This is a genomic window from Bradyrhizobium sp. AZCC 1719 (assembly GCF_036924525.1).
In the GTDB taxonomy this organism is placed as follows: Bacteria; Pseudomonadota; Alphaproteobacteria; order Rhizobiales; family Xanthobacteraceae; genus Bradyrhizobium.
Map to the genome: position 1 here is coordinate 2880352 of NZ_JAZHRU010000001.1, position 461373 is coordinate 3341724.

At 62.8% G+C, this 461373-nt stretch carries 433 protein-coding genes, 2 tRNA genes and 6 pseudogenes (1 of these 441 only partly in view); 223 read left to right on the forward strand and 218 right to left on the reverse strand.

Translation table 11 applies throughout. The features are described 5' to 3' along the window. The first annotated feature begins 513 nt into the window (after positions 1-513). From V1292_RS13655 to V1292_RS13670, 4 genes are all read left to right on the forward strand, one after another. The gene (locus V1292_RS13655; protein ID WP_334373165.1) at positions 514-687 is read left to right on the forward strand and encodes a hypothetical protein; all 174 of its coding nucleotides are present in this window, start codon (positions 514-516) and stop codon (positions 685-687) included. Beyond that, complete coding sequence (locus tag V1292_RS13660) at positions 684-1727, forward strand: patatin-like phospholipase family protein (RefSeq protein WP_334373166.1); 1044 nt, start codon at positions 684-686, stop codon at positions 1725-1727. The genes V1292_RS13655 and V1292_RS13660 overlap by 4 nt, the downstream gene beginning before the upstream one ends. 13 nt (positions 1728-1740) lie before the next feature. Further along, positions 1741-3195, forward strand: coding sequence for a GntP family permease (locus V1292_RS13665; RefSeq protein ID WP_334377039.1), 1455 nt, complete (start codon positions 1741-1743; stop codon positions 3193-3195). 359 nt (positions 3196-3554) lie between these two features. Then, positions 3555-4775, forward strand: coding sequence for an ABC transporter substrate-binding protein (locus V1292_RS13670; protein WP_334373167.1), 1221 nt, complete (start codon positions 3555-3557; stop codon positions 4773-4775). Positions 4776-4819: 44 nt separating this feature from the next. On the opposite strand, the gene V1292_RS13675 is transcribed toward V1292_RS13670, so the two are convergent. Further along, positions 4820-5536 (reverse strand): dihydrofolate reductase family protein, encoded by a 717-nt coding sequence (locus V1292_RS13675; RefSeq protein WP_334373168.1) that lies wholly within the window; start codon positions 5534-5536, stop codon positions 4820-4822. Positions 5537-5901: 365 nt separating this feature from the next. On the opposite strand from V1292_RS13675, the gene V1292_RS13680 reads away from it, so the two are divergent. Together V1292_RS13680 and V1292_RS13685 are read left to right on the forward strand one after the other, a co-directional pair. Next, positions 5902-6633: a hemerythrin domain-containing protein gene (locus tag V1292_RS13680; RefSeq protein ID WP_334373170.1), complete on the forward strand. Its 732-nt coding sequence runs from the start codon at positions 5902-5904 to the stop codon at positions 6631-6633. Positions 6634-6809: 176 nt separating this feature from the next. Beyond that, the gene (locus tag V1292_RS13685) at positions 6810-7514 is read left to right on the forward strand and encodes an alpha/beta fold hydrolase (RefSeq protein WP_334373172.1); all 705 of its coding nucleotides are present in this window, start codon (positions 6810-6812) and stop codon (positions 7512-7514) included. 32 nt (positions 7515-7546) lie between these two features. Here V1292_RS13685 and V1292_RS13690 read toward each other — a convergent pair whose 3' ends face one another. Together V1292_RS13690 and V1292_RS13695 are read right to left on the reverse strand one after the other, a co-directional pair. Further along, a complete protein-coding gene (locus V1292_RS13690) occupies positions 7547-8335 on the reverse strand; it encodes an SRPBCC family protein (RefSeq protein WP_334373173.1) in 789 nt (262 codons plus the stop codon). Between the two features lie 11 nt (positions 8336-8346). Continuing rightward, positions 8347-8934, reverse strand: a complete 588-nt coding sequence (locus V1292_RS13695; RefSeq protein ID WP_334373175.1) for a helix-turn-helix domain-containing protein — start codon at positions 8932-8934, stop codon at positions 8347-8349. A 292-nt stretch (positions 8935-9226) separates the two neighbouring features. Here V1292_RS13695 and V1292_RS13700 point away from each other — a divergent pair, with 292 nt between their 5' ends. Next, the gene (locus V1292_RS13700) at positions 9227-9616 is read left to right on the forward strand and encodes a hypothetical protein (protein ID WP_334373177.1); all 390 of its coding nucleotides are present in this window, start codon (positions 9227-9229) and stop codon (positions 9614-9616) included. A 139-nt stretch (positions 9617-9755) separates the two neighbouring features. On the opposite strand, the gene V1292_RS13705 is transcribed toward V1292_RS13700, so the two are convergent. From V1292_RS13705 to V1292_RS13715, 3 genes are all read right to left on the reverse strand, one after another. Beyond that, complete coding sequence (locus tag V1292_RS13705; RefSeq protein WP_334377040.1) at positions 9756-11231, reverse strand: FAD-dependent monooxygenase; 1476 nt, start codon at positions 11229-11231, stop codon at positions 9756-9758. A 321-nt stretch (positions 11232-11552) separates the two neighbouring features. Continuing rightward, positions 11553-12827: a cytochrome P450 gene (locus V1292_RS13710; protein ID WP_334373179.1), complete on the reverse strand. Its 1275-nt coding sequence runs from the start codon at positions 12825-12827 to the stop codon at positions 11553-11555. A gap of 43 nt (positions 12828-12870) precedes the next feature. Continuing rightward, positions 12871-14142, reverse strand: a complete 1272-nt coding sequence (locus tag V1292_RS13715; RefSeq protein WP_334373181.1) for a cytochrome P450 — start codon at positions 14140-14142, stop codon at positions 12871-12873. Positions 14143-14364: 222 nt separating this feature from the next. Here V1292_RS13715 and V1292_RS13720 point away from each other — a divergent pair, with 222 nt between their 5' ends. Beyond that, positions 14365-15537 carry an isovaleryl-CoA dehydrogenase gene (locus tag V1292_RS13720; RefSeq protein WP_334373183.1) on the forward strand — a complete coding sequence of 391 codons (1173 nt, stop codon included), beginning with the start codon at positions 14365-14367 and terminating at the stop codon, positions 15535-15537. A 191-nt stretch (positions 15538-15728) separates the two neighbouring features. Here V1292_RS13720 and V1292_RS13725 read toward each other — a convergent pair whose 3' ends face one another. Then, positions 15729-16715 carry an NAD-dependent epimerase/dehydratase family protein gene (locus V1292_RS13725; protein ID WP_334373184.1) on the reverse strand — a complete coding sequence of 329 codons (987 nt, stop codon included), beginning with the start codon at positions 16713-16715 and terminating at the stop codon, positions 15729-15731. A gap of 311 nt (positions 16716-17026) precedes the next feature. On the opposite strand from V1292_RS13725, the gene V1292_RS13730 reads away from it, so the two are divergent. Together V1292_RS13730 and V1292_RS13735 are read left to right on the forward strand one after the other, a co-directional pair. Further along, a complete protein-coding gene (locus V1292_RS13730; RefSeq protein ID WP_334373185.1) occupies positions 17027-18184 on the forward strand; it encodes a DUF898 family protein in 1158 nt (385 codons plus the stop codon). A gap of 21 nt (positions 18185-18205) precedes the next feature. Next, the gene (locus tag V1292_RS13735) at positions 18206-19309 is read left to right on the forward strand and encodes a M48 family metallopeptidase (RefSeq protein ID WP_334373186.1); all 1104 of its coding nucleotides are present in this window, start codon (positions 18206-18208) and stop codon (positions 19307-19309) included. An 11-nt stretch (positions 19310-19320) separates the two neighbouring features. On the opposite strand, the gene V1292_RS13740 is transcribed toward V1292_RS13735, so the two are convergent. The 4 genes from V1292_RS13740 to V1292_RS13755 form a co-directional block, all read right to left on the reverse strand. Then, on the reverse strand, positions 19321-20319 hold the full coding sequence (locus V1292_RS13740) for a LysR family transcriptional regulator (RefSeq protein ID WP_334373187.1): 999 nt from the start codon (positions 20317-20319) through the stop codon (positions 19321-19323). Positions 20320-20469: 150 nt separating this feature from the next. Next, a complete protein-coding gene (locus V1292_RS13745; protein ID WP_334373189.1) occupies positions 20470-21282 on the reverse strand; it encodes a DUF2927 domain-containing protein in 813 nt (270 codons plus the stop codon). Between the two features lie 117 nt (positions 21283-21399). Further along, complete coding sequence (locus tag V1292_RS13750; RefSeq protein ID WP_334373191.1) at positions 21400-22020, reverse strand: HD domain-containing protein; 621 nt, start codon at positions 22018-22020, stop codon at positions 21400-21402. Positions 22021-22072: 52 nt separating this feature from the next. Then, positions 22073-22678: a L,D-transpeptidase gene (locus V1292_RS13755; protein WP_334373193.1), complete on the reverse strand. Its 606-nt coding sequence runs from the start codon at positions 22676-22678 to the stop codon at positions 22073-22075. A gap of 229 nt (positions 22679-22907) precedes the next feature. On the opposite strand from V1292_RS13755, the gene V1292_RS13760 reads away from it, so the two are divergent. The 5 genes from V1292_RS13760 (at position 22908) to V1292_RS13780 (ending at position 26892) form a co-directional block, all read left to right on the forward strand. Then, positions 22908-24455 carry an acetolactate synthase large subunit gene (locus tag V1292_RS13760; RefSeq protein ID WP_334373195.1) on the forward strand — a complete coding sequence of 516 codons (1548 nt, stop codon included), beginning with the start codon at positions 22908-22910 and terminating at the stop codon, positions 24453-24455. A 34-nt stretch (positions 24456-24489) separates the two neighbouring features. Next, positions 24490-25005, forward strand: coding sequence for a hypothetical protein (locus V1292_RS13765; protein ID WP_334373197.1), 516 nt, complete (start codon positions 24490-24492; stop codon positions 25003-25005). A gap of 22 nt (positions 25006-25027) precedes the next feature. Beyond that, positions 25028-26347, forward strand: coding sequence for a M20/M25/M40 family metallo-hydrolase (locus V1292_RS13770; RefSeq protein WP_334373199.1), 1320 nt, complete (start codon positions 25028-25030; stop codon positions 26345-26347). A 122-nt stretch (positions 26348-26469) separates the two neighbouring features. Then, a complete protein-coding gene (locus V1292_RS13775; RefSeq protein WP_334373201.1) occupies positions 26470-26649 on the forward strand; it encodes a hypothetical protein in 180 nt (59 codons plus the stop codon). A gap of 102 nt (positions 26650-26751) precedes the next feature. Next, positions 26752-26892 (forward strand): hypothetical protein, encoded by a 141-nt coding sequence (locus tag V1292_RS13780; RefSeq protein ID WP_334377238.1) that lies wholly within the window; start codon positions 26752-26754, stop codon positions 26890-26892. Between the two features lie 317 nt (positions 26893-27209). Here the strand turns inward: V1292_RS13780 and V1292_RS13785 are convergent, their stop codons facing one another. Both V1292_RS13785 and V1292_RS13790 read right to left on the reverse strand, forming a co-directional pair. Then, a complete protein-coding gene (locus V1292_RS13785; protein WP_334373202.1) occupies positions 27210-27584 on the reverse strand; it encodes a hypothetical protein in 375 nt (124 codons plus the stop codon). Between the two features lie 1103 nt (positions 27585-28687). Further along, positions 28688-28816 (reverse strand): hypothetical protein, encoded by a 129-nt coding sequence (locus V1292_RS13790; protein WP_334373203.1) that lies wholly within the window; start codon positions 28814-28816, stop codon positions 28688-28690. Between the two features lie 180 nt (positions 28817-28996). Here V1292_RS13790 and V1292_RS13795 point away from each other — a divergent pair, with 180 nt between their 5' ends. After that, positions 28997-29197: a hypothetical protein gene (locus tag V1292_RS13795; protein WP_334373205.1), complete on the forward strand. Its 201-nt coding sequence runs from the start codon at positions 28997-28999 to the stop codon at positions 29195-29197. Positions 29198-29345: 148 nt separating this feature from the next. Here V1292_RS13795 and V1292_RS13800 read toward each other — a convergent pair whose 3' ends face one another. The 5 genes from V1292_RS13800 to V1292_RS13820 all read right to left on the reverse strand — a co-directional run bounded on the left by V1292_RS13800 (position 29346) and on the right by V1292_RS13820 (position 33069). Further along, positions 29346-29762, reverse strand: a complete 417-nt coding sequence (locus V1292_RS13800; RefSeq protein ID WP_334373207.1) for a hypothetical protein — start codon at positions 29760-29762, stop codon at positions 29346-29348. Beyond that, positions 29759-30010, reverse strand: a complete 252-nt coding sequence (locus V1292_RS13805; protein ID WP_334373209.1) for a type II toxin-antitoxin system prevent-host-death family antitoxin — start codon at positions 30008-30010, stop codon at positions 29759-29761. Before V1292_RS13805 ends, V1292_RS13800 begins: the two co-directional genes overlap by 4 nt. An 827-nt stretch (positions 30011-30837) precedes the next feature. After that, positions 30838-30912, reverse strand: a tRNA-Val gene (locus V1292_RS13810). A 117-nt stretch (positions 30913-31029) separates the two neighbouring features. Next, positions 31030-32313 (reverse strand): hypothetical protein, encoded by a 1284-nt coding sequence (locus V1292_RS13815; protein WP_334373211.1) that lies wholly within the window; start codon positions 32311-32313, stop codon positions 31030-31032. Between the two features lie 129 nt (positions 32314-32442). After that, on the reverse strand, positions 32443-33069 hold the full coding sequence (locus V1292_RS13820; RefSeq protein WP_334373213.1) for a DUF1134 domain-containing protein: 627 nt from the start codon (positions 33067-33069) through the stop codon (positions 32443-32445). 110 nt (positions 33070-33179) lie between these two features. Between V1292_RS13820 and V1292_RS13825 the strand changes: the two genes are divergently transcribed. Then, on the forward strand, positions 33180-33686 hold the full coding sequence (locus V1292_RS13825) for a YHS domain-containing (seleno)protein (protein WP_334373215.1): 507 nt from the start codon (positions 33180-33182) through the stop codon (positions 33684-33686). Between the two features lie 10 nt (positions 33687-33696). On the opposite strand, the gene cysQ is transcribed toward V1292_RS13825, so the two are convergent. Beyond that, positions 33697-34524, reverse strand: a complete 828-nt coding sequence (gene cysQ / locus V1292_RS13830; protein ID WP_334373216.1) for a 3'(2'),5'-bisphosphate nucleotidase CysQ — start codon at positions 34522-34524, stop codon at positions 33697-33699. A 151-nt stretch (positions 34525-34675) separates the two neighbouring features. Here cysQ and chpT point away from each other — a divergent pair, with 151 nt between their 5' ends. From chpT to V1292_RS13860, 6 genes are all read left to right on the forward strand, one after another. Continuing rightward, on the forward strand, positions 34676-35323 hold the full coding sequence (chpT, locus tag V1292_RS13835) for a histidine phosphotransferase ChpT (RefSeq protein ID WP_334373217.1): 648 nt from the start codon (positions 34676-34678) through the stop codon (positions 35321-35323). 192 nt (positions 35324-35515) lie between these two features. Next, entirely contained in the window at positions 35516-38230 is a 2715-nt protein-coding gene (locus V1292_RS13840) for a hybrid sensor histidine kinase/response regulator (protein WP_334373218.1), read from the forward strand. Positions 38231-38242: 12 nt separating this feature from the next. Beyond that, positions 38243-38713 carry a chemotaxis protein CheW gene (locus V1292_RS13845; RefSeq protein WP_334373220.1) on the forward strand — a complete coding sequence of 157 codons (471 nt, stop codon included), beginning with the start codon at positions 38243-38245 and terminating at the stop codon, positions 38711-38713. Between the two features lie 58 nt (positions 38714-38771). Next, positions 38772-39137 carry a response regulator gene (locus V1292_RS13850; RefSeq protein ID WP_028347253.1) on the forward strand — a complete coding sequence of 122 codons (366 nt, stop codon included), beginning with the start codon at positions 38772-38774 and terminating at the stop codon, positions 39135-39137. 80 nt (positions 39138-39217) lie between these two features. Next, positions 39218-40384: a protein-glutamate methylesterase/protein-glutamine glutaminase gene (locus V1292_RS13855; protein ID WP_334373222.1), complete on the forward strand. Its 1167-nt coding sequence runs from the start codon at positions 39218-39220 to the stop codon at positions 40382-40384. Next, the gene (locus V1292_RS13860) at positions 40381-41259 is read left to right on the forward strand and encodes a CheR family methyltransferase (protein ID WP_334373224.1); all 879 of its coding nucleotides are present in this window, start codon (positions 40381-40383) and stop codon (positions 41257-41259) included. The genes V1292_RS13855 and V1292_RS13860 overlap by 4 nt, the downstream gene beginning before the upstream one ends. 37 nt (positions 41260-41296) lie before the next feature. Here V1292_RS13860 and V1292_RS13865 read toward each other — a convergent pair whose 3' ends face one another. The 5 genes from V1292_RS13865 to ctrA form a co-directional block, all read right to left on the reverse strand. Beyond that, positions 41297-42454, reverse strand: coding sequence for a glutathionylspermidine synthase family protein (locus V1292_RS13865; protein WP_334373226.1), 1158 nt, complete (start codon positions 42452-42454; stop codon positions 41297-41299). Positions 42455-42459: 5 nt separating this feature from the next. Further along, on the reverse strand, positions 42460-42870 hold the full coding sequence (locus V1292_RS13870) for a hypothetical protein (RefSeq protein ID WP_334373227.1): 411 nt from the start codon (positions 42868-42870) through the stop codon (positions 42460-42462). A gap of 2 nt (positions 42871-42872) precedes the next feature. After that, a complete protein-coding gene (locus V1292_RS13875; protein ID WP_213289180.1) occupies positions 42873-43277 on the reverse strand; it encodes a DUF350 domain-containing protein in 405 nt (134 codons plus the stop codon). A 155-nt stretch (positions 43278-43432) separates the two neighbouring features. Then, the gene (locus V1292_RS13880) at positions 43433-44239 is read right to left on the reverse strand and encodes a cytochrome P460 family protein (protein ID WP_334373229.1); all 807 of its coding nucleotides are present in this window, start codon (positions 44237-44239) and stop codon (positions 43433-43435) included. 169 nt (positions 44240-44408) lie between these two features. After that, positions 44409-45110 carry a response regulator transcription factor CtrA gene (gene ctrA, locus V1292_RS13885; RefSeq protein ID WP_016848562.1) on the reverse strand — a complete coding sequence of 234 codons (702 nt, stop codon included), beginning with the start codon at positions 45108-45110 and terminating at the stop codon, positions 44409-44411. A 366-nt stretch (positions 45111-45476) separates the two neighbouring features. Here ctrA and fliI point away from each other — a divergent pair, with 366 nt between their 5' ends. From fliI to V1292_RS13905, 4 genes are all read left to right on the forward strand, one after another. Continuing rightward, positions 45477-46802, forward strand: coding sequence for a flagellar protein export ATPase FliI (gene fliI, locus V1292_RS13890; protein ID WP_334373231.1), 1326 nt, complete (start codon positions 45477-45479; stop codon positions 46800-46802). A gap of 105 nt (positions 46803-46907) precedes the next feature. After that, entirely contained in the window at positions 46908-47324 is a 417-nt protein-coding gene (gene fliJ, locus V1292_RS13895) for a flagellar export protein FliJ (RefSeq protein ID WP_057842912.1), read from the forward strand. Between the two features lie 190 nt (positions 47325-47514). After that, a complete protein-coding gene (locus V1292_RS13900) occupies positions 47515-48072 on the forward strand; it encodes a sigma-70 family RNA polymerase sigma factor (RefSeq protein WP_334373233.1) in 558 nt (185 codons plus the stop codon). Positions 48073-48075: 3 nt separating this feature from the next. Beyond that, a complete protein-coding gene (locus tag V1292_RS13905; protein WP_334373234.1) occupies positions 48076-48981 on the forward strand; it encodes an anti-sigma factor in 906 nt (301 codons plus the stop codon). A 300-nt stretch (positions 48982-49281) separates the two neighbouring features. On the opposite strand, the gene V1292_RS13910 is transcribed toward V1292_RS13905, so the two are convergent. The 3 genes from V1292_RS13910 to V1292_RS13920 all read right to left on the reverse strand — a co-directional run bounded on the left by V1292_RS13910 (position 49282) and on the right by V1292_RS13920 (position 52831). Then, on the reverse strand, positions 49282-49488 hold the full coding sequence (locus V1292_RS13910) for a hypothetical protein (RefSeq protein ID WP_334373235.1): 207 nt from the start codon (positions 49486-49488) through the stop codon (positions 49282-49284). A gap of 328 nt (positions 49489-49816) precedes the next feature. After that, positions 49817-51952, reverse strand: a complete 2136-nt coding sequence (gene flhA, locus V1292_RS13915; RefSeq protein ID WP_334373236.1) for a flagellar biosynthesis protein FlhA — start codon at positions 51950-51952, stop codon at positions 49817-49819. Between the two features lie 318 nt (positions 51953-52270). After that, positions 52271-52831 carry a YybH family protein gene (locus tag V1292_RS13920; protein WP_334373238.1) on the reverse strand — a complete coding sequence of 187 codons (561 nt, stop codon included), beginning with the start codon at positions 52829-52831 and terminating at the stop codon, positions 52271-52273. Positions 52832-52924: 93 nt separating this feature from the next. Between V1292_RS13920 and V1292_RS13925 the strand changes: the two genes are divergently transcribed. The 5 genes from V1292_RS13925 (at position 52925) to V1292_RS13945 (ending at position 57677) form a co-directional block, all read left to right on the forward strand. Beyond that, positions 52925-53917 (forward strand): LysR family transcriptional regulator, encoded by a 993-nt coding sequence (locus V1292_RS13925; RefSeq protein ID WP_334373240.1) that lies wholly within the window; start codon positions 52925-52927, stop codon positions 53915-53917. A 342-nt stretch (positions 53918-54259) separates the two neighbouring features. Beyond that, the gene (locus V1292_RS13930) at positions 54260-54763 is read left to right on the forward strand and encodes a hypothetical protein (protein ID WP_334373241.1); all 504 of its coding nucleotides are present in this window, start codon (positions 54260-54262) and stop codon (positions 54761-54763) included. 120 nt (positions 54764-54883) lie between these two features. Continuing rightward, complete coding sequence (locus V1292_RS13935; protein WP_442895521.1) at positions 54884-56149, forward strand: OpgC domain-containing protein; 1266 nt, start codon at positions 54884-54886, stop codon at positions 56147-56149. Between the two features lie 202 nt (positions 56150-56351). Next, positions 56352-56702: a DUF6665 family protein gene (locus tag V1292_RS13940; RefSeq protein WP_334377042.1), complete on the forward strand. Its 351-nt coding sequence runs from the start codon at positions 56352-56354 to the stop codon at positions 56700-56702. A 357-nt stretch (positions 56703-57059) separates the two neighbouring features. Beyond that, positions 57060-57677 (forward strand): hypothetical protein, encoded by a 618-nt coding sequence (locus tag V1292_RS13945; protein WP_334373242.1) that lies wholly within the window; start codon positions 57060-57062, stop codon positions 57675-57677. Positions 57678-57975: 298 nt separating this feature from the next. On the opposite strand, the gene V1292_RS13950 is transcribed toward V1292_RS13945, so the two are convergent. Together V1292_RS13950 and V1292_RS13955 are read right to left on the reverse strand one after the other, a co-directional pair. After that, a complete protein-coding gene (locus V1292_RS13950) occupies positions 57976-58392 on the reverse strand; it encodes a hypothetical protein (RefSeq protein WP_334373244.1) in 417 nt (138 codons plus the stop codon). Then, a complete protein-coding gene (locus V1292_RS13955) occupies positions 58389-58577 on the reverse strand; it encodes a hypothetical protein (RefSeq protein ID WP_334373245.1) in 189 nt (62 codons plus the stop codon). Before V1292_RS13955 ends, V1292_RS13950 begins: the two co-directional genes overlap by 4 nt. Before the next feature lie 286 nt (positions 58578-58863). Between V1292_RS13955 and V1292_RS13960 the strand changes: the two are divergent. Beyond that, a pseudogene (locus V1292_RS13960) lies at positions 58864-59005 on the forward strand (DNA ligase); the annotation flags it as partial. Positions 59006-59334: 329 nt separating this feature from the next. On the opposite strand, the gene V1292_RS13965 reads toward V1292_RS13960, so the two are convergent. Beyond that, complete coding sequence (locus tag V1292_RS13965) at positions 59335-59745, reverse strand: hypothetical protein (protein ID WP_334373246.1); 411 nt, start codon at positions 59743-59745, stop codon at positions 59335-59337. 281 nt (positions 59746-60026) lie between these two features. On the opposite strand from V1292_RS13965, the gene V1292_RS13970 reads away from it, so the two are divergent. Beyond that, positions 60027-60869, forward strand: coding sequence for a GNAT family N-acetyltransferase (locus tag V1292_RS13970; protein WP_334373248.1), 843 nt, complete (start codon positions 60027-60029; stop codon positions 60867-60869). A 106-nt stretch (positions 60870-60975) separates the two neighbouring features. Here the strand turns inward: V1292_RS13970 and V1292_RS13975 are convergent, their stop codons facing one another. The 3 genes from V1292_RS13975 to V1292_RS13985 all read right to left on the reverse strand — a co-directional run bounded on the left by V1292_RS13975 (position 60976) and on the right by V1292_RS13985 (position 63424). Beyond that, positions 60976-61680 carry a hypothetical protein gene (locus V1292_RS13975; RefSeq protein WP_334373250.1) on the reverse strand — a complete coding sequence of 235 codons (705 nt, stop codon included), beginning with the start codon at positions 61678-61680 and terminating at the stop codon, positions 60976-60978. Between the two features lie 59 nt (positions 61681-61739). After that, the gene (locus tag V1292_RS13980) at positions 61740-62810 is read right to left on the reverse strand and encodes an AI-2E family transporter (RefSeq protein WP_334373252.1); all 1071 of its coding nucleotides are present in this window, start codon (positions 62808-62810) and stop codon (positions 61740-61742) included. Positions 62811-62962: 152 nt separating this feature from the next. Continuing rightward, positions 62963-63424 carry a cupredoxin domain-containing protein gene (locus V1292_RS13985; protein WP_334373253.1) on the reverse strand — a complete coding sequence of 154 codons (462 nt, stop codon included), beginning with the start codon at positions 63422-63424 and terminating at the stop codon, positions 62963-62965. Positions 63425-63587: 163 nt separating this feature from the next. Here V1292_RS13985 and V1292_RS13990 point away from each other — a divergent pair, with 163 nt between their 5' ends. Then, positions 63588-64823: an MFS transporter gene (locus V1292_RS13990; protein ID WP_334373255.1), complete on the forward strand. Its 1236-nt coding sequence runs from the start codon at positions 63588-63590 to the stop codon at positions 64821-64823. Positions 64824-64960: 137 nt separating this feature from the next. Here the strand turns inward: V1292_RS13990 and V1292_RS13995 are convergent, their stop codons facing one another. The 3 genes from V1292_RS13995 to V1292_RS14005 form a co-directional block, all read right to left on the reverse strand. Continuing rightward, positions 64961-66304 carry a metallohydrolase gene (locus V1292_RS13995; protein WP_334373257.1) on the reverse strand — a complete coding sequence of 448 codons (1344 nt, stop codon included), beginning with the start codon at positions 66302-66304 and terminating at the stop codon, positions 64961-64963. Continuing rightward, entirely contained in the window at positions 66286-68172 is a 1887-nt protein-coding gene (locus tag V1292_RS14000; protein WP_334373259.1) for a serine protease, read from the reverse strand. Before V1292_RS14000 ends, V1292_RS13995 begins: the two co-directional genes overlap by 19 nt. Positions 68173-68402: 230 nt before the next feature. Then, on the reverse strand, positions 68403-68807 hold the full coding sequence (locus tag V1292_RS14005) for a DUF4864 domain-containing protein (RefSeq protein ID WP_334373260.1): 405 nt from the start codon (positions 68805-68807) through the stop codon (positions 68403-68405). A 184-nt stretch (positions 68808-68991) separates the two neighbouring features. On the opposite strand from V1292_RS14005, the gene V1292_RS14010 reads away from it, so the two are divergent. After that, positions 68992-69270 carry a DUF1488 family protein gene (locus tag V1292_RS14010; protein ID WP_334373262.1) on the forward strand — a complete coding sequence of 93 codons (279 nt, stop codon included), beginning with the start codon at positions 68992-68994 and terminating at the stop codon, positions 69268-69270. A gap of 90 nt (positions 69271-69360) precedes the next feature. On the opposite strand, the gene V1292_RS14015 is transcribed toward V1292_RS14010, so the two are convergent. Next, complete coding sequence (locus tag V1292_RS14015; RefSeq protein ID WP_334373264.1) at positions 69361-70140, reverse strand: crotonase/enoyl-CoA hydratase family protein; 780 nt, start codon at positions 70138-70140, stop codon at positions 69361-69363. 42 nt (positions 70141-70182) lie between these two features. Further along, positions 70183-70671: a tautomerase family protein gene (locus tag V1292_RS14020; protein WP_334373265.1), complete on the reverse strand. Its 489-nt coding sequence runs from the start codon at positions 70669-70671 to the stop codon at positions 70183-70185. A 117-nt stretch (positions 70672-70788) separates the two neighbouring features. Here V1292_RS14020 and V1292_RS14025 point away from each other — a divergent pair, with 117 nt between their 5' ends. Further along, on the forward strand, positions 70789-71400 hold the full coding sequence (locus tag V1292_RS14025) for a TetR/AcrR family transcriptional regulator (protein WP_334373267.1): 612 nt from the start codon (positions 70789-70791) through the stop codon (positions 71398-71400). A 21-nt stretch (positions 71401-71421) separates the two neighbouring features. On the opposite strand, the gene V1292_RS14030 is transcribed toward V1292_RS14025, so the two are convergent. From V1292_RS14030 to V1292_RS14040, 3 genes are all read right to left on the reverse strand, one after another. Next, positions 71422-72303: a 3-keto-5-aminohexanoate cleavage protein gene (locus tag V1292_RS14030; RefSeq protein WP_334373268.1), complete on the reverse strand. Its 882-nt coding sequence runs from the start codon at positions 72301-72303 to the stop codon at positions 71422-71424. A gap of 104 nt (positions 72304-72407) precedes the next feature. Continuing rightward, complete coding sequence (locus V1292_RS14035; protein WP_334373269.1) at positions 72408-72788, reverse strand: DUF2846 domain-containing protein; 381 nt, start codon at positions 72786-72788, stop codon at positions 72408-72410. 263 nt (positions 72789-73051) lie between these two features. Further along, positions 73052-73600 (reverse strand): cupin domain-containing protein, encoded by a 549-nt coding sequence (locus V1292_RS14040; RefSeq protein WP_028347208.1) that lies wholly within the window; start codon positions 73598-73600, stop codon positions 73052-73054. Between the two features lie 152 nt (positions 73601-73752). Here V1292_RS14040 and V1292_RS14045 point away from each other — a divergent pair, with 152 nt between their 5' ends. Beyond that, a complete protein-coding gene (locus V1292_RS14045; protein ID WP_334373270.1) occupies positions 73753-75081 on the forward strand; it encodes an aspartate aminotransferase family protein in 1329 nt (442 codons plus the stop codon). A 64-nt stretch (positions 75082-75145) separates the two neighbouring features. Beyond that, positions 75146-76411 (forward strand): D-amino acid dehydrogenase, encoded by a 1266-nt coding sequence (locus V1292_RS14050; protein ID WP_334373271.1) that lies wholly within the window; start codon positions 75146-75148, stop codon positions 76409-76411. A gap of 129 nt (positions 76412-76540) precedes the next feature. Here V1292_RS14050 and V1292_RS14055 read toward each other — a convergent pair whose 3' ends face one another. Further along, positions 76541-78841, reverse strand: a complete 2301-nt coding sequence (locus V1292_RS14055) for a molybdopterin guanine dinucleotide-containing S/N-oxide reductase (RefSeq protein ID WP_334373272.1) — start codon at positions 78839-78841, stop codon at positions 76541-76543. A 17-nt stretch (positions 78842-78858) separates the two neighbouring features. Then, entirely contained in the window at positions 78859-79542 is a 684-nt protein-coding gene (locus V1292_RS14060; protein WP_334373273.1) for a cupin domain-containing protein, read from the reverse strand. 160 nt (positions 79543-79702) lie between these two features. Here V1292_RS14060 and V1292_RS14065 point away from each other — a divergent pair, with 160 nt between their 5' ends. The 5 genes from V1292_RS14065 (at position 79703) to V1292_RS14085 (ending at position 84482) form a co-directional block, all read left to right on the forward strand. Then, the gene (locus tag V1292_RS14065; RefSeq protein ID WP_334373274.1) at positions 79703-80470 is read left to right on the forward strand and encodes an ABC transporter substrate-binding protein; all 768 of its coding nucleotides are present in this window, start codon (positions 79703-79705) and stop codon (positions 80468-80470) included. Continuing rightward, positions 80470-81123, forward strand: a complete 654-nt coding sequence (locus V1292_RS14070) for an amino acid ABC transporter permease (RefSeq protein ID WP_334373275.1) — start codon at positions 80470-80472, stop codon at positions 81121-81123. Before V1292_RS14065 ends, V1292_RS14070 begins: the two co-directional genes overlap by 1 nt. Beyond that, on the forward strand, positions 81120-81851 hold the full coding sequence (locus V1292_RS14075; protein ID WP_334373276.1) for an amino acid ABC transporter ATP-binding protein: 732 nt from the start codon (positions 81120-81122) through the stop codon (positions 81849-81851). The genes V1292_RS14070 and V1292_RS14075 overlap by 4 nt, the downstream gene beginning before the upstream one ends. 10 nt (positions 81852-81861) lie before the next feature. After that, positions 81862-83154 (forward strand): NAD(P)/FAD-dependent oxidoreductase, encoded by a 1293-nt coding sequence (locus V1292_RS14080; protein ID WP_334373277.1) that lies wholly within the window; start codon positions 81862-81864, stop codon positions 83152-83154. Positions 83155-83267: 113 nt separating this feature from the next. Continuing rightward, positions 83268-84482 (forward strand): DUF1236 domain-containing protein, encoded by a 1215-nt coding sequence (locus V1292_RS14085; protein ID WP_334373278.1) that lies wholly within the window; start codon positions 83268-83270, stop codon positions 84480-84482. Between the two features lie 244 nt (positions 84483-84726). Here the strand turns inward: V1292_RS14085 and V1292_RS14090 are convergent, their stop codons facing one another. After that, positions 84727-86319 (reverse strand): gamma-glutamyltransferase family protein, encoded by a 1593-nt coding sequence (locus tag V1292_RS14090; RefSeq protein WP_334373279.1) that lies wholly within the window; start codon positions 86317-86319, stop codon positions 84727-84729. 203 nt (positions 86320-86522) lie between these two features. On the opposite strand from V1292_RS14090, the gene V1292_RS14095 reads away from it, so the two are divergent. The 3 genes from V1292_RS14095 (at position 86523) to V1292_RS14105 (ending at position 89817) form a co-directional block, all read left to right on the forward strand. Beyond that, positions 86523-87254 carry a gamma-glutamylcyclotransferase gene (locus V1292_RS14095; protein ID WP_334373280.1) on the forward strand — a complete coding sequence of 244 codons (732 nt, stop codon included), beginning with the start codon at positions 86523-86525 and terminating at the stop codon, positions 87252-87254. 168 nt (positions 87255-87422) lie between these two features. Beyond that, a complete protein-coding gene (locus tag V1292_RS14100) occupies positions 87423-89087 on the forward strand; it encodes a flavin-containing monooxygenase (protein ID WP_334373282.1) in 1665 nt (554 codons plus the stop codon). Between the two features lie 130 nt (positions 89088-89217). After that, positions 89218-89817: a hypothetical protein gene (locus V1292_RS14105; RefSeq protein ID WP_334373283.1), complete on the forward strand. Its 600-nt coding sequence runs from the start codon at positions 89218-89220 to the stop codon at positions 89815-89817. 130 nt (positions 89818-89947) lie between these two features. On the opposite strand, the gene V1292_RS14110 is transcribed toward V1292_RS14105, so the two are convergent. The 3 genes from V1292_RS14110 to V1292_RS14120 form a co-directional block, all read right to left on the reverse strand. Further along, entirely contained in the window at positions 89948-90799 is an 852-nt protein-coding gene (locus V1292_RS14110) for a phytanoyl-CoA dioxygenase family protein (protein WP_334373284.1), read from the reverse strand. Positions 90800-90904: 105 nt separating this feature from the next. After that, on the reverse strand, positions 90905-91405 hold the full coding sequence (locus V1292_RS14115; RefSeq protein WP_334373286.1) for an L-2-amino-thiazoline-4-carboxylic acid hydrolase: 501 nt from the start codon (positions 91403-91405) through the stop codon (positions 90905-90907). Between the two features lie 276 nt (positions 91406-91681). After that, a complete protein-coding gene (locus V1292_RS14120; protein ID WP_334373287.1) occupies positions 91682-94360 on the reverse strand; it encodes an alpha/beta hydrolase fold domain-containing protein in 2679 nt (892 codons plus the stop codon). A 724-nt stretch (positions 94361-95084) separates the two neighbouring features. On the opposite strand from V1292_RS14120, the gene V1292_RS33860 reads away from it, so the two are divergent. Next, positions 95085-95519 carry a DUF992 domain-containing protein gene (locus V1292_RS33860; protein WP_442894458.1) on the forward strand — a complete coding sequence of 145 codons (435 nt, stop codon included), beginning with the start codon at positions 95085-95087 and terminating at the stop codon, positions 95517-95519. Positions 95520-95557: 38 nt separating this feature from the next. Then, on the forward strand, positions 95558-96304 hold the full coding sequence (locus tag V1292_RS14125) for a carbonic anhydrase family protein (protein ID WP_334373288.1): 747 nt from the start codon (positions 95558-95560) through the stop codon (positions 96302-96304). 66 nt (positions 96305-96370) lie between these two features. On the opposite strand, the gene V1292_RS14130 is transcribed toward V1292_RS14125, so the two are convergent. Further along, entirely contained in the window at positions 96371-97297 is a 927-nt protein-coding gene (locus V1292_RS14130; RefSeq protein ID WP_334373289.1) for a LysR family transcriptional regulator, read from the reverse strand. Between the two features lie 224 nt (positions 97298-97521). Here V1292_RS14130 and V1292_RS14135 point away from each other — a divergent pair, with 224 nt between their 5' ends. Continuing rightward, positions 97522-98499 (forward strand): Bug family tripartite tricarboxylate transporter substrate binding protein, encoded by a 978-nt coding sequence (locus tag V1292_RS14135; RefSeq protein ID WP_334373290.1) that lies wholly within the window; start codon positions 97522-97524, stop codon positions 98497-98499. Between the two features lie 6 nt (positions 98500-98505). Here the strand turns inward: V1292_RS14135 and V1292_RS14140 are convergent, their stop codons facing one another. Genes V1292_RS14140 through V1292_RS14155 form a run of 4 tightly spaced genes read right to left on the reverse strand, consistent with a single transcriptional unit; the run spans position 98506 to position 102669 of the window. Next, the gene (locus V1292_RS14140) at positions 98506-99696 is read right to left on the reverse strand and encodes an ABC transporter permease (protein WP_065745708.1); all 1191 of its coding nucleotides are present in this window, start codon (positions 99694-99696) and stop codon (positions 98506-98508) included. Positions 99697-99698: 2 nt separating this feature from the next. Further along, positions 99699-100859 carry an ABC transporter permease gene (locus V1292_RS14145; protein WP_334373292.1) on the reverse strand — a complete coding sequence of 387 codons (1161 nt, stop codon included), beginning with the start codon at positions 100857-100859 and terminating at the stop codon, positions 99699-99701. Next, complete coding sequence (locus V1292_RS14150) at positions 100856-101536, reverse strand: ABC transporter ATP-binding protein (RefSeq protein WP_057842962.1); 681 nt, start codon at positions 101534-101536, stop codon at positions 100856-100858. The genes V1292_RS14145 and V1292_RS14150 overlap by 4 nt, the downstream gene beginning before the upstream one ends. A gap of 47 nt (positions 101537-101583) precedes the next feature. Further along, positions 101584-102669 carry an efflux RND transporter periplasmic adaptor subunit gene (locus tag V1292_RS14155; RefSeq protein ID WP_334373293.1) on the reverse strand — a complete coding sequence of 362 codons (1086 nt, stop codon included), beginning with the start codon at positions 102667-102669 and terminating at the stop codon, positions 101584-101586. A gap of 531 nt (positions 102670-103200) precedes the next feature. Here V1292_RS14155 and V1292_RS14160 point away from each other — a divergent pair. Beyond that, complete coding sequence (locus tag V1292_RS14160; protein ID WP_334373294.1) at positions 103201-104082, forward strand: DUF2066 domain-containing protein; 882 nt, start codon at positions 103201-103203, stop codon at positions 104080-104082. A gap of 175 nt (positions 104083-104257) precedes the next feature. Here the strand turns inward: V1292_RS14160 and V1292_RS14165 are convergent, their stop codons facing one another. The 21 genes from V1292_RS14165 to V1292_RS14265 form a co-directional block, all read right to left on the reverse strand. Continuing rightward, complete coding sequence (locus V1292_RS14165; protein WP_334373295.1) at positions 104258-105271, reverse strand: zinc-dependent alcohol dehydrogenase family protein; 1014 nt, start codon at positions 105269-105271, stop codon at positions 104258-104260. A 73-nt stretch (positions 105272-105344) separates the two neighbouring features. Continuing rightward, on the reverse strand, positions 105345-105971 hold the full coding sequence (locus V1292_RS14170; RefSeq protein ID WP_334373297.1) for an FMN-dependent NADH-azoreductase: 627 nt from the start codon (positions 105969-105971) through the stop codon (positions 105345-105347). Positions 105972-105984: 13 nt separating this feature from the next. Then, on the reverse strand, positions 105985-107562 hold the full coding sequence (locus tag V1292_RS14175) for an isochorismatase family protein (RefSeq protein ID WP_334373299.1): 1578 nt from the start codon (positions 107560-107562) through the stop codon (positions 105985-105987). A 19-nt stretch (positions 107563-107581) separates the two neighbouring features. Further along, on the reverse strand, positions 107582-108430 hold the full coding sequence (locus V1292_RS14180; RefSeq protein ID WP_334373300.1) for an MBL fold metallo-hydrolase: 849 nt from the start codon (positions 108428-108430) through the stop codon (positions 107582-107584). Positions 108431-108475: 45 nt separating this feature from the next. Further along, on the reverse strand, positions 108476-109366 hold the full coding sequence (locus V1292_RS14185) for an amidohydrolase family protein (RefSeq protein ID WP_334373302.1): 891 nt from the start codon (positions 109364-109366) through the stop codon (positions 108476-108478). Next, complete coding sequence (locus tag V1292_RS14190; RefSeq protein WP_334373303.1) at positions 109363-110481, reverse strand: vWA domain-containing protein; 1119 nt, start codon at positions 110479-110481, stop codon at positions 109363-109365. Before V1292_RS14190 ends, V1292_RS14185 begins: the two co-directional genes overlap by 4 nt. After that, on the reverse strand, positions 110478-111359 hold the full coding sequence (locus tag V1292_RS14195; RefSeq protein ID WP_334373305.1) for an AAA family ATPase: 882 nt from the start codon (positions 111357-111359) through the stop codon (positions 110478-110480). The genes V1292_RS14190 and V1292_RS14195 overlap by 4 nt, the downstream gene beginning before the upstream one ends. Before the next feature lie 8 nt (positions 111360-111367). After that, the gene (locus tag V1292_RS14200) at positions 111368-112390 is read right to left on the reverse strand and encodes a xanthine dehydrogenase family protein molybdopterin-binding subunit (RefSeq protein ID WP_334373307.1); all 1023 of its coding nucleotides are present in this window, start codon (positions 112388-112390) and stop codon (positions 111368-111370) included. A gap of 2 nt (positions 112391-112392) precedes the next feature. Further along, complete coding sequence (locus tag V1292_RS14205) at positions 112393-113982, reverse strand: xanthine dehydrogenase family protein molybdopterin-binding subunit (protein WP_334373308.1); 1590 nt, start codon at positions 113980-113982, stop codon at positions 112393-112395. An 11-nt stretch (positions 113983-113993) separates the two neighbouring features. Then, positions 113994-114473 (reverse strand): (2Fe-2S)-binding protein, encoded by a 480-nt coding sequence (locus V1292_RS14210; protein WP_334373310.1) that lies wholly within the window; start codon positions 114471-114473, stop codon positions 113994-113996. Positions 114474-114479: 6 nt separating this feature from the next. After that, positions 114480-115298 (reverse strand): FAD binding domain-containing protein, encoded by an 819-nt coding sequence (locus V1292_RS14215; protein ID WP_334373312.1) that lies wholly within the window; start codon positions 115296-115298, stop codon positions 114480-114482. Between the two features lie 16 nt (positions 115299-115314). Further along, positions 115315-115758: an SRPBCC family protein gene (locus tag V1292_RS14220; protein WP_065745723.1), complete on the reverse strand. Its 444-nt coding sequence runs from the start codon at positions 115756-115758 to the stop codon at positions 115315-115317. Position 115759: 1 nt separating this feature from the next. Continuing rightward, positions 115760-116197 (reverse strand): SRPBCC family protein, encoded by a 438-nt coding sequence (locus V1292_RS14225; protein WP_334373313.1) that lies wholly within the window; start codon positions 116195-116197, stop codon positions 115760-115762. Between the two features lie 9 nt (positions 116198-116206). After that, positions 116207-119107 carry a flotillin family protein gene (locus V1292_RS14230; RefSeq protein ID WP_334373315.1) on the reverse strand — a complete coding sequence of 967 codons (2901 nt, stop codon included), beginning with the start codon at positions 119105-119107 and terminating at the stop codon, positions 116207-116209. Positions 119108-119131: 24 nt separating this feature from the next. Beyond that, positions 119132-119965 (reverse strand): phosphoenolpyruvate hydrolase family protein, encoded by an 834-nt coding sequence (locus V1292_RS14235; RefSeq protein WP_028347174.1) that lies wholly within the window; start codon positions 119963-119965, stop codon positions 119132-119134. A gap of 2 nt (positions 119966-119967) precedes the next feature. Beyond that, entirely contained in the window at positions 119968-122202 is a 2235-nt protein-coding gene (locus V1292_RS14240; RefSeq protein WP_334373317.1) for an ABC transporter permease, read from the reverse strand. Then, the gene (locus tag V1292_RS14245; protein WP_334373319.1) at positions 122195-122980 is read right to left on the reverse strand and encodes an ABC transporter ATP-binding protein; all 786 of its coding nucleotides are present in this window, start codon (positions 122978-122980) and stop codon (positions 122195-122197) included. The genes V1292_RS14240 and V1292_RS14245 overlap by 8 nt, the downstream gene beginning before the upstream one ends. Next, positions 122973-124055 (reverse strand): branched-chain amino acid ABC transporter permease, encoded by a 1083-nt coding sequence (locus V1292_RS14250; RefSeq protein WP_334373321.1) that lies wholly within the window; start codon positions 124053-124055, stop codon positions 122973-122975. Before V1292_RS14250 ends, V1292_RS14245 begins: the two co-directional genes overlap by 8 nt. 1 nt (position 124056) lies before the next feature. Beyond that, the gene (locus tag V1292_RS14255; protein ID WP_334373323.1) at positions 124057-125067 is read right to left on the reverse strand and encodes a branched-chain amino acid ABC transporter permease; all 1011 of its coding nucleotides are present in this window, start codon (positions 125065-125067) and stop codon (positions 124057-124059) included. Between the two features lie 129 nt (positions 125068-125196). After that, entirely contained in the window at positions 125197-126024 is an 828-nt protein-coding gene (locus tag V1292_RS14260) for an AraC family transcriptional regulator (protein ID WP_334373325.1), read from the reverse strand. A gap of 139 nt (positions 126025-126163) precedes the next feature. Beyond that, positions 126164-127414, reverse strand: a complete 1251-nt coding sequence (locus V1292_RS14265; protein WP_334373327.1) for an ABC transporter substrate-binding protein — start codon at positions 127412-127414, stop codon at positions 126164-126166. 511 nt (positions 127415-127925) lie between these two features. Here V1292_RS14265 and V1292_RS14270 point away from each other — a divergent pair. Next, on the forward strand, positions 127926-128693 hold the full coding sequence (locus V1292_RS14270; protein WP_334373329.1) for an SDR family oxidoreductase: 768 nt from the start codon (positions 127926-127928) through the stop codon (positions 128691-128693). On the opposite strand, the gene V1292_RS14275 is transcribed toward V1292_RS14270, so the two are convergent. From V1292_RS14275 to V1292_RS14290, 4 genes are all read right to left on the reverse strand, one after another. Beyond that, positions 128677-129519 (reverse strand): calcium-binding protein, encoded by an 843-nt coding sequence (locus V1292_RS14275; RefSeq protein WP_334373331.1) that lies wholly within the window; start codon positions 129517-129519, stop codon positions 128677-128679. The two genes, V1292_RS14270 and V1292_RS14275, sit on opposite strands and share 17 nt — an antisense overlap. 400 nt (positions 129520-129919) lie before the next feature. Next, positions 129920-130894, reverse strand: coding sequence for a TRAP transporter substrate-binding protein (locus V1292_RS14280; protein ID WP_334373332.1), 975 nt, complete (start codon positions 130892-130894; stop codon positions 129920-129922). A 14-nt stretch (positions 130895-130908) separates the two neighbouring features. Beyond that, positions 130909-132216 (reverse strand): TRAP transporter large permease, encoded by a 1308-nt coding sequence (locus V1292_RS14285; protein ID WP_334373334.1) that lies wholly within the window; start codon positions 132214-132216, stop codon positions 130909-130911. A gap of 1 nt (position 132217) precedes the next feature. Further along, complete coding sequence (locus V1292_RS14290) at positions 132218-132763, reverse strand: TRAP transporter small permease (protein WP_334373336.1); 546 nt, start codon at positions 132761-132763, stop codon at positions 132218-132220. A gap of 416 nt (positions 132764-133179) precedes the next feature. On the opposite strand from V1292_RS14290, the gene V1292_RS14295 reads away from it, so the two are divergent. Then, positions 133180-134250: a hypothetical protein gene (locus V1292_RS14295; protein WP_334373337.1), complete on the forward strand. Its 1071-nt coding sequence runs from the start codon at positions 133180-133182 to the stop codon at positions 134248-134250. A 113-nt stretch (positions 134251-134363) separates the two neighbouring features. Here V1292_RS14295 and V1292_RS14300 read toward each other — a convergent pair whose 3' ends face one another. Further along, positions 134364-135335: a LysR family transcriptional regulator gene (locus V1292_RS14300; RefSeq protein WP_334373339.1), complete on the reverse strand. Its 972-nt coding sequence runs from the start codon at positions 135333-135335 to the stop codon at positions 134364-134366. Between the two features lie 145 nt (positions 135336-135480). On the opposite strand from V1292_RS14300, the gene V1292_RS14305 reads away from it, so the two are divergent. The 8 genes from V1292_RS14305 (at position 135481) to V1292_RS14340 (ending at position 144706) form a co-directional block, all read left to right on the forward strand. Next, positions 135481-136518 carry a class 1 fructose-bisphosphatase gene (locus V1292_RS14305; protein WP_334373341.1) on the forward strand — a complete coding sequence of 346 codons (1038 nt, stop codon included), beginning with the start codon at positions 135481-135483 and terminating at the stop codon, positions 136516-136518. A 12-nt stretch (positions 136519-136530) separates the two neighbouring features. Continuing rightward, positions 136531-137406 (forward strand): phosphoribulokinase, encoded by an 876-nt coding sequence (locus V1292_RS14310; RefSeq protein ID WP_334373342.1) that lies wholly within the window; start codon positions 136531-136533, stop codon positions 137404-137406. Then, the gene (gene tkt, locus V1292_RS14315; RefSeq protein WP_334373343.1) at positions 137403-139439 is read left to right on the forward strand and encodes a transketolase; all 2037 of its coding nucleotides are present in this window, start codon (positions 137403-137405) and stop codon (positions 139437-139439) included. The genes V1292_RS14310 and tkt overlap by 4 nt, the downstream gene beginning before the upstream one ends. Before the next feature lie 33 nt (positions 139440-139472). Beyond that, positions 139473-140558: a class II fructose-bisphosphate aldolase gene (fba, locus tag V1292_RS14320; protein WP_334373344.1), complete on the forward strand. Its 1086-nt coding sequence runs from the start codon at positions 139473-139475 to the stop codon at positions 140556-140558. A 55-nt stretch (positions 140559-140613) separates the two neighbouring features. Continuing rightward, positions 140614-142074, forward strand: a complete 1461-nt coding sequence (locus V1292_RS14325; protein WP_334373345.1) for a form I ribulose bisphosphate carboxylase large subunit — start codon at positions 140614-140616, stop codon at positions 142072-142074. A gap of 12 nt (positions 142075-142086) precedes the next feature. Further along, complete coding sequence (locus V1292_RS14330; RefSeq protein WP_334373346.1) at positions 142087-142506, forward strand: ribulose bisphosphate carboxylase small subunit; 420 nt, start codon at positions 142087-142089, stop codon at positions 142504-142506. A gap of 153 nt (positions 142507-142659) precedes the next feature. Beyond that, positions 142660-143553 (forward strand): CbbX protein, encoded by an 894-nt coding sequence (gene cbbX, locus V1292_RS14335; protein WP_334373348.1) that lies wholly within the window; start codon positions 142660-142662, stop codon positions 143551-143553. 118 nt (positions 143554-143671) lie between these two features. Further along, the gene (locus V1292_RS14340; protein WP_334373349.1) at positions 143672-144706 is read left to right on the forward strand and encodes an Rv1681 family radical SAM protein; all 1035 of its coding nucleotides are present in this window, start codon (positions 143672-143674) and stop codon (positions 144704-144706) included. Positions 144707-144726: 20 nt separating this feature from the next. On the opposite strand, the gene V1292_RS14345 is transcribed toward V1292_RS14340, so the two are convergent. Together V1292_RS14345 and V1292_RS14350 are read right to left on the reverse strand one after the other, a co-directional pair. Beyond that, on the reverse strand, positions 144727-145566 hold the full coding sequence (locus V1292_RS14345) for a phosphate/phosphite/phosphonate ABC transporter substrate-binding protein (RefSeq protein WP_334373350.1): 840 nt from the start codon (positions 145564-145566) through the stop codon (positions 144727-144729). Positions 145567-145642: 76 nt separating this feature from the next. Beyond that, positions 145643-146788, reverse strand: coding sequence for an acyl-CoA dehydrogenase family protein (locus V1292_RS14350; protein ID WP_334373351.1), 1146 nt, complete (start codon positions 146786-146788; stop codon positions 145643-145645). On the opposite strand from V1292_RS14350, the gene V1292_RS14355 reads away from it, so the two are divergent. Together V1292_RS14355 and V1292_RS14360 are read left to right on the forward strand one after the other, a co-directional pair. After that, a complete protein-coding gene (locus V1292_RS14355) occupies positions 146787-147014 on the forward strand; it encodes a hypothetical protein (RefSeq protein WP_334373353.1) in 228 nt (75 codons plus the stop codon). The two genes, V1292_RS14350 and V1292_RS14355, sit on opposite strands and share 2 nt — an antisense overlap. A 154-nt stretch (positions 147015-147168) precedes the next feature. Beyond that, on the forward strand, positions 147169-147873 hold the full coding sequence (locus tag V1292_RS14360) for a TIGR04282 family arsenosugar biosynthesis glycosyltransferase (protein ID WP_334373354.1): 705 nt from the start codon (positions 147169-147171) through the stop codon (positions 147871-147873). Here V1292_RS14360 and V1292_RS14365 read toward each other — a convergent pair. Continuing rightward, a complete protein-coding gene (locus tag V1292_RS14365) occupies positions 147845-148105 on the reverse strand; it encodes a hypothetical protein (RefSeq protein WP_334373355.1) in 261 nt (86 codons plus the stop codon). The two genes, V1292_RS14360 and V1292_RS14365, sit on opposite strands and share 29 nt — an antisense overlap. A 45-nt stretch (positions 148106-148150) precedes the next feature. Between V1292_RS14365 and V1292_RS14370 the strand changes: the two genes are divergently transcribed. The 3 genes from V1292_RS14370 to V1292_RS14380 are packed head-to-tail and all read left to right on the forward strand — an operon-like array spanning position 148151 to position 151061. Further along, entirely contained in the window at positions 148151-149242 is a 1092-nt protein-coding gene (locus tag V1292_RS14370; RefSeq protein WP_334373357.1) for a hypothetical protein, read from the forward strand. After that, entirely contained in the window at positions 149239-150318 is a 1080-nt protein-coding gene (locus V1292_RS14375) for a radical SAM/SPASM domain-containing protein (RefSeq protein ID WP_334373358.1), read from the forward strand. Before V1292_RS14370 ends, V1292_RS14375 begins: the two co-directional genes overlap by 4 nt. A gap of 5 nt (positions 150319-150323) precedes the next feature. Beyond that, positions 150324-151061: a glycosyltransferase family 2 protein gene (locus V1292_RS14380; protein ID WP_334373359.1), complete on the forward strand. Its 738-nt coding sequence runs from the start codon at positions 150324-150326 to the stop codon at positions 151059-151061. A 10-nt stretch (positions 151062-151071) separates the two neighbouring features. Here the strand turns inward: V1292_RS14380 and V1292_RS14385 are convergent, their stop codons facing one another. The 5 genes from V1292_RS14385 to V1292_RS14405 form a co-directional block, all read right to left on the reverse strand. Next, the gene (locus V1292_RS14385) at positions 151072-151815 is read right to left on the reverse strand and encodes a class I SAM-dependent methyltransferase (protein ID WP_334373360.1); all 744 of its coding nucleotides are present in this window, start codon (positions 151813-151815) and stop codon (positions 151072-151074) included. A gap of 30 nt (positions 151816-151845) precedes the next feature. Beyond that, entirely contained in the window at positions 151846-152508 is a 663-nt protein-coding gene (locus V1292_RS14390) for a DoxX family protein (protein ID WP_334373361.1), read from the reverse strand. 154 nt (positions 152509-152662) lie between these two features. After that, the gene (locus V1292_RS14395; protein WP_334377044.1) at positions 152663-153661 is read right to left on the reverse strand and encodes an SIS domain-containing protein; all 999 of its coding nucleotides are present in this window, start codon (positions 153659-153661) and stop codon (positions 152663-152665) included. An 11-nt stretch (positions 153662-153672) separates the two neighbouring features. Further along, positions 153673-154617 carry an N-acetylmuramic acid 6-phosphate etherase gene (locus V1292_RS14400; RefSeq protein ID WP_334373363.1) on the reverse strand — a complete coding sequence of 315 codons (945 nt, stop codon included), beginning with the start codon at positions 154615-154617 and terminating at the stop codon, positions 153673-153675. A gap of 19 nt (positions 154618-154636) precedes the next feature. After that, positions 154637-155590, reverse strand: a complete 954-nt coding sequence (locus tag V1292_RS14405) for a BadF/BadG/BcrA/BcrD ATPase family protein (RefSeq protein WP_334373364.1) — start codon at positions 155588-155590, stop codon at positions 154637-154639. A gap of 115 nt (positions 155591-155705) precedes the next feature. On the opposite strand from V1292_RS14405, the gene nagA reads away from it, so the two are divergent. The 8 genes from nagA to V1292_RS14445 all read left to right on the forward strand — a co-directional run bounded on the left by nagA (position 155706) and on the right by V1292_RS14445 (position 168167). Next, on the forward strand, positions 155706-156878 hold the full coding sequence (gene nagA / locus V1292_RS14410) for an N-acetylglucosamine-6-phosphate deacetylase (RefSeq protein ID WP_334373365.1): 1173 nt from the start codon (positions 155706-155708) through the stop codon (positions 156876-156878). Then, positions 156879-158081: an aspartate kinase gene (locus V1292_RS14415; protein WP_334373366.1), complete on the forward strand. Its 1203-nt coding sequence runs from the start codon at positions 156879-156881 to the stop codon at positions 158079-158081. It abuts the gene before it with no gap. A gap of 443 nt (positions 158082-158524) precedes the next feature. Beyond that, entirely contained in the window at positions 158525-159727 is a 1203-nt protein-coding gene (locus tag V1292_RS14420) for an efflux RND transporter periplasmic adaptor subunit (protein ID WP_334373367.1), read from the forward strand. Positions 159728-159731: 4 nt separating this feature from the next. After that, on the forward strand, positions 159732-162875 hold the full coding sequence (locus tag V1292_RS14425) for an efflux RND transporter permease subunit (RefSeq protein WP_334373368.1): 3144 nt from the start codon (positions 159732-159734) through the stop codon (positions 162873-162875). Between the two features lie 380 nt (positions 162876-163255). Further along, the gene (locus V1292_RS14430) at positions 163256-164434 is read left to right on the forward strand and encodes a S1C family serine protease (protein ID WP_334373369.1); all 1179 of its coding nucleotides are present in this window, start codon (positions 163256-163258) and stop codon (positions 164432-164434) included. 79 nt (positions 164435-164513) lie between these two features. After that, positions 164514-164951, forward strand: coding sequence for a hypothetical protein (locus V1292_RS14435; RefSeq protein WP_334373370.1), 438 nt, complete (start codon positions 164514-164516; stop codon positions 164949-164951). A gap of 602 nt (positions 164952-165553) precedes the next feature. Continuing rightward, positions 165554-166942 carry a DUF4403 family protein gene (locus V1292_RS14440; protein ID WP_334373371.1) on the forward strand — a complete coding sequence of 463 codons (1389 nt, stop codon included), beginning with the start codon at positions 165554-165556 and terminating at the stop codon, positions 166940-166942. A gap of 16 nt (positions 166943-166958) precedes the next feature. Further along, positions 166959-168167, forward strand: coding sequence for an alpha/beta fold hydrolase (locus V1292_RS14445; protein WP_334373372.1), 1209 nt, complete (start codon positions 166959-166961; stop codon positions 168165-168167). Here the strand turns inward: V1292_RS14445 and V1292_RS14450 are convergent. Continuing rightward, positions 168160-168321, reverse strand: coding sequence for a hypothetical protein (locus V1292_RS14450; protein ID WP_334373373.1), 162 nt, complete (start codon positions 168319-168321; stop codon positions 168160-168162). The two genes, V1292_RS14445 and V1292_RS14450, sit on opposite strands and share 8 nt — an antisense overlap. A 353-nt stretch (positions 168322-168674) precedes the next feature. Here V1292_RS14450 and V1292_RS14455 point away from each other — a divergent pair, with 353 nt between their 5' ends. The 3 genes from V1292_RS14455 (at position 168675) to V1292_RS14465 (ending at position 170782) form a co-directional block, all read left to right on the forward strand. Next, positions 168675-169814 (forward strand): hypothetical protein, encoded by a 1140-nt coding sequence (locus V1292_RS14455; RefSeq protein WP_334373374.1) that lies wholly within the window; start codon positions 168675-168677, stop codon positions 169812-169814. A gap of 282 nt (positions 169815-170096) precedes the next feature. After that, entirely contained in the window at positions 170097-170444 is a 348-nt protein-coding gene (locus V1292_RS14460) for a type II toxin-antitoxin system RelE/ParE family toxin (protein WP_334373375.1), read from the forward strand. 17 nt (positions 170445-170461) lie between these two features. Then, positions 170462-170782 carry a helix-turn-helix domain-containing protein gene (locus tag V1292_RS14465; RefSeq protein WP_334373376.1) on the forward strand — a complete coding sequence of 107 codons (321 nt, stop codon included), beginning with the start codon at positions 170462-170464 and terminating at the stop codon, positions 170780-170782. A gap of 73 nt (positions 170783-170855) precedes the next feature. Here V1292_RS14465 and V1292_RS14470 read toward each other — a convergent pair whose 3' ends face one another. From V1292_RS14470 to V1292_RS14490, 5 genes and pseudogenes are all read right to left on the reverse strand, one after another. After that, on the reverse strand, positions 170856-171719 hold the full coding sequence (locus V1292_RS14470; RefSeq protein ID WP_334373377.1) for a class I SAM-dependent methyltransferase: 864 nt from the start codon (positions 171717-171719) through the stop codon (positions 170856-170858). Between the two features lie 158 nt (positions 171720-171877). Next, positions 171878-172351, reverse strand: coding sequence for a methyltransferase family protein (locus V1292_RS14475; protein ID WP_334373378.1), 474 nt, complete (start codon positions 172349-172351; stop codon positions 171878-171880). Between the two features lie 20 nt (positions 172352-172371). Further along, on the reverse strand, positions 172372-173268 hold the full coding sequence (locus V1292_RS14480; protein ID WP_334373379.1) for an NAD(P)/FAD-dependent oxidoreductase: 897 nt from the start codon (positions 173266-173268) through the stop codon (positions 172372-172374). A gap of 278 nt (positions 173269-173546) precedes the next feature. Beyond that, positions 173547-174740 (reverse strand): multidrug effflux MFS transporter, encoded by a 1194-nt coding sequence (locus V1292_RS14485; protein ID WP_334373381.1) that lies wholly within the window; start codon positions 174738-174740, stop codon positions 173547-173549. Positions 174741-174800: 60 nt separating this feature from the next. Beyond that, positions 174801-174959 (reverse strand): annotated as a pseudogene (locus V1292_RS14490) (NAD(P)/FAD-dependent oxidoreductase); the annotation flags it as partial. Between the two features lie 107 nt (positions 174960-175066). Between V1292_RS14490 and V1292_RS14495 the strand changes: the two are divergent. After that, positions 175067-175750, forward strand: a complete 684-nt coding sequence (locus V1292_RS14495) for a TetR/AcrR family transcriptional regulator (RefSeq protein WP_334373382.1) — start codon at positions 175067-175069, stop codon at positions 175748-175750. 330 nt (positions 175751-176080) lie between these two features. On the opposite strand, the gene V1292_RS14500 is transcribed toward V1292_RS14495, so the two are convergent. Further along, positions 176081-176959 (reverse strand): LysR substrate-binding domain-containing protein, encoded by an 879-nt coding sequence (locus V1292_RS14500; RefSeq protein WP_334367532.1) that lies wholly within the window; start codon positions 176957-176959, stop codon positions 176081-176083. 136 nt (positions 176960-177095) lie between these two features. Between V1292_RS14500 and psrA the strand changes: the two genes are divergently transcribed. From psrA to phnY, 6 genes are all read left to right on the forward strand, one after another. Beyond that, complete coding sequence (gene psrA, locus V1292_RS14505; protein WP_334373384.1) at positions 177096-178187, forward strand: iron-containing alcohol dehydrogenase PsrA; 1092 nt, start codon at positions 177096-177098, stop codon at positions 178185-178187. Between the two features lie 82 nt (positions 178188-178269). Beyond that, the gene (gene phnD, locus V1292_RS14510) at positions 178270-179145 is read left to right on the forward strand and encodes a phosphonate ABC transporter substrate-binding protein (protein ID WP_334373386.1); all 876 of its coding nucleotides are present in this window, start codon (positions 178270-178272) and stop codon (positions 179143-179145) included. Between the two features lie 51 nt (positions 179146-179196). Next, positions 179197-180018: a phosphonate ABC transporter ATP-binding protein gene (gene phnC, locus V1292_RS14515; protein ID WP_334373387.1), complete on the forward strand. Its 822-nt coding sequence runs from the start codon at positions 179197-179199 to the stop codon at positions 180016-180018. A gap of 13 nt (positions 180019-180031) precedes the next feature. After that, positions 180032-180829: a phosphonate ABC transporter, permease protein PhnE gene (phnE, locus tag V1292_RS14520; protein WP_334373389.1), complete on the forward strand. Its 798-nt coding sequence runs from the start codon at positions 180032-180034 to the stop codon at positions 180827-180829. 115 nt (positions 180830-180944) lie between these two features. Further along, positions 180945-182189 carry a phosphonoacetate hydrolase gene (gene phnA / locus V1292_RS14525; protein ID WP_334373391.1) on the forward strand — a complete coding sequence of 415 codons (1245 nt, stop codon included), beginning with the start codon at positions 180945-180947 and terminating at the stop codon, positions 182187-182189. 11 nt (positions 182190-182200) lie between these two features. After that, complete coding sequence (gene phnY, locus V1292_RS14530) at positions 182201-183652, forward strand: phosphonoacetaldehyde dehydrogenase (RefSeq protein WP_334373393.1); 1452 nt, start codon at positions 182201-182203, stop codon at positions 183650-183652. A gap of 405 nt (positions 183653-184057) precedes the next feature. On the opposite strand, the gene V1292_RS14535 is transcribed toward phnY, so the two are convergent. After that, a tRNA-Ile gene (locus V1292_RS14535) sits at positions 184058-184133 on the reverse strand. 172 nt (positions 184134-184305) lie between these two features. Between V1292_RS14535 and V1292_RS14540 the strand changes: the two genes are divergently transcribed. Continuing rightward, positions 184306-185271 carry a TAXI family TRAP transporter solute-binding subunit gene (locus V1292_RS14540; RefSeq protein WP_334373394.1) on the forward strand — a complete coding sequence of 322 codons (966 nt, stop codon included), beginning with the start codon at positions 184306-184308 and terminating at the stop codon, positions 185269-185271. 149 nt (positions 185272-185420) lie between these two features. Here V1292_RS14540 and V1292_RS14545 read toward each other — a convergent pair whose 3' ends face one another. Next, entirely contained in the window at positions 185421-186632 is a 1212-nt protein-coding gene (locus V1292_RS14545) for an ABC transporter substrate-binding protein (protein WP_334373396.1), read from the reverse strand. Positions 186633-186814: 182 nt separating this feature from the next. Here V1292_RS14545 and V1292_RS14550 point away from each other — a divergent pair, with 182 nt between their 5' ends. Genes V1292_RS14550 through V1292_RS14560 form a run of 3 tightly spaced genes read left to right on the forward strand, consistent with a single transcriptional unit; the run spans position 186815 to position 191093 of the window. Further along, a complete protein-coding gene (locus tag V1292_RS14550; protein ID WP_334373397.1) occupies positions 186815-187927 on the forward strand; it encodes a molybdopterin-binding protein in 1113 nt (370 codons plus the stop codon). A gap of 1 nt (position 187928) precedes the next feature. Next, a complete protein-coding gene (locus V1292_RS14555; protein WP_334373399.1) occupies positions 187929-189890 on the forward strand; it encodes a molybdopterin biosynthesis protein in 1962 nt (653 codons plus the stop codon). A gap of 54 nt (positions 189891-189944) precedes the next feature. Then, positions 189945-191093, forward strand: a complete 1149-nt coding sequence (locus tag V1292_RS14560; RefSeq protein ID WP_334373401.1) for an FAD-dependent monooxygenase — start codon at positions 189945-189947, stop codon at positions 191091-191093. A gap of 67 nt (positions 191094-191160) precedes the next feature. Here the strand turns inward: V1292_RS14560 and V1292_RS14565 are convergent, their stop codons facing one another. The 3 genes from V1292_RS14565 to fdhD all read right to left on the reverse strand — a co-directional run bounded on the left by V1292_RS14565 (position 191161) and on the right by fdhD (position 193655). Continuing rightward, complete coding sequence (locus tag V1292_RS14565; protein ID WP_334373403.1) at positions 191161-191847, reverse strand: hypothetical protein; 687 nt, start codon at positions 191845-191847, stop codon at positions 191161-191163. 307 nt (positions 191848-192154) lie between these two features. Next, complete coding sequence (gene mobA, locus V1292_RS14570; RefSeq protein ID WP_334373404.1) at positions 192155-192820, reverse strand: molybdenum cofactor guanylyltransferase MobA; 666 nt, start codon at positions 192818-192820, stop codon at positions 192155-192157. Continuing rightward, a complete protein-coding gene (gene fdhD, locus V1292_RS14575; RefSeq protein ID WP_334373406.1) occupies positions 192765-193655 on the reverse strand; it encodes a formate dehydrogenase accessory sulfurtransferase FdhD in 891 nt (296 codons plus the stop codon). The genes mobA and fdhD overlap by 56 nt, the downstream gene beginning before the upstream one ends. Before the next feature lie 188 nt (positions 193656-193843). Here fdhD and mobB point away from each other — a divergent pair, with 188 nt between their 5' ends. From mobB to V1292_RS14660, 17 genes are all read left to right on the forward strand, one after another. After that, entirely contained in the window at positions 193844-194371 is a 528-nt protein-coding gene (gene mobB / locus V1292_RS14580) for a molybdopterin-guanine dinucleotide biosynthesis protein B (RefSeq protein ID WP_334373408.1), read from the forward strand. A gap of 8 nt (positions 194372-194379) precedes the next feature. Further along, positions 194380-195636: a molybdopterin molybdotransferase MoeA gene (locus tag V1292_RS14585; protein WP_334373409.1), complete on the forward strand. Its 1257-nt coding sequence runs from the start codon at positions 194380-194382 to the stop codon at positions 195634-195636. Positions 195637-195677: 41 nt separating this feature from the next. Beyond that, a complete protein-coding gene (locus V1292_RS14590) occupies positions 195678-195914 on the forward strand; it encodes a sulfurtransferase TusA family protein (protein ID WP_065744462.1) in 237 nt (78 codons plus the stop codon). A 108-nt stretch (positions 195915-196022) separates the two neighbouring features. Beyond that, on the forward strand, positions 196023-197456 hold the full coding sequence (locus tag V1292_RS14595) for a sigma-54-dependent transcriptional regulator (protein WP_334373411.1): 1434 nt from the start codon (positions 196023-196025) through the stop codon (positions 197454-197456). Beyond that, positions 197449-199473 (forward strand): sensor histidine kinase, encoded by a 2025-nt coding sequence (locus tag V1292_RS14600; protein ID WP_334373413.1) that lies wholly within the window; start codon positions 197449-197451, stop codon positions 199471-199473. The genes V1292_RS14595 and V1292_RS14600 overlap by 8 nt, the downstream gene beginning before the upstream one ends. A 366-nt stretch (positions 199474-199839) precedes the next feature. Beyond that, a complete protein-coding gene (locus V1292_RS14605; protein WP_028347122.1) occupies positions 199840-201492 on the forward strand; it encodes an OFA family MFS transporter in 1653 nt (550 codons plus the stop codon). A 308-nt stretch (positions 201493-201800) separates the two neighbouring features. After that, on the forward strand, positions 201801-203519 hold the full coding sequence (locus V1292_RS14610; protein WP_334373415.1) for an NADH-ubiquinone oxidoreductase-F iron-sulfur binding region domain-containing protein: 1719 nt from the start codon (positions 201801-201803) through the stop codon (positions 203517-203519). After that, positions 203516-206281: a formate dehydrogenase subunit alpha gene (gene fdhF, locus V1292_RS14615; protein WP_334373416.1), complete on the forward strand. Its 2766-nt coding sequence runs from the start codon at positions 203516-203518 to the stop codon at positions 206279-206281. The genes V1292_RS14610 and fdhF overlap by 4 nt, the downstream gene beginning before the upstream one ends. A 138-nt stretch (positions 206282-206419) precedes the next feature. Continuing rightward, the gene (locus tag V1292_RS14620) at positions 206420-206581 is read left to right on the forward strand and encodes a hypothetical protein (RefSeq protein WP_213288518.1); all 162 of its coding nucleotides are present in this window, start codon (positions 206420-206422) and stop codon (positions 206579-206581) included. A gap of 11 nt (positions 206582-206592) precedes the next feature. Continuing rightward, complete coding sequence (locus V1292_RS14625) at positions 206593-206682, forward strand: K(+)-transporting ATPase subunit F (protein WP_016846764.1); 90 nt, start codon at positions 206593-206595, stop codon at positions 206680-206682. A 22-nt stretch (positions 206683-206704) separates the two neighbouring features. Continuing rightward, entirely contained in the window at positions 206705-208408 is a 1704-nt protein-coding gene (gene kdpA, locus V1292_RS14630) for a potassium-transporting ATPase subunit KdpA (protein ID WP_334373417.1), read from the forward strand. A gap of 24 nt (positions 208409-208432) precedes the next feature. Beyond that, entirely contained in the window at positions 208433-210547 is a 2115-nt protein-coding gene (gene kdpB / locus V1292_RS14635) for a potassium-transporting ATPase subunit KdpB (protein ID WP_334373419.1), read from the forward strand. 109 nt (positions 210548-210656) lie between these two features. After that, complete coding sequence (locus V1292_RS14640; protein WP_334373420.1) at positions 210657-211259, forward strand: K(+)-transporting ATPase subunit C; 603 nt, start codon at positions 210657-210659, stop codon at positions 211257-211259. 42 nt (positions 211260-211301) lie between these two features. Next, entirely contained in the window at positions 211302-214019 is a 2718-nt protein-coding gene (locus V1292_RS14645; RefSeq protein WP_334373421.1) for a sensor histidine kinase KdpD, read from the forward strand. Then, the gene (locus V1292_RS14650) at positions 214016-214705 is read left to right on the forward strand and encodes a response regulator transcription factor (RefSeq protein ID WP_334373423.1); all 690 of its coding nucleotides are present in this window, start codon (positions 214016-214018) and stop codon (positions 214703-214705) included. Before V1292_RS14645 ends, V1292_RS14650 begins: the two co-directional genes overlap by 4 nt. Positions 214706-214860: 155 nt before the next feature. Continuing rightward, positions 214861-215466 (forward strand): pyridoxamine 5'-phosphate oxidase family protein, encoded by a 606-nt coding sequence (locus V1292_RS14655; RefSeq protein WP_334373425.1) that lies wholly within the window; start codon positions 214861-214863, stop codon positions 215464-215466. A gap of 246 nt (positions 215467-215712) precedes the next feature. Continuing rightward, on the forward strand, positions 215713-216831 hold the full coding sequence (locus V1292_RS14660; RefSeq protein ID WP_334372408.1) for an IS630 family transposase: 1119 nt from the start codon (positions 215713-215715) through the stop codon (positions 216829-216831). Here the strand turns inward: V1292_RS14660 and V1292_RS14665 are convergent. Further along, on the reverse strand, positions 216828-218435 hold the full coding sequence (locus V1292_RS14665) for an AMP-binding protein (protein ID WP_334373427.1): 1608 nt from the start codon (positions 218433-218435) through the stop codon (positions 216828-216830). The two genes, V1292_RS14660 and V1292_RS14665, sit on opposite strands and share 4 nt — an antisense overlap. A 123-nt stretch (positions 218436-218558) precedes the next feature. Next, a complete protein-coding gene (ku, locus tag V1292_RS14670; RefSeq protein WP_334373429.1) occupies positions 218559-219443 on the reverse strand; it encodes a non-homologous end joining protein Ku in 885 nt (294 codons plus the stop codon). Between the two features lie 99 nt (positions 219444-219542). Between ku and ligD the strand changes: the two genes are divergently transcribed. After that, positions 219543-222209 carry a DNA ligase D gene (ligD, locus tag V1292_RS14675; protein ID WP_334373431.1) on the forward strand — a complete coding sequence of 889 codons (2667 nt, stop codon included), beginning with the start codon at positions 219543-219545 and terminating at the stop codon, positions 222207-222209. 259 nt (positions 222210-222468) lie between these two features. Here the strand turns inward: ligD and V1292_RS14680 are convergent, their stop codons facing one another. Further along, a complete protein-coding gene (locus V1292_RS14680; protein ID WP_082645846.1) occupies positions 222469-222633 on the reverse strand; it encodes a DUF3309 family protein in 165 nt (54 codons plus the stop codon). Between the two features lie 166 nt (positions 222634-222799). Here V1292_RS14680 and V1292_RS14685 point away from each other — a divergent pair, with 166 nt between their 5' ends. After that, positions 222800-223111 (forward strand): polyhydroxyalkanoic acid system family protein, encoded by a 312-nt coding sequence (locus tag V1292_RS14685; protein ID WP_334373435.1) that lies wholly within the window; start codon positions 222800-222802, stop codon positions 223109-223111. A 4-nt stretch (positions 223112-223115) separates the two neighbouring features. On the opposite strand, the gene treY is transcribed toward V1292_RS14685, so the two are convergent. From treY to treS, 5 genes are read right to left on the reverse strand one after another with little or no spacing between them, the layout of a single operon-like run. Then, positions 223116-225905: a malto-oligosyltrehalose synthase gene (treY, locus tag V1292_RS14690; RefSeq protein ID WP_334373436.1), complete on the reverse strand. Its 2790-nt coding sequence runs from the start codon at positions 225903-225905 to the stop codon at positions 223116-223118. Positions 225906-225909: 4 nt separating this feature from the next. Then, positions 225910-227661 carry a malto-oligosyltrehalose trehalohydrolase gene (treZ, locus tag V1292_RS14695; RefSeq protein WP_334373438.1) on the reverse strand — a complete coding sequence of 584 codons (1752 nt, stop codon included), beginning with the start codon at positions 227659-227661 and terminating at the stop codon, positions 225910-225912. Continuing rightward, positions 227658-229733 (reverse strand): glycogen debranching protein GlgX, encoded by a 2076-nt coding sequence (glgX, locus tag V1292_RS14700; RefSeq protein ID WP_334373440.1) that lies wholly within the window; start codon positions 229731-229733, stop codon positions 227658-227660. The genes treZ and glgX overlap by 4 nt, the downstream gene beginning before the upstream one ends. 3 nt (positions 229734-229736) lie before the next feature. Next, entirely contained in the window at positions 229737-231884 is a 2148-nt protein-coding gene (gene glgB / locus V1292_RS14705; protein ID WP_334373441.1) for a 1,4-alpha-glucan branching protein GlgB, read from the reverse strand. After that, a complete protein-coding gene (treS, locus tag V1292_RS14710; RefSeq protein ID WP_442895614.1) occupies positions 231881-235174 on the reverse strand; it encodes a maltose alpha-D-glucosyltransferase in 3294 nt (1097 codons plus the stop codon). Before treS ends, glgB begins: the two co-directional genes overlap by 4 nt. Before the next feature lie 297 nt (positions 235175-235471). On the opposite strand from treS, the gene malQ reads away from it, so the two are divergent. Next, positions 235472-237418, forward strand: a complete 1947-nt coding sequence (gene malQ, locus V1292_RS14715) for a 4-alpha-glucanotransferase (RefSeq protein ID WP_334373443.1) — start codon at positions 235472-235474, stop codon at positions 237416-237418. Positions 237419-237490: 72 nt separating this feature from the next. Then, positions 237491-239296, forward strand: coding sequence for a glycoside hydrolase family 15 protein (locus tag V1292_RS14720; RefSeq protein ID WP_334373444.1), 1806 nt, complete (start codon positions 237491-237493; stop codon positions 239294-239296). A 306-nt stretch (positions 239297-239602) separates the two neighbouring features. On the opposite strand, the gene V1292_RS14725 is transcribed toward V1292_RS14720, so the two are convergent. The 9 genes from V1292_RS14725 to V1292_RS14765 form a co-directional block, all read right to left on the reverse strand. Beyond that, entirely contained in the window at positions 239603-240556 is a 954-nt protein-coding gene (locus tag V1292_RS14725; RefSeq protein WP_334369797.1) for an IS110 family transposase, read from the reverse strand. A gap of 499 nt (positions 240557-241055) precedes the next feature. After that, the gene (locus V1292_RS14730) at positions 241056-241859 is read right to left on the reverse strand and encodes a Cof-type HAD-IIB family hydrolase (RefSeq protein ID WP_334373445.1); all 804 of its coding nucleotides are present in this window, start codon (positions 241857-241859) and stop codon (positions 241056-241058) included. Continuing rightward, the gene (locus V1292_RS14735) at positions 241856-242398 is read right to left on the reverse strand and encodes a gluconokinase (RefSeq protein ID WP_442895522.1); all 543 of its coding nucleotides are present in this window, start codon (positions 242396-242398) and stop codon (positions 241856-241858) included. Before V1292_RS14735 ends, V1292_RS14730 begins: the two co-directional genes overlap by 4 nt. Continuing rightward, positions 242367-243122, reverse strand: coding sequence for a 6-phosphogluconolactonase (gene pgl / locus V1292_RS14740; protein WP_334373446.1), 756 nt, complete (start codon positions 243120-243122; stop codon positions 242367-242369). The genes V1292_RS14735 and pgl overlap by 32 nt, the downstream gene beginning before the upstream one ends. Before the next feature lie 3 nt (positions 243123-243125). Then, complete coding sequence (gene zwf / locus V1292_RS14745) at positions 243126-244637, reverse strand: glucose-6-phosphate dehydrogenase (RefSeq protein WP_334373447.1); 1512 nt, start codon at positions 244635-244637, stop codon at positions 243126-243128. 6 nt (positions 244638-244643) lie between these two features. Continuing rightward, positions 244644-245639 (reverse strand): phosphogluconate dehydrogenase (NAD(+)-dependent, decarboxylating), encoded by a 996-nt coding sequence (gene gnd, locus V1292_RS14750; protein WP_334373448.1) that lies wholly within the window; start codon positions 245637-245639, stop codon positions 244644-244646. A gap of 12 nt (positions 245640-245651) precedes the next feature. Then, entirely contained in the window at positions 245652-248498 is a 2847-nt protein-coding gene (locus V1292_RS14755) for a bifunctional transaldolase/phosoglucose isomerase (protein ID WP_334373449.1), read from the reverse strand. A gap of 408 nt (positions 248499-248906) precedes the next feature. Further along, complete coding sequence (locus tag V1292_RS14760; protein WP_334373450.1) at positions 248907-249356, reverse strand: DsrE family protein; 450 nt, start codon at positions 249354-249356, stop codon at positions 248907-248909. Positions 249357-249387: 31 nt separating this feature from the next. Continuing rightward, positions 249388-249993, reverse strand: coding sequence for a hypothetical protein (locus V1292_RS14765; RefSeq protein WP_334373451.1), 606 nt, complete (start codon positions 249991-249993; stop codon positions 249388-249390). A 507-nt stretch (positions 249994-250500) separates the two neighbouring features. Between V1292_RS14765 and V1292_RS14770 the strand changes: the two genes are divergently transcribed. From V1292_RS14770 to V1292_RS14780, 3 genes are read left to right on the forward strand one after another with little or no spacing between them, the layout of a single operon-like run. Continuing rightward, positions 250501-252444, forward strand: coding sequence for a PrkA family serine protein kinase (locus tag V1292_RS14770; protein WP_334373452.1), 1944 nt, complete (start codon positions 250501-250503; stop codon positions 252442-252444). A 19-nt stretch (positions 252445-252463) separates the two neighbouring features. Further along, positions 252464-253735: a YeaH/YhbH family protein gene (locus V1292_RS14775; protein WP_334377047.1), complete on the forward strand. Its 1272-nt coding sequence runs from the start codon at positions 252464-252466 to the stop codon at positions 253733-253735. After that, positions 253732-255276, forward strand: a complete 1545-nt coding sequence (locus tag V1292_RS14780) for a SpoVR family protein (protein ID WP_334373453.1) — start codon at positions 253732-253734, stop codon at positions 255274-255276. Before V1292_RS14775 ends, V1292_RS14780 begins: the two co-directional genes overlap by 4 nt. Here V1292_RS14780 and V1292_RS14785 read toward each other — a convergent pair whose 3' ends face one another. The 11 genes from V1292_RS14785 to pqqA all read right to left on the reverse strand — a co-directional run bounded on the left by V1292_RS14785 (position 255277) and on the right by pqqA (position 266638). Beyond that, entirely contained in the window at positions 255277-256332 is a 1056-nt protein-coding gene (locus V1292_RS14785; protein WP_065744400.1) for a 2-oxoacid:ferredoxin oxidoreductase subunit beta, read from the reverse strand. It lies immediately after the preceding gene. After that, entirely contained in the window at positions 256329-258179 is a 1851-nt protein-coding gene (locus V1292_RS14790; protein ID WP_334373454.1) for a 2-oxoacid:acceptor oxidoreductase subunit alpha, read from the reverse strand. Before V1292_RS14790 ends, V1292_RS14785 begins: the two co-directional genes overlap by 4 nt. Then, the gene (locus V1292_RS14795; RefSeq protein ID WP_334373455.1) at positions 258149-259951 is read right to left on the reverse strand and encodes an FAD-dependent oxidoreductase; all 1803 of its coding nucleotides are present in this window, start codon (positions 259949-259951) and stop codon (positions 258149-258151) included. The genes V1292_RS14790 and V1292_RS14795 overlap by 31 nt, the downstream gene beginning before the upstream one ends. A 256-nt stretch (positions 259952-260207) precedes the next feature. Then, the gene (gene chrA / locus V1292_RS14800) at positions 260208-261407 is read right to left on the reverse strand and encodes a chromate efflux transporter (RefSeq protein WP_334373456.1); all 1200 of its coding nucleotides are present in this window, start codon (positions 261405-261407) and stop codon (positions 260208-260210) included. A gap of 97 nt (positions 261408-261504) precedes the next feature. Continuing rightward, the gene (locus V1292_RS14805) at positions 261505-262173 is read right to left on the reverse strand and encodes a hypothetical protein (protein ID WP_334373457.1); all 669 of its coding nucleotides are present in this window, start codon (positions 262171-262173) and stop codon (positions 261505-261507) included. 11 nt (positions 262174-262184) lie between these two features. Beyond that, the gene (gene pip / locus V1292_RS14810; RefSeq protein WP_334373458.1) at positions 262185-263171 is read right to left on the reverse strand and encodes a prolyl aminopeptidase; all 987 of its coding nucleotides are present in this window, start codon (positions 263169-263171) and stop codon (positions 262185-262187) included. Further along, positions 263161-264369, reverse strand: a complete 1209-nt coding sequence (gene pqqE / locus V1292_RS14815) for a pyrroloquinoline quinone biosynthesis protein PqqE (protein WP_334373460.1) — start codon at positions 264367-264369, stop codon at positions 263161-263163. The genes pip and pqqE overlap by 11 nt, the downstream gene beginning before the upstream one ends. Next, positions 264366-264677: a pyrroloquinoline quinone biosynthesis peptide chaperone PqqD gene (pqqD, locus tag V1292_RS14820; RefSeq protein WP_334373462.1), complete on the reverse strand. Its 312-nt coding sequence runs from the start codon at positions 264675-264677 to the stop codon at positions 264366-264368. Before pqqD ends, pqqE begins: the two co-directional genes overlap by 4 nt. 31 nt (positions 264678-264708) lie before the next feature. Continuing rightward, entirely contained in the window at positions 264709-265464 is a 756-nt protein-coding gene (gene pqqC, locus V1292_RS14825) for a pyrroloquinoline-quinone synthase PqqC (RefSeq protein ID WP_334377048.1), read from the reverse strand. A gap of 20 nt (positions 265465-265484) precedes the next feature. Beyond that, positions 265485-266414 carry a pyrroloquinoline quinone biosynthesis protein PqqB gene (pqqB, locus tag V1292_RS14830; RefSeq protein ID WP_334373463.1) on the reverse strand — a complete coding sequence of 310 codons (930 nt, stop codon included), beginning with the start codon at positions 266412-266414 and terminating at the stop codon, positions 265485-265487. Between the two features lie 143 nt (positions 266415-266557). Next, positions 266558-266638: a pyrroloquinoline quinone precursor peptide PqqA gene (gene pqqA / locus V1292_RS14835; RefSeq protein ID WP_082637312.1), complete on the reverse strand. Its 81-nt coding sequence runs from the start codon at positions 266636-266638 to the stop codon at positions 266558-266560. 306 nt (positions 266639-266944) lie between these two features. Between pqqA and V1292_RS14840 the strand changes: the two genes are divergently transcribed. From V1292_RS14840 to serA, 8 genes are all read left to right on the forward strand, one after another. Beyond that, the gene (locus V1292_RS14840; RefSeq protein ID WP_028347078.1) at positions 266945-267202 is read left to right on the forward strand and encodes a DUF6894 family protein; all 258 of its coding nucleotides are present in this window, start codon (positions 266945-266947) and stop codon (positions 267200-267202) included. A gap of 187 nt (positions 267203-267389) precedes the next feature. After that, positions 267390-268730, forward strand: coding sequence for a PQQ-dependent sugar dehydrogenase (locus V1292_RS14845; RefSeq protein WP_334373465.1), 1341 nt, complete (start codon positions 267390-267392; stop codon positions 268728-268730). Positions 268731-268900: 170 nt separating this feature from the next. Further along, positions 268901-269467 (forward strand): c-type cytochrome, encoded by a 567-nt coding sequence (locus V1292_RS14850; protein ID WP_334373467.1) that lies wholly within the window; start codon positions 268901-268903, stop codon positions 269465-269467. Positions 269468-269539: 72 nt separating this feature from the next. Next, a complete protein-coding gene (locus tag V1292_RS14855; RefSeq protein ID WP_334373468.1) occupies positions 269540-270931 on the forward strand; it encodes an amidase family protein in 1392 nt (463 codons plus the stop codon). Between the two features lie 12 nt (positions 270932-270943). Then, on the forward strand, positions 270944-271420 hold the full coding sequence (locus tag V1292_RS14860; protein WP_334373470.1) for a glutathione peroxidase: 477 nt from the start codon (positions 270944-270946) through the stop codon (positions 271418-271420). 17 nt (positions 271421-271437) lie between these two features. After that, positions 271438-271686, forward strand: a complete 249-nt coding sequence (locus V1292_RS14865; protein ID WP_213288476.1) for a DUF3297 family protein — start codon at positions 271438-271440, stop codon at positions 271684-271686. A gap of 126 nt (positions 271687-271812) precedes the next feature. Continuing rightward, a complete protein-coding gene (locus V1292_RS14870) occupies positions 271813-272982 on the forward strand; it encodes a mandelate racemase/muconate lactonizing enzyme family protein (RefSeq protein ID WP_334373473.1) in 1170 nt (389 codons plus the stop codon). Positions 272983-273103: 121 nt separating this feature from the next. After that, the gene (gene serA / locus V1292_RS14875; protein ID WP_334373475.1) at positions 273104-274363 is read left to right on the forward strand and encodes a phosphoglycerate dehydrogenase; all 1260 of its coding nucleotides are present in this window, start codon (positions 273104-273106) and stop codon (positions 274361-274363) included. Between the two features lie 14 nt (positions 274364-274377). Here the strand turns inward: serA and V1292_RS14880 are convergent, their stop codons facing one another. The 4 genes from V1292_RS14880 to V1292_RS14895 form a co-directional block, all read right to left on the reverse strand. After that, positions 274378-274809: a GNAT family N-acetyltransferase gene (locus tag V1292_RS14880; protein ID WP_334373476.1), complete on the reverse strand. Its 432-nt coding sequence runs from the start codon at positions 274807-274809 to the stop codon at positions 274378-274380. Continuing rightward, complete coding sequence (locus tag V1292_RS14885; protein WP_334373477.1) at positions 274806-275954, reverse strand: DUF418 domain-containing protein; 1149 nt, start codon at positions 275952-275954, stop codon at positions 274806-274808. The genes V1292_RS14880 and V1292_RS14885 overlap by 4 nt, the downstream gene beginning before the upstream one ends. A 43-nt stretch (positions 275955-275997) precedes the next feature. Then, complete coding sequence (locus V1292_RS14890; RefSeq protein ID WP_334373478.1) at positions 275998-277350, reverse strand: malonyl-CoA decarboxylase; 1353 nt, start codon at positions 277348-277350, stop codon at positions 275998-276000. Positions 277351-277590: 240 nt separating this feature from the next. Next, positions 277591-278391, reverse strand: a complete 801-nt coding sequence (locus V1292_RS14895) for an AraC family transcriptional regulator (protein WP_334373479.1) — start codon at positions 278389-278391, stop codon at positions 277591-277593. Between the two features lie 68 nt (positions 278392-278459). Between V1292_RS14895 and V1292_RS14900 the strand changes: the two genes are divergently transcribed. The 4 genes from V1292_RS14900 (at position 278460) to V1292_RS14915 (ending at position 281792) form a co-directional block, all read left to right on the forward strand. Beyond that, complete coding sequence (locus V1292_RS14900) at positions 278460-279665, forward strand: MFS transporter (protein ID WP_334373480.1); 1206 nt, start codon at positions 278460-278462, stop codon at positions 279663-279665. Positions 279666-279853: 188 nt separating this feature from the next. Then, a complete protein-coding gene (locus tag V1292_RS14905; protein ID WP_334373481.1) occupies positions 279854-280270 on the forward strand; it encodes a hypothetical protein in 417 nt (138 codons plus the stop codon). Beyond that, positions 280270-280932, forward strand: coding sequence for an OmpA family protein (locus V1292_RS14910; RefSeq protein ID WP_334373482.1), 663 nt, complete (start codon positions 280270-280272; stop codon positions 280930-280932). The genes V1292_RS14905 and V1292_RS14910 overlap by 1 nt, the downstream gene beginning before the upstream one ends. 113 nt (positions 280933-281045) lie before the next feature. Beyond that, positions 281046-281792 (forward strand): transporter substrate-binding domain-containing protein, encoded by a 747-nt coding sequence (locus V1292_RS14915; protein WP_442895615.1) that lies wholly within the window; start codon positions 281046-281048, stop codon positions 281790-281792. Between the two features lie 161 nt (positions 281793-281953). Here the strand turns inward: V1292_RS14915 and V1292_RS33865 are convergent, their stop codons facing one another. Next, entirely contained in the window at positions 281954-282373 is a 420-nt protein-coding gene (locus V1292_RS33865; protein WP_442895523.1) for an energy transducer TonB, read from the reverse strand. 133 nt (positions 282374-282506) lie between these two features. Between V1292_RS33865 and V1292_RS14920 the strand changes: the two genes are divergently transcribed. From V1292_RS14920 to V1292_RS14935, 4 genes are all read left to right on the forward strand, one after another. Beyond that, positions 282507-282827, forward strand: coding sequence for a hypothetical protein (locus tag V1292_RS14920; protein ID WP_334373484.1), 321 nt, complete (start codon positions 282507-282509; stop codon positions 282825-282827). 35 nt (positions 282828-282862) lie between these two features. Continuing rightward, entirely contained in the window at positions 282863-283081 is a 219-nt protein-coding gene (locus V1292_RS14925) for a hypothetical protein (protein WP_334373485.1), read from the forward strand. 360 nt (positions 283082-283441) lie between these two features. After that, a complete protein-coding gene (locus tag V1292_RS14930; RefSeq protein ID WP_334373486.1) occupies positions 283442-284539 on the forward strand; it encodes a tetratricopeptide repeat protein in 1098 nt (365 codons plus the stop codon). A gap of 265 nt (positions 284540-284804) precedes the next feature. Further along, complete coding sequence (locus tag V1292_RS14935; RefSeq protein ID WP_334373488.1) at positions 284805-285884, forward strand: tetratricopeptide repeat protein; 1080 nt, start codon at positions 284805-284807, stop codon at positions 285882-285884. Between the two features lie 219 nt (positions 285885-286103). Here the strand turns inward: V1292_RS14935 and V1292_RS14940 are convergent, their stop codons facing one another. Continuing rightward, positions 286104-286457, reverse strand: a complete 354-nt coding sequence (locus tag V1292_RS14940) for a cupin domain-containing protein (protein WP_334373490.1) — start codon at positions 286455-286457, stop codon at positions 286104-286106. A 608-nt stretch (positions 286458-287065) separates the two neighbouring features. Between V1292_RS14940 and V1292_RS14945 the strand changes: the two genes are divergently transcribed. Both V1292_RS14945 and V1292_RS14950 read left to right on the forward strand, forming a co-directional pair. Then, a complete protein-coding gene (locus tag V1292_RS14945; protein ID WP_065744419.1) occupies positions 287066-287917 on the forward strand; it encodes a formate/nitrite transporter family protein in 852 nt (283 codons plus the stop codon). Between the two features lie 62 nt (positions 287918-287979). Continuing rightward, positions 287980-289716: a bifunctional protein-serine/threonine kinase/phosphatase gene (locus tag V1292_RS14950; RefSeq protein WP_334373491.1), complete on the forward strand. Its 1737-nt coding sequence runs from the start codon at positions 287980-287982 to the stop codon at positions 289714-289716. A 117-nt stretch (positions 289717-289833) separates the two neighbouring features. On the opposite strand, the gene V1292_RS14955 is transcribed toward V1292_RS14950, so the two are convergent. Together V1292_RS14955 and V1292_RS14960 are read right to left on the reverse strand one after the other, a co-directional pair. Continuing rightward, positions 289834-290628, reverse strand: a complete 795-nt coding sequence (locus tag V1292_RS14955; RefSeq protein ID WP_334377050.1) for a substrate-binding domain-containing protein — start codon at positions 290626-290628, stop codon at positions 289834-289836. Between the two features lie 231 nt (positions 290629-290859). Next, complete coding sequence (locus V1292_RS14960) at positions 290860-292083, reverse strand: polyhydroxyalkanoate depolymerase (RefSeq protein WP_334373492.1); 1224 nt, start codon at positions 292081-292083, stop codon at positions 290860-290862. 174 nt (positions 292084-292257) lie between these two features. Here V1292_RS14960 and V1292_RS14965 point away from each other — a divergent pair, with 174 nt between their 5' ends. Together V1292_RS14965 and V1292_RS14970 are read left to right on the forward strand one after the other, a co-directional pair. After that, positions 292258-292911, forward strand: coding sequence for a glutathione S-transferase family protein (locus V1292_RS14965; RefSeq protein ID WP_334373493.1), 654 nt, complete (start codon positions 292258-292260; stop codon positions 292909-292911). Between the two features lie 261 nt (positions 292912-293172). After that, complete coding sequence (locus V1292_RS14970) at positions 293173-293601, forward strand: cupin domain-containing protein (protein WP_334373494.1); 429 nt, start codon at positions 293173-293175, stop codon at positions 293599-293601. A gap of 225 nt (positions 293602-293826) precedes the next feature. On the opposite strand, the gene V1292_RS14975 is transcribed toward V1292_RS14970, so the two are convergent. Then, on the reverse strand, positions 293827-294060 hold the full coding sequence (locus V1292_RS14975; RefSeq protein ID WP_171577477.1) for a hypothetical protein: 234 nt from the start codon (positions 294058-294060) through the stop codon (positions 293827-293829). 194 nt (positions 294061-294254) lie between these two features. Between V1292_RS14975 and V1292_RS14980 the strand changes: the two genes are divergently transcribed. Then, positions 294255-294629: a hypothetical protein gene (locus tag V1292_RS14980; RefSeq protein ID WP_442895524.1), complete on the forward strand. Its 375-nt coding sequence runs from the start codon at positions 294255-294257 to the stop codon at positions 294627-294629. 156 nt (positions 294630-294785) lie between these two features. On the opposite strand, the gene V1292_RS14985 is transcribed toward V1292_RS14980, so the two are convergent. Next, the gene (locus tag V1292_RS14985; protein ID WP_334373495.1) at positions 294786-295892 is read right to left on the reverse strand and encodes a mandelate racemase/muconate lactonizing enzyme family protein; all 1107 of its coding nucleotides are present in this window, start codon (positions 295890-295892) and stop codon (positions 294786-294788) included. Positions 295893-296010: 118 nt separating this feature from the next. Here V1292_RS14985 and V1292_RS14990 point away from each other — a divergent pair, with 118 nt between their 5' ends. The 4 genes from V1292_RS14990 (at position 296011) to V1292_RS15005 (ending at position 300405) form a co-directional block, all read left to right on the forward strand. Beyond that, positions 296011-296844: an AraC family transcriptional regulator gene (locus V1292_RS14990; protein WP_334373496.1), complete on the forward strand. Its 834-nt coding sequence runs from the start codon at positions 296011-296013 to the stop codon at positions 296842-296844. 149 nt (positions 296845-296993) lie between these two features. Continuing rightward, the gene (locus tag V1292_RS14995) at positions 296994-297920 is read left to right on the forward strand and encodes an SMP-30/gluconolactonase/LRE family protein (RefSeq protein WP_334373497.1); all 927 of its coding nucleotides are present in this window, start codon (positions 296994-296996) and stop codon (positions 297918-297920) included. A gap of 224 nt (positions 297921-298144) precedes the next feature. Next, entirely contained in the window at positions 298145-298738 is a 594-nt protein-coding gene (locus V1292_RS15000) for a GNAT family N-acetyltransferase (protein ID WP_334373498.1), read from the forward strand. A 23-nt stretch (positions 298739-298761) separates the two neighbouring features. Next, positions 298762-300405 (forward strand): GMC family oxidoreductase, encoded by a 1644-nt coding sequence (locus V1292_RS15005; protein ID WP_334373499.1) that lies wholly within the window; start codon positions 298762-298764, stop codon positions 300403-300405. A gap of 207 nt (positions 300406-300612) precedes the next feature. On the opposite strand, the gene V1292_RS15010 is transcribed toward V1292_RS15005, so the two are convergent. Genes V1292_RS15010 through V1292_RS15025 form a run of 4 tightly spaced genes read right to left on the reverse strand, consistent with a single transcriptional unit; the run spans position 300613 to position 303731 of the window. Continuing rightward, entirely contained in the window at positions 300613-301005 is a 393-nt protein-coding gene (locus V1292_RS15010) for a RidA family protein (RefSeq protein WP_334373500.1), read from the reverse strand. Continuing rightward, the gene (locus tag V1292_RS15015) at positions 300995-302128 is read right to left on the reverse strand and encodes a DSD1 family PLP-dependent enzyme (protein ID WP_334373502.1); all 1134 of its coding nucleotides are present in this window, start codon (positions 302126-302128) and stop codon (positions 300995-300997) included. The genes V1292_RS15010 and V1292_RS15015 overlap by 11 nt, the downstream gene beginning before the upstream one ends. Before the next feature lie 2 nt (positions 302129-302130). Then, complete coding sequence (locus V1292_RS15020; RefSeq protein WP_334373504.1) at positions 302131-303090, reverse strand: tripartite tricarboxylate transporter substrate-binding protein; 960 nt, start codon at positions 303088-303090, stop codon at positions 302131-302133. Between the two features lie 11 nt (positions 303091-303101). Next, complete coding sequence (locus V1292_RS15025; RefSeq protein ID WP_334373506.1) at positions 303102-303731, reverse strand: HAD-IA family hydrolase; 630 nt, start codon at positions 303729-303731, stop codon at positions 303102-303104. A 70-nt stretch (positions 303732-303801) separates the two neighbouring features. On the opposite strand from V1292_RS15025, the gene V1292_RS15030 reads away from it, so the two are divergent. From V1292_RS15030 to V1292_RS15045, 4 genes are all read left to right on the forward strand, one after another. Next, positions 303802-304713 carry a LysR family transcriptional regulator gene (locus V1292_RS15030; protein WP_334373507.1) on the forward strand — a complete coding sequence of 304 codons (912 nt, stop codon included), beginning with the start codon at positions 303802-303804 and terminating at the stop codon, positions 304711-304713. Positions 304714-305036: 323 nt separating this feature from the next. Next, the gene (locus V1292_RS15035; protein ID WP_057850035.1) at positions 305037-305333 is read left to right on the forward strand and encodes an HU family DNA-binding protein; all 297 of its coding nucleotides are present in this window, start codon (positions 305037-305039) and stop codon (positions 305331-305333) included. Between the two features lie 2112 nt (positions 305334-307445). Further along, positions 307446-307637, forward strand: a complete 192-nt coding sequence (locus tag V1292_RS15040; RefSeq protein WP_442895525.1) for a hypothetical protein — start codon at positions 307446-307448, stop codon at positions 307635-307637. A 52-nt stretch (positions 307638-307689) separates the two neighbouring features. Beyond that, positions 307690-308397: a hypothetical protein gene (locus V1292_RS15045; protein ID WP_334373509.1), complete on the forward strand. Its 708-nt coding sequence runs from the start codon at positions 307690-307692 to the stop codon at positions 308395-308397. A gap of 1 nt (position 308398) precedes the next feature. Here V1292_RS15045 and V1292_RS15050 read toward each other — a convergent pair whose 3' ends face one another. From V1292_RS15050 to V1292_RS15060, 3 genes are read right to left on the reverse strand one after another with little or no spacing between them, the layout of a single operon-like run. Then, positions 308399-309379: a PDR/VanB family oxidoreductase gene (locus V1292_RS15050; RefSeq protein ID WP_334373510.1), complete on the reverse strand. Its 981-nt coding sequence runs from the start codon at positions 309377-309379 to the stop codon at positions 308399-308401. 9 nt (positions 309380-309388) lie between these two features. Then, the gene (locus V1292_RS15055) at positions 309389-310141 is read right to left on the reverse strand and encodes a GntR family transcriptional regulator (protein ID WP_247513277.1); all 753 of its coding nucleotides are present in this window, start codon (positions 310139-310141) and stop codon (positions 309389-309391) included. Positions 310142-310145: 4 nt separating this feature from the next. Then, positions 310146-311195: an aromatic ring-hydroxylating dioxygenase subunit alpha gene (locus V1292_RS15060; protein ID WP_334373511.1), complete on the reverse strand. Its 1050-nt coding sequence runs from the start codon at positions 311193-311195 to the stop codon at positions 310146-310148. Between the two features lie 321 nt (positions 311196-311516). On the opposite strand from V1292_RS15060, the pseudogene V1292_RS33870 reads away from it, so the two are divergent. Further along, positions 311517-311762, forward strand: a pseudogene (locus V1292_RS33870) (methyltransferase family protein); the annotation flags it as partial. Positions 311763-311864: 102 nt separating this feature from the next. After that, on the forward strand, positions 311865-312533 hold the full coding sequence (locus tag V1292_RS15065) for a methyltransferase (protein WP_334373512.1): 669 nt from the start codon (positions 311865-311867) through the stop codon (positions 312531-312533). A gap of 43 nt (positions 312534-312576) precedes the next feature. Here the strand turns inward: V1292_RS15065 and V1292_RS15070 are convergent, their stop codons facing one another. The 3 genes from V1292_RS15070 to V1292_RS15080 form a co-directional block, all read right to left on the reverse strand. Continuing rightward, positions 312577-314079 carry a flavin-containing monooxygenase gene (locus V1292_RS15070; protein WP_334373513.1) on the reverse strand — a complete coding sequence of 501 codons (1503 nt, stop codon included), beginning with the start codon at positions 314077-314079 and terminating at the stop codon, positions 312577-312579. Positions 314080-314159: 80 nt separating this feature from the next. Further along, positions 314160-315002 (reverse strand): AAA family ATPase, encoded by an 843-nt coding sequence (locus V1292_RS15075; protein ID WP_334373514.1) that lies wholly within the window; start codon positions 315000-315002, stop codon positions 314160-314162. Positions 315003-315100: 98 nt separating this feature from the next. Next, entirely contained in the window at positions 315101-315343 is a 243-nt protein-coding gene (locus V1292_RS15080) for a GlsB/YeaQ/YmgE family stress response membrane protein (protein ID WP_300946191.1), read from the reverse strand. Between the two features lie 141 nt (positions 315344-315484). On the opposite strand from V1292_RS15080, the gene V1292_RS15085 reads away from it, so the two are divergent. The 3 genes from V1292_RS15085 (at position 315485) to sseA (ending at position 318165) form a co-directional block, all read left to right on the forward strand. Further along, positions 315485-316660 carry a vWA domain-containing protein gene (locus V1292_RS15085; RefSeq protein WP_065744441.1) on the forward strand — a complete coding sequence of 392 codons (1176 nt, stop codon included), beginning with the start codon at positions 315485-315487 and terminating at the stop codon, positions 316658-316660. Between the two features lie 124 nt (positions 316661-316784). Next, the gene (locus V1292_RS15090; protein WP_334373516.1) at positions 316785-317198 is read left to right on the forward strand and encodes a rhodanese-like domain-containing protein; all 414 of its coding nucleotides are present in this window, start codon (positions 316785-316787) and stop codon (positions 317196-317198) included. A 112-nt stretch (positions 317199-317310) separates the two neighbouring features. Next, entirely contained in the window at positions 317311-318165 is an 855-nt protein-coding gene (gene sseA / locus V1292_RS15095) for a 3-mercaptopyruvate sulfurtransferase (RefSeq protein ID WP_334373518.1), read from the forward strand. 17 nt (positions 318166-318182) lie between these two features. Here sseA and V1292_RS15100 read toward each other — a convergent pair whose 3' ends face one another. Beyond that, entirely contained in the window at positions 318183-318995 is an 813-nt protein-coding gene (locus V1292_RS15100; protein WP_334373519.1) for a hypothetical protein, read from the reverse strand. Between the two features lie 346 nt (positions 318996-319341). Between V1292_RS15100 and V1292_RS15105 the strand changes: the two genes are divergently transcribed. Next, positions 319342-320703, forward strand: a complete 1362-nt coding sequence (locus V1292_RS15105) for a L,D-transpeptidase (RefSeq protein WP_334377053.1) — start codon at positions 319342-319344, stop codon at positions 320701-320703. Between the two features lie 192 nt (positions 320704-320895). Further along, on the forward strand, positions 320896-321849 hold the full coding sequence (locus V1292_RS15110) for an NAD-dependent epimerase/dehydratase family protein (protein WP_334373520.1): 954 nt from the start codon (positions 320896-320898) through the stop codon (positions 321847-321849). A 71-nt stretch (positions 321850-321920) separates the two neighbouring features. On the opposite strand, the gene V1292_RS15115 is transcribed toward V1292_RS15110, so the two are convergent. Then, positions 321921-322670 (reverse strand): glucose 1-dehydrogenase, encoded by a 750-nt coding sequence (locus V1292_RS15115; RefSeq protein WP_334373521.1) that lies wholly within the window; start codon positions 322668-322670, stop codon positions 321921-321923. A 74-nt stretch (positions 322671-322744) separates the two neighbouring features. On the opposite strand from V1292_RS15115, the gene V1292_RS15120 reads away from it, so the two are divergent. After that, positions 322745-323422, forward strand: coding sequence for a TetR/AcrR family transcriptional regulator (locus V1292_RS15120; protein ID WP_334373522.1), 678 nt, complete (start codon positions 322745-322747; stop codon positions 323420-323422). Here V1292_RS15120 and V1292_RS15125 read toward each other — a convergent pair. The 3 genes from V1292_RS15125 to V1292_RS15135 form a co-directional block, all read right to left on the reverse strand. Then, a complete protein-coding gene (locus V1292_RS15125) occupies positions 323419-323592 on the reverse strand; it encodes a hypothetical protein (protein WP_442895526.1) in 174 nt (57 codons plus the stop codon). The two genes, V1292_RS15120 and V1292_RS15125, sit on opposite strands and share 4 nt — an antisense overlap. A gap of 67 nt (positions 323593-323659) precedes the next feature. Further along, a complete protein-coding gene (locus V1292_RS15130) occupies positions 323660-324619 on the reverse strand; it encodes a D-2-hydroxyacid dehydrogenase family protein (protein ID WP_334373523.1) in 960 nt (319 codons plus the stop codon). Between the two features lie 142 nt (positions 324620-324761). Continuing rightward, a complete protein-coding gene (locus V1292_RS15135; RefSeq protein WP_334373525.1) occupies positions 324762-324956 on the reverse strand; it encodes a hypothetical protein in 195 nt (64 codons plus the stop codon). A gap of 229 nt (positions 324957-325185) precedes the next feature. Between V1292_RS15135 and ettA the strand changes: the two genes are divergently transcribed. From ettA to V1292_RS15150, 3 genes are all read left to right on the forward strand, one after another. After that, complete coding sequence (gene ettA / locus V1292_RS15140) at positions 325186-326835, forward strand: energy-dependent translational throttle protein EttA (protein ID WP_334373527.1); 1650 nt, start codon at positions 325186-325188, stop codon at positions 326833-326835. A 126-nt stretch (positions 326836-326961) separates the two neighbouring features. Next, complete coding sequence (locus V1292_RS15145; RefSeq protein WP_028347030.1) at positions 326962-327552, forward strand: TIGR00645 family protein; 591 nt, start codon at positions 326962-326964, stop codon at positions 327550-327552. Continuing rightward, the gene (locus V1292_RS15150; protein WP_442895527.1) at positions 327552-328820 is read left to right on the forward strand and encodes a lytic murein transglycosylase; all 1269 of its coding nucleotides are present in this window, start codon (positions 327552-327554) and stop codon (positions 328818-328820) included. Before V1292_RS15145 ends, V1292_RS15150 begins: the two co-directional genes overlap by 1 nt. Positions 328821-328943: 123 nt before the next feature. On the opposite strand, the gene V1292_RS15155 is transcribed toward V1292_RS15150, so the two are convergent. The 3 genes from V1292_RS15155 to V1292_RS15165 all read right to left on the reverse strand — a co-directional run bounded on the left by V1292_RS15155 (position 328944) and on the right by V1292_RS15165 (position 330193). Then, positions 328944-329216, reverse strand: coding sequence for a hypothetical protein (locus tag V1292_RS15155; RefSeq protein WP_065744450.1), 273 nt, complete (start codon positions 329214-329216; stop codon positions 328944-328946). Between the two features lie 229 nt (positions 329217-329445). After that, positions 329446-329757 carry a hypothetical protein gene (locus V1292_RS15160; RefSeq protein ID WP_334373531.1) on the reverse strand — a complete coding sequence of 104 codons (312 nt, stop codon included), beginning with the start codon at positions 329755-329757 and terminating at the stop codon, positions 329446-329448. A 124-nt stretch (positions 329758-329881) separates the two neighbouring features. Then, the gene (locus V1292_RS15165) at positions 329882-330193 is read right to left on the reverse strand and encodes a hypothetical protein (protein WP_334373533.1); all 312 of its coding nucleotides are present in this window, start codon (positions 330191-330193) and stop codon (positions 329882-329884) included. Between V1292_RS15165 and V1292_RS15170 the strand changes: the two genes are divergently transcribed. Next, complete coding sequence (locus V1292_RS15170) at positions 330192-330467, forward strand: (2Fe-2S)-binding protein (RefSeq protein WP_334373535.1); 276 nt, start codon at positions 330192-330194, stop codon at positions 330465-330467. The genes V1292_RS15165 and V1292_RS15170 overlap by 2 nt on opposite strands. A gap of 150 nt (positions 330468-330617) precedes the next feature. Continuing rightward, on the forward strand, positions 330618-331103 hold the full coding sequence (bfr, locus tag V1292_RS15175; RefSeq protein WP_334373536.1) for a bacterioferritin: 486 nt from the start codon (positions 330618-330620) through the stop codon (positions 331101-331103). 165 nt (positions 331104-331268) lie between these two features. On the opposite strand, the pseudogene V1292_RS15180 reads toward bfr, so the two are convergent. Continuing rightward, positions 331269-331908, reverse strand: a pseudogene (locus V1292_RS15180) (pyridoxamine 5'-phosphate oxidase family protein). A 25-nt stretch (positions 331909-331933) separates the two neighbouring features. Then, positions 331934-332287: a hypothetical protein gene (locus V1292_RS15185; protein ID WP_334373538.1), complete on the reverse strand. Its 354-nt coding sequence runs from the start codon at positions 332285-332287 to the stop codon at positions 331934-331936. A gap of 271 nt (positions 332288-332558) precedes the next feature. Between V1292_RS15185 and V1292_RS15190 the strand changes: the two genes are divergently transcribed. Together V1292_RS15190 and V1292_RS15195 are read left to right on the forward strand one after the other, a co-directional pair. Then, complete coding sequence (locus tag V1292_RS15190) at positions 332559-333986, forward strand: S8 family peptidase (RefSeq protein ID WP_334373541.1); 1428 nt, start codon at positions 332559-332561, stop codon at positions 333984-333986. A gap of 45 nt (positions 333987-334031) precedes the next feature. After that, positions 334032-334283, forward strand: a complete 252-nt coding sequence (locus tag V1292_RS15195; protein ID WP_334373543.1) for a hypothetical protein — start codon at positions 334032-334034, stop codon at positions 334281-334283. Positions 334284-334321: 38 nt separating this feature from the next. Here V1292_RS15195 and V1292_RS15200 read toward each other — a convergent pair whose 3' ends face one another. The 3 genes from V1292_RS15200 to V1292_RS15210 form a co-directional block, all read right to left on the reverse strand. Further along, complete coding sequence (locus tag V1292_RS15200) at positions 334322-334687, reverse strand: MmcQ/YjbR family DNA-binding protein (RefSeq protein ID WP_334373545.1); 366 nt, start codon at positions 334685-334687, stop codon at positions 334322-334324. 24 nt (positions 334688-334711) lie between these two features. Next, the gene (locus V1292_RS15205; RefSeq protein ID WP_334377054.1) at positions 334712-335776 is read right to left on the reverse strand and encodes an alpha/beta fold hydrolase; all 1065 of its coding nucleotides are present in this window, start codon (positions 335774-335776) and stop codon (positions 334712-334714) included. A 79-nt stretch (positions 335777-335855) separates the two neighbouring features. Further along, on the reverse strand, positions 335856-336095 hold the full coding sequence (locus V1292_RS15210; RefSeq protein ID WP_065744474.1) for a DUF2188 domain-containing protein: 240 nt from the start codon (positions 336093-336095) through the stop codon (positions 335856-335858). 130 nt (positions 336096-336225) lie between these two features. Here V1292_RS15210 and V1292_RS15215 point away from each other — a divergent pair, with 130 nt between their 5' ends. From V1292_RS15215 to V1292_RS15230, 4 genes are all read left to right on the forward strand, one after another. Continuing rightward, on the forward strand, positions 336226-336492 hold the full coding sequence (locus tag V1292_RS15215; RefSeq protein ID WP_334373547.1) for a DUF2277 domain-containing protein: 267 nt from the start codon (positions 336226-336228) through the stop codon (positions 336490-336492). 342 nt (positions 336493-336834) lie between these two features. After that, a complete protein-coding gene (locus tag V1292_RS15220; protein WP_334373548.1) occupies positions 336835-337383 on the forward strand; it encodes a hypothetical protein in 549 nt (182 codons plus the stop codon). Positions 337384-337756: 373 nt separating this feature from the next. Next, positions 337757-338776 (forward strand): tryptophan--tRNA ligase, encoded by a 1020-nt coding sequence (trpS, locus tag V1292_RS15225; protein ID WP_334373549.1) that lies wholly within the window; start codon positions 337757-337759, stop codon positions 338774-338776. A gap of 227 nt (positions 338777-339003) precedes the next feature. Continuing rightward, positions 339004-339201, forward strand: coding sequence for a hypothetical protein (locus V1292_RS15230; RefSeq protein WP_334373550.1), 198 nt, complete (start codon positions 339004-339006; stop codon positions 339199-339201). A 21-nt stretch (positions 339202-339222) separates the two neighbouring features. Here the strand turns inward: V1292_RS15230 and V1292_RS15235 are convergent, their stop codons facing one another. Together V1292_RS15235 and V1292_RS15240 are read right to left on the reverse strand one after the other, a co-directional pair. Next, the gene (locus V1292_RS15235; RefSeq protein WP_334373551.1) at positions 339223-340395 is read right to left on the reverse strand and encodes a cytochrome P450; all 1173 of its coding nucleotides are present in this window, start codon (positions 340393-340395) and stop codon (positions 339223-339225) included. A 7-nt stretch (positions 340396-340402) separates the two neighbouring features. Then, positions 340403-341170, reverse strand: a complete 768-nt coding sequence (locus tag V1292_RS15240; protein WP_334373552.1) for an SDR family NAD(P)-dependent oxidoreductase — start codon at positions 341168-341170, stop codon at positions 340403-340405. Positions 341171-341404: 234 nt separating this feature from the next. On the opposite strand from V1292_RS15240, the gene V1292_RS15245 reads away from it, so the two are divergent. Then, positions 341405-341953 carry a DUF2380 domain-containing protein gene (locus V1292_RS15245; protein ID WP_334373553.1) on the forward strand — a complete coding sequence of 183 codons (549 nt, stop codon included), beginning with the start codon at positions 341405-341407 and terminating at the stop codon, positions 341951-341953. 53 nt (positions 341954-342006) lie between these two features. Here V1292_RS15245 and V1292_RS15250 read toward each other — a convergent pair whose 3' ends face one another. Next, entirely contained in the window at positions 342007-342396 is a 390-nt protein-coding gene (locus V1292_RS15250; protein ID WP_334373556.1) for a RidA family protein, read from the reverse strand. Positions 342397-342775: 379 nt separating this feature from the next. Between V1292_RS15250 and V1292_RS15255 the strand changes: the two genes are divergently transcribed. Further along, positions 342776-343216 (forward strand): hypothetical protein, encoded by a 441-nt coding sequence (locus V1292_RS15255; RefSeq protein WP_028347015.1) that lies wholly within the window; start codon positions 342776-342778, stop codon positions 343214-343216. A gap of 114 nt (positions 343217-343330) precedes the next feature. Further along, the gene (locus V1292_RS15260; protein WP_334373558.1) at positions 343331-343876 is read left to right on the forward strand and encodes an HD domain-containing protein; all 546 of its coding nucleotides are present in this window, start codon (positions 343331-343333) and stop codon (positions 343874-343876) included. Positions 343877-343879: 3 nt separating this feature from the next. Here the strand turns inward: V1292_RS15260 and V1292_RS15265 are convergent, their stop codons facing one another. Together V1292_RS15265 and V1292_RS15270 are read right to left on the reverse strand one after the other, a co-directional pair. After that, complete coding sequence (locus V1292_RS15265; RefSeq protein ID WP_334373560.1) at positions 343880-344383, reverse strand: DUF1993 domain-containing protein; 504 nt, start codon at positions 344381-344383, stop codon at positions 343880-343882. 227 nt (positions 344384-344610) lie between these two features. After that, on the reverse strand, positions 344611-345960 hold the full coding sequence (locus V1292_RS15270; RefSeq protein ID WP_334373562.1) for a lytic murein transglycosylase: 1350 nt from the start codon (positions 345958-345960) through the stop codon (positions 344611-344613). Positions 345961-346298: 338 nt separating this feature from the next. Between V1292_RS15270 and V1292_RS15275 the strand changes: the two genes are divergently transcribed. From V1292_RS15275 to V1292_RS15300, 6 genes are all read left to right on the forward strand, one after another. Next, a complete protein-coding gene (locus tag V1292_RS15275) occupies positions 346299-347168 on the forward strand; it encodes an FAD binding domain-containing protein (RefSeq protein WP_334373564.1) in 870 nt (289 codons plus the stop codon). A gap of 3 nt (positions 347169-347171) precedes the next feature. After that, positions 347172-347648: a (2Fe-2S)-binding protein gene (locus V1292_RS15280; protein ID WP_334373565.1), complete on the forward strand. Its 477-nt coding sequence runs from the start codon at positions 347172-347174 to the stop codon at positions 347646-347648. Between the two features lie 18 nt (positions 347649-347666). Then, complete coding sequence (locus tag V1292_RS15285) at positions 347667-349940, forward strand: xanthine dehydrogenase family protein molybdopterin-binding subunit (RefSeq protein WP_334373566.1); 2274 nt, start codon at positions 347667-347669, stop codon at positions 349938-349940. 235 nt (positions 349941-350175) lie between these two features. After that, positions 350176-350730, forward strand: a complete 555-nt coding sequence (locus tag V1292_RS15290) for a DinB family protein (protein ID WP_334373567.1) — start codon at positions 350176-350178, stop codon at positions 350728-350730. A 164-nt stretch (positions 350731-350894) separates the two neighbouring features. Then, a complete protein-coding gene (locus tag V1292_RS15295; RefSeq protein WP_334373568.1) occupies positions 350895-351272 on the forward strand; it encodes a hypothetical protein in 378 nt (125 codons plus the stop codon). A gap of 206 nt (positions 351273-351478) precedes the next feature. Next, positions 351479-351895, forward strand: a complete 417-nt coding sequence (locus V1292_RS15300) for a VOC family protein (protein ID WP_334377055.1) — start codon at positions 351479-351481, stop codon at positions 351893-351895. Positions 351896-352000: 105 nt separating this feature from the next. Here V1292_RS15300 and V1292_RS15305 read toward each other — a convergent pair whose 3' ends face one another. From V1292_RS15305 to V1292_RS15315, 3 genes are all read right to left on the reverse strand, one after another. Next, positions 352001-352276 carry a hypothetical protein gene (locus tag V1292_RS15305; RefSeq protein WP_334373569.1) on the reverse strand — a complete coding sequence of 92 codons (276 nt, stop codon included), beginning with the start codon at positions 352274-352276 and terminating at the stop codon, positions 352001-352003. 403 nt (positions 352277-352679) lie between these two features. After that, on the reverse strand, positions 352680-352928 hold the full coding sequence (locus tag V1292_RS15310; RefSeq protein ID WP_334373570.1) for a hypothetical protein: 249 nt from the start codon (positions 352926-352928) through the stop codon (positions 352680-352682). A gap of 205 nt (positions 352929-353133) precedes the next feature. Beyond that, positions 353134-354579, reverse strand: a complete 1446-nt coding sequence (locus tag V1292_RS15315) for a helix-turn-helix domain-containing protein (protein WP_334373571.1) — start codon at positions 354577-354579, stop codon at positions 353134-353136. A gap of 195 nt (positions 354580-354774) precedes the next feature. On the opposite strand from V1292_RS15315, the gene V1292_RS15320 reads away from it, so the two are divergent. From V1292_RS15320 to V1292_RS15335, 4 genes are all read left to right on the forward strand, one after another. Next, positions 354775-356412, forward strand: coding sequence for an isocitrate lyase (locus V1292_RS15320; protein WP_334373572.1), 1638 nt, complete (start codon positions 354775-354777; stop codon positions 356410-356412). 67 nt (positions 356413-356479) lie between these two features. Further along, positions 356480-356689: a DUF4170 domain-containing protein gene (locus tag V1292_RS15325; protein WP_028347002.1), complete on the forward strand. Its 210-nt coding sequence runs from the start codon at positions 356480-356482 to the stop codon at positions 356687-356689. 244 nt (positions 356690-356933) lie between these two features. Beyond that, a complete protein-coding gene (locus V1292_RS15330) occupies positions 356934-357488 on the forward strand; it encodes a hypothetical protein (protein WP_334373573.1) in 555 nt (184 codons plus the stop codon). 33 nt (positions 357489-357521) lie between these two features. Then, positions 357522-358214 (forward strand): glycine-rich domain-containing protein, encoded by a 693-nt coding sequence (locus V1292_RS15335; RefSeq protein ID WP_334373574.1) that lies wholly within the window; start codon positions 357522-357524, stop codon positions 358212-358214. A gap of 32 nt (positions 358215-358246) precedes the next feature. On the opposite strand, the gene V1292_RS15340 is transcribed toward V1292_RS15335, so the two are convergent. Next, the gene (locus V1292_RS15340; protein WP_334373575.1) at positions 358247-359137 is read right to left on the reverse strand and encodes a metallophosphoesterase family protein; all 891 of its coding nucleotides are present in this window, start codon (positions 359135-359137) and stop codon (positions 358247-358249) included. A gap of 95 nt (positions 359138-359232) precedes the next feature. Between V1292_RS15340 and V1292_RS15345 the strand changes: the two genes are divergently transcribed. The 4 genes from V1292_RS15345 (at position 359233) to V1292_RS15360 (ending at position 362501) form a co-directional block, all read left to right on the forward strand. Further along, positions 359233-359721 carry an NUDIX domain-containing protein gene (locus tag V1292_RS15345; RefSeq protein ID WP_334373576.1) on the forward strand — a complete coding sequence of 163 codons (489 nt, stop codon included), beginning with the start codon at positions 359233-359235 and terminating at the stop codon, positions 359719-359721. Between the two features lie 65 nt (positions 359722-359786). Continuing rightward, positions 359787-360938, forward strand: a complete 1152-nt coding sequence (locus V1292_RS15350; protein WP_334373577.1) for a hypothetical protein — start codon at positions 359787-359789, stop codon at positions 360936-360938. Positions 360939-360983: 45 nt separating this feature from the next. Further along, entirely contained in the window at positions 360984-361919 is a 936-nt protein-coding gene (locus V1292_RS15355) for a glycosyltransferase family 2 protein (RefSeq protein ID WP_334373578.1), read from the forward strand. A gap of 69 nt (positions 361920-361988) precedes the next feature. Next, positions 361989-362501: a GNAT family N-acetyltransferase gene (locus V1292_RS15360; protein WP_334373579.1), complete on the forward strand. Its 513-nt coding sequence runs from the start codon at positions 361989-361991 to the stop codon at positions 362499-362501. Positions 362502-362532: 31 nt separating this feature from the next. On the opposite strand, the gene V1292_RS15365 is transcribed toward V1292_RS15360, so the two are convergent. The 3 genes and pseudogenes from V1292_RS15365 to V1292_RS15375 all read right to left on the reverse strand — a co-directional run bounded on the left by V1292_RS15365 (position 362533) and on the right by V1292_RS15375 (position 367379). Next, the gene (locus V1292_RS15365) at positions 362533-364329 is read right to left on the reverse strand and encodes a cation:proton antiporter domain-containing protein (RefSeq protein ID WP_334373580.1); all 1797 of its coding nucleotides are present in this window, start codon (positions 364327-364329) and stop codon (positions 362533-362535) included. 132 nt (positions 364330-364461) lie between these two features. Then, positions 364462-366853: pseudogene (locus tag V1292_RS15370) on the reverse strand (TonB-dependent receptor). Between the two features lie 106 nt (positions 366854-366959). Beyond that, on the reverse strand, positions 366960-367379 hold the full coding sequence (locus tag V1292_RS15375) for a hypothetical protein (protein ID WP_334373581.1): 420 nt from the start codon (positions 367377-367379) through the stop codon (positions 366960-366962). 319 nt (positions 367380-367698) lie between these two features. Here V1292_RS15375 and zigA point away from each other — a divergent pair, with 319 nt between their 5' ends. After that, the gene (gene zigA, locus V1292_RS15380; RefSeq protein ID WP_334373582.1) at positions 367699-368907 is read left to right on the forward strand and encodes a zinc metallochaperone GTPase ZigA; all 1209 of its coding nucleotides are present in this window, start codon (positions 367699-367701) and stop codon (positions 368905-368907) included. 130 nt (positions 368908-369037) lie between these two features. Here the strand turns inward: zigA and V1292_RS15385 are convergent, their stop codons facing one another. Genes V1292_RS15385 through V1292_RS15400 form a run of 4 tightly spaced genes read right to left on the reverse strand, consistent with a single transcriptional unit; the run spans position 369038 to position 375860 of the window. Next, positions 369038-371101: a hypothetical protein gene (locus tag V1292_RS15385; RefSeq protein ID WP_334373583.1), complete on the reverse strand. Its 2064-nt coding sequence runs from the start codon at positions 371099-371101 to the stop codon at positions 369038-369040. A 3-nt stretch (positions 371102-371104) separates the two neighbouring features. Beyond that, on the reverse strand, positions 371105-373915 hold the full coding sequence (locus tag V1292_RS15390; protein ID WP_334377056.1) for a DUF4159 domain-containing protein: 2811 nt from the start codon (positions 373913-373915) through the stop codon (positions 371105-371107). After that, complete coding sequence (locus V1292_RS15395; RefSeq protein WP_334373584.1) at positions 373915-374859, reverse strand: DUF58 domain-containing protein; 945 nt, start codon at positions 374857-374859, stop codon at positions 373915-373917. Before V1292_RS15395 ends, V1292_RS15390 begins: the two co-directional genes overlap by 1 nt. After that, a complete protein-coding gene (locus V1292_RS15400; protein ID WP_028346988.1) occupies positions 374859-375860 on the reverse strand; it encodes an AAA family ATPase in 1002 nt (333 codons plus the stop codon). Before V1292_RS15400 ends, V1292_RS15395 begins: the two co-directional genes overlap by 1 nt. A gap of 261 nt (positions 375861-376121) precedes the next feature. Between V1292_RS15400 and V1292_RS15405 the strand changes: the two genes are divergently transcribed. From V1292_RS15405 to V1292_RS15420, 4 genes are read left to right on the forward strand one after another with little or no spacing between them, the layout of a single operon-like run. Beyond that, a complete protein-coding gene (locus tag V1292_RS15405; protein ID WP_334373585.1) occupies positions 376122-376763 on the forward strand; it encodes a DUF1285 domain-containing protein in 642 nt (213 codons plus the stop codon). 8 nt (positions 376764-376771) lie between these two features. Continuing rightward, complete coding sequence (locus V1292_RS15410) at positions 376772-377434, forward strand: CoA pyrophosphatase (RefSeq protein WP_442894564.1); 663 nt, start codon at positions 376772-376774, stop codon at positions 377432-377434. Next, complete coding sequence (locus V1292_RS15415) at positions 377431-378951, forward strand: DUF6111 family protein (RefSeq protein ID WP_334373587.1); 1521 nt, start codon at positions 377431-377433, stop codon at positions 378949-378951. Before V1292_RS15410 ends, V1292_RS15415 begins: the two co-directional genes overlap by 4 nt. Then, positions 378948-379709 carry a sulfite exporter TauE/SafE family protein gene (locus V1292_RS15420; protein WP_334373588.1) on the forward strand — a complete coding sequence of 254 codons (762 nt, stop codon included), beginning with the start codon at positions 378948-378950 and terminating at the stop codon, positions 379707-379709. The genes V1292_RS15415 and V1292_RS15420 overlap by 4 nt, the downstream gene beginning before the upstream one ends. A gap of 6 nt (positions 379710-379715) precedes the next feature. Here V1292_RS15420 and V1292_RS15425 read toward each other — a convergent pair whose 3' ends face one another. From V1292_RS15425 to V1292_RS15455, 7 genes are all read right to left on the reverse strand, one after another. Beyond that, complete coding sequence (locus tag V1292_RS15425; RefSeq protein WP_334373589.1) at positions 379716-380777, reverse strand: hypothetical protein; 1062 nt, start codon at positions 380775-380777, stop codon at positions 379716-379718. A gap of 140 nt (positions 380778-380917) precedes the next feature. Beyond that, a complete protein-coding gene (locus V1292_RS15430) occupies positions 380918-381649 on the reverse strand; it encodes an HAD family hydrolase (RefSeq protein ID WP_334373590.1) in 732 nt (243 codons plus the stop codon). Between the two features lie 145 nt (positions 381650-381794). Then, the gene (locus V1292_RS15435) at positions 381795-382058 is read right to left on the reverse strand and encodes a YodC family protein (protein WP_065745887.1); all 264 of its coding nucleotides are present in this window, start codon (positions 382056-382058) and stop codon (positions 381795-381797) included. A 69-nt stretch (positions 382059-382127) separates the two neighbouring features. Beyond that, the gene (hemF, locus tag V1292_RS15440; protein ID WP_334373591.1) at positions 382128-383015 is read right to left on the reverse strand and encodes an oxygen-dependent coproporphyrinogen oxidase; all 888 of its coding nucleotides are present in this window, start codon (positions 383013-383015) and stop codon (positions 382128-382130) included. Between the two features lie 114 nt (positions 383016-383129). Next, the gene (locus V1292_RS15445; RefSeq protein WP_334373592.1) at positions 383130-383495 is read right to left on the reverse strand and encodes a 6-carboxytetrahydropterin synthase; all 366 of its coding nucleotides are present in this window, start codon (positions 383493-383495) and stop codon (positions 383130-383132) included. A gap of 16 nt (positions 383496-383511) precedes the next feature. Continuing rightward, a complete protein-coding gene (queE, locus tag V1292_RS15450; protein ID WP_334373593.1) occupies positions 383512-384144 on the reverse strand; it encodes a 7-carboxy-7-deazaguanine synthase in 633 nt (210 codons plus the stop codon). Then, positions 384141-384626 (reverse strand): tRNA (cytidine(34)-2'-O)-methyltransferase, encoded by a 486-nt coding sequence (locus tag V1292_RS15455; protein WP_334373594.1) that lies wholly within the window; start codon positions 384624-384626, stop codon positions 384141-384143. The genes queE and V1292_RS15455 overlap by 4 nt, the downstream gene beginning before the upstream one ends. A 280-nt stretch (positions 384627-384906) precedes the next feature. On the opposite strand from V1292_RS15455, the gene petA reads away from it, so the two are divergent. The 6 genes from petA to V1292_RS33875 all read left to right on the forward strand — a co-directional run bounded on the left by petA (position 384907) and on the right by V1292_RS33875 (position 390018). After that, entirely contained in the window at positions 384907-385437 is a 531-nt protein-coding gene (gene petA / locus V1292_RS15460; RefSeq protein WP_334373595.1) for a ubiquinol-cytochrome c reductase iron-sulfur subunit, read from the forward strand. Positions 385438-385505: 68 nt separating this feature from the next. Then, a complete protein-coding gene (locus tag V1292_RS15465) occupies positions 385506-387578 on the forward strand; it encodes a cytochrome c1 (protein WP_334373596.1) in 2073 nt (690 codons plus the stop codon). A 242-nt stretch (positions 387579-387820) separates the two neighbouring features. After that, positions 387821-388495: a dienelactone hydrolase family protein gene (locus V1292_RS15470; protein ID WP_334373597.1), complete on the forward strand. Its 675-nt coding sequence runs from the start codon at positions 387821-387823 to the stop codon at positions 388493-388495. 34 nt (positions 388496-388529) lie between these two features. Next, positions 388530-389432 (forward strand): NAD-dependent epimerase/dehydratase family protein, encoded by a 903-nt coding sequence (locus V1292_RS15475; protein WP_334373598.1) that lies wholly within the window; start codon positions 388530-388532, stop codon positions 389430-389432. A gap of 77 nt (positions 389433-389509) precedes the next feature. After that, complete coding sequence (locus V1292_RS15480) at positions 389510-389737, forward strand: hypothetical protein (RefSeq protein WP_334373599.1); 228 nt, start codon at positions 389510-389512, stop codon at positions 389735-389737. Beyond that, complete coding sequence (locus tag V1292_RS33875) at positions 389734-390018, forward strand: type II toxin-antitoxin system RelE/ParE family toxin (protein WP_442895528.1); 285 nt, start codon at positions 389734-389736, stop codon at positions 390016-390018. The genes V1292_RS15480 and V1292_RS33875 overlap by 4 nt, the downstream gene beginning before the upstream one ends. A 9-nt stretch (positions 390019-390027) precedes the next feature. On the opposite strand, the gene V1292_RS15485 is transcribed toward V1292_RS33875, so the two are convergent. Then, positions 390028-391035, reverse strand: a complete 1008-nt coding sequence (locus tag V1292_RS15485; RefSeq protein ID WP_334373600.1) for a VOC family protein — start codon at positions 391033-391035, stop codon at positions 390028-390030. Between the two features lie 324 nt (positions 391036-391359). Here V1292_RS15485 and V1292_RS15490 point away from each other — a divergent pair, with 324 nt between their 5' ends. Then, positions 391360-393519: an anthranilate synthase component I gene (locus V1292_RS15490; protein ID WP_334373601.1), complete on the forward strand. Its 2160-nt coding sequence runs from the start codon at positions 391360-391362 to the stop codon at positions 393517-393519. Between the two features lie 142 nt (positions 393520-393661). Then, the gene (locus V1292_RS15495) at positions 393662-394201 is read left to right on the forward strand and encodes an adenine phosphoribosyltransferase (RefSeq protein ID WP_057841738.1); all 540 of its coding nucleotides are present in this window, start codon (positions 393662-393664) and stop codon (positions 394199-394201) included. 173 nt (positions 394202-394374) lie between these two features. On the opposite strand, the gene V1292_RS15500 is transcribed toward V1292_RS15495, so the two are convergent. The 9 genes from V1292_RS15500 to V1292_RS15540 form a co-directional block, all read right to left on the reverse strand. Next, positions 394375-394707 carry a GIY-YIG nuclease family protein gene (locus V1292_RS15500; RefSeq protein ID WP_334373602.1) on the reverse strand — a complete coding sequence of 111 codons (333 nt, stop codon included), beginning with the start codon at positions 394705-394707 and terminating at the stop codon, positions 394375-394377. A gap of 99 nt (positions 394708-394806) precedes the next feature. Then, positions 394807-395475: a hypothetical protein gene (locus V1292_RS15505; protein WP_334373603.1), complete on the reverse strand. Its 669-nt coding sequence runs from the start codon at positions 395473-395475 to the stop codon at positions 394807-394809. A gap of 59 nt (positions 395476-395534) precedes the next feature. After that, on the reverse strand, positions 395535-396284 hold the full coding sequence (locus V1292_RS15510; RefSeq protein ID WP_334373604.1) for a hypothetical protein: 750 nt from the start codon (positions 396282-396284) through the stop codon (positions 395535-395537). Between the two features lie 166 nt (positions 396285-396450). Beyond that, on the reverse strand, positions 396451-397641 hold the full coding sequence (locus V1292_RS15515) for a M48 family metallopeptidase (RefSeq protein WP_334373605.1): 1191 nt from the start codon (positions 397639-397641) through the stop codon (positions 396451-396453). A gap of 142 nt (positions 397642-397783) precedes the next feature. Then, positions 397784-398344, reverse strand: coding sequence for a LemA family protein (locus V1292_RS15520; RefSeq protein ID WP_334373606.1), 561 nt, complete (start codon positions 398342-398344; stop codon positions 397784-397786). 220 nt (positions 398345-398564) lie between these two features. After that, positions 398565-399533 (reverse strand): small ribosomal subunit Rsm22 family protein, encoded by a 969-nt coding sequence (locus tag V1292_RS15525; RefSeq protein ID WP_334373607.1) that lies wholly within the window; start codon positions 399531-399533, stop codon positions 398565-398567. Positions 399534-399641: 108 nt separating this feature from the next. Next, complete coding sequence (gene smc, locus V1292_RS15530) at positions 399642-403106, reverse strand: chromosome segregation protein SMC (RefSeq protein ID WP_334373608.1); 3465 nt, start codon at positions 403104-403106, stop codon at positions 399642-399644. Between the two features lie 227 nt (positions 403107-403333). Next, a complete protein-coding gene (locus tag V1292_RS15535; RefSeq protein WP_334373609.1) occupies positions 403334-403990 on the reverse strand; it encodes a DsbA family protein in 657 nt (218 codons plus the stop codon). A gap of 115 nt (positions 403991-404105) precedes the next feature. Beyond that, entirely contained in the window at positions 404106-404585 is a 480-nt protein-coding gene (locus V1292_RS15540; protein WP_334373610.1) for a DUF721 domain-containing protein, read from the reverse strand. Between the two features lie 171 nt (positions 404586-404756). On the opposite strand from V1292_RS15540, the gene mutY reads away from it, so the two are divergent. Then, a complete protein-coding gene (mutY, locus tag V1292_RS15545; protein ID WP_334373611.1) occupies positions 404757-405851 on the forward strand; it encodes an A/G-specific adenine glycosylase in 1095 nt (364 codons plus the stop codon). A gap of 99 nt (positions 405852-405950) precedes the next feature. Here mutY and V1292_RS15550 read toward each other — a convergent pair whose 3' ends face one another. Beyond that, positions 405951-406703, reverse strand: coding sequence for a sulfite exporter TauE/SafE family protein (locus V1292_RS15550; protein ID WP_334373612.1), 753 nt, complete (start codon positions 406701-406703; stop codon positions 405951-405953). A 525-nt stretch (positions 406704-407228) separates the two neighbouring features. Here V1292_RS15550 and V1292_RS15555 point away from each other — a divergent pair. Together V1292_RS15555 and V1292_RS15560 are read left to right on the forward strand one after the other, a co-directional pair. Next, positions 407229-408599 (forward strand): caspase family protein, encoded by a 1371-nt coding sequence (locus V1292_RS15555; protein WP_334373613.1) that lies wholly within the window; start codon positions 407229-407231, stop codon positions 408597-408599. A gap of 122 nt (positions 408600-408721) precedes the next feature. After that, positions 408722-409174 carry a PaaI family thioesterase gene (locus V1292_RS15560; protein WP_334373614.1) on the forward strand — a complete coding sequence of 151 codons (453 nt, stop codon included), beginning with the start codon at positions 408722-408724 and terminating at the stop codon, positions 409172-409174. Here the strand turns inward: V1292_RS15560 and V1292_RS15565 are convergent. Then, a complete protein-coding gene (locus V1292_RS15565; RefSeq protein ID WP_334373615.1) occupies positions 409143-410429 on the reverse strand; it encodes a flavin-dependent oxidoreductase in 1287 nt (428 codons plus the stop codon). The two genes, V1292_RS15560 and V1292_RS15565, sit on opposite strands and share 32 nt — an antisense overlap. 94 nt (positions 410430-410523) lie before the next feature. Beyond that, positions 410524-410898: a nuclear transport factor 2 family protein gene (locus V1292_RS15570; protein ID WP_334373616.1), complete on the reverse strand. Its 375-nt coding sequence runs from the start codon at positions 410896-410898 to the stop codon at positions 410524-410526. Positions 410899-411011: 113 nt separating this feature from the next. Here V1292_RS15570 and V1292_RS15575 point away from each other — a divergent pair, with 113 nt between their 5' ends. From V1292_RS15575 to V1292_RS15585, 3 genes are all read left to right on the forward strand, one after another. Beyond that, positions 411012-411875, forward strand: a complete 864-nt coding sequence (locus V1292_RS15575; RefSeq protein WP_334373617.1) for a helix-turn-helix domain-containing protein — start codon at positions 411012-411014, stop codon at positions 411873-411875. After that, positions 411856-412332 carry a nuclear transport factor 2 family protein gene (locus V1292_RS15580; RefSeq protein WP_334373618.1) on the forward strand — a complete coding sequence of 159 codons (477 nt, stop codon included), beginning with the start codon at positions 411856-411858 and terminating at the stop codon, positions 412330-412332. The genes V1292_RS15575 and V1292_RS15580 overlap by 20 nt, the downstream gene beginning before the upstream one ends. Before the next feature lie 83 nt (positions 412333-412415). Beyond that, the gene (locus V1292_RS15585) at positions 412416-413033 is read left to right on the forward strand and encodes a glutathione S-transferase family protein (protein ID WP_334373619.1); all 618 of its coding nucleotides are present in this window, start codon (positions 412416-412418) and stop codon (positions 413031-413033) included. A 238-nt stretch (positions 413034-413271) separates the two neighbouring features. Here the strand turns inward: V1292_RS15585 and V1292_RS15590 are convergent, their stop codons facing one another. Further along, on the reverse strand, positions 413272-414192 hold the full coding sequence (locus V1292_RS15590; RefSeq protein WP_334373620.1) for a LysR family transcriptional regulator: 921 nt from the start codon (positions 414190-414192) through the stop codon (positions 413272-413274). Positions 414193-414281: 89 nt separating this feature from the next. Between V1292_RS15590 and V1292_RS15595 the strand changes: the two genes are divergently transcribed. Continuing rightward, on the forward strand, positions 414282-414713 hold the full coding sequence (locus V1292_RS15595) for a nuclear transport factor 2 family protein (protein ID WP_334373621.1): 432 nt from the start codon (positions 414282-414284) through the stop codon (positions 414711-414713). 201 nt (positions 414714-414914) lie between these two features. On the opposite strand, the gene V1292_RS15600 is transcribed toward V1292_RS15595, so the two are convergent. The 3 genes from V1292_RS15600 to V1292_RS15610 all read right to left on the reverse strand — a co-directional run bounded on the left by V1292_RS15600 (position 414915) and on the right by V1292_RS15610 (position 417447). After that, a complete protein-coding gene (locus tag V1292_RS15600; RefSeq protein ID WP_334377057.1) occupies positions 414915-415607 on the reverse strand; it encodes a glutathione S-transferase family protein in 693 nt (230 codons plus the stop codon). Positions 415608-415742: 135 nt separating this feature from the next. After that, on the reverse strand, positions 415743-416069 hold the full coding sequence (locus V1292_RS15605) for a hypothetical protein (protein ID WP_334373622.1): 327 nt from the start codon (positions 416067-416069) through the stop codon (positions 415743-415745). 244 nt (positions 416070-416313) lie between these two features. Then, positions 416314-417447: a site-specific DNA-methyltransferase gene (locus V1292_RS15610; RefSeq protein ID WP_334373623.1), complete on the reverse strand. Its 1134-nt coding sequence runs from the start codon at positions 417445-417447 to the stop codon at positions 416314-416316. A 278-nt stretch (positions 417448-417725) separates the two neighbouring features. On the opposite strand from V1292_RS15610, the gene ypfJ reads away from it, so the two are divergent. Both ypfJ and moaB read left to right on the forward strand, forming a co-directional pair. Next, positions 417726-418661, forward strand: a complete 936-nt coding sequence (ypfJ, locus tag V1292_RS15615; RefSeq protein WP_334373624.1) for a KPN_02809 family neutral zinc metallopeptidase — start codon at positions 417726-417728, stop codon at positions 418659-418661. A 166-nt stretch (positions 418662-418827) separates the two neighbouring features. Continuing rightward, positions 418828-419391: a molybdenum cofactor biosynthesis protein B gene (gene moaB, locus V1292_RS15620; protein ID WP_334373625.1), complete on the forward strand. Its 564-nt coding sequence runs from the start codon at positions 418828-418830 to the stop codon at positions 419389-419391. Here the strand turns inward: moaB and V1292_RS15625 are convergent. The 3 genes from V1292_RS15625 to V1292_RS15635 form a co-directional block, all read right to left on the reverse strand. Then, complete coding sequence (locus V1292_RS15625) at positions 419366-419521, reverse strand: RSP_7527 family protein (RefSeq protein WP_334373626.1); 156 nt, start codon at positions 419519-419521, stop codon at positions 419366-419368. The genes moaB and V1292_RS15625 overlap by 26 nt on opposite strands. Then, on the reverse strand, positions 419518-420438 hold the full coding sequence (locus V1292_RS15630) for a bifunctional helix-turn-helix transcriptional regulator/GNAT family N-acetyltransferase (protein WP_334373627.1): 921 nt from the start codon (positions 420436-420438) through the stop codon (positions 419518-419520). The genes V1292_RS15625 and V1292_RS15630 overlap by 4 nt, the downstream gene beginning before the upstream one ends. A 153-nt stretch (positions 420439-420591) precedes the next feature. After that, the gene (locus V1292_RS15635; RefSeq protein WP_334373628.1) at positions 420592-421164 is read right to left on the reverse strand and encodes a glycosyltransferase; all 573 of its coding nucleotides are present in this window, start codon (positions 421162-421164) and stop codon (positions 420592-420594) included. A gap of 190 nt (positions 421165-421354) precedes the next feature. On the opposite strand from V1292_RS15635, the gene V1292_RS15640 reads away from it, so the two are divergent. The 5 genes from V1292_RS15640 to V1292_RS15660 all read left to right on the forward strand — a co-directional run bounded on the left by V1292_RS15640 (position 421355) and on the right by V1292_RS15660 (position 426086). Next, on the forward strand, positions 421355-422515 hold the full coding sequence (locus V1292_RS15640) for a PA0069 family radical SAM protein (protein ID WP_334373629.1): 1161 nt from the start codon (positions 421355-421357) through the stop codon (positions 422513-422515). 49 nt (positions 422516-422564) lie between these two features. After that, entirely contained in the window at positions 422565-423014 is a 450-nt protein-coding gene (locus V1292_RS15645) for a VOC family protein (RefSeq protein WP_334373630.1), read from the forward strand. 60 nt (positions 423015-423074) lie between these two features. Beyond that, positions 423075-423650 (forward strand): GNAT family N-acetyltransferase, encoded by a 576-nt coding sequence (locus tag V1292_RS15650; RefSeq protein ID WP_334373631.1) that lies wholly within the window; start codon positions 423075-423077, stop codon positions 423648-423650. Positions 423651-423710: 60 nt separating this feature from the next. Then, positions 423711-424502: a ribonuclease HII gene (locus V1292_RS15655; RefSeq protein WP_334373632.1), complete on the forward strand. Its 792-nt coding sequence runs from the start codon at positions 423711-423713 to the stop codon at positions 424500-424502. A 78-nt stretch (positions 424503-424580) separates the two neighbouring features. Beyond that, the gene (locus V1292_RS15660; protein ID WP_334373633.1) at positions 424581-426086 is read left to right on the forward strand and encodes a glycosyltransferase family 39 protein; all 1506 of its coding nucleotides are present in this window, start codon (positions 424581-424583) and stop codon (positions 426084-426086) included. 89 nt (positions 426087-426175) lie between these two features. Here the strand turns inward: V1292_RS15660 and V1292_RS15665 are convergent, their stop codons facing one another. Then, positions 426176-427012, reverse strand: a complete 837-nt coding sequence (locus V1292_RS15665; RefSeq protein WP_334377058.1) for a uracil-DNA glycosylase — start codon at positions 427010-427012, stop codon at positions 426176-426178. Between the two features lie 133 nt (positions 427013-427145). Between V1292_RS15665 and V1292_RS15670 the strand changes: the two genes are divergently transcribed. From V1292_RS15670 to V1292_RS15680, 3 genes are all read left to right on the forward strand, one after another. Then, on the forward strand, positions 427146-428804 hold the full coding sequence (locus tag V1292_RS15670) for an electron transfer flavoprotein-ubiquinone oxidoreductase (protein WP_334373634.1): 1659 nt from the start codon (positions 427146-427148) through the stop codon (positions 428802-428804). Between the two features lie 264 nt (positions 428805-429068). Next, positions 429069-430850 carry a tetratricopeptide repeat protein gene (locus tag V1292_RS15675; RefSeq protein WP_334373635.1) on the forward strand — a complete coding sequence of 594 codons (1782 nt, stop codon included), beginning with the start codon at positions 429069-429071 and terminating at the stop codon, positions 430848-430850. A 27-nt stretch (positions 430851-430877) separates the two neighbouring features. Then, on the forward strand, positions 430878-431762 hold the full coding sequence (locus V1292_RS15680) for a 4-(cytidine 5'-diphospho)-2-C-methyl-D-erythritol kinase (protein WP_334373636.1): 885 nt from the start codon (positions 430878-430880) through the stop codon (positions 431760-431762). A gap of 99 nt (positions 431763-431861) precedes the next feature. On the opposite strand, the gene V1292_RS15685 is transcribed toward V1292_RS15680, so the two are convergent. After that, positions 431862-432491, reverse strand: coding sequence for a LysE family translocator (locus V1292_RS15685; RefSeq protein ID WP_334373638.1), 630 nt, complete (start codon positions 432489-432491; stop codon positions 431862-431864). A gap of 152 nt (positions 432492-432643) precedes the next feature. Beyond that, positions 432644-433654 carry a polyprenyl synthetase family protein gene (locus V1292_RS15690; protein ID WP_334373639.1) on the reverse strand — a complete coding sequence of 337 codons (1011 nt, stop codon included), beginning with the start codon at positions 433652-433654 and terminating at the stop codon, positions 432644-432646. 133 nt (positions 433655-433787) lie between these two features. Between V1292_RS15690 and V1292_RS15695 the strand changes: the two genes are divergently transcribed. The 7 genes from V1292_RS15695 to V1292_RS15725 all read left to right on the forward strand — a co-directional run bounded on the left by V1292_RS15695 (position 433788) and on the right by V1292_RS15725 (position 440200). Next, on the forward strand, positions 433788-434015 hold the full coding sequence (locus V1292_RS15695) for a putative signal transducing protein (RefSeq protein WP_334373640.1): 228 nt from the start codon (positions 433788-433790) through the stop codon (positions 434013-434015). Next, entirely contained in the window at positions 434008-434769 is a 762-nt protein-coding gene (locus V1292_RS15700) for a tRNA1(Val) (adenine(37)-N6)-methyltransferase (RefSeq protein WP_334373641.1), read from the forward strand. Before V1292_RS15695 ends, V1292_RS15700 begins: the two co-directional genes overlap by 8 nt. Before the next feature lie 249 nt (positions 434770-435018). Beyond that, positions 435019-435924: a S49 family peptidase gene (locus V1292_RS15705; protein WP_334373642.1), complete on the forward strand. Its 906-nt coding sequence runs from the start codon at positions 435019-435021 to the stop codon at positions 435922-435924. A 232-nt stretch (positions 435925-436156) separates the two neighbouring features. Next, positions 436157-436348, forward strand: coding sequence for a hypothetical protein (locus V1292_RS15710; RefSeq protein ID WP_334377059.1), 192 nt, complete (start codon positions 436157-436159; stop codon positions 436346-436348). A 211-nt stretch (positions 436349-436559) separates the two neighbouring features. Beyond that, the gene (locus tag V1292_RS15715; protein ID WP_334373643.1) at positions 436560-437495 is read left to right on the forward strand and encodes a glycine--tRNA ligase subunit alpha; all 936 of its coding nucleotides are present in this window, start codon (positions 436560-436562) and stop codon (positions 437493-437495) included. Then, a complete protein-coding gene (gene glyS, locus V1292_RS15720) occupies positions 437495-439594 on the forward strand; it encodes a glycine--tRNA ligase subunit beta (protein ID WP_334373644.1) in 2100 nt (699 codons plus the stop codon). The genes V1292_RS15715 and glyS overlap by 1 nt, the downstream gene beginning before the upstream one ends. A 3-nt stretch (positions 439595-439597) precedes the next feature. Beyond that, entirely contained in the window at positions 439598-440200 is a 603-nt protein-coding gene (locus V1292_RS15725; protein WP_028346929.1) for a class I SAM-dependent methyltransferase, read from the forward strand. Between the two features lie 217 nt (positions 440201-440417). Here the strand turns inward: V1292_RS15725 and V1292_RS15730 are convergent, their stop codons facing one another. Beyond that, the gene (locus V1292_RS15730) at positions 440418-440774 is read right to left on the reverse strand and encodes a DUF1236 domain-containing protein (protein ID WP_334373645.1); all 357 of its coding nucleotides are present in this window, start codon (positions 440772-440774) and stop codon (positions 440418-440420) included. A gap of 241 nt (positions 440775-441015) precedes the next feature. Here V1292_RS15730 and V1292_RS15735 point away from each other — a divergent pair, with 241 nt between their 5' ends. The 7 genes and pseudogenes from V1292_RS15735 to V1292_RS15765 all read left to right on the forward strand — a co-directional run bounded on the left by V1292_RS15735 (position 441016) and on the right by V1292_RS15765 (position 449854). After that, positions 441016-441171, forward strand: a complete 156-nt coding sequence (locus V1292_RS15735; protein ID WP_082637306.1) for a DUF3096 domain-containing protein — start codon at positions 441016-441018, stop codon at positions 441169-441171. A gap of 92 nt (positions 441172-441263) precedes the next feature. Beyond that, positions 441264-444134, forward strand: a complete 2871-nt coding sequence (gene ppdK, locus V1292_RS15740; RefSeq protein WP_334373646.1) for a pyruvate, phosphate dikinase — start codon at positions 441264-441266, stop codon at positions 444132-444134. 442 nt (positions 444135-444576) lie between these two features. Further along, positions 444577-446004: a cell wall hydrolase gene (locus V1292_RS15745; protein ID WP_334373647.1), complete on the forward strand. Its 1428-nt coding sequence runs from the start codon at positions 444577-444579 to the stop codon at positions 446002-446004. A 357-nt stretch (positions 446005-446361) separates the two neighbouring features. After that, positions 446362-447613: pseudogene (locus V1292_RS15750) on the forward strand (MFS transporter). A 44-nt stretch (positions 447614-447657) separates the two neighbouring features. Then, entirely contained in the window at positions 447658-448644 is a 987-nt protein-coding gene (gene acuI, locus V1292_RS15755) for an acrylyl-CoA reductase (NADPH) (protein WP_334373648.1), read from the forward strand. Positions 448645-448754: 110 nt separating this feature from the next. Continuing rightward, the gene (locus V1292_RS15760; protein ID WP_334373649.1) at positions 448755-449372 is read left to right on the forward strand and encodes a hypothetical protein; all 618 of its coding nucleotides are present in this window, start codon (positions 448755-448757) and stop codon (positions 449370-449372) included. Between the two features lie 248 nt (positions 449373-449620). Next, complete coding sequence (locus tag V1292_RS15765) at positions 449621-449854, forward strand: DUF6894 family protein (RefSeq protein ID WP_334377060.1); 234 nt, start codon at positions 449621-449623, stop codon at positions 449852-449854. A gap of 11 nt (positions 449855-449865) precedes the next feature. On the opposite strand, the gene V1292_RS15770 is transcribed toward V1292_RS15765, so the two are convergent. The 5 genes from V1292_RS15770 to ygfZ all read right to left on the reverse strand — a co-directional run bounded on the left by V1292_RS15770 (position 449866) and on the right by ygfZ (position 455438). After that, positions 449866-452556 (reverse strand): DUF2339 domain-containing protein, encoded by a 2691-nt coding sequence (locus V1292_RS15770; RefSeq protein ID WP_334373650.1) that lies wholly within the window; start codon positions 452554-452556, stop codon positions 449866-449868. Between the two features lie 139 nt (positions 452557-452695). Then, entirely contained in the window at positions 452696-453202 is a 507-nt protein-coding gene (locus tag V1292_RS15775) for a tyrosine phosphatase family protein (protein ID WP_334373651.1), read from the reverse strand. Between the two features lie 120 nt (positions 453203-453322). Next, positions 453323-453937 carry an HD family hydrolase gene (locus V1292_RS15780; protein WP_334373652.1) on the reverse strand — a complete coding sequence of 205 codons (615 nt, stop codon included), beginning with the start codon at positions 453935-453937 and terminating at the stop codon, positions 453323-453325. After that, the gene (locus V1292_RS15785) at positions 453934-454560 is read right to left on the reverse strand and encodes a DNA-3-methyladenine glycosylase I (RefSeq protein WP_213290264.1); all 627 of its coding nucleotides are present in this window, start codon (positions 454558-454560) and stop codon (positions 453934-453936) included. The genes V1292_RS15780 and V1292_RS15785 overlap by 4 nt, the downstream gene beginning before the upstream one ends. After that, a complete protein-coding gene (ygfZ, locus tag V1292_RS15790) occupies positions 454557-455438 on the reverse strand; it encodes a CAF17-like 4Fe-4S cluster assembly/insertion protein YgfZ (protein ID WP_334373653.1) in 882 nt (293 codons plus the stop codon). Before ygfZ ends, V1292_RS15785 begins: the two co-directional genes overlap by 4 nt. A 138-nt stretch (positions 455439-455576) precedes the next feature. Here ygfZ and V1292_RS15795 point away from each other — a divergent pair, with 138 nt between their 5' ends. Beyond that, entirely contained in the window at positions 455577-456911 is a 1335-nt protein-coding gene (locus V1292_RS15795; protein WP_334373654.1) for a dihydroorotase, read from the forward strand. 110 nt (positions 456912-457021) lie between these two features. Here V1292_RS15795 and V1292_RS15800 read toward each other — a convergent pair whose 3' ends face one another. From V1292_RS15800 to V1292_RS15820, 5 genes are all read right to left on the reverse strand, one after another. Next, entirely contained in the window at positions 457022-457288 is a 267-nt protein-coding gene (locus V1292_RS15800; protein ID WP_065744658.1) for a hypothetical protein, read from the reverse strand. 153 nt (positions 457289-457441) lie between these two features. Further along, positions 457442-458077: an HAD family hydrolase gene (locus V1292_RS15805; RefSeq protein WP_334373655.1), complete on the reverse strand. Its 636-nt coding sequence runs from the start codon at positions 458075-458077 to the stop codon at positions 457442-457444. 4 nt (positions 458078-458081) lie between these two features. After that, positions 458082-458459 (reverse strand): TIGR02301 family protein, encoded by a 378-nt coding sequence (locus V1292_RS15810; protein WP_247510034.1) that lies wholly within the window; start codon positions 458457-458459, stop codon positions 458082-458084. 63 nt (positions 458460-458522) lie between these two features. Beyond that, positions 458523-458942, reverse strand: a complete 420-nt coding sequence (locus V1292_RS15815; protein WP_334373657.1) for an NUDIX hydrolase — start codon at positions 458940-458942, stop codon at positions 458523-458525. A 92-nt stretch (positions 458943-459034) separates the two neighbouring features. After that, a complete protein-coding gene (locus V1292_RS15820) occupies positions 459035-459547 on the reverse strand; it encodes a hypothetical protein (RefSeq protein WP_442894451.1) in 513 nt (170 codons plus the stop codon). 62 nt (positions 459548-459609) lie between these two features. On the opposite strand from V1292_RS15820, the gene V1292_RS15825 reads away from it, so the two are divergent. Next, a complete protein-coding gene (locus V1292_RS15825) occupies positions 459610-460377 on the forward strand; it encodes an SOS response-associated peptidase (RefSeq protein WP_334373658.1) in 768 nt (255 codons plus the stop codon). A gap of 117 nt (positions 460378-460494) precedes the next feature. Here the strand turns inward: V1292_RS15825 and V1292_RS15830 are convergent, their stop codons facing one another. Together V1292_RS15830 and V1292_RS15835 are read right to left on the reverse strand one after the other, a co-directional pair. Next, complete coding sequence (locus V1292_RS15830) at positions 460495-461076, reverse strand: NUDIX domain-containing protein (protein ID WP_334373659.1); 582 nt, start codon at positions 461074-461076, stop codon at positions 460495-460497. A gap of 14 nt (positions 461077-461090) precedes the next feature. Then, positions 461091-461373: the 3' portion of a GNAT family acetyltransferase gene (locus V1292_RS15835; protein ID WP_334377062.1), read on the reverse strand. The gene runs 155 nt beyond the window's last position; 283 of the gene's 438 nt are visible here — the last part of the coding sequence; the start codon falls outside the window, past its right edge — the gene reads right to left on this strand; it ends in the stop codon at positions 461091-461093.

Genomic DNA, 461373 nt, shown 5'->3' on the forward strand with positions numbered 1-461373 from the left:
AACCGGACATTCCCCGGACGGGATGCGCGAGCGGCCGACAGTCGGTCCGGACTGAAATGCGCAAAGGTGTACCAATCGGCCGTAAAACTACGGGACCGACTGCCAGCGAAGTTTTAAACGATAATTAGCTGGTCGCTGCTACCTTGAGCCCATGAAGGCAATCGTCGCCGCATCAGTTTGTTGCATTGTTTTCTCGTTGGCAGACCGCGTTCTCTTCGGTGGTCGGCTCGTCGAAGCTTTGCCTCTGTTTGTGAAAGCTGTCGCAAAGGGCTTTTTCGGCTGATACATCGCAACCACACACGTCAGTCCGTTGCCTCCACGATGTTGGACGACTGCGAGGCATAGTAGGCCGCCGCCTGCTCGGTCGCGAAGGCAGTCAATGGCAAGGGTTGGATCGGCGCACACCCGCGCCCCTTTGGCAGAAATCGCTATTGTGGCCGGTACCCCACCTTCGCTATCTTAGCGTGTCTTTCGCAGACTAAAGTCGGATCGGTTTTCGCATTGGAGACCGCCGTGACAAGTAGTTCTGATTTTCTGCAAAGTCTTCGAGCTGGAACTGGTGTGGCGCCACTGCGCGCAATCATCGCCGGAATCGCCGAGCTCATCGGCGCCTTACAAATCAACGCGCGGGATTTGTTCTTCTTCCGGGCCTTGTCTGGCGTGCTCTACACCTGGAGAGCCGCGTGACACCAGAGACGACAAATGAGACGGCGCGGGAGCCGGTCCTGATCGACCTCGCGTTGCAGGGCGGCGGTTCGCACGGCGCGTTCACCTGGGGCGTCCTCGACCGCCTGCTGGAGGAGCCGTGGCTGAAAATCGAGGGGATCTCCGGCACCTCGGCCGGTGCCATGAATGCCGCCGTGCTGGCTTGTGGATGGACAAATGGCGGCGCCACCAGCGCAAGGGAAGCGCTTGCCGCCTATTGGGAGCGCGTGTCGCGCGCGTCGGCGTTCAGTCCATTGCAACGCTCGCCGCTGGATCGTCTCATGGGCCGCTGGACCCTTGACACGTCACCCGCCTACATCGCGTTCGATCTGATGTCGCGAATGCTCTCTCCCTATGATCTGAACCCGCTCGGCCTCAATCCGCTACGCGCCATCCTTGCAGAAAGCATCGACTTCGATCGCCTGAAGCAAGCTCCCATGAAGCTGTTCGTTACCGCAACGAGTGTGCGCACCGGCCGCGGCCGGATCTTCCGCAATGGCGAAATCACCCCCGACGTGTTGCTCGCCTCGGCCTGCCTGCCAACGATGTTCCAGGCGATCGAGATCGATGGCGAGCTTTACTGGGATGGGGGCTATGTCGGCAATCCCACCATCACGCCGCTGGTTCGAGAGACCGACGGACAAGACACGATCCTGGTGCAAATTAATCCGCGCGAGCGGACCGACCAGCTGCGCTCCGCAGCCGAGATACTTAATCGCCTCAACGAAATTTCCTTCAATTCACCGCTCATGAAGGAGCTGCGCATGATTGCGCTGCTGCGCCAGGTTGCCGATGCCGGCAGTGGCGAAGGCGCGCGTTGGGCCCGGATGCGGACGCACAGCATCAAGAGCGATCGGCTCGCGGAGTATGGCGCCTCATCGAAGCTGAACGCAGAGAAGAGGTTCATCGCGCTGCTCAAGGAGGAGGGACGCCGCTGCGCCGACGAGTTCCTTTCACGGCATGGCGATGATCTTGGCCGGCGTTCCACCGCCGACCTGGATGTGCTGTTGGCGGAGTGCTGAGCCGATGACGCTGATCGGACTTGCCGGCATTCTTGGCGGGCTCGCTGTTTTGATCGCATTCGCGTTCCGCGGCTGGAGCGTGCTGCTGCTGGCGCCAATCGCCGCACTTGTTGCCGTCCTGTTTTCCCGCGAGCCCCTTCTTGCGCACTGGACCCTGACCTTCATGGGCAGCGCTGCTGAATTTCTCGCGCGCTTCTTCCCATTGTTTCTGCTTGGCGCGGTGTTTGGCAAGCTGATGGAAGACAGCGGCTCCGTTACATCAATTGCGACCTTCGTCACCCAGCGCCTGGGACCGCAGCGGGCGATGCTGGCCGTCGTGCTCGCCGGCGCGCTCGTCACCTATGGGGGCGTCAGCCTGTTCGTCGCTTTTTTCGTCCTGGCGCCCATGGCGCAAGAGCTGTTTCGCACCGCAAATATTCCGCGTCGACTGATGCCTGCGGCCATCGTGCTGGGCACCTCGACCTTCACCATGTCGGCGCTGCCCGGCACGCCGTCGATCCAGAATGCGATCCCGATGCCGTTCTTCGGCACGACGCCGTTTGCCGCACCAGGGCTCGGCATCCTGGCGTCGCTGATCATGCTTGGCTTCGGCCTGTGGTGGCTCGGTCGGGAGGAGAGGGCGGCAAAGAGGACCGGCGAAGGCTTTGGCGGCGGCGCACCGCTGTCGGCTGAGCGTCTTGCAAGCGACGAGAAACTGCGGGAGCGGGCCACCACGGCGCGCGAGTTCGATCCGGCGGAAATCTTGCATGGCAAGCAAACCGACACACCACCGCCAATCACACTTGCCGCCTTGCCGCTTGTCGTGGTTGTCGCGGTCAATTTTGCGATGTCGCTGTTCATCCTCCCCGCACTCGACACGCGCTATTTGGCGGAGCCTCGGTTCGGCGGCGCCTCGCTAGCCGACCTGGGCGGCGTATGGGCTGTTATCACCGCCCTCGCTTGCGCCATCGTCACAGTGATCGCAGTTACGCACCGACGCGTGCCGGATCTGCGCGCAACCATCGACGCGGGCGCCAATGCCGCCGTGCTGCCGGTGATGAGCGTTGCGAGCCTGGTCGGATTCGGAGCGGTGGTGGCGGCGATGCCTGCGTTCTCAATGGTACGCGATGCGGTTCTCGGTATCGGCGGCGGCCCCTTGGTATCGCTGGCGGTGGCCACCAACCTGCTTGCCGCTCTGACCGGGTCGGCATCCGGCGGGCTGACGATCGCACTGGACGCGCTTGGCGCGACCTACCTGGAACGCGCGACTTCGATCGGGCTCGATCCAGGTCTCTTGCATCGCGTGGCCGTGATCGGATCGGGCACGCTCGATAGTTTGCCGCATAATGGCGCAGTGGTTACGCTGCTCGCGGTCTGCGGCTCGACACACCGCGAGAGCTATCGTGACATCGTCATTGTCGGAATCATTGGCGCCGTGATTGCGCTTGTTGCGGTGATCGCAGTCGGCTCAATGGTGGGATCGTTCTGAGCGGGCTTGAATGTGCCGGCGGCCAAAAATTGGAAGCGCCCGATGCGCAAATTTAGCAAATGAGACGTGCTGATCTTCGTCGTATGCCTCCTGAGAGGGAACCGCGCTCACTGGACCAGGAATGGCCTATATGATTCAACTCAAGCAACGGATTTTGCCGAGCAGTCCGCCCAGCGCCGCTGTTCCTGTCATCGCTTTGTTCGCAGGCAAGTGATTGAAATGACCGCTTATGGCAATTGCGACCCTCGCGGAGCCTCATAAGATGTCCGAGCAGCCGGTCCCGGGAGCTGGCTGGTAGATCAAGCGATTAATTCAGCAGACTCGAAATCTGACGCCCTGTCTCAGGTGGAGTTCCTGCCATGAACACGTTCCTTCGGACTCTGCTGGCGATTGTTGTAGCCGTTGCCTCGCTGGGCGCAATTTCCGAACGCCTGCGCCCGGAGGGGGTGACCGATGACGAAATCCGCATCGGCAATCTCATGCCCTATAGCGGGAGCCTAGAGATCTTCGGGGCGATAGGCAGGGCCGAAGCGGCCTATTTCGAGATGCTCAACCAGCGCGGTGGCATCAACGGACGCAAGGTGCGCTTCATCTCCTACGACGATAAATCCGATCCTGCTTCCGCCCTTAGCCTCACGCGCAATCTCGTCGAAGAGGACAAGGTGCTTTTGATGTTCGGCTCGTTCGGAACGCCGGGCAATTTTGCGGTCCGCAAATATCTCAACGAACGGCAAATTCCCCAACTGTTCGTTGCTTCCGGTGACGACCATCTGAGCGATCCTTCGCTGTTTCCATGGACCATGGGCTGGCAGCCCTCGTTCCGGGAGGAGGGACGCATCTATGCCAACTACATTCAGGCGTTCTATCCGGGCAAGCGGATCGTCGTTCTCTGGCAGAATGATCATTTCGGCCGGGAGGTTATCAAGGGTATGGAGGACGGCCTCGGTCCCGTCGCGCGGATGATCAGGGTCGGTATCGCCTATGATCTCAGGGATGAACATCTGGATACGCATGTATCGATCCTGAAGCGATCGGGCGCCGAAATTCTCGTGTTCGCAGGGGTGCCCGAAAACGCCGCGAAAGTCATCCGCCTGGCGGCGAGCCTCGATTGGCGTCCGGTGTTCATCATGAATCAGATGGCCTCCTCAATCGGGACCGGGCTGAAACCCGCAGGTCTCGAGAACGCGGTGGGCGTGACGACCGCTGCCTATCTGAAGGACGCCAACGACCCGGCCTGGAGGGACGAACAGTCTGGCGCCGACTGGCAGTCGTTCCTGGAAAACTATCGTCGCGCCGGCGGCCAGGACGAAAGCGCCGCCATGTTCGGCTATGCAGCCGCCGAGACTCTGGCGCAGGTGCTCAGGCAGTGCGGCGATGATCTGTCGCGTGAGAACGTCATGAAACAGGCCGCGGCGCTGAAGAATTATCAGAGCCCCGTTCTGCTGCCCGGCATCAAGATCAGCACCGGCCCCTGGAATTTCCGGCCGATCAAGCACATGCGGCTCGTTCAGTTCGACGGCCGCACCTGGCAGCCGATCGGTGACGTCCTCGAAACTGCGTTTGCCAGCACGGACAATTAGCAAGCGCTCACGATCCTCGGCGCCTCTCTCGAGTCAGAAATGGTTCAACTGGGTGCGCGCTCTACGGCGTGACGCAGCCAGACCATTCCACCTTCGAGCTTTTCGCAGTGTGTCAGCCGGAGCGCCTGCCCGGCACCAGGCCGGTCACCCTCTGGGCCGTGATAGTCGATAATGCCCTGTGTTCCGGCGACGCCGTCGACGGCGGGAAAAATCAATGTGCTGAATTCGTCGATCAGCTTGTGCTTGAGGAACGCGCCATTGATGCTGCCGCCGCCTTCAAGAAGCAGCTTCTTCACGCCGAAGATCGAGCCGATGCGCTCCATTGCGCCGGCCAGATCATCGCCCTTCGGGCCGGAAAATACATAGGACACGCCGTCCATGCGCAGTTCTGCAAGATGGCTGTCAGAGACCTGCTCGCCGAGAACGGCCACGGCGTGATCGCCGCCCACGTTATCTTTGCCGTAATGTACGCGCCCCAATGGATCGATACCGATAGCGAGCTTTCGGCCATTGCGATTGCCGAGATAGGCCTCGCGCGCAACCTTCGGCGCGTTGGCGATAGCCCGTTCGGAGCCTTTGGCCATTTCGCTCATGGTTTTGCGGCCAACGATCCATCCATCGGCCTCAAAGCTCTCGTGCACCTTTTCATAGTGTCCGCGCAGGACAGTGGACGAGATGCCCGCTGCGGCCGATGTAAAGCGGCTGGGATGAAGGCGGCCGTCGATGGACGTGCCCATGTGGCAGATAATGAAGGGTCGCATGAACAGGTACTCGCAAGGTTGTCTAATTGGGCGTTAGATGTGAGATATTCCTTCGAATATGTGTCGCCAAACCGGCTCTCCTAACTTGGTGAAAGACGCTCGATGCGCAGGCGGAACTTGCCTCGCACCAGCAGTGGCCGCGGACCGTCATCGAGACGGCCGAGCCGGACGCCAGCGGCCCTGAGCGAATTGCGCGAAGCCAGCCGGCACGATCCGGATCACCGCGACGGAATACGTAGCGCAGTTTCGTAGTTGGAACGCGAGGTGCCGCCAGCCGTTAACGCGCAAGCTCCCGGACGGTCCGTGTCCGCGGTGGCCGACAGAAGATCTGCCGGCTACCGGCGGCTGTTGCCAAGGAGGCCGTGATGAAAACCATCATGCCAAGGAAGCGCGACTTGCTTCTGTATGGAAGCGCCGTGGCCGCGGCACTGGCGGCTCCTGCCGTGCTCACGGGACGGGCTTTGGCGGAAGAGAAGGGCGTCGGCGAGAAGCTGAAGAAGATCGTAACAGGCAAGAAAGAGGAGGTCACGCCTCCCGAGGATCTTATGCGGGAGCACGGGGTGCTGGATCGGGTGCTTCTGCTGTACGAAGCCGGGATCCGGAAGTTCTCTTCAAACGAGGATTTCGATCCGGCCCTGATCACGCAATCGGCCGAGATCATCCGGGACTTCATCAATAACTATCATGAGAAGTCCGAGGAGGAGCATGTTTTCCCGCGCTTCAGGGAGGCGGGGAAGCTGGTCACCCTGGTCGATTCCTTGCTGCGGCAGCACGAGGCGGGTCGGGGCGTCACCCAGGCGATCATCAGGCTGGCGCCGTCCAGCCGCGCCAATGCCGACGACCGCAAACAGCTCATTGCATCGATACAGTCATTCATCACGATGTATCGTCCGCACGCCGCACGCGAGGACACCGATCTCTTCCCGAAGCTGAAAGACGTGGTCTCCTCGAACGCGTACGACGCGATGGCCGAGGCGTTCGAGAAGAAGGAGCACGCACTGTTCGGAGCGGACGGTTTCGAGAAGATGGCGGCCCGGGTTGCTCAACTGGAACAACAGATGGGCATCCACGATCTCAATCAGTTCACGCCGCGATGAGTTGGAAGGAAGCACGCGCCGATCTCACGATGCGGCTGGGCTCGGTGGTCCGTTGCCGCGCTCATCCGGAGCGGCAATCGGCCGAGCAATAGACATTCGTTGGCCTTTCCAACTTGTGTCTTCGCAACGCTGGGATGTATCATAACGTAGTTCACAATTTTGGTTGCGGAACTCGTATGAGCCTCAATTTCGTTCTTGTACCCGGTCCATTGGTTCGGGCGTCGAGCTGGGAGCCTACAGCACAAGAGTTGCGAAAATCAGGACACGATGTTCAGACGCCAGATGTGCTCGACAACCGGCCGCCGGCTTGGCGTGATTGGACGTCCCACCTGCTCCAGCGCATCACCTCGTGCCACGAACCGATATTGGTCGGTCACAGCTCTGCAAGTGTGCTGGTCGCAGATCTAGCATGCAGGCTACCCTGCCGTAGCGTTGTGATCGTTGACGGAGAGGTGCCGCCATCGCGAGGCGCTGCCTCGCCCGTCCGGCCTGCTCTGCGGGATTTTATAAGAAGCATCGCAGCCAGCGACGGAACGCTTCCGATCTGGTCACGATGGTTCGCGGGCGATATCAAGCGCACATCCCTCGTTGGCCTGGACCTCCTGGCGAGAGACCCGATCGCCTTCGCGGAGTTCGAGCGTGGACTACCAAAGCTGTCGGTCGATTGGTTCGACGACACGATCGAACTTGCCGACTGGGACCACGTTGCGGCCGGGTTCATTCAATGCTCGCCCATTTACGATCACGCAACGTTGGAAGCGCAGCGCCGCGGATGGCCGGTCATAAGACTGCAAGGCACGCATCTGCATCCGACGCTGGAGCCGGTCGAGACCATGCTTGCCATCGTGTCGATGTCGCGCCAACTCGCTAACGCCGCTTAGTGGCTCGTCGGAATGACCGTCACCGTCAGCCGCTACGTCTGTGGTGGAAATTGACGATCAAGCCAGCGCCGCCAATCGGCCTCGACGTGATTGGCCACGGCGCGGCCTGCGTCGCCATAGAAGTAGAGACGGACCGTCAGCAAGGTGGCCGCTCCCATCGGCATGGCGAAGAGATGCGCGAGGGCGGGTGCCGGGTGATCTAGCAGCAATTGCACCAGCGGCCATTGCGGAGGACCGACGGCTTCCACGATACCGCGCAGCTCCGGCGTCCCGGCCGGTGTCGCAAAGCGTGCACCGGCGCTTGCGTCGGCCAGGCCGAGCGGACCGACCAGGCGGCCCCAGGCGTCGTTGTCGTTCGACATCGCGGAAAGCGCCACGATTGTCGACGCCTGGCCGCGAAACTTCTCCAAATAGCGCCGCAGGTTCCGGAAGAAGGCGATCCAGCCATAGGTGTGTCCTTCGAACTGGCCATCCCAATCGTCACTATCTGCGAACCAGCTATGCACGACCCGGACCACACAGGTGCCGCCGTCCTTGGCTTCGACGGTCCACTCGGTGGCCACCGTGAGCGGTCCTCCCTCCGATTCGGCGACGAAACGTCGTGCAGGCTCCCAAGCGGTGATCTTGGCCTCGGAATCCATTCCCGGACCAAAGCTCGATTTGGTATTGCCGCCGACTTTCTCGTCCAACGTCGTCGGCACAAACCACGAGGAGATGCCGGGACCTGTCGCGATCGCCTGCCACACCTCTTCGGGCGTGCCGGGGACCTCAACCTCGGCTTCGACGCTGCGACGGCCAGACGGTTCCTTCTTCACGGGCATGGTCTGTCCTTTCAGTGAGACGTTTGAGGCAAGGGATGAGATACGATCACCAATCGATGATTACGGCCTCCCGAAGCGCTGGCATCGTGGTAGCGGCCGACGAGTTCGGTGATGGTTTGTGTCAGCTCGCGCGTGAACGCGGCGCGGGCGGCGGGGGAGGCGAAGCGTATTTCTGTATCGATCGACAGGGTCGCAAGCTGCTTGTCGGCTTTCCGCGCACGTTTCCAGAGATCGCCGACTTCGCGAACGATCCGGGCGCCGAGTGCGATCAGATAGCTGGCCGCGAGCTGATCCTTGCTGCGCTTCGGATCGGCTGCGACCGCGCCCAACGCCTCTGGCGAAACAACGAACGACTTGGCCGATAACACCAATAGCCGCTCGGTCAATCCGCCCCACTGCCGTTCGTCCGCGACTTCGACCAAGCGGCAGGCTTCGAGCGCGCGCAAATGATAGTTCACCTTCTGACGCGGCAGTCCCAGGCGCGTCGCCAGGATCGCCGCTGACGCGGGCTCTGCGAGTTCGGCCAGCAACGCGCTTCGGATAGGGTCAAGGGCCGCAACTGCGACCGCCGGATCGCTGATCACTTCGATATCGATCATGGCAGTAACGTACATTGACAAATTTTTTTGTCAATGGCCGCATCGCGGCAGTTGCGTTCGGTCGCAGTTCCTACCCGACGCGACCGTGCACTCTCATCCGAATGGAGTTATCGAACCGCGCAAGCGAGATGGCGATGCTCTTCCTTGCGCAAAAGGGAATCGAACGCCGTCGGCGGCGATGTCCGCGTTCGCGCGTCGCGCAGACACGGATAGGGCAGGGCCAAGCTCCGCTTGTGACCCGCGCCAGAAGTCATCCACTTAATCCAATGTTATTAATCGGTATGGGAGGTTGATGGAAATAGGAACCTACAACCTAACTGGCCCTGCAGCCTCTTGTGAACTATTTGGGACACTGGCGGCAGCCCAGCTGCGCACAGCGGCGGTTAAGAAACAGGGATGTATTTTGGAATACTTCGTAATCTTGTTTCACTTAGCAGCCATCATTATCGCTGCTGTCTTTCTGGTAACCGGCATCAAAAATCGGGCATTCAGCCCGTGGCTGGTGTTCTTCGTCGGGCTGATTGTACATGCGGGACCATCCCTTTTTCTGCTTGGCACGTATTCTGGCGGCATAGGCTATATCGTTGCATTCTTCGCTGCGCCCTTGGCAGGAGTTGGAGCTATTCTATGGATCATCGTTGCATCATGTATTGCACTCCTGATCCGGAGCCGGGACGATTAAGTGAGGTCGTCGAGAATAGATGCTGAATGTCTGCTGGCCCTAAGCCGACATTGCGGGTGAGCCAGACGATGTCAGCGTTCGATTCAGCGGTGGACATGGGCTGGTTAGCTCCGCGATCCGCGAGAGGCCGCGGCAAAACCTATGCAGCTACGCTGCGGGGCGGTCCGAACCAGGTCGTTAGCGCGTCAGCGAGCCCGAGCTCAGCTTGCTCTCCAACCCAGGCGACATATCCGTCGGGCCTGATCAACACGGCGGTGGGAGCAGCGACCACGCCGATTGCCGGCAACTCCCACGCGCCAGCATATTCAGCGCGGATGAGCTGGACCCGATCCGCCCACGGCGTGATGTCGAGGCGGCCGGGATGACCGAGGTCGAGCAGCACGGGGCGGGCGCCGTGCAGCAGCGTGAATACCCGCAGCGGGCCGTTGGCGGTGATCAGGTCGAGGTCGGGCATGCGGCGTCCGAGCAGCGGATGTCCCTCGCCGAGATCGTAGTGGACGTCCAGACCGGACATCATCGCGGCGAACCGTTTGCGGGGCTCGTCCATGCCGAGGAGTTCGGACATGGTGTCCTGCAACGCCTTCACGCGGTCGTCCGGGCGACGCATCAGCGCGACTTGCGCCATCGTGTTGCGCAGCACGCGGGCACCGACCGGGTGGCGCTCGGCGTGATAAGTATCCAGCAGGCTTTCCGGTGACGTCTGCTTGACCACCTGAGCCAGCTTCCATCCCAAATTCACGGCGTCCTGCACACCGATATTGAGGCCTTGTCCGCCTGCGGGGTAGTGCACGTGTGCGGCGTCGCCGGCCAGCAGCACGCGTCCCCGACGATAGGACGCCGCCTGGCGGGTCATGTCGGTGAATCTGGAGATCGAGGTCGGACTGTGGATGCCATAGTCGGTCCCGAAGACAGCGATGAGCGCTTCGCTGAGATCGCGCAAGGTGGGTTCGCCGGTGGATCCCAGGTGCTGCTCGGTAACCATGACCCGGACCGGCCCACCATCCTCCATCCTGCTCAGACCATGAAGGCCGCGGGCGTCGTGGCGGATGCCCCATTCCGGCTCCTTGGCAATCTCGACCTCGGCGATCAGGTGGCTGGTCGTCGGATCCCAGCCGGGGAAGTCGATGCCGGCTGCTTTGCGGATCAGGCTGCGTCCGCCGTCGCACCCGACGAGATATTTCGCGCGCAGCGACTGGACGTCGGACAGCGCGATCTCGACGCCAGTGTCGTCCTGCGCGAAATCCGTCACCTCACGTCCGCGATAGATCGGCACCGCCAGCTCGTCGACCCAGCCGGCGAGTATGCGCTCGATATGGTTCTGCCACAGCGCGAGCCCGTAATTGTGCCGGGTGGGGAAGTCGCTGATGTCCAATCGGATCAGGGCGAAGCCTGCGACCTGGGCCGCCTGTCCTTGCGAGAGAAACCGGTCGGCGATGCCGCGCTGATCGAGAACCTCGATGGTGCGTGCGTGCAGGCCGCCCGCGCGCGAGCCGACGAGCTCCTGGTCAGGGCGCCGCTCGACGATGGCGACGTCGATATCAGCCAACGCCAACTCGCCGGCCAACATCAGCCCTGTCGGGCCTCCGCCGACGATGACCACCGCATGCTCGGTCATCGCGACGCTCCGGTCGTTTCCGCGGCTGCGATCAACCCGGCCCTGCGCGATCGGCACGTCGACAGCAAATGCACTCATTTCGTGACCCCCGTAGGTTGTGGCTTCGGTCGGCGGTTCTACGGGATGACCGGGGTCTTGAAGCAAGCCCCTTGCGCGCTACATATTGAAGTGGGGAAGACGGGTGTTCTGCTTTCCGGATATTTCCGGAAGACACGGCCAGCAGTGCCTGATCCACGATCATCAGGTTCGAATGTGGACGCCGCCTTTGGGCGGCTTTTTCTTTTGCGGCCTGTAGTGATCAGACGGGGTTGCGCGCGCCGCTCACCCCGGAATGCGCACCGGCAACTGCTCGATGCCGCGCACAAAGCTCGAATAGACCCGCTTCGGCTCGCCGACCACCTCGATGCGGTCGAAACGCCTCAGCATTTCTTCCCATACGATCTTGAGCTGCAGCTCGGCAAGGCGCATGCCGACGCAGCGGTGGATGCCGAAACCGAACGACAGATGGGTGCGGGGGCGGGCGCGGTCGATGATGAATTCATCGGGCCGCTCGATGCCTTCCTCGTCGCGGTTGCCCGAGACGTACCACATCACGACGCGGTCGCCCTTTTTGATCTTCTTGCCGCCGATCTCGGTATCGACCAGAGCGGTGCGGCGCATATGGGCGAGCGGCGTCTGCCAGCGGATCACTTCCGGCACCATGGAATCGATCAGCGCCGGATTGTCGCGCAGCTTCTGATATTGGTCGGGGTGCTCGTTCAGCGCCAGCACCGAGCCGCTCATGGTGTTGCGGGTGGTGTCGTTGCCGCCAACGATCAAGAGGATGATGTTGCCCATCAGATTGTCGGGGTCCATGTGCCGCGTCGCGTCGCTGTGCGCCATCATCGACAGCAAATCGTTCTTCGGCGGCGCGTTGACGCGCTCGTTCCAGAGTTTTGAGAAATAGGCGTAGCATTCGTCCATCTCGCGGCGTCGCTGCTCGGGCGATTCCACCACGCCGCTCTTGGGCAGCGCGGTCGAGACGTCGGACCAGCGCGTCAGCTTGCGCCGCTCCTCCCAGGGGAAATCGAACAGCGTCGCCAGCATCTGCGTGGTCAGTTCGATCGAGACGCGCTCGACGAAGTTGAAGGTCTCGTTGCGCGGCAAATCGTCCAGCACCTTTTGCGAGCGCTCGCGGATCAGTTTTGCCAGCTCGTCCAGATGCGTCGGCGTGAACATCGGCGACACCGTCTTGCGCTGCGCCGAGTGCCTGGGCTGGTCCATCGCGATGAAGCTCGGATAGTCGTAGCCGGGCGGCACGTCGCGGATCGAGATGCCGCCGAGCGTGGAGTCGGAGGAGAAGATGCCGTGATTGGTGTCGACATGCATGATGTCGTTGTACTTGGTCACCGACCAATAGGGCTCGATCGGCGAATTCTCGCAGTAGTGAACCGGCTCTTCCTTGCGCAGCCGCTCGAACCACGGCCACAACGTGTCGTTCTGGAAAAGCTTTGGCGCACCGGGATGAAAGTCCTTCAGCGGCGTCGAATAGGCCTCCTCGCGCGCGGCGCGCAGCAGCTCTTTTTTGTCGGCTCTGATGGCAGTTTGAACGTTCATGGTTCGATCATCCCGGGTGAGCGTGAGCTGAGCGTGAGCGCAGCTAGGCGGCGATGCGGACCGGCAGGGTCTCGTAGCCCTTGACGAAACTCGAATATACCCGCTTCGGTTCGCCGATCACTTCAATATTATCGTACCGCTTGAGGATTTCTTCCCAGATAATCTTCAGTTGCAATTCCGCCAGCCTGATCCCGACGCAACGGTGGATACCGAAACCAAAGGAAAGGTGGGTGCGGGGGCGGGCGCGGTCGATGATGAACTCGTAGGGACGCTCGATCACGTCCTCGTCGCGGTTGCCCGAGACGTACCACATCACGACCTTGTCGCCCTTCCTGATCTGACGCCCGCGGAACTCGATGTCTTCGAGCGCGGTGCGGCGCATATGCGCCAGCGGCGTCTGCCAGCGGATCACTTCGGGGACGAAGCTGTCGATCATATCAGGGTTGTCGCGGAGCTTCCGATATTGATCCGGATTCTTGTTCAGCGCATAGACGCTGCCGGACAGCGTGTTGCGGGTGGTGTCGTTGCCGCCGACAATCAGCAGGATCAGATTGCCGAGGAAATTCTTCGGGTCCATGTCGCGGGTGGCGTCGCTGTGCGCCATCATCGACAACAAATCGCTCTTCGGCGGCTGGTTGATGCGCTCCTTCCAGAGTCTTGCGAAATAGGTCGCGCATTCCAGCAGCTCGGCTTGCCGCTGGTCCTCGGTCTCCACGAGGCCGCCATGATGCGGAATCGTGGTTGCGATATCGGACCAGCGCGTCAGCTTGCGGCGGTCCTCCCAGGGGAAGTCGAACAATACGGCGAGCATCTGCGTGGTGAGCTCGATCGAGACTTGATCGACCCAGTCGAACGTTTCGTTCTTCGGGAGATTGTCGAGGCATTCGGCGGAGCGCTTGCGGATGTTGATCGCGAGCTGGTCGAGATGCGTCGGCGTGAACATCGGCGCCACCGTCTTGCGCTGTGCGCTGTGGCGCGGCTGGTCCATCGCGATGAAACTTTCGCGGCGCAGGTCCGGCGCGACGTCGCGAATGGTGATGCCGCCGAGCGACGACGCCGACGAGAACACCGCGTGATTTGTTTCGACGTCCATGATGTCGTTGTACCTGGTTATCGACCAGTACGGGCCGAACATGCTGTCCCTGCAGTAATGCACCGGGTCTTCCCGACGGAGCCGGTCGAAATACGGCCAGAATGAATCGTTCTGGAACAGCTCGGGATTGCCGACATCGAAATCGGCCAGCGGCATCGACTGTGCCGTGTCGCGCGCGGCGCGCAGATGAGAATCTCCGGCGAGATCGATGGTTCCGTGCATGAGCCGCTCTCCCTGATTCCCCGTGCGAAGCGTGCCGAACGGGTGATGTTTTACCCTATTACATCCCGAGCCGTGCCCCGGCGCAAGGGTGAGTTGGGCGCATTTGGCCGCAGCGCAGTGCCGGTTCGATCTTGGGCGGCGCGCGCGTATTTCGCCGCGTGACAAGCGTAGGCCCGGGTACTAAGTCTGTTTGAAACACGTTTAATTCGCCGGGAGGCGGCCATGATTCCCAACGCCCATCGGATGTTCAACTTTGATCTTGGCGAGACTGCGGACGCCATTCGCGAGACCGTGCATTCATTTTCGCAGAACGAAATCGCCCCGCGCGCCGCCGAGATCGACCGCAGCAATCAGTTCCCGCGCGACCTCTGGCCCAAGATCGGCGCGCTCGGCCTGCACGGCATCACCGTCGAGGAGGAATATGGCGGCGCGGGCCTCGGCTATCTCGAGCACTGCATCGCGCTGGAAGAGATGTCGCGGGCGTCAGCCTCGGTCGGCCTGTCCTATGGCGCCCATTCCAACCTCTGCGTCAACCAGATCCGCCGCAACGGCAGTGATGCACAGAAGCGCAAATATCTGCCGAAGCTGATCTCGGGCGAGCATGTCGGCTCGCTGGCGATGTCGGAGCCGGGCGCCGGCTCGGACGTGGTCTCGATGAAGACCCGGGCTGAGAAGAAGGGCGACCGCTTCGTGCTGAACGGCAACAAGATGTGGATCACCAACGGCCCGGAGGCGGACACGCTGGTGGTCTACGCCAGGACCGACGCCAATGCCGGCCCGCGCGGCATCACCGCCTTCCTCATCGAAAAGGGCATGAAGGGCTTTTCCACCGCGCAAAAGCTCGACAAGCTCGGCATGCGCGGCTCCGACACCTGCGAACTGCTGTTCGAGGATTGCGAAGTCCCCGAGGAGAACGTGCTGAGCGAGGTCGGCCGCGGCGTCAACGTCTTGATGAGCGGCCTCGACTACGAGCGCGCGGTGCTGGCGGCAGGTCCGATCGGCATCATGCAGGCTTGCATGGACGTGGTGCTGCCCTACGTGCACGAGCGAAAACAGTTCGGCGAGCCGATCGGCAGCTTCCAACTGGTGCAAGGCAAGATCGCCGACATGTACACCACGATGAACGCCTCGCGCGCCTATGTCTATGCGGTGGCGAAAGCCTGCGACCGCGGCGAGACCACGCGGGAGGATGCGGCCGGCGCGATCCTCTATGCCGCCGAGAAGGCGACGCAGTGCGCGCTCGACGCCATCCAGCTCCTCGGCGGCAACGGCTACATCAACGACTATCCCACGGGGCGGCTGTTGCGCGACGCCAAACTCTACGAGATCGGCGCCGGCACCAGCGAAATCCGCCGCATGCTGATCGGACGGGAGCTGTTCGAAAAGACGGCTTGAACTTCACATCGAGGCAAAGATGATACAGGCTGTCATATCGTCCTCGAACGTTACGTTCCGGCCGTCCTGAAGCCATTCCAACGGCTCCCTCGCATCCAAAGAAAACGCCGATTCCGAAAATGGACCCCACCCCGGACATGACCGCGGACGGTTGGCCCTGCGGGGCGGGTGTTGCTGAACTATCACCTGAGTCAACTATGAAGTCGACTCGCGTGCCATGCCTTAAGAACGGCCTTCTCTTCATCAGCTGTGAGACCGGTAACCGGTCCGCCGGCGGCGCGCGCCCAAAACAACGTGTCGCGGGCGGTCTCCGCAAGGGCTCGCACGGTCAAGCCGGACTCACGCGCCGGTGACGTGTCGCGCGTGTTGAAGCCCGCAAACTCCGGTAGCGGCAGCCACAGCGGCAGCGAACGCGGGCCAGACCATCGCTTGATGTCGTGGCTCTCCAGAAACGCGCGATCAACCCAGGTGAACGTGCAGGACGAGCCAAGGGCGTCCGCGCATCCTGCTAAGAACTGGCCGCGCGTGACCGATGGCCCAATGCCATCAAAAATCCCGGTCAGACGGGTTTGCGCGGCATGCACGATCCATTGGGCAAGATCGCGTACGTCGATGAGTTGGACCGCATCATCCGGCGTTCCAGGCACGAGCACCTCGCCGCCTCGATCAAGCCGTGTGGGCCAATAGGTGAACCGACCCGTTGGGTCCTCTGGACCTACAATCAGTCCGGCCCTGCAAATAAATGCGTTCTCGCCGATCGCCTGCTCGCACGCGACCTTGGCGGCACCATAGATCTCCTCGCTGCTGTGCTCGATCTCCGGTGCTGTGGGCGCCCGGAGGGGAGCGGCATCAGCGCGCTGCCCGATCGTGCAGTTGTCGGCATATACGCTGACCGTCGAGACAAAGGTCCAATGCGCGACGCGATGCTTGAGCGCCGCGACTCCGCGACGCACCTGGCCGGGATGACGCGACACATCAACGACGGCATCGAACTCCTCGTGGGCAAGCGGCGCGAGGCCGTCCGGTTCGTCGCGGTCCACACGGATAAAGCGAGCCCGGCTCGGAACTGCTCCAGCGACGCCTCGAGCGGCGCATGTCACGTTATGCCCCATCGCACAGGCGTGGACGGCGATTGCGCGCCCGAGAAACTGCGTGCCGCCAAGAATCAAGAGGCGCATTTGTACACCCAGAGAAAGCAGCCGATCGGACAAAGTCTCAGAAGTGACAAGGAATAGTCGCACAACCGCAAGTAATCCAGAGGTAACGCGCCCAAACGCGAGATTGGGGATGACCGCTATTCGCTCTTGTCGGACTTCAGGTGATGTTCGGCTTCCGTGCCCAAACCACTGCAAAGCGGACTTGGATCAAGCGATCCCGCCAATCTCGATTGATGAGCTCACCACTATAGCAAGCGATTGTGGGACCTGGGTCACACAACAACCGGCAAATCTGTGGTTTGATCCGCTACCGTTCGCGCTGGAGTTGAACCATGAACCAGATGAGCTGGCCGCCGCAGGTGCCGCCACCGCAGCCTTTGCCCGTGCCGCCGCCAATGCCGGTGGCGTTTTCGGGCAGTCGCGGCGAATTCTTCGATCTGGTCAAGCGCGGCGCGGGGCTGGAATTCGTCACCCTCGGGTTCTACCGGTTTTGGCTGCTCACCGACATCCGCCGCCATCTCTGGGCCAACACCCATGTCGACGGCGACGCTGCGGAATATACCGGCCGCGGCAAGGAATTGCTGATCGGATTTTTGGTCGCGCTCGCGATCCTGGTGCCGGTCTATCTCGGCTACTTTCTGGTCGGCCTCGAGGCCGAGCATATCCAGGCGTTTGCCAGTATTCCGCTGGTCGCGTTCTTCTATGTGTTCGGGCAGTTCGCGATCTACCGCGCGCGCCGTTACCGGCTGACGCGCACGGTGTGGCGCGGCCTGCGATTCTGGATGACCGGATCGGGCTGGATCTATGCCTTGCAGGCATCGCTGTGGGGCCTGTTGTCGGCGGTGACCCTTGGGCTGGCGCTGCCGTGGCGCTCGGCCGCGCTCGAACGCTACAAGATGCGCCACACATTCTACGGTGACCTGCAGGGCCGTTTTGAGGGGCGCGGCTGGGAGTTTTTCAAGCGCGGCTGGTGGCTGTGGCTGCTCACGCCGATTGCGTTTTACGTGTTCCCGCTCGCGCCGTTCATCTACGGGGCCTTCAAGGCGATCGAATGGCGCTGGTGGCTGTCGGGCATTCGGTTCGGCGGCGTGCGCGTGGAATCGTCCTTGCCCAAGAGCGCGCTGATCGGCCTGTACTGGAAAGTCATCGGCTGGATCGTAGTACTCGGATTGATATTCTCGGCCTACCTCGCGCTGGCGGCGGTATTGGTCGCCAGCATGAGCGGCGATGCATTCAGCGAGTTCTTTAAGTCGCAGGAATTCATGAAGAGCATTCCGCTTCTGGTGCTCGCGGGCATCGGCTACCTGGTGTTTGCGCTGGCGATGAATATCGTGATCCGGGTCTATCTGTTGCGTGACCTCTGGGTCAGGGTGCTCGGATCGGTCAATGTCAGCGGTATCGAGGCAGCTGCCAACGTTTCGGCGCGCGGCGGAATGGCCAGCGCACTTGGCGAAGGATTTGCCGACGGCCTCGATGTCGGCGGCTTCTAAGGCATCAGAGTCCTGATAGTCATGGATAGCGATCCACCAACGCCTGTAAGATCGACCACGCTCGGTTCGGTGGCCTATTTCGACGGAACGTCGAGCCGGCGACGCATGGTGACGCTCCGCCTTGCCGACCGGCTCGAAATCGACGAGGGCGAACAAACACTGGCGGCGTGGGCCTACGCCGACATCCGCCGCGCCGACAGTCCGGCCGGTGTGCTGCGCCTGAGCTGCTTGACCGCGCCCGCGCTGGCGCGACTGGAGGTTCGCGACAAGGAGCTTGCCAACGAGGTGGTCTCGCGCTGCACTGACATCGATGACCACATGATCGGCCGCCGCGGCGTTGCCGCTATCGTCGGCTGGTCGCTCGCGGCCGCGGTGTCGATCGTCGCCGTGGTGCTGTTCGGACTTCCGCTCGCGGCCGATCGCCTCACGCCGCTGGTGCCCGAAGCGTTCGAACGGCGGCTCGGCGATGTCGCAGACAGCCAGGTCAAGACAATGTTCGATGCCAAGGTGTGCGACAATGCCGCCGGGCAGAAGGCCTTCACCAAACTCATGACAGCACTTCGGGAATCCGCGGGCCTCGACACCTCGGTGCAGTCGGGCGTGTTGTCGAGCTCGGTGCCGAATGCCTTCGCGCTGCCGGGCGGGAAGGTCTATCTGTTCAGCGGATTGTTGGCGAAGGCCGAGAACGCCGATGAGATTGCGGGCGTGCTGGCCCATGAGCTCGGCCATCTCAAGCATCGCGACAGCATGCGCGCAATGATTCACAACGGCGGCACCTCGTTCCTGATCGGATTGCTGTTCGGCGATATCACGGGCTCGAGCGCGCTGATCTTCGGCTCGCGCACGCTGGTGACGTCGTCGCATTCGCGCGACGCCGAGAACGACGCCGACAGTTTTGCGATCGACGTCATGCACCGGCTCGGCCGGCCGGCGAAGCCGACCGGGGAATTGCTGCTCCGGGTCACTGGAAAGGAGGGCAAGGGCCTCTCCATCATCTCCACCCACCCCTTGAGCGAGGACCGGCTGGCACGGATGAGCCGGAAAGACCCGCCGGCCAGCGGGCCGCCGCTGCTGACATCAGAGGAATGGCGATCGCTGAAATCGATCTGCGACGGCAAGATCTGACCCGCTCTGGCTTACCTGCGGGCGCTCTTCCGTGATCTCGCTGCTTCGATCGGTGCGGGTGCTGCACCGGCCGGCTTCAAATCCCATACCGCCTGCATGGCCGAGAAGGCTTGTGCAATTATCGGCTCGTGGCGCCGCGACGCCAGACAGGCGAAACCGAGGTCGCAGGTCAGCGCCACCTTGTCGGCAATCACGAAATTCCGTTTGCTCGTGACGCGGTCGAGCACGCTGTCGCGCGCGAGGCCGAGGCCATTGCCGCCTTCGACAAGATCGATCATGGCTTCTTCCTGATCGGCGAAAGCGACGCGCTTCGGCGATGAGCCCATCGACCGGAACACGTCGTCGAGCAGCCTCCGCTGCGCCGAGTCATGCGGCGTTCCGATCCAGGGCAGGTCGGCAAGGTCGGCCCAGTCCTTGCCCACCACCTTGCCGCTCCATTCGCGTGGGGCGATCACGCGGTAGTCGAACCGCGTCAGCGCCATGAGCTGGAACTTGCCGTCGTCGATGGTACGTTCGGACAGCATCCCTGACGTAAGCAATCCGGCGGGCGTGGCATCGATGTAGTATCCAACGTCGAGTTCGCCTCTGCCGATCTGCGCCAGTACGTCCTCGGCCATGCCGTAGCGGAGGAAGACTTCGGTCTTTTTCGAGGAGGTGGCGAGGCTTCGCACGAACGGACCGAGCCGGATCGACTCGGGATCAAGGATCGTGCCGACGCGCAACGTGCCGCGCAGCGATTCGCGCAAGGAATCCGCCGCTGTCCTGAAATCGGCCGACGCCGAGACCGTCCGATGCGCAAGCGGCAGCAGGGCGGCACCCGCTTCTGTCAGGGTAAAGCCGCCCGGCGTCCGGTTGAAAAGCTGCAAGCCGGTGCTCTCCTCCAGGCCCTTCAATTGCAGGCTGACGGCAGGCTGGGTCAGGTGCAGCAAGGTGGCCGCGCGCGAAACTGTGCCTTCGCGGGCCACGGTGATGAAGCAGCGCAAGGCCTGGATCCGCGGCAGGTCGTTCATTTGAAGGACTTATAGGAAGCACCCATGACCCCATTAGACAGGATTTGCTCTTGGAAGTCACAACCTTTCATCGATAAAACTTGGCGTTGTCATTGGAAAAAGGTGGATAGCCCCGATTTGGGGGCCGAGACGGAATGGCCCCGCGGCCGGTCACTGCGGCAGGTTGTTGACCTTTCGCACCCAGGAGCGCACGTCGGCCAGCACATCCGGCAGCAGCGCCTTGACCTCCTGAACGGTCATGCCGGGCTTGATCCGGGGATCGTAGAGCAGGTTGAGGAGATATTGGTCGTAGATATCGAAATAGCCCCTCGACACATTGTCGTTGAACATGGTCCAGGGCACGGTCGAGGTATCGTTGATCGGCCCGAGCGACTGCAGCAGTTCCTCATAGGCGCAATCGAAGAAGACGAAGTCGCCATTGTCGACGGTGAGAATCACGTCGGAATGCTCGATTTCGAATTTCTCGTTCTTGCGAAAGCCGGACAGGCATTGCGGGTCGAGCGAAGAGCGGATCTGGCGCGCCCGCTCGCTGCCGTAGAAGGTCGCAATCGTACGCTGGAGATCGCGGTCGCGCACCAGCTTGACGTGCACATTGGCGTCTTCGCTGGTTTCGACCATCGCGATGTCGAGGTGCTGAACGCGCGCGGCGATGTCGGCCACGATTTTCGCAAGCTGCGCCTTGCGGTCGGCGCGCGTGCCGTCGGCAAACACCCGCACCGGTCCGTCATATTTGCGGATACGGTCGACGCGGCCGGCGAGATGATACTCGGCGCCGAAGGCGATCTTCAGAAAGCCTTCGACGATCTCGCTGTCGGTGAAGATCTTTTTCTCGGTGCGCTGACGCTGTGCGATGGCGGGAATGTCGGCGAAAGCCGTGCACGGCGTGGAGATTTCGCCGAGTGCTGCGGCGCTCAGGGCAGCCGCTAGCGTCCGTACATACAGCAATCGGCGGGGCGTGCGCATTCAAACAACGCTGCAGCAATTGGCGCGTGCGCGCAAGGGTTGTTCAGCCGATTGCCGGCGGCGGCGCTGCAAGTTCCGCCTGCGGTGCCTGTCAGGAGGTGTACCTCGGAACGGGGGTTATCTTCCGCCAACCCTTGCTCTGATCGAGGCTACGTCGATTCCTCCGTCAACCATCTTGGCCTCAGCTTGCGCCTTTACTGCATTGCAAAGGGCCATCAGGAAGGCGTCATGCGAGCATCGCGCGTCCATCTTTGTGTAGACGAGATCATACTCGATCGGCTCCCACGTTCCGAAGTCCGCGAGATTGTGCTGAATTTGCACTTCAAGGTTATCCAGCGCTGTAGCAAACTTCGCCTCTGCCGTCGTATGCGCTTCAAACTCGTGCCACAGCTCGAAGATTTCCTGTCCGGTGTCGCCGGCAACGCGGGTTCGGATCTCCTCGATTGCCGCACGTTCGCGTTCTGCCTTGAGCTCTTTTCGTTCGCCCACTTCGAAGTAGGGGATATCCCCGGCCAAGGCCTCCACTAGGTCGTGCACCAGGACAATCTTGAGCACGCGCCCAATATCGACAGGATGCTCAAGATGACGGTATGCAAGCAGTGCGATCAGCGCCATCTGCCACGTATGCTCGGCGACACTCTCTCGGCGCCCGTCCGATAGCCAGCTATGCCGCAGCTCGCGTTTGAGTCGCTCCGACAGCCCCAGGAATTCCAGGATTCGGCTAGCTTCGTTTTCCATCCACTCACCTATTCAAGACGAGCCGATACGGCAGCCGAGAAATGGACGCTGCCTAATTCCTAACGATAACCGGCGTGCCGATGCGGACGCGGCTATAGAGATCGGTTACGTCCTCATTGGTCATGCGGAAGCAGCCGGACGAGACCGCCTGTCCGATCGTCTCGGGCTCGTTGGAGCCGTGGATGCGGTACAGCGTCGATCCCAGATACATCGCCCGCGCGCCGAGCGGGTTGTCGATGCCGCCTGCCATGTGGCGCGGCAGGTCGGGCCGGCGCCGGAGCATCTGAGCCGGCGGCGTCCAGCTCGGCCATTCCTTCTTCGCGGTGACGCGGTGGGTTCCGCTCCAGCGGAAGCCGTCCCGGCCGACACCAATGCCGTAGCGGATCGCCTGGCCGTTGCCGAGCACGAGATAGAGCCGGCGTTCGGCGGTGTTGATGAGAATTGTGCCGGGGGCGAGATTGCCGGCAAAGTTCACTGTCGTACGCGGGATCGGACTCGCTCCGCTGGGCATGCCGGGCCGGAAGAAACCGGGGCCGCCGCCCATGATGTCGCGCGAGTCTTCAAAGAAGAAACCTTGAAATAAACCTTGGGCCTGCGCGTTGCCGGCCCCCGCTAGCACAGTGAGTGCCGCAAACAGCAAAGCAAAAGCCCGGGTCATTGTTCTCCCTCGCGAAAAAATCTGAATATGCAGGTCGAGACAGGCCATAATTGCGGCGATCGTGCAAGCAACGAGCCCGTGACCACAGCCATTTTCAAACACCGCGGTTAAAAAAGACAACATGCCGGAAACGATGGCTGCATTGTTCCGCTAAACCTTTGACGAAACGTGCGAACAATGTTTGATCGTTAGCTGCTCTTAAGAACAAAGCGCGAAGGGGAATGAGACCATGAACGGTGCGGAAAGTCTGGTGCGGACATTGGTCGCGGGCGGGGTGGACGTCTGCTTCAGCAATCCCGGCACCTCGGAGATGCATTTCGTCGCCGCACTGGATCGGGTCGAGGGGATGCGCTGCGTGCTCGGCCTGTTCGAGGGCGTGGTGACGGGGGCTGCCGACGGCTATTACCGCATGAAGGGCACGCCGGCCTCGACGCTGTTGCATCTCGGGCCCGGCCTCGCCAATGGTCTTGCCAACCTGCACAACGCCAAGAAGGCCAATTCCGGCATCGTCAACATCGTCGGCCAGCACGCGACCTACCATATCGGCTACAACGCCCCGCTGACATCAGACATCGAAGGGCTGGCGCGGCCGATGTCGTCCTGGGTGCGGACCTCGCCGGATGCCAAATCCGTTGCCGCCGATGGCGCTGCCGCGATCGCTGCCGCCAAGAGTTCGCCGCCGCAGATTGCCACGCTGATCCTGCCCGCCGACACTGCCTGGAACGAGGCCGACGGCATCGCGCCAGCGCCGGCGGAAAGCCAGCGCGCCAATTATTCCGCGCAGGCCGTCGACAATGCCGCGAAGGTTTTGCGCAACGGCGGCGCGTCGACGCTGTTGCTGATGACCGGCAGCGCGCTGACCGAGCAGGGGCTGGCGCTGGCTGCCCAGATTGCAGGCAAGACCGGCTGCAAGGTGATGGGCCAGACCTACAATCCACGCATGGCGCGCGGCAGGGGCCGGTTCGCGATCGACCGCATTCCGTACGTGATCGAGCAGGCGCTGCCGATCCTGAAGGATTTTAAAAATATCGTATTGGTTGAGGCCAACGACCCCGTGGCGTTCTTCGCCTATCCGAACAAGCCGAGCATGCTGAAGCCGCAAGGGTGCGAAGTGCACCGCATGACCACGGGCGCCGAAAATTCCGTTGCCGCGCTGGAAGCGCTGGCTGGCGCACTGCATGCGCAGCCGCAGGACCGGCAGCCGCAAAAGATGGTCGAAATCGCCAAACCGACCGGCGCGCTGACGCACGCCTCGATCGCGCAGGCGATTGCGATGGCGATCCCGGAAAACGCCATCGTGGTCGATGAATCCATCACCACCGGCCGCGGCTTCTTCCCACCGACGGCCGCCGCTGCCCCGCACGACTGGCTACAGAACATGGGCGGCTCGATCGGCTTCTCCACCCCGGTCGCAACGGGTGCCGCGGTCGCGTGCCCGGACCGCAAGGTGATCTGCATGGTCGGCGACGGCAGCGCGATGTACACGCTGCAATCGCTGTGGACGCAGGCGCGCGAAGGCCTCAACGTCGTCACGATCGTATTCGCCAATAAGATCTACCAGATTCTGCGTGGCGAATTTGACGGCGTCGGCGCCGGCGAGCCGGGGCAGCGCGCGCAAGACATGCTCAAGATCGACCGTCCCGACCTCGACTTCGTGGCGCTTGCCAAGGGTATGGGCGTGCCGGGCCGCGCGGTCGCCAATGCCGACGACTTCAACAAGGCGCTGGCGGAAGCCGTCGCCGAACCGGGGCCGCGGCTGATCGAAGTGCAGATGTAAGGCGGCTGTCACCGCTCGCCTTCCTGGAGGCCAGATGCAGACCGAACTGAACAAGGTTGTGGCCGCACTTCACGAGTTTTATGCACGCGAAACTTTCCTGCTCGAACGGGATGTCGGCGAGCGCGCGCTGACGCACCGGCTGGCGGTGCAGTTCGAAACGCAATTCCCGGGCTGGGAGATCGACTGCGAATACGACCGGCTCGGCGACCGCACGCTGCGGCTGCCGCACGGATCCACCGTCTCGACCGACGATCACCTCGCAAAATCGATCTATCCCGACATCGTGGTGCACCAGCGCGCCATTCCCAACAACCTGCTCGCGGTCGAGGTGCGCAAATCGGTCAATCATCAGCCGCTCGAACATGACCAGCACAAGCTGCGCGCGCTGACCGATCCGCATTTGTGGTTCGCCTACTGGATCGGCGTGCTGCTGACGCTGGGCAAGACCCACGTCGCGATGTCGGAGGTCTATACCAGCGGCGTTCTCGACCAGGCCATGTCCGGCTGGTTCGCGCAGCGACTGAAGGATGCAGGGCTAAGCGCCGGATGAAGCCTGCAATCGGAGAACTTTGATGACGCTCGGTCGATTGATCCTGGCCATCGCATTTGTCGCCGTCGCACAGCACGCCCTGGTGCAGCAGGCCGCCGCGCAAGCTTCCGCGCCCGATCTGGAAGCCATTCTGGCCCATCCCAAAATCGCCAAGACGCTCGACGACATCAAGGCCGACGACGAGCGGACCTTTGCCGAGCAGAAGCGCATCACCGAAATCCCGGCGCCGCCGTTCAAGGAAAAAGTCCGTGCCGAATATTTTCAGAAGCGGATGCAGGAGCTCGGCTTCAAGGATGCGTCGATCGATGCCGAAGGCAATGTGCTCGCGCTACGCAAAGGCAGTGGCAGCGGCCGGCCCAAGCTCGTGGTTTCCGCGCATCTCGACACGGTGTTTCCCGAAGGCACCGACGTCACGGTGAAGGAAAAAGACGGCGCGATCGTAGCGCCAGGTATCGGCGACGATTCACGCGGCCTTGCGGCGCTGCTGTCGCTGATCAAAGTGATGAACGAAAATGGGATCGCGACCGTCGGCGATATCCTGTTCGTCGGCACCGTCGGCGAGGAAGAGCTCGGCAATCTCCGCGGTGTGAAGGCGCTGTTCCGCGATCACACCGATATCGACGGCTTCATCTCGATCGACGGGCTCGGCATCACCCGCGTCGTCAACCAGGCGACCGGCAGCCATCGCTACGAGTTCACCTTCAAGGGCCCGGGCGGGCACTCGTTCCAGGAATTCGGACTGCCGAGCGCGACGCACGCGATGGGCCGGGCGATCGCGAAAATTTCCGAGCTGCAGCCGCCGTCCGATCCGAAGACCACGTTTACCGTCGGCACCGTGACCGGCGGCACCTCGGTCAACGCCATCGCCGCGGAAGCGCGAATGGCCGTCGACATGCGCTCGAATTCGACCGAGGAACTACTCAAGCTCGAGGCGCGGCTGCTCGAACTCGTGAAGGAAGCGGTGGCGGATGAGAACGCGCGCTGGAAGTCCGACAAGATGACGGTCGAGGCAAAACTGATCGGCGACCGGCCGGCCGGCATTGTCGCGATGGATTCGCCGATCGTGCAGGCGACCCAGCGCGCGGTCTCTGCCGTTACCAAGGGGCCGCGGCCGACCTTTGCCGGCTCCTCCACCGATTCCAACATCGCGATGTCGCTCGGCATCCCGGCCGTCACCATTGGCGGCGGCGGCGAGGGCGGCAACTGGCACTCGCGCAACGAATGGTACAAGCCAACCAACGCTTGGTACGGACCGCAGAACGCCCTGTTAACCGTCCTGATCCTGACCGGGCTGGATGGCGTGACCAAACCGGCGCTTGTGGTGAGAAACGCCGCAAAATAGGGGCTGAACTGTCCCCAGCGCCGTTAACCATGCCCCCGATTGGACAAATTGTCGGCCAATTGCGGCCAAAGCGCTAGCCGAACATCGTTCCCCAGTAGTTCTACGTGCGTGGGGGATGTGGCATGGCGTACAGGATCGTGGCGGAACGCAAGGACGAGACCGTCAGGATGGACCGAAGCAGCATGCTGGTGGCGGTCGCCAAAGCGCGGGTCTGGGCCAGCGAAGGATGGAAGGTCACCATCATCGTCGGCGACGAAAAAGAGATCGCACCGGCCGACGCGCGCCGGCTTTCCTTAGTCTGAATCGAAGAGTAGTGCGCCGTCTCTCCGACGGCCTCCAAATAGAGTGGAACCGGGAACCCGGAGCGACGTTACACTTGCGGGCAGGCTTTTTGGAGCAATGCCATGCAGTGGCGGTCTGCAACCACAGGCGCCGATGAAATGCGCGGCACCGGCGACGACGACATCTCCTATGCAACCGGATGGACCATCAGCGGGCTAGCGACGCTCGGCACCATCGTGGCGATCTGGGTGTTCGGGATCTGATGTAGCTCCATCTCTGCGCGACCCGCGTGCCGCCGGTCACGAGCAGGCCTGCCTTGTCCGGTCAACAGGACGCACTATCGTCGGCGCTGCAGCATCATGTAGTTTGATCTCCTGAACCAGAACAAAAAGGCCGCCCCTTGGGCGGTCTTTTTTTCGTTGTTTTGAGAGAAGGGCTGACGGGTCATACCCGAGCAAATGGATTTGCGCCGTCGATAGGCACAGATCCCGATGCCTGCAAAGGCAAATATCGTCATCGCCCAGGTCGACGGATCAGACACCGAGATACATACTCTATCTGACTGCTGAGCGGCTTCACATTAATGGCCGATCGTTCGCCGCCACGCTGCGGATTTTACTGGTTCGCACGCCGTGAGCCGGATTTTTCCGGATTGCGTGAAGCGGAAATGCGTTCTCATGAGCCTTCCGTCGTAACCGCGATAATCCAGTGAAATGCCGTCCTCCTCCGGCATCAATGCGTCGATAGCGAACGCGTCGTTTCCCGCCCTGGCGAGCCGTGGCCACCAATATCGTTCCATCTCCGATCGCCCGTTGAAGCTACCGCTCTCGCAGCATTCCACGGTGGCCGCGTTGTCATACAGGTCCAATAATGCGTCGAGGCGCCGCTGCTTACAGGCATCGATCCAATCGACGACAACACCTACAGCATCGAAACGGTTATTCGTGTTTGCCATGTCCGGTCCTCCTGCGGATTACTAACGGCAAAGCGAATGAACACGTTGTGAACCAAGCGTTCAGGCGCGGTTAGGTGAGGGTTCCGCATATGGAACTGCCGGGGCGCTCCAAACGCATTTTCGCCAAACTATTATTGGCTTCTGATTGCGGGGCAGGACCGTTTAAATCGGAGTCCTGCATGCTCAAACAAATCCTTGTTGCGTCTGTCCTTGTTGTAACCGGATCTATCGCTTCGGAAGCCCGTCCTTCCCGCACCGCTCAAATACCCGAATGCAATGTGACCATGCCCTGCGACTTCTCATTTTCGCAGCCCCGTCGTGAGCGGATTAGTTCTTACACACATCAAGCGACCGCACAGAGTTACCGTCGCGAATTGGCGGACGTGAGTGTCGATCGCGGTCAAACTGTCGGCGGTCGTCCGGCCGGTTGTCCCCGCTCGTTCTGCGGCTGCGGCGCGTCTATACGTGTTTTCGGCCGGATCGTGCCTGGTCTAAATCTCGCATCCAACTGGCTGCGCTTTCCACGGACATCGCCAGCACCCGGAATGGTCGCTGCGCGGCGTGGGCACGTTTTTGTTCTGGAGCGACATGTCGAAGGCGATACGTGGATAGCATACGATGCGAACTCGGGCGGCCGCGCAACGAGAATTCATGCACGCTCGTTACGCGGATACACGGTTGTTAACCCGCATGCTGCTTGACCATTAGTTCAGCCGCCAATGTAAATTCGACGGCGCGGTTGTGCCAGAATTGGCGCAGCCGCGTTGGCTAAAAAGAAAAGGCCGCCGTTGCGCGACCTGTTTCCTGAAACAGGGTATAAGTGAATTTAATTCAGATGATAATCTCGATCGGGAAGATATTTAATTCATCAGGATTGGCATTTGGTCGAATTTGATATCGACGCGATCGTCACCGCGCTATGCGGCTGCACTTGATCCCGCGGCGCCATCGCGCGATAGGAACGAAAATCTGCGAACTGCATTGGACCGTGTGTCGCACATCCCCGATGCGACATTGACTGAAAGGGACCTCAGCGCCGCCGCTGGGGCCCTTTCTGCTGATGGCCTGCAACAAAGGCTCCGCTGCGAACGCGGCGCGCGCGTTTAGAACGCCCGGCGCCGCGGTGGCGGACCGGCTTGCGGGTGGCGCACACGGGTGAGTTCGGAAATAGCGATCAGCGCGGCGCCCGCGATGATGGTGATGGCCGCCATCACAAGAAGGGTTGTAAGCATGGTTCGCTCCCGGAAAGTGCCGCTACCACGACACGCCGGGAATCGTGTTCCGGCAAGACGGGCAAACTACGGGCCGGGACTTATTGGCCAAAGGAAGCAGCCTGCCCGATGAGTCTGGTGCCGGACAGACGGCGATCCGGCACGGGATTTCAATGGCCCTCGTGAACGAGGATCACGGGCATGCCAACACGACGGCACATCAAGCATGACAAGACCTTCGAAGAGCGGCTGGCGGAAGAGGCCAAGCGCTTTAGAGAGGCGGCAAGGGAGGCACAGCCCGGCATGGCCCGGGAACTGCTCTTGCGGCGGGCGCGACAGATGGAAGCCGCATCTCGGCTAAACGAATGGCTCCGCTCGCCCGGCATGAGGGCGCCGGAGTAGGCCGCTCGGCTTCGCCTCTCTCTTCCTGTGGCGGCCGCAACAGACTCTTCTCGAGGGGAACAGGACGTTCTTGACACGGTTGCCGGATCAGGGCCGCCGTATTCTGCTGCTCCGGTGAAAGATCCGGTCTCTCGGCAGGCTCGTCCATCTAACGCTGTCGGTTAACGCCGCGCGTGCTGGCGCGGCGGGCAATGAATTCTTTCATCAACGGTAGAAAAAACGCCTTGCTGAAATGGCCGAGTGGCGGCTCCGGCTCGAGGTAGAACGACTGGCCGATGACGTCCTGATTGTATTCGTCAAGAATGACCCAGAGGCGCAGCGCAACGTCGAGGCCGGCGCGACGCTTTTCCATCTCAGGAATTTCGACGGCAAAACGATCGGAGGAGGGCGGCTGACTGGTGATCGGAAACAGCAGCAACAAGTCCTCACCTTTCGGTCGGGCAATCCGCACACCCACAGCCACCGGGCGAGGCTTGCGGCCTTCCGTCTCCCCGCGCTCAGCTTCGCGCACCCACAAATAGGGAAATCGGATCACGCATCCGGTGCGAAGCTCGTCCCGGCTCACGTCTCATCGCCTTCCCGCTCATAGGCGTCGACCGCCTGCTTGACGTCCTCAAACAACTCGTCAGGCATCGTCTCCAGCCGGCCGGCCTTCCGGGTATCGGCTCTGGCTGTAAGCTTGCGGTAGTCTTCGATGCTGAGCAGCACCAGGCGCGGCTTGTTCCGCTGGGTAATGGTGACGGGCCGGCGCAGGGCTTCGGCGATGATGTCTCCTGATTTCCGGGAAAGATCACTGGTGGAATACTGCGTCATCGATGAACCTCCATCATTGCTGTAATATACAGCAATGCTGTATTTTTCTGCAAGAGACCACCTAAATACTGTCAGCGATGGATCTTCGGAGCGGCAGCTCGGCCTGAAGCGCCGCCCGAAGTGCCATTCGTCGCAGGGCTGATCGCTTGAGCTCGCCGGCGTTCAATTTCTACGAGGCGTTGAAGGTTGGGCGCCCGCGACCTCGCTCGAAAACACCAGTTGCCCATCGCATTCATCCTGAAAACGATGCGTCGTGCCCTGTTTGATCACCGCGTCGGCCCCAGGAGTTGGATGAGATCGAGCAGGAGGCGGATGACGCGACGCAGCCATCGTGCTGGCCGGCCGTGTTCAGATCAAACTCAATTAACGTCATGCTGCTTGTTATTCCCAAAATATCAGAGTGAGGTTCAGACGGCGGAGCTTGATCTCCTCGCACAGCCGCTGGGCCTCCTGCTTCGCGTAGCTCCTAACTGACGGTGTTTGCCGCCCAGGCGCAGGTAGCCACTGCCACGGCGTTTCGAAGACAGCGCAAGCCGTATCGAATGACTTGACGATCCTGCTGGCAACCGCGATGCGATGCCGACAAGAAGCGAACTCCCCGGCTCCATGGGGTCCCTGTCGCTTTACGATGCTGTCCACACGGATGTCGTCGTAATGGATCAGCCAAGTCTCTTGATCGGCGTGGAGATCGCGGCGGCGGGCGAGGGTAGGCCATGGTCGAGCGATTTTCGTCAACCTTGCCGAACCGAAGTGCCCCTATGTGCCCCAGCTTTCTGGGGCACACCTTCAGGAAACTAGTTCGTTAAGTGGCTGGCAAAAGGGTTTAATGGTGGACGCACAAGGGATCGAACCTTGGACCTCTCCCGTGTGAAGGGAACGCTCTCCCGCTGAGCTATGCGTCCGGGAAGTGTGGGCGAACAATGAGCCCCGTCAGAGCCCGCGATTTACGAAGGACGAGCCCATAGTGTCAAGCGATCAGTCAGGCCGTAACGTCGCGTTTTCGCGTGGGGGCGGGGGAGTTATGCGCCCTGCTGGCGGGCCCGCGAAGCGTGCGACTGTAGCGCGCGGATGCGTTCGGCCAGCGTCCCGCCGCCTTCCGACATGGCGGGGGCGGCACCGGCGACGTCGTTGGCGGGCTTGGCTGGCACTTTCGGCACGTCCGGTTCCGCCGCCAGCATGGCCTCGATCGCCGAATTCGGTCCCTCGAGCTGCATCGCGAGTTTTGCGACTTCGGCCGCGATGTCGTTGATGCGCTCGCGAAGCAGTGCGTTCTCCATGCGCTCGGTCGCCCAGGAGCTTTCGGCCTGCTGCTGGATCGCGTTGATGTCGCGCTGCAGTTTGGCGCGCTCGTCGCGGGCGATGCGGAGCTGTTCTTCCACCGCCGCCTTCTCGGTGCGCAATTTTTCCACGATCGACGACTTACCGCCGCTCATGCCTGCGATCTCCTCGCGCAGTTCGCGCGCGGCGCGTTCGGCGTTTTCGTTCGCCTGCCGGAGCTGATTGTTCTCGTATTCGCGCTCAGCCAGGATCTTGCCTTGCGTCGCCAGCCGCGCTTCGAGGTCGTTGACGCGGTTGCCGAGCATCTCGGCTTCCTTGACCTGGACGATCAATTGCCGGTCGAGATCGGTGACGCGCTGGCTCAGATTTTCGACACGGCTGCGCGCTTCCGTCAATTCGCGCGTCGCATGCTCGGACTCGGCGCGCTCCTGCGCGAGGCGGGTCTGGGTTGCCGAAAATTCCTTCTCGGCGTCGCCGACGCGGCCCTTCAATTCCTCGATCTGCGTGCGCACCGCGACCAGCTCGACCTGGCGGCTGTCCGCCATCATCGAACGATCGTTCAATTCGTGATTGATCCTGGCGAGGTCGGCCTGCTTGTCGGTCAGCGCCTGCTCGGCGTTGCGCAACAGTTCAGTCTTGGCCGCGAATTCCTCTTCGGTGGCGCGTAGCTGCTCTTTCATCGCCTTCTCGCGCGCTTCGAGCGCAAAGATCGTGGCGTTCTTCTCGCCGAGCTCGATCTTCATGCGATTGATCGCATCGCTCTTCTTGCCGAGTTCGGCGAGTTGGCTGGTGGTCTTGTTCTTGAGCTGCTCGACGCTCATTTCGAGCCGCCGCGCCGACATGGCGAATTCCGCGCGCAACTGATCCTTGTCGGCCTGGATTTCGGCCATCGACAGCGGCGTCGCCGCCTCCAGCCGCCGGGTCGTCAGCCGCACTGCGCGGTTATGCACCAGCGGCACGATCATCAGGCCGAACAACATCGAGACCAGAAAACCGATCGCCAGATACATGATCGGCTCGATCATGGATGGTTACTCCACACAGACAAGGAATCGTTAATCACATTGCCACGCCAGCCCGACCCTGCGCCAGCCCGATGCCGCGTTAACCTGAATCCATCCGGGGAGACTTGGCGTCTATGCTTGAAGCTGCGCTTAGAACGGGTTCCAGGTCGCCCGCGGGGTATATTTGAGATACCCGACATTGGCGCCGAGCCTTAAGCCGATGCCGGAACGGATCGGCACCAGCACGATGTTGTTGGCGGTCAGCGCGGTCATGCCGAAGCCACCGACGATATAGGCGGAGCCGTCGATGCCGACGAAGCGCTGATAGATAGCGTTGGTGGCGGGCAGGTTGTAGACCAGCGTCATGGTGCGCGCGCCGTCGCCGCCCCAGTCGAAGCCGACCGACGGCCCCTGCCAGTAGACACGCAAGTCGCCTGCATTCTTGGTGTAGAGCGTGCCTTCGCCGTACCGCAGGCCCGCCACAAAAGCGCCGGAGCCTTCCTCGCCGAGCACATAGCCATTGGGCAAGCCCCATTGGCTCACCGCCCGTTCGATGACCGAAGCGAGGCCGCGCGAGACGTTGCCGAAGAACTTGTGCCCGGCCGACACCAACTCCTCGGGCCCGAAAGTCTCGGGACCCGGCTGGCGCTGTGGTGGCGGGTAAGGCCCGCCCGGTGGGGGCGGATAAGGCCCTCCCGGCTGCTGCGCAGAAGCTGGCACGGTCCAGCACATCAGCGCGGCGAACGTCACCGCGGCAAGGCGTGAAGCAAACGTCATGAAAGAACCCCTGGCATCGAAATCTGGCCGCCGCCTTAACCTGACGCCAACAAGCATGGCTCTAGGTTGCGCCCAGTGTCCCCTCGACTCGCATGTTATCGGCACCAACTATGTCTGCACAACGGCAGGAAAGATACGGTTCGCGCCCCCAAAGGGCCCTTTTTGCCTTATTGGCAGGGTTTTTTTGCGTTGCTAGCCTTGATTTCGCCGCGCGCGCCGCGACCACCGAGCGGGTGGTGGTGAACCGCTATTCCGGACTCGCCATCGGAGGCTTTGATCCCGTCGCCTATTTTACGGAATCCATGGCCATCGAGGGCTTACCCGATTTCGAGGCTCGCGAAGCCGGCGCCGTCTGGCGTTTCCGCAACGAGGGCAATCGCGCCTCTTTCGTCGCGCATCCGGAAATCTACGGGCCTCAGTTCGGCGGCTATGACCCAGTCGATCTGGGGCGAGGGGTAACCTATGCAGGCAACCCGCGCTTTTGGGTGGTTGCGGGCCAGCGGCTCTATTTGTTCGGCCGCGAGGACAACCGCGATGCGTTCGCCGCCGAGCCGGCACGTTTCCTCGAGGAAGCCACCGCACGTTGGCCGGCGCTCGAGCGAGGGCTGGCGCAGTAGCTCGCCCGGGCTACGATTGCACGGCCTTCGGATCACCCCAGGCGATGAATTCCGGAACGATGAAGCCCGTCCGGCCCGTGCCAAATTGCAGGGCGGCGCCGCTTGAATCCGTGATCTTGCCGCCGGCGGCCGCGACGACCGCATGGCCCGCGGCCACGTCCCATTCCGAGGTCGGCGACAGCCGGGGATAGATATCGACGGAGCCTTCGGCCACCCGGCCCAATTTGACCGCCGAGCCAAGCTCGCACCGTACGGCCCCCGGTCTTGCGGCAATAAAGGCTTCGGTCCTGGCGTCGCCATGCGAGCGGCTGACCGCCACGGTCCATGGCTGGCCGCGCGGCGGGCAAGGGCGGGTACGTATAGGCTCGACGAGCAGCTTGCCCTTGCCGAGCGTCAGCCGTTCCGCGGCGCGTCCGACAATGCCGCGCCAGATCAGTCCGAGCGCAGGTGCGCTGATAATGCCAAGCAGTGGCGTCCCCTGGGTCACCAGCGCCAGGTTGACGGTGAATTCGTTGCGGCCGGCGACGAATTCCTTGGTGCCGTCAAGCGGGTCGATCAGGAAGAAGCTTTCCATGTAGGGCAGCGCGGACGTTTGGACGCGCTCCTCCGAGAGCGCAGGTATTTCGGGCACTACCCGGGCAAGGCCCTCGGCGATGATTCGGTCGGCCGCCAGATCGGCCTCCGTTACCGGCGAGCCGTCGGTCTTGCCGTCGACCATCATGGCGGAACGGTTGACGGCAAGGATGGCGGCGCCGGCCCGGATCACGATCTCGGTCAGCGGTTCGATCAGCACTGCTGCGGCCTCGCGATCGAGCGCGGGCGGACGTGCCTCATTCACGAGCTTGGCCCATTTGCTGTTCGTCCTGCCTTACCATTGCCGCCCCCTGCTGGCAGCACGGGGCTGCGCAGTGTATCAAACCGATAAGCACGCGTGATTCGTAACGGTCCGCCAGCAATTTGCGACCCCGGCGGCTTTCCAGGAACCCATGATGTCTGGCACTTCATCTCCCGGTCCGGCTCCCGATACCCTCGAACTTGCGGCGCTGTTGTGTTCGCGAGTCTGTCACGATCTCATCAGCCCGGTCGGCGCGATCGTCAATGGGCTTGAGGTGCTTGACGACAACCCGAAGCCCGAAGACCGCGATTTCGCGCTCGATCTGATCCGCAAGAGCGCCAAGACCGCCTCCGCACGGTTGCAGTTCTGCCGCCTGGCGTTTGGCGCTGCGGGATCGGCGGGCGCGCAGATCGATCTCGGCGATGCCCAGACCATGGCACGCGGCCACATCGAGGACGGCAAGATCACCATCACCTGGAATCTGCCGCGCCTGTTGCTGCCGAAGAACCGCGTCAAGCTGCTGTTGAACATGCTGATCATCGCGCAGCAAACGATCCCGCGCGGCGGCACGCTGACGATCGATCCGATCGGCGACGGCGAGACGATGGGTTTTCGCGTCACGTCTTCGGGCCTCAACGCCCGCGTGCCGCAGAACATCGCCAATCTCGTGAGCGCGAGTTCGACCGCGACCGTCGACGCGCATGCGGTGCAGCCTTACTATACGCGGCTGTTGGCGCAGGCCTGCGGGCTGAGCGTGACGCTTGAGCCCGACGGGGAAAAGGTGCTCGTTACTGCTTCCTGAGCGCGCCACCGCGCCGACATGGTTAACCAACAGTTGAAAACAGGCGGCAGAATTCATTTCTGCCGTCTTATCTCTTTGTTGATCCCGTTCTTTTCCATTTGCTCAACCAATATTAAACGCTTTGCATAGAAGCTGGCCTCGTTCCGTAAGGCGCGTCGATGTCGCGTGCCGGTGCGTACGAAGGCCAGTTTCATGGATGATTTGTTGCGGGAGTTCCTGACCGAAACCAGCGAGAGCCTGGATACGGTCGACAATCAGTTGGTGCGGTTCGAGCAGGATCCGAGCGACGCGAAGATCCTGGATAACATCTTCCGCCTGGTCCACACCATCAAGGGCACCTGCGGCTTTCTGGGCCTGCCGCGGCTCGAAGCACTCGCCCATGCCGGCGAGACCTTGATGGGCAAGTTCCGCGACGGCATGCCGGTCAAGGCCGAAGCCGTGACGCTGATCCTGTCGAGCATCGACCGCATCAAGGAAATCCTCGCAGGCCTGGAAGCCACCGAGACCGAGCCCGAGGGCACCGACGAAGACCTGATCGAGAAGCTGCATGCGATGGCCGAAGGCGGTCACCATGCGGCGGAAGCGCAGCCTGAACCCGCGCCCGCGCCCCCGCCCGTCGTGGCGGCGCCGCCGGTTGCGCCCGCGATGACCAAGGGCACACTGGTCGAACAGGTGCTGGAGCGTCCGTTGCGTCCGGGCGAGGTCTCGCTCGACGACCTCGAGCGCGCCTTCCGCGAGACCGAGACCGAAGCCGCGCCGGCACCCGTTGCCAAGGCTGCGCCGGCGCCGGAAGCCAAGGAAGTAAAGGCAAAACCGGCCAAGCGCGCCGCCGCCGTCGAGGTCGACGGCGAGGTCGCCGACAAGATCGCCAACCAGTCGATCCGCGTCAACGTCGACACCCTCGAACATTTGATGACCATGGTCTCCGAGCTGGTGCTGACCCGCAACCAGCTCCTGGAAATCTCGCGCCGCAACGAGGACACCGAGTTCAAGGTGCCGCTGCAGCGGCTCTCCAACGTCACCGCCGAGCTGCAGGAAGGCGTCATGAAGACGCGGATGCAGCCGATCGGCAATGCCTGGCAGAAGCTGCCGCGCATCGTGCGCGACCTCTCGGGCGAACTCGGCAAGCAAATTGAATTGGAAATGCACGGCGCCGACACCGAGCTCGACCGCCAGGTGCTCGATCTGATCAAGGATCCGTTGACGCACATGGTGCGCAACTCCGCCGACCACGGCCTGGAGACCCCGGCCGAGCGGCTCGCGGCCGGCAAGGGCGAGCAGGGCACGATCCGGCTGTCGGCCTATCACGAGGGCGGCCATATCATCATCTGCATTGCGGATAACGGCCGCGGGCTGAACACCGAGCGGATCAAGGCGAAAGCGCTGCAGAACGGCCTCGTCACCGAGGCTGAACTGGAGAAGATGACGGAAGCCCAGATCCACAAGTTCATCTTCGCACCGGGCTTCTCCACCGCCGCCACCGTCACCTCGGTGTCCGGCCGCGGCGTCGGCATGGACGTGGTGCGCACCAATATCGACCAGATCGGCGGCACCATCGACATCAAGAGCGTGGCCGGCGAAGGTTCTTCCGTCACCATCAAGATTCCGCTGACCTTGGCGATCGTCTCGGCCCTGATCGTGGAAGCCGCCGGCGACCGCTTTGCGATCCCGCAATTGTCTGTGGTCGAACTGGTGCGCGCCCGCGCCAACTCCGAGCACCGCATCGAGCGCATCAAGGACACCGCGGTCTTGCGGTTGCGCAACAAGCTGTTGCCGCTGATGCACCTGAAGAAGCTGTTGAAGATCGACGACGGCTCGTCCTCAGACCCCGAGAACGGTTTTATCGTGGTCACCCAGGTCGGCAGCCAGACCTTCGGCATCGTGGTCGACGGCGTGTTCCACACCGAAGAAATCGTGGTCAAGCCGATGTCGACCAAGCTGCGGCACATCGACATGTTCTCCGGCAACACCATTTTGGGCGATGGCGCCGTGATCATGATCATCGACCCCAACGGCATTGCCAAGGCGCTCGGCGCCTCCGGCGCCTCGGCCCATGAGATGGCCGACGATGCGTCGGCAGCGCATGCGATGTCCGGCGAACAGCTCACCTCGCTGCTCGTGTTCCGCGCCGGCTCAAGCCAGCCCAAGGCGGTGCCGCTCGGCCTCGTCACCCGGCTGGAAGAGATCGCCACCGACAAGATCGAGCTCTCTAACGGCCGCTACATGGTGCAGTACCGCGACCAGCTCATGCCGCTGGTGCAGATGGCCGGGGTCACCGTGCAGATATCAGGCTCGCAGCCGATCCTGGTGTTTGCCGACGACGGCCGCTCGATGGGGCTCGTGGTCGACGAGATCATCGACATCGTCGAGGAGCGGCTGCACATCGAGGTCGCCGGCCAGCAGGACGGCATCCTGGGTTCCGCCGTGATCAAGGGCCAGGCCACCGAGGTGATCGACGTCGGCCACTTCCTGCCGATGGCGTTTGCCGACTGGTTCTCGCGCAAGGAGATGCGGGCCTCCTCGACCGCGCAATCGGTGCTCCTGGTCGATGACTCCGCCTTCTTCCGCAACATGCTGGCGCCGGTCTTGAAAGCCGCCGGCTACAAGGTGCGGGTCGCCGTCAACGCGCAGGAGGGGCTCTCGGCGCTGCGCTCGGGCCAGACCTTCGACGTGGTGCTGACCGACATCGAGATGCCCGACATGAACGGCTTCGAATTCGCCGAGACGATCCGCGCCGACAACAATCTGGGCCAGTTGCCGATCATCGCGCTGTCCTCGCTGGTGTCGCCGGCGGCGATCGAGCGCGGGCGGCAGGCCGGCTTCCACGACTACGTCGCCAAGTTCGACCGCCCCGGCCTGATCGCGGCGCTGAAGGAACAGACCGCCGACACCCGGCGCGCGGCTTAAGGAAGCAAGACCATGACAACCAAGACCGAGACCATCGAGGGCACCGTGGCCGAATACGTCACCGCCGTGATCGGCGGACAATTGTTCGGCCTGCCGATCTCGCGGGTGCAGGACGTGTTCATGCCGGAACGGCTGACCCGGGTGCCGCTGTCGTCGGCCGAGATCGCCGGCGTGCTCAATCTGCGCGGCCGCATCGTCACCGTGGTCGACATGCGCGCCCGGCTCGGCCTGCCGAAGAACGACGACGGCAAGCCGCCGATGGCGGTCGGCGTCGACCTCAGAGGCGAGTCCTACGGCCTGTTGATCGACCAGATCGGCGAGGTGCTGCGGCTACCCGACAATGGCCGCGAGGAAAACCCCGTCAACCTCGACCCCCGATTCGCCAAGCTCGCCGGCGGCGTGCACCGCCTCGACGGCCAGCTCATGGTCGTCCTCGACGTCGATCGCGTTCTCGAAATCATACCTGACCTGATGGCGGCATGAAAATCCAACCCGGTACGGAAACATCCCTTTTGGGAATTGATCTAAGTGGAGGCCTAAAATGAAAACATGTCTGGTCGTTGACGACTCGAGCGTCATCCGAAAGGTCGCGCGGCGCATCCTCGAAGGTCTCGACTTTCAGATCGTCGAAGCCGAGGACGGCGAGAAGGCGCTTGAAGTCTGCAAGCGCGCGATGCCAGAGGCGGTTCTGCTCGACTGGAACATGCCTGTCATGGACGGCTACGAATTCCTCGGCAATCTGCGCCGCATGCCCGGTGGCGACGCGCCCAAGGTGGTGTTCTGCACCACCGAAAACGACGTCGCGCACATCGCGCGTGCGCTGCATGCCGGTGCCAACGAATACATCATGAAGCCGTTCGACAAGGACATCGTCACCGCGAAGTTCCAGGAAGTCGGCCTGATCTGATCTCTATGTGATCCCGGCGGCTCAACGGCCATCGGCGTTGGTTTTGCAAGTGTGCCGCTTGAGTTGGGTCGGGTGAAGTAATGAGTGTTGCGTTAACGAAGTCTCCGCCGCCAGTCTCGACAAGGCAAGACAAGCTGCGCGTGATGGTGGTCGACGACTCCGTGGTGATCCGCGGGATGATCTCGCGCTGGATCGGCGCCGAGCCGGACATGGAGGTCTCCGCCTCCCTGCGCACCGGCCTCGACGCCGTCAACCAGATCGAACGCATCAAGCCCGATGTCGCCGTGCTCGACATCGAAATGCCGGAGCTCGACGGCATTTCGGCGCTGCCCCAGTTGCTTGCGAAAAAGCGCGACCTCGTCATCATCATGGCGTCGACGCTGACCCGCCGCAACGCGGAGATCAGCTTCAAGGCGCTCTCGCTCGGCGCCGCCGACTACATTCCAAAGCCGGAGAGCACGCGCGAGGCCACCGCTGCCGAGACGTTCCACCACGATCTGATCCAGAAGATTCGCCATCTGGGCGCCAGGGCCCGCCGCCGTGCGTCGCCTGGCGCGAGCCCGGCTCCGGCACCAGCCGAGCGGGTGCGCGAGGTATCCGTTCATCCGGTCGCTGCACCCGTTGCGCAACTGCCACTGGCGCGCCGGCCCTTCAGCATGCTGGCGCCGCGTGTGCTTCTGATCGGCTCGTCGACCGGCGGCCCGCAGGCGCTGATGGCGCTGGTCGCCGATATCGGTCCGGTGATCGATCGTTTTCCGGTGCTGATCACCCAGCACATGCCGCCAACCTTCACCACGATTCTCGCCGAGCATCTGGCACGTGCGAGCCGCCGGACGGCGCATGAGGCCGTTGACGGCGAGATCGTCAAGCCCGGTCGGATCTATCTTGCGCCGGGCGGCCGCCACATGCGCGTCGTGCGCCATGGCGCGGACGCCACGATCGCGCTCGACGACGGGCCGCCGGTGAATTTCTGCAAGCCTGCGGTGGACCCGCTGTTCAACTCCGCCATCGACGTCTGGCAGGGCGGCATCATGTCGGTGATTCTGACCGGCATGGGCTCCGACGGGATGCGCGGCGGCAAGGAGATCGTCGCCGCCGGCGGCAGCGTGATTGCCCAGGACGAAGCGACCAGCGTGGTGTGGGGCATGCCGGGCGCGGCCGCCAACGCAGGTATTTGCGCGGCGGTTCTGCCGCTCAATCAGATCGCGCCAAAACTGGTTCGGTTGTTTTCGGGAGATCGTTCGTGACGCCTTCAGACTATGAGTATCTGCGTAAGCTTCTGAAAGAGCGCTCCGGGCTCGATCTTTCGGCCGACAAGCAATATCTGGTCGAAAGCCGATTGCTGCCGTTGGCCCGCAAGTCCAGCCTGCCGGGCATTTCCCAACTCGTCGAGAAGATGAAGGGCGGAGCCAGCGCACTGACGGCGGAGGTGGTCGAGGCGATGACCACCAACGAGACGTTTTTCTTCCGCGACAAGATTCCGTTCGATCATTTGCGGGAAGCGGTCATTCCGGCACTGGTACAGGCGCGCGCGGCCCGCCGGTCGTTGCGCATCTGGTGCGCGGCTTCCTCCACCGGGCAGGAACCGTATTCGATCGCGATGTGCCTGAAGGAGGCGGGACCCCTGCTGTCCGGCTGGCGCACCGAAATCGTCGCGACCGACCTGTCGCAGGCGGTGCTGGAAAAATCGAAGGCCGGTATCTTCAGCCAGTTCGAGGTGCAGCGCGGATTACCGATTGGGTTGCTGGTGAAATATTTCAGCCAGAACGGCGAGCTCTGGCAGATCAATGCCGAGATCCGCAGCATGGTGCAGCATCGTCAGCTCAACCTGCTGCAGGATTTCTCCCATCTCGGCGTGTTCGACGTCATCTTCTGCCGCAACGTGCTGATCTATTTCGATCAGAATACCAAGGCCAATATCTTCGAGCGACTCTCCCGGATGCTGGAGCCCGATGGCGTGCTGGCGCTGGGCGCTGCCGAATCGGTGGTCGGCATCACCAACAGCTTCAAGCCCTATCCGGAGCGACGCGGACTTTATCGTCCGAACATCGCGCCGGTGATACGGGTGGGGGCGTCGACCCTGGTGCCGCAAACCCTGCGGGCGGTTGCCGCGGCGCGCTGACCCTGTCCTTCAGCCTGCGCCTTGGCATGCTGCCGCGCTACAAGATCGCGTGCGGCAGGAAGCGCGACGTGTTGCCGGTGATCGGGTTCTCGTCCTCGCGGATCGACAGGCCGCATGGCGTGTGATCGACCAGCCAGCTTCCGAGCACCGGGTATTGGTCGGTGAAGCTCGGCAGCGGCGCGAAAGCCTGCCGGATGAATCCTTCCGCGCCATAAGGGCCCTCTTGCTCCGCCAGCGTGGTGCCGGCGCTGACGAGCGCGACGTTGGCGCCTTCGCGCGAATAGAGCGGTTTGCGCACGAACGAGGAGCCGAGCATGGCCGCCTTCGGATCGTCCTCGAAATAGGCCGGCAGCAAATTGGGATGCTTCGGAAACATCTCCCACAGCAGGGGAAGGATGCCCTTGTTGGAGAGGATCGCCTTCCACGGCGGTTCGATCCAGCGGGTCGGCGCGGTTGCGAGTTTTTCGCCGAACGTGTCGCGGAACATCCATTCCCAGGGATAGAGCTTGAAGGCGAGCTCGATTGCGCGGTCGTCGAGATCGACGAAGCGGCCATCGCCATCCAACCCGACTTCCTTGATGTCCATCAATGTCGTCTTCAATCCGGCTTGGCTCGCAGTGTCCTGCAGATAGGCCAGCGTGCCGGCATCCTCGGCATTGTTGGTCATTCCTGTGAGATGAAGATGCTTGGCGCCGCCATGTTTCTTCCAGGCGTCGATCAGGCGCTCGTGGATTGAATTGAACTGGTCGGCGCGCTTCGGGATGATGTTGCGCTCCATCGCCTGTTCGAGCCAGGTCCACTGAAAAACCGCCGCTTCGAAAATCGAGGTCGGCGTATCGGCGTTGTATTCCAGCAGTTTCGCCGGGCTCCAGCCGTCGTAGCTCAGGTCGAGCCGGCCGTAGAGGCTGGCGTCACGGCGGCGCCAGCTCTCGGACATCAGCGGCCAGAACGCTTCGGGTATTTTCAATCGGCGCAAATATTTTTCGTCCTTGATCACGCGGCCGACCAGCTCGAGGCACATCGCATCGATCTCGGCGGTGGGCGCCTCGATCCGCCGTTCGATTTCCTGCAGCGTGAACGCGTAATAGGCCCGTTCGTCCCAATAGCGTTCCCCGTTGATGGTGTGAAAGGTGAACCCAACGCCTTCGGCGGTGGCAGGCCAGTCGTCACGTTCGGGGCAGACGATCCGTTGCATGTAATTCAACCGCCGGAAAAGCCGATGGCATGCCCGAACGAGCCGAAGCCGCCGCGCTGCACCGAATGCGAGCCGGAATCGTAGGATGAATGGCTCGAGGAGGAAGAGGAGGAGTCGCTGCTATAGTAACCGCTGCGCCACGAGCCGCCGCCGGAGCCGCCGCCATGGCCCGAGGAAGAGCTGTGGGAGGAGCACTCGGTGGTGTTTTGCGTCGGCGATGCCAGGTGCGGGTTTGGTTGCTCGCAAGTGCGGCTCGGCATCAGCGTGTAGGCGGTGGCGCCGACGGCAAACGTGCCCATGAGCAGGAGTGCGACATTGGCCGAACGCTTGGCCGGCGGCGGCGGAACGGGACGCGGCGCCGCCGGTACCGAGACCTGTTTGCGCTTGCCGAATTCAGGCTCTGAATTGTTCGCCATGGTCAGTAGGTCATGCAAGCGGCGTTGATCGCGCCGGCGGCCAGCGAGGACAGTCCGAGCCAGATCGCGGCGGCGAGCTCGCCCGATGCGATCCGCTTCGACAGGTTCGGCACCGGAACCCTGACGAGGTAATAGACGATGATCTGCACGATCAGCGCGATCGCCGCCCAGATCAGGCAATCCCAGACATTGGCCGAATGGGTGATGGCGCTGACCAGCGGCAGCACGAAGCCGAGCAGGCTCAGGCCCAGCGCGATCGCGGCGGCCGGCTCATTGGCGCGGATCAGATCGAATTCGTTGTGCGCCGTGATGCGGGTGTAGACGAAGAGGTACGCGACCACGGCAACGATGGCCGTACAGAAATAGACCAGGAACGCCGGCAGCCCGGCAAGCGATTGCAGGATCATGAATTCGCCCCAACTCGTGCGTCCGACAGGTTCGCACGATCTGTCAGTCGGCGCATCCGAGCGGCGGGTTCAATCCAACAATTTCTGCCCAAACAAAAACCCCGCCATTTCGGGCGGGGTTCGCAAAACTTCCATGGCGGCCTTGATACGGCCGACTATTCCTTGACCTCGATCTTGCCTTTCATCGCCGGGTGCAGGCCGCAGATGTAGTCGTAGATTCCGGCATCGGCGAGGGTGAGCTGGGTGGTCTGGCCTTTCAGCGCGATCGGCGAGCGCTGCGGCTTGGGGCCGGTGATCGTCACCTGGTGCGGCGAGGAATCGGTGTTGTGCCAGGTGATGGTCTGGCCCTTGCTGACGATCACGGTCTCCGGTCCGAACTTGAAATCGGAGATCGAGACCACGCCGGGGCCCGGCGCGGGCTTTGCCATGGCGCCTTCGGGCGTGCCCTTCAGGCCCGCCAGCGAGATAACGAAATCCTGCCCCGCATGCGGTTTGTGGCAGGTGAAGCAGGCCGTCAAATTGGCCTTGTCGTTGACCTTCTTGTCCGGGCCAAACGCCTGATACTCCCATTCGCCATTCCGAATGTCGTCCTTGTACTCGGTTCCCCAGCCATCGCGCTTTTCCATCACCGCGTAGGCGACGAGATCGCCCTTCTGGAAACGGCCGTTGGCATCCTTGAGAGGCTCGCCGGCCGCATCGAGTTGCGCCTTGTATTGCACCAGCGTCAGCACCGTGCCGCTCGGGATCGGCTGCCCCTTGCGCACCGCATCGACCGCCGCCGGCGTCGCATAGAGCTCGCGATACTGCTTGTTGTCGTAACGATCGACCGTGGCGTAGAGCGTGCCCTTGTCGAAATTCTCCGGGAAGCCGACCTTGTCGCCGCCGGCGAGCGCCGAATAGCCGATGAGCGCGCCCGATGCCGACCCGAGCGCGACAGCGGCAGCCAGCCTGACGTTTTTCATGACTTCCCCCTCGTTTGCGGACAACTCCGTCAAGTACGAGACACCGCGAAGCGGGTTTCAATCCGGGGAAGCGAATTTGTCGCGTGGTAGTGGCCCAAACAAAAACCCCGCCGTTTCGGGCGGGGTCCAGCCGGGAGGAGCGAGCGTTGCGGCTCGCCGTAAGCCCTGATCAGGCGGGGATGCGCTCGTCCGCCTCGTGCGGCTCGCGCAGCACGTAGCCGCGGCCCCACACGGTTTCGATGAAGTTGCGGCCTTCGGAGGCGTTCGCCAGCTTCTTGCGCAGCTTGCAGATGAAGACGTCGATGATCTTCAGCTCGGGCTCGTCCATGCCGCCATAGAGATGGTTGAGGAACATTTCCTTGGTGAGGGTGGTTCCCTTGCGGAGCGAGAGCAGCTCCAGCATCTGGTATTCCTTGCCGGTCAGGTGCACGCGCTGGCCACCGACCTCGACCGTCTTGGTATCGAGATTGACCACGAGATCGCCGGTCTGGATGACCGACTGGGCGTGACCCTTGGAACGGCGCACGATCGCGTGGATGCGGGCAACCAGCTCGTCCTTGTGGAACGGTTTGGTCATGTAGTCGTCAGCGCCGACGCCGAGACCCTTGACCTTGTCCTCGATGCCGGCGAGGCCGGAGAGGATCAGAATGGGAGTCTTGATTTTCGACACCCGGAGCTGCTTGAGCACGTCGTAGCCGGACATGTCGGGCAGGTTCAGGTCGAGAAGGATAATATCGTAGTCGTAAAGCTTACCTAGATCGACGCCTTCTTCTCCGAGATCCGTCGTGTAGACGTTGAAACTCTCGGATTTCAGCATCAATTCGATCGACTGCGCGACGGCGCTGTCATCTTCTATCAGCAAAACGCGCATGCCAGTCCCCTTTAGTCCGCCGCTCCGGGCGTCAGGTCGGCCGCACTTGCGGCACTCAAAACGCCTTTAACAACTGATTCGGATCCTGACAGACACATGGTTAACAAAATCTGATTCCGGTTCGCAAGCTCTTTAAGTGCAATTTCTAACGAATCGCCCTAAGATGTTGCTCGGAAGCAGCTTTTCTCCATAATGCCCACTCAGGTTCCAGATTAAGAGGCGGGCCTAACCGACTCCCGCGTTTAGCCCTTCTTCTGATGGGCAAGCGCTCTCAGTCACCAAAGACAGTGACGCAATGATTAATGATGCGGGTAAACACGAGGTTAAGCGCGGTTTCTTAAAGTGCGGAAACTTAAGGTTTTCGCAATGAAGGCGCTCGCGGAGCAGATCGGCGATATCGACGGCGTCAATATATATGGCCGCGTCGTGGGCGTGCGCGGGCTGATGGTCGAGATCGCGGGGCCTATCCATGCGATGTCGGTCGGTGCCCGCATCGTCATCGAGACCGGCGGAAGCCGCTTCATCCCGGCCGAAGTGATCGGCTTTTCCGGCAGTAATGCTGTCGTGATGCCGTTCGGCGGACTCGACGGCGTCCGGCGTGGCTGCCGTGCCGTGATCGCGACCGCTGCGAGTCAGGTGCGGCCGTCGCCCGCCTGGCTCGGCCGCGTCATCAACGCCATGGGGGAACCGATCGACGGCAAGGGGCCGCTGGTGCAGGGCCCGTCGCCGATGCCCTATCGCAATGCGCCGCCACCGGCGCATTCGCGCAAGCGCGTCGGGGCGCCGCTCGATCTCGGCGTGCGGGCGCTTAATACCTTCCTGACCTGCTGCCGCGGCCAGCGGCTCGGTATCTTCGCCGGTTCCGGCGTCGGCAAATCGGTGCTGCTGTCGATGCTGGCGCGCAATGTCGATGCCGATATCACCATCATCGGCCTGATCGGCGAACGCGGCCGCGAGGTGCAGGAATTTCTGCAGGAGGATCTCGGCGACGAGGGCCTCGCGCGCTCCGTCGTGGTGGTGGCGACATCCGATGAGCCTGCCTTGATGCGGCGGCAGGCCGCCTACCTGACGCTGGCGATATCGGAATATTTCCGCGACGAGGACAAGGACGTGCTGTGCCTGATGGATTCGGTCACGCGCTTTGCGATGGCGCAGCGCGAGATCGGGCTGTCGGCCGGCGAGCCGCCGACCGCGAAAGGCTATACGCCGACCGTGTTCACCGAATTGCCGAAACTTCTGGAGCGGGCAGGGCCGGGCACCGGGATCGGAACCATCACCGGCATTTTCACGGTGCTAGTCGACGGCGACGACCACAACGAGCCGATCGCGGATGCGGTGCGCGGCATTCTGGACGGCCACGTCGTGATGCAACGCTCGATTGCAGAACGCGGCCGGTTTCCCGCGATCAATATTCTTAAATCGGTCTCGCGCACCATGCCGAGGTCGGCCAATCCCGACTATCTCCCCACAATCATGCGGGGCCGCCAGGTGATGGCGACCTACGCCGACATGGAGGAACTGATCCGGCTCGGCGCCTATCGGGCAGGCTCGAGCCCGGAGGTCGACGAGGCGATCCGGTTGCACGAGCCGCTGGAAGCCTTCCTGCGCCAGGCCAAGGACGAAAAATCGAGCCTCGATGACGGCTACCGCCAATTGGCGCAGATCCTCGCCAATTTGGAAACGGAACGCTAACTTTGTCAGGCCATCATCCCCGGCACATGATAACGCCGGTGGGGTCCCCCGAGGGAGCCGGCTCCGTCCCGCGTTCAGATTGGGACTTCTGGGGAGTATGAGTCGATGAAGTCACGAGAAACGCTGATCCGCCTGAAGAAATTTCAGGTCGACGAGAAGCGCCGAAGGGTTACCCAGATCGAAGGCATGATCGCCGACTTCCAGCGCATGTCGGTCGATCTCGAGCGCGAAATCCAGACCGAGCAGGAGCGGGCCGGAATCAACGACCCCTCCCATTTCGCCTATCCGACCTACGCCAAGGCCGCGATCCAGCGCCGGGAAAACCTGACCCGCTCCGCCGACGAACTGCGCATACAGCTCGAGGATGCCAAGAGCCTGTTGAGCGAAGCCTTCGAGGAATTGAAAAAGGTCGAACTGCTCGACGAGCGCGACCAGGCGCGCGAGCGCGCCGAGGAAAGCGCCCGCGAGCAGGCCGACATGGATAGTATCGGCCTGATGCGCGCCCGGCTTGGCGTCGCCTGACGCTTCTCACACCATCGGTTGGACGATCGAAAACCCGGGCCTCACGGCCCGGGTTTTTTCTTGATCTTTCTTTGGCCAATCTTCCGGAATCGGCGACTTGGTGGCCCCTCTGACGCGAGGTATGCTACGAAACTTCCCGTCGGCTCCGGCGTACGACGCATGGGAGGAGCGGGATTGTGGGGGACGCTGAATGCTGACGCCAGCGGAGCTGGTCTGGCTGATTGCCGCGGTGGCGAAGGGGGATGAGGCCGCTTTTGAGCGCCTTTACGCCGCCACGCGCGCGAAACTCTTCGGCGTCGTGCTCCGTATCTTGCGGCGTCAGGACCTCGCGGAGGAGGTCATTCAGGAGGCTTACGTCAAGATCTGGAACAGCGCCGGACAGTTCAACCCTGCGCTCGCTTCGCCGATCACGTGGATGGCGTCGATCGCGCGCAACCGGGCGATCGACGTGGTGCGCAAGAAGAGCGAAAGCTCGATCGAGGAGGAGCCGGCCGCGATGGAAGTGGCGGCCGAGTCGCCCGATCCGCTGGCGCGGCGCGAGATGACGGAAGAGTTGAAGCGGTTGCTGGAATGCGTCGGCCGCCTGGAGCCGGATCGGCAAAAGCTCGTGCTGCTCGCTTATTACAACGGCTGGAGCCGCGAACAGCTCGCCGCCAAGTTCGAGACGCCGGTGAATACGGTGAAGACGTGGCTGCGCCGCAGCATGATGGAAATAAGGGAGTGTCTCGGACTGGGGTCCGGATCTTGAACGATGGCCTATAGCGAAGACCATATCGCGCTCGCCGCGGAATATGCGCTCGGCACCCTCGATGCAGACGAGCGCACGCAGGTCGAGACCATGATGGCCGTCGATGCCGAATACAGCGCACTCGTTCAGGCCTGGGAATACCGGCTCGGCGTGCTGAACCAGATGGTCGGTTCGGTCGAGCCGCGTCCGGTCGTGTGGGAAAACATCAAGGCCGCGATCGGACGTTCCACGGAAGCGCAGGCGCCGCTGACGCTGCCTGAGGCGCCGCAGACTGCGCCTCCGCCTGAACCCACGGCTGAGCCGGTGGCTCCCGCGGTAGCCGAGGCACCGCCAGCCGTCACGGACGGTCCGGTTGCGGCCAATGTCATCCAGTTGTCCAGTCGCGCGAAGCGCTGGCGCAACGTGGCTTCCTTTGCCACCGCAATTGCCGCAGCACTTATCGCGATGCTGGCGGTGCAGGTCTATCGGCCGGAGCTCTTACCGGAGGCGCTGCGGCCGCAGCCGCGCATCCAGACCGTCGAGGTCAAGACGCCGGCGCCACAGCCGACACCCTCGGCGCAGTATGTCGCGCTGCTGCAGCGTGACGGCGGTTCGCCCGCGTTCATTTTGACGGTCGACGCCGCGACCAAAAATTTCACCGTCCGCAAGGTCGGCGCCGATCCCGAGCCCGGCAAGAGCTTTGAGCTCTGGCTGATTTCCGACCGCCTGCCGCAACCGCGCTCGCTCGGCGTGATCGGCGGCAGCGATTTCACCGCGCGCCCGGCGCTCGCCGCCTACGACGCCAGCACGATCAACACCGCGCTCTTTGCGGTGACCGTCGAGCAGGCCGGCGGCTCGCCGAGCGGCCAGCCGACCTCGGCGCCGATCTTTACCGGCAAGCTGATCGAGACGGTGCCGGCTGCTCGCTAGCGCTTGCTTACTGAAGCTTGATCCTCATGGTGAGGAGCGCGCTCTTGCGCGCGTCTCGAACCGTGTGGCCCTGATCTCGCCTGGGGCCCATCCTTCGAGACGCCCGCTTCGCGGGCTCCTCAGGATGAGGTTTGTGGGGGTGGTGGCGAGCCGCCAACAAAAAGAAAACGCCCGTGGGGAGCGGGCGTTTTCGCAGTCAACTTGGGGGTAGTTGGGGTCTTATATATCCACGTGGCGACTTTGGGGGGCTGTAAAGAGCCGCGTGAATTCCGTGAATTCCTGTGTTTCCGGATTCCTCCGTTAGCGTACGATTGAGTTACCGGAGCTGGTGATCGCCACCGGCTTGCCGGCCTTCATCACGCGCGTGCTCGCGGTCTGGGTGAGACCTTCATCCGAGGTGTTGCGCGCGGAGATGCTGAACCCGGCGACCACGACACCTGCCACGAGGGCCACGGCCACGATCTTGAGATGGGTCGTGCGATCTGCGCTGTAGATCGAATGGTTCATGGAAGTCTCCTGCCGCCTCCGGCCTAACGGATTTGTTGGATGCGTCCGCAGGCTGGTTCAACGTCTCGCGTCAGGAAACGTAGGACTCCGGCATCTGTTTCCAAAGGAACGATCACAAGGCGGTGAAAAGACTTGAACGGCCGCGATTGGAACGTCCGCGGCGATCGCCAGAAATGAACAAATATTCAGTCTCTGTAACAGCTTATGCGGAGATCACCGCTTCTCAGGGGCGAATGGCGCGGTATGGGCCATTTTCGACAAACCATTTGCCTGTGGCGAAAAGGCTTCGCCATTTTCGCCGGTGATTTGCGCCGCGCCCGCCGCCAAACTAGACGCTGCCGACCGTCTTCAGCCGCGCGCGCGGGTGAATTTCCGCCTGCGACAACACAGTGGTTTGCGAGCGGAACCGCTCGATCAGCGAGCGCACGAACGGGCGGATTGCAGCGGAGGTGACCAGCACCGGCGCCTCGCCCTCGCGCGCTGCCTGTTCGAAGGCGTTGCGAACGCTGGTCATGAACTCCGACAGTTTTGAGGGCTGCATGGCGAGGCTGCGCTCTTCGCCCTGGCCCACGATCGATTCCGCAAACGCCTGTTCCCACCGCGCCGACAGCGCGATCAGCGGCAGATAACCGTTGTATGTGGTATTCTGTGCGCAGATCTGGCGCGCCAGCCGAGCGCGGACGTGCTCGACCATGGTGGCGGGGTTGCGCGAGAAGGCGAGCGCGTCGGCGATGCCTTCGAGGATGGTGGAGAGGTCGCGGATCGAGATCCGCTCGGCCAGCAGGAGCTGCAGCACGCGCTGGATGCCCGAGACCGTGACCTGGCTCGGCACGATGTCCTTGACCAGCTCGCCCTGTTCCTTCGGCAGATCCTTCAAGAGCTTCTGCACCTCGCCATAAGACAGCAAGTCGCTCATGTTGTTCTTGAGTAGCTCGGTGAGGTGCGTCGACAGCACGGTGGCGGCATCGACCACGGTGTAGCCCTTCAGCGAGGCCTCTTCCTTCAGTGCGGCATCGACCCAGGTTGCCGGCAGACCAAACGTCGGCTCGACGGTGTGGATACCGGGCACGCCGACCTGGTTGCCGGCGGGATCCATCACCATGAACTGGTTCGGCCAGATCTTGCCGGTTCCGGCGTCCACTTCCTTGATCTTGATGACGTAGGTGTTGGCCTCGAGCTGGACGTTGTCGAGGATGCGTACCGCCGGCATCACAAAGCCCATTTCGATCGCGAGCGAGCGGCGCAACGCCTTGATCTGCTCGGTCAGGCGGTCGGTACCGTCGGGGCCGTTGACCAGCGGCAGCAGCGCATAGCCGAGCTCGATCTTGAGGTCGTCGATCTTGAGCGCGGTGGCGATCGGCTCTTCGGCCGCGGCGTTGGCGGCAGCCGCCGCAAGCTCGGGCGCTGCGGCCGCGGCGGCTTCGGCAGCCTTGGTGACGTTGTTGTGGTTTCGCGCTTTCCAGGCCAGCGCCGCGGCGCCGCCGCCGAGCGCCAGGAACGGCAGCATCGGAATGCCGGGTAGCAGCGCCAGCACCAGCATCACGCCGGCCGACATGCCGAGCGCCTGCGGGTAACCCGAGAGCTGCTTCATCAGCGCCTTGTCGGCCGCACCCGTGATGCCGGCCTTCGACACCAAAAGGCCCGCGGCGGTGGAGACGATCAGCGCCGGCACCTGCGTCACCAGGCCGTCGCCGACCGTCAGAATGGTGTAGGTGCGGGCGGCATCGCCAAAGCTCATGCCCTGCTGGGCGACGCCGATGATGATGCCGCCGATGACGTTGATGAAGACGATCAGGAGGCCCGCGATAGCGTCGCCGCGGACGAATTTCGAGGCGCCGTCCATGGCGCCGAAGAAGCCGCTTTCGTCTTCCAGCGCCTTGCGGCGAGCCTTGGCGGTCTGCTCGTCGATCAGGCCGGCCGACAGATCGGCGTCGATCGCCATCTGCTTGCCCGGCATCGAATCCAGTTGGAAGCGGGCGGCGACTTCGGCGATGCGGCCCGAACCCTTGGTGATGACGACGAAGTTCACGATCACGAGAATCGCGAACACGATAATTCCGATCACGAAATTACCGCTCATCACGAAATTGCCGAACGCTTCGATGACGTGGCCGGCGGCCGCCGTGCCCTCATGGCCGTGCGACAGGATCAGCCGGGTCGAGGCCATGTTCAGCGACAGCCGCAGCATGGTCGAGATCAGAAGCACGGTCGGAAATGACGAGAATTCCAGCGGCGCCTGGATGAACAGCGACGTCATCAGGATCAGGATCGATACCGTGATCGAGATCGCCAGGAACAGGTCGAGCACGATCGCCGGCAGCGGCAGGATCAGCACCACGAGGATGACGAGGACGCCGAGCGCCAGCGCCAGATCGCCGCGCTTCAGGATATCGCCGATTTCGCTCAAGGACGGAAACTTGCCGCCCGTGCCTGCGCCGCCCTGACCCGCCGTGACATCGACCATGGTAGCCGCTTCCCCCCGCGTCTGCCGCCATCGGGCGCCAGACGTCTTGGCGGCGGCCGAAGGGCCGCCGTTCCGAAAGTGAGGCACCGCACTGGCGTCCACGGGGTTCCTCCCGTTTTACGCGGCCGACGACACTCGACTTCACCCGGCAATTTTTGCCCGGTGTATGGTTAGCAAAGGGTTAACGAGGGAGTGCTTAGCCCGTCATTCCGGGGCGATGCGCCAGCATCGAACTACGATGTGCAAGCGCACATCGGAGAATCTCGTGCCGCATGCGTCGTCGCACCCCGCGGCTTAGATCGCGCCCGCCGATTGAAGTCATTCCTTCACGGGGCCGCGCGCGAGTGCCGCCGATTGCTGCAGGCTGATGCCATGGGCGAGCGGGTCGGCGTGGCGATGCACCAGGTGCCACTGGTCCCCGTCCCGCCGATAGACGAGCGTAACGCGCAGCGCCCATTCCTGTGCGGGCAGTCCCCCGACCTCGGCATGGTGCCGTTCGATCAGCGCGAGAACTACCATGTCGGCCGAGCCATAGGATTGGACGACCTCCTGCTTGTGGGTGCCGTTCTTGAAGAACCGTCCGATCCTGTCCCACGTCTCGGACGTATATTGCGAGCCGTGCGACGGTGACCCGCCGAACGGGGACATCAATGTGAAATCGTCTGACATGGCGATCATCGCCCGGTAAGTCTCTGCGTCTCCCCGCATCAGTGCCGCATTCGACACCTCGGAATGCTTGATCAGCTTGGCGATCGTATCTTCCGCCGCGGCCGGCTGTGCTGCGACGAGCGGCAGACCCGCCATCGCCGGGATGGCGCGACGCCGGGATAACGCTGGAGGCGAGCTCGCGCCGGGCGTCATCGGTGATTTCTTCGACATGTAAGCACCCCAGTGTTGAACGAACCTGTGTGATGAAAGAGGCGATAGATGACCCTTTGGGTATCGTGAATCCAGTGATAAAGTTTCAGCACCATGCTGAAGCCGGCTCAGCTCCTACGCATCGATCTCAGTCTCCTGGTGTTGTTCAGCACCGTGCTCGAGGAGGGCCATGTCGCGCGCGCGGCGGAAAGACTCAATCTCACGCCCTCGGCCGTCAGCCATGGGCTGCGCCGGCTGCGGCATCTCCTGCATGATCCGCTGTTCCTCAAGACGCCCGGTGGCGTGAAGCCTACGGACCGTGCTCTCGCACTTGCCGGTCCAGTTGTTGAGGCTCTCGCGCGTGTCGATGGAATCATATCGATGGCCGGGCCGTTCGACCCCGGAAGCACGCGGCGATGCTTTACGATCGGTGCGCCTGATGCCTTGGCGGCCGTCTTCCTCGGCCCTCTCGTTTCCCGCTTGGCCCGCGAGGCGCCGGGTGTCGACATCCGCTTGCTGCAGCTCATGCCGCAACATCACGGCAAGCCGACGAGCCAAGTGTGGCAAACCACACTCACGGAGCTCGACTCCCACCGGCTCGATCTTGCAATACTCCCGATCGGCCCGTTGCCGCCCCGTTTCGTCGAGCGGTTGCTGTTCGAGGAAGACTTCGTCGTCGCCATGCGAAAAGGTCATCCGCTGGCGCGTGCACCAAACCTGGCAGCATACCTGAAGGCACGGCACATGCTGGTTTCGGCCATCGGCGATGCGCTAGGAGTCGTCGATGCCATGCTCGCCGAGCGGGGGCATTCGCGGCGCGTGGCGCTGACCGTGCCGAATTTCATGATGGCGCTGGTTCAGCTCGCCGAAAGCGATCTGGTTGCGACCTTGCCGCGAAGGCTGGTCGCGTACCACGCCGCGCGGTTCAACCTGGTGGTACGCCCGGTGCCGCTGCCCTGGAGGCCCGATCCGATACGCCTCGTCGCATCGCAGTCCGCGATGGCCGACGCCGGCATCGCTTGGCTGTTCGAGACGTTGGCGAGCAGCATAAGTACGAGCACCGGTTCGCGCTCAAGGCAGGAACGGAAGCGTCGCAAGCCGTGTTGACCTGGAAGCTGCGAATTTGCGGTGACACTGATTGAACCGTTGAGGCCAAGCTACCTTTCAAACTACCTATTAAGTGCACTATCACCGTAACCCCGAACTGGTTGAAGCACGCGGACATCGCCAACGATCCGATTGTCATTGACGCTCAGAAACCCAGCCTCAATGAAAGGCGCAAGCGAACCTGCTCCTCCATTCAACGTTCGTGCGTCGGGAACATCCACGCCAGCGTTAACCCTGTCGGCAAATAGACTGTACGTGGGGCGGGTTGTTACCTGAGCCGCCGCCAAGTTGCCGCATTAGACCGGAGAATTTTTACCGCCACTAAACAAGTGGAGGAACATCATGCTGAGAATGGTGTTGTTGGGCCTCCTCATCCCATTGGGGGTAGGAGTGCTGGCGGCAATGGAGCTCAGAACTCCAGCGCGCAATGCAGTAGCGGACTTCCAGCCCCTTGCCGAGTCAACCGTGGGCATATCCGATTCACATGTTGCGCTGGCGAAGGGTGATCGACTTGAAATTGCCGCCGCGAGCAGCGAGACACCAGCGCAGCCCGCGCCAGTCGACGAACGCGTTTCTCCGTCGGAAGACATCAGTGTCGGTCCTTCGGAGCCCCCGAGGGTGATCGACCGCCATCGACACGGTCCCAAATCAAAGAAGGTTACCACCGCCGTCCGTCCAAAGAAGGTCGTTACCGCCGCCCGTCCCAAGCCGCAGCCAAAGCCAACCGCTATCGCGCGAACGACCATTTCCGAGCGGCGAAAGATCGCCAGCGACACCGAGTCCTGTCGGCTGAGCGCGTTTGGTGGCTTGCGCAAGGCCTTGAATTCAGTCGACTGCGAAATCTGATTCATTGGAACGGCCTCAGTGACTCTGACCTGATGCTGTCTCCAGAACTTGGGAGTGAGAGCTCAGGCCCAACTCCACCCGGTGCGGCCGCTATCCGCTTTGGGTCCGACAGCGCCCCAAATGATGCGCGTGCAAGGCCGGCAAGGCTCAACGTTCGCGCGCAGATTCGCCTTAAAAAATAAGCCTTTGAAGGTGAACGAGTTCACAGCCGGAGCCCCAGCGGCAGGTCCATTTTGCCGGCCTGGGACGATCCAGATGCACGACCGAATGACCATACCCAAGTTCATGCCGGAAGTGAGAGGCCAAGGCCGCGACCTGCGAATAGATGCCTGCCGAGGCGTCGCGCTGTGGTTCATCTTTCTTGACCATGTTCCCAACAACATCGGAACTTGGCTGACACTGCGGAACTACGGCTTCAGCGATGCCGCTGAAGTGTTCATGTTCGTATCGGGCGTAACCTGCGCGCTGGCTTACGGCAAAGCATGGCGCTGCGAGGGCTGGACCGGAGTGATCAGCCGAACGCTGCGGCGAAGCTGGGACATTTATGTCGCATTTCTGCTGCTCACGCTCGCCTGCGCCATCTTGGTTCACCTCGCAGGCACGGGCCGTGTTGCTGATGAGAGCAATACGCGCATCTTGTTGGACCATCCAGGCGCAACGCTCGCGCGCGCGGCGATCCTGCAATACCGTCCCGTCAATACCGACGTGTTGTCGGTCTTCGTGCTTCTTCACCTCCTGTTCGCGCCGCTGCTGTGGCTGCTGCTGCGAGCGCCGAATGCGACGCTTGGCGCCTCGCTGGCGCTTTATGTGTTGGTGCATGCCTTTGGCTGGACCGTCCCGGCCTGGCCGAACGGCCACTGGGCCTTCAATCCGCTGGCCTGGCAGCTGCTGTTCGTGCTCGGCGCGTGGTGGATGATCGATGTCAAGAGGCCCCAGCCGTGGGTGACGTCACGCACGACGCTTGTGCTTACCATCCTGTATCTGCTCTTCAGCCTGATCATTGTATTGAGCTGGCGCATCAAACCGCTGGAAGTACTGATCCCGCAGGCGCTGGCGCAACTGCTTTACCCATTGGACAAATCGAATCTCGATCCATTGCGACTGCTGCATTTTTTGGCCATAGCGGTTTTGGTGGCATGGCTCGTGCCTCGCAATTGGCGAGGGCTGACGACGCCGGTAATGCGCGGCGCGATCCGCTGTGGTCAGAACTCGCTGCCAATCTATTGCCTCGGCGTTCTCTTGACGTTTGCCAGCCACGTGGCGCTGCTCAAGATTTCAGACGGACTTGCGATGCAGATAGCGTTGAGTTTCGCTGGCATCGCAGCGATGATCGCGACCGCAACGCTGCTGAACTCGATCAGCATCAAACCCGGGCTGCGATCATAATATTTGGACACTGCGATCAGCGAGAGTGTCTATGAAAGATGAAGGATGCCGTCGTTGCGGAGATCGCTGCCGGGCAGGGCCATGCCACCGACGGAACCAGGTTTGTTCGCTCGCAACCACAACCGCCCGATGACAAAGCGGAAGGACGCTGCAGTAACGCCCATCGTTGCGCACGCGATCCATGTGGCGCTATACATTACCCATGCCCCGCGATTTTCGCCTTGATCGCACTCCCGTCGACGTTCTCAACTATGAGATCGCCCAGGACCAGGCTGTTGCGCTCGGACGAATGGGGCGCGCGCTGGAAGCGGCCCTCGCCAGGCTGCAGGAGTTCGATGCCACCCATCCACGCTCGGGCGCGCCGGCGTCAGCCCAGCAGGCACGGCGCATCCTGGTGACGGAGGCCGGCCACGCGCTGTGGATGTTCGTGGTGCAGCGAGAGGCGTGTGGCCTGCGCGACAGTCGCCCTGTCATGCGCGACTATAACGTGCCGAACGAGGTGCAGCAGTGCATGGGGGCGGTCCCCGCCACATCTAAGCTGTCAGCAACATGACTTCCTGAGTTTCAACGATCCATCGAGGTTCGAGACGAGCAGGAAGTCACCTTGGACGCCTTTCGCGCGGCTGCCCGGCACTCGCGCCACGGTCTCGTTTCCAGGCCAGAATGAATCCACCGCCTTGCCGGATTTGAGTCTCATTATGACCTAGGTCGCGGCCAAAGGTCGGTGCGGGGAGGGCGCAACACTGGGGTTCTCATGTCCGGTCATTTGCGATCTAACATCGCCGCTTTCGTCCTTCTCGCAAGTCTCCCGACTTCGCCTGCATCTTCGAATCCGCTTGCAGACTTGTTCAATGTTCCTCCTCCCCAGACGGCCACTGCGCCCGCTCCCGCGGAAAAGGAAAGCGAGTGCTTGCCACGACCCGGTACGTCGACGGCGGAAGGTCAGCGCTGGGTCTATCGTACTGAGGGGCGCCGCAAATGCTGGTTCCAGGCTGCCGAGGGCACCGCGACGGTGAAGCAGGTTCGTCATCGCGCCGCGAAGCCTCGTGTCGCCGCTCCCGAGGAGAATGAGGACGCGCGGGCCAAGCAGAAGGCGGTCATGGATGCACGTGCGGAGTTGCTGAGCTCCGCACCGGCGGAAACGTCTCAGCCGACGCAGCCCGCGCCCGAGCTCGAGGTGGTCGATGCCGCCTCTGTCCCGGCTACGGGGACCGCAGCCTTCGTGCCGCCGGCAACTGTCGCCAGCCGCGCGACCGATCAGTTCACACCTGACCATCCCACGCCTGACCACCCCGCGCCGCGCCGGCTCGACGCAGCGACACTTCTGGCAGCCGCACCGGCGCCAAGCGAGGCGGTTGCGGTCGCCGTGCCTCCGGCCGCGCCGGTCGCCTCTCCGATCGCCGAGGCGGCTGATGACGGCTGGGGCTGGATGGCAACCTGGTTTGGTGCGCTGCTGATGGCGCTGGGGCTCGCCTCCGTCTTGGCCTCGAGCCGGACCCTTCGGGAGGCCGTGCTGTTGCGCGATTAATGCGGGAGTTGCTGCTCTTCAGCCCAATCCATTTTCTCGCAGCTAAGGCAGCGGAGGAGGCGAAAGCTCTTGCCCTGGCGACTGTCGAGGATCACCACGGGCCGCGCGATGCCGCCGCAATGATTGCAAGTTGGATGATGAGGCGGATGACACCGCCCGGCGTCGCTCGCATCTCGTGCGTTACTCACCGCAGCCTCCTCTAAGGGCGACTCACGTAAGATAAAGCGCACACTGGTTCCAAGAACGCGTCCAGTGAGCACAAAGGCCGAGGCCAAGAACCAAGCGAACCGTCAATTTTCTAATCTAAAAGCCAGATCCTTCCGCTCCATAACGCATCAAAAGTTTCAGGGACGTCATTCGGAGCCCGCGCTTGCACGGCTTCCTCCGGTGCCCACGCTTGCACGGCTTCTTTCGGCGCCCACGCTTGCGTGTCTAGTAGATTGCCGCGCTTCTGCGAGACTGCGTTCACAATATCCTTGCGCAACGGTTGCGCGGCCACGCCCTTGGGCCATTCCAGCAAGGCTTTCGAAAGCCCGGGCTTGCCTTCGTACCAGCATTTCCGTCCGTCGATGAGACGATACGACCACCATTTTCCGTTCGGATTTGACGGCATCGCGGCGCTGCATTGCTGTTTCGCTTCCGCGCCTGGCATTCCCAACAATAACAGCGCAGCAACAAAAGCCGTCAGAGTTATTGATGAAAGCTGCTTGGTCATTTGCGTGGCTCGAGGCCACTACGTTGCTGCAAGCGGCTCACAGCAACCACCAAATCGGGACGTTCGAGAACTTCTACGAGCTTGTCGAGAATACGCTCATTGTTCTGCGGCCGAGGTTGCAGGTATTCTTCCAGTATGAGTTGCGCCTCGCCAATCGCCTGAATAGCCAATTGTTGATCTGTCATACGCGTTACTCACAGAGCGCCCCGGCTAAAGAAAGAAGGCAAATCAAGACCCCATTTGGGTTTTTCCCCGTTTTTTTTCAGAGTTCCATCAATTTTTATTTCAATGTTTGGGCAGAGCCTGCCTAACCTTGTGTATGGAACTTGGTCTACTGGGCGCAGACGGATTGTGGCCGTGATTGTTGTGGTTGCGATCTTTCAAGTCGCCATCTTGCGGCGAGGTAGAAAGATCGGTCTGTCTCCGGCCGCGAATGATTGTCGTCTTCAGAACTCAGATGCCCGGACTATGTCTGCAAGTTTTGAAGTCGATGGCCGCACCATGTTCGCGCATGCCTGCAAGGTCGGGCCCGAAGGCCTCGTATCGAAGCGATAGCGGATATGCATCTGGACGAGACAACGATTGGGTAAAGGTGACGTGCGCGCAGCGCGAGATCCCGCAAAAAATCCCGCCTGGGGAAAACTCGACTTAGGTCAGCCTAACTGCGTTGTCCGACTCGGCAGTCCGTGCTGGCTTTCTCAAAATTTGAGTCTGGTTTGCGGGGCAAGGAAGTTGAGCCAGTTTTCCTTTATGCTTCTGCTCGTGATGTCCCTGATGCTCACCGTATGCGTCGGAGTGGCAGCTTGGCGCATGTCTGATGACTGGCCGGAAGTTACCGGAAGCACTTCGCCGGCATTCATCCACATGCGTTGAAAATAAGGGCCTCAACTCCTGACGGAGCTGAGGCCATCACCGCACTACGAACCCGCGCGAGCGGTCGGCTCAATCGCAATAGCTCCACCCGCCATAACCGTCGTCGCATCGCGCCCGCGCACGATACGGCACGGGCAGCGGCGGCCGCGGCGCGTATTCGGCCGCATAGTCGTATTCCTGCGCGTAGTAGCGTTCGCGATAGGCTGGCGCGCGTTCGACGTAGACGGGCTGCGCGGGGTAGGGCGTTCCGTACTCGCCATAGACCGCTGCCGGTGCGCGGTAGGCGGGGTCACCGTAAGAGCGATATCGGTAATCGGGTTCCGCGTACGGGCGATAAGCCGGTCGCGGGCGCACATTGATGTTTGAGGAAGGCGCGTAGATTCCGCCTGGCGCGACGTAGACGGATGACGACAGATCGCTGGCCGCGGCAGCCCCGGTACACAGGACGACGAAAGCCAGCGTGAGCGATGATCGGTACATGTGTGAAGCCTCCAACTACTCAAGCCGCGCCAGCCAGCGTGGTTAATTTTCGCTAAACAAATCGAGGTGCGCAATGATATTTTGCGCGAAGAAGTGTGCCATTTCTGGACTTCGTACACATTCGCGTGTCGGCGATTGTCGTAATTGTGAATGCCTCAGCCTTGCGCCGTCATTGCGAGCGAAGCGAAGCAATCCATCGCGCCGCACGACGAAGCATGGATTGCTTCGTCGCTTCGCTCCTCGCAATGACGGCTGAACACACATCTGTAGGATCGCCGGCCATGACTAACTTCACCATCCGCACGATGCACCCCAAAGAAATCTCACTCGCCGTCGACTGGGCCGCGGCCGAGGGATGGAATCCGGGCCTTGTCGATGACGTCTGCTTTGCGTCTGTCGATCCGAAAGGGTTTTTCATCGGCGAGATCGATGGTGCGCCTGTCGCGACCGTCTCTTGCGTCAATTACAGCGCGGGCTTTTCCTTTCTCGGCTTCTACATCGTGCGACCGGATTTGCGCGGCAAACGTTACGGCTTGCAGATATGGAATGCAGCCATCGCGCATGCCGACGCGCGCGTGATCGGACTCGATGGCGTGGTGGCGCAGCAGGACAATTACAAAAAGTCCGGCTTTCAGCTTGCTTACGCCAACGTCCGCTATGGCGGCATGGTCACGGCACCGAGTGCGGCGCGGCCCGAGGTGATTGACCTGAGCAAAATCCCGCTGGCTGATGTGGAAGCAGACGACGCGACGGTGTTTCCAGCACGGCGGCCGGCGTTCCTGCGGACCTGGATCGGCTCGCCCGGACATGTCGGGTGCGCGGTCGTGCGCGATGGACGGCTTGCGGGTTGGGGTGTGATCCGGCCGTGCCGGAAGGGGTTTAAGATCGGGCCGCTGGTGGCCGACGACCGTGCCACGGCTGAAGCGCTATTGTCCGCCTTGCTCGCCAAGGTGGGCGGCGGCGAGATTTTTCTGGACGCGCCCAGCATCAACCGCGACGCGGTCGCGCTGGCGGAAGGTATCGGGCTCGCGCCGGTGTTCGAGACGGCGCGCATGTATACCGGCGCAATCCCGCCGCTGCGGCTGGAGCGGGTGTTCGGGGTGACGACGTTTGAGTTGGGGTAGGGGACGAAATGTAGGATGGGTGGAGCGCAGCGATACCCATCGCGCCTGTGATGGCATGGGTATCGCTGCGCTCCACCCATCCTACGCGTTCGTGCGGGCCTCGGCACTACCGGCTCAACGACATCCGGTCGATCACCGTGGTGCCGGCGGCGGAGAATAGCCTATCCGTTTGCACGAGTTCGAGCGCCTCCACCGTAAAGCGGCTGAAGCTGGTTGCGCGATAGTGTGCGATCGCGCGAATGAAGGAAGGAGATAACGGGCCCGAAAAGCGGATCAGATTCGCAAAGGCAAGTCTGCGAAACAGAAGATCGCGAAACGCGCCCGGGCCGGCTGTTCCTTTTCGTGTGTAAAAAAGATCCTGGGTCGAGCGCGTCAGCTGTTGTCTGAGCTCCCACAGCGATTCGTCTTCGGGAAACAACTGCAGAAACACGGAATTGGGCGAAACGCCCAGGCCGCGTCCCGTTAAGCCGAAGGGGCGAAGCGATCCGACGCAATGCCGGAGTCGCGCGATCAACTCCGACCGATCGACGTGCTTCATGTCGTCGAAGTTTCGGATCGTCACATGGACGGTGTCGGAGGGGTAGTAGTGATGCGAAGGATGGTGCCGCGCGAGTTCAGCCAGGACTTTGCCGATTCCGGAATTGGGTTGTTGAGGAAGCCGGGCGACCAGGGACAAGTGCACAGCCGCATCCGGGCCCGATGCGGGCAGGATGTGGTGTTCGCGCCGAACCGTGGAGAGGCTCAGGGCTGCCGTGCCCATCAGCCACAGCGATTTGAACCGTAGCCCGTCAAGCGAGTTGCTGGGATTCAAGAGCGCTCTCCGTCCCGCTGGGATTTAGGGCCTCGTCCTACACATTTGCCGTTGCCGGGCTACCGATCGCCTACCCGTTCATCCCGCGACGTCCGCCTGGACGCTGAAAAGATGTCCCAGCTCACCATGAAGATCGCGGCGATCAGTGGGCCGATGACGAAACCGTTGAGGCCGAAGACTTCGATGCCGCCGAGCGTGGAAATCAGCACAACGTAATCCGGCAGCTTGGTATCCTTGCCGACCAGGAATGGACGCAGCACATTGTCCACGAGGCCAATGATCAGCACGCCATAGGCGATCAGCCCGATGCCCTGCCAAACGGCGCCGGTTGCGAGAAAGTAGATCGCGACGGGGAGCCAGACCAACGCGGCTCCGATGGCCGGCAGCAGCGACAGGAACGCCATCAGCACGGCCCACAAAATCGGCGCGTGAACCCCGAGGAACCAGAACGCCAAACCGCCGAGCGCGCCCTGGACAATGGCCACCAGAACCCCACCCTTGACGGTGGCGCGAACTACATCGGCGAACCTGGTGAAGAGCGCTGACTTCTGATCGCCGTGGAGTGGAACAGCCTGCTTGATCAGGTCCGCCACTGCCCTGCCATCGCGCGTCAGGAAAAACAGCAGGTACAACATGATGCCGAGGCTGATCACGAACTCGAAAGTGTTCATTCCGATGGTAAGCGCCTGGGGCGCCAGGACCTGACCGCCCTTCATCAGGTTGGACGACAATGTTTCGCGAAGCCCTGAAAGATTGGTCAGGTTGAACCGCTCCAGCCAACCGGTCGCCCAAGCCGGCAGCGCATCGAAGACACGCTGGATGTAGCCGGCGAAATCATATTCTCCGGACCTGATCTTCTCAAAAAGACTCGTTGCTTCCTGCACCAGGGAGGCCGCAACCATCGCCAGCGGTATGAGTACAATCGCGACGATGAGCAGGACGGTTACCAGGGCCGCCAGGTTCGGCCTGCCGGGCATCGATCGCAGCAGCGCCCGATTCACCGGCGCAAAGATGACGGCTACAATGATCGCCCACAGAACGGCGCCGTAGAACGGCTGCAAAATCCAGGCGAATGCCAGCGTAACGGCAAGCAGCAGGAGCAGAAAGGTCTGATCATCAATCCGTCGCACGGGCGTCTCGTTAGCTCATATCAGCCGCGCCATTGTGCAGACAATGACCCGGCACGCTGTCCATCGCCTTGTATAGAGTCTTCTTTCTCCTTGAGATAAAATCGTCCTCTTCGAGACAAAGTCTTGCTTGACGGGGCTCATTTCACCAGGACTCATTTCACCAGGACCTGGCCGACCATGCCGGCGTCGTGATGGCCCGGGATCAGGCATGAATAGTCGAACGTCCCCACCTTGGTAAATTTCCAGATGATCTCGGCCGATTTCTTCGGCGCCACGCGCGCGCCGTTCGGCTCCTCGTGCTCCATATGCGGGTTGTTCTTCATCTCCTCGGCGTGCCTGAGGTTCTCTTTCGCGGTGGCGAGCAGGAATTCGTGGTCTACCGTGCCGACGTTGCGGATCACGAAGCGGATCTGTTCGCCGCGCTTCACCTCGATCCGCGCCGGCGTGTAGGCCATCTCGCTCATCTCGACCTCGATGGTGCGCGACGATTTCTTGGGATCGCCGGGCTCGCCCGCCGAATAGCTGTGGTGGACGTGCTCCTCATGGCTGTTCGCTGGCCTGGGCAACGCGGCAAGCGCAAGAAGCGTGACGCCGATCGTCATGGTGTTCTTCATCGAATGTTTCCGCATCTTTTGGTCTCAAGGTTTTGCCGGTTTACCCATTGCAATGCGCGAGAATGGCCCGGCGGCCGGTCCCCGCTCTCCCGCAACTGCATGCCCAATATCGCGCCATTGTGGCTTGACCTTAGGCGAATTGCCGCCGAAGTTGCACCCCGCCGTGGTAACTTATTCTGAATTCACCAAGGATTCCGACCTGTTCGTTCCCGATTCACGCCGGGCGTGGATTCGGCTTGCCGTGGCCGTGCTGATCGGCTCGCTCGGCAGCGTCGGCATGTGGTCGGTGGTGGTCGCACTTCCCGTGGTGCAGACGGAATTTGCCGCGAGCCGCGGCACCGCCTCGCTGGCATTTACGCTGGTGATGCTCGGCTTCGGTTCCGGCGGGGTGCTGACCGGCAAGATCACCGATCGCTACGGCATCGTCACCGCGATCGGGCTCGGCATCGGCATTCTCGGCCTCGGCTATGTCGTCGCGGGGATGTCGTCCTCGATCTGGCAATTCATCCTGGTGCATTTCGCGATCGGGTTGTCCTCGTCGGCCACCTTCGGCCCGCTGATGGCGGAGGCCTCGCACTGGTTCGACCGCTATCGGGGGCTCGCGGTCGCGATTGCCGCTAGTGGCAATTACATCGGCGGCACGATCTGGCCGCCGCTGGTGAATTTCGGCATCGAGCAGCTCGGGTGGCGCACCAGTCATATCGCGATCGGCATCTTCACGGCGGTAGCGATGACGCTGGCGCTGATCGGCTTGCGGATGCTGATGGGGGCGGGAGGCCAGCGCGACCATGAGAATGCGCCGCCGCCGCGCGTCGATCTGCGCCTTTCCACCAATGCGCTGACCGCGATCCTGTCGCTCGCCGGGATCGCCTGCTGCGTGGCGATGTCGATGCCGCAGGTTCATATCGTCGCCTATTGTGGCGATCTCGGCTATGGCGTGGCGCGCGGCGCCGAAATGCTGTCGCTGATGCTGGGCTTTGGCATCATCAGCCGGATCGGAAGTGGCTTTCTCGCCGACAAGATCGGCGGCATCCGCACGCTTTTGATCGGGTCGTTCGCGCAGGGCACGGCGCTGTTGTTCTACCTGTTCTTCGACAGCCTGACCTCACTCTATGTTATCTCGGCGATGTTCGGTCTGTTCCAGGGCGGCATCGTGCCGAGTTACGCGATCATCGTGCGCGAGGCGATGCCGGCCTCCGAAGCGGCGACCCGCGTCGGCATCGTGATCTTTGCTTCCGTGTTCGGCATGTCGTTCGGCGGCTGGATCTCGGGCGCGATCTTCGACGCCACCGGCTCCTACGGCGCCGCGTTCGCCAATGGGCTGGCGTGGAACGCGCTCAACATCGGGATCATGGTGCTGCTGCTGATGCGTGCACGCCAGCGGCTGGCGATGGCGTGAGGCAGTCTCAACCCTGCTTATTCGTCCAACGTCTTGGCAATTTCGTCAGCCGGTCGATCGTCAATAGTGCGAAGTTTCTCGTCTGACATGGCACGCATCCTTCCGCTGCTATTTATCGGTCAGTCTGCATTCGTCCCTCACGCCTCGATCTCGACGTCGACAAAGCCCCTGGACTCCTGCAGCATCCGTTCGAGATCGGTGCGCAAGGGCTGCGGTTGTGAAAACGACTTCTTCTCAAACTCGCTGAATTTCGGCACCGCCGACGTCTTCTTGCCGGCCTTCTTGAAGGCGTTGGCGTAATTCCTGGTATTGGAAACCCGCTTGCCGATTTCGGCGAGCAGGTCCGTGCGCGGAATGGTCTCGTAGTTGCCGCGGCGGGTCGAGACGGTCGCCTTTGCACCGGCCTTCGACTTCACCGGCAGGATTGCATCGAGGATGGCGAGCGGCTCGCCCTCGCTGGCGGCCGCCGTCATGCCCCACGGGGTGGCGTTGACGCTACCGTGGTGGCCGATTTTATAGAAGGCGAGCGGGCCCTTCAGCTTCCGCTTGCGCAAATTCCACATTACGTTCCAGGCGCAATTGGCCTTCGTGCCCTCCTTGTAGGCGCCGTCCCATTCGGCGTCGCCGACGAACAACAGCCGCTTGCCTTTCCATTCGATGAGGAGCACGACGCTGGTATTGTTGCAGACCTTGCCGTCGAGGTCGGCGAAGGCGAGCGCAGTGGACAGCATCCGCGAGCGCAGCCGACGGAAATCGGCTGGATCGATATTCGCCGGCGTCGGAACGGCGTCTGGCTGCGGCACTGCGGTCGACGGGTCGGGCAGGCCGGTGTCGATGAAACCCAGCCGCCGCAGCGCCGGATCACCTTCCTTACCGAGATAGTAGAAATCGATGTCCTTTTCCGGCCCGAGCACGCTGACCGTGGCGTCGGTCTTGAGCGGCAAGGCGAGATCGGCGTTCTTCGACTTCGCATGGACGTAGACCGGCTTGATCTTGCTTGCCTGGGGCAGGGTCTCGCGCAGCGTCTTCATTGCGGTCTTGTTGAGCGCTAGCGCCGCGGCAAGCTCCATCAAGGGCGGGCTGAGCGCGAGATTGAGCCTTACCGCCTGCTCCATGGCGTTGGCCGCGAAACTGTGGAGTTTCTTCGCTCGCTTCGCCTCGGGATGATCGAGATCCATCGCCGCGCTCATCCAGATCGCGCCGAACGACAGATCGTCCCAGAGATCCAGGCCGAAGCCGGTCATATGATCCTTGTGCTCGTGGGTCACGACCAAGAGATCGACGTGACGCTTGCCGTCGATTTCAGGCAGCATCGTCTTCAGATTGTCGATGGCGGCAGCAAGATAATCGGTGCTGCTCAGCGTTCCGCAGTCAATCAGGACGTGGAAATCCCTGCCGCTCTTGTGCGCCTTCGGCATCCGGCAATAGATGCAGTCGCCGAGGCCTACGTCGTACAACCGGATCAGAAGCTTATCTGCCATTGCCGATCCCCTGTGCCGTCGTGATCGTGGTCGTCGAGCGAGAAGTGCGGCGCCAGACCGAATCGCAGCTTGCCGTCGACATGCTCGACGGTAAACGGCGGCGTGGCTCGCTCCAGAAGGCCGAGCTCGCTGCCAATCGATTCGCCGATCATGCCTGCCGCGACGCGGGCGGCGATCGTGTCCAGAAGCTCTTTCTTCCGGCGCATGCCTTCGGTCTGCTCGGCGAGCGCCGCCTCCGACGTGCCGACGCTGGCGGTGCCGGGCTTGCGCACCCAGTGGATCAGGTTGCCGTTCTGGTCGAGGACCATGGTGGCGCCGCAGAGCATCGTGGTGCGCTGCCCGGCAAAGCGGCCGAACCTGCTACCTTCAAGCACCAGCTCCTCGCGCCAGAGATATTGCACGATGGTCTGCTGCGGCAGCGGCAGCCCGTCGCGGGTGCGCTTGTTGGCGCGCACGATCTCGGGGACGTCGATGTCGGTGCTGAACGGAATAAACAGCTTGGCGCGATTGTCGTCGAGGAAGCGGTAGGCGCCGCCGCGCGAGGCGGCGATCGATTCCACGGAGTGGAACACGTCGAGGGCCGGCCGTCTGAACACCGGCGCGGGCGCCATCAGCGGCTTGCGGTCCGCCTCTTCGAGAAGGCCGCGCTTGATGAAGCAGTCGATCATCAACTGGCGGTAGCCCGACGGATCGGTCGGATTGGCGACCTGCTCGGCGCGCAGCACGGCCAGCGCGTAGTCCTTGAACGTCACTGCGCAGGGCGGCAGCAGATCGAGCGGCTGGATCGCGAGCATCTGCATGCGGGGGACGGTGTCGGCCAGCGCACGGATGTCGCTCGGCTTCTTGCTGCCGCCCGCCTTCGCGCGCTTGACCTCGTTCTTCTGGTGCTTGGCGAATACTCCCATGAGAATATCGAACATCGCCCCGGTCAGCACCTCCGACAGCGCGTGCGGCTCGAGGTTGCCGGCGAGATCCTGCATCGTATGCTTGTTCAGGCCGGTTCGCAGATACGGGGCGTTCGCGGTCGCCTCGCCGAACTCGCGGGCGAGTCCCGCGAGCAACTGCGCGTTGGTAAGCTCGCCATTGCTTTCCTTCAGCACGACCCTGCGGAAGGCATTATTGCGGAACGCCATCAGAAGTGCAGTGAGGTCGCCCATGAATTCGTGAAACGCCGCTGTCTGGGCGCCGACAGATTCGAAATAATAGGGCCGCAGGCCGTCGAGCACGGCGTGGCCGAACTCGTGGTTCACGATATCGGAGGACAGGCAGGTGTAGACCGTGCCCTTTTCGCTCTCGAACCAGTAGAGCTGCAGCGACTTGCTGCCCCGGTCGTAATAGGCGTTCTCGCCGTAGCCGGCATGCGGCACGATGATTAGCCGGTTGCCTTCGAACGCCCAACTGATGCGGCGGCCGAGGCCGGCGCCGCTCTCGAAGAAGTCGAGCGTGTTCTGGACGATCGCCCAGACGCTCAGTTGATGGTACTGATAGAGCTCCTTGGCATTCTCATCGAGAACCGTCTTGCGGTCGGGCGCCAGATAGCAGTTGTTCCGCGCGTCCCAGATCGCGGGCGGCGTCAGCACGTTTCTGGTCGCGTCGTAGTCGACCACGGCGAAACGCGCGCTGGTCGGGCCATCGCCGAGCCCCGGCTCCCAGGGAGTCGTGAATTCATCATCGATGCCGGCACCCTCGGTATCTGCCGCCACCGCCGGATCCTTGAAGTAGACGCGGACCGGCATGCGAAGGCCGGTTTCCTTGAGTGTGTCGAGCCCCAGATACTGCCGCGCCTGGTACAGATCAATCATCGTGGTGCGCGTCAGTTTGCGCTCCGGCTTCTTGCTCGATGGCGGAATCTTCTTCGTAGTGCCCATGTTATCGGCTCTCTCGCAATAGCCCGGCTGCGACTTGAGTCCTGCCGTCGCAGGGAGCGGTGGCCTGCGCCATTCCAGGCCGAATATGAGCTGCAGGACGAGGTGTCCCTAAAATCGCGGGCGATCTAGCGGCGTCAACCAAAGCGCGTAAAATCTATCAAAGTATATTTGAGCGCGGCACGAATGCAAGGGCCTGTGTGCGGTCACGCGAGGCGCCACGTGGCGCGATGCTATACTGCCTGTCCCGCCTTCAGCAGCGAACATCCGGTGATCTTCAAACTGCCGTCCGGCTGCTGCTCCAGCGTGTAGAGCGCTTCCCAGGCCTCGCCATTGTCGTCGACGATATGGACGCGTTGCGCAATCCGGCCATTGGCTGAACGCGCCTCGCCGAATTCAAAACTCTTGTGGCGATAGACCGGGGCGTAGCCCTGACGGACCATCTGCATGAAGATGTCGGCTTGCGGAAAGATCTGCCTGATCTCGGGCGCGGCATGGGAATAGGCAGCCGCGGCGTCGTCGCGGATGAACGCCTGCTCCTGCGCGCGGATCACGCTCTGGGCGGCGGTGACGTCGTCGGCGAGGGCAGGGGCGCCCAAGCCGATGAGGAATGCGAGAACCAGAACAAGAGCGCGCATGCAAAATGCCCCCGGACTGGTGGTGCTTGCCACGGTGCAGACAGGCGGAAATTTATACCCGCCGGCACGCGGGCGGAAGTACTATTCGCGTAAGCGTCAGGCGAGATGAGGAACAAGCCAAGGCACTTATCGTTTTCTCAATTATCGTTTCTCAAGTATCGTTTCTCTCGGAGAGGAACACCCGATGACACTCGCACGCGGAAACATTGGCGGTTATGAGTTCGACCGCATGGTGCTGCTGTTTTCCATGATGGACGGCCCAAGGGAAATACCCTGCGCGGTCAGCGCCTCCGCGATGGATGCTCTGGAACATGCGTCGCGCACGGCGACCAGCCAGCGCGAAGAACAATTCCTTCGGTTGCGCGACCGCATCGAACAATGCGCGTCGCGCAAGTTCGATGCCGGGGAGTTCGAGGGGACCCCGCCCGGCATCATCCTGCGCAGCATCGATTTTCGCGGCTAGCTCTGCTCCAGGCGATGCCATCGCCGCGATGGCAGGCCGCTTGGCGCGAATGCAAGTCTAGGAACGGCGTGTCATTCGCGCTGTCCGCGCCTACCTGCCCTGAAACACCGCGGCGCGGCGCTCGATGAAGGACTGAATGCCCTCGCGCGCATCGGCGCTGTTGAGCACGCGCTCGCGGATTTTCGGGATGTGGGCGATGGCGGCCGCCTCGCCGTGCTCGACATATTTCAGGGCGGCTTCCTTGGTGACCTGAATGCCGAGCGGCGCATTGCCGGCAATGATCTTGGCGAGCGCCATCGCCCGCTCGATTTGCCGGCCGGCCGGCACGACTTCCTGGACCAGCCCGATCTCGCGGGCGCGCGCTGCGGTGAATTCGTCGCACAGGAACAGATGATACATCGCGTTGCCCCAGCCGGTGCGCGACAGGAAGCGGAAATGCGCGCCGCCGAATGGCGCAATGCCGCGCCTGGATTCCATCTGGCAGAAGCGGGCGTCGTCGGCGGCGACGACGATGTCGCCCGCCAGCATCAGCTCGATGCCGATGGTGAACACGATGCCCTGCACCGCTGACACGATCGGCTTCTTGCAGCGCTTCTGCAGGCCGAATACGTCGACATTGCCCTCCCTGAAATTCCGCTTCTCGGCGTTGGGGCCGAAGAATTTCGGCATGTCGAGACCGGCGGTGAAATCCTTGCCTTCGGCGCAGATGACGCCGACCCAACAGTTCTCGTTGTTGTGAAGCTCCGTCAGCGCGTCCGACAATTGCTCCATCATGGCGGGCGAGAAAGCGTTCTTCTTGGCGGGGTTGTCGATGATGATCTTGAAGATGCGATCGTGGGTCTCGGTGCGGATTGTTCCTTCGGCGCTCATGGTCTTCTCCGTCTCTCAAAATGCAGTGCAAGACGCGCGTGTCTATCGCTCGTATTTGACGGCGAGTGCGGTGCGGATTGCCGCGGCGCGTTCCGGCGAAAAGTGCGATGCGCCATGTTCGAGCAGGTCGAGGAACGACAGCACGCCGCCGCGCGAACCCCAGCTTCCTTCCTCGATGATACGGAAATTGATCCACCAGCCTGGCGAGGGCGTCTTCATCCCGCAGGCATCCGCAAGCGCGGCATGGATGTTGCGGATGACGGTGGCGCGATCCTCGCGCGTCCAGCAGCAGTCCATCACCACGACGTCGAGTACCATCACGTCGCTGGGCTTGTCCGAGAGCAATTCTCCGCCGTGCGCGATCATATCGAGCGGACGCTCGACGAAATGCACTTGATAGCCGCGGCGCGCTTCAGGCGTCAGCTTGCCGACCTCCGGCACGAGGACGGCGTCCGTCAGCGTCTTGGCCAGCACCCGCCGCTGATCGGCGTTCAACCGTCCCTGCGGCGTCATCACATGGATAAACGTCATTGCGCGCTTCCTTCTGCCTTGGCTTTACCGACTATGACGACTGACATAGTCCAGATCGGGCTGGCTATGTCAAGCGTCATATTCTAGGATGAACCATCCAGCCGACGAGGATCTCCGATGACGTCAGATACCCGCGCAAAAATGGTGGCAGGGGCCGCCGACCTGATGAGTCGCCGCGGCGTCAACGCCACCAGCATGCGCGAGGTGGTCCGCCATACCGGCACGCCGCGCGGCTCGATCGGCCATCATTTTCCGCGAGGCAAGCAGCAACTGATCGAGGATGCGGTGGTGTTTGCGGGCAAGCAGGTCAGCGGGCCGCTGGAGCACCTGGTCCAATCGCGCGGCGCCATCGCCGGGCTTCGTGCTTTCATCGCGCTGTGGCGCCAGACGCTGGAGAAGTCGAAATTCCAGGCAGGTTGTCCGGTGCTCGCGGTCGCGGTCGAGCAATATGTCAACGATGCGACGGAGAAGGACGGCGAGCCGGACGAAGCCGCGCAACGGCATCTGCTCGATCTTGCCGATGGCGTGTTTGCCGATTGGCAGCGGATCATGTTCGTGGCACTGCGACGCGAGGGCTTAGCACCGGCACACGCGCGGCGGCTGGCAGCGCTCGTCATCGCGGCGACCGAGGGTACGGTCGCGATGTGCCGCGCCGCGCGCAGCGCCCAGCCGCTTGACGATGTCAGGCAGGAACTTGAGCTGGTGCTGTCGAGCGCGCTGGGGAAGTGAAGCAGACCGGCGCGGCGCAGCTCAGGTGGATGCGGCCAGCGCCTGCCGCATTTCAGCAGGCGTTGCCGGTTCGGCACCGTGCTCGCGCACCAGGCGCACGGCTTCTTCGACCAGTTCGAGATTGGTCGCCGTCGTACCGAGCGGCGCATCCTCGAGGCCGACGCGAATATGACCGCCGCGTGCGATCGCATCGGCAAAGAGCGGGCGGAGATCGGCGCTGACGCCGGCAATCATCCAGGGCGCGCCGGGCGCTTCCTCCTCCAGTAGCGCATGGTAGGCAGCAAGCGCATATGGCTTTGGTGGAAGGCCAACGGCGATCAGATTGCAGAACATCAGGCGATAGATCGGCGCCTTGACGCCGGCCGCGCGCGCCAGCGCTGCGCCGGCACGCAAAAAGCCGGGCTCGTAGATCGCAAAATCGGTATGCAGGCCGTGGCGCGCCGCGAAATCGAGCGCATACCGGATCTGGCATTCCGGATTCATGTAGGTGCCGCCAGGCTGCGTGTCCGCCGTGATTTTTGTCAGGCTCAGATTGACGCTGCCGGGGTCGATAACGGCAAAATCCAGCAGGCCGCGCGCGGCGAGCTCTTCGATGTCGGCAAATCGGTCCTCGACGTCGGCGAGTGGGCTGTCGTCGCTGCCTGTGGTTATGAATGCCGGATAGGAGGGATAGACCGGCACATCGACCTGGTTGCGAATGCCTTCAATGATGCGGGCATAGACCTGCCAGTCGTAGGTCTGCGGGCCGCCGCCATCATAGGCATGGACGTGAACGATGGTAGCGCCGGCGCGCGCGCAGGCGACGCCCTCGGCGACGATGGTTTCAACCGTATCGGGAATACCGGGTTGGAGCGCGCGGCCCCACGAGCCGTTCAACGCTGCCTCGATCCAGACCTTGCGCATGATATTGCCTTCTGAAAGTTCCGCCTTTCTATCTATGTGGCGTGTCCCATAGACCAGCGAACTTTGCGTGAAGGCCGCTATGACCCAAATCGGAAACGACGCTATTACGGCTTCAACTGACTGATGACGGCAGGCCCTTCTGCTGCATCGATTTGATAGAGGGCCGCACCAGAAAAGCCCGCCATAAGGGGGGACGTAGCCCGCATTTGTTGTCCGCTGCTGCCAGCAAGAGCCTGGTTGAGAAGGTTTTGGCCGGGCGCAGCCACCTGCGGTGTACCGATGCCGAAATAGTAGGTTCGTCCACCCTCAATTTCTATTTCGGTTTCATAATCCATGGAGATCGGATTCACGCAGGCTATCCGGTACCGTCCTGGTGGTCTGTCCAAAAAGAAATACAATCCTTTGGCTACCGAACCAACCGACTTGCCATCGATCTTGATTCCCACTTCAGTGCCGACAAGTCCCTTCTCGCGCAGAAAATACAATCTCGCGAGCCGCGTATCCCGCGGCTTGGATTGAGGCTGATTAGATTGAGGCTGAGATTCAAGCGCCGCTTCCGAAACCGTCGAGGATTTGCATCCACCGAACTGAGCAACAAGGCAGAGTAGCAACACCCACGATACAAAACGCCGCATAACAAACCCAATCTACAACGAGCACCGACAAAAACCACAAGTTGTAAACTGGCGCAATGGTAATTTCGCGCGACCATTGCAGCGTTGCAGCGGGCTTGTACGCCCCTTATCGCTCAGAACGTCGGCGGCGTGCAGGCGCTTATCACTTCGCACGGCTTTCCACCGACGCAGCGGAAGCGGTGCGGACGGCGGCTTTCGAAATAATAGGCATCGCCGGGGTCGAGGATGCGGCGCTCGTCGTCGACCGTTACCTCCAGCCGGCCGCTCACTACGATGCCGCCTTCCTCGCCGTCATGGGTCAGCGGCACCCTCCCGGTGTCACTGCCCGGCTCGTAGCGTTCTTTGAGGATCTGCAACGCGCGGCCGAACAGATTGTCACCGACCTGGCGGTATGAGATCGGCTGCTTGCCGATCTCGGTCAGTTCGTCGGAGCGATAGAACGCCTTGCGCGGCCGCTCCGGCTCGATCGCGAAGAATTCGGCGAGCCCCATCGGCAGCCCGTCGAGGATGCGCTTCAGCGCGCCGACGGACGGGTTCATCTGGTTCGATTCGATCAGCGAGATCGTCGAATTGGTCACGCCCGAACGCTTGGCGAGCTCGCGCTGCGACAGCTTGTGGCGGGCCCGGACGAAGCGGAGTCGCCCACCGATATCGACGCTCATCGAAAATCCCTGTTGCAGGTGTTTCGGATCGAACAAATATGCCCTGACCGGGTTAGCAAAATCAATGGGTTGCAGGAGTGCAGAAAAGGACTTGTTGTGGCTTCCCGAGCGTGGCCCGGTGGTCCCTTGAGCTGCCAGCAAAGGAGCTAGACGTGACCCTTCATCAGAAGCCGAACACCCTGCAGACCGACTCGTTCTGGATGCCTTTCACGGCCAACCGGCAGTTCAAGAAAACGCCCCGCCTGTTCGCCTCCGCCGAGGGCATGCACTACACCACCGTCGACGGCCGCAAGGTGATCGACGGCTCGGCCGGCCTCTGGTGCGTCAATGCCGGCCATGGCCGCCGCCAGATCGCCGCCGCCGTCGAACGGCAATTGATGAACCTCGACTTCGCGCCCTCGTTCAACATGGGCCATCCGTTGGCGTTCGACTTTGCCGAGCGGCTCACCGAGATCGCGCCGAAGGGACTGGATCGCGTCTTCTTCACCAATTCGGGCTCCGAGTCGGTCGATACCGCGCTGAAGATCGCGCTGGCCTATCAGCGCGCGATCGGGCAGGGCACGCGGACGCGCCTGATCGGCCGCGAGCGCGGCTATCACGGCGTCGGCTTCGGCGGCATGTCGGTCGGCGGCATGGTGGCCAACCGCCGCGCGTTCGCCACCCACCTGCCTGGAGTCGATCACATCCGTCACACCCATGATCTCGCCCGCAACGCCTTTGCGAAGGATCAGCCCGAGCATGGCGCCGAGCTCGCCGACGATCTCGAGCGGATGGTGGCGCTGCATGGCGCAGACACCATCGCCGCCGTCATCGTCGAGCCGGTGCCGGGCTCGACCGCGGTGCTGCCGCCGCCGAAGGGCTATTTGAAGCGGCTGCGCGAGATCGCCGACAAGCACGGCATCTTGCTTATCTTCGATGAGGTCATCACCGGGTTCGGCCGCCTCGGCACGCCGTTTGCGGCTGATTATTTCGGCGTCACGCCCGACATGATGACGACCGCCAAGGGTATCACCAACGGCACCGTCCCCTGCGGCGCGGTGTTCGCCAGCCGCAAGATCCACGACGGGCTGATGACCGGGCCTGAGGGCACGATCGAGCTGTTCCACGGCTACACTTATTCCGCGCATCCGACCGCCTGCGCCGCGGGCTTGGCGACGCTCGACATCTACAAGGACGAGGGGCTTTTGACGCGTGGCGCGTCGCTGGCCGAATACTGGCGCGATGCGCTGCATTCGCTGAAAGGCCTGCCCAACGTGATCGACATCCGCAATGTCGGCCTGATGGGCGCGGTCGAGCTTTCGCCGCGCAGGGACGGCGTCGGCGCACGCGGCTATGACGTGATGGTGGATTGCTTCAATCGCGGGCTTTATTTGCGCATGAGCGGCGACTCTTTTGCGATGTCGCCGCCCCTGATCGTCGAGAAGAGCCATATCGACGATATGGTTTCGATTCTGGGCGACGCGATCAAGCGCGTGGCCTGATCCTTGCTCTGAAGAAGATAGAGCGGCCGCGGCGTGCGACGCCGCGGCGGATGCGTGAGGAATCGTGAAAGTCATCGTTCTCGGCAGTGGCGTGATCGGCGTCACCACAGCCTATTATTTGGCGCGTTCCGGCCACGAAGTTGTCGTCGTCGACCGCCAGGCCGAGCCCGCACAGGAAACCAGTTTTGCCAATGCCGGCGAGGTTTCGCCCGGCTATTCCTCGCCGTGGGCGGGGCCGGGCGTGCCGGCGAAGGCGATCAAATGGCTGTTGATGCGGCATGGCCCGCTGGTGATCTGGCCCAAGCTCGATCCCGTGATGTGGATCTGGGGGCTGAAGATGCTGCGCAACTGCACGGCAGAGCGCTATGCCATCAACAAGAGCCGGATGATTCCGATCGCCGAATACAGCCGCGACTGCCTGCGTGCGCTGCGCGCCGAGATAGGCACCAAATATGACGAGCGCAGCCAAGGCACGCTGCAGCTCTTCCGCAAGCAGAAGCAGCTCGATTCTACCGGCGACGATATCGCGGTGCTCAAGCAGTATGGCGTGCCTTATGAGGTGCTCGATCGTAGCGGCTGCATCGGCGCGGAGCCCGCGCTGGCGGCCGTGAAGGACAAGTTCGTCGGCGGGCTACGGCTGCCGCAGGACGAGACCGGCGATTGCCACATGTTCACGCAGGCGCTCGCCAGGGAAGCTGAAAAGCTCGGGGTGCAGTTCAAGTTCAATACCACGATCGAGCGGCTGGTCGCGGAAGGCGACAGGATTACCGGCGTCGTCACCAGCGCCGGGCTGTTGCAGGCCGATGCCTATGTCGCCGCGCTCGGAAGCTGGTCGCCGCGGTTGCTCAAGCCTCTGGGTGTTTTTGTTCCGGTCTATCCGGTGAAGGGCTATTCGATCACGGTGCCGATCACCGATCCCGACGGCGCGCCGGTGTCGACGGTGATGGACGAGAGCTACAAGGTCGCGATCACGCGGCTGGGGGATCGCATCCGCGTCGGCGGCACTGCGGAAATTTCCGGCTATTCGAATACGCTCGATGCGGCGCGGCGGGCGACGCTGGATCATTCGCTGACCGACATGTTTCCGCGCGGCGGCGATTTGAGCAAAGCGAGCTTCTGGTGCGGCCTGCGCCCGATGACGCCGGACGGACCGCCGGTGATCGGCGCGACGCGCTACGGCAATTTGCATCTCAACACCGGCCACGGCACGCTCGGCTGGACCATGGCGTGCGGTTCGGGGAGGGTGCTGGCGGATCTGATCTCGGGACGGAAGCCGGATATCGATGTGAGCGAGCTTGCCGTGAGCCGGTACGATCATCGGTTTGGGTGAGGGCGCCCAACGCTCGCCACCGTCATTGCGAGCGAAGCGAAGCAAGCCATCTCACGGCGCGGGGATAGATGGATTGCTTCGTCGCTTCGCTCCTCGCAATGACGACGGTGTGGTGTTTTTCCCTCCGCATCACTCCTGATCAGGAGGATCGAAGGCTCGAATCGGAGGCAGCGTGCCCGAATACTTCTCGCACTCGACCACCGTCACTTGGCCGCAGCAACCTTGCGCCAGCCGTGATGTGCCGATGTCGCGGGTGAGCACGTTCGGGTTGCCGTGCACGCAGAGCGGATGGTCTGCCGTACCGGCTTGCGGATCATACCAGGCGCCGGTCGACAATTGCACGACGCTGGGCATGACGTCGTCCGAAACGGCGGCAGCGGCCAGGCACGCGCCCCGATCATTGAACAGGCGGACGATGTCGCCATTGGCGATGCCGCGGCGCGTCGCATCGACGGGGTTGAGACGGACGGCTTCCCGGCCGGCAATTTTCTTGGACTGGCTGTAGGCACCGAAGTCGAGTTGGCTGTGCAGCCGGGTCGCCGGCTGGTTGGCGATCATCGTCAATGGGTGGCGCTGATCCGGCGGTTCGGTCGACGGCAGCCATGCCGGGTGGGGCGGGCAATCGTCGTAACCGAAGCCTGCAATAGTTTTCGAATAAATCTCGATCTTGCCGCTTGGCGTGGGCAGCTTGTTCTTGACGGGATCGTTGCGGAAGGCGCGCAGAAAGCCGCCGTCATCAGGGGCCGATGGCAGCGCGAGTTCGCCGCGCCGCCAGAACTCGTCGAAGTCAGGCGCATCCCAACCGGCATCGGCAAGCGCCCGCCGTGTCGGCTCGTAAAGATGGGCCAGCCATTGCCTGGTATCGCGTCCTTCCGTGAAAGCCTGTTCGACGCCCAATCGTCGCGACAGCGCGGCAAAAATATCGTAATCGTCGCGCGCTTCGCCGATCGGGTCCACGGCCTTGCGCATCGCGACCAGCCTTGGATCGGTGCCGGCGGCGCCGATATCGTCGCGCTCCAGCGTCATGGTCGCCGGCAGCACGATGTCGGCAAACTTCGCCATCGGCGTCCAGGCGCTCTCGTGCACGACAATGGTTTGCGGGACATTGAAGGCCCGCCGCAGCCGATTGATGTCCTGGTGATGATGGAACGGGTTGCCGCCCGCCCAGTAGACCAGCTTGATGTCGGGATACCGCATCGTGCGGCCGTTGTATTCGAACGTTTGTCCCGGATTGAGGAGCATGTCGGCGACACGCGCGACCGGGATGAAGTCGGCGATGCCGTTCTTGCCTTGCGATAGCGTCGGGATCGGAACCGCGTTGAGGCGACGGCCGGTGTGGCCGAGCGCACCGAGCGCGTAATTATATCCGCCACCGGGCAGGCCGATCTGGCCAAGCATGGCCGCGAGCACCGCGCCCATCCACACCGGCTGCTCGCCATATTGCGCCCGCTGCAGGGAATGCGAGACCGTGATCAAGGTGCGTCCGCGCGGCAGCCGGCGGGCGATGTCGACGATGGTGCCAGCCGGAATGCCGGTAATGTCGGCCGCCCATGCCGCGTCCTTTGGCCTATGGTCGTCGCGGCCGAGCAGATAGCGTTCGAAGATGTCGAAGCCGGTGCAATAGCGCGCGACAAAGCTGCTGTCCCACAGGTTCTCGACGAGGAGCGTGTGCGCGAGCGCCAGCATCAGTGCGACGTCGGTGCCGACCTTGATCGGCATCCACCGGGCGCCGGCCGCTTCCGGCATGTCGTCGCGCAAGGGAGCGATGCCGTAGAAGACGGCGCCGCGGCGCGCGGCCCTTTGCATCGCATCGCGCTCGATGTGCCGGCTGATGCCGCCGCTTGCGACGTCCGAGTTTTTCAGCGCCATGCCGCCGAAGGCCAGCACCGTATCGGTGTGCTCGGCGATCTGATCCCACGTCACGTTGTGGCGCGAGATGCCTTCGAAGCCGCCGAGGACATGCGGCAGCATCACGGCCGAGGCACCGGCGCTATAGCTGTTCACCGAACGCACATAGCCGCCGAACGCGGTGTTCAGGAAGCGATGAACCTGGCTCTGCGCGTGGTGGAAACGTCCGGCGCTGGCCCAGCCATAGGAGCCGCCATAGACCGCCTCTGCACCATATTCGGTTCGGATCCGCGCCAATTCGCCTGCGAGCAGGTCGAGCACTTCGTCCCAGGGGCATGCGACGAATTTCTGGTCGAAGGTGCGCGGAGCGGGTGCGTTGTTTCGGTCCAGCCACGCCTCGCGCACCATCGGCCGCAGGATACGGGCCTTGTGGCGCATCGCCGTGGTGAAATTCTGCAACATCGGGGAGGGCGCCGGATCGTGCTCGTACGGCTTGATATCCAGCGTCGCGCCGTTCCACCGTGCCGCGAAGGCGCCCCAATGCGCGCTGTGCGGGCTCCAATCCTCTCGGGCTTGATTCATCTGTTGTTCCAGACTGTTCATGACGCCTGCGTCACGCAATTCACCCACAGCACGACCGCTTTCGCATTTTTCGCGGGATTTGAGAAGCGGTGCGGCCTGCGGCTGGCAAAGCGAAAACTGTCCCCCCGCTTTAGCGACCAGGTCTCGGCGTCCACGGTCAGCGTCATCTCGCCTTCCAGCACCAGCCCCGCCTCCTCGCCATCATGGGTGTAGAGCTCGTCGCCGGTGTTGCCGCCGGGCTCCATGTGCACGAGAAACAGATTGAGGCGGTTCTCAGTACCCGCCGGGCTCAGCAATTGCTTGGAAATGCCGGTGCGCCACAGTTTCAGTTCGGCGCGCTGCATTTCGCGCGTCACCACGCCGCCCGAAGCGGCATCATCACTCGGCTGCGAGCCGAACAGCGCGGCGATGCCGACGCCGAGCACGTCGGCAAGCGTCGCCAGCACGCGGAGCGAAGGCGACGACAGCCCGCGCTCGATCTGGCTGAGAAAGCCGATCGACAGATCGGTCTTCGCCGCAATCGTCTCCAGCGAGAGCTTGTGTTCGCGGCGCAGGTCGCGGATACGGCGGCCGACCGCAAGGTCCATCGCCGGCTCGGCCGACCTGGCGGCGGTCTTCGCCCTCGACCTGGCCGCCGACTTTCCGACGGTCCTTGCCTTGGCCTTGAACGCCGGTTTCTTTATTCGCTTGCCGCCGCTCACGTCAGACCGCTTCCTTCATGTGCATGAAAATCGCTTGCAAACCCCGGAGAAGTGTGACCACAATTTCATATTGGTGAAAATAGGCCTGAACGGCGTTGCCTGCAACTCTTTGGTCTAAGGCGGGCAGGCCGGGCGGTGTGCAGTTTCAGGAGGTGGTGCGATGGCTCTGAAGCGTCTCGTTCAGGCCGCGGTGGCGGCCTTGGTTCTCACAGCCGCGATGCCGGCATCCGCGCAAAAGGTGCTGAAGGTGGGCTCGACGCCGACCGGCGTGCCCTTCACCTTCCTCGATACCAAGACCAACAGCATTCAGGGCATCATGGTCGATCTGATCACCGAGATCGGCAAGGACGCCGGCTTCCAGGTCCAGATCGAGCCGATGCAGTTCTCGACCCTGATTGCCTCGCTCACCTCGAACAAGATCGACATCATCTCGGCGGCGATGTTCGTCACCCCGGCGCGCAAGGAAGTGATCGATTTCTCCGAGCCGTTTTACAGCTATGGCGAAGGCCTCCTGGTGCCGAAGAGCGATACGAAGACCTACACCAAGCAGGACGATCTGAAAGGCGAGGTGGTCGGCGCGCAGGTCGGAACGGCGTTCGTCGACGCGCTGAAGAAGTCGGGACTGTTCAGCGAGGTCAAGGCCTACGACACCATTCCCGATATTCTGCGTGACGTGAACGCCGGCCGCCTCAAGGCCGGCTTCGCCGATTATCCGATCCTTGCCTACAATCTCAAGCAAGGCGGCTTCCCCGACGCGCGCATCGTCGAGAGCTACAAGCCGGCGACCGTCGGCGCCGTCGGCATCGGCGTGCGCAAGGGCGATACCGAGCTGCTCGCCAAGATCAACGCCTCGCTTGCAAAGCTGAAGGCGAACGGCACGGTCGAAAAGATCCTCGATAAATGGGGCCTCAAGGCGCAGGGTGCCTGATGCAGGCGTTCTGGCGCGACGCGACCGAGTTCCTGCCGATCCTGATGAGCGGCGTGGCGCTGACGGTCATCGTCACCATCGCTTCTCTCTTGCTGTCGACCGCGCTCGGCCTGGTCTGGGCCTTGATGCGGGTATCCGGCATCGGCGTTTTCTCAGGTTTCAGCGCCGGGCTGATCAACGTGATCCGCGGCATCCCGATCATCGTGCTGTTGTTCTATCTCTATTTCGTGATGCCCGAACTCGGCCTCACGCTGACGGCGCTGCAGGCGGCGATCCTAGGCCTCGGCATCGCCTATTCGGCCTACCAGGCGGAGAATTTCCGCGCCGGCATCGAGGCCATCGACAAGGGGCAAATCGAGGCGGCGCAGGCGATCGGCATGGGCTGGTGGCAGACCATGCGCCGCGTGGTGTTGCCGCAGGCGGTGAAGATCGTGTTGCCGCCCTACGGTAACATCATGATCATGATGCTGAAGGATTCTTCGCAAGCTTCCACCATCACGGTTGCCGAACTCGCACTGCAGGGCAAGCTGATCGCGTCCTCCACCTTCAAGAACACCAGCGTGTTCACGCTGGTGGCGCTGATGTATCTCACCATGAGCATCCCGCTCATTCTTCTGGTTCGTCACTTCGAAAAGCGCGCGGGCCATAAATGATCGAGCTCACCAACGTTCACAAGAGTTTTGGCAAGGTCGAGGTGCTCAAGGGCATCACGGCTTCCGTCGAGAAGGGCGAGGTGGTCTGCGTCATCGGTCCCTCAGGCTCTGGAAAATCCACCATTCTGCGCTGCATCAACGGGCTGGAAAGCTATGACAGCGGCGACATCCTCGTCGAAGGGGCGCGCGTCGACCGCAACGCGCCCTCGATCGTTGCAATCCGGACGCAAGTCTCGATGGTGTTCCAGCGCTTCAACCTGTTTCCGCACCGTACCGCGCTGGAAAACGTCATCGAGGGGCCGGTCTATGTGAAGAAGGAGCCGCGCGCGGAAGCGCTGGAGCGCGGCCGCGCGCTGCTGGCGCAGGTGGGGCTCGCCGAGAAGGCCGACAGCTATCCGCCGCAACTCTCCGGCGGCCAGCAGCAGCGCGTCGCGATTGCCCGCGCGCTGGCGATGCAGCCGAAGGCGATCCTGTTCGACGAGCCGACTTCGGCGCTCGATCCCGAACTGGTCGGCGACGTGCTCTCGGTGATGCGCAAGCTCGCCGACGACGGCATGACCATGGTCGTCGTCACCCACGAGATGGGATTTGCTGGCGATGTCGCCGACCGCGTGCTGTTCATCGACGGCGGCGTGATCGTCGAGCAGGGGCCGGCGAAGTCGATTCTCAACCAGCCGCAGCATGCGCGCACGCAGGATTTTTTGCGACGCGTGCTGCATCCGCTCTGAGTTCGCCAGCATGAATGCGCCCGTCCGACTACCGCTGCCGCCAAGTCTCTACGCCGATACGGCGGTCGCGCCGGCACCGACGCCGCCGCTTGATGGAGACAAGGACGTTGCGGTCGCGATCATCGGTGGCGGTTTCACCGGGCTGTCCACCGCATTGCATCTGGCCGAGCAGGGCGTGAATGCGATCGTGCTGGAAGCGCAACAGCCGGGCTGGGGCGCTTCGGGCAACAATGGCGGTCAGGTCAATCCAGGCCTCAAGCACGACCCCGACCGGATCGAGGCCGATTTCGGCGTCGGGCTCGGCGGCCGCATGATCGCGTTTTCTTACGGCACCACCAACTACACGTTCGATCTGATCCGCCGCTACCAGATTCCCTGCGAAGCAAGGCAGAACGGCACGCTGCGCGCGGCCTATAACGAGGCGAGCGCCAGGGGAATCGAAACCACGGCAAAGCAGTGCATCCGGCGCGGCATGCCGGTGACGCTCTTGAATCGCGAGCAGATGCGGGAGATCACCGGCACCGACCGCTATCTCTGCGCCATGCTGGACAATCGCGGTGGCGACCTGCATCCGCTGAGCTATGCGCGCGGGTTGGCGCGCGCCGCGATCGCGGCCGGCGCAGCCGTCCATGGCGAGACGCCGGCGCTCTCCTTGTCGCGTGAAGGCGCGCATTGGCGCGTCGAGACGCCGCGCGGGATCGTACGCGCCGAAAAGGTGCTGTTGGCTACCAACGGTTTCACGGACGATCTGTGGCCGGGCCTGCGCCGCACCATCGTGCCGGTGTTTTCGTCGATTGCGGCCACCGCGCCTTTATCCGACGAGGTCGCGCGCGAAATCATGCCGACGCGCTCGGTGTTGTACGAGAGCGGCCACATTACGGTGTATTACCGGATCGATGCGCGTAATCGTCTGCTGATGGGCGGACGCGGGCCGATGCGCTGGATCAGCAAGCCTGGTGATGTCGCCTATCTCATCCGCTATGCCGAACAGCTGTGGCCGCGGCTGAAAGGCGTGACCTGGACGCACGGCTGGAATAGCCGGCTCGCGATCACGCCCGATCACTATCCCCATGTGCATGAGCCGGCGGAGAATCTTCTGATCTCGCTCGGTTGCAACGGCCGCGGCGTCGCGCTCTCGACCGCGATGGGCGCACAGCTCGCGCGTCGCCTGATCGGCGGCAAAGACGCCGAGATCGACATGCCGATCTCTGGCATCAAGCCGATGGCGCTGCACGCATTCTGGCCGCTCGGTGTCACGGCTGCGGTGCTGGCCGGGCGGGTCAGGGACCGGCTGGGAATGTGACGCTGCGGTCGCGCAGCCTTCAAACAGCCAACCGAGACATCGCTCGCCCTGGACGGAACCTTCCATCCCCCGCGAACGTTCGCTTGCGCAGGGCCGATTTCGAGGAGGTCAAGATGCGCAAGCAGTTACTGTTATCGACTGGAATTATCTGCCTGATGCTGGCACCGGGGCTATCGTATGGCCAGGCCCCGGGTGGAAGAAGCGAGGAACCGAAACAGATGCAGCCGAGCGATCGTGGCAAGGGTGCTGCATCGCAAGAACGCGGCGCCGAGCGAGCGCAGGAACGCGCCAAGGGCGCCGAGAAGGGTGCGGAACAGAAGGCGCAAGGCGCACCGGGCCGTGAGGAAAGAGGAGCCGGTTCCCGGCAGGCGGGCGAGAAGGGCAAGGCTGCACCTGGGGCCGAGCGTCCAACGGCTGCGAGCGAAGACAGCAAGCGTGGCCGCGGCGATGACGCGAAGAGGGCCACGGAGCAAACCAAGGGCGCCCGCCCGGGCGATCGGGAGGCCGATCGCGGCCGCGATGCCAAGGAGAGCGCTAAGGACAGTGCCAAAGACAGAACCAAGGGCACCGCCGAGTCCGAGAGGACCAAGAGCGGAACAACGACATCCCAGAAGGAGCGCGAGGGCACTACCACCACGCAGAAGGAGCCGAGCCGCGATCAGCGGGACGAAACCTCAAAGGATGCCGCTCAGCAGGGCAAGGACCGGCCGGCGACCGCGACTGAAACCACGCGCACGCAGACCCAGACCAGCCAGACGCAGGACCGCCAGCAGATCTCGACCGAGAAGCAGGTGCGCATCTCCGAGAGGCTGACCCGCGAGCGTCTCGCGCCGCCGCAGCGCAATCTCAACATCTCGATCCGGGTAGGCGAGCGCATTCCTCGGCACGTGCGGGTCCAGCGACTACCTGCGGCGATTGTCTCGATCGAGCCGGCGTATCGCGGCTATGATTACTTCACAACCGAAGAGGAAATTGTAATCGTTGAACCCGGCACGCAACGGATCGTAAGCCAGATCCCGCGCGACGCGTCGCGCATTCGCGCAGCGGGCGGCGAGGCCGCCGGTAGTGGACGTGGGGCCGACGCGATGGCCCAGGCCGGCGGTGCGCCTTGCCGTATCATGCGCCGCGATACCGCGGGCAATGTTACCGAAGTCTCGCCCACGACGGTTGGTTCGACCGCACCGCAGGATTCGATCAGCGTCAGCGTTCGTGCACCGGGCGGCGGTGGATCGACGAACCCGATTGCACTGGGCGCCTCGGAAGGACAGATCGTGGTCGCCATGCAAGGCGGCGATTGCACGGTCACGATCGAGCCGCAGACGCGGTAGGGACCGCTGGAGGATCGCCGAGATCGAAGAGTGCGGCACATGGTTGCCGCACTTTTTTGTCCAACGGCTATCGTAGGGTGGGCAAAGGCACTCTTGCGCCGTGCCCACCATCTTTTCGAGACCACAGATAGAAATGGTGGGCATGCGGAGCCTGTCATCGGGCGCGCATTCGCGCGACCCGTTGGCTTTGCCCACCCTACGGGGTTTGGGGCAGCGGGCGAGGGCGCAGCTATGCTTTCCTGCCTCACCCCTCCGCCACTGCCTCGCTCCAGGCGTGGAACGGCTCGGTCGCGCCGCTGTTGGTTTCGCCGTCGCGCAGCACCACGCTGGGGCACGCGAACTTCATCGGGAGGTTCTGGATGCGCGCCTCCTCGTAATCGAAACGCGAACCCAGCGCTTCGCGCGCGGCCTGCGGCAGGCGGACGTCGCCGATCACGATCGCGCCTTCGCTGGCGTCGATGCGCGGCTGATGAATTGCGGCATCGAGATCCATGCCGTAATCCATCACGAAGGACAGAAGCTGGCTTACCGCCGGCAGAATGCGCCGGCCGCCCGAAGCGCCGACCGCGATGCGCCTTCCGTCCGCCGCCTGCGCCAGTACGGGCGTGTAGTTGGTAAGGCACCGCTTGCCCGGCGCCAGCGAATTCGGCGTGCCCGGGGTCGGGTCGAACCACATGATGCCGTTGTTCATGGTGATGCCGGTCTGGTTCGTCACGAATTTGGAGCCGAAGGTGGACAGCAAGGTTTGCGTCACCGCGGCCATGTTGCCGTCGCGGTCGACGGCGGAAAAATGCGTGGTGCAGGCCGGCGCCAGCGCTTCGGCGCCGAGCGCGCGCCTGCCGTCTTCATCCCCCATGTCCTTTAACCGTTCGCGATACGCCTTTTGCAGCGCCGATGCATAGGCGATGTAGGCTGCCGCATCCGGTCCGCCGCGCGCAGGCTCGAGATTTTCCTGCAGCAGACGAAGTGTGCGCGCCAGCGTCGGCCCGGCGGTGAGTTCGGGCGTCGCGAACACCTTGCCGCCGCGATAGGGGATCGCCAGCGGCTCGCGCACAACGCTGCGAAATGGCTTGAGATCCTCGACCGACAGCGCACCGCCGGCGGCTTGAATGTCGGCGGCGAGGCTCTGCGCCAGATCGCCTTCATAAAAATCCCGCGGACCGGCGCCGGCGAGTTGCGCCATCGTGGCCTTGAGCCGGTCCTGCGGCATGCGGACTTTGGACCTGATGCCCCACTGCGGGTTCGGTGGCAGGCCGTCCTGGAGATAGGCGGCGGCGCTCGCGGGGTAACGCCGCAAGTCTGCTGCCGCGCTCGAAATCATCACGGTGGTCCACCAGTCGACCGCAAGCCCTTCGCCGGCGAGCGAGATGCTCGGCGCCAGCAACTCCTTCCACGGCAGTTTGGCGTAGCGGCGGTGCGCCTCTTCCATGCCGGCGACCACGCCGGGCACGGCGATCGAGCCGGGCCCGTGAATGTTGCGGTCGTCCTTTACCCGCGGCCAGGGGAAGATGTCGGAAGCCGCGCCACCGCCGGTCAGCGGATCATCTTCCACCCGCAGGCTGAGCGGCGCCCGCATGCCGTAGTCGATCACCTCATAGCGGTGTTCGCGCGCCCGGTAGAGCACCATCGCGCCGCCGCCGCCGACCCCGCTCATCCAGGGCTCCAGAACGCCAAGCGCGAACGTCGTCGCGATCACGGCATCGATGCAGTCGCCGCCCGCGGCCAGCACCTCGGCTCCCACTTGCGCCGCCCTGCTTGATTGCGCGGCGACGATGCCGCCTTTGGAAGCGACGGCCGGCTTGCGTATCGCTTGGGTATTGGAGAACTGGTCGCGCATCGGATTGCCTTTGATCCCTGTGACGTGTGTGGTTGCCGGTCGGGCGGAAGATTTCGTTGACGTCATTACACCCTAAAAATCTCAGGCCAGCCATGACAGAATGACATGCTGGGAATTCGCATCGCCCGCCTTCGTGTTGGCGTCTTGCGTCCGACAATGGCACATTGCTAACGATGGCCGTATCCACAAAGGAGCATACTGGCTTGACCGCCGACGCATTCATTCATCTGCCGGAGCTGCGATCCCGGGTAACGCACCCGGAAAAGTCGCTGCTGCGCCTCACGCCGGAGATATTTTCGATGTGGGAGCAGCGGGCGCGGGCCGCGGGATGGCCGGCAGGCTGGCGGCTCTCGGACGAAGCGATCGAGGCGTCGCGGCTTGCGGTGCTCGGCGATCACCCTGATGGCGATGACCTCTGGATCTACTCCTACGGTTCGCTGATGTGGGACCCCGGTTTTCACTTTGCCGAAGTCCGGCTTGCCGACGTCGAAAATTATCAGCGTCGCTTCACGCTGAAGATCAATCTCGGCCGGGGATCGCACGACTATCCGGCGCTGATGCTCTCGCTGGAGCCGCAATTGGGATGTTGCCGCGGGCTGGCGTTCCGTATTGCGGCCGATTCTGTCCATGCCGAGACCGCGATCCTGTGGCGCCGCGAAATGCTGCGCGGCGGCTATGCGCCGGCGATGATGCCGATGACGACGCCGCAGGGACCAATTACCGCACTCGCCTTCACCTCCAACCGCTCGCATCCGAGTTATGTCGGCGAACTGCCGCTCGCCGAGACCGCCGCGATGATCGCGAGCGGGAAGGGCGTTCTCGGCACTAACCGCGAATACCTCGTGCAACTGGCGACGCAGTTGCAGGCGTTGGAGATCGAGGATCCGTATGTCGCGCAGTTGCATGCGCAGATCGGCGGCGCTCCCGGTGCTTGAGGCGGTCACCTCACGGCGGCCTGCCGCGTCCATTTTCAAACAATGTTTTAGGCTGATTTTGCCGCACAATCCGGCATCCTGACGCAAGTGCAGGATGCGGATAGTTGGCATCATAAGAGCCGCCGCGCGGAGACGATCGACGCCGAATAACTAATGGAGAGGGCGCGCATGACTGGGGAGATCAAGTCGCACTACGAGGTCGTTGTCGTCGGCGCGGGCGTGTCAGGCATTTACCAGATCAAGCGGCTGGCCGATCTCGACGTGGATGCCCTGGTGCTCGATGCTGCCCCCGATCTCGGGGGAACCTGGTACTGGAACCGCTATCCCGGCGCGCGCTTCGATTCCGAGAGCTACACCTACGGCTATTCCTTCTCGAAAGAGCTGCTCAACGAGTGGCACTGGCAGGAGCGGTTTTCGAGCCAGCCGGAGAATCTTCGCTACCTCAACTATGTCGTCGACAAGTTCGATTTGCGCAAATACATGCGGTTCAACCGCAAGGTGGAAGCGGCGGCGTTCGACGAGGGCTGTCATCTGTGGCGGCTCCGGCTCGACGATGGACGTGAACTGAACTGCCGATTCCTCATTCTTGCGGTCGGGTTGCTCTCGGTACCGACGCTACCGCGGCTTGAGGGCATGGAGACGTTCAAGGGGCGTTCGTTCCATACCTTTTATTGGCCGCACGAGCCGGTTGAACTCTCCGGCAAGAAGGTCGGCATCATCGGTACCGGCGCCACTGCGATCCAGGTGATCGGCGAGATTGCCGACAAGGTCGGTGAACTCACGGTGTTTCAGCGGCGTCCGAACTGGAGCGCGCCGCTCAACAACAGCCCGATCTCGGACGAGGAAATGGCTGACATCCGTTCGCGCTACGATGAAATCTTTGCCGCCTGCCGGCGCACGCCCGGCGGCTTCGAGCACGAGCCTGATAGACGCGGCTTCTATGAAGCCACCCGCGAGGAGCGGATCGCGCTGTGGGACAAGCTCTATGACGAGCCCGGCTTCGGCATCTGGCTCAGCAATTTTCGCGAGATTTTTACCGACGAGGCGGCCAATGCCGAGTTTTCCGCTTACATCGCCGATCGCATCCGACGGCGCGTGAAGGACCCCGCGACCGCGGAAAAGCTGATCCCGAAAGATCACGGCTTCGGCGTGCAGCGGGTGCCGCTGGAGACCAATTATTTCGAAGCCTACAACCGTGACAATGTGCATCTCGTCGACATCGGCGAGATGCCGATTCTGCGGGTCACTGAGACAGGCCTGCGCACCAGCGCGCGCGATTACGATCTCGACATCATCATCTACTCAACCGGCTTCGATGCCATCACCGGCGCATTCGATGCGATCGACATCACGGGTGCCGCCGGAGTGAAGCTCGCCGACGAATGGCGCGAGGGACCCTCGACCTTTCTTGGCATGATGGCGCATGGTTTTCCGAATTTGCTGATGCCGACGGGCCCGCAGAGCGGCTCAGCCTCGACGAATTTTCCGCGCGGCATCGAGAACGGCGTCGGCTGGTGCATGGGCCTGCTCGGCCACATGTGGGACCGCGGCTACACGCGGGCCGAGCCAACGGCGGAAGCGCAGGCGCGCTGGACCGCGCACGTGACCAAGATGTACGCCATCATGCTGATGCGCAAAGCCAAGTCGTGGTTCACCGGCTACAATTCCAATATCCCCGGCCACGAGCACGGCAAGACTCGGTATCTCGTTTATAATGGCGGTACGCCGAAATATGTCGCGGCGATCACCGAAGTTGCCGATAAGGGGTATGAGGGCATCGTGTTCGATGCGCAGCAGCACCTTACCAAGCCCGCGGTACGCAAATTAGGCTAAGTGGCGTGGCCTCATCCCATGCCGGGCCCGGGCCGCACGATGGGTTTCAGTTGGGTGGACGGGGACGAGATATCGACGAGATGATAAAAGCGTCGTCGTGCCGTTACAGGGGGAGCCTTGGGGAATAAGTATGATGCAGTGGCTCAAAGACAACAAGGATGCGCTAACTGTCGTATTATCAACTCTTGCATTCCTCATAAGTATCGCGACTTTCTTTCGCTCATGGCAACGAGATCGGCGCGACGCAGCCAAAGCTTTGCAGGCAAAGAGTCCTCGTATCTCCATACGAACAGAGCGCGCGGTTTGCGAAAATCTCTATATTCCAATCTCTAGTTCACTTATTCCCGGTTGGGATTTTTACATACATTTTGAAATCGAAAATCGGTTTGGAGTGTCTTTTACAATTCAACGGATTTCTGCGACCGAGCCGAAGGGCGCGAAAGTACGCCTCCACCAACCGATCAGTGATGGATTTAGAAAGCATGATGAAGACCCAACCGACTTGCTGGGTGATACATCTGCGGTGTACTTCAAACCCACCCAGCCGGGTGGGGTCTTACGGCCCGCTTTCCATCTGCATATTGCAAGAATGCTCACGGTCGAAGACGTCAAAGTCGGAGTTCCGATCACTCTGACGTTCGATTTTGAACTTCAGGAGGAGGTGCCGAAACGCGAGGTAATTAAGCGTGAATTTGTTCTTCGTCCTGGGATAGTATCCGCGCGAAATTAGCCCAATGATCGAAGCGAGGGGCTAAATAGCTCGCCGGTGAACGGATTGAATCCCCTCGTTTCAAGACGCCGGACGGGGGGCATCGCGATAACTCAATCCATCCAGCGGCCACGAAGAGTCTGTGCAAACGTTAGCGCACTCCAAGCAGGCGCCTGGGATGAACGCCATCGACGTAGCCCATGAACGGCGGATGGATCGAATAGCCGATCAGCTCGCGTGCGCGCTCGGGCAGTTTGCTCGCCACCTCGGCAGGGACGGCGAGCGCCATGTTCTCGAGTTGCCGCACCCAGCCCACGCAATATTGCGGCGTGATGATCAGGCGCGGCCGGTCCGACCGGTTGGCGCCGCCACGGTGCCATAGCGTTCCCTTGGTGATGGCCAGCGATCCGGACGGCATGATCAGCTTCACGGCGTCAGGCCTGTCGCCTTCCTCGTGACTGGCTTCGTTGGTGAAGTGAGCGGGTTTCACCGCGCCCTCGATATATTGCCCGTCCCACAGATGGCTTCCGGGAATGATTTCGGTGGCGCCATTTTGCTCGGTCGTATCGTCAATCGCCCAAAACGTGCTGATGCCAAGGGCAGGGCGCGGGCGCGGAATCTTCACGCCGCTGTCGTCGAAGTGCCAGGGCTGGACGGTCTCGCCGGGATGGAGATTGATCGCGAGCAGGGCAGACAGCAGGCAGCTCTCGCCGAGTTCGGCTTCCACAAAAGCCATCGCGAGCGGGTGGATCGCGAGCTCGGCGAAGACAGGCGATTTCGCCAGCAGTGCATACACCCGGTTGGTCCTGGTGCCTTCAAAATCGTTGCGGCCGAACAGATCGCGCGCCAGATGCGGCGCCAGCGCCGCGCGGATTTCGGCGACGCGGTCGGGCGCCAGAACGCGTTCGAAGATCAGGTAACCGCTGCGGTCGAACTCTTCCCTTAAGGAGGCGAATGAGCGTTCCCCGAGCCAGGGCAAAACCTGCTCCGCTGTCGCTGCCATCTGCGCTCTCCCTCGCGAGCCCGGTCAGCCCGGCTTCTTGCGATACATCATACGCAACCAGGGGCTTTTTTCACGAGATTTCTGTGGCGTTAACGCTGGCGCAAATCATGACCGCGGTGCGAATGCGTAGCGGAACGTGCAGCTCGGCGCGCCCTGCATCAGGGTCTGGTCGCGCCTGAGGTTGACCTCGCTGCCGCCGGCGGCAACGATATCGAAATCGGTGGCGCAGACCAGCAGCGCGCCGAGCTCCGGCTCGCCGAGCGCGCGGAAGAATTCCGCGAACCGGCAGTGCGTGACGTCGAATTCCAGCGCCTCCTTGTCGTGCCGGCGCATCTCGACCGTCACCTCCCGCTCGGTGACTTCGGCAAGCGCGGTATGCATGGTCGCCCATTTACGCCGCGCGCTGCCCTCGACACTCTCGCCGATGGCGGCGAACAACGCCTTCGACCAGTCGCGCAAGGCTTGTCGCGCAATCGCGTCAGCCTTTTCCTGGCCCAGTTCCGCGCGCAACGCTCGCAGCATCGGCACCAGCACCTGCGCCTGGATCCGCGTTTTGTCCAACAGCGACAGGCGGGGATCGACCATATAATCGTCGAGCACATTCATCGCAGGCTCCTTTCGATTCCGATCTCCAGCGAGATATTGCGGCCGGCGAGGCGAGCGCAAGCGAGATAAGCTGGGCGATTGGCTTAGAAAATCTGATGCATGACCATCGATGAGATGCGGCACGCTCAGGCATGGGGCGGGAGACCGGACAATTCGAACCAGGATGGGTTTCGATTGCCACCCCCAGGCTGGCGTCAAAGCAGCATACGCCGATCGTGAGCGGTTCAAAATCTTTGGACCGCTCGAATGAAGCCGGGCGGCCGCTGCCTTGCGCGCCTACCCCGCAGCCGCGTTGACCGCGATCGGCGAAGCGCCTTCGCCGCTCTCTTCCAGCTTTCGCGGCAACCCCGCAAAACCGCGCAACGCTTCCGCCATCTTGGTACGTCCGCTGACACCGGTGATCACCACATCCACCATCATCAGGGACGAGTGGATGTGGCCACGCGCCTGCAGTTGCTCGACCGGCACACCTGCGGCCGCCATCGCCTCGGCATATTCGATCCCCTCGTCACGCAGCGGATCGAACTCACAGGTCGCCACGAACGCCGGCGGCAGGTTCGCCAGATTGCCGCGCAGCGGCGAGGCGCGCGGGTCGGTGCGGTCAGCGGGCGAACAATAGATATCCCAGAACCAGAACATCAGCGCACGCGTCAGGAAATAGCCGACCGCATTCTCGGCATAGGATGGACGGTCGAACCTGCAATCGGTGGCAGGGCACACCAGGAGCTGGCCTGCGATCTCTGGCCCGCCGCGGTCGCGTGCGAGCTGGCAGGTGACGGTGGCGATATTGGCGCCGGCGCTCCAGCCCGCGACCAGCACCGGTCCCGCTCTGCCGCCGAGTTCGGTGGCATGCTCGGCGATCCAGCGCGTTGCCGCATAGCCATCTTCGGCGGCGGCGGGGAAGCGATGCTCGGGCGCATGGCGATAGCCGACGCTGACGACGATCATTCCGCTGCGGCGGCAGATGTCGCGGCAGAACGGATCGTCGGATTGCTCGTCGCCGAGCACCCAGCCGCCGCCGTGGAAATAGACCACGATCGGATGCGGCCCGGGCGTTGCCGGCCGATACAGGCGATACTGCAGCAGGCCATCGGCGCCGTGCAGCACGCCGTCGCCGACTTCTCCGACGGGCCGGCCGGCGGGACGGCTCTTGTTGAATTCGGTGAGGAAGTCGCGCGCGCCCTGGGCGCCGAGCGACTCGATCGCCGGCAGGTTCATCTCCGCCAGCATGCCCAGCACCAGCCGCACGTCCGGCTGCAGGCGCACGACCTGGCCGTCGTTGCATTGCTCCGAAACGTTCGGGCCGGTCAGTTTGAAGCCGAGCATGCCGCGGGCGACGACCTCGTTGCAGATACTGCGATAGGGGCCGACGCCGCCGGTATAGGGCATTACGCCTTGCGCCTTGCCGGGCACGTTGGCGCCCGTGTACCAGGTGTTGGCGAGCCGATGCAGCGTCAGCGTCGAACAGTCGGCCATGTGCTGCGCCCAGCCGGCCTGCGCCGTCTCGGTCGCGTCGATGGTCGTGAAGCCGGCCTCGCGCATCGCCGCCAGCCGGTCGACCACCCAGTCGACATGCTGCTCGATCGAGACCGCCATGTTCGACAGCACCGATGGGCTGCCCGGGCCCGTGATCAGGAACAGATTGGGAAAGCCTGAGACCGTGAGCCCGAGATAGGTCTGCGGACCGTTGGCCCAGATGTCGGACAGCGACTTGCCATCGCGGCCCGTGATCGGATGAACCGCTTTGATGGCGCCGGTCATGGCGTCAAAACCGGTGGCGAACACGATCATATCGACGTCGAACGTCCGCTTGTCGGTCTTGATGCCGGAGGCCGTGATCTCTGTGATCGGCTCCTGCCGCAGATTGACCAGCGTGACGTTGGGGCGGTTGAACGTAGCGTAGTAGTTGGTATCGAGGCAGGGACGCTTGGCACCGAACGGATGGTCGCGCGGGGTCAACGTATCAGCCGTCTCCGGGTCCTTGACGATGGTTTGGATCTTCTCGCGGATCAGGTCGGCGAGCAGCGCATTGCCGTCGACGTCGACGCCCTGGTCGGCCCAGAGCTGGGTCAGGATGTAGACGAGATCGCCGGCGGCCCAGGCCTGCTCGAAGCGCTCGCGGCGCTCGGCATCGCTCAACTGCCAGCTCACCGCCATCTGTTGCGGATAGGGGACGCCCGCGAGCGACCACCGCGCCTGCTCGCGATAGCCGGTGCGGTCGCCCTGCAGCAGCGCGAGGCGGTCCTCCGGCGCCGGACCGTTGTGGGCGGGAAGGGCGAAATTCGGCGTGCGCTGGAAAACGGTGAGATGCGCGGCCTGCTCGGCGAGCAGCGGGATCGACTGGATGCCCGATGATCCGGTGCCGATGACGGCGATGCGCTTGCCGGCAAGCTTGACCTCTTCGTGCGGCCAGCGGCCGGTGAAATAGACCTCGCCCTTAAAATCCCTGACGCCGTCGATCTCCGGCGGCTTCGGCGCGGAGAGACAACCGGTCGCCATGATGTAATAGCGGCAGGAAATGCTGGCGCCATTGTCCGTCGTGAGCCGCCAGCGTTCGGCCGCCTCATCCCAATTTGCCGCCGTGACCTTGGCGCCAAAGCGGATGTCGCGCCGCAACTCATATCGATCGGCGACGAAACCGAGATAGCGCAGGATCTCGGGTTGCGTTGCGTATTTCTCCGACCATTGCCACGCACTCTCCAGCTCGGGATCGAAGGTGTAGCTGTAGTCGATGGTCTGGATGTCGCAGCGCGCGCCGGGATAGCGGTTCCAATACCAGGTGCCGCCGACGTCGCCGGCCTCCTCGATCACGACCGCCGAGAAGCCGGCCTTGCGCAAGCGATGCAGGAGATAGATGCCGGCAAAGCCGGCGCCGACCACGGCGACATCGACCTGTTGTGTCGTGCCGCTGTTTGTCGTTTCAGAAGAACGTGCTGCGACCGCTGCGTCTGGCATGCCACTCCTCCCGTGCGTTTTATATTTTGGGACAGGCTACTGCCGCGTAGTCAGTTTGTCATCAGGCCAAATACAATCATTGGATGTTTGCTGCAGACGCGCGCTGCCGCAGAGTCCGACCAGCGGTTTCACGAATTACTCCGTATGAAGCAGCGACTTATCCGCGATGCGCGTCGCTACACGCGCTCGCCGTTCGCTCGGCACGTTTGCGCGCCAGGAACGATCAATCAACGCGCTGCGCGTCGCCCTTCCCATCCAGTCGGGTGGGAGCCGATGTTATCTCCGATCAGGCCGACGAGACGGGGCGATCTTCCAAAGGCTTCGCAGGTTTTATGTTCGGGGCGCCACCGAGCAGGGCCCCGAGGCTATCTTTCTCTCACTTTCATTGAAACGCTATGTGAAATTCTGATAACTTGCCTCATTGGTATTTGGCTCGTCGAGGCTGACGAATGGAGAGTTTCCGTGACCGCGTCATTTTCATTCGAGCACACCCCAACATCTGCCAAGTTTCGGCATCGCTCCGCATGTGATGCTCTTGCGCACACAAGCCTTGCTGCTGCATGTGAAAACGCCGGTATTAAGCCGACACTCAGGGCTAAACTACCTTGGAGGGTTGGAGCTACGGTTCTGGGTGAAGGTGACTACCGCTGACAGCATAGCCACTCGCTTGGTTCCGATCTCTACAAGTTGGCATCGGATCCAACTGTTCGTTAGGAGCGTTGCGATGAAGCATGCATGGTTGCCGCCCATAGCCATTCTTGTTTGCTTCTCCGTGACGCCGGCCCCCGCCCAAAGCGTGGTGAAAGCCGGACTGCTTACCTGCAAGATGCAGGCGCCCGTTGGATCACAGCAACATATGCGATGTCGTTTCGAGCACGACGATCGTGGACCGCCCCACGTATATTCAGGCACGGTCAACGGCTTTGGTCTTGAGTCCGGAGCGAGGGGGGACTCAATGGGATGGGTGGTGTTTGCGCCGACCACCTCGCTGCCACGTGGCTCGCTGAGAGGAAGTTACGTCCGAGCCGGCGGAGATCCTCCAGTTGAATTGGGTAGTGGAGCGAAGCTGATCGGTGTTTCGCAACGGAGGATATCGCTGCAACCGATTGCTTCCGAGCGACAGGTCGCTCTGGAGATTGGCAGGCTCGAATTGCGGTAGGCCATTGTGTCGAAGCGTTTGCTCGTGGGAGATAACATATGCGCCAGAAGTACGAACATCCTCGGGACTGCGCCTGTTTAGGTCGTCGGAATTTTCTCAAGACGGCAGGTAGCGCAACCGCTCTGGGTCTAGCCGGTGCCGGCGGCTTTGTGGCTCCGGCCTATGCCGACGCGCTGACCAAGGCGCAGCGGGATAAAATGAGGCCCGATCAAATCATCCAGGCCATGAAGAATGGAAACCAGCGCTTTCGCAGAGGCGAACGGAAGGAGCGCAACTATCTTCGTGAACAGAAGGCGAGCGCCTCTGGACAGTATCCTGCCGCGGCGTTGCTGACTTGTATAGACTCCCGTGCACCGGCCGAGGTGATCATGGATCTCGGTATCGGCGACATCTTCAACTGCCGCGTCGCCGGCAATGTCGAAAACGCCGATATTCTCGGCAGCCTCGAGTTTGCCTGCAAACTTTCCGGCGCGAAGGTCGTGCTCGTCATGGGTCACACCGCGTGCGGTGCGATCAAGGGCGCGATCGACAATGCCGAGCTAGGCAATCTAACGGGATTGCTCGGCAAGATCAAACCGGCAGTCGAAGCGACGAAATACACGGGTGAGCGATCCGCGAAGAACTACGACTTCGTCAACGCTGTCGCGCGAACGAACGTCGAGATGACTGTCGCAAACATTCGGAAAGGCAGTCCGGTGCTTGCCGAGCTGGAAGCCAAAGACAGTATCGACATTGCAGGGGCTATGTACAATCTCGAAACGGGCGCGGTGGAGTTCTTGGCCTGAAGCTCGCCGCGTTTTGGTAAACTGAGGTGCCGTTCCAACGTGCCGCCTGTCGGACGACACCCTTCGCTAGACAGTCTTCTGCCGCCCGTCAGCGCGGCGGCGCTCGATTCCTGTGGCCGCCCAGTTCGGGCTGAAATCCAGCGTGAAGTCGCGAAAACTCTCCACGGCCGGCGAGAGCGATGCGCTGTGTCGTACGAACATCGCGATCTTCCATTTGACGGCCGGCTGCAGCAGCGGCAGGAACGTCAGTCCGAAGCCGCGCACCAGCGGCTCCGCCATCGAGGGGCAGATCACGGCGCCCTGTCTCACGCGCAGCATCGATAGCGCGGTGTTCACCCGATGCACCGGCACCAGCTCCTTCGGGTGATGCCTAGGCGGCACGTTGCTCAACACGTTGATGGCGATGTTGGGCATGTAGTTGAGCAGGGGCCGCTGGCGCAGATCCTTCCAACTGACCGACTTGCCTTTTGCCAGCGGGTCATCGCTGCGCAACGCTGCCCAGAGCGGGTCGGCGCAAATCATGTGCACCTCCATTGATTGATCGGGAACGACGCCGGCCGGCCCGAAGCCGATGTCGGTAGAACCGTTCTGCAAGCCCGCTAGCACCTCCTGGATCGGCACGTCGTCAAAGCGGACGTCCACGCCGGGATGGCTATTAGTGTATTCAGCGATCAGCTCCGGCAGCAGCGTGCACGATAAGGTCTCGGGCGCGGCTACGCGCACCAACCCGCGGCGCAGTTCCTTCAGGTTGGTCAGGCTCTCCAGCGCCTCGTCCAGATTCGAGAGCACGCGCCGTGCCATCGGTGCAAAGGTCTCGCCGACGCTAGACGCAGAAACCTTGCGGGTGGTGCGGTCCAAGAGGCGGACGCCGACGCGGCTCTCGAGCTCTTTGATCAGGCCCGACAGCGCCGCCTGCGACAAGTGCATGGCCTTGGCGGCTTCCGAGAAGCTTGCGGTCTCCAGCACGGCCACATAGGCGCGCAACTGCCGCACTGTCACATCCATCGCCATGTCGCGTCCCCCGCTTCGCCGTTTCTGCATTCATAGGACAAGCTTATTAATCGGTCAAAAAATACACATTGTTCGATAGAAGGCGCGTATCTATCGTTGCAGGACGAAGGCCCCGGCGATCGCGACGATGCGATCGCGTCAAGGCGGCTCGAATAAATGGGGTGAAATGCGACGGGGCTGCACCGGCCGCCCCAAGAGAGGCACTGATGAACGTCACGCGTCGAACGCTGCTGGGGAGCATCGCTGTCTGCCTTTCTACAGGCTCCGGCTTCGAGGCATTCGCCGAAGGCAATTGGCCGTCACGGCTGGTGCGGCTGGTGTCGCCCTACGGCGCCGGCGGGGCCAACGACATCTCGCTGCGTATCCTGGCCGAGCAGTTCGGGCGCAGCCTGGGGCAACAGTTCATCGTCGAGAACAAGCCGGGGGCGGGCACGCGCATTGCCAACGAGTTGGTCGCGCGTGCCGCACCGGACGGATACACCTTCCTCTATGCCGCCGCGCCCTATGCCACCGCCGAAGCGCTGTTCGGAAAACTGAAGTACGAGCGCAAGGATCTGCAGCCGGTAGCGATGACCGTCATGGCGCCGCTGTTCCTGATCGTCAACGCCAAGGCGAGCTTCAAGAATTTGCAGGAGATGATCGCCTACGGCAAGTCGCAGCCGGACGGCCTGACCTTCGCCTCGCCGGGCGCTGGCTCTCAACCGCATTTGGCGGCCGAGTTGCTGCTGAGAGACGCCGGGGTCAAGGGGCTCAACGTGCAGTACCGCGGCGATGCGATGGCCTACACGGAGCTGCTCGCCGGCCGCGTCGATGCCACACTGACTGCGATCAGCACGGCATTGCCGCACATCCAGAACGGCGATTTCCGCGTGCTGGCTGTCGCCTCGACCGAGCGCAGCGCGATCTACCCGCAGGCTCCGACCTTGCGCGAGCAGGGCTTTCCCAACGTGGTGGCCTCGGGATGGTTCGGCTTCATGGCGCCGGCAGGGACGCCACAGCCGATCGTCGAGCGGATGCAGCAAGAGATCAATCGCGCGCTGGCCGACCCCGAGGTGAAACAGAAGCTGCTCGCCCAGGGGCTGGAAACACGCGCCGGCTCGGCCGCCGAATTCGGCAAGTTCATCGACGACGAGACGCGGAAATGGAGCGAGGTGATCCGCGTGGCAGGCCTTAAGGGCGAATAGGGCGTTTCAGTTCGCGTACAGGCCTTCGACGATCGGCAATCGCGCGGCGCGTAGCGCCGGAAACAGCCCGCCGATCAGGCCCACGATCAGTGCGAGCATCACGCCCTCGGCGATCAGCCACGGGCTCAGCTTGAAGTCGAACACCACCTGGGTGAAGTTGCCGCCAAGCGTCGAGGCCGTGACGCCATCGAAAATCAGATAGGTGGCGGCGGCCCCTAACAGTCCGCCGATGACGGCGAGCAACAGCGATTCGGCCAATGTTCCGACAAAAGCCGGGAAGCCGCCGAAGCCGATGGCGCGCAGCGTTGCGATTTCCGTCGCGCGCGCAGCGACCGACGAATACATGGTGTTGAGCGCTCCGGCGACCGCCCCGAGCGCCATCGCGATCGCCAGCGGCCAGCCGAGTTTCTGAATCAGGTCGGAGGTTTGCGACGCCTGTTCGGCGAAGTAACTCGCTTCGGATTTGACGTCGAGCTTCAGCCGCGGATCGTTGTCGCTGTAGCTTTTGAGCTCATTCAGTGCAGCCGGTCCGGTGAGCCGCGCGCGCACGGTCTGGACTATGTTGTTGCGGTTGAACAGGCTCTGGACCACGGAAAGATCGGCCCAGATCTCGGACTCGAACACGCTGCCGCCAGCCTCGAACACTCCGACGACGGTCCAGCGCGTGGCGCCGAACGATACGGTAGAGCCGAGGTCTAGCCCTTCAAATTCCCGCAGCAATGCCTTGCCGACCACCACTTCATTGCTGCCGCGATTGAACATGCGGCCTGCGGTGATGCGAACGTCCTTGCGCAACTCGGAGCCCTGTTCGCCGATCCCGCGCAGCGGTAGATTGGCCTTGGTCTTGGTGGTGCGTTTGATGCCGTCGACCACAAGATAGAGTTCCGGCGAGATCAGCGGCTTGCCGTCGCTGCCGCGCGCGATGCCGGGTCCATCCTCGATCAGCCGCACCTGATCGCGGCTCACGGTGCTGTTGATCTCGGCCTGCGAGCCGGCCCGCAGCACGATGGCAATGTCATCGGCGCCGGATCCCGCAATGGTGCGCTGGAAGCCGTTGGCCATCGCCAGGAATGCGAGCAACACGATCACCACCAGTGCGATCGCGATCACCGTCGAGAGCGAGAGCCAGCGGCGCTGTGAGATGCTCTTGAGATTGATGGCGGTGACCGCCGCCACTTGAAGCCAAAGCGAACGCATGCCTATCCCCGTCCGAGCGCGGTTGCAATTTTGAGCCGCATGGCGTTGAGCGCCGGGATGATCCCGGTGATCAGCCCCAGCGCGATCATCAGCGCCAGCCCCTGCAGCGCTATCGTTGGTGATACTGCAAACGCGGGCGCGATGTTGGCGAGGCTAGTGCGGAGCGCCATCGCAATCAGCGCCGCAATCGCAAGGCCCGGCAATCCGCCGAGCAGCGCCAGCAGCACGGATTCGCCGAGCACCATCGTGAGGATCCGCGGACCTGAGAAGCCGAGCGTCTTCAGCACGCCGATCTCGCGGGTGCGCTCGCGGATCGAGAGCGCCATGGTGTTGCCGACGATCATCAGGATGGTGATGAAGGCCGCGCCGACCACCAATAGCACGATCAGGGCGATATTGCCGAACTGCGCCGCGAACGCCTTGCCGAATGCTTTTTCGGTGTCGGTCGAGGTCTCGGCGGTGGAGTTCGCGAACATCGCGTCGATGGTCTTGGCCACGCGGTCGTTGTTTTCGGGCGAGGTGGTCTGCAGGATCATCCAGCCGATGGTGTCCTTTCCGAAGCTGCGGGTCTCGTCGAAATAGGGATACTGGAACAGGAGGAAGTTGGTATCGACGTGCTGGGCCTTGCCCTTGGCGATGCCGACAATGGTGAGATCCCAGGTGTGACCACCGCTCTTCTGGCTGAAGATGTTGCTATTGAGAGGAATCCGATCGCCGATCTTCCAGCCCCACTTCTGCGCCAGCGTTTCACCGACCACCGCGCTGCCGCGGTCGCGTATGAAGGCCTGAAGCTGCTCGGGAGGAACGTCGATCTCGCTGCGATAGACGTCGAAATAGGTGTTTGGCTCGATCGCGAGCGCCATGATGAAGTTCTTGGGATCCTGATAGTAACCGCCGAACCAGTTGGCGAAGGTCACCTGCCGCACCCCTTCTACCGCTTTTACGCGGTTGAAATAGGCGATCGGCATCGGCTGGGTGAAGTTGATCTTGTTGACCGTGATCATCCGATCAGCGGCGGCGGCATCCTCGCCGGCTGTGAAGGCACGGTAGAATCCGGCGAGCACGCCGAAGATCATGAAGGCGATCAGGATCGACACGATCATCAGGCTCGCGCGCAATTTGCGGCGGAACAGGTTTTTCCGCACCAGGTCGAAGTCGTTCACGCGGCAAGCTCCCGTTCGACGAAGCGGCCCTTGTCGAGATGCAAGACGCGCTTGGCATAGTTTGCCGCCGCGGGATCGTGGGTGACCATCACGATGGTCTTGCCAAGCTCGCCGTTGAGCAGTTGCAGGATCGATAAGATTTCGTCGGCGGATTGACGGTCGAGATCGCCGGTCGGTTCGTCGCACAGCAACAGGTTCGGGTCCGAGACGATGGCGCGCGCAATCGCCACACGCTGCTGCTGGCCGCCCGACATTTCGCGCGGACGGTGCTTGACGCGATCGGCAAGCCCGACCACGGAAAGCGCGGTGTGAACACGCTCGGCGCGCTCTTTGCTGCGCAGTTTGGTGAGCAACAGCGGCAATTCCACGTTCTGCGCCGCCGTCAGCATCGGCATCAGATTATAGAACTGGAAAATGAAGCCGATATTGGCGGCCCGCCAGGCCGCCAGCTCGCCCTCGGAGAGGCCGTCGATGCGATGGTCCGCCACCGCAATCTCGCCCGCGTCAACGCGATCGATGCCGCCCAGCAGGTTGAGTAGCGTCGTCTTGCCCGAACCCGATGGCCCCATCACCGCGACGAAATCGCCGCGGGGAATCGCAAGGTCGAGGTGGTCGAAAATCGAGATGGTTTCCTTGCCCTTGGTGAAGCGCTTGCTTACGCCGGTAAGGCGGACCATCGGGTGTTCGGCTGTCACGTTTGTCTCCTCTTTGAAGCGGTCGGGAGCTAGTTCGCGGCGCTGGCGCCGGCGGAGCCGTTCGCCTTGTCGTTGGCCTTGGCCTCGCGCATAAAATTCACCTTCACGGCCATGTCGGGCAGGATGCGCGGATCCTTCTTTTCGAAGCGAATGCGGACCTTCACCGTGGCCTTTTCGCGGTTTGCAGTCGGCACGATCGCGATGACGGAGGCGGGAATGGTCCAGTCCGGATAGGCATCCAGCACCGCGTTTACGGGGCCGCCGGGGGTGACGCGGCCGATGAAGGCCTCGTTGACGTCGACCTCGATTTCGATCGAATCCATGTCGACGATGGTGCAGATGCCGGTGCGGGTGTAGCCGCCGACCGACATCGGCGAAATCATCTCGCCGGGTTGCGCGCTGCGGTCGATGACGACGCCGGCAAACGGTGCGCGGATTTGGTGCTTGTCGAGCATCGAGCCGCTGCGCTTGGCGTCGATCTTGGCGGTCTCGAGTTGCGATTGCGCCTGGCGCAATTGCGCGCTGAGCACGCCGACCCGAGCCTGCGCCTTGGTCAGATCGGCCTCGGTGGCAAAGTTCTTCTGCGACAATGTCTGTACCCGCGACATGATCCGGGTCGCATCCTCAAGATCGGCGGTGATCGCGGCGACGGCAGCGTCGGCGGTCTCGACACGCGAGCTCGCCAGTTCATAGTCCCTTTCAGCCAGCACGCTGTCGAGCCGCGCGACGACTTGCCCTTCGGTCACCGTCCTGCCTTCGTCGGTGAAGACCTCGACCACCTTGCCGGTGATCTCGGCCGCAACGGTTGCCTTGCGGCGCGCCACCACATAGCCGGAGGCCGCCAGGTTGCCGGCCGCCTTGCCATTCGTTGCGGACTGCTGGGGCTGCTGCTGCGCTTGCGACTGTGAGGCGGGCTGCGGTGCGGTTTGCGATGTCGTCTCTTTCGGCTGGTCCTGCCTGCGCAATTCGAAGGCGGCAAAGGCCGCAAATGCGACGACGACGCAGGCGACGATGGCCGCCGAGATCGGCAGCCAGCGGCTCTTCGGCCGTTCCACCTTGCTGGCGCTGCGATCGATGGTCAGCGATCTCAGCAATTTGCTCTTGTCTTCGCGCATCGTTCATTTCCATCCGGCTGCTCGCTGCAGCTTCCGCGCGGGCGACGTCGTCCTCGCGCGGGCGCTCTCTCTTACAGCCGATCTACATGTCTCGCCATAGCAGCGGTCGAGCCCTCAGCTTTTTCGTGAGGCGGCGACCCCCAGCTCGGTTGTAGATCACGGTCAGCTCTCGCGCGCGCCAGGCGGCGCCTGTTTTTCGACGAGCGAATTGCGGAAATCTAAAGCCTAATGGCGATAGAAGCAATTCTGGGAACCAGCAAGAGTTGTATCCGTCGCGCCGCCAATTGCCAGGCCGTCAGCATCGCGGATCCCTCCGTAGACGCCCATGACCTGAAATGACCTCAAAACCCGGCAAAATCTTGCAGTCGGAACCCTGTCATTGGACCTGCGCGTATGATTTTCGGCGCAAAGATACATAATGCTAGGGTTGAGAGCCCACCAGCGGGGTGGGCTTTCTTAAGAAGATATTTCTGGCGCTCTCATTTACAAATGTTCCAAGACAAGAGCTTGAGGAATCGGGGAAGCCTCATCGTGGTTGATCTGCCTATGACGAGACGCCAGCCTGTTTTAACGTGGCTTGGTGCAGCCAGCATCGTCAGGATATTCCTTGCTGTAGCCATGGTTTGGTGCAGCGGAGCGATGGCGGTGGCGGGAGCTGATCTGTACCGGGCGCAGACCGTCGTCACGGGACAGGGCGAGGCCAATCGCATCACCGGCTTTGCCGCCGGTCTGGAGGACGTCCTGATCAAAGTATCCGGCGCACAGAAACTCGCAGCCGACCGTCGATTGGCGGCGTACAAATCGAACGCGAAAAGTTTCGTCAGGGCATTCAGTTATCGCGACCAGTTTTTGGGCAAGCCTATTCGTGATGAGCAGGGCACCCGTGATCGGCCCTACGATCTGACGGTCGATTTTGACGAAAAGAAAATCGACGAGCTTCTCAAGGCGCTTGGTCTGAAGCCGTGGCTTTCACATCGTCCGCGCCTGGCCGTCTTTGTCGAGATGGAGAACGGCTCGAGGGACTTTATTGTCACGGCGGATGGAGCTCAGTCCGATTTGCAGCGCGACGCGTTACTCGCAGCCGCCGACCGGCGCGGGATGAACATCGTGCTGCCCAGCATGGCTGCGTTGGCGAAATCGGGCCTCGAAGGCGCGAAGCTCGAGACTGTGCCATCGTCGAGCCTGGCGTCGCTCGCGACCGAGCAGGGTGGGGAACTCGCGTTGGTCGGACATCTGGTCTGGAATGATCGCGAGCTTGGGTGGGTCACGCGTTGGCGGATGGACTGGCAAGGCCGGACGCACCGCTGGCAAATCCGCGGCGTTACGTTCGACGAAGCCTTCCGGCGCGGCATCGGCGGCGCGGCTCAGATTTTATCCGACAACGGCGATCCGGCCGGCCGCGCGCGACGCTGACGGAATTGGCCGTGGGTTATCATCAGTCCCTCATGGTGAGGAGCGCGAAGCGCGTCTCGAACCATGAGGCCCCATCTGTGGCCTACATCCTTCGAGACGCCCGCTCTGCGGGCTCCTCAGGATGAGGGGTTTGAGAAGGTATGACGCAGTAGAATTGGCCTAGCGGGAAGGCGCTTCACCCGATCTCGATCGCCACCTTTCCGAAATGTGCGCCGCTCTCCATGTGCGCAAAAGCGTCTCTGACCTGATCGAAACGGAACGCTCTGTCGATCACCGGCTTCATGCCATTGGTGGTGACCGCATCCACCATCGCCTGGAGGTCCTCGACCGATCCGACGGTGACGCCCTGCAGCCGCTGCTGCTGCATGACCATCAAGGGGAGCCGCAGGTCGGACGGCGGCGGGCCGGCGAGCACGCCGATAAATGCGATCGTGCCGCCGATCCTGGTCGCCCGGATCGATTCGTTCAGCGTGCCGACCCCGCCGACCTCCACGACCAGGTCGACGCCGTGACCGCTCCATTCGCGGGCTTTCTTTCCCCAGTCGGGCGTCGCCTTGTAGTTCAAGGTATGGTCGGCGCCGAGCTGCTTGAGGCGTTCGATCTTCGCGTCGCTGGATGAGGTCGCGATGACGCGCGCGCCGCACATTTTGGCGAACTGAACTGCGAACAGGGATACGCCGCCGGTCCCCTGAGTCAGAACGGTTTGACCAGGCTTCACGCCGCCGAGCTTGACGATCGCGCTCCAGGCCGTGAGCCCGGCGCAGGGGAGTGCGGCGGCTTCGATGTCGCTGAGGTGCTCCGGCGTTCGGACCAGCGCGTGCTTCGGAAAGATCCGATACTCGCTAAGGACGCCGTCCACCGCGCCGCCGAGGGCTGAGCGCATTTTTGCTTCGCTCGGTTCGCCGCCGATCCAGCTTTCGAAGAAGCTGCCGATGACGCGGTCGCCGGCTGCGAATTCCCGCACGCCCGGACCGATCCGCTCGACCACGCCCGCGCCATCCGAAACCGGCACGAGTGGAAATTTCTGACGCGAGCCGTAACCGCCCTTGACGGTGATGAGATCGCGATAATTCAGCGTTGCCGCTTTGAGCCGAACCAGCACCTGGCCGTCGCCGGGCTCCGGCACAGGCTTGTCCACGAGGGCAAGTCCATCGATTCCGCTCGGTCCCTGCAGCTCGTAACATTTCAACGGAAGTCTCCTTCGACGCGGTCCGGTAAGCGCTATACTGCCGCAAATATTCCGGTTCCGCCAACCTCGCGAGCTAGAATCGCGCAGCCATCTCGGCCAGCCGCCGATGCGCGCCTTCGCGCGCCGCCCGGATCGGTTCGAGCGGCCCGGTCGTCGGTCCGATCGGCACGAAACGTACATCGCTGACGCCGATGAACCGCAGCGCCTCGCGCAGGTAAGGCGTCGCCATGTCGATGCGGCCGCGGTTCATGCCGGTGACGAAATCGCTGCCGCTCGCCAGGATCACGACCGTCGGTCTGTCTGCGACCAAGGGCAGATATCCCTGCGCGGGATCGAACCGAAACGTAAGCCCGGGCTGCGTGATCACGTCGATCCATTGTTTCAGCTTATAGGGAATGCCAAAATTCCACATTGGCGTCGAAATCAGCACGCGATCGGCGAGCGCGAACCGCAGCGCGATGCGCTCAGTGACCGCAAAGGCGTCGCGCTGTGAATCGGTGAAGGCCCGCCCATTGATGCGGGCATACTTGGCCTCCAGTACGTAGCCTTCGAATTCCGGCAGGTGATCCCGCCACAAGTTCATCACGTCGATGTCCCAGTCGGGGCGTGCCTGGCGGAAGCGGTCGATGAAGACGCGCGCGCCGGCTGAGGATTCCGCATCCACGCGCGGTGAGCAGCTCAGGTGAAAGAGCTTCGGCATGGCCGTGCCCCGCTCATCCCAATCCCCTGATGACCGCGTCCGCGTTGGTGACGACGGCAACGTTCTGCATGGCAAAATTGATGGAGGCGTTGTGCCAGTCGGCGTTCATGGTCGAGCAGCAGTCTTCCGGCACGATCATGAAGTAGCCTTTGTCGGCGCCGGTGCGGGCGGTATGCTCGACCGACATGTTGGTCCAGGCGCCGGTATTGATGATCATGTCGCGGCCTGTCGCCTTGAGGATAGTTTCCAGCCGCGTGCCTTCCCAGGCGCTCATGCGCATCTTCTCGACCACAAAATCGCCGGCGCGCGGCTCAAGCCCCGGAACCGGCGCGGCGCCCCAGCTTCCACGCACCATCGCGCCGCTATCGACCAGCCCTTCGAACAAGGGAGCGTTGAGCGTGACGCCGGGCGCGCCAGGTTCGACGATGAACCAGACATGGATGATCACGACGCCCCGCGCCCGCGCGGCCTCGGCAAGGCGGCGGACATTGTCGACCACCCGCTGCTGGCGCGCATGGGCGGGGGAGCCGGAATCGGCGAATGCGCCGCTTTCCATGATTACGTCGTTCTGCAGATCCTGAATGATCATCGCGCAGCGGCGCGGATCGAGCTGCATGTCGCCGCCGGTAAGTTGTGGTGACGCAGGCGCGGCAGAAGCGGTGTCGGCACCAGTTGAAGCCCGGCTGCTCATATAGGGCTCGTGGCGCGGTCCGGCCTTGACCGGAATCGCATAGACCGAATGCGTGGCGGTCAGATAGAGCGTGCGAAACTCGGGTCCGCCCCAGGTGAGATTGGCAACGAGTTCGGGCAACCGCACCTTGCCGAGCAACTCGCCTGATGGCGAATAGACCCAGACGCCGCCGGGCGCCGTGACCCAGACATTGCCGCGCTGATCGCACTTCATGCCGTCGGGCAGGCCGGGCTCGAGCTCGGAACGGATGCCGCTGGCGAAGACGCGCGCGTTGGAAAGCGAGCCATCGGCTTCGACGTCGAAGGCGCGGATCAGCGCCTGCGTGGTGTCGTTGACGTAAAGCAGGTGCTCGTCGGGCGAGAAGCAAAGGCCGTTCGGCTGATCGAACATGTGCCGATCGACCACGAGTTTCGGTGGGCCACCGCCGGGTGGGACACGGTAGACGCCTTGGAAGCCGAGCTGGCGCGGCCGCTCGACGCCGTAGACCGGCATGCGGCCGTACCAGGGATCTGAAAAATAGATCGCGCCGCTCGAATGCACGCAGACGTCGTTCGGGCTGTTGAGCTCCTGATTCTCGAAATGCGAGGCAATCACCTCGCGCCTTCCGTCGGGGCGTTCGCGGATCAATGACGAGGTGGCGTGCTCGCAAACAATCAGGTTGAGCTCGGCGTCATACGTCATGCCGTTGCATTTGTTCGAGGGGCGCTTGACCTCGACGACGCCGCGCTTCGCATCCCATCGCCGGCGCACGTCGGCCGGCATGTCCGAGAACAAGAGATAGTGATGAATCGGATGCCAGATCGGCCCTTCCGTGAACTCGAAACCGGTGCCGACCTGGCCGACCGGCGCATAGGGGTCGATCAGAGTCTCGAATTCCGGGCGCAGCGTGACGTGCGTCATCGGTCGTTCCTTTCAGCGCTCAGGCCGGGAACCAATTGCGCTGCGGGAGGCTCTGCACCACCGGCCCAGGCACCTGGTCGTGCAGCCGGCCGACCACCATGCCGCCTTCGATCTTGGCCGGCCGGTCGTGGACCGGGAGCAGGTAGCGCGAATTACTCAAGAGCTTTTTGATGGCCGCCTTCTCGGCCCGCTTGCTGGTCCCGTGATTGCCTGTCGTGCGCGGTTCCCAATCGTGAATTTCGTTGAAGGGGTTCACGATCTGGTCGTTGAAGTCGTAGATCACGTCGCCGCAGATGGTGGCGATGCCGTCGGCGGTGTGAACGTGGATGTTCATGGAGCCTTCGGTATGGGCGTTGGCGGCATCGCAATAGACACCCGGCATCAGTTCGATCGGCCCGGTCACTTCGAGATCGAGGAAGCGCAGCGCGCTCTTGGTGTGCAGGCGGTCGATCAGATGCTTGATATCGGGCGCCGGATATTGCGGATGCATCAGCCCCGAGACGGAATACTCCAGCTCCTTGCGGTTGAGCACGACCGTCGTGTTCATTGGAAACAGATCGTCCTTGCCGGCATGATCGATGTGCAGATGGGTGTGGCAGACAAAGCGGACGTCGCCCATGCGCACGCCGTGGCGCGCGAGCTGGTTCTCGATCATGTTCTCGTGGAACTGCAGCCCGCGCATGCCCAGCGTTTCCATGATCTGGTTGGAGCGGTAGCCGGTGTCGACCACCACCGGATAGGGACCGCCGACGATCAGGAAGCCGAGCGTCAGGACACGGCGGGTCCGGCCGCAATCGCGGCCGAGCACCAGAAAGCTCGATTCCAGTTCGATATCCCCATAGTCGAGGATTTTGATTTCAAGCGGCATGTGTTCCCTCCCACGTTCCTTTAATCGCCTGATCCGCGTGCGCGGTCATCGGTCAAGCCGGTAGACACGCGTGGCAGTCGTTCGCAGAATTGCGTCGCGCTGGTCCGCTGCAAGGGCGGATGTTGCGGCGAGATAGGCGTCGATCAGTTCGCGATAGCTGGTCCAAAGCTTCTCGATCGGAAAATTGGAGCCGAACAGGCAGCGCTCGGCGCCGAAGATCGCGACCGTCTCCGTGAGGACGTCGGATATGTGCGCCGGGTCGTTGCGGTGGATGAAGGTGCCGAGCCCGGAAAGTTTTGAGACGACATTTGGGCAGGCCGCAAGCCGGGTCATCCCAGTGCGCCAGGCGGATCGGCCCTCTGGCGATAGGTCTTCCAGCATGCCGGCATGCTGCAGGATGAAGGTCACATCGGGACACGCTTCGGCGAGGCCCGCGGCACCGGCCATCTGCGGCGCGAACACCTGCAGATCGAAGCTGAAGGCGTAGTCGGCGAGCCGCGCGATATTGCGCCGAATCTTGGGATCGGCGCAGAGGTCGGGCCGCGCCGCAAAACGATAGAGCGGGTTGTCGTGCCAGTGCAGTTGCATGCGCACGCCCCGCACAAGGGGATAGCGTGCGAGACGATCGAGCTGTGGACGGACATCGTCGACGTTGAAATCGGCATAGGAGACTATGGCATGCGGCCAGCCGTGATCCTTGGCGGTCTCTTGCACCCAGGCGGTTTCGTCCTCGAAGCGATCGTTGGCCCAATTGGTCTGCACATAGACCGAACGCGTTACGCCGGAACCTGCGAGGTCAGCGAGATATTCTTGGATTGGATAGTCGCGACGGATCGGCTCATAGGGGCCGAAGATGCGCGGCTGCATCGGGCCAACCAACCAGGGCAGGTCAGCCTGGCGCCAGATATGATGGTGGGCATCGACGATTTCGGTCACGCGGCCTTCCTGTGTCCAAGCGAGAGTACATGCGAAACGATCGCAGCCGTGGATCCGCCATCGACCAGGTCATCCACGAAACGGCGGATCGCGATCAGCGCTTCGGTCTGCGGCTGAAAGCCGGGGCCTGACGCCAGCGGCGTCAGCCAGCTCAGGCGCCAGGCGCTTCGCGACAGTTTTGCGACGGCATCGCGCAGGGCGGAGGGATCGCCACGTTCGAGGCCGTCGGAGAGGATGACGACGGCGGCGCCGCGCGCATAGCTGCCGAACCGCGGTACCGCCAGGAACGCCTGCAGCGCATCGCCGATGCGGGTGCCGGCGTCCCAGTCGCTGACCAGATGCGCGGCGGCGAACAGCGCCTGCTCGCGGCGCTTGAGACGAAGCGCGCGCGTCACGCGGGTGAGCCTCGTGCCGAAGGTGAATACCTCGACATTGGGAGCCGCGTGCGACAGCGCGTGCGCAAGCTTCATGTTGTCGTCGGTACGCCCCTTCATAGAGCCGGAGACGTCGATCAGCAGCAGGATCTTGCGCGGCCTGGCGCGCCGTTTCAGCCGGCCGAGCCGCAGCACTTCGCCATCGTTGCGCACGCTCTCGCGCAAGGTTCGCCGCAGATCGGCCCAGGGGCCGCGCCGGGCGCGCCTGCGCCGGTGGCCGCGTCGCCGCGGCAGCCGGGCAGGCGCCTCGCGCGACAGCTTTCGCAAGACATCGCCGGTCGCGCCCGGCGCGAAGCGGCGTTCGACCAGCGCCTCCGCGCGGGCCGCAGCGAGCCCTGACTCGTTAGCTTCATCGGCGAGCAATGTTTCGTCCTCGCCGCGTCCTTCCTCCTGCAGGCGAACCACTTCCTCATCTTCCGCGCCGGCACGATCGACCGCTTCGCTGCCGAGGAAATGGATATCGAACAGCCGATCATAGGTCGCGCGTCGCTCGGGTGGCGGCGCGAGCGTTGCCAATCCGGCCCGCCGAATGGCTTCGAGGCTGCGCGGACCCAGCAACTCGATGGCGGCCAGGAACGCAGTCGTCTGTTCCGGCGCCACGGCAAAACCGTTGGCGCGCAATAGAGCGACAAAGGACACGAAGACGCCCGCAGCACGTGGCAATTGAGGTTCGTCGCTCACGCGGCAGCCTCCGCAATGAGGGCGTCGAGCCGGCCGGAAATGAAGGTGAGATCCTCCTCGTCCTTGAGCGCGACACCAATCGAGTGCTTGAAAGCATCAGGCCAGCGCGCGCCGCGCGCGTGCAAGAGCGTTGCTGCTTCCGCCCAGTCCACGGCTTCGGCGATGCCCGGCGCCTTGCTGAGCGGCTCGCGCCGGAGTTTGCCGACGGCGGCAACCACGGCACGCGCGGTCGCTTCGGCGACGCTCGACGCCCGCATCATGACGATACGCGCCTCGCGCTCGGCGGTGGGATAATCGATCCAGTGATAGACGCAGCGGCGGCGCAGCGCTTCATGCAGATCGCGGGTCCGGTTCGAGGTCAGCACGACGACAGGGCGCTCGGCGGCGCGGACGGTGCCGCGTTCGGGAATCGAAATCTGGAAGTCGGACAGGAATTCCAGCAGAAACGCCTCGAACTCCTGGTCGGCGCGGTCGATTTCATCGATCAGCAGGACGGTGGAGTCGGGCGCGCGCAAGGCGGCCAGCATCGGCCGTTCGATCAAAAAAGTCTCGCCATAGATGTCGATGCTCTCTTCGCCCGCCTGGCGGATCGCGAGCATCTGGCGCGGGTAGTTCCACTCGTAAAGCGCGGCTGATGCGTCGATGCCCTCGTAGCATTGCAGCCGGATCAGTCGGCGGCCGAGCACGGCGGCGATGGCCTTTGCGGCTTCGGTCTTGCCGACACCCGGCGCGCCTTCGAGCAGCAACGGCTTGCCGAGCGCAAGCGCAAGATAGGCCGCCGTCGCCAGGCCTTCGTCGGCGAGGTAATACGCCGTCCGCAGCGCCCTTTCGAGCGCCTCCGGGCTGTCGATGCCGACGATGTTGCCGCGGACCGTCATGCCTGACCTCAGCGCCTCGCTTGCGGCCGCGCGCCGCCCTGCGCCTTGATGGCCCGCAAGACTTTTTCGGGCGTGATCGGCAATTCATCCATCCGCACGCCGACCGCGTTGAAGATGGCGTTGGCGACCGCGGGCAGCACCGGGTTTGCGCACATCTCGCCGGGGCCCTTGGCGCCGAACGGGCCGTCGGCCGCAGGGCGTTCCAGTACCGCGATATCGTGCGGGCAGATGTCGCCGGGGCCGGGCATCAGATACTCGACAAAATCGCGCGGGCCATGCGCCGGGTCGGGATAATAGGGCTCGGGGGTTTCAAAGAGCGCGTGGCTGATTCCCATCCATGCGCCGCCAACGAGCTGCTGCTCCACCAGCCGCGGATTGAGCGCGCGGCCGAGCTCATACGCGCTGTCCATGCGCACCATCGCGATCTCGCCGGTCTCGTCATCGACCTCTACCTCGGCGACCAGGCAGGCGTGCGCATAGCAAGTCGCAGGTGACATCTCGCCGGTCTCGGGATTCACTTCGGACAGCGGCACCAGAAAGATGCCGCGTCCCGATATCGTCTTGCCTTGCTTGAACTGCGCGGCAATAGCGACATCCTTGGTGGAGATCGACCGATGCGGCGCGCCCTTGACGTGGATATTGCCGCGCCCGTCAGTCTCAAGATCGGCGGCGTTGACCTCCAGTTCCTCGGCGGCCGCTTCCATCATGACGCCGCGCGCTTCCTTGGCCGCCGCCATCACCGCATTGCCGACGCGATGCGTGCCGCGCGAGGCGAACGAGCCCATGCAGTGCGGTCCGGTGTCGGAATCGGCGGTATCGACATAGACGTCCTCGACCGGCACGCCGAGCGTCTCCGCGCAGATCTGCCGCGTCACCGATTTCATGCCCTGGCCGAGGTCGATTGATGACAGCGACACCGTGAACTTGCCGCTGGGATTGGAATGCACCAGCGCCTGGCTGGGGTCGCCGCCAAGGTTCATGCCGATCGGATAGTTGATCGAGGCGATGCCGCGTCCGCGATACTTTGCCATGGTCAGCGTCTCCTGGTGCCGAAGACGGAAGAAAAGCGTGTAGCGCCGTGCGACGGCGACGGAGCAGGCGGCCTCGGAGGCGGGGCAGGCGGCGTCGGCGCGGGCGGCGGTGGCTGGATCGATGCAGGGGGCGCGCGATCGTAGGTGGTTCGCTGCTGCGAGACGGCCGCGCGTTGCGGAGCAGGTTCAAGCGGCGTCGGCGATATCGCCGCCCGGCTGCCGCCGCCGTCCTTGCGCGAGGACATGCGCTTCACTTCCTCGCGCAGCGGCCACTTGGCCTTTTCGGCGGCGACCTGGACGCATTCGATCAGCGCGGTGTTCTTGGCCTCGCGCCGGTGCGCCTTCATGTCGCCGTCGCGATAGGCATTGAGGATGCGGAACTCCATCGGATCGATGCCGACGAGATGCGCGAGCTTGTCCATCTGGCATTCGAGCGCAAAGTCCATTGCCGTGACGCCGAAACCGCGCATGGCGGTGGCAGGCGTCCGGTTGGTGAATACGCAGTAGACGTCGCCATGGACGTTCGGGATCGTATACGGGCCGGGCAGGTGGGCCACGCATTTGACGACGGCGTAGCTTGAAAGCCTTGTATAGGCGCCGCTGTCGAAATAGGCGCGGATCTTGCGGGCGACGATGCGGCCGTCGCGCATCACGCCGTCCTTGATGTAGATGCGCTCGGCGCCGCGCGGCGAGCCGAACTGCATCTCTTCCTCGCGGCCGAGCTGATAGCGCACGGGACGTCCGGTCAGCATCGCGCCGAGAATGGCGAGCGGTTCGGTGAGCGTGTCCACCTTGCCGCCGAATCCGCCGCCAACGGTGCCGCCAATGAAATGAAAAGTGTTGGAGGGCACGTCGAGGATCTTGGCGCAGGTATCGAGCGAGAAGAACAGCGCCTGCGTCGAGGTGTAGACGACATAGCGGCCGTTGGTATCGGGGGCGGCGATCGAGCCGTTGGTCTCGGTCGGCGCGTGCTCGATCGGCGACATCTGGTAGGGCTGTTCGAGCACATGGTCGGCTTCGGCGAAGCCGCGCTCGACATCGCCGAAGCGCAGTTTTTGGTGATCGTAGACGTCGTGATAGATGAAGGTGTTTTTTGGATAGACCTCGTTGACGACGGGCGCGCCTGGTTTCAGGGCTTCCTCGACGTCGAACACCGCAGGCAGCGGCTCGTAGTCGACGCGCACTTTCGCCATCGCCTCACAGGCTTCACGCGGGCTGTCGGCGACAATGGCGACGATCGGCTCGCCCTTGTAGCGCACCTTGTCGACCGCGAGCGACGGCTCGTCGTCCTTGCCGAAATTGATCAGACTGAGCAGGGTGTTGAGATTGCGCGGCACGTCGGCTCCGCGGATGATGCGGCGAACGCCGGGCGATCGTTCCGCTTCCATCGTATCGATGCGGCGCAAGCGGGCGTGGGCGTGTGGGCTGCGCAGTACTTTGAGGTGCAGCATGCCCTGCAGCTTGTGGTCGTCGAAATAGGTCGAGGTGCCCGTGACATGGCCGAGCATGTCCTGGCGCTGCGTGCCCTTTCCGATCTCTTTCAGGTTGTCGTCGCGCTCGTCGGCGAAGATGTCCTTGCGCAGTTCCAGCATGGTGGTGTCCTTTAGGCGCGGGCACGCCCGCTCGATGCGGCGGCGAGCACGGCATTGATGATCGGCTCGTAGCCGGTGCAGCGGCAGATATTGCCGGAGATCGCCTCGATGACCTCGGCGCGGCTTGGCGACGGATTGCGATCGAGCAGCGCCTTGGCGGCCATCAGCATGCCCGGCGTGCAGTAGCCGCACTGGGCCGCGAATTGCTCCATGAAGGCGCGCTGCAGCGGATGCAGGTTGGGACCGTCCTTGAGCCCGTCGAGCGTTTCGACGGCGCGGCCGTTCACGGTTTCTGCCAGCGTCAGGCAGGAAAGATGCAGCTCGCCGTCGATCAGCACGCTGCAGGCACCGCAGCCGCCCTGGCCGCAACCGAATTTTGGCGTCATGTCGCCGATCGATTCGCGGAGCGCGACCAGCAGATTAACGCCGCCGTCGACGAATAGCGCGACGTCGCGGCCATTGTGACGAAATTGCAGGGCGGTCTTGGTCATGAAGGCTTACTCCAGGCCGGACAACAGGCGGCGAAGATGAACGCCGACGATCTCGCGGCGATACCAGGCGCTGCCAAGGGCATTATCTGTGGGTGATACGCCTTCGGCGGCTACCGCCGCGGCAGCGTTGATCGCCGCATCGTCAAGCGCGCGGCCCTCCAGCGCCCGCTCGGCGGCCCTTGCGCGAATTTGCGTTGCGGCCATCGAGCCAAGCGCGATGCGCGCGCCCGAGACGCGGCCGCCGCTCGAAGGCAGATGCGCCGCCAGCGTGATCACCGAACCGCCCTTCGGCTTGATGCGGGCGATCTTGCGATAGCGGAAGGCGTCGGCACTTGCAGGCCGCTGACACGCGACCGCCAGCACCAGCGCGCCGCTCTGGCGTTCGCGGGATTGCAGGAACTCCTCGATTCCCATGTCGCGGGCGCCAAGACCGCCCTGGACGGAAACGGTGGCGTCGAGCGCCAGCAGGGCGACGGTGAAGTCGCCGTAGGGACTGGGCGCGAACAGATTGCCGCCCACCGTACCCATGTTGCGCACGGCCGGCCCGCCGATCGAGCGCGCCGGCGCGTGCAGAAAGGCGAGTTCGCGCTCGGCAAGAATTCTCGCAAAGGTGACGCCGGCGCCGATCGTGACGCGCGAGCTTGCGACATCGATGCGGGTCAGCGCCAGGTCGGTCGCGCGCACGACGGTGGAGATCGAGACATCGCCCTCGTTGAGGGCGCGCATGACGAGCGTGCCGCCGCCGAGATAGCGCGCGCTGCGGTCGGACGACAGTGCTGACGCCGCCTCGCCAAAGTTCGCGAATGTCTTCACCGTGACGGGCATGGCTTCGCCTCTGCTTTCATGCGGCCTCCTTCAGGTGCCGGCGAATGGCGTCGAAGCCGGCCTGATAGATCTGTTCCGCGACCATCTGCGTCAGCCGCTCGGCATCGGCAGGCCGCGTGGTGAACCTGGATTCCCAATGCCAAAACGTGCGGTCGCCGTCGGTGACCGGAAGCAGGCGTACATGGGCGACATAGTTGAACATCGGGATCGGCGTATCGAGCAGGCAATAGCTGAAGGTCTGTTCGAGGTCGGACAGGGCGAGCAACTGTTCGCGCAGTTCCGAGCCGTCCTGCAGCTTGAAGCGGCGCACGCAGCCGATCTTGTCGGCGGCCTGTGCGCGCTCGATCGTGCTGGTGGCGACCTCAGGATGCCAGCGGTCGTGGCCGTTGAAATCGCGCAGCACATTCCAGACCGCTGACGTCGGCGCGTCGAGGATCGTGCTTTTGACGATATGCGGCACGCTAGCCTCCGAAGGCGCGCTTGAGCGCGTCGAATCCGCCCTGGAACACGCCGGCTCCGATGTTGCTGACGAGCTCGTTCTCACGCTCGGGCGCGCAGTCGAACTCAGCGGTCCATTCCAGAAAAGTCTGGTCGCCGTCGGTCACGGGCGTCAACCGCAGCGTTGCAACGTAGTTCTCCACGCCCATCGGCGACTCCAGGATGGAGTAGGTGCAGAACATGTCGTAGTCGGAGAGCCCGAGCAGCTTTTCGCGGATACGATCGCCGTTGCGCAGGCGAAAATCCCGCACGCATCCGATTTTGTCCGCGGGCTCGCCGCCCTCGATGCGGCTCTCCGCAATCGCGGGATGCCAGTTCGGCAACCCGTTGAAGTCGCGCACGCGCGCCCAGACGCGGTCGTTGCGGGCGTTGACGACAGTGGAAACGTAGACCCGGGCCATGACGCGTGCTCACCCTTTCTTGCGCGGTCCGCGTTCAGGAGCGGGTTCGCCCGGGCCCGGGACCGCGGGCGGTGCCTCAGACTTGGCCGGGCCGCCGCCCTTACGCGCGGAATCCCTGATGCCCTGCATGTCGCGCGCTTCGCGAATGAGGCCGGGCATCTTGGCAAGGCTTCCGCCCTCAACGCCGATATCGGAAAGGATCGAGTCGATCAGCGGGGCCTGCACCCGGTAGCGCAGCGCCGAGTCGATCACCTCGTCGGTGGCGCTGCGGCCGGCACCATTGCCGCCGCCGCCACCGTTGAGGCCGTCGACCTGAAGGATGCGGATGCCCTCAATCTTCTCCATCGGCTTGACGCTCTCGCGCACGATGCCCTCGATACGGTCGAGCAGCTTGCGGCGGAACAGCGAGTAGCGCGCCTGGTCGGTGAGCACGTTCTCCGCTTCGTTGAGCAGCCGCTGCGCCTCGGCTTCGACCGCCGCGCGCACCCGCTCGGCGTCAGCAGCGATACGGGTCTCCTCGGCCCGCTTCTCCGCCAGCAGCACCTCGACGGTCTTTTGTCGTTTGGCGATCTCGCTTTCGCGGGCGGTGACGACGCGCTCGGCGGCTTCGGTCGCCCCCGCGCGCGCATCCTCGGCTGCCACCTTGGCGGCGGATTCTTCCAGTGATTTCTGATAGAGGGCGATCGCCTTTTCCATCAGCGCCGTTTCGACTTCCTTCTCGCGATTGACTTCCAGCTTGCGCAGGTCGCGCTCGCGGCCGATACGGGCTTCGTCGAGGCCGCGGTCGGAGGCGATGCGCGCCCGCTCGACTTCCTCGCGGGAAGCGATCTCGGCCTCCTGCAGCGCCTGGACACGGCCGACTTCAAGCTGCTCGATCGCGCGCCGGCGTGCCAGCCGGGCGGCCTCCAGCGCCTGTTCACGCGAGACGTCTGTCGTCTCGACTTCCTTGCGCGCGTTGATCTCGGCCTGCTTGACCTGGCGATCGGCGTCGATACGCTCGGAGCGCTTGGCGGCGAGTGCAATCACACGCTCCTCGTCGGCGATCTCGACCGCCTTCTTCTGATCGATATTGAGCACTTCGCGGGTCTTCGACGAGGCGATACGTTCGGCTTCGAGCGCCAGTTCGACCTCGACGCGGCGCCGCTCAATGGCGTCACGCCGCTTGAGTTCGGCGGCTTCGATGGCCTCGGTACGCTCGATCTCGAGTCCCCTTGTTTCTCGTTCGGCCCGAATACGCTGCGCGGCAACGACCTTCTCCTGGGAGATGCGGGCGGCCTCGATCGCTTCGCGCGAGGCGATATCGGCCTCCTCGACGGCGCGGTTGCGCGCTATTTCGAGCGAGCGAACGCGCTCCTCCTGCGCGATGCGGGAGGCTTCCGTTGCCTCGCGCGCGGAAATGCCGGCGACTTCCAGCGCCTGGTTGCGCTCGATTTCGAGCTTGCGCGTGGCGTGCTCGGAACTGATCCGCTCGGCGGCCAGGGTACGCTCGCGGGCGATCCGCGCCGCTTCCACGGCCTTCTGCGCCTCGATCTCCGCTTCCTGGATTGTTCGAACCTGCGCAATCTCCAGCGAGCGGGTGCGTTCGTCGGACGCAATGCGTTCGACGTTGACGATCGTGGTCTGGGCGATGCGAGCCTTCTCGGTCGCCTCGCGCGCCGCGATCTCGGCTTCTTCGACCGCGCGGGTGCGCTCGATCTCGCGCCTTCGGGTTTCTTCCTCGTTGGCGATCCGCGCGTCGGTCACGGCGCGGTCCTGCTGGATGCGCGCCTTCTCGATCGCTTCGCGCGCCGTGATCTCGGCTTCCTCGACGGTCCGCGTGCGCTCGATATCGCGCTGCCGCACCTCCCGCTCCGAGGCAATGCGGGCGGTATCGACCGCGCGCTGATTGGCGATCTTGGCCTTTTCGATTTCCTCGCGCGCCAGCAGCTCCTTTTCCTCGACGGCGCGCGTGCGCTCGATCTCGCGGTGCCTTGTTTCGCGCTCGGAGGCGATCCGCGCTTCGGCGATGGCGAGCTCATTGGCGATGCGCGCCTTCTCGATGGCTTCGCGGGCGGCGATCTGCGCCTGCTCGGCCTCGGTCTCGCGCAACGCGCGTTCGCGCGCCACTTCGGTGCGCTGCAGCGCCCGGCGCATCTCGATGTCGCGTTCCTGTTCGAGGCGGGCGGTCTCGCTCTCGCGCTCGATCTCCAATGCCTGCCGCTCGGCATCGAGGTTGCGGGTGCGGATCTTGATCATCGAATCCTGTTCGATGTCGTTGCGCAGCTTGCGCTTGGCTTCGATGTCCTCCATCAGCCGGGTGAGACCCTCGGCGTCGAAGCGGTTCGACGGATTGAAATATTCGAGGTCAGTCTGGTCGAGATCGGTGATGGCGACCGATTCGAGCTCAAGCCCGTTCTGGGCTAGCGCTTCGGCCGCGGCGGCCTTGACGCGGGCGACATATTCCCCGCGCTGCTCGTGCATCTGCTCCATGGTCATTTCGGCGGCCACCGACCGGATCGCGGAGACGAACTTGCCGGAAAGCAGGGCGTGCAACTGCTCCGGCTCGAGCGTGCGCCGCCCGAGCGTGGCGGCGGCAATTGCGACGGCTTCACGGGTCGGCTGCACGCGCACGTAAAAATCGGCCTCGATGTCGATCCGCATGCGGTCGCGGGTAATCACCGCGTCATGCTTGGCCCGCACGATGCCCATCGGCAGCACGTTCATGTTGACGGGCGTGTAGTCGTGAATGAACGGCAGCACGAAGGCGCCGCCATTGATCACCACGCGCTCGCCCAAGAGACCGGTGCGGACGAAGGACACTTCCTTCGACGATCGGTGGTAGAGCCAGTTCACGACATAGACGACAATGGCGATCACGACGATCGCGACAATCAGCCAGAGGATCAATTCACCAACCAGAGTCCCCGACATCTCTTCCTCCCTTTGGTCTCGGCGTTATCGCGCGCCGATCGCCTTGAATTTACGAACCTGTTCGGTAAGCGCCCGCTCCACCGGCAGGCGCTCCATCGAGGAGGCGCCATAGAAGCCGTGGCACTTGCGCGTATGTTTCATGATGAAATCGGCGTCGGCCGGCTCGGCGATCGGGCCGCCATGGGCCAGGACCAAAATGTCCGGATTGACGCTGAGCGCGGCTGCCGCCCAGGTGTCGATCTGTTCCGGACAGTCTTCGAGCTTCGGCGCAGTGTGCGCCCCAATCGCGCCGCCGGTGGTCAGGCCGAGATGGCAGACGATGATGTCGGCGCCCGCGATCGCCATTGCCGCGGCTTCGCTCTCGCTGAACACATAGGGCGTCGTCAGCATATCCTTGTCGCGCGCCTTGGCGATCATGTCGATCTCCAGCGCATAGGACATTCCGGTTTCCTCGAGATTGGCGCGGAATACGCCGTCGATCAGGCCGACGGTCGGAAAGTTCTGCACGCCGGCAAAGCCCAACGCCTTCAACTGATCGAGAAAACTGTCCATGTCGCGGAACGGGTCGGTGCCGTTGACGCCCGCCAGTACCGGCGTCCGGGTGACGACGGGGAGCACTTCGCCGGCCATCTCCAGCACGATCGCGTTGGCGTCGCCATAGGGCATCAGCCCGGCGAGGGAGCCGCGGCCGGCCATGCGGTAGCGGCCGGAATTGTAGATCACGATCAGGTCGACGCCGCCGGCTTCCTCGCATTTGGCCGATAGGCCGGTGCCCGCGCCGCCGCCGACGATCGGCTCGCCCTTGGCAGCCATGTTGCGAAACTTCTTCAGGATGGCTGAACGTTCGAACTTCGCCATGGTCACCTCGCGACTTTCCGACGTGTCCCCGGGCGTCCGACCAGAGGACGGAGCGCGTTGACGATGGCGGATGCAAATTCGGGTTCGTTGATGTGGCGCCTGATGCGGATGAGCTGGCGGTTGCCGGTCTGGCGCACGCTGCGTTCCAGCGCTGTAAACAGCGCCGCGTCGGCTTCCGGATCCCAGAACGGCTGGCTAGGGGCGTCGAGCGCCGAGACGCCGCCTTCCGGAAGGAAGAAGCGCACCGGCCCGTCCATCCGGTTTAGTTTTTCGCCGATCCAGCGGCCGATGCGGTCGTTCTCTTCCGGCGTGGTGCGCATCAAGGTCACCTGCGGATTGTGAACGTGGAATTTGCGCTGGCGATAGCGTTCGGGAATGGTGTCGGGCGCGCCGAAATTGACCATATCGAGCGCGCCGACCGAGCCGATGAAGGGCACGCGGCTGCGGATGATCGCGCCGAAGCGATCGTCGGTTGCCGGGAACACGCCGCCCATCAGGAGATCGCAGACTTCCGTCGTCGTGAGATCGACGACGGCCGCGAGCATTCCGGAATCGACCAGCTTCTCCATCGAACGGCCGCCGACGCCGGTGGCGTGGAAGACGAGGCATTCGAAATCGCTGCGCAGATCGGCCGCGATCTTCTGCACGGCCGGTGTCGTCACGCCGAACATGGTGATGCCGACAGCGGGCAACGCAACCCGTGCGTTATGCTCGGCCGCGCTTTGATTTTCGAGACGCGCCTTCACCATGCCGGCGATGGCGTTGGCGCCGTTCGCGAGCACGGCACGCGAGATCGAATTAAGCCCCTGCACGTCGGTGACCGAATACATCATCGTGATATCGGCAGGCCCGACATAAGGGCCGACGTCTCCCGATGCGACGGATGAGATGATGAGTTTCGGTACGCCGACGGGAAGGCCGCGCATGCCCGGCGCGACCAGCGAGGCGCCGCCGGAGCCGCCGGCTGAAATAATGCCTGCGACATTGCCCTGACGGCGCAGCCAGTTGGCGAACGCATCGGCCATCGCGGTCACTGACGCGCCGCGATCGGAGCCGAACACGCTCGACCCGCCGCGGCCATGGTTGAGCGCGATTTCCTGGGCGGAGACGTCGCAGGTGGAAAGCCTGCCGCTGGTGGAGACGTCGACCAGGCGCGTCCGCAAACCGTGACCGGCGATCACGTCGCGGATGAAGCGCAGCTCCTCGCCCTTGGTATCGAGGGTGCCGACGATCAGCACGACGGGCGGTCCCGTTACGTTTTGCAGGCCGGCGCCGGCTTGGCGTTTCTGCCGTGCGGCGTCTTCAATCCGGGTGAGGCCCGTCGAAAGCGTGCGCGCGGCTGCCTCGATGCGCGCAATCGGTGCCGGCTGCGACCAGCGCGTCGGCAGCGTGGGATTGGAGATATAGATCCGGATTGGCGCCGTGCTCGGGGCGCGCGGCGGCGAGGGACGCGCCTTCTCCGCGCTCGCATCGATAGTTTCGATATCCGTTTCCGGCTCGGCGTGGACACCAACGACTCCAACACCGAGCAGCCGTTGTTGCAATTCGCGGTCGGCGGCAAGGCGCGCGGAGTCGATGATGCGATTGATGCGGCCATTGACCATGATCGCGACGTTCTTCGAAATCGCGGTGGCGACGCCGATATTCTGCTCGATCACCAGCACCGACATCTCGCCGTCTTCGGCAAGCCGCACCAGCATTTCCTCGACCTGGGCGACGATGACAGGCGCCAGCCCTTCGGTCGGCTCGTCCATGATGAGGAGATGCGGATTGGTCAGAAGCGCGCGCGAGATCGCCAGCATCTGCTGTTCGCCGCCCGAGAGCTGGCCGCCACCATGATCTTTGCGCTCGGCAAGGCGGGGAAACGTCTCGTAGATGCGATCGATGGTCCAGACGCCGCGCCGCATCCCGGCCGCCAGCCGCAGATGTTCGTCGACGCTGAGCGAGCGCCACAGCCGTCGCCCTTGCGGAACGTAACCAACGCCTGCTTGCGCGATCCGCGCCGGGCTGAGGCGGGTGATATCCTCGCCGCGGACGCGCACCGAACCACCGCTCGCCCGCAGCAAGCCCATGATGGTCTTGCACAGCGTGGTCTTGCCCATGCCGTTGCGGCCGACCACCGAGAACACGCCGGAATCCAGCGTCAGCTCGACGCCCTGCAGCGCATGGGAATGGCCGTAGTAAACGTCGAGGCCCCTGACTTCGAGGGCGGGTGCGGAGCGGCGGATCTCACTCATGGCCTGCTGCCCCCAGATAGAGTTCCTGCACCTCCGGGTCGGCTTCGATCTCGTGCGGCAGGCCTTCCTTGAAGACACGGCCGTTGTGCATCATCGTGACGCTTTCGACGACGCGAAGCGCGACATCCATGTCGTGCTCGATGATGATGTAGCCGATGTGGGCGGGCAGCGACGTCAGGATATCGATCAGTTCGCGCCGCTCGGTGGGGGAGAGGCCCGCGGCCGGTTCGTCGAACAGAATGAAGCGCGGCGCACCAGCGAGCGCGAGCGCGATCTCGAGCTGCCGCTGCTGGCCATGGGCGAGTTCCGCGACCCGCTGCTCCCTCAGGGGTGTCAGGTGCACCGCCTGGATCAGCGCCTCTGTCGCATGCATGAGGGCGTCGTTCGCGCCCGGGCGCAGCGGAGAGAACCGTCCGCGAGAAACGCCGCGGCAGGCGAGATAGACGTTGTCCCTCACCGTAAGGCCGGGGAACAGCGCCGATATCTGGTAGGTGCGGCGCAAGCCGCGCCTGATACGCTCATAGGGCGGGAAGTGGGTAATGTCCTCGCCGAAGAAGCGGATGGTGCCCGAGGACGGCGGAAAGTCCCCGGTCACGCAATTGAACAGTGTCGTCTTGCCGGCGCCGTTGGAGCCGAGCACGGCGCGGCGTTCGCCCGGGCGAACCGTAATGGTGACGTCGGTCAGCGCCGCGAGCGCGCCGAACAGCCGCGTTACGCCGCGCAGCTCCAGCGCGGCGCCGGCGCCGACGGCAGAAAAGCGTGGCGCGGCGCTATCCATGGCCGTGGCCTCCGCCCGCGCGTTTATCGACGGCCGCTGCGCCGCGGCGCCACCGCTCCCATAGCCCGACCACGCCATCCGACGACCAGAACACGATGGCGAGGAAGCCGAGGCCGATCAGCAGCCGGAAGCGGTTGCCGTCGAGCCCGAGCTTGACCAATAGATCGAGCGCAAAGGTGCGCAGGATGACGAAGATGAAGGCGCCGATGAACGGTCCGATGGGGCGGGTGATGCCGCCGACCACGGCGATGATCAGGATGTCGATGCAGGCGCCGACGCTGACCGAGCCGGGCGAAATCTGCCGGTAGTTCCAGACCTGCAGGACGCCGCCGAGTGCGGCGATGAAGGCTGCGAAGGCGTAGGCTGCCACGCGGTGCGCGTTGACATTAAAGCCAAGGGCGGCCATGCGGCGGGGATTGTCGCGCACGCCCTGCAGCGCGAGGCCGAAAGGCGCGCGCGAGACATATTGAACGGCGAAGTAGCAAAACGCCGCGACGCCCAGCGTGACGTAGTAGAAGGGAATATCGGAGCGCCAATCGACGCCCCAGAAGCGCGGCGTAGCGATGGTGTTGATGCCGGTGTGGCCGCCGAAGATCGCCCAGTTCTGATTGGTGAAGTAGTAGAAGGCCGCGCCGATCGCGAGCGTGATCATGATGGTGTAGATGCCCTCGGTGCGCACCGCGAGCGCGCCGCCGAGCGTGCCGAAGGCAGTGGCCAGAATGAGCGCCATCGGCGTTGCGAGCCACCACGGCCAGCCGAGGCTGATATTGGTGTTGGCACTCATGCCGAACACCGCAACCATGTAGGCGGCAAAGCCGGCGACGGTGAGCTGCATCAGGCTGACCATGCCGCCATAGCCCGCCAGGAACATCAGGCTGAGGGCTACGGTCCCGAGGATCAGCGTCGTGGCAAAGATCTCGATCAGGAAGAAGCCGTTGGCGATGAACGGCATGATCAAGAGGATCACGGCCACCAGCCAGACAGCCGGCTTGTTGAACTCCGGCCATGCCAACAACGCCGCGCGCGCTTTTGCCGGTTGACTGGTCTGAGGATGGGCGCCCTGGAGCAGCGACATGTCAGCGCCTCGCAAGGAGGCCCTGCGGCCGCAGCGCCAGCACCAGCACCATGATGAGGAAGGTCACGACGATTGCATAAGTCGGGATGTAGACGGAGCCGAGCTGCTCGGCGAGGCCGATGATGACGGCGCCCAGCGCCGCGCCCGGGATCGATCCCATGCCGCCGACGATGACGACGACGAGGGAAGCCAGCAGAAAGCGGGTATCTTCGCCGGGCGAAAGCGACTGGAAGGTTCCTCCGACGACGCCCGCGATGCCGGCGAGGCCGGCGCCCAGCGCGAACACGGCAACGAAGACGAGCTGGATCGGCACGCCGGTCGCCGCGAGCATGTCGCGGTCATCGACGCCAGCGCGCACCATCATGCCGACGCGGGTTCGGTTGAGCGCCAGCCACATCGCGATGCCGATCACAATCGCCGCGACCAGGATCACGAGCCGCACCAGCGGATAGCGCAGATAGACCGCCTCACCCGACGATCTGACCGCGGTGACCAGCGGCAATTCGATCGGGCCGATCAGCCAGCTCGGCGTCTGGATCTGATAGAAGTCACCGCCGAAGGCCCACAGCATCAGATCGGCAAACACGATCGAGAGCCCGATCGTGACCATGGTCTGGCGCAGATCCTGCCCTTCCATGCGGCGAAAGACGACGATCTGCAGGACGATGCCGACCAGCGCCACACCGACAAACGCGATGATGAAACCGAGCACCCATGAACCGGTCCAGGCGCTGATGGCGTAACCGATGTAGCCGCCGAACAGATAAAGCGAGCCATGCGCCAGATTGACGTTGCGCATCAGCCCGAAGATGAGCGTGAAGCCGCTGGCCACCAGGAAGTAAAGGCTGCCGAGCGTGATGCCGTTGAACAGGGCGTTGAGAAAGACCCGCTTCCTGCCGATCGCCTCTTCGAGGCCGGGCGGCCAGACGGCAAGGATCAGCCACAACAACACCGCGACCGCGATCAGCAGGATCAGCGCCCATGCCGGATGGCGTTCGATGAATCGTGTCACGGTAGCAGCCCGGCCGTCGCCATACCATCCTCCCAGACGCCGCGGCCGTTTCGGCTCGCGTTTTGGGGCATCCTAACGGCGCCGCGGACCTTGCACTTGATTGTCAGTATCTTTTCGCACCAGGTGCGCTCAAGGGCGCAAGACTTTGGCGGCGCGGCGGTATTCAGTCGGCGCCATCCCGACATTGGCCGCGAAGAAGCGGGTGAAACCGCTCTGGGAGGAGAAGCCGAGATCGAAGCCGATATCGGCGATCGGCACTTCGGTCGCGACCAGGGCGTCCAGCGCCTGTTCCATGATCAGTGTATTGAGATAGAGGTTCGGCGTGACGCCGGTCTGGGTGCGGAACAGCCGGTAGAAGTGCGGGCGCGATAGCCCGGAGGCCCGCGCGATCGAATCCAGCTCGATCTCGGCGCCCGGGCTTTCGGACATCAGCTTGATGGATTTGCGAACGCGAAAGTCGGTGACGGCGGTGGCGGTGCGCGTCTCCTGCACCGGCTCGAACGTCTGCCAGCTTTCGTCATAACAACTGTCGATCAACTGCCTGAGCTCGCAGTCTAGGCTGCTCAGCGAAGGCGCGCCGCACACCAGCGCGGCAGAGCGGCGAATATGCCTGTCGAGCGTGGCCGTACGCTTAAAGCAGGTGCGGCCGAACCGCAGGCTGTGGGCGCGGGCCGCATCGGGGGCGAACCATTCGGCGTTGACGTAAAGGACGAAGAAGATCGCCCCGTTCTCCATGTCCGTCGGGACAAAATTGTGCGGTTCCCAGGGGTTGACGGCAACAATGGAGTCTTCCGCAAGCAGCCAGCGCTCATCGCACACATCAATGCGTGCTGGCGTTCCACCGACATGAAAAATCAGGTGCCCTTCGCGATGCGCGTGCATGTTGAAGGGGCGGTTCAACTGATAGACCGTCGCGCGACCGAACCGGCCGTGGAAGACGGCGAGAGCCTTGCTCATGCCTTCCCTCCCGCGGGATGTTCTTGTCTTTTCAACCAGCGTTCAACATCCGCCGCGAGAATGCAAGGGAAGATCAAGGGAAGGTCACGTCCGGCCCGGGCCCCGGCACGACCGGGGCCCGTTCGCAAATGCGAAGAACTCAGTATTTCTTGCACTCCGGAACCGTCCGGCTCGGCAGGCCGATCTTTGAGAACACTGCCGGGTCGTAGCCGAGCGTCTGGTTCACGTTCGGAATGACCTTCACAACCTTGCTGAACAAGGCGCCCTTGCCGTCATCCACCACCTCGGTGACGAAGTTGGTTCCGATCGCCTGGCGGTTGGAGTCGAGCTTGATCTTGCCGTTGGGCGCGTCGAGCTCGATCTTGGCGAGGGCTTCCTTGAGCTTCGCCTGGTTGTTGCTGAGGTCGCCATTGACCTGACGCAGCGCCAGGATGAGCGCCATCGTCGAGTTGTAGTAGTTGGTGGCGAGCAGTGACGGGCTGGGGAACCGCTTGTTCGGCGGGAAGGCGTCCTGATAAGCCTTCACGAATTTCTGCCAGCCTGCATCCTCCCAGGTATCGGCCTGACCGCTCGCCGCGATGGTGCCGAGCAGCGCATTCTTGGCGTTACCCTTGGCGGAGAGGATGGTCTGGTCGACCATGATCGAGCCGCCCATCAGATGCGCCTTGCCGCCAGCCTGCTGATACTGGTTCAGGAAATTGACGGCATCCGCGCCGCCAAGGCCGAGATAGATCGCATCGACGTCGTCGGGCAGGGCGGCGATGACGGAGGCAAAGTCCTTGGTGCCGAGCGGCACCCATTGCCGGTTGGTGACCTGTCCGCCGGCGCCGCAGAACTCGAGCACCAGCCCGAACACCTGCGTGTAGATGAACGAATAGTCTTCGCCCACCGTTGCGATTTTTCGGTAACCCTTGGTGTCGTAAGCGTATTTGCCGAGGCCTACCTGCCACTGGGCGCCATCCATGTTGTAGCGGAAGAAGTTCGGCGCCGGATCGACATAAGTGGTTTCCTGCGCGCCGGAAGCAGCGTTCACAAAGGTCAGCTCGGGGCGCGTCTTGGCAAAGTTCTTGACCGCAATGCCTTCGTCACCGGACAAGGGCGAAAGCAGGACATGGACCTTGTCCTGTTCGATCAGCTTGCGCACGGCACGAACCGCGGAGTCGGGCGTGGCATCCGTAGAGGCAATGATGAATTCGATTTCCTTGTCGCCGACCTTCTTGCCGAGCGTGTTGATCGCGGTTTGATGCCCGCGGATTCCGTCCTCGCCGAGCACCGTATAGGTACCTTCGAGGGTCGCGGTGACGCCGACCTTGATCTTCTCTTGAGCTAAGGCGGCGCCGGAAAGCAACAGGCTGCTCAGCGCGACCAGTCCCGCACAGCTTCTAAACATCGAACCCCTCCCTTGTATCGCCAGTTTTTCTATAGGTCGTTCCGAAATCGCCATGCCCTTCACAGTGCATTGCGACCGGGACCGCCGGGCGAAAAACTAGCCGATGACTGAGGCGGCGCGCGCAGCTTCGCCCGCTGCAACTTGACCGGTAGTCTCATTTTGCATGCTGCGCCGCGACGAGATTTGCGGCGATTCAGGGCGCAAGGCCACAGGCAGGTTTGAAGATGCTGCGGGAACGCACGAGGTCTTCCGAGCCGAGGCGGGCGAAGCCTAGCCGGCCGGCTGCCAGCCACGGAGCCAAAGCGCAGATGCGAAAATGCCCCTGGAAACGATCGAGCCCGCGGCAACGCCGGCGGTACACCGGTCATTCCCGATGATCTGCCGTTTTGGCTTGACCGCGGTGTGCAGTGTTTCTACGTCCATCCGGATTCGTTCTTCGCATCGGACTGGCAGGCGTCAAGGTGCTCGGACGGCAGTGGGACCCGCCCGCACACAAGGAGAAGATCTCGCCGTGGCATTTGAACTGTTCAATCTAGCCGGCAAACGAGCGCTCGTCACAGGATCGTCCCAGGGGATCGGCCTCGCCATCGCGCGAGGGCTCGCCGAGCATGGCGCCTCCGTGGTCCTGAATGGACGGGAGCGCAGCAAGCTTGAGGCCGCCGCCGCAAGCTTGACCGCAGCCGGGCACAAGGTTGCGGTCGCCGGTTTCGACGTCACCGTCGCCGAGGATGTCCGCGAAGGAGTTGCGACAATCGAACGGACGGATGGGGCGATCGATATTCTCGTCAACAACGCCGGCATGCAGTTTCGCACGCCGCTTGAGGATTTCCCGGCGGAGAAGTGGGAGCAACTCCTCAGGACCAATGTCTCGAGCGCCTTCTATGTCGGCCAGGCTGTCGCGCGCCACATGATCCCGCGCGGAAAGGGCAAGATCATCAACATCGCCTCGGTTCAGAGCGAGTTGGCCCGCCCGGGCATTGCCCCGTACACCGCTACCAAGGGAGCGATCAAGAATCTCACGCGCGGCATGTGCGCCGATTGGGCCAAGCACGGACTGCAGATCAATGCCATCGCGCCGGGTTACTTCAAGACCCCGCTGAATCAAGCGCTGGTCGACGATCCCCAGTTTTCAGCGTGGCTGGAGAAGCGGACGCCGGCCTCGCGCTGGGGCAACGTGGACGAACTGATCGGCGCCGCCGTCTTTCTGTCGGGAGATGCCTCGTCCTTCGTCAACGGGCATACGCTTTATGTCGATGGTGGTATCACGACCTGTCTTTAATTGTTGGCCCTTCGCCTGACCGCGCACGCAAGGCACTGAACGTATCGACCTTGATTTCGGCGCTTGAGCCATCGGCGAAGGAAAGGTTTACCGGATGGAAGCCGATATCCAACGTCAACTGGTCCGACCCGTCTCCGAAGGACACTGTCGCGACGTTTCCTGATATCGTGACGTTCATATTCTCGGCCGACAAGCCCGCGCCCAGTTTGATGGTAACGTCGCGGTTGGTGAAGACGGTATCCTTGCCGTCGCCGGCGTTGAACAGGATTGTGGAGCCCCGGTCAGCGCGAATTGTATCGTCGCCCGTACCGCCGCTGACGATCGTTCCGTTGTCCGCATCGACGGTGTCGTTACCGGCACCGCCCTCGACATAACTGCCGACGAGAGCTGAGATGGAATCATTACCGTCACCACCATAGGCGCGGCTGTCGGACCATACCGAGATCGTGTCATTCCCTGCGCCGCCGTCGACCAGGCTCTCCGACCAGGCGCTGATCGTGTCGTTTCCGGCTCCGCCCATCGTCACGGTATTTGACCAGGCGCGTACCATGTCGTCGCCGTCGCCGGCATCCACGGCGCTATCGGACCAGACGTCGATCTGGTCGTTGCCGGCGCCGCCATAGACAGCCGATCCCGACCAAGCACGGAGCGAGTCATTACCCGCGCCACCATCGACAACGCTATCGGACCAGGCATCGATCGTATCGTTGCCGTCGCCGCCATCGGCGAGAGTCTTGCTCCAACCGGACAGCGCGTCGTCGCCGTCGGTCCCCGGCCGATATGACATTCCCAGTTCCTGCAACCGCAGCAAGAACGCCTGCACCACCGGCGATTGCCCGATGCTGCCGGTGGACGGGGTTGCAGGTCCGCCTTGCGATTTCTCGTTCGATGAAGCCTGATGGTTGGACGCCAGCGTGGCCAAAAGCCTGGGCGGCTCCGGCGGCTGCGGCAACGACCAGGGTCGGAACGATGGGGAAAGAGGATTGTAGAGCACTCTCATGGCGGCATTTCCAAACCCAGTTGCCGCCCTCTGCAAGCGGCGACATGCTGTGAAGATGCCTGAACGGTATCGCGATGCTCCTAAGAAATAATTACTCGTCTACCTAAGGATGTATCGAAGGATGCTTGTCGGCAGCATTATTATTTCGGGTGAGTGAGCGTCGTCTGCGAAAATAGCAGCGTCCGGCAATCAACGCCGGACGCTGCGAGCGCGCGACAATGTGGTCTTACTTCTTATAGGCGGCGATCACGGCTTCACCGTCGGCGCCCGCCTTCTTGAGCCAGTCGGCCGTCAACTGCTCGCCGATCTTCTCGAGGCCGGACTTCAGCGCCGGAGGTGGCGGCAGCACTTTCATTTTGTTGGCCTGAAGCTGTTCGAGATACCACTTCGCCTTTTCTTCTGCGAGCTTCCAGCCGCGCTCTTCGGCGACTGCCGCGGCCTTCAGGATCGCGTCCTGCGTCGGCTTGTCGAGCGCGTCGAACGCCGCCTTGTTCACGAAGGTGACGTTCTTCGGAATCCAGGCTTGCGTATCATAGAAATGCGTCATGGTTTCCCACGACTTGCTGTCGTAGCCGGTCGAGCCCGAGGTCATGAACGCGTTCACAACGCCGGTGGCCAGCGCCTGCGGCAGTTCCGCCGCCTGGATGGTGACGGGTTGCGCGCCGACGAGTTCGGCGATGCGCGAGGTGCCGACGTTATAGGCGCGCCACTTCAGGCCTTTCATATCCTCGACCGTGTTGAGGTCCTTCTTGGCATAAATGCCCTGTGGCCCCCACGGCACCGCGAACAGAAGCATCAGTCCCTGCGAGGCGAGCTTCTTTTCGATGGCAGGCTTCGAGGCGAGCCACAGCTTCTTGGCTGCCGGATAGCTCGTCGCCAGGAAGGGGATTACGTCGATACCGAACATCGGATCTTCGTTCTCGTGCAGCGAAATCAGAACCTCGCCGGCCTGCGCCTGGCCGGTGGCGACCGCGCGCTTGATTTCCGGCGCCTTGAACAGCGACGCGGCGGGATGCACGGTGATCTGCAGCTTGTTGCCGGTGGCATCGGCAACGTCCTTGGCGAACGCGATCAGATTCACCGAATGCGGATTGTCCGCCGGATAGGCCGCCGGAAGATTCCATTTTGTCTGCGCCATTGCGGGGGCGGCCAGCGCCGCGATGCAGGCGGCCAATGCGTACGTCTTTATAAGTCTGAACATGACAATACCTTTCTCTAGCCAGGGAACGCGATCCGCGGCAGCACCATCACGATATCAGGAAAGACCGTGATGAGGGCAACCGCCAGAACGAGCAAGAAGAAGAACGGCAGGGCCGCCTTGGCGACGGTGTTGGAATCCTTGCCGCTCATGGTCTGCAGGACGAACAGGTTGAAGCCGACGGGCGGAGAGACTTCCGCCATTTCCACCACCAGCACCAGGAAGATTCCGAACCAGACCAGATCGAAGCCGGCCTGCTTTACCATCGGGATGACGATGGCGGTCGTCAGCACGATCATGGAGATGCCGTCGAGCGCCGTGCCGAGCACGACGTACATCACGGTCAGCGCCGCAATCAGCGCATAGGGGCTGAGCTGGAGGCCGTTCACCCAGTTCGCGAGCGCCATCGGGATGCCGGTATAGGCCATCGACGTGCCCATGTAGGAGGCGCCCGCCAGGATCAGCAGGATCATGCAATTGACCCGCGTCGCGCCCATGACGCTCGCCCAGAACGATTGCCAGGTCAGCGCGCCCTGCCACCATGCAATCGCGAGCGATCCCAACACGCCCCAGGCCGCGCATTCCGTCGCCGTCGCCCAGCCCATCAGCAGCGACAGAAAGACGAAAATGATCAGCAGCAGGCAAGGAATGAGATTGAGCGACTCGGCAACACGCCTGCGAAAGCTCATGGACGGTTCGGCTGGCGGCGTGTTTCTCGGATTGGCGAGCGACCAGATCGCGATGTAGCCGGAATAGAGCGCCATCACCAACATACCCGGCAGAAACCCGGCGAGGAAGACCTGAATGATGGAGACGTTCGCCTGCACGGCGTAGACCACCATGGTGATCGACGGCGGGATGAGAATGCCGAGCGTGCCCGCGCCTGCCAGCGAGCCGAGGCTCAAGCCTTCGTCATAGCCGCGCTTCTTCAATTCGGGCAGGGCGATCTTGGCAACCGTGGCGCAGGTCGCGGCTGATGATCCCGAGACCGAACCGAACACGCCGCAGGCGAGGACATTGACGTGCATGAGCCGGCCCGGCAGCCAGTTCAGCCACGGCGCAAACCCGCGGAACATTTCCTCCGACAGGCGCGTGCGGAACAGGATTTCGCCCATCCAGATGAAGAGTGGCAACGCTGCGAGCGACCAGGATGCGCTGTTGCCCCACACAGTCGTCGCCAGCACGCTGCCGGCCGGAATGCCGCCGGCGGCGAATTGCATGCCGGCCCATCCCGTCGCCATCAGCGCGACGGCGATCCAGACGCCGGCGCCAAGTAGCAGCGCCAGGAATCCGAGCAGGATGGCGGCGATGGAAAGCAGCTCCATCTCAGACCCCGCTCTGCATGGCACGCTCGATGATTTCCTCGGCGCTCTGCGCCTTCGGTAATTCGTAGCGCGGCGCAAAGCCGCGCAGCACATGGATCAACTCATCCACGAAGGCGATGAAAAGAATCGCGAGGCCGCCGCTGTAGCCGAGCTGCGGAATCCACAGTGGCACCGCGATGACGCCCTGCGAAATGTCGGAAAACTTCCACGACTGCCAGGTCATGATCGCGGCATGCCAGGCGAAAAAGCCGATGAAGCCGACACCGACCAGGAGGGCTGCGATCTCGACATAATGGCGCACATTATCGTTGAGGCGGTCGATCAACAGGCCGACGCGGATCATCTCGCCGTGCTTGAACGTATGCGCGAGCCCGAGGAAGGCGGTCGCCGCCATGCACCAGGAGATGAAATCGTCGCCCGCTGGAATATTGATGCCAAACGGCCGGCCGCCCGACAGCAGCAGCATCAGGACGAAAATCGCAATGAGGAAAAGTCCGGCGAGATAGCCGGAGAAAAGGTAGAGCCGATCGAGAAACACGCGGATCATAATGAGTCCTTACCCCTCGCACGCATACTGCCCGGAAGCAATAGACGTACCACTTCCCGTGATTGTTACCTGCCGGAAAAGGCCCGGTCGCCCCTGGCCGAGCCGAAATCTGACGACTGAAATCAGTCCCCAGACGACAAGGACAGGTTTTCGGAGTTGCGCCGGAACGTCAAGGCGGGGGAATCGGATCCTGCTGATCCGAGTCCGGTATGGTGAGTTGCGATCGCTGGCTGGCTTCCGCTGGACGGTGGCAACTTGAGGATGTATAGGGACCCAGTATGCATTTGCCGTAGGTCATTTGACGGTTGCGGTCGAGAAGTCTTCGTTCGGCTGCATCTCATATTTGTTTCAGGGCGGTCGCTCATTGAGATTGTAAGCTCAGCGATGGCGGCCGTTGCAGCGCTGATGGGGTCATTATGAAGTTGCAAGACAGTGAGCGTGAGGCATTGCATAACTCGGCCGTTCTTCTCAAGTTTGCTGCCGAGAGCCCCAAGACGACCCCCGACGATATTGTCTCGTCGTTGGTCGCGGCGTGGGACGCAGCCGATCAGAATCAGTGGTCGCCTGCGATATCAATCCAGTTTTGGACGGCATACAGCAAGCTTTGTGATCTCATAAAGCCAATCTCTATGGACACGGTGTCCATGATCCAACCAGCCGCAACTCCCCAGAATAGCTGGTGGGACTGGTGGACGGACGGCCGATCCCGAGCACAAATTCACGCCCGGAGGTATTTGATCCTCTTGTTGTTCCTGGTGACGTGTGCCGTGGCATTTGGATTCATAGCGGGCACTTCGGGCAAACTCAGCGAGGATATCGAGAAGCTCATGGCGGAGGGCGACGTACTTGCTCCCCAGATCAGCTCGCAAATTTCGGACGTCAAGATTGATCTCGATGGTCTAAACGCGGAAGCCGGATCCTTGATGCTCGATCTCGACGATAAGCACATCACCAAGGAAACGAGACAGAAGATCGACGATCTGCGAGCGAAGCTCCAAACGCTGTACTGGATATCGGATCAGCTTAATTCCAAGGTCAGTGCGATTTCGACGGTCACCAGCTTCAAGCCTATTCACTACGAGGTGGGTGACCTTTCGCGACTTCCCGTCTTGGATAATGGCTACGACAATGTCAGAAACTACTATCGGACGCGCCGGCAAATTCGCGAAGCGCAGCAAAAAGTGGCGCTCTTGAACGGGATCTACAATGCACTCGTTCCGCTTTTGTTGGGTGCGGTCGGTGCAGGGACTTATGTGCTCCGGCTGACGTCGGAGCAAATCAAGGACACGACGTTCGCGTCCTCGTCTCCGATCAGGCATGTCGTCCGCATTGCGCTTGGAAGTCTCGCCGGTCTGGCGATCGGGCTCGGTGGGTTCAACAATGAGCTTAACCTGTCGTCTGCCGCCTTGTCGTTCTTAGCAGGATATGCGGTCGAGCCGGTTTTCTCGACGTTGGACGGGATCGCTGAGAAGTTCAGGCGGACTTAGGGAGAAACGGAGGCGGTTCAATCTCCGCGGTGATGAAGGGCAGTCTTTGCCTTTGACCGGACGGAATCTTGGCCCGCGTCCTCCTCTAGCGCCAGGCGTCATTGAAGAGCGCGTCAGCCGCGACTGGCGCGGCCCGACGGCCGGGTGAGACGTATCCGACGGTGGGTGCGGGGCAGAAACTGCTTGCCCCTGGCGCTGAGGAAATCGAGCATCGCCTGCGCCGGCGGCAGCAACACCTTGTCCTTGCGTGCAAGCGCGAACCACTGCCGCACGATCGGCAGGCCATCGACGTCCAGGGTGACCAGGCGCCGTTCGTCGAGCTCGGTCGCGACCGTGTGCGCAGAGAGAAAGGCGATGCCCAGCCCTGCGATCACCGCCTGCTTGATGGTCTCGTTGCTGCTCATGGCGAGGCCGATCTTGGGGCGGATACCCGACGTCTCGAACAATTGCTCCATCAGCCCGCGCGTTCCAGACCCCGGCTCGCGCGTCAGGAAGGTTTCGCCGGCAAGCTCGCGCGGCGCGATGCGGGATTTCCGCGCCAGCCGATGCGCGGTCGGCGCGATGATGACGTGGGGATGATCGCCGATCAGGTGGACGTTCATGTCGATGTCGGCGGGCGGGCGGCCCATGATCGCGAAGTCGAGATCGTAGCCGCGTAGTGCCTCGCCGACCTCCTGACGGTTGCCGATCGAGAGCGTGATTTCGACGTTCGGATAGAGCTTCGAGAATCCGGAGATCATGAACGGCACGAAATATTTCGCGGTCGAGACCGCGCCAATCGAGATGCGGCCCGCGGTCTTTCCCGCCATCATCTCCAACGTGGTCTCGCAGTCGGTGATCGCCGCCTCGATCCGCTCGGCGAGCGCCAATACCTCGCGCCCGGCATCCGTCAGCAGCATGCCGTCGCCGGTGCGCTGGATCAGCGGCAATCCTGCGACCGCCTGCAGGTTGCGTAGCTGCAGCGTTACCGCGGGCTGTGTCAGGTATAGCTGCTTCGATGCCGCGGTCACCGACCGGTGCTTCTGCACGGCGGCCAGCGCGCGCAATTGGCGGATGGTCAATTCGCGCAACAAACGGCCGGCCATGGCACGCCTCCATTATAACAAAAACTTTGCTCAGGCCAAAGATAACAAAATTTCCCTAATTCGGCAAACTGCGCTTGCTTAAGAGCGCGGGTCGCCGATCGGCGGACGCTTCGACAGCGCCGAGAGAGCGCACCGGGAGACGGCCATGGACGAACGCGTGACGCTGCGTTCACATCTCGAGAAGTCTATTGCGCAGATCCCGCATGGCGCGGCGGTCGGTGCGGTGATCGAGGCCATTGCCACTGCTGCAATCGAGCTCGCCGCGCTGATTGCGAATGGGCCGCTCGCTGATATCACCGGACGAGACGGCGGCATCAATTCCGACGGCGACCGGCAGAAAGACATCGACATCGTCGCCGACGAAATGATGCGCCGTGCGCTGCGCGACGCGCCGGTGGCGGCGGTCCTTTCCGAGGAGGCGGCGCTGCCGGAAACCTTGCGGCCCGAGGCGCACCTGTGCGTTGCGATCGATCCGCTCGACGGATCGGCCAATCTCGAAAACAACATCTCGATCGGCACCATCTTTTCGATCCGCCCGAGAGGCAATGACATCCTTTCGACTTTCTTTGAGCCCGGCACGGCGCAATGCGCGGCGGGATTTTTCGTCTACGGTCCACAAACCACGCTGGTCCTCGCGCTCAACGCGCGCGTCGATATCTTCATTCTCGACCGGCGCGCGGGGGAATTTCTGCTAATCCGGCAGGCCGTGCAGGTCGCACGCGATACGCCGGAGTTCGCCATCAACGCGTCCAATCGCCGGCACTGGCATGGTCCCGTTCGCGCCTACATCGATGAATGTCTCGCCGGTACCAGCGGTGGCGGCGAGGCGGATTTCAACATGCGCTGGATCGGTTCGCTGGTTGCGGAATCGCTTCGCATTCTGGCGCGCGGCGGCGTGTTTCTCTATCCGGCCGATGCCCGCCCCAGCTATCGCGAAGGGCGGATTCGCCTGCTGTACGAGGCCCATCCGATGGCGCTGGTAATGGAATGGGCGGGCGGCGCGGCCTCGACCGGACGGCGGCGAATTCTGGAAGTGGCTGCGAGAACGCCGCACCAGCGAGTGCCGCTGATCATGGGTTCTTTGCGTGGCGTGCGCGACATCGCTGCCATTCACGAAAGGATCGAGCCGATGTTCGACAATAGCGATGCGCCGCTGTTCGCGCGGCGCGGCCTGTTCCGCTGACGGAGCATCACGATGTCGCGGGCTCATCCCATCATATCGATCACGGGTTCGTCGGGCGCCGGCACCACGTCGGTGAAGAAGACGTTCGAGCAGATTTTCCGCCGCGAAAAGGTGGTTGCGGCCTACATCGAAGGCGATGCCTTCCATCGTTACAATCGTTTCGAGATGCGCACCAAAATGCTGGAGGAGGCCGAGCGCGGCAACAAGCATTTCAGCCATTTCAGTCCGGAAACCAACTTGTTCGAGGAACTCGAAAAAGTGTTTCGCGATTACGGTGAATCCGGCACCGGAATGACGCGTCATTACGTCCACGACGACGAAGAGGCGAAGCTGTACGGCGCCAAGCCAGGTACATTCACCGAATGGGACCAATTGCCGGCAGGCTCCGACTTGCTGTTTTACGAAGGGTTGCACGGCGCGGTCGTGACCGATAAGGTCAACGTGGCGCAGCATGCCGATCTCAAGATCGGCGTGGTGCCGGTGATCAACCTGGAATGGATCCAGAAGCTGCATCGCGATCGTCGCGACCGCGGCTATACCGCCGAGGCGGTGACCGACACCATCCTGCGGCGAATGCCGGATTATGTGAACTACATCTGTCCGCAGTTCGCCGAGACCGACATCAATTTCCAGCGCGTGCCGACCGTCGATACGTCGAACCCGTTCATCGCGCGGTGGATTCCGACGCCCGATGAATCGATGGTGGTGATCCGCCTCAAGAATCCGCGCGGCATCGATTTTCCCTATCTGCTGTCGATGATTCCGCACAGCTTCATGTCGCGCGCCAATTCGATCGTGATCCACGGGGCAAAGCTCGACCTGGCGATGCAGCTCATCCTCACACCACTGATCCTGCAACTGATGGAACGCAAGAGGCGCACGATATGAATGCTCCCGCTCTGTCCCGCATAGCCAGCCGCCCGGATCTGTCACACGCAGAGATGGCCAACGCGATACGCTTCCTGGCGATCGACGCCGTTGAAAAGGCGAAGTCCGGTCATCCGGGCATGCCGATGGGTATGGCGGACGTCGCGACCGTTCTGTTTTCGCGCTTCCTCAAATTCGATCCTTCGGACCCGGCGTGGCCGGATCGCGACCGCTTCGTGCTGTCGGCCGGCCACGGCTCGATGCTGCTGTATGCGCTTCTGCACCTGACGGGCTACGAAGGCATGACGCTGGATGAGCTCAGGGCCTTCCGGCAGTGGGCGTCGAAGACGCCCGGACACCCCGAATATGGCCATACGGCGGGCGTCGAGACGACCACCGGACCTCTCGGGCAGGGCATCGCCACGGCCGTCGGTATGGCGCTGGCCGAGCGGCTGATGAACGCCCGTTTTGGCGACGACTGCGTTGACCATTACACCTATGTAATCGCCGGCGACGGCTGCCTGATGGAGGGGATCAGCCACGAGGCGATCTCGCTGGCCGGGCATCTCAGGCTCAATCGCCTGATCGTGCTGTTCGACGACAACGAAATCTCGATCGACGGCGCCACGTCGCTGTCATGTTCGGATGATCAGCTCGCTCGGTTCAGGGCCGCGGGTTGGTCGGCCAGCCGAATCGACGGCCACGATCCCGAAGCGATCGCGGCCGCGATCGAGCGGGCACGCAACAGCGACCGGCCGTCGCTGATAGCCTGCCGCACAATCATCGGCTTCGGTGCGCCGAACCGTCAGGGTACCGAGAAAGTCCATGGCGCGCCGCTGGGTGGCGAAGAAGCCGCCAAAACGCGCGATGCGTTGAACTGGCCGCACGCGCCGTTCGAGATCCCGGAAGCCGTGCTCGCGCAGTGGCGTCGGGCAGGCCGCCGCGGGCATGCCGCGCGCCGCTGCTGGATCGAACGGACCAAGCGTCTGAGTTCGGATTCCCGTTCGCCATTTCACGATGCGCTGAATCGCAACCTGCCATGCAGCTATGCGCAAGCGATGACAAAGCTGCGCGATGACTTCGCAGCCGAGCGGCCGAATATTGCCACCCGGCAGGCGTCGCAGCGCGTGATTGATGCAATCGCAGAGGCACTGCCCAATCTGCTCGGAGGCTCGGCGGATCTCACGCATTCCAACCTGACGCGGGCCAGGACCCAGCGACCGGTACAGCCCGGCTCATTTGCAGGCAGCTATGTTCACTATGGCGTCCGCGAGCACGCCATGGCGGCGGCGATGAACGGCATCGCGCTGCATGGCGGCTTCATCCCCTATGGCGGCACGTTCCTCAGCTTCGCCGATTACAGCCGTCCGGCGATCCGGCTGGCAGCGCTGATGAATATTCGCGTCATCCATGTGATGACGCACGACTCCATCGGGCTGGGCGAGGATGGTCCCACCCACCAGCCGGTCGAACATCTGGCATCGCTTCGAGCGATCCCCAATCTGCTGGTCTTCCGACCGGGCGATGCCGTCGAGACCGCCGAGGCGTGGGACTGCGCGCTACGGGCGCAGGCCAGTCCGTCCGTGCTGTGTCTGTCGCGGCAAGCGCTGCCTGCCTTCCGTGAAGGCGGTGGCGGCAATCTGGTCGCACGCGGCGCCTATGTCGTCGTCGAGCCGGAGAGCGGACGCGATGTCACGCTGATTGCGACCGGGTCGGAGGTCTCGATCGCCATCGCGGCTGCGAAAACGCTCGCAAAGGACAATGTCCGCGCGGCCGTCGTCTCGGCCCCGTGCTTCGAACTGTTTCGTCGGCAGTCGCACGAGTACCGGGCGGAGGTTCTTGGAGATGCCCCGCGGATCGGGGTCGAAGCAGCGGTTGAAGGAGAATGGGCGCGCTGGCTCGGCGACGGCGGCGAATTCGTCGGTATGACCGGCTTTGGCGCATCTGCGCCGGCGGAAACGCTTTACCGCGAATTCGGCATCACCGAGAACGCCGTCGCCATAGCGGCCATGCGCTGCATCGCGCGGTCAAGGATGGCGGCAACCTGGGCATGACGGTCACACGAGAGCAATGATACGGAGACTGCGATGGCGCTGATAACGCTGAGGCAATTGCTGGATCATGCCGCAGAGCGTGGCTATGGCGTGCCGGCATTCAACATCAACAACATGGAGCAGGGCCTTGCCATCATGGAGGCGGCGTCTGCCGTCGATGCGCCCGTCATCATCCAGGCCTCGCGGGGCGCGCGCTCCTACGCCAACGATATCATGCTGGCGAAGATGATCGAGGCGCTGGAAGAGATGTATCCGCAGATCCCGCTCTGCCTGCACCAGGATCACGGCAACGAGGAATCGACCTGCGCCACCGCGCTGCAGCACGGCTTCACTTCGGTGATGATGGATGGCTCGCTGATGGCCGATGCCAAGACCCCGGCGAGCTACCAGTACAACGTCGACATCACCCGCCGCGTGGTCGACATGGCGCACTGGATCGGCGCCTCGGTCGAAGGCGAATTGGGCGTGCTCGGCTCATTGGAGCATGGCGGCGGCGAGCAGGAGGACGGCCATGGCGTCGAAGGCGAGGTCAGCCACGACCAGTTGCTGACCGATCCGGATCAGGCGGTCGACTTCGTTCGCGCCACCAAGGTCGATGCGCTGGCGATCGCGATGGGGACTTCGCACGGCGCTTACAAGTTTTCGCGCAAGCCGGACGGTGACATTCTTGCCATGAGGGTGGTCGAGGAAATCCATCGCCGGCTGCCCAATACGCATCTGGTGATGCACGGCTCGTCCTCGGTGCCGCAGCCGCTGCAGGACGCATTCAACCAGTTCGGCGGCGAGATGCCGCAGACCTGGGGCGTGCCGGTCGAGGAAATCGTCCGCGGCATCAAGCACGGTGTCCGAAAGGTCAATATCGATACCGACTGCCGGTTGGCGATGACCGCGGCGTTCCGCAAGGTCGCAACGCAGAGCAGGAGCGAGTTCGACCCGCGCAAATTTCTGAAACCGGCGATGGATGGCCTGCGCGATCTTTGCCGCGAGCGCTTCGAGCAATTCGGCACGGCGGGGCATGCGTCGGAGATCAAGGTCATCCCATTGGCCGAGATGGCGCGACGCTACCGCTCGGGCGCACTCGATCCACGAATCGGAGGAATAGCCGATGCCGCCGAATGAGCTGACGACACGTTCGACCCCGACCAGTCGCCGCACACCACCCCAGGAGAGCGATATGAACATGCACTCGATGACTGTCCGCGGCAAGGATCGCTATAAATCCGGCGTCCTCGAATACAAGAAGATGGGCTATTGGGAGCCCGACTACGAGCCCAAGGACACCGACATCATCGCGCTGTTCCGCGTCACGCCGCAGGATGGGGTCGATCCGATCGAGGCATCGGCCGCGGTTGCCGGCGAATCCTCGACCGCAACCTGGACCGTGGTGTGGACCGACCGGCTGACGGCGGCGGAGAAATACCGCGCCAAATGTTTCCGCGTCGATCCCGTGCCGAATTCGCCGGGCCAGTATTTCGCCTACATCGCCTACGACCTCGACCTGTTCGAGCCCGGATCGATCGCCAATTTGTCGGCCTCGATCATCGGCAACGTGTTCGGCTTCAAGCCGCTGAAGGCATTGCGATTAGAGGACATGCGGCTGCCGGTGGCCTACGTGAAGACCTTCCAGGGGCCTGCAACAGGCATCGTGGTCGAGCGCGAGCGCATGGACAAGTTTGGCCGGCCGCTGCTCGGCGCCACGGTGAAGCCGAAGCTCGGCCTGTCCGGGCGCAACTACGGGCGCGTGGTGTATGAGGCGCTGAAGGGCGGCCTCGACTTCACCAAGGACGACGAGAACATCAACTCGCAGCCGTTCATGCATTGGCGCGAGCGGTTTCTGTATTGCATGGAGGCCGTCAACAAGGCGCAGGCGGCGACCGGCGAGATCAAGGGCACCTATCTCAACGTCACCGCCGGAACCATGGAAGACATGTACGAGCGCGCCGAGTTCGCCAAGGAACTCGGCTCGATCGTCATCATGATCGATCTGGTGATCGGCTACACCGCGATCCAGTCGATGGCCAAATGGGCGCGGCGCAACGACATGATTTTGCATCTGCATCGTGCCGGGCATTCCACCTATACACGGCAGCGCAGCCACGGGGTCTCGTTCCGGGTGATCGCGAAGTGGATGCGGCTTGCGGGCGTCGATCACATCCACGCCGGCACCGTGGTCGGCAAGCTCGAAGGCGATCCGGCGACCACGCGCGGCTATTACGACATCTGCCGCGAGGACTACAATCCGATGCGGCTGGAGCACGGCGTGTTCTTCGACCAGCATTGGGCGAGCCTCAACAAGCTGATGCCGGTCGCATCCGGCGGCATTCACGCAGGCCAGATGCATCAACTGCTCGATCATCTCGGCGAAGACGTGATCCTGCAGTTTGGCGGCGGCACGATCGGCCATCCGATGGGCATTCAGGCCGGCGCGACCGCCAACCGTGTAGCGCTGGAAGCCATGATTCTCGCGCGCAATGAAGGCCGCGACTATCTGCACGAGGGTCCTGAGATTCTCGCCAAGGCCGCAGAGACCTGCACGCCGCTGAAATCGGCGCTGGAGGTCTGGAAGGACGTCACCTTCAACTACGAATCGACCGATATGCCCGACTACGTGCCCACGCCCTCTGTCGCGATGTAAGGAGCGGAAATCATGCGCATTACCCAAGGCTGCTTCTCGTTTCTGCCCGATCTCACCGACGAGCAGATCTCGCGCCAGGTGCAATACTGCCTGGAGAACGGATGGGCGGTGAACATCGAATTCACCGACGATCCGCATCCCCGCAACAATTTTTGGGAAATGTGGGGATTGCCGATGTTCGACCTCCGCGACGCCGCCGGCGTGATGATGGAGCTGAACCAATGCCGCAAGGTGTATGGTGACAGATACATCCGGTTGTCGGCGTTCGATTCCAGTCACGGCTGGGAATCGGTGCGGCTGTCCTTCATCGTCAACCGACCGAAGGAGGAACCCGGCTTCCGCCTCGAGCGGCACGAAGTTGCCGGCCGCAACATCCGCTACACGACCAAATCATACGCCGCCGACCGCCCCGAGGGCCGGCGTTACGCTTAGCAAGTTACCCGGTCCGACAGACGAGTTCTCCCTGATCGTGCCTTGCGTCTGCCGGATGCACTGCTCCGTCGCTGTGGAAGCGGCGACGGAGTTTTTTTCAGACTGCGCGTGCATTGCGTCGAGGTTTGCCAGATGGACTTGGATACCGCCGACATGACAGACACGGTCAACCTCCGCGAGGAGCTCGAAGCCGTCGGCATCGAGGAAATCCTCACGCAGCTCGACCGCGAGCTGATCGGGCTGGTGCCCGTGAAAACCCGTATCCGCGAAATCGCATCGCTCTTGCTGATCGAACGTATCCGCAAGCGGCTTAACCTGACATCGGAGGTGCCGACATTGCACATGTCGTTCACCGGTAATCCCGGCACCGGCAAGACCACGGTGGCGCTGCGGATCGCGAGCATTCTCCACAGGCTCGGTTTCGTGCGTCGCGGCCAGGTGGTGTCGGTTACCCGCGATGAGCTGGTTGGGCAATATATCGGCCACACCGCGCCCAAGACCAAGGAGGTGCTGAAGAAGGCGATGGGCGGCGTGCTTTTCATCGACGAAGCCTATTATCTCCACCGGCCCGACAACGAACGCGACTACGGTCAGGAAGCGATCGAGATTCTGCTGCAGGTGATGGAAACCCAGCGCGAGGATCTCGTGGTGATTCTTGCCGGTTACGGCGATCGAATGGATAAGTTCTTCGCCAGCAATCCCGGCTTCCGTTCTCGCATCGCCCATCACATCGATTTTCCGGACTATTCGGAGCCAGAATTGCTTGCCATAGCCGAGCTGATGCTGCGCGACATGAACTACAAATTCAGCGCCGAGGCGCGTCAGGCGTTCATCCGCTACATCGCGCTGCGCAAGACCCAGCCGCTGTTCTCCAACGCGCGCTCGATCCGAAACGCGCTCGACCGCATGCGCCTGCGCCAGGCCAATCGTCTCGTTGCCAATCTCGATCGTGTGCTGACGGCTGACGATATCATGTCCCTGGAGGCGTCAGACGTGCTCGCCAGCCGGGTCTTTCTGAAGGACCAGTCGACGGTTCGCTCCGAGTGAAGAGGAACAAGGGCCCGATCATTGATTTTGCTGCATTTTCGTTGGAAATTGATCGTGTTCGTTGCGTTCTGGTGAGATTGTTTCTGATGCGATAGATTGGAGGACCGAGGATTGACGCATGAGGACGAACGCGAACGTTGAACTCGATGCCGGCAGCAAGACATTTGCCTCCGGTCTACTGCCGGATTTGATAGCCGCATTACGCCGTAGCCGTCAGGGCGATCTGCTGGCCGTGATCAGCGGCGATCCAAGTATCGGCCCCGAACTCGAGGCATGGTGTCGCTTCACCCGCAACAGCCTGGTCGACACAGCAGTCGAAGACGGCCGCACGCGATGGGTGCTTCGGTACGGAGAGGCGCCGGAGAATGTAGGTGAAGATCGACCTGTCGGCTCTCGATTATGGCTTTACACCAACTTCGATTGCAACCTGAGTTGCGACTATTGCTGCGTGCGCTCGTCACCCAAGGCTCCGCGGCGGGCGCTCGGCGTCGAGCGGGTGCGGCGGATTGCGATCGAGGCGGCAGAGCTCGGCGTAAAGGAAATATTTGTGACCGGTGGTGAGCCATTCATGCTGCCGGATATCGGCGAAATCATTGCCGCATGTGCTGTGGCGGCGCCGACCACGGTTCTCACCAATGGTATGCTGTTTGCCGGGCGCCGGCTCGAAGCACTGCGCTCATTGCCTCACGAGCGCGTCACCCTGCAGATCAGCCTCGACAGTCCGACGCCGGAGCGCCACGACAACCATCGTGGAAAGGGGACGTGGGCGCGCGCCTGGAAAGGAATCGAGCGGGCCCGCGCCGAAGGATTCCGCGTGCGATTGGCGGCGACAGTGTCAACTGACGCGGAGGCCGAAGAGTTCCGCGGCTTCCTTGACACCCATCACGTCAGCGAGGAGAACCGGGTGATCAGGCGAATTGCGCTGCGAGGCGCCGCGACGCGGGGCATCGCTGTGGCAAGGGCAGACCTGGTGCCCGAGGTGACGATCACGGCGGAAGGCGTGTTCTGGCATCCGGTCGGCGCCGAGGATAGCGATCTATTGGTCAGCGGCGAAATCTTTCCGCTCGCCGAATCCTTCGCGGCCGTTCGCCGCGCCTTCGATCGCGAATCTGAGCATCAGCGCCGGTTGGCGACGATTTTTAATTGCGCCTGATGAGATAGCGGAGGGGGCGTTTACGGCCGCTCTAAAAAGCCCTGCTGCGCCGACGCTTCCCGCAGTGACGCATATGCTTCAAGCTGTGGCGCGACCCACTGGCGCAACCCTTCGGCCTCGAGCACGGAACGATGGATCGGGTTATCGAAGCTCATGGCGAAGAGAGCCTTGGCAAACTGCTGCTCCAGCGCCGGGTCGAGATCGGACCGAGCTGTGAACATGCAGTGATTGAAGGGCGGCGAACTCCATATCTCCGTTAGCGCACCTTCCGGCACCAGGCGCTGGGCGCGCACGGCATCCCAGAAGGGGCTGCCGATGGCGCCGGCATCGGCGCGACCGTCGAGCACCGCGCGAATGACCTCGGACTCGCTCGTCCCGGTATCACCGTGCTTGCCTACGTCGCTGTTGAAGCGCAGCGTTCGATAGTCCTTCCCCTCAGCCATCCCGTCGCGCCCGAGAAAATACACTGGAAGGATAGCCGCATGGCCACTGTCACGGCTGCCGAGCGCGAGGGTGCGGTTCTTCAGATCGGCAAGCCTGGCGACAGGTCCGCCGGTTACCGCGACGATCTTGGTCATCCAGCCCACATCGGTGTCGCGCATCGCGATGGGCCGGCAACGCCGATCGCTCCACGCCTCGGACTGGATAAAAGCGAGGTTCGTATTCCATCCGATGTCGATGCGCGGCAGCGCATCGCCGGGCAGGGCAAGGAGGGCCGCGACTTGCGCCTCGTAGCTCTGAAACAACACCACCTCGACGGGGAGATGAGCTTCCTCGTGAAAGTACCGCCGCATCCCCTCCCAGATACTGACCACCTTTGGATCATATGCGACCGCACCTAACCAGATCGTCCGGCTCATGATGGCCTCACCTGTCGCGCTTGAAGTTCAGATACGATCAATTCGCTTGCCGAAGTTTCCGAACGCGTCACCGCACTCAGAACAACGGTATTCCCAAAATGGCCTTGCCGATGAAGTCGCGCAGAACATCGCCCGTCGGCGCCATGACAGCGCCGGCATGGGCATCGCGGAACAGTCGCTCGATGGAAAGATGCTTTGAGAACGCCGCGCCTCCGCACACCCGCATCGCGGCCGAGGTGACGGCGATCGCGGCCTCACCTGCCGCCGCCTTGCTCTCGAGCACGCGCAGCATGGTGGTCTCCCGGGGACGCTCAAGGTGATCGACGAGATCGTCGATGCGCGCCGCAAGCCCGTCCGTTTCGATCTGCATCGTCGCAAGTTGAGCGCGAAGCGTCTGCAGGCTCTCGCCGAGGGTCTGGCCCAAATGATCGAAGCGCGCGCTGTTGAGATGAGACGCCGTGCCCGCGACTGCGGCCCGGCAAAGCCCGAGCGCGACCGCCGAGGTTCCAAGGTTGAACAGCGGAAGCACGATTTCCAGCATGGCCTTGAAGCCGGCGCCGTCATCCGTCAGCTGGAGACCGGGGGCAATCTCGCAATCTTCGAGGGTCATCGGCGCGGAAGCATTGGCGCGCATCCCGAGACCATCCCACGGGCCGGCGACCGACAGCCCGGGCGTATCGCTGGCGACGAGATAGAGCGTCGAATCCGTTGCAGTCGTGCCTTCAGGAGACAGCGCCGAGACCACATAGCTTTGTGCGTGACCCGCGCTCGTCACCCACGATTTCTTCGCCGTGAGATGCACGTTGGCAGCGTTGCGCCTTGCTCGCGAAACGGGCGCCCAGAAGTGACTGCGCGATCCGGCTTCGCTGAATGCCAGGGTGGTCAGGTGTCTTCCCGCCGAAATGTCCTTTAGCGTCTCCGCGACCGTGGCCCCCGGACGGGCCGCCGCAATCGTCGCGGTCGCGCACGCGTGCATCAAATAGACCATCGCCGCTGACGCGTCCGCTTCCGCAAACGTCGTGATGACAGCGGCGAGGGTCCGCGGTCCCAGGGCCGCGCCGCCTACCTCGGCGGGCAGCATGAGCCCCAGCAGCCCCGCCGGCCCGAGCGCCGCGATGGCCTCCGACGAAAATCGCCCTTCCTTGTCGTTTTGCCTGGCCGCCGGCGCCAGGATGCGATCGGCGATGTCCTTGGCATTCGAAACTGCAGTCGCATGATCCATGACGACCCCCGACATCCAGGCGCTGACCACCGGGTTCGAGAACGTCGAACCCGCTCTCGGCTGCCAATGCTATGCGAGCCGCACCAAGGGATCAACACGATCAGCTCTGGACATGGAAAACTATTGCCATGCCGGCAGCAAGTACGGGGGAAGGCAATTACGTTCTTCAAAGCCGGTTTGTTACGTCACTCGGAAGTTTTTTTTCATCGACGACGCGCGTCCTTGAAACCGCACCCAGCGGGCGGCGCTTGCCCGCTGTCGGGTGGAACGCTACCAATGACCAGCAAGGCGTAACGAGGCTGTCTGATGATGGCAAGCTTTCATGACCACGCGCTGCAAATGATCGCGATCGCCGATCCCCTGCGATCCCGGCCGCTGCCGTGAGCAGCGCAGCGATCGGAATCATTGGCAAGGCGCCGCAGCCCGGCCGCTCAAAAACGCGCCTTGCAACGGCCGTTGGCGCCACCACCGCTTCCGAGCTGTCTGCCTGCTTTCTGCGCGACGTCGCCGCAGCCATTGAGGCGGTGCCCGAGGCGCTCGGCAGGCGCGGCTATGGCGTCTATGCGCCGGCAGGAGCCGAAGACATCATGCGGCAGCTACTTCCGGCAGGATTCGGACTGTTGTTGCAGGTCGGCGACGATCTCGGACACGTGCTGATCGGTGCGACGCGTGCGCTCCTGGGTGCCGGACATGACTGCGTCCTGCTCGTCAATGGCGACAGTCCGACCTTGCCGCCTCGTTTCCTTGTGCGGGCAATCGAAGCCCTGCGCGAGCCCGGTGATCGTATGGTGCTTGGGCCTGCGAGCGACGGCGGCTACTATCTCATTGGGCTGAAGAAGGCGCATCAGCATCTGTTTACGCGCATCGCGTGGGGAACGGAAACCGTTGCCCGCAGCACATGTGACCGAGCCGCCGAGATTGGTCTTGCCACGACGCTGCTTCCGGAATGGTACGATGTCGACGATATCGAGAGCTTGGGTTGGCTGCAGGAGGAACTCGCCGGCGCTTCTACACGCTTTCGTGCAGGCGGATTTGCTCCCGCGAGCCGGGCCTTTCTCAAGGCCGGGCTCCAGATAAGCCCGTGAACTGATGGCTGGGAAAATTTCGAACCAATCCGGTCGACTGGCGCGTGCCGCCAAGCATGTTGCTCCCCTTCATCTCTTGGCTGTCATCGGTGTCGTCATCGTCGGCATGACGTTCGTAACCCCCTTTGCGTTCGAGACTCTCGGTGACAATGCCTTCATCGCGCTGACCATCCCTGTGGGTCTCTTGACGCTTGCCGCGACGGACCTCGCCGAGCGCGCTCCGCAGAAACACGCGCTCTGGCTCGTGTTTGGATGTGCGATCATTCTGAGAGGCTATGTGCTGCTGTTCGATCCGCTCCTGTCCAGTGACATCTATCGCTATATCTGGGACGGCAGGGTTCAGGCCGCCGGCATCAACCCCTATCGCTATTTCCCGGCCGACGAGACGCTGGCATTTCTGCGCGATGGAACGATCTTCCCCCATATCAACCGGGCCGATACGGCCGTCACCATCTATCCCCCGGTGGCGCAATTTTTCTTCCTCCTTGTCACGCGGCTAAGCGAAAGCGTTACAGTGATGCGTCTCGCGCTGCTGGGGTGCGAGGTCGTGACCGTGACACTGATCATGCTCCTGCTGCGTCGAACCAACCGCCCGGTGACGCGCGTGGTCGCCTATCTCTGGCATCCGCTTCCCTTGTGGGAGATTGCCAACAACGGCCACGTCGACGCGCTGATGGTGACGCTGATGATGCTTGGCCTATGGATCGCCTTGACCGGCCGAGCGCTTGCGGGGGCGGTTGTGATTGCGTTTTCGATACTGGTGAAACCCTATGTTGCGCCGGTGCTGGCCGGAATCTGGCGGCCATGGGACTTCAAGATGCCGCTCGTCGTGATCGCGGTCATTGCGCTCTGTTATCTTCCCTATTTGTCGGTCGGGTGGGGCGTTCTCGGATTCCTGACCCAAGGCTATCTGACGGAACAGGGCATCAGTGGCGGCAACGATCTCTGGCTGTTGTCACTTTGGCGCCTTGTGTTCGGCTATCATGAAGGTGATGTTGCCGCCTACGTTGCACTGGCAGCGCTGGCTCTTTGGTTCACGGGGCTCTCCGTGGCCCGCAGCTCTCATCACAGCATCGCATCCAGTCTTGCCGACATCAACATGCTGTTACTTCTCACGCTCCTGTTGTTGTCGCCCAACTATCCCTGGCATTTTCTAGCTATAATGCCGTTTGTCGCCCTGTGTGGATCCGCGCCTGGTTGGGCGGTTTCGATCGGAGCGCTGTTGCTGTCCGAACAGCTCGATTGGGATTTCTACATTCCGAGAATTGTGAGCAAATCAATTCTGTTCGGAGGTCTTTTCCTAGCTTGCGCCTTTACGGCATGGAGGGCCCGCATGCAGCGGACTGCAGATTCCGGGGCATCGCAATGAACATTTCCGGCGAAGTGCAGGGCACTGGCGCGCCCTTCGATCCGCGCCGCTATCACGAGTCGGTCGCGGCCGAGCGTACCGAGATCGCACAGCGTCCGCCGGTCTGCCTTTATCTGGAAGTGACCAACCGCTGCAATCTGCTGTGCACCACCTGTCCTCGCACCTACGAGGAGCTTGAGCCGCCGGCAGACATGAGCTGGGACCTGTTCACGTCGATTGTCGATCAGGTACCTGCTCTGGCGCGCGCGGTTCTGCACGGAGTCGGCGAGCCGATGCTGGTCGCGAACTTGCCCCGAATGGTGAGACACCTGAAGGACCGCGGCGTCTACGTACTGTTCAATACCAATGGAACGGTCCTCAGTGAGCGCAATGGCCGTGCGCTGATCGATGCCGGGCTGGATGAACTGCGTGTGTCGCTCGACGCGTCGAACCGCGAGAGCTTCAAGGCGATCCGCGGCAGGGATTATTTCGGCCGCATCATCCGCAACGTGCGCGCGTTTCGCGAACTGCAGGAAAGAGAGGGACATGCCAGCCCGCTGGTTTCCATGTGGCTCACGGGCCTGAAGGAGACGGTGGCGGAACTGCCGGCATTTGTGAAAGTTGCAGCCGAGAGCGGGGTCAGGGAGGTCTATCTGCAGCGGCTTGTGTTCTTCACTGAATCGGCCATCGGCAAGGCACGTCCGGATCAGGCCCTGTTCGACCGCCTGACACAGGAGGAAGCGGTCTATCTCAAACAGGCTGAGGAATTGGCGCGTTCCCTTGGCGTAACCTTCAGTGCGTCGGGCGCAGCGAGCGAGCCGGAGTTGAGTTTGAAGGGCAGCGTCGACGGTTCGCCGTGGTCGTTGTGCCGGCGGCCATGGTCGCTGATGTACTTCACGGCCAACGGCCGGGCCTTGCCGTGCTGCATCGCGCCGTTTTCGCAGCATGGCTATGACAATTATACGCTCGGCCATGCAGGGCAGCAGTCGCTGCCGGATATCTGGAACGGGCCTGCCTATCGGGACTTTCGTACGGCGCTGCTTTCGGACAAGCCTCCCAAGGCGTGCGCCAATTGCGGCCTGCGCTGGAGCCTGTGAGCGAGGTGGCCCAGGAGATCGGCGTACCGAGCCGCTCGCCGGTCGTCTCGGCGGTCATTCCGTGCCTCGACGAGGAAACAGCAATTGGCCAGGTCGTCGCCGCGGTGCTGGCGCATAATGTGAGTGAAGTCATCGTCGTCGACGGGGGCTCACGGGACCGTACGACTGAGCGGGCTGAGGCCGCGGGAGCTCGGGTGATCATCGAGCCGCGGCGAGGCTACGGTCGCGCCATCCAGGCAGGCATCGCCGCTGCGCGCAACGATGCCGACATTCTCGTCTTCCTCGATGGCGACGGCAGCGATCCCGCCGAATTCATTCCTGAACTGCTGTCGCCGATCGTCGCGGGGCGGGCTGTCTTCGTTCTCGGCTCGCGGATCCGTGGGGAACGCGAGCCAGGCAGCCTCGCGCCTCAGCAGGTCGTCGCGGGCCATGTTGGCGGGCTCCTCCTGCGACTCTTCTATGGCGCAAGCTTCACCGACCTGTCGCCGTTTCGTGCCGTCCGCCGGGATGAACTCACACGTCTCGGCATGAAGGAAGAGACATATGGCTGGAACCTGGAAATGCTGATGCGGGTCGCGGCCGCCCGTCTTCCGGCACTGGAAATCGCCGTTGGGCAGCGGCGCCGGATCGGGGGCGTATCGAAGGTCTCCGGCAATCTCATTGCGGGCGTCAAGGCCGCGTGGTCCATTTCGACGACGTTCGTTCGCCTCGCGCTTGAACTGCGAACACCTCGTAAACAATAAAGGTCGGTGGTCAGCGCGCACCGGCGCGATGGGCGCAAGCAACGATCTCCCCAGGCGATTTCCGTCCCTCTTGGCCCGGTGGCGAAAACACCGCGAGATATCCGGTATCACCCGCAAGCTGATGCGTAGCGATCTCGCGATAGCCGACGGCGGACAGTTCGCAACGCAGGAGTTCAATTGGCGTGCCGTGCTCCGACGTCGGACGCTCGAGGTCGACAATTCCAACCTGCGCGCCAGGCTTCAAGGCACGCGCGAGATTGTACATGAACGCATAGGGTTGGGCGATCTCGTGATATACGTGCACGAGGATCGCTGCATCGAGCGATGCAGCGGGCAGGCGCGGGTCGTGCGGTTCGCCCAACGCGAATTTGACATTTGTCAGCTTCAGGCGATGCGTTCGCCTGGCGAGCGCGCGGAGGTAACTTCGCGTAACGTCCTGGGCGATGACGGAGCCGGTGGGACCGACGAAACGGGAGAGACGGACCGTGTGGTAGCCGGCGCCGGCGCCAATGTCGCCGATCGTCATGCCTGGCTTGAGTTCAAGAAGGCGGGCGAGCTCACCGGCCTCATTCAGTGAATCGCGTCGCTCCTCGGAGGAACGGCTGGGGCTGACGATCTGCGCAACTGCGCGCTGAGGCGAGGGAAACGCCCTAGCAGCGACTCCTGGCGGACCCAGATAGCCAATGTCAGCGGCGTGTCCGCAGGTTGCGCCCAAGCCGACAAGAAGCGTCACTGCGCGGGCCAGTGCCATCATCTGTCCGTCTCCCACGCAAACCGATACCGACTAGCCCGCCATGTTGAAGAACCAGCCGATGAAACCCTTCCCGTCGCGCACGGCGGGCACGTTGCGGCGCAACCAGGCATCAAAGCCGAGACTGCGGCCGGCGGCCTCTAGCACAAAGAGGAACATCAGCAGGGCCAGGAATATGTACGACCACGGCCACTCGGCCGGATCGCCCGGCCGATAGATGCCGAGCCAGAGTTGCAACACATAGGCGAGGGCCAGCACGCCCACGAAGCGCACCGCAAGCCCCAGCATCATCGATCCAGCGAACACCAGCTCGGCGAGAAAAACAATTGGCCCAAAGACCTTCATGTTTGGTAGCACGACCTCCTTCAGGAAGGTGCTGTGAAACTCGAATGCAGCGCGGGTCGTTTCCTGTTCGGTCCAGTATTGCAGACCACCGGACACGGGCAGCGGGAGTTTCCACAACATGCCCTCAAACCACATGCAGCCGATCAGGACCCGGACCAACCAGACTCCAACATGTCGGCCGGTCCGTTGCGCCGGATCCTCCCGCCAGTTCTGGAAGGCCACAGCGATACTGGCGAGAAGCAGCGCCCAGAACAACGCCAGGATCAGATAGCGCCAGCTTCCCAGAGTGAGGTAATCACCGGTAGTTGCGGTCAGGAACTGCCAAATATCGGTAAAGGGATTTTTGGGCATGCACGGGCTCCCAAAGGATCGAATAATGGTTCTACGTATCGATCGACCAAATCGTTACTCTGCCGTGTCGGCTGGATGACTATACCACCGCATGGGCGATCGGTGGCCCGGCTGTGGTCCAGCTTTCGGTCGCCAGCCCGCGATCAGTTAGCTGTCAAAACGTCTCGGTAATCTTGGTCAGGCGAGGGGGGCGATCCGGGTCAAATCCGCAGGCGCGCGCCGTTTGCTCGATCATCCGATAGGCCGGCACGAGCATGGTGATCGGGTCGGTGGCGGGGTCATCCTCGGCCAACCAGGGCAGCGAGCCATGCGGTCCGCCGCATAGATGCAGCGCGATCTTTTGCTCGCGCAATTCCTCTGCCAGCGCGTCCACCGTAACAGCCGTTTCATCCATGAGGCGCATCATGATAACCGGCGTGCGGGATGACAACGCGGCGCGCGGCCCATGCTGCAGCTCGGCGGCGCTCAGACCAATGGAAGGCAGGCGCAGGATTTCCGAAAGTTTGAGCGCGATCTCCCGCGCCGAGCCCAGGCCGAGGCCCCGCGCCGCCACAAACACGGCTGACGCCTTGGCGAGATCATCGGCAATCTCGGACCAGTCGAGCGCCATCGCGCGGTGCAGGCGCTCGGGTAGCCTGTCGAGAGCCGACCGCAGCGCACGATCTTCCGCCAGTTCGGCAACAAGTTCGGCGCCAGCGGCCATCGAGCCAATCACCGTCTTGGTCGCCGCTACGGAGTGCTCTTGGCCGGCTTCGATCGGAACGACGAACTCCGCTTCGTCAGCCACCGGCGAGGGCGTCGCGTTGACGATGGCGATGGTGCGGGCGCCAGCGGCGCGCGCCGACCTGGTCGCTGCGACAAGATCCGGACTGCGCCCGGATTGCGAGATCACGATGAACAGCGCATGGCGCAGCATCAAGGGCGTGCGAAATGCGGTGATCACCGAAGGAGCGCTGGCTGAAACGGCAAGGCGAAGCCGCGTCTCGACGAGGTATCTCAAGAAAACCCCGGCATGCCCGGAGCTTCCCCGGCCGCACACGACGCACAGGGGGGCGGAGCCAATCCCGATCCGCTGTGCGATGTCGCGCGTGGCAGGGCGGTTACGGACAATCTTGGCGACAACATCCGCGCTTTCGCCGATTTCGCTTGCCATCGCGGATGTCGTCACGGCTCGACCGCTCCGCCTTGCTTGCGCGGCGCCGCTTCCTTGGGATGCCGGTTGCGTTCCTTGGTGAGCTCGGCAAACACGCGCCGCAGGTTGCCGTCACAGTTTTTCAGAATCGTCTCGGCATCAACCCTGTCGAGACCCAACGCCAGAAGGCCTGCCGTCTTGATGTCTCCCTCGGCCTGCTCAAGCGAGCGTGCCGCGTGCGACGGATCACAGTGCGCGATTTGCGCCACCATGGCCTCGGCGCGCCGCTTCAGCTTGGCATTGGTCGGCTGCATGTTCACCATCATGCCGCGATACACCCGGCCAAGGCGCAGCATGATCCCTGAGGAGATCAGGTTGAGCACAATCTTCTGCGCGGTGCCCGCCTTCATCCGCGTGGAGCCGGCGATCAGCTCGCGGCCGGTCTCGATCAGGATCGGAAACTTTGCCGATGCCAGCAGTGCGGTGCCGGGATTGTTGGCAACACCGATCGTCACCGCACCGAAAGAGCCTGCCTGCTGCAGCGCCGCGACCGTGAATGGCGTTGTCCCGCTGGCGGCAACGGCGATCACCACGTCGTGCGCTGTGAGCCGCGCGGCATTGATCTGCGTGACCGCATCTTCGACATCATCCTCCGCGCCCTCGATGCTGGTGACGAACGCGCTGTCTCCGCCGGCGACGATGAAGCGGACGCGCTCGTTGGGCCAGGCGAAGGTCGGCGTCAGCTCGGCGCCGTCCTGGACCGCCACGCGGCCCGAGGTGCCGGCGCCGACATACACAATGCGTCCGCGATCGCCCAGCGCCGCCTTGGCTCCTTCGGTCGCCGCCGTGATCGCGGGAAGGGCATGGCCGATCGCCGCGACTGCCGCGAGCTGGCCCTCCCACATCGCTTCCATCGCTGACGTCAGCGGCCATGCATCAAGATCGGCAAAGCGGGGATCGACTTCTTCGGTGGCCATATAGTTGATCCATGCGCCATCAAACGCGGAACTTTGAAGCCTGTTCCTGGTCAGCTTCTCTCTCGGGCAGTTCTCTCTCGGGCAGTTCTCTCTTGGGCAGGTCAAGCCGCCCTCGCGCCACCAGTAACGCGCCGGCTGCCGCATCGGCGTCGGGACACCTCAGGCGGGCGCGCAGGTCAGGCGTCAGCCAGGGCGTAATGGCATCCGCGAGCCCGCCCACCAGCGAGAGCCGGTCAATTCCTCGCGCCAGGAACAGATCGAGCAGATCGCCAATGGCATCGGCCGCGCGTTCCACAATGCGACGGCCGACCGGATCGCCCTGATTGGCGTGCCGCATCACGATCGGCGCGAACGCAGCGTAGTCCGTGGCCCTGGCTTCTTCAGACCAAGCCACCGCCTGATAAGGATCATGATCGAATGCGCCCAGCACCTCTGAAAGCAATGGGGTCAGCTCGCCGCGGCGATCCGCGGCCCGCAACGCCAGTCGAACAACCTGCAGGCCGATGTCGGCACCGCTGCCTTCGTCCGACACGGGAAAGCCGTAACCGGCGAGACGGATTTCGTGGCCGTCGATCAGGCCGACACCCACCGAACCTGTGCCGGCTACCACTATGGCCCCGTCCGCGCCGCTATGGGCGCCGAGACAGGCCGCCAGGCCGTCGCTGATGAAGATGACGGACGCAAAGGGATGCGCGATCTTGTTGAGCGCCGCTTCCGCGCCCCGGCGACCAAGACCGGCAAGGCCAATTCCGGCGTGCATCTGCGCGAAATCCTCGCGCGTCAGTCCGGCCTGTGCGGCTGCCGCTTCAGTGGCCTCCATGATGGATCGCCAGGCCTTCTCGAAGCCAATCCGCGTCGTGGCAGGCCCTGAGCTCGCTGCACCGAGTACCCTGCCGTTTTCGTCCTCGATCCGGGCGCGGCAGCGGGTTCCGCCGCCATCAATGCCGAGATACGTGGTACCTTTTGTTCCCATGGAAAGTTAACGCGAAGGTTTCGCTCCGGGTCCTCCCAAAGCGCCTTGGTGTACATATGAAGTCTTGTACGGGACTCGTCTCACGAGTCCGTGACTGCCATTCGGATCAGTGCTGATGGGCCATGTTGGTTCTTCCTCTCTCACGATTGCCGCGCAGCACATCTTTGATGGTGCCGAGATGGGCGGGCCGGGGTCGGTCACGATCTCGCACGGGCGGATTGAAAGCATCACCTTCGGCGAGGCGGAGGCGCGCGCCTCAATTCACCTTCCCCGAGATGCGATCCTTGCACCCGGATTCATCGACATCCAGGTAAACGGAGGCGGGGGCGTTCTTCTCAACGACCAGCCAACGGAGGCTGGCGTTCGGCGCATCGTCGAGGCGCACCGCAAGGCGGGGACCACGGGCTGCTTGCCCACCCTCATCACCGATCGCAGCGAGGTCATCGAGCGATTGGCTGCAGTCGCCCAGGCTAGTCTGAAGATTCCCGGTGTTCTCGGCTTTCATCTGGAAGGACCGGCCCTCAACAGGTCTCGCAAGGGCATTCATCCGGAAGCCGAGATACGCGTGCCCGATCGGCGTGATCTCGCCGCGATCAAAAGTATTGGGGGCCGTGGCCGCTCCATTGTGACCTTGGCCCCGGAATGCGTCCCCGCGTCCATGATCGATGAATTGATCGGTGCCGGATTGCGTATCGCGGCCGGCCACAGCGACGCCACCGCCGCCGAAATCGGGCAGGCGGTCGATCGCGGTGTCTCGGGGGTCACCCATCTGTTCAATGCCATGTCACAGTTGAACGCCCGGGAACCGGGCTTGGTGGGCGCCGCGCTGGCGGATGACCGGCTGTTTGCAGGGATCATCTGCGACGGCATCCACGTTGACCGCACCGGTTTGCGTGTTGCTTTCCGCTGCAAGGGGCGCGATCGATTGATGCTGGTCACCGATGCCATGCCATTGGCGGGCACGAACGGCCGGCAGTTCATGCTGCAAGGAAGGCAGATCACGTTGCAAGAAAATCGCCTGACTGGCCCCGATGGCACGCTCGCGGGCGCTCACCTCACCATGATCGAGGCGGTGCGCAACGCTGTTGCGCTGCTCGGAATCTCCCTTGTCGATGCCCTCATCATGGCCTCTCGGACGCCGGCGGCATTTCTGGGCCTTGAGTCCGAGCTTGGACGGATCGCGCCCGGATACCGCGCGGACCTTGTCGCCTTCAATCCGAACTTTGAAGTCGTCGGCACATGGATAGGCGGTATCGGTTCGATGAGCGAGGCTTCTTACCGAGGTTAGATGCGCAACCATCCCATCATCGTGCAAAAATATGGCGGTGTCTGCCTTGAAACACCGGAGAAAATTCGCGCGGTTGCGCGCAGTCTCGCCGACCTGCATGGCCGTGGTCATCGTGTCGTGGCGATCGTCTCCGCCATGGGCAAGACCACCGACCAACTGATCCAGATGGCTTATCAGGTAAGTCCTGCTCCCAATCGCCGTGAACTCGACATGCTGCTAACGACCGGTGAGCGCATCAGCATGTCACTGATGAGCATGGCGCTTTCCGATCTCGGCGTGCCCGCGATCAGCTTCACCGGCAGCCAGGCCGGCGTGATGACCGACGACTCCCATTCCTCCGCACGCATTCTGGATGTACGGCCCATTCGCGTGCGTGAGGAACTTGATCGTGGACGCGTCGTGGTGCTGGCAGGATTTCAGGGCGTTAACGCGGCGACCCGGGAAATCACCACGCTCGGCCGGGGCGGCAGCGACACCACGGCCGTTGCGATGGCCGCGGCGTTGAAGGCCGAACGCTGTGAAATCATCAAAGAGGTCGACGGAATTTGTTCGGCCGATCCGCGCATCGTGCCGGATGCAAGGCCCCTGCGGCGAGTGGACTTCGCATCCCTGTCCGAGATGTGCTTCTGGGGTGCAAAGATCCTGCATTTTCGCAGCGTAGAGCTGGCGCAAAGTCAGGATGTGCCTCTGGTTCTCAAGCAGTGGGGTGGCGTCGAACACAGCACGCAGGTGACGAAAGAGGTTGCAGACATGGAAAACGGAAGGGTTCTGGCCGTCAATTCGATGGCTCGCATCGAGCATGTGGAAATCGATTCCAAAGATCTCAATCACGGGTTCGAGAAATTCGCGCAGCATCTCAAGCAAAACAGCCTGTCCTGGCCGCAGCTCCTGGCATCACACTTCACTGCGGGAAAGACCAGCATGACCGTAGCCTGTGATTCAGAGTGGCTTGACGCCCTGTTGCGCACGCTGGAGCATGCCGCGGATCTGCGCACGCAGCGCGAGGCTTCAAGTTCGGTTAGTCTCACCTGCTTCGGCGGCGTCTCGTCGGAATTGCCGTTCAAGGCGTTGCAGGTTCTCGGACAGCACGGGATTGTCCCCGACACTTACGTGTTGTCGCCGCATTCGGTCAGTCTGTTTGTCCCCGTGGAGAACCGGGAGGCCGCGGTTAAGGCGTTGCATTCGCTTGTTCAGCAAGCATAGCTTCGAGAAGCGGCAGGGATCGCTTCCGCTTAGGTTGTTCCCGTGTTCCAGCCCACAATGAGCTGCCAAAATCGAAAGGGCCGCCTCGCAGGTCGGCCTTTCGATATGCAATCGCCAGAGATGGTTAGGGCGCGAACTTGCAGTTAATGCGCAGCTCGCATCTGCGAACGATAAAGCTGAAAGTTCAATCCTCTATTCGTGCTGTTGTTCGGGGTTGATCTACGCCGGAATGCCGACAGGGCGGGTCGCGTCGATCTTCACGTGCTCCTTCGATCTGCAGAAAGCTTAGGCGTTCTTTTTCTGTTGATCTGATAAGCGATACGATGGAGAATGTTCCCGTTCCTAGAGAAGAATCTCGAGCACGAAACTTCCAGGCGAATGCTTGAGGGACCGGAAATCCGGTAATCTCGGATGGTCGGTCTCGCAGTGGCTCCGAGACGATCATGATGACGTTATCGGCTCTCTCTGACGGCAACGGAACCCGCGGGCTGTGCATGCGAGCCGTTGGTCTGATACGGGCGCGCTGCCTGATCCATATCGCTTTGACTGCATCGTCATTATTGCTTTTCGATATTGCCGCATTTGCTCAGGCGCCGACGAGCCCCCCACCGGCCGTATCCGTCGTTGCGGTCAGCATGGAAGACGTCGCGCAGAACGTCGAGTTCATCGGCCGCGTCGAAGCCATACAGCAGGTCGACGTGCGAGCGCGCGTGCAGGGATTCCTGGAGAAAGTAGCATTTACGGAAGGGCAGGACGTCAAGGCGGACGATCTCCTCTTCACGATCGAGCGGGATCAATACGAGGCCGCGCTCCTGCAGGCCAACTCACAGCAAGCCAGTGCAGAAGCGAACCTGCGAAATGCGCAACTGACTCTGGAACGACGTCAGCAGCTCTACGAGCGAGAGTCGGGAACCCGTGCTGACCTCGATCTGGCTATTGCCAATCGTGACACAGCGGCCGCCTCTGTCGAGTCCGCCAAGGCGGCAGTACGCACGGCCGAACTCAATCTGGGCTACACACGCATCGTCTCGCCAATTACCGGCAGAATCGGAAAGCCAAGCCTCACAAGAGGCAATGTCGTCGGTCCCGAGTCTGGTACGCTCGCACGGGTGGTTCAGCTTGATCCGATACGGGTCCTGTTTTCGATCAGCGAGCGAGACTTCGTCAGCACGGTCCAGCAAGAGCGCGGAGCAGCGCTCGAGCAGATCAATGCGAGTTTCGTCCCTACACTCCGGCTGCCCAACGGCACGGTTTACGCTGACCAGGGCAGGATTGATTTCGTCGGCAACGAGATCGACCAGGCGACCGGCACGTTGCCGGTTCGCGCACGATTTGCGAATCCGGCCGGCGTGTTATTGCCTGGGGGAACGGTTTCGGTGAGGGTTCGGCCGGCGGAAGCCAAACGCATGCCGCTGGTGCCCGCGCAGGCGGTTCAGGAAAATCGACAGGGCAAGTTTGTTCTGGTCGTGGGGGCTGATAACCGCGTCGAGCAGCGTCTGATCAAGGCTACCCAGCAAATCGGCCAGAACTGGGCCGTCGATGACGGCCTGAAAGCTGGAGAAAGCGTGATCGTGGAGGGCCTGCAAAAGGTGCGCCCAGGGGCGCAGGTTCAGGCCGTGCCTGCCGCTTCCGCCAAAGCTCAATGACGCCATGTCCCACTTCTTCATCGACAGACCGAACTTCGCCATCGTCATTTCGATCGTGATGGTGCTGGCCGGGCTGCTGGCGATGACCGTGATTCCGGTCGCTCAATACCCGGATATTACCCCTCCACAGGTTCAGGTGTCCGCCACCTATTCCGGCGCCAACGCACAGGATGTCGCCAATTCAGTGGCGGCGCCGGTCGAGGCTGAAGTCAATGGCGTCGAGAACATGCTCTATATGGAATCGACCAGCTCGAATAACGGCATCTATTCGTTGTCCGTGAGTTTTGCTGTCGGCACCAATCCCGATATTGCGGCAGTGAACGTTCAGAACCGCGTCTCTCTCGCGCTCCCCCGGGTACCTAGCGAGGTCACACAGCTCGGCATCTCGAGCAAGAAGAGATCGTCAAACATCCTGCTCGGCGTGAATATCTACTCCCCGAACGGGACACACGACGGCATCTTTCTCAGCAATTATGCCACGATCAATATCCGCGATGCTCTGGCGCGCGTGAACGGCGTCGGCGAGGCCACGGTTCTCGGCGCCCTCGACTACAGCATGCGGATGTGGATGGATCCGGTCCGGATGAACGCGCTTGGTATCACGAGCACGGACGTCACCACTGCGATCAGCCAGCAGAACCTGCAGGCGGCGGCCGGCCAGATCGGCAGCGCTCCCGTGGGTACCGACCAGCAGCAGCAGTTGACCATTGTCGCCAAAGGCCGCCTGCAAACGCCGGCTGAATTCGAGAATATCATTGTGCGCACGAACCCTCAGGGGGCGGTCGTGCGCATAAAGGACATCGCTCGCGTCGAGCTGGGAGCCGACAGCTACGATGTTCAGTCGAAACTCGGCGGGAAGCCCACTGCATTTGTGGTCATATACCAGGCGCCGGGCGCCAACGCGTTGCAAGTCGCAAATGCGGTGCGCGCAGAGCTCGATCGCCTGTCGCAGCGGTTTCCGCCTGACGTCGTTCACAGCATCATCTTTGACACGACCGAGTTCGTGTCAGCTACGATCGAAGAAATCCTGCACACGCTTGCGATCACGTTCGCGCTCGTCGTCGCTGTCGTCTATCTCTTCCTTCAGGACTGGCGAGCAACACTGATCCCGACGTTGACCATTCCGGTGTCATTGGTCGGCGTGATGGCCATTTTGTACGTCTTGGGCTATTCAGCCAACACGATCTCGCTCTTTGCGATCGTGCTGGCCATTACCCTCGTCGTCGATGACTCGATCGTCGTCGTCGAAAACGTGCAGCGCGTCATGGAAGAAGACCCCTCGCTTTCCGCGCGCGAGGCCACGCGCGTCGCGATGGGGCAGATCACTGGTGCAATCATCGCCACCACTCTTGTTCTGGCCGCGATCTTCGTGCCTGTCGCGTTCCTGGGAGGCATTACCGGGCAGCTTTACCGGCAGTTCTCCGTCACGATCGCTTTCTCCGTAGCCCTGTCTGGCGTGAACGCGCTGACCTTGAGTCCAGCGCTTTGTGCGCTGATCCTGCGCCGCCCCCGTCATGCCAGTCGCGGCCCGTTCGGACTGTTCAATCGGCTTCTCAACGGCGTTCGCGACAGGTACGGATCCGTGGTGGGATGGCTCGGCGCGCGCCTGATCGTCATGTCCGTCTTGTTCCTCGGTGTTGGCGCGGGCGTATATTTCGGGCTGACTCGGCTGCCGGGCGGTTTCCTCCCGGAAGAGGATCAAGGCTATTTCTTCGTCAACGTTCAATTGCCAGATGCGGCATCGCTCAATCGCACAGAGGGTGTGCTTGGTCAGGTGCGTGATCTATTGAACGGATCGGAGAGCGTGAAAAACATCATCACCGTGGCCGGCTTCAGCCTGTTGGGCCAGGCACAGGCATCAAACACCGGCATGGCCATCGTGGTGCTCAAACCCTGGAGGGAGCGCACGCGCCCGGACCAAACCGTCCAAGGCATGATTGCAGGCCTGACGCCGCGCCTCGCGGCAGTTGCCGCAGCAAACATCATTGCGTTTAACCCGCCGTCCATTCCCGGGCTTGGTACGGCCGGCGGATTCGACATGCGACTGCAGGGCTTGGAAGGCCAGTCGTCGCAGGCAATGGTGGCCGCAGCCAACGGCCTTCTCTATGCAGCCAACCAGGCACCGGAGATCGCGAGGGCCTTCACCACCTTCTCGGCCAGCGTTCCGCAGATCTATGTGGATGTTGATCGGACCAAAAGCCAGTTGCTCAATGTCCCGGTATCGCAGGTTTTTGCGACCTTGCAGGCCCATTTGGGCTCGCAATATGTAAACGACTTCAATCTATCCAGTCGAGTCTATCGCGTCAGGGTGCAGGATGAGGGCAGGTTCCGCTACCGGGGCGATCAGATCAACGATCTCCACGTTCGCAGCACGACGGGAGAGATGGTGCCTCTGCGCACGCTCGTCACATTGACAACGACGTTCGGTCCGCAGCTTGTCACTCGGTTCAATCTATTCCCGTCCGTCACTATCAATGGCTCGGCGGCACCGAGCGCGAGTTCGGGGCAGGCGCTTTCCGCGATGGAGCGCGTCGCCAATAGTGAGCTGCCGGAAGGTTTCGGCGTTGCCTGGTCTGGAATTTCATTCCAGGAAAAGCTCGTGAGCGGTCAGGCAGTCCTGGTCTACGCACTGGCTCTGCTGTTCGCCTATCTCTTCCTCGTGGCCCAGTACGAGAGCTGGTCGCTGCCGTTGTCGGTGGTTTTCTCGGTGTTGTTTGCCGTCGCCGGTGCCGTCCTCGCTCTCTGGATCGCTCGCCTTGACAACAACATCTATGCACAGATTGGGCTGGTCCTGCTGGTGGGCCTCGCCGCGAAGAATGCGATTCTGATCGTCGAGTTCGCCAAGGAACAGCATGAAGCCGGCTTGTCTCCGCACGACGCGGCGATTGCCGGCGCCAAGCAGCGTTTCCGGCCGGTGCTGATGACCGCTCTTGCATTCATCTTCGGTGTGTTGCCCCTCGTGGTCGCCACCGGCGCCGGTGCCGGCAGCAGACGAGCGCTCGGCACACCGGTCTGGGGCGGCATGCTCGCAGCGACGTTGATCGGCATTATCTTCATTCCACCTCTCTATGTGCTGTTCGAGGCTTTGCGTGAACGTCTTGCTCGCAAACGGGCGCCGGAACTCGCGGCGTCGCCTCCCGCCGAATAGCTTTGCTCTCCCACGGCGGCTCGCCGCCACTGCTTCGACGGCGGGTTGCATATTGGTGAGATCGTTACGGCGCGAAACTGGTGCGGTGGCTTTCAGGGCCATGTTTCCAGTTTATTCGCGCCCCATTGCCGGCCGATCATACCCCACGTCCGTGGAGCTAGGAGTTGTCACCGCGGGCCAAAACCTCTCGGGAATGGAACAGGTCGCTCGGCAAACGGTTGAGCACATTGCATCGCCGTGAGCGTCTCCGCGCTGCCAAGAACTGACCGCGTTCATAACGCGCCAGCGCTGACGTCAAAACCTCGGTTAAGCGACAACAAGCGATGGAAGCGGAAATGGTTCGTAGGAACTTGTCTTTCAGCTGCCGCCGGGCGTCGATCATGGTCACCACGATCGCTTCGATGATCGCAAGTGGCGCGCAGACAGAGATCATGAATCCCCCAGGTCAGGCCCCTTCTGCGGACCGGGCTGCCACCCTGATGCGTCAGGTTGCCGATACCGGAGGCGGCGGTGGGCCTGGAAAATTCCCCGATCTTGCCGAAAAAGTTGGACCAGCCGTGATTGGGGTCAGCTCCAAAGCGGCGCCGAATTCCAAAACCTTGCCCGACCAACCGTTAGAGTTCGATACGCCTGACGAGAGTCCTTCGAAAAAGGGGATGCCAGCACCGGGTGGGGCTGATCAAGGGAAGGCACCGAAAACAATCGAAATGATCACGATTGGATCAGGCTTCTTTATCTCCCCGGACGGTTTTGCCGTGACCAGCAGTCACATCGTGGAAGACGACGATACGGCCGAGATCCGCACCAATGACGGCAAGACCTACACTGCGAAGGTGGTCGGAACAGATTCGTTGAGTGGTCTTGCTTTGATCAAAGTCGAAGGGCGCAACGACTTCAGCTACGTGAAAGTCGCCGACCAACCGCCGCGCGTCGGTGATTGGGTGCTCACTGCTGGCAATGCGTTCGGTCTCGGGGGCACGGTCACCGCCGGCATTGTTTCAGCGCGCGAGCGCAATATCGAGACCGGTTCCGCGGAGGATTTCATCCAGATCGATGCGTCGATCAACAAGGGTGATTCCGGCGGTCCGAGCTTTGATGCCCGCGGCGAAGTCATCGGCGTCAATGGCATGATCTTTTCACCTTCCGGAGGCTCGGTTGGCGTCGCTTTTGCGATCCCCGCCGACACGGTCAAGGCAGTGATACCGCAACTGAAAGACAAGGGCATAGTCACGCGCGGATCGATAGGCGCTCGGGTTCAATCGGTCACTCCCGACCTTGCCGACAGTCTTGGTGTGAACAATGTCCGCGGCGCGATTGTGGCGAGCGTTCAAGATAACGGTCCGGCCGCGAAGGCCGGATTGAGAAGCGGAGACGTGATCACTTCGCTGGAAGGAGAGCCGATCAAAAACGCCAACGAGTTTTCCAGGAAGATCCATGCGATGGCGCCGGGCGCTTCGATCCGGCTTGCGATGCTTCGGGATAGACAGGAGAACTCGTTGAGCGTGACCTTGAGCCAGCTGCCCAATCAACCCAAGCCACCTGCGCGTATTCCAAGATGAGTCGGTCGCTGTCGATCGGTCGATGAAGGGAGGGATTCCGTCCGCGCAGATCCCAGGAAGACCAGAATGGAGTGAATAAATGTGTGACTACAGCCTGCATGCCGTCCGATCGCGTCCCGCAAGGGTGGGGGATATGCTGGTAACAGGTGAATTCCCCAATGCCGTGACGCGCGGTTTCTCTGCGGTCGGAGAGCCGGGAATCGCTGTGTGCCTCTTGCCCGGTACCGAGCTTGCCTTCGGCGAGGACGCCGTGTGCGATCATCCATTCGCGAAACTCTTCCCAACAATGCGATTCGGCAGCATTGGGGCGCGGCTTGCGCGTTTCCGGCACATTAATCAAGGATTGACCGATACGCACCACGATGCCCTGGAGTTTGCAAACGGCGAAGTCGTGCTTCTCACAAAGCTGCGTCCCGGTCAGACAGCAACGGTGCTACAGCTACCTGCACAGTACAATGCCGACGGACAGCTCCCAGGCGCCAGATCGCTCAATGCGCCCATCGATGGGAGCGGTTGATTCACGAGTGGCTTGCCGGGCCGCAGTTACAGCAGCAGACCCGCCTTCGCCGTTGGGCTCCGGCCCGGCAAAGTTCACTCGCGTCGCTAGTGAGGGCTGGTGGGCCCGGCAGGACTCGAACCTGCAACCAGACCGTTATGAGCGGGAGGATATCCGCCAGATTCGTTGATCTTTCGGTTTCGGTCGATTTTCGGCTCGGTTCATTGCGCTTTGTCGAGGCCGTTTCTGGTGCGAAACTGGTGCGGTAACGCGGAGGGGCTGCACGGCCATCGTCTTGCGTCATTTGTCATTTGACTCGCGAGATGTCAGGCGTTCATCGTTAAGTTGCTTTTGAGGTTCTCGAGCCCGTGGGGGATCCGCCCGGCACTTGTCGAAAACGGATACAGAATGGCGGTGGCTCGATTTCGGGAGTTGCCAACTTACCGAGGCCGGATCGCGAACCAGCTTCCGCCGTTCGTGCACTCCTAACGATAGTGCTGTTATCACTCGCGAGCGCGCTAAGTACCGACTGTAGTTCTGGTTTTCCCAAAAGCTGGAGCACTAGAATGATTCCTCCACGCACATGTCAGCCGGAATACGATTCGATCGCGAATAGATCACGCATGGGCATAGCCGGCCTGGCCGCACTCGCTCTTGGGGCGCTCCCGTCGATCGCGTTCGGCGCCGAAAAGCCGGCGCTGAGTCCGGACGCAGCAACGCCCCTCGTAACGACTTCGCGCATCTCTGCGACGGTCGAGTTCGGCCTGCCGGCTCTCGCTGCGGCGATCGAGCGGGATATTCCAAAGCGGCTTGCCACCATCGACGAGCGTGTCAACTGCGTTCATCGTCGTGTTTTCATCTTCCGCGTTAACGCCAATTGCGACGTCTGGGGTTTCGTCGACCGGACCAGCCCGGTCTCGCTGTATGGCCGGGGCGACCGCGTCTTCGGAGCGGTCTCAATATATGGCGCCGCCGAGGGCCAGGGAGCCAATCGTTTCACGGCGCGTATTCGCGGCGACACCGAGGCGCGCGCGACGATCGAGGTTGAAGCGCGCCCCGAGCTGCGGCGGGATGGGTCGCTCCAGCTAAACATCAGCGACTCCTTCCACTGGAGCGAACATCCCTACCTTCACGTGCTCGGCCGCGAGTTTGACCTTGCACCCTATGTCGAGCCCAACATCCGGACGCAGCTAGGCCGCATCCGGTCGCGGGCGCTGGCGGCGGCGCGCGCACTCGACCTGCACGGCAAGGCCGAGACGGCGTGGCGTCATGCATTTGAGCCCATCAAACTCGCGGAGGATCCGCCGGTCTGGCTGCAACTGACCCCGCAGAGTGCGGCTTTTGCGGGTGTCCGCGCCAATGCCAAGGTATTGTGGGGATCGCTTGAACTTACTGGCTCCGCCGAAACCGTGATCGGGCAGCAGCCGCCGGCTGTCGCGGCGACGGCCCTGCCGCCGCTCGGCACCGCGGTGGCCGAGCCGGGCACCTTCGATGTCATTCTTCCCGTCCGCATCAACTACGACGCGCTCAAGGACAAGATAAGCCAGGCGATCGCAGCCGTGCCGGCGCAGGACACGTCCGTGCGCGAGGTTCAGGTTTATCCATCGTCGGGTAAACTCGTGATCGGCTTGCGCATCGCAAAGAGCTCGGACACCGATTCCAACGCAGGCCAATGGACCTATCTCTCCACCACGCCAAAGGTCGATAGTAACAATAAGACCGTCGGCCTCTCCGAAATCGATCTGACAACTCCATCAGACGACAGCCAGGTTGGATCTGCCGTGCAACAGCTCGCGGCGCAATTGAAGAATGTCGCTAATCTCGACTACGGCATCTCCTACCAGAACCTGCTCATGGCAGCGAACGAACGCCTGACGCGCCCGCTGAAGGACGGCTTTCGCATGGAGGGCCATCTCGACTCGGCAAGGCTCGAAAAAGTGCAATTGCTGCGCGAAGGCATCCTGATTGCCCTTCATGCCAGCGGCGGTCTGAAGATACTTTACGAACTGTGAGCACGTGAGCTGGATCATGCGATGCTTCACCGCCAACTACAGGCGCCGCTGCCAAGGCAAATGGATGCTGAATGCGCTCGTCGCGGCCGCGGCCGTCGTTGCCTTGGCGCAAATAGCGTCGGCCCAGACGGCATTCTATGATGCGCCGGAATCGTTGCTTGCCGGTGCCCCGGGCAGCTTGGTGCGGCAGGAGCCGATGGACGGCGCTCCGCTCGGCGCCTCCACCTACCGCGTGCTCTATCGGTCGACGGGGCTGAATGGTCGGCCGATCTTTGTGTCCGGCGTCGTCATTGTTCCGCAAGGCGCGCCCCCGCCCGGCGGTCGTCCGATCGTTGCCTGGGCACATCCTACATCGGGCATCGTCCCGCGCTGCGCGCCGTCGCTCGCCATTTTTCTGTTTCAGCAGATCCAGGGCCTTCGCTCGATGATCTCCCGTGGCTTCGTCGTGGCGGCGACCGATTATCCGGGGCTCGGCACGCCGGGCCCGCATCCTTATCTCGTAGGTGAGAGCGAAGGTCGCGCCGTGATCGATATCGTGCGCGCGGCACGCTCCCTTCCCCGCGCAGGCGAGGGCAAGGACTTCACGGTGTGGGGACATTCGCAAGGCGGGCAAGCCGCGCTCTTTGCCGGGATGATGGCGAACGCCTACGCCCCTGAGCTGAGGCTTCTCGGCGTCGCCGCGGCGGCGCCGGCGACAGATCTTGCGAAGCTGATGAGTGACGATATCAACTCGATCGGCGGCGGCAAGAACATCACGGCGATGACGCTATGGTCGTGGCACCGGGTCTACGGAGCCGCCATCGACAAGGTCGTCGATCCGCGCGCCATGCCCGCGATCGACAGGCTGGCTCAAGAATGCATCGAAGGGCCTTTCGACCTGATCGTCAGGCAGAGAACAGGGAGGCCGCTCGAGCAATATTTTTTGACGGTGCAAGATCCGACCAAGGCCGAACCTTGGCGCTCGCTTCTCGAACAGAACAGCACCGGCATGCTCTCCCCTGAGATCCCCATCTTTCTGGCGCAGGGGACCAACGACCAGATCATCCAGCCCGCGGTTACCCAGACCTACATGGACAAGCTGTGCAAGGCCGGCAGCAAGGTGAGGATGATCACGCTGCCCGGTATCGGCCACGCACGCGCCGCGCAAGCTAGCACGATGGCGGCGGTGAACTGGATGACTGACCGCTTTGCCGGGAAAACACCTCCGGACGATTGCGTCAGATAGGCCACCTTCGCTTCGCGATGTCCTCGGCGTCCTCGGCTAGCGCCTCCGTCGCGGTCTGCTGGGCCTCGATCCGTGTTTTTAGGGCCAACACGTCCTTCAGCTTCGCGCGGCGGTGCTTGCCCACATATCGAAATGGCAGATCGCCAATGTCCATGCGATGCACGACGAGAGGTCCGGAGATTCCAAGGATATCTGCCGCGTCGTTCGGACTGAGTTCCTGGTCCTCGGCAAGAACAGCGACTCGCTCCCCCTGGAGGAGATGACCGAGTGCAGTCTCAAGCAGCGCCGCAGCCTTTGGCGCCAGCCTGACGACCTGATCCTCGCCCGACTTGCGGCGGACGATCTGGGCAGGTTTCGGGCGGCCGGCTTGGACTCCATCTGCATGGCGCAGCCAATTCGCGTTTCTTCGGCGTGTCGTCGTACGACAGGTGCATTACCCTGCTTCTGCCGCGAATCGGGTGGTGGTGCTATCCACCGCATTCCGATCCTTGAGTACCGGTCCAGCGCATGAGCGAATATCAGTACTACGAATTTCAGGCTATCGATCGGCCTCTCGACCGCGCGGCGCAGGACGCGTTGCGATCGATCTCATCACGGGCGCGGATCACGGCGACGAGCTTCATCAACCACTACCAATGGGGCGATCTCAAAGGCGACCCGCGCAAGTTCATGGAACGCTGGTTCGACCTCCACCTCTATCTGGCGAATTGGGGCACGCGGCGGCTGATGCTGCGGGTGCCCGCGCGATTCGTGAACCGCAAGGACATCAATCGCTTTCTTGGTGAGATCGATTGGGTCGACGTGCGGGTCTCCGGCGATAACTTGATCATCGACATTCAACGTCATGAAGAGGGGGGCTATCACGACTGGAATGATGGCTCCGGTCGGCTTGCCGCGCTCGCGCCGTTGCGAGAAGACGTGCTGTCGGGAGATCTCAGACTGTTCTATCTCCTCTGGCTGACGGCGGTGCAGGACGAGCTGATCCCTGAGGATGAAATCGAGCCGCTGCCGGGTATAGCGCCGCTGACCGGCGGGCTCGAAGCCTTTGTCGATTTCTTTGGCATAGATCCAGACCTCGTGGAGGCGGCTGCCGAGTTGGGCGCAGATCGTACGGCAGTGTCTAAGGACGAACTGCGAAAGGCGCTTGCGGCCATTCCTGAGCGCGAGAAGGTCGAGTTGCTGCTGCGCGTTGTTGACGGCGACCCCTACGCAGGTGCCGAGCTCAGGAACAGACTTCGCAGGAAAAGCCCGGCACCTGCGACACACCGGACAGCCGGTGCACTGCGAGTACGGGCGCAGGAGATCAGGGAAGAGCGTGAGCGTGCCGAAGCTGAACGCCGTGAAGCGGAGCGGCGCCGCCGGGCAGCGGAGGCCGAAAAAGCGCGCCGGGTGCGGCTGAAGGCTCTCAAGCAACGTGGTGCCAGCGTCTGGCGCGAGATTGAGGACGGGATCGAACGCCGCAACCCGGCGGGCTATGACCAGGCGATAAGCCTTCTCTCCGATCTTCAGGTGTTGGCTGCAGACGAGGGAAGCCAAGATGATTTCGATAGTCGCGTCGGCTCGATCCGAGCGCGCCATGAGAGGAAAGGAAAGTTCATTGAGCGGCTAAACAAGCTTGGATGCGACAGTGACGAGGGAACGGCCTGAATGCTGGCGCGGGGCGTGATGATACACTCCTGCTGCTGATTGGCCCCGACGTGTCAATCTCTCGGCGTCGCTCGAAGAATCGCTGGGGTTGTTTTCGATAGACCGTTATGAGCGGAGGATCATGATCGGGTTTGTTGATTTCGCTGCGCTTTCGGTTCAGATCGATCGCATTCGTTGCAAATTGGCAAGGTCGTTTCTGGTGCGAAACTGATGCGGTTGTCCGCTCGATTGTTATTGCGAGTATGGACATTATATGGTACATGAACATTATATGGGGCGGGAATGCCAGGTAGCGGTCCGCACAAGATTCCCGTCGTGTTTTATCGGACGCCGGGCGGGGCCGAGGTCGTGCGGAACTGGCTGCGGAGCCTGCACGACGCCGATCGCCAAGCCATAGGCCTCGACCTCATGCGCGTCCAATATCGCTGGCCGGTTGGCATGCCGCTCTGCCGCGCGCTGGGCGACGGCTTGTGGGAGGTGCGCACGTCGTTGCCGAGCGGCCGGATCGCTCGCGTCCTGTTCAGCGTGCAGCAGGACCGCATTCTGATCCTTCACGGGTTCATCAAGAAGACCCAGAAGACACCGCCGGACGACCTAGCCCTTGCGCGCCGCAGGAACCGCGAATTTTGAAGAATGAGGAGATCGACATGGCCAGGAAGAAGGATGCAGCCAGAAAAAAGAAAGTGATCCGTTCCACTGCCAAGCTCACCACGCTCGATGACTTCCTCGGCGAAGAAGGCACGCGCGACGAGTTCGAGGCCATCGCCGTCAAGGAAGTCCTCGCGTGGCAGATCGAGCAGGCGATGAAGGAGAAGAACATATCCCGCAACAACCTGGCCCAGCGCATGAAGACCTCGCGCAGCCAGATTGGGCGCCTGCTCGACCCAAAGGACGGCAATGTCACGCTAGCCACGCTTCAGCGCGCCGCGCGCATGGTCGGGCGGTCGCTCCGGCTAGAACTGGTTTAAGAGCTATCGGACACATCGCCTATCGCGATCAGCCGAGGCCCACCAAGCGGGGCGTCTCCCCTGCTAATCGCTATCAGCTTGCCGGATTGCGCGCCGTGACGATCCACGTCGCGCTGTCGATCATCACCGACCGCTCGCCGGGGCGGCCCGCGAAGGCGGCACGAACCGCGGCCGAGGCGCGGGCGCGGATGTCGTCGGGCTGATCAGCGAGCGCGCGCGACAGCGGGCCGACCTCGAACGTCATCTTCACCGCGTCGTCGATCGCCGCGTCCCGCGTCGCGCCCTCGCCAAACGGGACGGAAGCATCGAAGGGCGCGATAGCGATATCGGTGAAGCCGGCCGCCGTCAGGATGCGAGCCACCCGCCCCCGGTCGCCGAACGAGAATGGGCCAGGCGCTTCGGGATCGGGCGGCGCCGTCGGCGGGACGATGCCTTTGATTGCGCCCATCGGCAGGCGCACCCAATCGTTCTCGGCCGCGCCACGCCAGCAGACGAAAGCGACCCGCCCGCCCGGCTGGAGCGCGCGGCGCATATGGGCGAACGCCCCTGTCGGATCGTCGAAGAACATCACCCCGAAACGCGAGAACAGGATGTCGAACGCCCCCTCGGGCAGCTCGGCGCTGCTGGCGTCGGCCACCCGGAACAGGGCCGGCGTATCCTGTGGCGCAAGCGCGCGCGCTCGGGCGATCAGCGGTTCGGATATGTCCACGCCCAGCACTTGGCCCCCCGCGCCGACGCGGGCGGCCAGAGCCAGACTCGACGCGCCCGCGCCGCAGCCGACGTCCAGCACGCGCTCGCCCGCCGCGGGCGCGGCGGCTTCGATCGCGGCCTGGCCGAACACCGCCAGCCTGGCGTCGAGCCGGGCCTGGTGGGCGACCCAGCGCTCCCCGCTTTGGCCATTCCAGTCGGCGACCCGATCGGCATTGTGCTGTGTCATGACATATCCTTGTTCTGATGCGTTCTTAACCAAGCTATCCGATGCCAAAGCGCGCATCGTCTCCAGCGATCCCGCCTCCAGCTACCCGGTGATAGCTCGCGGCAAGGAAGCCGGTGCTGGTTTATCAGAAGGCCCCGCAGGCGGCAGCGGCGGAATAGTCAGAGCCAGCGGCGAACCTCGGCCTTGTAGCGGCGGTAGTCGTCGCCGAACTTCGCTTCGAGATAGCGCTCCTCGCGGGCGATCACCTGCGTCTGGATCGCGATCAGCACCAACGGGAGCAAGGCGAAGGCGATCGGCCCGTCGAAGCCGATCGCAAGGCCGGCATAGATAAGCGCCATGCCGAGATACATGGGATTGCGGGTCCACCGATAAGGGCCGGTCGTTGCAATGAGGGTCGTTGGCTGCGACGGCGGAACGTTGGTGCCCAGCCGCCGGAACAGCCCCGCCGCCGCAAGCATCATCGCCGCGCCGGCAACGATCAGCAGCGCGCCTGTCGCGACCAGCAACCGCCAGTCGATGCCGAAAGAGCGCAGGGTGACGAACCGCTCCGCCGCCAGCCCCAACAGCAGCGCTCCCAGATAGACGAAGGGCGGCGGGAAGCGCACACCCGCGCTGTCCGGTTCGACGGCCATGCTCATCTGAATCGATGCTCTCAAACCAGCATCGACTGCTGGGCGAAGATACCCGCCATCGCGCCCTGCGATGATGCCAGGGTGACCGATGGCGGCGTAAGAGGGTTGGCGAGGTCGCCGGCGGCGTAGATGCCGGGCATGCTGGTTTGGCGGCGCTCGTCGACCTTGAGGATGATGCCGAGGGGCGTATCGACCGTGGCGAGGCCCAGTGATTCATGCAGGCTTGCGGACGGCTTGTTGCGCGGATGCGCGAACAGGATGTCGACCGCGACATTGGGGCCGGTATCGAGCTTGACGGTGGCGCTATGGTCCCCGTGATGGGTGATCTCAGTGATCCGGCCATCGACGACAGGTGTGTTGCGGCGCGTCAGATCGGCCCGGATATCGGGTGGAATGTCATGACCATCGGCGAAGACCGTCAACCTGTCGGTCCAATCGTGGAACAGCCTGACCTGATTGTGCGACTGCGGGCCGGACCAGACGAGGCCCCAATGCTGGCCGGCGACTTCAAAGCCGTCGCAATAGGGGCAGGGCACGATGGACGTGCCCCAGCCTTCGGCAAAGCCCGGAATATCAGGCATCTGGTCGGCGACGCCATAGCTCAGGATCAGGCGACGCGCCCCAAGGCTTGCGCCATCGGAAGTGAGGACGGTGAAATCGTCGATGGCGCCGGAGACGCTGTCGGCCCGGGCATTGACCAGCTTGATCGTGGGATAACGCGCCAGCTGCTGCCGCGCCTCGGCCAGGATGGCCAGCGGTGGCTTGTGATCGTGGCCGAGCAGGCCGTGCGAGTGGCCGGCGAAGCGGTTGCGCGGCAGCCCGGTGTCGAGAACGGTGACCTTGCGGCGGGCACGGCCGAGCTGCAGGGCGCCGGCGAGACCGGCAAAGCTGCCGCCGATAATGATGACGTCATCCATGGTTATGGGCTCCGTTTGGAGGACAGTTGAAACCTACCCATTGGCTTGCACATTTCAGACACTGCATGGTATCGTAATTCAAGAATTAGAATACTGTCAAGTACTGGAATTGCGGCGACCGAAAACAGACAGGGACGGGCCCGCCGACGCCGGCGGGCTCGGGAGAAGGCACAATCGTCAAACTGGCGAAGTTTGCCGTGTTTGCCCGACGGCGTAAGCCGGACTTCGCAAAGCTGACGAGCGATTGAAAAGAAACGCGCGCGGAGTCATGCGCCAAATCAAGATCCCGGCCGCGCGTACAGGCCAAGAGCCAGCAGGGAAAACGCGCTCATCACGATGCCCAGCGCCAACATCGCTTCATGTGACACTGCGGCAGCAAGCCATACGCCGATCGCGGCGATCATCATCTGCAAGAAACCCAGCAGCGCCGAGGCGGCGCCGGCCTTCTCCCCGAATGGAGAAAGCGCCCGCGCAGTGGCCAGTGGAATGACAACACCCATCCCGAGAAGAACAACGCACATCGCGGCCAGAAAAGGCAGGAAAGTCGGGCTTATTATCGCGATGAGCAGGATCGCAAGGTTGCTGGCGGCCGCCGCGCACAAACCGGCCCGGATCGGGCCATCGAGCCCGTAGCGTGGTGCCAATCTTGATGCAAGCATACCCGCGGCGGATACGATGAAGACGGTGCCGGCGAAAAAGAGGCCTAGCTGGATCGGCGTGAAGTGCAGCGCTTCGATGAATAGGCGCGGTGCCGCCGAAAACAATGAGAACATGCCCCCTATGCAGAGGCTCGAGGTGGTCGCGGGGATCGCGAAGCGACGGTCGCCAATCAAGCCGGCATAGGTCCTGCCGATGGCAACTGGGTTGAGCGGCGTGCGGGTCGAATTGTGGGTTTCGCCGAGAACGATGCCGTAGGCAACGGCGCTGACGGCAGCAAAGGCCGCGACCAGCGCGAATTGGGCGCGCCAGCCCAGGCTGTGGTCGAGTGCGCCGCCAAGCAGTGGCGAGAACCCGGCAGCAGCGGACATCACCATCATGATGAGCGCCATCGCGCGTGCCAGCGCTGGGCCGCTAAACAAGTCGCGGGCGATGGCGCGAGACAGCACTGCCGTCGCGCAAGCACCTGTTGCCTGCACGACGCGGCCGACAAGGAGATTAGGCAGGTCGGTCGCCAGACCGCACCAGGCGCTGCCCGCGAAGAACACGGCAAATCCGATCAGGACCGGCCAACGTCTTCCGTAGCGATCCGAAAGCGGTCCGACCAGGAGCTGGCCCAAGCCGAATACCGCAAGAAAAACGGTGATGGCGGACGTGACCGCCGCAGTCGTGACATTCAATGAGATCGCAATGTGCGGCAGAGACGGCAGCAGGATGTTGGTCGCCAGCGTTCCCATCGCGGTTAGGACGGAAAGGACGGCGATGGGCAGGGCGCTGGAGGCGGGAATGCGCAGGGGATTGACCAGGTCAGCCATCGGAGCTTTCCGGTATGAGGGATAGGTACGTTAAGGCGGCGAGTGACGCGGTGCGCGTCGCGGTGGCTTGTGATCGTGGCCGAGCAGCCCATGCGAATGGCCGGCGAAGCGGTTGCGCGGCAGGCCGGCATCGAGAACGGTGACCTTGCGGCGGGCACGGCCGAGCTGCAGGGCGCCGGCGAGACCGGCAAAGCTGCCGCCGATGATGACGTCGTCCATGGTGATGGGCTCCGTGTTGTGGATGGGCTGGGCCTGGCTTGCACATTTTGGACACTGTATGGTATCGTAATTCAATAATTAGGATACTGTCAAGGACTGGAATTGTCGTGACCGAAATTAGCCAGGGCCGGCGCGGCCGGCCCGCCAACCAGGCGCTTGGCCAAACGATCGTCGACGCCGCGCGCGAACTCTTTGTGGAGTTGGGTTTTCAAGCGACGACATTGGACAAGGTCGCCCAGCGGGCGAAGATATCCAAGCTCAGCATCTATCGGCACTTCGAGAACAAGGAGGCGCTGTTCAGCGCGGCCATCGCGGCCGGCTGCCATCAGTTGTTTGCACCACAGGCCCTTCTTGAAGGCGTCGACGGTTCGGCCGAAGATCAGCTCATGGCGGTGGGATCATCACTGCTTCGCACGCTGTTGAGATCAGACGTCCGCAGTGTCGAAGCCATGGTAATGGCCGACAAGACGAATCAAAACTCGTTAAGCAAGCTCCATTACGAAGCCGGCCCCGCCCATGTCATCGCCCAAATTGAGGCCCTGTTGCGTCAGTTGCACGCGAAGGCGGTTCTGAACGTGCCCGATCCTCTCCGGTCCGCCCGCTTGTTTGCCGCGCTTTTCAAAGGATCCGATCTCCTGATTATCGCACGCTTCGATCAGGCGAGAGCAGAGGACGACAAAGAAATCGAATCCTATTGCCGGTCGGCCGTCGCCATGTTCATCGCCGCGCACGGTGGCAACGACCACGGGGGCGGATATTTGCCGGCCCCAAGGTCAAAAAACAAAATTTGAATCGTGCGTGACCGATGTTGTCAAAATAACCGAGACCGGTTTGAAAATCATGGAGGCTGAAGAGCTTTCGATTGGCGACAAGATCGCGGAAAAAATACGCTTGTTGAACTATCGGTTGCGATACCAGTCCGCACGATGACCCTCGGCAGCGCATTTCCCCGAATCCAGTCCGCCTTCGCCCTGCGGGCTTCGGCTTGACAGCCTTCGTTCGCTTCGCTGGGAGTTCGTGGCACGGGCTTGCCCAGCCGGAGCTCGCGAAGCGACGTTAGGATCGAAAAAGACCCCCTCGGCTCTTTCGCGCTCAGCTCAACCCAATTACGTCGAATGACGCTACTTCGTATTGGAAACCTTTGTCTTACGCACGACTTCGAGAAACGCGCGGATGATCCGGCTGGTTTCGCGTTTCCGCAAAATCACAACATGCGCATAGGTGAAGATTCCCGCATTACTGATTGGGATGAGGCGCAGAGAAGAGTCTGGAACGAACTCGGCTTCGGAGACGTAGCTTATGCCCAACCCGCGAATGACGGCTTCGCGGATCGCCTCGCGGCTTCCGATCTCCATGACGATGCGCGGCTTGATCTTTGCCTTAGCGAGCGCTTGCTCGAACGCGCGTCGCGTCGTAGAGCCGGTCTCACGGATAATTAGTGGTTCGCCTTCGAGTTCGGAGATCTTGACGCTCTTCTGCTTCGCCAGCGGATGATCGGTGCGCACAAAGACGCCGACTGGATGGCGTCTATATGGAAGAGTGAGAAGACGATCGTCCTCATCAATGTGCGCTAGCACCGCGATGTCGCTCTTGTAGTCAAGAAGATCATCGAGGACCTCGTGCGAGTTGCCGAGCTTCACGGCGAGTTCGATCCCCGGATAGGCGCGATTGAAGGCCGCAAGCATCTCGGTGACGTGATAGGGGCCGACCGCGCCAATCGAAAGCCGACCGGTCTTGAGCTCGCGCGACTGCTCCAGGAATGCGACCGCTTCTTCTTCCTCGGCAAACAGGCGCGACGTAATCGCCAGTAGTTGCCGTCCCGTGTCGGTCAACTCGCGGCGGCGGCCCTTCTTGATGAAGAGCTCGACGCCGTACTCCTCCTCCAGCGCGCCGACCTGGGCCGTCAGCGTCGGCTGCGTGATGTGAACTGCATCCGACGCGGCATTGAAGCCGCCTGCAGTCGCCACAGCATGGAAGGAGCGAATCTGGGTATATCGCATAGAACAAATCTATCTATTTCTCTGAAAAAATCAATTTGTCGATGTAACAGCGTTCAGCAATGGTCCGGACCACAACGAGCGCTCACGAGAAGCGCGGAAGCAGCAGCGCTTCAGGCGCGATCAAGGGTGGAACGTTATGCGGTGGGCCTACTGGAATCCCGTAAAAGTTCGCTTCGGCGCAGGGACATTCGATGAAGTCGGAGGTCTGATCGGCAAGCGCCGCTATGCCCTCGTGACCTATAATCAACCGATTTTCAACGACCTGGCGGCGCGCCTTACAAAGGTCGCGGGCGAGCCGGTTGCCGTCATCGACAATATCGAGACCAACCCGGACTGCGCCGATCTGGTGAATTCCTGCCGTGTCTTCGGCGCTGCAACGCAAGCGCCTGAAGTCATCGTTGCCCTCGGTGGAGGCTCGATGATGGATGCGGCCAAGGTGCTGGCTGGAAGCAAGGGCGACTTCGAGAATGTCCGCCGCCATCTTACCGAGAAGGCCCCGCTGGACACGTCGGCGATCGTGCCGATCATTGCGGTGCCGACTACTTCCGGAACAGGCAGCGAAGTCACCCATTGGGCAACCGTGTGGGATTCGGCCAACGGCAGCAAGTATTCGCTGGCGCATCCGTTGCTCTATCCCGAAGCCGCCGTGCTCGATCCGCAGCTTATCCTTGGGGCGCCGCGAGGGCTGACCCTGGCGACCGGTCTCGACTCCCTGTCACATGCGCTCGAGAGCATCTGGAACGTCAACGCCAACTCGGTCTCGGCCGGCTTCGCGGTCGAGGCCGCGCGCGAGATCATCGAAACGCTGCCGCGCCTGCTCGACAATCTCGGCGATATCGATCTGCGCACCCGTCAGGCGCGCGGCAGCCTGCTCGCCGGCTTCGCTTTCTCGCAGACCAAGACGGCTTTGGCCCACAACATCTCCTACGACATTACGCTGAAGATCGGACTGATCCACGGCATCGCCTGTTCGTTCTCGCTGCCGATCGTGATGGGGTGGGCAATAGGCAATAGCCCCGACTGCGACGCCGCACTGCGCCGCATCTTTGGCCCGGACCTCAGCGAAGGTGTCCGCAAGCTGCGGTCTTTCCTCGAGGGGATCGGCGTCAAGACTGATCCTGCCACCTACGGCGTTTCGCCGGCGGAATGGACACGCCTGGTCGAGAAGGCGCTGGAAGGCGAGCGCGGCAGGAATTTCATTGGAAGGCAGACGGTCAAGGCAGCGTAGTGAAACAGACCTAGAGGCGAACACGCCCATCACAAACCACCGGCAATGGTCAAAAAGACCAACGGAATCACAGGAGGAAAACATGAACATCACGCGTCGGAAAATGCTCGTCGGGTCCGTTGCTGTGGCCGGCGCCTTGGTCGCCATGCCGAATGTGTTGCGTGCAGAGGGTGTGATCCGCGTCGGTCTCATTCCATCAGAAGATTCTCGCGCGATGCTGGCGTCGAGCCAGCAGCTGCTCGATGCGCTCGAAAAGAATCTCGGCATGAAGGTGCAGGGGTTCGTTGCCGCCGACTACAACGGCGTCATCGAGGCGATGCGCGCCGGTCACATCGAGGTAGCCTATCTCGGACCGTTCTCCTATGTGCTCGGCGCCTCCGTGGCCAACATCGAGGCGTTTGCTACCGCCGAGACACAAAAGTCCGGACGTACTTTCTATCACAGCCAGATCATCACACGGAAAGACAGTGGCATCAAGGACATCAACGATCTGAAGGGCAGGACCTTCGCGTTCGTCGATCCGTCTTCGACTTCCGGCCATCTCTTCCCCAAGGCCGGCCTGCTCAAGCTCGGAATCGACCCGGAGAAGTTCTTCGGCCGCGTTCTTTTCACCGGCTCGCACGATGCCAACGCACTGGCGGTCGCCAACAAGCGTGTCGACGCGGCCACCATCGCTGACCGCATCTTCGACGCCGCAGTGCAGAAGAATCTCGTCAAGCGCGAGGACATCCACGTCGTGTGGAGTTCTGACCCGATCCCGGAATCGCCGACGGTGTGGCGCAAGAATCTGACACCGGAACTGAAGGCAAAGATCAAGACCGCGTTCTTGAACATCAAGGACATCACCTGGGCCGACCAGGGCAAGCTCAACCGCTTCGTCGAAACCAACGATGCAGCCTACGATGTGATTCGGGATACCGCAAAGGCGCTCAATCTCGATCTGAAAAAGATGAAATGAGCCCGCTGCGCTGACCCGCCGTAACCAACCCTCCGGCATAGGATTGCTCAGATGATCAAGATCGCAGGTTTGAAGAAATCTTACGGCGGGAAGCCGGTGCTCCAGGGCATCGACCTCGAAGTCAAGTCAGGCGAATTCCTCGTCGTGCTGGGGCCGAGCGGCGCCGGAAAATCCACCATGCTCCGTTGCATCAACGGCCTCACGCCGCCGGACGCCGGCCAGATCGTCATCGACGGCACGATCTTCGACTCCAAACGCGCGGCCGGCGGACGCTTGCGCCCGGTCGCGATGATCTTCCAGCACCACAACCTGGTAAAGCGACTCACCGTACTCAAGAACATCCTGGTCGGTCGCATGGCCGGGATGTCGTCGATCCTCTCGGCGCTTCAAATCTTCCCGACGAAGGACGTCGAGATCGCAATGGAATGTCTTCAGCGCGTCGAGCTGACACACAAGGCAATGGCGCGCGCCGACCAGCTCTCCGGCGGCGAGCAGCAGCGCATCGGCATTGCCCGTGCGCTGGCCCAACGCCCGGCGGTCATCCTGTGCGACGAGCCGGTGGCCAGCCTCGACCCGAAAACCTCGCGTGTCGTGCTCGGCTATCTCAAGACGATCTGCAAGGAAGAAGGCATCGCCGTCATCTGCAATCTGCATCAGGTCGACTACGCAGTCGAATTTGGCGAGCGCATCGTTGGTCTCTCGGGCGGCAAAGTGGTGTTCGACGATACGCCGGACCACCTCACTGTCGACGTCGTGCACCAGATCTATCCGGGATTGGAAGATCCGGGCGTCGCCCGCGTGTTGCGGCCGAATGCCGGCCCACGCCTGGTGTCGAATTCGCTCGATCCCATCGCCCTTGCGGCATCCGCCTGAGCAGGAGACGACCATGTCCAGCTACCAACTCGTTCTTCGTCCGCCTCAGGGCCGCTTCGGCTGGTGGGGCACCGGCGTCCTCGGTCTGGTGATCGTGGGCTTCCTCTATTGGGCTGCAGTCGGATCGCAGATCAACGCGGCCAATCTCTGGAACGGCATCCCTTATATGTGGGACTTTCTGGTCCGCATGATGCCGCCGAATCCGGAGTTCATTGAGAAGCTCTGGCGGCCCGCGCTGGAAAGCCTGCAGGTCGCGATCTGGGGAACGTTGCTCGGCGTGGCGATCTCGCTGCCGATCAGCTTTTTTGCGGCTCGCAACCTTTCACCGCATCCGGCGATTTATCACTTCACCCGCCAAGTGCTGAACTGCATGCGCGGCATCAACGAGATTATCCTGGCGCTGATCTTCGTCGCCGCCATCGGCCTCGGCCCGTTCGCCGGCGTGCTCGCTCTCGCCATCCACGGCGCGGGTATGCTCGGCAAGTTCTTTGCCGAAGCCATGGAAGACATCGACGAAGGTCCGCTCGAAGCGTTCCGCTCGGCGGCCGCCGGCCCGTTCAAGACCTTCTTCTTCGGCGTGCTGCCGCAAGTGCTGCCGGCCTGGCTCGGTACCATCTTCTACCGTCTCGAGACCAACGTGCGCCAATCCACCGTGCTCGGCATGGTCGGCGCGGGCGGCATCGGTTTCGAACTCGTGTCCTCGATGAAGCTGTTCCAATATCAGGACACGGCGACCTGCATCCTGGTCATCCTTGCGATGGTGTTGGTCACCGACCTCCTTTCCTCCCGCGTCCGCTCGATGATCCGCTGACGCAACTCGGCCGGCACCGAACATTGCCGGGCACTTTATCCGCCTCTCGGTATTGCCGGGAAAAGGTACCCCCTTAGAGCGTCACCGCGTGGCGCAACACTGGAAAGGATGAGCCATGCTCACACGTACTCCCGCTTTCGTGACGACGAATGGCCGAAGCTATCGCGTCCCCAATACCCCGACCGTCGTCATTTGTATCGACGGTTCCGAGCCCGGCTATATCGAGCGCGCTATCGAGAAGGGACTCTGCCCCAACCTCGAACGGATACTGAAGACCGGCACGAACACGCTCGCGCTGTCGGTGATCCCGAGTTTCACAAACCCGAACAACCTGTCGATCATCACCGGCCGACCGCCGGCCGTGCACGGCATCGCCGGCAACTTCTTCTATGACCGCGAGGCAAAGCAGGAAGTAATGATGAACGACGCCCGCTTTCTGCGCGCACCCACGATCCTCGCCGAGTTCCAGAAGGCCGGCAGCAAGGTCGCCATGGTGACCGCGAAGGACAAGTTGCGCACGCTGCTGGGGAAGGGCCTCGACTTCCAAAAGGGAACCGCCATCGCGTTCTCGTCGGAGAAGGCCGACAAGGCCAACATGGCCGAAAACGGCATCGAAAACGTGCTCGAATTCGTCGGCATGAAGTTGCCGGAAGTCTATTCGGCCGATCTGTCGGAGTTCGTCTTCGCGGCCGGCGTCGAGCTGCTCAAGACCTTCCGGCCGGACGTGATGTATCTTTCGACCACGGACTACGTGCAGCACAAGGCGGCGCCGGGTTCTGCGATCGCCGACAGCTTCTACAAGATGTTCGACCGCTACGTCGGAGAGCTCGATGCGCTGGGCTGCGTGCTGGTGATGACCGCCGATCACGGCATGAACGACAAACATCTGCCAAACGGCGAGCCGGACGTCATCTACCTGCAGGAGATCCTTGACGGGAAATTCGGTGCCGGGATGACGCGCGTGATTCTGCCGATCACAGACCCGTACGTCGCGCATCATGGTGCGCTCGGCTCATTCGCGACTGTCTACGTCGATAACGACAAGCGGCAAGCCGTGCTCGATCACATCAAGACTATCGCGGGGGTCGAGGTTGCGATCCCGGCGGAAGAGGCGTGCAAGCGGTTCGAGCTTCCGGCCGACCGTATTGGCGACGTCGTCGTGCTGTCGTCGAAACACAAGGTGCTCGGCACCTCCGCCGCCAAGCACGATCTGTCGGGACTAACTGAGCCGCTGCGTTCGCACGGCGGTCTCACGGAGCAGACCGTGCCGATGATCGCGAATCGAAAGATCGTGGTTCCTGCCGGCCGTACGCTGCGCAATTTCGACGTATTCGACGTCGCGTTGAATCTCGTAGCCTGAGGATCGATGCCATGAACGTGCCTTTCAGTTACGCAGCAAAGCGAGAGGCGTTGCGCATTGCCGGCAAACACGTCACGACCGACGATGTGATCGAGGTCCGCAATCCCTACGACGGGTCGCTCGTCGGCACCGTGCCGGCAGCGCGCCCCGAACACGTGCGCGAAGCGTTTGGCAAGGCGAAAGCGTTCAAGCCAAAACTGTCGCGCTTCGAGCGTCAGCAAATTCTGCAGAAGGCTGCTGAACTGCTGCGCGGTCGGCGCGCATCCTTCGCGCGTATCATATCCGCGGAGTCCGGCCTCTGCTGGAAGGACGCGATCTACGAGTCGACGCGCGCCTACGACGTCTGGTCGTTCGCCGCACAACTCGCGGTCAAGGACGACGGCGAGTCCTATGCCTGCGACATCTCGCCGAACGGCAAGGCGCGCCGTATCCACACGCTGCGGACCCCGTTGCTGGGCGTCATCTCGGCGATCACGCCATTCAATCATCCGCTCAACATGGTGAGCCACAAGCTCGCGCCTGCGATCGCAACGAACAACCGGGTCGTTCTCAAACCGACTGAGCTGACTCCGCTGACCGCACTTGCACTCGCGGACGTGCTCTACGAAGCGGGACTGCCGCCTGAGATGCTCTCCGTGGTCACGGGTAATCCGTCCACGATGGGTGATGCGATGATCACGGATCCGGACGCAGACCTGGTTACTTTCACGGGCTCCGTTCGGGTCGGCAAGCACATCGCCCGCACCGCAGGCTACAAGCGTATCGTGCTCGAACTCGGCGGCAACGATCCGCTGATCGTCATGGAGGACGCCGACCTCGACAAGGCGGCCGAGCTGGCCGTGCAGGGCGCGACGAAGAATTCGGGCCAGCGCTGCACAGCGGTGAAGCGCATTCTCGTCGTCGAGAAGATCGCCGATGAATTCTCGAAATGCGTGCTCGAAAAGGCCAGGAAGCTGAAATGCGGTGACCCGGCCGATCCGGAAACCGATGTTGGCACGGTCATCAATGAACGATCCGCTGTTCTGTTCGAGAACCGTGTCAATGACGCGGTGACGAAGGGCGCCGAGCTGCTTCACGGCAACGATCGCCAGGGCGCCCTTTATGCCCCAACCGTCGTCGACCGCGTGCCGTACGATTGCGAACTCGTGCATGAGGAGACGTTTGGACCAGTGATCCCGATGATTCGCTGTCCGAACGACATCGCAGAGGTGATCCGCATTTCAAATTCGACAGCCTACGGGCTGTCTTCCGGAGTTTGCACAAATCGCCTCGATTACATTACGCGCTTCATCAACGAACTTGAGGTCGGCACCGTGAACGTGTGGGAGGTGCCGGGCTATCGCACCGAGATGTCGCCGTTCGGCGGCATCAAGGACTCCGGGCAGGGCTACAAGGAGGGAGTTGTGGAGGCCATGAAAGGGTTCACCAACGTCCGGACGTACTCGCTGCCCTGGCAGGGTTAAGTTGTTGCGGAGCCGCTCATGCTTTTTTGAGAGACTTGGCTCAACCCCCGATTGAAGGAGGTCGGGGCAATTCAGTTGTGGGTAAGGATTTTTGCCTGCAATCGCGCCGAAGAGCCCGTTGTCGGGCAGGCCCATGGGCGTTTTTCAAATTGCGCGATCATTGAATAGTGCCCCTGATTTGCCCGACGTGTCAAAATGTTCTCGCGGGATTGCAAGCATCCATGCCAGCGACCATTGCTACTTTGCATGGGGTTGTTTTCGAGATTTTGGTTGGGACCGCAGGGCGGTCCGCCCTTCGCCGCTCCAGTCCGTCTTCGCTTTCGCTTTGCTCAAGCTACGCCGGACACCACGCTTCACCCTTCGGCCCCGCGTGGCTGCGCCACGCGTAGCCCGAAGGGCGAAGCGTGGTGGGCCCGGCAGGACTCGAACCTGCAACCAGACCGTTATGAGCGGCCGGCTCTAACCATTGAGCTACAGGCCCCGCCGCGGAGCGGCCGCGGGGAGAGGGCGGCCGGCAACGGTGCCGCCATCGTTTACAGGCATGACAGCGATACGGCAATGCCGACCTTCCGGGCCGAAACGCGCTTTCACAAGCGCTCGGGCTTGCCTACAACCTTCCGTGCATCATCGTCACCGAACGTTTGAGGCCAACAATGAAACTCGCTGGGATTGCCTGCGCCGGCCTGCTGCTGCTTGCGGGCAGCGCCGGGGCACAGGAGGGAGGCAAGGCCATTACCAAAACCACGATCAGCCTGGGAACCGCGACGCCGGGCGGCGGGTTTCCGGTTTATGGCAATGCATTTGCGGAAGTGATGAATGCCGCCGATCCGGCGCTGTCGATCGACCCGCGCAACACCAAGGGCTCCAACGAAAACATTCCGCTGCTGGAATCCGGCCAGCTCGATATCGCGCTGGTGGCGGGGGAGCCCGCCTACGAAGCCTTCATGGGCATCGGCCGGCCGGCGACGAAGCTGAAAATCCTGACCGCGATGTATTCCAGCCCCGGCATGTTCGTGGTGCGGGCGGACAGTCCCTACAAGACGATCAGGGATCTGGTCGGCCAGCCGGTTGCGTTCGGCGCGAAGGGCTCGGGCCTGCCGATCCTGTCGCGCTATATCCTCGACGGCATCGGGCTGAAGCAGGACGAGGACTTCAAGTCGATCTATCTCGACCGCGCCGGCGACGGCCCCGCCATGGTCCAGGACGGTCGCGCCGCCGCGCTGTGGGGCGCGGGCGTCGGCTGGCCCGGCTTTGCGGCGATGGTGCAAGCTCCCGGCGGCGCGCGATTTATCGCACCCGATGCCAGTGAGATCGCGCGCGTCCGTGCCAAGCATACGTTCCTTAAACCGCTGACGGTCCCCGCCAACAGCTATCCGAACCAGCCGGCCGCGATCGATTCCATAGGCTCCTGGAGCTTTGTGCTGGCGCGTGAAAGCCTGCCCGACGACGTCGCCTACCGGTTGGCGCGCACGCTGCATGGGCAGGAGGCCGCGCTGTGCAAGAAGCTGCCGCAGGCCTGCGAGACCACGGCTGCGAACACGGTTGCGGCGGCGCCGAATGCGGGACTGATCCATCCCGGCGTGATGAAGTACTTCCGCGAGGCGGGGGTGGTGAAATGACCTTTGCCTTGGCTTGCGCGTCAGCGCGAGGCAACGCAACGGTCATCCCGGGGCGCGAGCAAAGCGAGCGAACCCGGGATCTCGAGATTCTCAGGTGCGCAATTGCGCACCATAGTTCGCTTGCGCGCCCCGGAATGACTGCTACGCAGTCACTTTTTCGCCATCGCGCACGCCGGATCGGGCGGGCCGAACGCTTCGTCGCCGGAGATCTTGGCGAGGATCTGATAGTAGTCCCACGGATATTTCGATTCATCCGGCTTCTTGACCTGCACCAGCCACAGGTCGTGCACCATCAGATTGTCCTCGCGCAGTTTGCCGTTGCGGGAGAAGAAATCCTCGATCGGCTTTTCGCGCATCTTCGCTGCTACCTTCAGCGGCTCGTCGGTGCCGGCTTCCTTGATGGCGTTGAGATAGCTCATGACCGAGGAGTAGACGCCGGCCTGCCACATCGTCGGCATCCGGTTCATCTTGGCGAAGTAGCGCTTCGACCATTCGCGGGTCTTGTCGTCCATGTCCCAATAGAACGACGTCGTCAGCAACAGCCCCTGCGCTGCCGGTAACCCAAGCGAATGGATGTCGGTGATCAACGCGAGCAGCGCGGCCATCTGCTGGCCGCCCTTGAAGACGCCGAACTCCGCGCCGGTCTTGATCTCGTTCATGTTGTTCGGAGGACCGGCGGCAATGCCGATGATCTTGGCTTTTGAGGCCTGGGCCTGCAGCACGAAGGATGACAGATCAGGCGTGGCAAGCGGCGGGCGCACCGAGCCCAGCACCTTGCCGCCATTGGCCGTGACGACGGTGGAAGCATCGCGCTCCAGCGAGTGACCGAACGCATAGTCGTCGGTGATGAAGAACCAGCTATCGCCGCCGCGCTTCACCACCGCCTGCGCGGTGCCGACCGCCAGCGCGCGGGTATCGAACACCCACTGTATCGCGTGTGGCGAACAGAACTTGCCGTGGAAGTCTGCGGTGCCGGTCGAGTGCACGATCAACAGCTTCTTCTTTTCGTTGGTGATGTTCTGCACCGCAAGCCCGACCGCGGAAACCGGAACGTCGAGGATCACGTCGACCTGATCGACGTCATACCAGCGCCGCGCGATGCCGCCGCCGATATCCGGCTTCAACTGGTGATCGCCGACGATGATGCTGATCGGCTTGCCCAGCACCTTGCCGCCGAAATCGTCCACCGCCATTTGTGCGGCAGTGACCGAGCCCTGGCCGGTCGCCGTGGCCGCCGGGCCATTCATGTCAGTGAGAACGCCGAGCTTGACGACGTCGTCCGAGACTTGGGCGAGCGCGGCGGTCGATGCCAGCAGCGCGGCCATGAGCACGGCAAGCCTGGATAGTTTCCTGGCGAACATCCTGTCTTCTCCCTAGGAATCAGCACATTGGCCGTTGGTGTTTTCAGGCGGTTGGTTTCGCCAATTGGTCTCATTTGCAACTATTTCGCGCCGACGTCAACGTGGGTCGGATGGGCTAAACCACGCGCGCGATATCCGGTTCTATTTATTTTCCGCCCGATTCAGGGCATAGGCGAGCCTCAATGACTCCGAACCAGCGCTTGCCGATTTCGCTGACGCCGCTCGATGTGGCGCTCGCCGCGTTGCTGGAGGGCGTGGACCCGGTCGCGCCGGTGGAACTGACATTGGCGGAAGCGCTGCGCTGTATTGCCGCGGATATGCCGGGGCTCGACGCCCACCCGCCGCGCGATATCGCTGCCGCGGACGGCTATGCATTGCGCGCGCGCGACCTTGTCGGCGCATCCTCCTATTCGCCGCTGCCATTAACGGCGACGCCGGTGTGGGTCGAGGCCGGCGAGATCATTCCTGACAACTGCGACTGCGTGCTGGATTCAGATTCTGTCGAGATGTCCGGTCCGCTCGTGCAGGTGCTGGCGGAGGCGATCCCGGGGCAGGGCGTGCGCCGCACCGGCAGCGATATCGCAGCGGGCAGCCGTCTCGTTGAAGCCGGCCGGCGCGTGCTGCCGCGCCATCTGATGATCGCCCGCGCCGCAGGAATGGCGCGATTGAGCGTGCGCCGTCCGCGCCTGCACATCGTCAATATTCCCGGCGGCACGGTAACCGCGGATCTGGTTGCCGAGAGCGCGCGGGCCGCGGGCGGTGAGGTCGTCTTGGTCGCGGCTGCAGGTCGCGATGCCGCATCGATTACCGCGGCGATCGATGACGGTGCGTGCGATCTGCTGCTGATCGTCGGCGGCTCCGGTGTCGGACGCACCGACACGGCGGTGACGGCATTGGGCGCGCGCGGGAAGATTCTCGCACATGGCATTGCCCTGCAACCAGGTCGCACTTCGGCCGTTGGTCGTGCACGCAAGACGCCGGTCGTGGTGTTGCCAGGCGCGCCCGACCAAGCCTTGGCGGCGTGGTGGACGCTCGCGCTTCCCGCGCTCGATCGTTTATCGGGCCGCCGGCGGCGCAGCACGCTCAATCTGCCGCTGGCGCGCAAGATTGCTTCAAGCGTCGGCATTGCCGAGATCGTGCTGCTGGAACGAGAGCAGGATACCTGGGTCCCGCTGGCGGTGGGCGAATTGTCGCTCGATGCGATTGCGCGCGCCGAGGCCTGGCTCGCGGTGCCCGCCGGCTCGGAAGGATTTGCGGCGGGCACCCGGGTCGATGCCTATATGTTGCAGGAGTGATATGGGTTCGGGAATGACGAATACGCCCTCGCCGAAAGGCGGCGACAATATCGATCAGGATCAATTCCTGACTATCCTGTCGCGAGAGGATGCGCTGGCGCGGTTTGAAGCCGCGCTGTTTCCGCGTGCGGTCGCGAGCGAGAAGCGCTCGCTTGCGGACGCGCTCGGCTGCGCGCTTGCCGAGGACGTCGTGGCGCCGATCGATGTGCCGCCATTCGATCGCTCTAATGTCGATGGCTTTGCGGTGCGTTCGGCCGACCTTGCTTCGGCCGGCGAGGCTTCACCGGTGCGCGTGATGCTGAACGACGAAGCGATCGCGTGCGGCACCGCCCCAACGCGGCCGGTCCTGTCGGGAACAGCCACGCCGATCGCGACCGGCGGTCCGGTGCCGCGCGGGGCGGACGCCGTTGTCATGGTCGAGCATACCCAGCCGGCGGGACATCGTGCGATCGACGTCCGCCGCGCCGCTTCGCCCGGGCAATTCGTGTCCTATGCCGGCTCCGATATCGCCCGTGGCGAGGCGCTGCTGCGCGCCGGGACCATCATCGGCTCGCGCGAGATCGGGATGCTGGCGGCCTGCGGCATCGCGGAGGTGACCGTCGCGCAGCGGTCGCGCGTTGCGATCATTTCCACCGGCGACGAACTGGTGCAGCCCGGCCATTCCCTGCGGCCGGCCGCGATCTACGACACCAACGGCGCGATCGTCACGGCGGCGATCACGGAGAATGGCGGCGAGGCAAAATTTCTCGGCGCCATCGCCGATGATGAGGCGCAACTCGAATCCGCGATGCGCGAAGCACTCGCGAGCAGCGACATGCTGGTGCTGTCAGGCGGTACTTCCAAGGGCGCGGGCGACGTGTCGCACCGCATCATCGGCCGGCTCGGCAAGCCCGGCATCATCGCCCATGGTGTCGCGCTGAAGCCAGGCAAGCCGCTGTGCCTTGCGGTATGCGACGGCAAGCCTGTCATCATCCTGCCGGGATTTCCGACCTCGGCGATGTTCACCTTCCACGACATGATCGTGCCGGTGCTGCGGCGGATGGCCGGCCTACCGCCGCGTTCGGACGCCAAGGTCAATGCCCGCGTTCCCGTGCGGATCGCGTCCGAACTCGGCCGCGCCGAATTCGTCATGGTGTCGCTGGTTGAAGGCGCGGATGGGCTGATCGCGTACCCCACAGGCAAGGGCTCCGGCGCCATCACCTCCTTTGCCCAGGCCGACGGCTTTCTGCGCATCGATGCGCTGGCGGACCAGATGCCGGCTGGCAGCGAGGCCGAGGTGACGCTGTTCACGCCGCATGTGCGGGTACCCGATCTCGTCATCGTCGGCAGCCACTGCACCGGGCTCGATCTCGTCACAGCGCCGCTGGCGCATGCCGGACTCACCGTGCGCTCGATCGCCGTCGGAAGCCTCGGTGGGCTCTCGGCCGCCATGCGCGGCGAATGTGACTTTGCCCCGATCCATTTGTTCGACGAGAAGACGGAGACCTACAACACGCCGTATCTCAGCAACGGGCTCGAACTGGTACCGGGATGGCGTCGCATGCAAGGCATCGTATTCCGCAAGGGCGATCGGCGCTTCGAAGGCCTGAGCGCCGAGGACGCGGTGCGTGCCGCGCTGGCCGACCCGGCCTGCATCATGGTCAATCGCAACCAGGGCGCCGGCACGCGCATCCTGATCGACCGGCTGCTCGGCGGTGCGCGCCCCGAAGGCTACTGGAATCAGCCGCGTTCGCACAATGCGGTGGCTGCAGCGGTCGCACAGCACCGTGCCGATTGGGGCATGACCATTGCGCCGGTCGCGCATGCGTCAAACCTGGGTTTCATTCCCTTTGCCGAGGAGCATTATGATTTCGCGCTGGTGACGGCGCGCAAGCAACGGCCGGCGGTGCAGGCGTTTCTCGACGCGCTGGCGTCGGACGGGGCGCGCGCGGCGCTCGAGCAGGCAGGTTTCCGGCCGGCCTGAAGCGTCCGCGGGCTGAAGGAGCCGCCAACAGAAGCGGCTCGGGCAGGGATGGGAATGGCAAGACCGCTATCGATCGCGATCGTCGGCGCCGGCATGGGTGGGCTCGCAACCGCCGCGGCGCTCAGGCGGGTCGGCATCGATGTCAGGGTCTATGAACAGGCCACGCAATTCGCGCGGATCGGGGCCGGCATCCAGATCGGCTGCAATGCGATGAGGGTGTTGCGCGCCCTGGGGCTGGAGGCGCGGCTGCGCGCGGAAGCTTTCTATCCGCGTTCCTGGAATAACCGCGACTGGCGCACCGGCGACATCAAGTTCGACATGATCTTCGGCGAACGCGCCGAACAGAAATTCGGCGCGCCCTATCTTTTGGCGCATCGCGGCGATCTGCATGCGGCGCTCGCCAGCGCCGTCCCCAATGCCTGCATCAGGCTCAACCACAAACTGGTCGGGCTGGAGGAAACCGGCGAGGGCGTCCGGCTCGCCTTTAGTAACGGCGAAACCGCAACGGCCGACGCCGTGATCGGCGCCGACGGCGTTCATTCGGTCGTGAGAGATATCCTGTTCGGTGCCTCACCGGTGAACTTCACCGGGCGGATCGCCTACCGCACCACCTATCCCGCCGCGCTGCTCGGCGGCGCAGAGATCGACGACTGCACCAAATGGTGGGGCGAGGACCGCCACATCGTCATCTATTACGTCAAGCCGGACCGCAGTGAGATCTATCTCGTCACCAGCCAGCCGGAGCCGGATTTCCGGATTGAATCATGGTCGGCGAAAGGCGATGTCAGGGAATTGCGCAAGGCGTTCGCCGGCTTCCACCGCCAGGTCGAGCAAGTGCTGGCCGCGTGCCCCGACGTGCACAAATGGGCGATCGTCGATCGCAATTCGCTGGAGCATTGGGCGGATCGCAATGTGACGTTGCTTGGCGATGCCTGCCATCCGATGACGCCTTACATGGCGCAAGGCGCGGCGATGGCGATCGAGGACGCCGCCGTGCTGTCGCGTTGCCTCGAGGGCGTCGAGCGGGAAGGCGTTGCCAATGCATTCCGCCGCTTCGAGGCCACGCGCAAGGAGCGAACCACGCGCATTCAAGCGACCTCGCGCGCGAATACCTGGCTCAGCGGCAAAACCGATACCGACTGGGTGTACGGCTACGACGCCTGGACCGTACCGCTGGCAGCGCGTAACTTCTCTTTGATTTGAGCGTGATCTCTTCGGAAAACCGGTTCCCACTTTGCGCTGACGCGGCCCGTCGGGTCCGGATCATGCTCTAGCCCTGAACGCGCAGCAGCTCGCTTATGATCCGTGGCTTCATCCAGCCGACATTGTCCACAATTTCCCTGCGCAGCGTGTCCTGTTCGGCCTCGTATTGCTCTCGCGTTATGCCTTGGCCACCCATCGCGGTAACTCCGAACGCTTCGAGCGCGAGATCATGGCGCTGCTTCCAGTCGATCACGCGCTTGGTCATGACCTCCGTAACCGCAGGCACCGTGCCGGGATGGCCTGCAATGTCACAGAGCTCTTTGGTGCGTACATCCGCCGCCAACATCAATACGTTCCAGTCATCGTATCCGATGAGGTTCATCTGGGCATATAGAAACGCACCATGCTCGCCGTCCCAGATTGTGTGGTCGATGACCAGAAATGGCGCGGCGCGGCAATAGCCGTAGCGCGTGGTCATTTCGCGGTTGAAAGCCTCGGTGCGCTCATCCAGTCGCTTCTTGGCCGCGGCAAAGAGAGCGATATAATCCTGTGCCGTGGGCAGGATGTTGCGCGCATCATCCGGAGCAAAGCCGACTTCCCGCAGAAATTTGCCGATCTTTGGATCGTCCCAGAGTTCCTTGGAGAAAACGCGGGTCACACCATCTGCGTCCGGTGTCGGACGCATCGTCTCTTTCAATTCGGAAAAGCTTGGTTGCTTGGTGCCGAAAGTCGTCCTGCGTCCGAACATGGCCACGGCCTCGCGTTAGATCCGCCGTGGCTACGTTATTGGCAAGTACATTAAATCGTATTTAATCTGAATCTGAAATCACCACCGATTTCGTCAATATCCAGGTAGCTTGGTGGATTGCTGCCGAGTCTATTCACGGTCGTTTTTCGCAAGGGGCGGGACAGGGCTGCTGGCGCATACATGGCGCGTGTCCCGGACGCGGTGCAGCGTGTAACGCTGCTCCGCAGGGCCGGGATCCACTCTTCGCCGGGAGGCATGGACCCCGGCTCAGCAGCGCAGCATTGCATGCTGCGTTGCGTCCGGGGGACGAAGCCTAGCCGCCATCCAGCGCGGCCAGCCGTTCCGCTTCCGCGATGTCGTCCATGGTGTTGGCGTTGAAGAACGGATCGAGCGGCGTGGCCGGCCATGTCACCGTGGCGAGCCTGTAGCGCGCGGTCCAGCGATCGATCTTCCTGATGTCCTCGACGACCAGCGCGTGGCGAAGTTGTTCGCGCAAGCTGACGCTCCATAATCCGATTACCGGATGCGACTGGCCATCGGAGGCGGCAACGGCCAACTCGGCATTCTCAATTTCCACCGCGTCATACAGCCTGGAGACCAGATCGCGCGGCAGGAATGGGCAGTCTGCGGCGGCGCTGAGAACAAATTTTACATCGGGCCGGTTCACCGCGGCCCAATCGAGTGCGGCCAGAATGCCGGCGAGCGGGCCAGGAAAATCGGCGACGCCATCGGCAATGACCGGCAGGCCGAACGCGGCGAAGCGTGCTGGGTCACCATTGGCGTTGAGGATCAGGCCGTCGCATTGCGGCGCTAGGCGCGCGATCACGCGATCGAGGATGGTGCGGCCGGCGATCGTGCGCATCGGCTTGTCGCCGCCACCCATCCGCCGCGCGAGGCCGCCGGCGAGCAGCACGCCTGGAATTTTACTCGTCACGCTCTTCGCCCTTGCGCTTGTGCCGCGCGGATTCTTCCTCGACATAGTCGAGGTCCTGGTCGAACACGATCCGCTCCTGTCCTGACAGCACAATGAAGCGCTTGCCGCGCGTGCGGCCAACCAGCGTCAGCCCGACCTGCCGCGCCAGCTCGACGCCCCACGCGGTGAAGCCCGAGCGCGAAACCAGGATGGGAATGCCCATCCGTACCGTCTTGATCACCATCTCAGAGGTGAGCCGGCCCGTGGTGTAGAGGATCTTGTCGGCGGGATCGACGCCGTGGCGATAGATCCAGCCGGCAATCTTATCGACGGCGTTATGACGGCCGACGTCCTCGGTGTAGCAGACGGGTGTGCCTTCCTTGCACAGCACGCAGCCATGGATCGCGCCGGCCTCCAGATAGAGCGAGGGCATGGTGTTGATCGTGCGCGTCATCTGGTAGAGCCACGAGGTGCGCAGCTCCGCCTTCGGCAGCGCCACGCTTTCCACCGCTTCAAGCAGGTCGCCGAACGCGGTGCCCTGTGCACAGCCGGACGTCTGCGTGCGTTTCTTCAGCTTGGCTTCGAAATTGGTGTGGTGCTCGGTGCGCACCACCACGACCTGAAGGTCGTCGTGATACTCGACCTCGGTGACGACGTCGTCATATTTCAGCATGTTCTGGTTCAGGAGATAGCCGAGCGCCAGATATTCCGGATAGTCGCCGATCGTCATCATGGTGACGATCTCCTGTGCGTTCAAATACAGCGTCAGCGGCCGCTCCACCGGCACCCGGATTTCGACCGTCGCACCCGTCTGGTCGGTCCCGGCGACGCGCTCGGTCAGCCGCGGATCCTCGGGGTTCGGCACGATCAGGGGGGCCGGGGCTTTTTCCATCTTCATCATAGGACGCAGGTTAGCATGACAAGGGCCTCCAGCCGATATAAAGCATTTCCGGGCATGAACAATGCGGCCTTCAGCCGTCATTGCGAGCGCAGCGAAGCAATCCATGCTTCGGCAAATGCGGGACGATGGATTGCTTCGTCGCTTCGCTCCTCGCAATGACGGTGGAAGGGCTGCCGCCGGAGAACGCAATGAAAGTGATAGGCCTCGCGGGATGGAGCGGCGCCGGCAAGACCACCTTGCTGACGCGGGCGATCCCGCAATTCCTAAAACAGGGCCTGCGCGTGTCCGTGATCAAGCACGCCCATCACGCCTTCGACGTCGACGTGCCCGGCAAGGATTCCTGGCGGCACCGCGAGGCCGGTGCGGCCGAAGTTCTGGTCTCATCAGGGCGGCGCTGGGCCTTGATGCATGAGCTGCGCGGGGCGCATGAGCCGCGATTGCCGGAACTGCTGGCGAAGATGTCGCCGGTCGATCTCGTCGTCGTCGAGGGCTTCAAGCGCGAGCCGCACCGCAAGATCGAGGTCTATCGCGCCGCGAATGAAAAACCGCTGCTGTTCCCCGACGATCCCGGTATCGTCGGGCTAGCGACCGATACGGCGGTTGAAACCAAGTTGCCGACTGCCCATCTCGACGATATCGAGGCGGTGGCGGCGATGATGTTGCGGTCTGCAATATCGCTGGAAGACGTGCTGGCGAAATGCGAAGCTGAGGGCTGATCAGGCACATGGCGCAATTGTCCGACGATTGCTTTGCCTTCGGCGGTCCGATGATGTCGGTCGATGAGGCCGTCGGCCTTATTGCCACGCGTGTGACGCCGGTCGTGGATATCGAGACGGTTACGCTTGCCCGCGCCGATGGCCGCATTCTGGCGCACGAGATCCTGGCGCCGCTGCCGCTGCCGCCCTTCACCAATTCCGCCGTCGACGGCTATGCGGTTGGGAGCCGCGACCTGCCGCAGCAGGAAGAGCAAACGTTTCCGGTCACCGGCCGCGTTCAGGCGGGCAGTTCGGCATCTGCGCCTCTCAAGCCGGGGCAGGCAATGCGCATCTTCACCGGTGCGCCGATGCCCGAAGGCGCAGATACCGTGTTTATGCAGGAAGACGTGCGCGTCGAGGGCGACAAGGTGGTGCTTCCCGCAGGCCTCAAGCCGGGCGCCAATGTACGCCCCGCGGGCGAAGACATTGCTTCAGGTTTTGCGGCGCTGCAGGGCGGCCAGCGGCTGCGGCCGCAGGACGTTGCGCTCGCCGCAGCCTTTGGCCTGACACAACTCGATGTCACAAGGCGCATTCGCGTCGCGGTGTTTTCCACCGGCAACGAACTGGCCTCGCCGGGCGAAGCGCGCGCCGCGGTGCAATTGTTCGATTCAAACCGTTTCATGCTGATGGCAATGTTGTCGCGGCTCGGCTGCGAGGTCAGCGATCTCGGCATTATCAGGGATGATCGCGCCTCGCTGGCCCGCGCGCTGCAGGACGTCGCCGGCAGCCATGATTTGATGCTCACGACGGGCGGCGTTTCGACCGGCGAGGAGGACCATGTCAAGGCAAGCGTCGAAAGTGTCGGCAGGCTTGTGTTGTGGCGGATGGCAATCAAGCCGGGACGCCCCGTCGCGATGGGCATCATCGGCGGCACGCCCTTCATCGGATTGCCGGGCAATCCGGTGGCGAGTTTTGTCACTTTCGTTCACGTGGTGCGGCCGACCATTCTGGCGCTGTCCGGTGCCCGGCCGGAGCCGCTTCGGCCGATGCCGGTTCGCGCCGCCTTCAGCTACAAGAAGAAGATTTCGCGCCGCGAATATGTCCGCGTCAGCTTGCGCAAGGGTGCCGATGGCGCGCTCGAAGCGGTGAAATTTCCGCGCGAAGGCGCGGGACTGCTGTCGTCGCTGGCGGACACCGATGGCCTGGTCGAACTCGGCGAGGACGTCACGCAGGTGTCGCCCGGCCAGACAGTCGGGTTCCTGTCTTATGCAAGCCTGATCAACTGATGTCCGTTGACGATGCAGGCCCCCTTCGCCATGGTCGGCCCATGACGACGACAAAACTCGATCTCGCTGGCCTGAAATGCCCGTTGCCGGCGTTGAAGACACGCAAGGCGCTGAAGACGCTGCCGCCCGGCGACAGGCTGGAAGTGCTCTGCACCGATCCGCTGTCAGTGATTGACATTCCGAACCTCATTCGCGAGACCGGCGACAAGGTCGAAATCACCGAGCGCAGTCCAAGCCGCATCGTGTTTCTGATAGAAAAAGCAAATGGGACGATATAAAAGCTGAATGCTTGGGCGATCCCGCGGGTAAGCCCTCGCGCGTTAATTAGACGAGTTCACGACAGCGTCCGATTGCCGGGTGCGACAATCGGTCCTACAAATCCCGGCATGAACTTCCCGACATCGAAGGCGAGCGCGGCGATATCCCCTGCAACGGTCAATGAACCGGCGGCCAAACCAGGCAAGCCGGCCGGCGGTCCCGAGTTCAGCGCGCTGGCGCAGGCCTCGATCCTGATCGTCGATGACGAGCCCGGCATGCGCAATTTTCTCGTGCGCACGCTGGGGCCGCATTGCAAGCACGTGGAAGAGGCCGCCGACACCGACGAGGCCTCGCGCAAGCTCGACAAGAGCCGGTTCGATGTCGTCATTCTCGACAACATCATGCCCGGCAAGAACGGCGTCGACTGGCTGGCGGAGCAGCGGGCCGTCGGCTTCTTCGCCGACGCCATCCTGATTACAGCCTATGCCGATCTCGATACGGCGATCCAGGCGCTGCGCGCCGGCGCGGTCGACTTCGTGCTGAAACCGTTCCGCTCGAACCAGATCCTCAATGCGGTTGCACGCTGCCTCGACCGGGTCCGGCTGCAGCGCGAGAACTACGTTTTGCGTTATGCGCTGCGCGCTTCATCCGATCGCACCTTCCTGCGCGACAATCTGATCGGGGAGTCGCCGGCGGCGCGCAGCGTGCGGGAAACCATTGCCCGCGTCGCGCGCCTGCCGACCTCGATCCTGCTCACCGGCGAATCCGGTACCGGCAAGGAAGTCGCGGCGCGCTCGATTCACTCCCTCTCCGATCGCGCCGACAAGCCTTTTGTGCCGGTGAACTGCGCCGCCATTCCGCCCGAGATGATCGAGGCCGAGCTGTTCGGGCACATCAAGGGTGCCTTTACGGGTGCGGATAGCGGCCGCGAGGGCCTGTTCCTCTATGCGCATGGCGGCACGTTGTTCCTCGATGAAATCGGCGAACTGCCATTGCCGATGCAGAGCAAACTGCTGCGCGTTCTGGAGGATCGCCGCGTCCGTCCCGTCGGCTCCGAGCGTGAGGTGCCGGTCGATCTTCGTTTCATCTTTGCCACCAATGCCGATCTCCAAAAGCAAGTGGAGAAGGGCCGCTTTCGCGCCGATCTCTATTACCGCCTGAATGTCATGCAGATTCATCTGCCGCTGCTCAAGGACCGCGGCGACGACGTGCAGGAACTCGCCAACCTCTTCATGAACAAGCTCTCGATCCAGCTCGGCATGCCGCCGGTTCCGATCGACAGCGCGGTGCGGGCAGCGCTCGCGAGTTACGACTGGCCCGGCAATGTGCGCGAGCTGCGCAATTTGATCGAGCGCACCTTGATCCTCGGCGCGTTCCCGGACGATTTCGCAGGCCCACGGAACGACGGGCAGGTCGCCACCGCCGACAGTCTCGCGGACCTGGAGCGCCGGCACATTCTTTCGGTGCTGAAGGAAACCGGCGGCAACCGCGAGGAAGCGGCGCGGCGGCTCGGCATCTCGCGCAAGACCATCGATCGCAAACTCGCGTTATGGAATGGCTGACCGGGCACGCCGCATCGAGGGGCCGGTGCGCGGGGCATCCGTTCGCTTCCGGCTGCTCGCGATTGCGCTGCTGCCGATGCTGGTCATCCTGCCGCTTCTGCTTGGGGTCGCCATCTATCGCTGGAATGCGCGGTTCGACGCTACGCTGATCTCCAAGGTGAACGGCGACCTCACGATCGCCCACCAATATCTGGCCCGCATTCTGGAAAAGACCGGCGTTCAGATCCGCGGCCTGAGCCTTTCGTTCCGCTTCCGGGAGGTCGAAGAGCGGGAAACGATCTCCGCGGTGGCGAGCTTGCTCGAACAGTCCCGCAAGGAGATGGGTCTCGACTTCCTCTACTTGATGGATGCCGGTGGAAAAATCATCGCCTCGTCGCCCGCGCTTGAGGGAGCGCCGAGGGCTGATTGGCCGATCATCGCGTCGGCATTATCGGGCGAATCGCCGTCGACGGGCATCGATATCTTCACCAACGACGAACTTGCAGCGATTTCGCCTGTTCTTGCCCAGCGCGCGCGTCTCGACCTGGTGCCGACACCAAACGCGGTGCCAACCGATCGCAGCACGGAAACACATGGCATGGTGGTGCATGCGGCCAGCCGCGCAACGGCTCCCGGAGGCGGGCCAGCCGCGCTCGTTGGCGGGATTCTGCTCAACCAGAATCTGGAATTCATCGACACGATCAACGACCTCGTCTATCGGGCGGCAAGCCTGCCCGAGGGCAGCCAGGGAACGGCGACGCTGTTTCTCGACGACGTGCGTATCTCGACCAATGTCCGCCTGTTCGAGGGACGGCGTGCGCTGGGAACGCGGGTGTCGGCGGCGGTGCGCTCTGCGGTGATGGGAGAGGGGCGAACCTGGCTGGACAGCGCCTTCGTCGTCAACGACTGGTACATCTCGGCCTACGAGCCGCTCGTCGACACCTACGGCAAGCGCGTCGGCATGCTTTATGTCGGATTTCTGCAGAAGCCGTTCAACGACGCAAAGCTTGAGACGATTCTGATCATTGCGATCGCGTTCATCGCGATCACGGCGGCAAGCGTGCCGATCTTCCTGCGCTGGGCGCAGTCGATCTTCATGCCGCTCGAACGCGTCACGGCGACCATCGGCGAAGTGGAAAGCGGCAATCTCTCGGCCCGCACCAAATTGCCGGCGTCGGGCGACGAGATCGGCCGGGTGGCTGTTCACCTCGATACCTTGCTGGACCAGATCCAGGAGCGCGACCGTCAGTTGCGCGAGTGGAACGAGGAGTTGAATGCGCGGGTACGCGAGCGAACCCGCGATCTCGAACTCGCCAATCTGAAGCTGGAGGCAACCACCAAGCAGCTCATCATGTCCGAGAAGCTCGCCGCGATCGGCGAGATCACCGCGGGCGTGGCTCACGAGATCAACAACCCGATCGCGGTGATGCAGGGCAATCTCGACGTCATCCGCAGCGTGATCGGCGCCGACACTGAAAAAGCCAAGGTCGAGTTTCGGCTGGTCGACGAACAGATCCATCGCATCAGCCAGATCGTCACCAAGCTCTTGCAGTTTGCGCGACCGGAAGAATATGCCGGCTATGTCGAGCGTCATGCGCCCGGAAGTGTTGTGGCGGACTGCCTGCCGCTGGTGCAGCATCTCCTGAACAAGACCGAAATCAGGGTTGCGCGGGAAGATCGGGCGAGCCGCCTGGTCTTGATGAACCGCACCGAGCTGCAGCAGGTCGTGATCAACCTCATCGTCAACGCGATCCACGCCATGCCGGACGGCGGCACATTGACGCTGCGCTCGTTCGACGCCGATCGCGACGGCAACCCGGGCATTTCAATCGAGGTGGCCGACACCGGCATCGGCATGAGCGCTGACGTCCTGGACAAGGTTTTCGATCCCTTCTTCACCACGAAACGCAGGGACGGGACCGGCCTTGGCCTTTCCATCAGTCAGACGCTGGTGAAGCGGCAGCGTGGCCAGATCACGGTGGAAAGCCAGATCGGCTCCGGGAGTACATTCCGGGTGTGGCTGCCGGAAGCGAGCTGACCGGACATTTTGTCCAGCGGCTATCCGGACATTTTGTCCGATATGTCGGCGAGCATTTGGTTAAGTGATTGATTTTCTGCATCGCGCGATTTGGCACGCGGATTGCTGACTTCTCACTCAAGAACTGAAGTGGGGAGGGGCGCGATGATCGGATATTCGGTCGCAAGCTGGGCGACTGCGCGCGCTTGCCGTCTTATGACGTGCCCATGCCGCACCTCAAAACGATTTTGCCTCGCCATAAACTCCGAGCTGTCGCGCGGACATCGCACGTCCGCGCAGACGGTCGGCGCTGCGTGGCCCCCCATCCAATACCCCAACCTCTCAACAATCGTGCCCGGTAAGGCCGCGAACCTGGAGAATATGCCTATGACGACAGCCGATGCCACGCTCGCACCATCGGGTGCGCTCGGGATTCTCGACAAGGAGCGAACGATTGCGACCGCCGGCTTCAATCGCTGGCTGGTGCCGCCGGCCGCGCTCTGCATTCATCTGTGCATCGGCATGGCATACGGCTTCAGCGTGTTCTGGCTGCCACTGTCGCGCGCGATCGGCGTGACCGCGCCGAAAGCCTGCCCGGACATGACGCTGGTGCAGGAATTGTTCACCACCACCTGCGACTGGAAAGTCGCCAGCATGGGCTGGATGTACACGCTGTTCTTCGTGTTGCTCGGCGTCTCCGCCGCGATCTGGGGCGGCTGGCTGGAGCGTGTCGGACCGCGCAAGGCGGGCTTTGTGTCGGCGTTGTGCTGGTGCGGTGGTCTCGTGCTCGGCGCGATCGGTATCATCACCCATCAATTGTGGCTGTTGTGGCTAGGAAGCGGCGTCATCGGCGGCATCGGACTTGGCCTCGGCTACATCTCGCCGGTGTCGACGCTGGTGAAATGGTTTCCGGACCGCCGCGGCATGGCAACCGGGATGGCCATCATGGGCTTTGGCGGCGGCGCCATGATCGGCGCGCCGCTGGCGAACCTGTTGATGAACTATTTCAAGTCGCCGACCTCGGTCGGCGCCTGGGAAACCTTCATCGCGATGGGCGCCATCTACTTCGTGTTCATGATGATCGGCGCCTTCCGCTATCGCATTCCGCCGGCGGGCTGGCGCCCGGAGGGCTGGACGCCGCCGGCGAAGGCCAATGCGATGATCTCGCAGAACCACGTCCACCTGAAGGACGCGCACAAGACGCCGCAGTTCTGGCTGATCTGGTGGGTGCTCTGCCTCAACGTGTCCGCGGGCATCGGCGTGATCGGCATGGCTTCGCCGATGCTGCAGGAAATCTTCGCCGGCAAGCTGATCGGATTGCCCGATGTCGGCTTCAACCAGCTTGACGCCGCGCAGAAGGCGACCATTGCGGGGATTGCGGCCGGCTTCGCCGGGCTGCTCTCGTTGTTCAACATCGGCGGCCGGTTCTTCTGGGCCTCGCTGTCGGACAAGATGGGCCGCAAGAACACCTATTATACGTTCTTCATCCTGGGCATCGTGCTCTATGCGCTGGCGCCGACATTTGCGGCGATGGGCTCAAAACTTCTGTTCGTGCTTGGCTTCGGCATCATCCTGTCGATGTATGGCGGCGGCTTCGCCACCGTGCCGGCTTATCTCGCCGATATGTTCGGCACGCAGTTCGTCGGTGCCATCCATGGCCGTCTGCTGACGGCGTGGTCGACCGCCGGCATCATCGGTCCCGTGGTGGTGAACTACATCCGCGAGTTCCAGCTTGCCGCCGGTGTGCCGCGCGACCAGCTCTACAACACGACGATGTACATCCTGTGCGCGATGCTGATCGCGGGCCTGATCTGCAATTACCTGATCAAGCCGGTCGACGCGAAGTGGCACATGAGCGACGCCGAGGTCGCCAAGCTGCAGGCGGCGACAGCGAGCGCGGGCAGCTCGGGGCCGTCAGGATCCTACGGCATCGGGTTCGGTGGGCTCGACGCCAAGGCTGCGCTGTTCTGGGCCTTCGTCGGAATCCCGCTCGCCTGGGGCGTCTGGAAGACGCTGGAAAGCGCCGTCAAGATCCTCTGACTGTTCTGGCCGTCGCGGGCGAGCGTTCCGCGACGGCATTTCAACGCGATGTCGAATTCAAATCGAGTAATCGGAAATCCAGATCAATGCGCATTCGCAATCGCAGCATGAGACGGCTTTATTGATCTCTGGACTAAATTCGCGTGTTCTCATCCCGTGATCAGGCAAAGCGAACGTGATTGCTCCGGGCGCGGAGAGGATCGAAAGCTCGCGGCCTGAGTTGCCCTAAATATCTGATAAATCTCTTGGCATCTGGCATGCCACTGACTAGAGTTGGCCGGCAGACTGGCAGGGAACGAGACGTTTCGATGGATCACGACGTACACGACCTACAAAAAGTCCGCTCGTTCGATCATCCGGGCGCGGGACGGAAGCGAGCCAAGGCGACGCCGAAGGGCCGCCAGGTCGACCCCACCGCCGCCCATGAGATCGAGCACCTGCTCGGCGATCGGCCGCGCCGCCGCGACTTGCTGATCGAGCACCTTCACCTGATCCAGGACAAGTATCACCAGATCTCGGCGGCGCATCTGGCGGCGCTTGCCGACGAGATGAAGCTGTCGTTTGCGGAAGTGTTCGAGACCGCGACCTTCTACGCGCATTTCGACGTGGTGAAGGAGGGCGCGCCCGATATCGCGCCGCTGACCATCCGCGTTTGCGATTCGCTGACCTGCGCCATGATGGGCGCGGAAAAGCTGCTGCATGAATTGCAGGACAGTGCCGGCCCCGGCATCCGCGTGGTGCGCGCGCCCTGCGTTGGCCGCTGCGACACCGCGCCCGCCGCCGAAGTCGGCCATCACTTCGTCGATCATGCCACGGTGACGAACGTGCTCGCCGCCGCCAAGGCCGGCGACACTCACGCGCATCTGCCTGACTATACCGACTATGACGCCTATGTCGCCGGCGGCGGCTACAAGCTGCTCAATCGCCTGCGCTCCGGCGCGATGACCAAAGAAGATCTGCTGAAGGCGCTCGACGACGCTTCGCTGCGCGGGCTCGGCGGCGCGGGCTTTCCGACGGGACGCAAATGGCGTGCGGTGCTGGGTGAGCCCGGCCCGCGGCTGATGGCGATCAACGGCGACGAGGGTGAACCCGGCACGTTCAAGGACCGCTTCTATCTCGAAACCGATCCACATCGCTTCATCGAGGGCATGCTGATCGGCGCGCATATCGTCGAAGCGACCGACGTCTATATCTATCTGCGCGACGAATATCCGGCGTCGCGCGAAATCCTCACGCGCGAAATCGCAAAATTGCCGCCCGGCGGTCCTGTGCTGCATATGCGCCGCGGCGCCGGCGCCTATATCTGTGGCGAGGAATCCTCGCTGCTCGAATCGATCGAGGGCAAGCGTGGCTTGCCCAGGCACAAGCCGCCATATCCGTTCCAGGTCGGCCTGTTCGGCCTGCCGACGCTGATCAATAATATCGAGACGCTGTGGTGGGTGCGCGACATCGTCGAGAAGGGCGCCGACTGGTGGAAGAGCCACGGTCGCAACGATCGCCATGGCTTGCGCAGCTATTCGGTCTCGGGCCGCGTGAAAAATCCCGGCATGAAACTGGCGCCGGCCGGCGTCACCGTGCGCGAACTGATCGACGAGTTCTGCGGCGGCATGGCCGACGGCCACACCTTCCACGCCTATCTGCCGGGCGGCGCGTCGGGCGGCATCCTGCCGGCATCGATGGACAACATCCCGCTCGATTTCGGCACGCTGGAAAAATACGGCTGCTTCATCGGCTCCGCCGCTGTCGTCATCCTGTCCGAGCAAGACAGCGTGAAGGGCGCGGCGTTGAACCTGATGAAATTCTTCGAGGATGAAAGCTGCGGCCAGTGCACGCCGTGCCGCGTTGGAACCCAGAAGGCGGCGCTTTTGATGCAGCGGCCGGTCTGGGACCGCGAATTGCTGGACCAATTGAGCCAGGTGATGCGCGACGCCTCGATCTGCGGGCTTGGACAAGCCGCCTCGAACCCGCTGACGTCAGTGATTAAATATTTTCCGGAAGAATTCGTGCCGAAAGAGGCCGCGGAATGACCAAGATCAAGTTCGAACTCGACGGCCAACAGGTCGAGGCCAACGCGGGCGAGACCATCTGGCAGGTGGCAAAACGCCACCAGAAGGAAATCCCGCATCTCTGTTATTCGCCGGAGCCGGACTACCGGCCTGACGGCAATTGCCGCGCCTGCATGGTCGAGATCGAGGGCGAGCGCGTGCTGGCCGCGTCCTGCAAGCGCACGCCGAGCGTCGGCATGAAGGTGAAGACCGAAAGCGCCCGCGCCGTCGCCGCGCAGAAGATGGTGATGGAATTGCTGGTCGCCGACCAGCCGGCGCGCGAGACCTCGCACGATCCCGATTCGAAATTCTGGCACTGGGCCGAAAAGGTCGAGGTGACCGAGAGCCGCTTCCCGGCGGCCGAGCGGTGGCAGGGCGATACCAGCCATCCCGCGATGAGCGTCAATCTCGATGCCTGCATCCAGTGCGGCCTGTGCGTGCGCGCCTGCCGCGAGGTCCAGGTCAACGACGTGATAGGTATGGCCTATCGCAATGCCGGCGCCAAGATCGTGTTCGACTTCGACGACCCCATGGGTGAATCGACCTGCGTCGCCTGCGGCGAGTGCGTGCAGGCCTGCCCGACCGGTGCCTTGATGCCGTCGGTGATGCTGGACGAGAAGCAGACCCGCGTCACCTATGCCGACAAGAAGGTGGATTCGCTCTGCCCGTTCTGCGGCGTCGGCTGCCAGGTCACCTATCAGGTCAAGGACGAGAAGGTCATCTATGCCGAGGGCCGCGACGGCCCGGCCAACCACAACCGGCTCTGCGTCAAGGGTCGTTTTGGTTTTGACTACATCCATCACCCGCATCGGCTGACAAAGCCGCTGGTGCGGCTGCCCAATGCGAAGAAGGATGCCAACGACCAGGTCGATCCGGCCAATCCGTTCACCCATTTCCGCGAAGCTTCGTGGGAGGAGGCGCTGGATATCGCCGCAAAAGGCCTCGTTAAAATTCGCGACGAGAGGGGCGTCAAGGCGCTGGCCGGCTTCGGCTCGGCCAAGGGTTCGAACGAAGAGGCGTATCTGTTCCAGAAGCTGGTGCGCACCGGTTTTGGCTCCAACAATGTCGACCACTGCACGCGGCTCTGCCACGCCTCGTCGGTCGCGGCGCTGATGGAAGGGTTGAATTCCGGTGCGGTGTCCGCGCCGTTTGCTGCCGCGATGGACGCCGAGGTCATCATCGTGATCGGCGCCAACCCGACCGTGAACCATCCGGTCGCCGCGACCTATCTCAAGAACGCGGCCAAGCGCGGTGCCAAGCTGATCGTGATGGACCCGCGCCGGCAGGCGCTGTCGCGCCATGCCTGGCGTCATCTCGCCTTCAAGCCCGGCAGCGACGTCGCCATGCTGAACGCGATGCTCCATACCATCATCACCGAAGGGCTGACCGACCAGCAATATATCGCGGGCTATACCGAAGGCTTTGACGAGCTCGCCGAGCGGATCAAGGAATTCCCGCCGGAGAAGATGGAAGCGATCTGCGGCATTCCAGCCGAGACGCTGAAGGAAGTCGCCCGCGTCTATGCGCGCTCGCAAGCCTCGATCATCTTCTGGGGCATGGGCATCAGCCAGCATATTCACGGCACCGATAACGCGCGCTGCCTGATCGCGCTGGCGCTGACCACAGGTCAGGTCGGCCGTCCCGGCACCGGCCTGCATCCGTTGCGCGGCCAGAACAACGTGCAGGGCGCTTCCGACGCCGGCCTGATTCCGATGTTCCTGCCGGACTACCAGCCGGTCGGACGCACCGATCTGCGCGAGCCTTTCGAGAAGCTCTGGGATCAGGATCTCGACCCTGTGCGCGGCCTCACCGTCGTCGAGATCATGAACGCGATCCATGCTGGCCAGATCAACGGCATGTATATCGAGGGCGAAAACCCCGCGATGTCGGATCCCGACCTGCAGCACGCGCGCGAGGCGCTGGCCAAGCTAGATCATCTGGTGGTGCAGGATCTCTTCGTCACGGAAACGGCGTTCCATGCCGACGTAATCCTGCCGGCGTCTGCGTTCGCCGAAAAGAGCGGCACCTTCACCAATACCGACCGCCGCGTGCAGCTTGCGCGCGAAGTGATCCGTCCGCCGGGCGATGCGCGGCAGGATCTCTGGATCATCCAGGAGATCGGCAAGCGCATGGGCCTGCCGTGGAACTACAACGGCCCGGCTGATGTCTTCACCGAGATGACGCAGGTGATGCCGTCGCTGAAGAACATCAGTTGGGAGCGGCTGGTGCGCGAGGGCGCGGTGACCTATCCGGTCGACGATCCGAACAAGCCCGGCAACGAGATCATTTTCACCACAGGTTTCCCTACCGAAAGTGGCCGCGGGAAAATCGTTCCGGCCAAGGTGATCGCGCCGGACGAGGTGCCCGACGCCGAATATCCGATGGTGCTCTCCACGGGGCGCGTGCTCGAGCACTGGCACACCGGCTCCATGACCCGCCGCGCATCCGTGCTCGATCAGCTAGAACCCGAGGCGGTGGCGTTCATGTCGCCGAAGGATATGCGCAAGCTAGGCGTTTGGCCCGGCGATTTCATCCGCCTGATGACCCGCCGCGGCGCCGTCGACGTCAAGGTACGCTCCGACCGCGACGTGCCCGAGAACATGATCTTCATGCCGTTCTGCTACGCGGAAGCGGCGGCCAACTTGCTGACCAACCCAGCGCTTGATCCGTTCGGAAAGATCCCCGAATTCAAGTTCTGCGCCGTGCGCGCCGAAAAGTTGGCGCTACAGTCGGCGGCGGAGTAGGCGGCCTAAACCGTAGCCCGGATTTCGCCGCATCCAGGCCACTGATCTCTACGTAAAGACGCCTTCCGTGGTCCCTGCCACGGAAGGCGTCTTTATGAGATTCCTATAACGTCGCCATCCTTCCCGTCTCGAAAACCTATGCGCCCGGTGGCACCTCAGGCCGGAACGCACAGCCGTATCTTCGGCTGCGCGGTTCACGTCGCAGAGGAACATCCCATGCTGGACATTGTGATGCTGGCGCTCGCTCTCGGCCTCTTCGTGGCGGGCATTGGCTATGCCTATGTCTGCGAGCGGTTGTGAGGGAGAGCGCCATGATCTTCGATTACTCGCTCGCCGGTCTCGTCTCTCTCGGTCTGCTGTTTTACCTGACTTACGCGCTGCTGCGCCCCGAGCGGTTCTGATCTCACATCCAGAGGTAATCCCATGACCGTCATCGGCTGGTTTCAGATTCTGCTGTACTGCGCGATCGTGGTCGCGCTCGTAAAGCCGCTCGGCTGGTATATGACGCGCGTCTTCAACGGCGAGCGCACACCCCTCACGCCGATCCTGCGGCCGGTCGAGGTTGGGCTATACCGGATCGGCGGCGTCGATGAAAAGCGCGAGCAGCATTGGCTGACCTACACGGTCGCGATGTTGCTGTTCCATGTCGGCGGTTTCCTCGTCATTTACAGCCTGATGCGGCTGCAGGCGCTGCTGCCGTTCAACCCGGCGGGGCAATCTGCCGTAGCCCAGGATTTGTCGTTCAATACCGCGATCTCCTTCATCACCAACACCAACTGGCAGAACTACGGCGGCGAAAGCACGCTGTCGTACCTGACGCAGATGCTGGGCCTGACGCATCAGAACTTCCTGTCGGCCGCGACCGGTATCGCCCTCGCAGTCGCTCTGATCCGCGGCTTCTCGCGCTCCTCGATGCGCACGATCGGCAATTTCTGGGTCGACGTCACGCGCTGCACGCTTTACGTGCTGCTGCCGATCTGCATCGTCTATACGCTGTTCCTGGTGTGGCAGGGCATACCGCAGACGCTCGGCGCCTATGTTGAGGCGACCACACTGGAAGGCGGCAAGCAGACCATCGCGGTCGGCCCTGTCGCTTCGCAGGTCGCTATCAAAATGCTCGGCACCAATGGCGGCGGCTTCTTCAATGCCAATGCCGCACATCCCTTTGAAAACCCCACCGCGCTATCGAACTTCGTGCAGATGATCTCGATCTTTGCGCTCGGCGCGGCGCTGACCAACGTGTTCGGCCGGATGGTCGGCAACCAGCGGCAGGGGTGGGCGATCCTCGGCGTGATGGGCGTGCTCTTCCTTGCCGGCGTCGCCGTCACCTATTGGGCCGAAGCCAACGGCACCTCGACGCTCAATGCGCTCCAACTGACCGGCGGCAACATGGAGGGCAAGGAAGTCCGCTTCGGTATCGTCGCCTCCGCCCTCTTCGCGGTCATTACCACCGCTGCCTCCTGCGGCGCGGTCAATGCCATGCACGACTCCTTCACCGCGCTCGGCGGCATGATCCCGCTGCTCAACATCCAACTCGGCGAAATCATCGTCGGCGGCGTCGGCGCGGGGCTTTACGGCATGCTGCTGTTCGTCGTGCTGGCGATCTTCGTCGCCGGCCTGATGGTCGGCCGCACGCCGGAATTTGTCGGCAAGAAGATCGAGGCGCGCGAGGTCAAGATGGCGATGCTTGCGATCCTGATCCTGCCGCTGATGATTTTGGGCTGGACGGCCGTTGCGGTCGTCTTCCCTGCGGCGGTGGCGTCGATGGCCAATGCCGGTCCGCACGGCTTTACCGAGGTGCTCTATGCCTTCACCTCGGCGACCGGCAATAACGGCTCGGCCTTCGGCGGCCTGACCGGCAATACCTTCTTTTACAATCTGACACTCGCCAGCTCGATGTTCGTCGGCCGCTTCTTCATGATCGTGCCGGCAATGGCGCTGGCGGGGTCGCTTGCGGCCAAGAAATCGATCCCGCCCTCGGCCGGCACGCTGCCGACCACCGGCGGCCTGTTCGTCGGCCTCGTCGTCGGCGTCATCCTGATCATCGGCGGCCTGACCTTCTTCCCGGCGCTGGCGCTGGGGCCGATTGTCGAGCACTTGGCGATGAACGCCAACACCTTGTTCTGATCGAAGCCGTCAGGAGTTACGTCCATGGAAACCATGAAATTGCAGAAAAAGGCGACGGCGTCGGCGATGTTCGATCCGAACATCGTGCTGCCGGCAATCCGCTCGGCCTTTGCAAAACTCGATCCGTGCCTGATGGTGAAGAACCCCGTGATGTTCGTGGTTGAAATCGTGGCCACGCTCACGACCGTGATATTCCTGCGCAATCTGGTGACCGGCGGCGAGAGCCTCGCCTTCACGTTCCAGATCATCCTGTGGCTGTGGTTTACCGTGCTGTTCGCCAACTTTGCCGAGGCCGTTGCCGAAGGCCGAGGCAAGGCGCAGGCTCTGTCGTTGAAGAAGACCCGCACCGAGAGCCAGGCAAAATTGCTGGAAGGTCCCGGCAAGAACTATCGTCTGGTATCCGGCACCAGCCTGAAGGTGGGTGACATCGTCCTGGTCGAGGCCGGCGACAACATCCCCTCTGATGGCGAGGTGATCGAGGGTGTGGCTTCCGTGAACGAGGCCGCGATCACGGGTGAATCCGCGCCTGTAATCCGTGAATCCGGCGGTGACCGTTCGGCGGTGACCGGCGGCACGCAGGTGCTGTCGGACTGGATCCGCGTTCGGATCACGGCGGCGCAAGGCTCGACCTTCATCGACCGCATGATCAAGCTGGTGGAAGGAGCGGAGCGGCAGAAGACGCCGAACGAGATCGCGCTCAATATTCTGCTCGCCGGCCTGACCATCATCTTCGTGTTCGCCACCGTGACGATCCCGAGCTATGCGGCCTATGCCGGTGGCTCGATTTCGGTAGTGGTGCTGGTGGCGCTGTTCGTCACGCTGATTCCGACCACCATTGGCGCGCTGCTGTCGGCGATCGGCATCGCCGGCATGGACCGGCTGGTGCGCTTCAACGTGCTCGCCATGTCCGGCCGTGCGGTGGAGGCCGCCGGCGACGTCGATACGCTCTTGCTGGACAAGACCGGCACCATCACGCTCGGCAACCGACAGGCCACGGCGTTTCGCCCCTTGCGCGGTGTCACCGAACAGGAACTGGCGGATGCGGCGCAGCTCGCCTCGCTCGCCGACGAGACGCCGGAGGGCCGCTCGATCGTCGTGCTGGCGAAAGAGAAATACGGCATCCGCGGCCGCGACATGAAGGAGCTCAACGCGAGCTTCATTCCCTTCACCGCGCAGACGCGCATGAGCGGCATCGACGCCGGCTCATCGTCGGTGCGCAAGGGCGCTGTGGATGCGATCCTGAATTACGTCGATGGTGGTGGCGCGATCCGCGCGGTCGCTTCCGGGAATGCGGTGCGCGCCGTGTCGGGCGTCCTCTCGGAGGCGGCCCGCGAGATCCAGGCGATTTCCGACGAGGTCTCGAAAGCCGGCGGCACGCCGCTGGCGGTCGCCAAAGACGGCAAATTGCTCGGCGTCGTGCATCTGAAGGACATCGTCAAGGGCGGCATCCGGGAGCGCTTTGCAGAATTGCGCCGCATGGGCATCCGCACCGTGATGATCACCGGCGACAATCCGATGACCGCAGCCGCCATCGCGGCCGAGGCCGGCGTCGACGATTTCCTTGCCCAGGCAACGCCGGAAGACAAGCTGAAGCTGATCCGCGACGAGCAGGCCAGGGGCAAGCTGGTGGCAATGTGCGGCGACGGCACCAACGACGCGCCGGCGCTGGCACAGGCGGACGTCGGCGTCGCCATGAACACCGGCACGCAGGCGGCGCGCGAGGCCGGCAACATGGTCGATCTCGATTCCAATCCGACCAAGCTGATCGAGGTGGTCGAGATCGGCAAGCAGCTTCTGATGACGCGCGGCGCGCTGACCACGTTCTCGATCGCCAACGACGTCGCAAAGTATTTCGCCATCATCCCGGCGATGTTCCTGGCATTCTATCCGCAGCTCGAAGTGCTCAACGTCATGCACCTGGCAAGCCCGCAGAGCGCCATCCTGTCGGCGATCATCTTCAACGCGCTCATCATCATCGCGCTGATCCCGCTGGCCCTGAAAGGCGTCGCCTATCGCGCCGTCGGGGCGGGGGCGCTTCTGCGCCGTAACCTGCTGATCTACGGTTTGGGCGGCATCATCGTTCCCTTTATCGGCATCAAAGCGATCGACCTTGCGGTTGTGGCTTTGCATCTGGCCTAACCCCGTCATTGCGAGCGAAGCGAAGCAATCCATATCACCGCGTCAAGAAAGCTGGATTGCTTCGTCGCTTCGCTCCTCGCAATGACGAAAACACTTACGGAGACCCACCATGCTTCGCGAAATCCGTCCCGCGATCCTCATCCTGCTGCTGCTCACCGCGATTACCGGTCTTGCCTATCCACTCGCCATGACCGCCATCGCCGGCGCGATCTTTCCGAAACAAGCGCAAGGCAGCCTGATTGAAAAGGATGGTAAGGTGATCGGCTCCGCGCTGATCGGACAGGAGTTCAAGGAAGACAAATATTTCCACGGCCGCCCGTCCGCGACTGTTGCGCCGGACCTGGCCGATCCGACCAAGACGGTCCCTGCGCCTTATAACGCTGCCAGTTCCGGCGGCTCCAATTTGGGTCCAACCAGCAAGGCGCTGGCCGACCGGATCAAGGAAGACGTCGAAAAGCTTAGGACGGAAAATCCTTCCGCGCCCGTGCCGGTCGATCTCGTCACCACCTCCGGCAGCGGGCTCGATCCGGATATCTCGCCTGAGGGCGCGCTATTCCAGGTCCCGCGGATCGCAAAAGCCCGCAACCTGCCGGAGGCGCGCGTCCGTCAACTGGTCATGGAGCACGTGCAGGGCCGCATGGCAGGATTGCTAGGCGAGCCTCGTGTTAACGTATTGGCTCTGAATCTGGCGCTGGACCAGGTCACCAAATGAGACCGGCTAGGCTCACCCCGGTGTGAAGGGCTATATTGCCGCATGGTCCAAGCCCGCCGCGATCCCGACCAACGTCCTTCGCCGGAAGCCCTGCTGGAAGCAGCGCGGCGCGAGGAGAGCCGCGCCGGCAAGCTCAAGATTTTCGTCGGCGCCGCGCCCGGCGTCGGCAAGACCTATGAGATGTTGCAGAGCGCCCACGCCAAGAAGAAGGCGGGCGCCGATGTCGTGATCGGCATCGTCGAAACCCACGGCCGGGCTGAAACCGAAGTGCTTCTGAACGGCCTCGAGGTGCTGCCGCGCCGACGGCTTGTCTACAAGGAGCAGACGCTCGAGGAGATGGATCTGGATGCGCTGATCGCGCGGCGGCCGCAGATCGCGCTTGTGGATGAGCTCGCTCACACCAATGTGCCCGGCAGCCGTCATCCCAAGCGCTATCTCGACGTCGAGGAATTGCTGTCCCACGGCATCGACGTCTATACGGCAGTCAATATCCAGCACATCGAGAGCCTCAACGACGTGGTCGCGCAGATCACGCATGTGCGGGTCCGCGAGACGGTGCCGGATTCCGTGTTCGACCGCGCCGACGCCATTGAGCTGATCGACCTCACGCCCGACGATCTGATCCAGCGGCTGAAGGAGGGCAAGGTCTACGTTCCCAAACAGGCCGAGCGCGCGCTGGAGCATTATTTCTCGCCGGGCAACCTGACCGCGCTGCGCGAGCTGGCGCTGCGGCGCACCGCCGAGCGCGTCGACGAGCAGTTGCTCACCCATATGCAGGCCAATGCCATAGCAGGTCCCTGGGCGGCGGGCGAGCGCATCCTGGTTTGCGTCAGCGAGGATCCGCGTGCGGCCGGGCTGGTGCGCTATACCAAGCGGCTGGCGGACCGGCTGCACGCGCAATGGACCGCTGTCAGCATCGAGACTCGGCGCAGCCTGCAACTCACCGACGAGCAGCGCGACCGGCTGGCCGATACCATGCGGCTGGCGGAAGCGCTCGGGGGCGAGGCGCTGACCATTCCCGGCGTCGGCCGCCGCATCGCCGACGACGTCATCCATTTCGCGCACGCCAATAATGTCACGCAGATCATCATCGGCAAGTCGACCCGCTCCTGGTGGTTCGAGCTGACGCGCGGTTCTGTCGTGCACGATCTGGTGCGCCGCGCCGGCCATATCAGCGTCCACGTCATCCCCGGCGACGAACAGGGGGTGGCGAAAGCGGCGGTGCAGACCGCGGCGCGGCAGGAGCCGTTCAACCTGCGGCCCTACATGATGGCGCTGCTGTTCGTCGCGATCGGTCTCGGCGCTGCCGAACTGATCCAACCGATGTTCGCTGGCATCGAGAACGTCGATCTCGTCTTTCTCACCGCGGTGGTCGGCGTCGCCGTTCGCTACGGGCTATGGCCATCGCTGCTGGCGAGCGTCGCGGCGTCGCTATGTTACAATTTCTTCTTCATGCCGCCGTTCTATACCTTCACCATCGCCGATCCGACCAACGTCGCCGCCTTCTTCTTCTTCATGCTGATTGCGCTGTTGGTCTCCAATGTCGCGGCACGGGTGCGCTCTCAGGCCGACACCGCGATCGGCCGGGTGCGCACCACCGAATCGCTCTATGCCTTCAGCCGCAAGCTCGCGGGCACCGCGACGCTGGACGACGTGCTGTGGGCGACGGCCTATCAGACCGCGCTGATGCTGAAGGTGAGGGTGGTGCTGCTGTTGCCGGAGGACGGCGTGCTCACCGTGAAGTCGGGCTATCCGCCCGAGGATCAACTGGACGAGGCCGACCTTGCCGCCGCCAAATGGGCCTGGGATAACGACCGTGCGGCCGGGCGCGGCTCGGATACGCTGCCGGGCGCCAAACGGCTGTTCCTGCCGATGCGAACCGGGCGCGGCGCGATCGGCGTCATCGGTATCGACGACGATCGCACGGGTCCGTTGCTGACGCCGGATCAGCGCCGCCTGCTGGATGCGCTGGTCGATCAGGGCGCGCTGGCGATCGAGCGCGTGCTGTTGGTGGAGGACATGGACCGGGTCAAGCGCACGGTGGAATCCGACCGGCTGCGCGGCGCGCTCTTGACCTCGATCTCTCATGATCTGAAGACGCCGTTGGCCTCGGTGCTCGGCGCCGCTTCCACCTTGCGCGATCTCGGCTCCAGCCTCAACGACGCGCAGAAGAACGAACTTCTCGCCACCATGATCGACGAATCCGAGCGCCTCAATCGCTTCATCGCCAATCTGCTCGACATGACCAAGCTGGAGTCCGGGGCGATCGTGCCGAATACCGCGCGGCATGACGTCTCCGAGATCGTCGGCAGCACGCTGCGCCGCGCGAGCAAGATACTCTTGCATCACAAGGTGTCACTGGAGCTCAGCCCCAATCTGCCGATGCTGGAGCTGGATGCGGTTCTGTTCGAACAGGTATTGTTCAATTTGCTCGACAACGCGGCCAAATATGCGCCGGCCGGCACCACGATTTCGATCCGGGGAATGCGCGATCAGGCAAGTGTGTTGCTGCAGATCCTCGACGAAGGCAGCGGTATTCCGCCTGCGGAGGTGGAAAGCGTGTTCGACAAATTCTATCGCGCTCAAAAGGGCGACCACGTCCGTGCCGGCACCGGGCTGGGGCTCGCCATCTCGCGCGGTTTCGTCGAGGCGATGCATGGCACGATATCGGCCGCCAATCGTGCCGATCGCTCTGGAGCCATTATCACTATTCGACTGCCCGTCCCGGACTCCGATAGCGCGCTGGATACCGCCGCATGAACGCCGCCCAGATCAAGGTTTTGGTGATCGATGACGAGCCGCCGATCCGCAAATTGCTGCGGATGGGGCTGAGCACGCAGGGCTACGACATCCTCGAAGCCTCCAATGGCAAGATCGCGCTGGAGAAGCTCGCGGAAGGCCCGGCGCTGATCATCCTCGATCTTGGCCTGCCCGACATCCAGGGCCACGATCTCTTGCGAATGATCCGCGGCCGCAACGAGAGCGTGCCGATCGTGGTGCTGTCGAGCCGCGGCGACGAGGCCGGCAAGGTGCAGGCGCTCGACCTCGGCGCCGACGATTATCTGACCAAGCCGTTCGGCATGGACGAATTGCTCGCGCGGATGCGCGCAGCGCTCCGGCACCAATTGCAGGTGCAGGGCGAGCGGCCGGTATTCCGCGCAGGCGATCTCTCGGTCGATCTGGTGCGCCGCATCATCAAGGTCGGCGAGCGCGAAGTAAAGCTCTCGCCGAAGGAATACGAATTGCTGCGCGTGCTGGTGCAGCATGCCGGGAAGGTGCTGACCCATCGCTTCCTGTTGAAGGAGCTGTGGGACGAACTGACGGATGCGCAATATCTGCGCGTCTATGTCCGCCAGCTCCGCCAGAAGATCGAAGCCGATCCTGAGCGCCCGCAATTCGTGCTGACCGAGACGGGGATTGGGTATCGGTTGCGCGCACCGGATTGATAATACCTCCGATGGCGGAGATCCCCCGCCTTTGATCGGTCGCGCGGAGTCGCTTGCCGCGTGCGGCATCATCATGAAGTGGTATGCTTCCCTGCAGAAGCTGACCCGGGTTGGACCTTGCACCCAGGTGGTTCAAAGAAGGAGGGCGCACGGTCATGGCTGAGAGCGTCATGTATCACGAAGGCAACAGGCAATTGCAGGACCGGTTCGACAGCCGCCGGATTTCGGACCGGCTGGAAGAGAAGCTGATGCGCAAGGAATTTTCGGCCGACGACAAGCAGTTCATCGAAGGCCTGCCCTATTTCTTCCTGGCGACGGCCGATGCCGAAGGCCGGCCCGATTGCTCGTTCAAGGGCGGGGCGCCAGGGTTTGTGCGCATCACCGGGCCTTGCGAGCTCGCATTTCCCGACTATGACGGCAACGGCATGTTCAAGAGTCTCGGCAACATCGTCGTCAATCCAGATGTCGGCCTGCTGTTCATCGCCATGCATGGAAAGCCGCGGCGCTTGCGGGTCAACGGCCGCGCCAGCGTGAGCGACAGCGATCCGCTGCTGTCGGAGACCGTCGGTGCGCAGCTCATCGTTCGCGTCACCGCGCGCGCGATCTTCCCGAACTGTCCGCGCTATATTCCGACGATGAGTTCGATCGAGCCGTCGATCTATGTGCCTCAAGCCGGACAGGACGCGCCGGAGCCGGCGTGGAAGGGCTTTGCGGATTTCAAGGACTGCATCCATCCGCGGCAGCCGACATTCAAGGGCTAAAGGGCGATCTCCGGGTGATCTAGTGTCCAATGAGATTAGGTTCAGTCGATCGCCTGCTACGCTGGCTGTTGACGGCTACTTTGCATGGGGTTGTTTTCGATATTTTGTTTGGGCGGTCAGCGCAGCATCGGGCCGAACCTGATCTCATCATGCTCTAGTGTCCCGAGTCACAAGTTCGCAATCTTAGAGTCGCGTTAGATTCGCGTCGCTGTGCCAAAGGAAGGGCAAACAGCGACGGAGCATCCAATGGCGGTCCAGCGACTTGTCCCCCTGATATTGAGCGATGATGAGCGTGCCGAACTGAAGTCGCTGACCATGCGGCGGAAGACGGCGCAGGCGCTGGCTCTGAGAGCCCGGATCGTGCTGACCTGTGCGGAAGGCGGCCAGAACAAGGAAGTGGCAACCAAGCTGGGCCTGGACCGGGCGACGGTAGGAAAGTGGCGGCGGCGTTTTGTGGAGCAGCGTGTGGCCGGGTTGTATGACGAACCACGCTCCGGAGCGCCACGCACGATTGACGATGCCCGCATCGAAGCTGTGATCGTGCGGACGCTGGAGAGCTGCCCCGAGAACGCCACCCATTGGAGTTCTCGCGGCATGGCGAAGGCCAGCGGCCTGTCGGTGTCGACGGTGCAACGCATCTGGCGGGCCTTCGGGCTCCAGCCGCACCGGCTGGAGACGTTCAAGCTCTCGACCGATCCGAACTTCGTGGCCAAGGTGCGCGACGTCGTGGGCCTTTACGTCTCGCCGCCGGAGCACGCCATCGTCCTGTGTGTGGATGAGAAGTCTCAAATCCAGGCGCTGGACCGCAGTCAGCCGATGCTGCCGATGCGTCCCGGCCAGCCGGCCCGAAGGAGCCACGACTACAGAAGGCACGGCACCACATCGCTGTTCGCCGCCCTCGACATTGCGACCGGACGGGTCATCGGCAAGTGTTACGGACGGCACCGTGCCGCCGAGTTCCGCAAGTTCCTCGATGAGATCGAGGCCGCCGTGCCGCGCGAACTCGACGTCCATCTCGTCATGGATAACTACGCTACGCACAAGACTCCGCTGATCCGGCGATGGCTGGCCAAAAGGCCGCGTTGGCACGTGCACCTGACCCCGACCAGTTCGTCATGGCTCAATCAGGTCGAGCGCTTCTTCGCGCTCCTCACGGATCAGAAGATTAGGCGCGGCGTCTACCGCAGTGTCGCCGCCCTCAGGGCTGACATCACTTCGTTCATCGACCGACACAATGCCGATCCCAAGCCGTTCCGATGGACCAAATCAGCCGATGACATCCTTGCTTCCATCGAGCGCTTCTGCCGATACAATGTCTCGGCCAACCACGCCCAGATGTTGCGAACTTCTGGTTCAGGACACTAGATCGCCGTCATCTCGCCCTTGGTGCAGGCGTCCCGCAGCTTGAATTTCTGGATCTTGCCCGATCCGGTCAGCGGGAATGCATCCACGACGTACCAGTGCTTTGGCGTCTTGTGCGGGGCGAGCGAGGCGCGCATGTAGGTGATCAGCTCTTCCTTGTCGATCGCGGCGCCGGGCGCCGGGCGGATGAAGGCTGCGACCTCTTCGCCCCATTTCTCGTGGGGAAGGCCGATGACGGCGACTTCGCCGACCTTGGGGTGCTTGAACAGCAACTCTTCCAGCTCGCGCGGATAGATGTTTTCGCCGCCACGGATGATCATGTCCTTCAGCCGGCCTTCCACGGTGCAGTAGCCGCGCGCGTCCATCGCGCAGAGATCGCCGGTGTGCAGCCAGCCGTCGGCGTCGATCGCAGCCGCAGTCGCATCAGGCATTTCGAAGTAGCCGATCATGACGTGATAGCCGCGGGTGCAGAACTCGCCGATCGTGCCGATCGGAACGGTCTCGCCGGTGTTGGGGTCGATGATCTTGGTTTCCATATTGGGCAGCGGCAGGCCGATCGTGTTGGCCTTGTCCTCGACGCTGTCATGGGTGCGGGTCTGCGCTGCGACGGGAGAGCACTCGGTCTGGCCGAAAACAATCGTAAAGGGTGCGCCGAGCTTTTCCTCCAGGAGCCGCACCAGCGAGGCCGGCACTGTCGAGCCGCCGGAGCAGATCGCCTTGACGGAGGACAGATCGGTCGCCGCGAATGTCGGGTGCTCCAGCATCGCAACCAGCATGGTGGGCACGCCGAGCATGGCGTTGCCGCGATAGGTCCCGAGCATCTCCAGCACGAGGCCGGGCTCGAAGGCCTCGACCAGCACCTGGGTTGCGGCTTTCGATACCGCGCCGATCACGCAGCAGACGCACCCGCCGGTATGAAACAAGGGCATCGTGGTGACGAAGACGTCGCCGTCGTCGACGCCCATCCGGTCGGCGGTATCGGCACCGTTGTTCAGCAGCCCGCGATGGCGGAGCAGGGCGCCTTTCGGAAAGCCGGTCGTGCCCGACGTATACTGGATCATGACGGGATCGTCGGGGCTGACGGCCGGCAGGTTGATGCCCTCGTCGTCGCCAGCCGCGATGAAGGCATTCCAGTCGTCGAAGCAGATGATCTCGCGCAGCTCGGGGCAGTTCGGCGCCACCGCCTGCACGGTCTCCAGCATCGGATTGCCGCGAAAACCGTTGACGACGAAGACGCCCGCCGAGCGCGACTGCTTCAGCACATATTCCACTTCTCGGGCGCGAAAGGCCGGGTTGACGGTGACGAGGATCATGCCCGCCATGCCGGCTCCAAATTCGAGCATCATCCATTCCGGGATGTTCTGCGCCCAGACGGCAATGCGCTCGCCGGGCTTGAAGCGCGACAGCAGCGCGCGGGCGGTGCGCTGGGCTTCGCGATAGAACTGTGTGTAGGTCCATTGCCGCCGCTGCGCCGGGTCAGGCACGCCCGCGATCAGGGCGAGGCGATCGGGCGCGGCCTCAGCCGCCTTGCGCAAGAGATCGCCGAATGTCATCTCCCGTACCGCAGGCGTGGTCGGTCCAGCGACGTGCGACTTCGTCAATGCCATGCATTCCTCCCCGGTCCGGCGCCGTTATCCTCGGTGGCGTCAGTTCCCAAGGGAAAATGCCTTCCGGCTTCGGGTAATGCAAGCGGGAGGGTGCGCGTGAGCAATGACGCGGATATGCCTGCGTTAGCCCGCCTTGCGGTGCCTGGCTGTGGACCGGTGCGCTTTCCTTGCTGTCCGCCGCGCAGGCGCCCGCCGCGAGGCCGGGGCTTGGGCGCGCCGTTTCGTCGCTCCCTTGCCTTTCAAGCTCGCCTTCAGCGCGTCCATCAGGTTGATGACGTTGTCCGGCCTCTCCTCGGGCTCGGCGACCTTGACCGGCTTGCCGGAAGCCTTGCGCCGCACCAGCGCCTTCAGCGCGTCCTCATATTCGTCCTTGAATTTTGAGGGATCGAAATGCGCGGCCTTGCTCTGCAGGATATGGCCCGCAAGTTCGACCATGTCCTTGGTGATCTTCGGTGTCTTGATGTCATCGAAGAAGTCGTCCTCGTCGCGCAGCTCGTACGGATATCGCAGCGTGGTGCCGAGCAGGCCCTTGCCGAGCGGCTCGATCGCCATGACGTGCTCGCGGTTTGTCAGCACGATGCGCGCCAGCGCCACCCGTTCCTCATCCCTCATGGCGTCGCGGATCACGGCGAAGGCATCGACCGCGACCTTGCCGTCAGGGGCGATGTAATAGGGGTGGTTGAAGTAGCGCTTGTCGATTTCGTCCCGCGGCACGAAACTGTCGATCTCGATCGTATGATTGCTCTCGATCTGGACGGCCTCCAGTTCCTCCTTTTCGATCTCGACATACTGGCCCTTTTTCAGCTCATAGCCGCGGCCTTTCTGGTCGCTCTCGACGACGTCGCCGGTCTCGGCATCGATCATCTGCTGTTTCAGCCGGTTGCCGGTCTCCTTGTTGATCATGTGAAAGCGGGTTTTCTCGACCGATGTCGAGGCCGGATACAGCACAACCGGACATGACACCAAGGAGAGCTTCAGCGAGCCTTTCCAGTAGGCGCGGGGGGCCATTGCAATCTCCGGGCGCAGTTTGGGTTTGGGAACTTCAACGGTTAGTATGGGTTTTCGTTCCGGGTGTTGCCGCGGGGCGGTTTTGATCGAGGTGTGGCCGTGGCGTTGAAGAAGCTCAGCACGTACCGCAGGAAGCGCGATTTCGGCAAAACGGCAGAGCCCTCCGGCGACGTCGAGGTCGCGCCCGCCCGAGAGCGGCGGTTCGTGATTCAGAAGCACGATGCAAGCCGGCTGCACTACGATCTCAGGCTGGAATTCGACGGCGTGTTCAAATCCTGGGCCGTCACCAAGGGGCCGTCACTCGACCCTCACGACAAGCGGCTCGCGGTCGAGGTCGAGGACCACCCGCTCGATTACGGCGATTTCGAAGGCACTATTCCGGAAGACCAGTACGGCGGCGGCACGGTGATGCTGTGGGACCGGGGCTATTGGGAGTCCGATGATCCCGATCGCGGCTTCAAGAAGGGCGACCTGAAATTCACCCTGCATGGCGACAAGCTGCATGGAAGCTGGGTGCTGGTGCGGATGCGGGGCGACCGCTACGGCGGCAAGCGCACCAACTGGCTCCTGATCAAGCACCGTGACGAATTCGTTAGGGAAGGCGAGGATAACGACATTCTCGACGAGGACCGTTCGGTTGCCTCCGGGCGCCCGATGGAGCAGATCGCGCAAGGCAAGGGCAAGGCGCCAAAGCCGTTCATGCTGGCCACGAAGACGAAGGCCGATGCGGTCTGGCAATCCAACCGCGGCGATGCCGCCGAAGCGCGGACCTTGCGGAAGACGGCCGCCTTGCGGGCCGCGCCGGAGATCAAGACGCGAGCGCCCGCGCCAGCCGTCAAGCCGAAGCAGGTCGCGGCGATGCCCGATTTCGTCGCACCGCAGCTTTGCACGGTGGTCGAGAGGCCGCCCGGCGGCGCGGGCTGGTGTCACGAGATCAAGTTCGACGGCTACAGGGTGCAATTGCGGGTAGAGGACGGCGATGCGGTGCTCTACACCCGAAAAGGCCTCGACTGGACCGATAAATTCCAGGCGATCGCCAAGGAAGCGAAATCGCTTCCCGACGTGCTGATCGATGGCGAGATCGTCGCGCTCGATCATAACGGCGCGCCCAACTTCTCGACCCTGCAGGCGGCGCTGTCGGACGGCGACAGCGAGAGCCTGATCTTCTATGCGTTCGACCTGCTGTTCGCCAATGGTGAAGATTTTCGCAAGCTGCCGCTCGGCGACCGCAAGGCGCGGTTGAAGAAATTGCTGGAGGCGCAGAAGGGCAAAGACAAGCAGATCCGCTATGTCGAGCATTTTGAAAGCGGCGGCGATGCCGTCCTGCAATCGGCCTGCAAGCTCGAACTGGAAGGCATCGTCTCCAAGAAACTCGATGTGCCCTATCGCTCCGGCCGCACCGAGAGCTGGACCAAGGCGAAATGCCGCGCCGGGCACGAGGTGGTGCTGGGCGGCTGGAAGACCACCAACGGCAAATTCCGTTCGCTGATGGCCGGCGTCTACCGCGGCGATCATCTCGTCTTCGTCGGTATGGTCGGTACCGGCTTCGGGCAGGACAAGGTCCGCCGCATCATGCCGGCGCTGAAGGCAGCCGCCTCCGACAAGAACCCGTTCGGCGGCAAGAACGCGCCAAAGAAAACCCGCGACGTGCACTGGCTGAAACCTGAACTGGTCGCCGAGATCGAATTCGCGGGCTTCACGGCGGATGGAAACATTCGTCAGGCCGCGTTCAAGGGCCTGCGGCAGGACAAGCCGGCCGAGGAGGTGGAGGCGGAAACACCGTCCAAGGCAGGCGTCGCGCAGCCGAAGCCCGGCAAGGGCAAGGGCAGGACGGTGCGGGCAACGCCCGCAACAACGAACAAGACCGGCGACGTCATGGGCGTGGTGATCTCAAAGCCGGACAAGGAACTGTGGCCCGACGCCGGCGACGGCGAGGGCGTTACAAAGCTCGACCTTGCGCAATATTTCGAGGCTGTTGGCGAATGGATGATCGGCCACCTCAAGGGCCGTCCATGCTCGATCGTTCGCGCGCCCGACGGCATCCATGGCGAGAAATTCTTTCAACGCCACGCCATGCAGGGCGCGTCCAACCTATTCGAGCTGGCCAAGGTTTCGGGCGACCGCAAGCCCTATCTGCAGATCGACCGGGTCGAGGGATTGGCTGCGGTGGCGCAGATCGGCGGCCTCGAATTGCATCCCTGGAATTGTGCGCCAGACGCTTACGACACGCCGGGACGTCTGGTGTTCGATCTCGATCCCGCGCCAAATGTTGAATTCTCCGACGTCATCGAAGCGGCAAAAGACATGCGCCAGCGGTTGACCGCTGTTGGTCTCGAAAGCTTCTGCAAGACCACCGGCGGAAAGGGGCTGCATGTGGTGACGCCGCTGCTCCATGGTGCAAGGGACAAGGTCACCTGGAAGGAGGCCAAGGCCTTCGCGCAAAGTATCTGCCAGTGGATGGCGAACGATGATCCCGAGCGCTATCTGCTCAACATGTCGAAGAAGCTGCGCAAGGGAAAGATCTTCCTCGACTATCTTCGCAACGACCGGATGTCGACGGCGATCGCGGCCTTGTCGCCCCGTGCGCGCGAGGGTGCTACCGTGTCGATGCCATTGACCTGGACGCAGGTGCGCGGCGATCTCGATCCGAAGAAGTATACGATCCGCACCGTGCCGTCGCTACTGGCGAAGACGAAAGCGTGGGACGGCTACGATGACGCAGCAGCGTCGATCAAGCCGGCGATCAAGAAGCTGGCGGGGAAGTAGCGTGGCGCTCGGCCACCGCTACCAACACACCACGGTCGTCATACCCCGCGAATGCGGGGTATCCAGTACGCCGCGGCTCATCGGCTCAATCATGGATGTCTCTGGAATACTGGATCACCCGCTTTCGCGGGTGATGACGGTCTTCATTTGAACTGTAGGGTGGGCAAAGCGTCAGCGTGCCCACCATCTTTGTCTCAACAAGAAAGGTGGGCACGGCGCAAGTGCGCCTTTGCCCACCCTACGATTCTCGACGCTTGATCTAAATCTTCCCGAGCAGCAGCAGAATCAACAGAATCACGATCACCAGACCCAGTCCGCCGCCGCCGTAATATCCGGTGCCATAGAACGGGCCGCCGCCGATGCCACTGAAGCCGCCGAGCAACGCGATGATGAGAATAATCAGAAGGATTGTGCCGATAGACATAAATCTCTCCTCAGCCCGAAGCGGGGGCGTGTGTCTATCCTGCCTTCACGGAAAGTAACAAGCGTGAATCACGAAAGTTCCGGTCTGCGAGGCTATTGTACTGTCGTCCCTTACTTTCGAACCGCGTACAATTACATGCAGCTAGATCAGGGAGGATTTTTCAACGATGACCAAACCGCTCGTGGTTTCCATCCCGCATAGTCTGGGCCGCGAGGAGGCGATGCGCCGCCTCAAGACAGGACTGTCGCGCGCCGCTTCCAGCGTACCGATGCTAAGTGTCGACGAGGAGCGCTGGGAAGACAACCGCATGATCTTCCACGTGAGCGCCCTCGGGCAAGGCGCGGCAGGCCATGTCGATGTCGCCGACGATCACGTGCAGGTGGAAGTGGTGCTGCCATGGCTGTTGCAGCGCTTTGCCGAAGCGGCCCAGGCCGCGATCCGCAGCCGCGGCCAGTTGCTGCTGACCAAGAAAAGCTGACGCATCAGCCGCGACGGCGCCTTGGTGCGGGTTCTGTCGCGCCATTGTACCTGGCTTTCAGCACCGCGACCGGCAGATGCGTCAACAGGTCTGACAGGCGCAATTGCGCAGCATCGGCGTCGGCAAAACCTTCCATCGCGTAGCCGCCGACGTTCAGCGCGGCGTCGTAGTTTTCCGGACCGGGCCAATGTCTGCCGCCATCGGTAAACGGCGCAAACCACCGTGTGACCACGACGATCGCAGCCTCGCGGCCTCGCCGGCGGGCGAACGCGATGAAATGATCGCGACGCGGTCCGCTCACTTCCAAGGGCTCGTAATCGCCGCTTGTGAACGTATCGGCGAGCTCGGTTCGAAGCTTGAGCAGATGCCGTGTCCAGGCCAGCTTCAGATGACCGCTCGGCCACTTCTCGACCAGCCGATCCCAATCCGGATTCTCCACCGCGCCCAGCCGGCCTGCGCGTTCGGCAAAGTCGACGGGCCGCCGGTTGTCGGGATCGACCAGCGAAAAATCCCAAAGTTCCGTGCCCTGATAGAAGTCCGGCACGCCCGGTATCGTCGTCTTCAGCGTGATCTGGCTGAGCGAGTTCAGGGCGCCCAGCAACGAGAGCCGCTGCGCCAGTGTCTGCAGGGAATTCAGGAATTCGCCCGACAATGAGGGATCGAGAATCTTCGCGATGAAGCTCTTGACACCCGTCTCGTAGGCCGCGTGGGGATTGAGCCAACTCGTTTCCTGCTTGCCCTCGCGCGCCGCCTTCAGCGCATATTCCTGCATCCGGTCCACGAACGAAGCGTCGTCCGGCTGCCATGCCCCCACCAGCGCCTGATACAGCATGTATTCGAACGCTGCCGAGGGCGCGCGCAGATCGCCATCGGCGAGCAGATGCGGCGCGTTGAGCAGTTTCCATCTGGCCACCGTGCCGGTCCATTCGCCTGGAATTTCCGAAAGCGCCAGGATGCGCGCACGCGCATCCTCGCCGCGCTTGGTATCATGCGTCGCCGTCGCCGTCATGCCGTGCGGCGATGCGCCGGCGCGGGACTGCATCATCCCATGGAATTCGCCGGCCGAAAGCGCCTTTGCGGCGGGGTCGCCGCCGACCTCGTTGAGGGCAAGCAGGCGGTGGTAGCGGTAGAACGTCGTGTCCTCCAGCGACTTTGCCATCATCGGCCCGGTGAACTGCTGCATCTTCAATGCGAACCGGCGCACGCGCGGCGCGCTGTGATGTGTGCGCCCGGACTTGATCAGGTCCATTGTCAGGGCGTCGCGCAGGAAATCGAAGATGCCGTCATCGGCGGCAAACCAGTCGGCGCGCGCCCGCTCGATCGTCCCTGCTATCAACTGGCGGTCATGCGCGGATGGGCCCGACGCTGTCAGGTAGGTGCGATAGACCGGAAAGTGCAACACGTAGAGTTCGAGCGCCTGCCGCAGGCTGTCGACGGAATAGTCGCGGGTGGAATAATGTCCGCTGGCAATCCGCGACAAGAGGCGCGTCAGCACCGTGAACTCGCTGGTCAGCAGCGTTTCCAGCACGCGACGTTTTGCATCTCGCAGGATCGGTTCGAGTTTTGGCGATTGGTTGCTGATCTGCCGCCAGACCTCGTCGAGCGGCTCCAGGCCGCTTCCATCGGTCAGCACATGGGTGATCGCGTTCAGCCACTCATAGCCGGTGGTGCCGTGAACGCCGGCGAACGGCGGCAGCTTTTCGTGCTCGCCGAGAATTTTCTCGACCACCACGTAGAAGGGCCTGCTCCGCCCGCCAAAGCCATCGCGGATCAGCCGGCGCAGGCGCTGGAAATACTGGACGGGATCGCGCAGGCCGTCGATGTGATCCAGCCGCAGCCCTGCAAGCTTTTCCTCCGCAATCAGCCGTTTGACCAGGCGATGGATCGCCTCGAAGGTGCCGGTGTCCTCGACGCGCAGGCCCGCCAGCGTGTTGATGTCGAAGAAGCGCCGGTAATTGATATCACTGGAAGCGAGCCGCCAGTGGCCGAGCTTGTAGTGCTGGCGTTCGAGCAGATGATGCAGCGCCAGCGTTGCAGCGGCGCGATCCGGCCCGGCCCGATAGGCTGCAAGCTCACGCGCGATGATCTCGGCGGCTCCCGTGATGCCCTTCAATTCGGTTTTGAAGGCAGGTGCTTCCTTGCGGTTGGGGCGTCGCGGCCCCTGATAGCGGGAGGCCAGCGCAAGCATGGCCCTGCCGGGCGCACTTTCCTCTGCGCCTGCTTCCTTGACGACCATACGCAGGATTTCGCCATAACGCTCCGGCGCGATCGGCAGCCGATGCTCGAAGTACCAAGCCGAAAAACTGCCTTCGCCGGCGTCATAGCGCAGTTCGATCTCGCCGTTTTCCAGCGCCTGACCGTAGGACGAGCCGATGATCGGCAGCAACACCCCGCCGCGGGCGCGATACGGCAATTGTTCCCAGTCGATGTCGAAGGAGGCCGCGTGCGGCGAGGCAGGCCCCCACTCCAGCATGTCGAGCCACCACGGATTATCGTCAAAATGCACGCCGACATGATTGGGCACGAAATCGAGGATCAGCCCGAGATCGTGTCGCTGCAGCATGGCGCTCAGCCGTTCGAAGCCGGCTTCGCCGCCGAGCTCGGGATTGAACTGGGCATGGTCGATGACGTCGTAGCCATGCGCGCTGCCCTTGCGGGCGCGCGTGAAGGGCGATGCATAGAGATGGGTGATGCCGAGCGCCTTCAGGTAGGGCACCACGGAAGCGGCGGCGTCGAAATCGAAATCCGCCGACAGTTGCAGGCGGTAGGTCGCGATCGGGATCGCCGGGGGCATTTTCCTATCCGATGCGCCAGTGCACCGACCATGGCGGGACGCTATTGCCCAACTCGCTACCCCAGATCAGGGTTCCTGCAGCTTCGCCGTGGCTGACGGCCCTTTCCGACAGGTTGGCGGTGAGGCGAAGTGCGGTGCCATCGCCCATGCGCCAATCGGCGGTCAGCAATCCGTTGCTTTCCGCGTCTGCTTTCCCAAAAGCTGCGCCGGCCAGCCGCGGCACAATCTCCTGCCGCCGGAGCTGCAATAGGTTTCGCACCATGGTCAGGCGTTTCCGCCCCGCCGGAGCGTCGCGGCCATCCCAGTCGAGAACGGCGGAATCGCGGGTCGAAGCGGCGAGCGCGTCGGGGACGTCATCGCCATATTCCGCATAGGCCCAGGCCAATTCGATGCGGCGGCCCTTCCGAACCGCATCGGCGAGTTCGCCGCCGAAATCGCAGAAGAAGGGGAAGGGGACCGTCGAGCCCCATTCCTCGCCCATGAACAGCATGGGGATGTGAGGCGCGATCAGCAGGACCTGAAGCGCCGCCTCGATCATCCGCGCGTCGGCGTTGCCTTCCAGCCGGTCGCCCAGCGCACGATTGCCGATCTGGTCGTGGTTCTGCAGGAAGTTGATGAAGGCGGTCGGCGCGAGATGGCCGCTCGGCTCGCCACGCCTAACGCCGCGAAAAGCCGATGGCTCGCCCTGGTAGACGAAACCTGATGACAGCGAGCGGGCGATATCCGATCTCGGCGCGCGCTGGTAATCGCCATAATAGCCCTGCTTCTCGCCGGTCATCAGCACGCGCCAGGCGTGATGGTAATCGTCGTTCCATTGCGCGCGGTATTTGCCGTGTGGTTGGTCCTGGACGGAATCCAGGATGCTGGCGCGGTTGTCGCCGTTCTCCAGCACGAGGTGAATGTGCCGGCCGGTTTCCGCGGCCAATTGGCCGGCAGCGGCGCTGATATCGCGCAGCAGCGACAGCCCGCCCGGTTCAACGATCGAGTTGACGGCATCGAGCCGCAGCCCGTCGAAGCGGTAGTCGCGCAGCCAGGAGAGCGCGTTCTCGATCGCAAAGGCGCGGACTTGCCTGACGCGATAGTCGATCGCACTGCCCCATGGCGTGTGGGCTTCGGTGAAGAAGGAGGGCGCATAGCGGCCGAGATAATTTCCTTCGGGGCCGAAATGGTTGTAGACGACGTCAAGCATCACCATCAACCCGCGCAGGTGCGCCTCGTCGATCAGCTCCTTGAGATCTTCGGGACGGCCATAGGAGCTGTCGGGTGCGTACCACAAAACGCCGTCATAGCCCCAGTTGCGGGAGCCGGCGAAATCCGCCAGCGGCATCAATTCCAATGCGGTGATGCCGGTGGCTACGAGATGGTCGAGCCTGTCGATCATGGCGCGATAGCTGCCTTCCGCAGTGAAGGTGCCGACATGCGCCTCGATGATCACCGCCTCCTGCCACGGCCGTCCGTGCCAGCTTGCGGCCCGCCAGCGATATGCGTCATGATCGATCACCTCGCTCGGCCCGATAACGTCCTCGGGCTGAAACAGCGAAGCTGGATCGGGGACATCGAGTTCGTCATCGATGCGGAATTGGTAGCGTGCGCCGGCTTTGACACCGGCAATATCGGCCGTGAACCACCCGTCCTCGCCGCGCCTCATCGCGTGAGGCTGCTCCAGCATCACCTCGACGCGTTTGGCCGCCGGTGCCCACAGCCGAAACCGCGCGCCGTAGTTTGTCAGAAGCGGGCCGAATTGCCGGTCATTCATGCCGCGCCCGCAAAGACAAGCACCGATCGCGGCGGCGCGCTGGTTTCGACGCCCGAGGCGAATTCGGCGGCGGCCAGCACGGCCTCGGTCGTATTCAGTACCTGCTGCCAGCTCTTGTATTCGGGCATCTGCGGCAACTTGAAAGCGATCTCTTCGGGCGCAGCGTTCAGCACGATAAAGATCGGCGGCTGACCTGGTTCCAAAGGCCCCAGCACATAGGCAAGGAACCGTCCTTCCGGAAAATTCCAGTCGGCTTCCTGCATCTCCTCGGCTGCCGGCGTCAGCCACAGCACGCCGTAGGAGCCGTCCTTGCGCCGCCCGGAGAGCCAGCGCTGGTAGCGCAGTTGCGGGAAGCGCCGGCGCAGCGCGGTCATGTGGCCGACGAAATCGGTGAGGTCGTCGCCTGGCTTGCCGAGATTGTCCCAATTGACCCAGCCGATCTCATTGTCCTGACAATAGGCGTTGTTGTTGCCGTTCTGCGAATTGCCGACCTCGTCGCCGGCCAGCATCAAGGGCGTCCCCTGCGCGAGGAACAGGCAGGCGAACTGGTTCCTGCGGAGTTGCCGGCGCAGCGCCACGATCGCGGCGTCAGTGGTCGGGCCCTCATGGCCGCAATTGTTGCTGTGGTTGTCGTTGGAGCCGTCGCGATTGTCCTCGCCGTTCGCCTCGTTGTGCTTCTCGTTGTAGCTGAACAGGTCGGTCAGCGTGAAACCGTCATGGACGGTGATGTGATTGATGCTGGCGCGCGTTGCTCGGTTGTCATGATGGAACAGGTCGGATGAGGCGGTCATGCGGCGCGAGACCTCGCCGATCAGGCTGCCTTCGCCGCTCCAGTAGCGCCGTAGCGCGCTGCGATAACGATCGTTCCATTCCGACCATTGCGAGGGAAACGCGCCGACCTGATAGCCGCCCAGGCCGAGGTCCCATGGCTCGGCGACGAGTTTTACGGTTGCCAGCACCGGGTCCTGCCGCACGGCCGTGAGGAACGCGGAATTGCGGTCAAAACCGTTCGGCTCGCGCGCCAGCGTGGTGGCGAGGTCGAAGCGAAAGCCGTCGACGTGGCAGACCTCGACCCAGTAGCGCAGCGAATCCATCACCATCTGCAGCACGCGCGGATGGGTGAGGTTCACCGAGCTGCCGCAGCCGGTGAAGTCGTCATAGTAGCGCGGATGCTCTTTGTTGAGCCAGTAATAGGACGCGTTATCGATGCCGCGGAAACACAGCGTCGGGCCGAGATGATTGCCTTCGGCGGTGTGGTTGTAGACTACGTCGAGCATCACCTCGATGCCGGCGTCGTGCAGCCGCGCCACCGTGGTGCGGAACGCATCGAGCGCATTGTCCTGTGCGTAGCGCGGCTCCGGCGCAAAGAACGCCAGCGTGTTGTAGCCCCAGTAGTTAGAGAGCTTCTTTTCCACCAGCACCCGGTCGTCGATCAGGCCGTGGATCGGCAACAGTTCGATGGTGGTGACGCCGAGCCGCTTGAGATGGTCGATCATCGCCGGCGAGCACAGCCCGCCATAGGTGCCGCGCCAGCCCGGCGCCACGTCGTCGCGCCTCTGCGTCAGGCCCTTGACGTGGGCCTCATAGATGACGGTGTCTTCCCAGGCGACATTCGGCCGTATCTCGCGGCGGCCCCAGTTGAAGGTCTCGTCGACCACGACCGCCTTCGGCATGCCGCGCGCGTTGTCGCGGCGGTCGAACGAAAGATCCTCGCGCGCGCTCCCCGTTCGATAGCCGAAATGCGCGTCGCTCCACACCAGCCTGCCGGCGAGCCGCTTGGCATAGGGATCGAGCAACAGCTTGTTGGCGTTGAAGCGGTGTCCGCGCTCCGGCGCGTAGGGGCCGTGGACGCGATAGCCGTAGAGCTGTCCAGGCGAGACGTCGTTGAGATAGCCGTGCCAAACGTCCTCATTGCGCTCGGGCAGTTCGATTCGCTCGAGTTCGCGGCGGCCCTGGCCGTCGAACAGGCAAAGCTCGACCTTCTCCGCATTGGCCGAGAACAGCGCAAAGTTGGTGCCCCTGCCGTCCCAGCTTGCTCCGAGGCGGGCGGGGCTTCCCGCGGACAGTCGCATGCGTCAGCTTTCCGGTACGAGAAAGATCGCAGCCAGAGGCGGAATGGTGAGGCTGAGTTCGGGGATGCTGCCTTCCAGGGTATGGACTTCGCCGACGTTGCCGACATTGCTGCCGCCATAATGCGCAGAATCGGAATTGAGTGCTTCCCTCCACGTGCCGGCGAATGGCACCCGGACGCGGTAATTGTGATAGACATTCGGCGAGAAGTTCACGACCACGAGGCAGCGCGCGCGCGCATCGAAACCCTTGCGCAGCCAGGCAAAGACGTTGCCGCCGGAATCGTGGGTGATGACCCATTCAAATCCCGCCTGGTTGCAATCCATCTGGTGAAGCGCCGGCACGCTGCGATAGAGCCGGTTGAGGTCGCGAATCAGGTTCTGCATGCCGCTATGGCGGTGCTGCGCCAAAAGGTGCCAGTCGAGCGAATGATCGTGATTCCATTCGCGCTCCTGGCCGAACTCGCAGCCCATGAACAGGAGCTTCTTGCCGGGATGGCCGAACATGAAGCTGTAATAGGCACGCAGGTTCGCAAAGCGCTGCCACTCGTCGCCGGGCATGCGGCCGAGGATCGATCGCTTGCCGTGCACGACTTCGTCATGCGACAGCGGCAAAATGAAATTCTCCGAAAATGCGTAATGCAGGCCGAACAGCACGTCGCCGTGATGGTGCTTCCGGTATATCGGGTCCTTGCCGATATATTTCAGCGTGTCGTGCATCCAGCCCATGTTCCACTTGAAGCCGAAGCCGAGCCCGCCATATTCGACCGGCCGCGAGACCTGCGGCCATGCGGTGGATTCCTCCGCTGCCGTGGTGGCTTCCGGAAAATGCCCGAACAGTTCGATATTGAAGCGGCGCAGGAACTCGATGGCTTCGAGGTTTTCCCGCCCCCCGAGCCGGTTCGGGATCCACTCGCCGGCGGGCCGGCTGTAGTCGAGGTAGAGCATCGAGGCGACGGCATCGACGCGCAGGCCGTCGACGCCGTAGCGATCGAGCCAGAACAGCGCGTTGGAGACCAGGAAATTGACCACTTCGGTGCGGCCGTAATTGTAGATCAGCGTGCCCCAGTCGAGATGGCGGCCCTGCATCGGGTGGGCGTGCTCGTAGAGCGCAGTGCCATCGAAATAGCCGAGCCCATGCGGATCGTCGGGAAAATGTCCGGGCACCCAGTCGAGCCACACGCCGAGCCCCTCGCGATGACAGGCATCGACGAGGGCGGAAAAATCTTCCGGCGCGCCGAACCGGCTGGTCGGCGCGTACAGGCCGGTCGGCTGATAGCCCCAGGAGCCGTCGAACGGATGTTCGCTGACGGGCAGAAACTCGAGATGGGTAAAGCCCATATCCTTCGCATAGGCCGGAAGCTGTTCGGCGAGGTCGCGATAGCTCAGCCATTCATTGCCGTTCTTGCGCCGCCAGGAGCCGAGATGAACCTCGTAGATCGAGATCGGCGCCTCCAGCGCGTTGATGCCCGACGGCGCCTGGCGCGGATACGGAATTCTGCTTTCGTCGACGACGATCGAGGCCGTTGAGGGTCGGACTTCCGCCGCAAAGGCCACCGGATCGGATTTCAGCGGCAGATGCCGTCCGTCGGAGCCGGTAATATCGAACTTGTACCGGTCGCCGGCACGGGCATGCGGTACGAACAGTTCCCAATAGCCGACGCCGCGCACCCGCATCGGGTGCCGCCGCGCATTCCAGAAATTGAAATCGCCGACCACGTTGACCGCCTTGGCGTTCGGCGCCAGCACCACGAACGCCACGCCGTCGACGCCGTCGAGTGTCATCGGATGCGCGCCGAGCTTGTCGTAGATCCGCCGGTGGGTGCCTTCGCCCAGGAGATAGAGGTCGAAGTCGCTGAGCACGGGCGGAAAGCGGTAGGGATCGTCGAGATCGACGACGTTCTCACCGAAGCGGGCGCGGAGCTGGTACCGTTTCGATCCGTTCGGCAGCGCGCCTGCGAACAGCCCGGCATCGTGAATGCGCTCAAGCGGCGCCGTCTCGCCTTGCTCGCCGATCGCCTCCACGTTGGACGCTTCGGGGATGAAAGCGCGCACCACGCTGTGTCCGCCTTCGCTGTGCAAGCCGAGATACCGAAACGGATCCGAATGCTTGCCTTCGATGATGGCGTAGGCCTCTGCGGACAGCTTGGTCATGAGGCCTCGAAGGACGGTTGTGACAACATTCTGATAATTCCGCTCAATGGCACGCGCAGCCATTCCGGCCGGAACGACAGTTCGTGTTCGATCTCGTTCAAGGCCTTCTCGAGCAGGAAGAAGGTCAGCAAGCCGTCCGCGTCCGTCGGATCGGCCGGCCACAGCCGTTGGTCGGTCATCGCTTCGCGGTAGGCGGCGAGAAATGCGGCTGTCGCCCGGTCCCGCCATTCGCCAAGCGCCGCGCCGAGCTTGCCGTGGTCATCGTGGGCTACTTTGAGCGAGCGCTCAAGGGCTGCGGTTGCCGAATAATCGATCGAGCGGATCAGGCTCGCGATGTCGCGTGCTGCAGGCATCTTGCGCCGGCGTTCGGCGATAGTGCGCCGCGGCGCGCCTTCGAAGTCGACGATGAAGATGTCGTCCTTGACGATCAGCAACTGGCTGAGATCGAGGTCGCCATGGCCGCGAATGCTGGCGGCGTCGGCCTCGCGCAGCAGCAGCGCTTCCAGCCAATCCGGCAGGACCGGCTGCAACGCCAGCACCTGGTCGACCAACGCTCGGTCGGCTTCCTTCAGCGTATCTCGCCGCTGCCGAAGCGCGTCGAAGACGCGCCCGGCGCTGAGTATCAGATCGTCGACCCAGCGCTGCACGTCGTCGCGGCTGGTCGGCTCCGGCGCGAATTCGGCAAGCTCGCCGTTGCTGGCGAGCGCAACATGCAGCTCGGCCACGCGCCGTCCGGCCTGCGAGATGTAGCGCAGATAAGGGATCTCTTCCTCGCGCTCGCCGGGATGGATGCTCGCTGCGAGCAGGCTCTGCTCCTCGACGAAGCGATCGAGATAGGCCGCACTCACGGTCCAGAGGTCGCCCTGATTGGCGATGAAGGCGTGAACGACGCCGACCGCGCTCTTCTCGTTACCCTCGACCAGCTCGGCGCTGCCGAGCAGCGCCGGCGCATTGGGAAAGTTGGCGACATCTGTCAGGAAGCGTCCCATCTCGATTTCGGGATTGGGACCGGCCTGAAGTGTCCGGTAGATCTTGACGACATAGTCATTGTCCACCAGCGCGGTGCTGCGCGGCAGTTCGGATTCAATGGTGCGGATGTGCTCGGGCTGCCGGATCGACTTGTCGCCGAAGCGGCCGGTCGGGCGGAATTCGAGCCGCAATCCCTGTTCGCTCTCGTCGACCGTCAGCGATTGCTGCAGATTGCGCAGAAACAGCGCGACGAAGATCTGGTCGGTGGCAACATCGAGCAGTGTTCCCTCGCGCGCGCCCTGGCGAACGGCGGCCAGCGCATGCGGATTGTAGCGCTCGCGGTCGAAGCGCACCCATTCGATCTGCATCGGCAACACGTAGCGCGTGGTGACGCCGCGCTGCGTCGTTTCGAAGAAAGCGAGCCACGGCCGGTTGTCGCCGATGTCGCAGAACGGAATCGCCGACGTCAGTTTCGGATGGATCGCCTTGGCCGAGCGTTCCGGGTACCAGCGGCTGCGCGCCAGATGTCCCGGAAGCACGTCGCGCTCGAACACGCCGCGCTCGCGCGCCAGCGATACCCAGGTCGCATTCAACGGCACCACCAGCGTTTCAAACTCGGGCACCGCGCGCTGCGGCACCGGCGCCGATTTGTCGCGCTCCTGCAGTTCGAACCAGTAGAAGCCGTAAGGCGACAGCGTGATCATGTAGGGCAGCTCGCCGATCGCCGGGAAGCGCGTGCGGCCGAGCATTTCCAGCGGGATGCGGTCCTTGAAGGCGGAGAGATCCAGTTCGGTCGCCTGAGCCGATCGCGACAGATTGGCGACGCACAGAATGACCTCGTCCCCGTACTGGCGCACGTAGCACAGCACCGAGCGGTTTTCCGGGCGGATGAATGTCATGCTGCCGCGGCCGAAAGCGAGCGTGGATTTGCGGACCGCGATCAGCCGCTTAGTGGCAGAGAGCAGCGAGGAGAGGCTGCGCGACTGCGCCTCGACATTGACGGACTCGTAGCCATAGACCGGGTCCATGATGGTCGGCGCGTAGAGCCGCGCGGGGTCGGAACGGGAGAAGCCGCCATTGCGATCCGGCGTCCACTGCATCGGGGTGCGGACGCCGTTGCGGTCGCCGAGATAGATGTTGTCGCCCATCCCGATCTCGTCGCCGTAATAGATGATCGGCGTGCCCGGGAACGAGAGCAACAGCGAATTCATCAGCTCGATCTTGCGCCGGTCATTGTCCATAAGCGGCGCCAGCCGCCGCCGGATGCCGACATTGATGCGGGCGCGGGGATCGTTGGCGTAGGTCGACCACAGGTAATCGCGTTCGACGTCGGTGACCATTTCCAGCGTCAGTTCGTCATGGTTGCGCAGGAACAGCGCCCACTGGCAATTGCCTGGAATATCCGGCGTCTGGCGCAGGATGTCGGTGATCGGAAAACGGTCTTCCTGCGCGATTGCCATGTAGATGCGCGGCATTAGCGGAAAGTGATAGGCCATGTGGCATTCGTCGCCACGGCCGAAATATTCCTGTACGTCTTCCGGCCATTGATTGGCCTCGGCCAGCAGCACCTTGCCTTTTGCGTAGGCATCGAGTTCGCTGCGCAGCCGCTTGATGATGGCATGCGTCTCCGGCAGGTTCTCGTTGTTGGTGCCGTCGCGCTCGCAGAGATAGGGAATGGCGTCGAGCCGGAAGCCGTCGACCCCGGTGTCGAGCCACCGCTTCATCACCTGCACCAGCGCGCTGACCACGCGCGGATTGTCGAAATTGAGATCCGGCTGGTGCGAGAAGAAGCGGTGCCAGTAGAACTGGCCGGCTTCCGGGTCCCAGGTCCAGTTCGACTTCTCGGTATCGGTGAAGATGATCCGGGTGCCCAAATATTTCTGGTCGGTATCGCTCCAGACATACCAGTTTCGGGCAGAGGAATTCGGGTCCGAGCGGCGGGCGCGCTTGAACCAGTCGTGCTGATCGGAGGTGTGGTTGATGACGAGCTCGGTGATGACCCGCAGGCCGCGCTTCTTGGCTTCCTGGATGAAGCGCCTGAAATCCTTCATCGTCCCGAAATCGGGGTTGATGTCGCCGTAGTCCGCGATGTCGTAGCCGTCGTCGCGGCCGGGGGAGGGATAGAACGGCAACAGCCACAATGTGGTGACGCCAAGGTCCTGCAGGTACCCCAGTTTCTCGGTCAGCCCGGCAAAGTCGCCAATGCCGTCATTGTTGCTGTCGGCGAAGGCCTTGACGTGCAACTGATAGATGATCGCGTCTTTGTACCAGAGCTCCTCGGTGGCGACCTCGGCGGCGGGCAGCTCCTTTGCTTCGACCACAAGGCTGCTATCCGGATTCAGCGGATAGGAGCCGTCGATAGGAAGGGAGACGCCGGCGTTGGAGCTCTCGGCGGTTTGCGCTTTTTTGTTCACGGTGATGCCATTGCCATGGAAATGACGTCCCCGTTTCGTTTGCAGAAAGGGAGACGTTCCGGACATAGATAGAAAGCCGTTCGGCTCGCTTTGGTTCCGGCGGAACCGTTGGCGGGCCCGAACGTTAGACATCGTCTATCTCCTTCCCGTAATTGGACAATTTCGCGACATCGGTTTGATGTTTGCGTGCAAAGTACGTGCCGAATGGATCTTTTCGCTCAAGCTAAAGCACTGGGAATTCAAACCGAATTCCTGGATGGCCAGGGTAATCGCCGTGTGACAGACGCGGCCGCCCTCAAAATAATCCTGGATGCCCTGCCGCCGCAGGCGCCCGGGCCGCTGGTAGGCCACCCGGTCGTGGTCCGGTCCGGACGGCCGTCGCGAACCGAAGTCCCCACAGCCACGCTCCCGGCGGAGTGGAAAATCGTTGCGGATTCAGGAGTTATCGCCAAGGGCGAGAGCTCGGATCATGTCATCGACTGGCCCAGGGACCTGCCGCTCGGCATCTACCGGCTGCAGTTGAGCGATGCCGCGAGAGTCGAGGACGTACCGCTGATTTCGGCGCCGGAACGGGCGTTTGGCGGCGAGTTCGACCGCTGCTGGCTGCTCGCCGTCCAGCTTTACGGGGTCCGTTCCGCGCGCAACTGGGGCATGGGCGACTTTACCGACCTCGCAAGCCTGATCGAACTCGCCGATCATCTCGGCGCCGACGGTGTCGGCCTCAATCCGCTACACGCCCTGTTCGACGATCGCCCGGGCGATTGCAGCCCGTATTCGCCGAACAGCCGGTTGTTTCTCAATGCGCTTTACATCGATGTCGAAAAGCTTCCCGAATATCAGCTCGATTCCGAAACTCGCGAGGCGCTGGCGCCGTTGCGGGTACGCGCCGTCGTCGATTATGTCGGTGTCGCCGGTGTGAAGTGGCGCGCGCTTCGCTCCGCCTTTGCTGCCTTCAAGGCCAATGCCAACCCGACCCGCCGACAGGATTTCGACAAATTCCGTACCGAGTGCGGTACCTTGCTGTCGCATTTTGCCTGCTTCGAGGTACTCCGGCACAAATTCGGCAAGCCGTGGTGGGAATGGCCAGAAGAGTGGCGGCAGCCGGACGACGCCAGATGCGCCGCCTTGCGCCAAGGCCCGGACGCCAACGAAATCGAATTTGTCGAATTTGTACAATGGACCGCAGACCGGCAGCTCGGCGCGGCCAGCGATCTGGCGAAGAAGCTTGGCATGAAGGTCGGGCTCTATCTCGACGTCGCGGTCGGCGTGCAGGCCGACGGGTTCGATGCCTGGAACGAACAGGTCGCGATCTCCCGCCATCTCGGCGTCGGCGCGCCACCCGATCCGCTCAACACCGCCGGCCAGACCTGGGGCCTTGCCGGCTTCAATGCGGCAGGGCTCGAACGGCAGTCCTTTGCGCCGTATCGCGACATGCTGCGCGCCTCGATGCGGCACGCCGGTGCGATCCGGCTCGACCATGTGCTCGGGCTGAAGCGGCTCTATCTGGTGCCGCAAGGCTTCACCGCACGCGACGGCGTCTATGTGCAGATGCCGTTCGAGGCGCTGCTCGCGGTGACCGCGCTGGAAAGCCTCACGCAGCGCTGCGTCGTGATCGGCGAAGACCTCGGCACTGTGCCGGAAGGCTTTCGCGACCAGATCGCCGATTGGGGCATCTGGTCGTATCTCGTGATGATGTTCGAGCGCGACGACCACGGATCGTTCCGCAGCATCGATCATTACTTGACCAACGCGCTCGTCACTTTCAACACCCATGATCTCTCGACCTATGCCGGCTGGCGCTCGTTCGGCGATCTCAAGCTGAAGCGCTCGCTCGGGATCGATCCGGGCGAGAGCGACGAGGCGCGCTGGCACGCGCTTGCCATGCTGGACGACGTGCTGCGGCATAACGACATCTACCGCAACGATCTCTATTCGGTTGCGAATTTCCTGGCGCGGACCAAGTCGCGGCTGCTCGCGGTCTCGCTGGAGGATCTGCTCGGGGTAGTCGACCAGCCCAACATCCCCGGCACCGTCAACGAGCATCCGAACTGGCGACAGCGGCTTCCGGTGTCGATCGAGGAGATGACGTCCACGGTCGACGTCGCCGCACTCAAGGCGGCAACCCATGAGCGGTCGCGCGCCGCGATCTGACGAGTTCGAGGAGGAAGGCAGAGCGGGATGACAGTTGGAAGAAGTGCCATTCCGTTCTGGCGGTGAATCACCTTGTCGTGCCGGATCGAAGACTACGGGCTGATCGGCGATTGCGAGACCGCGGCACTGGTCGGCCGTGACGGATCGATCGATTGGCTGTGCTGGCCGGCCTTCGATTCCGACGCCTGCTTTGCAGCCCTTCTCGGCACCCACAAGCATGGCCGCTGGCTGATCGCACCGGTGGAGGAAGTCACCGGCACCTCGCGCAACTATTGGGGCGACACCCTGATCCTGCAGACGCGGTTCGAGACCGCTGACGGCGCGGTCGAGCTGGTCGACTTCATGCCGCCGCGCGGCAACGCCTCCGATGTGGTGCGGTTGGTGCGCGGCCTTCGCGGCCGGGTCAGGATGCACATGCAGCTTGTCATCCGCTTCGGCTTCGGCACCGATATTCCCTGGGTCAAGAAGACCGAGGACGGCTCCGCCCTGCTCGCTATTTGCGGGCAGGACATGACGGTGTTGCGCACCCCGGTGGAAACGCGCGGGGAGGACCTGACGACGGTCGCCGATTTCGAGGTCGGCGAGGGCGACACCGTCCCCTTCGTGCTCACCTACGGCCCTTCGCATCTGCCGGTGCCCAAGCCGATCGATCCTGCCTATGCCTTGCAGGATACCGAAGCGTTCTGGACCGAGTGGAGCAACCGTTGCACCTATGAGGGCGAATACCGCGCTCTCGTGATGCGCTCGCTGATCACGCTGAAGGCGCAGACCTATGCGCCGACCGGTGGCATCGTCGCTGCGCCGACGACCTCGCTGCCGGAAAAGCTCGGCGGCGCCAGGAATTGGGATTATCGCTTCTGCTGGCTGCGCGACGCCACCTTCACGCTGCTGGCGCTGATGAACTCGGGCTATACCGAGGAAGCTTCCGCCTGGCACCATTGGCTGTTGCGGGCGGCGGCGGGTTCTCCCGCCAACATGCAGATCATGTACGGCATCATGGGCCACCGCCGTCTCCTGGAATGGGAGGCCACGTGGTTGCCCGGCTATGAAGGCGCACGTCCCGTTCGGGTCGGCAACGCCGCGCATGCACAACTGCAGCTCGACGTCTACGGTGAATTGATCGACGCCTTTCACCAATGGCGCGTAGCCAAGCTAGAAATGGATGAAACCAGCTGGGCGCTGGAGTGCGCCGTGCTGCAGCACCTCGCCGGACAGTGGGACCAGCCGGACCACGGCATCTGGGAGCGCCGCGGCGCGGGCAGGCATTATGTCTCGTCGAAGGTGATGACCTGGGTCGCGTTCGACCGCGGTATCAAGAGCGCCGAGATGTTCGGCTTCAAGGCGCCGCTTGCGAAGTGGCGGGTGCTGCGCGACGCCATTCACGCCGACGTCTGCGCGAAGGGCTTTGACGCCGAGCTGAACGCGTTTGTCGAGTCATACGGCTCAAAAATGCTCGACGCGAGCATCCTGTTGCTGCCGTCAGTGGGATTTCTGCCGCCGGAGGACCCCCGCGTGCGCGGTACGCTTGTCGCGGTCGAACAGCATCTGATGCAGGACGGATTTGTGCTGCGGCACGACCCGCGGGAAGTCCCGACGGAGAAACAGCCGGCCGAAGGCGCGTTCCTCGCCTGCACGCTTTGGCTTGCGGACGCGTATGTGCTGGCGGGCGAATTCGGCAAGGCGCAGGAGTTGTTCGCCCGCGTCGTCGCAGTCGCCAACGATCTCGGCCTCTTGGCCGAGGAGTACGATACGGTGGCCAGTCGCCAGACCGGAAATTTCCCGCAGGCGCTGACGCATATCGCGCTGATCAACACCGCGCAGAACCTCAGCGTGGCAAAGAAGGCGACCGAGAAGCCCGCGATGCAGCGCTCGAAATAGCGGGCGAGGTCGGTAGGGTGGGCAAAAGGCGCGCAGCGTCTTGCCCGCGTAGCAACTATCAAGTTGGACGAGGATGAGCGCGCCCCGACCAACTGCAGTGTGACACCGCGCTTGACGTCGTCAAGGAGTGGCCTGGCAGCTACGGAGCGTGCTTTGAGCAATGCGCGACGGCCATCCTTGACGACGTCTGCGCGCGGCGTCACGGATTGAAGCAGGTCGGGACGAAGAAACGGCCTCTCCGGTCGAACCAAGAAACGAAGCTGGAAGGGACTGGAGAGTGGTTGCTCTGCCGAGCTCGCCGGCAACTCAATGGGCGATCGTGCGGACCTCCCATGGCGTGCCGCGGGCGACGACCGCGTTGGCGAAGATCAGCAGCTTGCGAGCGCAGGCGACGACCGCCACCTTGTGCTCCTTTCCAGCGTCGCGCAGCCGCTTGTAGAGCGCCGTCAGTTGCGGGTTCCAGCGCAGCGAGGCGATCCATGCCGCGGCGTAGAGATTATTGCGCAACCGCTCGCGGCCACCCGCGATGTGGCGATCGCCGGCGTGCTCGCCACTGTCGTCATCGTAGGGGACAAGCCCAGCCAACGCGCCGGCCTGGCCGCGGCTGAGCTGGCCGATCTCCGGCATGCGCACCACGATGGCGCTTGCGGTGCGCAACGCAATGCCATCGACGCTGAGGATCAGGTCGAGCCGCTCGGCGAGATCGGGATGCTGACGGATCGCCGCCACCAGCTGCTTGAGCCGTTGCCGGAAAAGCCCCTGGAATCGCCGGATCTCGTCGTCCCAGAGCTGCCGCAGAGCGGCATCGCGGCACGACTCGCGATGGTTCTTGAACCGGGCCATCGCGCGGACGATCTGGTCGATCTGGGTCTGTAACCCGGCCAGTTCTGCCAGACGCCGGTCGGGCGGGGCATGGATGGTCCTGACGTCGGACGTGCAGGCCGCAATCAAGGCCGCATCGATCTTGTCGTTCTTCGCCAGCCTCAGATGGAAGCGCCCATAGGCGCGCACCTGCGCGGGCTGGAACACGACGACCACGAAACGGCCCTGCCGCAGCCGCCGGACGACCGTTTGCTCGTAGCCGCCAGTGGCTTCGATACCGACCCGTTTGACCCGGTGCTGCCGCAACCAGACGAACAACTCCTCGTGCCCCTCGGCCGTATTGGCCACCTGCAGCCGTTCCGGCCTTCCATGCAGCGCCACATCGAGCTTGTGCTTGCCAGTATCGATGCCGGCGCAAACTATGCTACGCTTGCTCATCTTCTCGATCCTCCCTTGAATGCGAGCCTGATGCTCATTCAACAATGCGGGCCTCGACGAAGATGCCGACCGTGATCCGGCTACGAAGATCAGCTCACAATGCTTCGATGGGTTACGATCCAACGATCGGCGGCCCGGTCCGGGTGGCCACCCAGGCCGGGCCATTCCTTGCGGAACGCTCACACCTTAGCAGGTCGTGCTGATACAAGGATGGGTGGAGCGCAAGCGATACCCATCACGTTTCCGCATCGGATTGATGGGTATCGCTTCGCGATACCCATCCTACGAAGACAGGTCCCAGCCGGTCGCGCGAGCCGATGCCCACCTTCGCCGCGGCAGGCTCGGGCTGGGGAAGCCTGCCTTCATGGGAGGAGACGGCGGTCGGGCACCGGCTCGCGCTTGCCGATCGTGCCGGCCGACAGAAACGGATTCGCCGCGCGAAGACTTTGAGAGTTCCTCGATTTATCCTTCAGGCGGGCTTGATACGGCGGCTCTTTGCCTATCCGAGCCGCAGCACCGTCTCGATCGCCGCCGCAAATCCGTCGCGCTCGTTGCTGTCGGTGACATGCGTCGCGTGCTTTTTGATGTCTTCGGCCGCATTGCCCATCGCAAAGGAAACGCCGCTTCGGGCAAACATCGGAAGATCGTTCTCCATGTCGCCGATGGTCGCGACCGCTGCCGCCGAAATGCCCAGCCGCCTGATCATGGCGTCCACGAAGGTGCCCTTGTTGTGACCGGGCGGCGTGACGTCGAGATAATAGGTCTGCGAGCGGACCGCGACGGCCTCCCGGCCGAGCGCCTCTCGCATTGCCACCTCGCAGCGCTGCAACAGCTCAGCATCCGAACTGGCGCCGACGATCTTGCAGGTCTCCGCGAGATGCGGCGTGAAGTCGGCGACGATGGTCGGATTGGCCTTGATGGCCAGCTTCTCGTGCGGGACGTACTCGCCGTCGGGATTGCGCGTGTACCAGCGCTGATTGGTGAACAGCCAGATATCCACGCCGAAGGCATTGAGCACATCGAGGCTGCGCTGGGCCACGGCGGCGCCGATCAGATGCTGCTCGATCGGTTTGAGCCCGGCATCGACGATCGAGCTGCCGTTGAAGGTGCCGAGGGGAAGCGTGATCGAAAGCGGCTCGATCAGAAAACCCATGCCGATGGTCGGCCGGCTGGAGACGATGGTGAAACCGATGCCGGCCGCATGCAGCTTGTGAACGGCTGCCTTGGCGCCATCGGTCAGGATCTTGTCGTGCGTCAACAGGGTGCCGTCGACGTCGGAAACAACGAGCGCGATGCGTGTCATTGGGGGACCAGGTTCAATTGACCGACGATGTCATCCACGATGTTCTCGACCGGGGCATCGATCGATACAATGATCGGCCGCTCGCCCGCGCCCGGCGGCTCCAGCGTCCTGAATTGGCTGGCGAGCAGGCCCGGCGGCATGAAATGTCCCTTGCGGGCGGCCAGCCGGGCCGCGATCAGATCCTGCGTTCCGTCGAGAAAAACGATGCGGACATCGTCGCGGCCGTGCACGAGAATGTCGCGATAGGCGCGCTTCAATGCCGAGCAGGCGATCACGGCGTGCTCGCCGAACGCTGCGAGGCGGTCGATCTCGTCGGCGATTGCCCGCAGCCACGGCCAGCGGTCCTCGTCCGTCAGCGGGTGGCCGGCGCTCATTTTCGCAACATTGGCTGGCGGGTGAAACCGGTCGCCGTCCTCGTAGCGCCAGCCGAGGCGTCTTGCGAGATGATCGGCGATGGTGCTCTTGCCCGAACCGGAAACGCCCATCACCACCAGCGCGCTGGGAGTCCTATCGCCCACCAAAATCCTCCGGAAGCGCATCCCGGTCCACCAGCCAGACCGTCTCGCCGGTGGATCGCGCACGGTTGGCAGGCAGGTTCTCGCGTGCAACGAGGCGCGTCAAGATCGCATGCTTCTCGGCGCCCGCAATCTCGAACAGCATTTCGCGGCAGGAGGCAAGGGTGGGCAGCGTGAGGGTGACCCGCGGGACGAATGGCTCGACATTTGCGCGTGGCACGCCGACCACCCAGCGCGCGGCCTCATCGAGCGCGGGATCGCCGGGAAACAGCGATGCGGTGTGGCCATCGGGACCTACACCCATCAACACGAGATCGAACAAGGGGCGGGCTTGGTCGAGCGTGTCTGCCCCATAGAACGATTGCAGCTCCTGTTCGTAAAGCGCGGCGCAGCGGTCCGGATCGGTCGGGTCGGCGGTCGCGGTCGGAATCGGATGGATGTTTGCCGCCGGCGCGCAGCTATCCAGAAAAAGCTCTCGCGCCATGCCCATGTTGTTGAGCGGATCGTCCGCCGGCACGAAGCGCTCGTCGCCAATGAACCAGTGCACGCGTTGCCAGGGGATCCGGCTGCGATAGGCATCGGCTGCGAGCAATTGATAGAGCTGTCTGGGGCTCGATCCGCCGGTCAGGCAAATCGCCACGCGGCCAATATTGGCCTCGATCCTGGCGAGCACGCGATCGGCCGCGGCCTCGGCCAGTGCGGCCGGATCGGCGACCGCGATCACGCGGCGATTGTCGTTCGCTGTCATCGCTCACCCAAGCTTTCGCCAGCTTCGGGCTTCGCGGATCAACAATTCGTTCGCTTCCTGCGGACCTTCGCTGCCGGCCTTGTAGGTCTGCAAGCCCGCGGCCCCCGCCTTCTTCCAGGCGTCGAGGAATGGTTGCACCGCCTTCCAGCCGGCCTCGACGCTGTCGGCGCGCTGGAACAGGATGTTGTCGCCGGTCATGCAGTCATAGATCAGTGTCTCGTAGCCGGTCGAAGGTTCCGCCTTGAAATAGTCCTTGTAGCGAAACTTCATCTCGACGCCGTCGATCAGGATCGAGGGGCCGGGCACCTTGGTGTTGAACTGCAGCGCGATGCCTTCGTTCGGCGCGACCCCGATCACGAGGTAATTCTGCGCCAGTCGTTCCACCGGCGTGCAGTTGAACATCGCGAACGGCGCCTGCTTGAACTTGATCGCGACTTCGGTGCGCTTGACGCCGAGCGCCTTGCCGGTGCGCAGGTAGAAGGGAACGCCGGCCCAACGCCAATTGTCGATGACCAGTTTCAGCGCCACATAGGTTTCGGTCGTACTTCCGGCCGCGACATCTTCGATTTTGCGATAGTCCGCAATCTCGCTATCTTCGATCCGGCCGGCCAGATATTGGCCGCGCACGGAATTCCGCAGCGCCTCGGCCTCGCTCTGGAGCTGGATCGCGGCCAGCACGTCCGCCTTTTCGGTGCGGACCGAATGCGCGTCGAATCGGATCGGCGGCTCCATTGCGACCAGTGACAAGAGTTGAAACAGATGGTTCGGCACCATGTCGCGCAGCGCGCCGGTCTGGTCGTAAAAACTGCCGCGGTGGCCGACGCCAAGCTGTTCGTTGACCGTGATCTGGACATGGTCGATATGGTTGCGATTCCAGATCGGCTCGAACATGCCGTTGGCGAAGCGCAGCACCAAAATGTTCTGCACCGTTTCCTTGCCGAGATAGTGATCGATCCGGTAGATCTCGTGCTCATCGACGAGCTTGAGCAGCTCGCTGTTCAGCGCCTTGGCGGAAGCGAGGTCGGTGCCGAACGGCTTTTCCACCACCAGCCGCCGCCACGCGCCGTTTTCGGCCAGCATGCCGGTGCGGCCTAGCTCACGGCTGATCGGCAGGAAGGCGTTGGGCGGGGTCGCCAAGTAGAACAGCCGGTTGCCGCCAGTGTTGCGCGCGGCTTCCAGCTCGCCGAGCTGCTTGCTCATCGCGTCGAATGAAGCCGGATCCTTCGGATCGGCTTCGATGCAGGTCAGGCAGTCCAAAAGACGACGCGAAATCGCATCCTCCACCGGCCGGGTCGCGAACTGGCGCAGGCCCTTCATCAGGCTGTCGCGCAGCCTGTCGTTCGTCATGCCCTTGCGGGCGACGCCGACCAGGCAGAACCTATCCGGCAGGAGATCGCTGGCGGCGAGATTATACAGGGCAGGGACGACCAGCCGGTGCGTGAGGTCGCCGGTGACGCCGAAAATGACGAAGGAGCAGGGATCGGGCTTCTTCTGTGTTGTTTGACCGACCGCCATGACCGCTCACGCCTTCGAAGTGGGCTTCTTCGGCGGCTCCTTGTGGCCGCCGAAACCGGCCCGCATCGCGGAAAGAATCTTTTCCGCAAAGGTGTGGTCCTTGCGCGAACGGAAGCGCGCGTAGAGCGCCGCCGTCAGCACTTCCGCCGGCACGGCTTCGTCGATCGCCGCGTTGACCGTCCAGCGGCCTTCGCCGGAATCTTCGACAAAGCCGGAGTAGGTGTCGAGCGTCTGGTTTTCGGCGAGCGCAGAAGCGGTGAGATCGAGCAGCCAGGAGGGAATCACGCTGCCGCGCCGCCACACTTCAGCGATGTCGGCCATGTCGAACTCGAAACGATGCTCCGGCGGCAGCGCGTCGATGTTGGCGTTCTTCAGGATATCAAACCCTTCGGCATAGGCCTGCATCAGGCCGTATTCGATGCCGTTATGGATCATCTTGACGAAGTGTCCGGCGCCGGACGGCCCGGCATGGATATAGCCCTGCTCGACACGCGGGTCGCGGCCCTCGCGTCCTGGTGTGCGCGGAATGTCGCCCGCGCCTGGCGCCAGCGTCTTGAAGATCGGATCGAGCCGGTCGACCACCGCCTTGTCGCCGCCGATCATCATGCAATAGCCGCGCTCGATGCCCCAGACGCCGCCGCTGGTGCCAACGTCGAGGTAGTGCAGGCCTTTTGCCTTCAGCGCCGCGCCGCGGCGGACGTCGTCCTGCCAGAACGTATTTCCGCCATCGATAATGACGTCGCCGGGCTGCATCAGCTTTGCCAATGCCTCGATGGTCGCCTCGGTGATCTTGCCTGCCGGAAGCATTACCCAGGCGGTGCGCGGCTTCTCCAGTTTCGCCACGAAATCTTCCAGCGTGTCAGCGCCGGTTGCGCCTTCCGCCGCGAGTGCGGCGACCGCCTTGGCGTCCTTGTCGTAGACCACGGCGGTGTGGCTATTCTTCATCAGCCGGCGGACGATGTTGCCGCCCATCCGGCCGAGGCCGATCATGCCGAGTTGCATATCCTGACTTCCCTAACTGAGCGCCTCTGCGATCGCGGCATCGAGCGCAGACAGCCCCGATCCGAGATCGCCCTTGAGATGGACGCGCAGCGCACGCCTGCCGCGTTCGGTGAGCACGTCGAAATCGCCGCGCGCCTGCGCCGCCTTGATGATGCCGAAACTCGCCTTCTGTCCGGGCACCGGCAGATCCTCGGCATCGTCGGCCGTGATCTGCAGGAACACGCCGCTGTCGGGGCCGCCCTTGTAGGCCTGGCCGGTCGAGTGCAGAAAGCGCGGGCCGAATTCGGCGCAGGTCGCCAGATGATGCTTGTCGCGCACCGCAAGCCGCATCTTTTGCAGCGAGCCGATCGTGCCGGGATTGCGCGCGATATAGGCGAGCAGGGCGACATAGTCGCCGCTGTCGGAGCGCGAAAGATGCGCTTTGACCCAGGAGCCGAGCGTGCCGTCGGCGCCGGCCTTGCGCAGCTCGGCCGCATTGTGCTCGTCGGTGTAAAGATCAGCCTCGTCGGTCGAAATCACCGGCTCCTCCGCCGGCAGCGATCCGGTCTTCTCGAACGCACTCGTCAACTCGCGTGTCTTGATTTTGGCCGCTTCTACATCGGGCTGGTTGAACGGATTGATGCCGAGGATCGCGCCCGCGACAGCGGTCGCCATCTCAAACCGGAAAAACTCCTGACCGATATGGTCGATCGACTTCATGACGATGCGAACCACGGGATGCCCGGCCGCCTCGAGCGCCTTGAGCCGATCATCATGCGAGGCGTCGTCCTCGCCCTCGGTCCGGATATCGATGAAGAAGCGGTCGTCGCCGTAAAGCGAGGGGTCGCCGAGCGGCTCGCCGTCGATCGGGATCAGGCCCTTGCCCTCCTTGCCGGTGGATTCGGCGATCAGTTGCTCGGCCCAGGCGCCGAAATCCGCGACCTTCTCCGACGAGGTGATCGTCACCTTGTCGCGGCCGTCGAGACCGGCAAGGCCCATCGCCAGTCCGAGCTGCACACCCGGATTTTCGTGCGGCGGCACGTCGGCGCCGCAGGAACGTACCATCGCGAGCGCGTGCGTGATCAGGCTGCGGACGTCAATGCCGGCGGCAGCCGCCGGCACCAGTCCGAACGGCGACAGCACGGAATAGCGTCCGCCGATTGTGGGATCGCCATGGAAGATGCGGGCAAAGCCTTGGCTGATCGCGACCTTCTCCAGAGACGAGCCGGGATCGGTGACCGCGATGAAGCGATGGCCGGCCTTGTCCTTGCCGATGGTCTTGGCAACGCGATCGAAGAAGTAATCCTTCATCACGTTCGGCTCGGTGGTGCCGCCGGACTTGCTGGAGACGATGAACAGCGTGTGGGCGAGGTCGACGGTCTCCTCCATCGCCTGCACCTGCGCGGGATCGGTGGAATCGAGCACATGCAGCTTCGGGAATCCTGATTCCTTGGCAAACGTCTCCGCCAGCACCTCCGGTCCGAGGCTCGATCCACCCATGCCGAGCACGACCGCGTCGCTGAAATTCTGCCCCTTCACGCGGCGGGCAAAATCTTCGTAGTCGGCAATGTTGGCGGCCGCAGGGCTGTTCAGCCAGCCCAGCCATTTGTTCTCGTCGTCGCCGGTCCAGACCGACTTGTCCTTCTGCCACAGCCTTCGGATTTTGGCCGATGCGCGCCACTCCTCGGTGCTCTTCTCGACGGCCTTGCCGATGCCATCGCCGAACGCGAATTGCTGCCGGTCGATGCCGCCGCCGAGGGAGGTCGCGCGCTTGTATGCGACCGCGCCATAGAGCTTGTCGGCAGAGTCCGCGAACAGCTTGACGCCGTCCTTGACCAGCTCGGCCGTGATGGCGTCGAGCGAGATGCCGGATTTTTCGAGCTCTTCCAGCACGCGGCGCGCGTCCTCGACATTCTCCTCGAGGCTGTCTCTCAGCTTGCCATGGTCGCGGAATGCATCGAGCGTCGCCGGCGGCACGGTGTTGACCGTGTTGGGACCGATCAGCTCCTCGACATACAGCACGTCGCTATAGTCCTTGTTCTTGGTGCCGGTGGAGGCCCACAACAGCCGCTGCGGCTTGGCGCCCTCGGCGGCAAGCTTCTCCCAGCGGGGCCCGGCGAACAGTCCCTTGTAGTCCTGATAGGCGAGCTTGGCGTTGGCGATGGCGACCTTGCCCTTCAGCGCGCTCAGCCGCTCCTTCTCGCTCGGGTCATTGGCCTTCGCGATCTTCTCGTCGAGCTGCTTGTCGACTGCGGTATCGATGCGACTGACGAAGAAAGACGCGACGCTGGCGACGTGAGAGGGATCGCCGCCCTTGGCGACGTATTTTTCCAGCCCCGCGATGTACGCCTCCGCCACCTCGCGATAGACGTCTTGCGAGAACAGCAGCGTGATGTTGATGCTGATACCTTCGCCGATCAGGTGTTCGATCGCGGGCAGGCCTTCCGGCGTGGCCGGCACCTTCACCATCAAGTTCTGACGCCTGACGTCCTTCCAGAGCCGTTGGGCTTCGGCAATGGTCCCCTTGGTATCGGTTGCCAGATAGGGCGAGACCTCAAGGCTGACAAAGCCGTCGTTTCCGTTCAAACGGTCGTACACCGGGCGCAGCACGTCGGCGGCGTTCTGGATGTCCTCGACGGCGAGCGCCTCGAACAGGTCGGCGACGGGCCGGTCGCCCGCTTTCAGAGCGCGGCTGATGGCACCGTCATATTCATCCGAGCTGCCGATCGCCTTTTCGAAGATCGAAGGATTCGACGTCACGCCCTTGACACCGTCGGTATCTATCAGCGCCGTGAGGTCACCCTTGGCGACGAAGCCGCGAGCGAGGAAGTCCAGCCAGATTGCCTGGCCATGGTTTTCGAGTGCTTTGACGGGATTCATGGTGCCTGTTCTGTTCGATCGGTCGATTTTTGGGCTTCCGGCAGCTTTCGGGGGCAGGGCCGGAAAGTCAACATTTGGTTGGGCATGCGGCCGGATGGAATGGGGCTGTCCAGGACGATAACGCCAGTGGCTCCGGTTCGATCCCGGAAAAGTCCGTTCTGGCCCGCCGCGATACCGGCCGGTCGGTCGAACCAGCGTTTGGAATGGCGACGCCGACGGGCACATTGCACGAAGTCGTGAAGGAGCCCGTCATGAGCCGTCGTTTCTCGCCTCCGGGCTGTCTCGCGATTTGTGCGGCCTGGATCAGAACGCAAGAAAGTATTCAGCGCGATGGAGCGGCGAAAGTGCGGCGACCAAATTGTCCAAACGAGCGATCGACGTGAATTGTTCACGTCAATCAGCATCGCCTCACGGCCTCAGGTAAAGATAACCCTGCGATTGCAACTCGGCGATCCGCACCACGCCGCCGCGGTCGGCGGCAATGAAGCCCGGCAGCAAATCTTCCAGCGCCACATTTTGGGATTTCATGGTGTTGCCACAGGCGGCGAGTTCGATTCCGGCTTTGGAGAATTGACCGACACGCCGGGAAAGGTCGGGATTGACGGAAGCCGAATGAAACGCCCGCAGTGCCTGGCCGTGAACCACCAGCGCGATCGTGACATGGTCGGGACCGCCGACCCCATCGAGATGATTCTGGATGTTGCCGAGCACGAAATTGACCTTGTCGAGATCGTTGAGGTGATAAACCACTTTCAATTTTTCCGAAGGTGCTGCTTCCGTCGCCGCACTGGCGCGAGAGGCGGCAAAGGCTGCACTGAGCGCCGAAATCGCGCCCCACAGGATATTGCGTCGGTGCATGGCGTCCCTCCCAGCTCGAACAATGTGGCTTCTATTTGCGCCGGAGCGCCGCAAGTTCCTTGCGGTCTGTCACGAGTTCGGCGCATTCGCGCAAGTCCGCGCGATCGACACGGAAAATCCTGTCGTCGGCGCCGGCAACCAGATCGTTGCTGGCATCGTCGTCGGCCTTGTTGCGCTCCCAGATCCTGATCCGCTCCAGCCGGATCAGCGCGGATCTATCGTCCTTCATCGCCACTTCAATGCCGCCGCCTTCGCAATCGATGCTGCAGCCGAGACGAATTTCGCCGCCGGTGTTTTCGGCGACAATGTGATTGCAATAGCCACTGGAATCGAAATTGCCCGCGCGGTGGCGATATTTGAAACCGAGACGGAAGGAATAATTGACGGTCTTGTCTTCCGGCGCGTCTTCGGCCGTCACCAAAAGCTTCATCGCGCTGACCTTCTGCTTCGGATGCCGCGCCAGATGGTTGGCGTCATAACGACGCACGAAGCAGGCATAGGTCTTTTGGCTGAGCGGGCTGCCGAACATTTGCCCGTCGAATGCGGTGGCCTTGGCTTTATCGACGCCATCCCGGGCGTGGCAGGCATTGGCTCCGACGAGGGAGGTAACGGTGGCAACGATCCAGAGATATTTCATGGCAGACTCAGATTAAACGCGCGGCGTATTACTTTAGTTGCAGGTGGCGCCGGGTGCGTTCAAACGCTCAGCTTCGCGACTGGCCTGACGGATATTTGGCCATTTTGCGTCAGCGCGGCCCGCCCAAAGGCCTGAATGCGCGATAAATGCCGCGTTTATCCCCGGTTCAGAGCCTGGGGCTTACAGCGGCTGCCGCCTTCGCCTTGCCCGGGCCGGCGCAGATTCGAGCCCCGCACCTGCTCACAATCCCTAAAAAACCCCTTACATATTGCTCAGTACTTCCCCGGTGAAAAATGTTGCTGCCCGGCTACAACGCGAGCGAAATGGCACCGTATCTTTACGAGGTAGAGGCCCTTAGCATGAGTATTGCATTGCATTGTGAAGTCGCTCGCGTGTCCAATCGTCATATGTGCTGACGGTGATTCGCGAACGGAAGCTGTGACGCTCCGATACTGGGAACCCTAGTGGTGCGTCCGGCATTTACAGGTGACCATGGAGAGACGGATCATGTACAACGATTCTCTGTTCAATGCTTTCGCCCGGTCCTTCGAAGCTCGAAGTCAAGCCGACATGTCGATGGCGGAATATCTCGAGTCGTGTCGAAACGATCCGATGCGATATGCCAATGCGACCGAACGACTACTAGCTGCGATCGGCGAGCCCCAGATGATTGACACGGCCAAGGACCCTCGCCTTGGCCGTATCTTTTTGAATCGCACGATGCGGCTCTATCCGGCGTTCGCGGGCTTCTACGGCATGGAAGACACGATCGAGCGCATCGTCGGGTTCTTCCGCCACGCCGCGCAGGGCCTGGAAGAGCGCAAGCAGATCCTCTATCTGCTGGGTCCCGTCGGCGGCGGAAAGTCGTCGCTCGCCGAGCGCCTGAAATCGTTGATGGAAGTCCACCCCATCTACGTGTTGAAGGCCGGCGATGAACTCAGCCCCGTGTTCGAAAGCCCGCTCAGCCTGTTCGATCCGGATTCGCTCGGGCCGATGCTTGAGGAAAAGTACGGCATTCCGCGCCGTCGCCTCAACGGGCTGATGAGTCCGTGGTGCTACAAGCGCCTCGAAGCGTTCGGTGGAGACATCTCGCAATTCCGCGTCGCCAAGATCCAGCCGTCGCGGCTGCGGCAGATCGCGATCGCAAAGACCGAGCCTGGCGACGAAAACAACCAGGATATCTCGTCACTGGTCGGCAAGGTCGACATCCGCAAGCTGGAGACCTTCGCCCAGAACGATCCCGATGCCTACAGCTATTCGGGCGGCCTCAACCGCGCCAACCAGGGCATTCTCGAATTCGTCGAGATGTTCAAGGCGCCGATCAAGATGCTGCATCCGCTGCTGACGGCGACGCAGGAGGGCAACTATATCGGGACCGAGAACATCGGTGCGATCCCCTTCAACGGCGTCATTCTGGCCCACTCCAACGAGGCCGAATGGACAAGCTTCAAAGCCAACAAGAACAATGAGGCGTTCATCGACCGCATCTGCGTCATCAAGGTGCCGTACGTCCTGCGGGTCACCGAAGAACAGAAGATCTACGAGAAGCTGATCCAGAGCTCCGAACTGGCCACCGCCCCGTGCGCCCCGGCCACGCTGGAAACCATGGCCCGCTTTTCGGTGATGTCGCGGTTGCGCAAGCACGAGAATTCGACCGTGTTCGCCAAGATGCGGATCTACGACGGTGAAAGCCTGAAGGAGTCCGATCCGAAGGCGCGCAGCGTTCAGGAATACCGGGACGCTGCCGGCGTCGATGAAGGCATGGACGGCGTTTCGACCCGCTTCGCCTTCAAGGTTCTCGCCGCGACCTTCAACCACGACACCAACGAGGTCGGCGCCGACGCGGTCCATCTGATGTACACGCTGGAGCAGGCGATTCGGCGCGAGCAGCTTCCCGACGAAGTCGAGAAGCGTTACCTCGAATTCATCAAGGCCGAACTGGCGCCGCGCTACGCCGAATTCATCGGGAACGAGATCCAGAAGGCCTACCTCGAATCCTATGCGGATTATGGCCAGAACCTGTTCGATCGCTATGTCGATTATGCCGATGCCTGGATCGAGGATCAGGACTTCAAGGATCCCGACACCGGACAACTGCTCGATCGCGACCTGCTCAATCAGGAGTTGACCAAGATCGAAAAGCCGGCCGGCATTGCCAATCCCAAGGACTTCCGCAACGAGGTCGTCAAGTTCTCGTTGCGGTCGCGCGCCCAGAACAGCGGCAAGAACCCGGCGTGGACCAGCTACGAGAAGATTCGCGAAGTGATCGAGAAGCGGATATTCTCCCAGGTCGAGGACCTGCTTCCGGTCATTTCGTTCGGCTCGAAGAAGGACGGCGATACCGAAAAGAAGCATGACGACTTTGTCGCGCGCATGGTCGAGCGCGGCTATACCGAGCGGCAAGTCCGCAGGCTGGTCGAGTGGTACATGCGCGTAAAGCAGGCTGGCTGAGGCGGATGAAAACGTGGCTATTCACATCGTCGACCGGCGCCTGAATCCAGGCAGCAAGAGTCTTGAGAATCGCCAGCGCTTTCTGCGCAGGGCTAAGGCGCTGGTCCAGGGAGCTGTGAAGAAATCGTCGCAGAGCCGGGACATCAAGGATGTCCTGGAAGGCGGCGAGGTCAGCGTCCCGATCGACGGCATGGACGAGCCGCGCTTTCGTCGCGAGGGCGGCACGCGCGACATGGTGCTGCCTGGAAACAAGAAGTTCGTCGAAGGCGATATCCTGCCGCGACCAAACCAGAGCGGCGGCAGAGGAAGAGGAGCGGGCGAGGGCGACAGCGAAGATACGTTCCGCTTCGTCCTCAGCCGCGACGAGTTTGTCGACCTGTTCCTGGACGACCTGGAATTGCCTGATCTTGCCAAGCGAAAGCTGGCTGAGGTGGAGAGCGAAGGCATTCGCCGGGCCGGCTACACAACATCCGGATCGCCTGCCAACATCTCGGTGAGCCGAACGGTAAGTCGCGCTCTGGCGCGACGCGTTGCGCTACGGCGACCGAGGCGGGAGGTGCTGGAGGCCCTCGAAGCGGAGCTTTTGGATTGCAGCGAGGAGCGTCGCGCCGAACTCATGGCCGAGATCGAGGCCCTGAAGACAAAGATGCGCCGCATCCCGTTCATCGATCCGATCGATATCCGGTACCGGCGTTTCGAGACGGTACCAAAGCCCGTGGCGCAGGCCGTGATGTTCTGCCTGATGGACGTCTCCGGTTCGATGACCGAGCATATGAAGGATCTCGCCAAGCGCTTCTATATGCTGCTCTACGTCTTCCTGAAGCGGCGCTATCGCCACGTCGAGATCGTTTTCATCCGGCATACCGACCGGGCCGAAGAGGTCGACGAGCAGACGTTCTTTTACGGGCCGGCTTCCGGCGGCACGCTGGTGTCAAGCGCGTTGCAGGCGATGCATGACATTGTGCGGTCGCGGTTCCGGCCGGCGGACTGGAACATCTACGCTGCGCAGGCTTCCGACGGGGACAATTCCTACGCGGACGGCGAAGTCGCGAGCCGGCTCCTCACCGACAACATCCTGCCGGTCACCCAGTTTTTTGCCTACCTGGAAGTCGGCCAGGAAAACGGCCTGTCCTACGAAATGCCCAATTCGGCGCTCTGGACCCTTTACGAGGGATTGCGTGCGAATGGTGCGCCGCTGTCGATGCGCAAGGTCAACGAACGCAGCGAGATCTTCCCGGTATTTCACGATCTCTTCCAGCGTCGTGGCCCGCAGGAAAGGACAGCATCATGACCGCGACCGACCAGTTGCTGTTCGAGGGGGCCGACTGGGACTTCCGGACGCTGCAGCGGATCTGCGATGCCTGCGAGCAGATTGCGCGGGACGAATTGGGACTCGACGTCTACCCCAACCAGATCGAGGTCATTACCGCCGAGCAGATGCTGGACGCCTATTCGTCGGTCGGCATGCCCCTGTTCTACAAGCATTGGTCGTTCGGCAAGCACTTTGCCTTTCAGGAGGCATCCTACCGCAAGGGGCTGATGGGTCTGGCCTACGAGATCGTCATCAACTCCTCGCCGTGCATATCCTACCTCATGGAGGAAAACACCGCGACGATGCAGACGCTCGTCATCGCGCATGCCGCGTTTGGCCACAATCACTTCTTCAAGAACAACTATCTGTTCAAGCAATGGACCGACGCCGACGGCATTCTCGACTATCTCGAATTCGCCAAGCGCTATGTGGCGCACTGCGAGGAGCGCCATGGCCGGCTGGCGGTCGAGCACACGCTCGACGCCGCGCACGCCTTGATGTCGCACGGCATCGATCGCTATCCCGGCAAGAAGAGCCTCGATCTTCGCGCGGAGGAAAAGCGGGCGGGCAGGCGCCGTGCCCATGAGGAGAGGGAGTTCAACGATTTGTGGCGCACCGTTCCCACCGGCCCGGCCAAGAGTGGCGCGGTACTGGATGTCGAACGACGTCGCGCGATGCTCGGTCTGCCGCAGGAAAACCTGCTGTATTTTCTCGAGAAGACGGCGCCGCGGCTGAAGCCTTGGCAGCGCGAAATATTGCGGATCGTGCGGCACATCGCGCAATACTTCTATCCACAGAGCCAGACCAAGGTGATGAACGAGGGCACGGCGACCTACGTTCACTATCGCATCATCAGCCGGCTGCACGAGCAGGGGCGGCTGACGGACGGCAATTTCCTCGAATTCCTGCAGTCGCACACCAACGTCGTGTTCCAGCCCGAGTTCGACGATCCGCGCTATTCCGGCTTCAATCCCTATGCGCTGGGATTTGCGATGATGCAGGACATCGAACGCATCGTCACCAATCCGGAAGCTGAGGACCGCGATTGGTTCCCGGATATCGCCGGGACCGGCGATACGATGGGCGTGTTGCGCGACATCTGGGCCAATTATCGCGATGAAAGCTTCATCAGCCAGTTCCTGAGCCCGCGGCTGATGCGGCACTTCCGCATGTTCCATCTGCATGACGATCCGGAAGAGCGGGCCGGCATCCTGGTAGATGCCATCCACGACGAGCGCGGCTATCGCCGGCTCCGGCGCGAACTGGCGCGGCAGTACGATGTCGGTTTCATCGATGCGAACATCGAGGTCGTCGATGTCGACCTTGCAGGCGATCGTCGCCTGATGCTGCGCCATACCGTGGTAAAGGGCGCCCAGCTCAGCGAAGCCGACACCAAGCGCGTGCTGCAACACCTTGCCGATCTCTGGACCTACGACGTATCCCTCGTCGAGGCCGATGCATCTGGTACGGTCTTGAAGGAGTACGTTGCAAACCCGCGGAAGATCGCCGCGGTAGCATAGCTACCGCAGGCTGGCGTTGATCTTTTCCAGCGCCGCCGAGCCGGGGCACAGGTCCTTGGCTTCGAGCGTATTGAGCGGCGTCTCGACGGTGTCGAGATGGGTGTGGAGGTCTTCCGCGTCCGGATCGACATAGAGCAGCCCGGTGACGACCTGGCCCTTGGCAGCGTGTTTCTGCAGGAAGGTCATGGCGGCCAGCCGGTCGTTGGCGTCGTAGTCGGCGTCGATCTTGCGCAGCGCCAGCCGCGTGCCGTCGTGCTGCTCGACCACCTGCACCGTGCCCGGTGCATATTCGACGGTGATCGGGTCGCGGCCGGTGAGCACGTCGAGGCGGTTGACCGCATCGTTATGCTCGCGGACATAGTCAAAGCTCTTGGTCGAGCCGGCGTGATTGTTGAAGGCGATGCAGGGGCTGATGACGTCGATGAACGCCGCGCCCTTGTGCCGTATGGCGGCTGCGATCAGCGGCACGAGCTGGCTCTTGTCGCCGGAGAAGCTGCGCGCCACGAAGCTCGCGCCCAATTGTAGCGCGATCGCCACCAGGTCGATGGCGTTGTCGGTGTTCATCACGCCCTTTTTCGACTTCGAACCGCGGTCGGCAGTCGCCGAAAATTGCCCCTTGGTCAGGCCGTAGACGCCGTTGTTCTCGACGATGTAGGTCATGTTGACGGCACGCCGGATCGAATGCGCGAACTGGCCGAAGCCGATCGAGGCGCTATCGCCGTCGCCGGAGACGCCGAGATAGATCAGGTCGCGGTTGGCGAGGTTGGCGCCGGTCAGGACCGACGGCATCCGGCCGTGCACCGAATTGAAGCCGTGCGAATTGCCGAGGAAGTAATCGGGCGTCTTCGACGAGCAGCCTATGCCGGAAATCTTGGCCACCCGGTGCGGCTCGATCGAGAGTTCGTAGCAGGCCTCGATGATCGAGGCGGTGATCGAGTCGTGACCGCAGCCGGCGCACAGGGTCGAAACTTTCCCCTCGTAATCCCGGTGGGTGTAGCCGAGTTCGTTCTTCGGCAGGCCCGGATGCTGGAATTTCGGTTTTGCGATGTAGGTCATGACACGGCCTTGCGGAGAGGGGTCACTTTCAGATGATCCTGGTGGTCGCCGATCGCGTTGGCGATGAAGCGTGCGGTGATCGGCGTGCCGTCATAATGCAGGATCGGCACCAGCCGAACCGGATCGATGCCGTTCTCGTTGACGATCAACTGCCGCAACTGGCCGTCGCGGTTCTGCTCGACCACGTACACGAAATCATGATCGGCGATGAAGCTCGCCACGCTGGAGTGGAACGGGAAGGCGCGGATGCGCAGCCGGTCGAGCTGATGCCCGCGCGATTCCAGAATCCCGATCGCCTCGTCCATCGCCGGCGACGTCGAGCCGAAATAGATCACGCCGTATTTGGTCGGCTTGGCGGCGTTGGCCTGCAACGGCCGCGGCACCATGTCCTGCGCGGTCTCGAACTTGCGCACCAGCCGCTGCATGTTGTCGGCGTAGATGGCGCCTTCTTCCGAATAGCGCGCGTAGCGGTCGCGCGAGGTGCCGCGGGTGAAGAACGAGCCTTTGGTCGGGTGCGTGCCGGGATAGGTGCGGTAGGGGATGCCGTCGCCGTCGACGTCGAGATAGCGGCCGAAATCGCGCCCGGGCTCGTTAAGCATTTCCGCAGTCATCACCTTGCCGCGGTCATACTGCCTGGCGTCGTCCCACTTCAGCGGGCGGCACAGCCGGTGGTTCATGCCGATGTCGAGGTCGAGCATCAGGAAGATCATGGTCTGCAGCCGGTCGGCCAGATCGAACGACTGCGCCGCGAACTCGAACGCTTCGGCCGGGTCTTCCGGAAACAGCAGGACGTGCTTGGTATCGCCGTGCGAGGCATAGGCGCAGGCGATGATGTCGCATTGCTGGGTACGCGTCGGCATGCCCGTCGAGGGGCCGGCGCGCTGGATGTTCATGATCACGGCCGGAATTTCCGCGAAGTAGGACAGGCCGATGAATTCGGTCATCAAGGAAATGCCGGGGCCGGAGGTTGCGGTGAAGGCCCGCGCGCCGTTCCAGGAGGCGCCGATCACGATGCCGATGGAGGCGAGCTCATCCTCGCCTTGCACGATCGCGTATTTCGCCTTGCCCGTCTCAGGGTCGTGCCGCAGCTTCTTGCAGTGGCTGGTGAAGGCTTCCGCCACCGACGACGATGGCGTGATCGGATACCAGGCGCAGACGGTGGCGCCGCCATAGACCGCCCCTAGCGCCGCCGCACTGTTGCCTTCCATGAAGATGCGGTCGCCGACCTTGTCGGACTTCTTCACCTGCAAACCGATCGGGCACTTCAGGTTCTGCAGCGCCCAGTCGCGGCCGAGATGCAGCGCGTGGACATTCGACGACAGCAGTTTTTCCTTGCCCTTGTACTGTTCGCCGATCAGTTGCTCGACCAGCTTGGGATCGAGATCGAGCAAGGCGCAGAGCGCGCCGAGATAGATGATGTTCTTGAAGAGCTGGCGCTGGCGCGGATCGGTATAGGTCGAATTGGCGATTGCGGTCAGCGGCACGCCGATCACGGTGATGTCGGCGCGGAATTTCGACGACGGCATCGGCTTGGTCGAATCGTAGAACAGATAGCCGCCGGGCTCGATCGAGGCGACATCCTTGTCCCAGGTCTGCGGGTTCATCGCCACCATCATGTCGACGCCGCCGCGGGCGCCGAGATGGCCGGCCTCCGTCACGCGCACCTCATACCAGGTCGGAAGCCCCTGGATGTTCGAGGGGAAGATATTGCGCGGTGAGACCGGCACGCCGTGGCGCAGGATCGAGCGCGCGAACAGTTCGTTGGCGCTGGCTGAACCCGAACCGTTGACGTTGGCGAAACGGACGACGAAGTCGTTTACGCTGCTGATCGGGCTTTGGACTGACATGTTGATCCCGCGTGAGTCATATCGATGAGGTACTTTTGCATGTCCCAGGCGCCGGTCGGACAACGCTCGGCGCACAGCCCGCAATGCAGGCAGACGTCTTCATCCTTCACCATGACGCGGCCGGTCTTGAGCCCTTCGGCGACATAGAGCGCCTGGTCGTGATGCGGCGACGGCGCTTTCAGCCGTTGCCGCAGGTCGTCCTCCTCGCCGTTCTCTGTAAACGTGATGCAATCCATCGGGCAGATGTCGACGCAGGCATCGCATTCGATGCAGGCTGGCGCCGAGAATATGGTCTGCACGTCGCAGTTCAGGCAGCGCTGCGCCTCGCCGAGCGCGAGCTTGACGTCATAGCCGAGCTCGACCTCCGCCTTGATGTCCTTTAGCGCGATCACCTTGTCGCGATGCGGCACCTTGAAGCGCTTGTCGCCGGAGATGTCGTTGTCGTAGCTCCACTCGTGGATGCCCATCTTCTGCGAGAAGACGTTTACCTCGGGCAGCGGACGCTCGTTGATGTCCTCACCAGAGAGCATCTTGTGGATCGACAGCGCCGCGTCGTGGCCGTGCGCCACCGCCCAGATGATGTTCTTCGGACCGAAGGCGGCATCGCCGCCAAAGAACACTTTCGGATTGGTCGATACGAAGGTGTTGGGATCGACCTGCGGCATGTTCCATTTGTCGAACTCGATGCCGCAGTCGCGCTCGATCCAGGGGAACGCGTTCTCCTGGCCGACGGCGACCAGCACGTCATCGCAAGGGATGGTCTGGTCCGGCTCGCCCGAGGGCACCAGGTTACGACGGCCCTTGGCGTCGTATTCGGCCTTCACCTTCTGGAAGGTAACGCCGATCAGCTTGCCGCTTACATGCTTGAATGCCACCGGCACCATGCAATTGAGGATCGGAATATCCTCGTGAAGGGCGTCTTCCTTCTCCCAGGGGCTCGCCTTCATCTCCTCGAAGCCGGAGCGCACGATCACTTTGACGTCCGCGCCGCCGAGCCGGCGCGCGGTGCGGCAACAATCCATCGCGGTGTTGCCGCCGCCGAGCACGATGACGCGGCGGCCAATCTTCTCGACATGGCCGAACGAGACGGAAGCGAGCCATTCAATGCCGATGTGAATGTTGGCGGCTGCTTCCTTGCGGCCGGGGATGTCGAGCTCGCGACCGCGCGGCGCGCCGGAGCCGACGAAGATCGCGTCATAGTTTTCGCTCAGCAGCTTCTTCAGGCTGTCGACGCGATGGCCGCCCTTGAACTCGACGCCGAGGTCGAGGATGTAATCGGTTTCCTCGTCGATGACCGAGTCAGGCAGGCGGAACTTTGGAATCTGGCTCCGCATCATGCCGCCCGCCTTGGGATCGGAATCGAACACGGTGCAGTGATAGCCGAGCGGGGCGAGGTCGCGCGCGACGGTGAGCGAGGCGGGACCGCCGCCGACCAGCGCGATGCGCTTGCCGTTCTTCGCCGATGATGGCTTCGGCATGCGGTGCTTGACGTCGTCCTTGAAGTCGGCGGCAACGCGCTTCAGGCGGCAGATCGCAACCGGGTTTTCCTCGACGCGGCCCCGCCGGCAGGCGGGCTCGCATGGACGATCGCAGGTGCGTCCCAGAATTCCGGGAAACACATTCGATTTCCAGTTGATCATGTAGGCGTCGCTATAACGCCCCTCGGCAATCAAACGGATGTACTCGGGAACCGGGGTGTGAGCGGGGCAGGCCCATTGGCAATCAACCACTTTGTGAAAGTAGTCTGGCGCCGAGATATCAGTCGGTTTCATTCCTACCTTGTCCGCGCAAGCTCAGGAAACGCGGCCTTATTTTGCCTGCGAACGCTTAAGGAGCGTTCTTGTGGTTTTTGAATTGGATCATAGGGTTATCTTATTAGAGCCATTCCAGACGCTGCGCACAAGGCAATTCTGTGCGATCTCCAGCTTTCCAATTGCACGGAAGCGTGGATTTGGCGTCGCAGCGTTGATCTGGCACTGCAGCATGTGCAGTGCAGCTTTGCTTTAATGCTGAATGAACGGGCAGACGTCAGGTCAGCGGCAGCGCAGCTCCGGCCGTCGCCAGGATGACGACGACAATCCATGGCGGCAGCTTCCAGACCGTCAGCAGCAGGAAGCCGGCGAGCGCGACGGCGAAGTCACGTGGTGTGAGCACGGCGCTGGTCCAGACCGGATTGTAGAGCGCGGCGCCAAGGATGCCGACGACGGCGGCATTGGTGCCGCGCATCGCGGCCTGGGCCTTGGGGCGCAGGCGTAGCGCATCCCAGAATGGCAGCATGCCGTAGACCAGCAGCAGTCCAGGCAGGGACAAGGCGATGAGCGCAATCGAAGCGCCGGCGAGCCCGTTGGGGGCGGGCTCCGCGACCGCGCCGAGATAGGCCGCGAACGTGAACAGCGGTCCGGGCACCGCTTGCGCCATGCCGTAACCCGCCAGGAAATCCGCGTTGCTGACCCAGCCCGGCGTTACGACTTCCGCCTGCAATAGCGGCAGCACGACATGGCCGCCGCCGAACACCAGGGCGCCAGAACGATAGAAGGCGTCGAACAGGGCAAGCCCTTGCGAGCCGGTTTGTGCCGTCACCAGCGGCGTGATCAGGAACAAGGCCGCGAAAAGCACGAGCGCCGCCGCGCCGTGTCGATGCGATACGGAGAATCCGAGATGGCCGGTCGGAGCGGGTGCGCCTCCGCGGCACAGCCAGAGCCCGGCCAAGGCTCCAAGAGCGATGGCGCCGATCTGTCCGAACGACCCACCGACGAAAACCACGATCGCAACCGCGGCAAGTGCGATGGCGGCGCGTTCGCGGTCCGGCGTCAGGCTGCTCGCCATACCCCAGATGGCCTGTGCGACCACAGCAACCGCCACCAGCTTCAGGCCGTGAAGAATGCCTTCGGCAAACGGGCCAGTGAGGACGCTCGCACCGAGCGCGAAAGCGAAGAGAATGACAGCAGATGGCATGGTGAAAGCGAACCACGCAGCTAGCCCGCCAAGCAGGCCGTTGCCGCGCAGTATGCCGAGGGTGAAGCCGACCTGGCTGGACGCCGGGCCCGGCAGGAATTGGCAGAGCGCAACGACATCAGCGTAACTGCTTTCGCTGAGCCATTTCCGCCGCTCGACGAATTCGGTCCTGAAGTAACCGAGATGTGCGATCGGCCCGCCGAACGATGTCAGGCCAAGCTTGAGAAAGGCGGCAAAAACCTCGGCGACACTGTCCGCGGATTTTTCCGCCATGCATTTCAACTCCGTTGTGGTGATCGACGATACCGGGAACATGCCCGGCCGCCAAGCGTTTCGCCCCGAGCGACCCGACGACTACATGTGCGCCAGATCAGCCGCCGATATCGCTCTTCGCCAGATCCCACATCAGCCGGTAGGTGCCGCTCGAGATCGTCAGCGGCTTCAATGCGATGTTGCCGCTGAAGCGCAGCATCGCCGGCGGCAGCGCGCCAACGTCGGTCGCGTCAATCAGCACAAACCAATCGCTGGCGCCGGGATCGGACGCGGAGGGATCGTCGGTGATCGGCTTCGACAGCGCCGGGTCGCTCTCGATCAGGTGTACAGATATGATCCCGTCGCGCTGCGCGGGATCGAGTTGCTCGGCAAGCGCAACCCGCAGCTTGTCCTCGCCGCCGGACGGGGGACGCAGCTTGACGATGCCGAGCGCCGCGCCGCGGCCGGTGCCGCGACTAACCGTGATGCGTGCGACCGCGCGGATCATGTTTTTGAAGCGCGCAATGTTGGCTTTCGACCATGCGGTCTGGTTGGCGAGCGCGGTGCGATAGGCCGGACTATCCAGCACCTCGAACGTTTCGGTGGAATAGAGGCTGAGATATTTCGGGTCGGCGTCATGCGCGACATAGCGGCGGGCCTCGAGAAAACCTTCGATGGCGACGCGCTCTTCGAGATGTTCGCGATCGTACCAGCGATTGAACTCGGCTTCGTGCTCGGCATCGATATTCATCGACGTCAGCAGCATGCCCTTTCCGGCGATCGGCATTTTCTTGCTTCCTATTTGCTGGCTTGGGATGCCATGTCCGCGATTGCCTTCATCACAGCGTCGCGGACGCCAGGATCATACAGCGTGTGGCCGGCGCCCTCGACAAAGCGGATTTCGGCTTCGCGCCAAACTGCCGCAAGCGCGTGCGAGGTCGCGGGCGGACAAAGCAGATCGTAACGGCCTTGCACGATGATGCCGGGAACGCCGGCAAGCCTGACCGCTTCGGCTATCAATTGATCCGGCTTCATGAAGCAGTCATTGGCGAAATAGTGCGCTTCCATAAACGGCGTCGTCGGCATGTTGCGCGACGAATTCAGCGTCGACAGGTCAAGGCGCGTGCGGTTCGGCGTGTGTTCGGAAAGTATCCGTTCGGTTTCGCCCCATGCCCGCGCGGCAGGAACATTCACGTCGGGATTGGGATCGAGGATCCTGCGGAAATACGCCTGCAGCGGTTGCGCGCGCTCGCCTTCCGGCAACACGCTCATGAAGTCGTCGTAAAGCCCGGGATAGAACCGCGGCAGCACTTTTAGAAAGCCGTTTTCGATTTCCTCTGATGTGCCCAGGAAAGTAGCGCGCAGCACGATGCCGGAGACGCGGTCGGGATGGGCCTGCGCATAGGCCAGCGCCAGCGTCGCGCCCCAGGAGCCGCCGACAACCATCCAGCGCTGAAAGCCGAATTTCTCGCGGATCATTTCCATGTCTGCGATCAGATGCGGCAGCGTGTTGGCTTCGCGGCCGCCCTTGGGGCGGCTTCGTCCGGCACCGCGCTGGTCGAACAGCACGGCATGAAAACGTTCGGGATCGAACAGCCGGCGATGATCGGGCTGGCACCCACTGCCGGGCCCGCCATGCAGATAGATCGCTGGAGTGCCATCGGGCCGGCCGATGCTCTCGACATAGATGTCGTGGCCTTCGCCAACCGCGAGCTGCTCCGACGTCAGCGGCGCAAAGGGGTCGGCGCGTTTGATGGATTTGCCGGCGTCGGCATCAGGCGCCATGCTCGCCTTCCGTCTCCAGCGTGCCGCCGGCGAAATTGCGGTAGAGGAAGCGATCCTGGTGCGCGGCGGCCTCGCGCTCGGCGGTCTTGAAGATCTCTTCATGCCGCGGCGAGAACGTGCAGGCCGGATCGGTATTTCCGGCGTCGCCGGTCAGCGCAAAGGCCTGGCAGCGGCAGCCGCCGAAATCGATTTCGCGGAACTCGCAGCTCTTGCACGGCTCGGGCATCCAGCCGGTGCCGCGATAGCGGTTGAAGGCTTCCGAGTTCTGCCAGATCCAGGCGATCGAATGGTTTGAGCGGACGGATTCGAATTCGAGCCCGGTGATGCTTTCCGCGGCATGGCAGGGCAGCACCTTGCCCGCGGGCGAGATGTTGAAAAACTGCCGGCCCCAGCCGCCCATGCACTTCTTCGGGCGCAGCGCGTAATAATCCGGCACGACATAGTCGATGGCGAGGGTGCCCTTCAGGCGCGTCGCGGCTTCCTCGACGATCCGGCTGGTTTCCTCGATCTGTTCGAGCGTCGGCATCAGCGCCGCGCGGTTCTTCAAGGCCCAGCCGTAATACTGGACGTTGGCGACCTCGAGCCGGTCGGCGTCGAGATCGACCGCCATCTGAATGATATCAGGGAGTTGGTGCAGGTTCTGGCGGTGCATGACCGCGTTGACCGTCAACGGCAGGTCGACCTCACGCGTCCATTTAGCGACTTCAAGCTTTTTCTCATGCGCATTTTTCAGCCCTGCGACGCGGTCGGCCACGATCGGCTCGTTGCCCTGGAAGCTGATCTGCACATGGCAGAGCCCGGCATCGGCGAGCGCGGACAGTTTTTCCTTGGTCAGCAGCACCGCCGAGGTGATGAGATTGCTGTACAGCCCGACATCGGTCGCGTGCTGCACCAACTCCACCAGGTCCTTGCGCGCGGTCGGCTCGCCGCCCGAGAAATGGATTTGCAGCACGCCGATTTCGGCGAGCTCGCTCAAGACCTTCTTCCATTCTTCTGTAGTCAATTCGCTGCTGCCGCGGTCGAGCTCAACCGGGTTGGAGCAATAGGGGCACTGCAGCGGGCAGCGGTGCGTCAGCTCGGCGAGCACGGCAAGCGGAATGCCGAACGTCTCCGCGGTCGAACGCTTCTGTTCGAGCACCGCGAGCCCGTCACTGGGCGCGGCGCTGGCTGTTTTACCGTCTGCGAGAATGTCGGTCATGACGTCTTCTCACGCGCTTCGGTCAGAAAGCCCTTGTCGGCGAGGTCCTGCAACATCGCGATGACGTCGGTTAAAATCGCCTCGCGCGGCGCGGCGTATTTGGCTGCAAGCTGGTCGACCATGTCGGCGACGCTGCGCTCGCCGTCGCAAAGTTGCAGCACCTCAACTGCGATCTCATCCGGCGCCAGCACCCGCTCCGGCGCCAGGATCACCCAGACCTGCCGCGTCTCATCGAACTTCAAGCGGGCGTGCCGCGGCAATTTCGGCCGGCTCGCCTCGCTGACACTGATGTTGCGGCCTAGAGCCATCGATCGCCAGTTCCCTTTGTCAGTTTCCTCGTTAGCTTCCTTGGGGCACGAATGCCCCGGGCGGTATGTGGCCCTCGACATAGGCATGATACAGCGCGTCGAGCTGAACCCATAGCACATTGGTCTTGAAGATCAGCGCGTTGCAGACCGCCTCACGCTCCGCCGGCGTTTTTGCGTTCGCCTTGACGTATTCCAGCGCGAAGCCCGCATCGCGAGGCGCCTGGGTCAGGCGGCGGCTGAAATAGCTCATGATGTCAGGATTCACGAAATCATAGTGCTGCAGCATCCCGGAGATGCGCTCCTCGTGGAGGTTCGGCGCGAACAGTTCCGTAAGCGAGGAAGCGATGGCCTCCAGCGGCGTCTTGTCGCGGCAGAAATGCACATAGGCCTCCACCGCAAATCGCGTTGCCGGCAGGATGCCTTCGGTCGATTCCACATAGGCGCTGTCGAGACCGAGCCCCTCGGTCAGTTTGAGCCAGCGCTCGATGCCGCCTTCGCTGCCCACATCGCCATCGTGATCCTCGATGCGGTGCCGCCATTCGATCCGGGTCGCACGGTCGCGGAACCGCGAGATCACCATCGCATCCTTCAGCGGGATCGTGCTCTGGTAATAATAGCGGTTCAGTGCCCAGGCCTGCACCTGCCCCTTGTTGAGCTTGCCGCCATGCAACAGCCGATGGAACGGATGCAAGCTGTGATAACGCGTCGCGCCGATATGGCGCAGCGTCGCCTCCAGTTCCTCGGCGCTATTGAGCGTAATGCCCTTGCCGATCGATAGGGCGGTCATTGCGGGTGCAGCGACGACGTTCACAGCTTGATCTCCGTTCCGTCAGCGGGGATGTGCCAGCCTGCCTGCTCCACTGCCTTGCGTTCGTCCGAGCCGCGCAGCAGAGCGGGGTTGGAGTTGTTGATATGCAGGAACACCTTCGTTCCGACGTCGAGATCGGCGAGGCTCTCGATCGCGCCACGATCGCCGGACATCGAAATATGGCCCATGCTTTGTCCTGTCTTGGTGCCGAGGCCGGCTGCGATCAATTCATCGTCGCGCCACACGGTGCCGTCAAAAAACACCAGATCAGCGCCCGAAAGGCGCGATTTGAGATCGTCGGTCACGCGTGCGCAGGCGGCCAGGAAATAGAAATACTTGCCGCTTCCCTTGTCCAGAATCCGCAAGCCCAGCGTGTCGCCCGCGCCGTCGCCGCCTGCCGGATGCGCCTTGCCTTCGAGATACCACGCGCCCTTGCCGGGAACCGCGAAGGGCAGGATTTCCATGCCGGATGGCGAGCCGTCGGGCAGGGCGGGCTCGAACGCCTTGTCGACCTCGATCGGCCGCCGCTTCACGTTTTTCTCGTTCAGGACATTGAAGATGCTGTTGGATCTGAGAATCGCAAGTACCCGTTCATGCGCATAGAGCGTAAACGGCGAACCCTCGCGCATCGACAACAGCCCCGCGACGGCGTCGATTTCGCCATTGGTCAGGATCACGCCGGCGATCGGGCTGTGCCTGAGCTGTCCCGCCCGGGGATGAAGCTGCGGCGTCGCGATCACCTGCTGGCGCAGGTCGGGCGAGGCGTTGATGAGATACCAGTGCTCGCCGTCTGCGCTGACCGCGATGGAGGCCTGGGTGCTCCGCAATTCCGGATGGTCGCTTCGTGCTTTCCGGCACACCGGGCATCCGCAATTCCACTGTGGAACGCCGCCGCCCGCCGCGGCGCCCAGGACGACGACGCGAAGCATGATCCGTCTCCTGGAGATTCGAAACTCGAAGGTACAAACCAAAAACGCCACGAGGTGGATACCAGCCCCCGACGCCGCTCCGCTCTCGCAGAACGTGTCGAGCCCGGAAGTCCACCTGCGTGAGATTTGATACGCGCTACCGCTTACTTGCGGGTGGCGCACATATACATGTTGATTTCCATGCCGACCGATACTTCGGCGATTTTTGGTGCTTTCCAGGCCATTTGTCGCTCCTTTTGCTACCGGACGGACTCCGCCCTCGCGGGTTAAGGTACTGCGGATCAAAAAGTTCGCCAGTTAAATCTTTTGCCTGGAACCCCTATTTGTTTATGCTGCGCCGCAAAGAAGAATTCACGGAGTTGTGCGGAGGGCCTTGGTCAAAACAGCGTGGGATCAAGCGTTTCGCGGTTGTTCGCACCACCGCGAATGGCAATTCTGAGTGCGACGGAGCGCTGCCGGCTCCGGATAAAGAAAACTTGTGAGATGGGCCTTCCGGTTGCGGGGGCTCAAATGGAGCCAGGTTTCCGCCGATGCCGCGATATTACTTCAACACCCGTATCGGCGATGAGCTGATTTCCGATCCCGACGGCGAAGTGCTCAGGGATCCCGATCGCGCCTGGGAAATGGCGCGTGCCATGATCCGGGAACTGCTCAAGACCGATGGCGCCGACGGTGCGCTGCTCAGCGCCACCATCGAAGTCACCGACGACGATGGCGAGATCGTGCTGGAGTTTCCGTTCGCAGAAGCGATTCTCGATGCGCCTGGCGGTCCCATCACCAGGCACTGACTGCGCGCTGTATCGGCGTGGGAGCTTCGTGCTCGCTCGGTTTTGCGATGCAACTTCCGGACGCGAAGTTTTCCGATTGCACACCGGCGGACAAATATTGGAGAGTGCCGGCCGGGAAAGCCTCCGGCGCCGGCATCATGCGAGCCCGCGCGAAAAGAGAGAAAGGCTTCCGCCAGGGAGAACGCCCATGATGAGCTGTTTGTCGGTGCCGCGCAGCGTGCTGCTGTCCGGCGCATTCCTGAGTGCCTTCATACTAGGCGCCGCTGCCCAGCAGTCCGCCGAACCGCCGGCTGCCGCCCAGCAGCCCGCTACGCCGCCGGCCGCCCAGGCGCCGGCTGCCGGTGCGCCGCCGCCCGCCGGTACTGCGGCCTCGCCCGCGCTTCCGCCGGGATCGCCGCTGATCGGACGTCCCGCGGGCAACGATGCCGCTGCCAAGCTGGCGCCGATCGCGCCGCCGCCGATCGCCGCGGCGCCGGACAAGCTGCCGACGGCGAAGCTCAAGGTGCCGGCCGGTTTCAACATCGAGGTCTATGCCGCCGGAATGGCGAATGCCCGCTCGCTCGCGCTCGGCGACAAGGGCACGGTGTTCGTCGGCAGCCGCCTCGTCGACAAGGTCTATGCCATCGTCAACAAGGACGGCAAACGCGAGGTCAAGGTGCTGGCTTCCGGCCTGTACCGGCCGAACGGCGTCGCCTTCAAGGACGGCACACTCTACATCGCCGAACTGTCCAAGGTATCCAAGATCGACAAGGTCGAGGACGTCCTGGATAATCCGCCGAAGCCGACCGTGATCTTCGACAAGCTGCCAAAGGACGAAGCCCATGGCTGGAAATTCATCGGCATCGGTCCCGACAACAAGCTCTACGTTCCGGTCGGCCAGCCCGGCAACAACGTGCTGAACGACGACGAGCATGGCTTGATCCACCGGATGAATTTCGACGGCTCGGGCGCGGAAGTGATCGCCCGCGGCGTGCGCAACACCGTCGGCTTCGACTGGCATCCGGAGACCAAGCAGCTCTACTTCACCGATAACGGCCGCGACTGGATGTCGGAAGACGTGCCCGAGGACGAACTCAATCGCATGACCAAGGTCGGCGAGCATTTCGGCGCGCCGTTCTGCCTGCAGGGCAACATTGTCGATCCCGAATTCGGTTGGGGCAAATCCTGCAACGAATACACCGCGCCGGTCGGGCTGTTGGGCCCGCATTCTGCAGCGCTCGGCATGCGCTTCTACACCGGCAACATGTTCCCGAAAGCCTACAAGAACGTGGCCATCATCGTCCGGCACGGCTCCTGGAATCGCTCCAAGAAAGTGGGCGGCGACGTCGTCATCGCCAAGCTGAACAAGGACGGCACCATGAAGTCGATGGAGCCGTTCCTCACCGGCTTCCTGGAAGACAACAAATATATCGGCCGCCCGGTCGACGTGCTGCAGATGAAGGACGGTTCGCTGCTGGTCTCCGACGACTACAACGGCGCCGTCTATCGCATCACCTACGGCAAGCCGAAGACGGCGGGGAAGTCGTAGTCTCATCGTCATTGCGAGTAGTAGTCATTCCGGGATGGTGCGTCAGCACCAGACCTCAGATGCGCAATTGCGCATCGGGGAATCTCGAGGTTCTCAGGTGCGCAATTGCGCACCTTAGTTCGATGCTTTGCATCGCCCTGAATTGATGACGACAATGCCGGGAATGGCCGATGCATAAAACAATAACGGCGCTGGCATTTGTCGTGATCACAACATCCGCGTCTGCCGAGCCCATCGAACAACGCATCGCGCCGTGCCTCGCCTGCCACGGCGAGAAAGGCCAATCGGAAATCGAGAACACGCCCTCGCTGGGTGGCCAGCAGGCGCCTTATTCGCTGATCCAGCTTTTCATGTTCCGCGAGAAGCTGCGCGTCTTCGAGCCGATGAACGAGATGACGAAGGCGCTGACCGACGACGATCTCCGCCTTTTCTCGGACTTCATCGCCAAGATGCCGAAGCCTGAGCCGCCAGGGGAAAATGGCGATCCCGCGCGGATGCAGCGCGGCCAGGCGCTGGTGCGGCAGCACCGCTGCGATAGCTGCCATAACGGCGACCTCTCCGGCAAGGAAAACGTCCCGCGCATCGCCAACCAGCGCGAGGATTATCTTGCCAAGACGCTTGGCGAGTACAAAGACAATAGCCGCCACGGCTACGATGCCAGCATGGCCGACGTGATGGCGCCGATCTCGCCTGAGCAGATCGCCGATCTCGCCCATTACATCGCCCGTATGCGCTAAATCCGGGCGGCGGCCCCGCTGGCATTGCGCTGCGCGCGGCGCTACAAGGGCGGCAATTGGATGGAGTTTTGCATGCAAGATTTATGGCGCCTGTCGGCTGCGGAAATGGCCTCGCTGATCAGGTCGAAAAAAGTCTCGGCGAAAGAGGCGGCGACCGCGGCGCTGGCGCGGCTCGACGCGGTCAATCCCAAAATCAACGCTGTCGTCGACCACAGGCCCGAGGACGTTCTTTCTCAGGCTGCCGCCATCGATGCCGCGATCGCGCGCGGCGAGGATGCCGGTCTGCTGAGCGGCGTGCCTGTTACGGTAAAGGTCAATATCGACCAGCAAGGTTTTGCCACCACCAACGGGCTGAATCTGCAGCGCGACGCGATCGCCAAGAGCAACAGCCCGGTGATCGACAATTTGCGTAAATCCGGCGCGGTCATTCTCGGGCGCACCAATTGCCCGGCGTTCTCCTATCGCTGGTTCACCACCAACCTCATCCATGGCGACACCAAGAATCCCCGTGATCCCGGCATCACCCCGGGCGGCTCGTCCGGTGGCGCGGGTGCAGCGGTCGCAGCCGGCATCGGTCATATCGCGCACGGCACCGACATTGCGGGATCGATCCGCTATCCGGCTTACGCCTGTGGCGTGCACGGGCTGCGGCCGACCATGGGACGCATCGCGGCGTTCAACGCGGCGCTGCCCGAACGGCCAATCGGGCCGCAGATCAGCGCCGTGTCAGGCCCGCTGGCCCGCACCATCGGCGATATCAGGATCGCGCTGGCTGCGATGTCGGCGCAGGATTATCGCGATCCCTGGTGGGTGCCGGCGCCGCTCGAAGGGCCGGCGATGCCGAAGCGCGTCGCGATGTGCCTCAACCCTGGCGGCCTTGATCCCGTGCCTGAAGTGAAAGCCGCGGTGACGGACGCCGGCAAGCGGCTCGAGCGCGCGGGCTGGATTGTCGAGGAAATCGCCGACACGCCGCCGCTGCGCGAGGCGGCCGATCTGCAGACGAAACTCTGGCTCGGCGACGGCTATGAGGCGCAGTTGGAAGCCGCCGAGCGCGAAGGCGATCCCGGCGCGCTGGCGTGCCTGCGCGGCAACCGCGCGAAAGTGCATCCCTTCGACCTGTCGAAGGCGCTGACGCGGCGCGCGACGTTGACCCGCGAATGGCTGGCGTTCTTCGAACAATATGCCGTGCTGCTGATGCCGGTGTCCGGCGAATTGCCGTTCCCCGATCAGCTCGACCGCAAGGACGAGGCGTCGTTTGCGCGTGTCTGGCATGCGCAATTGCCGCAGATCGCCATTCCCTTCATGGGCCTGCCTGGGCTAACGGTTTCGACCGGGCTGGTCGGACGCGTTCCCGTCGGCGTGCAACTGGTTTCCGGGCGCTATCGCGAAGATCTCTGTCTCGCCGCGGGCGAGGCGGTGGAAGCCGGCGGAACGCCCTCGGCAGCGATCGATCCGGCGGGCTGAACAGAGAGGACGATGTCAGGCGTTTATGATTTTACGGCGCAGTCGCTTACCGGCGAAGACATTCCGCTGAAGCGGTTCGAGGACAAGGTGCTCCTGATCGTCAATACCGCCAGCGCCTGCGGGTTCACGCCGCAATACAAGGGCTTGGAGCAGTTGCATCGTGAACTGGCGCCGCGCGGCTTTGCTGTGCTCGGATTTCCCTGCAACCAGTTCGGCGGGCAGGAACCGGGTGACGCCAAGCAGATCGAGCAATTTTGCGCAGGCAAATATGACGTAACGTTTCCGATGTTCGCCAAGATCGACGTCAACGGCAGCCATGCGCATCCGTTGTTCAACCATCTGAAGAACGCGAAATCGGGGCTGTTAGGTTCGTCGATCAAATGGAATTTCACCAAATTCCTGGTCGACCGCTCGGGCAGGGTGGTCGGGCGCTACGCCCCAACCGCGACGCCCGAGGGAATCAGAAGAGAAATCGAGGCACTGCTGTGAACGAGACCAACAAAGCAATGAGCGACCAATTCCCCGACCGTCTTTCGGTCGATCCGAGCAGCCCGTACTACAACGCCGAGATTCTCGCGCGCGATGTCGGCATTCGCTTCAAGGGCGTCGAGAAGACCAATGTCGAGGAATATTGCATCAGCGAGGGCTGGGTGCGCGTCACCGCGGGCAATGCCAAGGACCGCCACGGCAACCCGCTGACGATCAAGGTGCACGGCCCGGTCGAGCCGTATTTCCGCGACAAGCCGAAGTCCTAAGCCAAATCTGCATCAACCGTCATTGCGAGGAGCGAAGCGACGAAGCAATCCATCCGTCCGTATGCGCGGCTCGATGGATTGCTTCGCTTCGCTCGCAATGACGGCAGAAATCGGAAGCCATCCACCATGTCCGTCCGCATTGTCGACGTCTGCGAAATCACAAAGCCGATCTCCTCGCCGATCCGCAACGCCTATATCGATTTCACCAAAATGACGACGAGCCTGGTTGCCGTCGTCACCGACGCCGTGCGCGACGGCAAGCGCGTGGTCGGCTACGGCTTCAATTCCAACGGCCGCTACGGGCAGGGCGGCCTGATCCGCGAACGCTTTGCGCCGCGGCTGAAGGAGGCCGATCCGAAAACGCTGCTCGATGCCTTCGGTGACAATCTCGACCCCGACAAGGTCTGGGCGGCGATGATGTCGAACGAGAAGCCCGGCGGCCATGGCGAGCGCTCGGTCGCGGTCGGCACCATCGACATGGCGGTATGGGACGCGGTGGCGAAGATTGCAGGAAAGCCGCTGTTCCGGTTGCTCGCCGAGCGCCATGGCCGGCAGGCCAACCCGCGCGTGTTCGTCTATGCCGCGGGCGGTTACTACTATCCGGGCAAGGATCTGTCGGCGCTGCGCGGCGAAATGCGCGGCTATCTCGACCGCGGCTACAACGTCGTCAAGATGAAGATCGGCGGTGCGCCGATCTCGGAAGACCGCGAACGCATCGAAGCCGTGCTGAAGGAGATCGGCCGGGACGCGCAGCTCGCCGTCGACGCCAACGGTCGCTTCGACCTGGAGACCGGGATCGCCTATGCCAAAATGCTGCGGGAGTATCCGCTGTTCTGGTACGAGGAGGCGGGCGATCCCCTCGATTTCGCGCTGCAGGCGGCACTGGCCGAATTCTATCCCGCAGCCATGGCGACCGGCGAAAACCTGTTCAGCCATCAGGACGCGAAAAACCTGATCCGTTATGGCGGCATGCGCCCCGATCGCGACTGGCTGCAGTTCGATTGCGCGCTATCCTATGGTCTGTGCGAATACCAGCGCACGCTGGCGGTGCTGAAGACGCACGGCTGGTCGCCGAGCCGCTGCATCCCGCATGGCGGCCACCAGATGTCGCTCAACATCGCGGCGGGCCTCGGCCTTGGCGGCAACGAGAGCTATCCTGACCTGTTCCAGCCTTATGGCGGCTTCCCGGATGGCGTCCGTGTTGAGAACGGTCACATCACCATGCCGGACTTGCCGGGTATCGGGTTCGAGGGGAAATCCGATCTCTATGCCGAGATGAAGGCGCTGGCGGCGTAGGGCCGGATGCCATAGGAAAGACTGGAATCGGTGGCCTGGACAGGGCATTCGCTCTGGCGCCGATCATGGATTTCCGGGCCGCCAGTTTACCGCTCATCCATCGTTGAAGGACGCCGCGATCTTGGCCACCACGCTTCCCCAACTCTCGCTTGCGAAGGACAAGATCCGCGTCTTGCTCCTTGAAGGTGTCAACGACAGCGCCGTGCAGATAATCGAGGCTGCCGGCTATTCCAACATGACACGCCTGTCCAAGGCGCTCGAGGGCGATGCGCTGAAAGAGGCCATCAAGGGAGTGCATCTGCTCGGCATCCGCTCGCGCACGCAAATCACCAAGGAGGTTCTCGACGCTGCGGACCGCCTGATCGCGGTCGGATGTTTCAGCGTCGGCACCAACCAGGTGGACATTGAGGCCGCGCGCCGGAGCGGGATTCCGGTGTTCAACGCGCCGTTCTCCAACACGCGGAGTGTGGCAGAACTTGTAATCGGCGAGATCGTCGTGCTGCTGCGCCGAATCGTCGCGCGCTCCAACGCCGCCCATGAGGGACGTTGGGACAAGTCGGCCAACGACAGCTATGAGGTGAGGGGCAAGACGCTCGGCATCGTCGGTTACGGCAATATCGGCTCGCAGCTCTCCAACCTCGCGGAAGCGCTGGGCATGCGGGTGATCTTTTATGATCACACCGACAGGCTTCGTCACGGCAACACCGAGCCGACCGCGAGCCTGCATGAGCTTCTGGCGCAAAGCGATGTCGTGAGCCTGCATGTGCCGGAAACCCCCGCCACGAACGGCATGATCGGGCGCGAGGAGATTCGCGCGATCAAGCATGGCGCGTATTTCATCAACAACAGCCGCGGCACGGTCGTGGACCTCGAGGCGCTCGCCGAGGCGCTGCGGGAAAACCGGCTCCGCGGCGCCGCGGTCGACGTCTTTCCGGTCGAGCCGCGCTCGAACTCCGAGCGCTTCGTCTCGCCGCTGCAGGGGCTGGAGAACGTCATCCTGACGCCGCATATCGGCGGGTCGACCGAGGAGGCGCAGGAGCGCATCGGCGCCGAAGTCGCGCGCAAGCTGGTCGATTACAGCGATTCCGGCTCGACCATGGGCGCCGTCAACTTCCCGCAGGTTCAATTGCCGTCGCGGCCATCAGGCACGCGTTTCATTCAGGTGCAGCGCAACCTGCCGGGCATGCTTGGGCGTTTGAATGAAGTGCTCGCGCGTCATGCCGTCAACATCGCCGCGCAATATTACGAGACCGCGCACGACGTCGGCTACGTGGTGCTGGACGTCGATGCCTCGGCCGCCGACGGCCAGCGCGTGCTCGCGGACATCCGGGCGCTGGAAGGCACCATCCGGGCCCGGTTGCTCTATGAGTACAAGTCCTGAAGCGGATTCCCAGATCAGCCCTCGGACAACAACCCCTTCTCGATGGCTGATTGCCTGTTCCTGAAGATCGCCATCGCCGTCTTCATCCGCAGAAAGCCGAACTTCGCATACAAGGGCTCGCGGCCCGCGACCGCATAGAGGATGATCTTCGCGTGGCCTTGTGATTGGGCGAGCAGCCTTTCGATAAGCTGCTTTCCGAGACCTGTGCCCTGATGGCTCGGCAAAACCGCGACGTCGCAAAGATACGCGCAGTCGCGTCCGTCGGCCAGAACGCGGCCGGCGCCGACGAGGCGGCCGCCATCGCAGGCAAAGCAGCAGAACATGCTGTTGCCGAACACCACCTCGAGATCGGCCGCATTCTTGTTGCCGAGCGGGGCGGCCCGATAGAGCGCTTCGAGTTCTTGCCAATCCACGCCCGTCCGGTCGTCGGTCCAGATGATGGTCATCGCATGGCCTCTACTTTCGAAAGCGACATGGGTTGCGGCACACCATACATCAGCGTGCGCCACAACCACTCGATTGGTCCGTACCGGTAACGGCGCAGCCACCAGGCACTGAAAACTACCTGTCCGATGTAGACGGCGGCGCCGATGGCCAGCGCGCTGACGACGCTAAGGCGGCCGAACAGGCCGAGGCCGTAGCCGTAGAAGATCCAGCCGAAGATCACGGACTGCATGAGGTAGTTGGTGAATGCCATGCGTCCGAGCGGCGCGGCCCAGGCGAGCAGCTTTTTTCCGCCCTCGAGATTGGCGATACCGACAATGGCGGCCCCGTAACCCAGCGCCAGCAGGATGGTGCCGAGAGCGTCGGCACCGGAAAGGATCAGTAGCGCGCCAAGGCCAATACAGGGAGCCGCAATCGACAGCAGGTGCTGGGGTCCGCTCTGCAGAATGCCGGTGCGCCAGGCAAACGCTCCGAGAAGAAACAACCCGATCGTGCGCGGGAAGATGAAGGCGTGCAGGGGAACGAAAAGGGGGAGCTCGCGGAGCCGGAACGCCAGCACGTCGAGGAAGCCGCCCGTTGCATAGACGCGAGTAGCATCCGCGACATGCTGCGTGATGGTGGCCGTGCTGGGAAATAATCCAGCCGGCGGAAAGGCCTGCATCGCGAGATACAGCGCAAGAAACGCCAGCGCGGAGAAAGCCAATAGCCAGCGCGGACCGAACAGGAATGGCAGGACGATCAGACCAGCGAGCGCATATTCGGTAAGGATATCGCCGTTCCAGATCAGGCAGAGATGAATGAGCCCGAACGCCAGCAATACGGTGAGCCGGCGCAGGAGGAGCGAGGTGCGGCGCCCGCTATTGGCGAGCCGCTCGAACTGGATGGCAAGGCCTGCGCCGAACAGCAGCGAGAACAGCGCAAGCGCTTTCATCTCGACGGCCAGCGTCAGGATCGCTTCGACAGCGTGATCGATCGGCGACCCCGTAGGCTCGCGGGCAAGAAATTGGTCGAAGATCGAAACACGAAATTCAGTGACGACGTTGATGGCCATGACGCCGAGCAGGGCAACGCCCCGCAACACGTCAATGGCATCGATCCGCTCCGCAGGACCTATCGGTTGGGAAAATGCGCCGCCATCGGAAGCCATTGCGACACGATTTCGAGTTGGGCCGCGGCGAATTGAGGTCCGGCTACGACAGGCGCATATCCAGAAGCCGCCGCCCTTCGGTCTTCAGCAGTTTCTTCACCGCACTTGATGCGGCGATCTCGCCCTGGTTGGCGTAGGCCTCATGGTTCTTCTCGATGTCCTCGAGCCGGTAGAGGTAATTGACCATGACCCCGGCAGATTCCCGCAGGCCCTTGGGCGAGAGGTCGCCGAGCCAGTCGATCTTCTCCAGCCGTGCGCCGTTGCCGATGTGGAAGCGGGCCACCGAATCGACCAGCCGGCCCTTCGGTGTGCGGGCTTTCAGGAAATAGTGCGCCGCCAGCGGCTCCAGCACGGTGCGCAATTGCGCGGTCAGTTCGTCATTCTCGAACCAGTCCGGCTTGTCGAGGCTTTCGAGCAGTATCCGCTCCTCGTCGCTGACAGGAACATCGTCGGCCTGTTTCAGCCATTGCATGAAGCCCGGCACCGGCGACAGCGTGATGAAGGTGTCGAGCTTCGGCAGTTCGCGCCGCAACTCCTCGACCACCTGCTTGATCAGGAAGCTGCCGAAGGAAATGCCGCCAAGCCCTTTCTGCGTATTCGAGATCGAATAGAACACGGCGGTGCGCGCGCGTTCGACCGGCACCGGCTGCCGCTCGGCGGCGAGCAACGGTGCGATCGCGGTCGGAATCGTCTCGGTCAGCGCGACCTCGACGAAGATCAGCGGTTCGTCGTTGAGCTGCGGATGGAAGAAGGCGTAGCAACGCCGGTCGACGGGATCGATGCGGCGGCGCAAATCGTTCCAGTCGCGGATTTCGTGCACGGCTTCATAGCGAATGATCTGTTCAAGAATATTGGCCGGCGTCGACCAGTCTATCCTCCGCAGCACGAGAAATCCCCTGTTGAACCAAGAAGACAGCAAATGCACCACGTCGCGGTCGAGCGCGGCCAGATCCTTGTTGCCCTTCATCAGGGAAAGCAGGTCGGCGCGCATCGCCACCAGTTCGCTGGTGCCGCCGGGCGCACGGTTAAGGCGGCGGATCAATTCCTGCCGCCGCGGCTCGGAAGCAAAATGAAGATCGCTGGCATCGCTGTCGTTCGGCTGGCTGCGCCAGCTCTCGATCGCCTGCGACAGCTTCTCGCGGTCTGGGCCGAAGTTGCGGGCCAGCGTTTCGAAGAAGGTGACGCGGCCGGCCGCGTCGAGATCGTGGTAGCGATCGAGCACCTCGCGCGCCATCGCGGTGCCGGAGGCTTCGCCGCGGCCCGACAGCAGCGCTTCACATAACTCGATCAGCTCCGAAGCGTCCTGGCCGTTGTCGGACGGTCCGGCCCGCCGCAGCAGTGTACGGCCGCGTTCTGATATCGTCGCGAGAAGATCGGAGAAAAAGGCATTGGCCATGTGGCGGGTCGAATCCAGCGGGGGTTTTGCGGAATCTTACATCGGATTTAGGTCGGTGCCGATCACAATCAAGAAGTACAGGTCGTCATACCCCGCCACCGGGTCTCGCCTTCGGCGAGCCCGATGACAGGCTCCTGCGGGGTACCCAGCACGCCGCGGCCTATCGATTGATCATCGCCGCTTCTGGAATACTGGATTACCCCGCTTCGCTGACAATGACGACAATACAATGTCACCGCCTCATTCCTTCCCGGCGAATTCCGTCGGCGTTTTGCCGGTAACCTGCCGGAAAGCATGAGAAAACGCCGGCACGCTGGCATAGCCCAAATCCGAGGCAAGCTGCTTGACGGACACGCCGGCATCCGTGGAGAGCTTCTCGATCGCCGCTGCAATCCGGGCGCGCTGGCACCAGCTCTTGAAGCTTAACTGCGTCTCCGACGAGAACAGCCGCGACAGCGTCCGCACCGAGGTGCCGACCTCGCGCGCCAGCGTTTCGATCTCATGGTCGCCGGTCGGGTCCGTCAGCACGATATCCGCGGCGCGCCGGCAGCGCGGCTCGCGCGGCAGCGGGATGAAGGTCGCCGAATCTTCGGCCTGGTCGAGCTCCATCATGGCCAGTCGCAGCAGAAGCTCGGTTCGCTCGCGATCGCCGCGATCGTCGAACAAAGCCAGGATGGTCTGATGCAGGAGCGGCGACACCCGCACCACGAATTCCGCATCCAGGCTGTGGCTGCGCACTTCGCGCTGCAGCCAGTTGAGTTCGAAATAGAGCGTCCGCATCTCGATATCGGCGAGCACGTCGATCGCATGCTCCGATAGCGCGGGCACCCACACCGCACGGTCCGGCGGCACCAGCCAGCGACCCTTTGGCGTCGTCACCTGCATGGTGCCCTTCGCCGCGTACACCAGTTGCGCCTCGCGGTGCATGTGGGTGTCGAGCCGGACGCCCTTCCGGTAGCTGTTCGCGATCATGTGGATGCCGTCGCCGGTCGAGATGCGGCGCCCGATAATGGCGGCAATTGGCTTTTCGGCGATATTCATTGGCGACATCCCGTCAGGACAACCCCGTATAACCTATTTCGGAAAATTGCGGGATTCGGGAATCGACCATGAACAGCCCAAGGAAAAGCTCAAGGAACAGCCCAAGCCGGGTGATCACTTTCGTCAACGCCGCCCACTTCATCGACCACTATTCGATGCTGATCTTCGCCGCCGCCGTCATCATCATGGGCCCGGCGCTCGGCGTGGCCTATTCGGAGCTGTTGCCTTACGCCACCCCGGGCTTCGTTGCCTTCGGCGCGGGCTCGCTCGTCACCGGCTGGCTCGGCGACCGCTGGAGCCGGCGCCACATGATGGTGATATTTTTCCTCGGCATCGGCGCCTCGATGATCGCCGTCGGCTTCGTGCAAACGCCCTTACAACTCGGCGCGGCGCTGCTGGCGATCGGCCTGTTCGCCTCGATCTATCATCCGGTCGGCACCGCGATGATCGTGTCCTATGCCGATAAACTCGGCCGCGAAATGGGCCTGAACGGCGTCTGGGGCAATCTCGGCGTGGCGTCCTCGGCGCTGGTCACCGGCGTGATCGGGCAATATCTCGGCTGGCGCTGGGCCTTCATCGCGCCGGGAATCGTCACGATCCTGATCGGCGTGGCCTTTGCGCTGATGGTGGTGCACGAGGACCGAACCGGCACCAGGCAGGCCGCAGCGCAGGCGCGGGTGGCGAAAGAAGACATGTGGCGGGTGTTTTTGGCGCTTTTGATCGTGGTGATCGCGATATCCACGACGTTCAACGCCATCACGGTCGCGATGCCGAAACTGTTCGCCGAGCGGCTGGCCGGCCTGACCAACAGTCCGGCCCTGCTCGGGGTGATCGCGGCCGGCGTCTATGTGTTCGGCGCGATGACGCAATATACCATCGGCAAGCTGATCGACCATTATTCGCTGAAGGCCGTGATGCTGCCGCTGTCGTTCTTGCTGGCGCCGTTCATGTATTTTGCGGCGACGCTGTCGAACCTGCCGCTGATCATCGCTTCCATCGGCATCGTGATGGGTGCGTTCGGCCAGGTCACCGTCAACGACGCCATGGTCGGCAAGTACACCACCGAGGAATGGCGCTCGCGCGCTTATTCGGTGCGCTACTTCGTCGGCTTCACCGCGGCCGGCGCCTCTGTCGGCCTGGTGGCGTGGCTTTACGAAAAGGGCGGCTTCGTCACCATGCTGCAGGCGTTCGGCGCGCTGTGCCTTTTGGTGATCGTAGCAGCGATCATCCTGCCGCGGGAGATCAAGGTGCCGGCGGCGCAAACCGCGCCGTGAAATCACTAATCATTTGATCATGCACCACTTTCCGTTATGGAAGGGCGGGCACGAGGCCGGCATGACGAACGGAGGTACTGGTGCTTGCGACCCGCGACGATTTGCTGCGGCGCAATAGCTCCGCTGTGCGGCCGTGAACTCAAACAGAACACTTGACCATCGCCACCCTCCTTGTGTGAGGTGAGCGCATGACCCGAATCCGGTTTTTCCTGTTCATCATTGCGATATTTATGCCTTCGCTGGCGACGGCGCAGACCATGAAATTCGAGGAGGCCGCGGCCATGCTGGCCGCGAGCTGCGGCAAGGACATCGATGACAATTGCCGCGGCGTCAATCTCGACGCGACGCGCCTGAAGGAGTGCCTGGGTCGCAACCAGGACGTAGTGTCGGCGAAGTGCAAGACCGATTATCCCCAGGCCCTCGGCGCCATCCAGCAGCGCATTACCGCGCGCACCTCCCTTGTGAGACTGTGCAATTGGGAATTGAACAAGTTTTGCGGCGAGGTTCGCCAGGATCCCGTCAAGGGACTGCAATGTCTGCTGGAATCCACCAAGAAGGCGACCCCGAACTGCAACAAGGCGATCAGCGCCGCGGGGTATCACTGATGCTTGGGGGAGAAAAGCTGTGCGGCATCGGTCTCGCGCTTTCCGCCCTGGCGCTGTTTGCCTTGCCGATGGCAGCGAGCCGGGCGCAGACCGCCATGTCGAGCGGGGACATCATTGAGAAGCTTGCCGTCGAAGCCGAGTCGGATATCGACCTGGCTGCGTTGCGCCAGCAGGCAGCCGACCGCATCAAGGCGAGAGCGGACGCCCAGCCGCAGAAGCGCCCGCCGATTGCGCCGCAACTGACGAAACTGCCGCAAATCCGTGTCGACGTCGTGTTCGACCAGGATTCCTCCCTGATCCGACCGGCCTCCTATCAGACCATCGGCAGCATCGCGGATGCGCTCACAGATCCGAAGACGCGGCCCTATCGCTATCTGATCGTCGATCACGTCGAATCCGCCGGAAGGCGCGACCACAATCTGATCCTGAGCCAGCGGCGCGCCGAATCGATCCGCGACGTTCTGGTGAACACCTTCAAGGTATCGCCCAAACGACTTCAGGCGCTTGGTTTAGGCGAGGAACAGTTGCAGGATGTCAATCGTCCGGCGTCATCAGCCAATGCGCGCGTCCAGATCATGGCGATCGGCAAGTTCGAAACGGCCGAGCCGGCAACGCCGGCTGCGGCTCCAAAAGGCGCCGCTGCGGCAAAAAAGAAGCGCTGATCATCCGTGAATGGGGTGAGCGCGACGCCAGCGATCGGCTGGGGAAGGAGCTCCCGATGTTCAATCAACTCTCGCCGGCAACGGCCGGTTTCTTGCTGGGATTGACAGTGATGATGACGATGCCCGCTGCAGCGGATGCCTTGAAGGATGAGATTGCGCCGACCGGCAAGCTGCGGGTGGCGATCGCGATCAGTCCGGCCGGCGGCGCGTTCTGGTCGACCAGGACCGAAACCGGCTATGCCGGCGTGCCGGTCGATCTCGGCAAGGCGATGGCGGAGCAACTCGGTGTTCCCGTCGAATATGTCGCGCACAACAATTCCGGGCAGATCGTCGACGCGGCGTCGAAGGGCACCTGGGACATCACCTTCCTGCCGAAGGATCCGGAACGCGAGGGCAGGATGTCGTTCGGACCGATCTATGAGGTGTCGGATGCGACCTACATCGTCAAGCCTGGCTCGACGGTCACGAATTTCGCAACACTCGATCAACCCGGGATCAAGGTCGCGGCGGTCAACAATACAACCACGATGCGCGGTGCGATCGCGCATTTGAAGAACGCCAAAGTCACGGGCTACCAGACCTACGACGAAATCTTCGGCCTGCTCAAGAATGGCGAGATCGACGCGTTCGCGCTGTCGCGCGATCAGCTCAACGCGATGGCAAGGAGGATTCCGGGCACGCGCGTGCTGGATGAAACCTTCAAGCAGACCGTGACGGCGGTGGCAGTGCCGTCCAATCATCCGCTGTCGCTGGCGTTTGCGGTCAAGTTCCTGAACGAAGCGATCTCCAACGGCACGCTGCGCAAGGCCTATGACAATAACGGCCTGAAGGAGCGGCCGGTGCGAACGCAGACGAAATAGGCCGTGTACGCACAAACTTGGTGGCGTGACGCGACGAGGATCATGTCACGCTTTGCCCCGTGAGCGACCAAGCTCGCGCGGCGGCGCAATATATCGCGAAGGGCCACTAGCGGACAACGCTTAATTATGCGGGGCGCGGCTTACTCAGTTCGCGCCACGTCCTAATTGCGCGATTGAGCTTGGCGCAACTGGCAAGTGCTGGGAATCCCATCCTCGCGATGAAGGGGATTCAACACGAGCGGTAGACCGAAGCTACTCTTTGAAACTCCTGCGGGTCGAGGAGGAAATGGCTGAGCGCGTTGAACAGTCATGACTGCCGCTCTGTCAAAATCGGGCAGTCCGCTGCTCTTGACGACGCGAACGAAAGTCAATGCTCCATCCTTGTCAAAATTAAATCTGACTAAAGCCATTCGTACCCGGCAATCGGCATTTGCCCGGTATGGGTAGACTTTGCTTATGTTCAACCTTCGCACAAGCTCCGCCACGTAATCAGCAGGCAGTGTTTGTTTTCTTGCTGCAACGACGTCAGTACATTGAAGCCAAACAAAAGCGATTACCAAAACAGTACCGACAATGCGCATCAATCCAACCCTTAGTTCCTTCGGTCATACAATCAGAGCTTGCCGAGAGAGGCAAACATTTTCGGAATGGTCAGCCAAGCCTTAATCACTTTCGACTAATAAGGTGGCCGCTACCACCTTAAGGCGAATCTCAATGGACATGTTGACACGTCCTGCATCGATCACCGGCATCGTGTTCGGCGTTGTTGCCCTTCTCGCGGTGGGCCTCGGCATCTATTGGCTCTTCAACAAGCAAGCAAGGCTGAAACATCTGGCCGAGCTGAGGAAGCGGCTTGATGACCTCAGACCTGCCGATCCTGAATACGGCGCGGTTAGAGCACTTTACACGTCCATGGTCATAGATGCGCACCGCTGGGGCTTTTTTCATTCCGAGACTGGATCAAGCGACGGTAGCGGGAGCGCCCAACACAGCGGCGACTATCACGATAGTTCTGGCGGGGGCGGAGATCACTAAAAAGATCTGCCAATTGATGCGGCCAATGGTGTGACATGAAGATCGGGGATCGAGTTGAAGTAGTAGCAGTGCCGGTATCGCTGCCGTCCGGAATGGGCACTCAGGCGTTGTTCGAAGCTTGTGTAGGTCGCGTCTTTCCTGTTGAGGGCATCGACAACGGGCTTCTGGAGTTGCACGTGGGCGAAGTCGTCGGCGAGAAGAGCTTCACGCACTCCATCTGGATTGAACCAGACTGCGTTCGTCTGCGCCCCTGATGCGGACAAATAACCGGTGGGCGCAATATGTCGCGAAGGGTCAATAGCGACAGCTCAACTAATCTTAGATCAGTTTTACTACACCTAGGCGAGTGATGCCAAATCTGGATTGAGGTGCCCCGTGACGGATGCTGGCTATCATTCTTCTAGCGTTCGCCGTTGGCGCACTTTTGGTCGCAGCAATTGGTGCGAGGCGATTTCGATACAACTTTAGCGATTGCGTTGAAAGGAATTTGAGCCGCGGCGTGGTTACCTTGGTCGGATCGCAACCGGAGCTGAAGATCGATGCACCGCCGCAATACCCTCGTCGTCGCATGGGTCCTTGGCGCGATGTCGTCAGCATCAGCTGTCGAATGCACTATGGGTCAGGTTGCGATCGACTCGGCGTCGGTCATCACGCCCTGCGGCGAACGGCTCGCCGCGCATAACTTGTCGGATCGCGACCGCGCACAGGCGCATTTCGTCCGCGCGCGCGGCTATCACCGCACGCAGCGTCTCAACGAGGCAGCCGAAGACTACCGCGCGGCCTTTGCGCTCGATCCGAAGAACGAGGAAATTCTCATCTCGTGGTCGAATGTCGATGCGCGTCTGCGGCGCATGGGCGATTGCAAGAGGCGGATCGAGCAGGCTTACGCGATCAATCCGCGGAACCCGCGTGTGCTCAGGGCGGTCGGAGCGCTGCTGTCGGACGTCGGAGAGAGCGACAAGGCGTTTGAGTTCTACAGCAAGGCAATCGAGGTCGATCCGACCGAGGGATTCGCACTTTATTTCCGCGCGCGCGAAAATCGTTTCAAGCGCCGATTCGCCGAGGCGATCGCGGACGCGAGTGCGCTCCTCGCCATTCCGCCGGCCAGGCTTAACGACGCGCAGGGCTTTCTCGACGCGGACGGGATCGTTCGCGATTTCCGCGTCAAGGCGCTGCTTGAGCTCGCCTACAGCTATGAGGATTCCGGTCGGCTCGATCTTGCCGAAAAGGAGTACGACGCGGCGGTCGACGTAGGGCGTTCGGCGCCTGCGCTCGCCGCGCGGGCGCATTTCCTCGGCTTCTACGTCCAGCGCAAGGACGACGCGCTGCGCGATCTCACCGAGGCGGTGCATAAGGAGCCGCGAAACTACACTGCGCTCTATGCGCTGGGCATTTCACTTGCGGGATTCAAGCGCTTTGAGGAGGCTTTCGCGGCCTTCGATGCCGCGGTGACGGCGCGCCCGGATTACGCGAGAGGCCTGATCATGCGAGCACGCATGCACCGTCAGTTCGGGCGCACCGATGCGGCGGTGCGCGACCTGAAAACGGCGGTCTCGCTGGATCGAAGGGATTTAGACGGGATAAGGGAATTGAACGGGTTGATGAACGCGCTGCGTCACGCCGGCTACTGGAGCGAGCCGGGGCTGCCGAGCGGACAAACGCGGGAACTCGATGACGCCATGCGTGCCTGCATGATCGATCCCCAATGCTAGCCGAGGAAAGAATGCAAAGCAGAGCCGTACTAGTCGTTGCCTTCCTTGTTTTTTCCAACGCCGCCGCGCTCGCCGAGAGTGGATCGGCCTGCCAATCCACGCCGCGGCCACACGCGAGTTCGTGCGGCACAGCGGTTTTCCCAAGCACGCTGCGGAGCGAGAGACCTTTCGCGCAGGCATTCGAACGCGGCTTTTGCCGACGGAAGGCGCCTCTCTGCACCGGCACGATCAACTACTCCAGTTGGCAACAGTGGGCGTCGAACCAATGATCGGTCGCCTTGCGCTCGTTGCGTTTGCGTTCGCGCTTGCCTCACCCGCCTTGGCGAGGGACCCCATCGGCACGGCCGGCTCGTTCCGCTCGGTAGGGTGGGCGCAGTGCAGGGCGCCGTACGAGGAATGGAAGCAAGGCGTTTGCGACCCCGCGCCGGTCGATGCCACGCTGCCGGGCCCATCGCTCGCGCGCGCTCATATCGAGCGGTCGGTTGCGCTGCTGGCGCAGACGCGCACGGAGGAAGCGCTCAAGGCGGCGAATGCGGCGGTGGCCATCGATCCGACGAATGTTTCGTCTCTGACATTTCGCGGGCGACTGCTCTCAACGCTGCTGAAGCTCGATGCGGCCGAACGCGACCTCAATGCCGGCCTGATGATCGAGCCGACCAATCCGGTGCTGCTTGCCTCGCGCGCGGAGGTGCTGATCAACGCCGGGAAGGGGCTCGATGCGCTGGCGGACATCACGGCGGCGATCGCGCAGCGACCGGACGACACCGACATGCTGTCGATCAAGGCGCGCATCCACATGAGCCGCGGCCAGGTCGATCTCGCGGAGCGCGACCTCAAACATGCGGTTTCGCTCGATCCCGGCGATCACCGCACGCGGCTAATGAAGGCGCAGGCGCAGCTTCGTCTCGGACAATTCGAGGGCGCGATCGATGACGCGACGAAGGCGCTCGCAATTTCGGCGAGCGATCTCATGGCGCGTGAGACACGAGCGCTCGCACTGATCGCCCTCGATCGGCCGGCGGAGGCGATCGAGGACCTGAATGTGTTGCTCGGCCCGCCCGGCCAGCCGACGACCGCCGTCGCCCTGCGCCACCATCGCGAGATCTTGTTCCAGCGTGCGCTGCTGCTGGCGCAACTCGGCAAACGCGAGGAGTCCAACCGCGACATCGAGGCGCTGATGCTCTCGGGCGGCAAGCAGGCGATCCTGCGTGTGCAACTCTACCTGCGCCGCAACGGCTTTCCGGACGTGCGCATCGACGGCGAGCGCGACCCTGACTTCGACAATGTGCTCAGGAACTGCGTACTCGACCGCGCGTGCGGTCGCGGCATCACGCGGCACATTTGAGCGGCCCGTGTCGATCGAGCCGCATTCACCTGTGAGACCACCCTCCAGATGTCCGAAGGCGCATTCAGTCGGGGGCTGGATGGATGGAGCTGGCTTCGGGTCATCTTCGGTTGATTCAGCCAGGACCATCGGCCGGCTAATGTCCGCGTTGCCCCGTGAGCGGCCAAGCTTGCGCGGCGACGCAATATGTCGCGAAGGGCCACACGGAGACGGGATACGCTATGCAGTCTTGCGTGGTGCCGCCGTATTGGCATCGCCGGTATTTGGCGTTCCGGCAGGTTCGATGAGCAACAGGTGTACTTCCTCACGGGCGACTGGGCGATGCTCGACGCCCTTTGGCACGATGTACAATTCGCCGGGGCCGATCGTGATCGTTCGGTCGCGCAACTGGATGTCGAGAACTCCCTTCAGGACGAGAAAAAAATCGTCCGTGTCATCGTGTTTGTGCCAGACGAAGTCGTCCTTCACCTTCACGACCATGACGTCATAGTCATTGAGTTGCGCAACGGTTCTTGGCGACCAATGCTCATCGAACGTGGCGAGCTTGTCGGTCAGGCTGATCTTGTCTCTCATCGTTGCACCTTCCAGTCCTTCAGGGGGCTAACCGTCGAGGTCTGAGAATAGTCCTTGCGTCATTCCGGGGCGATGCAAAGCATCGAGCCCCCATTGAGCCTCGGACGTACCGAAATCGATTCCGGCCCACGCCGTGCGTGCCCCGGAATGACTGATGGCGCGGGCTGCGCCGCAGGCGCAACATCTGTGCAACTGCACAAATACAAGGCATCAGTCCCAATCGGAACGTCCCGCGATAGGGCCATAACCACGTAGAAATACGCGCTTTTTCTAAGCCTGCGGCTCGATTTCGGGTTGGCACATCGATTGCTTAATCCTGTCTCAGTCAATGACGACTGCCGTCCGTTCGGATTGCCAAGGCCAGCGTTGGCCGAAGGCGTTGGGATCAAGCAGCCTCGCGTGAGGCGCTTCGAGCAGTCTTCGGGACCACCTCACGATAGCTCGCGCATCCTCAGTTCCTGATCGGGCATGACCTGCGTCGTTTCTGTGCCGTTCAAAGGCGGCGCGGGATCTGTCGCGCACGAGGACGGCAAGATTTTTCATTTTAATCGGTGCACGGCTGCGCAGCATCCGGCGCGCTCTAAACTTGTCTCGAAAGGGGAACAGGAATGGCCTATCTCGCGCCTTCGGAATTCGTGACCAAGATGGTCGACGCCGGAGAATCCAAGATCTTCATGTCGACGCGCGATACGGTCATCCGCGCCTACATGGCCGGAGCGATCCTCGCGCTTGCCGCGGCGTTTGCGATCACCATCAACGTGCAGACCGGCGTGCCGATCGTCGGCGCCGCGCTGTTTCCGGTCGGCTTCTGCATGCTGTATCTGCTCGGCTTCGACCTGCTCACCGGCGTGTTCGTGCTGGCGCCGTTGGCGCTGATCGACAAGCGCCCTGGCGTGACGCTCGGCGGCGTGCTGCGCAACTGGGGCCTCGTCTTCATCGGCAATTTCGCCGGCGCCTTTACGGTCGCCGTGATGATGGCGATCGTGTTCACCTTCGGCTGGTCGCAGCCACCGGACAAGGTCGGGCAAGTGATCGGCACGATCGGCGAGAGCCGCACCGTCGGCTATGCCAACCATGGCGCGGCCGGCATGCTGACGCTGTTCATCCGCGGCATGCTCTGCAACTGGATGGTCTCGGCCGGCGTCGTGGGCGCGATGATCTCCACCCATGTCAGCGGCAAGGTGATCGCGATGTGGATGCCGATCATGCTCTTCTTCTTCATGACCTTCGAGCATTCCATCGTGAACATGTTCCTGTTCCCGTCGGGTCTCCTACTCGGCGGCAAGTTCACCTGGTGGGACTACATCGTCTGGAACGAGATTCCGACCGTGGTCGGCAACCTCGTCGGCGGTCTCGCTTTCACCGGGCTGACGCTGTACGCCACTCACGTGAAGACCGGTCCGTCGCGTAGCGCGTCGGCTGCGGCATCTTCGCGGCCGTCCTCGCGCATTGCCGCTTGATCTTAAGACGAGGATGGGCCTCTCCTCGCCAGGGGAGAGGCCCATTGTCGTGAAAGCCGGGAATGCCGCGCGAGCTGAAAATATCGGTCGGACAATTTTCCGATAAGGGAGCCAAGGAAACCAACCAGGATTTCCATGGCGTCCTGATCCCGGACGAGCCGCTGCTCAGCCTCAAGGGCATTTCCATCGTGCTGGCCGACGGCATCAGCACGAGCAAGGTCAGCCGGGTCGCCGCGGAATCGGCGGTCAAGGGGTTTTTGACCGACTATTACTGCACCTCGGAATCCTGGTCGGTGCGGACCTCGGCGCAGCGTGTGCTGGAGGCGACCAATTCCTGGCTGCATTCGCAGACGCGCAGCCAGTATGCCTATGACAAGGACCGCGGTTACGTCTGTACGCTCTCCGCCATGGTCATCAAGTCGACCACGGCGCATCTCTTTCACATCGGCGATTCCCGCATCTATCGTCTCTCCGGCAACACGCTGGAGCAACTGACCAACGACCACCGCATCGTCATTTCCTCGCAGCAGAGCTATCTCGGCCGGGCGCTCGGCGTAAATCCGCAAATCGAGATCGACTACCAGATGCTGCGGGTCGAGCCGGGCGATGTCTTTGTGCTCGTGACCGACGGCATCTACGAGCATCTTAGCGCCCGTCGCATTGCAAAGGCGGTGAACGAAGGCGGCGCCGATCTCGATGCGGCCGCGAAGGGGATTGTCGACCAGGCATTTGAAGCTGGCAGCAAGGACAATCTCACCGTCCAGATCGTCCGCGTCGATGAGGTGCCCGACGGCGCCGCCAGCGAAGTGTTCGCCCAGCCGCATGAACTGCCGCTGCCTCCGCTTCTGGAGGCGCGCACCGTGTTCGACGGCTACCGAATCGTCCGCGAGTTGCACGGCTCCAGCCGCAGCCACATCTACCTTGCCGTCGATATCGAAACCGACGCGGTCGTCACCATCAAGATCCCGTCGATCGATTTGCGCGACGATCCCGCCTACCTGAAGCGGTTCATGATGGAGGAGTGGGTGGCGCGGCGGATCGACAGCCCGCACGTGCTGAAGCCCTGCCTGCTGCAGCGCAAGCGCAACTTCCTCTATGTCGCGACCGAGTACATCGACGGGCAAACGCTGACGCAATGGATGATCGACAATCCGAAACCGAGCCTGGAGACCGTGCGCGGCATCGTCGAGCAGATCGCCAAGGGCTTGCGCGCCTTCCATCGCAAGGAGATGCTGCACCAGGACGTCAGGCCCGACAACATCATGATCGATGCGACGGGTACCGTGAAGATCATCGATTTCGGTTCGACGAAAATCACGGGCGTCGTGGAGGCCGAACCGTCAGGCATCCGCAATGACATTCTCGGTACCCAGCAATATACCGCCCCCGAATATTTCCTCGGCGAGCCGGCAACGATGCGTTCGGACCTGTTTTCGCTCGGCGTCATCACCTACCAGATGCTGACCGGAAAACTGCCCTACGGCGCGCAGATCGCAAAGGCGCGGACCAGGTCGCAATTCAACAAGCTGGTCTACCGCCCGGTGTCGCATGGCGACCGCGAGTTGCCGCAATGGATCGACGGCACGCTCGAGAAGGCCGTGCACCCCAATCCCTACAAGCGCTATGACAGTTTTTCAGAGTTCCTGTTCGACCTGCGTCATCCCAATGCCAATTACGTCAGCGGCTCTTCGACGCCGCTGATCGAGCGCAATCCGCTGCTGTTCTGGAAAAGCACGACGGTCGTGCTGGCGCTCGCCGTAATCGTGCTGCTCGCCATGCAGCACGGGGTGAACCGGTAGTGCTGTCATGCCCCGCTTCAGGCGGGGCATCCAGTACTCCGTGTCATCGGTTTCCTTTCACAACGCCGGCCGCGGGGTACTGGATCGCCCGATTCAAGTCGGGCGATGACGACCGGGCTAGTTCGTCGTCCCCGCCGGAATCGGATCGAGGCCGCTCTTGACGATCTCGGGGCGCGCGGCGGGCGAGGCGAGGAACTTGATCAGCGCTTTGCCGGCCTCGGGTTCTTTCGAGACGGTGGCGATCCCTGCGGAAAACACCGTGATCTTCTGCAATTCGTCCGGCAGCGGGCCGACGATCTCGATGCCTTCCACCGGCTTCAATTCGCTGATCTGTTGGAAGCCGATCTCGGCGTCGCCGCGCGCGACGATCTCGCCGACCGGCGTTGCCGGAATCTTCCTCGCTTTGTCCTTCATGGCTTCCGTAATGCCGAGCTTTCCGAACATCTCGGTCGAGACATAGACGCCGCTGGCGCTGTCGGAATAGGCGACCGTCTTCACCGCCAGCAGCGCGCGCTTGAGCGCGTCGGCAGTGCTGATATCAGGCTTCGGCATGCCCGACTTGACGGCAACCCCGATCGGCGACTTGACGAGATCAACGCTGGTGCCGGCAGTCACTTTGCCTTTCTTGGCGAGATCGTCGAGCGCATAACCGACCATGATCAGGACGTCCGCCGGTTCGCCGCGCTCCAGCCGTACCGGGATAGCATTCGTGGTCGTGCCCATCGACGGCCCGTAAGCGGTCAGCACCTTGTGGCCTGTCGCACGCTCGAATTCCGGAACCAGCGCCTTGTAGGCGGCCGACAATCCGCCCGAGATCATCACCCGCACCTCGGCGGCTGTGGCTGTGACGGTCAGCAGGAACGCACTGAGAGTGGCGAGCGCGAGGGTGCGAAGTGTTTTTGAAAGCCGCATCATGAATTCCTCCTGGGACGACTCTTGAGCGGTCGACCTTGGGAAATGCTAGCGCGCAAGAGGGAGGACGGCTAGACCCGCCACTCCGTCATTGCGAGCGAACGGGTCGCGCGAATGCGCGCCCGATGACAGGCTCCGCGAAGCAATCCATCTCTCGGCGCACGAGGAGCCAATGGATTGCTTCGTCGCTTTGCTCCTCGCAATGACGTGGAGAGGGCGGTGCGCCAGCCCTCACGAATTCACATGCACGAAATCCCGCAGCAGCGGATAGATCTCGTTGTTCCAGCGCTTGCCGGAGAACACGCCGTAATGGCCGACGCCGGCCTGCATGTGGTGCACCTTGCGATAGGCGCGCACGCCGGTGCAGAGGTCCTGCGCCGCCAGCGTCTGGCCGATCGAACAGATATCGTCCTTTTCGCCCTCGACCGTCATCAGGCCCATGCGCCGGATCGCGGCCGGGTCGACCTTCCGGCCGCGATGCTTCAGTTTGCCCTGCGGCAACAGATGCTCCTGAAACACGTCGCGCACGGTCTCGATATAGAATTCAGCAGGCAGATCCATCACCGCAAAATATTCGTCGTAGAAGGTCTTGATGATCGCGGCCTTTTCCTTCTCACCCTTGGCGAGATGATTGGCGAGGTCGATGTGCTGCTTGATGTGGCGTTCCAGATTCATCGACACGAAGGCGGTGAGCTGCACAAAACCGGGATAGACTTTTCGGAACGCGCCCTTGCACTGCACCGGCACGTAATTGATCAGGTTTTTCTCAAACCAGTTGATCGGCTTGCTCCTGGCGAATTCATTGACCTTGGTCGGCTGGATCCGGGTGTCGATCGGCCCGGCCATCAGGGTCAGCGTCGCCGGGCGGGCCGGGTGATTATCCTCCGACATCACGGCAGCCGCGGCCAGCGCCGAGACCGACGGCTGGCAGATCGCCACCATGTGCGCACGCGGACCGATCTTGTCCAGGAAGGTGATCAGGTGATCGGTGTAATCCTCCAGCCCAAACCGGCCGGCATGAAGCGGAATGTCGCGCGGATTGTGCCAGTCGGTGATGTAGACGTCGTGGTCCTGCAGCAACGTCTTCACGGTACCGCGCAATAGCGTCGCGAAATGGCCGGACATCGGCGCCACCAGCAACAGCCGCGGCTGCTCCGGCGCGTTCTCCTTCTTGAAATGCAGGAGCGAACCGAACGGGGTGGCGAAGGTGACTTCCTCGGTTACCTCCAGCTCCCGATTGCCGACCAGTACCCTGTCGATGCCATAGGCTGGCCGGTGATAGGTGAGGGAGGAGCGCGAGATCAGTTCGAGCGAAGCGGCCAGCCGGCCGAATAATTTGTCGGAGACGCCCTGCGGCACCAGGTTGAGATATCTGAGCGCCGCTGCCGCCCCGGTCCGCCATGGCGACGTCAGGTCCATGTGGTTCTGATAGGCCTGGTACATCATTGACATCATTCACATCAGCCCCTGTCCCGTGAGGCCATGCAATATCGACGCCACAGCGGGCCCGGCCGCCTCTAAAACTGGCACGTGGTTTGCTGCGCAAATGCCCAGCGCACAGGCATTGGGCGGCGCCGCGGTCGGCCGCCCTTGCCCGGCAAGGCGTTTTGGGGTTCGAGGGAAGGCCATATGGCGAAGACCACACTGACCATCTCCAGCAAGAATTACTCGTCCTGGTCGCTGCGCGGCTGGCTGCTGGCGAAGTTCTCAGGGCTTGAGTTCGAGGAGGTCATCACCGCTCCCGACGATGCCTCGGCGCGGGCTGAAATCCTGCTGCTGTCGTCCTCGATCCTGGTGCCGTGCCTGCGCCATGAGGGCGCCACCATCTGGGATACGCTGGCGATCGCGGAATATCTCAACGAGGCCATGCCGGACGCCGGCCTGCTGCCGTCCGACCGGATCCGGCGCGCCCATTGCCGCTCGATCTGCGGTGAGATCCATTCGGGCTTCACCACGCTGCGCGCCTCGCTGCCGGTCAACCTGAAGGGCCATTTCCCGGGCTTCAAGATCTGGTCGCGCGCGCAGGCCGATATCGACCGGGTCTGCACCATCTGGCGCGAATGCCTTGCGGAATCAGGCGGGCCGTTCCTGTTCGGCGAGCGCACCATGGCGGACGCCATGTACGCGCCCGTTGTGACCCGTTTCATGACCTATGACGTCAAGCTCGAGCCCACCCTCGCGGCCTACGCCAAGACGATCATGGCGATGCCAGAGATGCAGGAATGGATCGAGGCCGCCAAGGCCGAGCCGGCCGATATCGAGGAGCTCGAGGTCGAATATTAGGCAAGCCCGGTGAGCCTTGCCCGCTTTGATGGCGGCGCAGGGCCCGGTCATTCGCCATTTTTGCAAGCTGCTGAAACCGGATTTCTGCCTCCGGCCAAGCGGTTCACTGCACGGATGCCGGCCAAATCGCTGCATCGCAACGCGACTGGCGTGGATTTCGCATAGCAGCATGCAGCCGTGAACGCGACGATGCGACGCTGCCGAAAATTTGGACGCTCTTCGCCTGTCGCGGTCCCGCCAACGCGAACCGTGGAGGCTTCGATGAACAAGCAGGCCGTCGTCAGCAAATTCTCTCACGTCAAACCCGGCGATACCGAGTTCAAGGGCGGAGGTCTGCGCGACTTCTTCCTTTATCGCGATCTCGGCATCGCCGATGCCACCGGCGGGCAGGTGATTTGCCACCTGGTCAAGGCCAACCCCGACTTGCCGCCGGAAGAGGGTACCGGCTGGCACAAGCACGAATGCGAATTCCAGATCGTGATCATGACCAAGGGCTGGGCGCGCTTCATGTATGAGGACAAGTCAACCCTGGTGCAGGCGGGCGATGTCGTGCACCCGGGCATCACGCATTACCTGTACGATTACTCGGAGGACATGGAGTACCTCGAGATCGTCAGCCCCGCCGACTTCAAGACCATCGACGTGCCGCCTGCCGTCGACAAGGTGCCGCCGCCCACGCCGTGGAGGTGACCGCATGTCATCCGCCGAGGAATTAACCTTTGTCGTCGGCCGTTGGCTGCGGCCGATTGCTGTGGTCCTTTATGTGGTGCGCCGGCTCGGATGGCGCCCGACATCTAGCCGTGAACAGGAGCGTACGGCGCTAAATCAGTGATTCGGGCGCGGTTCGTTCCATCGCTGTTCCGAACCTTAAAGTCCCGCGCGCGTCCGTCGCATTTTGACGCAATCTGCGACGGGTCAGGGCCTATCCGCGGCGTTTTCAGATCTCGGCCGCGGCAGTCGCCAACCGACCACGGTTGCCTCGACCATGCCGCCGGTCCTGTCATTGCGCCATTGACCGTCGATCCATCGGCAGGCGAACGGCAGTTGATAGGTTCCGCTGTGATCCTCGCAAAGAACTTCCACCGGCAGGTTCGGCGGCGGGTCCCCGTTGCCGTCGAACTGCGCCAGTCGTTTTTCACGCGTTGCCATACAATCAATCTCCACTGCCGCAGCCGGCAAACACACCGGTTTGAGGTGCGGCGAAATCCATCCACTGTTAACGGGATGAAGCACAACGCCTGAATGAGGTATCAGTATGGTATCTCTGGGGACAGGGCCCTCCTTCACGCAAATTGCCGTGATAGACGTTCCCCTGCGTGGATGCTTTTGGAACGAGGATTTGGATGATTGCTCCGACGCCCAAGATCACGATCGTCGCCATCGCGCTGCTGATGGCTTTGTTGCCGGAAAGCGTCCACGCGCAGGACGTTCCCGGCATCGAGATCTGCACCGTCGAAAAAACCATGGAGCGGCGCACCTCATGCCTGCAGAGCAATGTCGACTTCCTGCAGAAGACGATTACAAAACTCACCACCGATCATCAGCAGAAGATTGATGCCAGCAACCGGCAGATCGAGGCGCTGAAGAACGCGGTCATTGGCTTGCAGAAGCTGGTCGGCGAGTTGCAGGCGGCGCAGAACAAGGCGGCCGAGGATGCGAAGAAGACCGCTGCGCCCACCGCGAAGGATGCGGTGACGCCGAAAGACGGCGCGAGGTAGTTCTACTGCGTCAGAGCACCTACAAACCCCTCATCCTGAGGAGCCCGCAGAGCGGGCGTCTCCAAGGATGTAGGCCACAGATGGGGCCTCATGGTTCGAGACGCGCTTCGCGCTCCTCACCATGAGGGGCTTATGACGTAGTAGAGGTAGCTGCCGTTACGCCACGCGGTATTGCTCCATGACGGCCTTGTCCGGTTCGTAACCGAGACCCGGCCCCTGCGGCACCTCCACATCGCCATTGGCATCGACATCGATGCGGCCGCGCCACAAGCAGGCGGCGCGCTTCATGGAGAACACTTCGACAAAGCTCGCGTCGTCGCGCAGCGACATCAAGTGCAGCGTCGCCAGGAAGCCCGGCCCGAAATACGGCGAATGCGGCGCAAGCCTGACGCCGAATTCGTCGGCCAAGGCAGCTACCTTCAGATATTCGGTGATGCCGCCGACCTTGATGACGGAAGGTTGCGCATGGCTTACCGCGCCCGCCTTCATCATCTGCCTGAACTGATGAACCGTGCAGGCGTTCTCTCCAGCCGCAACGTTGAGCGAGCCCTTGCTTCGCACGTCGGCTAGCGTTGCAAAATCTTCCGGCGGCCAGACCGGCTCTTCAAGGAACATCGGCGCGGCGTCGCGGCAGGAATGCGCGAAGGCGATCGCCTCCCCGCCATTCAGCGGACAATTCAGGTCGACCATCAGCGGAATGCCGGCGCCGATCGCCTGCCGTGCGGCAAATACCGCAGGTGTGGTGGTCTCATGCAATTTGATCGCCTTGTAGCCCTGCCGCAGCGCGGTCTCGCATTCGCTTGCGATCAGCTCCGGCTTTCCGATCCGCAGCAGGCTCGCATAGGCGGGAATCCGAGTGCGCCTGGCTTCGCCGATCAGGCGGTGCAACGGCACGCCGTTCGCTTTGGCCGCAAGGTCCCACAAGGCGATATCGAGCGCCGATATCGCGAACATCGTAATGCCATAACGGCCGAACAGATGCAGGTTGCGCTGGATCTGTTCCATGAAGGCGGGAATACCGGCCGCATCGGGAACCTCGAGGCCCTGCGCCTGCGGCGCAATCATTTCCTCGATGGCGGCGGTGCTGGTTCGCGGGCAGACATAGGCGAAGGCATCGCCCCAGCCGGTAATCCCGGCGTCGGTCGAAACTTCCACCATGACGATTTCCAGCGCCGAGATGGCGGACGCGCCTTGCTTGAAGCTCGCGACGCCAGCGTCATAGGGAATACGGATATGGTGCGCCCGGACATTGGTGATCAGCATGGTACCCTCCGAAAGCGTTCCCTACCTTGTCAGTGGCACGATCGAAGAGCAAGGACTGTCAAATCAAGCGCGGCGCAATCGCCGATAATACGAACGCTTCGCATGAAAGCTGTGAGCCATGAATCCAGCCCAGAAAGCGCTCTGGTACATCGAAAGCCATCTCGCCGACCCGTTGACGCTCGATGAGATCGCTAACATTGCCGGCGTCTCGCGTTTTCATCTGGTGCGGGCGTTTGCCGCCGCGACCGGCGTTTCGGTCATGCGTTATGTGCGCGCCCGCAGGCTGACCAAGGCGGCGCAGGCACTCGCCGCCGGCGCGCCCGACATTCTCAGCCTCGCGCTGGATTCGGATTACAGCTCTCACGAAGCTTTCACCCGCGCGTTCCGCGACCATTTCGGCGTAACGCCCGAAGCGGTCCGCGCCACAACGTGCCTCGATCATCTCAAGCTTCAGGAGCCCATCATGATGGATTCAACCCTGCTCGATACTCTCAAGCCGCCGCGTTTCGAAACTTCCAAGCCCTTGCTGATCGCCGGCATCAGCGAACGCTGCACGCATGAGAACGGCGGCGCCGGCATTCCGAACCAGTGGCAGAAGTTTCACCAGACAGTCGACGCCATCCCGAATAGGGTCGGCAAGGTAGCCTATGGCGTCTGCTGCAATGGCGACGATTCCGGCTTCGATTACATTGCCGGCGTCGAGGTGGCCGACTTCTCCGACCTGCCGCGCGAGTTCGCCCGCGTGCGGATTCCGGAGCAGAAGTATGCGGTGTTCACCCACTCAGAGCACATCTCGACCATTCGCCGCACCGTCAACACGATCTGGAATCACTGGCTGCCGGCATCGGGCATGAAGGCGGCAGATGCGCCGAGCTTCGAGCGCTACGACGAGAATTTCGATCCCGCCACCGGCAATGGCGGGCTGGAGATCTGGATTCCGGTCAAGGAGTAGCGTCTCCGCAATGCTGCCCTGCGCCGCTTCATTGCCGGTGATTGCTTGGCAAGCCAAACCGACTTTGCCATAACAGCCGCAACGAATTATTGCGCGTGCGGGGCCGAGCCAAAAATCCGCCTGCAGCCAAAAGCAAGCCGGGAGGATTCATGGCCGATATCCGCGTTCTCGCCACCGATCTGGAGTTTCCGGAAGGCCCGGTCGTCATGCCGGACGGATCGGTGGTGCTGGTCGAAATCCGCGGCAAGCGGCTGACGCGGGTTTATCCTGACGGGCGCAAGGAGGTCGTCGCGCAAATTCCCGGTGGCCCCAATGGCGCCGCGCTCGGCCCCGACGGCAAGATGTACCTCTGCAACAACGGCGGCTTTAGCTGGATTCCGACCGGCAAGATGATCATGCCGGGGCCGCAGCCCGATGATTATCAGGGCGGCTCGATCCAGCGCGTGGATCTGCAGAGCGGCAAGGTCGAGACCGTCGTCACCAAATGCGGCGAGCACGCACTGCGGGGGCCCAACGACCTCGTGTTCGACAAGCACGGCGGCCTCTGGTTCTCCGATCTCGGCAAGCGCCGCGCCCGCGAGATGGATGTCGGCGGGTTCTATTATCTCAAGCCGGGCATGACGGAGATCGTCGAGGTCGTGCACGGCGTGCTGCCCGCCAACGGCATCGGCCTATCGCCGGACGAGAAGACCGTGTACATCGCGGAGACGCCGACCGCGCGGCTGTGGGCCTATGAGGTCTCCGAGCCCGGCACCATCAAGCCGCGCGACGTGATCTATCGCGGCGAGCGCGGCAAGCCGATCGCAGGGCTGGGCGGCTACCAGATGTTCGACTCGATGGCGGTGGAGGCCAACGGCAATGTCTGCGTGGCGACGCTGGTGTCGGGCTGCATCTCGGTGATCGCGCCCGACGGCACGCTGGTCGAGCAGGTGCCGACGGGCGACCGCGTCACCACCAATATCGCATTCGGCGGGCCGGAATTGAAGACGGCGTACATCACGCTGTCGGGCAAAGGCGAATTGATTGCGATGGACTGGGCGCGGCCGGGACTGGCGCTGAACTTTTTGAACAAGTGACGATTGCGCGATAGCGCAATCGTCATTCCGGGGCGATGCGAAGCATCGAACCCGGAATCTCGAGATTCCGGGTCTGGTGCTAGCGCACCATCCCGGAATGACGAAGTGATCCCTCATGGTGAGGAGCGCGAAGCGCGTCTCGAACCATGAGGCCACAGACGGAGCCTTCATCCTTCGAGACGCCGCTTTGCGGCTCCTCAGGATGAGGAGAGGGAGTATTTGAAATGACCTTTCTTGAACCGGTTGCCCTTAGCGGCGAGCACGCGCGGCTGGAGCCGTTGTCGCATGATCACATCGATGGCCTGGTGGAAGCGGTGAGGGACGGCGAGCTGTGGAAGCTCTGGTACACCTTCATTCCGACCGCCGAAAACATGAAAACGGAAATCGATCGCCGGCTCGGCCTGTTTGCGGCGGGATCGATGCTGCCGTTCACGGTCTATGACGCCGCGGGCAAGATCGCGGGCATGACGACCTACATGAACGTCGATGCCGCCAACCGCCGCGTCGAGATCGGCTCGACCTGGTACGCCAAGCGCGTGCAGCGCAGCGCGCTCAATACGCAGTGCAAATTGCTGCTGCTGACGCACGCGTTCGAGAAGTTGAATTGCATTGCAGTGGAGTTCCGCACCCATTTCTTCAATCACCAGAGCCGGCGCGGCATCGAGCGGCTGGGCGCCAAGCTGGACGGCATCCTGCGCAGCCATCAGATCGCGCCGAACGGGACATTGCGCGACACGGTGGTTTACAGCATCATTGCCAGCGAATGGCCGACGGTGAAGGCGCATCTCACCTATCAACTCAACGATAAGCCGCGGTAACAAGCCGCGCCAGAAAAGAGACGATGGAAACGTTCGATTATGTGATTATCGGCGCGGGCTCCGCAGGCAGCGTGCTCGCCAACCGGCTCAGCGAAGATTCTTCCAGCCGCGTCTGCGTGCTCGAAGCGGGTGGCAAGGACTGGCATCCCTACATCCATCTGCCCGCCGGCTTCATCAAGACGTTCCACATGAAGAGCGTCAACTGGGCCTACAGCCAAGAGCCGGGGCCGTGGACCGGCGGGCGCAGCATCTACGCGCCGCGCGGCAAGACGCTGGGCGGATCATCCTCGATCAACGGCCATATCTACAACCGCGGCCAGCGCCAGGATTTCGACACCTGGGCGCAGCTTGGCAATCGCGGCTGGGGCTATCCGGACATACTGCCGTATTTCAAGCGGCTGGAGCGGCGGGTCGGCGAGGGCGACGAGACCTATCGCGGCCGTGACGGCAGTCTCATCGTCACCACGATGGATTGGCAGGATCCGCTGTGCGAGGCGTTCATGGAAGGCGCCGTCAGCCTCGGCATCCCCAAAAATCCCGATTACAACGGCGCGATCCAGGAGGGCGTCTCCTACTGCCAGCGCACCATCCAGAACGGCCTGCGCATGAGCGCCGCGAAGGCGTTCCTGCATCCGGCGCGGAAGCGGGGCAATGTGGATGTGCGGACGCACGCCCATGTCACCAACCTCATTTTCGAGGGCAAGCGCGCGGTCGGCGTGCGTTATCTCCGGGGCGGCAAGGGCGGCACGCCCGTCGAGGTGCGCGCCAACAAGGAAGTCATTCTTTCCGGCGGCGCCTATAACTCGCCGCAGGTGCTGCAATTGTCCGGCGTCGGCTCGCCCGAACTGCTGCAGTCGCACGGCATCGAGGTCCGTCACGCGCTGCCCGGCGTCGGCGAAGGCCTGCAGGATCATTACGCGCCGCGCTCGGTCGCACGCGTCAAGAACATCAAGACCATCAATGAACTCAGGCGCGGCCTGAGCCTGTGGGTCGAGGCGCTGAAATGGGCGACGACGCGGCGCGGGTTGCTGTCGCTGTCGCCGACCATGGTCTATTGCTTCTGGCACTCCGGCGAGACCACCGAAAGCTCCGACCTGCAGCTCACCTTTACACCGGCGAGCTACAAGGAGGGCGTGCAGGGCCAGCTCGAGGACGAGCCCGGCATGACGGTTGCCTCATGGCAGCAGCGCCCGGAGAGCCGCGGCTATGTCCGCATCCGCTCCGCCGATCCGTTCGCGCCACCGATCATCCAGACCAATTATCTGGTGGAAGAGATCGACCGCCGCGTCGTCGTCGCCGGCATGAAACTGGCGCGCCGGTTGCTCGCTTCAAAGCCGCTCGCGCCATACTACGCCTATGAGGATTTCCCGGGGCCGAAGGTGCAGAGCGACGACGAATTTTTGGCCGCCGCCACCGAGCGCGGCACCACCACGTTCCATCCCGGCTGCACCTGCCGCATGGGGCCGGCGGATACCAAATGGGCCGTGGTCGACGACCAGTTGCGCGTGCACGGCCTGCAGGGCTTGCGCGTCGTCGACGCCTCGATCATGCCGCGGATGATCTCGGCCAATCTCAACGCCTCGACCTTGATGATCGCCGACAAGGCCTCCGACATGATCCGCGGCAAGACGGCGCTGGAAGCCGTGAGGTTTCCGGTGCAGGTCTAGGCCGTGATGAGATTAGGTACTGGATGTGAGAGTTGAGACGCCTAAGCAGAAGTTAGTCCGGCCAGCCGGCGCAAGGATCAAAAAGAGCCTTACGTTGAGTCCGTATTGGGGCAATCGGAACGGACGCTTCTGGCCAAAGCGGACAGGCCTCGCGTATGGGTCCTCGCTAAAAATCCGATAATGTCATTCGGCGCGCTGATCTCGCTTTTATTGCGCTATGCCCGCCACTGCTTCGATCTCGACACGAAAGCCGTAGTGCAACGTCGGGACGGGGACGACCGCGCGGGCCGGTCGGACGGCGCCGATCCATTCGGAATAGATGCTGTCGAAGACCGGCCAGTCATTGATGTCCGTGACGTAGACGCGAACATGAATGAGCTTGTCGACAGCGCTGTTTGCCGCCTCCAAGGCCGTCGCGAGATTGGCCAATGCTTGACGCACTTGGGTCTGAAAGTCCTTGTCAGCAAGCCTCGCACCGTTGGCGGAGATCGGCAATTGTCCAGACACAAAAACAAAAGCACCAGCTCTCACAGCATGACTGTAGTGCCCACCGGGAGCCGCCATTCCGTGAGGTTCCAGGTAGTCAATGTCACCAGCCATTAAACCTCCGCCATGTTTCAATGCCGTTGTCCGTGGCGGCGTGATATTCGGAGAATTGCGCTCCGGTTGCACAGGCGTGATTCGGGAGTATTCGAAGTCGTGTGCCAATCGGGAAGCGATTTTCAAGAGAGATGAGACGTCCGTTCGTCGCGGCGAGGATCCCATGTTCCTGATTTGCCGCGATCATGACCAAGTCTCCCTTGAGCGGGTGCCCCGCTAAGTCGCATGCGATCCCGTATCCGTAATCATGGCGCTGACGAGCAGTGCCGCGGTCTCGGCTCATCGCCATCCATCCGGCATCGACGATGATCCAGCCTTTTTCCGACTGATGGCCGACCACGGTCGTCAGCACAGAAAGCGCAATATCGTCGATCGCGCAGACGCCGACATTCGTCATGAACAGGTCGAAGAACACATACACGCCGCATCGCACTTCCGTAACGCCGTCCAAGGCGCGGGCGGACAGTGCTGTCGGGGTCGATCCGACGCTCACTATCGGGCAGGGAAGGCCGGCAGCGCGAAGCCGTTCGGCCGCGCGTACGCTCAAGGCACGCTCCTGCTCCGCCAAGTGCTCCAAGGCCTCGGGATCGTCGAGTTCATAGGAATTTCCGGCATGAGTCAGCACGCCGCAAAGTGTGGCGCCACCGGTGTGAAGAATGCGACCGATCTCGATGAGACGCTCATCCTCGGGGCCCACACCTGAGCGGTGCCCGTCAGTGTCGACTTCGATCAGGACTTCGAAAGGATCGCGATACGACTGCGCCTCGACGATTGCTTGCGCAGCCTCGACCGAGTCGACCAGAATTTTGAGACGGCAGCCCTGATCACGCAGTCCTTGGGCTCGGCTGAGTCTGTGCGGAGCGATGCAGACCGCGTAGAGAATGTCGTCGTAGCCCGCGGCAAAAAACTCCTCGGCTTCACGCAGGGTCGAGACGGTGATGCCGTTCGCGCCTGCGGCGCGTTGCCTGTCGGCAACAGCGGCACATTTGGTCGTCTTGACGTGGGGACGGAAACTGACGCCCAAGGCGCTCATCCGGTCCTGCATGCGGCCGATGTTACGCTGCGTGCGCGCGACGTCGATGACGGCAGCGGGCGTTTCGATATCCGAGAGAGATGTGGTCATGCTTAGTCCAGATATTCGCCCTTGGCGCGCAGCACTGGTACGTCGTGCTCCAGCCCTTGAGCGATCAGCGCGCTGACGGCGCCGGGCTCGAGATCCGCTCCCCGTGGCAGTTCGACACCAACCGCCGTCATTTGCCGCGTCACATCCGGGTCGGCGAGTGCTGCGCGCAAGGCGTCATTTAATTTCTGACGCACCGGCGCGGGCGTTCCTTTCCGCACGAAGATCGCGTTCCAGGAGCGGAGGTTCACGCCCGGATAGCCGGCCGTTGCTGCAGTGGACACTTGAGGCGCCTGCTGCAGGGGCTGATCACTCAGCGCTGCGATTGCCTTGACCGTTCCGCCGAGCACTTGAGGCAGCGCGGTGGTGGTCTGGTCGCACAGGAAATCCACGTGACCACCCATGAGATCGTTCATCGCTGGGGCAACGCCGCGATATGGAACATGGGTGATGTTCAGTTTCAGGTTCGACAGCAGCAGAACGCAGGCATAATGCGAAATAGATCCGACGCCGGCGCTGCCGTAGGTGAGTTTCTCGCGGTTGGCACGGGCATAGGTGACGAAGTCCTGTAGATTGGACGCCGGCAAGCCCAACTTCGCGACAAGAAGCGTTGAGGCCATCCCAGCGAGGCCCACAGGCTCGAAGTCGGCGACTGGGTCGTAAGGGAGGCGCTTGAAGAACGCGACATTCGCGACATGTGTGCCGATGGTGCCAAAGCCGAGCGAGTATCCATCCGCGGGCGCCTTTAGCAACTTGGTCAGGCCGATGGTGCCGCTAGCGCCGCCGATATTTTCCACGACGACGGATTGCTTCAAGTGGGCAGCCATAGCCTGAGCCACTGCCCGGCCAAGCGCATCGCTCGGGCCACCGGCGGGAAACGGAACGATCAGCGTCAATTGCTTTTCGGGAAACCCCTGAGCCGTTGCCGCAGAGATGTTCAATCCGACCGCGAACAAGGCCGCCAACGTGCGAGATATCATGAAAAGTCCTCCAGCCACAGAATGAGGTCATCGAGGTTCGCGGATTCTCTCTCGGCCACCGGTGCGCCATCGGGACGCGCCAAGCCCACGCGATTGTGCCAATAGGTTCGCAGCCCGACGGCTGACGTGCCGATGAGGTCGTAGCCGGACCCTGCGACAAACGCTGCGTCCGCGGCCGACACGCCCAGCATGTCCAAGGCCAGACGATAGGGGCGGGTGTCGGGCTTATAGAAGCCGGCCTCCTCCGCGGTGATCACGACATCCCATTGCGCGCGGAGGCGGGCGGCGGCCATTCGTCCAAGGCGCGTCGAGCAATTGGTGACGACTGCCAGGCGCGTTCGTCCGGCCAACCGGTCGAGCGCAGCCTGCGCGCCGCTCCAGACGGGGAGGGACTGCCAATTTGCTTCGAGGGCGTCTGCCACCGACGGAGCGAGACCGGTCGTGCTCGCAGCCTGGCGGACCAGATCCTCGTACGGGACATAACTCCCGCGACCATATGTCAGGCGGAGATACTCGGCCCTCCAGGTTCGGCCCGATGCTTCGGATCCGGCGGAGGCATTCCAGACGCTCCAGGAATCGAGGAGCGCGGTGAGAAGGTCGAAAAGAACGGCGCGTGGCATGGTCATGCCAAACCTCTATCATCCCGGTGATCAGTTGTGTTTAAGTAGGATTACCTCTTCCCTTCAGGAAAATTGAATGATCGCGCTTGAGGATTTGCGGTTTGTGGTGGCCCTGAGCCGAACCGGCTCGCTAAGCGCGGCGGCGAGGGCGCTCGATGTCACGCCGCCGGCTCTTTCCATGCGATTGAAAAAGCTGGAGGCTGTTCTCGGGGTCAACCTTGTCGTTCGCAACTCCCGGGGGCTGCGCTTCACGCCGGAAGGCGAACAACTTGTCCATGAAGCCCAGTCGCTGTTGGCGCGTGTCGATGGGTTGGCGGACAATCTCAGCGGTGGCGGATTTGCCGGCCCCCTGCGGGTTGTCGCGCCGTTTGGCTTCGGCAGGATCCATGTCGCGCCCGTCATGGCGGCATTCATTCGCGACTACCCGCAAGTGCGCGCGACGTTGGATCTTTCCGAAGCGCCCTGGAACAGCAATGTTGAGGCTGACGTCGTCATCCATATTGGAACAGTCCGGGACTCCTCGTGGGTTGCTCATCTTCTTGCCCGCAACGCGCGCTGGGTATGCGCCAGTCCCAGCTATCTTCGACGACGCGGAACGCCGTCACACCCTCGAGAGCTGGCGCAGCATGCCTGTCTCTCCGTTCGCGAAAACGAAGAGGACGTGACGCTGTGGCGCTACAAAAATAGCCACACATCATCCCGGCGATCAGAGGCGCTTCGAATAAGTCCGGCACTCACGAGCAACAATGGCGAGGTTGTTCGCGAGTGGGCCGTCGCGGGGTTGGGCGTCGCACTCAGGTCCGAATGGGACGTAGCACCATCCGTCAAACGTGGCGAACTGCGTCGGCTGTTTGTTGAATATGAGTTCGAAGGCGCCGACATTCTGGCTTTGGTGCCAACGCGTCGCGGGGTCTCGGCTCGTGTTTCGCATTTTGTTGAAAGCCTGAAAACCCGCTTTCAACCGAAGCCGCCTTGGCGAAGTGTTTGACAGCGTGACCATCCGCTACTCGGACTGCGCTCGAAGCCGCCTCGTTAACGGCAGCTCGGTCCGAGCGAGTTGAATTTTGCGACGGTGAGAGGCCATGGCTAGAGCACGGGAAAACGTCCGTTGTTGGCGCATAGTAGCGAAGTGAGAATACACGCCGAGCTGCTCCTTGCGTTTTGGATCTCGATAGGTTTTAAGCCCGGTGACTTCATAACCACAGGTATGAACGAGAAGCGAACTGCGTGGCTTTGCCGCGTTTTAAGCAGAGTGCCCCCCGGTAGCTCATGCGCTTTAGCCTGTTCTGAGCCTCCACAAAGGAATCCATTATGGCCAAGATGACCAAGAATCAGTTGATTGATGCAATTGCAGAGGGAACGCAGGTTTCCAAAGGAGACGTAAAGGCCGTCATCGAGCAGATGGCGACTGTGGGCTATAAGGAATTGAATGAATCCGGCGAGTTCGTCATTCCTGGCTTCGTCAAAATGTCGGTCGTGAACAAGCCTGCTACTGAAGCCCGCAGCGGTGTGAATCCTTTCACGAAAGAGCCTATGGAGTTCGCGGCCAAGCCAGCCAGCAAGTCGGTCAAGGCGTCACCCCTGAAGGTTGCTAAAGACGCGGTTTGAACCGGGCGGATCGGTTGGGGCGTGTTCGTTCGCCGGAACTGTGGGCAACTCCATCACACCCTGGACAGGCACCTCCACCCGCACACTATGCGCTCCGAGACGGAATCTCTGGAAGGCCTAGGGGCGCGCAGTCTCGCAAAGGCCATGTGGAATGACGGCCAGCCCGGGACCGAGCTCAATTTCAAATTCTATCGTCAGGCAACGAACAAGATCGCCGGCATCTCGGACGAAGCGGCGGCGTTCCTCGACGAATTCTTCTAGGGGCGTGGACTCATAGAGGCGTAGGTTTCCGCGTCTGACGGAGAAGCGGAAATCTTGCGATCAGTTAGAGGATTACCGCTCGTGACCCAAAGCCGACCTCATCGCCGTTCGGGCTATGTCGGCGAGTGACTCTCAAAGCAAACGGATTGAGAACGTCAGTCGGCGGCCTCACCGTCGGATCATCCAGCATCTCTATAGCGACCCGATTCACAATAACTGCCTCAACGTTTAAGAAACAAGCGACGGATCGCTTGGCAGAATATGGCAACCACAATAGCGGAGGTCCCATATATTGTACCGGTGCGAATATCGCCGCTTCGACCCCCCGTACCAATCATTGGCCCATTAAAGAAGTCCTTAAAGTCCTCTGGGGTGGGCGCCAAGATCAATACGATGACAAATGAGAAGACGGCTACAATCGAGCAAGCGAGCGTAGTCAAGATTAGAAAAATGCTCAGTAGGCCTTTAACGGGCGCTGTTCCTAGTAGAGGTTCCCGCTCATTAGACTCTGACATTGTTCGGCTACCTCCATTCGGAAAACTTGAGCGTACCGCAACGTCCGCGTTTGGCCCCTTTGCTGCCGACCGCCCCCGCTCAAAGCCTCAACCAAAGGTAACAGAGATATCTAATGATAGTCTAAGCCCGAACCTACAAATGCTAAACCGTCAGGTCGTGGCCCATCTCCGGCATGAGCGATCACGATCGGCAACGTCTGCTCTCGCGGGCAGAACGGAAGTCCGGAGATGGGCTGTAGGTTCAACTAATGACCCCCAGTGGACATGCCGATCCGTCCGATTGGTGTGTGCTTCCCGGTGTAGACCGGACATGGCGAAGCAAACCGCCACCCCCGCTCAACTGACAATAGCCTGAAATTTTCGAACCCAGCCGGCTCCGCTGGCGTTCGAAAATTACTGGCACGCAACAAATCCCGCACCTCGTGAACATAAAACATTGACGCGCCGAATTTTCTCTGCGTTTAGATCGTGACATTCGTCGCGGGTGAAATTGCCTGCACTCTTGAGGACCGCAATGCGTAACGCGCGCACACACATCGCAGAGACTGCCGCCCGCGTCCGGCCGCTTATTCGGCTGGCCGATTGGTCGTGCATGTCCGTGATGACGTGGGGCCCGAACTTTCAGCTCGAAGCGGGGCTGATCCGCAAAGCAAGAGTGTAACTCTCGGCGCAGGGCCGCTCCCTCCGCCGAACCGGCAGGAGGGCAAGATGAACGCCCGCAACGACGTCAAAAGACCATCCAATCAGAGCTTGGGCGCGAGGCCTGTGCTGGCAGCGGCTCAACGGCGATTTGCCGCGCGGGTTGATTTTCTCGTGGCTCGCTGGCTCGAGCGCTGCGCCACAAACGCCGAGGCCGCACAACGGTTGTTTAGGACCGATCGGAAGCCCACACGTGAGTTCGGGATGGGCGTGAGCCTTGTCGTTCCATCTCCACGCTGGGATGAGTCCCCATGACGGGGGCAGGCGGTGGGGTGGGGATAGCTTCAAGGTATGGAGAGAGGCTGCCCGCATGGCAGCCTCCGTTACTCTATTGCCGATCACCTCCGGACTTCCGAGTTTGCCAAAAGCCGAACAACGTAGGCCTGTCGTCAATGTCGCCTTGGCATCGCCATCGGATGGATTGGCGCGACAATGGCGTTCGGCTATCGCACCATCGACCCAATAGGGTCGAGGTTCCAACATGTCTCATATCTGCCGCACTGCAGACCTATCCTTTGAGCGTGTCTGATCTGCCGCACTGTCGACGTATTCCGACACTCATGTTCACGGTGGGTCTGAGGGGAACGCGCAGCAGTTTGCTGCCTTGTTTCTTCTAACCTGGAGAAAAAGTACCGTGATGAAAATTGTGATTGTGGCCGGTGCAACGTTTGCCGTGGTGACTGCCGCTGGCGCTGCCGACATTCCGCGCCGACAGCCCGTCTATCAGACGGCCCAAATCGGCAAGATGCCGATTGGCAAGACCCCAATCGGGAAGACCCCAATCGGCAAGACGCCTGTCGCGCCGCCGCGGCCCTATGCGCGGTATTGATTTAAGGTCCCGCGGAATCTGACCGTTATCGTCGACAGTTGAAGAGCTAAGCGTGGCAAATCGGCCGAAGAGGTTGGGAATATGCTTGCTTGCGGGATTCACGCTCGCTGTCTTGCTCCAGTGCGAAATCCAATCAGCTTCGGCACGCGAGATTGACGCTCGCGCTCGCTCGGAACGTTTCACTCCCCAGAATCGGGAGGTCCACAAGCGCGCCGCCGCTGCGAACGCGCTTGTCTCCAGTGAGGCGGCGTCCGTTGAATCCAAACCGGCGCCACAGTCGACTCGAAAGCCGAGATCGGGATCAGCAAAGGGCCCGTACTACGTTGATTTCAGAGCCAGGACGGCGGCGAGCTGGGGACACGCTTTCGTCTGGTTTGGGAAGACAAGCGAGCGAGCAGTTGAAGTCGCAGGCCTTACCCCTGCGGGAGACAACGCAGCTTATGTACTTGGTCATTTGATGTGGGTGCCGTCCGAGACCACGGCAAGCTATGGCGATCTTGATCCGCAGTACTTGACCGCTAGTTACCGAGTTTACTTGAATGAGCCGGACGCAAAAAAGGTTTTCGCACACATCAAGAAATTACAGGCCAGTTCACCGGTCTGGAACGCCGAAACAACCAATTGCACGGCGTTCATCGGTGACATCGCGGATTTCATGGGATTGAAAGTTCCTCACCGCTGGCAGCGCCCTGAGGAGTACGTCAACAATCTCAAGGCGATGAATAACGGGCGCCAGATAATCCGCCTGTCCGAGCGCTAAACTAGACAGCCTCAGCCCGGTACAGCGTATCGATCGTCACGACGCCGATCGCGCGCGACACGCACGGGCAGATCTTGCGGTTGTCCTGCTTCTGCTGATCGCTGAAGAACACGTCGCGATGGTCGATCTCGCCCTCGATCGCCACGACATCCACGGCGCAGACGCCGCACTCACCACGCTGGCAGTCCGATATCACCTCAAAACCGGCGCCGTTCAACGCATCCAGCATCGAGCTGTTCTGCGGCACGATCAATTCGGTGTTGGTATCCTTCAGCCGCACGCGGAATTCCGCTGTCGGCTTCAACCCGCTAGAGCCGAAAGTCTCGTAGCGAAGATCGGCGGGCGCGCGGCCTAAGTCATTCCAGACACGCCGTGCAGCTTCCAGCATCCGCATCGGCCCGCAGATGACGGCGATGGCGTCGTCCGGCAGTGCGCGGAAGGTGGCTTCGAGATCGAGCCGCGCGCCCTCATCGGAGGCGTAGACGTTTAGGCGGTCGCCGAGCAGCGTCGTCAGTTCGTCCAGGAAGGCCGCATCGCCGCGCGATTTCACGGCATAATGCAGCGGCGCGTCGATATTTCTGCGGTGGAGCGCGGCCGCGATGCCGGTCATCGGCGTGATGCCGATGCCGCCGGCGATCAGGCAATAATTCCGCCGCGTCCAATCGACGTCCAGCAGCGAGCTTGGGTTGCAGATTTCGATCCGAGCGCCAGCTCGCAAATTCCACATGCCGCGCGAGCCGCCGCGGCTATCCGGCGCCAGACGCACCGCGATGCGATAAGTGCCGGCGTCATCATTCTCCACCAGCGAATAGGAGCGCCGCGCCGGCTGTCCATCGATCAGCACGGAGACGCCGATATGGCTGCCTGCCGGGTAGGGCGTGATATGACCGCTTTCAGGACGCAGGCGGAACTCGCGGATCGTCGGCGTCACGTCGCTGACAGCTTCGACGGTGCACCAGCTCCATTGCTCGGCAAAACGCATGGGCTACCTCTATTCGACTGGCGATTTCAAAAGAGCGAGCGCGGGCAGCAAATCGAGATGCGTGCGGTTTCGGATCGCGAGCCGCAGGTTGCGCGCGGCAAGCCGTGAATGCTCGCGCATCACGGCCTCGGCCCGCGCGCCCTCGCGGTTCTCGATCGCATCGACCACGACGCGGTGATGATCCTGCCCGATCAGCAGGATCTGGTGCGCTTCCGGAAGCGCCGACTGCGCCATCACGAACGCGCTCGGCGAAGCGAACGGCAGCGCCGAGACGCGGTCGATCTCCCGGATCAGCGGCGCGCTGGCGGACAATTCGTTCAGCAGCGCGTGAAACCGCGCGTTCATCGTCACATAGGCGGAAAAGGCTTCGACCGAAATCGGGTCCTGCCGAACCAGTTGGTCGAGATCGGCAAGGCACTCCTTGAGCGGCTCGAGGCTGCGCGCGCTGACGCCGCGCTCGGCCGCAAAGCGCGCGGCGAGGCCCTCCAGCGTGCCGCGCAGTTCGATCGAATCCAGAATGTCGCGCTCGGTGAAGGCTTTCACCATGAAGCCGCCGGAGGGGATCGCCTGCAGCAGGCCTTCATCCTCCAGCCGCACCAGCGCCAGCCGCACCGGGGTCCGCGACACGCCGGTGATGTCGACCGCCTGCAATTCGCTGATGCGCTCGCCCGGGCGCAGCCGCCCGGACAGGATCATGTCGCGCAGCGCGAGCTGCGCGCGCACGGTCTGCGACACGGAACGTTCGGCGTCGCGCTCGCTCATTTCCTCACTCCGCAGCTTGCATGGTCTGCGGTGCGCTCTCGCGCGCCACCATCCGGTCGATCACGCGCCGCGCCCACATCGCGCCGGCATCGATGTTGAGATTGTAGAACGTGCGGTCCGGATTCTCGTCCATCGCGCGCTGCTGCGCTTCGAGGATGATTTCATCTTCGTGGAAGATGTTCGACACACCTTCGCGAATTTCGGTGGTCAGTTTCTGTTCGGTGGTCCGATAATTGCGGACGAAGGCCCAGAAATAGTGACAGGTGGTCTCGGTCTCTGGCGTCATGGTGTTGAGCACAAAGCCGTTGACGCCCTGCGAGCGGTCGCCTTCCGGCGCGCCGGTGCCGGCGGGCGCCACGCCGACGTCGATGTTGACGGTGCCGGGCGCCTGGAAATGGATGATCTGCCAGCGGTCGACCGGGCCCGGCTTCTGCAACTGCGCGGCCCAGAACGGCGGCGCGTCGATGCCCTTCATCCAGCGCGTCACGGTGACCGTCTTGTCGCCATGGGTGACGTCGAACGGGGCTTCGGCCACGTGATCATTGCCGATGCTGGAGCCATGCACGAAGGTCTCGTGGGTCAGGTCCATCAGATTGTCGACCACGAGACGGTAGTCGCATTTGACGTGAATGGTCTTGCCGTCGCCCGCCCAGGCCGGATCGTCGTTCCAGTGCATGTCGGGCACCAGCGCCGGATCAGCCAGCGCCGGATCGCCCATCCACAGCCAGATGAAGCGGTGGCGTTCGACGGCGGGGTAGGAGCGCACGCAGGCGGACGGGTTGATGGTCTCCTGCGAGGGCATGTAGGTGCAGCGGCCCTGCGCGTTGAATTTCAGCCCGTGATAGCCGCAAACGACGGTGTCGCCGTCGAGCCGTCCCTTCGAGAGTGGCACCAGGCGGTGCCAGCAGGCGTCCTCCAGCGCGCAGACTCGCCCGTTGGACTGGCGGTACATCACGACATGCTTGCCGCAGATCGTGCGCGGAAACAGCGCGTGCTTGATGTCGACGTCCCAGGCGGCGGCGTACCAGGCATTGAGGGGGAAAGAGGATGGCATGGCTGCACTCCTTCGTACTGAGTGCAAACTGTATACAGATTAAGCGGGTAGATGGCAAATTTTCTGTATTTGACATATTATAATACCGTCAAGGTATACACTAGTTTTGTGAATTGGTTCATTTCACCCATCCCGGTTAGGCGCCACCCTTGATGGGCGGTCAAGCGCAAGTCCGATGGACATGCTTGCAGGCGTCGGCGGAGCGAATAGCTGCCGCTTCGCACTGGAGGTGGCCGGGCTAAAGCCGCAGCGCCGACTCAGTTTCCTAACAGCGCTTGGCAATCCGCAGGGAGATCAACGATCACGACAACAGGAGGCGCGATGTCATCTCAAGTATCGGCCCTCAGGCTTTTCGATTTGATCCAGTCGCACCGTGTTACGGCGGTGATCTATGTCGCGGCCAAACTCGGGCTCGCCGAGTTGTTGAGCTACGGACCGCAGACGGTCGGCAAGCTCGCCAAGGCAACCGGGGCAGATGAACGAGCGCTTGGCCGCCTGCTCACCGCGCTTTCCACCCTGGGCATCTGTTCGCGTAGCGGCGAAGATCGCTATGCGTTGACGGACATGGGTGCTTGCCTCGATAGCTCGGCAAAGCATTCGGTCAAGGGCTGGGCAATCCTTGAGACCGAGCTGATCTCAAAATTCTGGAGCGGAATGCTTGAATCCATCATGACCGGTAAGACCGCAGCGCAACTGCAAGGCATCGATGACAGTTTCGAGCTGATGGGCCGGACGCCGGACATTGTGGACAAGTTCAACGTGGCGATGGTGGAGCTTACCCGTCTTGTCACACCGAATGTCCTTCAGTCCTATGACTTCGGCGGGATACGCCACTTGATGGACGTGGGCGGCGGGTCCGGCGAATTGCTCGGCGCCATCGCGCAGCAAAACCGGAAACTGCGCGGAACTGTTTTCGACCTTCCGAGATGTGCCGAGGCTGCGAGCAAGCATCTCAGGCAAATCGGTGTCGATGACCGCGTGGAATTTGTGGCCGGCGATTTCTTCAAGGCCGTGCCGGCGATCGCTGATGCGATCATTCTCAAGAGCATCATTCACGACTGGGATGATGCGCGCAGCGTCACGATCCTGCAAAGCTGTCGCAGGGCGCTCCCCGCCGAAGGCAAGCTGCTTCTGGTGGAGCGGCTGATGCCGGAGAGGCCATCCATGGCGGACGACGACAAGGAGCAGGCGTTGAGCGATCTGAACATGCTTCGCGGGCCCGGAGGGCTCGAGCGCACCGAGCGAGAGTACCGCGAATTGCTCGACCAGAGCGGCTTCGATCTGGTCACGAGCTATCCGGCCGGCCGCTTCAATCTGATTGAGGCGCGTCCTACGTGAAGACGCCGGGTGAGGAGATGCAGCCCTCACCCAGCGTCACGTCTCAGCCGTAGACGAATGCCTTGTCCTTGAGGTCGATCGCCGGAAATTCGTCCTTTTCCGCCCAGTAGTCCTGATTGTGCTGCCATTCCGGCTTGTCGCCGCGCTTGGGCAGCAGGTGCATGCCGCGCATCATGTAGCCGGGATTGAAATTTTCCGGATCGATCCACGGTAACAGCGGCATGTTGTGGTCTTCGGGGCGAAGCTGCGGCGTTACCTTTTTCGCGCCGGTCTCCTGCATGTGCGTGAGCAGCCGGCAGACGAAATCGGCAACGAGATCGACGCGCAGCGTCCAGCTCGCGCGGAAATAGCCGAACACCCAGACGAGGTTCGGTACGCCGGTGAACATCATGCCGCGATAGGTAACGGTGTCGGCGAAGTCGAGCGGCTTGCCGTCGATGGCAAACTCGATGTCGCCGGTGGCGCAGAGGTTGAAGCCGGTCGCGGTGATGATGATGTCGGCCTCCAGCTCCTTGCCGGATTTCAAGAGAATGCCCTTTTCGGTGAAGCTCTCGATCTCGTCGGTGACGACCGAAGCCTTGCCGGACTTGATGCCCTGGAACAGGTCTCCATCAGGGATGAAGGCGATGCGCTGTCGCCACGGCCTATACCTCGGCGTGAAGTGGGTCGCGATGTCGTAGTCCTTGCCGAGATAGGCTTCGACCGCCGACAGCAAATCCTTCTTGGCCGCTTCCGGCTCGTTGAACGTCTTGCGGGTGAAGGCGTCCTGGTCGAACAGGATTTTGCGCCGGGTGATTTCGTGAATCCAGGTCTCGTCGACCTGTAATTTCCGCAGCTCCTCGGCGATTTCGATCGCATTGCGCCCGGTGCGAAAATACGTTGGCGAACGCTGCAGCATGGTGACATGCGCGCAGTCAGGAGCCAGCGCCGGGATCAGCGTCGCTGCGGTGGCACCCGATCCGATCACGACGACGCGCTTGTTCTTGTAGTCGAGATCTTCAGGCCATTTCTGTGGATGAACGATCAGGCCCTTGAACTTGGCCATGTCCTTCCACTCCGGCGTATAACCCTCGGTGTGGCGGTAATAGCCCTGACACATCCAGAAGAAATTGGTGGTGAAGCGCAGCCTCTCACCAGTGTCGGTGCGCGTGGCCTCGATGGTCCAGAGGTTTTCCTCGCTGGACCATTTCGCTGAGGTGATGGTGTGCCGATAGCGGATGTGACGGGCGAGATCGTTCTCCTCGATCACTTCGCCCATGTATTTGAGGATTTCCTTGGCGCTGGCGATAGGTGCTGACGTCCACGGCTTGAACCGGTAGCCGAAGGTATGCAGGTCGCTGTCAGAGCGGATGCCGGGATAGCGATGGGTGGTCCAGGTGCCGCCAAACGTCTTTTGCGCTTCGAGCGCCACGAACGTCGTTCCCGGGCATTGCGTGGTGAGGTGATAGGCCGCTCCTACGCCGGAGATGCCGGCGCCGGCGATCAGGACGTCGAAATGCTCGGTCGTGCGGGGTGACGTTGCGTCGATCTGGCTTTGAACGTTCATCTTCCCTGTTCTTTTTCGTTGGTCGTGTTCTGAAGCAAAACGCCAGAACCTCAGGTTCTGGCGTCGCGGTCGTCAGCGAATTACACTTCGCGTCGGCTGAGAAACGCCAGCCGCTCGAACAGGTGCACGTCCTGCTCGTTCTTCAAGAGAGCGCCATGCAGCGGCGGGATCAGCTTGCGCGGATCGCGCTCCCGCAGCATCTCCGGGGTGATGTCCTCGTTCAGGAGCAGCTTTAGCCAGTCGAGCAGCTCCGAGGTCGAGGGCTTCTTCTTCAGACCCGGTACTTCGCGCACCTCGAAGAAGATGCGCAAGGCTTCCTCCACCAGGCGCTTCTTGATGCCGGGGAAGTGCACGTCGACGATCCGGCCCATGGTGTCGGCGTCGGGAAACTTGATGTAGTGGAAGAAGCAGCGGCGCAGGAACGCGTCCGGCAGTTCCTTTTCGTTGTTCGAGGTGATCATCACGATCGGGCGCAGGCTCGCCTTGATGTTCTCGCCGGTCTCGTAGACGAAGAACTCCATGCGATCGAGTTCGAGCAGGAGGTCGTTCGGAAACTCGATGTCGGCCTTGTCGATCTCGTCGATCAGGAGCACCGGGCGCTTGTCGTGGGTGAACGCTTCCCACAATTTGCCGCGCTTGATGTAGTTGGAGATGTCGGAAACCCTGCTGTCGCCGAGCTGGCTGTCGCGCAACCGCGACACCGCGTCGTATTCGTAAAGGCCCTGCTGCGCCTTGGTGGTCGACTTGATGTGCCAGGTCAGAAGCGGCGCGCCGAGCGCCTTGGCGACTTCTTCCGCCAGCACGGTCTTGCCGGTGCCGGGCTCGCCCTTGATCAGCAGCGGGCGCTCGAGCACGATCGAGGCGTTGACGGCGACCTTGAGGTCGTCGGTGGCGACATAGTTTTTGGTGCCGGTAAATTTCATCTATCCGTTTGCCCTGTTGTTCGTTCGTCTGCCGCTCGCGGCCTGAACAGTAAACGACCGCCGGTCCGGCGGTCGCGATTGAAGTCGATGCGGCTTCCTCAACGTCTGATCAGCGACAGGATCACCAGGATGATCACCGCGCCGATGGTGGCGTTGACGATATCGCGGATCCAGCCTGCGCCGAGACTGACGCCGAGCTGCGGCAACAACCAGCTTGCGAGCAGCGCGCCGATGATGCCGATCACGATATTGCCGATCAGCCCGAAGCCTGCGCCGCGCACGATCAGTCCGGCAAGCCAGCCCGCAATACCGCCAATGATCAGCGCCGCTACGATTCCCATTGAATTTCCCCTGCCGGAATAAGCCTCTTATGGCTCAATTGTAATTGAAAAACCCACCCGGTCTAGGTCTGACAGCTATGCGCCGGCCTTTGACAGGCTCTGGCCCTTGACGTGTGCCGCCCGGCGGGCAATCTGTATCCCATGTTCCTGCAATTCTTCACATCGTTGCGCGACGCGCAGGTCCCGGTGACGCTGCGCGAATATCTGACGCTGATGGAGGCGCTCGACGCCGACCTTGCCGATCAGACCGTGGAGAATTTCTACTATCTCTCCCGCGCCGCGCTGGTAAAGGACGAGCGCAACCTCGACAAGTTCGACCGCGTCTTCGGCACCGTGTTCAAGGGGCTGGAAAGCCTGCTGGATGCCATGGAGAAGGCGGACATTCCCGCCGAATGGCTGAAGAAGCTCGCGGAAAAATACCTCACCGAGGAAGAGAAGAAGCAGATCGAGGCGATGGGCTGGGACAAGCTCATGGAGACGCTTCGCCAGCGCCTGAAGGAACAGCAGGGCCGCCATCAGGGCGGCAACAAGTGGATCGGCACCGCAGGCACCTCGCCGTTCGGCGCCCATGGCTACAATCCCGAAGGCGTCAGAATCGGGCAGGAGAAGAACCGCAACAACCGCGCCGTGAAGGTGTGGGACAAGCGCGAGTTCAAAGACCTCGACGGCAATGTCGAACTCGGCATCCGCAACATCAAGATCGCGCTGCGCCGTCTGCGCAAATTTGCCCGCACCGGCGCGCCCGACGAACTCGATTTGGACACCACGATCAGGGAGACCGCCAACCACGGCTATCTCGATGTGCACATGCGCCCCGAGCGCCGCAATGCGGTGAAGGTTTTGGTGTTCTTCGACATCGGCGGCTCGATGGATTCGCACATCGAGCAGGTCGAGGAGTTGTTCTCGGCCGCGAAGTCCGAGTTCAAGCACATGGAATATTTTTACTTCCACAACTGCCTCTATGAAGGCGTGTGGAAGCAGAACAAGCGTCGCTTCACCGACCGCACGCCGACATGGGACGTGCTGCATAAATATCCGCACGACTACAAGGTGGTGTTCGTCGGCGACGCCTCGATGTCACCGTACGAGATCATGGTGCCGGGCGGCTCGGTCGAGCATGTCAACGAGGAAGCCGGCGCGGTCTGGCTGGAGCGCATCACGCGCACCTATCCGCATACGGTGTGGCTCAATCCGGTGGCGCAGAAACACTGGGACTATTCGGAATCCACCACCATCATCCGCCGGCTGCTTTCGGATCGCATGTATCCGATCACGATCGAAGGTCTCGAAGCCGCGATGAAGGAATTGGTGCGGTAAGTGACCTCGTCATTCCGGGGGCGCGAAGCGAACCCGGAATCTAGAGGTTATTTCACTCGATCGAGATTCCGGGTTCGATGCTGCGCATCGCCCCGGAATGACATCAAGAACAAGGGAGGGCCCAATGCCCCAGACCATCCATCGCGGCATCAAATCCCTGATCGACGAAGCCAATGCCGAGATCGAGACTGTCAGCGCCACTGAGGCGATCAAGGCCGCGCAGGATCCGGGCGTCGTGATCGTCGATATCCGCGATCCCCGCGAGATCGAACGCGAGGGCAAGATTCCCGGCGCGTTCTCCTGCACCCGCGGCATGCTGGAATTCTGGATCGATCCGCAAAGCCCCTATGCCAAGCCGATATTCCAGGAGGACAAGAAGTTCATCTTCCATTGCGCCGGCGGCATGCGCTCGGCGCTCGCGGCCAAGACCGCGCAGGACATGGGCCTGAAGCCGGTTGCGCATATGGGCGGCGGCTTCGCCGCCTGGCGCGACGCCGGCGGCCCGGTCGAGAAATGGGAGCCGAAGAAGAAGGGGTAACCCGTTCACCGTCATTCCGGGGCGCGAAGCGAACCCGGAATCTCGCAACACAACCTCTGGATTCCGGGTCTGCGCCTATCGGCGCATCCCGGAATGACGATGGGAAACATACATGCCCACGACCACTGACCCGCTCGTCACCACCGACTGGCTCGCCGCACACCTGAACGATTCCAACGTCAAAATCGTCGACGCCACGTTCAAGATGCCGGGCGTGATGCCGTTGCCGAAAGACGATTATCTCGCCGCGCATATTCCGGGCGCGGTGTTCTTTGACGTCGATGCGGTGTCCGACCATTCCAATCCGCTGCCGCACATGTTTCCTCCCGCCGAGCAATTCGGCCGCGACGTCGGCGCGCTCGGGATCGGCAATGACGACACCGTCGTGGTCTATGATTCCGGCGGCTGGGTCGCCGCACCCCGGGTGTGGTGGATGTTTCTATCGTTCGGCAAGGAGGTGCGCGTGCTCGATGGCGGCCTGAAGAAGTGGGTCGCGGAAGGCCGCAAGGTTGAGAGCGGGCAGGTGACGCCGAAGCCTTCGAAGTTCAAGGCGACGTTCGATGCGCGACGCACGCGCAGCATGCAGCAATTGGTCGAAAACCTCGCGACCCGCGCCGAGCAGGTGATCGATGCGCGCGCCAACGAGCGCTATCAGGGCAAGGTCGCCGAGCCGCGGCCGGGACTTCGCTCCGGGCACATCCCCGACAGCCTCAGCCTGCCCTACAACAATTTGTTCGATGCCGCGACCGGGACGATGAAGCCGCTCGATGAGTTGCGGGCGGCGTTCTCAGGCGCCGGCGTGAAGCTTGACGCACCCATCGTCACGAGCTGCGGATCCGGCGTCAGCGCCGCCGTGCTGACACTGGCGCTCTATCGTCTCGGCGTCGAGAACCCGGCGCTCTATGACGGCTCGTGGACGGAGTGGGGCGCCGCCGACGGTCCCCCGGTTGCGACCGGTCCGGCCTGATACTCAAATTTTGGACGTTACCTCGTCGCGCTCATCATCGGGGGCGGAAAGAACGGATTGGGTTGCTGCTGCTGCAGAGTCAGCGTTGCCTCACGTGCCAGACGCGCGCGGCGCGCCGCCGCAATTCGCCGCTTTTCCCGGGCCCGCTGTGCAGCCTGCTTCTTGATTGCGTTGCGATCCGGCTTCGCTTCCGTGGTCGTGGCTGATGTCTTTTCATCGATGAGGACGGCGGGACCGCCGAGCGTCGCGATCCGGGTCGCAGCGAGGCTGCCTTCAGGTGAAGCTGCCTCCGTCGCCGGCTCGGCCGGGGACGGGGTCGCCACGGCTGAAGGTCCTGATGACTCCGGGATGGCGGCGGGCTTCAGTTCCGTATTGGTAGCGGGAGCTTCGGCTGCGAGGGCCGGAGCGGGCGGGGTCTCCGCGCTTGCCTCGCGCGCGCGAGGTTCCGGCGTGGCAACTTCCTTGGCGACTTCGGCTTGCATCGGTTCTGCCGGCTTCAGCGCTGCCAGTTTCTCGGGCTCAGCCGGACTGGCGTCCGCAGTCGGCGCAGCCTGTGCTGGGGTGACCGCGGTTGCTTCCGGAGCGGCGGCGGCCGGAACATTCTCCGTGGCCTTCTCCACGACTGGCGTGTCGATGCGCAGCAGCGCCAGCGTCGGCGGCTGCTCGTCATTCCGGCGCGCGAACATCGGCTCGGGCGCCGCCCGTCGCGAGGGAAGATTGGCAAATTCCTCATGCGCGGCCCGCAACAGGGCGGCGGCGCCAAGGCCAAAAACCAGTATCGACGTCGACAGTACGATCGCGGTGAACAAGAAACGAAAGCCGGGAAGCATGGACCAGGGTTCCACCCTCCTTGATCTCTGAAGGGTTATTGCTTGCCAAGGGAACGCGGTGACCACTATGCGGGCCGGATGCGGCGGAGGGTTGGGGGCGCGCGAATCAGGCCGATTTGAGAGTATCTCAATGCCCGGCGGCTTTTTGTTACAAAATCTGCGGTTCGACGTCGCGGACCGCCCGCCGACGGCGATTTCCGCCGTTCTGAGGCATCTTTGCCGCAGCTTGGCTGCGATCACAAATGACTGGCTTGGGCCGAATCTCGCGGATTTGTCTTGAATGCGCCGCGATCTTCCGTCATCTGCCGTTAACCGTCCGGTGGGGCTTGGGGTCTATACAAAGGCGATGATGAACAACCGCATTTTGACGATTTGTGCCGCCATTGCCGCTGGCGTGGCGGGAACTTCGCTCGCCCATGCGCAGAGCTATCCGCAGACCCCCGGCCAGGTCTATTCGACAGCCCCGGGACCGTACGTGCCCGGTGGCTATGCGGTTGACGAACGCCGTCCCGGCGAACCTGATTTCGACGCACTGGAAGACGACGAGGCGCCGAACGCGCCGAGTTCGGCGGCGTTGCCGCCGCCCGGCCCGGTGCTGTCGCCCAGCGATCCTCGCTATGGCCGCCCGGCCGCTGCCCCGGTCTATTCGGACCGCGGCGCCCCGGTGCCCACGGGCCCGATCCTATCTCCGGACGACCCGCGCTATGGCCGGCCGGCCGCCGGCCCGGCCTATTCGGACCGTGGCGCCGCGACGCCGACCGGCCCGATCCTTTCGCCCGACGATCCGCGTTACGGCCGCCCCGCCGGTCCGCCGCCGGTCATCTATGCGGACCGTCCGCCCGGTTCGCAGCCGCAGGTCTATTCGGATCGCGGCGATAGCCGCATTCCCGGCGCCGGCATCGTCTATCCGAACGACGACCGCGCCGGTCTGCGCCCGCCGGGGGCCATCAGCGCCGCACCGGCGGCCGCGCCCGCCGCCACGGGCGCGCTCCCGCAGTCGCAGCAACCCGCCGTTGGAGCTGACGGCAAGCCGGTGCAACTCGCCGCGCTGCCGCCGGAAGAGCAGCCGGAGGTGGGCCCTGCGCAGCTTCCGCCGCATCTGCGCCGCCAGGAAGTGGCGTTCACGACCAAGGAGCCCGCGGGCACCATCGTCGTCGATACCGCCAATACCCACCTCTACTACGTGCTCGGAGGCGGACGTGCGATCCGCTACGGTGTCCGCGTCGGCCGCGACGGCTTCACCTGGAACGGCGTGCAGAAGATCAGCCGCAAGGCCGAGTGGCCGGACTGGCATCCGCCGACCGAGATGATCGAGCGCCAGCCCTATCTGCCGCGCTTCATGGCCGGCGGCCCCGGCAATCCGCTCGGCGCACGTGCAATGTATCTGGGTTCGACCATCTACCGCATCCACGGCACCAACCAGCCATCGACGATCGGCAAGTTCGTGTCCTCGGGCTGCATCGGCATGCTGAACGAGGACGTCTCCGACCTGTTCGAGCGCGCCAAGGTCGGTACCCGCGTGGTGGTGATGCCCGGCAGCCCCCCGCCCGCCAATACTGCAAGCGCGTCAGCCGCACCGCCGCCCGCCGCTGGCGGCCAGGCTGCCGCAGCAGCAGCCCCCCGACCGGCACAGGCCCAACTGGCGCCCGCTTCCGGTGCGCAGCCGGCGGTGGTGCCGCCGCTGCCCGCGCCGGTCACGATTCGGTAAGAGTCTCAGTCACAACGATGTTGCGAAGGCGCGCCGATGGCGCGCCTTTTTCGTTGTCGATCCGCGCACGCTGCGGCTTGGCCTTTGCGGAACAAGTCCGGATGGGCTTCAGCCACGTTCGCGCGCTTGAATTCACATTTCCTTCGACTACCTGCCGCCCAGAATTGTGGGGCAGCAGCAGGAGGATTCGGCATGCGGATTTTTGTTGCAGGCGCCACTGGCGCTGTGGGCCGTCCACTCGTTGCCGCGCTGATCGCGGCAGGTCATTCCGTCGTTGGCACGACGCGAACGGCGGCGAAGGCCGAGATCATCAGACGGATGGGCGCGGAACCTGTGATCGCCGATGGGCTCGACGCGCCGGCCATTCGCGCCGCAGTGCTTGCAGCGAAGCCGGATGTCATCATCGATGAGATGACCGATCTCGCCGGGGTCACGGATCTCCGGCATTTCGATCGTGCGTTCGCCAGTACCAATCGATTGCGCACGCAGGGCACCGATTTCCTGTTGGCAGCCGCACGCGAGGCCGGCGTCAAGCGCTTCATCGCCCAGAGCTTCTGCGGCTGGACCTACGAACCGATCAAGGCCGAGGCCGATCCGCTCGATCTCGATCCGCCGGAGGAACTGCGCCGCACGCTGGACGCGATTCAATATCTGGAGGACGCCGTCACCAGCTCGGCGAATCTCGAAGGGATCGTCTTGCGATATGGATCGTTCTACGGTCCCGACACCGGCATGCTCTCACGCGCGATGATCGAACAGGTGCGCCGCCGCTACGTGCCGCTGATCGGCGGCGGTGGCGGACGGTGGTCGTTCATCCACGTCGAGGACGCGGCGTCCGCGACCGTTGCTGCCATCGAGCGCGGCAAGCCAGGCGAGATCTACAACATCGTCGACGATGAACCGGCGCCGGTCAGCGAATGGCTTCCTGCGCTTGCCACGCTGGTCGGAGCCAAGCCACCCATTCGCGTGCCGGCCTGGCTTGGCCGGTTGTTTGCCGGCGAGCACCTCGTTTCGATGATGACCGAGGTGCGGGCAGGCTCGAACGTCAAGGCCAGGCGGGAGCTGGGCTGGCAGCCGGCACGTCCGTCGTGGCGTCAGGGATTTGCAGAGGTCGCCAGCGGCGCAACCGCGCAGCACGCAGCGTGAGTTTTGGCTCATAAATCTGCGACATACGGCAGCACGCTAACCGGCGCTCACGAAGAGCGCCGGCCGCGCGGTCAGACCTGGGCCCAGCCACCATCGACGCACAATTCGGTGCCTGTCACGTAGGCCGAGTCATCAGAGGCGAGAAACAGGACAGCTCTTGCGATCTCATCAACGGTGCCGCTCCGGTGCATTGGAATTTGGGCGTGCACCTGGGTCTTCGTCTGTTCGATCATCTCCTCGCTCATTCCACCCTTACGCGCGAGATCCGTGTCGATGTAGCCGGGCGCCATGGCATTCACCCGAATCCCCTTCTCGCTCAGTTCCGCGGTGAGCGATCGTGCCAGCGAGCGAATGGCCGCCTTAGTTGCCGAATAGACGCTGACGTAGGGACGACCCTGTGCACTCAGGGTCGAGGTATTCAGGATCACCGAGCCGCCAGAAGTCATGAGCGGCAGCAGTTTCTGCACCGTAAAGTAAGTGCCCTTGAAATTGGTACCGACAGTAAAATCAAACTCTTCTTCCGACATGTATTCAAACATGTTCGGCCGCGCCCCGCCGGCGTTCGCAAAGATGATATCGACGCGACCATGCTTTTTCTCGACATGTTCACGAAGCGCGTCGACGTCTGCCATCTTGGCAATATCGCTGCGGACGGCGTCAGCGCCGTTTCCGATGCTTTGCGCTGCTGCATCGAGCGCCGCCTGATCGCGACCGGTGATGACGACCTTTGCGCCTTCGTCTGCGAACAGCCTGGCTGTCGCCAGTCCCATGCCCGCGCTGCCGCCGGTGATGACAGCGACTTTTCCGTCCAATTTGCCCATATTCGTCTCCAATTCGTCTCTGAACGACCCCGTGAACCGCATTATTGCTGGAGCGGCGGGGACAGAAGTCATATATGAAGCATCATTCAGATTTGGATTCGCTTATGGGAAACGGCTCGCTGCCAGCGCTAACCCCCCGGAAATCACCGCGTCAGGGCCGGTCGATCGCCACCGTAGACGCCATTTTCGAGGCGACTATTCAGGTTTTGCTGGGCGACGGTCTGATGCGTCTGACCACCACGCGCGTGGCACATCGTGCAGGCGTTTCCGTAGGAACGCTGTACCAGTATTTCCCGAACAAGCAGGCCTTGCTCTTCGCGGTGCTGGAGCGACATCTCGCGATGCTGGCAGAGGCCATAGAGAAAGCGTGTGACGAGAACCACGGCGCCACGAAAGAGATGATCGCCGAGATCGTGGTGAAGGCCTATCTTCAGGCGAAGATGGCGCAAGCCGAGGTCTCCCCCTCACTCTATCGCATCGCCATGGAACTCGACGCCCGCGAGTTGATGGAGTTGGCAACTCGGCGGAGTGCAAAGGCGATCGAGGCGATGCTGTCCACCAGCGATGGCCGGTTTGCCGATCCGAGCTTGCTCGCCCAAACCCTGACCGCGGCGCTGTACGGAACGGTCCCGGCCTTCTGCCACCGGGTTCTGAGTGTCGCTGACGGTGCCGAGGCCGAACGGCAGCTCACGATTATGTTTCGCTCTTATCTCGTCGCGCAGCAGAGCGGCATAGCGGAAGCCAAGTGTTAGGCCAGCCGCTGCTTCGGCTCGCCCTTGAACCAGGCGTCGATGCCCTCGACCATCTGCTGATAGTGGTTTCGAAAGCTGTCCTCGGTGACGTAGCCGAGATGCAGCGTCGGCACCATGTTATCGAGCTTGCGGAAGGGATGCTCGACCGGCAGCGGCTCGACCGAGAACACTTCGATCTCGCCGCCTGCTACTTTGCATGGGGTTGTTTTCGATGTTTTGGTTGGGAGCGAGCCATTCTCAGGCCAGCCGCTGCTTCGGCTCGCCCTTGAACCAGGCGTCGATGCCCTCGACCATCTGCTGATAGTGGTTTCGAAAACTGTCCTCGGTGACGTAGCCGAGATGCGGCGTCAGCACCATGTTATCGAGCTTGCGGAAGGGATGGTCGACCGGCAGCGGCTCGACCGAGAACACGTCGATGCCGGCGCCTGCGATCTTCCTTTGCGTCAGCGCTTCCAGGAGCGCGCCTTCGTCGACGATCGGCCCGCGCGCGGTGTTGACGAGATAGGCGGTCGGTTTCATCCGCGCGAGGTCATCGCGCCCCACCAGCCCGCGCGTGCGCTGGCTCAGCACCACATGGATGGTGACGATGTCGGCGGTCGAGAACAGCTCTTCCTTGCTCACGTAAGTGACGCCGACCTCCTTGCACTTTTCCGGCGTCAGGTTCTGGCTCCACGCGATCACGTTCATGCCGAAGGCTTGCGCCAGCTTCGATACTTTGGTGCCGAGCTTGCCGAGGCCGATCACCCCGAGCGTGCGGCCCTCGATTTCCATGCCGACATGTGCCTGCAATGGCTCGCCGGCATGCATGCGGGCATTTTCGCGGCCGATATTGCGGGTCAGCTCCAGGATCAGACCCATGGTCAGCGGCGCCGTCGGGTCGCGGCCCCATTGGGTGCCGCACAGCACCACCTTGTGGTCCTTGGCGGCCTCCATATCGATGGCGGCATTGCGCAGGCCCGAGGTGATCAGGAGTTTTAGATTGGGCAGACCTGCAAACATGGTGCGCGGGAACGGGGTGCGCTCGCGCATCGCACAGATGATCTCGAAATCCTTGAGCGCGGCGGCCGCGGCTTCGGCCGTAGCAAACGGTTGGTTGAACACCGTGACGTCGACGCGGTCGGTGACCTTGGACCAGTCGGCGACCTTAAGCGCCACATTGAGATAGTCGTCGAGGATTGCACAGCGCAGCCGCGTCATTTGAGAGGTCCGTTGATGGCGAGGATGACGGCGGGAAACGCCGTCGGAAAGGTCGCCATGGTTGCGCGCAATCGGTAGCGGCGCAAGCGGACTAAACGCAGGGCAGGCTCAAATGCAGGGCAGGCTCAAAACCCAGGAAATCTCAGTTCGATTGGCCGGGATGCTTGGCGCGCCAGGCCGGTCCCGGGCCGCGCATATAGTATAGTTCCGGGCGGTAGGGGTTGAACGCCTTGGCCACGAACTGGCGCCAGAAAGCGCGGAGCTCTGCCAACGGTTTTGCCAGTCCGGCACTTGCATGAGCCGGGGCGGAAAGGGATGCCGAACCGATCGTAGCCATGACGCGGGCCCTTGTTTTCAAGACGCCTTTTCGGCGCTGAAAACGAGTTTTCGCCTGATTTATTAAAAGATAGTTTCAATTGTCGGGATCTCGGCGGAGATGGTGACCATCCCGTATTGATCCGTGGTGAACGGATGGAAAACGCCCCGCCGCGGTTGCCCTTTGGGGGCCGCGCCGCTACATCAGCGGCAGCAAATTTCCGTAAAATCCAACGATTCCAAGGATCGCGATGGCTCGCCAATTCATCTATTTCATGCAGGGTCTGACCAAGAGCTACCCGACCCGAAAGGTGCTCGATAACATCCATCTGAGCTTCTACCCGGATGCCAAGATCGGCGTGCTCGGCGTCAACGGTTCCGGTAAATCGACCCTGCTCAAGATTATGGCCGGTCTCGACAAGGAATACACCGGCGAGGCCTGGGTCGCCGAGGGCGCCCGCGTCGGCTACCTCGAGCAGGAGCCGCACCTCGACCCTGCGCTTACCGTCCGCGAAAACGTCATGCAGGGCGTCGCCAAGCAGAAGGCGATCCTCGATCGCTACAACGAGCTGGCGATGAACTATTCGGACGAGACCGCCGATGAGATGACCAAATTGCAGGACCAGATCGAGGCCGCGAGTCTCTGGGATCTCGACAGCAAGGTCGACCAGGCGATGGACGCGCTGCGCTGCCCGCCCGACGATTCCGACGTGACAAAACTCTCCGGCGGCGAGCGCCGCCGCGTCGCGCTGTGCCGTCTGTTGCTGGACCAGCCGGAGCTGTTGCTGCTGGACGAACCGACCAACCACCTCGATGCCGAGTCGGTGTCGTGGCTGGAAGGCCACCTGCGCAACTATCCCGGCGCGATCCTGATCGTGACCCACGACCGCTACTTCCTCGACAACGTCACGGGCTGGATTCTCGAGCTCGACCGCGGCCGCGGCATTCCCTACGAGGGCAATTACTCGTCCTGGCTGGTGCAGAAGCAGAAGCGCCTTGAGCAGGAAGGCCGCGAGGACGCCGCGCACCAGAAGACGCTGGCCCGCGAGCAGGAATGGATCGCGTCCTCACCGAAGGCGCGTCAGGCCAAGTCCAAGGCGCGCTATCAGCGCTATGAGGAGTTGCTCAAGCAGGCGAGCGAGAAGCAGACGCAGACCGCGCAGATCACCATTCCCGTGGCCGAGCGTCTCGGCCAGAACGTGGTCGATTTCGAAGGGCTCGCCAAGGCGTTCGGCGACCGCGTGCTGATCGAGGATCTCACTTTCAAGCTGCCGCCGGGCGGCATTGTCGGCGTGATCGGCCCCAACGGCGCCGGCAAGACCACGCTGTTCCGCATGATCACCGGGCAGGAAGAGCCGGACAAGGGCACCATCACCGTCGGCGAGAGCGTGCATCTTGGCTATGTCGACCAGTCGCGCGACGACCTCGACGGCAAGAAGACGGTGTGGGAGGAGATTTCCGGCGGCAACGAACTGATCCTGCTCGGCAAGCGCGAGGTCAATTCGCGCGGCTATTGCTCGTCGTTCAATTTCAAGGGCGCCGACCAGCAGAAGAAGGTCGGCGCGCTGTCAGGCGGCGAGCGCAACCGCGTGCATCTGGCCAAGATGCTCAAATCAGGCGCCAACGTGCTGCTGCTCGACGAGCCGACCAACGACCTCGACGTCGATACGCTGCGCGCGCTGGAAGAGGCGCTGGAGGATTTCGCCGGCTGCGCCGTCATCATCAGCCACGATCGCTGGTTCCTCGACCGCATCGCGACCCACATCCTGTCCTTCGAAGGCGACAGCCATGTCGAATGGTTCGAGGGCAACTTCCAGGATTACGAAAAGGACAAGATGCGCCGGCTCGGCCAGGACAGCATCATTCCGCACCGCGTGAAGTACAAGAAGCTGACGCGGTGAGCCAATCGGGCATTTGCGTGATCGGGGCCGCGCATGTGCTGCGGCCAGTTGTCGCTTCACACGGCGGTGACAGTGCGTAGATATAGGCGTTGTTCCGCAATTCCAATCCTGAGCGAGCCATCCCTGATGTCCCTTACCCCCGAAACACCGTTGCCGCCTAAAGGTAAGGGGAAGGCATTGCGCCCCGTTCCGATGTTGATCTTCGGCTCCCGCTGGCTGCAATTGCCGCTTTACGTCGGCCTGATCGTTGCGCAAGGCGTCTATGTCGTGCTGTTTCTGAAGGAGCTGTGGCATCTCTTTGCTCACGCCTTCGATTTCAGCGAGCAGCAGATCATGCTGGCGGTGTTGGGCCTGATCGACGTCGTCATGATCTCGAACCTGCTGGTGATGGTGATCGTCGGCGGTTACGAAACCTTCGTCTCCCGTCTCAACCTGCAGGGTCATCCCGACGAGCCGGAATGGCTCAGCCACGTCAACGCCAGCGTGCTCAAGATCAAGCTGGCGATGGCGATCATCGGCATCTCCTCGATCCATCTGTTGCGCACGTTCATCGAGGCTGGTGCACTGGCGTCGGGAAAAAGCGTCTACACCGAAACCGGCGTCATGTGGCAGACCATCATTCACACGGTCTTCATTCTGTCGGCCATCGGCATTGCCTATGTCGACCGTGTCTCGAACATGGCTATCGACGAAGCAAAGCGCGCCACTTCGCATTGATGGGCGGTCTGTCGATCATCGGATTTTCAGCTTTGCGAACGAGGGCGGCTGCCGCAGTTCTGATAGTGACTGCGGTGACTCTCGGCGCGTCGCAACCGGCGTTCTCCGCCGACGCCGCCTTCACCCAGTTCATCGCCTCGCTATGGCCGGAGGCGCAGGCAGCCGGCGTATCGCGCGCGACGTTCGATCGCGAGACGCAGGGACTGGAGCCCGACTACAAACTGCCCGATCTGTTGCTGCCCGGCCGACCCCCCACCGGCGCGCCGGCGCAAGCCGAGTTCGTGCAGGTGCCGGCCGATTATCTGAAGGAAGCTTCCATCGCGCGGCTGGCCGCCGAGGGACAGAAGCTGATGCAGAAGCATCGCGCTGCGCTCACCGAAATCGAAAGGCGCTTCGGCGTTCCCGCAAGCATCGTGCTCGCGATCTGGGGCCGCGAGACCGACTACGGCCGCTACCGGCTGCCTTACGATACGCTCCGCGTGGTCGCGACGCAGGCCTATGTCGGCCGCCGCAAGGACCAGTACCGCACCGAATTCATCCAGGCACTGAAGCTGCTCGGCGAGGGCGCCGTGGCGCGCAAGGATTTTCGTTCGTCCTGGGCCGGCGCCACCGGCTACACGCAATTTCTACCCTCCGAATATTACAATCACGGTGTCGATCTCGACGGCGACGGCCGGATCGACATCTGGCACTCGGTGCCGGACGCGCTGGCCTCCGCCGCGCGGCAGCTCGTTAACAAGGGCTGGCAGCCGGGCGTGCGCTGGGCCTATGAGGTCAAGGCGCCCGCCAATGTCGATTGCACCATGGGCGTGCCCGAGGTGACCAAGCCGATCGCCGAGTGGCTGCGTGCCGGCTTTGTGCCGGTGCGCGGACAAAAGCTGAGTGCGGCCGAACAGGCGCAGCCGGCCTCGCTATTGCAGGTGGAGGGCATCTACGGCCCGTCGTTCCTCACGACGAAGAACTATTTCGTCATCAAGGAATACAATTTCTCCGATCTGTATGTGCTGTTCGTCGGCCATGTCGCCGACCGCATGACGAGTCCGCTGCCGTTCGCAACACCGTGGTCGGCCTCGACGCAGTTGCGCTCCGCCGATGTCGAGGCCATGCAGCGCCATCTGACGCGGATCGGTCTCTACAAGGACAAGCTGGACGGCAAGGCGGGCATGCAGACCCGCGCGGCACTCGGCGCGTATCAGAAGTCGGCTGGCCTCAAGGTCGATTGCTGGCCGAGCGAAGCGGTGCTGCGTTCGATGAGCGGGGGGCGTTGAGCAGCGTATCACTCGCGAACAGAAACGAGCGAATTCGAGGCCTCCATGACCGATCAAAAAGCCCGGCCGAGATGTCGGCCGGGCTTGGATCAACACGCGCATCTCGCGCGCCAATCGGTCAGATCAGTTGCAGACCTCGACGCGGCGATAGCGCCAGTCGTAGCCGTCCCAGAACCGCTCGCGAACCATGCGGCACGCCGGGTAGGGCGCTTCTTCCACGTACACCGGGCCGCCGTAGGCCGGGCGGCTGGAGGCGATCGCACCGCCGATGATCGCGCCGCCGAGCAAGCCGGCCGCAACGCCTGCGGCAACGCCACGCTGTGCGCTCGCGGGCGTCGAGGCAAGCGAACCGGCAATCGTTGCGACCGCGACGAAGGCAGCAAATGTCTTCTTCATGTCTTGGGCTCTCCTGGAGTGACGCCTTCGGGCGCCGGGTTTAGGGATGACTCACACGCTGTTTCGAACTGCCGCTTCGCTAAAAAAGCGCACATGGGTCAATCGAAAGTAAACGTCTCAAACGGTCGCCGAAAAAAACGGTCTTTTTCGGGCCGGAAATCGCATGCACCCCGGAAAAGCACTGCTTTTCCGGGGTGTTGAGCGCAAGTTTAATGAAGATGAACGGCTGCTAGTCGCAGACCCTGACGTTGCGGACCCGCCAGCCATAGCCATCCCAGAACCGCTGTCGCTGCCAGATGCAGGACTCGCCGTAGCCGGGATCGACGACATAGGCCGGGCCGCCATAGCCGGGCCCATAATAGCCTGGGCCGTAATAGTAGCCGTTCTGCGAAGCAATCGCGCCGCCGACAATGGCGCCGCCGATCAATCCGGCGGCGACGCCCGCCGCAACGCCGCGCTGCGCCTGGGCGGGAGCGGGAATAGCCACGGCCGAAACGGCCAACGCGGCGGCGGCACCGAGCGCCATCAATGTCTTCTTCATGGCCTCACCTTTCTCGTGGAGCAAACGACGTTAAGTTCCGTCCGGGCAAAAGTTCCACATTTCGCTTGAATGATCAATGAACGGCCGTGCAGGGCGGGGGCGACGAAACGGGAAGTGAGGCAGGTCACGGTGCGACGATACCGAAATGCTCTTCTTTTCCTTGAACGCAGGACACGACGACGATTGAAGCGGAATGTCGGTATTCATGCTGGCGGGCGCTGAGCGGAGGAAGCGATGGCAACGGCGGCGACCGATGCGGCAAACAGCGGGAGATCGGCGCCCATTTTGATTTACCGCAACACCGCCTTTTAGATTCATTCCAGTATTTCCCCGGCATCAGTTTGGAATTGCTTGAAAATGCGGCTTTTCCTTTTGCATCTCGCAGCTCTCTTCCATATCGATGAGCAGGCATCACCAAGGGTTCTACCGGTTTCATGATCGTCTGTTCCTGCAACGTGTTGAGCGACCACGATGTCCGTAATGCTGTGACTGCAGCTTCGGACCTGCCGCGAAATCCCAAACAAATTTACGGTTGCCTCGGTTGTAGTGCCGAGTGCGGTCGCTGCGCGCGCACGCTCAAAACCATCATCGACGAAGCGCTCGGCGCCTGCGCCAAGGAGTGCTGCGACGGTTGTCCGCACACGCGTCAGGCCGCCAACGACGAGCCGGCACAGGAAACCGCTCCGGCCTTCGCCCTCGCGGCCTGCTGAAATCCGTCTGAAATCCCTTCGAACTTCCCCGATTTCCCCGGTTCCCACCGCATTTTTGCGCGGAACAGTTGCTCTTGGCTCCAAACTGATTTAGAAGCATTCTAAATACAGTGTCAGGCCGCGTCGGCCTGAGAAAATTGGAGTGGACCCATGCAGGGCGATCCCAAGGTCATCGACTATCTCAACAAGGGCCTGCGCAGCGAGCTCACCGCGATCAATCAGTACTGGCTGCACTATCGGCTGCTGAACAATTGGGGCCTTTTGGAATTTGCCAAGGTCTGGCGCAAGGAATCCATCGAGGAGATGGAGCACGCAGACAAGTTCACCGACCGGATTTTGTTCCTCGACGGCTTTCCCAACATGCAGGTGCTCGATCCGCTCCGCATCGGCCAGAACGTCAGGGAAATCATCGAATGCGATCTCGCAACCGAGATGACCGCGCGCGCGCTCTATCAGGAAGCCGCAACCTTCTGCCATGGCGTCAAGGACTATGTCTCTCGCGACCTGTTCGAGAGCGTGATGAAGGATGAGGAACATCACATCGATTTCCTCGAAACCCAGCTTGACCTGATCCAGCGCATCGGCCTCGAGCTCTATACGCAAAAGCACGTCGGCGGCCTGGAGAACGGGGACTGACTTTCTTACCCTCCCCTGGAGGGGGAGGGTCGGCTCGTATGAGCGAAGCGAATGCGAGACGGGGTGGGGTGATCTCTCCACTCGGGCACTGATCGGGAGGATAGACCGTCACCCCACCCCGCCGCTTCGCGTCGACCCTCCCCCTCCAGGGGAGGGTGATCTTCCCTATAACTGCGTCTTGTAGCGCTCGTAGATCTCCGCCTGGCTTTCGCGCTCGCCAAGGCCGGTCTGATCGTGGATCACTTCGCCGATGCTCGGCATCACCGAGCGCTCGACCTGGGTGGCCGCCCACAGTTTCGAGCGCATCAGCGCCTTGCCGCAGTGGAAATAGGCTTCCCTGACGTCGATACGCAGCACCGCGCGTGGCGGCTTGCCGAATTCGATCATCGACGCCATCAGCTCCGGATCGACAGACAGCTTGCCCTTGCCGCCGACGCGCAGCGTCTCGTCGATCCCGGGCACGAAGAAGATCAACTGCACGAAGCCTGATCCCTCGACGATATTGCGAAAACTGTCGATACGGTTGTTGCCCGAGCGGTCCGGCATCAACAAGAGGTTCGGTCCCGCAACATGGACGAAAGCCGGGATTGCCGCCGCGCGGCGACGCATCGACGCTGCCGTCCGAGCCTGAAGTCGCCAGCACGCAGAACGGCGACATGCCGATGAATTTTCTCGCGTGGGCGTCGATCTCCGGCCGCGCCTTGGCGACCACGCGCGGCGTGGGAGCGGGATAGATCGTGGCGAGGTCAGAAGGGGCAAGATCGGACAAGGGCGGCTCCTTTCGATTTTGCGGAGAGATTATCATCCGCCGGTGCCACCGTCATCTTGAACTAGACCGCGTCCGCCGGCACGAAGCAGCTAATGATGATGCTGCCGCGATGATGCACGTACCACACCACGGCCTCGCCGATCGGGTTGCCCTGGTCGCGAATGACCGCGCGCTCGGGCACCTGCATCCATTGGCCCTCGATCGGCACCCAATAGGCGCCGCCGCGAACGTCGTAGCTGGTGCGATGGCCGTCGGAAATATCGCAACAGGGTACGCCGTTCGGCGCGATCACGCTCTTGAACCAGGCGCGGATATCAGGCGGCACGTGGTCGTACTGGCCCCTGTCGACGGCGAGCGCTGCGCCGGCCAGCACCGAAAGGCAGACGAGCAAGGCGAATGACACAAGCCTTCGCATCCGATCCTCCGCTTTCGTTCGTGTTGTCGTCGCAGGACGCACGCCGCCACGATTCGTTATCCAAGGACAATTCAAGCGGAGCCCGCTTGCGGATGCACGCTCAAATAATATGCGAACGGCGCGGCTGCGGATTGATGCGATGCGAAATCAAACCGGCCTGATCGGGCGGACACAAGCGGGCAATTCGCTTGACGCATCTTAGGTAGAGGGTGAGAATGTTTCGCGCGTCACGCGCGTTATTTTTAAATGATATTTGAACAAGGATCTGAACATGGCGACAAAACACATGCAGCGGGTTGCATCCGCGGGAGGCGCGCCCCGGCGCGCCGAGCTACGTGAATCCAGCCAGAGCAAACATGTCCCGGGCCAACTGATCATTCGCTTCAAGACTTCGGCGGTAAGGCAGGTCGCGGCAAGTCCGCTTGCGGCGACGGCAACCGCACGCATGGCGGCACGCGCCATGCCGGACGAGGTCACGGGCCCGTTGGAGTTCTTGCGGAACGAGGCCGGGCTGTCCGCCGTCAAGCCGCTGTTTGTGCCCGACGCACCGACAGTGGGGCCGCGGTCCGGCGTGATGGCGCTTGCCGCGGTGCATGGGTCACTCGCGGCATCGTCCAGCCGGCCACCGCGGCGATCCCTCACAGGCTTCCAACTCGTCGACGTCAAGGACCGCAACGTGACGCCCGCCATGATGAAGCGGCTGCGTGCGTCGAAGGCCATCGACCTGGTCGAGCCGGTGCCGAACCGGTGGCTCAGCGCCGCAGATCCCATGATCAATCGACAATGGGGACTGCGCGCGATCCGCTGGTTCGATGGTGCACATCCCGATGCCGCGAAAATTCACGTTGCCGTGCTGGACAGCGGGATCGATGAAGGGCATCCCGACCTGAAGAAATCCATCGAGGCCTATCATCACGACGGAAATAACGCGCGCGACTTCCTTGGCCACGGCACGCATGTTGCGGGCACCATTGCTGCGCTCGTCAACAATTCCGTCGGTATAGCCGGCGTCGCGAACTGCCGGCTGCACTGCTGGAAGATCTTTGACGACCCCGAGCAAGGCACCGACCAGAACTTCAACTTCGAGTTCTACAGCAAGGCGCTCGCCGCAGCGCTCGACTCGGAGATCAAGGTCGTGAACCTCAGCATCGGCGGCACCGAGCATTCCCGGGCCGAGGCGGCGATCTTTCGGGAGTTGGCGGACGCCGGCGTGGTGGTCGCCGCCGCGATGGGCAACGAATTCGAAGAGGGCAATCCGAAGGAGTTCCCGGCCGCTTATAAGGGGGCGCTGGGCGTCGGCGCGGTCGACGAGACCGACAAGCGGGCCTCGTTCTCCTGCACCGGGCCGCATATCGGGCTGGTCGCTCCCGGCGTCAACATCCTCTCGACCGTGCCGCGCATCAAGGCAAGCTTTGCGAGCGCCACCGATTACGATTCCTGGCCGGGTACCTCCATGGCGACGCCGCATGTCGCGGGTTGCGCCGCGCTGGTGTATGGCGACGCCGTGAAGTCGAGGGCCGCTTCCGACGCCGTCGTCAAGCGCCTGACGTCGACCGCCAGGAAACTTCCCGCCATGAAGAAGAAAAAGTTCACGCAGGAATACGGCGCGGGGCTCTTGGATCTCGCGGCTGCGCTCGGAAGGAAGAAGACCGCGGGAAAATCGCGGAAGGGGAAGGCCAAAAAGGCGAGGAAGCGCTGACCGGCATTGCCTTGAATAGACGTCGGCAACGACTAACATCCGGGAATGTCGGTCCAGTTCAAAATTCGCGAGAAAGCGAGTGACGCCCGGCGTCTCGAGATCATCGAGGCGCTGCGCCGGGCGAACTTTGACGCCCATCACCTTTTTCCCGGGCAGAAGCGGCCGAAGCTCGCGTCGATTTACACCGTTGCCAACGCGGGCGCCGGGGACATCAGGACCCTGGAAGCGGTCCTGAAGCATTTCGGGGCGGACATCGAGTATGTCGAGGCGGCGCCGCAGCGTGGTCCGAAGTCGTAGACGCGCCATTTTCCGCACCGAATTGATGCGGTGCGAAATCATGGCTTCTTCTTGTCGCGCGCACCGGCTCCATTGCGCGGCTTCGCTTTCGATTTCGGCGCGACATTTTCCCACGCCATCGTCAGCGCGCTTTTCAGCGTCGCCGCATCGGCCTTGGCCAGGCGCACATTGGTGTAGCCCTGCTTGCCCCATCCGCCTGGCACTGGACGGAAGATTTCGGGCTCCGCCTCAACCAGCACCGATTGCTGCTCGGGCGTCAGCTTCACCGTGCCCCAGTTTTCGTCAGGATGGCCGAGGGTCGCGAAGATACGATTTCCCGCGCGGAAATCAGCCTTGCCCTGATGCGCGCTCTCGACCGCATCGAGAAACATGAGTGCAATCCGGCGAAAGCGGCTCGCTGACATTGTGCTCTTTCCAAAGGCCCGGGCTTACATCGCCCGTTGCGGCGCGCTCTGCAGCAACTCCTGCAGCTCCTTTTTATAGAACTTCGCATTGCCGGTGGTGAGATGGCCGCGCGTCTCGCTGGAGGCCGGGATCAGGAACAGGCGACCGTTCTTGACGCGCTTCATCGCCGCCTCGGTGACGCCGGTTTCCGGCGGATTGCGCTCGTCGTCGGCGGCATTGATCAACAGCAGCGTGGCTTCGATCTTCTCGAGCGAAGGCGCCGGATTGTAATCGTGCGAGGCTTCCCACTGGTAGATGAAGTCGTTGGCATCAGTGGTGATAGCGGTTGCCAGCCGGTCGTCGACCATCTTGTCGGCTTTCGCCGCCGTCGGCGCCAGCGCCTGATAGGCCAGCGTGCCGCCGCCGGTCGCAATGCCGAAGGCGTTGATGGCGTATTTCATCATGCGTGGCTGGGTGATGTAATTGCCGCGATTGTAATCGGGATCGTTCTTGATGGTCTCCAGCATCATCCGCCGCAGCATCCAGTTGCGCGCCGCCATCTCGGTCGGTTGCGAGGCCATCGGCACCAGCGCGTCCATGAACTTTGGATATTTGCCGCCCCAGATCCAGGTGTGCATGCCGCCCATCGAATTGCCTATGACGAGCCGCAGATGCTTTACGCCGAGGCCTTCCGTGACCAGGCGATGCTGCGCGTCGACCATGTCCTCGTAGTTGTATTTCGGAAACGCCGTCTTCATGCCGTCGGAAGGCTTTGACGATTTGCCGTGGCCGACGCTATCGGGAATGATGATGTAGTACTTCGTTGCATCCAGCGGCTGACCGGGGCCGAACAATTCGCCGCCGAAGGTGGCCGTCAGCATGCTGGCGGCTGAGCCGCCCGAGCCGTGCAGCACCAGCACCGGCTGACCGGTCGGCTCGCCGATCGTGGTGTAGTGCAACCGTAGCTCCGGCAGCGTCTCGCCGGTATGGAATTTGAAATTCTTGGCGATCCAGTCGCCCTGCTTCGGTGTGGGATAGTCGGCTGCGAAAGCAGTGACGGTGGTCAGGGCCAGTGCGGCGGCCGAAAAGGCGGCGTGCGAAAAATTCATCATGGTCTCCCCAAAACTGCGGCCGTCTTTGCGGACCGCTTGGCTGGGAACCTAGCACACCAGACCGCCGAACAACGCACTAACCTTCCACTTCGGTTTCCGGCCGGTCATTGCCGGCGGCGGTCTCCGAGCGCCATTTTCCATCATCGGTTTCGTATTCGATCACCTCGGTGCGGCCGGGCACCCGCTGCTCGGCGGCTGCGCGCCGGGCGGCTGCCAGCGCCGTGGCGCGGTTCGGAAACGGCTCGGAAAACACGCCGTTGACGGTGTAGGCCCAGCCGCCGTCATGTTCGACGATCTTGTAGGTCACGTGGGGCATCGGGAACTCGCTGCTTGCAGGTGCCGACAGGGGTGAACGCGCCGCCAGATTCATGACAGAATAAGCCACGCTGTCGGATTTTGCACCGGCCGTTCGTCCTTGATCGAAGACCTCTGCAGAAGAGAGAACCATGTGCCGCAACATCAAGACCCTGTTCAATTTTGAGCCCCCGGCCACGCATGCGGAGATCCATGCCTCCGCGCTGCAATTCGTACGCAAGCTCTCCGGCTTCAATTCGCCCTCGCAGGCGAACGCCGAGGCGTTCAACCGCGCGGTTTCCGAAGTCTCCGACAGCGCGCGGCGTCTGCTCGCCTCGCTGCAGACCAACGCGCCGCCGCGCGACCGCGAGGTCGAGGCCGAGAAGGCGAGGGAGCGCTCGCGGGCGCGGTTTGGGTAGGGCGCGACCGGACGCCGATCAAGCACGTTACTGCGACCCTCCCGTAGCCGACACGCACGGGTTGCGTGATGAGCCGGCCTAACGATTGATGTTTGACCGACCTTCAAACAAGTCGAGTCTCTTGTCGTGCGACGATCTCACAAACGCCCTAGGGCCGCTGCGCTCTTGCCTCCCTTCCGTCAAACCAGGATCGCCTCTTCCCTCAAGAATTTGGAAGAGCCGTCGGTGGAGGTACCAATGTTATACTCGCAAAGCCCACCACTGACAGCCGAAGAACCTTCGTCCGGCAGGCTTGCGCGCGATCCGGACGTTCGATCCGATCAGCGCATTGGTAGACGGCGCATGAAGCCGTCGATCGATCCTCCCCATCACTACCGCTTCGGGGAGGGGCCGCTGGCGAGCGGCCGGCCGTCGATTGGCAGGCGAATATTCCGCACCCTTACCCGGTTCTCTATTGCGGTTCTCATCGGTGTCGGCGCCACGCTTGGTTGGCAGTCCTACGGTGATGCAGCAAAGGAGATGCTGGTAGCCCGGGCTCCAGCGCTGGCCTGGGTGTTATCGGTTTCGACGACGAAGTCGCCAGTCGTGGCCGCAACTTCCACTGACCCGATGCACTACCTTGCGCCCTTGGCGTCCAATCTCGATGTCGTGCGGCGCAGCGTAGAACAACTCGCGGCCAAGCAAGAACAGATGGCCCAGAACATTGCGGCACTAAAGGCCGTTGAGGAGGACATCAGACAGAAGATGTCATCCACGCCTCCGGCCCCGGCCCAACAGGCGGCCTCCATCCCGCAGCCCAAACCTCCGCAACCCAAGGCGCAATCATCGGCCGTTCAGTCATCGTCGGTGCCTCGCCCGCCGCCTCCCGCCGCACCACAGCTCTCGCGCTGACGCCCCAGATTGCCGGCGGCGAAATTGATCAACGCCTTTCCTTTTGTGACCCGGTCAATTTATGGCGAGAGGGTTATCACCGCGCTGACGCAACATCGGTGGCGCTCTCCTCAGCGACCGCCGCTTCCAATCGGGATGCGCGCCATGACTGCTGGGGCACGTTGACACATCAAGCCGGCTTGCTTTCCTATGAAGTTTCGTCAATATCGGCCGCATGACTGCCGTCGTGATCACGTTCGCGAACTTGTGGTGGCGCTCCACTTAGGAGCGGCACGGCTTTGTCATTCACCCAACCGTCGCCGCCGTTCATCGGCTTGCGAGGTTGCTGCATCAACAGTCCGATTGAACGGCGGTTCTTATCTGGAGAACCGCGATGCAACACTCGTCAGCCACCCGCCCTGTTATCTTGACCGGCGACAGAACCACCGGCCCATTGCACCTGGGGCACTACGTCGGTTCGTTGAAGAACCGCGTCACCCTACAGACGACGCACCAGCAGTACCTGCTGCTGGCCGATACCCAGGCACTCACGGACAACGCGCACAATCCTGGTCGGCTGCGTGACAATGTCCTTGAGATCGCGACAGACTACCTGGCTGCCGGGATCGACCCGAACCTGACCACGATCTGCCTTCAATCGCATCTCCCGGCACTTGCCGATTTGACCCTGCTGTACATGAACTATGTCACGGTGGCCCGGCTTGAGCGCAACCCGACCATAAAGGACGAAATCCAGGCGCGAGGTTTTGGCAGAGATATTCCAGCAGGCTTTCTCTGCTATCCCGTCGCCCAGGCCGCCGACATCACCGGTTTCAAAGCGACGATTGTTCCGGTTGGGGAAGACCAAGCTCCATTGATCGAGCAAACCAATGAGGTCGTTCGTCGCATCAATCGCCAAGCTGGTGTTGACGTGTTGCCCGAAGCCCGCGCGCTTATTCCTCGCGTCGGGCGCCTTCCCGGCATCGACGGCAAAGCCAAAATGAGCAAGTCGCAGGGCAACGCTATTCAGCTATCAGCCACGGCCGACGAAATACGTGACGCTGTCCGGCGTATGTTCACTGATCCAAACCATATAAAGGCATCCGACCCAGGTCGCGTCGAAGGCAACGTGGTTTTCAAGTACCTGGATGCGTTCGACGAAGATCACGTTGCGGTTGAGGATTTGAAGGCACGCTATGTCCGTGGCGGTTTGGGAGACAGCATTGTGAAAAAACGTCTGGATGACGTGCTGCAGGCACTTCTCGCGCCAATCCGAGACCGTCGCCGCGCGCTCGCTCGTGATCCCGGCTATGTGCTGCAAGTCGTCAAGCGTGGCACTGCGCGAGCGCGGGAAATAACCGATGCCACTTTGCGCGATGTTCGCGCCGCGCTTGGTCTATTCACACTGAATTAGTCGGATGGGTGCCAAGCCGAGCTTATGTCTGGATTTGGCACTTTTCGGACCTTACGCGATGTCTGACGTAAGTCCGGGAACGCGCATCAAAGCGGAAGTCCGCCAACCACGGTGGATTATGGGTGGGTTCATAGCCGTCCGAGTCCGGTGCGGCGTGATGCACCTCACGGTGCGGCGATGCAGTGGCGTCCATGATGGCATCGGATGTCGGCCGTCGGAGGGATGTCATGGATCAGGCGAGGCGTTTGAAGCTCGGCGCCATCTTCTTCACCATCTTCTGGATCGGCGGGATGCTGTGGTGGAGCGGCGAGTATCATCCCGCCAATATCATCATTCTCTCGGTTTGCGGCGCGCTGGCCGGCTATTTCTGGTACCGCGCGATGCATTGGTCGTTCCGCCGCATGCGGCTCTTGCCGCCCGATTGATGCCTGCGCGGCAGAGACACGCTAGTTCGCATCCCACCTCACCGGCAGATTGAGCAACCCCCGAAACGCCCAGCCGCCGATCCGCACCGGTTCGCGCTCGTCCAGCCGCAGGCCTTTCAGCCGCGCGAACAGGCTCGGCAGCGCGACGTCGGCCACCATCGCGCGCGAAGCGAACGCGCCGGCGCAATAATGCGGGCCGGCGCCGAAGGCGATGCTCTTTTGCGTATCGCGTGTGATGTCGAAACGATCGGGGTCGTTGAAACAGGCCTCGTCGCGGTTGGCCGATCCGAACATGAAGAACACGCGGTCCTCCGGTTCGAAGTCGACGCCGTGATACGTCCACGGTTTTGCGACGCGGCGCGGCGACATCTGAATCGGCGCGATCCAGCGCGCATATTCCTCGAACACGTCGATCCATTTTGCCTTGCCCTCGCGCACCAGCGCGAGCTGCTCGGGATGCGTCAGCAAGGCCCAGGTCGCGCCCGATATCGCATCGCGCGGCTCGTTCTGGCCGCCGGAGATCGCGAGCTTGATGTTGGCGCGGATGCTTTCCATGTTCTGGCCTGAAGCCAGCAGTACGCTCAGGATCGAGGTGTTGGGGTGTTTCTTCACCACCGGGATCATGTCGTCGATCGCAGCATCAATGCCGGCGGTCGCGGCATGGCAGCGCGCCTCGACCTCCTTGTTGCCGGTGTAGTTGGCGATGCCATCGATCATCGCCTGCGACCACGCGTCCATGTCCTGGTAGCGCATGTTGGTCAGTCCGGTGACGTCTTTTAAGCATTCGGCCGATAGCGGCAGCGCGAGCGCCTTGCAGAGATCGGCGGAGCCTTGCGGCACGAGCTCATCAAGGATGCGGTCAGCATGGGCCTGAAACTGCCGGATCCAGGTATCGCGCACCGTGCGCGGCGACACCGCGGGAAACATCGCCTGCCGCTCCGTCATGTGCGCTTCGCCGTCCTTGCGCATCATGTTGTGGCCCATCAGCACGTTCATCAGCCCGTTCGGCTGATGCGAGGAGAACACATCGATGCGCTTCTCCTGGGTGAAGATGTCGTCGCGCCGGGTGAACACGGTCGAGCCGAGCTGCGGCACGAACGCGATCGGCGTCTCTTTTCGCATCTTCGCCAGCGCGGGGTAGGGATCGGCCCAGAAGGCGGGGACGTCGATGTCGAAATGCGGGGCGTTGGACATGATGACCTCACACCGCACGATAGCCACCGTCGACCATCACGATCGACCCGGAGACGTAAGCCGACAGATCGGACGCCAGGAAGATCGCGGGACCGACGATGTCCTCCGCGGTGCCGGCGCGCCCCAGCGGCGTGTGATCCATGAAGGTCTTCACCAGTTCCGGATTGTTGGCGCGGGCACTGGCGTTCAATGGCGTTGCGATGAAGCCGGGGCCGATTGCATTGACGCGGACGCCTTCCTTGCCGAGTTCGGCGGCGAGCGCCTTGGTGAAACCGAGCACGCCGTGCTTGGAGGCGGTATAGGCCGGCGAGCTCGGCGTGCGCACATGCACGAAGGACTGGATCGAGCCGATGTTGACGATGCGTCCCTTGCTCGCGCGCAAGGGTTCGAGAAAGGCATGCGTCACGTTGAAGACGCCGGTGAGGTTGATCGCGATAATGTCTTCCCAGTCGCTGATCACGGCCTCCGCCGCGCCCAGCATGCCGTTGCGGCGGACGATGCCGGCATTGTTGACGAGGATCGAGACCTGGCCGACCTTATCGGCGATCTGCTTCGCCATCGCGACGCAATCCTCGCGCTTGCTGACGTCGAGCGCAAAGCTGTCCGCATTGCCGCCGGCGTCGCGGACTTCCTTTGCCGCTTCTGCTACCGCGTTCTCGTCCCTGTCGAGGAGCACGACCCGCGCGCCCTCCCGTGCATAGCCGCTCGCAATCGCGCGCCCGATACCGGAACCCGCGCCGGTGATGACGGCGATGTGATTTTGGAGAAGTGGCATGGCGCGTTTCCTCTTGTTTGGTTTTGCCAGAGGATAGCAAGCGCGCCCGCTTGTACAAGGTGGGAGAGGGACGATTTCGTAGGGTGGGCAAAGCGACAGCGTGCCCACCATCGCGAAGACATAAGAAAGGTGGGCACAGCGCTGCGCGCCTTTGCCCACCCTACACATGTCGGTTACAATTTGCTCCCGTCGGCAGCGTGGCGATGCCGACGTCGGAGTTGAAGGAGGCCAGGCATGACGCAAACGGCAACCGGATGGCGCGTCTCACGCCGGCGCAATGGCGCGAGCCCCGTGTCGATGTTGCTCTGCGCGCTAGCCGCATTGTCGCTCGCATCGAGCGGATCGCCGGCGGCCGCGCCGATCGCGGTCGCGGTAGCGGATTTCGATTATTTCGATACCTCCGGCGAAGTCGTGGACCAGAGCGCGGAGCATCGCGCCCGCGTGGCGTCGTTTGCCGCGTTGCTGCGCGATAATCTCGCGGCGCAGGGCGGTTATCGCGTGGTGTCGATCGAATGCCCCGATCACCCCTGCACCGCCACCAGCATGTCGCAGGACGTCTTCATCGCCGCCGCGCGCAAGGCCGGCGCGCGACTCGTGGTCTATGGCGGCATCCGCAAGATGAGCACGCTGGTGCAATGGGGCGAAATCCAGTTGCTCGATCTCGAAGCCGAGAAACTGTTGATGCGGCGAACCGTGACGTTCCGCGGTGACAACGATGCCGCCTATCGCCATGCCGCCGATTTCGTCAGCAATGCGCTGACGGAAACCATGCCGAAGCAGTGAGGTCCCACCGACGATCGGGAGATTGGCGGATTACGCTGTCGCCAATCCGCACCTCACGCCTTCGTCAGTGAGGCAACAGCTTCGATCTCGATCAGCATCTTCGGGTCGGGCAGCGCCTGCACCACGCAGGTGGTGCGGGCGGGGTAGGGCGCTGGCCCGAACGCTGACGCATACAGCACGTTCATCGTGGCGACGTCGGATGCGCGCGTCAGCAGCACGTTGACCTTGACCAGATCGCGAAACGTAGCACCCGCCTCGTCGAGCACGCGCTTGATATTAGCGACGACGAAACCGAATTGCGCCTCGAAACCATCGGCCAGCGCGCCCTTGTCGTCAAAACCCGGAATGCCCGAGATGAACAGCAAATCGCCGACACGTGTTGCGAACGATAGCGGCGGGGCCTTGACGCCGGCGGGCGGCGCAAAATGCTGGATCGGGGGCATGGGACACCTCGTGGAGGGTTCGGTGCCTTGAAGCCTAACGCGCCGCTGCCTCGCTGGAAAGGCAGCGGCGCACGCGCTTCACGACCCGCCGATAGGTTTGAAGGTCCCGCCCGTCAGGGAAATTCGCCCGATACGAAATAGCGGGTTACGGTTGCTGTGACAGTAATGCAGTTCACAGGGCCGCAATTTTTTGTTCGTGCAATCGTGATGAAATTGTGTCGGGCGTACGGCGCGGGTCGGCACTGAGTGCGTCGCGCAGGGCCTGAATATGCTTTGCCCCTTGCGCCGATTGGATACAATCCGATAGTTGCGACTCAACCTGCGCCGCAACGCCCGCCTGACACTTTTCCGATTTGCAAGCCCTCCGGAGATACGATCCATGAACATGCCATCCGCCGTTCGCGCCACCGTGCTCGCGTTTGCGGCCTTCGCCAGCGTCACGCTGTCCTCCGCCGCGCATGCCGACGAAGGTTTCGTGCAACTCACGATCTACAAGGCGGGATGGATCATCGGCGGCTCCGGCGGCAGCGGTGTTCTGAATTTTCACGGGCGACGCTATCCGCTGTCAACCGGCGGGCTCGACTACGGCCTGGTGTTCGGCGGATCGAAGACGGTGCTGCGGGGGCGCGTCAGCAACATCTGGCGCCCCTCCGATGTCGCGGGCGTCTACGGCGCAGCCGGCGCGGGCCTGGCGGTCGGCCGCGGCGCGCGCGCGATCGTGCTCACCAACCAGAAGGGCGCGGTGCTGGAATTGACCGGGCACCAGGTCGGCTTGATGGCGAACGCCGATCTCAGCGGGTTGGCGATCACGATGCGGTAGGACTTGTAGGGTGGGCAAAGCGCAGCGTGCCCACCATTTTGATCAGCGTAACGGATGGTGGGCACGTCGCTTCGCGCCTTTGCCCACCCTACGGCAGAGACGCGGAGCCCTGCGATGAACCGCGATCAGCTTATCACCGCCTACACGGCACCTAGCCGCCATTACCACAACCTCATGCACATCGAAGACTGCCTCGCTGCGCTCGCGCGCGTCGACAATCTATCGGAGCGCGAGCGCAAGATCCTGACCGAGGCGATCTGGTGGCACGATGTCGTTTACGATCCGACCCGCTCGGACAATGAAGAGCTCAGCGCGCGGCTGGCCGAGCAGCGCGTCCGTGACGATATCGGAGCGGAAGTGGCCCGCCTGATCCGCCTGACAAAGACACACGATGTCCGGCCCGAGGATCGCCTGGGCGCCATCCTCATCTCGATCGACCTCAGCATTCTCGGCGCGGAGCCCGCGCGCTACGATGCTTACGCCGCCGCGATCCGGCAGGAGTTCATCCACGTGCCGGACGCTGACTATCGCGCCGGCCGCGCCAGAGTGCTCGGCCGGTTCGCCGCGCGGCCGGTGATCTTTCCCGATCCGGCCTTTGCCGCAAGATATGACGGCCAGGCCCGCGAAAACCTCGCGCGCGAGTTGGCCGCTTTGCGCTGACGATTACCTAACTCCGAGAAAATCCCGCTTGCCGATTTCCACGCCGTTGTGGCGCAAAATGCCGTGCGCGGTGGCGGCGTGGAAGTAAAAATTCGGGAAGGCGAAATTGACGAGATATTGCTGGCCCTTCATCGTCATGGTGTTGCTGGGGCCGATCGGGAAGGTCACCTCCCGCGTCTCGCCGCCCTCGAACTGCGCCGGCTTGAACACCTTCACATAATCGGTAGTTTTCGCGATCCGCTGCTGCAATTCCTCAAAGCTCTTTTCGGTGTCCGGCGTGGACGGCACTTCGCTGCCGGTGAGGCGCGCGCAGGTTTTCGCGGCAAAATCGCAGGCAGTCTGCACCTGGCGTGTCAGCGGATACATGTCCGGGTAAAGCCTGGCATTGAGCAGTACTTCGGGCTGAATGTTCTTTGCCTTGCAGTGCGCTTCCGCCTTGCTGAGCAGGCCGGAAAGGCTACCGAGAATCTGCAGGAAGGCCGGCACGGTTAGGTCGTGGAAAGACATGCGATGCTCTTTTCGTGATGTGGAATGGTGCCTCGGGAGGATGAGGTGTTGTTCGAGATGGGAGGCGCGCGGGAAAATGCAACGCTTATAGCGACTCGATTGCGAGCAAATATTTGAGCTTGTCGTCGCCCGCGAAGGCGGGCGATCCAGTATTCCAGAGCAGTTGAGATTGAGCAGATAAGCCGCGGCGTACTGGATTCCCCGCCTTCGCGGGGAATGACGAAGAGCTACCGCGCCGCCGGCATCACCAGGCCGGCGGGCTGCGCCTGGACGCTGGGGCCGCGCATCCGCGCCAGCAATTCCGCCGTCGGCCAGGAATCCGCCGGCAGGCCGTATTTGATCTGCATCGCCTTCACCGCCGTGCGGCTCAACTGGCCCATGATGCCGTCGACCTTGCCGACATTGTATCCCGCGCGCACCAACAACTGTTGCAGCTCCTTCAGCTCGTTGAGCGGAAGTTGTGCGACCGGCGCCGATGGCGGCCGCATCGGCGGGGCGCCGGCGATGCGGCTGGCGAGATAGGCGGCGGTGGTCGAATAGATCAGCGAGTTGTTCCACTCGGTATAGGCGGCGAAATTCGCATACGCCAGAAACGCCGGTCCGGTGCGGCCCATCGGCAGCAGTAGCGAGGCCGGCAGGTCGTCGTTCGGCAGCGGCCGGCCGTCGGGATAGGTGACGCCGAGCTGCGCGAACTTTGCGCGTGGCAGTTTTGTCGTGAGGTCAGCCTGCTCCCACGGAAAATTTTGCGGCGCGCGCACTTCCTGCAGCCACGGCTCGCCGCGCCGCCATTTCAATCCGCTGGCGATATAGTTCGCGGTCGAGCCGATCACGTCGGACGCGCTGCGCAACAGGTTGCGGCGGCCGTCGCCGTCATAGTCCACCGCGTAGTTGAAGTAGTGCGTCGCCAGGAACTGCGTCTGCCCGAGCTCGCCGGCCCATGCGCCGATCATCTCGCTTGCCGTGAGATCGCCGCGGTCGACGATCTTCAGCGCGGCGATGGTTTCCTTGCTGAACATCTCGGAGCGGCGGCAGTCATAGGCCAGCGACACCAGCGAGCGCAGCGTATGCAGATTGCCTAACTCGGCGCCAAAACTGCTCTCCAGCCCCCAGAACGCGGCGATCACGGCCGGCGGCACGCCATATTCCTTCTCGGCGCGGTTGAACGCGGCCGCATGCATCCGGATTCGCGCCTGCGCATTTTTTGCCGCGCCATCGGACGCCCTGTTCCGTGCGAACTCGGTGAACACCTGGCCGAACACGCGCTGGCCGCGGTCGCGGTTGACGATGCTCTGGTCATAGACCAGGTAGGGCGCCGCTTCGGCCAACGTGCGCTGCGACACGCCCTCCGCAATCGCCTGCTGTTTGAGATCGGCGAGGAAGCGGTCGAACGACAGGCCGTTGTGACAGGCCGCGCCGCGGGGTGCGCGCGGAGCGGCGGCAGGGGGCTGTTGCCCGGGTGCCGGCGCGACCACAGGTCTCGGTGCGGGACGAACCGGGGCGGGGACTGGTTGGGCGATGGCGAGAGATGAAAGAAACAGGGACGCGGTGGCAGCAACGAGGGATCTGTGAAGCAGCATCAATGTCACCGGCGAGCAGGAATTGTAGGGTGGGCAAAGCCACCGGGTCGCGCGAATGCGCGCCCGATGACAGGCTCCGCGTGCCCACCATTTCAAATCCGGCCAGTTCAATCAATATGGTGGGCACGGCGCAAGTGCGCCTTTGCCCACCCTACAGCCTCCCGCCTCGGAGCAATCCGCCGCGCAAGGCCGTCACGCGCATAGGAGCCTGCCGTATCAACCTGATCTCGCAGGCTGTTCCAACCGCTTTTCCCCGTGTAGGCTTAGGGTCTGCCCGACTTTTGAAGGTGAGCCGACAATCACTGGGGCGGGCGGAACGAGGGAGATGGCGGAAGACCATGACGGAACTCCGATATTTGGCGCCTGGCACGCTTGACGAAGCGGTCGGTGCATTTGCGAAAGCCGGCAGCGCGGCGCGCATCCTGGCCGGCGGCACCGATCTTCTGGTGCAGATGCGATCCGGCGCGCTCAAGCCCGGCGTGATCGTCGACATCAAGAAAATCCCCGAGCTGACGGCAATCGAACAGACCGCCGACGGCGGCTTTCGCATTGGCGCCGCCGTCTCCGGCATGGCGCTCGCCGAGCACGAGACGTTCGGCAAGGTCTGGCCCGGCGTGCTCGAAGCCGTCAACCTGATCGGTTCCAAGCAGGTGCAGGGCCGCGCCTCCGCCGGCGGCAATCTCTGCAACGGCTCGCCCGCCGGCGACAGCGTGCCCGCGATGGTCGCGGCCGGCGCCGTCGTCACCGTGCAGGGGCCGGACGGCCGCCGCGAGATGAAGGTGGAAGACGTCCCCGCCGGTCCCGGCCGCACCAACTTGAAGCCCGGCGAGATCCTCGTCAGCTTCACGCTGCCGCCGCGCCCGCCCGGCTCGAGCGATGCTTATCTGCGCATGATCCCGCGCACCGAAATGGACATCGCCGTGGTCGGCTGCGGCGTCAGCCTCACCATGAAGGACGGCACCGTCACATCAGCCCGCGTCGGCTTGGGGGCGGTGGCGCCGACCGTGCTGCTGGTGGAAGACGCCGCAAAGGCGCTGATCGGTTCAAAGCTAGACGACGCCGCGCTGGCGAGGGCCGCAGCGGCATGCTCCGCCGCCTGCCGCCCGATCGACGACAAGCGCGGCACCATCGCCTATCGCATCAAGGTGGCCGGCGTGCTGCTTAAGCGCACCGCCGCGATCGCTGCCCAACGCGCGCAAGGAAAGTAATTCATGGCCAAAGTTCACGTCACCACATCAATCAACGGCGAGCCGATGGAATTTCTGTGCGAGCCATCAGACACCATGCTCGACGCGCTGCGCGGGCCGCTTGCGCTGACCGGCTCCAAGGAAGGCTGCGCCTCAGGCGATTGCGGCGCCTGCTCGATCACGCTCGACGACCGGCTGGTCTGCTCCTGCCTGATGCTCGCGGTGGAATCCGAGGGGCACGAGATCAGGACCATCGAGGGCCTGGCGCAGGGCGAGCGTCTGCATCCGCTGCAGCAAAAATTTCTGGAAATGGCCGCGCTTCAGTGCGGCATCTGCACGTCGGGCATGCTGGTCGCGTCCGACGCGCTGCTGAAGAAAAATCCGGACCCGAGCGAGGAGGAAGTCCGCTTCTGGCTCGCCGGCAATCTCTGCCGCTGCACCGGCTATGACAAGATCGTCCGCGCGGTGATGGAAACCGCTGCCGAGATGCGCGCGCACTAATTTTCGGGAGATAGCCCCATGAACCTCGTCACCAACAACAAATGGATCGGCCAGCGCACCATTCGCCCTGATGGCATGGACAAGGTCACCGGCCGCGCCCAGTTTGCCGCCGACACCACCATGCCCGGCATGATCTGGGGCAAGGTGCTGCGCAGCCCGCATCCGCATGCGCGCATCCGGTCGATCGACACGTCGAAGGCGGAGAAGCTGCCCGGCGTGAAGGCTGTCGTCACTTCGAAAGACATCGTCGACTTCCCGATCGAGAAGGGCGCGGTCATGCTGGGCATCCAGGATATGCGCTGGATGTGCCGCAACGTGATGGCGCGCGACAAGGCGCTATTCCCCGGCCACCCCATCGCGGCCGTCGCCGCGACCACGGAAGCGATCGCCGAGGAAGCCTGCAAGCTGATCGAGGTCGATTACGAGGTGTTGCCGTGGTCGATCGAGATTGACGACGCGCTCAAGCTAGATGCGCCGATCCTGCACGAATTCAACAAGTTCGACGGCAAGCCTTCCAACATCGTCGGCCGCCTCGAGCACAAGAAGGGCGACATCGAACGAGGTTTTGAGCAGGCCGACATCGTCATCGAGCGCACCTTCACCACGCGCCCGGTGCACCAGGGCTATATCGAGCCGCATGCCTGCCTGATCTCGGTCGCGCCAGACGGCAAGACCACGATCTGGAGCTCCAGCCAGGGCCAGTTCATGGTGCGCGCGATGACGGCCTATCTCACCGGCATCCCGCAGAGCGATATCCGCGCCATCCCCGCGGAGATCGGCGGCGGCTTTGGCGGCAAGACCATCGTCTATCTCGAACCGCTCGCGACGCTGCTCGCAAAAAAATCCGGCCGCCCGGTGAAGATGGTGATGACGCGCGAGGAAGTGATGCGCGCGACCGGCCCCACCTCAGGCTCGAAAAGCACGGTGAAGATCGGCGCGACGAAGGACGGCAAGATCGTCGCCGCGCACGGCACCTTCTATCTGCAGGCCGGCGCCTTCCCGGGCTCGCCGATCCGCGGCGCTGCGGGCTGCAGCTTCACGCCCTACGACATTCCGAACCTGCTCTCGGAAGGGTACGACGTCTGCTCCAACCGCTCCAAGGTTGCGGCCTATCGCGCGCCGGGCGCGCCGATCGGCGCCTATGCGGTCGAATGCGTGCTCGACGAAGTCGCGGAAGCGCTGAAGATCGACCCGCTCGACTTCCGCCTGAAGAACGCCGCCAAGGAAGGAACCAAGGCCGCGCACGGCCCGGTGTTCCCGCGCATCGGCTATATCGAGACAGTGGAAGCAGCAAAGGCTTCGCCGCATTACGCCGCGCCGCTCGGCGACGGAAACGGCAAGCTGAGGGGCAGGGGCGTGGCTAGCGGCTTCTGGTTCAACGCCGGCGGCGAATCTTCCGCGCAAGTCAACATCACAGAAGACGGCAACGTCGTCGTCACGACAGGGCACCCTGACATTGGCGGCTCGCGCGCCGGCATCGCCAACATCTGCGCCGAGCTGCTCGGCATCGACTACCGCCGCGTCTCCGTTATCATCGGCGACACCCAGACGGTCGGTTTCTCCAACTTGACCGGCGGCAGCCGCGTGCTGTTCGCCTCGGCGATGGTGGTGACGCAGTCGACCGAAAAGATCATCCAGACCTTGCGCGAGCGCGCGGCCAAGATCTGGGAAATCGATCCGGAAGCGGTGAAGTGGGAGAATGGTGCTGCGCATCCGGCGAGCCCGAACGCCGGCCAGTTCGAACCGCTGACGCTGGAAGAGCTCGCCGAGAAGGCGCCCGCGATGGGCGGGCCCATTGGGGCCGGCGTGCAGCTCAACACCCAAGGCGCCGACGGCGGCTTCGGCACGCATGTCTGCGACGTCGAGGTCGACGTCGATCTCGGCATCGCGCGCGTGATCCGCTACACCGCCGTGCAGGATGTCGGCCGCGCCATCCACCCCGGCTATGTCGAGGGCCAGCTCCAGGGCGGCGTCGCGCAAGGCATCGGCTGGGCGCTGAACGAGGAATACATCTACACGAAGGAAGGCAAGGTCGATAACCCCGGCTTCCTCGACTACCGCATGCCGGTCTGCTCGGACCTGCCGATGATCGACTGCATCATGGTCGAGATCCCAAACCCAAAACACCCGCAAGGCGTCAAGGGCGTCGGCGAAGTGCCGCTGGTGCCGGTGATGGCGGCGGTGGCGAATGCGATCTACAACGCGCTGGGCAAGCGTTTCTACGCACTGCCGATGTCGCCGCCGAAGGTGCTGGAGAAGCTGGAAGGCCCGATGCAGCAGGCGGCGGAGTAGGACGCGGGGCCCGTATGTCACCACACCGTCTTTGCGAGCGAAGCGAAGCAATCCATGGCGCGGCAAATGGAGATATGGATTGCTTCGTCGCTTCGCTCCTCGCAATGACGGGCGTGCGTAGCCCGGATGAGCGAAGCGATATTCGGGACCTTCATTATCGTTTCCCGCATGTCGCTGCGCTCATGCGGGCCACTGGCTGACAACGCCAATGAATGACGTGCTCCCCTATCGCACCATGGCGTACAACAACGCCTGGGCAAACCATCGGCTGCTCACCGCCTGTCTCGGGCTGTCGCCGGATGAATTCACCGCGAAGCGAACCGGCTTCTTTCCAAGCCTGCGCGCCACGCTCAACCACATCCTGATCATCGACCACTTCTACGTCGATGCCATGGAAGGCGGGACGCTCGGTCCGGCCGCCTGGGCGGATCAGGAGCCTTGCGCAACGGTCGTCGCGCTGAAAGAAGCGCAGGCCGCAGTCGATCGGCGTTTGCTCAAGGTCGTCGAAGCGCTCGACGGCGCCGGATTGCAGCGCATCGTCTCCGTGCATCGCGGCACCTCCATCCAGCGCGAGCGAATGGACCGCTTGCTTCTGCATCTCTTCCAGCACCAGGTGCACCATCGCGGCCAGGCCCACTGCATGCTGAGCGGCACGTCGGTGAGCCCGCCTCAGCTCGACGAGTTTTTCTCGGCAGGTGAAGCGCCGCTGCGGGCAGCGGAGTTCGCGGAGCTGGGCTGGAGCGAGGAGAAGATCTGGGCAGTTCGGGTGTCGAGGCCTGAACAAGCGTAGCGATCGCTTGGCTCATGCGGGCTACGTGCCATCCTGAACGACTACAACGCAACACTCATCAGTTGAGCGTGAACCATCAGTTCAATGTGAACCATCTCATACCCCAAACAACCATACGTTGCCACCATAACGCCGGGGGCCTCGAAGTGAAATGGAGGTTCATCATGGTAGCGAAGATCTCGATGATGGCGGGAGCCGTGGTTTTGGCGCTCGGCCTGACAAGTCCGATGGTTGCGAACGCTGTCTGCATTGACGAGCCGTGTCCGCCACCCAAGCCTGCCGCGGGAGCGGGCTGGCGGTCGGCAAACTTCCCGGCGCCGAATGGCGGCGTGGTGGCCTATCGCATTATGGGCAACAATCCGGCCTGCGCGTCCTATGATGGGCGCAATTGCCTGTGGGGGATGAAAGTCAGCCAGATCGATTTTGATCGGGTCCGCCCGCTGGTCTGCGGCGCGAATCATCGTGCCGCGTGGGGCGTCACCGGCTACGAGGATCGCAGGCACTGGTGCAATTTGGCACGGCGCGTGGTTTCGACTGATTAGTTGATATTGATAGCAAGCGTGACCCGCACGGGCGAAGTGGTATCGGGGATTCACCGTCTCCCGCATCTCGCTGCGCTCATGCGGGCTACACGTTTGCCATCTTCACTTGAAGATCAGTCAGCCTAGCCACTCTATTCTCAAGCGCTGGATCAGCCTATCCTTGGTGCGATTAACGCCTTGATAAGCCGTAGCGGAATGTGGAAGCCATCGTGAACGATCAAAATCCACCCAGCACTTCGCCCTTCCAGTCCATCCGCGCCGTCGACTACACTGTCATCTTCGTGCGCGACATGGCGGCGATGCGCCGCTTCTATGAGGGCGTCCTTCGCTTATTCCTGACGCGCGAATTGTCGGCGGGCTGGATCGAGTACCAGATCGGCGGCAACACCCTCGCGCTGGCGCGGCCGAGCCGGACGGCAAAGGATGCGCCTGTGCCCGCGGGCAGCGCTTCGCTGCAGCTCGCCTTCAAGGTTGCCGCCGATGATGTCGATCGCTGCGCCAAGGAGCTGGTGCGGCACGGCGTCGATCTGCTCGAGCCGCCGACCAACCAGCCGTTCGGCCATCGCACGCTGTTCTTCAGGGATCCGGACGGAAACCTGCTGGAGGTGTATGCGGAGATCTAGCGACTCATTGGAAGCGTAGCCCGGATGAGCGAAGCGATATCCGGGATTCTACTGGTCCCGCATATCGCTGCGCTCATGCGGGCTACAAAGTTTTACCGCAGCCACCTAGTTCAGCGTCAGCCACACCAGGTTGCAGTCGCGGTGGCAGGTGTTGCAGTGCGCCGGCTGATTAAAAGTGTTGGCGAGCTGCCATTCCTGCGCTTCGTTGCTCCATTGCGCCGTGGCGTGGCAGATGATGTCGTCGGAACCGCAGGCGTCGCAGACCGGCGTGGAACGGGCGGCGCGATTCACCACCTTGCGCTCGATCGGCTGCGGCCGCTCCGGCGCAATCCGGTCCTGGACGATTTCGAACGGGTTCATCAGCTTGACGCGTCGCAACATTGGCCCTGCATCCATTCTCGCGAGTCTTGATTCGCTGCTTTCAAAACTAGCGAATCGGCCCGGCCGTTCCATCGCAAAATTGCGCAATACCCAAGATTTAACTTTGTCATTTTCGGGAGGATTTCTTGGAAGGCGACGGCGGAAAGCGGCAGGCGATCGCTGGCGCCTTTCGCTAGCTCGTGTCCCAGGCGCGATGCAGCGCGCAGCGCTGCGTCGCAGAACCGGGAGCCATAGGTCGCGCGGCAGATAATAGGCCCCGGCTCTGCGGTGCACCACTTCGTGGCGCACCGCGTCCGGGGCACGTAGCGGGACCATGTCACGCTGTCAGAGCAAGCGATGCGGCCTTGCGAGCGCGCAAAGCAAAACGGCCCGGGCAGTGATGCCGGGCCGCTCCATTAACCGCCTAATACTTCTTCTTGGTCGTGGCCGATCCGGTCGTCGTCTGCTTGCCCGGCGCGCTTTCCGAATGGCCTTTCGCGGTCTTCTTCTGGTGTCCCGGCGCGTATTTCGACGCACCCTTTGTGGTCGAGCTCTTGCTGTCCTGCATCTTCTGTCCCGGGGCGTATTCCGAGGAACCCGGAGACTTCGTGCCCTGCGCAAACGCAGCCGTGGTGAGCAACACGGTCGAAACGGTAATCAACGTCTTCAGCATTGGAGGTCTCTCCTGTTGCGGGAAACCAAGCAACGCCTTGCTCGCGGTGGTGTTCCACTTTTTCCCGCTCACGGTTGACGAGCAATGCCGATGAACAAATCTTCATCTTCTCGCGCCATCCCGGCCCACAAGAGGGAGCGTGCATGCTCCTCACAACTCGGGGCGCGACGCGTCGCAGGAACGACGGGATGAGAGAGTGGGACCCTCACAACTCCCGCGCATTCGAGAACGCGAACGAGGACACCCGCCGCGTGTTCTCGTCCAGGATCAGCGTCCGCGTGATCGGCGGCTCGGCGCGCTGGCTGCAGTTTTCGCGCTCGCAGAGCCGGCAGTTGACGCCGATCGGCGTGCCCTCGGCTTTTTCCAGATCCATCCCGGCGGCGTAGACGAGCTTCGAGGCGTGGCGGATTTCGCAACCCAAACCAATCGCAAAGCGCGGCTGCGGTTGCGGGTGCGGCGCGATCGGGCGGCGCACCATCTGCGCGATGGAAAAATAACGCGTGCCGTCGGGCAGTTCGATCACCTGCTTGAGCAGGCGGTCCGGCGTGTCGAAGGTCGAATGCACGTTCCAAAGCGGACAGGTGCCGCCGAATTTCGAGAACGGAAACGTGCCGGACGAAAACCGCTTGGAGACATTGCCGGCATTGTCGACGCGCAACAGAAAGAACGGCACGCCGCGCGCATTCGGCCGCTGCAGCGTGGTGAGGCGATGGCAGACCTGCTCGAAGCCGGCATTGAAGCGCTGCGCCAGCACATGCACGTCGTAGTTCAGATTTTCCGCCGCGGTGTGGAACGGCTGATAGGGCATCATGACGGCGGCGGCGAAGTAGTTCGCCAGCGTAATCCGGTAGAGCCGCCGCGGGGTGTCGTCGAGGGGTCCTGCGCGGTTGACGATGGCGTCGATGGATGCGCCGCATTCGGCGAGGCCAATCTGCAGCGCGAGCTGGAAGGCCCGGCCCGAGCCGTCGACCAGTTCGGAAATCAAAAGCTGCCGCCGGTGGCGGTCGAACCGCCGCAGCGTCTCGCGCATCACGTCGACCGGCATGATGCGGGTGACGATCGAATGCTTTTCGCGCAGCCGGGCCGAAAGCGCGGCGAACAGTTCCTCGGCGGAGGCGTGGAGTTCGTCGCGCAAATTTTCCGCGGCCTGTTCGAGCTCCGGAAAATAGTTGCGGTTGGCTTCGATCAGGTCGCGCACGCGCTCGATCGGGTTGGCCTCGAAGCGGGCGCCTTCGTCGCGGTCGGCCATTTGGGCCGCCACCAACGTCTCGCCGCGGCGGGCCTCGGTGTAGGCGGCGTAGAGGCGCTGCAGCGAATGGGTCACACCCGGGCAGAGCTCGGCGAGGTCGCGCAGTTCCTGCTTCGGCAGGTCGATCTGCCGGAACAGCGGATCGGAAAAAATCTCGTTCAGCTCGGCGAAGAAGCGGTCCTCGTCGGCGGTAGCGAGATCGCGCAGGTCCAGGTCATAGGTTTCGGCCAGCCGCAACAGGATCTGCGCGGTCACCGGCCGCTGGTTCCGCTCGATCAGGTTGATGTAGCTCGGCGAGATCCCGAGCCCTTCCGCGATCTGGGTCTGCGACAGCCCGAGCTGCTGGCGGATCCGCCGGAACCTCGGCCCGACAAAAAGCTTCTTTCCGGAGTCGGTGGCCATGACAGGGTTCCTGACCTAGGATTGTGACAAAATTTACAAAATGACATCTGTTACAAGTTCATATGTTACATGACATCACCAATAAAAGACAAGGTATCTATACGAATTTCTCTTTCTCGCGTTACCTCTCAGGACGTTTCGCAATGCACTGTCAAGAATGTCGAGTGATGACAGTGGAAGACAAGGATTACGCACATGAACTACCAGCCACGTGGAATCAGTGACCGGACTATCCAGGGACCGGCTTCCTATCTGAGCGAGATTGGAGCTGCTGAAGCACTCCTGAAGGCCCAGCCGACCTGGAATGGCGTCACCGCCGAAGCCGTGGCGCGCATGCGTCTGCAGAACCGCTTCAAGACCGGCCTGGACGTCGCCCGGTACACCGCGGCGCTGATGCGCAGCGATATGGCTGCCTATGACGCCGATCCCACCAAGTACACCCAGTCGCTCGGTTGCTGGCATGGCTTCATCGCGCAGCAGAAGCTGATTTCGGTCAAGAAGCATTTCGGTACGACCGATCGCCGCTATCTGTATCTCTCCGGCTGGATGATCGCAGCGCTTCGCTCCGAGTTCGGACCGCTTCCTGATCAGTCGATGCACGAGAAGACCTCGGTGCCGGCGCTGATCGAAGAGCTCTACACCTTCCTGCGTCAGGCGGACTCCCGTGAGCTCAATGATATTTTCCGCGCGCTCGACGCGGCCCGCAAGGAAGGCGACAAGGCGAAGGAAAAGGCGCTGATCGAAAAGATCGACAACTTCCAGACCCATGTCGTGCCCGTCATCGCCGACATCGACGCCGGCTTCGGCAATGCCGAGGCAACCTACCTGCTCGCCAAGAAGATGATCGAGGCGGGTGCCTGCGCCCTGCAGATCGAGAATCAGGTCTCCGACGAAAAGCAGTGCGGCCACCAGGATGGCAAGGTGACCGTGCCGCACGAGGTGTTCCTGGCGAAGATCCGGGCCTGCCGCCATGCCTTCCTCGAACTGGGCGTCGAAGACGGCATCATCGTGACCCGCACCGACTCGCTGGGCGCCGGTCTCACGCAGCAGATCGCTGTGAGCCAGAAGCCCGGCGACCTCGGCGATCAGTACAACAGCTTCCTGGATTGCGAGGAAGTGACAGCCGCCAACGCCAGGAATGGCGATGTCATCATCAACCGCAACGGCAAGATGATGCGTCCGAAGCGGCTTGCCAGCAACCTCTATCAGTTCCGTGCCGGAACTGGCGAAGATCGCTGCGTGCTCGACTGCATCACCTCGTTGCAGAACGGCGCCGACCTGCTGTGGATCGAGACCGAGAAGCCGCATATCGAGCAGATCGCCAAGATGGTTGATCGCATTCGCGAGGTGATTCCGAACGCGAAGCTGGCCTACAACAACTCGCCGTCGTTCAACTGGACGCTCAACTTCCGTTGGCAGGTGTACGACGCGATGAAGGAAGCCGGCAAGGATGTCAGCAAGTACAATCGAGTCGACCTGATGAAGCCGGAATACGACGATACGCCGCTGGCCATTGAAGCCGACGAGCGCATCCGCACCTTCCAGGCCGATTCAGCAAAGCGTGCTGGTATCTTCCACCATCTGATCACGTTGCCGACCTATCACACGGCAGCTCTGTCGACTGATAATCTCGCGAAGGATTATTTCGGCGAGCAGGGCATGCTGGGCTATGTGAAGAATGTTCAGCGCCAGGAGATCCGTCAGGGTATCGCCTGCGCCAAGCATCAGAACATGGCCGGCTCCGATATCGGCGACGATCACAAGGAATATTTCGCTGGTGAAGCCGCTCTGAAGGCGGGCGGCGTCCACAATACGATGAACCAGTTCGGCTAACGCTGGAATTGATCAGTCTGGGGTCTGGCCGGATTCCAGGCTGATCACGGACAACAGGAGACTGAAGATGACCAAAGGCAGCAATTTCTGGGTGATCGGCGGCGAGTTCGGTTCGATGAACTTTCACAAGCTCGTCGAAGGCTCGGCCCAGGTCAGAGGCCCGTTCAAGACCCGCAAGGAAGCCGAAGAGTGCTGGAAGGAGGTCTCGGAAGAGAGCCGCCATAAAGCCGGCGTACGCTTCTCGATCGTCGAAGAGCCCTCGCGCGTCTCAGCCTGACCGGCTGCTGCCGACCTATCAGAAGAAACGTCCAAGGACAGGCGGCCCCATCCGGAATTCCGGCTGGGGCCGTTTGCGGTTTCAGGGCAGCCTTTCTTCATCCTCTCCCGCCTGCGTGGGGGGTGCCGCCGCGGGGGATAACGGTGGAGGGATAACTCATTGAAAACAAACAACCATTGCGCAAGGCATGGTTACTGCTAGGTTAAGCCCAGGCTAACCCCCTGCAGGATGAAGGCGGCTTCCGATGTCAAACGCGCAAAACACCGGCAACGAGGCTCGAGACATGCGACCGACCCGGCTGCGCGACGCGCTTCGCCAGGCGCGGATCGAGGCCGCCGATCGGACCGGCGTCGTGGTCGAACTGCGCGATGCCGAGGTCGCCCGGCTTGAGATCCTGAACGAGGCGCTCGATCCGCTGTTCGCGGAGGTGCCGGAGCAGATCGACCTGTTCGATCGCGGTGTCAGCCAGGGCGAGACGCCGCGGCTGTGGATCGACGTGGTCGCGCATATCGTGATGGGACGCGACAAGCGCATCTACCGATTCGTGCAGGATACGCGCTTCGGCCGCATCGTGCTTGCCGAGTCGCATGACGTGCCCGTCATCGTCGATGCCGTCACCGGCTACGTCGCGCGCCGCATGATCGAGCGCGAGCATGCGATGGTGGCAATGCCCGTGGCCGAACCTGTTGTGGAAAAGAAGCCGCGCCGCCGCGGCTTCGGCACGTTCGTGCTCGGCTTCGTGCTGGGCGCGGTGGCGCTGTTCGGATTGGCGCTGTATGCAAGTTTGAAGAATTTTTAACCGGAGCCGCCGGGTCGGGCATTCGGGGGCATCGTGGCAGCTTCGTCGGTACCGTTCGTCATCCTGTTCGCCGGCACGCTGTTCGGAATCACCTATCTGTACGGCAAATGGCGCACGCTGCGCCGCGCCGAATTCATCCGTACTTTTCGCTGGCCGCGCGGGCTGCTCGAACGGCTGGAGAAGCATCACCCCGGTTTTCAGCGCAAGGACAGCGCGCTGGTCTCGCGGGGCTTGCGGCAGTTTTTCCTCGCCTATCTCATGAGCGGCAAGCGCTATGTCTCGATGCCCTCGCAAGTCGCCGACGATCTCTGGCACGAGTTCATCCTGTACACGCGCGAGTATGACGCGTTTTGCCGGCGCGCCTTCGGCGGTTTCCTCCACCACACGCCCGCCGTCGTTCTCAGCGAGCACCGCAAGAGCAACGAAGGCCTCCGCCGCGTCTGGTGGTATTGCTGCAAATACGAGAATATCGATCCGGTTCGTCCGACGCGCCTGCCGCTTCTGTTTGCGCTCGACAGCAAGCTCAACATCGCAAACGGCTTCGTCTACCACCCCGACTGCGAAGAACTGCGCAAGAACGGCAGCGGCGCGGCTCATTGCGGCGGCGATTTCGCCGATGGCTCGATCGATGGTGGCACGGATGGGTTTGGCGACGCCGGCAGCGCAAGTGGTGATGGCGGCGGTGGTGGCGACGGGGGCGGTGGTTGCGGCGGCGGTGGCGATTGAGAAATTCGCCCGGCTGCAGGCGTGAGAAAACGCTAGAGCAGCGTCGCCTGCTTGATCTGCTTGACACGGAAGTCGGCATCGACGGCGCGCACGGTCTGCACGCAGCGCCATTTGCCGCCGTCGCGCGTGATCGAAAACAGGTTGTAGGCAGCGGCCGGATAATGCCGGTGGGCCAGCGCCGAAGCAGAGGGCACGCCGACCGCAGGGATCTGGTGGCCGGCGCCTTCGAGCCACATCGTCGAATGGATGTGGTCATGGCCGTGCAGGACCAGTTCTGCGCCGCGCCGCTTCAGCACGGCGCGCAGCGCTTTCGAATCGGTCAGCCGCTTCATCCGCGAACTCGATTCCAGGGGGTGATGGACCAGCAACACCCGGAACGCCTCGTCCGGCGGCAACTGGGCAAGCTGGCGGTCGAGCGCATCGAGCTGCGCGCGGCCGAGCCGGCCGGTTGCCATCAATGGCAGCGTCGGCACCGCCGAGGAGACCCCGATCAGCACCAGCGGACCGCGCCGGCGCACGAACGGAAACGACACTCCGTCCGCCGCGGCATCGCCGCGCAGATACTGCTCGAACGTGCCGGTGAAATGATGCCGCGTCGCCCGCACATAGGCGTCGTGATTGCCGGGAACGACGGTCACCTGCTGCGGCGTGCCGACGCTTTCGAGCCAGGCCTGGGCCGGGATGAATTCCGCCTCCAGCGCCAGGTTGACGAGATCGCCGGTCACCGCGATGTGGTCCGGCCGCTGCGCCTGCATATCGGCAATCAGTGCGTCCAGCACCTCGCGGCGGTGATACTTATGGCGGTTGCGGGTCCAATTGAAATAGCCGAGCGCACGTTTGCCCGCGAGGTCGCGCAGCCGCGCCGCGGGCAGCGGCGGCAGATGCGGGTCCGACAGATGCGCCAGCGTGAAGATATCGGTCATTCGCGCTCCGCCGCATTCTCTGTGATATAGAGCCGTCGCACCATCATGTCGGCGATATAAGGATCAAACGTGATAGCTGTCTATCCGAGGTTTGCGTGACGGCGCTGCAGCACTTGCGAAAGCGGCTGGAGCCGCAATTGCGGCAGGCCTTTCATCTCTATTGGCGGATGGCCCGCGGCATGACGCTCGGGGTTCGCGGCGTCGTGCTTGATGGCGACGACAAGGTATTCCTGGTCAGGCACAGCTATGTCGCCGGCTGGCACCTGCCGGGCGGCGGGGTCGAGGTCGGCGAAACCTTTCTCGAAGCCTTGCGAAGGGAGTTGGTGGAAGAGGGGCGGATCGAATTGACCGGAGAGCCGGTCCTGCACGGCCTGTTCTTCAACGGCCACGTTTCCCGCCGCGACCATGTCGCGGTCTATGTCGTCAGGCAGTTCCGGCAGGACCGCCTGCCGGAGCCCAACCACGAGATCGTCGAGTGCGGGTTCTATGCGGCAGGGGCGCTGCCGGCGGAGACAACCAGGGGCACGCGGCTCCGGATCGCGGAGGTGCTCGACGGTGCCGCGCGGACTGCGACCTGGCGCTGACGCAGGGCTCGGTTGCTTCGCGGCCCCGCAATGCATAGAAGCGGAGAAACGAGGCGGGGATCGACATGGGCAGAATGGGAGTCCTAAAGCTGCTTTGCGCCATTGGCTTCCTGGCGGTGCTGGCTAGCAACGTCTGGACCATTTCGCGCTGGAGCGAAAGCCGCGGTGTCTATGACGACATCTGCTATCTGCGGCAGGCGCATCTGTTCCAGAAATACGGTCTGGACGGGTTCAATACCGACATCACACGCGACGACGATCGTTTCCTCTCCGGCAAGCTGAAGGAAATCAGCTTCCCGGACTGGAATGATCCGACGAAAATGCCTTGTCACATATGGAATGCGAAGACGAACAAACGCGCGCTGCAATACCCTCCGGGGACCGGATTTGCGTTGGCGTTGTTTCCGAGTGGATTTCAGGTGATACCGCTCTACGCGGTGGCAAACATCACCATCCTCGCCTTTGCCTTGTTTGGATTGTTTCGGGCGCGCGAACCGGCTTCGCTTGCACTTGCCGCCGTGTTCGGTGTTGCCGCGCTTTATCTCATGATCAATCCAACGAAAGCGAGCTATTCGGTGGCGCCGACCATGATGGTTTGCGCCGTCGCCGGTCTTCTGACCGCTCAACTATTCACAGGCCGCTCGTCGCATCGGCTAGCCCTGCTGGCCCTGGTTGGCTTTCTGATCGGCCTGTCCGTCAATTTCCGCTTGCCCAACCTGTTTCTGGCGGCAGGCTATTGCCTGTACCTTGCCGGCGCGTTCCTGCTGGCGCGCAGCAAGGAGACTTTCCTGCAGGGAGTGTCGTTCGGCGTCGCTTTTCTGATCGGGATTGCGCCGACATTGATCGCGAATGCGATCAATGCAGGTAGCCCGTTCTCGACCACCTATGGCGGCGTCGATGTCGCGCCGCCCGAGCTGAATTCGGGCGTCCTGTTAAGCTATCTCGTTGACGTTCAATTCACCTTGCTGGCGATCTCGGCCGCCTGGACCGCCTGGCTCTGGCGTTTCGATCAGGGCCGCGCCAGACAGGTCGCCGTTCTGGTCGCCATAAACCTCGCGGTAAATCTGATTTTCTTCATGACCCATCCGATATTTACGCCATATTATATCATTCCGATCGACATGCTCTCGCTCTGGACTCTGCTGTTCGCAACGCTCGATCTGCGCGGCGAACGGGCCGCCGACAGTGCGGCCTTTCCCCAACCGGCCAACGCCTGATTGCGATATACGCGCTATGGACAGACTTAATTCGGTGAGTGGGCGATGACAGGACCGGCGCTGCGGATCGCGGTTCTGGTGCCATGCTTCAATGAGGAAGCCGCGGTCGCCACCGTGGTCTCGGATTTCCGCAAGGCGTTGCCGACGGCTCAGATTTTCGTCTACGACAACAATTCGAGGGACCGCACCATCGAGGTCGCGCGCGCGGCCGGTGCCATCGTGCGGAGCGAGCGCCGCCAGGGCAAGGGGCATGTAGTGCGCCGCATGTTCGCCGACATCGATGCTGACATTTATGTACTGGTCGATGGCGACGCCACCTATGATGCGCCGAGCGCGCCGCGCATGATCGATGCGCTGGTCAACGGCCACCTCGACATGGTGGTGGGCTTTCGCGTCGACCAATCAGTCGCGGCCTACCGGCCCGGCCACCGCACCGGCAATTGGATGCTGACGAGCTTCCTCTCCACGGTGTTCGGCCAGGCGTTCAAGGACATTCTTTCCGGCTATCGCGTGTTCTCGCGTCGCTTCGTCAAATCCTTTCCGGTGCTGTCCGACGGTTTTGAGATCGAAACCGAGCTCAGCGTTCACGCGCTCGAACTGGCGCTGCCAGTGACGGAAGTCGAGACGCCGTATTACGCCCGCCCCGAGGGATCGTTCAGCAAGCTCAACACCTGGCGCGACGGCTTCCGGATCCTCGGCACCATCCTGAAGTTGTACCGGTCGGAAAAGCCGCTGCGGTTCTTCACGGTGATCGGCGTCTTCCTGACGCTGGTCTCGATCGGCCTCGCGATCCCCCTGATTGTCACCTATCTCGAGGAAGGCCTCGTTCCACGGTTGCCGACGGCGGTGCTGTCGATGGGCCTGATGATCGTGGCGGTGCTGTCGATCAGCTCGGGGCTGGTGCTGGATACGGTGACGCGCGGCCGCCGCGAGATGAAGCTGCTGGCCTATTTGTCCCAGCCCGCCCGTGTCAGGGATTGAGGCAATACAGGGATTGCCATCTTCCAGCGATGGACCGCGCCGTCGCCAGATGCTATCCCGCGCCCCATCATGAGCGAACTTGACGTCACCATCCTGGCCGAAACACCGAAGGACGCCCAGGCGATCGAACGGCTGCACGAGCGCACGTTCGGTCCCGGCCGTTTCGTGCTGAGCGCGTACCGCCTGCGCGAGCATGTCGATCACCTGCTGGACCTCTCGTTCACGGCGCGGATCGGCACATTGCTGGTCGGCTCGGTGCGCCAGTTGCCGATCTGCATCGGCGACACGCCGGCCCTGATGCTCGGACCGTTGACGGTCGAGCCGCCGTTTCGCAGCCGCGGCGTCGGCCGCATGCTGCTCGATCGTTCGCTGCGGGATGCCAAGGCCAAGGGCCATCGTTTGGTCATTCTGGTCGGCGACGAACCCTATTACAGCCGCGTCGGCTTCAAGGTCATACCGAAGGGACGGGTGATCATGCCGGGGCCCGTCGACTACAGCCGCCTGTTGGTGGCGGAACTGGTCGAGGGCGCGTTCGACGGCGTGTCCGGCAGTATCCGGCCGGACTGGAGCAAGGCGCAGTAGGGCCGTCGGCGCGCGCCACCGTCGCGATCCGTCAGAAGAATCGACGCCTTTTGGTACCGGTCGTCCGAACCGGCGCGGATCCTGCGCTTCCCGCCGCCTTCTGCAATTCGTGCCGGAACTCCTCGCGCTTCTCGTGGATGGAGGCGACGACATTTCCCATCGCCACCCCGAGCCCGATCAGGGCGGCTTCCGACACCAGTAAGCTTGCCTCGATGGTCTCCGGCACCGCGTCGGTAACGCCGATCTGGTAGAGATGCCGCGCGTGGTCGGCATCGCGGGCGCGCGAAACCACCAACATGTCTTTCCTCAGCGCGCGGACCTGCGCGACAATTTCGTCGATGCTTTCAGGTTGGTTGATCGTGACGATCACGGCGGCGGCTTCCATGAGGCCGCAGCTCTTCAAAAACTCCGGATTTGTCGCGTCACCGTAAAAGACGGTGCGCCCCTGTCTTCGCTGCTCCGGGACGGCCGCGGCATCATTGTCGACCGCAATATACTTGAACTGGTGCCGGTCCAGCATCGTGCAGACGACCTGTCCCACCCGGCCATGTCCGACGACAATGGCATGGCCGCTCCCGCCGCTTGGCGCAACGGCGAGTTCAGGGTCAATCGGCTTGTCTTCGCGCATCATCGGCGCCAGCCGCCGCGCGACATGAGATAGCGCCGGGGTCAGCATCATGGTCAGCGAGGTCAATGCGACCGTGAAGCTCGATACGCTGGCATCGATCAGACCAAGCGTCGTCGCCATTCCGATCCCGACGAAAGCGAACTCGCCGCCGGGACCCAGCAGCAGTCCGACTTCGACAGAGGCCGGCCATGAGAGGCGAAACATCCGCGCCAGGAAGATGAGGATGACGGCCTTGACGGCGATCAGCCCGGCCGCAGCCGCGATCAGCCAGACCGGGTCGCGGGCGAGCTCGCGGAAATCGATGTTCATGCCGACCGTGAAGAAGAACAGGCCAAGCAGCAGGCCCTTGAACGGATCGATGGCGGTCTCGATCGCCTTGCGAAATTCCGTCTCGGCAAGCAGCAGTCCGGCGACAAAGGCGCCGAGCGCCATGGAAAACCCAGCTACTGCGGCAGCCACTCCCGTTGCGACGATCACGAACAGCGTCGTGGCGACGAACAGGTCGCTCATGCCCACCGATGCCACCAGACGGAACAGCGGTCGCATTACGACGCGGCCGACGATGACGATCACCGCGAGCGCGACGGCGGCGTTGGTGAGCGCGAGAACGAGCGTCGCAACGATCGAACCGGACTCGCTCGCGCCAAAAATGGAGATAAAAAGCAGGAGAGGGGCGACTGCCAGGTCTTGTGCGAGCAGCGTTGCAAAGCTTGCCCGGCCTGCGCTTGTGCTGAGTCGCCGTTGCCTGGAAAGGATCTCGACGACAATGGCTGTCGAGGATAGGGCAAGGCAGGCGCCGAGGATCAGCGCTACCGGAGCCTTGTTGCCCACGAGGGCCGCGGCCGCGCCGATTGCCGCCGAGGAGAGTACGATCTGCAAGCTGCCCAACCCAAATATCAGGCGGCGCATTGCCTTCAATCGATCGTAAGACAGCTCCATCCCGATGAGGAAGAGCAGGAACACAACTCCGAGGTTCGCAATGCCCGAGACGTTTTTGGGGTCGACAACGGTGAACCAGTAGAGAAGCGGAAAACTCTCGATGAACGATCCCAATCCGAAAGGGCCCAGGATCGCGCCGGCGCCTAGATAGCCGAGAACGGGATTAAGGCCGAACCGCCGCACCAAGGGAATGACGACGCCCGCGGTGCCGAGCAGAACGAGCGCGTCGCTGTAGACGGGAACATTGATGGGTGCAGTCATCTATCGGTTGTGCATCCGCTTCCATGGGCAAGGAATATCTGATGGCGGATTCGCACGGTATCCGCCGTCATTCCACATGGACGTTAGCTGGTAGCACCAACTAACGCCACCCCATGGATCGTTCCGTCCGGGCTAGAACTTCAAGTTCGCAAACGCGCGCACGCCAATGCCCGGCAGCAAGACTTCGTCCTTGTTGAAGGACGTCGAATTGCGGATGTTCTCGTTCAACAGGTTGTTGCCGACGAGGCCGACCATCATTTCCCGGGCGCCGAACCAGGTTGGATCGAGCTTCGTCCTGTAGCTGACCTCCGCCTTCAACAGATTATAACCCGCGGTTGGCGTCTCGCCGACCGGGGGCGATATCGTTCTGGGCGAAGGCGTGCAGCAGGTTGATCCGTGTGAGCCAATTGGCATCGCGCCAGAACAGGCCGCCGCCCACGCGCACGGGTGGGATGCGCGGGACATTGGTGCCATCGTCAAAGGTCGCGCGCACGACATCGAACTGGTTCTCGATGCCCCAGATACCGCCGTAGAGCGGCCCGACGTCCAATTGGCTCTGGAACTCGCCGCCGCGGAAGGTGGCGTCGCGTTGCGAATAGATCGCCTGGTTCAGTTCAAGCGGAAAGGCCGGGTCGGCGGGACCGACACAGGCGACATCCTCGCAGGTGTTGCCGGTGAGTCGACGGTAAATGAAGCCATTGAACTTGGTGTAGTAAGCCGTCGCCTCGAACCTGAAGGGTCCGGTCGCCCGTCGTAGTCCGATCTCGATCGACTTGGCGGTCTCCATGCTCAGATTGGGATTGCCGATGTCGAAGGTGACAGTTGCTTCGTGCGGTCCGCGCGAAAACAGTTCCGCTGGCTTGGGCGCGCGCTCGACGTATTGAGCGGTGATGCTTGCGACCAGTTGACCTGGAAGATCCTGGATCAAGCCGATGCTCGCGCTCTTCGGCGTGAAGCTGAGATTGCGGGCTGTCGGCGGACCGATATCGCCGGGATTGGCATTGAGGTCGAACAACTCCGGAATGAATGCCGGCATCGTTCCGCTGAGGTTAACATGCTCGACCCGGCCGGCGATCTGCGCCTTGGTGGTCTCGGTGAATTTGAGTTCGTTGAAGACGTAGCCGGCGACCCTGTTATTCTTGTTAGGATCAAACAACCCGTTGAGCGGGCTTGTCGGATCGTCCGGGCTCGACGCCGTCAGTTCCTGATGCCCGGCCTGCAGGCCGAAGGCGGTTGTGACGGCGGCAAAGCGCGCGTTGAACGGCGCCATCTGCACCTCCACGCGTCCTTCCTGCTCCTTGTTGGTAAAGGTCTGGCGCACGCCAAGGGACGAGAAGTCGGCGGGATCGGCGAGCGCGATCTCGTTGTGCTTGTAATCGGTGGCGCCCGCCCAGAACCTGATGGCGTCGATCGCCGCCGCATCCGGCCGGTATTCGCCCTTGGCTGTGAATTTGGTTTGGCGCGCGTCGATCCGGGACTGATGATCGGAGGGCTCAATTCCGGGAATGCGGTACAGCGTGTCGTTCTGCGTGATCGCCGCGCCGATAAATCCGCCATCGAAGATGTAGGAGCCGCCAATCGATGCGCCGGCCGCCTGCATCGCTGAATTGGGCTGCCGGCCGTTGGCCGGGCGGGTCTGGTCGAACAAATACGGATAGCTCGGAATGCTGTAATCGCTGGCCTTGCGGCCGTAGGCGTCGGCATGAACAGCGAAATTGCCACCGCCGGCATCGATCAGGATGCCGCCATCGACACCGCGGTCGACGGAACTGACGGCCGTTCGGGTTTCGACCGTGACGCAGGCAGGTGATCCCACGTTTGCGAGCGGCGCTTTCGCCGGCAGTCCGTAGGTCTGGAACGGTGTGGCCGCGCATGAAGGCAGGGCGTCCGGGATGCGATTGTTGGTCGCGCTGACGACGCCTCCGATCGATGTCGATCCGTAGCGCAACGCCGCCGGACCACGGATGACTTCGACCTGGTTTGTCGCCAGTGGATCGACCGGCACGAAATGGTCTTCGCCGAGATCGGAGGCGCCGCCAGCGTTGGTGCCGTTCTCGAGGATGCCGACGCGATTGACGTCGAGGCCCCGGATGATCGGCCGGCTCGCGGCACCGGGCGCGAAGGTGGAGCCGGTAATGCCGGGCTTCGAGAACAGGAGATCGCCAAGCTGGGCGGTGCCTTGGCGGCGGATTTCCTCGTTGGGCACGACGGTAACGGTTGCGAACTGGTCGGTCACGACGGGCAGCACGCCCTGCTGGGGCGCGGCGACGACGGGCGCGGCCGGTGGTTCTGGCGCGCGCTCGCGGGTCTGGCCGGGCGCTGCGCGGGTGACGCGCGCCGGCGTTCGTACGACCACGGGTTTGCGCCGCACGATCGGGCTCGGCGCCGTCACAGTAATTTCGGGCAGATGTGTCGATGCGGTTGGCGACGCCGCGCCCTGCGCCATTGCGCCGTTGCCCGCCGCGCACAGCAATAGCCAACTAGCCCCACCGATGTAGAACGCACGCTTCTTCTTGAATGTCATTGTCCCGATCCTGACTCCGTCGATGTGCGACGGACGATTCCGATTTCTCCTCAGGAACCACGCCTGACGCGGCAATCCATTGGGGAGTGCATTGATTCAATCGGCGTCAGGAGGCGGGCGGTGCGCGAGACTGGAACGCGAGATGGGACGAGCCGAGATGCGCGAATTCAGCGCCGGTGGCCAGGTACAAAAGTTCGACAGACCCCGGCAGCTCCAGTACGGGCGGCGTGATGAACAGGAAATTGTTGGCCAGGGAGAGGACGGCGCAGACTGCGCAGACATTGGCCGTGTGCTGGTCGTCATCGTGGCCCACAGGCTGCTGCGGCTGCGCGGCTTCGGGGTGCGCATCTTGTGCGGCAACGGGCGTGGCGATCGCAAGATGGGCGTCCATCAGCCCGCTTTGACCGGCCGGTGCGGCCTGCGCGGCCGCCGCGTGAAAATGCCCGCACGACAGCGCAAGCTGGATCGCGAGCGCAAACAGCGCCAGCCGCGAGCCGTGCTTGAGGTGCTTTCGGAACCAGTTCACGACGATTGACGCCTTGTCCCCCGGGGCGGCTCAGGCATCTCGCCGTCCCAATGTTACATTATAACGTCGCGAAGTCAGCGGAGTGTCAATCGACGCCGGGCTGCCGTCTTTCCGGAGCCCCGACAATTCCGCCAAGTGTGAGATTCGCGCAACATCGGTGCTTTTGCCCCGCGCACCCCGCCTGTTTTTGCCAATTGACAACCTTTCGGTCTTGCGTTGTTATGTTATAACATAACATGATCCGTCGCCAACGGGGTCCCTTGCATGCGTCCTCCTCCCCGGTTGGGGCCCCGTGAGCTCAAGAGGCTTTTCGATCTCCATGCGAAAACTCCCCGTCACCGTCTTGTCCGGCTTCCTCGGGGCTGGAAAGACAACTTTGATGAATCACGTGCTCAACAATCGCCAGGGCCTGAAGGTGGCGGTGATTGTGAACGACATGAGCGAGGTCAACATCGACGCAGACCTCGTCCGCGATGGCGGTGCGAACCTCTCGCGGACTGACGAAAAGCTGGTCGAGATGACCAACGGCTGCATCTGCTGCACGCTGCGCGACGATTTGTTGAAGGAAGTGCGGGCGCTCGCCGAGAGCGAACGGTTCGACTACCTGCTGATCGAATCCACCGGCATCTCGGAGCCGCTGCCGGTCGCGGCGACCTTCGATTTCCGGTCCGAAGACGGAGAAAGCCTGTCCGACGTGGCAAGCCTCGACACGATGGTCACGGTCGTCGATGCCGTCAATCTGCTGAAGAACTATTCCTCTACGGTCTTTCTGGCCGATCGCGGCGAGTCGCTCGGTGAAGCCGACCGGCGTACTCTGGTGGATCTGTTGGTCGAGCAGATCGAATTTGCCGATGTGATCGTACTCAACAAGATCGATGCGGCGTCGCAGGGAGAACGCGATTCCGCCCGAATGATTATCCGGTCTCTCAATCCCGAGGCCGATATCATCGAGACCAATTTCTCCAATGCGCCGCTGGAGCGCATTCTCAACACCGGCCGCTTCGATTTCGAGCGCGCGCAGCAACACCCGCTGTGGTTCAAGGAGCTTTATGGCTTTGCAGACCATACGCCCGAGACCGAGGAATACGGCGTCAAGAACTTCGTCTATCGCGCGCGACGGCCGTTCGAGCCTGCGAAATTTCACCAATTCCTGAAAGAAAGCTGGCCCGGCGTCATCCGCGCCAAGGGACATTTCTGGATCGCAACTCGCCCGCAATGGCTCGGCGAGTTGAGCCAGGCCGGTGCGATCGTCCGAACAGAAGGGCTGGGCTTCTGGTGGGCGAATGTGCCGGCAGATCGGTGGCCGGACGATCCGTTCTGGCGACAATCGCTCAAGAAGAACTGGAGCGAGGTGTATGGCGATCGCCGCCAGGAGATCGTCTTCATCGGCACGAATATGGATCAGGACGCGATCACGGCGCGTCTCGATGCGTGCCTTGTTTCAGGAAAACCGGGAATGCGCGTTGCGGAATGGTCCGGGCTTGCCGATCCATTTCCGAGGTGGCGACGCGCGGACGAGGCTGCCTAGAGCATGATCCGGAAAAGTGCGACGCGGTTTTCCGAAAAGATCATGCTCAAACAAAGAGATGAGATAATGATGCGATTCTACGAAATCGCATCATTATCGAGGGCGTATCGACGAGAGGCGGGGCGTGCCGTCAGCGCCCTTCGCGCACCCAGGTCGCGGCGAACGCGCCGAGCAGCAGCAGCAATCCGACAAGCCCTGCGAACATCGGCAGCACGCCGACGCCTTTGACGACGCTGGCGTCGCGCATCTTGACGCCCATCCAGCCGTCGCCGTGGAAGATGCCGGAGGCGCGCACCGGCACGACGCGGGGCAGGTCGACGCTTCCGCCATCGGCGACGCGGCGGGCGTCGCCGCCGGTGGCCTGCGCCAAGGGTTTCAGCATCTCGGTTGTCGAGGTGACTTCCGAAAACTCCTTCGGGTTGGTCGGCCCGACATTGATCAGCGCTTTCAGCGCGCCGTCGGTTGCCTGCCACAGCCCGAGCTCGTTGGCCGGAATGGTCGAGCGCCAGCTGCCGGGCTCGCTGGCCGTCAGCGTCAGCTCCTTGGTGGCGCCGCTCGGCGAGGTCACCGTTACCGGCGGCACGTTGTCGGCCATGGTCTGGCGCAGCACCACGAGGTCCTTGCCCTGGATTTGAAGGCGCAGAGCTTCCTCGTCGAGATCAGGCTGCTTCATCAGCCAGTGCGACATCCGCCGCAGCAGATCCAGATGCGGGCCGCCGCCCTCATAGCCGCGCGCCCACAGCCAGATGTGGTCCGACAACAGAAGCGCGACGCGGCCTTCGCCGAAGCGCGACAACAGCAGCAGCGGCTTGCCGTCGGCGCCGGTCATCACGGGGGAGCCGATCGCGTTGCGCGTATCGACGGTACGGAAGAAGCGGCTCCAGCGCGGCGGCTCGCTGGCGGAGCCTTCGAGGCCGCGCGTCACCGGATGACGCTTACCGGCGTCGCTCAGATGCGCGTAGAACGGCTTCTCGGTGACGCCGACGGGCTCGGCCGGCAGCACCGTATCCAGCGGCGTGCGCCAGATACTGGTGGTGGAGGCATAATCGGGGCCGGCCGATACCAGGATCGCACCGCCGGCGCGGACATAGCGCGCCATGTTGTCGAAATAGGCAATCGGCAGCACGCCCTGGCGGGCGTAACGGTCGAAGATGATCAGTTGGAAATCGTTGATCCTCTGCTGGAACAATTCGCGCGTCGGAAACGCGATCAGCGACAATTCGTTGATCGGCGTGCCGTCCTGTTTCTCCGGCGGGCGAAGAATCGTGAAATGCACGAGGTCGATGCTGGCGTCCGACTTCAACAAATTGCGCCAGGTGCGTTCGCCGGAATGCGGCTCGCCTGACACCAGCAGCACGCGCAGCTTGTCGCGCACGCCTTCGATCGCGACCACGGCGCGGTTGTTGACCGGAGTCAGTTCATTCTCGAGGGGCGAAGCCTCGATCTCGATGATGTTCGGGCCGGCATGCTTGATGTCGACTTCGACACTGGCGGTCTGGCCGCTCGAGAGATTGCGCTCATTGATCACCTCACCGTCGCGGCGCACCACGATCTTGGCGCGCTGGCCGGTGACGCCCTGATCGTCAAGCCGGTATGTGATGGTCTGCGGTTGTCCGACGATACCGAAACGCGGCGCGGCCGAAATCGCGATGCGACGGTCGCGCTCGTCCTTGCGGCCGGTGATGAGTGCATGCACCGGCGCCTGGAAGCCGACGGCCGCGGCATTGGCAGGAATGTCATGCACCCGGCCATCGGTGATCAGGAACGCGCCGGCGACGCGGTCGACGGGAACGTCTGATAACGCCGAGGACAACGCGCCGAACAATTTTGTGCCGTCGGTTTCGCCGTCGGCCTGTCCGGCCTCGACAACGCGGACTTCCAGTCCCTTGATCTTCTTCAGCGTATCGACCAGCGCCTCCTGCGCCTTGGCCGTCTCCTGGTTGCGGGTCCCGAAATTCTGGCTCGGGCTCTTGTCGATCACGACGGCTGCGACCGAGGACAGCGGCTCGCGGTCTTCGCGGGTGAAGGAGGGGTTGGCGAGTGCCAGCAGGATCAGCGCCAGCGCCGCGACGCGCACGGCGGCGCCGCGCGCGCGGCCGAGCAGCAATAGCGCCGAGATCACGACGATCGCGGCCAGCGCGATCCAGAGCACGATTGCCGGAACGAGGGGAGTGAACGCGATACCGTAGCTCATGGCCTATTGCCCCAACCGCTCGAGCAGGGCCGGCATGTGGACAAGGTCGGCCTTGTAGTTGCCGGTCAGGATGTACATCACAATGTTGACGCCTGAGCGGAAGGCGAATTCGCGCTGGCGCGGCTCGTTCGGCGTCAGCGGCAGCATCGGCTGGCCGTCCGGGCGATGCGCCCAGGCGCCGGCGAGATCGTTCGAGGTGATGATGATGGGCGAGACACCATCACCGCCGCGCGCCGGGCGCGAGGCCGCGTCGTCGTCATCCTCGCGCGGCAGGGTCTCGACCCAGGTCTGCCCCGAGGTGAATCGGCCGGGGAAATCACGCAGCAGATAAAACGTTTTGGTCAACACGTGCTCGCGCGGCACCGGTTCCAGTTCAGGCACGTCGAGGGAGGAGAGAATCTCGCGCAAGGTGCGCATGCCCGGCGTCTGCGACGCGCCGTTCTCGCCCGGCGGCGCCTCGACGGCGTCGCGGGTATCGAACAGCACCGTGCCGCCCTGTTTCATATAGGCGTCGATGCGGTTGATGGCGTCCTGCGGCGGCTTCGGCGCGCCCGGTACCACCGGCCAGTAGATCAGCGGGAAAAACGCCAGTTCGTCCTTTGCGGGATCGATGCCGACGGGATCGCCGGTCTCCAGCGCCGTGCGCTGCGCCAGGAACAGCGTCAGTCCGGCCATGCCCGCCTTGACGATGGAATCGACGTCGGCATTTCCGGTGACGACATAGGCAAGCCGCGTCTGCGACACCGACTTGATGGCGAATTCATCGTTGCCCTGGGCGCGCGTCGGCGAAGGTGCGGTCGAGGCCGCGACCAGGATCGAGGCCAACAGAACGGTGGCCGCCGCCGTGCGCCGCCGCCACAAAGCGGCAAGGCCCGCGCCCAGCATCGCGACCACGACCGCGTCGATCAGGAACAGCACCAGCGACGACGACAGCAGGATGCCGCGCAGATCGCGCGGTTCGGCATTGGTGTAGCTGGCGCGCTGCGCCCGCAACGAGGATGTATCGAGCGGCGCGATGCGATCGGCCGAGGCCAGGGTGTTGACCGCGATCGGGCCATCGGCCGGGCCGTAGAAGCCCGGCGGATGTTCTGCTGTGGCGCGATCGCGATAATCCGCGGGCATCGGCTTGGCGTTCGAGGGCGGTGGCCCGAATGCGCCGAAACCATCGAGTGTGCGCAATGGCGCAACCGTCTCGACGTTAGTCGCCTCGCTCGCAACGCCAGCACCGGGCTTGGTGGTGTAGCCGGACATGTCAACGAGCCGCCGCAGCATCTCGACGAAGCTGCCGGACATCGGCAAGTCCGACCAGCGCGAGTCGGCGCCGACATGGAACAGGCTGACAATGCCCCTGCCGCGATGCTCGCCGGTCACCAGCGGCGTGCCGTCTTCCAGCGACGCCCAGGTCTTGGTGGCGAGCACCGCGTCCGGCTCGGCCAGCACCTGCCGGTTCACGGTGACATCCTTGGGCACTGCGAGGCCCGCGAACGGAGCGTCGGCGGCGAAGGAGGCCAGATGCTGCGGCTTTTCCCAGGTCAGGCTGCCGCCGAGGCTGCGGCCGCCGCGACGCAGTTTCACCGGCACCAGATCGTCATCGGCCTGCGCCAGGCGGGGACCTGCGAAACGCACCAGCACGCCGCCCTGATCGATCCATGCGTTCAGCCGCTCGCGGATTTCCGGCGACAGCGTGCCGACATCGGCGAGCACGATCATCGGCAGCCGCTGATCGAGGAATTGCGCGATCACCTGTTGCGGCGCACCGCGGTCGCCGAGCCGCACGTCGGCGAAAGGCGCCAGGGCGCGGGTCAGATAGAAGGTCGATGCCAATAGCGGTTGGGCGGTATCGCTGGTCGCGCCGGTGACGACGCCGACGGCGCGCCGCCGCCATCGCTTGTCGAGCAATTGCACGGCGCCGGCCGATCGTTCGCCGGAAATTTCCAGCCGCGAAATGTCGTTGCGCAGTTCGACCGGCAGATCGAACGCCGCTTCGCTTTCGCGGTCCTGCATACCGAAGGCGTAGCGCGCCTCGCCGATCGGCGAGCCCTTGGCGTCGATCGCGCGGACCACGCCGGCTGCGACGCCGCCGGTGGTGTGCAGCACCTTGACCGTCATCTTCGCCGCGGCGTTTTCGGCGGCGACCAAGGCCTGCGCCGGCGCCGCGCCGCCCTCGAACACCGTCAGCTTGCGGTCGCCGATGGTCTTGGCGAGATTCTCGATGAATTCTGCGCCGCGCCCGGTATCGACGCCGTCGGACAGCCACGCGATCTCGGCATCGCCGGTGGCCTTCAGGAAGCGGTCGAGCGCGCCAAGCGTGTCGACGCGGTCGATCGAATGGGGCTTTGGTGCAATCTGGCGCAGCGCGACGCGCGCGGTACCGGCCGGCATCAGCGTGATGTCGCGTGCGGGGTCGGAGAGCGGAACCAGCGCGACGCCGCGGCGGTCGTTGTCGGCATTGGTGATCAGTTCGTCAGCGGCCTTGATCCGGGTGTCCCAGCTTGCAGCCGCGCTCCAGCCGTCGTCGAGCAGGATCACCAGCGGCGCGTTGCTGCCGCCGACCCCGGTCTGCGGATTCCAGATCGGGCCTGCGGCGGCAAGGATGACCAGCGCCGCGGCGGCAAGACGCAGCGCCGTCAGCCACCAAGGCGTGCGCGACGGGGTTTCTTCCCTGGGCCTGATGTCGAACAACAGCCGCGTCGGCGGAAACTCGATCCGTCTCGGCCGCGGCGGCATCACGCGCAGCAGCCACCACAGCACCGGCAGGCTCAACAGGCCCAGCAGAAGCAGCGGCTGTGCGAAGCTTAAGGGGATGCCCGCCATCATGCGCTGCGCCCCGCCTTGACCGTTGAGCCGCGCGCGCTTCCCTTGGCCGCCATCATGCCGGAATGCAGGAACAGCAGCAGTTCGGCGGCGGACCGGCTGGTGGTGTGGGTCGAGAACAGCCAGTCGAGCCTGTTGGTCTCGCTGCGGATCTCGTCGCGATGCAATGCTACGCGCGCGACATAGTCGCTCGCCCAGCTCTCGGCGCGGCCGGCGGTGATGACGCCAAAACCTTCCGGCTCGACGAACTCGATCCGGCCGGCATAGGGAAAGGTTTCCTCGGCAGGATCGACGACCTGGATCAGCGTGCCATGGGCGCCGGAAGCCGAAAGCCCGGCAAGCATCGTCCTGATTTCGCTCATCGGCGACCAGAAGTCGGACAGCACGACAATTTCGGCCAGCGCCGACGGCACGAAGGAGGGCGGCAGGCTGGCGCGCACCGCATCGTCATGCAGCATCACCTGCGCCATCTTGTCGATCACGTTGCGGCTTGCGGTCGGGGTCATCAGGCCCGGAATGCCGACGCGCTCTCCGCCCGAAACCAGGAGTTCGGCGAGCGCAAATGTCACGATCAGGCCACGCTCCAGCTTGGAGTCGCGGGCACCCTTGGAAGCAAATGCCATCGACGGCGAACGGTCGGGCCACAGCCAGATCGTATGCGCAGCCTCCCATTCCTGCTCGCGGACATAGAGATGATCGTCGCGCGCCGAGCGCCGCCAGTCGACGTTCTGCGACGGTTCGCCCGAAACGAAGCGGCGATATTGCCAAAAGCTCTCGCCGGCGCCGGCGCGGCGCCTGCCGTGCAGGCCATGGATGACGTTGGCAGCGATGCGGCGGGCGTCGAGCACGAGACGGGGGAGCGATGCGGCGAGCGTTCGGCTTTCGCCATCGGCACGTCGGATCGCAACAATCTCCCTGCTCTCGTGGCTGGTCTCTGCGGCCATCAACCAATCCGCGTCTTCAATTGTCTGATTACGTCGGGAATGGTGCGGCCTTCCGCGCGCGCCGAGAAGGTCAGCGCCATGCGGTGCTTGAGAACGGGTTCGGCGAGATCGAGCACGTCGTCGATCGAGGGCGCAAGGCGGCCGTCGAGCAAGGCGCGGGCACGGACCGCCAGCATCAGCGACTGGCTGGCGCGTGGGCCCGGCCCCCAGGCGATCAGCTTGTCGCCGCCGTCTTCGGTATTGGGGCGTGCGGCGCGCACCAGCGACAGGATCGCCTCAACGACGCTGTCGCCGACCGGCAGGCGCCGCACCAGCCGCTGCGCCGCGATCAGGGTTTCCGCGTCCATCGAGGCCTTGGCAAGCGTCTCTTCCGCGCCCGTGGTCTCGAACAGGATGCGGCGTTCGGCGTCGCGATCGGGATAATCGACGTCGATTTCCATCAGGAAGCGGTCGAGCTGCGCCTCGGGCAGCGGGTAGGTGCCTTCCTGCTCCAGCGGGTTTTGGGTGGCAAGCACGTGGAACGGCTTGGGGAGATCATGCCGCGCCCCTGCAACTGTGATGTGCTGTTCCTGCATGGCTTGCAGCAGCGCCGATTGCGTCCGCGGGCTGGCGCGGTTGATTTCGTCGGCCATCAGGAGCTGCGCAAACACCGGTCCGGAGATGAAACGGAACGACCGCTTGCCGGAATTGCTCTCGTCCAGCACCTCGGCGCCCAGAATGTCCGACGGCATCAGGTCAGGCGTAAACTGGATGCGCTTGGCATCCAGCCCGAGCGTGATGCCCAAGGTTTCGACAAGCTTGGTCTTGGCGAGGCCCGGAACGCCGATCAAGAGCGCGTGGCCGCCGGACAGGATCGTCACCAGGGTGTTTTCGATCACCCGTACCTGGCCGAAGATGACGGTGGAGATCGCTTCCTTCGCGGCGCGGATCTGGCCGGCGACCTGCTCGGCCGACCGGACGATCGCGTCCTCGAGTTTCTCGACACCGTCTGCGCTCGCCATGTCTTTCTCCTTCAACCACCTAATCGCTTCATGACACCGTTGGTTGCGTCGTCATGCCACGAACCTCATGCTAAGCCTGTGTAAAGGCCATGCATTCGTTTGAATTAAACTATCCCCACATTATCGGTATTTCGGGGTATGAACGGCATCACGATATGGCGACTTGATCCGCAATAGTACGGACACAAATCGTCGGGAACACATATCTCGGTATATGTGCACCAATCGTGCCAATCGACGCGCCGAGACTCAGGGCAAACAATGGCGAAGCAAGGGCAAACCAGCGGCCAACGACAGCAAGGCAAGGGCCACGACAGCAAACGTCTTGAAGGGCTGACGGTTGCTGCCACCGAAGCCGTCAATCGCACCCCGGCCGGGAAGGGACTGCCTCCGGTCCATCTGTGGAATCCGCCGTTCTGCGGCGATCTCGACATGCGAATCGCCAGCGATGGGACGTGGTTCTACATGGGGACGCCAATCGGGCGGCCGGCGCTGGTGCGGCTGTTTTCGACCATTCTCAAGCGCGAGGACGGCAAGCACTTTCTCGTGACCCCGGTCGAGAAGGTCGGCATCCGCGTCGACGATGCGCCGTTCCTGGCAGTGGAGATGCAAAACGAGGCCGGCGATCGCGGCCGGCTGTTGCGCTTCCGCACCAACGTTGACGACTGGGTGCCATGCGATTCCACCCATCGCCTGCGCTTCGAGATGGCCGGCGACGGCGGGCTGACGCCCTATCTGCACGTCCGCGCCGATCTGTGGGCGAAGGTGACGCGCGCGCTCTATTACGATCTGGTTGACATGGGGGAGGAGCGGATGGTCGATGGTCAGCCGATGTTCGGCATCGAGTCCGGCGGCGAGTTCTTTGCCATGGCGGACGCGAAGCAGGTGAGGGATGCGGTTTGAACGAGCCGATGCTGACGAAGATGGAAGCGGCTCCGATCAGCTCGACGGAATTCTTCGCGCGAAGCAAGACCCGGCTGAACTTCGACGTGCCGTCCGGCCTGGTCGATCCCAATGTCATTCCGAAGACGGGCGATGCGGGCAATGATCGCATGCTCGAGATCGTGGCGCGCGAGCAGCCGGTGCGCCCGGCGGCGGTGCTGATCCCGGTGGTCGATCACCGCGAGCCGACGGTGTTGCTGACGCAGCGCTCGCCGCATCTTTCCAGCCACGCCGGCCAGATTTCCTTTCCGGGCGGCAAGATCGACGCAACCGACGCTTCCCCGCTCGACGCCGCCTTGCGCGAGGCAGAGGAGGAAGTCGGCCTCAAGCGCGAGTTCATCGAGCCGATCGGCTATCTCGATCTTTATGGAACCGCCTTCGGGTTTCGCATCCTGCCGACGGTGGCGCGTGTGAAGCCCGGCTTTGAGCTGACGATCAACGAAGGCGAGGTGGTCGACGCCTTCGAGGTGCCGCTGGCGTTCCTGATGAATCCCGAGAACCATCAGATCCATGCCAAGGAATTCCGCGGCATGGAGCGCTCCTATTACGCCATGCCGTTCGCCGAGCGTTACATATGGGGTGCGACCGCGGGGATCCTGCGCGTGCTATATGAGCGGATTTATCTCGCATGATCCGTCCGATTTTGACCGAAATCGCAATATTCCTGATCCCGTTCGTGGCCTACGCGCTGTTTCTGATTGCCACCCGTTCCGGCGTCTTCGCGTCCTCTTCCTGGCCGGTACATCTTGTCGCCAAACTGGCGCTGGGATCGCTGCTGCTGGTCGCGATCAGCTTCGTCCTGCTGGCGCAGTTCTCCGGCGCGCCGCCGAATTCGACCTACGTTCCGGCGCATCTGGAAGACGGCAAGCTGGTTCACGGGGGGGGAGAAATGAGCGAGGCACGCGTGCTGTCGGACGCGCCCTGGCTCAGATCCGGTCCGGCCGCGCGCGTGCTCGCGTTGCTCAATGGCGATGGCGAGGAAGCCCGCGTGATCGGCGGCGCCGTGCGCAATGCGCTTCTGAAAATTCCTCTCGGCGACATCGATATCGCGACGACGGCGTTGCCCGACGAGGTCGTCCGCCGCGCCAAGGCGGCCGGCATCAAATGCGTCCCGACCGGGATTGACCATGGCACGGTCACGCTGGTCGTCGAATCCCACCCATTCGAGGTCACGACCTTGCGTGAGGACACCGAGACCTTTGGTCGCAAGGCCAGGGTTGCGTTCGGGCGCGACTGGGTTCGCGATGCGGAACGGCGCGATTTCACCATCAACGGGCTTTCGGTCGACGCCGAGGGAATCGTGCATGACCATGTCGGCGGGCTTGCCGATATCCAGGCCAAACGCGTGCGTTTCATCGGCGACGCCGGCCAGCGCATCGCCGAGGATTATTTGCGCATCCTGCGCTTCTTTCGGATGCATGCCGCCTACGGGGCGGGCGAGCCTGACCGGGCCGGATATCTCGCCTGCATCGATGGGCGTGCGGGGCTTTCCAACCTTTCTGCCGAACGCGTGCGCATGGAGATGTTGAAGCTGTTGATCGCGGAAGGCGCCGCGGTTGCGGTGCAGGCGATGGCGGATGCCGGCCTGCTGCTGCTGATCTTCGGCGGCGTCGCCTACACGGGGACGTTCGCGGCGATGATCGCGGCCGAACGGGCCCTGGGCCTGCCGCCGAGCGCCGTGCGCCGGCTCGCCGCGCTCACGGTCGCCGTCACCGAGGACGCCAGGCGCGTCTCGGCACGGCTTCGGCTTTCCAATGCGGAAATCAAAGCGCTGGATTCGATGGGCCATCGCTGGTGGCGGTTCGCCAGCAAGGATGAGGCGCGGGCGCGGCAGCTTCTCTACCGGCTCGGCGAGGATCCCTACCGCGACCGGCTGATGCTGGCGTGGGCGCGGGCAGGCGGCGTCAGTAATGGCGCTGCGCGCTGGCATGAGCTTGCAACCTTGCCGCAGCGCTGGAGCGCGCCGAAATTTCCACTGAAGGCGGCCGACTTCATCTCCCGCGGCATTGCCGAAGGTCCCGGCCTCGGTCACGTGCTGACGCTTGCGGAAGACGCCTGGCTGGCCGCGGATTTTCCGCTTGAACCATCCGCGCTTGCCGCGATCGCCGACAAGGCCGCCGCCCGTTTCACCCGCGATCACCGGCTGTGAATATTCTGGCCGGGTTTGCCGACATTTCGCTCGGTCAACTCGTGCTGGTTGGAGGCATGGCGCTATTGGCGTCCGTGATCGGCGGGCTTGCCGGCTATGGTACCGGCGCCTTGATGCCGCTGGTGCTGGTGCCGCTGGTCGGCGCCGAGCCCGTGGTGCCGATCATCGCGATCTCGGCGATCTTCACCAATATCAGCCGCTTCGTGGCGTATTTTCGCTACGCCGATCGGCGTCGCGCGCTGATCGTCATCGGCGCCGCCATGCTGACGACGGCGCTCGGCGCCTATGGGTACACGCGGCTGACCAGCGCCGGCGCGGCGTTCGTGATCGGCGGCATGCTGATCCTGAGCGTGCCGCTACGCCGGCTGGCCAAGCACCGCGATATCAAGATCGGCGATACCGGCCTTGGCGTGAGCGCGGCAGGTTATGGCGTGGTGGTCGGCGGCACATCAGGTTCCGGGGTGATCCTGCTGTCGTTGCTGATGGCGTCGGGCCTCGAGGGAGCTGCCGTGATCGCTACCGACGCGGTGATCTCGATCGTGACCGGTCTCATCAAGATTTCGGTGTTCGGCCTTGCCGGCGTCGTCACCGCGCAGGTGCTTGCCTTCGCGCTATTGATCGGCGCCATCGCAATTCCCGGCGCGTTCCTTGCCAAGGCCTTCGTTGAACGCATGCCGGTGCATATCCATACTGCGATCCTCGACGCCGCCGTGATTGCCGGCGGCATCGTCATGATCGCCGCGGCGCTGCGGCACTGACCGGTGTTAATGCGTCAGCGACGCAGTGCGGATCGGGAAGCAGTTGATTCTCGGTATGTTGCGGACCAGCGGCACGCTGCAGAGGAAGCCGACCGGACGATATTTCACTCGGATTCGCTCCATCTGATACAGCGCCAGGCTGCTGAATGCGCTGACCCGTCCGGCAAGATCATCCAGTTGGGCGTTGATCTCCTTCTCTCGTTCGACGATTTCTCGTTCCTTCGCGGCGTCCCGCTCGCTGTGGGAGGCCCATTGCCGCGCGGCCGCCAGTCTGGTGTGTGCTGCCTCGAAACAATAATGCATCGTCAGAACATGGTGCTTGGCGCTGTACCAGTAGATTCGCTTACTTGCCTTGTCGTTGGGGCCGGCACAGATCCGGACGAATGCATCTTTCGGCATGGTCTTGTTGTCGACGCCCCGCTTCTCGGCAATCGCGCAATATTCATCGTCTGCAACCTGCTTGGCGGGTGTATCGTCATTCTCGGCATGCACGTTGCCAAACGCCGGAAAATTGTACTTGTCGGAACAGTCGAAGGCGTAGTCGCGCAGCACCTGCCGTGACAACGGGTCGTCACCGACGTTATGTTTCTCGGCCGGATCGCGATAGGTGTCGCTGGCCCAGTCGATATAAACCTCCGCCTTTCGCGTCAGCATGTCGATATTCTCGCGCAGTGCGATCCGCGCGTTTTCGTAACGCTCGGAAATCGCGCGCGCATTTTTGGTGACGAGCGCCTTGTCGCTTTCGTCTGCTCTGTCCCGGACGGCGCGGGTGAAATCGGAATAGAGCGTTTGCTGCAGTGCCTGCAGTTCGAAGAATGCGCGTGAGATCTCCGTGAACGTCGTGGTCGCAGCCGCCATGTCTTCCTTGGCATGGCTGCTCACCTTTTCCTGATAGGCGTTGAGATATTGAAGATAGCCGACCGCAAGGCTGCTCAGCACGGTGACCATCGACAGACCTTTGACGATGTCGAGCCCGTGATTGAATCTCCAGAGCCATCTCAGCGGGGCGAATTTCGGTGCAGTATCGTCCGCCGCAGGCGGGGGCTTATGCGTGTCGTCGTTCGGCATCGGTGAACTCCCCATCCTTGGACTTCAACCTTGGAACCACGGCGGCACGATCTGGGATGGCCTGCTTTCGCGCTGTGAGGCAGCTCACATTACACGCGATCGTGCGATGCGGCGGCCAGCCGGACAATGGAGCTAGAGGGTCAGGCGGGCTCGCCAGGCAAAAGTTCTGTCAGCGAGCGGATGATGCGATCGGGCTTCACGGTGGAATCCGGCGGCAGGCCATCGCCATGCACGTCGATCCAGATGGCATAGATGCCGAGCCGCTGCGGCGCCACCACCTCCCATTCCAGATTGTCGCCGATCATCCAGGTCTCGGGCGCGGTGACGCCGAGCGCCTGCATCGCGTGCAGATAAGCGCGCTCGTCCGGTTTGCCGAAACCGTGCTCGCCCTCGATCTGGATGTGATCGAAGCGGTGCGACAGCGCGAAGCGTTCGACCTTGGCGCGCTGGGTACCCGCGGCGCCGTTCGTCACCAGCGCCAGCTTCACGCCGCGTGCCTTCAATTCGTCGATGGCGTCATGCGCGCCGGGGAAGACGAACATCTCCTCTTCGCGGTAGGCGGTGAAGCGGTCTGCCAACCGTGTCGCGAGGTCCTCCGGCAGGACGTGACCGTCTTCGGCAAGCGCGGCAAATCCGTTCCTGACGGTGATGCGCCGTGCTTCATCGAGCTTCAGCCGCCATTCAGCTTCGGCAACAGTCCAGAATTTGCGCGCGGAATCCAGAACGGCGGCGGCAACCTGCTGCGAGGTCAGGGGCCCGAACTCAGCGGCGAACTCGGACGTGACATTGTGCCAGGCGATCTCCGGACGTCCGTAGGCCGACAGGATGGTGTCGTCCATATCGATCAGCATCGCGCGGGGCAGGTGGGTCATTGTTTCGCGGCCATCTCACTTCAAGCGTCGTCGGCCGCGGGAAACAGCGGCGGACCTGCCGCGAATATCAGATCACCCGCACCGGGTCCAATCCCGGGAAACCACGCCGCCGGACCATGGAAGCCCGGCGGCGTCAAAAAGTGCCTCACGCAACCTTGTTGGCGCGGTCGTCCTCTTCCTCGTCCTCGGCTTCCTCTTCGTCCTCGTCTTCGTCGTCTTCTTCGTCTTCGTCGTCCTCCGACGTATCAGCTTCGGCGAGCTCCAGGACGGCAAGCGGCAGCGTCTCGCGGAACAGATCGCCTTCATTGCCCATCCATACGCATGCAACGTTGCCGTCTTTGACCTCCACCACACTGAGCGGATGGCCGCCGGACTTCAGAATGACGACGTCGCCTGGTTTCAAATCCATGATCTACTCCTCGGATTACATGACACGAATCGCACCATAGCGATCAGTCATGACAACCCGATCATGCGATCATGGCCACTTTACCTCCGGCGGCATCGACGAGAGGATGGAATCCACATTGCCGCCCGTCTTTAGCCCAAAGATCGTGCCGCGGTCGTAGAGCAGGTTGAACTCGACGTAGCGCCCGCGCCGGATCAACTGTTCCTCACGGTCGGCGGCATTCCAGGGAAGGGCGAAATTGCGGCGGACCAGTTCAGGATAGATTTTCAGGAAGGCGCGGCCGACCTCCTGGGTAAAGGCGAGGTCGGCGTCCCAGTCACCTGAATCGTGCCAGTCGTAGAAGATGCCGCCGATGCCGCGTGCTTCCTTGCGGTGCGGCAGATAGAAATATTCGTCACACCATTTTTTGTATTTGTCGTAGTCGGCAACGCTGTTCGGTCCGCCGCAGGCCTCTTTCATCGCCTGATGGAAGGCGAGCGTGTCGGGATCCTCCTGGGTGCGCCGGCGGTCGAGCACCGGCGTCAGATCCGCCCCGCCGCCGAACCAGGCCTTGGTGGTGACCACGAAGCGGGTGTTCATGTGCACCGCCGGCACATTCGGGTTGCGCATGTGCGCGATCAGCGAAATGCCCGACGCCCAGAACCTGGGATCGTCGGCCGCGCCGGGTATCTGCGCGCGGAATTCCGGCGCGAACTCGCCATGCACGGTCGAGCAGTGCACGCCGACCTTCTCGAACAGCCGCCCGCACATCATCGACATCACCCCGCCGCCGCCGGGCTTGCCGGTGTGGTCGGTGCGGTCCCAGGGCGTGCGCACGAAGCGACCGGCTTCGCCGGGATAGAGGGCAGGCGGCGCATCGTCCTCCAGCTTTTCGAAGGCCGTGCAGATGTCGTTGCGCAGCGCTTCGAACCAGGCTCTCGCGCGCGTCTTGCGATCTTCGATGACGGATACGTCCATTAGGAATTCCCAACGTTACCTTTCCGTCATTGCGAGCGAAGCGAAGCAATCCATGATGCCACGAGAAAAGAATGGATTGCTTCGTCGCTTGCGCTCCTCGCAATGACGGTGAAGTTAGCCTTGCGGCCCGAAATACGTGCAGCTCTCGTTACAACTGTCGCGATGAACGCTGACGCGCGTGACCTTGCCTGCGTGCTGGACCCGCTCGAAGATATAGCGCGAAATGTTTTCCAGCGTCGGCGTCCCCAGCGCCTCGACCTTGTTGAGGAGCTTGTGGTCGAGTGCTTTCCGAACCTCTTCCATGCTGCGCTCCAGCAGGCCGAGATCCAGCACCATGCCGGTTTCCGGATCGGGCGTGCCGCGCACGCTCACTTCGGCGCGAAACGAGTGGCCGTGAATTTCCTCGCTGGCCGCGCCGAAGGTCGTTCCCTTCAGGGAATGCGCAGCTTCGAAGCGAAACGATTTCGTCAATTCCCACATCTTGAAAATCTAAATCCTATCTGATGCCAAGCGTCTTGTGCGTCTGCAGGCTGAGCCGCCATTGCGGATGGCGCAGGCAGTAGTCGACCGCACGCGCAGTGTTTTCCAGCACGTCGGGTCCATCCATCGGCTGCAGCGAAAAGCGCTCAAAATCGAGCCTCGCAAAATCTTCCGGCGCCGCGCCCGCCTGCGGATAGACCAGCTTCAATTCGTGGCCGCGGCGCACTACGAGATCGGCGCCGGCTTTCGGGCTGACGCAGACCCAGTCCATCCCTTCGGGCGGTTCGATCGTGCCGTTGGTCTCGATGCCAATGGCGAAGCCGCGCGCATGCAGCGCATCGATAAAGGGGGGATCGACCTGCAGCAGAGGCTCGCCGCCGGTCAGGACCACGTAGCGGTTGGTATTCTCGCCGGTCCATTGCCCGGCGATGGTGTCGGCGAGTTCGTCCGCCGTGGCATAGCGGCCGCCGAGCGTGCCGTCGGTGCCGACAAAGTCGGTATCGCAGAACTGGCAGGTGGCGCTCACGCGGTCCTGTTCGCGGCCGCTCCAGAGGTTGCAGCCGGAAAAGCGGCAAAACACTGCCGCGCGGCCGGCATGTGCGCCTTCGCCCTGCAACGTCAGAAATATTTCCTTGACCGCGTAGCTCACACCTTCTCCTTGGACCCGATCTCGCCTGCAATCGGATGACCCGTCTGACGCATCGCCTCGCCTAGTGCCATGGCGGCCGCCATCGCCACATTGAGCGAACGCAAGCCCGGCCTTATCGGGATCGTCACCCGAGCGTCGGCCGCGGAGACGACCTCGTCGGTAACTCCTGCGGATTCCCGCCCGAACAACAGGACGTCGTCACTTCGGTAGCGGAAATCCAGATAGGAACCGGCCGCTTTGGTCGTAAACAGTACCAGCCGGGAACCAGCCTCGTTACGCCATTGCTCGAATTTTGACCATGAGTCATGGCGGGTCAGGACGACATGATCGAGATAGTCCATTCCCGCGCGGCGGAAATGCCGGTCGGAGGTCGGGAATCCCGCCGGCTCAATGATATGGGCGGCCACGCCCAGGCAGGCACACAGGCGCAGAATCGTCCCGGTGTTCTGGGGGATATCGGGCTGGAAAAGCGCAATCTGCATGGGGTCAGGCTTTGGTGGCGCGAATGAAATGTTTCGAATAAATCACGGCCGGGCGCGGATTTAGTGCATTGCACGCTATCGAGCCGATAGCGGGCTTGCGCTCTCTCGGCAAGGGTGCCAATAGAACGATTCTGGACTGCTTGTTCCGCCGGAATGGGGGAGGAAAAGCGGTTTTTCTGCCGCCGCGGGGGCCGCGGGCGCCGGCAGCCTCTTCCGGGGCGCGCTTTTGCGCGGGTCCGGGGCGGTTCCGCTGGCTGCAGACAAGAAAGGGCTTGAGATCGTGACGACAGCGTCTTCGGCGGACCATCCGACACGCCGTGATTTCCTTTTTGTTGCAACGGGAGCCGTCGCCGCCGTAGGCGCGGCTGCCACGGTGTGGCCGCTGGTTTCGCAAATGAATCCGGATGCCTCCACGGTCGCGGCCGGTGCGCCGATCGAGGTCGACCTGACCCCAATCGCCGAAGGACAGGACATCAAGGTGTTCTGGCGCGGCAAGCCGATTTACATCAGCCACCGGACCAAGAAGCAGATCGACGAGGCCCGCGCGGTGTCGGTATCGAGCCTGCCCGATCCGCAGAGCGACGAGGCGCGGGTCAAGTCGGGCCATGACCAGTGGCTGGTCGTGGTCGGTATCTGCACCCACCTCGGCTGCATCCCGATCGCCCATGAGGGCCAGTACGACGGCTTCTTCTGTCCGTGCCACGGTTCGGTGTACGACACTTCGGGCCGGATTCGGCAGGGGCCCGCGCCGACCAATCTGGCCGTGCCGCCCTATACCTTCGTTTCCGATACCAAAATCCAGATCGGCTAAGGGCTCGGACGCCAGTCCGAGACCGCCCTTAAGCCGTTGCGTCGTTTTACTTCCTCAGGATCGCATCAATGAGCGGACCATCCGATTTCCAGCCGACCAATCCCGCCTTGAAGTGGATCGAACGGCGCCTCCCGATCATGGGACTCATGCATTCGTCGTTCGTGGCGTATCCGACGCCGCGTAACCTGAACTACTGGTGGACGTTCGGCGCCATCCTTTCGTTCATGCTGGGCGTGCAGATCCTGACCGGCGTGATCCTGGCGATGCACTACACGCCGCATGCCGACATGGCGTTCAAGTCGGTCGAACTCATCGTCCGCGATGTCAACTACGGCTGGCTGCTGCGCAACATCCACGCCAGCGGCGCCTCGATGTTCTTCTTCGCGGTCTACATCCACATGTTCCGCGGCCTCTATTACGGGTCGTACAAGGAGCCGCGCGAAGTGCTCTGGATCCTCGGCGTCATCATCTATCTCCTGATGATGGCGACCGGCTTCATGGGCTACGTGCTGCCGTGGGGCCAGATGAGCTTCTGGGGCGCCACCGTGATCACCAACCTGTTCTCGGCCGTGCCCTATTTCGGCGAGAGCATCGTGACGCTGCTGTGGGGCGGCTATGCCGTCGGCAATCCGACGCTGAACCGGTTCTTTTCGCTGCACTACCTGCTGCCGTTCGTGATCGCCGGCGTGGTCGTGCTGCATATCTGGGCGCTGCACGTGGCGGGCCAGAACAATCCGGCCGGCGTCGAGGCGAAGACCGAAAAGGACACGGTGCCGTTCACGCCTTACGCGACCATGAAGGACATGTTCGGCGTCTCCTGCTTCCTGCTGTTCTTCGCCTGGTTCATCTTCTACATGCCGAACTATCTCGGCGACCCCGAGAACTACATCCCGGCCAATCCCGCGGTAACGCCCGCGCACATCGTACCGGAATGGTACTACCTGCCGTTCTACGCGATCCTGCGCTCGATCCCGAACAAGCTTGCCGGCGTTATTGCGATGTTCGGTGCGATCCTCATCCTGGCCTTCCTGCCCTGGCTCGACAGCGCCAAAACGCGCTCGTCGAAATATCGTCCGCTGGCCAAGCAGTTCTTCTGGGTTTTTGTCGCCGTCTGCATCGGGCTCGGCTATCTCGGCGCGCAGCCGCCGGAGGGCATCTATGTCATCGTCGGCCGCATCCTGACCTTCCTCTACTTCGCCTATTTCCTGATCCTGCTGCCGTTGCTGTCGCGGATCGAGAAGCCCCGTCCGGTGCCGAATTCGATCGCGGACGACGTGCTGGCTAAGTCGGGCGGCAAGGCTGCGCCGATGGTCTCGGCCGTGATCGCGCTGATGGTGGCCGGCGGTCTGCTCCTGGGCGGCGCCGAGAGCGCTCGCGCCGCCGAAGGCAGCAGCAAGCCGCCGGCGCAGAAGTGGTCGTTTTCGGGCCCGTTCGGCAAGTTCGACCGCGGCGCCATGCAGCGCGGTCTGAAGGTCTACAAGGAGGTCTGCGCCTCCTGCCATGGCCTGTCGTTCGTCGCCTTCCGCAATCTCGCCGAAACCGGCGGTCCTGGTTACTCGGTGGCCCAGGCCCAGGCGTTCGCCTCCGAATACAAGGTCAAGGACGGCCCGAACGACCAGGGCGAGATGTTCGAGCGGCCGGGCCGGCCCGCCGATTATTTCCCGTCGCCGTTCCCCAACGAGCAGGCGGCGCGTGCGGCCAATGGCGGCGCTTTTCCACCGGACCTGTCGCTGATTACCAAGGCGCGCAGCTACGGCCGTGGCTTCCCAATGTTCCTGATCGACTTCTTCACCCAGTATCAGGAGCAGGGACCGGACTACGTAACGGCGCTGTTGCAGGGCTATGAGGACAAGCCGCCGGCTGGCTTCAATCTGCCGGAAGGTTCCTACTACAACACCTACTTCCCCGGCCACGCTATCAAGATGCCGAAGCCGCTGAACGACGGTCAGGTCACCTACGACGACGGCTCGCCGGCCACGGTTGCGCAATACGCCAAGGACGTCACCCACTTCCTGATGTGGGCCGCAGAGCCGCACATGGAAGCGCGCAAGCAGCTCGGCCTGCAGGTGTTCGTGTTCCTGATCCTGCTCACCGTGCTCCTGTACTTCACCAAGAAGAAGGTCTGGGCCAACGCGCACTGAGCTTCGTTGAAGCGTCATGAATTCGGAAAGGCCCCTTCGGGGGCTTTTTTGTTGTTGGGCGACGTCATTCCGGGATGGTGCGCAAGCACCAGACCCGGAATCTCGAGATTCTCAGGGGCGCAAGGGGCGCCCCATAGTTCGATGCTTTCGCATCGCCCCGGAATGACGGTGGGGGCGATTGCGTCCCGATCCCGCAGCGGCCAAAATGACTGCAACCGATCCAGAAATCAGCGGAGGAACCCATGGGCACCCACATCACCTTCAAGCGTCCGGACGGCAAGGAAACCGCCGGCTATCTCGCCAATGCCGCGCGCGGCAACGCGCCGGGCGTGGTGGTGGTGCAGGAATGGTGGGGCCTGTCGGAGAACATCAAGGGCCTGTGCGATCGCTTTGCGGCGGCCGGCTTCGATGCGCTGGCGCCGGATCTCTACAAGGGCGTCGTGGTGCCATATCACGATACGGACGCGGCCAATGCGCAGATGAACTCGCTGGATTTCATGGACGCCACCACGCAGACGGTGCGGGGCGCCGCGCAATACCTGTCGCGCAACGGCGCCAAGGTGGGGCTCACCGGCTTCTGCCTCGGCGGCGCCGTAACCATCATCGGTGCGACCAAGGTTCCGGAGCTCACGGCGGGCGTCGTGTTCTACGGCATCCCGCCGGAGCAGGCCGCCAAACCGGCCGACGTGAAAATCCCGCTGCAGGCGCATTTCGCCAACAAGGACGACTGGTGCACGCCGGCCGCGGTCGACGCTTTTGAAAAGGCGATGAAGGACGCCGGCAAGTCGCTCGAACTGTTCCGCTACGATGCCGAACATGCCTTCGTGAACGAGCAGCGCATGGCCGTGCATGACCGCCAGGCCGCCGAGCTTGCCTGGGGCCGGGCGACGGAGTTTTTCAGGAAGCATCTCGGCTGAGTTGAGCGCATCTCGGCGAAGGAGTTAGCCGCGCATGAAAATCTTCTGCACGGGCGCATCGGGCTATATCGGCGGGTCTGTTGCGGCTCATCTCATCGCCGCCGGACATCAGGTGACCGGATTGGTTCGCTCGCCTGAAAAAGCCGAAGCGGTTCCCGCGCGAGGCGTCCAGCCCGTGCTGGGAACGCTCGACGACAGGGACATCCTGGCGCAAGCCGCGCGGGCCGCCGACGTCGTCGTCAATGCTGCGAGTGCCGATCACAGAGGCGCGGTCGAGAGCCTGCTCGGCGCGCTCGCCGGAAGCGGCAAGCCGTTCATCCACACATCGGGATCGAGCATCGTCGGCACCCGCGCCAAGGGCCAGCGATCGGATGCGATCTTCGACGAAGACACGCCAATTACGCCGTCGCCCGCGCGCGCGGCGCGGGTTGCGCTGAACGAGTTCATTCTGTCCCATCGCGACAAGGGATGCCGTCCGGTCATCATCTGTCCGAGCCTGATCTATGGCCTCGGTCATGGCGCTGGGCGAGACAGCGTGCAGGTGCCGTTGCTGATCAATCTCGCAAAAAAGCGCGGCAACGCCGCACATGCCGGGCCCGGCGAGAACATCTGGTCGAACGTGCATATCGACGATCTCGTGACGCTCTACGCGCTTGCCATCGAGAAGGCGCCGGCAGGTAGCTTCTATTTCGCCGAGAATGGCGAGAGCTCGATGCGCGAAGCGTGCGAGGCCATTAACCGCATGCTGGGTTTTGCAGGACCGCCGACGGCGATGTCGGTGGCCGAAGCCGCCGCCGAATGGGGCGAGGGGACGGCAGAGGACACGATGGCGTCGAACAGCAGGGTGCGGGCGAAACGCGCGCGAGACGAACTCGGGTGGCAGCCGCGGGCACGCAGCCTGATCGACGAGATCGAGCACGGGTGCTATCGGGAGTAGGCGAGCGGATCGTAACGGACGAAAGTGCGTTGGACCCATATCTCGCAATCCATCTCGCGTTGCTGTATAATGGTTCAATGACCAAGGTTCTTGAAGACGCCATCGAAAAGGTGCGCAAGCTCCCCGAAGATCGGCAGGCTTATGTCGCGGAATTGTTGGAACAGATCGCTGCTGCCGGCGGCGATCCGTTCATTGTCCCCGAGGCCCACCGCGCCGCCGTGCTTGAAGGTCTCGGACAGGCCGAGCGCGGAGAGTTCGCGAGCGATGAGGAAATGGCCGACCTCTGGACGAAGTCCGGCCTGTGAGACTGCGGTACACGCCGCGTGCCCGCGCTGACATCGCGGAAATCTACCAGCATATTGCGCAATACAGCCCGCGCGCGGCAACTGCCGTCATCGCTCAAATACGCGCCACGAGCCGCCTGCTGTCGGAATATCCTGGTTTGGGGCGAGAGACGGACATCTCCGGTGTCCAGGTGTTCTCGACGGCCCATTATCCATACCTCGTCTATCACAGCGTTCGAGGGGGTGATCTGGTCATCGTTCACGTTCGACATGCGCGTCGAGATGCGCCGGCAGAAATTTAGATAGGGCCGCTAGCGAGACGCGTTGCCGCGCACCCCATCCCACCACGCGCACGTCCCCGACATCAGCTTGTAATTACCCTCCATCACCTGCACCGGCGCGCGCAGGCCGGAGGCCGCGGCGCGCAGGCGCATCTCGCGCGCGACCTCGCGGTCTTCCGGCGGCAGCCAGACGCGTTCGTGGCCCCACAGGCTCGGGCCGTCATGCATCTCGACCGGCTGCCATGTTGCGGGATCGATTTCGCGGCCGCCCCAGCCGCATTCGATCATGAACGCGGACGGCGTCTTGGCGTAGAACGAGGTCATGAAATCGTTGGTGTGGCGGCCGAGCGTGACGCTGACGCGGCCTTCCTCCGTCTGCGCGATGTCGTAGCACTGGCCGACGTCGTCGAGCGAGAACAATTCAACCATCAGATGGTGCATGCCGTTCCTGCCGGTCTCGATCAACGCCAGGCTGTGATGCCGCGCGTTGACGTGGAAGAAGTAGGCGCGGAACGGTTTTGAGATGTAGTCGGAGAGGCCGAAGCCGAGCAGGTCGACGTAGAACGCCATGACAGGCTCGATATTCTCCACCGTCAGCACGGCGTGCCCGAGCCCAAGCGGGCCGGTGCGGAAGCCGGAGATCGACCGCCCCGGCACGAACGGCGTGTCGTCGATCTCGGCGCCGTAGAACGCCTCCAGCCGGTTGCCGGCGGGGTCATGGAACGAGATCAGGCTGCGCACGCGGCGCGCATCGGCCAGCGTCTGCGGTTCAGCCACGACATGCACGCCGGCTGCTTCCAGCCGCCCCGCCAACCCATCAAGCGCCGCGCTATCGGCGACCTCCCAGCCGAAGAAGCGCGTGCCTTCGCCCATCGCGCGGTCGATGACGATGCGCTGCTTGCGGTCGTCCATCCGGAAGGCCAGCAGCGAGTTGCCGCGCTCGACCGCCTGCAGGCCGACGAGGCCGGTCCCGAACTGCCGCCAGTCATCGAGGTTATCAGATCCGAAGCCGGCATATCCCAGACCCAGCAGTGCCATCCTTGCCTCCATGGTTTGCAATCTTTGCGCGTTGAAAGCGCCGCTGCTTGCTCAAATCCTACGCAGGTTTGGCGCCGCCCGACACCCCAAGTTGGGCTTGGGGCGGGCGTCCCGGCGATCCCCTCCCTTGACATCGCCTCCGCCGGATGGTGATTAGGTTCCCATGGGCACCGTTGTTACCCCCTCCCGTCTCTGGTGGCGCACCTCCTAAGAGGTGGCCGGTGCGATTTCATTTTTTCAATCGTCGAAGGTCGCCATCGCAGTGCGACGGTCCTTCGTTTGTCCTGTGTGGCGCTCCCTCCCGAAGTTTCGTAAGAGGATCACATGAACAGGACAGCCTTCTCCCTGCCGGAGCACAGCGAATACCGGACCGCGGGCGGTCTCGTGATTTCGCGCGTCGTCGAGCAGTTCACCGGCAACGCCAAGCGCCTTGACGACCTGATCGAGCTGCTCGATCGCCGCCGTGGCGTGGTGCTGTCCTCCGGCACCACGGTGCCGGGGCGTTATGAAAGTTTTGACCTCGGCTTTGCCGATCCGCCGCTGGTGCTGGAAACGGCCGGCTCGAATTTCTCTCTGAGCGCGTTGAACGCACGCGGCGAGGTGCTGATCGCATTCCTCGGCGATGTGCTGCGCGAGCCCTGCGTCGTCATTTCGGAGCGGAGCTCCACGCGGATGGCCGGCCACATCATCCGCGGCGCCGCGCCGGTCGAGGAGGACCAGCGCACCCGCCGTGCCAGCGTGATGTCGCTGGTGCGCGATCTCGTCGCCGCCTTCACCGCAAACGACGATCCGCTGCTCGGCCTGTTCGGCGCCTTCGCCTACGACCTCGTGTTCCAGATCGAGGACCTCGTGCAGAAGCGGGCGCGGGAGGCTGACCAGCGCGATATCGTGCTCTACGTGCCGGATCGCCTTTTGGCCTACGACCGTGCCACCGGCCGTGGCGTGGTGCTGAGCTACGATTTCTCCTGGAAGGGGAAGTCCACCCAGGGCCTGCCGCGCGACACCGCCGAGAGCGTTTACGCCAAAACGCCGCGGCAGGGATTTGCCGATCACGCGCCCGGCGAATATCAGGCAACGGTGGAGGTCGCGCGTGCGGCGTTCGCGCGCGGCGATCTGTTCGAGGCGGTGCCCGGGCAATTGTTCGCCGAGCCGTGCGAGCGTTCGCCGGCCGAAGTGTTCCAGCGGCTGTGCCGCATCAACCCGTCGCCCTATGGTGCGCTGATGAATCTCGGGGACGGCGAATTTTTGGTGTCGGCCTCGCCGGAAATGTTCGTGCGCTCCGATGGCCGCCGGGTCGAGACCTGTCCGATTTCGGGCACGATTGCGCGCGGCGTCGATGCGATCGGCGATGCCGAGCAAATCAGGCAATTGCTGAACTCGGAGAAGGACGAGTTCGAGCTCAACATGTGCACCGACGTCGACCGCAACGACAAGGCGCGCGTCTGCATCCCCGGCACCATCAAGGTGCTGGCGCGGCGGCAGATCGAAACCTATTCGAAGCTGTTCCACACGGTCGATCACGTCGAAGGCATGCTGCGCCCTGGCTTCGATGCGCTCGATGCCTTCCTGACCCACGCCTGGGCAGTCACCGTGACCGGTGCGCCGAAATTGTGGGCCATGCAGTTCGTCGAGGACAATGAGCGTTCGTCGCGGCGCTGGTATGCCGGCGCCATCGGTGCCGTGAATTTCGACGGCAGCATCAACACCGGGCTCACCATCCGGACCATCCGCATGAAGGACGGGCTGGCCGAAGTGCGCGTCGGCGCCACCTGCCTGTTCGATTCCGATCCGGCCGCCGAGGACCGCGAGTGCCAGGTGAAGGCAGCTGCGCTGTTCCAGGCGCTGCGGGGCGATGCGCCGAAGCCGCTGTCGACCTTTGCACCCGACGCGACCGGTTCGGGCCGCAAGGTGCTCTTGATCGACCACGACGACAGTTTTGTTCATATGCTGGCGGATTATTTCCGGCAGGTCGGCGCAAGCGTAACCGTGGTCCGGCACGTGCATGCACAGGAGATGCTGAAGCGGAAGGGCTGGGATCTCCTGGTATTGTCGCCGGGCCCGGGTCGCCCGGAGGATTTTGGAATCTCGAAGACCATTGGAACGGCGCTCGACCGAAAACTGCCGATCTTCGGTGTCTGCCTCGGCGTGCAGGCGATCGGCGAATATTTTGGCGGCCAGCTCGGTCAGCTCACCCAGCCGGCGCATGGACGGCCGTCGCGGATCCAGGTGCGGGGCGGACGGCTGATGCAGAACCTGCCGAATGAGATCGTGATCGGCCGCTATCATTCGCTCTATGTCGAGCGCGACAGCGTGCCCGATGTTCTCGAAGTCACCGCGACCACCGAGGACGGCGTCGCGATGGCGATCGAACACAAGACCTTGCCGGTCGGCGGCGTGCAGTTTCACCCGGAATCGCTGATGTCGCTCGGTGGCGAGGTGGGACTGCGCATCGTCGAGAATGCGTTTCGGCTGAATGTGGGATGAATTGAATGGAATACTTTATGCGCGTCATTCCGGGATGGTGCGCTAGCACCAGACCCGGAATCTCGAGATTCTCAGGTGCGCAATTGCGCACCATAGTTCGATGCAGCGCATCGGCCCGGAATGAATTTGGAAAGAGATACCAATGACATTCGATCACGACATCAAGGCCACCGTCCGCACCATTCCGGACTACCCGAAAAAGGGCATCCTGTTTCGCGACATCACGACGCTGCTGGCGGATGCGCGCGCCTTCCGGCGTGCCGTCGATGAGCTGGTGCAGCCCTGGGCGGGATTGAAGATCGACAAGGTCGCCGGCATCGAGGCGAGGGGCTTCATCCTCGGTGGCGCGGTGGCGCATCAGGTATCCGCGGGCTTCGTGCCGATCCGGAAAAAAGGCAAGCTGCCGCACACCACCGTGCGGATCGCCTATTCGCTGGAATACGGCCTCGATGAGATGGAAATGCATGCCGACGCGGTCCATCCCGGCGAGCGCGTCATCCTGGTCGATGATCTCATCGCCACCGGCGGCACCGCGGAAGGCGCGGTGAAATTGCTGCGCCAGATCGGCGCCAATGTGGTCGCGGCCTGCTTCATCATCGATCTGCCCGATCTCGGCGGCGCCGCCAAGCTGCGCGCGATGGAAGTGCCGGTGCGTACGCTGATGGCGTTCGAGGGGCATTAGGTTTTTCGGCGCGAAACTCTCCAGGCGTCGTCGTCCCTGCGGAACGCAGGGACCCATAACCACCGGCGCCAATTGGAGCAGAAGGTCACGACCATCTCCCGCCATTGATAGGCCGCGGCGTATGGGTCGCTGCGTTCGCAGGGACGACGACTGCTTATTGTGTCGGTGCGGGTTCACACCGCCTCTGCATTGAACCGCGACCGCCAATGCAGCGCGCGCTCCTTCAAAAGCGCGTCGCGGATGTAAGGCACTTCTTCCTCTTCCAGCCGCTCGCATTCCTCGAGCGTCAGGCTGTCGGGGCCGTGCGCACTCCACGCCGCCTGCAGGCTGTGGCAGGGGTGGCTGCCCTGGCGCAGTGTGAACCAGATGCGGTTCTGGATTTTTTCGAGATTGGGTGTCTGGCCGACCCATATCTCGGAGGTCGCCTTGCAGCGGATGACGAAGACTCCCGCGATGGTCTTTCGTTCCTTGTAGGCGGCGATGGCTGCCTTTCTGGCTGATGTCACGGGGTGCCTCGCGGGAAATGGCTGGGGTCGGAGGAGGCACTAACAGACCGGCCGCTCAGCGTCAATATTACCCGGGTAATATTTGCCGTCGCAGAGGCTTCACAGCCGCTGCGGCAGCAGGCTGAACTCGAGCTCGCGAAAACTGGTGTAGTTCCTGCGGATCCACTGATGCAGCTCGGTCGAGGTGTCCCGCTCGTTGCGCAGGTAGTTGGTGAAGGAAAAGGTCAGCCGGTCGATATAGGTTTTCAGGAACGAGGGCAGCGCCGATATGCGCAGCACCCGCCCCAGGTCCATCGCCTCGGGCAGTTCGCCACGCACCACATACTCGTTGTCGACCGTAATCAGCGCTTTCAGCGGGATCTGCTCCCGTAACGTCGAATAAGCGCGCGCGGAGACGCGGTCGGTATCGGCCACGAACAGGATGATCGGCGCCACGCCACGCCGTGCGGCCTCCTTCAGGAAACCGATCTCGTTGATCATCTTGAAGAACTCGTCGAACGCATGAAAGCCGAGGTCGATCACCTTGGCGACGCCGTCGTCGACGATCAGGCGATCCATGAGCTGCATCTTGCCATAGGTGTCCATCACGTCGGCCGTCTCGGTGATGCGCGGCAGATATTCGAGCAGCGATGGTTCCTTCAGGTTGATGTCGAAGGAAGATACCGCCCCATCCTTCAGCAGCAGGAACTCGCTCAACAGGCGCGCAAGCAGCGTCTTGCCGACCAGCGGCCGGGGCGAGCAGATGATGTAGACAGGCGTGGAGCTCATCACCCGCTATATCAAAGGAATTTTCCGCCTAATCCAGCCCCGTCGCGGCGGCTATCCGACTATTTTTCGCCGCTGCGCACGCCAGGCTTGGCGCCGACGAGATCGGTCAGCTTGATGCGGTCGAACTCGCTCCAGACGTTGGCGAGCCAGTGCCGGACATAGCCGCGCAGCACGAACGAATAGTTCGCGGCCTCGTCGTCCTTGCCCTTGTTGGCGACGAATTTGAGGAACGGCACCGAGGAAACCTCGACCTGCTCATAGGCCATCTCATTGAGCTTGGGGATGACGAGGTCGGTGGCGTCCTTGATGCGGTGAAAGTAGGAGTTGTAGGTCGACTGATCCCACTGGAAGAACTGGGTATCGTTGATGAAGTTCTTCACCAGGAAATATTTGGCGCCGTGCATGAAGTTCGCGGTCTCGGCGATTTCGTCCAGCGAAGCGATCGACGGGCCCAGGATGTGGAACACGGCAAAGGTGATCTGCCCGGCCTTTGCGGCATCGAGAAAGCCGATATCGCGGAGCGAAGCCAGCGCCGGCGACAGCAGTCCGGCGCGGACGTCGATCACGGTCACCGACGGCCCGGCGCTCAGCGTATCGAAGATCTTCATCTGATCCGATGTCGTCGTCATGTCGACGATCTCGGTGATGTCGGGGTGGAAGCGCTTCAGGGTGCCGCGCGGCGATTCGGTGTCGAACGCCCGGGTCGGCACGTTGTTGGCGCTGAAATAATCCAGGAGCGTCCGCGACACGGTCGTCTTGCCGACCCCGCCCTTGTCCGCGCCCACCACAATCACGACTGGCTTTGCCATGGAATTCCCTTGAACAGCAGTTCCGACCGCGGGAGCGGCCGGCATGCCCCATTCCCCTGCTTTGGGCGCGAACATGGCAGAAACAAGGGATAATTCAATTCATTAGACGGCTGTCGCCATTATTCGCACGGAATTCGTTAATCGGAGCGTCGGGCAGGGCGGCTGTTTAGCGATGCGGGCCCCAGGGGCCTTCCGAGGGGCCGGGAGGAGTGCCCGGAACGCCGGCGGGCTCGTTGGCGTCGCCCCACGGGCCGCGGGGAACCGGCGGTTGGAGTTGCTCCGTGGCCGATTCCTCCGACTCACCGGGTTCATCCGCTGCATCCGACGGGAGGGCGAGCGGGCCAGGATCGCGGCCGCCGGCAAACTGCACCAGCGCCTTGACGCGCCTGTCGACTGACGGATGGGTAGCGAACAGGTCGGCAAACCCTTCGCGCGGATTGTCGACGCAGAGCTCCATCACCGCAGACGTCGCGCCGGGCAGCTCGCCGCGATTTTCGATCTTGCGCAGCGCCGTGATCATGGCGTCGGGGTTTTTGGTCAGTTCGACCGAGCCGGCGTCGGCCAACAGTTCGCGCGACCGCGACAGCGCCAGCTTGACGACTTGCGACAACAGCCAGGCCAGCAGGATCAGCACGACCGCGATAATGATCGCCATGACGGCGCCGCCGCCGCCCTTGCCGCGGTCGGACGACGATGAAGAGGACGAAGAGGAAGATGACGAGGACGACCAGTCGCTGCCGGTGGAGTTCCACGACAGGTTGGTAAACGTTCGAAAGAACAGTTCGCCGAAAAAGCCCACCACGCCGGCGATGATCATGGCGATCACCATCAACTGCACGTCGCCATTGCGGATATGTGTGAGCTCGTGGCCGAGCACGGCCTCGATCTCCTGGTCGTTGAGCGCCTGCAGAAGGCCCGACGTCACCGTGATGGAATATTGCCGCTGGTTGAGCCCGGTGGCGAAGGCGTTCAGTGCCGGGCTGTCCATCACCTTCAGCTTCGGCATCGTGATGCCGCGCGAGATGCAGAGGTTTTCCAGGAGATTATAGAGCCGCGGCTGCTGCTGCCGCGTCACGCTCTCGCCGCCGGTCACGGCGTCGATCATGTTCTGGTGGAAGAAATAGGCGATCACGATCCACAGCGCGGCGATGATTGTCGCATAGGGGAAGGCTGCGATCAGGTCGCGCAAGGCGCGCGTCAGATAATAGTTGAGTGAAGCACCGCTATTGAGCACCACTTCCGCAACCAGCGCGCCGGCAAAGACCAGCACGTAGATAAGCAGAAACAGCCCGGCGAGCAGCAGCATCGAACGCAACTTGTTCGATGCGATATGCGTGTAGAGACCGTACGCGGCCATGATAGGCTTTCACTAACCACGGTCATTCCGGGGCGTCGCAAGGCGACGAACCCGGAATCTCGAGATTCCTTGGGGAGAGGAGATTCCGGGTTCGTCGCTTCGCGACGCCCCGGAATGACGGAGAGGGCGAGGCGACATTCGATCAGAACTTCACGGTCGGCGCGACCTCGACTTCGGTGCGGCTGGCGCCGAGATCGAAGAATTCCTTGCGGGTGAAGCCGAACATGCCGGCAAACAGCGCTGCCGGAAGCTGCTGGATGCCGGTGTTGTATTCCTGGACCGCGTTGTTGAAGAAGCGGCGGCTGGCCGCGATCTTGTTTTCGAGGTCGGACAGTTCGCTGGCGAGTTGCTGGAAGTTGGCGTTGGCCTTGAGGTCCGGATAGGCCTCCGACAGCGCGATCAGGCGGCCGAGCGCGCCGGAGAGCTGGTTCTCGGCAGCGGATACCTGCGCCGGTCCTTGCGCCGACATCGCGGAATTGCGCGCCTTGATGACATCGTCGAGCGTGCCGCGCTCGTGGCTGGCATAGCCCTTCACGGTTTCGACCAGGTTCGGCACCAGATCGTGGCGCTGCTTGAGCTGGACGTCGATATCGGCAAAGGCCTGGCCGACCCGCTGGCTGAGCGCGACGAGGCGGTTATACGCGGCAAACGCAAACAGCACGATGATGACGATGACGCCGAGAACGATCCAGCCGGTCGACATGAGGGACAACTCCTGAAGGGGAACGAAGGACAGCGAAACTAGACGAAAACCGGGGCGTGCGGCAGCCCGCCCGGAAGGTGGGGCATGGCGTTAGTCGGAAGTGGGACGGAATAAGTTCACGAGACTGACACTCGCCGTCATTCCGGGGCGATGCGGAGCATCGAACCCGGAATCTCGAGATTCCGGGTCTGGTGCTGGCGCACCATCCCGGAATGACGGATCAACTAACGGCATCGCCCCACCGCCAGCGGCGCGCACGGGCGTAATCCGCCTTGGCGCGGCGGGGCATTTTCGCGAAGCTGAGACCTTCCGGCGTGCAAAGTTTCGCCGTTACTTCGACCTTGGTGACGATCGGTTGCGCCAGCACGCGAGTGGGGTGCCGTTCCACCGCAGCGCGCGTCAACGCGACATAAGAGAATTTCTCATCCTCGTACGGCAGCTCCGCGCCCTTGACCTGCTTGTGCGCGCGTGAGCGTTGCAGGCGCTGGGTGAAATGGCACCAGTCCGGTGCTTGTAGCGGGCATTGACTGTCGTGCGGGCAGGGGGCGGCGACATGTGCGCCCAGCGCGATCAGGTGCGCGCGCAGCGCAATGATCCGGGCATAGCCGGCGGGCGTGCCGGGTTCGACCACGAGCAGCGTGTCGTGGGTCTTCTGCCACAACAGTTCGGCGAGCGCGCGTTGCTCGGCTTCGCCGATTTCGCCGATCATGTAGCTCGCCACGACAAGGTCTGCCGTATCCGCTTTGGCAAGCGCGGCGCGGGCCTCGCCGAGCTGGTAGCCGATGTCGCGCAGCCGCGTGCCGTTGCGCACCAGATCCAGCGCCAGCGCACGCAACGCGGCGTTGGCATCCAGCAGCGTGAATTCCGTCAGCGACGGGAATGCTTCGGCCGCTGCCCATGTGGCCGTGCCCGGCCCGGCGCCGACGTCGAGCAGGGTCTTTGGAGCGAAGTCAGGTCTGTTCTGGACGAGTGCGTTCAGGCTGGCCGTGACCGCGGCATAGGTCGCGGGCATTCGTGCCAGCGCATAGGCGAGTGCGTCGGCTTCAGAGCGGATCGTGCCGGAGTTGCCGCCGCAGCGATAGGTCTTCGAGATTGAGGCGGCGCGGCCGGCGGCGTCGCTGCGGGAAAAGCCGCGCAGCTTGCCGTCGAGCGCGGTTTTCAGTTCGGCAGGGAGGTCGGGTGAGGTCATGATCTACCGTCATCCGATGTCATTCCGGGGCGGTCCGCAGGACCGAACCCGGAATCTCGAGATTCCGGGTTCGTCGCTACGCGCCGCCCCGGAATGACCGAACAACAATCACGCCACGTTCTGATCCAAAATCTTCACGGCGTCGTCGAGGCCGACCGAGACCAGTTGCGAGACGCCGCGTTCGGCCATGGTGACGCCGAACAGCCGGTTCATCCGCGCCATCGTGATCGGATTATGCGTGATGATGATGAAGCGGGTTTCCGTCGACGAGGTCATCTCGTGCAGCAGGTTGCAGAACCGCTCCACATTGTGGTCGTCGAGCGGCGCGTCGACTTCGTCCAGCACGCAAATCGGCGACGGGTTGGTGAGGAACACCGCGAAGATCAGCGCCAGCGCCGTCAGCGCCTGCTCGCCACCCGAAAGCAGCGACAGCGTCTGCGGCTTCTTGCCGGGCGGTTTGGCGATGATTTCGAGGCCGGCCTCCAGTGGATCGTCGCTCTCGATCAAATGAAGCGCGGCTTCGCCGCCGCCGAACAATTCGACGAACAGCCGCTTGAAGTGCTCGTTGACGGTCTCGAACGAGGTCAACAGCCGCTCGCGGGCTTCCTTGTTGAGGCTCTGGATGCCCTGGCGCAGCCGCTTGATGGCTTCGACCAGATCGTCGCGTTCGGTGGTCAACGCCGTGTGCTGGGTCTCGACCTCGCGCAATTCTTCCTCGGCGCGCAGATTGACGGCGCCAAGGCGCTCGCGGTCGCGGCGCAGCTTTTCGAGGCTTTCCTCGATTTCGGAAAGCGGCGGCAATTCCGAGCCCGGCTCGATCTCGGCGAGCGCCGCTACCGCGTGCGGCTCGACTTCGAGCATGTCGTGGATCTCGCGCTCGATGTCGGAAAGGCGGCGCTTGGTGCCTTCCATGCGCTCCTCGGCGCGGGCGCAGGCCTCGCGGGCGGAGGAGAGCGCTTCGAGCGAGGCCTTGGCCTCGCGGTCGGTCTGGGCCATCACGCTCTCGGCGGCGGCCAGCGCATCCGCGGCGACGCGGCGGGCGCTTTCGGCCGACTCGATCTCGTTGATCAGCGCGCGACGCTTTTCGGCAAACACGGCCGGTGCATTTTCAAGCTCGGCGCGCTCGGCCGTTACCTCGGTGATGCGCGCCTCGACGGTGGCGACCTGTGAGGCCGAGCTCTGCTTGCGATTCTGCCATTCGGTGCGTTCGGCCGTGATCGCCTGCACGCGCTTGTCGGCCAACTCGGCTTCGCGCGCCAGCGCCTGGGCTTCGGCCCGCACTTGCGCGGCAAAGCGGCGGTGTCCGTCGATCTCGGTACGAACGGCGCTAAGCTTCGCTTCCGTCTCATCCGTCGGCGGCAGTTCGGTCAGCGCGGCAGTGGCGCTCTCATGCGCGGCCTCAGCCTCGCTGCGGTCGGCGGCAAGGCGGGTATGGGCCTCGGTCAGCGCGGATTTGCGCGCGGCGTGGCGATTGATCTCGCGCTCGGTCGCGGCATGGCGTTCGCGCGCCGCATCGGCCTCGCGCTGCGCGGCCCGCCAGGCTTCGCGGGCGGCCGTTTCGGCGGCGGATGCCGCCTTCAGTTCCGCCTCGGCGTCTTCCAGGGCCTGCCGCTTGGCAGCAGCATCGGCGCGGGCCTGTTCCAGCTCGTGTTCGATATCGACCAGGCGGGCGCGTTCGGCCAGACGCCGAGCGGCGCCGGTCGGTGCATGCGCGGCGGCGACAAAGCCGTCCCAGCGCCAGACGTCGCCTTCCAGCGAGACCAGCCGCTGGCCGGTCTTCAATTGCGAAACGAACTCCGCGCCGCGCTCCTTCGGCACGACGCCGATCTGCGCAAGACGGCGCGCCAGTTCGGCCGGCGCCTCGACATGCGCAGCCAGCGCATCCACGCCGTCCGGCAGGGCCGGATCGTCGAAGCTTGCGCCGGCATTGGTCCAGCGCATCGGCGCGGAGGGATCGACGGGCGCGTCAAGATCGTCGCCGAGGACGGCGCCAAGCGCTTTCTCATAGCCCTTGGCGACGGTGACACCGTCGATGATCGGCGGCCACAGATTCTTGGTCTCGACATTGACCAGTTTTGAAATCGTGCGCGCTTCGGTCTCGAGCCGCTGCACGCGCTTTTCGGCCTCGGTGAGCGGGGCGCGGGAAGCTTCGAGCTTCTGCCGTGCAGCGATGTGGCCGGTCTCGTTGGCTTGCGCCGCCGCTTCGGATACGGCCAGCGTTTCCTGCGCGGTCTCCATGGCGGCGGCGAGCGCGTCGAGGTCGCCGAGATTGCCGGTCTCGTCGCTGAGCTTTTGCTCATCGGCCGCGACGCTGGCGAGTTCCTGGTCGAGCCGGGCCAGCCGGTCGCGATGGGTGCGCACGCCGGCCTCTAACTGGTTGCGCTTGGCGGTGAGGTCGGCGAGCGCCGTGGTCAGCTCGCCGAACATGCGCTCGGCCGCGGCCAGTGTCGCTTCCGCTTCCGACACGCGCTCGTCGACGCCAGAGCGCTTTTCGACGCGTGACTTGATCTCTTCCTTCAGCTCGGCGTCCTCGGTGTCGAGGCGCTGCAGCGCGATCTCGGCATCGGATGTCTGCTGCTGTTCGCGCGCGATGTCGGCGGCGAACTGATTCAGCCGCCGGTCGAGCTCGGCGACACGCTCCTTGGCGCGCTCTTCCTCGCGGTCGAGCTGTTCGCGGGCGTTGGTGAGGCGCTGCAGTCCCGCCGCGGCGCGGGCTTCGCCTTCGCGCAAGGCCGGCAATTCGGAAGCGCGGATCGCCTGGATACGCGCCGCTTCGGCCTGCTCGCGGGTGCGCTCGGCCATCTCGCGCACATTGACGTCGTGCGTTTGCGCGGCTTCCGCGACGTCGGTATTGGCCTCGAGCCAGCGCAGGTGGAACAGCGTGGCCTCAGCCTTGCGCACCTTGGCCGCAACTTCGCGGAACCGGATCGCCTGCCGCGCCTGCTTCTTCAAGCCGTCGATCTGGCCGGAGAGCTGCCCGATCACGTCCTCGACGCGGGTGAGGTTGGTTTCGGCAGCCCTCAGCCGCAGCTCAGCCTCGTGGCGGCGGGCATGGAGGCCCGCGACGCCGGCGGCGTCTTCCAGCACACGGCGGCGCTGCTCGGGCTTGGCCTGAATGATCTCGCCGATCTTGCCCTGGTGAACCAGCGCCGGCGACCGCGCGCCGGTGGCGGCGTCGGCAAACAGGATCTGCACGTCGCGGGCGCGGACATCGCGGCCGTTGATGCGATAGACCGAGCCCGCCTCGCGCTCGATGCGGCGGGAGATTTCCAGCACCTGGCTGTCGTTGACGGCGGCCGGCGCCGTGCGATCGGCATTGTCGATCGTCATCGTCACTTCGGCGTGGTTGCGCGCCGGACGGTTGCCGGAACCGGCGAAGATCACCGCATCCATGTCCGCGGCGCGCAGCGATTTGTGCGAGGTTTCGCCCATCGCCCAGCGCAAGGCTTCGACCAAATTGGATTTGCCGCAGCCGTTCGGTCCGACCACGCCGGTGAGGCCGGGTTCAATCATGAAATCAGTGGGTTCGACGAACGACTTGAAACCGTGGAGGCGGAGGCGCGTAAGTTTCATGAACACAAATCTCTGTTGGCGGGGCGCGAATCTCCCTGCCGTGACAATACCATAGAAGGCAATGTCAGTGTGGATGAGCCGCCCGTTGCGGCTCTTATCGCCCGCGACAATGGCGAGGCCGGGGCCGGAGAGCAACGCCCCCGCGGGGCTTTTCCCAAGGGATTTGAGGCGCTTGTGTGGCGCCTTTTGCTGGACTCAATCAGCGCGAATGAATCCGATCGCGCGAATCAGCTCTTCAGCATCGCATTGATGCGCTTTGCGAACTCCTCGAAGCTCTGCTCGCCCTTGATCATCTCGCCATTGATGAAGAAGGTCGGCGTCGACTGCACCTTCAACACCTCGGCGGCATATTTCTGGTCGGCGGCGATCTTGTCGAGCAGCGCCTGATCCTTCAGGCAATCCTCGACCTGCGTTTGCGTAAGGCCGGCCTGCTTGCCAATCCGGGTCAGCGTCTCCGTAGTATTCTTCACCACCCAGTCGTTCTGCTGCTTGAACAGAAGGTCGATGACGGCGAAATATCTCGGCGCGTCGTCCTTGGCGATGCAACGGGCCAGCATCGATCCGGCGGCGGCCTTGATGTCGAGCGGGAATTCGCGGAACACGTAGCGTATCTTGCCGCTGTCGATGAATTCCGACTTGATCTTCGGGAACACTTTTTCGGCGAACGCGGCGCAATGCGGGCAGGTCATCGAGGCGTATTCGGTGATGGTCACGGTAGCGTTGGCCGGCCCGAGCGCCATGTCGGGCAGCGACTGCGGCTTGGCGACGTCAGCGGGGCTCTGCGCCATCGCATCGGTGATCAGCCGCAGCGGCGAGAAGCCGGCGAGCAGGCCAAGCCCGGTCAGCGAGAGAGCGGCGGTGAAGGCGCGGCGCGTGATCATCAAAGTCTGCTCCCGAATGGCGCGTTCACGCCCGAAAGAACTGCAAAAGAAGCCTTCGCTAGCTTGAAACGCCAGTTGTGGCAATGGCGGCTTGCGGCGGTCGCGCCGCGCTGCGGGCTCAATTTCGCTTGATCGAGGCGCCGAGCCGGGCCAGGGCTGCGCGCAGTTCCTCATCCTCCACGGCGGACAGGGTTTCGGCCACCTTCGCCACCAATTTCGGGTCGGGCGCGCGGGGCGGCGCGGGGCGATTTCGGCGCGACAGCGGCGCCTGCCGCAACGCCAGCCGGCCGACCGCGCTCCAGCCGAAAAAGCGGTTGACCCGTTGCAGGATCACGTCGGAGGAATGCTGGATCTCCAGCGCCATCGGGCCCTCCACCCGCAGTACCAGGGTTGCCGGTTCCTGCGGCTGCCCCTCCACCGGCCGCGGCCATTGCATCTTGAGCGGCTCGGAATGGGCGGCGATCTCGGGTCCGGCGATCTCGGCCCAGCGCGTCACCAGTTCGCGCGCGGCAAATCCCTGCTTGGCATAGGCGTCGGAAAAGACGTCGCTGAGCAGGACGGAGAGGGGTTTCGCCGAGATCGGACCGGGTTTGGACATGGGGGCTCTATACCACTTCGCGCGGTGCGAACGTAACCTTCGCAGTCGTCATGCCCGGGCTTGTCCCGGCCATCCACGGTCTTCACTTCGGCGGCGAAGAAAGACGTGGATGCCCGGGACAAGCCCGGGCATGACGTGGAGAGATTTGCGCCCCAACACTAGAGTGCGCCAATGAGTCCGGTGGTCGCCAAAATCAAACGACAAGAAAAGCCTGTTGTGGCGGAGTCCCGCCCCGCGCTGCTGCTCGACTGGTACGACCGTCATCGCCGTCGCTTGCCGTGGCGGGCGGCAGCGGGCGAGCGGGCCGATCCGTATCGGGTCTGGCTGTCGGAAATCATGCTGCAGCAGACTGGCGTCAAAACGGTCGGGCCGTATTTCGAGAAATTTCTGGCGCGCTGGCCCGATATCGCTGCGCTCGGCCGCGCCTCGCTGGATGACGTGCTGCGGATGTGGGCCGGGCTCGGCTATTATTCGCGCGCACGCAATCTGCATGCCTGCGCGGTCGCCGTGGTGCGCGACCATGGCGGGATATTTCCCGATACCGAGGAAGGCCTGCGCCAATTGCCCGGGATCGGGCCTTACACGGCAAAGGCGGTCGCAGCGATCGCGTTCGATATCCGAACCATGCCGGTCGACGGCAATATCGAGCGCGTGGTGTCGCGGCTTTACGCTGTCGAGGAGCCATTGCCGCAGGCGAAGCCACGCGTCCAGGAATTGGCATCGACACTATTGGGGGAATCCCGTGCGGGCGACAGCGCGCAGGCGCTGATGGATCTGGGCTCCTCGATCTGCACGCCAAAGAAGCCCGCTTGTGCGCTGTGCCCGCTGAATGATGATTGCGCCGCCCGCCTGCGCGGCGATCAGGAGACGTTTCCGCGCAAGGCGCCGAAGAAAGCGGGAGATCTGCGCCGTGGCGCCGCCTTCATCGTGACGCGCGGCGATGAGATCCTCGTTCGCACGCGAGCGGAAAAAGGCCTGCTCGGCGGCATGACCGAAGTACCGGGCTCGGAGTGGCTGGCCGGGCAGGACGACAAGGCGGCGCTGAAGCAGGCGCCTGAGCTCAACGGCGTGACGCGCTGGCACCGCAAGACGGGCGTGGTCACCCACGTGTTCACGCATTTTCCGCTCGAACTCGTGATCTACACGGCCATGGTGCCGCCGCACACGCGCGCGCCGGAAGGCATGCGCTGGGTGCCGGTTGCGACCCTTGCCGACGAGGCGTTTCCCAACGTGATGCGTAAGGCCATCGCGCACGGTTTGGGCTGAGCCAGTGCGTGCACGCATAAGAATGCAATGTCCGCCTCCCCGGGGTAGAACAGACTTTTGTGCGCGCCCGAGAATTTCGCATTATGACCTTAAGCGGACCTATGGACCGGATGCGATTGCCATGAGGATTGTGCGCAGGCTTAAGAGCACTACAACGGAGCCGACCAGAAGCATCAGGACTTTATCCGGGATGTGTTTGGTCGCAAGCGCTGCGAACGGCGCCGCGATGACTCCCCCGATGATGAGACCGGCGATGATAGGCCACAGGCTCAGGCCAACGGTGAGAAAGAAAGTCGTTGATATGGTCAAAGTGACGAAAAACTCGGCCAAGTTGACTGAGCCGATGGCGTAGCGCGGCGTCGCGCCTTGGCCAAGGAGTGTAGAGGTCACGATCGGGCCCCATCCTCCTCCGCCAATGGCGTCGAGGATGCCACCGAACAAACCCAGAGGGCCGACTGCGCGCGGCCTAGGTGCCTCAATGGGGCGAGCCGCTAGCGCCTTCCAGACGATAAAAGCGCCAAGCAGAAGGAGGTAAGCGCTGATGAAAGGCTTCAAGGCTTCGCCGGGGAGTTCGGAGAGTGCATAGGCGCCGATTGCCCCACCAATCATTCCCGGAATGGCAATACGCAGGAGCAGTTTGCGGTCAACATTGCCAAAGCGCCAATGGGCGAGACCCGAGGCGCCGGTGGTGAATGTCTCCGCCGCATGCACGCACGCGCTTGCGGTGGCGGGAGGCACGCCCAGGCTGAGGAGCACAGAGGTAGCCGTTACGCCGTAGGCCATGCCGATCGCACCGTCGATCATTTGCGCGACGAAGCCAATGATGACGTAAAGAAGTACGTCGTCCCACATGGGAACTCCCGATCGACTTATTTCCGCCGGTTACGAACGCCAGCAGCGCGCATGGCGTCCACACTATCGACCTCATTTTCTTTAACAAGCCAAGGCGTCCCCAATTTCATCGACAACACGCACTGCTGTTCCGCAAGATCGCTCTAAACAAAAGCTGCGTTCTCGCCGCCGTGGAACAAGATGTCGGGCGAATGGATGCCGCGCTTCATTGCACGCCTGTTGTCCTAATAGATTGAGCGGCTTCGAGTCATGCGAAGCGTGCGCGGTACGCGTCGGTTAACGTCCGATGATGACCAAAACCAGACGTTGAAAAGTTTCTCCACGCACGCGTCCGCACTAATTTCAGAAGCTCCGAGTGACGCTATAGAAACGTATGCGTTCGAACTCGTCGAGAGACCCTGATCGTCACGTCTGCAGTCCTCGTGGCCAGATTTTGTGATTTAGATCACAAGACTTGGCTAATCGCCTCGATAATTTGATGCTTAAATGCTGGTTCCGATCAGGGCTCGGTAATGGGGCTTTCGTATGCTTCGCGCATTATTGTTTTGTTTCGCAATCCTTTTCATCGCTGACCCAGCAGCCGCAAACGACGCGAACCGTGCCATTGCCGGCTTCACCGAAGCGATACGGCGAGATCCCAAGCATGCGCATGCGTATTATAACCGGGGCAACGCCTATAGCGAGAAGGGCGACATGGACCGTGCCATTGCCGACTACACCGCGGCGATACGGCTGGATCCCAAATATGCGAACGCGTACTACAACCGGGGGAACGCCTACAGTAACAAAGGCGACATGGACCGTGCCATTGCCGACTACACCGAGGTGATACGGCTGGATCCCAAATATGCGAACGCGCACTACAACCGGGGGAACGCCTACAGTAACAAAGGTGACACGGATCGTGCCATTGCCGACTACACCGAGGTGATACGACTGGACCCCGCGTATGCGAATGCGTACCTCAATCGTGGGCTGGCCTATGAGAAGCTCGCAGATTTCGCCAAAGCGCGGTCTGACTTCAATACGACGCTCGGATTGGGACAAAAGGCCTCAAGATGGGCGCAGGACAGGGCGCGAGGGCGGCTTGCTGCGTTGCCTTCAGCGCAACCTGCAACGGCGTTGCCCGAGAAAACCAACGTCGCTACAGCAATTGTTACGTCCACTGCACCGGTGTCGAACAACGATCGTCGCATCGCCCTTGTCATTGGCAACTCCGCCTATGAAAACGTCGCCGCATTACCGAACCCTGTGCGCGACGCAGACCTTGTCGCCGACGTCTTGAAACGCACCGGGTTTGAAACAGTTACTTCGCTAACCGATCTCCGAAAAGATGCCTTGGTCAGCGCCCTGCGCGATTTCGCAGCCCGTGCAGAAACGGCGGACTGGGCAGTCGTGTATTACGCCGGGCATGGCATGGAGGTCGGCGGAATCAACTATCTCATTCCGACCGACGCCAGGATTGCTGCGGATCGCGATATTGGATTTGAAGCCGTACCGCTTGAACAGGTTCTGAATGCAGCGGAGCGCGCCAGGAAACTACGCCTCGTCATTCTCGATGCCTGCCGCGACAATCCATTCGCCAATCAAATGAAGCGTACGCTAACGGTTGCGTCCCGCTCGGTATCGCGAGGTCTGGCCGCTGTGGAGCCGGAGGCGGGAACGTTGGTGGTTTATGCCGCCAAGGATGGCGAGACCGCGCTCGACGGTGACGGGACCAACAGTCCGTTCGCGTCCGCCTTCGTCAAAAATCTTCCAACACCCGGCCTCGAAGTCCGCAGGCTCTTCGATTTCGTTCGCGACGACGTCATGGAAGCGACCGGTCGCAAGCAAAAGCCTTTCAGCTACGGCTCGATTTCCGGAAGGCAGGACTTTTACTTCGTGGCCGGCAAATAACTTCCCTACGAAATGCAACGCGGATCTGATCGCTACCACTCGTGTGGCACCGCGACGCGCGCGACTGCTGACACCATGCTGGCAGCAGGGCTGCGTTAGGAAGGAGCCTCACGGAGGTTCCCATGATCGCGACTGCCCTCGACAACCTCAACCCGCCGCCATCTTCCAGACTGCTCGGATGGCATCTGCTCGACGCGCGGCCGAGGGATGGCTGGATCCGGATCGGCTTCGACGGCAAGCCGGATTTCTGCAATCCGGCCGGCTTCGTGCAAGGCGGCATCCTCTCAGCGATGCTTGACGACACGATGGGACCGGCCGTCTTCGCCATGACCGAGGGAAGACTCTACACGGCGACCATCACCATGACGGTGAATTTTCTCAGCCCCGCCAGGCCGGGGCCGATCATAGGCGAGGCCAATGTCACCCAACTCGGCAAGACCGTCGCCTTTGTCGAGGGACGGCTGACGGCCGAGGACGGCACCGTGCTGGCGACGGCCTCGACCAGCGCACGGCTGGTCGAGACAGCGAAGGCGATTGCCTCGGCTAGATCGCAGCCCGCGGCGCTTCCCGCATAATCTGAACAATCGGCGGCTTGGCGTTGAGGCCTTCGACCTGGAAGCCGGCGACGCGTTTATAGTTGGCGGCGATGTCTTCCAGCTCTTGCAGCGAGAGCACGTCGGTCACGACGTTGTAGCCGTTGGGCGCGCGTTCCTCGACCATCTGCATCACCTGCTCGGGGCCGTTACGGCGGTTGAGCATCACGAGGTCGGTCGTGGCGGGCCGGCGCTCGGCTTCATACGCTGACAACGCGGCATTGGTCGCGCCCTTTGCGAGGATCTCGCGGGCGATGACGCGGGCGTCCAGAATTGCCTGCGACGCACCGTTGGAGCCGATCGGGTACATCGGGTGCGCGGCATCGCCCATCAGTGTGACCGGGCCGAATGTCCATTGCGGGATCGGATCGCGATCGACCAGCGGATATTCGTAGGCGTGCGGGCAGTTCTCGATCAGGCCCGGCACGTCGAGCCAATCGAACTTCCAGTCCTTGAACCAGGGCAGAAACTCTTCGAGTTTTGCGGTGCGGTTGTAGTCCTCGCGCCGCCACTGATAGGTCGGCGGCATGTGCCGCTCGGCCACCCAGTTGATCCGGAACTTGCCGGCGCTGTCGGCCTGCTTCGAAATCGGATAGCAGACGAACTTCAGGATCTCGTGGCCGGCCATGATCATGGTGCGGCCGGACAGGAAGGCGTCGCTGTCGGTGATGCCGCGCCACAGGATGCGTCCATTCCAGATCGGCGGGCCTTCGTTGGGATAGAGCTTTTCCCGGACCGCCGAATGGATGCCGTCGGCCGCGACCAACAGCGCGCCATCGTGAGCGCCCTTCGATTTGCCGGTCGCCTTGTCGATGAATTCGGCGCGGACGCCATTCTCCGTCTCAGACCAGCCGGAGAGGTGATGGCTGGTCAGGATGTTCTCTCTTCCCAGCCGTTCAATCGCTGCATCGAGTAAAATCTGCTGCAGCGTGCCGCGATGGATCGAAAATTGCGGCCATTTGTAACCGGCCTCGATGCCGCGCGGCTCGCTCCAGATCGGCTTGCCGTGCTTGGAGAAATACGCAAGTTCCTTGGTGCGGACCGCGGCCGCATCAAGCGCATCATGCAGGCCGAGCTCGATCAGCTCGCGCACCGCATGCGGCAGCACGTTGATGCCGACGCCGAGCGGTCGCAGTTCGGGCACGCTTTCGAAAATTTTGGCTGATACGCCGATCTGATGCAGGCTGAGCGCCAGCGTCAGCCCGCCGATGCCGCCGCCCGCGATGAGAACAGTCATGGTACGCCCCTGTTGCTTTCCGGGCGTCATGGCATGAGGGGCGGCAGGGGGCAACTGCGAAGGCCCGTCGGATGTCCCTCGTAGCCCCTGAGTTCTACGGCAGAGGAGGGGGCGGCCCGAAGAACCCGACGATCTTGACCAGCCGGCCATCGGGGCCAATTTCGCCGAAGTCGATTGAAATATCGCCGCAGGTTCCGTCCGCGCGCACCAGTCGCCAAAGGAAGCGAACCATGTTGTGATGGATATCGATGCCGCTCATGAACTCCAGCCGCGCGCCGGGCCGGCTCGCCAGCGCCTCACCGATCCTCGTCGCCAGCGCGTCATGTCCGGCCAGGGAGACGTTCGGATCGACATAGACGCCACGGTCGTTCCAGCATTGCTCGAGCAAGGCGCCTCTCGCCGTATCGTCCGGCTCGTTCCACGCCGCCATATACTGCGTCACCACTTTCTCGATTGCGTTCTTGTCCATCGATGCTCCCTCGAACTTCGGTCTCTAACGGGCTCACTCTGCAAGCAATTACGGAGTTGGTCACTTACATCCGAGGTAATTGCCGTTCTGAAGCGATGGTCTAGATTGTCAGCATGAGTGCTCCAGAGACTAACGCGCACGAAATCCCGGCTGGGCATTTCAGCAGCCTGTTGAAGCATTGGCGAAGCGTTCGCCGGCTGACCCAGATCGAACTGGCGGCCGATGCAAACGTGTCCGCCCGGCATCTGTGCTTTCTGGAGACCGGCCGCTCGCAGCCGAGCCGCGAGATGGTGCAGTTGCTCGGCAGCGCGCTCGACCTGCCGCTCGAGGAGCGCAATGCGCTGCACGTCGCCGCGGGTTTCGTGCCGCCTTTCGGCGACAAAGGGCTGGCGGCCGAAAATCTGCGGCCGGTGCGGCAGGCGCTGGATTTCATTCTCCGGCAGCAGGAGCCGTATCCGGGAATCGTGATCGACGGGCACTGGGACGTTCGCATCCGCAATCAGGCCTCAGCGCGCCTGCTCAGGCCGTTTCGCGATTCATTCGAGATGGAAAACTCCCTTGCGGACAATGCCATGCACGTCGTTTTTCATCCGAAGGGCCTGCGGCAGTTCATGGTGAACTGGGACGAGTTCGCGCGGCAGTTGATCCAGATCCTGCATCGTGACGTCGCGCAAGGCAGCCGGGCCGCGGCGCAACTGCTTGATGAAATCATGGCCTATCCCGGCCTGTCGGCGGCCGAATGGCGGCTGCCGCGTCATCCGCAGGCGGCATCACCGGTCATGACGATGCAGCTCGCCAAGGGCGAATATCGCCTGGCCTTCTTTTCCACCTTCACGACGCTGGCAATGCCGACGGACGCGGCGCTGCAACAGATCAAGATCGAATGCTTCTTCCCGGCTGATAATGCCACCGCCGAGAAGGCGCGCCAGATGGCCCTTCAAACTCCGGGAGATCGAGATGCAACATGCCCTGCGTGATCATCAATCGGCTGCTGTGATGGACGAACTGCGTGCGTTGAACGCCCGCTTCATCCACAACTTCGTTACCTGCGACGTGCCTTCGCACGACGCCATTCTGCATCCCTGCTTCATCAATATCTGGCCGACAGGCCAGCGATGGGATCGTGCGACCTATCTCAAATATTGGGCGACGGCCTTTGACCCCAAGGTCATCGTCTATTGGGACGTCCGCGATGAGCTCATCACGGTGGTTGGCGATGTTGCGCTTGTGCGTTCCACCAACAAGCACACCCGCCGCCGCGATGGCAGTGAAGTGACCGGCATGACCACGTACACCGACACATATCTGTTCGAGAATGGCGCGTGGAAATGCATTCAGGCCCAGCTCACGGCGGTGGCGCCCGAGCATTATCCGGCTGACGATACGATCGTCACCGTTTATATCGAGGGAACGCTTCAGCCGCGACCGAGTTGAACCGCGAGCGGGTACTCCACCCACCGGGGATGGACGGCGCGGGGGCATGCCGTTAACGTCCGGCTTTCCTCATGAGGACCGCCATGTTCAAGCTCTACTACGCCCCTGGCACCTGCGCGCTCGCTTCGCATATCACGCTGGAAGAGGTTGGCGCGCCCTACAGCGCCGAACGGCTGAACTTCAAAGAGAACCAGCAGAACAGTCCGGACTATCTCAAGATCAACCCCAAGGGCCGGGTGCCCACGCTGGTGACGGACAATGGGGTGCTGACCGAGACGCCGGCGATCCTTGCGTTCATTGCGCACAGCTTTCCAGACGCGAAGCTCGTGCCGCAGGACCCCTTTGCATTCGCGCAAGTGCAGTCGATCAGCAGCTATCTCTGTTCCACGGTGCATGTCGCGCACGCCCACAAGATGCGCGGCGCCCGCTGGGCGACCGAGGAGACTTCGTTCGCCGACATGAAGCGCAAAGTACCGGAGACGATGACAACGTGCTTTACGCTGATCGAGCGTGACATGCTAAGGGGGCCGTGGGTGATGGGCGAGCAGTACACGATCTGCGACCCCTATCTGTATACCATCGCGGGCTGGCTGGAAGGCGATGGCGTCGATCTCGCGACGCTGCCGAAGGTGGCCGCTCACCGCAAGCGGATGGAAGAGCGGCCAGCGGTGCAGAAGGTGCTGGCGGAGGAGAAGGCATGATCTCGTAGGGTGGGCAAATGCGCTCTTGCGCCGTGCCCACCATGTATCCTCAAATTCCACGTGGATGGTGGGCACGTCGCTGCGCTCCTTTGTTCTACTGCGTCACACCCGTTCAAACCCTCATCCTGAGGAGCCCGCAGAGCGGGCGTCTCGAAGGATGTAGGCCACAGACGGGGCCTCATGGTTCGAGACGCGCTTCGCGCTCCTCACCATGAGGAACTTATGACGCAGTACGCAGCTACGCCGCCTTTTTCGCGCGCTCCATCTCACGGCCGATGCCGAGCATGATGTTGCGCAGCCAGATCGAGCCGGGGTCCATCTGGGCGCGGGTTGGATAGAACATGAACTGCTCGTCGATCCCGGGATCGAGCGGCGGCGCGACGGTCGAAAGCGACAATTGCTTCGACAGCGCACCGATCAGCCGGCGCGGCACGAAGGCGACGAGATCGGTGCGCGCGGCGACGTGCAGTGCCTCGAGATAGCCGGGCACGACCAGCGCGATCCGCCGCTCGATGCCCTTGGGGCGCAACCACATGTCGATCAGGTCCTCGCTCTGGCCGCGGATCACGACCGCGACATGGCGCGCGTCGAGAAAGCTTTCGATCCGCTTCAGCCGCGCGCCGGCGGGATGACCGCGCCGGACGGCAAGCGCGTCGCTGTCGGTGTAGAGCCGTTGCCGATGAAATCCGGTGAAGGCGTTACCGATCGAGATCACGAGATCGATGGTGCGGGCGAACTCCGCGGTGAAGATCGCCGGCCCGCGCCATGGCACCACGTCGATCCGGACGTTCGGCGCAGCCTTGGTGATCTTCTCCATCAGCGGCGGCATCAGAAGCTCGACCGCCAGATCCGGCATCATCAGGCGAAACTGGCGCTCGCTCCGCGCAGCGTCGAACTCGTCGGCGATGAACAGCGAGCGCACCTGGTCGAGCGCCTGTGCCAGCGGCGCGCGCAGGGCTTGCGCCCGTGGCGTCAATTCCATGCGCGCGCCGGTTCGAACCAGCAGTGGATCGCCGATCAGGTCGCGCAGCCGCTGCAGCGCGTGGCTCGCCGCCGGCTGCGACAGCCCGATCCGCATCGCGGCGCGGCTGACGCTGGTTTCCCTCAAGAGTGCGTCAAGCGCCACCAGCAGATTGAGGTCAAGCGAATTCAAATTCATGGAGTGAATATATATCATATTCTCTATTGATTGGAAGAATGCCGCGCGGCGCGCGATGATCTCGACATCGGATCAAAGGAGAAGCCGCCATGAGCGCAGCAGCGAACAAGAAACTGGTGCAGCAGGTCTACACGGATTCCGCCAACCGGAGCGGGACGACATTTCTCGATAACCTTGCCGAAGACGTAACCTGGATCGTTACAGGTCAGTATTCGTGGTCGCACGCGTTCAAGGGGCGCGATGCGATCAATAACGGCCTGATGGGCCATTTGCGCTCACGCCTCGCCGCCGCACGCCCGCGCACGGTGGCCTTCAACTTCATCGCGGAAGGCGATTACGTTGTCGTCGAAGCGCGGGGCGACAACGTCACCAAGGACGGCGTCCGCTACGACAATCAATATTGCATGGTCTGGCGCATCGAGGACGGCAAGATCAAGGAGATCAAGGAATACTGCGACTCCGCGCTGGTCGAGCGTGTGCTCGGGCCGTTCCCGGCAGAGCGGAAGTTGGCGGCCGCGTAGGCACGTTGCGCGCTTTACCCGCCCCTCGAGGGGGCGGGTCGGCTCACATGGAGCGCAGCGCCATGTGAGACGGGGCGGGGTGACAGTCTTTCAACTCGGGCGCTGTTGGACGCGGAGGGACCGTCACCCCACCCCGCCGCTGCGCGGCGACCCACGAGCGAGCTTCGCTCGTCTCGGACCCCTCGAGGGGCGGGTGAAGCATCAAGCGGCCTTCACCGACATGTGCTTGAACATGTTGCTGCGGGCTTCGTCGTCCATCTCGGTCTTGAACTTGAAATTATCCTTCAGCGCGATCGCCTTGGCGGCTGCCGGACGGGCCGAGATCTCATCGACGAGCCGCTTGACGTTGGGATATTTTGCGGCCGCTTCTTCGCCCATCACGAACGCGGCCATCCGCGCCCAACCCCACAGTGCCATGTCGACGATGGTGTAGCTGTCGCCCACCATATATTTGCGGCCGGCGAGGTGATCATTGAGGACGGCGTAGTGGCGCTGCGCCTCGAACTGATAGCGGTTGTGGGCATAGTCGTGGTTCTGGTCCTTCGGCGCGAAATGCTTGAAGTGTACCGCCTGACCGGAATAGGGCCCCAGGCCGGTCGCAACGAACATCAGCCAGGACAGCGTCTGCGCGCGATTTTGCGGCGTGTTCGCGGGCAGAAACTTGCCGGTCTTTTCCGCCAGATAAAGCAGGATGGCGTTGCTGTCGAACACTGTGACGCCGTCGTCGTCGATGGCGGGTACCTTGGCGTTCGGATTGATGGCGAGATATTCCGGCTTGAACTGGTCGCCCTTGCGGGTGTCGACGGCGACCGGCTCAAAGGCGATGCCGGCTTCCTCCAGGAAGAGAGCGACCTTGGTCGGATTGGGCGATCCGTTGAAATAGTATTTGAGCATTTGGAATTCTCCCCATTGCTTCTTGCAGCAAGGCTTGTTGCGGACTTTGGCCGCGGCGGCAATGCCACCGGGTGGCACGTCCATGCTCAAATTTCTCCGGGATGCGCAAGCGACGAATTCCTGAAAAGCGGACGCTTACGATATGAACAGGCCGACGATACCGGCGACCGCAAGGACAGCGCCGGAAGCAATCATCGTCGTGGCAAAGCGGACTTCCGAATGCAGAGCGGTACGTTGTCCCGCGCGTTCTGATCCTCGCGCATAGCCGTGGACGATGATCTGCTCGCTGAAAGTGCCGCTGGCGTCGAGAATGTCGGTCAGACCTGCGCAGGCGACCAGAATGCCGAGGATGACCAACCCGGCAGGGCCCATCAGGCTCAGCAGCAGCATCGGAAAGAGGCCGATCAGGAAGATCGGCAGCAGCGGCAGCACAATGAAGGACTCGGAGCCTCGTGTGCGCATGGGAGTATCTCTAAATAGGAAAATGAATGCAGCTCGTATACCTTCAAATAAGGGCGAAAAGGCGCAACGCTACCTGCAAGCATGGCACGGCTGCCATGCCGGCCCATCACGCCGGCTGCGCAGGAGGTGGGCAAGCCGAATTTTGAGCCATGTCGGCCCGCAGACCGTACGCACGTTGTGGTGCTTTGGCCCGGCCATGCCATGGGCCGAGCACCCCCGGGCGCCTCTGTGGTGAGGTGAACGCTTAACCCGCCGCCATTTCCGAGCGGATTTCGGCGCGCAGCTCGTCGATCAGCCTGAGGCCGTTCTTGGTCTCGACATGCCAGAAGGTCCAGCCGTTGCAGGCGCCGGAGCCCTGCGCGACCGCGCCGATGCGGTGAATGGAGCCGACCTTGTCGCCGAGCATGATGGCGCCGTCGGCGCGGACCAGCGCGCCGTGACGCTTTTTGGAATCGACCAGTTTGGTGCCGGGCGGAATCATGCCGCGCTCGATCAGTTCGGAGAATGCTACGCGCGGGGCGTCGCGCGCCGTCATGAACGGCGCCAGCGTCGCCTCAGGCAGCGGTTCGATCGCTGCGATGCGTTCTTCGGCTGCAGCCGCATAGGTCTTGTCGCGCTCGAAGCCGATGTAACGGCGGCCGAGACGTTTTGCCACGGCGCCTGTCGTGCCGGTGCCGTTGAAAGGGTCGATCACGAGATCGCCGGGCTTTGACGACGACAGCAGCACGCGCGCCAGCAGGCCCTCGGGCTTCTGGGTCGGGTGCACCTTCTTGCCGTCGGCGCCCTTGAGGCGCTCCTCGCCGGTGCAAAGCGGGATCAGCCAGTCGGAACGCGCCTGCACGTCCTCGTTGGCGGCCTTCAGTGCCTCATAGTTGAACGTATAGCCCTTGGCCTTCTCATCACGCGCGGCCCAGATCATGGTCTCATGGGCATTGGTAAAGCGGCGGCCGCGGAAATTCGGCATCGGGTTGGTCTTGCGCCAGACGATGTCGTTGAGAACCCAGAAGCCGAGGTCCTGCATGATCGCACCGACGCGGAAAATGTTGTGATAGGAGCCGATCACCCACAGCGTCGCCGACGGTTTCATGACGCGGCGGCAAGCGAGCAGCCAGGCGCGGGTGAAATCATCGTAAGCGGCGAAGGATGAAAACTTGTCCCAGTCGTCGTTGACGGCATCGACATGGGATTCATCGGGGCGTTTCAGATCGCCCTTGAGCTGCAGGTTGTACGGGGGATCTGCGAACACCAGATCGACCGAACCGGCCGGAAGCTTCGACATCTCGGCGACGCAATCGCCGACGACGATACGCACGCTTGAATCAAACTCAAATTTAGTGCGGGGCGCCCTTGCAGACGCCCCGCGACGCGACACAACCATGACTCAACTACTCTGACTCAGGCGACGCTGTCGGCGACGCGGGACTAAACAACCGACTGGCGATACATTGACCCTGCAAAGTAAAAATCGACTTAACCAAGAAAGTTATCGACGCAGAATGCGAAGAGAGATCATCGGCAACATTACCAGCAGAGATTGCGGCGGCTCGCGCACTAGGCAATTTTTGCCGGGCGGGCTATTGATTAACGGAATGGAAATTTTACGTGATTGCCGCGTTGAATATTCGGGCCGACAGCCGGGGATGAGGAAATAGCGCCATGCGTTACGATGATTTCCGCCGCAGCGACGACATCGAAGACCGTCGCGACCAGGGCGGCGGCGGAATGGGTGGCGGCGGCGGCTTTGGCCTGCCGATGGGCGGCGGCGGGCTCGGCATCGGCACCATCATCGTGCTCGGCCTCGTCGGCTACGCCTTCGGCATCGATCCACGCATCCTGATCGGCGGCGCCGAAATCCTGACCGGTGGCGGTCAGGCGCCGACCTACCAGACCGATCGCCGGTCGGGACCGGCCAAGACCGGTGCGCCGAAGGATGAAGTCGGCAGCATGATCGCCGGCATCCTCGGCGAGATCGACGACCGCTGGAGCGAGATATTCCAGTCCAGCGGCCAGAATTACACCGGCCCGCGCATCGTGCTGTTTCGCAATGCCACCAATGGCGGACGCTGCGGCATGGCGCAGTCGGCGATGGGGCCGTTCTACTGCCCGCCGGACAAGCAGATCTTCCTCGACACCAGTTTCTTCCGCGAAGTCGAGACGCGCTTCCGCGGCTGTTCGGGCAGTGCCTGCAAGTTCACGGCCGCCTACATCATCGCGCATGAAGCGGGACACCACATCCAGAACCTGCTCGGCATCCTGCCGCGCGTGCAGCGGTTGCAGCAGCAGGCCGGCAGCAAGGCGGAAGCCAATGCGCTGCAGGTCAAGGTTGAACTGCAGGCGGATTGTCTTTCCGGCGTCTGGGTCAATCGCGAAGAGAAGAAGCGTCCGGGCTTCATCGAGCCCGGCGATATCGATGCGGCTCTGAAGACGGCAACCGCGATCGGCGACGACACGCTGCAGCGGCAGTCGACGGGCAGGGTGGTGCCCGATAGCTTCACCCACGGCTCGGCAGCGCAGCGCAAGCAGTGGTTCATGACCGGCTACCAGAAGGGCACGGTGCAGGCCTGCAACACGTTTGCGGCGGGAGCGTTGTGATGATCGCGTGCCCCGGATGCTGCGCAGCGCGTCCGGGATCGCGCCTCGCGCGACTCCGGCGATGCGCTGCTGATCCGGGGCCCATGTCAGTCGGAAAAGAATAGGTCCCGGCTCTGCGGCGCGTCGCTACGCGCCGCACCGCGTCCGGGACACGGAGAAAGCGCAAATGTCCTCCATCGACGAAACCAAACAATTCGTGCCGCTCAACATCGCGGTGTTGACGATCTCGGATACCCGCTCGCTGGCGGACGATAAATCCGGCGCCACGCTGGCCGACCGGCTGACGACGGCCGGCCATCATCTTGCCGCGCGCGAGATCATCGTCGACGACGTCGACGCGATCCGCGTCGTCATCAAGCGCTGGATCGCCGATCCTAGTGTCGATGCTATCATCACCACCGGCGGCACCGGCTTCACCGGCCGCGACGTGACGCCGGAGGCGGTCGAGCCGCTGTTCGAAAAGCGGATGGATGGCTTTTCCATCGCCTTCCACATGCTGAGCCATGCCAAGATCGGCACGTCGACGGTGCAGAGCCGTGCCACCGCCGGCGTGGCGGGGGCGACCTTCATCTTCTGCCTGCCGGGATCGCCGGGCGCTTGCCGCGATGCATGGGACGGCATCCTCGCCGCCCAGCTCGACTACCGCACGCGCCCGTGCAATTTCGTCGAGATCATGCCGCGGCTGGATGAGCATCTACGGCGGCCTAAAGCCCAAGGCGCTTCAGCCTGACCAGCAGCGTCCATAGCTTACGCCACATGTTGCGATAGGCTTCGGCGCGCAACAGACGCGCGCGCTCGATGTGGAAATCGATGAGTTCTGGCGTCACGCGCCGCGGACAATCGCGACGCGCGGGCTTCACAGGTCCAGCTCCCAGGTTTCGCCGACGAGATCGACGCCAAAGCTATGGTGCGGCTCTTCCTTGACGCGACGGAAGCCCGCAGCCTGATAGATGCCTCGCGCGGCGACAAGGATGCTTTGGGTCCACAGCGTCATTTTCTTGTAGCCTTTCTCGCGCGCCGCGCGGATGCATTGCTCGACGAGCGCGCGGCCGACGCCGAGCCCGCGCGCCTTTTTCTCCACTAGCAACAGCCGCAGTTTTGCGACGTCATCACTGCCCTTCACCAAAAAGATCGAGCCGAGCGGCTCGCCGCCTGCTTCCGCAATCCAGCAATGCTCCCGCGAAGCGTCATAGGTCTTGATGAATTGCGCGCAGATCTCGGCGACCAGTGCCTCGTAGCTGATGTCCCAGCCATACTCCTCGGCATAGGCCTTTGCCTGGCTCGAGATCACCCAGCCGATGTCGCCGGGTCGATGGCTGCGCAAGAGAAAGGCGGCTGGCTTCTCCGTGGGCCGTTCCAGTGCCCGCTCGATCGTCGTCATCGCCTGCACGACAGCGGCGCGCTGACTGTCTTCGAGCGAAGCGAGCAGGCTTCCGACCTCCTCGCGCGAGCGGCGCTCGAGCTCGGCAGAGGCGACGCGGCCTTTGGCGGTCAGCGAGAGTTCATTGACGCGGCCGTCGTCCTTTGACGGTTTTCGCGTCACGATCTGGCGGCGCTGCAGCGCCTGCAGGGTGCGGCTCAGGAAGCCGGGATCGAGGCCGAGCTCGCGGGTGAGGTCGGTGGCGGTGCAGGCCGGGCGATGCGCGATCTCGTAGATGATGCGCGCTTCCTGCAGCGTGAACGGGCTATGCAGCAGCTTCGGCTCGATGATGCCGAGCTTGCGCGTATAGAAACGGTTGAAGGCGCGAACGGCCGCGACTTCTTGGTCGGAATTCATCTGGGACCTCGGGCACCTCGATATTTGCCATTGTCAAAGAGATATTTGATTTTGGCAAGTATATTTTCATGAGGGAGGCGCCCGGCTCGTCCGGCTTCTACTTTGCATGGGGTTGTTTTCGATATTTTGTGTCCGGGCCTGCGGCGTATCGCTTTAGGCAACGACCGTGATCCGGCTGCGCAACTGGGTGCGCGCCGAGCGACCAAGCTGGCGCAGCAGCCGCGTTTCGGAGCGGCGGGCGTCCGGCCGGTAGCCGCCAAGCCGCTCATAATGATCGCGCGCGATCAGGAGCCCCTGTTCCGCCGATGGCCCGGCGAGCATGCGGGCGACGAATTTGAAGCCGTCGCGCAGCCGCGTCTCGGCATAGGGCGAGCGGGCATAGCGAAATACTCCGGCACGCGGCCGTCCGCTGTTCGATACGTTCTGGATGAACTGCGCGGTCTCTTCGATCCAGCCGCTGTCGAGCACCGCGCCGGCGTGCAGGAACATCAGCCATGGCGAGCGCGCCGCCCGCGCGCCGGCGGCCAATGCCGCGGCGCGTGTCCCTTCAAACCTCAGAAAGCGGCAACCGGCCACGTCTGCCACCCGTTCGATCACGCCATTGCCGGCCCGGTCGACCAGTATCACCTCGCGGATGACGCCGGCTGCGGCTCCCGGCACCAGCGCCGCCAGCGTGGCGACGGCGGGCTGTTCTATTCCTTCGGTCGGGATGATCACGCTCAACATGAGTGAGGTTTTCGATGGCTCAAACGGTGAAAAACGCTGCACAGTTATCATCTTGTCATAATCAAAACAGCCATTTGCATGCAGATTTTTGCGGCATCGGGCGCCGGCGCCGTCGCCGATGTCTGCGCTTCCTGTGAGTTGTTGCCGAAGATGTTCTTGATTTGTTCTTCGTGCGTGCTATGTTCGCTTCATGAGCCGAGCATCCTCTCATGCCCTCAAGCACCCGCCGGTCACGGCGCCCTCCGAGCCGGCGGGTGCGACACCTTTTCCCGACATCGCGGTCGCCATCGAACGCCAGCGGCGGCGCGGCCGCGGCGCGCAGTCCAACGACAGCGGCCGGTTCGAAGCCGAGGCGCGGGTCGCCTTCGACGATGGCTGGCAGAGTCTGGACGACCTGCCGCCGTTCAAGACCACGGTATCGCTCGATACCTCGCGCAAGGTCATTACCCGCAACGACTCGCCCGACATCGGTTTCGACCGCTCGATCAATCCGTACCGCGGCTGCGAGCACGGTTGCGTCTACTGCTTCGCGCGACCGACCCACGCCTTTCTCGGCCTGTCGCCCGGGCTCGATTTCGAATCCAAATTGCTCGCCAAGCCGGACGCGCCGGAATTGCTCGAGAAGGAGCTGGCGGCACCCGGCTACGAGCCGCGCATGATCGCGATCGGCACCAACACCGATCCCTATCAGCCGATCGAGCGCGAGCACAAAATCATGCGCGGCATTCTCGAAGTCCTCGATCGGGCCGGTCATCCCGTCGGCATCGTCACCAAATCGGCGCTGGTGACACGCGACATCGACATTCTGCAGCGAATGGCGAAGCGCAATTTGGCAAAGGTCGCGATTTCCGTGACCACGCTCGATCCCAAGCTCGCCCGCACGATGGAGCCGCGCGCCTCGACGCCGCCGAAGCGGCTGGAGGCGCTGCGGCAATTGTCGCAGGCCGGCATCCCCGCCACCGTGATGGTCGCACCCGTTATTCCCGCGCTGAACGATTCCGAGATCGAACGCATTCTCGATGCCGCGGCTCACGCCGGCGTCAAGGAAGCGAGCTACGTGCTGCTGCGGCTGCCGCTCGAGGTGCGCGACCTCTTTCGCGAATGGCTGATGGCGAATTATCCCGACCGTTACCGTCACGTCTTCACCCTGATCCGCGACATGCGAGGCGGGCGCGACTACGACTCGCAATGGGGTACGCGGATGAAGGGCACCGGCCCGATGGCCTGGATGATCGGGCGGCGGTTCGAAATCGCCTGCGAGAAGCTCGGCCTCAACAAGCGGCGTGCGAAACTGACGACTGATCATTTCGTCAAGCCGAAGCGGAACGGACAGCAGTTGAGTTTGTTCTGATCGTCATTGCGAGCCGTTGGCTCCTCGCAATGACGGGGAGGAGACTCACATGAGTACAAGCAAGCCAGTCCCCCGGTTCACGGTCATCACGCTCGGCGTCAGCGACATGCGCGCCAGCATCGCCTTTTATGAGGCGCTCGGCTTTGCCCGAAAAATGCACGCAACCGGTGAGGCCGTCGCTTTCTTCGACACCGGCGGCACGGTAATCGCGCTGTTCCCGTGGGATCAACTCGCAGGCGATGCCAAGCTGCCGGATCAGCCGCGGCCGAAATCCTTTCGCGGCACGACGCTCGCATGGAATTGCAGCTCTACCAAGGAGGTGGAAGCTGCGCTCGATTTCGCCGTCTCCTGCGGCGCGTCGCTGTTGAAGCCCGCGGACAAGACCGACTATGGCGGCTATTCCGGCTATTTCGGCGATCCCGACAATCACGTTTGGGAAGTCGTGGTGGCGCCCGGCGTCGAGGTCGGCGAGGACCGGCGGGTGCATCTGCCGGATTAAACGCGCGACGTTGCGGCAGCGCCACTTCTCTCCGCCGGTGAATTGCCGTATTGCGGTTTGATGCACCAGCAGCCCGCGCCAGCGTTGGAAGAGCAGCCGCTCGTCATTCTGACAACGCCGCGCCTGATTCTGCGCGCTGCGGCTGAAAAGGACATAGCGGTCCTGCAGGATTTGATTCTTGGCGATAGCGATGTGATGCGCTTTGCATTTGCCGGAGCGCCGATGGCAAGGGACGCTGCCGAGGATTTCATTCGGCGATTCTTCACCTTCGGTGGCAGCCCCACGGGGATGGCGGTTCTGGCCGAAAAGCCTGCGGGTGAAATCATCGGCTTTGCCGGCTTGTCCCCATGCGACGCGTTGGGAACTGACGATTTTGAGATTGGCTTCGTCCTTGCGCGCCGGGCATGGGGCAGGGGGATCGCAACCGAAATCGGGAAGGCGCAGCTTGCTTTCGGGTTCGACCAACTCAAATGCAGCAGATTACTTGGACTGGTCGATCCGAGAAATGCGCCATCCATTCATGCCCTCGAGAAGCTCGGAATGCGTCACCGGCAGACGATTGCAGAGCCCAAGCGCGGCAGCCGGAGCGTTTATGTGATTGAGGCCGGGGAGTGGCGACGAGGTCACGCTGAATAATGGGAATTGTGCCGGGTTCCCGGTTGCGCGCCGCCGCGCGCTGGCGCACGAATCCCGGCCATGATTCGGGACAAGTCCACCAAGAAATCTGACGGGAAATCAGCCAGGAAAGCCGGCAAGGAAGAGGCCGAGCTGCCCAAGGGCGTGATCACGCTTGCCCCGCCGAGCTTTCGCCGCGAGCGGGCGCTGATCAAGCGCGGCGTCTGGCCCGTCGCCGGCTGCGACGAGGCCGGGCGCGGTCCGCTGGCGGGTCCGGTGGTAGCGGCCGCGGTCATCCTCGATCCCAAGCGAATCCCCAAAGGCATCGACGATTCCAAGCGGCTGACGCCCGAACGCCGCGAGGAACTGTTCGAGGAGATCTGCGCCACCTCGTCCTTTTCGGTCGCCTTTGCCTCGCCCGCGCGGATCGACCGCGACAATATCTTGCGCGCTTCGCTCTGGGCGCTGGCGCGCTCCGTGCGCGCGCTGCCCGAAATGCCGAAGCATGTGTTCGTCGACGGCCGCGACAAGATCGATGCGCCCTGCGACTGTGACGCCGTGATCGGCGGCGACGGCATCGTCATGTCGATTGCAGCAGCCTCGATCATCGCCAAGGTGACGCGCGACCGCCTGATGAGCGCATTGGCGCTGGATTGCCCGGGCTACGGCTTCGAGACCCACAAGGGCTACGCGGTGCCGGAACACCGCGAGGCGCTGGACCGGCTCGGCCCGAGCATCCATCACCGCCGGTTTTTTGCACCCGTCATTGCCGCGCGGCTGAAGCATTTCCCCGAGACAGTTGAAGAGTCGGTCGAACCCGACCTCTTCACCGTGGATGAAGAGATTACTTCCGATATCTCGGTCACGATCTGAGATCGGTTGCCTCGACGGCTCCTGCGCTCTATCAACCGTCGGGGGACAGGGCTGCCCGGCCCGGCATTCGGACGTTTCATGCGCTTCACCTCGCTCGTTGTCGAACTGATCCGCGCCCGGCCGCGGCTGGTGGTCTGGCTCGTTGTGTTGGTCCAGGCCGCAATTTGGCTAATCCTGCCGATGCTGCTGTACCGCAGCCCGCCTGGTGATCTTGCGACCGTGCTGGCCTTCGGCCGGGAATACCAGGTCGGAACATGGCTCGGTCCGCCGTTGGCGCTCTGGCTCGCCGACATCGCGTTTCGCGCCGCCGGCAACCATATGTTCGGCGTCTATCTTTTGGCGCAGGTCTGCGCCGTCGTCACCTTCTGGATCTACTATCAACTGGGCCGCGCGATTGTCGGCGGGCAGCAGGCGGTGCTCGCGGTGCTGCTGTCGATGACGGTGGTGGCCTTCAGCTCGCCCGGCGTCGAGTTCGGCCCGCTGGTGCTGGCGCGCCCGCTATGGGCGCTGCTTTTGCTGCACTCCTGGCAATTGATCGGCCAGAACCGGCGCAACGCCTGGTTCGCCTGGTCGATCGAGGCCGGGCTTTTGCTGCTGACAACGCCGGCCGCGCTCGGATTGCTGCTGCTGCTCGCCGGATTTGCCGTTGCCACCGCGCGGGGGCGGCGCGTGCTGATGTCGCTCGATCCGCTCTATGCGCTGCTCGTGATCGCCGTTCTGGTCTTGCCCTATCTGATCTGGTTGCTCCGCGCCGATGCGCTCGCGATGCCGCCGTGGCCCGCGATCTCCGATCTCGGCGGGCGCATCCTGCAATGGGGCTGGCTGCTCGTTGGCCTCGTGCTCGCAATGTCTGCTATCGTGCTGCTGGCGATCCTCAACTCCGGCCGGTTCGCCCGCCATGCCGGGGAGGCGCCGATCATCTACCGGCCGCCGGTCGATCCGCTGGCGCGCTACTTCGTCTATTTCTTTGCGCTTGCGCCGGCGCTGCTCGGAAGCCTGATCGCGGGCATCTTCAACCTCGATCATGTCGTCGGCGGGGAGGGCGTCGCCTTGTTGATGTCGGGGCTCGCCGTAATCGTTGCGAGCGGGGATCTGATCCATCTGCGGCGCCAGCGCCTGTTGCGGACGGCATGGGCGGCGGCGGTCGTCGCGCCTGCCTTGGTGACGATTGCGGCCACGCTGTTTTTGCCGTGGACCGCGAACGAAGTGCCGACCTCGCTGCCGGCAAAGGCGATTGCGCACTTCTTCGGCGACAGCTTCGAGCGCCGGACCAACCAGCGCCTGCGCGCGGTGGCCGGCGATCCGCAATTGGCAAGCTTCATCGCCATGAGCAGCGGGCGCCCGCATCTGTTGCTCGATGCCACGCCGGAACGAACGCCCTGGCTGTCGGTCGCGAAATTCAACGAGACCGGCGGCGTTGTGGTCTGGCGCGCCTCCGATACCTCGGGTGCGCCGCCGCCCGACATCGCGCAACGCTTTCCCGGCCTGGTGCCGGAAGTGCCGCGCGCCTTCGAATGGATGGTGAACGGCCGCCAGCCATTGCTGCGGATCGGCTGGGCGATCGTGCGGCCGAAGGCGCCGTAGCTCATCCCTCGTGGTGAGGAGGCGCGGAGCGCCGTCTCGAACCATGAGGCCCGCGGCCCATCCTTCGAGACGCCCGCTCCGCGGGCTCCTCAGGATGAGGGGGAACCTCGTTGCTCCAGCGCCTTTGCGATCGCGCGCAGGTCCTGCCAGGACATCCGCTTGTAGGACGGCGAGCGCAACAAATAGGCCGGGTGGAACGTCGCCATGGCGCGGATGGAGCGGGTGCCGGTGTCGTAGTCGAACCATTTGCCGCGGGTCTTCATGATGCCATCGCGGGTCGACAGCAGCGTTTGCGTCGAGGGGTTGCCGAGCGTCACCAGTATGTCGGGGTTCACGAGTTCGATCTGCCGCTGGATGAACGGCAGGCAGATTTGCGTCTCCTGCGGCGTTGGCGTTCGGTTGCCGGGCGGCCGCCAGGGAATCACGTTGGCGATGTAGGCCTTGCTGCGGTCCAGTCCGATTGCCGCGATCATCCGGTCCAGCAACTTGCCGGAACGTCCGACGAAGGGCAGGCCCTCGATGTCTTCGTCGCGTCCGGGTGCTTCGCCGACGAACATGATGCGCGCCTGCGGGTTGCCGTCGGCAAACACCAGCCGCGTCGCGGTGTTTCGGAGCGCGCAGCCCTCGAAAGTTTCCAGGAGCGTGCGCAGCGCTTCCAGTGTCGGCGCCGTTCGCGCCGCTTCGCGCGCGAGAGCGGTGGCGGCTTCCGGCGCGGGCGCTATTTCGCTGCGCGGAACTGCCTGCACCGCGGCGGGCATTTCCCTGACGGGGCGGGGTGGCGCAGTCTCGCGGACAGCGATGGGGGCAGCAGGGGTGTCGGCCTCGGTCAGCCGATCGACTGGTTCCTCCATCAACGCGCAATCGACCCCGGCCTCCAGATAAAAAGCCAGCAATTGCCTGACATTAGGTGTGGGTTCGGGGATCAAATCCATGATGCCAATCTAATACGGATCGAGCCGGCGTGAAACGCCTCGCATTGCATTTCCATGGTTGTCCTCCCCGCAAAAATCGGAAACAACGAGCCTTTAGAGCCGTTCTCAATTGGGCTGAGATCAGATCATGAGTGCAGAAGAACTTCCTCCCCGCGAATCCATGGAATTCGACGTCGTGATCGTCGGCGCCGGGCCGTCCGGCCTCGCTGCGGCGATCCGGCTGAAGCAGCTCAATGCCGATCTCAGCATCGTCGTGGTGGAGAAGGGTTCCGAAGTCGGCGCGCACATCCTGTCGGGCGCGGTGATCGATCCGGTGTCGCTCGACAAGTTGATTCCGGATTGGCGTGAGGACGCCGATTGCCCGCTCAAAACCCAGGTCAAGGACGACCGCTTCTACTGGACCACCGCGACCAGCGCGATCCGGCTGCCGAATTTCGCAATGCCGCCGCTGATGTACAATCATCACTGCTATATCGGCTCGCTCGGCAATGTCTGCCGCTGGCTGGCGCCGAAAGCCGAGGCGCTCGGCGTCGAAATCTATCCCGGCTTTGCCGCGGCCGAGGTGCTGTATGACGATAACGGTGCAGTGCGTGGCATCGCCACCGGCGACATGGGCATCGCCAGGGACGGCAGCCACAAGGATTCCTACACCCGCGGCATGGAACTGCTCGGCAAATACACCCTGTTCGCCGAAGGTGCGCGCGGCAGCCTGAGCAAAGAACTGATCGCGAAATTCTCGCTCGACGCGAAAAGCGAGCCGCCGAAATTCGGCATTGGGTTGAAGGAAGTCTGGGAGATCGATCCCGCCAAGCACCAGAAGGGCCTGATCCAGCATTCGTTCGGCTGGCCGCTCAACAATAAAACCGGCGGCGGCTCGTTCCTCTATCATTACGACGACAACAAGGTGGCGGTCGGTTTCGTCGTGCATCTCAATTACGACGATCCGTATCTCTCGCCATTCGACGAATTCCAGCGCTTCAAGACGCATCCCGCCATCCGCCCCGTGTTCGAAGGTGGCAAGCGTATCTCCTACGGCGCGCGCGCCATCACCGAGGGCGGCTATCAGTCGGTGCCGCGGCTGAGTTTCCCGGGCGGTGCGCTGATCGGCTGCGCGGCGGGCTTCGTCAACGTGCCGCGCATCAAGGGCGTGCACAACGCGATGGGCAGCGGCATGCTCGCGGCGGAACACGTTGCGGCGGCGCTCGGCGCCGGCCGCGCCAATGACGAACTGGTGGAGTACGAAAACGCCTGGCGCGATTCCGCCGTAGGTCGAGACCTGCACCGGGTCCGCAACGTCAAGCCGCTATGGTCGAAATTCGGCACCATCATCGGCGTGGCGCTGGGCGGCTTCGACATGTGGTGCAACACGCTGGGCTTCTCGCTGTTCGGAACCCAGTCGCACGCCAAGTCCGACCGCAAGACGCTGGATCCGGCCAAGGCGCATGCGCCGATCGCCTATCCCAAGCCGGATGGCAAGCTCACCTTCGACAAGCTGTCCTCGGTGTTCCTCTCCAACACCAACCATGAGGAGGATCAGCCGGTTCATCTCAAGGTCGCCGACATGAACCTGCAGAAGACGTCCGAGCACGATGTCTATGCCGGTCCGTCGAACCGCTATTGCCCGGCCGGCGTCTATGAATGGGTCGAGGAGGCCTCGGGTCCGCGCTTCCAGATCAACGCCCAGAACTGCGTCCACTGCAAAACCTGTGACGTGAAGGACCCGAACGGCAATATCAACTGGGTTCCGCCGGAAGGCGGCGGCGGGCCCAATTACCAGGGCATGTAAGAGGCCGTATAGACCACGATTGCGTGAGCTGGAGGAGGGTGATACCGCCTCCGGCCACGATACCGCCACAGTAAAAGCGTTTCCGGGTTGGGCTGGCTAAATCGGAGCCCTAGGGGCCTATCTGCCAATCGATTCGCCAACCCGTATCCTTGCGGTTGAAGGCCAAAAGCGGCATTGTCGCTGCCTGAGATGCCGCCGCTTGGGTTTGCATTCGAGACCGATCGTAACGATCCCGCCATACATCCTGGAGCTAGGCGAACTGTGATGCTTTCCACTCGTATGAATCGTTGGACCATCGCCGCAATTACTGTTGCCAGCCTGGCCGCGCCTGGCGTGGCCTGGGCGCAGACGCCCGAACATACGGCCGACAACGCCGCGCAATTCCCCACCAAATCCGATCTGAAGTCGCTGACGACGGCAGGCAGCTATCTCGCCGCGCGCCATGCCAGCGTCGAGCGCGATGCGGCCTCGGCTGCGGCATTCTATCGCTCTGCGCTGCGCACCGATCCGAAGAACAACGAACTCCTGGATCGCGCCTTCATCTCTTCGCTCGCCGATGGCGACATCGATGAGGCGGTCAAGCTCGCCGATCGCATCCTGACGATGGACAAGGCGAACCGCGTTGCGCGGCTGGTGGTCGGCGTCCGCGACCTCAAGCAGAAGAAATATGCGGCCGCGCAGCTCAACATCAACCAGTCGATCCGCGGGCCGATCACCGACCTGGTGGCCACGTTGCTGTCGGGATGGGCGAGCTACGGCGCGGGCGATGCCAAGACCGCGGTTGCCAATATCGACAAGCTGACCGGCCCCGAATGGTATCCGATCTTCAAGGATCTCCACACCGGCATGATCCTGGAGATCTCGGGCAAGGACAAGGACGCCGGCACGCGGTTCGAGCGCGCCCACAAACTCGACGATTCGATGCTGCGTGTATCCGACGCCTATGCGCGCTGGCTGTCGCGCAACAAGGATGGCGCGGCGGCGGCCGGCATTTACGAAGCGTTCGACAAGAAGTTGCCGCGGCATCCGCTGGTGCAGGAAGGTCTGCGCGAGACCCGGGCTGGCAAAAAGATGGCGGCGCTGGTCGATTCGGCGCAGGCCGGCGCGGCCGAGGCGCTGTACGGCATCGGCGCCACGCTGACCCGCCGCGGCGGCGAGGATCTGGCGCTGGTCTATCTGCAACTCGCGCTCTATCTGCAGCCCAATCATCCGCTGGCGCTGTTGTCGCTCGCCGATCTCTACGAGTCCGTGAAGAAGCCGCAGATGGCGATCAAGGTCTACGAGCGCATGCCGGCCAGTTCGCCGCTCAAGCGCAACGCGCAGATCCAGCTCGCCACCAATCTCGACGCCGCCGACCGCAGCGAAGAGGCGATCAAGATCCTCAAGGGCGTCACCGCGGAGGCGCCGAAGGACATCGAAGCCATCATGGCGCTCGGCAATATTGAGCGCGGCCGCAAGAAGTTCAACGATTGCGCCAATACCTATACGCTCGCGATCGACGCGATGCCCGGCGTGACGGACAAGAACACCTGGGTCACTTACTACTATCGCGGCATTTGCGAGGAACGTTCCAAGCAGTGGAGCAAGGCCGAGGCCGACATGCGCAAGGCGCTCGAGCTGCAGCCCGAGCAACCGCATGTCCTGAACTATCTCGGCTATTCCTGGATCGACCAGGGCATCAACCTCGACGAAGGCATGAAGATGATCCGGCGCGCCGTCGACCAGCGCCCCGATGACGGCTACATCGTGGATTCGCTGGGCTGGGCGTTTTACCGGATCGGCAATTTTGAAGACGCGGTAAAGCATCTCGAGCGTGCGATCGACCTCAAGCCGGAGGATCCGACCATCAATGACCATCTCGGCGATGCCTATTGGCGCGTCGGGCGGACGCTGGAAGCCAAATTCCAGTGGGCCCATGCCCGCGACCTCAAGCCCGAGGCAGAGGAATTGCCGAAGATCGAAGCCAAGATTGCCAACGGCCTGCCCGAAGACACTTCCTCTGCGGCTTCCGCCGACAAGAAGAAAGAAGACGGTAGGGGTGGCTGAGGCAAGGACTTTGGGGGCTGTTCGGCAATGCCGCTGTTGAATGACATTGCGCGCGCCAAGGTCAACCTGACCTTGCGGGTGAATGGCCGCCGTGCCGACGGCTACCATGATCTCGAAAGCGTGGTGGCGTTCGCCGACTGCGCCGACCGGCTGACGCTGACGCCGGGTTCGGATCTGGATTTGAAGATGTCGGGACCGCTGGCGCAGGCCTGCGGCGAGACCTCGGACAACCTGGTGCTCAAGGCCGCGCGCCTCTTGGCCGAGCGCGTACCGGACATGAAAGCCGGCAGCTTTACGCTCGACAAGGTCTTGCCGGTCGCGGCCGGAATCGGCGGCGGTTCGGCCGATGCCGCGGCGGCGCTGCGGTTGCTTGCGCAGTCGAACGGGCTCGCGCTCGACGATCCCCGCATCGTCGAGGTCGCGCAGCTGACCGGCGCTGACGTGCCGGTCTGCGTCAACTCACGCGGCTGCGTCATGACCGGCGTCGGCGAAACGCTGCAGCCGCTCAGTCTGCCGAAGATGCCGTGCGTGATGGTCAACCCCGGCGTTGCCGTCGCGACCCGCGACGTTTTCAATGCGCTCGGCCTGCGCACCGGCGAATTGCTGGTCGGCGTCACCGACGTCCTGCTGCGGGACCGGTGGCCGGACGAGAAGGCATCGCTGGAAGATTGGGTTGAAGCGCTCGCCGCCAGCTCCAACGATCTGGAAGCGCCCGCCATGCGTGTTCAGCCCGTGATCGGCGAGGTCATCGCAGCGCTCAACGCGACCAACGGCGCCTGGCTGGCACGGATGTCCGGCTCCGGCGCCACCTGCTTTGCGATCTATGAGAACACCGTCGAAGCCGGACGCGCGGCAGAGCAGATCCGGCGCGATCACCCCGGATGGTGGGTGCATGCGGGAACGCTGAGCTGAAGGCATTTCGTAGGGTGGGCAAAGCGAAGCGTGCCCACCATTCCCAGCGGAGTGCTGATGGTGGGCACGGCGCAAGAGCGCCTTTGCCCACCCTACGGGCTAGCTCGCAGGCCGTCGTGCCAGCGCCAGCGAAATGCCGAGGCCCGCGATGAACAGCCCCGAGCCCTGTCGCAATCGTTGAAGCACATTCGGTCTGCGCGTGAGACTACCGCGCGCGGTGGCGGCCATCATCACCACGATGATATCGACAAGCGTGTTCAGCGCGACCGAGATCAGGCCCAGCGCCATGAACTGGAGCGCCGGATAGCTGCCGGCCGGGTCGAGGAATTGTGGAATGAAGGCCAGGAAGAAGGCCGCGGTCTTCGGGTTCAAGGCTTCGACCAGCACGCCTTCCCGGAACGCCCGTTGTGTACCGACCGCGATGGCTTGCTGCGGCAGCAGATCGCGCGCCTCGCGAAATGTCTTGATGCCGAGCCACACGAGATAGATTGCGCCGGCGAATTTGAGCGCGGTGAACAGCTCAGCGCTGGCCAGGATGAGCGCCGAGACGCCAAGCCCGCCCGCGATCACGTGCACGAGCCCGCCGAGCGCAGTCCCGAATGTCGAAGCGATACCGGCGCTCTTGCCGCCCGACAGCGTCCGCGCGGCGACGTAGAAGATGCCGGGACCGGGGACAGCGGCGATGATGAGTGCGGCCAAGAGGAATAGCGTGAAGCTGGTGCTGTTCATTAATCGCCTTTGTAGGGTGGGCAAAGCCAACGGGTCGCGCGAATGCGCGCCCGATGACAGGCTCCGCGTGCCCACCAAAGCATGTCCTCAAAACGGGTGAAGTTGGTGGGCACGGCGCAAGAGCGCCTTTGCCCACCCTACGCGGGCGCAGCTCAATGCGACCTTGCCAGGCAGAACGCCACGACCTGTTCGAGTGCGGTTTTCATCGGCGAGGCCGGGAATAGCGCGAGCGCGTCGACGGCCATTGCGCCGTAATGCTGGGCGCGGCTGATCGTGTCCTCCAGCGCGCGGTGCTTGGTCATCAAGCCGATGGCGTGATCGAGATCGCTGTGGCCGATCTCGCCACGCTCCAATGCCTTGATCCAGAATTGCCGCTCGCTGTCATTGCCGCGACGGAACGCCAGCACCACCGGCAGCGTGATCTTGCCTTCGCGGAAATCGTCGCCGATGTTCTTGCCGAGTTTCGCAGCCTTGCCGCCATAATCCAGCACGTCGTCGACGAGCTGGAATGCGATGCCGAGATTCATGCCGACCGAGCGGCATGCGGTTTGCTCGGCCTTCGGCCGGTTGGCGATCACGGGTCCGACTTCGCAGGCGGCGGCGAACAGTTCGGCGGTCTTGCCCCTGATCACGGCGAGGTATTCGTCCTCGGTGGTCGCGGTGTTCTTGGCCGCCGCAAGCTGCATCACTTCGCCTTCGGCGATGGTGGCCGCGGCCGAGGAGAGAATGTCGAGCGCACGCAGCGAGCCGACCTCGACCATCATGCGAAAGGCCTGGCCGAGCAGGAAGTCGCCGACCAGCACGCTCGCCTCATTGCCCCACAGCATCCGCGCCGACAGCTTGCCGCGGCGCAGCTCGCTCTCGTCGACCACGTCGTCATGCAAGAGCGTCGCGGTGTGCATGAACTCGACTGCGGCGGCGAGCTTGATGTGGCCGTCGCCGGAATAGTTGGAGAGCTGGGCCATCGCCAGCGTCAGCATCGGGCGCAGACGTTTGCCGCCGGATGAGATCAGGTGGTTGGCGACTTCCGGAATCATGGTGACTTCCGATCCCGTGCGCGACAGGATCGTGGCGTTGACCCGCTCCATGTCGGCGGCGACCAGCCCGACCAGCGCATCTATCGAAGCGTTCGACGGGCTTTCGAAGGGTACAATAACCGCCACACGGGTCTCCAATTTTGGCCAATTCGCACTATCCTTATTCTACAATAGAAAGTGCCGGCAATCGCGGCAAGGGCACGTAACGGTTGACAGACCCCGTGCCGTCGTCGCATCGGGGCAAAAAGGAGAACACCACTTGCGGGAATTGGTCAGGACCAACGATATCGTGCTGGTTTCTGCGATCGGCGCGCTGCTCGACGGCGCCAATATCCATCATCTGGTGCTGGACCAGAACATGAGCGTCATCGAGGGATCGCTCGGCATCCTGCCACGCCGCATCCTGGTTCATGAGGACGACAATCGCGCAGCCCGCCAGTTGCTGGCCGACGCCGGTCTGGCTCACGAATTGCGCCCCGATGACTGACCTCGAACTCACCGAGGATGCGTTTCTCGGCGGGCAATTGCGTTTGAAGCAGCTGAAATCGGGACATCGCGCCGGTCACGATGCAGTGCTGCTGGCGGCGGCGACCGCGGCCCGTCCGGGCGACCGCGTGGCCGATCTCGGCGCCGGCGTCGGCGTCGCGGGGCTTTCGGTTGCCAGGCGGGTGGCCGGCGTCGATCTGGTTCTGGTCGAGATCGATGCTGTGCTGGCGGGCCTTGCGCGCGCCAATGCGGAGGCGAATGCGATTCTAGCCAGTGTGATCGTGCTTGACGTGGAGGCCGATGCCACAGCCTTTGCCGCTGCCGGACTCCTTCCTGACAGCGTCGATGCGGTGCTGATGAATCCGCCCTTCAACGACCCGGCGCGGCATCGCGTCTCGCCGGACACGGCACGCGGGACCGCGCATATGGCGACCGCAACGACGCTCTCGAAATGGATTCACGCGGCGCGGCGCATTCTCAAATCGAAGGGAGCGCTGACGCTGATCTGGCGTGCCGATGGAATCGCCGAGGTGCTCTCGGCGCTCGATCACGGTTTCGGGAGCCTGCAGGTGCTGCCGGTTCACGGTGACGCACGGGGGCCTGCCAATCGCATCCTGGTGCGCGCCACCAAGGGTGGGCGGGCACCGACGCAAATCCATCCCGCCCTGATGCTCAATGACGAGCAAGGTCAGCCCCACAAAAGGGTGCAGGAGATTCTGGCCGGGAAGGGAACCTTGCCGCTCGCGAACCTGTAAAGTCGGCCCGCAACTCCCAATTACTCGCTACTGCGGAAGCGTCTCTGACTGTTGTTTGGGCGCCGACGTAAAATGAATCGCGGTCAGAAGGCTGCCGATGAGCATTATCAGCAGGTAGATTTTCATGTCAGTCTCCGCTGCGCCATTGCAGTCTCTCGTCTGCAATGCAAAAGGCATTCCTGCCAAAAGGCGTTCCGGCCTTTCCAATGACATTGGCGTGATAAAAAATGGTTAATTCGAGGTAACGGCATGAGTGAACAATTAAGTGATCGCACGGGATTGCCGGGCCTCATTGACGGGATGAAACGATTCATTCCGGCAAAATTCCGGCGAGACGCTGCGGTCGTTCCGGTGGTTCGCCTGTCGGGCGTTATCGGTGCGGTGACGCCATTGCGGCCGGGCCTGACGCTGGCCGGCATCGCCAAAACGCTCGAACGCGCGTTCGCCACCCGACACGCCAAGGCGGTGGCGCTGGTGATCAATTCGCCCGGCGGCTCGCCGGTGCAATCACGTCAGATCTATTTGCGGATCAGGCAGCTTGCTGCGGAAAAGAAACTGCCGGTGCTGGTGTTCGTCGAGGACGTCGCAGCATCCGGCGGCTACATGATCGCCTGCGCGGGCGACGAGATATTCTGCGATCCGTCCTCGATCCTCGGCTCGATCGGCGTGGTCGGCGGCAGTTTCGGCTTTCAGGACTTGATCAAGAGGATCGGTGTTGAGCGGCGGCTTTACACGGCAGGCGAGCACAAGGCGATGCTGGACCCCTTCCTGCCCGAAGACCCAGATGACGTCGCCCGCCTGAAGACGCTTCAGCGCGAGATTCACGCCATCTTCATCGCGCTGGTCAAAGGCAGCCGCGGTGCGCGCCTCAAGGGGGCCGATGACGTCCTGTTCACTGGCGAGTACTGGGCGGGCGAGAGGTCGGTGTCGCTCGGCCTTGCGGACAAGATCGGCGATCTCCGCTCGACGCTGCGCGAGCGCTATGGCGACAAAGTGCTGACGCCCGTCATCGTGCCGGCAAGCGGGATGCTGGCCGGGCTCTTGGGCCGCAGATCGCCGGGCGCGGGCTCGCTGGCCGACGGTATCGGGGGATTGCCGGATGACCTGATTTCGGCGCTGGAGACCCGGGCCATTTGGGCCAAATTCGGGTTCTAGAGCGTTTTCAAGCGAAAGCCTGCCCCGGACTTGATCCGGGGTGGACACCGGCTCGCGTCAAGAAAACGCGTCAAAATAAGAAGCCAGAGCCCGGTTCTGATTCAATCAGAACCGGGCTCCAGGCTGGGCGCACCCGCGCCATTTAGTCCCAAAAGCACAATTGCGGCGCAGGCCGGCTTCGGCGAGAATGTAATCCATTGGGGGCTGACACGTGAACGACAAGGATCGACCGATGCCGCCGCTGATCGCATTCGCAGGTGCCCTGGGAGGGCTCGCCGTGGTCCGCTGGGCCTACAAGACTGCTGTCCGTATCAACAGGGAACTCGAAGAGGCACGGCTGGCGCGCGTCGCCGAGGCCACCCGGACGGCCGATATCCCGACGCTGCGCCGCGACCCCGTCACCGGCGCCTACCGGCCGGGTTGACCTGAAACGCGTCATGCCCGGGCTTGTCCCGGGCATCCACGCCCTTGGCTCACCAATAAGGAAGAACGTGGATGGCCGGGACAAGCCCGGGCATGACGGAGAGAGCACGAACTGTCGCGCTTTGGCATCCCGGCATCGCCTTGATTCCCTGCCCCTACGCCGATACGGTCCCGCGCACTTCAAACCCCCCTTCGCGAGACCGATTCTGCTGATGGACGCTTTGCCTGCCCATATGCGCCCGGAACGTTCGTTCCAGGGCTTCATCCTTGCTCTCCAGCGGTTCTGGGCGGAGCAGGGCTGCGTGATCCTGCAGCCCTACGACATGGAAATGGGCGCAGGCACCTTCCATCCGGCGACGACGCTGCGCGCGCTCGGGCCGAAGCGCTGGAATGCGGCCTATGTGCAGCCCTCGCGCCGGCCGAAGGACGGCCGCTACGGTGAGAACCCCAACCGGCTGCAGCACTATTATCAGTTTCAGGTGATCATGAAGCCGTCGCCGTCGAACCTTCAGGACCTCTACCTGAAGTCGCTGGCCGCGATCGGCATCGATTCAGGGATCCACGACATCCGCTTCGTCGAGGACGATTGGGAAAGCCCGACGCTCGGCGCATGGGGGCTGGGCTGGGAGTGCTGGTGCGACGGCATGGAAGTCAGCCAGTTCACTTACTTCCAGCAGGTCGCAGGCGTCGAATGCGCACCGGTTTCCGGTGAGCTCACCTACGGGCTCGAGCGGCTTGCGATGTATGTTCAGGGCGTCGACCGCGTCTACGATCTCAACTTCAACGGCCGCGAGGGCGCCGACAAGGTCACCTATGGCGACGTCTTCCTGCAGGCCGAGCAGGAATATTCGCGGCACAATTTCGAGCACGCCGATACGGCGATGCTGTTCGAGCAGTTCAAGATGGCCGAAGACGCCTGCAAGAAATATCTCGCAACCGGATGGAAGGAGGGCGGCAATCAGAAGGAGCATCTGATGGCGCTGCCGGCCTATGACCAGTGCATCAAGGCGAGCCATGTCTTCAATCTGCTCGATGCGCGCGGCGTGATTTCGGTGACGGAGCGGCAGAGCTACATCATGCGCGTGCGCGAACTGGCAAAGGCCTGCGGCGAAGCCTGGGTTCACACCGAAGCGGGCAGGGCGGTCTGATGCCTGATCTTCTGCTGGAACTGTTTTCCGAAGAAATCCCCGCGCGCATGCAGGCGAAGGCGGCGGACGATCTGCGCCGCATGGTGACCGACAAGCTCGTCGCCGAGGGCCTGGTCTATGAAGGCGCGAGAGCCTTCGCGACGCCGCGGCGGCTGGCGCTGACCGTGCACGGCGTTCCGACGCGGCAGTCCGACCTCAAGGAAGAGCGCCGCGGCCCACGCGTCGGAGGGCCCGATGCCGCGATCCAGGGATTTTTGAAGGCGACCGGTCTGACCAGGATCGAAGACGCCAAGATCCAGACCGACCCGAAGAAGGGCGACTTCTACATCGCCCTGATCGAAAAGCCGGGCCGCGCCACCATCGATGTGCTCGCCGAGATTCTGCCGGTCATTATCCGAACCTTCCCGTGGCCGAAGTCGATGCGCTGGGGCGCGCGTTCGACCAAATCGGGTTCGCTCTCCTGGGTGCGGCCGCTGCACTCGATCATCGCGACCTTCGGTCCGGAGACCGAAGAGCCCGACGTGGTGAAATTTGCCGTCGACGGCATCGAGGCCGGGCAGACCACGTTCGGCCACCGCTTCATGGCGCCGTCGGCGATCCCGGTGCGCCGCTTCGAGGATTACGAAGCCAAGCTGAAGGCGGCCAAGGTCGTGCTCGATCCGCAGGCGCGCAAGGACATCATCCTGGCGGATGCCAAGGAGTTGGCGTTCGCGCAAGGGTTTGAGCTGGTCGAGGACCAGGGGCTCTTGGACGAGGTCGCCGGCCTTGTCGAGTGGCCGGTGGCGTTGATGGGATCGTTCGACGAGGAATATCTCACGATTCCGGACGAGGTGATCCGCGCCACCATCCGCAACAACCAGAAATGCTTTGTGGTGCGCGATCCCAAGACGGGGAAGCTCGCCAACAAGTTCATCCTCACCGCCAATATCGAAGCGACCGATGGCGGCAAGGTGATCGTTGCCGGCAACGAGCGTGTGATCCGCGCGCGGCTGTCGGACGCAAAATTCTTCTACGAGACCGACCTGAAGACGAAGCTGGAAGACCGCCTGAAGAAGTTCGACCAGATCGTGTTTCACGAGAAGCTGGGCACGCAGGCCGAACGCATCAAGCGGATCGAACGGCTGGCGGCCGAGATCGCGCCACTGGTCGGCGCCGACGTCGCGAAGGCCAAGCGCGCCGCGCATCTGGCAAAAGCCGATCTGTTGACCGAGGTCGTCGGTGAATTCCCCGAGCTGCAGGGCCTGATGGGCAAGTACTACGCGCAGGCGCAAGGTGAAGACCACTCTGTCGCCGCCGCGAGCGAGGACCATTACAAGCCACAGGGGCCGACTGATCGCGTACCGAGCGATCCGGTAAGCGCGGCCGTCGCACTGGCCGACAAGCTCGATACTCTGGCGGGTTTCTGGGCGATCGACGAGAAGCCGACCGGCAGCAAGGACCCCTATGCATTGCGGCGAGCAGCGCTGGGTGCAATCAGGCTGATCGTTGACAATACGCTCCGGCTACCGATCCTGAACGTGGCGAAGTCGGCATTGGCTGGTTTGCCGGAAAAGAGCGACGCCGAGGAGCTTCCGGGCGACCTCCTCGCTTTCTTCGCCGACCGCCTGAAGGTCCAACTCCGCGATCAGGGCGCGCGCCACGATCTCGTCGATGCCGTGTTTTCGCTCGGTGGCCAGGACGACCTGCTGCTCATCGTCCGCCGGGTCGAGGCGCTCGGCAAGTTCCTCGACACTGATGACGGCAAGAACCTGCTTGCAGGGACCAAGCGCGCGGGTAACATCCTCTCGATCGAGGAGAAAAGGGACAAGCGCACGTTTGACGGTGCGCCGGATGCCGGGCTCTACGCGCTTGCTGAAGAAAAGGCGCTCGCCAAGGCGATCGACCAGGTCAAGAGCGAGGCCGGAGCCGCAGTGCAGAAGGAAGATTTCGCAGCCGCGATGAGCGCGATGGCGAAGCTGCGGCCTGCCGTTGATGCGTTCTTCGACAAGGTCAAGGTCAACGATGATGAACCTGCCGTGCGCGAGAATCGACTAAAGCTTCTGAACGAAATCCGCGCGGCGACCCGCGCGGTGGCGGATTTTTCCAAGATCGAAGGCTAGACCATGGATCCTCAGACGCTCGCCGCTTATGACCAGGATGCGGCGGCGTTCGCGAAGGACTGGCTCGGCCAGCCGGCGCCCGTCGACCTGCAGGAAGTCGTCGAACGATTTTTCGTGCGCGGCGGCAATTCGGCCGATATCGGCTGCGGCTGCGGCCGCGAGGTCGCCTGGCTTCACACCCACGGCTTTTCGGCGGTGGGCTTCGATGCCTCGGAGGGCCTGCTCAACGAAGCGCGCCGGCGCTATCCGTCGTGCAAGTTCGCGCATGCCGAATTGCCCGATCTGCGCGGCATCGGGACGTTCGATAACGTGCTGTGCGAAACCGTGATTATGCATCTCGACCGCAAGGAGATTGCGGCATCGGTCCGCCGCCTGCTCGATATCGTCAAGCCCAGCGGCATTCTCTATCTGAGCTGGCGCGTCACCGAAGGCGCCGATCAGCGCGACGCGCAGGGACGGCTTTACGCGGCGTTCGATCCGGCGGTCGTGCAGGCGGAGCTGAAGGCCGCGACCGTATTGCTCGACGAAGAGATCGTCAGCGCCTCATCGGGAAAGAAGATTCACCGGCTGGTGGTGAAGAAGCCTGGATTGGAAATCAGGGAGTAGCTGTAGGGTGGGCAAAGCGAAGCGTGCCCACCATTCACACCCACGATCCGGATAGATGGTGGGCACGGCGCAAGAGCACCTTTGCCCACCCTACAGGACTGCACCGCGCAAAAAAGACCCCGCCCGGAGGGGACGCCGGGCGGGGCTTCTTGTCCGGTCGTATCTCGCGCACATCCGCTTGCGCGGCGCCCGGACCAATCGTTCAGGCTACTGAAGGTCAATCGACCACCTGAACGATGCGACGCGAACGCGGTTCGACCAAGATCGTCTGGCCGTTCACCACGGTGTAGCGATAGGGCGTCACCCCGAACGATTGCGGCACGTCGTAGTAGGTCACGCCGGCTTCCGGCAGCACGGTGCCAACCGTCACACGCTCGGAAATCGTGTAATTCGGCACGCGTTCACGCACGATGTATTCGCGGAAGGCCGGACGCACGTCGGGCGAGATGCCTTCATGCTCACCGATGACGACCGTGCTGCCGCCGCCTGTGCCGATCGTGGTCTGCGCCTGAGCTGCGATCGGGACCGCCATCGCGCCCGCGATCGCCGCAATGGCAATTAGTCTGTTCCGCATAGTGAACTCCTTCGCGAGAAGAGGTGCCGGCTTTCGCCAGCACACACAATGCGGGCCAATTCATCCCGTGCGGCATTGTTCCGGAAAAAGCGCGGCCTCATTCGCGGCATTTCTGGGGAATTGTTGCGGAGGTTGGAACCCATTGAAGCGGTTGAGCGTCTTGCTATTCCCGAACCGCGCCAGCGGTTAAGTTGCCGCCCTCGATTCGATTTCTTCCCACCCCGATCATCCGGAGATTTCAATGACCATCACCGCCACGCATGTTCCTGCGATCGTTGCTCTGCTCGCCGGGATTTTCATCCTGATCATGCCGCGGCTGCTCAACTACATCGTCGCGATCTACCTGATCTTCGTCGGCCTGGTGGGTCTCGGCGTGCTCAAGATGTTCAAGTTCTAGCACTGGAAAGCGGGGTTTCGCGGCTTGCGCGGAACCCCTCAAAATGGTGTAAGGCGCGCAATCTTCTTCCCTTTTTCGGATAGTTGGAATCCATGGCCAAAGCCGTCGCGAAGTCCAAGAAGGCTGCAGTGAAATCTGTAGCGAAATCAAAGCCATCCGCCCGGCCGAAGGCCGCGCCGCAGGCCTCGGCCCGCAAAGCGCTGAAGAAGGCCCCGGCCAAGCCGGTCGCCAAGGTCGCGGCCAAGAAGGCTGCCGTCCGCAAGCCTGCCGCCGAGGCGGTAAAATCCGGCAAGTGGGTCTATACCTTCGGCGACGGCAAGGCCGAGGGCAAAGCGGGCCTGCGCGAACTGCTCGGCGGCAAGGGCGCCAACCTCGCCGAGATGGCCAATTTGGGCCTGCCGGTGCCTCCGGGCTTCACCATTCCGACCTCGGTCTGCACCTATTTCTACGCGCATGACAAAACCTATCCGCCCGCGCTGAAGGCGCAGGTCGACAAGGCGCTTGAGCATGTCGGCAAGCTGACCGGCAAGGCATTCGGCGATTCCAAGAATCCGCTGCTGGTGTCGGTCCGCTCCGGCGGCCGCGCCTCGATGCCGGGCATGATGGACACCGTGCTCAATCTCGGCCTCAACGACAAAACGGTCGAAGCGCTCGCCGAGCTCTCCGGCGATCGCCGCTTTGCCTATGACAGCTATCGCCGCTTCATCACGATGTATTCGGACGTGGTGCTCGGCTTTGAGCATCATCACTTCGAGGACATTCTCGACACCTTCAAGGACAGCCAGGGCTACACGCTCGACACTGATCTCACCGGCGACGACTGGGTCGAACTGGTCGGCAAGTACAAGGAAGCGGTGGCGCGCGAGACCGGCAGGGATTTCCCGCAGGACCCGCACGAGCAATTGTGGGGCGCGATCGGCGCGGTGTTCTCATCCTGGATGAACGCGCGCGCGGTGACCTACCGCCGCCTGCACGACATTCCGGAATCCTGGGGCACCGCGGTCAACGTGCAGGCCATGGTGTTCGGCAATATGGGCGAAACGTCTGCGACCGGTGTTGCGTTCACGCGCAATCCCTCGACCGGCGAGAGCAAGCTGTACGGCGAATTCCTGATCAACGCGCAGGGGGAGGACGTGGTGGCGGGCATCCGCACGCCGCAGGACATCACCGAGGAAGCGCGCCAGGAATCCGGTTCCGACAAGCCGTCGATGGAAAGCGCGATGCCGGAGGCCTTCAAGGAACTGACGCGGTTCTACACGCTGCTCGAAAAGCACTACCGCGACATGCAGGACATGGAGTTCACGGTCGAGCAGGGCAAGTTGTGGATGCTGCAGACCCGCGGCGGCAAGCGCACCGCGAAGGCTGCGCTGCGCATCGCGGTCGAGCTCGCCAACGAAGGCCTGATCTCGAAGAAGGACGCGGTGATGCGGATCGATCCGGCTTCGCTGGATCAATTGCTGCATCCGACCATCGATCCCCAGGCCAAGCGCGACGTGATTGCGACCGGTCTGCCGGCCTCGCCCGGCGCCGCTTCCGGCGAGATCGTGTTCTCATCCGATGAAGCCGCGAAACTTCAGGCCGATGGCCGCAACGTCATTCTGGTGCGCGTCGAGACCAGTCCGGAAGACATTCACGGCATGCACGCCGCCGAAGGCATTTTGACCACCCGTGGCGGCATGACTTCGCACGCTGCGGTGGTCGCGCGCGGTATGGGCAAGCCCTGCGTCTCCGGCTGCGGCGCCATTCGCGTCGACTATGGCCGCGGCACGATGAGTGTGGGCTCCCGCACCTTCAAGACCGGCGACGTCATCACCATCGACGGCTCGCTCGGCCAGGTGCTGGCCGGCAAGATGCCGATGATCGAGCCGAAACTGTCGGGCGAGTTCGGCACGCTGATGGGCTGGGCCGATGCGGTCCGCAAGCTCGGCGTTCGCGTCAACGGCGACACGCCTGACGACGCGCGCACCGCCGTGAAGTTCGGCGCCGAGGGCATCGGGCTGTGCCGCACCGAGCACATGTTCTTCGAGGAAACCCGCATCCGCACCGTGCGCGAGATGATCCTTTCCGAGGACGAACAGTCGCGCCGCGCGGCGCTGTCAAAACTGTTGCCGATGCAGCGCGCCGATTTCGTCGAGCTGTTCGAGATCATGAAGGGCCTGCCCGTCACGATCCGCCTGCTCGATCCGCCGCTGCATGAATTCCTGCCGCACACCCAGGCCGAGATCGAGGAAGTCGCGCGCGCGATGAACACCGATCCGCGCAAGCTCGCCGATCGCGCCCGCGATCTCGCCGAGTTCAACCCGATGCTGGGCTTCCGCGGCTGCCGTCTTGCGATCGCCTATCCCGAGATCGCCGAAATGCAAGCGCGCGCGATCTTCGAAGCGGCGGTCGAAGCCGAGAAGCGCACCGGCGAGGCCGTCGGTCTGGAGGTGATGGTGCCGCTGATCGCGACCAAGGCCGAGTTCGACCTGGTCAAGGCGCGGATCGACGCCACCGCGCAGGCGGTGATGAAGGAGACCGGCAAGAAGCTCGCTTATCAAGTTGGTACGATGATCGAGCTGCCGCGTGCGTGCCTGCTGGCCGGCGATGTCGCCCAGACCGCGGAGTTCTTCTCGTTCGGCACCAACGACCTGACCCAGACTACCTACGGCATCAGCCGCGACGACGCCGCGAGTTTCCTCGGCACCTATGTCAGCAAGGGAATTCTCGAGATCGATCCGTTCATCTCGGTCGATCGCGATGGCGTGGGCGAGCTGGTGAAGATCGGCGTCAGCCGTGGTCGCAAGACACGGCCTAATTTGAAGGTCGGCATTTGCGGTGAGCATGGCGGCGATCCCGCCTCGGTGGCGTTCTGCCACGAGATCGGGCTCGACTACGTTTCGTGCTCGCCCTACCGCGTGCCGATCGCACGGCTTGCCGCCGCCCAGGCCGCGCTCGGCAAGAAGATTGAGAGTCAGGCGTAGGGCTTCTTCGATAACCATAACGCAACAGGATGTGATGCCCGGGCTTCGTCCCGGGCATTTGCGTTTTTGCGGGAGAGCAAAGCGCTCTGACGAAGAAGCCGTCATTGCGAGGAGCGAAGCGACAAAGCAATCCATCCATCCGTTATGCCGCGCGATGGATTGCTTCGCTTCGCTCGCAATGACGCGGACGGAACATGAGTTCCCATATTCGCGCGCGTAACATTCTCTTGATCATCTTCGTTAACGGGATGTTTACCACTTTCATCGCGGGCCTGTTTACCAACACTTCTCATGCAATCCGCGAAATTCGCGCGATGTCTTGCGTGTAGCACGCACGCCACGCCGATTAACTCCCCGGCAACCTAAATTCGATACCAACAAAAAAGGTCGAATTGCACGGATGTACTGACATTCGATCGTGTAAGCGTTGCGTGAGCGTACAATGTTTGTGTTGCGTAACCAGCCGAAGGGCGCGCGGTTCGCGTCCTTCGGTCTCGGTCTCTGCATCTTCGCATTGATGCCGACCGAGATAGGATATCAGGACATCGCCTCGCTGCTGGCGCGCCAGCCGGGCGTCGCCGAGCGCTGGCAAAAGCGCGTATTCTCCACCGCCGGCATCCAGGTCGCGACGTTCTCCTTCGGCCGCCCGATCGGAACCGCGTCGCCGCAGACCGCGACTTACCGTCTCGCAAGCCTCGACACTCAGGGCATCGACATCACGGGTTCGGTGACGCGCAATCCGCTGGTCGCTCCACCGCCGCGCTATCATGCCGCCGATTTCCCCAAGGTCGACCGCACATTGAAGGGCGACCGCCTTATCATCGCGCCGCCGTCGCCGGCAGTGGAGACTACAGGCCCTGCCGATCGAGCGCCGGCGATCGAGGATCCCGCGACATCAAATGCATCGGTCAAGGGCGCCAAGACCGCCGAGACGCCGCCGCCTGTCGAGCGTGCACCGCTCGATCCCGAGCTGCAGGCCGCGCTGAACGCGCCGCCACTGGATATGTCGCTGTCGCTTGAGAGCAAGCCGCAGGACGATCTCAAGGTCGCGCCGCAAGCGGCTACGCCACCGCGCGATGGTTTCTCCTTCAAGACCTCGAGCCTGTTCTTTGGCTCCTCGCTCGGCTCGCCCGAAAGCATCGAACGCTGGCAGCCCGGCGAAGAGCCTGTCATTGTCATGCCATCAGCGCATCCGGATCCCGACATGAAGGTGATGGCCTCGCTGCCGGTCGATGCCGATGGTCCGGTGCGGGCCGGCGAGATGGGCGAGAGCGTCGCGCCGAAGGGCGAGGTCAACGCCGACAACCAGCGCGCCAAGACGCCGGCCGAGCGCCTCGGCCTGTTCGACGAGAAGTCGCGCGCCAAGTCGGAAAAGTGCCTGGCTGAAGCGATCTACTTCGAGGCCCGCGGCGAAGCGGTGCGAGGCCAGATCGCGGTGGCGCAGGTGGTTTTGAACCGCGCCTTCTCCGGCAAATATCCCGAAACCGTGTGCGGCGTGGTCTACCAGAACAAGCATCGCCATCTGGCGTGCCAGTTCACCTTCGCCTGCGATAACAACAAGGATGTCATTCGCGAGCCCGACATGTGGGAGCGGGCGAAGAAGATCGCGAAGGCGATGCTCGACGGCCAGCTCTGGCTGCCGGAAGTCGACAAGTCGACGCACTACCACGCCTATTGGGTGCGGCCGTCGTGGGTCAATGAAATGAAGAAGATGCACAAGTTCGGCGTGCATACCTTCTACCGGCCACGCGCCTGGGGCAATGGCAGCGACGCGCCGAGTTGGGGCACGGCCGCCGAGACCGCGGCGATCTCCGCCAAACTGGCGGAAGCCGCGCAAAGCTCGGCCGAGCAGGCGAGCACGAAACGGTAGCAGCCGTCGTCCCTGCGAACGCAGGACGACGGAATAGAGGCGAGAACCCCTCAACTTGTCGCCCCTGCGAAAGCAGGGGCCCATAACCACTGCACTTCGTCGTTGAAGCAAAGCCGTCTCCGCATGTGCCAATTCCGCGGGCCGCGGCGTATGGGTCGCTGCGTTCGCAGGGACGACATTTCGGCGAGGTGCCCCGCTCAATAAATTGCACTCATTGCCCTCGCCAATTTTGCAGAGCTGCCCTGCAGCGGAAAATTTTTCTCTCGCTCCCTCTTGGGGTTTTCATGCAACTGCATTAACTCACCGTAATGTTTCGCTCGGGCCGTCCCGGGCGCCGATTGGTCCAGGGGGAAGCAAATGGCTGTAACGACCGACCTTCGACCATCCTCCGGCCTTGGCACCTGGCGCACGCCACTGGTGATCATGATCTGCGGCTGCATCATTGCGCTGTTGAGTTTTGGACCGCGCTCCAGCCTCGGCTTCTTCGTTCAACCGATGAGCGCTGAATTTGCGTGGGGCCGCGACGTTTTCGGCCTCGCGCTGGCGCTGCAGAACCTGCTGTGGGGGCTGGGGCAGCCGATTGCGGGCGCCATCGCCGATCGCTTCGGCATCCTGCGTGTCATTGTCATCGGCGCGCTTCTTTATGCCGCCGGTCTTCTATTGATGCGCTATTCGTCGACGCCGCTGTCGCTCAATCTTAGCGCCGGTGTCTTGATCGGCTTCGGTTTGTCAGGCTCGTCGTTCAACCTGGTGCTGTCAGCGTTCAGCAAGCTGTTGCCGCCGGAACGGCGCGGTCTCGCGCTCGGCGCCGGCACGGCTGCTGGTTCGTTCGGCCAGTTCCTGTTCGCTCCCTTCGGCGTGGCCGTTATCGATCAGTTCGGCTGGCAAGCAGCGCTCATTGTATTTGCGGCATTGATGCTCCTTATCGTGCCGTTGGCGCTGGCGCTGGCAACGCCACCAGCCGCAACAACGGCCGATGCGCCGCCCGCCGAGCAGCAATCCTTCAAGACCGCGCTGGCGGAAGCGTTCGGTCATCGCTCCTACGTGCTGCTGGTGCTCGGCTTCTTCACGTGCGGCTTCCAGCTCGCCTTCATCACCGTACATCTGCCGGCCTATCTCGTCGATCGCGGCATTCCCGCATCCACCGGCGGCTGGGTGATTGCGGCGATCGGCCTGTTCAAACATCATTGGTTCGCTCAGCGTCGGCTGGGTACAGAACTATTTTCCAAAGCGCTATATCCTGTCGCTGATCTATTTCACGCGGGCGCTCTCGATCATCGCCTTCATCTCGTTTCCGATCACCACTTTCTCGGCTATTGCGTTCGGCGCCATCAGCGGCCTGACCTGGCTCTCGACGGTGCCGCCGACCTCGGCGCTGGTGGCGCTGATGTTCGGCACAAAGTGGTTCGCAACGCTGTACGGCTTTGCCTTCGTCAGCCATCAGGTCGGCGGTTTCCTCGGCGTCTGGCTCGGCGGCATCGTGTTCGAACAGTTCGGCTCCTACACCCCGATCTGGTGGCTCTCGATCCTGTTCGGCGTGCTGTCGGCGCTGATCAACCTGCCGATCGTCGAGCAGCCGGTCGCGCGCCCGGTTGCACAACCCGCCTGATGCGGTAAACACTCCCGACACAGAAAAGTCCGGGGAGTTTTGCCGTGGGTACGTTCAAGGCCATCAGGATCGACAAGGCCGATAAAGGCACCACCGCCGCGCTGACGCAGTTCGACGAAGCCGAGCTGATGGAAGGCGATGTCACCGTCGCCGTCGAGTGGTCGACGTTGAACTACAAGGATGGTCTAGCCGTCACCGGCAAGGCTCCCGTCGTGCGGCGTTTCCCGATGATCGCCGGCATCGATTTCGCGGGTACCGTTGCACAATCCTCGCATCCGGGTTGGAAGGCCGGCGACAAGGTCGTCTGCAACGGCTGGGGCATGGGCGAGACCCACCTCGGAGCCTATGCCGAGAAGGCGCGCGTCAAGGGCGACTGGCTGGTGCGGCTGCCTGACGGAATGTCGACGCGTGAGGCGATGGCGATCGGCACCGCCGGCTACACCGCCATGCTTTCAGTGTTGGCGCTGGAGAACCATGGCCTGTCGCCCAAAAGCGGTCCGGTCGTGGTGACCGGCGCCGCCGGCGGCGTCGGTTCAGTGGCGATCGCCGTGCTCTCCAAGCTCGGCTATCACGTCATTGCATCCACCGGGCGGATGTCGGAAGCCGACTATCTCAAAGGCCTCGGCGCCGCCGAGGTGATCGACCGGGCCGAACTTGCAGGGGCCGTCAAGCCGCTGGCCAAGGAACGCTGGGCCGGCGGCATCGACAGCGTCGGATCGACCACGCTCGCCAACCTGCTCTCGATGACGAAATATGGCGGCGCCATCGCGGCCTGCGGCCTTGCCGCGGGCATGGACCTGCCGTCCTCGGTCGCGCCGTTCATTTTACGCGGAGTGTGCCTTCTCGGCATCGATTCTGTGATGTGTCCGTTGCCCCGCCGCCAGCTCGCCTGGAACCGCCTTGCGAGCGATTTGGACAAGGGAAAACTAGCTGAAATTACTCATGAAATCGGTCTCGACCAAGTCATCGGGGCGGGGGCGCAAATCCTCGCTGGACAGGTCCGCGGTCGAATCGTGGTAAAAATCCTCTAACGGTGTTCAGACTTTACCAACCAACCTGCTCCAATGTTGCCATGGTGGTTGGTATGGTAAGTAGCGGGTAAAGGCGGGCGCCCGCGCTCTTGTTAAGTTGGAGTAGCTGCATGCTTGCGCGTTTGGTTCTGGGGGCCGTCACGGCCAGTGCGATGATCGTTCCTGCGCTGGCCGGGATGATGAATGCCGACGAGGCGCGCAGGTTCGTGAGCGGCAAGGTTTTCGCCTTTACCTGCTTTGACGGCACCCGCGGCGCTGGGCGCATCCTTGACGATCTCGGCGCAGCCGGTTCCGTCCAATTCAGCGGCTCGGGCCCGATCCGTCATGTGCGCCTGCCCGGTAACACGCTGCAGATTCGCGGCCAGGCCGTCTGCGCTTCGATCAAGGGACTGCCGTTCGAGCCGTGCTTCAATCTCGACAAGCGCGATGATCGCTCGTTCCGCGGCTCGGTCTCGGGCATGGGCTTTGCCTATTGCGATTTTCGCCATCAGGGCGCCTCGCAGATGCTGATGGCGCGCTCCGTGGCGCGACCGCGCTCGGTGCATCGTCGGGAGGAGCCGTCGCGTGTGCCGGCCGATGCGCGGGCCGAAGTAACGGCGCGGGTCGAGACGCCTGCGGTCGAGAGCGCCAAACTCGAGCCGGTGAAATCCGAGCCGAAGGCGGAGCAGGCGAAGCCCGAACCCGCTAAGGCCGAGAGTGCCCCGGAGCTGCGCCGCTCGACCGATTGATCGCGGCAACGGCACCTGCGGCCGCTGCCACCATCACCGAGTGAGGCGAGCACACTGCTCGGGCTCCCTCTCTTGCGATGGACCGGGCGCGCTGCCGGTTCGAGAGCCGGCGCGGCCGCCAATCCCACATTGTCAGCCAACGGGAACCCGTAGTCATACGGGCTGGCGCATTCATGTCCTGGTAGCGAATCTCGTTCCAAGTGACCGGCAGAGAAGGCCGGGAGGCGGCCCAACACATGAGATCAATCATGCCGCTGTATTTTTTTCGGATCAGCCACGGTCGCTACGCAGGCGCGTCCGATCAGGGATCCGAATTCGAAAGCCGCGAAGCCGCCTGGGCCGAGATGACCAAGGTCTGCGGTAACCTGCTCGGCAGCCTTTCGCGCAGCCTGAAGCAAAACGCCGAATGGCAGATGGAGCTTTTGGACGAAGCCAAAAAGCCGGTTTTCAGGATTCGTCTGGTCGCCGAATCCATCGGTTAGAGGACCATCGTCTAGCTTCCCCTGGGCGCTGCCGCCTGCCTGCGGAACAGGATCCGCTGGTACAGCCAGCCGATCGCCACCAGCACCAGGCCGAGGCACATGAAGGACAGCGCGCGGTAGACACCGGTCAGTGCCGACATGTCGATCAGGAATGCTTTCAGGATGGTCAGTCCGATGACCACCGCGGACGCCAGCCGCGCGCGCTGCGAGTTGAAGAGAATGCCGATGCCGAGCAAGACGACGCCGAAGGCGAGATATGCGATCGAGTAAGTATATTGCTCGGCACCGCTGGTCGGGCCGGCCGCAATCGCCGGACCGTGATAGATTCGCCTGATCTCGAACGTCACATAGGCAAGCGCGAGAACGAGCGCTGCCGCCGCGATCGTGTTGGCATAGGCGACCGGCCGCCGACCCGCGACGGCATAGGACAACAGCAGCGCGAGCACCGCGGGCAGGGCGTAGCCGAGCAGCAAAAGGTTGATGACAATGCCGCCGACATCGATCCATCGCAGCATCGGGTTTTCCAACAGCAACAGCCCGAACAGTGTCGCGAGGCCGGCAAACGCCGTGAGCAGGATCGCGCCGGCATTGTGAATGACGCTGCCGGTGCGGATGCGCAGCCGCTCCAGCCCGATTGCCATTGCCAGCGCAACGCAGACCTGCAGCGCGACTTCGGTGAGGTCGGCGCTCGCGTGGTAGACGTCGCCATTGTTCACGGCGTGGCGGATTTCCATGAACGCCAGCAGCACTGTGAACAGGATCGCCGCCGATTCCACCGTGCGCAGTGGCGCGTCATCGCCGCCGCGGCGCAGGAAGATGCTGCCGGCCCAGAACGATGCCGCCGGAATGCCGTAGCCCCACAACAGCCAGTTGAAGATCGGCGTGGTACCGACGGCCTCGCCGACAATGCGCGGCTCGTAACCGATGCGCAGCACGACGATGCCGGCGAGGATGGCCGCGAGCGTGCGCAGGAACGGAATCGGCCGCTGAGTGGATATCCAGGCGGTGCCTGCCGACATCAGCGCCAGGGCGATAGTCAGCCAGCCTTTTTCCAGCGCAAAGGTCAGCGCCAGCGCCAGCGCTGCGAGGGTGCCGGTCGCAAACAGTGCGATCGAGGCTTGTAGTCCCGGACGATCCTCGCGCTTGCTGAGTATCTCGGTCGCAGCGGCATAGGCCGCGGCGAGCATTACCGCGACAATCGCAAACGGAATCGAGCGGTCGAGATGCGCAATGCGGGCGTAGAGTGCGACCAGCAGCGCCAGCGGCGTGAACACCGCTGCGGCCGACCAGATCACCGGTATGACCGGCCCCGCGGAGCGGCCCTGCGCGAAAAATCCCGCCACGCCAAAGCCCGCCGCGAAGATCGCGACCGAGATCAGATGCAGCGACACCGATCCGTCCGTGGTGCTCGGCCCGATGCCTTCCAGCGGCCCGCCGGGCAACACCAGCATGTCGGGATTGGCGCGAATGGCCCATTCGGCGAACACGACGAAGACCAACGCGGCGGCGGCGCCGACGGCACCCGCGGCGGCATTGCTGCGCCAGGCAACCGCGATGCTGCCGGCCACCAGCAGCCCGAATACGATCATCGCGGCGTCGGCATGAAAACTGTTGAGCACGATCAAGGTCGCGCCGAGCAGATAGGCCGCAAGCGAGCCGGACGAGATCGGCTCAACCTGGCCTTCGTCCGCAGGCGGACCGAACATGAAGCCGCACACCACGAGTAGCGCGGCGAGAATGAATCCAGCGAGCACGTGGAACGCATGCGGGCCGACCATCGACGGGCCGCATTGCAGGCAGGGGAATGTCCATAGCAGGGCAAACGCTATCGTGGTGACCGCGAGCCAGCGCCACAGCCTGACGCGTGCCAGACCGAAAGCCGCCGCAGTGACGATTGCGAGATAGATGTAGAGCGCCCAAAAGTCCGGCTTGTCGGACGAGACCAGGATCGGCGTCACAAAGGCGCCGACCACGCCGAGGCCGGCCAGCGCCGGGCCATGCAGCAGCGCCGCGGCCAGCGTGCCCAGCGCTACCAGACCGAGCAGGATGAACGCGGTCGCCGGCACCAGGAAGCCGTACAGCGCATAGGCTGCATAAACCGTGGCAAATGCCACCGCCGTTCCGGCGGCGGTCAGGATGGCCGGGATATTGGCGATCGGTAGCGCGTCGATCGTGGAAATGCTTTCCTTGCGCCGCGTCCATTCGCCCGCAAGCAGCAAGGCCAGCGCGAACAGGCCGCCGAGGATGGTGCGCACGCCGGGGCCGAGCAAACCTGCCTCGATCGAATAGCGCACCATGAAGAATCCGCCGAGCGCCAGCGTCAGGCCGCCGATCCACACCACCCAGCGCGTGCCGACGGTTTCCTCGAAACCGCGATCGGCCGGCGGCAATGGAGGCGGCGGCGCTCCGCCACTGGCTTGCCCAGCCGCCTCAGGGCTGGCAGCGGACGCGATGGATTCCGCCTCGGGAACGATCGGCGGAGGCGTCGGTGTGGCCCCGCTCGGAGCTGGCGGCAGGCTTTGCTCGAAGGCTTCGAATGGTGTGAGGGGCGGAGGCACGGCTGCAGCGTCGGCCGCCGGCGTAGCCTGCAGCGCCTCCAGGCGCCGGCGCAACTCCGCCACCTCATTCATGGCCTTCCGCGCCAAGATCAGGGCGACGATCGCGATCGCAAGCGAAAAGAAGACGAAGGGGTCGTCGAACATCGGGCCTCCAGGCGGGCGCGTCAGAGCGTTAACCGGCCACGTCCGAAGCCCGGTTGCAATCCTGTGTGTGCCTTTGTCCGCTAAAAGTTCACGCCGATCCGGAGTTCATTTGGCGCATCCGTGTCCCGGACGCGGTGCGTCATTCCAGATCTAGTCGGAAGGGCCGGCCTTCGACCATCATGCTGCCCGGACCCATTTCGTCCAGCGCGCGCAGCATGCGCCCCTCACGGCCCAGCGCCCTGTCGGCGAGGCTGACGATCAACCGGTTCGGCGCCGCGATCGGGGAGCGGGCGCGAATCTGCCGGGCGATCTCGATCTCGGCGCGATGCGGATTGAGCGCGCAGGCGGCGGCAAAAGCACTCGCCGTCGAGCGGCTGATGCCGGCATAGCAATGCACCACCATCGGCGCGCTGCGGTCCCAGCTTCGGACGAAATTCAGCACTCTTTCGATATGATGATCCGCCGGCGCGACAAAGCCGTCCATCTCCTCGATAATGTCGTCCATCGAGATTTTCAGATGGTTGGCCTCGAGCACCGAGGCCGGGCGCTGCACCTGATCGACATTGGCCATCACGGTGAGAATGTGGCTGGCGCCGGTCGCCCTGACGGTGTCGGGAAGTGCGGCAAGCGAACAGACGTGAAGCATGGCGTTCCCTGGTATCCTTGGTTGCCGCGATTATAGCTGCTGCCTGTAGGGTGGGCAAAGCGAAGCGTGCCCACCATTTTTGTCGGATGGTGGGCACGGCGCAAGCGCGCCTTCGCCCACCTACGTTGACGATAACAGCTCGAATCGCGCCAAAAACTGCTTTTCGGCCCGGGCCGCGGTCCACGGCGTCAGATAGTCCCGCACCGTGGCCTCGGGGAGGCCGGGGTCCCTGCCGAACAGGCGCTTCGCTTCACTTACCGAAAATCCCGCCAGATGGGTGGCTTCGAGATAGGCCGCGCCGCGGTCCGCCGCCTTGATGGCCCTCGTGATTTCATCGGCGAGACTTGGCGGCAGGCCGAAGCGAATATGGATCGCCGCCAGCAGGCGCTTCTCCACCACCTTGTAGTCGCCGCCGAGCACTGCCTTGAACGGTGAGATCATGTCGCCGATGACATATTCCGGTGCGTCGTGCAGCATCGCCGCGAGGCGGAAGCGGGCGTCGACGCGCGGCATCTGCTCGCGCATCACGGCTTCGACCAATAGCGTGTGCTGCGCCACCGAGAAGATGTGCGCGCCGCTGGTCTGCCCGTTCCAGCGCGCCACGCGCGCCAGGCCATGGGCTATGTCGGCGATTTCGATATCTAGCGGGGAGGGATCGAGCAGATCGAGCCGCCGCCCCGACAGCATCCGCTGCCAGGCGCGCGTGGCGACGCTGGACGATCTTCGCGCCGTCATTTGGCCTTGAGGCGGGGCTTGCGCAGTTTGCCGCTGCAGGCCTCGTGGCAGAAGCACGTGACGAGATGGTCGTTGACCATGCCGGTAGCCTGCATGAAGGCATAGACGATGGTCGGGCCGACGAATTTGAAGCCGCGCGCGCCGAGTTCCTTTGAGATCTTGACCGATACCGGCGTCGAGGCCGGTACGCTGGCCGTGGTCTTGAACTGGTTGACGATGGGCTTGCCGTCGACGAAGTCCCACATGAATTTGGAGAAGCCCGCGCCTTCTTCCATGATCTTCAAATAGGCCTTGGCGCTGTTGACGGCGCCTTCGATCTTGGCGCGGTTGCGCACGATGCCGGCATCGTTCATCAGCGCGTGGATCTTCTTGGCGTTGTAGCGCGCGATCTTTTCCGGCTGGAAATCGTCGAACGCTTTGCGAAAATTTTCGCGCTTGCGCAGGATCGTGATCCAGGACAGTCCAGCCTGGAAGCCGTCGAGGATCAGCTTTTCATAGAGGGCGCGGTCGTCATATTCAGGCACGCCCCATTCGGTGTCGTGATAGGCCATGTAGAACGGATCTTCGCCGGGCCACGGGCACCGTGTCTTGCCGTCGGCGTGCAGGCGCGCAGATTTGCTCATGCGACGGTCTGCTTCGGTGGGACGCGAACGTCGTTCGGATCGGTCAGCCGGATCGCGAGGCCGCCGGCGGTCAATGAAAGTCCTGCATCGAGCGCATCCGCAACGCGGTCGATCCGGACCAGCGCGAGGCCGTGGCCGCCGGCGGTCGATCCCATGGTGCCGACCTGCTTGTCGCCACCGAGAACGGCGACGCCGGTTTCCGGCGAAAAGTCTTCGAGGGTGACGCGCACGATCCGCGTACGCGCGGTGCCGCGATGCTGCATGCGCGACACCACTTCCTGGCCGACATAGCAGCCCTTGTCGAAATCGACGCCGTGCAGGCGGTCCATGTTGGTCTCGTGCGGGAATGCGTCGCTGTACATGAAGTCGAGCCCGCCGCGCGGCACGCCCAAGGCGATGCGATGCGCCTCGTAGGCCTCGTTGTCGACGAGGTCGGCGCCGATCAGCTCGGCCACCTTTTGCTTGAGATCTTCCGGGATAAGAATGCGCCAGCCGAGAGCTTCATGCCGCGGATCGGCAAAAGCCAGATCGGGCTTCATCGCGGGCTCGCCGTCCCAGGCCGTCAGCACGCCCATGCTGTCGGAGATGTTCTCCACCGCGACCTTGGCGCGCAGCTTGTAGAAGCCGAGCTTGTCAGCGAGGTTCTGCGCCAGCACTCGGGGCGCATCGATCAGGAAGCCGCCGCCGTGACCTGCAGGGGCTTCGGTGATAAGGAAGTCCGTCGTGATTTTTCCCTGCGGCGTCAGCAGCGCGCCGAACCGGCCAAGACCGGGCTGCAGCGGCGTGACGTCTGTGGTGACGAGGCCGTTGAGGAAGTTGCGGGCATCCTCGCCACTGACCTTGACCACGCCCCGGTCTGGAAGAAATGCTGCTTTCATTAGGTAAAACGGCCTCTTTTGCAGTGAGCTTTCAAGTTCCTGGGAAAACGCAGGAGCCGGATATCACATGAGAACGTAAGGCGCTAAGGTGCTGTCAACAAGGCCTTAAAGCGAGCGCCAGAGGACCATGAAGCAGCGATGAATCAGCGATTTGATACCATTCTAAAATCCGGCACCGTGGTCAATCAGGACGGTGAGGGCATCTGCGACATCGGCATCTCCAATGGCCGGATCGCTGCGATCGGGGGGCTCGGACAGGCCTCCGCCGGCGAGACGATCGACTGCAAGGGCCTGCACATCCTGCCCGGCGTGATGGACACGCAGGTGCATTTCCGCGAGCCGGGGCTGACGCACAAGGAAGACCTCGAGACCGGCTCGCGCAGCGCCGTAATGGGCGGCGTTACCGCGGTGTTCGAGATGCCGAACACCAATCCGCTCACGGTCACCGAGGAGACGTTCGCCGCCAAGATCAACGCCGGCCGTCATCGCATGCATTGCGACTTTGCCTTCTTCATCGGCGGCACCCGCGAGAACGTGAACCATCTGCCGGAGCTGGAACGCGCGCCAGGTTGTGCCGGCGTAAAGGTGTTCATCGGCTCTTCCACCGGCGCGTTGTTGGTCGAGGACGACGAAAGCCTCCGGCGCATCTTCCAGGTAATCCGCCGCCGCGCCGCCTTTCACGCCGAGGACGAATATCGCCTCAACGACCGCAAGTCGCTCCGCATCGAAGGCGACCCGCGCTCGCATCCGGTATGGCGCGACGAGACTGCAGCGCTGATGGCGACCCAGCGGCTGGTCAATCTTGCGCGCGAGACCGGCAAGCGTATCCACGTGCTGCACATCTCGACCAAGCAGGAGATCGACTATCTGCGCGACCACAAGGATGTCGCATCCTGCGAGGCGACGCCGCATCATCTCACCATGGCCGCGCCGGAATGCTACGAGCGGCTCGGCACGCTTGCGCAGATGAACCCGCCGGTGCGCTCGGCCGATCACCGTGAGGGGATCTGGTATGGCATCGAGCAGGGTATCATCGACGTGCTCGGCTCGGACCACGCGCCACATACGCTGGAGGAAAAGGCGAAGACCTATCCCGCTTCGCCCTCCGGCATGACCGGCGTGCAGACGCTGGTGCCCTTGATGCTCGATCATGTCAACGCGGGCCGGCTGTCGCTACAGCGTTTTGTCGATCTCACCAGCGCAGGTCCTGCGCGGCTGTACAATATCGCCTGCAAAGGCCGCATTGCTGCGGGCTACGACGCCGACTTCACCATCGTCGATCTCAAGCGCTCTGAGACTATCACCAACAAATGGGTGGCCTCGCGCGCCGGCTGGACGCCCTATGACGGCGTCCGCGTCACCGGCTGGCCGGTCGGCACCTTTGTGCGCGGCAGGCGCGTGATGTGGCAGGGCGAGGTAACGACGCCGTCCACCGGCGAGCCGGTGCGATTTCTGGAGACATTGAAGGCGTAAGGCAGCATCTCTCCCCCGTCATTGCGAGCGCAGCGAAGCAATCCATCGCGCGGCATAACGGATGGATGGATTGCTTCGTCGCTGCGCTCCTCGCAATGACGGTGCAGCAGCTACTGCTTCGCCAGCGTCAGCGAAAACTCGCCGTTGCGCACGCGGGCCGAAAGACCTTCGGCGAATTTCGCGACCGCGTCCTCGCCATAGGTCGAGACCAGTTCGGCGAGCGCTGTGAACAGGCTCGCTTGCGCCAGGCAGTCGCCGTCGACGCCATCGTGCCGCGCTTCGGCCCAGGCCTCGCTCAGGTAGCTAAGGGCAGTCTGCTTCTGTTCGAGATCCGGAAGCGGGTCGTGGGTGGTCGAGAAGGAGACTGGGCGGCTCATGAAGCTCAACGAAATCTGCGCGCGAACCAGGGCGGATCGCATCCTAACTCGACAAGCTGTATCACGCGCTGCGGGCCCGCCTAGGCCACATCTTTAGGAAAGGTTAACAGCAGTGTCGATATTTCGAGCGAGGGTTCCACGAGGTTCCCAACATCAGGAAATGCAGCCGAGGATCGCTCCGGGCGTGGCGCAGACATGGTGGGCGCCGGCCTCGATCAGTTCGTCCCGGCTGCCGTAGCCGTACAACACGCCGATGCCCTTCATGCCGTTGTTTTTTGCGCCGACCATGTCGTGGCTGCGGTCGCCGATCATCAGGGTTTTGGACGGATCGACGGCAACTTCCTTCAGCGCGTATTGCAGCAAATGCGACTTGTCCGCGCGGGTGCCGTCGAGCTCGGCGCCGAACACGCGCTCGAAGTGCTTGCGCAAGCCGAAATGGTCAACGATGCGCTCAGCGAACACGTGCGCCTTGCTGGTAGCGACGAACAACCGGTGGCCGGACGCGCGGAGTGCCGTCAGCACCTCGTCGATGCCGTCGTACACGCCGTTTTCGTAGAGACCGATGTCGGAAAATCGCTCGCGATAGAGCGTCACCGCGCGGTCCGCGGAGTGATCGCCGAGCAACTTCACAAAGCTTGAGCGCAGCGGCGGGCCGATGCACCAGGTCAGTTCGTCCTCGGTCGGGATCGTGGGATGATCGAGCCTTTGCAGCGCATATTGGATCGAGCGGGTGATGCCGGGCTTGGGGTCCGTCAGCGTTCCGTCGAGATCGAAATAGATCGCTTCCATGGCCTTAGTTCGCGTAGCGCGCGGTGAGGTCGCGCGAGATTTTGGAGCCTTCCTCGATATATCTGCGGATCGCGACCGAGGCTGCCGGCGTGCAGGTCCGGTAGGTCTGCTGAAAGCCATTATAGCCGCGGTTGAAGCCGGCGATCATGCGGGCGCGGCGGTCCCCAGAAGGGGTTTCGGCATCGATGAGCGCCTGCATCTCATTGCGCCATTTCGCTCCTTCATTGGCGCCGCAAATGCCCCGGAGGTAATGCAGGGTGCCGAGAATCTCGGCCAGCCGCTGCAGGTCGCCGTCGAACGGCGCAGCCGCGTCCTGGGCGCGTGCGGGGGCCACATGGCATGCCGAAATGAGGATGAGGGCGGCGAGGGCGTGCTTGAGCATTTGAGGGCCGATATGCCCCCTCAATACGCCCGAGGCAAGGCGTGAGGCGCCGGTAGGGACCGCCTAGACCAGCTTCCGGGCGGCCTCGATGACCTCCAGAAGGCCGCCGGTGACCTTGAGATCGCCGAGCGCATCCGGTGCCAGCCATTTGAAATCGTCGTGCTCGTCGTTCAGGACCGGCTCCCGGGCCCTCCAGCGCGCCGCGAATGACATGATCACATAGTGCCCGCCGCCAGAGGCCCCCGGCAGCACCTCTCGCCAGCCAGCCAGGCCCAGAATCTCGATTCGCAAGCCGGTTTCCTCGTCCACCTCGCGATGGAGCGCGGTATGCAGGGATTCGCCGAATTCGACCCGGCCGCCGGGGAGCGAGTAAAAGCCCTTGCCCGGCGTGCGGGCGCGGCGGACCAACAGGACCTTGCCGTCACGGAAGATCGCGCCGCTGACGGCGAGTTGGGGGCGGTCGGGCTGAATGGGAGAGGTCAAGGGGTGATCCGGTAAGCAGGGAACTCGCTGCGCACACGATCATGCCCGATCGGGCCGCGCAGGTCGAATGTGGTGGACCGGGGACGAGGCGGCTAGTTCGACATCGCCCCTTCGAAGTCGGTGTCGGCATTGCCGTTGATGACGCCGCCGGCCAGCGCCACCAGCGGTTTGACCCAGGCGGTGGCCTGCTCGGCCAGCGTGGCGCGGGTTTTGTCCTGCTGGGCCTCGCGCATCGCCTTGCCCACCGCGGTCAGGATCGAGGTCATGGTCGCCGTGAGCTTGTCGAAATCGGCACGGACCTTCGGGTCGGCGCATTCATAGGCCTCGATCGCGAGGTCGCGGGCCTTGAAGTTGGAGGCCCAGAAATGCTCGGCGTAGGACAGCGGCGTCCAGGTGAGAAAATCCTCCGCGCATTCCGGCATGTCCGGAACCATTTCGAGCAGCATGATGGCTTCGTTGAAATGATTCAGATAGTCGGTGGCGAGCCCAGTGCGGGGATTGATATTGGCGGCGCGCAATTGCTCTGCGCGAGCTTCATCTATGCGGCCCGTCGGTGGCGGCATCGGCGGATCGGATCGCACTTCTGTGGCGGCCATGGAGGTCATCCATCCCACTGTTAACATCTGGGGTTAACACCCATTAAACGGAAGCCTATGTTGGTCAGATAATGTGCGGACGCTTCGTCATCACCTCGCCGCCGGAGGCGCTTCGGCAAATCTTCGGCTATATCGAGCAGCCCAATTTCCCGCCGCGGTATAATATCGCGCCGACTCAACCTGTTCCGGTGGTGATTTTGGAAAATGGCGGCCGCCATTTCCGGCTGATGCGCTGGGGCCTGGTGCCGGCTTGGGTGAAAGATCCCCGTAAATTTACGCTCCTGATCAACGCGCGCTCCGAGACGGTGCTCGACAAGCCCGCGTTCAAAAACGCCATCAAGCGGCGGCGCTGCCTGATTCCAGCGGACGGCTACTACGAATGGCAGGACGCCGGCGGCCGCAAGCGGCCATTCTTCATCCATCGCCGCGACGGCCGTCCCGTTGGCTTTGCTGCGCTCGCGGAGACCTGGATGGGGCCGAACGGCGAGGAGACCGACGGCGTTGCCATCGTCACCGCACCGGCCAGCCGCGATCTCGCCGCGCTGCATCACCGCGTGCCCGTGACGATCGCGCCTGACGAATTCGAGCGCTGGCTCGACGGCCGCATCCACGACGCAGAGGATGTCATGCCGCTGCTGCGCGGGCCTGTTGAGGGCGAGTTCGCCTGGCACGAGATTTCCACGCGCGTCAATCGCGTGGTCAATGACGACGCGCAATTGCTGCTGCCGATCACGGACGAGCAGCGTGCGGCGGAGGAGCCGAAGCCTGCGAAGCGCGCCGCGCCGCGCAAGGTGGCTTCGGCGGTGCCGGAGGATGACGGGCAGGGCTCGTTGTTTTGAGTGCAGTCAATCTGCGTCCTGCATTTGTAGGGTGGGCAAAGCGAAGCGTGCCCACCATTTCCACCACGCTGCTCCGCTCGCAATGGTGGGCACGCTGCGCTTTGCCCACCCTACAGGTCAGCGAAAAATATGCAGCGCCGCGTATTGCAGCAGCATGATGGTCTTGGCGTCGACGATGCGGCCGTCCGATATCATCGCGAGTGCCTGGTCGATCGGCAATTCCAGCACCTCGATGTCCTCGCCTTCGCTGGCCAATCCACCGCCGTCGCCGACCCGCATCGCAGCTTCGTATTCGGCGACGAAAAAGTGCAGCTTCTCCGTGACCGAGCCCGGGCTCATGAAGGCCTCGAACACCTTGCGCACATCGTGCAATCGATAGCCGATTTCCTCCTCCGCCTCCGCACGAATCCGATTCTCGGGAGTCTCGTCGTCGAGCATGCCGGCGGCGGCCTCGATCATGAGATCGTCGTGACCGGCACGATAGGGCGGTAGGCGGAACTGCCGCGTCAGCACGACGGTGCGGCTTGCGACATTGTATGCCAGCAGCGTGGCGGCGTGACCGCGGTCGAAAACCTCCCGCTTCATCGTCTGCCATTCGCCGTTTCCACGGCGATAGTCGAACTCGACTTCCTCCAACCGATAGTGCCGGTCGGAGAGCACGGTGACGTTCTTGACGCGGACACGATCTGCGAGGCTCATGGCAATCCTTCAGCTCACGGCGGCGGCTCGCGGCCATCGAGCCACTTGGCGAAAAACAGGATCTTTTGCTCGCCGAATCCGATCGACTGGTAGAACGCGGCGACATCAGAATTTTCCGGCCGCACCAGCAATTGCAGTTTCGGAATGCCGGCCGCGCGCAGCCAGTCCTCGGCCGCGTTCATGATGGCGCGGCCATAACCTTGCGCGCGGCGATCGGGATCGGTGGCGACGTAATAGACCCAGCCGCGATGCCCGTCATGGCCGACCATCGCGGTGGCCACGATCGCGTCACCGTCG

Coding starts and splice junctions, on each gene's coding strand:
- V1292_RS13670 (WP_334373167.1), top strand. CDS start 3,555: ATGAACACGTTCCTTCGGACTCTGCTGGCGATTGTTGTAGCCGTTGCC.
- V1292_RS13675 (WP_334373168.1), bottom strand. CDS start 5,536: ATGCGACCCTTCATTATCTGCCACATGGGCACGTCCATCGACGGCCGC.
- V1292_RS13680 (WP_334373170.1), top strand. CDS start 5,902: ATGAAAACCATCATGCCAAGGAAGCGCGACTTGCTTCTGTATGGAAGC.
- V1292_RS13685 (WP_334373172.1), top strand. CDS start 6,810: ATGAGCCTCAATTTCGTTCTTGTACCCGGTCCATTGGTTCGGGCGTCG.
- V1292_RS13690 (WP_334373173.1), bottom strand. CDS start 8,335: ATGCCCGTGAAGAAGGAACCGTCTGGCCGTCGCAGCGTCGAAGCCGAG.
- V1292_RS13695 (WP_334373175.1), bottom strand. CDS start 8,934: ATGATCGATATCGAAGTGATCAGCGATCCGGCGGTCGCAGTTGCGGCC.
- V1292_RS13700 (WP_334373177.1), top strand. CDS start 9,227: ATGGAAATAGGAACCTACAACCTAACTGGCCCTGCAGCCTCTTGTGAA.
- V1292_RS13705 (WP_334377040.1), bottom strand. CDS start 11,231: ATGACCGAGCATGCGGTGGTCATCGTCGGCGGAGGCCCGACAGGGCTG.
- V1292_RS13710 (WP_334373179.1), bottom strand. CDS start 12,827: ATGAACGTTCAAACTGCCATCAGAGCCGACAAAAAAGAGCTGCTGCGC.
- V1292_RS13715 (WP_334373181.1), bottom strand. CDS start 14,142: ATGCACGGAACCATCGATCTCGCCGGAGATTCTCATCTGCGCGCCGCG.
- V1292_RS13720 (WP_334373183.1), top strand. CDS start 14,365: ATGATTCCCAACGCCCATCGGATGTTCAACTTTGATCTTGGCGAGACT.
- V1292_RS13725 (WP_334373184.1), bottom strand. CDS start 16,715: ATGCGCCTCTTGATTCTTGGCGGCACGCAGTTTCTCGGGCGCGCAATC.
- V1292_RS13730 (WP_334373185.1), top strand. CDS start 17,027: ATGAACCAGATGAGCTGGCCGCCGCAGGTGCCGCCACCGCAGCCTTTG.
- V1292_RS13735 (WP_334373186.1), top strand. CDS start 18,206: ATGGATAGCGATCCACCAACGCCTGTAAGATCGACCACGCTCGGTTCG.
- V1292_RS13740 (WP_334373187.1), bottom strand. CDS start 20,319: ATGAACGACCTGCCGCGGATCCAGGCCTTGCGCTGCTTCATCACCGTG.
- V1292_RS13745 (WP_334373189.1), bottom strand. CDS start 21,282: ATGCGCACGCCCCGCCGATTGCTGTATGTACGGACGCTAGCGGCTGCC.
- V1292_RS13750 (WP_334373191.1), bottom strand. CDS start 22,020: ATGGAAAACGAAGCTAGCCGAATCCTGGAATTCCTGGGGCTGTCGGAG.
- V1292_RS13755 (WP_334373193.1), bottom strand. CDS start 22,678: ATGACCCGGGCTTTTGCTTTGCTGTTTGCGGCACTCACTGTGCTAGCG.
- V1292_RS13760 (WP_334373195.1), top strand. CDS start 22,908: ATGAACGGTGCGGAAAGTCTGGTGCGGACATTGGTCGCGGGCGGGGTG.
- V1292_RS13765 (WP_334373197.1), top strand. CDS start 24,490: ATGCAGACCGAACTGAACAAGGTTGTGGCCGCACTTCACGAGTTTTAT.
- V1292_RS13770 (WP_334373199.1), top strand. CDS start 25,028: ATGACGCTCGGTCGATTGATCCTGGCCATCGCATTTGTCGCCGTCGCA.
- V1292_RS13775 (WP_334373201.1), top strand. CDS start 26,470: ATGGCGTACAGGATCGTGGCGGAACGCAAGGACGAGACCGTCAGGATG.
- V1292_RS13780 (WP_334377238.1), top strand. CDS start 26,752: ATGCAGTGGCGGTCTGCAACCACAGGCGCCGATGAAATGCGCGGCACC.
- V1292_RS13785 (WP_334373202.1), bottom strand. CDS start 27,584: ATGGCAAACACGAATAACCGTTTCGATGCTGTAGGTGTTGTCGTCGAT.
- V1292_RS13790 (WP_334373203.1), bottom strand. CDS start 28,816: ATGCTTACAACCCTTCTTGTGATGGCGGCCATCACCATCATCGCGGGC.
- V1292_RS13795 (WP_334373205.1), top strand. CDS start 28,997: ATGCCAACACGACGGCACATCAAGCATGACAAGACCTTCGAAGAGCGG.
- V1292_RS13805 (WP_334373209.1), bottom strand. CDS start 30,010: ATGACGCAGTATTCCACCAGTGATCTTTCCCGGAAATCAGGAGACATC.
- V1292_RS13815 (WP_334373211.1), bottom strand. CDS start 32,313: ATGATCGAGCCGATCATGTATCTGGCGATCGGTTTTCTGGTCTCGATG.
- V1292_RS13820 (WP_334373213.1), bottom strand. CDS start 33,069: ATGACGTTTGCTTCACGCCTTGCCGCGGTGACGTTCGCCGCGCTGATG.
- V1292_RS13825 (WP_334373215.1), top strand. CDS start 33,180: ATGTCTGCACAACGGCAGGAAAGATACGGTTCGCGCCCCCAAAGGGCC.
- chpT (WP_334373217.1), top strand. CDS start 34,676: ATGTCTGGCACTTCATCTCCCGGTCCGGCTCCCGATACCCTCGAACTT.
- V1292_RS13840 (WP_334373218.1), top strand. CDS start 35,516: ATGGATGATTTGTTGCGGGAGTTCCTGACCGAAACCAGCGAGAGCCTG.
- V1292_RS13845 (WP_334373220.1), top strand. CDS start 38,243: ATGACAACCAAGACCGAGACCATCGAGGGCACCGTGGCCGAATACGTC.
- V1292_RS13850 (WP_028347253.1), top strand. CDS start 38,772: ATGAAAACATGTCTGGTCGTTGACGACTCGAGCGTCATCCGAAAGGTC.
- V1292_RS13855 (WP_334373222.1), top strand. CDS start 39,218: ATGAGTGTTGCGTTAACGAAGTCTCCGCCGCCAGTCTCGACAAGGCAA.
- V1292_RS13865 (WP_334373226.1), bottom strand. CDS start 42,454: ATGCAACGGATCGTCTGCCCCGAACGTGACGACTGGCCTGCCACCGCC.
- V1292_RS13870 (WP_334373227.1), bottom strand. CDS start 42,870: ATGGCGAACAATTCAGAGCCTGAATTCGGCAAGCGCAAACAGGTCTCG.
- V1292_RS13875 (WP_213289180.1), bottom strand. CDS start 43,277: ATGATCCTGCAATCGCTTGCCGGGCTGCCGGCGTTCCTGGTCTATTTC.
- V1292_RS13880 (WP_334373229.1), bottom strand. CDS start 44,239: ATGAAAAACGTCAGGCTGGCTGCCGCTGTCGCGCTCGGGTCGGCATCG.
- ctrA (WP_016848562.1), bottom strand. CDS start 45,110: ATGCGCGTTTTGCTGATAGAAGATGACAGCGCCGTCGCGCAGTCGATC.
- fliI (WP_334373231.1), top strand. CDS start 45,477: ATGAAGGCGCTCGCGGAGCAGATCGGCGATATCGACGGCGTCAATATA.
- fliJ (WP_057842912.1), top strand. CDS start 46,908: ATGAAGTCACGAGAAACGCTGATCCGCCTGAAGAAATTTCAGGTCGAC.
- V1292_RS13900 (WP_334373233.1), top strand. CDS start 47,515: ATGCTGACGCCAGCGGAGCTGGTCTGGCTGATTGCCGCGGTGGCGAAG.
- V1292_RS13905 (WP_334373234.1), top strand. CDS start 48,076: ATGGCCTATAGCGAAGACCATATCGCGCTCGCCGCGGAATATGCGCTC.
- V1292_RS13910 (WP_334373235.1), bottom strand. CDS start 49,488: ATGAACCATTCGATCTACAGCGCAGATCGCACGACCCATCTCAAGATC.
- flhA (WP_334373236.1), bottom strand. CDS start 51,952: ATGGTCGATGTCACGGCGGGTCAGGGCGGCGCAGGCACGGGCGGCAAG.
- V1292_RS13920 (WP_334373238.1), bottom strand. CDS start 52,831: ATGTCGAAGAAATCACCGATGACGCCCGGCGCGAGCTCGCCTCCAGCG.
- V1292_RS13925 (WP_334373240.1), top strand. CDS start 52,925: ATGCTGAAGCCGGCTCAGCTCCTACGCATCGATCTCAGTCTCCTGGTG.
- V1292_RS13930 (WP_334373241.1), top strand. CDS start 54,260: ATGCTGAGAATGGTGTTGTTGGGCCTCCTCATCCCATTGGGGGTAGGA.
- V1292_RS13935 (WP_442895521.1), top strand. CDS start 54,884: ATGATGCGCGTGCAAGGCCGGCAAGGCTCAACGTTCGCGCGCAGATTC.
- V1292_RS13940 (WP_334377042.1), top strand. CDS start 56,352: ATGCCCCGCGATTTTCGCCTTGATCGCACTCCCGTCGACGTTCTCAAC.
- V1292_RS13950 (WP_334373244.1), bottom strand. CDS start 58,392: ATGACCAAGCAGCTTTCATCAATAACTCTGACGGCTTTTGTTGCTGCG.
- V1292_RS13955 (WP_334373245.1), bottom strand. CDS start 58,577: ATGACAGATCAACAATTGGCTATTCAGGCGATTGGCGAGGCGCAACTC.
- V1292_RS13965 (WP_334373246.1), bottom strand. CDS start 59,745: ATGTACCGATCATCGCTCACGCTGGCTTTCGTCGTCCTGTGTACCGGG.
- V1292_RS13970 (WP_334373248.1), top strand. CDS start 60,027: ATGACTAACTTCACCATCCGCACGATGCACCCCAAAGAAATCTCACTC.
- V1292_RS13985 (WP_334373253.1), bottom strand. CDS start 63,424: ATGAAGAACACCATGACGATCGGCGTCACGCTTCTTGCGCTTGCCGCG.
- V1292_RS13995 (WP_334373257.1), bottom strand. CDS start 66,304: ATGGCAGATAAGCTTCTGATCCGGTTGTACGACGTAGGCCTCGGCGAC.
- V1292_RS14000 (WP_334373259.1), bottom strand. CDS start 68,172: ATGGGCACTACGAAGAAGATTCCGCCATCGAGCAAGAAGCCGGAGCGC.
- V1292_RS14005 (WP_334373260.1), bottom strand. CDS start 68,807: ATGCGCGCTCTTGTTCTGGTTCTCGCATTCCTCATCGGCTTGGGCGCC.
- V1292_RS14010 (WP_334373262.1), top strand. CDS start 68,992: ATGACACTCGCACGCGGAAACATTGGCGGTTATGAGTTCGACCGCATG.
- V1292_RS14015 (WP_334373264.1), bottom strand. CDS start 70,140: ATGAGCGCCGAAGGAACAATCCGCACCGAGACCCACGATCGCATCTTC.
- V1292_RS14020 (WP_334373265.1), bottom strand. CDS start 70,671: ATGACGTTTATCCATGTGATGACGCCGCAGGGACGGTTGAACGCCGAT.
- V1292_RS14025 (WP_334373267.1), top strand. CDS start 70,789: ATGACGTCAGATACCCGCGCAAAAATGGTGGCAGGGGCCGCCGACCTG.
- V1292_RS14030 (WP_334373268.1), bottom strand. CDS start 72,303: ATGCGCAAGGTCTGGATCGAGGCAGCGTTGAACGGCTCGTGGGGCCGC.
- V1292_RS14040 (WP_028347208.1), bottom strand. CDS start 73,600: ATGAGCGTCGATATCGGTGGGCGACTCCGCTTCGTCCGGGCCCGCCAC.
- V1292_RS14055 (WP_334373272.1), bottom strand. CDS start 78,841: ATGAATCAAGCCCGAGAGGATTGGAGCCCGCACAGCGCGCATTGGGGC.
- V1292_RS14065 (WP_334373274.1), top strand. CDS start 79,703: ATGGCTCTGAAGCGTCTCGTTCAGGCCGCGGTGGCGGCCTTGGTTCTC.
- V1292_RS14070 (WP_334373275.1), top strand. CDS start 80,470: ATGCAGGCGTTCTGGCGCGACGCGACCGAGTTCCTGCCGATCCTGATG.
- V1292_RS14075 (WP_334373276.1), top strand. CDS start 81,120: ATGATCGAGCTCACCAACGTTCACAAGAGTTTTGGCAAGGTCGAGGTG.
- V1292_RS14080 (WP_334373277.1), top strand. CDS start 81,862: ATGAATGCGCCCGTCCGACTACCGCTGCCGCCAAGTCTCTACGCCGAT.
- V1292_RS14085 (WP_334373278.1), top strand. CDS start 83,268: ATGCGCAAGCAGTTACTGTTATCGACTGGAATTATCTGCCTGATGCTG.
- V1292_RS14090 (WP_334373279.1), bottom strand. CDS start 86,319: ATGCGCGACCAGTTCTCCAATACCCAAGCGATACGCAAGCCGGCCGTC.
- V1292_RS14100 (WP_334373282.1), top strand. CDS start 87,423: ATGACTGGGGAGATCAAGTCGCACTACGAGGTCGTTGTCGTCGGCGCG.
- V1292_RS14105 (WP_334373283.1), top strand. CDS start 89,218: ATGATGCAGTGGCTCAAAGACAACAAGGATGCGCTAACTGTCGTATTA.
- V1292_RS14110 (WP_334373284.1), bottom strand. CDS start 90,799: ATGGCAGCGACAGCGGAGCAGGTTTTGCCCTGGCTCGGGGAACGCTCA.
- V1292_RS14115 (WP_334373286.1), bottom strand. CDS start 91,405: ATGAATGTGCTCGACGATTATATGGTCGATCCCCGCCTGTCGCTGTTG.
- V1292_RS14120 (WP_334373287.1), bottom strand. CDS start 94,360: ATGCCAGACGCAGCGGTCGCAGCACGTTCTTCTGAAACGACAAACAGC.
- V1292_RS33860 (WP_442894458.1), top strand. CDS start 95,085: ATGAAGCATGCATGGTTGCCGCCCATAGCCATTCTTGTTTGCTTCTCC.
- V1292_RS14125 (WP_334373288.1), top strand. CDS start 95,558: ATGCGCCAGAAGTACGAACATCCTCGGGACTGCGCCTGTTTAGGTCGT.
- V1292_RS14135 (WP_334373290.1), top strand. CDS start 97,522: ATGAACGTCACGCGTCGAACGCTGCTGGGGAGCATCGCTGTCTGCCTT.
- V1292_RS14140 (WP_065745708.1), bottom strand. CDS start 99,696: ATGCGTTCGCTTTGGCTTCAAGTGGCGGCGGTCACCGCCATCAATCTC.
- V1292_RS14150 (WP_057842962.1), bottom strand. CDS start 101,536: ATGGTCCGCCTTACCGGCGTAAGCAAGCGCTTCACCAAGGGCAAGGAA.
- V1292_RS14155 (WP_334373293.1), bottom strand. CDS start 102,669: ATGCGCGAAGACAAGAGCAAATTGCTGAGATCGCTGACCATCGATCGC.
- V1292_RS14170 (WP_334373297.1), bottom strand. CDS start 105,971: ATGCCGAAGCTCTTTCACCTGAGCTGCTCACCGCGCGTGGATGCGGAA.
- V1292_RS14175 (WP_334373299.1), bottom strand. CDS start 107,562: ATGACGCACGTCACGCTGCGCCCGGAATTCGAGACTCTGATCGACCCC.
- V1292_RS14180 (WP_334373300.1), bottom strand. CDS start 108,430: ATGCCGCTTGAAATCAAAATCCTCGACTATGGGGATATCGAACTGGAA.
- V1292_RS14195 (WP_334373305.1), bottom strand. CDS start 111,359: ATGACGGTCCGCGGCAACATCGTCGGCATCGACAGCCCGGAGGCGCTC.
- V1292_RS14200 (WP_334373307.1), bottom strand. CDS start 112,390: ATGGCAAAGTATCGCGGACGCGGCATCGCCTCGATCAACTATCCGATC.
- V1292_RS14205 (WP_334373308.1), bottom strand. CDS start 113,982: ATGCTGGAACTGCGCAAGGACATCTTCGCCGACGAGCGCGACGACAAC.
- V1292_RS14210 (WP_334373310.1), bottom strand. CDS start 114,473: ATGACCAAGACCGCCCTGCAATTTCGTCACAATGGCCGCGACGTCGCG.
- V1292_RS14215 (WP_334373312.1), bottom strand. CDS start 115,298: ATGCCCGTCACGGTGAAGACATTCGCGAACTTTGGCGAGGCGGCGTCA.
- V1292_RS14225 (WP_334373313.1), bottom strand. CDS start 116,197: ATGGCCCGGGTCTACGTTTCCACTGTCGTCAACGCCCGCAACGACCGC.
- V1292_RS14230 (WP_334373315.1), bottom strand. CDS start 119,107: ATGTCGGGGACTCTGGTTGGTGAATTGATCCTCTGGCTGATTGTCGCG.
- V1292_RS14235 (WP_028347174.1), bottom strand. CDS start 119,965: ATGGCGAAGTTCGAACGTTCAGCCATCCTGAAGAAGTTTCGCAACATG.
- V1292_RS14240 (WP_334373317.1), bottom strand. CDS start 122,202: ATGAGTGAGATCCGCCGCTCCGCACCCGCCCTCGAAGTCAGGGGCCTC.
- V1292_RS14245 (WP_334373319.1), bottom strand. CDS start 122,980: ATGGATAGCGCCGCGCCACGCTTTTCTGCCGTCGGCGCCGGCGCCGCG.
- V1292_RS14250 (WP_334373321.1), bottom strand. CDS start 124,055: ATGTCGCTGCTCCAGGGCGCCCATCCTCAGACCAGTCAACCGGCAAAA.
- V1292_RS14260 (WP_334373325.1), bottom strand. CDS start 126,024: ATGAGCAAGGCTCTCGCCGTCTTCCACGGCCGGTTCGGTCGCGCGACG.
- V1292_RS14265 (WP_334373327.1), bottom strand. CDS start 127,414: ATGTTTAGAAGCTGTGCGGGACTGGTCGCGCTGAGCAGCCTGTTGCTT.
- V1292_RS14280 (WP_334373332.1), bottom strand. CDS start 130,894: ATGTTCAGACTTATAAAGACGTACGCATTGGCCGCCTGCATCGCGGCG.
- V1292_RS14285 (WP_334373334.1), bottom strand. CDS start 132,216: ATGGAGCTGCTTTCCATCGCCGCCATCCTGCTCGGATTCCTGGCGCTG.
- V1292_RS14290 (WP_334373336.1), bottom strand. CDS start 132,763: ATGATCCGCGTGTTTCTCGATCGGCTCTACCTTTTCTCCGGCTATCTC.
- V1292_RS14295 (WP_334373337.1), top strand. CDS start 133,180: ATGAAGTTGCAAGACAGTGAGCGTGAGGCATTGCATAACTCGGCCGTT.
- V1292_RS14300 (WP_334373339.1), bottom strand. CDS start 135,335: ATGGCCGGCCGTTTGTTGCGCGAATTGACCATCCGCCAATTGCGCGCG.
- V1292_RS14305 (WP_334373341.1), top strand. CDS start 135,481: ATGGACGAACGCGTGACGCTGCGTTCACATCTCGAGAAGTCTATTGCG.
- V1292_RS14310 (WP_334373342.1), top strand. CDS start 136,531: ATGTCGCGGGCTCATCCCATCATATCGATCACGGGTTCGTCGGGCGCC.
- tkt (WP_334373343.1), top strand. CDS start 137,403: ATGAATGCTCCCGCTCTGTCCCGCATAGCCAGCCGCCCGGATCTGTCA.
- fba (WP_334373344.1), top strand. CDS start 139,473: ATGGCGCTGATAACGCTGAGGCAATTGCTGGATCATGCCGCAGAGCGT.
- V1292_RS14325 (WP_334373345.1), top strand. CDS start 140,614: ATGAACATGCACTCGATGACTGTCCGCGGCAAGGATCGCTATAAATCC.
- V1292_RS14330 (WP_334373346.1), top strand. CDS start 142,087: ATGCGCATTACCCAAGGCTGCTTCTCGTTTCTGCCCGATCTCACCGAC.
- cbbX (WP_334373348.1), top strand. CDS start 142,660: ATGACAGACACGGTCAACCTCCGCGAGGAGCTCGAAGCCGTCGGCATC.
- V1292_RS14340 (WP_334373349.1), top strand. CDS start 143,672: ATGAGGACGAACGCGAACGTTGAACTCGATGCCGGCAGCAAGACATTT.
- V1292_RS14345 (WP_334373350.1), bottom strand. CDS start 145,566: ATGAGCCGGACGATCTGGTTAGGTGCGGTCGCATATGATCCAAAGGTG.
- V1292_RS14355 (WP_334373353.1), top strand. CDS start 146,787: ATGACGACCCCCGACATCCAGGCGCTGACCACCGGGTTCGAGAACGTC.
- V1292_RS14350 (WP_334373351.1), bottom strand. CDS start 146,788: ATGGATCATGCGACTGCAGTTTCGAATGCCAAGGACATCGCCGATCGC.
- V1292_RS14375 (WP_334373358.1), top strand. CDS start 149,239: ATGAACATTTCCGGCGAAGTGCAGGGCACTGGCGCGCCCTTCGATCCG.
- V1292_RS14385 (WP_334373360.1), bottom strand. CDS start 151,815: ATGATGGCACTGGCCCGCGCAGTGACGCTTCTTGTCGGCTTGGGCGCA.
- V1292_RS14390 (WP_334373361.1), bottom strand. CDS start 152,508: ATGCCCAAAAATCCCTTTACCGATATTTGGCAGTTCCTGACCGCAACT.
- V1292_RS14395 (WP_334377044.1), bottom strand. CDS start 153,661: ATGGCAAGCGAAATCGGCGAAAGCGCGGATGTTGTCGCCAAGATTGTC.
- V1292_RS14400 (WP_334373363.1), bottom strand. CDS start 154,617: ATGGCCACCGAAGAAGTCGATCCCCGCTTTGCCGATCTTGATGCATGG.
- V1292_RS14405 (WP_334373364.1), bottom strand. CDS start 155,590: ATGGGAACAAAAGGTACCACGTATCTCGGCATTGATGGCGGCGGAACC.
- nagA (WP_334373365.1), top strand. CDS start 155,706: ATGGGCCATGTTGGTTCTTCCTCTCTCACGATTGCCGCGCAGCACATC.
- V1292_RS14415 (WP_334373366.1), top strand. CDS start 156,879: ATGCGCAACCATCCCATCATCGTGCAAAAATATGGCGGTGTCTGCCTT.
- V1292_RS14420 (WP_334373367.1), top strand. CDS start 158,525: ATGATGACGTTATCGGCTCTCTCTGACGGCAACGGAACCCGCGGGCTG.
- V1292_RS14425 (WP_334373368.1), top strand. CDS start 159,732: ATGTCCCACTTCTTCATCGACAGACCGAACTTCGCCATCGTCATTTCG.
- V1292_RS14430 (WP_334373369.1), top strand. CDS start 163,256: ATGGTCACCACGATCGCTTCGATGATCGCAAGTGGCGCGCAGACAGAG.
- V1292_RS14435 (WP_334373370.1), top strand. CDS start 164,514: ATGTGTGACTACAGCCTGCATGCCGTCCGATCGCGTCCCGCAAGGGTG.
- V1292_RS14440 (WP_334373371.1), top strand. CDS start 165,554: ATGGGCATAGCCGGCCTGGCCGCACTCGCTCTTGGGGCGCTCCCGTCG.
- V1292_RS14445 (WP_334373372.1), top strand. CDS start 166,959: ATGCGATGCTTCACCGCCAACTACAGGCGCCGCTGCCAAGGCAAATGG.
- V1292_RS14450 (WP_334373373.1), bottom strand. CDS start 168,321: ATGGACATTGGCGATCTGCCATTTCGATATGTGGGCAAGCACCGCCGC.
- V1292_RS14455 (WP_334373374.1), top strand. CDS start 168,675: ATGAGCGAATATCAGTACTACGAATTTCAGGCTATCGATCGGCCTCTC.
- V1292_RS14460 (WP_334373375.1), top strand. CDS start 170,097: ATGCCAGGTAGCGGTCCGCACAAGATTCCCGTCGTGTTTTATCGGACG.
- V1292_RS14465 (WP_334373376.1), top strand. CDS start 170,462: ATGGCCAGGAAGAAGGATGCAGCCAGAAAAAAGAAAGTGATCCGTTCC.
- V1292_RS14470 (WP_334373377.1), bottom strand. CDS start 171,719: ATGACACAGCACAATGCCGATCGGGTCGCCGACTGGAATGGCCAAAGC.
- V1292_RS14475 (WP_334373378.1), bottom strand. CDS start 172,351: ATGGCCGTCGAACCGGACAGCGCGGGTGTGCGCTTCCCGCCGCCCTTC.
- V1292_RS14480 (WP_334373379.1), bottom strand. CDS start 173,268: ATGGATGACGTCATCATTATCGGCGGCAGCTTTGCCGGTCTCGCCGGC.
- V1292_RS14485 (WP_334373381.1), bottom strand. CDS start 174,740: ATGGCTGACCTGGTCAATCCCCTGCGCATTCCCGCCTCCAGCGCCCTG.
- V1292_RS14500 (WP_334367532.1), bottom strand. CDS start 176,959: ATGCGATATACCCAGATTCGCTCCTTCCATGCTGTGGCGACTGCAGGC.
- psrA (WP_334373384.1), top strand. CDS start 177,096: ATGCGGTGGGCCTACTGGAATCCCGTAAAAGTTCGCTTCGGCGCAGGG.
- phnD (WP_334373386.1), top strand. CDS start 178,270: ATGAACATCACGCGTCGGAAAATGCTCGTCGGGTCCGTTGCTGTGGCC.
- phnC (WP_334373387.1), top strand. CDS start 179,197: ATGATCAAGATCGCAGGTTTGAAGAAATCTTACGGCGGGAAGCCGGTG.
- phnE (WP_334373389.1), top strand. CDS start 180,032: ATGTCCAGCTACCAACTCGTTCTTCGTCCGCCTCAGGGCCGCTTCGGC.
- phnA (WP_334373391.1), top strand. CDS start 180,945: ATGCTCACACGTACTCCCGCTTTCGTGACGACGAATGGCCGAAGCTAT.
- phnY (WP_334373393.1), top strand. CDS start 182,201: ATGAACGTGCCTTTCAGTTACGCAGCAAAGCGAGAGGCGTTGCGCATT.
- V1292_RS14540 (WP_334373394.1), top strand. CDS start 184,306: ATGAAACTCGCTGGGATTGCCTGCGCCGGCCTGCTGCTGCTTGCGGGC.
- V1292_RS14545 (WP_334373396.1), bottom strand. CDS start 186,632: ATGTTCGCCAGGAAACTATCCAGGCTTGCCGTGCTCATGGCCGCGCTG.
- V1292_RS14550 (WP_334373397.1), top strand. CDS start 186,815: ATGACTCCGAACCAGCGCTTGCCGATTTCGCTGACGCCGCTCGATGTG.
- V1292_RS14555 (WP_334373399.1), top strand. CDS start 187,929: ATGGGTTCGGGAATGACGAATACGCCCTCGCCGAAAGGCGGCGACAAT.
- V1292_RS14560 (WP_334373401.1), top strand. CDS start 189,945: ATGGCAAGACCGCTATCGATCGCGATCGTCGGCGCCGGCATGGGTGGG.
- mobA (WP_334373404.1), bottom strand. CDS start 192,820: ATGTCGAGGAAGAATCCGCGCGGCACAAGCGCAAGGGCGAAGAGCGTG.
- fdhD (WP_334373406.1), bottom strand. CDS start 193,655: ATGATGAAGATGGAAAAAGCCCCGGCCCCCCTGATCGTGCCGAACCCC.
- mobB (WP_334373408.1), top strand. CDS start 193,844: ATGAAAGTGATAGGCCTCGCGGGATGGAGCGGCGCCGGCAAGACCACC.
- V1292_RS14585 (WP_334373409.1), top strand. CDS start 194,380: ATGGCGCAATTGTCCGACGATTGCTTTGCCTTCGGCGGTCCGATGATG.
- V1292_RS14590 (WP_065744462.1), top strand. CDS start 195,678: ATGACGACGACAAAACTCGATCTCGCTGGCCTGAAATGCCCGTTGCCG.
- V1292_RS14595 (WP_334373411.1), top strand. CDS start 196,023: ATGAACTTCCCGACATCGAAGGCGAGCGCGGCGATATCCCCTGCAACG.
- V1292_RS14600 (WP_334373413.1), top strand. CDS start 197,449: ATGGCTGACCGGGCACGCCGCATCGAGGGGCCGGTGCGCGGGGCATCC.
- V1292_RS14605 (WP_028347122.1), top strand. CDS start 199,840: ATGACGACAGCCGATGCCACGCTCGCACCATCGGGTGCGCTCGGGATT.
- V1292_RS14610 (WP_334373415.1), top strand. CDS start 201,801: ATGGATCACGACGTACACGACCTACAAAAAGTCCGCTCGTTCGATCAT.
- fdhF (WP_334373416.1), top strand. CDS start 203,516: ATGACCAAGATCAAGTTCGAACTCGACGGCCAACAGGTCGAGGCCAAC.
- V1292_RS14620 (WP_213288518.1), top strand. CDS start 206,420: ATGCGCCCGGTGGCACCTCAGGCCGGAACGCACAGCCGTATCTTCGGC.
- V1292_RS14625 (WP_016846764.1), top strand. CDS start 206,593: ATGATCTTCGATTACTCGCTCGCCGGTCTCGTCTCTCTCGGTCTGCTG.
- kdpA (WP_334373417.1), top strand. CDS start 206,705: ATGACCGTCATCGGCTGGTTTCAGATTCTGCTGTACTGCGCGATCGTG.
- kdpB (WP_334373419.1), top strand. CDS start 208,433: ATGGAAACCATGAAATTGCAGAAAAAGGCGACGGCGTCGGCGATGTTC.
- V1292_RS14640 (WP_334373420.1), top strand. CDS start 210,657: ATGCTTCGCGAAATCCGTCCCGCGATCCTCATCCTGCTGCTGCTCACC.
- V1292_RS14645 (WP_334373421.1), top strand. CDS start 211,302: ATGGTCCAAGCCCGCCGCGATCCCGACCAACGTCCTTCGCCGGAAGCC.
- V1292_RS14650 (WP_334373423.1), top strand. CDS start 214,016: ATGAACGCCGCCCAGATCAAGGTTTTGGTGATCGATGACGAGCCGCCG.
- V1292_RS14655 (WP_334373425.1), top strand. CDS start 214,861: ATGGCTGAGAGCGTCATGTATCACGAAGGCAACAGGCAATTGCAGGAC.
- V1292_RS14660 (WP_334372408.1), top strand. CDS start 215,713: ATGGCGGTCCAGCGACTTGTCCCCCTGATATTGAGCGATGATGAGCGT.
- V1292_RS14665 (WP_334373427.1), bottom strand. CDS start 218,435: ATGGCATTGACGAAGTCGCACGTCGCTGGACCGACCACGCCTGCGGTA.
- ku (WP_334373429.1), bottom strand. CDS start 219,443: ATGGCCCCCCGCGCCTACTGGAAAGGCTCGCTGAAGCTCTCCTTGGTG.
- V1292_RS14680 (WP_082645846.1), bottom strand. CDS start 222,633: ATGTCTATCGGCACAATCCTTCTGATTATTCTCATCATCGCGTTGCTC.
- V1292_RS14685 (WP_334373435.1), top strand. CDS start 222,800: ATGACCAAACCGCTCGTGGTTTCCATCCCGCATAGTCTGGGCCGCGAG.
- treY (WP_334373436.1), bottom strand. CDS start 225,905: ATGCCCCCGGCGATCCCGATCGCGACCTACCGCCTGCAACTGTCGGCG.
- treZ (WP_334373438.1), bottom strand. CDS start 227,661: ATGAATGACCGGCAATTCGGCCCGCTTCTGACAAACTACGGCGCGCGG.
- glgX (WP_334373440.1), bottom strand. CDS start 229,733: ATGCGACTGTCCGCGGGAAGCCCCGCCCGCCTCGGAGCAAGCTGGGAC.
- glgB (WP_334373441.1), bottom strand. CDS start 231,884: ATGACCAAGCTGTCCGCAGAGGCCTACGCCATCATCGAAGGCAAGCAT.
- malQ (WP_334373443.1), top strand. CDS start 235,472: ATGGATCTTTTCGCTCAAGCTAAAGCACTGGGAATTCAAACCGAATTC.
- V1292_RS14725 (WP_334369797.1), bottom strand. CDS start 240,556: ATGAGCAAGCGTAGCATAGTTTGCGCCGGCATCGATACTGGCAAGCAC.
- V1292_RS14730 (WP_334373445.1), bottom strand. CDS start 241,859: ATGACACGCATCGCGCTCGTTGTTTCCGACGTCGACGGCACCCTGTTG.
- V1292_RS14735 (WP_442895522.1), bottom strand. CDS start 242,398: ATGCGCTTCCGGAGGATTTTGGTGGGCGATAGGACTCCCAGCGCGCTG.
- pgl (WP_334373446.1), bottom strand. CDS start 243,122: ATGACAGCGAACGACAATCGCCGCGTGATCGCGGTCGCCGATCCGGCC.
- zwf (WP_334373447.1), bottom strand. CDS start 244,637: ATGGCGGTCGGTCAAACAACACAGAAGAAGCCCGATCCCTGCTCCTTC.
- gnd (WP_334373448.1), bottom strand. CDS start 245,639: ATGCAACTCGGCATGATCGGCCTCGGCCGGATGGGCGGCAACATCGTC.
- V1292_RS14755 (WP_334373449.1), bottom strand. CDS start 248,498: ATGAATCCCGTCAAAGCACTCGAAAACCATGGCCAGGCAATCTGGCTG.
- V1292_RS14760 (WP_334373450.1), bottom strand. CDS start 249,356: ATGCACCGACGCAATATCCTGTGGGGCGCGATTTCGGCGCTCAGTGCA.
- V1292_RS14765 (WP_334373451.1), bottom strand. CDS start 249,993: ATGAAATATCTCTGGATCGTTGCCACCGTTACCTCCCTCGTCGGAGCC.
- V1292_RS14770 (WP_334373452.1), top strand. CDS start 250,501: ATGTACAACGATTCTCTGTTCAATGCTTTCGCCCGGTCCTTCGAAGCT.
- V1292_RS14780 (WP_334373453.1), top strand. CDS start 253,732: ATGACCGCGACCGACCAGTTGCTGTTCGAGGGGGCCGACTGGGACTTC.
- V1292_RS14785 (WP_065744400.1), bottom strand. CDS start 256,332: ATGACCTACATCGCAAAACCGAAATTCCAGCATCCGGGCCTGCCGAAG.
- V1292_RS14790 (WP_334373454.1), bottom strand. CDS start 258,179: ATGTCAGTCCAAAGCCCGATCAGCAGCGTAAACGACTTCGTCGTCCGT.
- V1292_RS14795 (WP_334373455.1), bottom strand. CDS start 259,951: ATGAAACCGACTGATATCTCGGCGCCAGACTACTTTCACAAAGTGGTT.
- chrA (WP_334373456.1), bottom strand. CDS start 261,407: ATGGCGGAAAAATCCGCGGACAGTGTCGCCGAGGTTTTTGCCGCCTTT.
- V1292_RS14805 (WP_334373457.1), bottom strand. CDS start 262,173: ATGCCGATCGCCGGAAAGGGCATGCTGCTGACGTCGATGAATATCGAT.
- pip (WP_334373458.1), bottom strand. CDS start 263,171: ATGGCGCCTGATGCCGACGCCGGCAAATCCATCAAACGCGCCGACCCC.
- pqqE (WP_334373460.1), bottom strand. CDS start 264,369: ATGACCGACATTCTCGCAGACGGTAAAACAGCCAGCGCCGCGCCCAGT.
- pqqD (WP_334373462.1), bottom strand. CDS start 264,677: ATGGCTCTAGGCCGCAACATCAGTGTCAGCGAGGCGAGCCGGCCGAAA.
- pqqC (WP_334377048.1), bottom strand. CDS start 265,464: ATGACCGCCCTATCGATCGGCAAGGGCATTACGCTCAATAGCGCCGAG.
- pqqB (WP_334373463.1), bottom strand. CDS start 266,414: ATGCTTCGCGTCGTCGTCCTGGGCGCCGCGGCGGGCGGCGGCGTTCCA.
- pqqA (WP_082637312.1), bottom strand. CDS start 266,638: ATGGCCTGGAAAGCACCAAAAATCGCCGAAGTATCGGTCGGCATGGAA.
- V1292_RS14840 (WP_028347078.1), top strand. CDS start 266,945: ATGCCGCGATATTACTTCAACACCCGTATCGGCGATGAGCTGATTTCC.
- V1292_RS14845 (WP_334373465.1), top strand. CDS start 267,390: ATGATGAGCTGTTTGTCGGTGCCGCGCAGCGTGCTGCTGTCCGGCGCA.
- V1292_RS14850 (WP_334373467.1), top strand. CDS start 268,901: ATGCATAAAACAATAACGGCGCTGGCATTTGTCGTGATCACAACATCC.
- V1292_RS14855 (WP_334373468.1), top strand. CDS start 269,540: ATGCAAGATTTATGGCGCCTGTCGGCTGCGGAAATGGCCTCGCTGATC.
- V1292_RS14860 (WP_334373470.1), top strand. CDS start 270,944: ATGTCAGGCGTTTATGATTTTACGGCGCAGTCGCTTACCGGCGAAGAC.
- V1292_RS14865 (WP_213288476.1), top strand. CDS start 271,438: ATGAGCGACCAATTCCCCGACCGTCTTTCGGTCGATCCGAGCAGCCCG.
- V1292_RS14870 (WP_334373473.1), top strand. CDS start 271,813: ATGTCCGTCCGCATTGTCGACGTCTGCGAAATCACAAAGCCGATCTCC.
- V1292_RS14880 (WP_334373476.1), bottom strand. CDS start 274,809: ATGACCATCATCTGGACCGACGACCGGACGGGCGTGGATTGGCAAGAA.
- V1292_RS14885 (WP_334373477.1), bottom strand. CDS start 275,954: ATGGCTTCCGATGGCGGCGCATTTTCCCAACCGATAGGTCCTGCGGAG.
- V1292_RS14890 (WP_334373478.1), bottom strand. CDS start 277,350: ATGGCCAATGCCTTTTTCTCCGATCTTCTCGCGACGATATCAGAACGC.
- V1292_RS14895 (WP_334373479.1), bottom strand. CDS start 278,391: ATGAATATCGCCGAAAAGCCAATTGCCGCCATTATCGGGCGCCGCATC.
- V1292_RS14900 (WP_334373480.1), top strand. CDS start 278,460: ATGAACAGCCCAAGGAAAAGCTCAAGGAACAGCCCAAGCCGGGTGATC.
- V1292_RS14905 (WP_334373481.1), top strand. CDS start 279,854: ATGACCCGAATCCGGTTTTTCCTGTTCATCATTGCGATATTTATGCCT.
- V1292_RS14910 (WP_334373482.1), top strand. CDS start 280,270: ATGCTTGGGGGAGAAAAGCTGTGCGGCATCGGTCTCGCGCTTTCCGCC.
- V1292_RS14915 (WP_442895615.1), top strand. CDS start 281,046: ATGACGATGCCCGCTGCAGCGGATGCCTTGAAGGATGAGATTGCGCCG.
- V1292_RS33865 (WP_442895523.1), bottom strand. CDS start 282,373: ATGCGCATTGTCGGTACTGTTTTGGTAATCGCTTTTGTTTGGCTTCAA.
- V1292_RS14920 (WP_334373484.1), top strand. CDS start 282,507: ATGGACATGTTGACACGTCCTGCATCGATCACCGGCATCGTGTTCGGC.
- V1292_RS14925 (WP_334373485.1), top strand. CDS start 282,863: ATGAAGATCGGGGATCGAGTTGAAGTAGTAGCAGTGCCGGTATCGCTG.
- V1292_RS14930 (WP_334373486.1), top strand. CDS start 283,442: ATGGGTCAGGTTGCGATCGACTCGGCGTCGGTCATCACGCCCTGCGGC.
- V1292_RS14935 (WP_334373488.1), top strand. CDS start 284,805: ATGATCGGTCGCCTTGCGCTCGTTGCGTTTGCGTTCGCGCTTGCCTCA.
- V1292_RS14940 (WP_334373490.1), bottom strand. CDS start 286,457: ATGAGAGACAAGATCAGCCTGACCGACAAGCTCGCCACGTTCGATGAG.
- V1292_RS14945 (WP_065744419.1), top strand. CDS start 287,066: ATGGCCTATCTCGCGCCTTCGGAATTCGTGACCAAGATGGTCGACGCC.
- V1292_RS14950 (WP_334373491.1), top strand. CDS start 287,980: ATGCCGCGCGAGCTGAAAATATCGGTCGGACAATTTTCCGATAAGGGA.
- V1292_RS14955 (WP_334377050.1), bottom strand. CDS start 290,628: ATGCGGCTTTCAAAAACACTTCGCACCCTCGCGCTCGCCACTCTCAGT.
- V1292_RS14960 (WP_334373492.1), bottom strand. CDS start 292,083: ATGATGTCAATGATGTACCAGGCCTATCAGAACCACATGGACCTGACG.
- V1292_RS14965 (WP_334373493.1), top strand. CDS start 292,258: ATGGCGAAGACCACACTGACCATCTCCAGCAAGAATTACTCGTCCTGG.
- V1292_RS14970 (WP_334373494.1), top strand. CDS start 293,173: ATGAACAAGCAGGCCGTCGTCAGCAAATTCTCTCACGTCAAACCCGGC.
- V1292_RS14975 (WP_171577477.1), bottom strand. CDS start 294,060: ATGGCAACGCGTGAAAAACGACTGGCGCAGTTCGACGGCAACGGGGAC.
- V1292_RS14980 (WP_442895524.1), top strand. CDS start 294,255: ATGATTGCTCCGACGCCCAAGATCACGATCGTCGCCATCGCGCTGCTG.
- V1292_RS14985 (WP_334373495.1), bottom strand. CDS start 295,892: ATGCTGATCACCAATGTCCGGGCGCACCATATCCGTATTCCCTATGAC.
- V1292_RS14990 (WP_334373496.1), top strand. CDS start 296,011: ATGAATCCAGCCCAGAAAGCGCTCTGGTACATCGAAAGCCATCTCGCC.
- V1292_RS14995 (WP_334373497.1), top strand. CDS start 296,994: ATGGCCGATATCCGCGTTCTCGCCACCGATCTGGAGTTTCCGGAAGGC.
- V1292_RS15000 (WP_334373498.1), top strand. CDS start 298,145: ATGACCTTTCTTGAACCGGTTGCCCTTAGCGGCGAGCACGCGCGGCTG.
- V1292_RS15005 (WP_334373499.1), top strand. CDS start 298,762: ATGGAAACGTTCGATTATGTGATTATCGGCGCGGGCTCCGCAGGCAGC.
- V1292_RS15010 (WP_334373500.1), bottom strand. CDS start 301,005: ATGGCTGGTGACATTGACTACCTGGAACCTCACGGAATGGCGGCTCCC.
- V1292_RS15015 (WP_334373502.1), bottom strand. CDS start 302,128: ATGACCACATCTCTCTCGGATATCGAAACGCCCGCTGCCGTCATCGAC.
- V1292_RS15025 (WP_334373506.1), bottom strand. CDS start 303,731: ATGACCATGCCACGCGCCGTTCTTTTCGACCTTCTCACCGCGCTCCTC.
- V1292_RS15030 (WP_334373507.1), top strand. CDS start 303,802: ATGATCGCGCTTGAGGATTTGCGGTTTGTGGTGGCCCTGAGCCGAACC.
- V1292_RS15035 (WP_057850035.1), top strand. CDS start 305,037: ATGGCCAAGATGACCAAGAATCAGTTGATTGATGCAATTGCAGAGGGA.
- V1292_RS15040 (WP_442895525.1), top strand. CDS start 307,446: ATGAAAATTGTGATTGTGGCCGGTGCAACGTTTGCCGTGGTGACTGCC.
- V1292_RS15050 (WP_334373510.1), bottom strand. CDS start 309,379: ATGCGTTTTGCCGAGCAATGGAGCTGGTGCACCGTCGAAGCTGTCAGC.
- V1292_RS15055 (WP_247513277.1), bottom strand. CDS start 310,141: ATGAGCGAGCGCGACGCCGAACGTTCCGTGTCGCAGACCGTGCGCGCG.
- V1292_RS15060 (WP_334373511.1), bottom strand. CDS start 311,195: ATGCCATCCTCTTTCCCCCTCAATGCCTGGTACGCCGCCGCCTGGGAC.
- V1292_RS15065 (WP_334373512.1), top strand. CDS start 311,865: ATGACCGGTAAGACCGCAGCGCAACTGCAAGGCATCGATGACAGTTTC.
- V1292_RS15070 (WP_334373513.1), bottom strand. CDS start 314,079: ATGAACGTTCAAAGCCAGATCGACGCAACGTCACCCCGCACGACCGAG.
- V1292_RS15075 (WP_334373514.1), bottom strand. CDS start 315,002: ATGAAATTTACCGGCACCAAAAACTATGTCGCCACCGACGACCTCAAG.
- V1292_RS15080 (WP_300946191.1), bottom strand. CDS start 315,343: ATGGGAATCGTAGCGGCGCTGATCATTGGCGGTATTGCGGGCTGGCTT.
- V1292_RS15085 (WP_065744441.1), top strand. CDS start 315,485: ATGTTCCTGCAATTCTTCACATCGTTGCGCGACGCGCAGGTCCCGGTG.
- V1292_RS15090 (WP_334373516.1), top strand. CDS start 316,785: ATGCCCCAGACCATCCATCGCGGCATCAAATCCCTGATCGACGAAGCC.
- sseA (WP_334373518.1), top strand. CDS start 317,311: ATGCCCACGACCACTGACCCGCTCGTCACCACCGACTGGCTCGCCGCA.
- V1292_RS15100 (WP_334373519.1), bottom strand. CDS start 318,995: ATGCTTCCCGGCTTTCGTTTCTTGTTCACCGCGATCGTACTGTCGACG.
- V1292_RS15105 (WP_334377053.1), top strand. CDS start 319,342: ATGATGAACAACCGCATTTTGACGATTTGTGCCGCCATTGCCGCTGGC.
- V1292_RS15110 (WP_334373520.1), top strand. CDS start 320,896: ATGCGGATTTTTGTTGCAGGCGCCACTGGCGCTGTGGGCCGTCCACTC.
- V1292_RS15115 (WP_334373521.1), bottom strand. CDS start 322,670: ATGGGCAAATTGGACGGAAAAGTCGCTGTCATCACCGGCGGCAGCGCG.
- V1292_RS15120 (WP_334373522.1), top strand. CDS start 322,745: ATGAAGCATCATTCAGATTTGGATTCGCTTATGGGAAACGGCTCGCTG.
- V1292_RS15130 (WP_334373523.1), bottom strand. CDS start 324,619: ATGACGCGGCTGCGCTGTGCAATCCTCGACGACTATCTCAATGTGGCG.
- V1292_RS15135 (WP_334373525.1), bottom strand. CDS start 324,956: ATGGCTACGATCGGTTCGGCATCCCTTTCCGCCCCGGCTCATGCAAGT.
- ettA (WP_334373527.1), top strand. CDS start 325,186: ATGGCTCGCCAATTCATCTATTTCATGCAGGGTCTGACCAAGAGCTAC.
- V1292_RS15145 (WP_028347030.1), top strand. CDS start 326,962: ATGTCCCTTACCCCCGAAACACCGTTGCCGCCTAAAGGTAAGGGGAAG.
- V1292_RS15150 (WP_442895527.1), top strand. CDS start 327,552: ATGGGCGGTCTGTCGATCATCGGATTTTCAGCTTTGCGAACGAGGGCG.
- V1292_RS15155 (WP_065744450.1), bottom strand. CDS start 329,216: ATGAAGAAGACATTTGCTGCCTTCGTCGCGGTCGCAACGATTGCCGGT.
- V1292_RS15160 (WP_334373531.1), bottom strand. CDS start 329,757: ATGAAGAAGACATTGATGGCGCTCGGTGCCGCCGCCGCGTTGGCCGTT.
- V1292_RS15170 (WP_334373535.1), top strand. CDS start 330,192: ATGATCGTCTGTTCCTGCAACGTGTTGAGCGACCACGATGTCCGTAAT.
- V1292_RS15165 (WP_334373533.1), bottom strand. CDS start 330,193: ATGAAACCGGTAGAACCCTTGGTGATGCCTGCTCATCGATATGGAAGA.
- bfr (WP_334373536.1), top strand. CDS start 330,618: ATGCAGGGCGATCCCAAGGTCATCGACTATCTCAACAAGGGCCTGCGC.
- V1292_RS15185 (WP_334373538.1), bottom strand. CDS start 332,287: ATGCGAAGGCTTGTGTCATTCGCCTTGCTCGTCTGCCTTTCGGTGCTG.
- V1292_RS15190 (WP_334373541.1), top strand. CDS start 332,559: ATGGCGACAAAACACATGCAGCGGGTTGCATCCGCGGGAGGCGCGCCC.
- V1292_RS15195 (WP_334373543.1), top strand. CDS start 334,032: ATGTCGGTCCAGTTCAAAATTCGCGAGAAAGCGAGTGACGCCCGGCGT.
- V1292_RS15200 (WP_334373545.1), bottom strand. CDS start 334,687: ATGTCAGCGAGCCGCTTTCGCCGGATTGCACTCATGTTTCTCGATGCG.
- V1292_RS15205 (WP_334377054.1), bottom strand. CDS start 335,776: ATGAATTTTTCGCACGCCGCCTTTTCGGCCGCCGCACTGGCCCTGACC.
- V1292_RS15210 (WP_065744474.1), bottom strand. CDS start 336,095: ATGCCCCACGTGACCTACAAGATCGTCGAACATGACGGCGGCTGGGCC.
- V1292_RS15215 (WP_334373547.1), top strand. CDS start 336,226: ATGTGCCGCAACATCAAGACCCTGTTCAATTTTGAGCCCCCGGCCACG.
- V1292_RS15220 (WP_334373548.1), top strand. CDS start 336,835: ATGAAGCCGTCGATCGATCCTCCCCATCACTACCGCTTCGGGGAGGGG.
- trpS (WP_334373549.1), top strand. CDS start 337,757: ATGCAACACTCGTCAGCCACCCGCCCTGTTATCTTGACCGGCGACAGA.
- V1292_RS15230 (WP_334373550.1), top strand. CDS start 339,004: ATGGATCAGGCGAGGCGTTTGAAGCTCGGCGCCATCTTCTTCACCATC.
- V1292_RS15235 (WP_334373551.1), bottom strand. CDS start 340,395: ATGTCCAACGCCCCGCATTTCGACATCGACGTCCCCGCCTTCTGGGCC.
- V1292_RS15240 (WP_334373552.1), bottom strand. CDS start 341,170: ATGCCACTTCTCCAAAATCACATCGCCGTCATCACCGGCGCGGGTTCC.
- V1292_RS15245 (WP_334373553.1), top strand. CDS start 341,405: ATGACGCAAACGGCAACCGGATGGCGCGTCTCACGCCGGCGCAATGGC.
- V1292_RS15250 (WP_334373556.1), bottom strand. CDS start 342,396: ATGCCCCCGATCCAGCATTTTGCGCCGCCCGCCGGCGTCAAGGCCCCG.
- V1292_RS15255 (WP_028347015.1), top strand. CDS start 342,776: ATGAACATGCCATCCGCCGTTCGCGCCACCGTGCTCGCGTTTGCGGCC.
- V1292_RS15260 (WP_334373558.1), top strand. CDS start 343,331: ATGAACCGCGATCAGCTTATCACCGCCTACACGGCACCTAGCCGCCAT.
- V1292_RS15265 (WP_334373560.1), bottom strand. CDS start 344,383: ATGTCTTTCCACGACCTAACCGTGCCGGCCTTCCTGCAGATTCTCGGT.
- V1292_RS15270 (WP_334373562.1), bottom strand. CDS start 345,960: ATGCTGCTTCACAGATCCCTCGTTGCTGCCACCGCGTCCCTGTTTCTT.
- V1292_RS15275 (WP_334373564.1), top strand. CDS start 346,299: ATGACGGAACTCCGATATTTGGCGCCTGGCACGCTTGACGAAGCGGTC.
- V1292_RS15280 (WP_334373565.1), top strand. CDS start 347,172: ATGGCCAAAGTTCACGTCACCACATCAATCAACGGCGAGCCGATGGAA.
- V1292_RS15285 (WP_334373566.1), top strand. CDS start 347,667: ATGAACCTCGTCACCAACAACAAATGGATCGGCCAGCGCACCATTCGC.
- V1292_RS15290 (WP_334373567.1), top strand. CDS start 350,176: ATGGCGTACAACAACGCCTGGGCAAACCATCGGCTGCTCACCGCCTGT.
- V1292_RS15295 (WP_334373568.1), top strand. CDS start 350,895: ATGGTAGCGAAGATCTCGATGATGGCGGGAGCCGTGGTTTTGGCGCTC.
- V1292_RS15305 (WP_334373569.1), bottom strand. CDS start 352,276: ATGTTGCGACGCGTCAAGCTGATGAACCCGTTCGAAATCGTCCAGGAC.
- V1292_RS15310 (WP_334373570.1), bottom strand. CDS start 352,928: ATGCTGAAGACGTTGATTACCGTTTCGACCGTGTTGCTCACCACGGCT.
- V1292_RS15315 (WP_334373571.1), bottom strand. CDS start 354,579: ATGGCCACCGACTCCGGAAAGAAGCTTTTTGTCGGGCCGAGGTTCCGG.
- V1292_RS15320 (WP_334373572.1), top strand. CDS start 354,775: ATGAACTACCAGCCACGTGGAATCAGTGACCGGACTATCCAGGGACCG.
- V1292_RS15325 (WP_028347002.1), top strand. CDS start 356,480: ATGACCAAAGGCAGCAATTTCTGGGTGATCGGCGGCGAGTTCGGTTCG.
- V1292_RS15330 (WP_334373573.1), top strand. CDS start 356,934: ATGTCAAACGCGCAAAACACCGGCAACGAGGCTCGAGACATGCGACCG.
- V1292_RS15340 (WP_334373575.1), bottom strand. CDS start 359,137: ATGACCGATATCTTCACGCTGGCGCATCTGTCGGACCCGCATCTGCCG.
- V1292_RS15350 (WP_334373577.1), top strand. CDS start 359,787: ATGGGCAGAATGGGAGTCCTAAAGCTGCTTTGCGCCATTGGCTTCCTG.
- V1292_RS15355 (WP_334373578.1), top strand. CDS start 360,984: ATGACAGGACCGGCGCTGCGGATCGCGGTTCTGGTGCCATGCTTCAAT.
- V1292_RS15360 (WP_334373579.1), top strand. CDS start 361,989: ATGAGCGAACTTGACGTCACCATCCTGGCCGAAACACCGAAGGACGCC.
- V1292_RS15365 (WP_334373580.1), bottom strand. CDS start 364,329: ATGACTGCACCCATCAATGTTCCCGTCTACAGCGACGCGCTCGTTCTG.
- zigA (WP_334373582.1), top strand. CDS start 367,699: ATGCGAAAACTCCCCGTCACCGTCTTGTCCGGCTTCCTCGGGGCTGGA.
- V1292_RS15385 (WP_334373583.1), bottom strand. CDS start 371,101: ATGAGCTACGGTATCGCGTTCACTCCCCTCGTTCCGGCAATCGTGCTC.
- V1292_RS15390 (WP_334377056.1), bottom strand. CDS start 373,915: ATGGCGGGCATCCCCTTAAGCTTCGCACAGCCGCTGCTTCTGCTGGGC.
- V1292_RS15395 (WP_334373584.1), bottom strand. CDS start 374,859: ATGGCCGCAGAGACCAGCCACGAGAGCAGGGAGATTGTTGCGATCCGA.
- V1292_RS15400 (WP_028346988.1), bottom strand. CDS start 375,860: ATGGCGAGCGCAGACGGTGTCGAGAAACTCGAGGACGCGATCGTCCGG.
- V1292_RS15405 (WP_334373585.1), top strand. CDS start 376,122: ATGGCGAAGCAAGGGCAAACCAGCGGCCAACGACAGCAAGGCAAGGGC.
- V1292_RS15410 (WP_442894564.1), top strand. CDS start 376,772: ATGCTGACGAAGATGGAAGCGGCTCCGATCAGCTCGACGGAATTCTTC.
- V1292_RS15415 (WP_334373587.1), top strand. CDS start 377,431: ATGATCCGTCCGATTTTGACCGAAATCGCAATATTCCTGATCCCGTTC.
- V1292_RS15425 (WP_334373589.1), bottom strand. CDS start 380,777: ATGCCGAACGACGACACGCATAAGCCCCCGCCTGCGGCGGACGATACT.
- V1292_RS15430 (WP_334373590.1), bottom strand. CDS start 381,649: ATGACCCACCTGCCCCGCGCGATGCTGATCGATATGGACGACACCATC.
- V1292_RS15435 (WP_065745887.1), bottom strand. CDS start 382,058: ATGGATTTGAAACCAGGCGACGTCGTCATTCTGAAGTCCGGCGGCCAT.
- hemF (WP_334373591.1), bottom strand. CDS start 383,015: ATGGACGTATCCGTCATCGAAGATCGCAAGACGCGCGCGAGAGCCTGG.
- V1292_RS15445 (WP_334373592.1), bottom strand. CDS start 383,495: ATGTGGGAATTGACGAAATCGTTTCGCTTCGAAGCTGCGCATTCCCTG.
- V1292_RS15455 (WP_334373594.1), bottom strand. CDS start 384,626: ATGCAGATTGCGCTTTTCCAGCCCGATATCCCCCAGAACACCGGGACG.
- V1292_RS15465 (WP_334373596.1), top strand. CDS start 385,506: ATGAGCGGACCATCCGATTTCCAGCCGACCAATCCCGCCTTGAAGTGG.
- V1292_RS15470 (WP_334373597.1), top strand. CDS start 387,821: ATGGGCACCCACATCACCTTCAAGCGTCCGGACGGCAAGGAAACCGCC.
- V1292_RS15475 (WP_334373598.1), top strand. CDS start 388,530: ATGAAAATCTTCTGCACGGGCGCATCGGGCTATATCGGCGGGTCTGTT.
- V1292_RS15480 (WP_334373599.1), top strand. CDS start 389,510: ATGACCAAGGTTCTTGAAGACGCCATCGAAAAGGTGCGCAAGCTCCCC.
- V1292_RS15485 (WP_334373600.1), bottom strand. CDS start 391,035: ATGGCACTGCTGGGTCTGGGATATGCCGGCTTCGGATCTGATAACCTC.
- V1292_RS15490 (WP_334373601.1), top strand. CDS start 391,360: ATGAACAGGACAGCCTTCTCCCTGCCGGAGCACAGCGAATACCGGACC.
- V1292_RS15495 (WP_057841738.1), top strand. CDS start 393,662: ATGACATTCGATCACGACATCAAGGCCACCGTCCGCACCATTCCGGAC.
- V1292_RS15505 (WP_334373603.1), bottom strand. CDS start 395,475: ATGAGCTCCACGCCTGTCTACATCATCTGCTCGCCCCGGCCGCTGGTC.
- V1292_RS15510 (WP_334373604.1), bottom strand. CDS start 396,284: ATGGCAAAGCCAGTCGTGATTGTGGTGGGCGCGGACAAGGGCGGGGTC.
- V1292_RS15515 (WP_334373605.1), bottom strand. CDS start 397,641: ATGGCCGCGTACGGTCTCTACACGCATATCGCATCGAACAAGTTGCGT.
- V1292_RS15520 (WP_334373606.1), bottom strand. CDS start 398,344: ATGTCGACCGGCTGGATCGTTCTCGGCGTCATCGTCATCATCGTGCTG.
- V1292_RS15525 (WP_334373607.1), bottom strand. CDS start 399,533: ATGACCTCACCCGACCTCCCTGCCGAACTGAAAACCGCGCTCGACGGC.
- smc (WP_334373608.1), bottom strand. CDS start 403,106: ATGAAACTTACGCGCCTCCGCCTCCACGGTTTCAAGTCGTTCGTCGAA.
- V1292_RS15540 (WP_334373610.1), bottom strand. CDS start 404,585: ATGTCCAAACCCGGTCCGATCTCGGCGAAACCCCTCTCCGTCCTGCTC.
- mutY (WP_334373611.1), top strand. CDS start 404,757: ATGAGTCCGGTGGTCGCCAAAATCAAACGACAAGAAAAGCCTGTTGTG.
- V1292_RS15550 (WP_334373612.1), bottom strand. CDS start 406,703: ATGTGGGACGACGTACTTCTTTACGTCATCATTGGCTTCGTCGCGCAA.
- V1292_RS15555 (WP_334373613.1), top strand. CDS start 407,229: ATGCTTCGCGCATTATTGTTTTGTTTCGCAATCCTTTTCATCGCTGAC.
- V1292_RS15560 (WP_334373614.1), top strand. CDS start 408,722: ATGATCGCGACTGCCCTCGACAACCTCAACCCGCCGCCATCTTCCAGA.
- V1292_RS15565 (WP_334373615.1), bottom strand. CDS start 410,429: ATGACTGTTCTCATCGCGGGCGGCGGCATCGGCGGGCTGACGCTGGCG.
- V1292_RS15570 (WP_334373616.1), bottom strand. CDS start 410,898: ATGGACAAGAACGCAATCGAGAAAGTGGTGACGCAGTATATGGCGGCG.
- V1292_RS15575 (WP_334373617.1), top strand. CDS start 411,012: ATGAGTGCTCCAGAGACTAACGCGCACGAAATCCCGGCTGGGCATTTC.
- V1292_RS15580 (WP_334373618.1), top strand. CDS start 411,856: ATGCAACATGCCCTGCGTGATCATCAATCGGCTGCTGTGATGGACGAA.
- V1292_RS15585 (WP_334373619.1), top strand. CDS start 412,416: ATGTTCAAGCTCTACTACGCCCCTGGCACCTGCGCGCTCGCTTCGCAT.
- V1292_RS15590 (WP_334373620.1), bottom strand. CDS start 414,192: ATGAATTTGAATTCGCTTGACCTCAATCTGCTGGTGGCGCTTGACGCA.
- V1292_RS15595 (WP_334373621.1), top strand. CDS start 414,282: ATGAGCGCAGCAGCGAACAAGAAACTGGTGCAGCAGGTCTACACGGAT.
- V1292_RS15600 (WP_334377057.1), bottom strand. CDS start 415,607: ATGCTCAAATACTATTTCAACGGATCGCCCAATCCGACCAAGGTCGCT.
- V1292_RS15605 (WP_334373622.1), bottom strand. CDS start 416,069: ATGCGCACACGAGGCTCCGAGTCCTTCATTGTGCTGCCGCTGCTGCCG.
- V1292_RS15610 (WP_334373623.1), bottom strand. CDS start 417,447: ATGGTTGTGTCGCGTCGCGGGGCGTCTGCAAGGGCGCCCCGCACTAAA.
- ypfJ (WP_334373624.1), top strand. CDS start 417,726: ATGCGTTACGATGATTTCCGCCGCAGCGACGACATCGAAGACCGTCGC.
- moaB (WP_334373625.1), top strand. CDS start 418,828: ATGTCCTCCATCGACGAAACCAAACAATTCGTGCCGCTCAACATCGCG.
- V1292_RS15630 (WP_334373627.1), bottom strand. CDS start 420,438: ATGAATTCCGACCAAGAAGTCGCGGCCGTTCGCGCCTTCAACCGTTTC.
- V1292_RS15635 (WP_334373628.1), bottom strand. CDS start 421,164: ATGTTGAGCGTGATCATCCCGACCGAAGGAATAGAACAGCCCGCCGTC.
- V1292_RS15640 (WP_334373629.1), top strand. CDS start 421,355: ATGAGCCGAGCATCCTCTCATGCCCTCAAGCACCCGCCGGTCACGGCG.
- V1292_RS15645 (WP_334373630.1), top strand. CDS start 422,565: ATGAGTACAAGCAAGCCAGTCCCCCGGTTCACGGTCATCACGCTCGGC.
- V1292_RS15650 (WP_334373631.1), top strand. CDS start 423,075: ATGCACCAGCAGCCCGCGCCAGCGTTGGAAGAGCAGCCGCTCGTCATT.
- V1292_RS15655 (WP_334373632.1), top strand. CDS start 423,711: ATGATTCGGGACAAGTCCACCAAGAAATCTGACGGGAAATCAGCCAGG.
- V1292_RS15660 (WP_334373633.1), top strand. CDS start 424,581: ATGCGCTTCACCTCGCTCGTTGTCGAACTGATCCGCGCCCGGCCGCGG.
- V1292_RS15670 (WP_334373634.1), top strand. CDS start 427,146: ATGAGTGCAGAAGAACTTCCTCCCCGCGAATCCATGGAATTCGACGTC.
- V1292_RS15675 (WP_334373635.1), top strand. CDS start 429,069: ATGCTTTCCACTCGTATGAATCGTTGGACCATCGCCGCAATTACTGTT.
- V1292_RS15680 (WP_334373636.1), top strand. CDS start 430,878: ATGCCGCTGTTGAATGACATTGCGCGCGCCAAGGTCAACCTGACCTTG.
- V1292_RS15685 (WP_334373638.1), bottom strand. CDS start 432,491: ATGAACAGCACCAGCTTCACGCTATTCCTCTTGGCCGCACTCATCATC.
- V1292_RS15700 (WP_334373641.1), top strand. CDS start 434,008: ATGACTGACCTCGAACTCACCGAGGATGCGTTTCTCGGCGGGCAATTG.
- V1292_RS15705 (WP_334373642.1), top strand. CDS start 435,019: ATGAGTGAACAATTAAGTGATCGCACGGGATTGCCGGGCCTCATTGAC.
- V1292_RS15710 (WP_334377059.1), top strand. CDS start 436,157: ATGCCGCCGCTGATCGCATTCGCAGGTGCCCTGGGAGGGCTCGCCGTG.
- V1292_RS15715 (WP_334373643.1), top strand. CDS start 436,560: ATGGACGCTTTGCCTGCCCATATGCGCCCGGAACGTTCGTTCCAGGGC.
- glyS (WP_334373644.1), top strand. CDS start 437,495: ATGCCTGATCTTCTGCTGGAACTGTTTTCCGAAGAAATCCCCGCGCGC.
- V1292_RS15725 (WP_028346929.1), top strand. CDS start 439,598: ATGGATCCTCAGACGCTCGCCGCTTATGACCAGGATGCGGCGGCGTTC.
- V1292_RS15730 (WP_334373645.1), bottom strand. CDS start 440,774: ATGCGGAACAGACTAATTGCCATTGCGGCGATCGCGGGCGCGATGGCG.
- V1292_RS15735 (WP_082637306.1), top strand. CDS start 441,016: ATGACCATCACCGCCACGCATGTTCCTGCGATCGTTGCTCTGCTCGCC.
- ppdK (WP_334373646.1), top strand. CDS start 441,264: ATGGCCAAAGCCGTCGCGAAGTCCAAGAAGGCTGCAGTGAAATCTGTA.
- V1292_RS15745 (WP_334373647.1), top strand. CDS start 444,577: ATGTTTGTGTTGCGTAACCAGCCGAAGGGCGCGCGGTTCGCGTCCTTC.
- V1292_RS15760 (WP_334373649.1), top strand. CDS start 448,755: ATGCTTGCGCGTTTGGTTCTGGGGGCCGTCACGGCCAGTGCGATGATC.
- V1292_RS15765 (WP_334377060.1), top strand. CDS start 449,621: ATGCCGCTGTATTTTTTTCGGATCAGCCACGGTCGCTACGCAGGCGCG.
- V1292_RS15770 (WP_334373650.1), bottom strand. CDS start 452,556: ATGTTCGACGACCCCTTCGTCTTCTTTTCGCTTGCGATCGCGATCGTC.
- V1292_RS15775 (WP_334373651.1), bottom strand. CDS start 453,202: ATGCTTCACGTCTGTTCGCTTGCCGCACTTCCCGACACCGTCAGGGCG.
- V1292_RS15780 (WP_334373652.1), bottom strand. CDS start 453,937: ATGACGGCGCGAAGATCGTCCAGCGTCGCCACGCGCGCCTGGCAGCGG.
- V1292_RS15785 (WP_213290264.1), bottom strand. CDS start 454,560: ATGAGCAAATCTGCGCGCCTGCACGCCGACGGCAAGACACGGTGCCCG.
- ygfZ (WP_334373653.1), bottom strand. CDS start 455,438: ATGAAAGCAGCATTTCTTCCAGACCGGGGCGTGGTCAAGGTCAGTGGC.
- V1292_RS15795 (WP_334373654.1), top strand. CDS start 455,577: ATGAATCAGCGATTTGATACCATTCTAAAATCCGGCACCGTGGTCAAT.
- V1292_RS15800 (WP_065744658.1), bottom strand. CDS start 457,288: ATGAGCCGCCCAGTCTCCTTCTCGACCACCCACGACCCGCTTCCGGAT.
- V1292_RS15805 (WP_334373655.1), bottom strand. CDS start 458,077: ATGGAAGCGATCTATTTCGATCTCGACGGAACGCTGACGGACCCCAAG.
- V1292_RS15810 (WP_247510034.1), bottom strand. CDS start 458,459: ATGCTCAAGCACGCCCTCGCCGCCCTCATCCTCATTTCGGCATGCCAT.
- V1292_RS15820 (WP_442894451.1), bottom strand. CDS start 459,547: ATGACCTCCATGGCCGCCACAGAAGTGCGATCCGATCCGCCGATGCCG.
- V1292_RS15825 (WP_334373658.1), top strand. CDS start 459,610: ATGTGCGGACGCTTCGTCATCACCTCGCCGCCGGAGGCGCTTCGGCAA.
- V1292_RS15830 (WP_334373659.1), bottom strand. CDS start 461,076: ATGAGCCTCGCAGATCGTGTCCGCGTCAAGAACGTCACCGTGCTCTCC.